At 60.7% G+C, this 461,373-nt stretch carries 369 protein-coding genes, 1 tRNA gene, 18 pseudogenes and 1 riboswitch (2 of these 389 cut by a window edge); of the genes and pseudogenes, 199 read left to right on the top strand and 189 right to left on the bottom strand.

What is annotated here, in order from left to right:
• The 4 genes from ACZ5TH_RS14985 to ACZ5TH_RS15000 form a co-directional block, all read left to right on the top strand.
• Window positions 1-415: the final stretch of a flavin-containing monooxygenase gene (locus tag ACZ5TH_RS14985; protein ID WP_464795305.1), read on the top strand. 1,568 nt of this gene lie to the left of the window's left edge; only the last 415 of its 1,983 coding nucleotides appear in the window; its start codon lies beyond the left edge, outside the window; its stop codon occupies window positions 413-415.
• A gap of 9 nt (window positions 416-424) precedes the next feature.
• Window positions 425-862 (top strand): VOC family protein, encoded by a 438-nt coding sequence (locus ACZ5TH_RS14990; RefSeq protein ID WP_464795716.1) that lies wholly within the window; start codon window positions 425-427, stop codon window positions 860-862.
• Window positions 863-886: 24 nt separating this feature from the next.
• On the top strand, window positions 887-2,242 hold the full coding sequence (locus ACZ5TH_RS14995) for a hypothetical protein (RefSeq protein WP_464795717.1): 1,356 nt from the start codon (window positions 887-889) through the stop codon (window positions 2,240-2,242).
• 338 nt (window positions 2,243-2,580) lie between these two features.
• On the top strand, window positions 2,581-3,144 hold the full coding sequence (locus tag ACZ5TH_RS15000; RefSeq protein WP_464795718.1) for a TetR/AcrR family transcriptional regulator: 564 nt from the start codon (window positions 2,581-2,583) through the stop codon (window positions 3,142-3,144).
• Window positions 3,145-3,229: 85 nt separating this feature from the next.
• On the opposite strand, the gene ACZ5TH_RS15005 is transcribed toward ACZ5TH_RS15000, so the two are convergent.
• Window positions 3,230-3,514: a hypothetical protein gene (locus ACZ5TH_RS15005; protein ID WP_464795719.1), complete on the bottom strand. Its 285-nt coding sequence runs from the start codon at window positions 3,512-3,514 to the stop codon at window positions 3,230-3,232.
• A 267-nt stretch (window positions 3,515-3,781) separates the two neighbouring features.
• Between ACZ5TH_RS15005 and ACZ5TH_RS15010 the strand changes: the two genes are divergently transcribed.
• The gene (locus ACZ5TH_RS15010) at window positions 3,782-4,714 is read left to right on the top strand and encodes a ThuA domain-containing protein (protein WP_464795720.1); all 933 of its coding nucleotides are present in this window, start codon (window positions 3,782-3,784) and stop codon (window positions 4,712-4,714) included.
• Between the two features lie 4 nt (window positions 4,715-4,718).
• Here the strand turns inward: ACZ5TH_RS15010 and ACZ5TH_RS15015 are convergent, their stop codons facing one another.
• Window positions 4,719-5,588: a LysR family transcriptional regulator gene (locus tag ACZ5TH_RS15015; RefSeq protein WP_464795721.1), complete on the bottom strand. Its 870-nt coding sequence runs from the start codon at window positions 5,586-5,588 to the stop codon at window positions 4,719-4,721.
• A gap of 89 nt (window positions 5,589-5,677) precedes the next feature.
• Here ACZ5TH_RS15015 and ACZ5TH_RS15020 point away from each other — a divergent pair, with 89 nt between their 5' ends.
• The 7 genes from ACZ5TH_RS15020 to ACZ5TH_RS15050 all read left to right on the top strand — a co-directional run bounded on the left by ACZ5TH_RS15020 (window position 5,678) and on the right by ACZ5TH_RS15050 (window position 14,458).
• Window positions 5,678-6,829, top strand: coding sequence for an acyl-CoA dehydrogenase family protein (locus tag ACZ5TH_RS15020; protein WP_464795722.1), 1,152 nt, complete (start codon window positions 5,678-5,680; stop codon window positions 6,827-6,829).
• Window positions 6,826-8,427 carry a carboxyl transferase domain-containing protein gene (locus tag ACZ5TH_RS15025; protein ID WP_464795723.1) on the top strand — a complete coding sequence of 534 codons (1,602 nt, stop codon included), beginning with the start codon at window positions 6,826-6,828 and terminating at the stop codon, window positions 8,425-8,427. The genes ACZ5TH_RS15020 and ACZ5TH_RS15025 overlap by 4 nt, the downstream gene beginning before the upstream one ends.
• 5 nt (window positions 8,428-8,432) lie before the next feature.
• Entirely contained in the window at window positions 8,433-10,274 is a 1,842-nt protein-coding gene (locus tag ACZ5TH_RS15030; RefSeq protein ID WP_464795724.1) for an acetyl/propionyl/methylcrotonyl-CoA carboxylase subunit alpha, read from the top strand.
• Window positions 10,274-10,726, top strand: a complete 453-nt coding sequence (locus ACZ5TH_RS15035; RefSeq protein WP_464795725.1) for a MaoC family dehydratase — start codon at window positions 10,274-10,276, stop codon at window positions 10,724-10,726. Before ACZ5TH_RS15030 ends, ACZ5TH_RS15035 begins: the two co-directional genes overlap by 1 nt.
• Window positions 10,727-10,792: 66 nt before the next feature.
• The gene (locus ACZ5TH_RS15040; RefSeq protein WP_464795726.1) at window positions 10,793-11,977 is read left to right on the top strand and encodes an acetyl-CoA C-acyltransferase; all 1,185 of its coding nucleotides are present in this window, start codon (window positions 10,793-10,795) and stop codon (window positions 11,975-11,977) included.
• A gap of 79 nt (window positions 11,978-12,056) precedes the next feature.
• A complete protein-coding gene (locus ACZ5TH_RS15045; protein WP_464795727.1) occupies window positions 12,057-13,061 on the top strand; it encodes a zinc-binding alcohol dehydrogenase family protein in 1,005 nt (334 codons plus the stop codon).
• A gap of 68 nt (window positions 13,062-13,129) precedes the next feature.
• Window positions 13,130-14,458 carry an MFS transporter gene (locus tag ACZ5TH_RS15050; protein ID WP_464795728.1) on the top strand — a complete coding sequence of 443 codons (1,329 nt, stop codon included), beginning with the start codon at window positions 13,130-13,132 and terminating at the stop codon, window positions 14,456-14,458.
• Window positions 14,459-15,081: 623 nt separating this feature from the next.
• On the opposite strand, the gene mmsB is transcribed toward ACZ5TH_RS15050, so the two are convergent.
• The 3 genes from mmsB to ACZ5TH_RS15065 form a co-directional block, all read right to left on the bottom strand.
• Entirely contained in the window at window positions 15,082-15,960 is an 879-nt protein-coding gene (gene mmsB / locus ACZ5TH_RS15055) for a 3-hydroxyisobutyrate dehydrogenase (protein WP_464795729.1), read from the bottom strand.
• A gap of 33 nt (window positions 15,961-15,993) precedes the next feature.
• The gene (locus ACZ5TH_RS15060) at window positions 15,994-17,139 is read right to left on the bottom strand and encodes an acyl-CoA dehydrogenase family protein (protein WP_464795748.1); all 1,146 of its coding nucleotides are present in this window, start codon (window positions 17,137-17,139) and stop codon (window positions 15,994-15,996) included.
• 68 nt (window positions 17,140-17,207) lie between these two features.
• Window positions 17,208-18,704, bottom strand: a complete 1,497-nt coding sequence (locus tag ACZ5TH_RS15065; protein ID WP_464795730.1) for a CoA-acylating methylmalonate-semialdehyde dehydrogenase — start codon at window positions 18,702-18,704, stop codon at window positions 17,208-17,210.
• 104 nt (window positions 18,705-18,808) lie between these two features.
• On the opposite strand from ACZ5TH_RS15065, the gene ACZ5TH_RS15070 reads away from it, so the two are divergent.
• The gene (locus ACZ5TH_RS15070) at window positions 18,809-19,705 is read left to right on the top strand and encodes a LysR family transcriptional regulator (RefSeq protein ID WP_464795731.1); all 897 of its coding nucleotides are present in this window, start codon (window positions 18,809-18,811) and stop codon (window positions 19,703-19,705) included.
• 24 nt (window positions 19,706-19,729) lie between these two features.
• Here ACZ5TH_RS15070 and ACZ5TH_RS15075 read toward each other — a convergent pair whose 3' ends face one another.
• A complete protein-coding gene (locus tag ACZ5TH_RS15075) occupies window positions 19,730-20,791 on the bottom strand; it encodes a hypothetical protein (RefSeq protein ID WP_464795732.1) in 1,062 nt (353 codons plus the stop codon).
• A 103-nt stretch (window positions 20,792-20,894) separates the two neighbouring features.
• Window positions 20,895-21,590 carry a TetR family transcriptional regulator gene (locus ACZ5TH_RS15080; RefSeq protein WP_464795733.1) on the bottom strand — a complete coding sequence of 232 codons (696 nt, stop codon included), beginning with the start codon at window positions 21,588-21,590 and terminating at the stop codon, window positions 20,895-20,897.
• A gap of 329 nt (window positions 21,591-21,919) precedes the next feature.
• On the opposite strand from ACZ5TH_RS15080, the gene ACZ5TH_RS15085 reads away from it, so the two are divergent.
• From ACZ5TH_RS15085 to ACZ5TH_RS15105, 5 genes are all read left to right on the top strand, one after another.
• Entirely contained in the window at window positions 21,920-22,234 is a 315-nt protein-coding gene (locus tag ACZ5TH_RS15085) for an FAD-dependent oxidoreductase (protein WP_464795734.1), read from the top strand.
• Window positions 22,231-22,389 carry a hypothetical protein gene (locus tag ACZ5TH_RS15090; RefSeq protein ID WP_464795735.1) on the top strand — a complete coding sequence of 53 codons (159 nt, stop codon included), beginning with the start codon at window positions 22,231-22,233 and terminating at the stop codon, window positions 22,387-22,389. The genes ACZ5TH_RS15085 and ACZ5TH_RS15090 overlap by 4 nt, the downstream gene beginning before the upstream one ends.
• Window positions 22,390-22,465: 76 nt before the next feature.
• Window positions 22,466-24,529, top strand: a complete 2,064-nt coding sequence (locus ACZ5TH_RS15095) for a pyrroloquinoline quinone-dependent dehydrogenase (protein WP_464795736.1) — start codon at window positions 22,466-22,468, stop codon at window positions 24,527-24,529.
• Between the two features lie 93 nt (window positions 24,530-24,622).
• The gene (locus ACZ5TH_RS15100; RefSeq protein ID WP_464795737.1) at window positions 24,623-25,504 is read left to right on the top strand and encodes a helix-turn-helix domain-containing protein; all 882 of its coding nucleotides are present in this window, start codon (window positions 24,623-24,625) and stop codon (window positions 25,502-25,504) included.
• A 132-nt stretch (window positions 25,505-25,636) separates the two neighbouring features.
• Window positions 25,637-26,248 (top strand): DUF4142 domain-containing protein, encoded by a 612-nt coding sequence (locus tag ACZ5TH_RS15105; protein WP_464795124.1) that lies wholly within the window; start codon window positions 25,637-25,639, stop codon window positions 26,246-26,248.
• An 84-nt stretch (window positions 26,249-26,332) separates the two neighbouring features.
• On the opposite strand, the gene ACZ5TH_RS15110 is transcribed toward ACZ5TH_RS15105, so the two are convergent.
• Entirely contained in the window at window positions 26,333-27,214 is an 882-nt protein-coding gene (locus tag ACZ5TH_RS15110; RefSeq protein WP_464795125.1) for an OmpA family protein, read from the bottom strand.
• 566 nt (window positions 27,215-27,780) lie between these two features.
• On the opposite strand from ACZ5TH_RS15110, the gene ACZ5TH_RS15115 reads away from it, so the two are divergent.
• The 3 genes from ACZ5TH_RS15115 to ACZ5TH_RS15125 all read left to right on the top strand — a co-directional run bounded on the left by ACZ5TH_RS15115 (window position 27,781) and on the right by ACZ5TH_RS15125 (window position 32,172).
• On the top strand, window positions 27,781-28,947 hold the full coding sequence (locus tag ACZ5TH_RS15115) for a DUF2157 domain-containing protein (protein ID WP_464795126.1): 1,167 nt from the start codon (window positions 27,781-27,783) through the stop codon (window positions 28,945-28,947).
• A 62-nt stretch (window positions 28,948-29,009) separates the two neighbouring features.
• The gene (locus ACZ5TH_RS15120) at window positions 29,010-29,501 is read left to right on the top strand and encodes a GDYXXLXY domain-containing protein (RefSeq protein ID WP_464795127.1); all 492 of its coding nucleotides are present in this window, start codon (window positions 29,010-29,012) and stop codon (window positions 29,499-29,501) included.
• 136 nt (window positions 29,502-29,637) lie between these two features.
• Window positions 29,638-32,172 carry a TonB-dependent receptor gene (locus tag ACZ5TH_RS15125; RefSeq protein WP_464795128.1) on the top strand — a complete coding sequence of 845 codons (2,535 nt, stop codon included), beginning with the start codon at window positions 29,638-29,640 and terminating at the stop codon, window positions 32,170-32,172.
• A gap of 153 nt (window positions 32,173-32,325) precedes the next feature.
• Here the strand turns inward: ACZ5TH_RS15125 and ACZ5TH_RS15130 are convergent, their stop codons facing one another.
• The 7 genes from ACZ5TH_RS15130 to ACZ5TH_RS15160 all read right to left on the bottom strand — a co-directional run bounded on the left by ACZ5TH_RS15130 (window position 32,326) and on the right by ACZ5TH_RS15160 (window position 41,136).
• On the bottom strand, window positions 32,326-34,029 hold the full coding sequence (locus tag ACZ5TH_RS15130; RefSeq protein ID WP_464795129.1) for a cation acetate symporter: 1,704 nt from the start codon (window positions 34,027-34,029) through the stop codon (window positions 32,326-32,328).
• The gene (locus ACZ5TH_RS15135) at window positions 34,029-34,361 is read right to left on the bottom strand and encodes a DUF485 domain-containing protein (RefSeq protein WP_464795749.1); all 333 of its coding nucleotides are present in this window, start codon (window positions 34,359-34,361) and stop codon (window positions 34,029-34,031) included. The genes ACZ5TH_RS15130 and ACZ5TH_RS15135 overlap by 1 nt, the downstream gene beginning before the upstream one ends.
• A gap of 123 nt (window positions 34,362-34,484) precedes the next feature.
• Window positions 34,485-35,498 carry a helix-turn-helix domain-containing protein gene (locus ACZ5TH_RS15140; RefSeq protein ID WP_464795130.1) on the bottom strand — a complete coding sequence of 338 codons (1,014 nt, stop codon included), beginning with the start codon at window positions 35,496-35,498 and terminating at the stop codon, window positions 34,485-34,487.
• Between the two features lie 490 nt (window positions 35,499-35,988).
• Window positions 35,989-38,496, bottom strand: a complete 2,508-nt coding sequence (locus tag ACZ5TH_RS15145; protein WP_464795131.1) for a TonB-dependent receptor — start codon at window positions 38,494-38,496, stop codon at window positions 35,989-35,991.
• Window positions 38,497-38,511: 15 nt separating this feature from the next.
• Window positions 38,512-39,675 carry a hypothetical protein gene (locus ACZ5TH_RS15150; protein WP_464795132.1) on the bottom strand — a complete coding sequence of 388 codons (1,164 nt, stop codon included), beginning with the start codon at window positions 39,673-39,675 and terminating at the stop codon, window positions 38,512-38,514.
• A gap of 25 nt (window positions 39,676-39,700) precedes the next feature.
• A complete protein-coding gene (locus ACZ5TH_RS15155; protein ID WP_464795133.1) occupies window positions 39,701-40,642 on the bottom strand; it encodes a ribokinase in 942 nt (313 codons plus the stop codon).
• Window positions 40,639-41,136, bottom strand: a complete 498-nt coding sequence (locus ACZ5TH_RS15160) for an RpiB/LacA/LacB family sugar-phosphate isomerase (RefSeq protein WP_464795134.1) — start codon at window positions 41,134-41,136, stop codon at window positions 40,639-40,641. Before ACZ5TH_RS15160 ends, ACZ5TH_RS15155 begins: the two co-directional genes overlap by 4 nt.
• 127 nt (window positions 41,137-41,263) lie before the next feature.
• Here ACZ5TH_RS15160 and ACZ5TH_RS15165 point away from each other — a divergent pair, with 127 nt between their 5' ends.
• The 4 genes from ACZ5TH_RS15165 (at window position 41,264) to ACZ5TH_RS15180 (ending at window position 46,222) form a co-directional block, all read left to right on the top strand.
• On the top strand, window positions 41,264-42,592 hold the full coding sequence (locus ACZ5TH_RS15165) for an MFS transporter (RefSeq protein ID WP_464795135.1): 1,329 nt from the start codon (window positions 41,264-41,266) through the stop codon (window positions 42,590-42,592).
• Between the two features lie 28 nt (window positions 42,593-42,620).
• Complete coding sequence (locus ACZ5TH_RS15170) at window positions 42,621-43,574, top strand: sugar phosphate isomerase/epimerase family protein (protein WP_464795136.1); 954 nt, start codon at window positions 42,621-42,623, stop codon at window positions 43,572-43,574.
• 11 nt (window positions 43,575-43,585) lie between these two features.
• The gene (locus tag ACZ5TH_RS15175) at window positions 43,586-44,818 is read left to right on the top strand and encodes an FG-GAP repeat domain-containing protein (protein WP_464795137.1); all 1,233 of its coding nucleotides are present in this window, start codon (window positions 43,586-43,588) and stop codon (window positions 44,816-44,818) included.
• Between the two features lie 117 nt (window positions 44,819-44,935).
• On the top strand, window positions 44,936-46,222 hold the full coding sequence (locus tag ACZ5TH_RS15180; RefSeq protein WP_464795138.1) for a glycerate kinase type-2 family protein: 1,287 nt from the start codon (window positions 44,936-44,938) through the stop codon (window positions 46,220-46,222).
• A 16-nt stretch (window positions 46,223-46,238) separates the two neighbouring features.
• Here the strand turns inward: ACZ5TH_RS15180 and ACZ5TH_RS15185 are convergent, their stop codons facing one another.
• Window positions 46,239-46,910, bottom strand: coding sequence for a FadR/GntR family transcriptional regulator (locus ACZ5TH_RS15185; protein ID WP_460989046.1), 672 nt, complete (start codon window positions 46,908-46,910; stop codon window positions 46,239-46,241).
• 190 nt (window positions 46,911-47,100) lie between these two features.
• Here ACZ5TH_RS15185 and ACZ5TH_RS15190 point away from each other — a divergent pair, with 190 nt between their 5' ends.
• On the top strand, window positions 47,101-48,168 hold the full coding sequence (locus ACZ5TH_RS15190) for a TolB-like translocation protein (RefSeq protein WP_464795139.1): 1,068 nt from the start codon (window positions 47,101-47,103) through the stop codon (window positions 48,166-48,168).
• Between the two features lie 48 nt (window positions 48,169-48,216).
• Here ACZ5TH_RS15190 and ACZ5TH_RS15195 read toward each other — a convergent pair whose 3' ends face one another.
• Both ACZ5TH_RS15195 and ACZ5TH_RS15200 read right to left on the bottom strand, forming a co-directional pair.
• A complete protein-coding gene (locus tag ACZ5TH_RS15195) occupies window positions 48,217-50,304 on the bottom strand; it encodes a beta-galactosidase trimerization domain-containing protein (protein WP_464795140.1) in 2,088 nt (695 codons plus the stop codon).
• Window positions 50,252-50,536, bottom strand: a complete 285-nt coding sequence (locus ACZ5TH_RS15200; RefSeq protein WP_464795141.1) for a hypothetical protein — start codon at window positions 50,534-50,536, stop codon at window positions 50,252-50,254. Before ACZ5TH_RS15200 ends, ACZ5TH_RS15195 begins: the two co-directional genes overlap by 53 nt.
• 108 nt (window positions 50,537-50,644) lie before the next feature.
• On the opposite strand from ACZ5TH_RS15200, the gene ACZ5TH_RS15205 reads away from it, so the two are divergent.
• Genes ACZ5TH_RS15205 through ACZ5TH_RS15225 form a run of 5 tightly spaced genes read left to right on the top strand, consistent with a single transcriptional unit; the run spans window position 50,645 to window position 56,163 of the window.
• Window positions 50,645-52,315: an L-lactate permease gene (locus tag ACZ5TH_RS15205; RefSeq protein WP_464795142.1), complete on the top strand. Its 1,671-nt coding sequence runs from the start codon at window positions 50,645-50,647 to the stop codon at window positions 52,313-52,315.
• A 13-nt stretch (window positions 52,316-52,328) separates the two neighbouring features.
• A complete protein-coding gene (locus ACZ5TH_RS15210; RefSeq protein WP_464795143.1) occupies window positions 52,329-53,633 on the top strand; it encodes a glycerate kinase type-2 family protein in 1,305 nt (434 codons plus the stop codon).
• 31 nt (window positions 53,634-53,664) lie between these two features.
• Window positions 53,665-54,450 carry a 2-oxo-tetronate isomerase gene (gene otnI / locus ACZ5TH_RS15215; RefSeq protein WP_464795144.1) on the top strand — a complete coding sequence of 262 codons (786 nt, stop codon included), beginning with the start codon at window positions 53,665-53,667 and terminating at the stop codon, window positions 54,448-54,450.
• 1 nt (window position 54,451) lies between these two features.
• Window positions 54,452-55,387 carry a 2-hydroxy-3-oxopropionate reductase gene (locus tag ACZ5TH_RS15220; RefSeq protein WP_464795145.1) on the top strand — a complete coding sequence of 312 codons (936 nt, stop codon included), beginning with the start codon at window positions 54,452-54,454 and terminating at the stop codon, window positions 55,385-55,387.
• Complete coding sequence (locus ACZ5TH_RS15225) at window positions 55,384-56,163, top strand: SDR family NAD(P)-dependent oxidoreductase (RefSeq protein ID WP_464795146.1); 780 nt, start codon at window positions 55,384-55,386, stop codon at window positions 56,161-56,163. The genes ACZ5TH_RS15220 and ACZ5TH_RS15225 overlap by 4 nt, the downstream gene beginning before the upstream one ends.
• A 52-nt stretch (window positions 56,164-56,215) precedes the next feature.
• Here ACZ5TH_RS15225 and ACZ5TH_RS15230 read toward each other — a convergent pair whose 3' ends face one another.
• Window positions 56,216-57,019, bottom strand: coding sequence for a cyclase family protein (locus ACZ5TH_RS15230; RefSeq protein ID WP_464795147.1), 804 nt, complete (start codon window positions 57,017-57,019; stop codon window positions 56,216-56,218).
• 164 nt (window positions 57,020-57,183) lie between these two features.
• Entirely contained in the window at window positions 57,184-59,388 is a 2,205-nt protein-coding gene (locus tag ACZ5TH_RS15235) for a ThuA domain-containing protein (RefSeq protein WP_464795148.1), read from the bottom strand.
• A gap of 233 nt (window positions 59,389-59,621) precedes the next feature.
• Between ACZ5TH_RS15235 and ACZ5TH_RS15240 the strand changes: the two genes are divergently transcribed.
• The 14 genes from ACZ5TH_RS15240 (at window position 59,622) to ACZ5TH_RS15305 (ending at window position 82,508) form a co-directional block, all read left to right on the top strand.
• Window positions 59,622-60,416 (top strand): IclR family transcriptional regulator, encoded by a 795-nt coding sequence (locus tag ACZ5TH_RS15240; protein WP_464795149.1) that lies wholly within the window; start codon window positions 59,622-59,624, stop codon window positions 60,414-60,416.
• Window positions 60,417-60,568: 152 nt separating this feature from the next.
• Window positions 60,569-61,795: a hypothetical protein gene (locus ACZ5TH_RS15245; RefSeq protein ID WP_464795150.1), complete on the top strand. Its 1,227-nt coding sequence runs from the start codon at window positions 60,569-60,571 to the stop codon at window positions 61,793-61,795.
• The gene (locus ACZ5TH_RS15250) at window positions 61,792-63,489 is read left to right on the top strand and encodes a DUF1592 domain-containing protein (protein WP_464795151.1); all 1,698 of its coding nucleotides are present in this window, start codon (window positions 61,792-61,794) and stop codon (window positions 63,487-63,489) included. The genes ACZ5TH_RS15245 and ACZ5TH_RS15250 overlap by 4 nt, the downstream gene beginning before the upstream one ends.
• Window positions 63,489-64,835: a DUF1552 domain-containing protein gene (locus ACZ5TH_RS15255; protein WP_464795152.1), complete on the top strand. Its 1,347-nt coding sequence runs from the start codon at window positions 63,489-63,491 to the stop codon at window positions 64,833-64,835. Before ACZ5TH_RS15250 ends, ACZ5TH_RS15255 begins: the two co-directional genes overlap by 1 nt.
• Window positions 64,832-65,311, top strand: a complete 480-nt coding sequence (locus ACZ5TH_RS15260) for a VOC family protein (RefSeq protein WP_464795153.1) — start codon at window positions 64,832-64,834, stop codon at window positions 65,309-65,311. Before ACZ5TH_RS15255 ends, ACZ5TH_RS15260 begins: the two co-directional genes overlap by 4 nt.
• A 268-nt stretch (window positions 65,312-65,579) precedes the next feature.
• A complete protein-coding gene (gltB, locus tag ACZ5TH_RS15265; protein ID WP_464795154.1) occupies window positions 65,580-70,226 on the top strand; it encodes a glutamate synthase large subunit in 4,647 nt (1,548 codons plus the stop codon).
• Between the two features lie 64 nt (window positions 70,227-70,290).
• A complete protein-coding gene (locus ACZ5TH_RS15270; protein ID WP_464795155.1) occupies window positions 70,291-71,727 on the top strand; it encodes a glutamate synthase subunit beta in 1,437 nt (478 codons plus the stop codon).
• 238 nt (window positions 71,728-71,965) lie between these two features.
• Window positions 71,966-72,382 carry a BLUF domain-containing protein gene (locus ACZ5TH_RS15275; protein WP_460989062.1) on the top strand — a complete coding sequence of 139 codons (417 nt, stop codon included), beginning with the start codon at window positions 71,966-71,968 and terminating at the stop codon, window positions 72,380-72,382.
• A gap of 214 nt (window positions 72,383-72,596) precedes the next feature.
• On the top strand, window positions 72,597-75,971 hold the full coding sequence (locus tag ACZ5TH_RS15280) for a glycosyltransferase (RefSeq protein WP_464795156.1): 3,375 nt from the start codon (window positions 72,597-72,599) through the stop codon (window positions 75,969-75,971).
• The gene (locus ACZ5TH_RS15285; protein ID WP_464795157.1) at window positions 75,953-76,693 is read left to right on the top strand and encodes an AcvB/VirJ family lysyl-phosphatidylglycerol hydrolase; all 741 of its coding nucleotides are present in this window, start codon (window positions 75,953-75,955) and stop codon (window positions 76,691-76,693) included. The genes ACZ5TH_RS15280 and ACZ5TH_RS15285 overlap by 19 nt, the downstream gene beginning before the upstream one ends.
• 4 nt (window positions 76,694-76,697) lie before the next feature.
• Entirely contained in the window at window positions 76,698-79,298 is a 2,601-nt protein-coding gene (gene mprF / locus ACZ5TH_RS15290) for a bifunctional lysylphosphatidylglycerol flippase/synthetase MprF (RefSeq protein ID WP_464795158.1), read from the top strand.
• 7 nt (window positions 79,299-79,305) lie between these two features.
• Window positions 79,306-79,989, top strand: coding sequence for a winged helix-turn-helix domain-containing protein (locus tag ACZ5TH_RS15295; protein WP_464795159.1), 684 nt, complete (start codon window positions 79,306-79,308; stop codon window positions 79,987-79,989).
• Window positions 79,989-81,392, top strand: a complete 1,404-nt coding sequence (locus ACZ5TH_RS15300; protein WP_464795160.1) for a sensor histidine kinase — start codon at window positions 79,989-79,991, stop codon at window positions 81,390-81,392. Before ACZ5TH_RS15295 ends, ACZ5TH_RS15300 begins: the two co-directional genes overlap by 1 nt.
• 228 nt (window positions 81,393-81,620) lie before the next feature.
• Window positions 81,621-82,508, top strand: coding sequence for an MlaA family lipoprotein (locus ACZ5TH_RS15305; protein ID WP_464795161.1), 888 nt, complete (start codon window positions 81,621-81,623; stop codon window positions 82,506-82,508).
• A 137-nt stretch (window positions 82,509-82,645) separates the two neighbouring features.
• On the opposite strand, the gene ACZ5TH_RS15310 is transcribed toward ACZ5TH_RS15305, so the two are convergent.
• Together ACZ5TH_RS15310 and gabT are read right to left on the bottom strand one after the other, a co-directional pair.
• Window positions 82,646-84,112: an NAD-dependent succinate-semialdehyde dehydrogenase gene (locus ACZ5TH_RS15310; protein ID WP_464795162.1), complete on the bottom strand. Its 1,467-nt coding sequence runs from the start codon at window positions 84,110-84,112 to the stop codon at window positions 82,646-82,648.
• Window positions 84,109-85,395 carry a 4-aminobutyrate--2-oxoglutarate transaminase gene (gabT, locus tag ACZ5TH_RS15315; RefSeq protein ID WP_464795163.1) on the bottom strand — a complete coding sequence of 429 codons (1,287 nt, stop codon included), beginning with the start codon at window positions 85,393-85,395 and terminating at the stop codon, window positions 84,109-84,111. The genes ACZ5TH_RS15310 and gabT overlap by 4 nt, the downstream gene beginning before the upstream one ends.
• Window positions 85,396-85,530: 135 nt before the next feature.
• Here gabT and ACZ5TH_RS15320 point away from each other — a divergent pair, with 135 nt between their 5' ends.
• Both ACZ5TH_RS15320 and ACZ5TH_RS15325 read left to right on the top strand, forming a co-directional pair.
• Window positions 85,531-86,448 (top strand): LysR family transcriptional regulator, encoded by a 918-nt coding sequence (locus ACZ5TH_RS15320; RefSeq protein WP_464795164.1) that lies wholly within the window; start codon window positions 85,531-85,533, stop codon window positions 86,446-86,448.
• 51 nt (window positions 86,449-86,499) lie between these two features.
• Complete coding sequence (locus ACZ5TH_RS15325) at window positions 86,500-87,402, top strand: helix-turn-helix transcriptional regulator (protein ID WP_464795165.1); 903 nt, start codon at window positions 86,500-86,502, stop codon at window positions 87,400-87,402.
• An 86-nt stretch (window positions 87,403-87,488) separates the two neighbouring features.
• Here ACZ5TH_RS15325 and ACZ5TH_RS15330 read toward each other — a convergent pair.
• Window positions 87,489-87,634: pseudogene (locus ACZ5TH_RS15330) on the bottom strand (IS5/IS1182 family transposase); the annotation flags it as partial.
• Here ACZ5TH_RS15330 and ACZ5TH_RS15335 point away from each other — a divergent pair.
• From ACZ5TH_RS15335 to fghA, 3 genes and pseudogenes are all read left to right on the top strand, one after another.
• Window positions 87,634-88,014 (top strand): annotated as a pseudogene (locus ACZ5TH_RS15335) (helix-turn-helix domain-containing protein); the annotation flags it as partial. The pseudogenes ACZ5TH_RS15330 and ACZ5TH_RS15335 sit on opposite strands and share 1 nt — an antisense overlap.
• A 290-nt stretch (window positions 88,015-88,304) precedes the next feature.
• A complete protein-coding gene (locus tag ACZ5TH_RS15340) occupies window positions 88,305-89,417 on the top strand; it encodes an S-(hydroxymethyl)glutathione dehydrogenase/class III alcohol dehydrogenase (protein WP_464795166.1) in 1,113 nt (370 codons plus the stop codon).
• Window positions 89,418-89,511: 94 nt separating this feature from the next.
• On the top strand, window positions 89,512-90,363 hold the full coding sequence (gene fghA / locus ACZ5TH_RS15345; protein ID WP_464795167.1) for an S-formylglutathione hydrolase: 852 nt from the start codon (window positions 89,512-89,514) through the stop codon (window positions 90,361-90,363).
• On the opposite strand, the pseudogene ACZ5TH_RS15350 reads toward fghA, so the two are convergent.
• A pseudogene (locus ACZ5TH_RS15350) lies at window positions 90,362-90,501 on the bottom strand (enoyl-CoA hydratase/isomerase family protein); the annotation flags it as partial. The gene fghA and the pseudogene ACZ5TH_RS15350 sit on opposite strands and share 2 nt — an antisense overlap.
• A 164-nt stretch (window positions 90,502-90,665) precedes the next feature.
• On the opposite strand from ACZ5TH_RS15350, the gene ACZ5TH_RS15355 reads away from it, so the two are divergent.
• Window positions 90,666-92,999, top strand: a complete 2,334-nt coding sequence (locus ACZ5TH_RS15355) for a heavy metal translocating P-type ATPase (RefSeq protein WP_464795168.1) — start codon at window positions 90,666-90,668, stop codon at window positions 92,997-92,999.
• A gap of 221 nt (window positions 93,000-93,220) precedes the next feature.
• On the opposite strand, the gene ACZ5TH_RS15360 is transcribed toward ACZ5TH_RS15355, so the two are convergent.
• The 6 genes from ACZ5TH_RS15360 to ACZ5TH_RS15385 form a co-directional block, all read right to left on the bottom strand.
• On the bottom strand, window positions 93,221-94,492 hold the full coding sequence (locus ACZ5TH_RS15360) for an alginate export family protein (RefSeq protein ID WP_464795169.1): 1,272 nt from the start codon (window positions 94,490-94,492) through the stop codon (window positions 93,221-93,223).
• An 84-nt stretch (window positions 94,493-94,576) separates the two neighbouring features.
• On the bottom strand, window positions 94,577-95,380 hold the full coding sequence (locus tag ACZ5TH_RS15365; RefSeq protein ID WP_464795170.1) for an ABC transporter ATP-binding protein: 804 nt from the start codon (window positions 95,378-95,380) through the stop codon (window positions 94,577-94,579).
• Window positions 95,381-95,395: 15 nt separating this feature from the next.
• A complete protein-coding gene (gene ntrB, locus ACZ5TH_RS15370; RefSeq protein WP_464795171.1) occupies window positions 95,396-96,361 on the bottom strand; it encodes a nitrate ABC transporter permease in 966 nt (321 codons plus the stop codon).
• Between the two features lie 15 nt (window positions 96,362-96,376).
• Window positions 96,377-97,657, bottom strand: coding sequence for a CmpA/NrtA family ABC transporter substrate-binding protein (locus tag ACZ5TH_RS15375; protein WP_449469306.1), 1,281 nt, complete (start codon window positions 97,655-97,657; stop codon window positions 96,377-96,379).
• 460 nt (window positions 97,658-98,117) lie between these two features.
• Window positions 98,118-99,521, bottom strand: coding sequence for a chromate efflux transporter (chrA, locus tag ACZ5TH_RS15380; protein ID WP_464795172.1), 1,404 nt, complete (start codon window positions 99,519-99,521; stop codon window positions 98,118-98,120).
• On the bottom strand, window positions 99,518-99,706 hold the full coding sequence (locus ACZ5TH_RS15385) for a chromate resistance protein ChrB domain-containing protein (RefSeq protein ID WP_464795173.1): 189 nt from the start codon (window positions 99,704-99,706) through the stop codon (window positions 99,518-99,520). Before ACZ5TH_RS15385 ends, chrA begins: the two co-directional genes overlap by 4 nt.
• Between ACZ5TH_RS15385 and ACZ5TH_RS15390 the strand changes: the two are divergent.
• Both ACZ5TH_RS15390 and ACZ5TH_RS15395 read left to right on the top strand, forming a co-directional pair.
• Window positions 99,689-99,862 (top strand): annotated as a pseudogene (locus ACZ5TH_RS15390) (transposase); the annotation flags it as partial. The gene ACZ5TH_RS15385 and the pseudogene ACZ5TH_RS15390 sit on opposite strands and share 18 nt — an antisense overlap.
• A gap of 58 nt (window positions 99,863-99,920) precedes the next feature.
• On the top strand, window positions 99,921-100,043 hold the full coding sequence (locus ACZ5TH_RS15395; protein WP_464795174.1) for a hypothetical protein: 123 nt from the start codon (window positions 99,921-99,923) through the stop codon (window positions 100,041-100,043).
• A 13-nt stretch (window positions 100,044-100,056) separates the two neighbouring features.
• Here ACZ5TH_RS15395 and ACZ5TH_RS15400 read toward each other — a convergent pair whose 3' ends face one another.
• The 9 genes from ACZ5TH_RS15400 to ACZ5TH_RS15440 all read right to left on the bottom strand — a co-directional run bounded on the left by ACZ5TH_RS15400 (window position 100,057) and on the right by ACZ5TH_RS15440 (window position 109,387).
• Window positions 100,057-101,166 carry a phosphotransferase gene (locus ACZ5TH_RS15400; RefSeq protein WP_464795175.1) on the bottom strand — a complete coding sequence of 370 codons (1,110 nt, stop codon included), beginning with the start codon at window positions 101,164-101,166 and terminating at the stop codon, window positions 100,057-100,059.
• Entirely contained in the window at window positions 101,163-102,347 is a 1,185-nt protein-coding gene (locus ACZ5TH_RS15405; RefSeq protein WP_464795176.1) for an acyl-CoA dehydrogenase family protein, read from the bottom strand. Before ACZ5TH_RS15405 ends, ACZ5TH_RS15400 begins: the two co-directional genes overlap by 4 nt.
• A gap of 57 nt (window positions 102,348-102,404) precedes the next feature.
• The gene (locus ACZ5TH_RS15410) at window positions 102,405-103,574 is read right to left on the bottom strand and encodes a dihydrolipoamide acetyltransferase family protein (RefSeq protein ID WP_464795177.1); all 1,170 of its coding nucleotides are present in this window, start codon (window positions 103,572-103,574) and stop codon (window positions 102,405-102,407) included.
• Between the two features lie 10 nt (window positions 103,575-103,584).
• Window positions 103,585-104,568, bottom strand: coding sequence for an alpha-ketoacid dehydrogenase subunit beta (locus ACZ5TH_RS15415; RefSeq protein ID WP_464795178.1), 984 nt, complete (start codon window positions 104,566-104,568; stop codon window positions 103,585-103,587).
• Window positions 104,558-105,505, bottom strand: a complete 948-nt coding sequence (locus ACZ5TH_RS15420; protein ID WP_464795179.1) for a thiamine pyrophosphate-dependent dehydrogenase E1 component subunit alpha — start codon at window positions 105,503-105,505, stop codon at window positions 104,558-104,560. Before ACZ5TH_RS15420 ends, ACZ5TH_RS15415 begins: the two co-directional genes overlap by 11 nt.
• A gap of 44 nt (window positions 105,506-105,549) precedes the next feature.
• A complete protein-coding gene (locus ACZ5TH_RS15425) occupies window positions 105,550-106,299 on the bottom strand; it encodes an SDR family NAD(P)-dependent oxidoreductase (protein ID WP_464773022.1) in 750 nt (249 codons plus the stop codon).
• Between the two features lie 15 nt (window positions 106,300-106,314).
• Complete coding sequence (locus ACZ5TH_RS15430) at window positions 106,315-106,779, bottom strand: nuclear transport factor 2 family protein (RefSeq protein WP_464795180.1); 465 nt, start codon at window positions 106,777-106,779, stop codon at window positions 106,315-106,317.
• A gap of 111 nt (window positions 106,780-106,890) precedes the next feature.
• Window positions 106,891-108,369: a flavin-containing monooxygenase gene (locus ACZ5TH_RS15435; protein ID WP_464795181.1), complete on the bottom strand. Its 1,479-nt coding sequence runs from the start codon at window positions 108,367-108,369 to the stop codon at window positions 106,891-106,893.
• 49 nt (window positions 108,370-108,418) lie between these two features.
• The gene (locus ACZ5TH_RS15440) at window positions 108,419-109,387 is read right to left on the bottom strand and encodes an SDR family oxidoreductase (protein ID WP_464795182.1); all 969 of its coding nucleotides are present in this window, start codon (window positions 109,385-109,387) and stop codon (window positions 108,419-108,421) included.
• 206 nt (window positions 109,388-109,593) lie between these two features.
• Here ACZ5TH_RS15440 and ACZ5TH_RS15445 point away from each other — a divergent pair, with 206 nt between their 5' ends.
• The 6 genes from ACZ5TH_RS15445 to ACZ5TH_RS15470 are packed head-to-tail and all read left to right on the top strand — an operon-like array spanning window position 109,594 to window position 115,731.
• Window positions 109,594-110,364 carry an SDR family NAD(P)-dependent oxidoreductase gene (locus ACZ5TH_RS15445; protein ID WP_464773020.1) on the top strand — a complete coding sequence of 257 codons (771 nt, stop codon included), beginning with the start codon at window positions 109,594-109,596 and terminating at the stop codon, window positions 110,362-110,364.
• A gap of 14 nt (window positions 110,365-110,378) precedes the next feature.
• Window positions 110,379-110,891 carry an SRPBCC domain-containing protein gene (locus ACZ5TH_RS15450; RefSeq protein ID WP_464773019.1) on the top strand — a complete coding sequence of 171 codons (513 nt, stop codon included), beginning with the start codon at window positions 110,379-110,381 and terminating at the stop codon, window positions 110,889-110,891.
• Window positions 110,888-112,174, top strand: a complete 1,287-nt coding sequence (locus tag ACZ5TH_RS15455; protein ID WP_464795183.1) for an MFS transporter — start codon at window positions 110,888-110,890, stop codon at window positions 112,172-112,174. Before ACZ5TH_RS15450 ends, ACZ5TH_RS15455 begins: the two co-directional genes overlap by 4 nt.
• A 28-nt stretch (window positions 112,175-112,202) precedes the next feature.
• Entirely contained in the window at window positions 112,203-112,991 is a 789-nt protein-coding gene (locus ACZ5TH_RS15460) for an SDR family NAD(P)-dependent oxidoreductase (protein ID WP_464773017.1), read from the top strand.
• A 14-nt stretch (window positions 112,992-113,005) separates the two neighbouring features.
• Complete coding sequence (locus ACZ5TH_RS15465) at window positions 113,006-114,058, top strand: zinc-dependent alcohol dehydrogenase (protein ID WP_464795184.1); 1,053 nt, start codon at window positions 113,006-113,008, stop codon at window positions 114,056-114,058.
• Window positions 114,055-115,731: an FAD-dependent oxidoreductase gene (locus ACZ5TH_RS15470; RefSeq protein ID WP_464795185.1), complete on the top strand. Its 1,677-nt coding sequence runs from the start codon at window positions 114,055-114,057 to the stop codon at window positions 115,729-115,731. Before ACZ5TH_RS15465 ends, ACZ5TH_RS15470 begins: the two co-directional genes overlap by 4 nt.
• A 6-nt stretch (window positions 115,732-115,737) precedes the next feature.
• On the opposite strand, the gene ACZ5TH_RS15475 is transcribed toward ACZ5TH_RS15470, so the two are convergent.
• A complete protein-coding gene (locus tag ACZ5TH_RS15475) occupies window positions 115,738-116,595 on the bottom strand; it encodes an SDR family NAD(P)-dependent oxidoreductase (protein WP_464795186.1) in 858 nt (285 codons plus the stop codon).
• Window positions 116,596-116,709: 114 nt separating this feature from the next.
• Here ACZ5TH_RS15475 and ACZ5TH_RS15480 point away from each other — a divergent pair, with 114 nt between their 5' ends.
• From ACZ5TH_RS15480 to ACZ5TH_RS15515, 8 genes are all read left to right on the top strand, one after another.
• On the top strand, window positions 116,710-117,156 hold the full coding sequence (locus tag ACZ5TH_RS15480) for a nuclear transport factor 2 family protein (protein ID WP_464780273.1): 447 nt from the start codon (window positions 116,710-116,712) through the stop codon (window positions 117,154-117,156).
• A 71-nt stretch (window positions 117,157-117,227) separates the two neighbouring features.
• Window positions 117,228-118,295: a Rieske 2Fe-2S domain-containing protein gene (locus tag ACZ5TH_RS15485; RefSeq protein WP_449469277.1), complete on the top strand. Its 1,068-nt coding sequence runs from the start codon at window positions 117,228-117,230 to the stop codon at window positions 118,293-118,295.
• A gap of 21 nt (window positions 118,296-118,316) precedes the next feature.
• Window positions 118,317-119,090 carry an SDR family NAD(P)-dependent oxidoreductase gene (locus ACZ5TH_RS15490; RefSeq protein WP_464795187.1) on the top strand — a complete coding sequence of 258 codons (774 nt, stop codon included), beginning with the start codon at window positions 118,317-118,319 and terminating at the stop codon, window positions 119,088-119,090.
• A gap of 2 nt (window positions 119,091-119,092) precedes the next feature.
• Window positions 119,093-119,620, top strand: coding sequence for a nuclear transport factor 2 family protein (locus ACZ5TH_RS15495; protein ID WP_464773010.1), 528 nt, complete (start codon window positions 119,093-119,095; stop codon window positions 119,618-119,620).
• Between the two features lie 93 nt (window positions 119,621-119,713).
• Window positions 119,714-121,843: an FAD-dependent oxidoreductase gene (locus ACZ5TH_RS15500; protein ID WP_464795188.1), complete on the top strand. Its 2,130-nt coding sequence runs from the start codon at window positions 119,714-119,716 to the stop codon at window positions 121,841-121,843.
• A 14-nt stretch (window positions 121,844-121,857) separates the two neighbouring features.
• Entirely contained in the window at window positions 121,858-122,577 is a 720-nt protein-coding gene (locus tag ACZ5TH_RS15505; protein WP_449469271.1) for an SDR family NAD(P)-dependent oxidoreductase, read from the top strand.
• A 98-nt stretch (window positions 122,578-122,675) separates the two neighbouring features.
• Entirely contained in the window at window positions 122,676-123,809 is a 1,134-nt protein-coding gene (locus ACZ5TH_RS15510) for a helix-turn-helix transcriptional regulator (RefSeq protein WP_464795189.1), read from the top strand.
• Between the two features lie 106 nt (window positions 123,810-123,915).
• Window positions 123,916-126,255, top strand: a complete 2,340-nt coding sequence (locus ACZ5TH_RS15515) for a TonB-dependent receptor (RefSeq protein ID WP_464795190.1) — start codon at window positions 123,916-123,918, stop codon at window positions 126,253-126,255.
• A 158-nt stretch (window positions 126,256-126,413) separates the two neighbouring features.
• Here the strand turns inward: ACZ5TH_RS15515 and ACZ5TH_RS15520 are convergent.
• The 5 genes and pseudogenes from ACZ5TH_RS15520 to ACZ5TH_RS15540 all read right to left on the bottom strand — a co-directional run bounded on the left by ACZ5TH_RS15520 (window position 126,414) and on the right by ACZ5TH_RS15540 (window position 134,057).
• A pseudogene (locus tag ACZ5TH_RS15520) lies at window positions 126,414-127,025 on the bottom strand (transposase).
• 259 nt (window positions 127,026-127,284) lie between these two features.
• Window positions 127,285-128,700 (bottom strand): ISNCY family transposase, encoded by a 1,416-nt coding sequence (locus tag ACZ5TH_RS15525; protein ID WP_449469841.1) that lies wholly within the window; start codon window positions 128,698-128,700, stop codon window positions 127,285-127,287.
• 292 nt (window positions 128,701-128,992) lie between these two features.
• Window positions 128,993-130,408 carry an ISNCY family transposase gene (locus ACZ5TH_RS15530; protein WP_449469841.1) on the bottom strand — a complete coding sequence of 472 codons (1,416 nt, stop codon included), beginning with the start codon at window positions 130,406-130,408 and terminating at the stop codon, window positions 128,993-128,995.
• A 221-nt stretch (window positions 130,409-130,629) separates the two neighbouring features.
• A complete protein-coding gene (gene rhaI, locus ACZ5TH_RS15535) occupies window positions 130,630-131,922 on the bottom strand; it encodes an L-rhamnose catabolism isomerase (RefSeq protein ID WP_464795191.1) in 1,293 nt (430 codons plus the stop codon).
• 23 nt (window positions 131,923-131,945) lie between these two features.
• Window positions 131,946-134,057, bottom strand: a complete 2,112-nt coding sequence (locus tag ACZ5TH_RS15540) for a bifunctional rhamnulose-1-phosphate aldolase/short-chain dehydrogenase (RefSeq protein ID WP_464795192.1) — start codon at window positions 134,055-134,057, stop codon at window positions 131,946-131,948.
• A gap of 89 nt (window positions 134,058-134,146) precedes the next feature.
• Between ACZ5TH_RS15540 and ACZ5TH_RS15545 the strand changes: the two genes are divergently transcribed.
• From ACZ5TH_RS15545 to ACZ5TH_RS15560, 4 genes are read left to right on the top strand one after another with little or no spacing between them, the layout of a single operon-like run.
• On the top strand, window positions 134,147-135,565 hold the full coding sequence (locus ACZ5TH_RS15545) for an FGGY-family carbohydrate kinase (RefSeq protein ID WP_464795193.1): 1,419 nt from the start codon (window positions 134,147-134,149) through the stop codon (window positions 135,563-135,565).
• 12 nt (window positions 135,566-135,577) lie between these two features.
• A complete protein-coding gene (gene lldD, locus ACZ5TH_RS15550; RefSeq protein ID WP_464795194.1) occupies window positions 135,578-136,732 on the top strand; it encodes an FMN-dependent L-lactate dehydrogenase LldD in 1,155 nt (384 codons plus the stop codon).
• On the top strand, window positions 136,729-137,973 hold the full coding sequence (locus ACZ5TH_RS15555) for an MFS transporter (protein ID WP_464795195.1): 1,245 nt from the start codon (window positions 136,729-136,731) through the stop codon (window positions 137,971-137,973). Before lldD ends, ACZ5TH_RS15555 begins: the two co-directional genes overlap by 4 nt.
• 19 nt (window positions 137,974-137,992) lie before the next feature.
• Window positions 137,993-138,781 carry a DeoR/GlpR family DNA-binding transcription regulator gene (locus tag ACZ5TH_RS15560; protein WP_464795196.1) on the top strand — a complete coding sequence of 263 codons (789 nt, stop codon included), beginning with the start codon at window positions 137,993-137,995 and terminating at the stop codon, window positions 138,779-138,781.
• 110 nt (window positions 138,782-138,891) lie between these two features.
• On the opposite strand, the gene ACZ5TH_RS15565 is transcribed toward ACZ5TH_RS15560, so the two are convergent.
• On the bottom strand, window positions 138,892-139,182 hold the full coding sequence (locus ACZ5TH_RS15565; protein ID WP_449469254.1) for a hypothetical protein: 291 nt from the start codon (window positions 139,180-139,182) through the stop codon (window positions 138,892-138,894).
• Window positions 139,183-139,268: 86 nt separating this feature from the next.
• Window positions 139,269-140,594 carry an MFS transporter gene (locus tag ACZ5TH_RS15570; protein ID WP_464795197.1) on the bottom strand — a complete coding sequence of 442 codons (1,326 nt, stop codon included), beginning with the start codon at window positions 140,592-140,594 and terminating at the stop codon, window positions 139,269-139,271.
• 243 nt (window positions 140,595-140,837) lie between these two features.
• Between ACZ5TH_RS15570 and ACZ5TH_RS15575 the strand changes: the two genes are divergently transcribed.
• From ACZ5TH_RS15575 to ACZ5TH_RS15585, 3 genes are read left to right on the top strand one after another with little or no spacing between them, the layout of a single operon-like run.
• The gene (locus ACZ5TH_RS15575; RefSeq protein ID WP_464795198.1) at window positions 140,838-143,933 is read left to right on the top strand and encodes a response regulator; all 3,096 of its coding nucleotides are present in this window, start codon (window positions 140,838-140,840) and stop codon (window positions 143,931-143,933) included.
• Window positions 143,930-144,793 (top strand): CheR family methyltransferase, encoded by an 864-nt coding sequence (locus ACZ5TH_RS15580; RefSeq protein ID WP_464795199.1) that lies wholly within the window; start codon window positions 143,930-143,932, stop codon window positions 144,791-144,793. The genes ACZ5TH_RS15575 and ACZ5TH_RS15580 overlap by 4 nt, the downstream gene beginning before the upstream one ends.
• Window positions 144,783-146,657: a response regulator gene (locus tag ACZ5TH_RS15585; RefSeq protein WP_464795200.1), complete on the top strand. Its 1,875-nt coding sequence runs from the start codon at window positions 144,783-144,785 to the stop codon at window positions 146,655-146,657. Before ACZ5TH_RS15580 ends, ACZ5TH_RS15585 begins: the two co-directional genes overlap by 11 nt.
• Here the strand turns inward: ACZ5TH_RS15585 and ACZ5TH_RS15590 are convergent.
• Complete coding sequence (locus tag ACZ5TH_RS15590) at window positions 146,592-146,855, bottom strand: hypothetical protein (RefSeq protein ID WP_460988214.1); 264 nt, start codon at window positions 146,853-146,855, stop codon at window positions 146,592-146,594. The two genes, ACZ5TH_RS15585 and ACZ5TH_RS15590, sit on opposite strands and share 66 nt — an antisense overlap.
• Before the next feature lie 126 nt (window positions 146,856-146,981).
• On the opposite strand from ACZ5TH_RS15590, the gene ACZ5TH_RS15595 reads away from it, so the two are divergent.
• Entirely contained in the window at window positions 146,982-147,809 is an 828-nt protein-coding gene (locus ACZ5TH_RS15595) for a transglutaminase family protein (RefSeq protein WP_464795201.1), read from the top strand.
• 45 nt (window positions 147,810-147,854) lie between these two features.
• On the opposite strand, the gene ACZ5TH_RS15600 is transcribed toward ACZ5TH_RS15595, so the two are convergent.
• On the bottom strand, window positions 147,855-148,169 hold the full coding sequence (locus ACZ5TH_RS15600) for a hypothetical protein (RefSeq protein WP_449469245.1): 315 nt from the start codon (window positions 148,167-148,169) through the stop codon (window positions 147,855-147,857).
• A gap of 66 nt (window positions 148,170-148,235) precedes the next feature.
• Window positions 148,236-148,757, bottom strand: a complete 522-nt coding sequence (locus tag ACZ5TH_RS15605; protein WP_464795202.1) for a MarR family winged helix-turn-helix transcriptional regulator — start codon at window positions 148,755-148,757, stop codon at window positions 148,236-148,238.
• A gap of 121 nt (window positions 148,758-148,878) precedes the next feature.
• Between ACZ5TH_RS15605 and ACZ5TH_RS15610 the strand changes: the two genes are divergently transcribed.
• Window positions 148,879-148,953, top strand: a tRNA-Gln gene (locus ACZ5TH_RS15610).
• Window positions 148,954-149,046: 93 nt separating this feature from the next.
• Window positions 149,047-150,210: a hypothetical protein gene (locus tag ACZ5TH_RS15615; protein ID WP_464795203.1), complete on the top strand. Its 1,164-nt coding sequence runs from the start codon at window positions 149,047-149,049 to the stop codon at window positions 150,208-150,210.
• Here ACZ5TH_RS15615 and ACZ5TH_RS15620 read toward each other — a convergent pair.
• Window positions 150,176-151,310: pseudogene (locus ACZ5TH_RS15620) on the bottom strand (IS3 family transposase). The gene ACZ5TH_RS15615 and the pseudogene ACZ5TH_RS15620 overlap by 35 nt on opposite strands.
• 495 nt (window positions 151,311-151,805) lie before the next feature.
• Between ACZ5TH_RS15620 and ACZ5TH_RS15625 the strand changes: the two are divergent.
• Entirely contained in the window at window positions 151,806-152,393 is a 588-nt protein-coding gene (locus tag ACZ5TH_RS15625) for a TetR/AcrR family transcriptional regulator (protein ID WP_449469235.1), read from the top strand.
• Between the two features lie 105 nt (window positions 152,394-152,498).
• Here ACZ5TH_RS15625 and ACZ5TH_RS15630 read toward each other — a convergent pair whose 3' ends face one another.
• From ACZ5TH_RS15630 to ACZ5TH_RS15660, 7 genes are all read right to left on the bottom strand, one after another.
• Window positions 152,499-152,870 (bottom strand): c-type cytochrome, encoded by a 372-nt coding sequence (locus ACZ5TH_RS15630; RefSeq protein WP_464795204.1) that lies wholly within the window; start codon window positions 152,868-152,870, stop codon window positions 152,499-152,501.
• Window positions 152,867-155,032, bottom strand: coding sequence for an outer membrane protein assembly factor BamB family protein (locus tag ACZ5TH_RS15635; RefSeq protein WP_464795205.1), 2,166 nt, complete (start codon window positions 155,030-155,032; stop codon window positions 152,867-152,869). The genes ACZ5TH_RS15630 and ACZ5TH_RS15635 overlap by 4 nt, the downstream gene beginning before the upstream one ends.
• Window positions 155,029-156,114, bottom strand: a complete 1,086-nt coding sequence (locus tag ACZ5TH_RS15640) for a sugar phosphate isomerase/epimerase family protein (protein ID WP_464795206.1) — start codon at window positions 156,112-156,114, stop codon at window positions 155,029-155,031. Before ACZ5TH_RS15640 ends, ACZ5TH_RS15635 begins: the two co-directional genes overlap by 4 nt.
• Window positions 156,114-157,256, bottom strand: coding sequence for a Gfo/Idh/MocA family protein (locus tag ACZ5TH_RS15645; protein WP_464795207.1), 1,143 nt, complete (start codon window positions 157,254-157,256; stop codon window positions 156,114-156,116). Before ACZ5TH_RS15645 ends, ACZ5TH_RS15640 begins: the two co-directional genes overlap by 1 nt.
• 3 nt (window positions 157,257-157,259) lie before the next feature.
• Window positions 157,260-158,543 carry an MFS transporter gene (locus tag ACZ5TH_RS15650; protein ID WP_464795208.1) on the bottom strand — a complete coding sequence of 428 codons (1,284 nt, stop codon included), beginning with the start codon at window positions 158,541-158,543 and terminating at the stop codon, window positions 157,260-157,262.
• Between the two features lie 263 nt (window positions 158,544-158,806).
• Entirely contained in the window at window positions 158,807-159,148 is a 342-nt protein-coding gene (locus ACZ5TH_RS15655) for a ThuA domain-containing protein (protein ID WP_464795750.1), read from the bottom strand.
• 190 nt (window positions 159,149-159,338) lie between these two features.
• On the bottom strand, window positions 159,339-159,542 hold the full coding sequence (locus ACZ5TH_RS15660; RefSeq protein WP_449469228.1) for a helix-turn-helix domain-containing protein: 204 nt from the start codon (window positions 159,540-159,542) through the stop codon (window positions 159,339-159,341).
• A 138-nt stretch (window positions 159,543-159,680) separates the two neighbouring features.
• On the opposite strand from ACZ5TH_RS15660, the gene ACZ5TH_RS15665 reads away from it, so the two are divergent.
• Window positions 159,681-160,346 (top strand): hypothetical protein, encoded by a 666-nt coding sequence (locus ACZ5TH_RS15665; protein ID WP_464795209.1) that lies wholly within the window; start codon window positions 159,681-159,683, stop codon window positions 160,344-160,346.
• On the opposite strand, the pseudogene ACZ5TH_RS15670 reads toward ACZ5TH_RS15665, so the two are convergent.
• Window positions 160,285-160,482 (bottom strand): annotated as a pseudogene (locus ACZ5TH_RS15670) (FCD domain-containing protein); the annotation flags it as partial. The gene ACZ5TH_RS15665 and the pseudogene ACZ5TH_RS15670 sit on opposite strands and share 62 nt — an antisense overlap.
• 79 nt (window positions 160,483-160,561) lie before the next feature.
• Between ACZ5TH_RS15670 and ACZ5TH_RS15675 the strand changes: the two are divergent.
• Window positions 160,562-161,319 (top strand): annotated as a pseudogene (locus ACZ5TH_RS15675) (IS5 family transposase).
• Window positions 161,320-161,334: 15 nt separating this feature from the next.
• On the opposite strand, the pseudogene ACZ5TH_RS15680 reads toward ACZ5TH_RS15675, so the two are convergent.
• The 4 genes and pseudogenes from ACZ5TH_RS15680 to ACZ5TH_RS15695 form a co-directional block, all read right to left on the bottom strand.
• Window positions 161,335-161,856: pseudogene (locus ACZ5TH_RS15680) on the bottom strand (FadR/GntR family transcriptional regulator); the annotation flags it as partial.
• Window positions 161,857-162,016: 160 nt separating this feature from the next.
• Complete coding sequence (gene araD1, locus ACZ5TH_RS15685) at window positions 162,017-162,994, bottom strand: AraD1 family protein (RefSeq protein ID WP_449469225.1); 978 nt, start codon at window positions 162,992-162,994, stop codon at window positions 162,017-162,019.
• Window positions 162,991-164,559 (bottom strand): aldehyde dehydrogenase (NADP(+)), encoded by a 1,569-nt coding sequence (locus tag ACZ5TH_RS15690; RefSeq protein WP_464795751.1) that lies wholly within the window; start codon window positions 164,557-164,559, stop codon window positions 162,991-162,993. The genes araD1 and ACZ5TH_RS15690 overlap by 4 nt, the downstream gene beginning before the upstream one ends.
• A gap of 14 nt (window positions 164,560-164,573) precedes the next feature.
• On the bottom strand, window positions 164,574-164,759 hold the full coding sequence (locus ACZ5TH_RS15695) for a hypothetical protein (RefSeq protein WP_464772960.1): 186 nt from the start codon (window positions 164,757-164,759) through the stop codon (window positions 164,574-164,576).
• Between the two features lie 254 nt (window positions 164,760-165,013).
• Between ACZ5TH_RS15695 and ACZ5TH_RS15700 the strand changes: the two genes are divergently transcribed.
• The 3 genes from ACZ5TH_RS15700 (at window position 165,014) to ACZ5TH_RS15710 (ending at window position 168,906) form a co-directional block, all read left to right on the top strand.
• Window positions 165,014-166,129 (top strand): ThuA domain-containing protein, encoded by a 1,116-nt coding sequence (locus ACZ5TH_RS15700; RefSeq protein ID WP_464795210.1) that lies wholly within the window; start codon window positions 165,014-165,016, stop codon window positions 166,127-166,129.
• Window positions 166,130-166,254: 125 nt separating this feature from the next.
• The gene (locus ACZ5TH_RS15705; RefSeq protein WP_464795211.1) at window positions 166,255-167,742 is read left to right on the top strand and encodes a glycoside hydrolase family 2 TIM barrel-domain containing protein; all 1,488 of its coding nucleotides are present in this window, start codon (window positions 166,255-166,257) and stop codon (window positions 167,740-167,742) included.
• 60 nt (window positions 167,743-167,802) lie between these two features.
• A complete protein-coding gene (locus tag ACZ5TH_RS15710) occupies window positions 167,803-168,906 on the top strand; it encodes a DUF4982 domain-containing protein (protein WP_464795212.1) in 1,104 nt (367 codons plus the stop codon).
• Between the two features lie 728 nt (window positions 168,907-169,634).
• On the opposite strand, the pseudogene ACZ5TH_RS15715 reads toward ACZ5TH_RS15710, so the two are convergent.
• Both ACZ5TH_RS15715 and ACZ5TH_RS15720 read right to left on the bottom strand, forming a co-directional pair.
• Window positions 169,635-170,385, bottom strand: a pseudogene (locus tag ACZ5TH_RS15715) (IS5 family transposase).
• A 48-nt stretch (window positions 170,386-170,433) separates the two neighbouring features.
• The gene (locus tag ACZ5TH_RS15720) at window positions 170,434-171,048 is read right to left on the bottom strand and encodes a gluconate 2-dehydrogenase subunit 3 family protein (protein ID WP_464795213.1); all 615 of its coding nucleotides are present in this window, start codon (window positions 171,046-171,048) and stop codon (window positions 170,434-170,436) included.
• Window positions 171,049-171,286: 238 nt separating this feature from the next.
• Here ACZ5TH_RS15720 and ACZ5TH_RS15725 point away from each other — a divergent pair, with 238 nt between their 5' ends.
• Window positions 171,287-171,664 (top strand): sensory rhodopsin transducer, encoded by a 378-nt coding sequence (locus tag ACZ5TH_RS15725; protein ID WP_464795214.1) that lies wholly within the window; start codon window positions 171,287-171,289, stop codon window positions 171,662-171,664.
• Here ACZ5TH_RS15725 and ACZ5TH_RS15730 read toward each other — a convergent pair whose 3' ends face one another.
• Window positions 171,665-172,189 (bottom strand): MarR family winged helix-turn-helix transcriptional regulator, encoded by a 525-nt coding sequence (locus ACZ5TH_RS15730; protein ID WP_464795215.1) that lies wholly within the window; start codon window positions 172,187-172,189, stop codon window positions 171,665-171,667.
• Window positions 172,190-172,433: 244 nt separating this feature from the next.
• Between ACZ5TH_RS15730 and ectA the strand changes: the two genes are divergently transcribed.
• The 8 genes from ectA to ACZ5TH_RS15770 are packed head-to-tail and all read left to right on the top strand — an operon-like array spanning window position 172,434 to window position 180,893.
• Complete coding sequence (gene ectA / locus ACZ5TH_RS15735; protein ID WP_464795752.1) at window positions 172,434-172,946, top strand: diaminobutyrate acetyltransferase; 513 nt, start codon at window positions 172,434-172,436, stop codon at window positions 172,944-172,946.
• Window positions 172,943-174,250 carry a diaminobutyrate--2-oxoglutarate transaminase gene (ectB, locus tag ACZ5TH_RS15740; protein WP_464795216.1) on the top strand — a complete coding sequence of 436 codons (1,308 nt, stop codon included), beginning with the start codon at window positions 172,943-172,945 and terminating at the stop codon, window positions 174,248-174,250. Before ectA ends, ectB begins: the two co-directional genes overlap by 4 nt.
• Before the next feature lie 10 nt (window positions 174,251-174,260).
• A complete protein-coding gene (locus ACZ5TH_RS15745) occupies window positions 174,261-174,674 on the top strand; it encodes an ectoine synthase (RefSeq protein ID WP_464795217.1) in 414 nt (137 codons plus the stop codon).
• Between the two features lie 24 nt (window positions 174,675-174,698).
• Window positions 174,699-175,619 carry an ectoine hydroxylase gene (gene thpD / locus ACZ5TH_RS15750; RefSeq protein WP_464795218.1) on the top strand — a complete coding sequence of 307 codons (921 nt, stop codon included), beginning with the start codon at window positions 174,699-174,701 and terminating at the stop codon, window positions 175,617-175,619.
• Window positions 175,616-177,055, top strand: coding sequence for an aspartate kinase (locus ACZ5TH_RS15755; RefSeq protein ID WP_464795219.1), 1,440 nt, complete (start codon window positions 175,616-175,618; stop codon window positions 177,053-177,055). Before thpD ends, ACZ5TH_RS15755 begins: the two co-directional genes overlap by 4 nt.
• 21 nt (window positions 177,056-177,076) lie before the next feature.
• A complete protein-coding gene (locus tag ACZ5TH_RS15760; protein ID WP_464795220.1) occupies window positions 177,077-178,315 on the top strand; it encodes an MFS transporter in 1,239 nt (412 codons plus the stop codon).
• Complete coding sequence (locus ACZ5TH_RS15765; RefSeq protein ID WP_464795221.1) at window positions 178,312-179,649, top strand: MFS transporter; 1,338 nt, start codon at window positions 178,312-178,314, stop codon at window positions 179,647-179,649. Before ACZ5TH_RS15760 ends, ACZ5TH_RS15765 begins: the two co-directional genes overlap by 4 nt.
• Window positions 179,646-180,893 carry a mechanosensitive ion channel family protein gene (locus ACZ5TH_RS15770; RefSeq protein ID WP_464795222.1) on the top strand — a complete coding sequence of 416 codons (1,248 nt, stop codon included), beginning with the start codon at window positions 179,646-179,648 and terminating at the stop codon, window positions 180,891-180,893. The genes ACZ5TH_RS15765 and ACZ5TH_RS15770 overlap by 4 nt, the downstream gene beginning before the upstream one ends.
• On the opposite strand, the gene ACZ5TH_RS15775 is transcribed toward ACZ5TH_RS15770, so the two are convergent.
• Window positions 180,890-182,338, bottom strand: coding sequence for a L,D-transpeptidase family protein (locus tag ACZ5TH_RS15775; RefSeq protein ID WP_464795223.1), 1,449 nt, complete (start codon window positions 182,336-182,338; stop codon window positions 180,890-180,892). The two genes, ACZ5TH_RS15770 and ACZ5TH_RS15775, sit on opposite strands and share 4 nt — an antisense overlap.
• A gap of 313 nt (window positions 182,339-182,651) precedes the next feature.
• Between ACZ5TH_RS15775 and ACZ5TH_RS15780 the strand changes: the two genes are divergently transcribed.
• The 4 genes and pseudogenes from ACZ5TH_RS15780 (at window position 182,652) to ACZ5TH_RS15795 (ending at window position 188,092) form a co-directional block, all read left to right on the top strand.
• The gene (locus ACZ5TH_RS15780) at window positions 182,652-183,161 is read left to right on the top strand and encodes a DUF421 domain-containing protein (protein WP_449469202.1); all 510 of its coding nucleotides are present in this window, start codon (window positions 182,652-182,654) and stop codon (window positions 183,159-183,161) included.
• Window positions 183,162-183,187: 26 nt separating this feature from the next.
• Window positions 183,188-184,567 (top strand): annotated as a pseudogene (locus ACZ5TH_RS15785) (DUF2254 domain-containing protein).
• Window positions 184,564-185,577, top strand: a complete 1,014-nt coding sequence (locus ACZ5TH_RS15790) for an AI-2E family transporter (RefSeq protein ID WP_464795224.1) — start codon at window positions 184,564-184,566, stop codon at window positions 185,575-185,577. The pseudogene ACZ5TH_RS15785 and the gene ACZ5TH_RS15790 overlap by 4 nt, the downstream one beginning before the upstream one ends.
• A 124-nt stretch (window positions 185,578-185,701) precedes the next feature.
• On the top strand, window positions 185,702-188,092 hold the full coding sequence (locus tag ACZ5TH_RS15795) for a membrane-bound PQQ-dependent dehydrogenase, glucose/quinate/shikimate family (RefSeq protein ID WP_464795225.1): 2,391 nt from the start codon (window positions 185,702-185,704) through the stop codon (window positions 188,090-188,092).
• Between the two features lie 68 nt (window positions 188,093-188,160).
• Here ACZ5TH_RS15795 and ACZ5TH_RS15800 read toward each other — a convergent pair.
• Window positions 188,161-188,929 (bottom strand): annotated as a pseudogene (locus ACZ5TH_RS15800) (cation diffusion facilitator family transporter); the annotation flags it as partial.
• Window positions 188,930-189,057: 128 nt separating this feature from the next.
• Window positions 189,058-190,377: an SLC13 family permease gene (locus ACZ5TH_RS15805; protein WP_464795226.1), complete on the bottom strand. Its 1,320-nt coding sequence runs from the start codon at window positions 190,375-190,377 to the stop codon at window positions 189,058-189,060.
• 108 nt (window positions 190,378-190,485) lie between these two features.
• Between ACZ5TH_RS15805 and ACZ5TH_RS15810 the strand changes: the two genes are divergently transcribed.
• Complete coding sequence (locus tag ACZ5TH_RS15810; protein WP_464795227.1) at window positions 190,486-191,343, top strand: hypothetical protein; 858 nt, start codon at window positions 190,486-190,488, stop codon at window positions 191,341-191,343.
• A gap of 58 nt (window positions 191,344-191,401) precedes the next feature.
• Here ACZ5TH_RS15810 and ACZ5TH_RS15815 read toward each other — a convergent pair whose 3' ends face one another.
• Together ACZ5TH_RS15815 and ACZ5TH_RS15820 are read right to left on the bottom strand one after the other, a co-directional pair.
• Window positions 191,402-192,139 carry a hypothetical protein gene (locus ACZ5TH_RS15815; RefSeq protein ID WP_464795228.1) on the bottom strand — a complete coding sequence of 246 codons (738 nt, stop codon included), beginning with the start codon at window positions 192,137-192,139 and terminating at the stop codon, window positions 191,402-191,404.
• Between the two features lie 73 nt (window positions 192,140-192,212).
• Window positions 192,213-192,668, bottom strand: a complete 456-nt coding sequence (locus ACZ5TH_RS15820; protein WP_464795229.1) for a response regulator — start codon at window positions 192,666-192,668, stop codon at window positions 192,213-192,215.
• A 267-nt stretch (window positions 192,669-192,935) separates the two neighbouring features.
• Here ACZ5TH_RS15820 and ACZ5TH_RS15825 point away from each other — a divergent pair, with 267 nt between their 5' ends.
• From ACZ5TH_RS15825 to ACZ5TH_RS15835, 3 genes are read left to right on the top strand one after another with little or no spacing between them, the layout of a single operon-like run.
• The gene (locus tag ACZ5TH_RS15825; protein WP_464795230.1) at window positions 192,936-194,465 is read left to right on the top strand and encodes a sensor histidine kinase; all 1,530 of its coding nucleotides are present in this window, start codon (window positions 192,936-192,938) and stop codon (window positions 194,463-194,465) included.
• Entirely contained in the window at window positions 194,462-195,148 is a 687-nt protein-coding gene (locus ACZ5TH_RS15830) for a response regulator transcription factor (RefSeq protein WP_460988254.1), read from the top strand. Before ACZ5TH_RS15825 ends, ACZ5TH_RS15830 begins: the two co-directional genes overlap by 4 nt.
• Before the next feature lies 1 nt (window position 195,149).
• Complete coding sequence (locus ACZ5TH_RS15835) at window positions 195,150-195,512, top strand: trehalose-6-phosphate synthase (RefSeq protein WP_464795231.1); 363 nt, start codon at window positions 195,150-195,152, stop codon at window positions 195,510-195,512.
• Here ACZ5TH_RS15835 and ACZ5TH_RS15840 read toward each other — a convergent pair.
• On the bottom strand, window positions 195,507-196,007 hold the full coding sequence (locus ACZ5TH_RS15840) for a hypothetical protein (RefSeq protein WP_464795232.1): 501 nt from the start codon (window positions 196,005-196,007) through the stop codon (window positions 195,507-195,509). The two genes, ACZ5TH_RS15835 and ACZ5TH_RS15840, sit on opposite strands and share 6 nt — an antisense overlap.
• Between ACZ5TH_RS15840 and ACZ5TH_RS15845 the strand changes: the two are divergent.
• Window positions 195,996-197,130, top strand: a pseudogene (locus ACZ5TH_RS15845) (IS3 family transposase). The gene ACZ5TH_RS15840 and the pseudogene ACZ5TH_RS15845 sit on opposite strands and share 12 nt — an antisense overlap.
• Window positions 197,131-197,454: 324 nt before the next feature.
• Here the strand turns inward: ACZ5TH_RS15845 and ACZ5TH_RS15850 are convergent.
• Together ACZ5TH_RS15850 and ACZ5TH_RS15855 are read right to left on the bottom strand one after the other, a co-directional pair.
• Window positions 197,455-197,829 carry a TonB-dependent receptor domain-containing protein gene (locus ACZ5TH_RS15850; RefSeq protein WP_464795233.1) on the bottom strand — a complete coding sequence of 125 codons (375 nt, stop codon included), beginning with the start codon at window positions 197,827-197,829 and terminating at the stop codon, window positions 197,455-197,457.
• A 559-nt stretch (window positions 197,830-198,388) separates the two neighbouring features.
• A complete protein-coding gene (locus ACZ5TH_RS15855) occupies window positions 198,389-198,664 on the bottom strand; it encodes a DUF3489 domain-containing protein (RefSeq protein WP_464795234.1) in 276 nt (91 codons plus the stop codon).
• A 154-nt stretch (window positions 198,665-198,818) separates the two neighbouring features.
• Between ACZ5TH_RS15855 and ACZ5TH_RS15860 the strand changes: the two genes are divergently transcribed.
• Complete coding sequence (locus tag ACZ5TH_RS15860; RefSeq protein ID WP_464795753.1) at window positions 198,819-199,733, top strand: formylglycine-generating enzyme family protein; 915 nt, start codon at window positions 198,819-198,821, stop codon at window positions 199,731-199,733.
• Between the two features lie 184 nt (window positions 199,734-199,917).
• On the opposite strand, the gene ACZ5TH_RS15865 is transcribed toward ACZ5TH_RS15860, so the two are convergent.
• The gene (locus ACZ5TH_RS15865; RefSeq protein WP_464795235.1) at window positions 199,918-201,150 is read right to left on the bottom strand and encodes a TetR/AcrR family transcriptional regulator; all 1,233 of its coding nucleotides are present in this window, start codon (window positions 201,148-201,150) and stop codon (window positions 199,918-199,920) included.
• Between the two features lie 194 nt (window positions 201,151-201,344).
• Between ACZ5TH_RS15865 and ACZ5TH_RS15870 the strand changes: the two genes are divergently transcribed.
• From ACZ5TH_RS15870 to ACZ5TH_RS15885, 4 genes are all read left to right on the top strand, one after another.
• Complete coding sequence (locus ACZ5TH_RS15870; protein ID WP_464795236.1) at window positions 201,345-203,717, top strand: arylsulfatase; 2,373 nt, start codon at window positions 201,345-201,347, stop codon at window positions 203,715-203,717.
• Between the two features lie 167 nt (window positions 203,718-203,884).
• Entirely contained in the window at window positions 203,885-206,128 is a 2,244-nt protein-coding gene (locus tag ACZ5TH_RS15875; protein WP_464795237.1) for a sulfatase-like hydrolase/transferase, read from the top strand.
• 42 nt (window positions 206,129-206,170) lie between these two features.
• A complete protein-coding gene (locus tag ACZ5TH_RS15880) occupies window positions 206,171-207,154 on the top strand; it encodes a LysR family transcriptional regulator (RefSeq protein ID WP_464772937.1) in 984 nt (327 codons plus the stop codon).
• 650 nt (window positions 207,155-207,804) lie between these two features.
• On the top strand, window positions 207,805-210,270 hold the full coding sequence (locus ACZ5TH_RS15885; RefSeq protein ID WP_464795238.1) for a TonB-dependent receptor: 2,466 nt from the start codon (window positions 207,805-207,807) through the stop codon (window positions 210,268-210,270).
• Window positions 210,271-210,548: 278 nt separating this feature from the next.
• Here ACZ5TH_RS15885 and ACZ5TH_RS15890 read toward each other — a convergent pair.
• The 8 genes and pseudogenes from ACZ5TH_RS15890 to ACZ5TH_RS15925 form a co-directional block, all read right to left on the bottom strand.
• Window positions 210,549-211,047 (bottom strand): annotated as a pseudogene (locus ACZ5TH_RS15890) (thiolase family protein); the annotation flags it as partial.
• Window positions 211,048-211,495: 448 nt separating this feature from the next.
• Complete coding sequence (locus ACZ5TH_RS15895; RefSeq protein ID WP_464795239.1) at window positions 211,496-212,224, bottom strand: polyamine aminopropyltransferase; 729 nt, start codon at window positions 212,222-212,224, stop codon at window positions 211,496-211,498.
• Window positions 212,225-212,309: 85 nt separating this feature from the next.
• Window positions 212,310-212,519, bottom strand: a complete 210-nt coding sequence (locus ACZ5TH_RS15900) for a hypothetical protein (protein ID WP_460988315.1) — start codon at window positions 212,517-212,519, stop codon at window positions 212,310-212,312.
• A 424-nt stretch (window positions 212,520-212,943) separates the two neighbouring features.
• Window positions 212,944-213,279: a DUF6481 family protein gene (locus tag ACZ5TH_RS15905; RefSeq protein WP_464795240.1), complete on the bottom strand. Its 336-nt coding sequence runs from the start codon at window positions 213,277-213,279 to the stop codon at window positions 212,944-212,946.
• A 70-nt stretch (window positions 213,280-213,349) separates the two neighbouring features.
• Entirely contained in the window at window positions 213,350-213,556 is a 207-nt protein-coding gene (locus ACZ5TH_RS15910; RefSeq protein ID WP_464795241.1) for a cold-shock protein, read from the bottom strand.
• A gap of 466 nt (window positions 213,557-214,022) precedes the next feature.
• Complete coding sequence (locus tag ACZ5TH_RS15915; RefSeq protein ID WP_460988319.1) at window positions 214,023-214,301, bottom strand: hypothetical protein; 279 nt, start codon at window positions 214,299-214,301, stop codon at window positions 214,023-214,025.
• Window positions 214,302-214,847: 546 nt separating this feature from the next.
• A pseudogene (locus ACZ5TH_RS15920) lies at window positions 214,848-215,431 on the bottom strand (IS5 family transposase).
• 171 nt (window positions 215,432-215,602) lie between these two features.
• Window positions 215,603-217,231, bottom strand: coding sequence for a long-chain fatty acid--CoA ligase (locus ACZ5TH_RS15925; protein ID WP_464795242.1), 1,629 nt, complete (start codon window positions 217,229-217,231; stop codon window positions 215,603-215,605).
• A gap of 69 nt (window positions 217,232-217,300) precedes the next feature.
• Between ACZ5TH_RS15925 and ACZ5TH_RS15930 the strand changes: the two genes are divergently transcribed.
• The gene (locus ACZ5TH_RS15930) at window positions 217,301-217,504 is read left to right on the top strand and encodes a hypothetical protein (protein ID WP_464795243.1); all 204 of its coding nucleotides are present in this window, start codon (window positions 217,301-217,303) and stop codon (window positions 217,502-217,504) included.
• 289 nt (window positions 217,505-217,793) lie between these two features.
• On the opposite strand, the gene ACZ5TH_RS15935 is transcribed toward ACZ5TH_RS15930, so the two are convergent.
• Window positions 217,794-219,122 carry an aspartate aminotransferase family protein gene (locus tag ACZ5TH_RS15935; protein ID WP_464795244.1) on the bottom strand — a complete coding sequence of 443 codons (1,329 nt, stop codon included), beginning with the start codon at window positions 219,120-219,122 and terminating at the stop codon, window positions 217,794-217,796.
• A 199-nt stretch (window positions 219,123-219,321) separates the two neighbouring features.
• Here ACZ5TH_RS15935 and ACZ5TH_RS15940 point away from each other — a divergent pair, with 199 nt between their 5' ends.
• Window positions 219,322-220,017: a TetR/AcrR family transcriptional regulator gene (locus ACZ5TH_RS15940; RefSeq protein WP_464772933.1), complete on the top strand. Its 696-nt coding sequence runs from the start codon at window positions 219,322-219,324 to the stop codon at window positions 220,015-220,017.
• A gap of 207 nt (window positions 220,018-220,224) precedes the next feature.
• Here the strand turns inward: ACZ5TH_RS15940 and ACZ5TH_RS15945 are convergent, their stop codons facing one another.
• The 3 genes from ACZ5TH_RS15945 to ACZ5TH_RS15955 form a co-directional block, all read right to left on the bottom strand.
• Window positions 220,225-221,232 carry a beta-keto acid cleavage family enzyme gene (locus tag ACZ5TH_RS15945; protein WP_196227329.1) on the bottom strand — a complete coding sequence of 336 codons (1,008 nt, stop codon included), beginning with the start codon at window positions 221,230-221,232 and terminating at the stop codon, window positions 220,225-220,227.
• Window positions 221,233-221,301: 69 nt separating this feature from the next.
• Window positions 221,302-222,156, bottom strand: a complete 855-nt coding sequence (gene surE / locus ACZ5TH_RS15950; RefSeq protein ID WP_464795245.1) for a 5'/3'-nucleotidase SurE — start codon at window positions 222,154-222,156, stop codon at window positions 221,302-221,304.
• Window positions 222,157-222,291: 135 nt separating this feature from the next.
• Window positions 222,292-223,074: an AraC family transcriptional regulator gene (locus tag ACZ5TH_RS15955; protein ID WP_460988325.1), complete on the bottom strand. Its 783-nt coding sequence runs from the start codon at window positions 223,072-223,074 to the stop codon at window positions 222,292-222,294.
• 343 nt (window positions 223,075-223,417) lie between these two features.
• On the opposite strand from ACZ5TH_RS15955, the gene ACZ5TH_RS15960 reads away from it, so the two are divergent.
• The 3 genes from ACZ5TH_RS15960 (at window position 223,418) to ACZ5TH_RS15970 (ending at window position 225,817) form a co-directional block, all read left to right on the top strand.
• On the top strand, window positions 223,418-224,122 hold the full coding sequence (locus ACZ5TH_RS15960) for a TetR/AcrR family transcriptional regulator (RefSeq protein ID WP_464795246.1): 705 nt from the start codon (window positions 223,418-223,420) through the stop codon (window positions 224,120-224,122).
• 79 nt (window positions 224,123-224,201) lie between these two features.
• Window positions 224,202-225,464 carry an ethanolamine utilization protein EutH gene (locus ACZ5TH_RS15965; RefSeq protein WP_464795247.1) on the top strand — a complete coding sequence of 421 codons (1,263 nt, stop codon included), beginning with the start codon at window positions 224,202-224,204 and terminating at the stop codon, window positions 225,462-225,464.
• Window positions 225,461-225,817, top strand: a complete 357-nt coding sequence (locus ACZ5TH_RS15970; protein WP_464795248.1) for a hypothetical protein — start codon at window positions 225,461-225,463, stop codon at window positions 225,815-225,817. Before ACZ5TH_RS15965 ends, ACZ5TH_RS15970 begins: the two co-directional genes overlap by 4 nt.
• Window positions 225,818-225,865: 48 nt before the next feature.
• Here the strand turns inward: ACZ5TH_RS15970 and ACZ5TH_RS15975 are convergent, their stop codons facing one another.
• From ACZ5TH_RS15975 to ACZ5TH_RS16010, 8 genes are read right to left on the bottom strand one after another with little or no spacing between them, the layout of a single operon-like run.
• Complete coding sequence (locus ACZ5TH_RS15975; RefSeq protein ID WP_464795249.1) at window positions 225,866-226,684, bottom strand: SDR family NAD(P)-dependent oxidoreductase; 819 nt, start codon at window positions 226,682-226,684, stop codon at window positions 225,866-225,868.
• Entirely contained in the window at window positions 226,677-227,549 is an 873-nt protein-coding gene (gene surE / locus ACZ5TH_RS15980) for a 5'/3'-nucleotidase SurE (RefSeq protein ID WP_464795250.1), read from the bottom strand. The genes ACZ5TH_RS15975 and surE (ACZ5TH_RS15980) overlap by 8 nt, the downstream gene beginning before the upstream one ends.
• Window positions 227,546-228,703 carry an NAD(P)/FAD-dependent oxidoreductase gene (locus tag ACZ5TH_RS15985; RefSeq protein ID WP_460988331.1) on the bottom strand — a complete coding sequence of 386 codons (1,158 nt, stop codon included), beginning with the start codon at window positions 228,701-228,703 and terminating at the stop codon, window positions 227,546-227,548. The genes surE (ACZ5TH_RS15980) and ACZ5TH_RS15985 overlap by 4 nt, the downstream gene beginning before the upstream one ends.
• A complete protein-coding gene (locus ACZ5TH_RS15990) occupies window positions 228,700-229,506 on the bottom strand; it encodes an SDR family NAD(P)-dependent oxidoreductase (RefSeq protein ID WP_464795251.1) in 807 nt (268 codons plus the stop codon). The genes ACZ5TH_RS15985 and ACZ5TH_RS15990 overlap by 4 nt, the downstream gene beginning before the upstream one ends.
• A complete protein-coding gene (locus ACZ5TH_RS15995; protein ID WP_464795252.1) occupies window positions 229,503-230,675 on the bottom strand; it encodes a saccharopine dehydrogenase family protein in 1,173 nt (390 codons plus the stop codon). Before ACZ5TH_RS15995 ends, ACZ5TH_RS15990 begins: the two co-directional genes overlap by 4 nt.
• Window positions 230,665-232,188, bottom strand: a complete 1,524-nt coding sequence (locus ACZ5TH_RS16000) for a class I adenylate-forming enzyme family protein (protein WP_464795253.1) — start codon at window positions 232,186-232,188, stop codon at window positions 230,665-230,667. Before ACZ5TH_RS16000 ends, ACZ5TH_RS15995 begins: the two co-directional genes overlap by 11 nt.
• Window positions 232,188-233,183 (bottom strand): phosphotransferase, encoded by a 996-nt coding sequence (locus ACZ5TH_RS16005; RefSeq protein WP_464795254.1) that lies wholly within the window; start codon window positions 233,181-233,183, stop codon window positions 232,188-232,190. Before ACZ5TH_RS16005 ends, ACZ5TH_RS16000 begins: the two co-directional genes overlap by 1 nt.
• Window positions 233,180-234,607: an aldehyde dehydrogenase family protein gene (locus ACZ5TH_RS16010; protein ID WP_464795255.1), complete on the bottom strand. Its 1,428-nt coding sequence runs from the start codon at window positions 234,605-234,607 to the stop codon at window positions 233,180-233,182. The genes ACZ5TH_RS16005 and ACZ5TH_RS16010 overlap by 4 nt, the downstream gene beginning before the upstream one ends.
• A 557-nt stretch (window positions 234,608-235,164) precedes the next feature.
• Between ACZ5TH_RS16010 and ACZ5TH_RS16015 the strand changes: the two genes are divergently transcribed.
• Entirely contained in the window at window positions 235,165-237,369 is a 2,205-nt protein-coding gene (locus ACZ5TH_RS16015) for a TonB-dependent receptor (RefSeq protein ID WP_464795256.1), read from the top strand.
• A gap of 279 nt (window positions 237,370-237,648) precedes the next feature.
• Entirely contained in the window at window positions 237,649-237,939 is a 291-nt protein-coding gene (locus tag ACZ5TH_RS16020) for a PilZ domain-containing protein (protein WP_460988339.1), read from the top strand.
• Between the two features lie 62 nt (window positions 237,940-238,001).
• On the opposite strand, the gene ACZ5TH_RS16025 is transcribed toward ACZ5TH_RS16020, so the two are convergent.
• The 6 genes from ACZ5TH_RS16025 to ACZ5TH_RS16050 form a co-directional block, all read right to left on the bottom strand.
• Window positions 238,002-238,754 carry an SDR family NAD(P)-dependent oxidoreductase gene (locus ACZ5TH_RS16025; RefSeq protein ID WP_464795257.1) on the bottom strand — a complete coding sequence of 251 codons (753 nt, stop codon included), beginning with the start codon at window positions 238,752-238,754 and terminating at the stop codon, window positions 238,002-238,004.
• Window positions 238,755-238,796: 42 nt separating this feature from the next.
• Complete coding sequence (locus ACZ5TH_RS16030; protein ID WP_464795258.1) at window positions 238,797-240,065, bottom strand: MFS transporter; 1,269 nt, start codon at window positions 240,063-240,065, stop codon at window positions 238,797-238,799.
• Window positions 240,066-240,207: 142 nt separating this feature from the next.
• Complete coding sequence (locus ACZ5TH_RS16035) at window positions 240,208-240,993, bottom strand: acetoacetate decarboxylase family protein (protein WP_464772916.1); 786 nt, start codon at window positions 240,991-240,993, stop codon at window positions 240,208-240,210.
• A 48-nt stretch (window positions 240,994-241,041) separates the two neighbouring features.
• Window positions 241,042-242,556 carry an aldehyde dehydrogenase family protein gene (locus tag ACZ5TH_RS16040; RefSeq protein WP_464795259.1) on the bottom strand — a complete coding sequence of 505 codons (1,515 nt, stop codon included), beginning with the start codon at window positions 242,554-242,556 and terminating at the stop codon, window positions 241,042-241,044.
• A 60-nt stretch (window positions 242,557-242,616) separates the two neighbouring features.
• Window positions 242,617-243,420: an SDR family NAD(P)-dependent oxidoreductase gene (locus ACZ5TH_RS16045; RefSeq protein ID WP_464795260.1), complete on the bottom strand. Its 804-nt coding sequence runs from the start codon at window positions 243,418-243,420 to the stop codon at window positions 242,617-242,619.
• A 255-nt stretch (window positions 243,421-243,675) separates the two neighbouring features.
• Window positions 243,676-244,560, bottom strand: a complete 885-nt coding sequence (locus ACZ5TH_RS16050; RefSeq protein WP_464795261.1) for a helix-turn-helix domain-containing protein — start codon at window positions 244,558-244,560, stop codon at window positions 243,676-243,678.
• A gap of 344 nt (window positions 244,561-244,904) precedes the next feature.
• Here ACZ5TH_RS16050 and ACZ5TH_RS16055 point away from each other — a divergent pair, with 344 nt between their 5' ends.
• The 3 genes from ACZ5TH_RS16055 (at window position 244,905) to ACZ5TH_RS16065 (ending at window position 249,528) form a co-directional block, all read left to right on the top strand.
• The gene (locus ACZ5TH_RS16055) at window positions 244,905-245,738 is read left to right on the top strand and encodes an acetoacetate decarboxylase family protein (protein WP_464795262.1); all 834 of its coding nucleotides are present in this window, start codon (window positions 244,905-244,907) and stop codon (window positions 245,736-245,738) included.
• A gap of 52 nt (window positions 245,739-245,790) precedes the next feature.
• Complete coding sequence (locus ACZ5TH_RS16060) at window positions 245,791-248,043, top strand: TonB-dependent receptor (protein WP_464795263.1); 2,253 nt, start codon at window positions 245,791-245,793, stop codon at window positions 248,041-248,043.
• A 171-nt stretch (window positions 248,044-248,214) separates the two neighbouring features.
• Entirely contained in the window at window positions 248,215-249,528 is a 1,314-nt protein-coding gene (locus ACZ5TH_RS16065) for an APC family permease (protein ID WP_464795264.1), read from the top strand.
• Window positions 249,529-249,612: 84 nt separating this feature from the next.
• Here the strand turns inward: ACZ5TH_RS16065 and ACZ5TH_RS16070 are convergent, their stop codons facing one another.
• Window positions 249,613-251,814, bottom strand: coding sequence for a TonB-dependent receptor (locus ACZ5TH_RS16070; protein ID WP_464795265.1), 2,202 nt, complete (start codon window positions 251,812-251,814; stop codon window positions 249,613-249,615).
• Between the two features lie 298 nt (window positions 251,815-252,112).
• Entirely contained in the window at window positions 252,113-253,393 is a 1,281-nt protein-coding gene (locus ACZ5TH_RS16075; protein ID WP_464795266.1) for a DUF3422 domain-containing protein, read from the bottom strand.
• A gap of 639 nt (window positions 253,394-254,032) precedes the next feature.
• Between ACZ5TH_RS16075 and ACZ5TH_RS16080 the strand changes: the two genes are divergently transcribed.
• From ACZ5TH_RS16080 to ACZ5TH_RS16105, 6 genes and pseudogenes are all read left to right on the top strand, one after another.
• Window positions 254,033-256,483, top strand: a complete 2,451-nt coding sequence (locus ACZ5TH_RS16080; RefSeq protein ID WP_464795267.1) for a GcvT family protein — start codon at window positions 254,033-254,035, stop codon at window positions 256,481-256,483.
• A gap of 73 nt (window positions 256,484-256,556) precedes the next feature.
• Window positions 256,557-257,303: an electron transfer flavoprotein subunit beta/FixA family protein gene (locus tag ACZ5TH_RS16085; RefSeq protein ID WP_464795268.1), complete on the top strand. Its 747-nt coding sequence runs from the start codon at window positions 256,557-256,559 to the stop codon at window positions 257,301-257,303.
• 1 nt (window position 257,304) lies between these two features.
• Complete coding sequence (locus tag ACZ5TH_RS16090) at window positions 257,305-258,234, top strand: electron transfer flavoprotein subunit alpha/FixB family protein (RefSeq protein ID WP_464795269.1); 930 nt, start codon at window positions 257,305-257,307, stop codon at window positions 258,232-258,234.
• A 42-nt stretch (window positions 258,235-258,276) separates the two neighbouring features.
• Window positions 258,277-259,161 carry a formyltetrahydrofolate deformylase gene (gene purU / locus ACZ5TH_RS16095; RefSeq protein WP_464772908.1) on the top strand — a complete coding sequence of 295 codons (885 nt, stop codon included), beginning with the start codon at window positions 258,277-258,279 and terminating at the stop codon, window positions 259,159-259,161.
• A gap of 51 nt (window positions 259,162-259,212) precedes the next feature.
• Window positions 259,213-260,121 (top strand): bifunctional 5,10-methylenetetrahydrofolate dehydrogenase/5,10-methenyltetrahydrofolate cyclohydrolase, encoded by a 909-nt coding sequence (locus ACZ5TH_RS16100; protein WP_464795270.1) that lies wholly within the window; start codon window positions 259,213-259,215, stop codon window positions 260,119-260,121.
• A 249-nt stretch (window positions 260,122-260,370) separates the two neighbouring features.
• Window positions 260,371-261,468: pseudogene (locus ACZ5TH_RS16105) on the top strand (IS630 family transposase).
• Here the strand turns inward: ACZ5TH_RS16105 and ACZ5TH_RS16110 are convergent.
• A pseudogene (locus ACZ5TH_RS16110) lies at window positions 261,457-261,684 on the bottom strand (hypothetical protein); the annotation flags it as partial. The pseudogenes ACZ5TH_RS16105 and ACZ5TH_RS16110 overlap by 12 nt on opposite strands.
• Here ACZ5TH_RS16110 and ACZ5TH_RS16115 point away from each other — a divergent pair.
• Window positions 261,676-262,150, top strand: a pseudogene (locus ACZ5TH_RS16115) (IS3 family transposase); the annotation flags it as partial. The pseudogenes ACZ5TH_RS16110 and ACZ5TH_RS16115 sit on opposite strands and share 9 nt — an antisense overlap.
• An 82-nt stretch (window positions 262,151-262,232) precedes the next feature.
• Here ACZ5TH_RS16115 and ACZ5TH_RS16120 read toward each other — a convergent pair.
• Complete coding sequence (locus ACZ5TH_RS16120; RefSeq protein WP_464795271.1) at window positions 262,233-264,491, bottom strand: glycoside hydrolase family 3 N-terminal domain-containing protein; 2,259 nt, start codon at window positions 264,489-264,491, stop codon at window positions 262,233-262,235.
• Window positions 264,492-264,791: 300 nt separating this feature from the next.
• On the opposite strand from ACZ5TH_RS16120, the gene ACZ5TH_RS16125 reads away from it, so the two are divergent.
• Window positions 264,792-265,079 carry a hypothetical protein gene (locus ACZ5TH_RS16125; RefSeq protein WP_464795272.1) on the top strand — a complete coding sequence of 96 codons (288 nt, stop codon included), beginning with the start codon at window positions 264,792-264,794 and terminating at the stop codon, window positions 265,077-265,079.
• Between the two features lie 162 nt (window positions 265,080-265,241).
• Here ACZ5TH_RS16125 and ACZ5TH_RS16130 read toward each other — a convergent pair whose 3' ends face one another.
• From ACZ5TH_RS16130 to xylB, 7 genes are all read right to left on the bottom strand, one after another.
• Window positions 265,242-265,931 (bottom strand): TetR/AcrR family transcriptional regulator, encoded by a 690-nt coding sequence (locus ACZ5TH_RS16130; RefSeq protein ID WP_460988357.1) that lies wholly within the window; start codon window positions 265,929-265,931, stop codon window positions 265,242-265,244.
• A 94-nt stretch (window positions 265,932-266,025) separates the two neighbouring features.
• Entirely contained in the window at window positions 266,026-267,486 is a 1,461-nt protein-coding gene (locus ACZ5TH_RS16135; RefSeq protein WP_464795273.1) for a GH39 family glycosyl hydrolase, read from the bottom strand.
• Between the two features lie 109 nt (window positions 267,487-267,595).
• Window positions 267,596-269,965 (bottom strand): glycoside hydrolase family 3 N-terminal domain-containing protein, encoded by a 2,370-nt coding sequence (locus tag ACZ5TH_RS16140; RefSeq protein WP_464795274.1) that lies wholly within the window; start codon window positions 269,963-269,965, stop codon window positions 267,596-267,598.
• A gap of 188 nt (window positions 269,966-270,153) precedes the next feature.
• Entirely contained in the window at window positions 270,154-272,541 is a 2,388-nt protein-coding gene (locus tag ACZ5TH_RS16145; protein ID WP_464795275.1) for a TonB-dependent receptor, read from the bottom strand.
• A gap of 412 nt (window positions 272,542-272,953) precedes the next feature.
• On the bottom strand, window positions 272,954-273,850 hold the full coding sequence (locus ACZ5TH_RS16150; RefSeq protein WP_464795276.1) for an aldose 1-epimerase: 897 nt from the start codon (window positions 273,848-273,850) through the stop codon (window positions 272,954-272,956).
• On the bottom strand, window positions 273,820-275,133 hold the full coding sequence (gene xylA / locus ACZ5TH_RS16155) for a xylose isomerase (protein ID WP_464795277.1): 1,314 nt from the start codon (window positions 275,131-275,133) through the stop codon (window positions 273,820-273,822). Before xylA ends, ACZ5TH_RS16150 begins: the two co-directional genes overlap by 31 nt.
• Window positions 275,134-275,143: 10 nt before the next feature.
• Entirely contained in the window at window positions 275,144-276,586 is a 1,443-nt protein-coding gene (xylB, locus tag ACZ5TH_RS16160) for a xylulokinase (protein WP_464795278.1), read from the bottom strand.
• Between the two features lie 113 nt (window positions 276,587-276,699).
• On the opposite strand from xylB, the gene ACZ5TH_RS16165 reads away from it, so the two are divergent.
• Both ACZ5TH_RS16165 and ACZ5TH_RS16170 read left to right on the top strand, forming a co-directional pair.
• The gene (locus tag ACZ5TH_RS16165; RefSeq protein WP_464795279.1) at window positions 276,700-277,758 is read left to right on the top strand and encodes a LacI family DNA-binding transcriptional regulator; all 1,059 of its coding nucleotides are present in this window, start codon (window positions 276,700-276,702) and stop codon (window positions 277,756-277,758) included.
• 51 nt (window positions 277,759-277,809) lie between these two features.
• Window positions 277,810-279,213: a sugar porter family MFS transporter gene (locus ACZ5TH_RS16170; protein WP_464795280.1), complete on the top strand. Its 1,404-nt coding sequence runs from the start codon at window positions 277,810-277,812 to the stop codon at window positions 279,211-279,213.
• A 380-nt stretch (window positions 279,214-279,593) separates the two neighbouring features.
• Here ACZ5TH_RS16170 and ACZ5TH_RS16175 read toward each other — a convergent pair whose 3' ends face one another.
• A complete protein-coding gene (locus ACZ5TH_RS16175; protein ID WP_464795281.1) occupies window positions 279,594-281,315 on the bottom strand; it encodes an FAD-binding protein in 1,722 nt (573 codons plus the stop codon).
• Window positions 281,316-281,428: 113 nt separating this feature from the next.
• Between ACZ5TH_RS16175 and ACZ5TH_RS16180 the strand changes: the two genes are divergently transcribed.
• The 4 genes from ACZ5TH_RS16180 to ACZ5TH_RS16195 all read left to right on the top strand — a co-directional run bounded on the left by ACZ5TH_RS16180 (window position 281,429) and on the right by ACZ5TH_RS16195 (window position 285,805).
• The gene (locus tag ACZ5TH_RS16180; RefSeq protein ID WP_464795282.1) at window positions 281,429-282,898 is read left to right on the top strand and encodes an NAD-dependent epimerase/dehydratase family protein; all 1,470 of its coding nucleotides are present in this window, start codon (window positions 281,429-281,431) and stop codon (window positions 282,896-282,898) included.
• 8 nt (window positions 282,899-282,906) lie between these two features.
• Window positions 282,907-283,218, top strand: coding sequence for a hypothetical protein (locus tag ACZ5TH_RS16185; RefSeq protein WP_464795283.1), 312 nt, complete (start codon window positions 282,907-282,909; stop codon window positions 283,216-283,218).
• 56 nt (window positions 283,219-283,274) lie between these two features.
• Entirely contained in the window at window positions 283,275-283,928 is a 654-nt protein-coding gene (locus ACZ5TH_RS16190; RefSeq protein ID WP_464795284.1) for a TetR/AcrR family transcriptional regulator, read from the top strand.
• A 368-nt stretch (window positions 283,929-284,296) separates the two neighbouring features.
• Complete coding sequence (locus ACZ5TH_RS16195; RefSeq protein WP_464772894.1) at window positions 284,297-285,805, top strand: GH39 family glycosyl hydrolase; 1,509 nt, start codon at window positions 284,297-284,299, stop codon at window positions 285,803-285,805.
• Window positions 285,806-285,809: 4 nt separating this feature from the next.
• Here the strand turns inward: ACZ5TH_RS16195 and ACZ5TH_RS16200 are convergent, their stop codons facing one another.
• Window positions 285,810-289,190, bottom strand: coding sequence for a glycosyl hydrolase (locus ACZ5TH_RS16200; RefSeq protein ID WP_464795285.1), 3,381 nt, complete (start codon window positions 289,188-289,190; stop codon window positions 285,810-285,812).
• A gap of 288 nt (window positions 289,191-289,478) precedes the next feature.
• Between ACZ5TH_RS16200 and ACZ5TH_RS16205 the strand changes: the two genes are divergently transcribed.
• Entirely contained in the window at window positions 289,479-291,128 is a 1,650-nt protein-coding gene (locus tag ACZ5TH_RS16205) for a family 43 glycosylhydrolase (protein WP_464795286.1), read from the top strand.
• Window positions 291,129-291,422: 294 nt separating this feature from the next.
• Here the strand turns inward: ACZ5TH_RS16205 and ACZ5TH_RS16210 are convergent, their stop codons facing one another.
• Window positions 291,423-292,151: a TetR/AcrR family transcriptional regulator C-terminal domain-containing protein gene (locus ACZ5TH_RS16210; RefSeq protein ID WP_464795287.1), complete on the bottom strand. Its 729-nt coding sequence runs from the start codon at window positions 292,149-292,151 to the stop codon at window positions 291,423-291,425.
• 92 nt (window positions 292,152-292,243) lie between these two features.
• On the opposite strand from ACZ5TH_RS16210, the gene ACZ5TH_RS16215 reads away from it, so the two are divergent.
• Window positions 292,244-294,040 carry an FAD-binding protein gene (locus tag ACZ5TH_RS16215; RefSeq protein WP_464795288.1) on the top strand — a complete coding sequence of 599 codons (1,797 nt, stop codon included), beginning with the start codon at window positions 292,244-292,246 and terminating at the stop codon, window positions 294,038-294,040.
• A gap of 82 nt (window positions 294,041-294,122) precedes the next feature.
• On the opposite strand, the gene ACZ5TH_RS16220 is transcribed toward ACZ5TH_RS16215, so the two are convergent.
• The 3 genes from ACZ5TH_RS16220 to ACZ5TH_RS16230 form a co-directional block, all read right to left on the bottom strand.
• Window positions 294,123-295,016 (bottom strand): amidohydrolase family protein, encoded by an 894-nt coding sequence (locus ACZ5TH_RS16220; RefSeq protein WP_464795289.1) that lies wholly within the window; start codon window positions 295,014-295,016, stop codon window positions 294,123-294,125.
• Window positions 295,013-296,182, bottom strand: coding sequence for an alpha-hydroxy acid oxidase (locus tag ACZ5TH_RS16225; RefSeq protein ID WP_464795290.1), 1,170 nt, complete (start codon window positions 296,180-296,182; stop codon window positions 295,013-295,015). Before ACZ5TH_RS16225 ends, ACZ5TH_RS16220 begins: the two co-directional genes overlap by 4 nt.
• A 164-nt stretch (window positions 296,183-296,346) precedes the next feature.
• Window positions 296,347-297,273, bottom strand: a complete 927-nt coding sequence (locus ACZ5TH_RS16230) for a LysR substrate-binding domain-containing protein (RefSeq protein WP_464795291.1) — start codon at window positions 297,271-297,273, stop codon at window positions 296,347-296,349.
• 112 nt (window positions 297,274-297,385) lie between these two features.
• On the opposite strand from ACZ5TH_RS16230, the gene ACZ5TH_RS16235 reads away from it, so the two are divergent.
• From ACZ5TH_RS16235 to ACZ5TH_RS16250, 4 genes are all read left to right on the top strand, one after another.
• On the top strand, window positions 297,386-297,937 hold the full coding sequence (locus ACZ5TH_RS16235; RefSeq protein ID WP_464795292.1) for a hypothetical protein: 552 nt from the start codon (window positions 297,386-297,388) through the stop codon (window positions 297,935-297,937).
• Complete coding sequence (locus tag ACZ5TH_RS16240) at window positions 297,925-298,515, top strand: thiamine pyrophosphate-dependent enzyme (protein WP_464795293.1); 591 nt, start codon at window positions 297,925-297,927, stop codon at window positions 298,513-298,515. The genes ACZ5TH_RS16235 and ACZ5TH_RS16240 overlap by 13 nt, the downstream gene beginning before the upstream one ends.
• 35 nt (window positions 298,516-298,550) lie before the next feature.
• A complete protein-coding gene (locus ACZ5TH_RS16245; RefSeq protein WP_464795294.1) occupies window positions 298,551-300,041 on the top strand; it encodes an aldehyde dehydrogenase in 1,491 nt (496 codons plus the stop codon).
• Between the two features lie 138 nt (window positions 300,042-300,179).
• Window positions 300,180-300,389 carry a hypothetical protein gene (locus ACZ5TH_RS16250; RefSeq protein ID WP_464795295.1) on the top strand — a complete coding sequence of 70 codons (210 nt, stop codon included), beginning with the start codon at window positions 300,180-300,182 and terminating at the stop codon, window positions 300,387-300,389.
• Window positions 300,390-300,396: 7 nt separating this feature from the next.
• Here the strand turns inward: ACZ5TH_RS16250 and ACZ5TH_RS16255 are convergent, their stop codons facing one another.
• The 3 genes from ACZ5TH_RS16255 to ACZ5TH_RS16265 are packed head-to-tail and all read right to left on the bottom strand — an operon-like array spanning window position 300,397 to window position 303,469.
• Window positions 300,397-301,185: an HTD2 family dehydratase gene (locus tag ACZ5TH_RS16255; protein WP_464795296.1), complete on the bottom strand. Its 789-nt coding sequence runs from the start codon at window positions 301,183-301,185 to the stop codon at window positions 300,397-300,399.
• Window positions 301,182-302,303: a CaiB/BaiF CoA transferase family protein gene (locus ACZ5TH_RS16260; protein ID WP_464795297.1), complete on the bottom strand. Its 1,122-nt coding sequence runs from the start codon at window positions 302,301-302,303 to the stop codon at window positions 301,182-301,184. Before ACZ5TH_RS16260 ends, ACZ5TH_RS16255 begins: the two co-directional genes overlap by 4 nt.
• On the bottom strand, window positions 302,303-303,469 hold the full coding sequence (locus ACZ5TH_RS16265) for an acyl-CoA dehydrogenase family protein (RefSeq protein WP_464795754.1): 1,167 nt from the start codon (window positions 303,467-303,469) through the stop codon (window positions 302,303-302,305). Before ACZ5TH_RS16265 ends, ACZ5TH_RS16260 begins: the two co-directional genes overlap by 1 nt.
• A 335-nt stretch (window positions 303,470-303,804) precedes the next feature.
• Here ACZ5TH_RS16265 and ACZ5TH_RS16270 point away from each other — a divergent pair, with 335 nt between their 5' ends.
• Both ACZ5TH_RS16270 and ACZ5TH_RS16275 read left to right on the top strand, forming a co-directional pair.
• Entirely contained in the window at window positions 303,805-304,698 is an 894-nt protein-coding gene (locus ACZ5TH_RS16270; protein WP_464795298.1) for a LysR family transcriptional regulator, read from the top strand.
• 100 nt (window positions 304,699-304,798) lie between these two features.
• On the top strand, window positions 304,799-306,205 hold the full coding sequence (locus ACZ5TH_RS16275; RefSeq protein WP_464795299.1) for an amidohydrolase: 1,407 nt from the start codon (window positions 304,799-304,801) through the stop codon (window positions 306,203-306,205).
• 79 nt (window positions 306,206-306,284) lie between these two features.
• Here ACZ5TH_RS16275 and ACZ5TH_RS16280 read toward each other — a convergent pair whose 3' ends face one another.
• Window positions 306,285-308,750, bottom strand: coding sequence for a TonB-dependent receptor (locus ACZ5TH_RS16280; protein ID WP_464795300.1), 2,466 nt, complete (start codon window positions 308,748-308,750; stop codon window positions 306,285-306,287).
• A 486-nt stretch (window positions 308,751-309,236) separates the two neighbouring features.
• Here ACZ5TH_RS16280 and ACZ5TH_RS16285 point away from each other — a divergent pair, with 486 nt between their 5' ends.
• The 5 genes from ACZ5TH_RS16285 (at window position 309,237) to ACZ5TH_RS16305 (ending at window position 317,295) form a co-directional block, all read left to right on the top strand.
• Window positions 309,237-309,926, top strand: a complete 690-nt coding sequence (locus ACZ5TH_RS16285; RefSeq protein WP_464795301.1) for a TetR/AcrR family transcriptional regulator — start codon at window positions 309,237-309,239, stop codon at window positions 309,924-309,926.
• A 366-nt stretch (window positions 309,927-310,292) separates the two neighbouring features.
• On the top strand, window positions 310,293-313,790 hold the full coding sequence (gene car, locus ACZ5TH_RS16290) for a carboxylic acid reductase (RefSeq protein WP_464795755.1): 3,498 nt from the start codon (window positions 310,293-310,295) through the stop codon (window positions 313,788-313,790).
• 17 nt (window positions 313,791-313,807) lie between these two features.
• Entirely contained in the window at window positions 313,808-314,866 is a 1,059-nt protein-coding gene (locus ACZ5TH_RS16295) for an NAD(P)-dependent alcohol dehydrogenase (protein ID WP_464772879.1), read from the top strand.
• 88 nt (window positions 314,867-314,954) lie between these two features.
• Window positions 314,955-316,172 (top strand): MFS transporter, encoded by a 1,218-nt coding sequence (locus ACZ5TH_RS16300; RefSeq protein WP_464795302.1) that lies wholly within the window; start codon window positions 314,955-314,957, stop codon window positions 316,170-316,172.
• 133 nt (window positions 316,173-316,305) lie between these two features.
• A complete protein-coding gene (locus ACZ5TH_RS16305; protein ID WP_464795303.1) occupies window positions 316,306-317,295 on the top strand; it encodes an NAD(P)H-dependent flavin oxidoreductase in 990 nt (329 codons plus the stop codon).
• A gap of 76 nt (window positions 317,296-317,371) precedes the next feature.
• Here the strand turns inward: ACZ5TH_RS16305 and ACZ5TH_RS16310 are convergent, their stop codons facing one another.
• From ACZ5TH_RS16310 to ACZ5TH_RS16320, 3 genes are all read right to left on the bottom strand, one after another.
• Window positions 317,372-317,788 carry a VOC family protein gene (locus ACZ5TH_RS16310; RefSeq protein WP_449469107.1) on the bottom strand — a complete coding sequence of 139 codons (417 nt, stop codon included), beginning with the start codon at window positions 317,786-317,788 and terminating at the stop codon, window positions 317,372-317,374.
• A gap of 79 nt (window positions 317,789-317,867) precedes the next feature.
• Window positions 317,868-318,935, bottom strand: a complete 1,068-nt coding sequence (locus ACZ5TH_RS16315; protein WP_464795304.1) for a hypothetical protein — start codon at window positions 318,933-318,935, stop codon at window positions 317,868-317,870.
• A 42-nt stretch (window positions 318,936-318,977) separates the two neighbouring features.
• Window positions 318,978-320,960 carry a flavin-containing monooxygenase gene (locus tag ACZ5TH_RS16320; RefSeq protein ID WP_464795305.1) on the bottom strand — a complete coding sequence of 661 codons (1,983 nt, stop codon included), beginning with the start codon at window positions 320,958-320,960 and terminating at the stop codon, window positions 318,978-318,980.
• Between the two features lie 507 nt (window positions 320,961-321,467).
• Between ACZ5TH_RS16320 and ACZ5TH_RS16325 the strand changes: the two genes are divergently transcribed.
• Together ACZ5TH_RS16325 and ACZ5TH_RS16330 are read left to right on the top strand one after the other, a co-directional pair.
• Entirely contained in the window at window positions 321,468-322,244 is a 777-nt protein-coding gene (locus ACZ5TH_RS16325) for an SDR family NAD(P)-dependent oxidoreductase (protein ID WP_464795306.1), read from the top strand.
• A gap of 385 nt (window positions 322,245-322,629) precedes the next feature.
• Complete coding sequence (locus ACZ5TH_RS16330) at window positions 322,630-324,237, top strand: DUF5597 domain-containing protein (protein WP_464795307.1); 1,608 nt, start codon at window positions 322,630-322,632, stop codon at window positions 324,235-324,237.
• Between the two features lie 110 nt (window positions 324,238-324,347).
• On the opposite strand, the gene ACZ5TH_RS16335 is transcribed toward ACZ5TH_RS16330, so the two are convergent.
• Together ACZ5TH_RS16335 and ACZ5TH_RS16340 are read right to left on the bottom strand one after the other, a co-directional pair.
• Window positions 324,348-325,154: a Coq4 family protein gene (locus ACZ5TH_RS16335; RefSeq protein ID WP_464795308.1), complete on the bottom strand. Its 807-nt coding sequence runs from the start codon at window positions 325,152-325,154 to the stop codon at window positions 324,348-324,350.
• Between the two features lies 1 nt (window position 325,155).
• Window positions 325,156-326,979, bottom strand: coding sequence for an acyclic terpene utilization AtuA family protein (locus ACZ5TH_RS16340; protein ID WP_464795309.1), 1,824 nt, complete (start codon window positions 326,977-326,979; stop codon window positions 325,156-325,158).
• An 80-nt stretch (window positions 326,980-327,059) separates the two neighbouring features.
• Here ACZ5TH_RS16340 and ACZ5TH_RS16345 point away from each other — a divergent pair, with 80 nt between their 5' ends.
• Window positions 327,060-327,746 carry a Crp/Fnr family transcriptional regulator gene (locus tag ACZ5TH_RS16345; protein WP_464795310.1) on the top strand — a complete coding sequence of 229 codons (687 nt, stop codon included), beginning with the start codon at window positions 327,060-327,062 and terminating at the stop codon, window positions 327,744-327,746.
• A 2-nt stretch (window positions 327,747-327,748) separates the two neighbouring features.
• Here the strand turns inward: ACZ5TH_RS16345 and ACZ5TH_RS16350 are convergent, their stop codons facing one another.
• Window positions 327,749-329,065: an NAD(P)/FAD-dependent oxidoreductase gene (locus ACZ5TH_RS16350; RefSeq protein WP_464795311.1), complete on the bottom strand. Its 1,317-nt coding sequence runs from the start codon at window positions 329,063-329,065 to the stop codon at window positions 327,749-327,751.
• 2 nt (window positions 329,066-329,067) lie between these two features.
• Entirely contained in the window at window positions 329,068-330,273 is a 1,206-nt protein-coding gene (locus tag ACZ5TH_RS16355; RefSeq protein WP_464795312.1) for an MFS transporter, read from the bottom strand.
• A gap of 61 nt (window positions 330,274-330,334) precedes the next feature.
• Between ACZ5TH_RS16355 and ACZ5TH_RS16360 the strand changes: the two genes are divergently transcribed.
• Window positions 330,335-330,967: a TetR/AcrR family transcriptional regulator gene (locus ACZ5TH_RS16360; protein ID WP_464795313.1), complete on the top strand. Its 633-nt coding sequence runs from the start codon at window positions 330,335-330,337 to the stop codon at window positions 330,965-330,967.
• Between the two features lie 50 nt (window positions 330,968-331,017).
• Here ACZ5TH_RS16360 and ACZ5TH_RS16365 read toward each other — a convergent pair whose 3' ends face one another.
• Entirely contained in the window at window positions 331,018-333,354 is a 2,337-nt protein-coding gene (locus ACZ5TH_RS16365; protein ID WP_464795314.1) for a TonB-dependent receptor, read from the bottom strand.
• A gap of 154 nt (window positions 333,355-333,508) precedes the next feature.
• Here ACZ5TH_RS16365 and ACZ5TH_RS16370 point away from each other — a divergent pair, with 154 nt between their 5' ends.
• The 3 genes from ACZ5TH_RS16370 to ACZ5TH_RS16380 all read left to right on the top strand — a co-directional run bounded on the left by ACZ5TH_RS16370 (window position 333,509) and on the right by ACZ5TH_RS16380 (window position 336,088).
• On the top strand, window positions 333,509-333,886 hold the full coding sequence (locus tag ACZ5TH_RS16370) for a RidA family protein (protein ID WP_464795315.1): 378 nt from the start codon (window positions 333,509-333,511) through the stop codon (window positions 333,884-333,886).
• A 20-nt stretch (window positions 333,887-333,906) separates the two neighbouring features.
• Window positions 333,907-335,505 (top strand): GMC family oxidoreductase, encoded by a 1,599-nt coding sequence (locus tag ACZ5TH_RS16375; RefSeq protein ID WP_464795316.1) that lies wholly within the window; start codon window positions 333,907-333,909, stop codon window positions 335,503-335,505.
• Window positions 335,506-335,575: 70 nt separating this feature from the next.
• Window positions 335,576-336,088, top strand: a complete 513-nt coding sequence (locus ACZ5TH_RS16380; RefSeq protein ID WP_464795317.1) for a nuclear transport factor 2 family protein — start codon at window positions 335,576-335,578, stop codon at window positions 336,086-336,088.
• A 27-nt stretch (window positions 336,089-336,115) separates the two neighbouring features.
• Here the strand turns inward: ACZ5TH_RS16380 and ACZ5TH_RS16385 are convergent, their stop codons facing one another.
• Window positions 336,116-336,496 carry a winged helix-turn-helix transcriptional regulator gene (locus ACZ5TH_RS16385; protein ID WP_460988999.1) on the bottom strand — a complete coding sequence of 127 codons (381 nt, stop codon included), beginning with the start codon at window positions 336,494-336,496 and terminating at the stop codon, window positions 336,116-336,118.
• Window positions 336,497-336,598: 102 nt separating this feature from the next.
• Here ACZ5TH_RS16385 and ACZ5TH_RS16390 point away from each other — a divergent pair, with 102 nt between their 5' ends.
• The 6 genes from ACZ5TH_RS16390 (at window position 336,599) to ACZ5TH_RS16415 (ending at window position 341,847) form a co-directional block, all read left to right on the top strand.
• Window positions 336,599-337,507, top strand: a complete 909-nt coding sequence (locus tag ACZ5TH_RS16390; RefSeq protein WP_464795318.1) for an NAD-dependent epimerase/dehydratase family protein — start codon at window positions 336,599-336,601, stop codon at window positions 337,505-337,507.
• Window positions 337,508-337,509: 2 nt separating this feature from the next.
• Window positions 337,510-338,289 carry an SDR family NAD(P)-dependent oxidoreductase gene (locus ACZ5TH_RS16395; RefSeq protein WP_464795319.1) on the top strand — a complete coding sequence of 260 codons (780 nt, stop codon included), beginning with the start codon at window positions 337,510-337,512 and terminating at the stop codon, window positions 338,287-338,289.
• 30 nt (window positions 338,290-338,319) lie between these two features.
• A complete protein-coding gene (locus tag ACZ5TH_RS16400; RefSeq protein WP_464795320.1) occupies window positions 338,320-339,132 on the top strand; it encodes an SDR family NAD(P)-dependent oxidoreductase in 813 nt (270 codons plus the stop codon).
• Complete coding sequence (locus ACZ5TH_RS16405) at window positions 339,129-339,563, top strand: nuclear transport factor 2 family protein (RefSeq protein ID WP_464795321.1); 435 nt, start codon at window positions 339,129-339,131, stop codon at window positions 339,561-339,563. Before ACZ5TH_RS16400 ends, ACZ5TH_RS16405 begins: the two co-directional genes overlap by 4 nt.
• Before the next feature lie 119 nt (window positions 339,564-339,682).
• The gene (locus tag ACZ5TH_RS16410) at window positions 339,683-340,753 is read left to right on the top strand and encodes a type III polyketide synthase (RefSeq protein WP_464795322.1); all 1,071 of its coding nucleotides are present in this window, start codon (window positions 339,683-339,685) and stop codon (window positions 340,751-340,753) included.
• Window positions 340,750-341,847 (top strand): NAD(P)/FAD-dependent oxidoreductase, encoded by a 1,098-nt coding sequence (locus ACZ5TH_RS16415; RefSeq protein ID WP_464772856.1) that lies wholly within the window; start codon window positions 340,750-340,752, stop codon window positions 341,845-341,847. Before ACZ5TH_RS16410 ends, ACZ5TH_RS16415 begins: the two co-directional genes overlap by 4 nt.
• Here the strand turns inward: ACZ5TH_RS16415 and ACZ5TH_RS16420 are convergent.
• The gene (locus ACZ5TH_RS16420; protein ID WP_464795323.1) at window positions 341,834-342,550 is read right to left on the bottom strand and encodes a methyltransferase domain-containing protein; all 717 of its coding nucleotides are present in this window, start codon (window positions 342,548-342,550) and stop codon (window positions 341,834-341,836) included. The genes ACZ5TH_RS16415 and ACZ5TH_RS16420 overlap by 14 nt on opposite strands.
• A 101-nt stretch (window positions 342,551-342,651) precedes the next feature.
• Between ACZ5TH_RS16420 and ACZ5TH_RS16425 the strand changes: the two genes are divergently transcribed.
• Entirely contained in the window at window positions 342,652-343,056 is a 405-nt protein-coding gene (locus ACZ5TH_RS16425) for a DUF2147 domain-containing protein (protein WP_464795324.1), read from the top strand.
• A gap of 141 nt (window positions 343,057-343,197) precedes the next feature.
• Here ACZ5TH_RS16425 and ACZ5TH_RS16430 read toward each other — a convergent pair whose 3' ends face one another.
• From ACZ5TH_RS16430 to ACZ5TH_RS16440, 3 genes are all read right to left on the bottom strand, one after another.
• Window positions 343,198-344,034 carry an SAM-dependent methyltransferase gene (locus ACZ5TH_RS16430; RefSeq protein ID WP_464795325.1) on the bottom strand — a complete coding sequence of 279 codons (837 nt, stop codon included), beginning with the start codon at window positions 344,032-344,034 and terminating at the stop codon, window positions 343,198-343,200.
• 5 nt (window positions 344,035-344,039) lie between these two features.
• A complete protein-coding gene (locus ACZ5TH_RS16435) occupies window positions 344,040-344,240 on the bottom strand; it encodes a hypothetical protein (protein ID WP_464780316.1) in 201 nt (66 codons plus the stop codon).
• A 61-nt stretch (window positions 344,241-344,301) separates the two neighbouring features.
• Window positions 344,302-344,514 carry a hypothetical protein gene (locus ACZ5TH_RS16440; protein WP_464795326.1) on the bottom strand — a complete coding sequence of 71 codons (213 nt, stop codon included), beginning with the start codon at window positions 344,512-344,514 and terminating at the stop codon, window positions 344,302-344,304.
• Between the two features lie 232 nt (window positions 344,515-344,746).
• Between ACZ5TH_RS16440 and ACZ5TH_RS16445 the strand changes: the two genes are divergently transcribed.
• Window positions 344,747-346,771, top strand: coding sequence for an elongation factor G (locus ACZ5TH_RS16445; protein ID WP_464795327.1), 2,025 nt, complete (start codon window positions 344,747-344,749; stop codon window positions 346,769-346,771).
• Here ACZ5TH_RS16445 and trxC read toward each other — a convergent pair whose 3' ends face one another.
• From trxC to ACZ5TH_RS16465, 4 genes are all read right to left on the bottom strand, one after another.
• Complete coding sequence (gene trxC / locus ACZ5TH_RS16450) at window positions 346,772-347,209, bottom strand: thioredoxin TrxC (RefSeq protein ID WP_464795328.1); 438 nt, start codon at window positions 347,207-347,209, stop codon at window positions 346,772-346,774. It abuts the gene before it with no gap.
• Between the two features lie 17 nt (window positions 347,210-347,226).
• Complete coding sequence (locus ACZ5TH_RS16455) at window positions 347,227-349,263, bottom strand: M3 family metallopeptidase (RefSeq protein WP_464795329.1); 2,037 nt, start codon at window positions 349,261-349,263, stop codon at window positions 347,227-347,229.
• Between the two features lie 396 nt (window positions 349,264-349,659).
• Window positions 349,660-350,052: a VOC family protein gene (locus ACZ5TH_RS16460; protein ID WP_464795330.1), complete on the bottom strand. Its 393-nt coding sequence runs from the start codon at window positions 350,050-350,052 to the stop codon at window positions 349,660-349,662.
• An 89-nt stretch (window positions 350,053-350,141) separates the two neighbouring features.
• Window positions 350,142-352,514, bottom strand: coding sequence for a TonB-dependent receptor (locus tag ACZ5TH_RS16465; RefSeq protein ID WP_464795331.1), 2,373 nt, complete (start codon window positions 352,512-352,514; stop codon window positions 350,142-350,144).
• 333 nt (window positions 352,515-352,847) lie between these two features.
• Between ACZ5TH_RS16465 and ACZ5TH_RS16470 the strand changes: the two genes are divergently transcribed.
• Window positions 352,848-354,269, top strand: a complete 1,422-nt coding sequence (locus ACZ5TH_RS16470; protein ID WP_449469060.1) for an NAD-dependent epimerase/dehydratase family protein — start codon at window positions 352,848-352,850, stop codon at window positions 354,267-354,269.
• Window positions 354,270-354,296: 27 nt separating this feature from the next.
• Window positions 354,297-355,205, top strand: a complete 909-nt coding sequence (locus ACZ5TH_RS16475; protein ID WP_449469058.1) for an alpha/beta hydrolase — start codon at window positions 354,297-354,299, stop codon at window positions 355,203-355,205.
• Between the two features lie 14 nt (window positions 355,206-355,219).
• Here the strand turns inward: ACZ5TH_RS16475 and ACZ5TH_RS16480 are convergent, their stop codons facing one another.
• Genes ACZ5TH_RS16480 through ACZ5TH_RS16495 form a run of 4 tightly spaced genes read right to left on the bottom strand, consistent with a single transcriptional unit; the run spans window position 355,220 to window position 363,758 of the window.
• Window positions 355,220-357,664 carry an alpha-L-rhamnosidase-related protein gene (locus ACZ5TH_RS16480; RefSeq protein ID WP_464795332.1) on the bottom strand — a complete coding sequence of 815 codons (2,445 nt, stop codon included), beginning with the start codon at window positions 357,662-357,664 and terminating at the stop codon, window positions 355,220-355,222.
• Window positions 357,661-358,668 (bottom strand): alpha/beta hydrolase, encoded by a 1,008-nt coding sequence (locus tag ACZ5TH_RS16485; RefSeq protein ID WP_464795333.1) that lies wholly within the window; start codon window positions 358,666-358,668, stop codon window positions 357,661-357,663. The genes ACZ5TH_RS16480 and ACZ5TH_RS16485 overlap by 4 nt, the downstream gene beginning before the upstream one ends.
• On the bottom strand, window positions 358,665-361,535 hold the full coding sequence (locus ACZ5TH_RS16490) for a glycosyl hydrolase (protein ID WP_464795334.1): 2,871 nt from the start codon (window positions 361,533-361,535) through the stop codon (window positions 358,665-358,667). The genes ACZ5TH_RS16485 and ACZ5TH_RS16490 overlap by 4 nt, the downstream gene beginning before the upstream one ends.
• A gap of 3 nt (window positions 361,536-361,538) precedes the next feature.
• Window positions 361,539-363,758 carry a glycoside hydrolase family 3 C-terminal domain-containing protein gene (locus ACZ5TH_RS16495; RefSeq protein WP_464795335.1) on the bottom strand — a complete coding sequence of 740 codons (2,220 nt, stop codon included), beginning with the start codon at window positions 363,756-363,758 and terminating at the stop codon, window positions 361,539-361,541.
• A gap of 155 nt (window positions 363,759-363,913) precedes the next feature.
• On the opposite strand from ACZ5TH_RS16495, the gene ACZ5TH_RS16500 reads away from it, so the two are divergent.
• Together ACZ5TH_RS16500 and ACZ5TH_RS16505 are read left to right on the top strand one after the other, a co-directional pair.
• Window positions 363,914-364,564 carry a TetR/AcrR family transcriptional regulator gene (locus ACZ5TH_RS16500; protein WP_460988978.1) on the top strand — a complete coding sequence of 217 codons (651 nt, stop codon included), beginning with the start codon at window positions 363,914-363,916 and terminating at the stop codon, window positions 364,562-364,564.
• A gap of 60 nt (window positions 364,565-364,624) precedes the next feature.
• Entirely contained in the window at window positions 364,625-364,912 is a 288-nt protein-coding gene (locus ACZ5TH_RS16505; RefSeq protein ID WP_449469050.1) for a hypothetical protein, read from the top strand.
• A 198-nt stretch (window positions 364,913-365,110) separates the two neighbouring features.
• Here ACZ5TH_RS16505 and ACZ5TH_RS16510 read toward each other — a convergent pair whose 3' ends face one another.
• From ACZ5TH_RS16510 to ACZ5TH_RS16520, 3 genes are read right to left on the bottom strand one after another with little or no spacing between them, the layout of a single operon-like run.
• Window positions 365,111-368,191 carry an efflux RND transporter permease subunit gene (locus ACZ5TH_RS16510; protein ID WP_464795336.1) on the bottom strand — a complete coding sequence of 1,027 codons (3,081 nt, stop codon included), beginning with the start codon at window positions 368,189-368,191 and terminating at the stop codon, window positions 365,111-365,113.
• 2 nt (window positions 368,192-368,193) lie between these two features.
• A complete protein-coding gene (locus tag ACZ5TH_RS16515) occupies window positions 368,194-369,273 on the bottom strand; it encodes an efflux RND transporter periplasmic adaptor subunit (protein ID WP_464795337.1) in 1,080 nt (359 codons plus the stop codon).
• On the bottom strand, window positions 369,270-370,694 hold the full coding sequence (locus ACZ5TH_RS16520) for an efflux transporter outer membrane subunit (RefSeq protein ID WP_464795338.1): 1,425 nt from the start codon (window positions 370,692-370,694) through the stop codon (window positions 369,270-369,272). The genes ACZ5TH_RS16515 and ACZ5TH_RS16520 overlap by 4 nt, the downstream gene beginning before the upstream one ends.
• Before the next feature lie 140 nt (window positions 370,695-370,834).
• Here ACZ5TH_RS16520 and ACZ5TH_RS16525 point away from each other — a divergent pair, with 140 nt between their 5' ends.
• Both ACZ5TH_RS16525 and ACZ5TH_RS16530 read left to right on the top strand, forming a co-directional pair.
• Entirely contained in the window at window positions 370,835-371,485 is a 651-nt protein-coding gene (locus ACZ5TH_RS16525) for a TetR/AcrR family transcriptional regulator (RefSeq protein ID WP_464795339.1), read from the top strand.
• A 187-nt stretch (window positions 371,486-371,672) separates the two neighbouring features.
• Window positions 371,673-374,135 carry a TonB-dependent receptor gene (locus tag ACZ5TH_RS16530; protein ID WP_464795340.1) on the top strand — a complete coding sequence of 821 codons (2,463 nt, stop codon included), beginning with the start codon at window positions 371,673-371,675 and terminating at the stop codon, window positions 374,133-374,135.
• Window positions 374,136-374,318: 183 nt separating this feature from the next.
• Here the strand turns inward: ACZ5TH_RS16530 and ACZ5TH_RS16535 are convergent, their stop codons facing one another.
• Window positions 374,319-375,395, bottom strand: a complete 1,077-nt coding sequence (locus ACZ5TH_RS16535) for an AraC family transcriptional regulator (RefSeq protein ID WP_464795341.1) — start codon at window positions 375,393-375,395, stop codon at window positions 374,319-374,321.
• Between the two features lie 191 nt (window positions 375,396-375,586).
• Here ACZ5TH_RS16535 and ACZ5TH_RS16540 point away from each other — a divergent pair, with 191 nt between their 5' ends.
• From ACZ5TH_RS16540 to ACZ5TH_RS16560, 5 genes are read left to right on the top strand one after another with little or no spacing between them, the layout of a single operon-like run.
• On the top strand, window positions 375,587-376,843 hold the full coding sequence (locus tag ACZ5TH_RS16540) for a hypothetical protein (RefSeq protein ID WP_464795342.1): 1,257 nt from the start codon (window positions 375,587-375,589) through the stop codon (window positions 376,841-376,843).
• Complete coding sequence (locus ACZ5TH_RS16545) at window positions 376,840-378,495, top strand: DUF1592 domain-containing protein (RefSeq protein ID WP_464795343.1); 1,656 nt, start codon at window positions 376,840-376,842, stop codon at window positions 378,493-378,495. The genes ACZ5TH_RS16540 and ACZ5TH_RS16545 overlap by 4 nt, the downstream gene beginning before the upstream one ends.
• Window positions 378,495-379,850, top strand: a complete 1,356-nt coding sequence (locus ACZ5TH_RS16550) for a DUF1552 domain-containing protein (RefSeq protein WP_464795344.1) — start codon at window positions 378,495-378,497, stop codon at window positions 379,848-379,850. Before ACZ5TH_RS16545 ends, ACZ5TH_RS16550 begins: the two co-directional genes overlap by 1 nt.
• A 26-nt stretch (window positions 379,851-379,876) precedes the next feature.
• Entirely contained in the window at window positions 379,877-380,338 is a 462-nt protein-coding gene (locus ACZ5TH_RS16555; RefSeq protein WP_464795345.1) for a c-type cytochrome, read from the top strand.
• Entirely contained in the window at window positions 380,338-381,030 is a 693-nt protein-coding gene (locus ACZ5TH_RS16560) for a cytochrome b/b6 domain-containing protein (RefSeq protein ID WP_464795346.1), read from the top strand. Before ACZ5TH_RS16555 ends, ACZ5TH_RS16560 begins: the two co-directional genes overlap by 1 nt.
• Before the next feature lie 97 nt (window positions 381,031-381,127).
• Here the strand turns inward: ACZ5TH_RS16560 and ACZ5TH_RS16565 are convergent, their stop codons facing one another.
• From ACZ5TH_RS16565 to ACZ5TH_RS16620, 12 genes are all read right to left on the bottom strand, one after another.
• Entirely contained in the window at window positions 381,128-381,460 is a 333-nt protein-coding gene (locus tag ACZ5TH_RS16565) for an SWIB/MDM2 domain-containing protein (RefSeq protein ID WP_464795347.1), read from the bottom strand.
• Window positions 381,461-381,633: 173 nt separating this feature from the next.
• Complete coding sequence (locus tag ACZ5TH_RS16570) at window positions 381,634-382,005, bottom strand: PaaI family thioesterase (protein ID WP_464795348.1); 372 nt, start codon at window positions 382,003-382,005, stop codon at window positions 381,634-381,636.
• Window positions 382,002-382,427, bottom strand: a complete 426-nt coding sequence (locus ACZ5TH_RS16575) for a PaaI family thioesterase (protein ID WP_464795349.1) — start codon at window positions 382,425-382,427, stop codon at window positions 382,002-382,004. The genes ACZ5TH_RS16570 and ACZ5TH_RS16575 overlap by 4 nt, the downstream gene beginning before the upstream one ends.
• Before the next feature lie 3 nt (window positions 382,428-382,430).
• On the bottom strand, window positions 382,431-383,609 hold the full coding sequence (locus tag ACZ5TH_RS16580) for an acyl-CoA dehydrogenase family protein (protein ID WP_464795350.1): 1,179 nt from the start codon (window positions 383,607-383,609) through the stop codon (window positions 382,431-382,433).
• Window positions 383,606-384,664 (bottom strand): acyl-CoA dehydrogenase family protein, encoded by a 1,059-nt coding sequence (locus ACZ5TH_RS16585; protein WP_464795351.1) that lies wholly within the window; start codon window positions 384,662-384,664, stop codon window positions 383,606-383,608. Before ACZ5TH_RS16585 ends, ACZ5TH_RS16580 begins: the two co-directional genes overlap by 4 nt.
• A 223-nt stretch (window positions 384,665-384,887) precedes the next feature.
• Window positions 384,888-385,373, bottom strand: a complete 486-nt coding sequence (locus ACZ5TH_RS16590) for an Lrp/AsnC family transcriptional regulator (RefSeq protein ID WP_460988963.1) — start codon at window positions 385,371-385,373, stop codon at window positions 384,888-384,890.
• Complete coding sequence (locus ACZ5TH_RS16595) at window positions 385,370-385,849, bottom strand: Lrp/AsnC family transcriptional regulator (protein WP_196227172.1); 480 nt, start codon at window positions 385,847-385,849, stop codon at window positions 385,370-385,372. The genes ACZ5TH_RS16590 and ACZ5TH_RS16595 overlap by 4 nt, the downstream gene beginning before the upstream one ends.
• Window positions 385,850-385,975: 126 nt before the next feature.
• Window positions 385,976-386,734: an SDR family NAD(P)-dependent oxidoreductase gene (locus ACZ5TH_RS16600; protein ID WP_464795352.1), complete on the bottom strand. Its 759-nt coding sequence runs from the start codon at window positions 386,732-386,734 to the stop codon at window positions 385,976-385,978.
• A 16-nt stretch (window positions 386,735-386,750) separates the two neighbouring features.
• Window positions 386,751-388,256 (bottom strand): amidase, encoded by a 1,506-nt coding sequence (locus ACZ5TH_RS16605; protein WP_464795353.1) that lies wholly within the window; start codon window positions 388,254-388,256, stop codon window positions 386,751-386,753.
• Window positions 388,257-388,427: 171 nt separating this feature from the next.
• The gene (locus ACZ5TH_RS16610; RefSeq protein ID WP_464795354.1) at window positions 388,428-389,531 is read right to left on the bottom strand and encodes a Rieske 2Fe-2S domain-containing protein; all 1,104 of its coding nucleotides are present in this window, start codon (window positions 389,529-389,531) and stop codon (window positions 388,428-388,430) included.
• A gap of 17 nt (window positions 389,532-389,548) precedes the next feature.
• Window positions 389,549-390,418: an amidohydrolase family protein gene (locus tag ACZ5TH_RS16615; protein WP_464795355.1), complete on the bottom strand. Its 870-nt coding sequence runs from the start codon at window positions 390,416-390,418 to the stop codon at window positions 389,549-389,551.
• A gap of 14 nt (window positions 390,419-390,432) precedes the next feature.
• Window positions 390,433-392,082 (bottom strand): class I adenylate-forming enzyme family protein, encoded by a 1,650-nt coding sequence (locus ACZ5TH_RS16620; protein WP_464795356.1) that lies wholly within the window; start codon window positions 392,080-392,082, stop codon window positions 390,433-390,435.
• Window positions 392,083-392,520: 438 nt separating this feature from the next.
• Between ACZ5TH_RS16620 and ACZ5TH_RS16625 the strand changes: the two genes are divergently transcribed.
• From ACZ5TH_RS16625 to ACZ5TH_RS16645, 5 genes are all read left to right on the top strand, one after another.
• The gene (locus tag ACZ5TH_RS16625) at window positions 392,521-393,294 is read left to right on the top strand and encodes an SDR family NAD(P)-dependent oxidoreductase (RefSeq protein ID WP_464795357.1); all 774 of its coding nucleotides are present in this window, start codon (window positions 392,521-392,523) and stop codon (window positions 393,292-393,294) included.
• 112 nt (window positions 393,295-393,406) lie between these two features.
• Complete coding sequence (locus ACZ5TH_RS16630) at window positions 393,407-395,950, top strand: TonB-dependent receptor (protein ID WP_464795358.1); 2,544 nt, start codon at window positions 393,407-393,409, stop codon at window positions 395,948-395,950.
• 163 nt (window positions 395,951-396,113) lie between these two features.
• A complete protein-coding gene (locus ACZ5TH_RS16635; RefSeq protein WP_464795359.1) occupies window positions 396,114-397,637 on the top strand; it encodes a right-handed parallel beta-helix repeat-containing protein in 1,524 nt (507 codons plus the stop codon).
• 30 nt (window positions 397,638-397,667) lie between these two features.
• A complete protein-coding gene (gene glpD / locus ACZ5TH_RS16640) occupies window positions 397,668-399,158 on the top strand; it encodes a glycerol-3-phosphate dehydrogenase (RefSeq protein WP_464795756.1) in 1,491 nt (496 codons plus the stop codon).
• Window positions 399,159-399,432: 274 nt separating this feature from the next.
• A riboswitch (cyclic di-GMP riboswitch) is annotated at window positions 399,433-399,510 on the bottom strand.
• A 219-nt stretch (window positions 399,511-399,729) separates the two neighbouring features.
• Complete coding sequence (locus tag ACZ5TH_RS16645) at window positions 399,730-400,812, top strand: enoyl-CoA hydratase/isomerase family protein (RefSeq protein WP_464795360.1); 1,083 nt, start codon at window positions 399,730-399,732, stop codon at window positions 400,810-400,812.
• Window positions 400,813-400,855: 43 nt separating this feature from the next.
• On the opposite strand, the gene ACZ5TH_RS16650 is transcribed toward ACZ5TH_RS16645, so the two are convergent.
• Window positions 400,856-401,671 (bottom strand): NmrA family NAD(P)-binding protein, encoded by an 816-nt coding sequence (locus ACZ5TH_RS16650; protein WP_464795361.1) that lies wholly within the window; start codon window positions 401,669-401,671, stop codon window positions 400,856-400,858.
• A 140-nt stretch (window positions 401,672-401,811) separates the two neighbouring features.
• Here ACZ5TH_RS16650 and ACZ5TH_RS16655 point away from each other — a divergent pair, with 140 nt between their 5' ends.
• Together ACZ5TH_RS16655 and ACZ5TH_RS16660 are read left to right on the top strand one after the other, a co-directional pair.
• Window positions 401,812-402,015 (top strand): hypothetical protein, encoded by a 204-nt coding sequence (locus tag ACZ5TH_RS16655; protein WP_449469001.1) that lies wholly within the window; start codon window positions 401,812-401,814, stop codon window positions 402,013-402,015.
• Window positions 402,005-402,232, top strand: a complete 228-nt coding sequence (locus tag ACZ5TH_RS16660) for a hypothetical protein (protein WP_196227162.1) — start codon at window positions 402,005-402,007, stop codon at window positions 402,230-402,232. The genes ACZ5TH_RS16655 and ACZ5TH_RS16660 overlap by 11 nt, the downstream gene beginning before the upstream one ends.
• 30 nt (window positions 402,233-402,262) lie before the next feature.
• On the opposite strand, the gene ACZ5TH_RS16665 is transcribed toward ACZ5TH_RS16660, so the two are convergent.
• Window positions 402,263-402,460, bottom strand: coding sequence for a hypothetical protein (locus tag ACZ5TH_RS16665; protein ID WP_464795362.1), 198 nt, complete (start codon window positions 402,458-402,460; stop codon window positions 402,263-402,265).
• Between the two features lie 130 nt (window positions 402,461-402,590).
• On the opposite strand from ACZ5TH_RS16665, the gene ACZ5TH_RS16670 reads away from it, so the two are divergent.
• The 6 genes from ACZ5TH_RS16670 to ACZ5TH_RS16695 all read left to right on the top strand — a co-directional run bounded on the left by ACZ5TH_RS16670 (window position 402,591) and on the right by ACZ5TH_RS16695 (window position 406,465).
• Window positions 402,591-403,142 carry a hypothetical protein gene (locus ACZ5TH_RS16670; RefSeq protein ID WP_464795363.1) on the top strand — a complete coding sequence of 184 codons (552 nt, stop codon included), beginning with the start codon at window positions 402,591-402,593 and terminating at the stop codon, window positions 403,140-403,142.
• A gap of 102 nt (window positions 403,143-403,244) precedes the next feature.
• The gene (locus ACZ5TH_RS16675) at window positions 403,245-403,418 is read left to right on the top strand and encodes a hypothetical protein (protein ID WP_449468995.1); all 174 of its coding nucleotides are present in this window, start codon (window positions 403,245-403,247) and stop codon (window positions 403,416-403,418) included.
• A gap of 344 nt (window positions 403,419-403,762) precedes the next feature.
• On the top strand, window positions 403,763-404,305 hold the full coding sequence (locus ACZ5TH_RS16680) for a septal ring lytic transglycosylase RlpA family protein (RefSeq protein ID WP_464795364.1): 543 nt from the start codon (window positions 403,763-403,765) through the stop codon (window positions 404,303-404,305).
• A gap of 66 nt (window positions 404,306-404,371) precedes the next feature.
• Entirely contained in the window at window positions 404,372-405,136 is a 765-nt protein-coding gene (gene modA, locus ACZ5TH_RS16685) for a molybdate ABC transporter substrate-binding protein (RefSeq protein ID WP_464795365.1), read from the top strand.
• Window positions 405,137-405,138: 2 nt separating this feature from the next.
• Window positions 405,139-405,840: a molybdate ABC transporter permease subunit gene (modB, locus tag ACZ5TH_RS16690; RefSeq protein ID WP_464795366.1), complete on the top strand. Its 702-nt coding sequence runs from the start codon at window positions 405,139-405,141 to the stop codon at window positions 405,838-405,840.
• Window positions 405,830-406,465, top strand: a complete 636-nt coding sequence (locus ACZ5TH_RS16695; RefSeq protein ID WP_464795367.1) for an ATP-binding cassette domain-containing protein — start codon at window positions 405,830-405,832, stop codon at window positions 406,463-406,465. Before modB ends, ACZ5TH_RS16695 begins: the two co-directional genes overlap by 11 nt.
• Here the strand turns inward: ACZ5TH_RS16695 and ACZ5TH_RS16700 are convergent.
• Both ACZ5TH_RS16700 and ACZ5TH_RS16705 read right to left on the bottom strand, forming a co-directional pair.
• On the bottom strand, window positions 406,446-407,816 hold the full coding sequence (locus ACZ5TH_RS16700; RefSeq protein WP_464795368.1) for an ATP-binding protein: 1,371 nt from the start codon (window positions 407,814-407,816) through the stop codon (window positions 406,446-406,448). The two genes, ACZ5TH_RS16695 and ACZ5TH_RS16700, sit on opposite strands and share 20 nt — an antisense overlap.
• Entirely contained in the window at window positions 407,813-408,547 is a 735-nt protein-coding gene (locus ACZ5TH_RS16705; RefSeq protein ID WP_464795369.1) for a response regulator transcription factor, read from the bottom strand. The genes ACZ5TH_RS16700 and ACZ5TH_RS16705 overlap by 4 nt, the downstream gene beginning before the upstream one ends.
• 248 nt (window positions 408,548-408,795) lie before the next feature.
• Here ACZ5TH_RS16705 and ACZ5TH_RS16710 point away from each other — a divergent pair, with 248 nt between their 5' ends.
• Genes ACZ5TH_RS16710 through ACZ5TH_RS16720 form a run of 3 tightly spaced genes read left to right on the top strand, consistent with a single transcriptional unit; the run spans window position 408,796 to window position 414,442 of the window.
• A complete protein-coding gene (locus ACZ5TH_RS16710; protein WP_464795370.1) occupies window positions 408,796-409,935 on the top strand; it encodes an efflux RND transporter periplasmic adaptor subunit in 1,140 nt (379 codons plus the stop codon).
• A gap of 8 nt (window positions 409,936-409,943) precedes the next feature.
• Window positions 409,944-413,081 carry an efflux RND transporter permease subunit gene (locus ACZ5TH_RS16715; RefSeq protein WP_464795371.1) on the top strand — a complete coding sequence of 1,046 codons (3,138 nt, stop codon included), beginning with the start codon at window positions 409,944-409,946 and terminating at the stop codon, window positions 413,079-413,081.
• The gene (locus ACZ5TH_RS16720) at window positions 413,078-414,442 is read left to right on the top strand and encodes an efflux transporter outer membrane subunit (protein ID WP_464795372.1); all 1,365 of its coding nucleotides are present in this window, start codon (window positions 413,078-413,080) and stop codon (window positions 414,440-414,442) included. Before ACZ5TH_RS16715 ends, ACZ5TH_RS16720 begins: the two co-directional genes overlap by 4 nt.
• 219 nt (window positions 414,443-414,661) lie before the next feature.
• Here ACZ5TH_RS16720 and ACZ5TH_RS16725 read toward each other — a convergent pair whose 3' ends face one another.
• From ACZ5TH_RS16725 to ACZ5TH_RS16750, 6 genes are all read right to left on the bottom strand, one after another.
• Window positions 414,662-415,423 (bottom strand): 3'(2'),5'-bisphosphate nucleotidase CysQ, encoded by a 762-nt coding sequence (locus ACZ5TH_RS16725; protein WP_464795373.1) that lies wholly within the window; start codon window positions 415,421-415,423, stop codon window positions 414,662-414,664.
• A gap of 8 nt (window positions 415,424-415,431) precedes the next feature.
• Window positions 415,432-417,345, bottom strand: a complete 1,914-nt coding sequence (gene cysN / locus ACZ5TH_RS16730; protein ID WP_464795374.1) for a sulfate adenylyltransferase subunit CysN — start codon at window positions 417,343-417,345, stop codon at window positions 415,432-415,434.
• Window positions 417,346-417,450: 105 nt separating this feature from the next.
• Window positions 417,451-418,362, bottom strand: a complete 912-nt coding sequence (gene cysD / locus ACZ5TH_RS16735) for a sulfate adenylyltransferase subunit CysD (protein ID WP_464772819.1) — start codon at window positions 418,360-418,362, stop codon at window positions 417,451-417,453.
• A gap of 133 nt (window positions 418,363-418,495) precedes the next feature.
• The gene (locus ACZ5TH_RS16740) at window positions 418,496-419,062 is read right to left on the bottom strand and encodes a TetR family transcriptional regulator (RefSeq protein WP_464795375.1); all 567 of its coding nucleotides are present in this window, start codon (window positions 419,060-419,062) and stop codon (window positions 418,496-418,498) included.
• 143 nt (window positions 419,063-419,205) lie between these two features.
• Entirely contained in the window at window positions 419,206-420,894 is a 1,689-nt protein-coding gene (locus tag ACZ5TH_RS16745) for an MFS transporter (protein WP_464795376.1), read from the bottom strand.
• 142 nt (window positions 420,895-421,036) lie between these two features.
• On the bottom strand, window positions 421,037-421,795 hold the full coding sequence (locus tag ACZ5TH_RS16750) for an enoyl-CoA hydratase (protein ID WP_464795377.1): 759 nt from the start codon (window positions 421,793-421,795) through the stop codon (window positions 421,037-421,039).
• A gap of 86 nt (window positions 421,796-421,881) precedes the next feature.
• Between ACZ5TH_RS16750 and ACZ5TH_RS16755 the strand changes: the two genes are divergently transcribed.
• From ACZ5TH_RS16755 to ACZ5TH_RS16770, 4 genes are all read left to right on the top strand, one after another.
• Window positions 421,882-422,859 (top strand): bile acid:sodium symporter family protein, encoded by a 978-nt coding sequence (locus tag ACZ5TH_RS16755; RefSeq protein ID WP_464795378.1) that lies wholly within the window; start codon window positions 421,882-421,884, stop codon window positions 422,857-422,859.
• A gap of 37 nt (window positions 422,860-422,896) precedes the next feature.
• Window positions 422,897-424,513, top strand: a complete 1,617-nt coding sequence (locus ACZ5TH_RS16760) for a phytoene desaturase family protein (RefSeq protein ID WP_464795379.1) — start codon at window positions 422,897-422,899, stop codon at window positions 424,511-424,513.
• Window positions 424,514-424,725: 212 nt separating this feature from the next.
• Window positions 424,726-425,001 (top strand): HU family DNA-binding protein, encoded by a 276-nt coding sequence (locus ACZ5TH_RS16765; RefSeq protein ID WP_097093579.1) that lies wholly within the window; start codon window positions 424,726-424,728, stop codon window positions 424,999-425,001.
• Between the two features lie 510 nt (window positions 425,002-425,511).
• On the top strand, window positions 425,512-426,186 hold the full coding sequence (locus ACZ5TH_RS16770) for a Ros/MucR family transcriptional regulator (protein WP_460988931.1): 675 nt from the start codon (window positions 425,512-425,514) through the stop codon (window positions 426,184-426,186).
• Window positions 426,187-426,259: 73 nt separating this feature from the next.
• On the opposite strand, the gene ACZ5TH_RS16775 is transcribed toward ACZ5TH_RS16770, so the two are convergent.
• The 6 genes from ACZ5TH_RS16775 to ACZ5TH_RS16800 form a co-directional block, all read right to left on the bottom strand.
• A complete protein-coding gene (locus ACZ5TH_RS16775; protein ID WP_464795380.1) occupies window positions 426,260-426,979 on the bottom strand; it encodes a Crp/Fnr family transcriptional regulator in 720 nt (239 codons plus the stop codon).
• A 432-nt stretch (window positions 426,980-427,411) separates the two neighbouring features.
• Window positions 427,412-428,011: a hypothetical protein gene (locus ACZ5TH_RS16780; RefSeq protein ID WP_464795381.1), complete on the bottom strand. Its 600-nt coding sequence runs from the start codon at window positions 428,009-428,011 to the stop codon at window positions 427,412-427,414.
• A 152-nt stretch (window positions 428,012-428,163) separates the two neighbouring features.
• Window positions 428,164-429,558 carry an NAD(P)(+) transhydrogenase (Re/Si-specific) subunit beta gene (locus ACZ5TH_RS16785; RefSeq protein ID WP_464795382.1) on the bottom strand — a complete coding sequence of 465 codons (1,395 nt, stop codon included), beginning with the start codon at window positions 429,556-429,558 and terminating at the stop codon, window positions 428,164-428,166.
• Window positions 429,559-429,561: 3 nt separating this feature from the next.
• A complete protein-coding gene (locus tag ACZ5TH_RS16790; protein ID WP_196227069.1) occupies window positions 429,562-429,852 on the bottom strand; it encodes an NAD(P) transhydrogenase subunit alpha part 2 in 291 nt (96 codons plus the stop codon).
• 17 nt (window positions 429,853-429,869) lie between these two features.
• Window positions 429,870-431,015 (bottom strand): NAD(P) transhydrogenase subunit alpha, encoded by a 1,146-nt coding sequence (locus ACZ5TH_RS16795; RefSeq protein ID WP_464795383.1) that lies wholly within the window; start codon window positions 431,013-431,015, stop codon window positions 429,870-429,872.
• A gap of 212 nt (window positions 431,016-431,227) precedes the next feature.
• Window positions 431,228-432,046: an SDR family NAD(P)-dependent oxidoreductase gene (locus tag ACZ5TH_RS16800; protein ID WP_460988924.1), complete on the bottom strand. Its 819-nt coding sequence runs from the start codon at window positions 432,044-432,046 to the stop codon at window positions 431,228-431,230.
• 489 nt (window positions 432,047-432,535) lie between these two features.
• Here ACZ5TH_RS16800 and ACZ5TH_RS16805 point away from each other — a divergent pair, with 489 nt between their 5' ends.
• On the top strand, window positions 432,536-433,087 hold the full coding sequence (locus ACZ5TH_RS16805) for a VOC family protein (RefSeq protein WP_449468953.1): 552 nt from the start codon (window positions 432,536-432,538) through the stop codon (window positions 433,085-433,087).
• 206 nt (window positions 433,088-433,293) lie between these two features.
• On the opposite strand, the gene ACZ5TH_RS16810 is transcribed toward ACZ5TH_RS16805, so the two are convergent.
• Both ACZ5TH_RS16810 and ACZ5TH_RS16815 read right to left on the bottom strand, forming a co-directional pair.
• Window positions 433,294-434,088 (bottom strand): SDR family oxidoreductase, encoded by a 795-nt coding sequence (locus ACZ5TH_RS16810; protein WP_460988923.1) that lies wholly within the window; start codon window positions 434,086-434,088, stop codon window positions 433,294-433,296.
• Between the two features lie 99 nt (window positions 434,089-434,187).
• Complete coding sequence (locus ACZ5TH_RS16815) at window positions 434,188-436,572, bottom strand: TonB-dependent receptor (RefSeq protein WP_464795384.1); 2,385 nt, start codon at window positions 436,570-436,572, stop codon at window positions 434,188-434,190.
• Window positions 436,573-436,899: 327 nt separating this feature from the next.
• Between ACZ5TH_RS16815 and ACZ5TH_RS16820 the strand changes: the two genes are divergently transcribed.
• On the top strand, window positions 436,900-437,214 hold the full coding sequence (locus ACZ5TH_RS16820; RefSeq protein WP_196227133.1) for an NIPSNAP family protein: 315 nt from the start codon (window positions 436,900-436,902) through the stop codon (window positions 437,212-437,214).
• A 95-nt stretch (window positions 437,215-437,309) separates the two neighbouring features.
• Here the strand turns inward: ACZ5TH_RS16820 and ACZ5TH_RS16825 are convergent, their stop codons facing one another.
• The 8 genes from ACZ5TH_RS16825 to ACZ5TH_RS16860 form a co-directional block, all read right to left on the bottom strand.
• Window positions 437,310-438,275 carry an aldo/keto reductase gene (locus ACZ5TH_RS16825; protein ID WP_464795385.1) on the bottom strand — a complete coding sequence of 322 codons (966 nt, stop codon included), beginning with the start codon at window positions 438,273-438,275 and terminating at the stop codon, window positions 437,310-437,312.
• Window positions 438,262-438,822, bottom strand: a complete 561-nt coding sequence (locus ACZ5TH_RS16830; protein ID WP_449468945.1) for a VOC family protein — start codon at window positions 438,820-438,822, stop codon at window positions 438,262-438,264. The genes ACZ5TH_RS16825 and ACZ5TH_RS16830 overlap by 14 nt, the downstream gene beginning before the upstream one ends.
• Before the next feature lie 136 nt (window positions 438,823-438,958).
• Window positions 438,959-440,287: an aromatic ring-hydroxylating oxygenase subunit alpha gene (locus tag ACZ5TH_RS16835; protein ID WP_464772807.1), complete on the bottom strand. Its 1,329-nt coding sequence runs from the start codon at window positions 440,285-440,287 to the stop codon at window positions 438,959-438,961.
• Between the two features lie 209 nt (window positions 440,288-440,496).
• Window positions 440,497-441,105, bottom strand: coding sequence for a CoxG family protein (locus tag ACZ5TH_RS16840; RefSeq protein WP_464795386.1), 609 nt, complete (start codon window positions 441,103-441,105; stop codon window positions 440,497-440,499).
• A 13-nt stretch (window positions 441,106-441,118) separates the two neighbouring features.
• Window positions 441,119-442,741: an FAD-dependent oxidoreductase gene (locus ACZ5TH_RS16845; RefSeq protein WP_449468940.1), complete on the bottom strand. Its 1,623-nt coding sequence runs from the start codon at window positions 442,739-442,741 to the stop codon at window positions 441,119-441,121.
• 54 nt (window positions 442,742-442,795) lie between these two features.
• Window positions 442,796-444,391, bottom strand: coding sequence for a GMC family oxidoreductase (locus tag ACZ5TH_RS16850; RefSeq protein ID WP_464795387.1), 1,596 nt, complete (start codon window positions 444,389-444,391; stop codon window positions 442,796-442,798).
• A gap of 216 nt (window positions 444,392-444,607) precedes the next feature.
• Window positions 444,608-444,934, bottom strand: a complete 327-nt coding sequence (locus ACZ5TH_RS16855) for a Rieske (2Fe-2S) protein (RefSeq protein ID WP_196227127.1) — start codon at window positions 444,932-444,934, stop codon at window positions 444,608-444,610.
• Window positions 444,931-445,764, bottom strand: coding sequence for an SDR family NAD(P)-dependent oxidoreductase (locus ACZ5TH_RS16860; protein ID WP_464795388.1), 834 nt, complete (start codon window positions 445,762-445,764; stop codon window positions 444,931-444,933). The genes ACZ5TH_RS16855 and ACZ5TH_RS16860 overlap by 4 nt, the downstream gene beginning before the upstream one ends.
• A gap of 219 nt (window positions 445,765-445,983) precedes the next feature.
• On the opposite strand from ACZ5TH_RS16860, the gene ACZ5TH_RS16865 reads away from it, so the two are divergent.
• The 6 genes from ACZ5TH_RS16865 to ACZ5TH_RS16890 all read left to right on the top strand — a co-directional run bounded on the left by ACZ5TH_RS16865 (window position 445,984) and on the right by ACZ5TH_RS16890 (window position 454,681).
• Window positions 445,984-446,832 carry a TetR/AcrR family transcriptional regulator gene (locus ACZ5TH_RS16865; RefSeq protein WP_464795389.1) on the top strand — a complete coding sequence of 283 codons (849 nt, stop codon included), beginning with the start codon at window positions 445,984-445,986 and terminating at the stop codon, window positions 446,830-446,832.
• A gap of 443 nt (window positions 446,833-447,275) precedes the next feature.
• Window positions 447,276-449,624, top strand: coding sequence for a TonB-dependent receptor (locus tag ACZ5TH_RS16870; RefSeq protein WP_464795390.1), 2,349 nt, complete (start codon window positions 447,276-447,278; stop codon window positions 449,622-449,624).
• Window positions 449,624-450,202 (top strand): VOC family protein, encoded by a 579-nt coding sequence (locus ACZ5TH_RS16875; RefSeq protein ID WP_464795391.1) that lies wholly within the window; start codon window positions 449,624-449,626, stop codon window positions 450,200-450,202. Before ACZ5TH_RS16870 ends, ACZ5TH_RS16875 begins: the two co-directional genes overlap by 1 nt.
• Window positions 450,199-451,716, top strand: a complete 1,518-nt coding sequence (locus ACZ5TH_RS16880) for an FAD-dependent oxidoreductase (protein ID WP_464795392.1) — start codon at window positions 450,199-450,201, stop codon at window positions 451,714-451,716. The genes ACZ5TH_RS16875 and ACZ5TH_RS16880 overlap by 4 nt, the downstream gene beginning before the upstream one ends.
• Before the next feature lie 54 nt (window positions 451,717-451,770).
• On the top strand, window positions 451,771-453,201 hold the full coding sequence (locus ACZ5TH_RS16885) for a long-chain-fatty-acid--protein ligase (protein WP_464795393.1): 1,431 nt from the start codon (window positions 451,771-451,773) through the stop codon (window positions 453,199-453,201).
• A 25-nt stretch (window positions 453,202-453,226) separates the two neighbouring features.
• Complete coding sequence (locus ACZ5TH_RS16890; protein ID WP_460988910.1) at window positions 453,227-454,681, top strand: acyl-CoA reductase; 1,455 nt, start codon at window positions 453,227-453,229, stop codon at window positions 454,679-454,681.
• 140 nt (window positions 454,682-454,821) lie between these two features.
• Here the strand turns inward: ACZ5TH_RS16890 and ACZ5TH_RS16895 are convergent, their stop codons facing one another.
• From ACZ5TH_RS16895 to ACZ5TH_RS16910, 4 genes are all read right to left on the bottom strand, one after another.
• Window positions 454,822-455,484, bottom strand: coding sequence for a TetR/AcrR family transcriptional regulator (locus ACZ5TH_RS16895; protein ID WP_464795394.1), 663 nt, complete (start codon window positions 455,482-455,484; stop codon window positions 454,822-454,824).
• A 122-nt stretch (window positions 455,485-455,606) separates the two neighbouring features.
• Window positions 455,607-455,990 (bottom strand): VOC family protein, encoded by a 384-nt coding sequence (locus ACZ5TH_RS16900; RefSeq protein ID WP_460988908.1) that lies wholly within the window; start codon window positions 455,988-455,990, stop codon window positions 455,607-455,609.
• Between the two features lie 132 nt (window positions 455,991-456,122).
• On the bottom strand, window positions 456,123-457,808 hold the full coding sequence (locus tag ACZ5TH_RS16905; protein ID WP_464795395.1) for an FAD-binding protein: 1,686 nt from the start codon (window positions 457,806-457,808) through the stop codon (window positions 456,123-456,125).
• 83 nt (window positions 457,809-457,891) lie between these two features.
• Window positions 457,892-458,641 (bottom strand): SDR family NAD(P)-dependent oxidoreductase, encoded by a 750-nt coding sequence (locus ACZ5TH_RS16910; protein ID WP_464795396.1) that lies wholly within the window; start codon window positions 458,639-458,641, stop codon window positions 457,892-457,894.
• Between the two features lie 234 nt (window positions 458,642-458,875).
• On the opposite strand from ACZ5TH_RS16910, the gene ACZ5TH_RS16915 reads away from it, so the two are divergent.
• Together ACZ5TH_RS16915 and ACZ5TH_RS16920 are read left to right on the top strand one after the other, a co-directional pair.
• A complete protein-coding gene (locus ACZ5TH_RS16915) occupies window positions 458,876-460,498 on the top strand; it encodes a GMC family oxidoreductase (RefSeq protein ID WP_464795397.1) in 1,623 nt (540 codons plus the stop codon).
• 81 nt (window positions 460,499-460,579) lie between these two features.
• A protein-coding gene (locus ACZ5TH_RS16920) for an FAD-dependent oxidoreductase (protein WP_464795398.1) crosses the window boundary here: on the top strand, window positions 460,580-461,373 show its 5' end (the start). It continues 832 nt past the right edge of the window; only the first 794 of its 1,626 coding nucleotides appear in the window; it begins with the start codon at window positions 460,580-460,582; its stop codon lies off the right edge, out of view.

The following is a 461,373-nucleotide window of genomic DNA, read 5'->3' on the forward strand; positions in this document are numbered from 1 at the left end:
CATGCTGATCACCGGCTTCCCCAACTTCGTCTTCATGGGCGCGCCCTACAGCTATCTGGTCGCCAACCATGCGGTGGTGAGCGAGCAGCAGGTCCATTATATCATCGAACTGCTGCAATGGATGGTGGACGATCATCTGTCGTCCTTCGATGTCTCGCCAGAGGCGACGCAGGCGTTCATCGACGATGTCGATGCGAACCTGGCCAAGACCGCCTGGGTCCAGTGCGGCAGCGCCCATGGCTATTATCGCGACAAGGGCGCCGACGGGCAGAAGAAGGTCATCCTCGCCATCCCGCGCCACAACTCGCGCATCTGGCATGTCCTGCGTTCGCCCCGCGAAGAAGACTTCAACGTCACCCGCGCCGATGATGCCGTCAAGCCCGCACCGCGCGAAATGGAAATGCTGACCATCTGATCAGGGACAGTGGCGGACAATCAAACAAGGAGAGATGTAATGGAACTTCCTTTCGGTGCGGAGCAAGATATCGACTTCATGTTCACGAAGTTGATCGTTCACGACATAGAAAAGTCTGACGCCTTTTATAAATCCGTGTTCGGGCTCGTCGAAATGAACCGAATGGAAGCGAATATCGCTGGTCGGGCGGTTGTGGAGATCGTTTACCAGCCGACTTACAAGGGCGGCCCGCTGCTCATTCTGGCGAGCTTTCCCGACGACACGCAACCTGCTCGCAATGAATCGATCATCGGCTTTGCGAGCGGAGATTTCGACGCTTGCTTGCAGCGCATCGAGAAGGCTGGCGGAACCGTGTTGGAAGATCGATCGATTCCTGACGTGGGGCGTCACGCTTTTGTGAAGGATCTTGAAGGGCATCTCCTTCAGATCAGTCAGCGGCACGGCTGAGTGGTTATGCAGGGAAATATGCTGATGCACCGTAGATCGCTGCCTGATCGCAAGCTGTTCGACCAATTGCACCGGACGGTTGCGCCGGGCGATCATTATGGTCTTGCATTCCCCATCTCTCCAGAAATGCTGGCGGAATTCGGTGCGGCGTTTCTGACAGAGGCCTTCCGGGCTTCGGGGGTCATGTCCGCCGACAATGAAGTCACGGCAATAGTCGCGCTGAATCCGATCAGTGTTCCGGGAGCATCCGAGCGAGCGCTTCTTACCGTAGCCTATGCGCGGGACGAAGAAGGATTGCACACCGAACTGTTCGCCAAGTTTCCACCGGCGGATGCTGATCATAAATTTGGCCTGATCCGCCTGGGTAGCGGCGAGATCGACATGCAGCGCCTTGCGCTTGAAGTTGATCTTCCGGTCACGACGGCGAAATATTATTTCGGTGACTATTCTGGCAGCACGACCAATTATATCCTGATTACAGAGCGTATCGCCTTCGGCGTGGCGCCGATCGAGCCGGCTCACCGCAAAGGATATGATCACGAGATCCGCAATGTCGAGGATCATTATGTGCTGCTCGCACGATCGTTGGCACATTTGGTGGCGGCGCAAAAACGCGGCGCGCTCGGGTCGGACATCGAGAAAATATTTCCCTTTGGAGAAGCCGCGCGCGACTTCGACCCGATACCGGATGTCACTGCCAAGATCGCAACGCTCGAGAAATTCGTCACACGCACCGCGCCACATCTATTTATAGATGAGGTGTCCGATCCAGACTTCATGGCGCGTTGGCGAGAGGATGTGCTGTTCGGGCTGGAGCATAAGGACGCGGTTATTGCTTACCTGCACGAGGACCTCGATTATACTGGCCTTTGCCATCCAAATCTGAACGTGGATAACGCCTGGTATTGGCGCGAACCATCGGGAGAGCTCAAGGTTGGGTTGCTCGATTGGGGAGGCGCGGGCCAAATGAGCATCGCGCAGGCGTTGAGCGGCATGATGATGATGCCGGAGCCGGAAAGATACGGGGAACTGGTCGACCTGGTCCTCCGGACCTTCACGGCTGAACTGGAGGAGAAGTCTGGAGTCCTGTTGGATCCCGTCGAACTACGCCTGCAATATAAGGCCTCGCTCTATTCTACAGCGATCTGCACGATCCTGGACATAATCGCCGGTGTCCTTGATGAGGTTCCGGCAGATGTCTGGGCATCCATGCAGAACCGTTCGGATCAGGCATTGAGGGATAGTGGACTGCTGCCCGCGATAATCTGGGTCGACAATATTCTGCGCGAATGGTGCGAAGACATCACTCCTGGAGATGCATGCCGCCAGATCGTTGCGCCGCTCCAATCCGCGAAGACTTCATCCGGTCAAGGTTGCTGACGGCATCGACCTTGATCTGTCTGTAGGCCCGAGCCTGAGCAGCTGTATATGGGCGGGCATGGAGGATGCCGGTCGACCGAGGGCACAAGAAGCCATGACGGTCGGAGCCGACTGCATCGGGCTTTGATCCCGGTGCAGCGTGGAGAGTTTACTTGTGATGATGGTTGGAAAGGACATAAGGGGCATAGAGTTTAAGCTTTGGGTGGAACATGCCGCTTACGGGAAAGACGACAGAAAAGGCGGATTCCGCTGAGGCAAAGGCCCAAGATCGGCTGACGCCCAATCGCCGAACCGGTCGACCGCCTAACAAAAAAGCGGGCCAGATCGATGAGGCGATCTTGAGCGCGGCGCGGGATCTGTTCCTATCGGTCGGATATGAGGCGACGACCATGGAGGCGGTAGCGCAGGGGGCAGGGGTTTCCAAAAGAACCCTATATGCCCGCCATTCGACCAAGGAAGCGCTCATGAAAGCGGTTGTGGAAGACCGTGTGCGTAGATGGTCGAATGAAGCAAGCGCCAATAATGTCGATCTTCCGCAGGAATTTTCCGAACGCCTGAAACATCATGTCCGGACTGCGATGGCTTCATTGGGAAACCCGGAAATTCAGCAGTTCGATCGACTGATCCTGGCAACAGCATCGCGGTTTCCCGAAATCGCCGAAACCTTTTACAAGATCGGATATTGTTACGAACTTCAGTTCCTGACCGACGAAATTACCGAGGGAACGAAGAACGACCCGGTTCCCGCCGCAAATCCACAGCGCGTCGCCCGGCAATTGCTGAGCATGATCCAGGGATGGCGCCGGACGGAGGAAACGATACGGGTCTTGAGCCTGGAAGAAGCAGCGAGTTTCGCTGACGATGCCGTCGATGTCCTGTTACGGGGGCGGGATAGCTGGTAATCGTCTACCCACAGCGGGAGCGCTCAGAACTGGATGATAATGAACTGGCCGGGGCTGATAATCCCGGCCAGTAGCATTTTCCGTCTTATTTCTTTGGGAGCTTTGCCAGATCTGAGTCAATGTCGGCGAGAACCTTGTCCGTGATCGCATCAGGCGAATATTGCTGAATATCCTTGAGGGTCATCGCGCGGGCCATGTCGACCTGATCGCTGGTCGTCATTTCGGGAATGTGCTTTGCCAGCACTGCCTTGGCTGCGGGATCATCGAGCAGGGTGCCGATTTCCGTCGTAGAGGAGGAATAGGCCGTCTGCGCCAAGGCAGGCATAGGCGACATGGCAATCAAGGCGGCGGCGATCATCCAATTCTTCATCATACTCTCCGTTTGTAAGCCACTTGGGGGTAATGCACCTTTGTAAAAATGCAACGCATATGTTTACTTCGCCACGGATATACGGGTATGCCTTGCTCGCTGCTGAACAGCCACGCCGCAGGAATGGATGGGAACATATCTTACTCAAAATTCGAGCGGGTGGCGCGGATATATGTCGGCCTGACCGATGTCGCGGCGGTGCGGCTGATTGGCCAGAGCATGTTTCAAGACGCTCGGCGTTGATATTAAAAGGGGGGAGAGAAGTTGATGGCGAGGGGCAAGAGCATGGCGATGCGCGTCCTCAAATGGCTGGTGGCGTTCATCGTCTTGGCGGTGATCGCGCTGGCGGTCATGTTCACGATGGCAGTGGGGCCGGGCAATGCGGGCCGCCTCGTCTTCGGCATTGGCGCGAGCTATGACAAGACCCCGCCGCAGCTGCCTGCCAAGCTTTCCGGCAACGCCATCCTCATCTTTTCGAAGACGAACGGCTTTCGCGACGACGAGCAGATCGTTGCTGCAAATCGCGCGTTGGAGGAGATTGCCCAGGCGCGTGGCTGGAGCAGCTACACGACGGAAAATGCCGCGATATTCAATCCGGCGCAGCTCGCCCTGTTCAAGGCGGTGGTGTGGAACAGCGTCAGCGGTGACGTGCTGACGCCGGAGCAGCGCAGCGCCTTTCGCGCGTGGTTGGAAAAGGGCGGCGGCTTCGTTGGTTTGCATGGGGCAGGTGGCGATCCGCAATATGCGTGGCGCTGGTATGTCGATGATTTGATCGGCGCGCAGTTTATCGGCCATATCATGGACCCGCAATTTCAGGCGGCGAACCTGAATGTCGAGGATCGCGATCATCCTGCGACGCGCGATTTGCCCAAGGTCTGGCGACGGACGGACGAATGGTATTCCTTCGACTCAAATCCTCGGGACAAGGGCTACCGCATCCTCGTCACCATCGACGAGAAAAGCTACAGCCCGTTTGAAAAGCTGCTCCCCTTCACCAAGCCCAAGGATATCCGCATGGGCGCCGACCATCCGATGGTGTGGACTCATTGCGTGGGCGATGGACGCGCATTTTATTCCGCGCTGGGTCATGCCGCATCCACCTATGGCGAACCGCTACATCGCAAGATGATCGGCGGAGCAATCGCCTGGGCGGCGGGGCTGGAAGGACCGCGCTGTGTCGGCGGCGAGCTTTCGAAATAAGAGGTCAGGCGGCGTGTAGACGTCGCAGTTCGGAAGAAAAACGGCGCAGCGTTTCGCTCGCTTCAACCCGTCCACTGCTTGCCGGGTCGATCAATATCCCGATCTTGCGACGTTGATCGAAGCCGGAAAGCGCAGGCATTGCGATGCCGGGTTGAAGGAAACAACGGGGCATGACGGTGATGCCCAGCCCGGCGCGGAGGAAGGCGATCGCGCGGTCGTCACTAACCGTGCGGGCGGTGAAGAAGGGGCGGACGCCGCGCTGTGTGAAGAAGCGGCTGACTGCGGCAAGCGCTTCGCAATTGCGGCGGACGATCATGTCCATGCCTGCGACCTCATCCGCGTCCAGCCTTTCTCGATCGGCCAGTGGATGCCTGTCCGACAGGGCGAGGGCGTAGCCTTCCTCGAACAGGGTTTCTCGGGCGCGCGCATCATTGTCCAGCACGCCAATGATGGCATCGATCCGACCACGTTCAAGGCGCGGCAGCAACTCGCGCATGCGGCCTTCGACGATTTCCAGCCTTTCGCCTTTCGCCCCACAGGCGTGCCGAGTGGCTTGTTCGATCCAATGGGACGGCAATGTCGATATTATGCCGAGGCGGATGAGTTTGCTGCTGTCATTTTCCGCCATAGCCTGCTGGGCGCGGGCGAATTCCGCTTCGATCCGGCGGGCATGGGCGGCAAAGCGGGCGCCTGCCGACGTCAGTTCTACCCGGCGATTGGTGCGATGGAACAGGACGTGCCCGATCTGCGCTTCCAGCTTGGCGATGCCCACGGACAAGGTGGGCTGCGAGACGCCACATTGTTGGGCCGCGCGGGAGAAGTTGCCGTGATCCACCACTGCCAAAAAATAGTGGATAAGGTAGCGTTCAATCATAGACCGTATCTATGATATCATTAGTGTCTGGTCAATTTTCCAGCCGTCCGAGGGCATGATAGAAGGGCGCAAGATATTCAGGAGAGGCCATGACGCCCGATTTCGATTTCGCTCTGGGTGACAATGCCCAGATGATCCGGGAAACGACCCACCGCTTTGCGACGGATTTGATCGCGCCACTGGCCGTGCGGATCGATGCGGAGGATTGGTTCCCGCGTGACGAACTGTGGCCAGCGATGGGCGCGCTCGGCCTGCACGGCATTACCGTTGCGGAAGAAGATGGGGGCCTTGGCCTCGGCTATCTGGAGCATGTGGTCGCGCAGGAGGAAGTGGCGCGGGCCTCTGCCTCCATCGGGCTCAGCTATGGGGCGCATTCGAACCTGTGCGTCAATCAAATCCGCCGCTGGGGCAATGCCGAGCAGAAGGCGCGCTATCTGCCCAAGCTGATTTCCGGCGAGCATGTCGGCAGCCTGGCCATGTCGGAAGCAGGTGCTGGGTCCGATGTCATTTCGATGAAGCTGAAGGCGGAAAAGAAGGGCGACCGCTATATCCTGAATGGCACGAAATATTGGATCACCAACGCGCCCTATGCCGATACGCTGGTTGTCTATGCCAGGACGGGAGAGGGATCGAAGGGGATCACGACCTTCCTGATCGAAAAGGGCTTCAAGGGCTTTTCGATCGGGCAGAAGATCGACAAGGTTGGGATGCGTGGTTCACCAACCGCGGAACTGGTGTTCGAGGATTGCGAAGTCCCGGAAGAGAATATCATGGGTCCGCTGAACGGCGGCGCTGGCGTGCTTATGTCGGGTCTGGATTATGAGCGCACTGTGCTGGCGGGCATCCAGCTTGGGATCATGCAGGCATGCCTCGACACCGTGGTGCCCTATGTCCGGGAACGCCAGCAGTTTGGGAAGCCGATCGGCGCATTCCAGTTGATGCAGGCCAAGGTGGCGGACATGTATGTCGCGCTGAATTCGGCGCGCGCCTATGTTTATGCGGTGGCGCGGGCATGTGACGCGGGCAGGACGACGCGGTTCGACGCAGCGGGTGCCATATTGCTGGCGAGCGAGAATGCGGTGCGGGTATCGCTGGAGGCGGTGCAGGCGCTAGGTGGTGCGGGCTATACGAAGGACTGGCCGGTGGAGCGCTATATGCGCGACGCCAAGCTGCTGGATATCGGGGCTGGAACCAATGAGATTCGCCGCATGCTGATCGGCCGGGAGCTGATCGGGGCATGAGCGGGCCAGCGCTCGACACGAAGTTGTCGCCGGAGGCGGAAGGATTTCGCGCCAATGTTGCCCATAATCGGGCATTGGCGGAGGAATTGCGGGCGAAAGTCGCGACGGCGGCGATCGGTGGACCGGCCAAGGCGCGGGACAAGCATGTCGGGCGCGGCAAGCTGTTGCCCCGCGAACGGGTGGAGCGGTTGCTGGACCCCGGCAGTCCTTTTCTGGAGATCGGGCAACTCGCGGCCAATGGTATGTATCATGGCGAGGTGCCGGGCGCTGGGCTGATCACTGGGATAGGCCGCGTCGAGGGGCGGCAGGTGATGATCGTCTGCAATGATGCGACGGTGAAGGGCGGCACCTATTATCCTCTGACGGTCAAGAAGCATCTGCGCGCGCAGGAGATCGCGCTCGAAAACCGGCTGCCCTGCGTCTATCTGGTCGATAGCGGCGGCGCGAACCTGCCCAATCAGGCCGAAGTATTTCCCGACCGGGAGCATTTTGGGCGCATCTTCTACAATCAGGCGCAGATGTCCGCACGGGGCATTCCGCAAATTGCCTGCGTCATGGGCAGCTGTACGGCGGGCGGGGCCTATATGCCCGCCATGTCGGATGAGACGGTGATCGTGCGCAATCAGGGGACGATCTTCCTCGCCGGGCCGCCGCTGGTGCAAGCGGCGACAGGGGAGGTCATCAGCGCCGAGGATCTGGGTGGCGGCGACCTGCATGGCCGCAAGTCCGGCGTGGTGGATCATGTCGCGGAGAATGACGAGCATGCGCTAAGCATCGTGCAGGACATCGTATCGACGCTTCAGCCTGCACCCGCGATCGACGTTAACATGCGTGAGCCGGTGCCGCCGAGATTTGATCCGCAGGAACTTTATGGGATCGTGCCGCAGGACGTCCGCGCGCCCTATGATGTGCGCGAGGTCATCGCGCGCATCGTGGATGGCAGCGAATTTCATGAGTTCAAGGCGCTGTACGGGACGACGCTGGTATGCGGTTTCGCGCATATCTGGGGCATGCCGGTGGCGATCCTCGCCAATAATGGCGTGCTGTTCAGCGAGAGCGCGGTCAAGGGCGCGCATTTCATCGAACTGGCGTGCCAGCGGCGGATACCGCTGCTGTTCCTGCAAAATATCTCCGGCTTCATGGTGGGTGGGAAATATGAGGCTGAGGGCATCGCCAAAAATGGCGCGAAGCTGGTGACGGCGGTTGCCACCGCGAGCGTGCCGAAAATCACCCTGTTGATCGGCGGCAGCTTTGGCGCGGGCAATTATGGCATGTGCGGTAGGGCCTATAGCCCCCGCTTCATGTTCACCTGGCCCAACAGTCGAATATCGGTGATGGGCGGCGAGCAGGCGGCTAGCGTGCTGGCGACGGTGCATCGGGATGCGGAGAAATGGACGGCGGAGGAGGCGGAAGCCTTCAAGGCGCCGATCCGCCAGAAATATGAGGATGAAGGCAATCCCTATCACGCAACCGCGCGGCTGTGGGATGATGGCGTAATCGATCCGGCGCAGACGCGCGATGTGCTGGGCCTCGCCTTTGCGGCGACGCTGAACGCTCCTGTAGCCGAGCGCCCGTCGTTCGGCGTTTTCCGGATGTGATGACGATGATCCAGTCCCTTCTCATCGCCAATCGTGGCGAGATCGCATGCCGGATCATCCGTACCGCGCGGCGGCTCGGTATTCGTACCGTCGCAGTCTATTCGGACGCGGATGCCGATGCGCTGCACGTCCGTTCTGCTGACGACGCGGTGCATATTGGTGCGTCGCCCGTGCGCGAGAGTTATCTGCGGGGGGCGCGCATCATCGATGCGGCTTTGCAGACGGGTGCGCAGGCAATTCACCCCGGCTATGGCTTCCTGTCGGAAAATGCCGAGTTCGCGCAGGCTGTGATCGACGCTGGGTTGATCTGGGTCGGGCCGAATCCCGCTAGCATCACGGCCATGGGTCTCAAGGATGCAGCCAAGAAGCTGATGAGCCAAGCCGGGGTGCCGACGACGCCCGGCTATCTGGGGGAGGATCAGAGTCCCGACAGGCTGAAAGCCGAGGCGGACGCTATCGGCTATCCTGTGCTGATCAAGGCCGTTGCAGGCGGCGGCGGCAAGGGGATGCGCAAGGTCGATAGCGCGGCGGACTTTGCCGATGCGCTAATGTCCTGCCAGCGCGAGGCGGCGTCTTCCTTTGGCAATGATCAGGTGCTGCTGGAAAAATGGGTAACGAACCCGCGCCATATCGAGGTGCAGGTATTCGGCGACAGTCACGGCAATGTGGTCCACCTGTTCGAACGCGACTGCTCGCTCCAGCGGCGGCACCAGAAGGTGATCGAGGAAGCGCCCGCGCCGGGCATGGATGAACAGACGCGGGAGGCGATTTGTCAGGCGGCCGTGCGCGCGGCCAAGGCGGTCGACTATGTGGGCGCCGGGACGATCGAGTTCATTGCGGACGGCTCCGAAGGGCTGCGGGCGGATCGCATCTGGTTCATGGAAATGAACACCCGCCTTCAGGTCGAGCATCCGGTGACGGAGGAGATTACCGGGCAGGATCTGGTCGAATGGCAATTGCGGGTGGCGTCGGGCGAGCCTTTGCCAAAGGCGCAGGATGAACTGTCGATCAGCGGTTGGGCGATGGAAGCGCGCCTTTATGCCGAAGACCCGGCGAAAGGCTTTTTGCCCTCGATCGGCAGGCTCGACCGCTTCGATGTCGGACCATCTTATCGTGTCGATACGGGGGTGAAGCAGGGGGCGGAGATATCGTCCTTCTACGATCCGATGATTGCGAAGCTGATCGCCTGGGGTCCAGATCGCGACGCCGCGCGGTTGCGCCTGTCGCAGACGCTTGAGGAGACGGTCATATGGCCGCTCAAGACCAATGCGGGCTTTCTGACGAAGGCGCTCCAACATCCCGATCTCGCTGACGGCCGGGTAGATACGGGGCTGATCGGGCGTGAGGGGGAGGCGCTGTTGCCATCTGTCTTGCCCTCAACGGCGGCTTTGGAGGATGCGGCGTCCAGGCTCGCGGAGCCGGGGCCTATGGCTGGCTTTCGCCTGAATGCGGAGGCGCGGCGCGACGGCTGGTTCCTGCTGGATGGAGCGCCGGTGAAGGTTGCGCTGGCGGTTTCGAGCGGGGCCAGGACTGGACGTAGCGTGATCGTCGCGGAGGGCGGCCAGAGTTGGCAGCTGACGCCTTGGCGAGCTGGCGGGCTGGGAGGCGGTGAGGCGTCCGATGGCGCGATCCTCTCGCCGATGCCGGGGCGGATCATTTCCGTCTCCGTCGCGGCGGGGAACAAGGTGGCGAAGGGGCAGAAGCTGTTGACGTTGGAGGCCATGAAGATGGAACATGGCCTTGTCGCGCCGTTCGATGGGGAAGTCGTCGAACTGCACGGCGTTGAAGGCGGACAGGTGAGTGAAGGCACGCTGCTCGTCAAAATAGCAAAAGCGGAGGAAGGTTGATGGCCGGGAAGTTTTTCGAACAATGGGAAGTGGGGCAGACCCTTGTTCACGAAATCCGGCGGACGGTTACGGAAACCGATAACCTGCTTTTTTCGACGATGACGCATAATCCGCAGCCGCTGCATCTGGATGTCGAAGCGGCCAAGGCGAGCGAATTTGGTCAGATACTGGTCAACGGCACCTTCACCTTTGCGTTGATGATCGGCCTGTCCGTGGGCGATACGACGCTGGGGACGCTGATCGCCAATCTGGGCTATGACAAGCTCGTCATGCCAAAGCCCGTATTCCTGGGCGACACTTTGCGCGCCGAGACCGAGGTCATGGAGTTGCGCCCGAGCAAATCCCGGCCGGGTTCGGGCGTTGTCACCTTTTCGCACCGGATGCTGAACCAGCGGGACGAGCTGGTATGCCAATGTTTGCGCATGACGCTGATCAAGGGCGGTGGTGCATGATCATAGGCGCGCACCTATATAATTTTATCGGCAGTAGCGTCTAGCTGGCTTTTGAGGGAAGTTGTCATGCAGAATGATCCGGTTGTCATCGCTGGTTATGCCCGCACGCCCATGGGTGGGTTTCAGGGGATATTCTCCCCTTTAAAGGCGACCGATCTGGGCGCGGCTGCGGTCAAGGCGGCAGTGGAACGCGCGGGTGCGCCTGTGGACGCGATCGACCGTATCTACATGGGCTGCGTCCTGCCAGCGGGGTTGGGGCAGGCACCCGCGCGGCAGGCGGCGTTGGGCGCGGGCCTTGGCCTCGATACAGAGGCCACCACCGTGAACAAGATGTGCGGTTCGGGCATGCAGGCCGCCATCATGGCGCAGGAAGCGTTGCAGGCAGGCGCTGCCGACCTGATCGTGGCGGGTGGCATGGAAAGCATGACGAACGCGCCCTATGCGCTGCCCAAGCACCGTTCCGGCGCACGCATTGGTCACGACCGGATCATCGACACGATGATGATGGACGGGCTGGAGGATGCCTATCAGCCGGGCAAGGCAATGGGTGTCTTTGCCGAGGAGGCGGTGCGTGATTATCAGTTCACGCGCGAGGAGCAGGACGGCTATGCGGTTCGATCGTTGGAGCGAGCGCAGGCGGCCATCGCAAGCGGCGCTTTCCGGCGCGAGATTGCGGGGGTGACGGTGCCCGGACGTGGCGGCGATACGCTGGTGGATACCGACGAGCAGCCGGGCAAGGCTCGTCCGGACAAGATCCCCTCGCTAAGGCCCGCTTTCGTTGCCGATGGCACCATCACGGCGGCGAACAGTTCGTCCATCTCCGACGGGGCCGCGGCACTGGTGATGACGCGGCGCAGTGTGGCGGAGCGTCTGGGCTTGCCGGTAATAGCCACGGTAGTGGCCAGCGCCGCACACGCCCATGAACCGGCGCGTTTTACGACCGCACCCGTTCCGGCGATGCGCAAGCTGCTGGACAAGGCGGGTTGGTCCGTGGCCGACGTTGATCTGTTTGAGGTGAACGAAGCCTTCGCCGTTGTTGCGATGATCGCGGCGAAGGAACTTGGCATCCCCGCCGACAAGTTGAACGTGAACGGGGGCGCGACTGCGCTGGGGCATCCGATCGGGGCTTCGGGGGCGCGGATCATTGCCACCCTGCTGGGTGCGCTGGAGGAGCGCGGCCTCAAGCGCGGCGTGGCAAGCCTGTGCATCGGCGGTGGCGAAGCGACAGCGATGGCGTTTGAGCTCGCCTGACGCATTGGCGCCTTCCCTTTTCAGCGCCGCAACAATAAGCCTCTCGCCCTAAGATCAAATATCAAGAGGCAGGCGCTGGATGAAGGCGGTAGGATTCAGGCAAGGCGGCCCGCTGGAGCGGGAAGACTCGCTGATCGACATTGAGGTCGCCGATCCGTCGCCCGGCCCTCGCGATCTGCTCGTTCGTGTGCATGCTGTGTCCGTCAATCCGGTCGACACGAAAGTGCGCGGCGGCGCCAAGCCCGCTGAGGAGCCGATGGTTCTGGGCTATGACGCGGCGGGCGTGGTGGAAGCCGTCGGCGCTGACGTTACGCTTTTCGCGCCGGGTGACGAAGTCTTCTATGCTGGCACCATCAAGCGGCCGGGGACCAATTCGGAACTGCATGTCGTCGATGAGCGGATTGTCGGGCCAAAGCCGCGTTCCTTCGACTTCGCACAGGCGGCCGCGCTCCCGCTGACCGGGCTTACGGCATGGGAGCTGCTGTTCGATCGTCTGCGCGTGCCGCGGGGCGGGGGTGAAGGACAGGCGATCCTAATCGTCAACGGCGCTGGCGGTGTCGGATCGATGCTGGTGCAGTTCGCCCGGCAACTGACCAAGCTGCGCGTGATCGCTACCGCTTCGCGCCCGGAAACCATCGCCTGGGTGAAGCAGATGGGTGCGCATGATGTGATCGACCACCGCAAGCCCTTGAATGAAGGGCTTGCCGCGATCGGCGTCAAGGCGGTCAACTTCGTGGCAAGTCTGGCTGGGAGCGAACAGCATCTACCGGCCTATGCCCGCATCATCGCGCCTCAAGGAAGCCTGGCGGTTATCGACGACGTAAAGAGTTTCGACATAGTGGCCCTCCGGCAAAAGTCGATCACCGTCGCGTGGGAGGGTGTTTTCACGCGCTCCATCTACGAAACCCCGGACATGATCGAACAGCATCGCATATTGTCCGAGATTGCGCGGCTGGTGGATGAAGGGGTTTTGCAGGGGACGATGACGCGCGATCTAGGATTGATGAGCGCAGCTAGCCTGAAGGCCGCGCATGAGTTGGTCGAAACGGGCGCATCCATCGGGAAGGTCGTTCTGCGGGTTTAAAAAGAGCTCGCTCGGCATCGGGGGGCGGTCAAACAGAAGAGAAATGCATGGGACGAGGGGATGAGGAATTGAGCCACGAACATTCTGCCGTCGCGGGCGGCAGGGCCAGCCTGAGGCAAGGCCATGTCGCGCTCGGCATATTTCTCGTAGCCTACATCCTTTCCTTCATCGACCGGCAGATATTGAGCCTGATGGTCGAGCCGATCAAACAGGATCTGGGCCTTAGCGATTTGCAGGTCGGGTTGCTTCAGGGATTGGCCTTTGCCCTGCTCTATGCAGTGGTCGGCATTCCCATCGGCATGCTGGCCGATCGGATCAGCCGTCGCCGGATCATCGCCGTGGGCGTCCTGTTCTGGAGTGCCTGCACCGCACTTTGCGGCTTTGCGGGCAGCTATGCGCACCTGTTCGTCGCGCGCATGGGCGTCGGTTTGGGGGAGGCATCGCTATCCCCTTCGGCGCACAGCTGGCTGAGTGACGCCTACCCGCCAGCGCAGCTTTCGCGGGCGATGGCGATCTATAATCTGGGCATCACCATTGGCGGCGGGCTGGCGCTGCTGGTCGGGGGCGCGGTTGTCGATATGGTTGCGGCGCAGGGTGCGCTGGTGCTGCCCGGCATCGGGCCGATGCCTACCTGGCGGGCGGCATTCCTGCTTGTGGCCTTGCCCGGTCTGTTGGTGACGGCACTGGTTTTCGTGGCCCGTGAACCGGCACGCCGCGCAGGGTGGGTGAAGGCGGGTATGCCGTTTCGCGCGGCGCTCTCGCACCTGCGTGCCCATTGGCGGACATTCGCTGCGATCTATGCCAATTCCACTTTGCTGGGGACCATGGGTTATGGATTGTCGGCATGGTATCCGACATTGCTGATCCGGACCTTTGACATGACGCCCGGGCAGGCTTCGCTCCGTCTGGGGCTGATCTACCTGCTAATCGGGAGTTTGGGATCGTTGGCGGGCGGTTTCGCGGCGGAGAGGCTTTCGCTGAAAGGTGTGCGCGACGCCAATTTGAGGATGGCGATGATCCTCGCCTTTCTGTGCGTCATTCCGGCGACGCTTGCGCCGGTCATGCCTTCCTCAACGCTGCTGCTGTTGCTCTTTTCAATCCTGACCTTCTGCTTCAACGGCTATTTCGGTTGCTCGCTGGCTGCGATCCAACTCGCGACGCCGCCCAGCATGCGGGCAACCGGAGCCGCGCTGTTCCTTTTGGCGAACAGTCTCGTAGGCTTGTCGCTCGGAACAGCGATCGTGCCGTTGATCGACAACGCCTTGTTCGATGGCCGTGGTCAGATCGGCCCCGCGCTGGCGACCGTGGGCCTATGCGCATCGCTAATCGCCGCCCTCGCCGCATGGTCCGGATTGCGCAGCTATGCCGCGACCAATCAGGCGGTGGCACGCGGCTGAGCGCAGAAAAGGTCAGCAAACGGCATGATATTTCTGATTATAGCGTTTGTTATACCTTGCGTGAAACGCCCGAGTTTTCGGGACAATTCAAAGGTGTGGAACCAATGCGGAAGTTTTGCGGGCGGTTCGCAGCCGGAACCGTAGCCTGCAAAGCTGGTTAGCTGAGAGCAGGTTATCCTGCAGTGCGACCCAAACTGCCCTGCCTTCTTTTTCGGAGGTGGGGCTTTTTGCGGTTGAGATCAGATGCTTTGGTTCAGGCGACTGGCCGCAGATATTCCGGTAGTTCATCGGCAGCATGATTACGGCACTCGATCCGTGGTGACGCACTGTAGGTGCTGAAGTGTTCAAGGGGCATGGCCGATCCGCAGAAACTGCATTCGGCGGTCATGCGCCCTATGATCCAATGTTGCCTGTCACATCCGGGACAATGATTGGGCTCATCCTCCCGATATAGTGGGGAGTAGCTACAGGTTGCCGACCAGCCCGTCGCGCTTTCCATCCGCATTGAATTGCCTCACTTTTTTACGACCTATCCTTGTTAACGGAAGGCGAGGCGTTCAGTTTCATCGGCATCGGCATCGGCATCGCCGCTTGGCTTGGCGGCTGCGTGACTTACAAGCTGATCAGGACAGGAATTTGATGATCGAGGAGAAATCCTGACCCGCTTCGCCCTTGTTGGCCAGCAATTGATAAAGGCTTTCCGCCTGCGCGCCCATGGGCACGCTGGCGTTGACGGAGGCCGCGGCCTCCAGCGCGAGCTTTAGGTCCTTCAGCATCAGGGCAACGGCAAAGCCGCCGCTATAGCCGTTGTCTGCGGGGGATTGCGGACCAACGCCGGGCACGGGGCAGTAGCTTGTCATGGACCAGCTTTGTCCCGACGAAACGCTGGAAATGTCGTAGAAGGTCTGGGCGTCGAGCCCGATCTTCTCCGCCATGGCAAAGGCTTCGCACGTTGCGACCATGGTCGCGCCCAGCAGCATGTTGTTGCAGATCTTGGCCGCCTGGCCGTTGCCGTCACTACCGGCGTGGATTACGGCCTTGCCCATGGCGGACAGGATGGGCTTTGCCTTGGCGAAGGCTTCATCGTCGCCGCCCACCATGAAGGTTAGCGATCCCCCATTTGCAGCGGCGATTCCCCCAGAAACCGGCGCGTCGGCCATCAGGAAACCCTTCGCCTTCGCCGCAGCGATGACGCGGCGAGCGGTCGCGACGTCGATGGTCGAACAGTCGAGGAACAGCGCTCCTGCCTTTGCCGTGCCGAAAACCTCGTCATTATAGACCGCTTCGACATGCTTGCCAGCTGGTAGCATCGTCACCACTGCATCGGCCCCCGCGACGGCTTCGGCCGCGCTGCTGGCGCGGGTCGCGCCAGCCGCCTCGGCCTTGGCGAGGGCCGCGTCGGAAAGATCGAAGGCGCGCACGGCAAAGCCGTTCTTGACGAGATTGGCGGCCATTCCGCCACCCATGTTGCCCAAGCCGATGAAGGCGATAGTCTCAGTCATGCCGACTTCCTTCTGTTAATTGTCTGGCCGCCTTCAGGGGCGCAGCAGGTCGCGCGCGACGATCATGCGCATCACCTGGTTCGTGCCTTCCAGGATCGAATGCACGCGTAGGTCGCGCCAGAAGCGTTCGATCGGATAGTCCATCAGATAACCATAGCCGCCATGTAGTTGCAGCGCGCGGTCGGCGATAGCGGACCCAGCGTCGGTGGCGAGCCGCTTTGCCATGGCGGCGAAGCGGGTCTTGTCGGGTGCGTTTTCCGTCACCTTGACCGCCGCCATGTAGAGCAGCGCGCGCGCCGCCTGAAGTTCGGTTTCCATGTCGGCGAGGGTGAACTGCGTATTCTGGAAATCAGCGATGGCCTGCCCGAACTGCTTGCGGTCCTTGCTATAGGCGATCGCTTCATCGAGGCAGCGCTGCGCCCCGCCAAGCGAGCAGGCGCCGATGTTGAGCCGTCCGCCGTCAAGCCCCATCATCGCGATGCGAAAGCCTTCGCCCTCTGCTCCCACAAGATTTTCCGCAGGCACGCGGACATTGTCGAAAATGACTTGCGCGGTGGGTTGCGAATGCCAGCCAAGCTTGCGCTCCTGCGCGCCGAAGCTGACGCCGGGCATGTCCTTTTCAATGACGAGGCAGCTGATGCCCTTGGGGCCATCCTCGCCCGTGCGGACCATGGTGACATAGATGTCATTTTCGCCGCCGCCGGAGATGAACTGCTTGGAGCCGGTGACGAGATAATCGCTGCCCTCCTTCACGGCGCGGGTCTTGAGGGCCGCTGCGTCCGATCCCGATCCCGCCTCGGTCAGGCAATAGCTGCCCATCCGCTCCATCGGCACCATCGAGGGCAGATATTTGTCCTTGACCGGATGCGCGCCGAAACGGTCGATCATCCAGGCGGCCATGTTGTGGATCGATATGAACGCGCTGGTCGATGGGCAGCCATAGGCCATGGCCTCCATGATCAGCGCGGCTTCCAGACGGCCAAGGCCGATGCCGCCCGACTCTTCCGACACATAGATGCCGCCAAAGCCCAGCTCCGCCGCCGCGCGGATCGTGTCGCGCGGGAAGATGTGCTTCTCATCCCACTCGGCCGCATGCGGCGTGATCGCGTCGGCGGTGAAGCGCCGCGCCATGTCCTGGATCTGGCGTTGGTCGTCGGTAAGGTCGAACTGGGTCATCATGCATCCTGTTGCGGCGATGGCCTGCCGCTGGCGTGTGAGGGAGAGCATGCGCTCTCCCCTCGCGGCTGTCACCCCATGGTCGGGATGACGAAGGCGCTGTCGCCGGACGCGCCGCCATCGGGCCAGCGCTGGGTGATGGTCTTCACCTTCGTCCAGAATTTGATGCCTTCCATGCCGTGCTGGTTCGTGTCGCCAAAGGCAGACCGCTTCCAGCCGCCGAATGTGTGATAAGCGACGGGCACCGGGATCGGCACGTTGATGCCGACCATGCCGACATTCACCCGCGCGGCGAATTCGCGCGCGGCGTGGCCGTTACGAGTGAAGATCGCGACGCCATTGCCATATTGATGCTGGCTGGGCAGCGCGATTGCGTCCTCGAAGCTTTCGGCACGCACCATTTGCAGAACGGGGCCGAAAATCTCTTCCTGATAGGTCCGCATGTTGGGCTTGACGTGATCGAACAGCGTAGGGCCGACGAAGAAGCCCTGCTCATGCCCTTGCAGGGTGAAGCCGCGGCCATCGACCACCAGCTCAGCGCCTTCATCGATACCCATCTGGATATAATTCTCAATCTTAGCCTTGTGCGCGGCGGTGACAACCGGGCCATAATGCGCTTCGGGATCGGTCGAAACGCCGACGCGCAGCGCTTGAATGGCGGGGATCAGCTTTTCGCGAAGGGCAAGGGCGGTCTTCTCGCCCACCGGCACCACGACGGGCAGCGCCATGCAGCGTTCGCCAGCAGAGCCGAAGGCCGCGCCCGACAGGTCGTTGACGACTTGGTCCAGATCGGCATCCGGCATGACGATGCCATGGTTCTTCGCGCCGCCCATCGCCTGCACGCGCTTGCCGTTATCGACGCCGCGCTTGTAGACATAATGGGCGATGTCGGAAGAGCCGACAAAGCTGATCGCGCCAATGTCCGGATGATCGAGGATGGCATCGACCATCTCCTTGTCACCCTGCACGACCTGCAGAATGCCTTCGGGCAGACCGGCTTCAAGGAAGAGTTCGGCAAGGCGCACGGGGACGGACGGATCGCGCTCGGAAGGCTTCATGATGAAGGCGTTGCCCGTCGCGATGGCGACCCCCGACATCCAGAGCGGGATCATCGCGGGGAAGTTGAAGGGCGTGATGCCAGCGCCGATGCCTATCGGTTGGCGCATGGAATAGACGTCGATGCCCGGGCCTGCGCCCTGCGTATATTCGCCCTTCAGTGCATGGGGGATGCCGCAGCAAAATTCGATGACTTCCAGCCCGCGCTGGATATCGCCGCGCGAATCCGCGATCACCTTGCCATGTTCGGACGAAAGCAGATGCGCCAGTTCGTCCATATTCTTCTCGACCAGCGTCTTGAAGTTGAACATGACGCGAGCGCGCCGCTGCGGATTGACTGCCGCCCAGGCGGGCTGCGCCGCCTTCGCCGCCTCTACCGCGCGGTCGAGCAGGGCGCGGTCGCCCAGGGCCACACGGGCCTGAACCTGCCCATCATTGGGATTGAACACATCACTGTAGCGCGGCGCTTCGCTGTTATGAGCAAAGGCGAGCTTGTGGGAAATTTCGCGCATGGCACCCTCTCGATGAGATTTGCCTTATCATGCCGAAAGGCGATAATGCATTCAATTCCCCTTTGTTGCAGAGTTGATCTGCATTTTTGCATGGATGGCGTGTGATGTTCGATTGGGATGATTTGCGCATATTTCTGACGGTCGCGCGGCTGAAGAAGGTGGCTCCGGCGGCGCGGGCGCTCGGCATTGACGCGACGACGATTTCCCGGCGCTTGGGGCGATTGTCGCAGGCGTTAGACGCGCAACTGTTCGAGCAGACTGGCGCGGAGAGGGTGCTGACGGAACATGGCGCCGCCTTGCTGCGCCACGCCGAGAGCATCGAAAGCGCGGCGATGTCCGCGATCGTCGATGTGAAGGGGGAAAGGCACAGTCTGAACGGGCAGGTGCGGCTGTCGGTTGCCGAGGGTTTTGGCCGGTGGATATTGGCCCCTGCGATCCCCGAATTTCACGCCCGCCATCCAGGCATCCGGCTGGACGTGATTACCGCGTCGGGATTTCTAAATCCGTCGAAACGGGAAGCGGACATGGCGGTGATGCTGGCGCGGCCGCAACGGGGGCATTTGGCGGTGCGAAAGCTGGCTGATTACAAGCTGCACCTTTATGCGTCGCCCGGCTATCTCGCGGCGCGGGGTGCTCCAGTGTCGCGCGAGCGGCTGCATGAGCATGTGCTGATCGGCTACGTGCCTGAGTTTCTCTACTCGCCGGAACTCGACTATCTGGACGAGGTCTATGCGGGACTGGAAGCGTCGCTCCGGTCGAGCAGCATCGGCATGCAGCGTCAACTGATACTCGATGGTGCCGGGATCGGCGTGCTGCCGGACTTCATCGTCGCCGATGATGAGAAGCTGGTCCGCCTTTTTCCAGAAGAAGTGGAGATTGCGCGATCCTTCTGGCTGGTGACGCATCCGGAAATGACGAAGCTCGCCCGCATCCTCGCCGTGTCCGACATGCTGCGGGAAAGATCGGAAGAGCTGCTGGGCCGGGACGTTTCCATCGGTTGAAGCGCCCCGGCGAAGTTTGGTAAGTCAGGCGACCAGACGTGGCTCGACCGGGTCCTGCGGCACGCCCTTGGGCGTTCCCACATCATAGACGCGGGTCAGCAGGCGAATGAAATTGGTGTCGTGCAGCGGATCGCTCGGCATCTCGAAGATTTCGCCTCGCGCGCGCAGATCCTTCACGAATATGTCGAAGGCCATGTCGGTCGTGATGTCGTCGCTATGGTCGCGCGAAATGCGGAGGTCGTTGAGGTCGGTGTAAACCTGCGCATTCCAATGGAGTAGCAGGCGGAATTCCTGCTCCGGAATCCTGGCCACGACATCGTCGCCGGTCATGATCCGCCATCCGGCAGCCACATCGGGATCGGCCGACATGGTCGAATTGATCGCGAGGCCCGCAGGTTTGCGCTGATCGACCGGGCCACAGCCCTGCGCGGTGTGGAACATCATTTCATTTTCGACCACGACGCCGCGTCCCCACATCGGCGCTTCGAGGCAGACCGGATCATTTTGCGGCCCGTTCGGCCAATAGTGGAAGCCGCCGCCGATCGAACCCTGATAATACCAGGCGATGACCTGCGCCTTTTTCGCCTGCCAGCGCCGGAACAGCCCGGACTTTGCCATGATGTTCAGCAGCCAGATCGGGCAGTTGACCTCGTATAATCCGCGAAAATGCGTGCCATCGACATGCGGCGATCCGCCGGCCGAGCTTGGACCCTGAAGGTTGAACATTAGCTGGTCGCATTCGACATAGGGCGTGTTCCAGTAGGCGCGCGCCATGTCGAGGAACTTCTTGTTATAGAAGCAATCGTCCAGTTCCGGATAGCGATTGACGCCATTGTCGGCGAGGTAGCCCCGGAAAACCGGGTTCATGAACATCTCCCAGGTCGGCGTGAAGCCTTCTGGAATGGAGCCGGTGGATGTCGCGATCACCTCCTCGGGCGAAGCGAAATATTGCGCCAGGATCAGCGACCAGGGGCCTTCCCGGCGGACGACGTCCAGAACCCGCTGATGTTGGTCTTCGGTATAAAGATTGTCGACGATTCTGGGCGGCGCGACGGGCAGGAAAGTGGAAGCGACATCGGCGGGCATAGGCTCTCTCCAGCAAGCAATTTCCTGGCGCGAACGGCAGGGTCTGAAGACGGGAATATCCCATCACCGCTTCGCTGGCAATAATTTCCGAAAATATGTTCGACTATTCGCCGCGCCGTGCGGCCAATCCGTCGAGCGCCAGCGCCAATGTGGTGCGCCAGCGGGGGAGGGCGGTGTCGGCATAACGGTCAGGATGCGCGGCGATGACCGGTACGTCTTCCTCCGAACGCTGCCTGATCGAGGAGCGCACGGCTTCGCGATATTCCGCTTCGCCGCCTGCAACCGCGCGGGCATAGGAGGAGAGGAACGCGCCCCCGAGCACGATCAGGTCGATGGAGCGCAGCAGGTCCAGCGCGTCGGGCAGGTCGAACCCGCGTGCTAGCATGGCTTGCAGCCATTGTTCCGAACTGTCGATCTCGACCGCTGGTCCCAGATTGCCGCTGACGAGGGTGGAGACGAGCTGCCCTTCCTCTACCAGCTTGTGCAGCGCTTCGGCATATTGGGTGGCATATTCGCGCCAGGATTGGCCCTCATCCTCCGGGAAGGTGGCGGCCCCCGAAGCACGCTGCGCTGCAAGTCGCACCAGCTCCTTGCGGCCGGTGACGTAGGTGTACAGCACCGCCGGGCGGACGCCGAGCCGATCGGCGAGCGCCGCGATCCTGAGGCCATCGAGCCCCATGTCGATCGCGGCGTCGAGGATTTGAGCCAAGGTCAACCGGCGCGGCCGCCCGACAGTGCGGGGAGTGGGTGGCGGCTCCTCCACCTCAACAGAGGAAAATTCAAGATTGTCGCTGCTCATGGCCCGACCCATAGCGTTGGAAGGATCAGCCGTCGATCCGGTGGCGCGGCGCAAAGGAGGCGGTGAAGGATGATTGATCCGCATAATTATGGGCGCTTCACGACATAAAATGGGGCTGATGACGCACGGGCGCCTGCGGTAGGCATCGTCGGCCGAGAGGGGGCAGGGTATAAGGCTTTTGGAGAGGCAGGAGAGAAATCGGTGGGGACAAGTTTGGTCCATCTCATTGGAGTGGCGAGTCGACATGCGCCGGATGGTGCTTGGCCAAAGTTCCGATGAACTCAAGCGCAAGATCGGGTTGCTGACCCGATCGGCGTTCCATGATGGGCATGATCGCCAATCTCGATTTCGTGCGCAAGGCGACGCACCAATGGATGCCGCTCGGCAAGCGGATCGTTATCATTGGGGGCAAACTGGTCGTGGCCGAGTTTCTGAATGAACGTGGACGCGAGGTGGTAGTGGTGGACGATGCGCCGCGATTGGGCGCGGGTCTGACGATCGTCCGCCGGATGCGGTTGCTGGCGGAACTGAAGGAACATGGCGTTCAGCTCTATCCGGCGTCGAGTGCCATCCGGATCGAGCGCGACGCTGTCCGCTTCATCGACAAGGGCGGAGCGGAGCAGGCTGCCGCCGCCGACATGTGATCGTGGCGAAGGGCGCGACGGGTGACCTGACGCTCGCCGATCAGTTGCAGGCGCAGGGCTTTACTGTTCACGTCGTTGGCGATGCCAAAGGGGTTGGTTATATCGAAGGCGCAATGCGCGGCGCTGCACAGGCGGTGGAGGCGATAGCCGGGTGAAGGCCCGGTCTGTTTTCAAACGGAGCCAGCGGAGGGATGCGCGCTGTGGTCCGCAAACATCGATGATCGAGGCCATATGAACCAGACTGATACACGCTTTTCCTTTCAGGATGCAGAGCCTGCCTCGTCAGGCGGCGGCAACGGGACGCGCGGGAAGAAGGGGCGTCGTGGCTGGCGCCGCGCCGCGCTGATCGGTGCTGGCGCTGTCGCGGTGCTGGGTGGAGGATATTGGGCCTACAGCGCCAACCTGTTCCGGGCCAAGCCAGCGATCGATTATTCCGGGCCGACGGCGGGCTGGAGCTATTATGGCGGGGATGCGGGCGGGACGCGCTATTCGCCGCTGACGCAGATCACGCCGGAAAATGTCTGGGCGCTGAAGCCTGCCTGGACCTATCATATCGGCATGGTGACGGCGCCTGAGCCGCTTTCCCCGACATTCCAGGCGACCCCGATCATCGCGGAAAACCGGCTTTATCTCTGCTCCGGCAATGGCCGCATCGCGGCGGTGGACCCGGAGACTGGCAAGGAAATCTGGACGAAGCAGCCAAGCTCGGACAATTTCAGCACCTACCTTCTGAACTGCCGTGGCGTCACCTATGCGCGTGACGAAAGCGTGCCAGCGGGCGCTGAATGCGCGGGACGGATCTTTGCCGGGACACTGGACGGGCGGCTGGTGGCGCTTGACTCCGCCACGGGCCGCGAGTGCCGCTCCTTCGGGCACAATTCCGTGGTCGATCTGAAGCCGGGTCTGGGCAAGATAGAGCGGGGCGACTTATCGATCTCTTCACCGCCCGTCGTGATCGGCAATGCCATCGTCGTGAATGGACGGCTTACCGACAATATGCGGGTAGACATGCCCGCTGGAGCGATCCGGGCGTTCGACATTCATTCTGGCAAGCCCCTCTGGTCCTGGAACGGCCTTCCGCCGGGGATGAGTGATGCGCAGAACGCGCCAAAGGGCGAGCAATTCGTGCGGAGGACGCCCAATAGCTGGGCGCCCATGGCGGTCGATCCCAAGCTTAACCTTGTCTATGTGCCCATGGGCAACGCGCCGCCCGACCACTATGCCGCCAACCGGGCGGGCCTCGACTATTATGCAAGTTCGGTCGTGGCGCTCGATGGGACGACAGGTCAGGTCAAGTGGCGGTTCCAGACGGTTCATAACGACGTGTGGGATTATGACATTCCCGCGCAGCCGGTGTTGTTTGACCTGCCCACGGCGAACGGGCCTGTCCCCGCGCTCGCGCAGACCACGAAGGTCGGGCATATCTTCATCCTCGACCGGCGTACCGGCAAGCCGATCTTCCCCGTGGTCGAACGCCCCGTGCCGCAGGAGGGCAAGGTGACGGGCGAAAAGCTGTCGCCCACGCAACCATTCCCCGCCAATCCGGCGTTCATCATCCGCGATCCGGACCTGCGCGAAGAAGATATGTGGGGCTTTACCCCCTATGACAAATATAAGTGCCGGGAGCTGTTCCGATCCGTGAACTATAAGGGCGTTTTCACCCCTCCCTCGACAAAGGGATGGCTGCAATGGCCAAGCTTTGAGGGCGCGTCCAACTGGGGTGGCGTGACCGTTGACCCGCAGCGCGGCATCTTGATCGCCAATACCACGCAGGTGGGTGCGATCATGAAGCTGATCCCGCAGGCCGAAATCGCGTCCCGCACCGCTGCGGGAGAGGCCATCCTGCCGACCAAGGGCGCGCCCTACGGCCTGCAACTGAAGCCCATGCTGTCTCCCTTTGGCGCGCCATGCAACCGGCCGCCTTGGGGCCGCCTGACCGCGATCGACCTGAAGGCTGGCAAGACGCTGTGGAACGTGCCGCTTGGCACCACGCGCGACCAGGCGCCGCCGCCCATGTGGCTGAAGCTTGGCGTGCCGAACCTTGGCGGCAGCGTCGCCACGGCTTCGGGACTGGTGTTCCTTGGCGCGACCACGGACAATTATCTGCGGGCCTATGACATTAGGTCCGGCAAGGTCGTCTGGCGCGTTCGTCTGCCTGCGGGCGGGCAGGCCACGCCCATGACCTACCGCCTGAAGAAGGATGGCCGCCAATATGTCGTGATTGCCGCTGGCGGGCACAAATTCCTCGGCACGAAGCTGGGCGATTCCCTCGTCGCCTATGCCTTGCCGAAATAAGCTCGGGCGAGCGGCGGCCGATCAATCTTGTCGCCGCCGCGGCGTCTTTCCCATAAGAGAGGAGGAAGAGTCGCCACGCATATGGCGCGGCGCATGGAGAGCGCAGCAGTGCACGAATATGTCACTTGGACAGAGGAACGTCTTGCCACGTCTCGCATCCCCGGTGTCGTCGTTCGCCTGAACCTTCCACACGGGGGGAGTTTCCCACAGCATCTTGCAGGACGGGAGCCTACTCATCAGGTCGGCATGTGGACGTCGAGCATTTACAGGCCGCGCGGCCGATTTCGCTACGCCACCCAGTCCCACTATCAGGAATTGAAGCAGGCCACCTTTGTCCCCGCCGATATCGACTGGATCGCCGAAGTCGAAAATTCCGGTCCCCTGAAGCCCGCAATTTTCTGCGATTTCGAAAAGGAATATTTCAACGAGACCACGGGTATAGAGCCGCTCAACCATGTCGAGCAGCTGCTATATTGCGAGAATGGGAATGTCTCTCAACAGGCGTTGAAGCTTCTTGCAGATGAGCTTCGCGCGCCCGGTTTTTCCCATGCCGTGAAGGTGGATTCCTTGTGCCGGTTGATCCTCGTGGAATTGGTGCGGCAGCTTGACGATACGCACACCAATGCGCGCGCTGGCGAGGGTGGTAAGCTCGCCTCATGGCAGCTTCGCCGGATCCGCGATATCGTAGAAACCATCGAAGGACGGCCAATCACCGTCCGCCAATTGGCCGATGAATGCGGTATCAGCGCGCCGCATTTGCGTCGCCTGTTCAAGGCCAGCACGGGAACTTCCGTCAGCGCCTATGTCGATGGCATTCGGCTCGAAAGGGCAAAGATGCTCCTCGCCGACCGATCGCTTCCCTTGAAAGGGATAGCGCACCGTCTGGGCTTCGCGAATGCCAGCGCCTTTTCAGCGGCATTCAAGCGCGAGGCCGGAAGCAGCCCGAACAGATATCGTCAGCAAATCGCGTCCTGACGTCGCCAGTTGTCGAACGGTCTATCGGCGCCGTCAGTGCACGGGTCCAACAATGCTTTGTAGCTTCGTGCCTTAAGAAGGAACGCCTGGACCGAAGGCGCGTTTGCGTCCTGAATTTCAGGGAGAATGAAGATGGCGCGTATCACGTCGATGATCCTGGTCGCAGGGTTGACGCTGGCGGCGTGTAATCAGGCAAGTGAACAGCGCAATGCCGACGCACTGAATGCGGCCAAGAACGCTGCTGAAAATGCCGGCGACAGGATCGAAAATGCGGCGGAGAACGCAATCGATGCATTGAAACCAACCCCTGATGCGCAGGATTTCGTAAACCTTGCAGCCAGAAGCGATGCGTTCGAGATTGCGGCTGCGAAGCTGGCCTCGGCCAACGCCACGTCCGCTGAAGTCAAGGCCTTCGCCGTTCAGATGATCAAGGCCCACTCTGAGTCCACTGCGAAGATCAAGGCGGCAGCGGGCAAGGCACGGCCTGCTGTTATGCCCAACCCTGACCTTACCGATGGGCAGAAGAAGGATTTGGACGAACTGCGTCGGAAGAAGGGCGCGGCGTTTGACGAGGAATATATCGATGGCCAGGTCGATGCGCATGAAGACGCTCTTGCGCTGATGCGTTCCTACGTGTCGGGCGGGACGGACGCGGCGTTGAAGGCGGCAGCGGGCGAGATCGCTCCGGTGGTAGAGGGGCATCTGAAAATGGCACGGGCGCTGGAGAGCAAGACTGATAAGTGATCGCCGCTATTGGTTAAGGCGCAGCCTTCGTTCAAACCACGATCATCAGTAAACAGGGGCGGACTGTTGCCCGCCCCTTGCACTTTAGAGTCCATCGAGGCCTTTGCTGACGAGCACATTCACCGCGACGCGGCGGTTTTGCGCCTTGCCTTCGACCGTATCATTGCTGCTGAGCGGGTCCGCTTCGGACATGCCAGTGGGGGTCAGCATGCGATAGGGCTTCCAGCCGCAGGTCTGCTGAAGATAGTTGACCACCCGACTGGCCCGCTTTTCGCTAAGCGCCTGATTGAAGTCGTCGCTGCCGGTGGAATCGGTATAGCCCACGACGAGCAACAGGGCGTTGTTCATGCCGTCGGCCGCTGACGCGGTGGCGCACAGGTCGTTCTTCGCCTGCTCGGACAATACCGCCTTGCCAATGTCAAAGTTCACGTTTGTCGTGCTTTTGACGTTATATTTATCGATGTCGCCCACGCGGCTACGCAAGGCTTCCGTCGCGGCGGTCTGTTCGGCAAAGCCTTGGGCAGTGCCGCTGCGGATCATCGACGCGGTCTTCAGATCCTTGCTCTTTAGATCTATCTGACTGGCGATCAGGTCAGCACCCGACTGAAGCGTCTTGATGGAAACCGGCAGGCCGTTCAGCAGCGAAGCTGTGGCAAGCTTGCTGCGGCTAAGGCCAAGGAAACCGCCGCTGGACTTGACACGGGTCGCGTCATTGATGGTGACGACAGTGTTGGTGCCGTCGGCAGCGGTAACCTGCAATTTATCGCCGTTGCGCGCGGAAATGAGGCCTTCGACCTCAGGCCCTTCGGCGAGTTGCGCCGCTTCGGGCGCAGGGGCGCTGTAGGTCGCCGACAGATTGGCGTCAGGCGCCTCCTGCTGCGCTTCCTGCGCGAAGCTGGCCGAAGCAGTCCCGGCAGTCACGGACAACAGTAAGAAAAGTTTCGGGCTTTTTAAAATGTTACTCATTGCGCTACTCCTTCAAACTCGATCGGGCGGGCCTGCGTGATCGCAGCTTCTCGTCCGACCGCCGCATCCGTGATGTCGTAACGGCTGTCAGAACCCCCTCCATGTAGTCTCATTATGACGCGCGGTATTCGGCCGCACCTGAACAGCATGGGCGTCCTGCCTGTTCAGCCCAACCTTTCGCGGAGATGAACGCGTCCGGTCGCGCTCCGCTGCTGGGGCTGGTAGGACTGCTTCATGCGACGAACCGATGTCCGCGGAGTAAGTTTATTAACCCGAAAGTTAAGATTAAGCAATTTCCCCTCGATGCCGTGGTCGCCGCGAGGATCAGCCGCGTGACTCGGACGGCCAGAATGCCACTGGAGCTGCCAAGGATTTTCGGGCATGCTGGCGCATGCTGACGTAGGGGGCTTACGCGGTTGAAATATCTTGATTTCATCTCGTCTGTTCCTCCGCCTGCATTGCCGATCGGTGCTCAGGGCTATCTTCTGACGGTTTCCGATTCCAGTGCGCCCAAGATCCACAGGGTGGAATGGAACCACCCAGCCGCTGAACAGGGGGAATAGTCCATGTCCGAACGGCAGTTGAAGGCGTGGCAGGACGCAGGGCTGATCGACGCCGATACCGCCGAGCGCATTCGCGCGTGGGAATTGACGCATAGTCGGCCTGTTGGATTGTGGGCGATCGTCGGCCTGGGTGCGTTGACGATCGGCTTGGGGATCATCTCCGTCGTCGCCGCGAATTGGGACGTGATACCCGGTGAGACGCGTCTGGCGATCCACTTCGCCCTGATGACCGGCTTTGCGGGGCTTCTTTGGTGGTATTTGCCCAGGGTATCGGCGAAAAACCATTATTTCAGCGATGGATTGCTGTTCGTGGCTGCGGTTCTGGGTCTCGCTTTCTTTGGCCATGTCGGGCAGGTGTATCAGACCTCCTCGCCGCTCTGGCAGCCGCTGCTGGCGTGGCTGGTCATTTTTTCGCCGCTGCTGCTCCTGTTTGGAAGAGGCTGGCCGATCGCGGGCCTCTGGCTGGCGGCGATAGTCGGCACGGCATGGTCTCACGCCGACGAATATGGTCATGCGTGGGCATGGGGGCAGCATGTGCCCCAGCCCGCCTTTCCAACACTCTATTGGGGCCTGATCGTTTGCCCGCCGATTGTGGTGGCTGCCTTCGCCGCGTTCATGCGGGACCGGAGTGACCGGCCCGCCTTTTGGCGCTTGCTGGAACAGCTGGCGATCAGCGTGATCCTTGCGGGCATCAGCATCGCCATCATAGCAGGCGGCTGGGGCAGCCGAACCCACGCTGCCCTCGGCAGCATCGCCATACAGAGTCTGGCCCTGATCGGTGCCGCCGCGATCATATTCCGCGTCACGCCCACACGATCCGGGGCAGCGACGGCGGGGATATTGGCCGCTGGGGCGCTGCTGCATTTCGCGCAGGCCTTGCTGGTCGATCTGCACGGCCCGATCCGCAGCCCTTGGATCGGAGCGTCATTCTTCGTCATGCTGTGGGGTGCCGTGGCCGCAGCGGCTATCTTCGCCCAGTGGCGGCGGCTGTTCCAGGGGGCGATCGCACTGGTGGCGCTGCGCATCATTATTTTGAGCTTCGAACTTAATGACAGCCTGCTTGAAAGCGGGGCGGGCCTTATATTTTCCGGGGCTTTCGCCATTGCGGTGGCGTGGTCGACTGTCCGTATCTCGAAACGCTATGCACCGGCGGGAGGGATGGCGGCATGAAAAGGCTTGCGGCATCGCCCCGCCTTCTGCTCGCTGCCGCCCTGCTGCTGCCGATCACGGCTTTGGCTTACAGCTGGATCGCGACCTATCGCCTCGCGCAGCAAGGGCAAGAATGGCTCATTCCCATTCGGGGTTATGATCCAAGGGATTTGCTTCGCGGGCACTATATTCAGTATCGATATGACTGGCCCGTGGAGGCATCGCGCGACGGTCACAACGGCGGCAAGACTTCCTTTGATGCATCGCTTGCACCTGAATTATGCATTCAGGGCACCGCGCCGCATATTGCCAGGGTTCGCCAATTAAATCCCATTCCAGGTCGTCCCGATGCTCAGCAAATAACGGGGTGCGCGATTATCGTTCGTGCTTCGATTGGCACGCGGCGCGAGGTGCGGGGATTGGATTCCGGCATATTGTTCACGTCGCAAGCTAATGTGATGTCTTTGTCGCGCCGATTGGCGGACGCGGACGAGCAGGGTCTGGTGCGCGTCAGGATCAGGCCGGATGGGGTCATGCGGCCGGTAAGTCTGGAATTCGGAAAGCGTCAGCACTGAGACTGATCATTCTTTCCGCTATAGTGACATAAGTGCATCACAATTGTGTATTGCTCAATTGCGTAGTTTGTTTCCATATTCTACTCTGAAGATCGACCGCCTGAACAAAGGCGGCGAACTAAAATAGGAGGGGATTTTGAAGAAGCATTCCGCACTGCTTTTCAACAGCGTAGCATCATGCGCGGTTCTGATAGCCACACCTGCCTTGGCGCAGGACGCGTCAGGCACCCAACTCGGTGCAACCGCCGACATCATCGTGACGGCCCAACGCCGCGCCGAACGTGCGCAGGACGTGCCTATCGCGATTACGGCTTTTTCGCCCGAACGACTTCAGCAACAAAACATCACCCAGTCGCAGGATTTGAACGCCAGCGTCCCGTCGCTGGTCGTCGGGTCCGCAGGGCAGGGTTCACGCGACTCCCAAACATTTACGCTGCGCGGTCAGGGGGCCACGTTCCAGGCGTCGCCTGGCGTCGTCCTTTACCTGAACGAAGTGCCGCTACCTGCCCCGATCACACTCAGCCAGCAGGGCGGGCCCGGCAACTTTGTCGATCTTGAAAATCTTCAGGTGCTCGCCGGTCCGCAGGGCACGTTGTTCGGTCGTAACACCACAGGTGGCGCGATCCTTCTCGTGCCGCACAAGCCGACGAACGACTTTTCAGGCTCGCTGCTTGCGAAATATGGCAATTACGAAGCCAAGGAGATTGAAGGCGTCATCAACGTGCCCGTGGTCGAGGACAAGCTGCTCGTCCGCGTCGTCGGCGCCTATCATGATCGCGACGGCTATACCCATGATGTGATCTGGAACAAGGATCGCGACGATACGCATTGGTATTCGGGACGCATCGGTATCACCTTCCGCCCGACCGAGCGCATCGAAAATTACCTGATGGCCTATGGCTCTTATTCGCGCTTCAACGGCACGGGGCTTATCAATAAGGGTTTCAATATAGAAGCAATGAAGTCGCTCGTGGATGGGAACGGAAACCCCACTCCTTTTTGTGCTGAAGGTCCCGTTGCAGGCAATCCGTTCTCCTGTGACGTTTATCGTGCGGCTACTGCTCAGGCTGACGCGCTAGGGCCGCGCCAGACCGCGCATGGCGTCGATGATTATCAGAAGACCAAGACCTGGGGCATCACCGATACCCTGTCCTTCGATCTCAACGACGAACTCGTGCTGCGCAACATCGTCAGCTTTCAGAAGTTCAAGAGCTTCTACCGCTACGACGGCGACGGCACCGTCTTGCAGCAATATGATGTCGATCCCTACAAGCTGCCCGCGCCGGGGCAGGTCACGCTTCCGGGTGCGGGAACGCCGGTCGTGTATAATAATACGTCGCCGGTCACGCTGCCGCGCGATAGCTACAAGCAGTTCACTGAAGAATTCCAGATCCAGGGCACCTATCTGGACAACAAGCTGACCTTCACGGCGGGCGGCTTCTACTATAGCCAGAAGCCTGACGGCGATCAGGCAGGCAGCGCCATCAACTATTGTCCGGCGGTAATTACCGGCACGCCAATTCCGGGTATCCCGCCCGCTTGCGTCGCCAACGCAACACCGGGCTACGTCGCGACGACCTCAAAGGCGCTCTATGCGCAGGGCACATTCGATTTCGGAGCGATGACGCCGTCTCTCGACAGCCTGCGGCTTACCGGCGGTTTCCGCTATACCTGGGACAAGATCAAAGGCTTCTCGCAAAGCTATACGCCGACCCTAACCGGACAGTTTATCTGCTCGGCGGACTCGTCGTTGGTGGACGCGATCTCGGATTGCAACTTCACCGCTTCGTTGAAGAGTAAAGCGGCCACCTGGCTCGTCGGGCTGGATTACAAGCCGGTTCGCGACCTGATGGTGTTTGCCAAGGTCAGCCGCGGCTACAAGGCAGGCGGGTTCAATCCTTACGCGGTTCGCGAAACCACCCGCACGTTCGAACCGGAAAAGGTCACCTCTTATGAGGCTGGGTTCAAATCGGACTTCCGGGTCGCCAGCGTGCCCGCCCGGTTGAATGCTTCCTATTATTATTTGAACTACGAGAATATTCAGAAGGCAACCGGCGATTTCAACACCGTAACCTTGGCCAGCGGCGCGCGGATCAACGCGGCGAAGGCCCATGTTTCAGGTGTCGAGGTCGACGCGTCCATCCGGCCGTGGAAGCCCATCGAGATTGGCGGCAATTTCAGCTATACGCGCTTTAAATATACCGAATATACTTTGCCATCGAACGGCTTCCTGGCGGATTGTTCCGGCACGGCGCTGCCGCCTGGAACGCCCACGGACCTGACCTGCCTGCCCGGTCAGTATGTCGTGCCGTACATCTACAGCTTCCACGTAGCGGTGAACCTGCCCATCGCGGAAAGGCTAGGAAACCTATCCTTCTTCGTGAACTATGCGCACAATTCGTCGCAGCATACCGAAGCCACGGTCGTTGCGCCGCAGCAGCCGGGCGAAAAGCTGGACGCCTTCGGCTTGCTGAACATGTCGCTGGACTGGAACAATATCGCAGGTTCCGGCTTGGATGCAGGATTGTACGTCACCAATGCCACGAACAACCTCTACCGGATCAGCAACACGGACGTGTACCAGGGCGGCTCGTTGCTCTCCTGGGCAACGATCTACGGCGAGCCGCGCATGTATGGCCTCAAGCTTCGCTATCGTTTCGGCGGAGAATAAGGCTTAAAAAAACGGGACGGCGGCCATGACGGCCGCCCCATTCTGTACCCCCGGCCGGTTCAACAGCGTTTGCGTTGGACCGGCCGATCTGTTCTGGCGCTCGATGTTCTACCAACAACCGACCGTGACAAGATGCCGGAAGCCCCCCACCGATCAGTGTTCGTTAGCGGCGAAGGCGCCGATGCCGGTCTCGGCCCGTACGCGTTGCGCCGCATAGCCAGCCCTGTCGATCGCCCCGCGTGATGAACGATCGAAGTGCGAGATCAGCCAGATAGCAAGGAAGCCGGCTGGCACTGAAAATATCGCAGCAGAGCTGTACGGGAAAGGAGCCGGACCAAGGTTGAAGGTGCTTGTCCAGACCGTCGGCGACAGCAGCGTGAGGATGAAAGCGGTAAGCAGGCCAATCGTGCCGCCCATGGCCGCACCACGTGTCGTGCAGCCATTCCAGAGAAGGGAAAGGATCAGCACGGGGAAATTACCCGACGCGGCCAATGCGAAGGCCAGGCTGACCATGAAGGCCACATTCTGCTTTTCGAACAGGAGACCGAGCAACACCGCCAACGCGCCCAGCGCGAGCGTGGTCAAACGCGACACGCGCAATTCGTCAGCCGGGTTCGCCTCGCCATGTTTCAGCACGGTTGCATATAGGTCATGGCTGATCGCGGAGGCAGCCGACAGGGTCAGCCCCGCGACCACCGCAAGAATAGTCGCAAAGGCGACCGCGGATATGAAGCCGAGGAAGAGATTCCCGCCGATTGCATGGCCAAGATGGATCGCCGCCATATTGCCTCCACCCCGCAGCGCGCCTCCGGTATCCAGATAGGCAGGCTGCGTCCCGACTAGCACGATCGCACCAAAGCCGATGATGAAGGTGAGGATATAGAAATATCCGATCCAGCCGGTCGCCCACAGCACGGATTTGCGCGCTTCCTTTGCATCAGGCACTGTGAAGAAGCGCATCAATATGTGAGGCAAGCCCGCCGTTCCCAGCATCAGCGCGAGGCCGAAGGAGATCGCGGACACTGGGTCCTTGATGAAGTTGCCCGGCGCCATGATCGAACGCCCTTTATCAGCAGCATCGGCAGCGCTGGCGCCCGCATCGAATGCCCCAGTCGTCTTGACCTCAACGGCCCTGGCGAAGAGCGCCTCCAACGAGAAGCCGAACCGCGCCAGCACCATCACGGCCATGAAGGTGGCGCCGCCAAGCAGTAGCACGGCCTTGATGATCTGGACCCAGGTGGTCGCGCGCATACCACCGAACAGGACGTAGAGCATCATCAATGTGCCAACGATCACCACCGCAACCGCATATGGCAGGCCGAACAGCAATTTGATGAGCTGTCCTGCCCCCACCATCTGAGCGATCAGATAGAAGCTGACGACCAGAAGCGTGCTGACCGCTGCAAAGCTGCGCACCGGCGACTGGGCAAAGCGGTAGGAGGCTACATCGGCGAAGGTAAAGCGTCCGAGGTTGCGCAGCCGCTCCGCCATCAGGAACAGCAGGATCGGCCAGCCTACCAGAAAGCCGGTAGAATAGATGAGCCCGTCATATCCGTCCAAGTAGATCTGCGCTGAAATGCCGAGGAAGGACGCCGCCGACATATAATCGCCCGCCATCGCGAGGCCATTCTGAAAGCCGCTAATGCCTCCGCCCGCTGTATAGAAGTCCGAAGCTGTGCGTGTGCGCGCAGCCGCGACCTTCGTGATCCACAACGTCAGCCCGACAAAAGCGACGAACATGCAGATCGCGATCCAGTTGACGGGCTGGCGTTGAGCCTGTCCTTCCAGCGCGGCCGCAAAAGCGGGGAGCGGGGCCAGCGTTATCGAAGCCAGGGCGATCGCTAACAAACGCCCCATCACGCGCTATAGTGCTTTCGGCGGTGTTCCTGAAGAATTGCGGCCATTTGTTCGTCATGATGACGATTGGCGTGCGCGACGTAGATTCCGGTAAGCGCGATCGCCAGAAGGATGAGGCCAAGGCCGACGGGTATTCCGACCGACGTCACGCCACCAGCAATAGGTGCGCCAAGCGCTGCCTTTTCGAAGGCGATCAGCAGCAGATAGCCGATAAACGCAAGGAAGATGATGGCGGACAGCCACCAGCCAAGACGCGAGCGCCTCGCCACCAGGTCAACATAACGCTGATCGGCCGCCACACTGGCGACCAAGGCATCCTCTCGCGCATTCATCACACTGCTCCCCCTGCAATATCATCATGCTAGGCGCGGCGCCCATGATTGCAATAGCGTCTGCCCAATTTGGAAGATCTTCACGAAGCGCGGGAGTCCGCCGCTTGGAGCGTGAAAGCAGCCTCACCCGCCATCTGATAGCTGAAGCAATTTGCGGCGGAATTCGGTTGGGGCCATGCCGGTCCATCCGCGACAGGCACGACGCAGCGCGTTGGAATCGCAAAGGTCGAGCCGTTCGGCTATGTCCTCTATCGACAAGCGGCTGTTGGTCAGCATGTCGATGGCCATTTCATGGCGCAGTTCGTCCCGGATCGCACGGAAGGAGGTGCCAGCGCTATGCAGCCTGCGCCGCAGCGTCATCGCCCCCACGGTCAGGTGTCGGGCCAGTTCTTCGAGTGAGGGGAGCTTGCGCCTTTCCCGCAATGCCATCGCCATAAAGTGACGCGAACGGCGGACGATTTCCAGCGGATCCTCACCCGACCGCAACCCGAACAGGAAATTGAGCGTCGGCAGCGCTTCGCAATCGGCCATGGTGCGGATGACCGGCTGATCGAGGAGGGCTGCAGCAAAGCGCATTTCCAGCTGGTCTGCGTCCAGCAGCAGATCGAACGGCAGCAGTTGGCCGTCCAGATGCCGTCGGGCGAATTCGGGGAAATCGAGAGCCAGTGCGCCTTCCAACGGCTTGCCGATAAGCCAGCTGAAAATGGAGTGGAACATCAGTTGGCCGTGCAGAATGACGATGAAGTCCATTTCTTCATCATCGCTGCGCGCACCCGTATATGACAGGCAGGCCTGTCCGCTTGTCCGCTTCAACGTCATGTTGCCCATGCCCCCGTCGATCGCCAGCAGCAGTTCCTCCGTCCGCATGATGGCTTCGCGCAGGGTGCGGCTGCCGACCAGGCAGTAGAAAAGCAGGCGCCAGTCGCCGCCACGAAAAGGGAGCCGTCCGGTGGCGTAGGCCTGCATATCGGACAGTTCCACGCTGGCACGGGACGAAAGCTTTTGCAGACTGGCGATGTCCAGAGACGGGAGGGTGGCGATCAGAAACCGGTCGAGCGGCTCGTCAAACCCGTTGACCCTCAAGACGCCGACCGCATTTCCCCCGCGTCGTGCGATAAGGCGAAGAAGGCGCGCCACGATGTGATGGCCTGGCTGCCCGATGTCGCTGGAAAGCGGACCACGATCTTGATCGCATCCTCCTCGGGGCGCGGCTGCGTTCACCACGATCTTGTCCATCATCCTCTCTTCTCGCCGCCAAGAAAATCTAACGATGTAAGGGAGTCAATGAGGGGCATGGTCGTGCCTGTTCCACATCATGGAATTGGACAGCGAAATATTTGATCTACCCACCGGATTCGGTGTGAAGATGAGCCGTGCTTTAAAGGGGGCGTAGCGCCCGGATAGATTCCGGGCGCTACTGCGCGCGGTGGCAGACGACTGACCAACCGCCTTTCCGAGCGCTCAACCCGAAAGATCATCGGCGCACTTCAATGCGTGAATTCGCAAATGTTGCGTGGGAGGTCTTAAACAAAAAAGGTTCAGCGCGGCGTCGCTGAACCCTGAGTTTGGGGGAGACGTAGGCAGTCGCGACCGGGGGATCGCCTTAAGCAATCCCCCGGCCAGTCGATCACCAGTTGAAGCGCAATGTCGCACCAAATTCGCGCGGCGCCGTGATGTTCGCCACGCGATAACCGGAGTCGAACGGGATGGTGCCAAGGGTTTCGAAACCGGGCAGCGCGCGCGTTCCGACCTGGAAGTTTCCTTGCGACACGCGTTGTGCTCGGGTCTGATTGAGCAGGTTCTTCACGAACAGGTTTAGCTCCCAGCGATCTTCGCCGCGAAGACCGACGAACAAATCGATCTTGGTGAAGTCGCGATAGGTGTAGTTGCTGTTTTCTGACTTGAATCCTGGACGATAGGACAGCAGCCCGCGAATGAACGGTGTTAGTGAGCCCATACCGAACCGGACTTCGCCATTGCTCGACAGGCTGAGCTTCGGAACGTCAGCGATACGATCATTGCGGGTGCAGGTGGCGACTTGCTGACCTGCTGGTACGCTGGGCGTGCCACTCGAATCCGGTATGCCATCACCATTGAAGTCATTACAATAAAGTTTAGCGTTATCGTAATGCGCATCAGCGTAGGTGGCGTTCACGTTGAGATCGACCCATTGCGAGGGCTGGAAACCAAGCTGAACTTCGACGCCTTTGCTGATGGCGTCACCAAAGGTCGGTAGAGGCGCTGTCGCTGTATCCGTTTGTCCGGGCGCACGCGTCGAATTGGTCGTAAGGCCGGGTGCAAAATCCACATAATTTTTGAAAGTCTGGTAGAAGGCTGCGATGTTCAACGTCACCTTTCGGTCGAACAGGCTCGACTTGAGGCCAATTTCGAAGCCGTCCGAAGTTTCATCGGGGGTTTGCAGATATTGCGGATCAAGAGTTGTAGTCACGCCTGTCGCTGCAACGCCGGGGCGAAATGATCGGCCATAATTGGCGTAGAGGTTTAGGTCAGGATTGACTGTCCAACTTATCGCCGCGCCGCCGGTGAGGGCGCTGGGTTTAACCACGCTAGGCGTTACGGACGATGAGGGAGTCCCTCCTCCAATTACAAGAGTTGTGGTCTGCGTCCGGGTCGTCTTTCCCCAAGTTTGACGTAGACCGCCAGTGATTGTCAGTCCATCTACCACTTCATAACCGATCAAGCCCGATACAGCGTAGGATTTGCTGAGAATTGGTAGAGTGACCGCGACATCGACGGGGACTGTGTAAATCTGCGGAGGTACCGCGCCCGGACCGGTCATTCCGGGGAAGATCGTCCCGAACGGATCGGTAAAGAAGACGTCGTTGCTTTGATTTACGCGGACGTCGTTGAACTTTGAATAATCATAGTTCGCGGCAATTGCCCAATTCAGCCGAGAGCCGCTAGGTGACTGGAGGCGAAGCTCCGTCGTCCATAGATCGTAAGGCGTGTGTACATGCTGGTTCAGCTGATAACCGGGAACCGCATTGCCTTCGTCCTGATCGCGTTGCTGTTCCAGCCGCGTCTTCTGATATCCTCCATTGAATACCAGTTCGGCCCAGCCAAAATTATAATTGGTGTTGAGGGTGACAAGATGCGTTTCATTGGTGAACCGCAGTGCGCCTTCGCTTACCGCCAGGCGATCGTTAAGGCTGATCGCGGGACCGCTGCGCAGCGGAAAGAAGCTGTTCGGGCTGGGCTGGTTGCCCGGGCCGAATACCGCGCGGAACGGCCGCGTGTCGGTCCAGAGATACTGGTAGACAAGGTCCGCGCGGAAGTCGGACGACGGCTCCCAAGCGAGCGAAATGCGACCGCTCATCGTTTCGTTATATGACTTGCGCCCATCGACATTCTTCACCTGACCGGCACGGTTGCGATCATAAAGCAATGCGCCCCGGACGGCCAGGCTGTCCTGAATGATCGGAACGGATGCCGCGCCCTGGAAGTTGCTAGCGTGCAGATCGCTGGCTGCGACCTGTGCATAACCGGTTGGCTTGCTCAGGTCTGGACGGGCAGAGCCGATGACGATCGAGCCTGCGGGGGAAACCTTGCCACGGAACAAGCCCTGAGGACCACGAAGAACCTGGATCTGGCCGAGATCATAGATTGCGCTGAAGAAAGTGTTGGGATCGACGTCGATCTCATTGAAATAGACCTGAACCGCGTCGCTCGACCCACTATCGGGATTGAACGAGATGCCGCGTAAGGTTGCGATGTTGCTGCGGCCATCGCCATTTTCGAGCGTAAGGCCCGGGACGATGTTCTGAATTTCCTTGACGTCGAACAGATTGAGCTTGGCAACTTGCTGTCCTGATACGACGTCTACTGCCAACGGCGTTTGCTGTAACGTCTCGCTACGACGTGTCGCTGTGACGATGATCTCGGCAGCACTTGGTTCGGCAGCGCCTTGCTCAGCTTGCTGCGCAGCGGCGCCGCTGGCAATGGCCAGCCCGCAAGCGCAACTCAACAGCTGTATAAGATGACGACCTCTTGATCTCTTCATAGTCCCCTCCATTTTAACCCCGAAACCTTTTGTTCGGACATTGAGCGATTCAGGGTTATATAAGAGCGAGAACATCCCCAGAAGTGGCCATTCCACCATGTGGAACGGAATCACGAATTCTAATCATCTTCAGTTCTTGCCGAACGTTCCGATATAGAGTCCCGCCTGATGGCCCGACTTTCCGGAGGGGTCCTTGATCGCGAAGGCAATGCGGCGGCCGTCGGGGGACACCGTCGATTGATGCGCCTGCGCGCCGGACGGGCTGATGTTGGTCAGCGCCCGGCGTGATTTGCCATCCATGGTGATGACGAAGATATCGAAGCCCTTGCCGGAATTCGCCGCGGCGATCTCCGCTGCACGGCTTTCGCCCTTGAAGCGCAAAATCTGCTCGACGCCCGGCCTGATATGCCCGCTTATTCCGCGATAGGGGCCATCCGGATCGGAATGAATATTCGCTTCCTCCAGGCCATAGCGTTCGTCGGGAAATACGTGGGTTTCGTTATGGGAAGGAGTGGCATAGACCTTGCTCACCGCCTTGGTCGCGATGTTGACCTTATACATTTCGCTGTCCAGCGCCGCCATTTCGGTGGTCCAGAACATGACGCTGCGCCCGCCATCGATGAAGTCATAGGCCTCGGGGAAGCTTGCCGGGCCGGGCTGGCCGGGGCGGTAGCTATAGGCGGCCTGCATGTCGGCAAGCCGCGCGGTCCTGCCGTCACGAACCAGCCGGGCCACGGTCAGGTCCAGGCCAGTCGCCGAAGGACGCGACCAGGATAGGTTGATCGATCCATCGGCGTTGGGTTCACGCGCTATGGCGATGTCGCCCATCGCCCCACTGTTGAGCGAAACCGGACGGGCCAGCGACTTCGACATCCAGAACAGCTGGGTCCGGGTGGCATCGGCCGCGCCGCCGCTGCCCCCCTTCATGCCCGGCGCCGCTTCGATCAGGAAGCTGTTGTCGGGCAGATAAAATATGCGGGTGACGAACTGCGTTTCACCGAATTTACAGGTGAGGCAACGCACTTTTTTCGTGCGTACGTCGATTTCATACGCCGGGCTGTCGACCAGATCGTCTTTGGTGAAGGCAATGCGACGGCCATCGGGCGACCAGTTGGGCCGGTTGCCCCAGTCCAGGAGGCGTTCCTGATGGAAGGGGGCAGTCAGATAGTCGATTTTCGTATCCTTGGCCGTGGCGGCAGGCGCTGCCGTCAGCGGCAGGACAGCGGTCAACAGCGCCGCGCTCAGAAGTTGAGCAGCAATGCTGGACTTCCTGCGCTTGATAAGGTTCGTCACGTTCAGGCTCCTTGAGTTCAATATTCTAGCTGGTGTGTGCAATGGCCGTATCCAGACCATGCAGCACGGCGATGCGATCCGGGATGGAGGCCGCCGCGCCGAGTGACTGAACGGCGATAGACGCCGCCATGTTGGCCTCCGCCGCGGCATGTTCGATGCGATCGCCCCGCGCGAGGCCAGCGGCGAGATAGCCACAGAAGCAGTCGCCTGCTCCAGTTGTGTCGACCACAGCCGTGGGCCATCCCGCTATGCGCTGGACGCCGCTGGCCGCAACGATCGCCACGCCATCCGCGCCCAATGTCACCAACAGGGTTTGGCCATGGTCCAGGCCAAGCATGGTCTTGCTCGACAGCAATCCTGCGTTGTCCAGCCTAGGGACGCCCTCAGCACCCGTCAGCAAGGCCAACTCGCTTTCATTGACAATCAGCAGATCGCAGAGCGGCAGCAGCTGGCGCGCAGCGGTTGATGCGGGCGCAGCGTTGAGGATGGTGCTGGCTCCAGTGGCGCGAGCATACTGAAACAGCGCTAAAGTAGCGGGAACGGGCGTTTCCATCTGGGCGAGGCAGACATCATCCGGGCCAAGATCAATCTCGGCGAAGGTGGCATCGACATCCGCATTTGCCCCGGCGACATGAATGATCTGATTGTCCTGCGGCGATGTCGCCACCAGCGCGCAACCGGTGGGGGAGGAAGTGGTGCGCACCCGGCTCACATCGATGCCATGATCGGCAAGCGCCGCGACCATCTGCGCGCCGTCCTCGTCCGCCCCGACCGCGCCCAACAGGATGCAATGCGCACCCGCACGCGCTGCGCCGACGGCCTGGTTCGCCCCTTTGCCGCCCAGCTGGCGCGTCAGATTTTTCCCTGACACGGTTTCACCCGCGCAGGGCAGACGCGGAGCGGTGACCAGAAGGTCGAGATTGATGCTGCCCAGCACCACGACCTTGCCCGCGCGCGCCGTCGTCATCCGCCTTGCTCCAGCAATGCAAGCTTGGCAACGCGACGGCGGAAATGTTCTTCGTCGCTGAACTGCGCGGCCAGGAAATGGCGAACGATGTCGAGGGCTATCTGCGGGCCGGTGATCCACGCGCCGATGCACAATACATTGACGTCGTCATGCACCACCGCCTGCCGCGCGACATAGGTGTCGTGCGCGACAGCGGCGCGGATGCCGCGAACCTTGTTAGCGGCGATGCATGCCCCAGCGCCCGTGCCGCACAGCAGGATGACGCGATCGGTCTCCCCAGCCAGGATGGTTTGTACCGCCCGGCGGGTAATGTCGGGAAAGTCCACTGGCTCTTCCGACTGCGCGCCGACGTCGATGATGCGGCCGCTGTGGCGGCCTAGCAGGTCCAGCACTGGCGGGCGCAGCGGGAAACCGGCATGGTCGTTGGCAAAGCCGATGACGTCCCGGAAAGGTATATGCTGTTCGTCCCCCGACAATGTTTCTGGCTTGCGCATCGATCCCCCGAATTCCCCGCCAGTGCCGCTTTCGCAGCATTTCACCGACAGAATCGAACCTGCCCACTGGCGCTTTGATTGCACTGTGGTATTACCAGTTTGGAATCCGATCAAGGGGGAGGACCGAATGACGCGTGGCAGGGAGGATGCGATGGGGCGTGGAAGGCTGGCAGCCTTTTGCGTCACCGCGCTCGCGATCCAGGCTTATGCGACGCTGGTCACGGTGTTCCTGCCCGAATTCTACGCCAATGCGCTGGCTCTGCCGGTCGGGGCGGTGGGCGCCGCCTTCATGACGGTGCGGGTGTTGGACCTGATGATCGATCCGCTGCTCGGCGGAATGATGGACGCGACGCGATCGCGCTGGGGGCGCTACCGTCCTTGGCTGGCGGCGAGCGCGCCAATTCTCATGCTGTCGACTTACGCCCTGTTTCAGGCGGAGCGAGGGGTCGGCATGGCTTATCTTTGGGCGTGGCTGTTCATCGCCTTCATCGGCTTTTCGATGATCGTGCTGTCGCATCTGGCCTGGACGGCGACCCTGTCCACAGGATCGGCGGAGCGGACGCGCATTTTTGCCTGGTGGCAGGTATTCGCGACGGCAGGGCAGTTTTCGATCCTCGCCATATTGCCGGTGGTCGCCAGTGCCTATCCCGGCGATCCGGCGGTAGGGATGCATGCAGCCGGTTGGGTAATGATTGTTTTGATCCCCGGCGCGATCCTGTTGGCGCTGCGGACCACACCGGAAAAGCCACCTGCGGCAGGTGCTCAGGCGGCGCTCGCCGTGCGGGATTATATCGCGCTGTTCTCGCAAGGGCCGGTCGTTCGACTGGTGCTGGCCGACCTGCTGATCGCCTTGTCCACGGGCGTCGCCAATGCGGTGGCGTTGTTCTTCTACATGGGGCAGCTTGGTTTCGACCGGGCAGTGGCGAGTACCCTGATCCTCATTGCCTATGCCGCCGCCTTTGCCGGGACGCCATTGTTCGCCAAGCTGGCCGGGCGGATCGGCAAGGCGCGGGCGTTACAGGCGGGCGCGTTCATTCAGGCGTTGCTGCAATTGGGAATGGCGGTGCAGCCCGCCAATTCCTTCTGGCTGACGGCGGCCAATGTCGCGGCGCTTGGCCTGTGCATCCCGATCGCCTGGTTCCTGCCCCGTGCGTTGATGGCCGATGTCGCCGACGCTACTCGCGCGCGCTTCGGCGTCGATCGCACGGGGCTGCTCTATGCGACGCTCAATGGATCGATGAAGCTGGCGTTGGGGCTGGCGGTGGGTCTAGCCTTCCTGTTGCTCGCCTGGCTCGGCTTCGATCCCGCCCATGCCAGTGACCCGCGCAACGCCCTGCCGCTGCGGAGCTTGATCGGCATTGTGCCAGCGCTCTTTTCGCTGGGCGTAGTCCTGTGCATGATGCGCTACCCTGAAACATCCCTGCGAGAGGCGAGCCGCCAGGCCGCGCTCGCCTGAAACTTCGAAAAGCCGAAAGAGATTGCCAATGAACCGTCGCGACCTGCTCAAATCCTCTGCTCTCCTGATGCTCGCAGCCGGTGTTCCTGCGGCTGCGCGACGGAAATCTGCTCCCCTGCTGGGGGAAGATGGTCCGGGCGTGCAGCTCTATATGTTCGAACCCGACCTGTATCGTGACCTTGACAGTACGCTCGCCGCGATCGCGGCGGCAGGTGTGCGATCGGTGGAGCTTGCCTCGCTGCACCGTAATACGCCGACACAATTCCGCGCCGCCCTGGACAAGTCAGGTTTGAAATGCCGCAGCGCCCATGTCGCTGCTTCATCGTCGGTGCCCGGCGCGAGCGGGCTGAATTTCGACAATCTGGACAAGCTGGTCGAGGATCTGAACATATTGGGATCACGCAATGCCGTGCTGCCGCTGTTCCAGTTCCCCAAGGACCCGAAATGGGGTCCGCCGGTGTCCTTCATGTCGCTGATGAAGCCGGGCGGCCCGCCGGTGCCAGCCGAGCGTTATGAACGCATGGCCGACTTCCTCAATGAAAAGGGTTCCTTCCTCAAGAAGCATGGCATCCGCATCGGCTATCACAATCATAATGGAGAGCTGGCCCCGCTGGGCGACAAGACCGGCCTTCAGATCCTGCTGGAAAAGACCGACCCGCGCATCGTTGATTTCGAAATGGATGCGGGCTGGCTGGCGGCGGGCGGGCAGGACCCGGTCGCCTGGCTCAAGCGCTATCGCGGGCGCTTCACCCAAATGCATGTGAAGGACATCGCGGCGGGAACCGAGGTTAATTATCATATGCAACAGAAGCCGACGGAGGTGGGATCGGGCACGATGGATTGGCCCGCCATCCTGAAGGCAGCGCAGACTGCGGGCGTGCGCAACTTCTTTGTCGAGCAGGAGCCCCCATTCTCCGGCGCGCGCATCGACTCGCTGAAGAAGAGCCTTGCCTACCTTCGCACACTGGAGACTGCACGATGAACTGCCGCCTGATGACCCGCACGGCAATCTTCGCCTCATTGATCGCCGGAGCCGTGCCGGGACAGGCGCAGGATGATGCGGGGTCAGCCCTGCTGTTCGACGATGTGACTGACACCCATGTGCCCGTTTCCAAATATCTCCACGCGCTGGACGTCGCGCTGGTGGACGTGGATGGCGATGGCGATCTGGACGCGGCGATCGCGGTCGAAATGGGTGCGAACCGGCTCTACATCAATGATGGGCAGGGCCACTTCACCTGGAAGCAGGGCGCGCTCGGCACCAAGGCGCATGATACGGAACATGTGCTGTCCGCCGACTTCAACCGTGATGGCTGTCCCGACCTGATCTTCGTCGCGGAAGAGGACCATGCGCACCAGCTGTTTTTAGGCGGACCGGGGGGCGAATTTACCGACGCGTCGGATCGGCTGCCGAAAATGAGCGAGGGCAATGGTCTTGCGGTGGGCGATGTCAATGGTGACGGCCTGCCGGATATCGTGATCGGCAATTCGGGGGAGGAGCGCTGGAACAAGCCGCGCGCGTCGGGGCAAAACTTCCTGTGGCTGAACGACCCCAAACAGCCCGGCACTTTCATTGATGCGACGGCGACGAACCTGCCCGCTTATGAAGACGATACGCAGGACATCGCGCTGGCCGACCTGGACGGTGACGGCGACCTCGACATGGTGGTCGCGAACGAAAGCCCGCCCAACCGCGTGCTGATGAACGATGGCAAGGGGCATTTTCGCGAGGCGCCCAAGGCGCTTCAGCTTCTCACCCCGCTGGAAACGCGCGAAGTGCATGTGTTCGACGCCAATGGCGACAAGCGTCCGGACATTCTGTTCCTGAACCTGACCAGCAACAACAAAAAGTGGGACAAGGATCCGCAGGCGCGGTTGCTGATCAACAAGGGGCGGGGCAAGTTCCGTGACGAAACCAAGACGCGCCTGCCTGCCAACCGCTTTTCCAGCTGGGGCGGGATGGTGATGGATTTCAATCATGACGGCCATCCCGACCTGATCGTTGGCGCGATCGACGTGCCGGGGTTCAAGCCGTTGCAGTTGCGCGCCTATGCCAATGACGGGAAGGGCCGCTTCACCGACGTGACGGCTTCGGTCATGCCTGCCGCGACCGTCGCGCGCAGTTGGAGCATGGCTAAAGGCGACGTCAACGGAGACGGCGTGGAGGACTTGTTCGTTGGCAGCTGGGGCACGCAGGCGCGCCTGCTGCTGGGCAAGCGCAAATAAGGGGTGGCCGCCTTCCTGTTCCGCCAGACGGAATTGCAGTTTCCGTGTAAGTTGTAAATTGCAGCTTTCATTGCCGATTTGTAAGTCCAGTGCAGAACGGCGGCGAGGGAACAGGTTTTGGCGGACGACGGGGAGATGAAAGAGGCGCGGATCGCGCTGGCGCGGGAGATGTTCGACGTCGCGCTGTCCGCAGTATCTGCGGAGCGATGCCTGCCTTCGCATATGCCATCCCCGCCGAAAGGACGGCGGCTGGTGCTTGCCGTGGGCAAGGCGGGCGCGGCGATGGCGGATGTCGCGCTTCGCCACTCTCCACAGGGGACGCAAGCGATCATCCTTACGCCCTACGGCCACGGCCTGCCGCCAGGAACCTTCCCCGCCGACGCCCTCGTGATCGAGGCCGGGCACCCCTTGCCCGACGAGCATGGTCAGCGCGCGGCGCAGATGATCCAGGAAGCCGTGCGAGACCTTGGCGAAGAGGATCAATTGCTGGCGCTGATCTCTGGCGGTGGCTCTGCGTTGTTGGCTTTGCCGGTCGATGGCGTGTCGCTGGATGATAAGCGCCGCGTGACGCGCGAGCTGCTGTTTTGCGGCGCTACCATATCGCAGATAAACTGCGTGCGCACGCATCTGTCGCAGGTCAAGGGCGGGCGTCTGGCTGCGCTGGCGCATCCCGCGGAGGTCGTCACATTGGCCTTTTCCGACGTGCCGGGCGACGATCCGGCCCTGATCGCTTCAGGTCCCACCGTTGCCGACCGGACGACACTGGCAGACGCGCGGCGGGTGATCGAACGCTATCGCATCACCGTTCCAGACAATGTGATGGCAGTGTTGAGCGACGACCGCCACGCCACGCCGCGTCCGGGGTCGCCCGAACTCGCGCGGGCCGATACGCGGATCGTCGCGCGCAACCGCATGGCGCTGGAAGCCGCAGGGGAAGTCGCCAGGGCGGCGGGATACAAGCCCGTCTATTTGGGTGACGATCTGGAAGGGGACGCGACCGAACTCGGCATCGTCCACGCTGCGCTCGCCCTGCATCATCAGCGGAAGGGCGGACGCTGGGCGCTGCTGTCTGGTGGCGAAACTACCGTGCTGGTCGGTAATCCGTCAGGCAGCGGCGGGCGCAACAGCGAATATATGCTGAGCCTCGCCATGTCGCTGGACGCCGCGCCGGGCATATCGGCGCTGGCGTGCGATACCGATGGCATCGATGGCGTGGGCGGCCATGCGGGGGCCATCGTCGATGAAAGCACTTTGGCGCGGGCTCGTGCCGCGGGCATGTCGGCCAGCGGGATGCTGCGCGAAAATAACAGCTTCGGATTCTTCAGTGCGTTGGGAGATCTGGTGTTTACCGGGCCGACGCGCACCAACGTCAATGATTTTCGCGCTATCCTGATCGACGGGTGAGCCCACATGCGGAACGTCAGTCGGCGGGAGCCCCATGAATTTTCCAGGCCGCGCCGATGGCGAAATGGCTGAGGATCAAGTCGTCCGCCATCAGAGCGTCGCCCGCGCGGACAGCTTCATAGATGCGGCGGTGATGATCGACCAGATATTCCCGCGCCATCGGGCTGTCCGCAATGCGTTGGCGCCGTTCGACATGGGATCGTTCCAGCAGGTGCGTAATCGTGCCGTAGACGGTAGATAGCGCAGGTGAGTGCGCAGCCGCGACCAGCTGCGTATGGAAATTGAGGTCGGCATGACCACCTTTGGCGACATCGCCGATCGTCGCTTCTATATCCTCCAGCGCCTGTTCAAGGTTCTGGCGATCTTCTTCCGTGGCGCGGGCGCAGGCCAGCCGTAGCGCCTGCCGCTCCAACGCGATCCGCACCTCGACAATATCGTCGATGATTGCCGGTTGTTGCGCCAGAGCGAGCGAGAAGAATTCGCCCAGCACCGATGCATCGGGAACGCGCACGGTGCTGGCGCGGCCGTGGCGTGTTTCCAGCACGCCGATCATCTCCATCGCCCGTACGGCTTCGCGCACGGCCGGGCGGCTTACCCCTAGGCTGAGCGCGAGTTCCCGTTCGCCCGGCAGACGGTGGCCGGTCTGGACGCCGCCATTCACCAGCAGATCGCGCAAATGGGCAAGCACCCGGCGATATCCGGAACTTTCTGGCTCTGAGGCTAGAGTGGCGCACTCTATGGTCATCGTGCGGCTTTATCGCCCGCAAGCGCTGCTGACCAGTGGTTAGTCTGGCTGTCCACATGGTGAAACGGCAACAGGCCCTGCTTGACTTATTACGGCCATCACGTTGCTTGCGCAGGGACAAGGAGACAGATCGATGAAGGCAAAATATCTCTCGTTATCCGTCATGCTCGCGGTGCTGCCCCTGTCTGCGCTTCCCGCGCAGACCTTTACGCGGGGCGAGGCCGTTCCTGCTGCGATGCCCCTGGGGAACAAGCCCGGCAATCCAATCCAGGACATGCCCTCCGGACAGCGGCTGATTTCAGCCTTCGGAGAGCGGCCGGTCTTTTCACCCAAGGGCGACAAGCTGGCTTTCATTGGCAAATCCTACGGTGACGCTTTCGAATATGACATGGCGACGGGGCGTACCCGCAACTTGACAGGCCATGCACCGAGCGAAGGTTATTTGCGGGTGCATTATCTTGCTGATGGCAGCTACGCGCTGCTCGGCCCCCGTATATTGGGAAAGACAAGGGAAGAGACGCGCCACGGCCGCATCGAACTATTCTGGATGGACCCGCAGGCGATGCGCGCACCAGTGCCACTGGGCATCACGGTGTTCGAAGGGATAGCGCTCAGCCCACGCAGCAACATGATCGCCTGGAGCCAGGTAAAGCCTGCAGCAGGTGGCAAACCAGCATCGACCACCATTTATACGGGGCGCGTTGCCGTTAACGCGCAATCAGCGAAGTTGGAAGATGTACGGGAAATCGTGACAACGACCGAATGCTTCGTCGAAGCGCAAGACTTCCTGCCGGGCGATAAGGGGCTGGTCATGCCCTGCTATGGTTTTGGCAAGGGGCCGACGGGCGTGGAGACAAAGGTGTTGTCCGTAGATTTCGCGACCAAAAAGATCACCGAATATCCGACGCCGTCCACCCTTTATAGCGAGGTCGAAGGCATCTTCCCGGATGGCAAGCGGACATTGGTGGAATGCGCACAGGACCGCGCTAAAGGCATGGACCTGTGCGTCCTTGATCTCGATCCAAAAAAGCCGCGCTACACGCGCATGACGAACATCGTGCAATATGGCGGATGGAAATATGGCAATCCGGTCGTGCGGCCCGATGGCCGGATGATCGCTGCCCAAGTGGGATCTGCGGACGTGATCGACGCGGGCGTGGGGCAGGGCATCGTATTGATGGACCTGGCGCCGGACTTTTGATCGTAGCGGGTTGGGGAGGAACTGAGAGTTGCCTCCCCAACCCCGCAATCAAGCAAGCGTCAACTGCACCGCTTCGAACGTATCGATCGGCGGCAGATCGAACCACAGATCGTCGCCATCTCCATTCCGTCGCTTACCCTTTACCGATTTTCCCGCCACCAGCATTTGCGCCGTGCTGCCCACTGATCCGCGCACGCCCAGCTTCAGGCCGTGGGCGATGACGGGATCGCCATAATGGGTGTTGCGCTGGCCCGAATAGTTGATGACATGCACCAGCATCTTGCCCGTCGCGAGCTGCTGCATCGCCATCATCTCCATCGGTCCCGGCCCTTCCAGCACCAATGGCGGTGGCGGTGCATAGCGGGCGATCAGGCTTTCAAACAGCACCCGATGTGCATCCAGCCCATCGCGATAATAAAGCCAGTCGGGCAGCCAGGGGATGTGCACATGGTGCCCCTTGCCATAGGCCATGACCAGCGCGCCAGCGTCGGCGCGCGCCGCTTCGCCCGGTCGCGCATAGGAAAATTCGGGCGGGCCGAAACGCTGATCGGGCGCGAAGGGGATCAGGCTCGACGCGCCGCTGCGCGCTGTGACGGGGAAGAAGTCCGCATCGATCGGCATGCGGCCGGGTCCCATGGGGATGGCGGCCTTGCTCATGTCGAGCGACCAGCCATGGCCATCGCGCGGCTGACCGAAGCTGCTCACCGGGCTGGACTTCATCGCCGAGCCGGAGCGCGGCTTTCCCCCTTGCCCCTGTGCGCCGGTATAGCCGGTCGCGATGAGCAGGCCGCCGGCCTCGACGAAGGCGTCGAGCGCATCGGCATCCTCATCGCTCAAGGTCATGATATGCGGCAGGATGATGACGTCATAGGCTTTGTCGCGCGTGGCGTTGCGCACCTGCATTCCGTTAGTCATCCAGAAGGGGAGGCGGGCATCGACCAGCGCCTGATAGGCCCCGCGCTGCGCACCGATGCCATAGCGCGCCAGCCCGGCGCCGGGTGACTGGAAGATTGATCCTATATTGTAGATCGCGACGCGGGCAGCCGGGGTCAGCCCGGCATAATGCTGTTCATTGGCGGCGTGCCAGTGGAAAAGGCGCGAGACGGGAGGCAGAAACCGAGGATCGTCCTGATCTTTGAGCGTTCCCATCAGATAAAGGTCGAGCTTGGCGCCCGTGCCAAGCGCCTGCGCGAAACGCAGCATGTGGTTTTCGGTGCTTTCCGTCACCTGCCGCCAAGGATAGTCGATATGCGCAGTGGAGGTTGCGGAAAAGGCCTTGCCCGGCGCAAGCGCCATGAGCGCCCGTGTCTGTTCGCCCATGGCGTGTGGCCATTCGGGCGCCTTGCGCGACACCCGGCGCTGCACCTCTCCGCGCGCAACGACGCCGCCGAAAAAATCCATCAAAGGCACATGGGGCCGTGCCGCCTCGATGACTGCGCGTGCCTTTGCGGAAAGCTCTGTCATGACGCGTGTTTGAAACTGCTGATAAGCATCCCAATTGGGATCGGTGCCGTCTTCGGTTTTGGGTAGGTCCAGCTTGTACAATTCCCGGAAGCGTCGCTTGCAATTGTCGCATACGCAAATGCCATGATCGACATCGGAATAGTCGGTGCGGACGAAGCCGGTCATGTTGAAGAACATACCGTCCACATCATGGCGTTCGACCCCTTCCTTCAATATCTGAAGGCTGTAATCCTGCGCCCAACCGCCATTGGGGCAGGCTTGGTAGGTCCCGGCATATTCACGCGGAATGCCATCGCGGTTGCGCATGAACCATTCGGGATGTGCGTCATAGGCAGGCTTCATCGCCTTGGACAGGTCAAAGCGGCCGATATAGGCCAGCCCTTCGGCATGGGCGGCGGCGACCATCTCGCCTGCGAAATCGTTTTTCAGATAGGGGTTGCGATAGTGGAGCGGCAGCTCAGTGGGATAGAAGGCAACGATCCCGCCGATGTTCGACACGATCATGTTCGCACCGAAGGCGCGGGTTTGCCGGGCGATCTCTCGCGGATCCTCCAGGGCGTCGATTTCGCGCAGGTTGGTCTGGACTATGCGATATTCATGCTTCCACCATTCGCGCCGGTTAAAGCCGCCGATGTTCAGGGCGGACCAGCCCGGGCCGGGAATGGCGCTCATCATAGCTGCCGTGGGCAAGACGCGTACGAGGTCGCGGCGCGAGATCCCGCCGTTCGCTTTCAAGTCCATCCTCCTCATGCTCCTGAATCGACAGATTGGAACGTTCAGTCTGCACCGGCGTGCCTGGATGGACAATGATGCCGCCGACGCCGTTCCGCGATATGGAACGGCAGGCCGCCCGCCACAGTGTCTGTTCCGCATCGCGGAAAGACGGGTATCTCTTGCCTGTCATCCTCCTTAGCGACGGTCGAACGGCTAACAGCGGAGGCGAGTGGCGATACCACGGAAATTCCGCATGATTTGAAATAGACCGTGATAGGAAATGGGCAGGGATGGCGCCATGATCTGGGCACAAAATTACGACCCTTTCGGCAATGGCTTGCTGTCGGCTCTGGTCGCGGCCGTCCCCGTCGTCGTGCTGTTGGGGGCGATCGGCCTTTTTCATGTGCGGGCGCATATCGCCGCCCTGATGGGGTTGGGGGCGGGCCTTGCAGTCGCGGTGCTGGCATTCGGCATGCCTCCGGGCCTGGCGGTGCGCGCAGCCGGTTTCGGGGCGGCCTACGGGCTGCTGCCGATCGGCTGGATCGTGCTCAACATCATCTTCCTATACCAGCTGACGGAAACGACCGGGCAGTTCCACATCCTGCGCGGCGCGATCACGTCGATCACCGCGGACAGCCGGTTGCAGCTGCTGCTGATCGCCTTCTGCTTCGGTGCCTTCTTCGAAGGAGCTGCGGGGTTCGGGACGCCGGTCGCGGTCACGGGCGCGATGCTGATCGGCCTTGGCTTTACACGGTTGCAAGCGTCGGGGCTGTCACTGATCGCCAATACCGCGCCCGTCGCCTTCGGCGCGCTAGGAACGCCGCTCGTTACGCTTTCGGGGGTGACCGGCCTGCCGCTGCTCGAACTGTCGGCAATGGTGGGACGGCAGATGACGCCGTTCGCCATCATCGTGCCCTTTTGGCTGCTGGTCGCCTATTGCGGGTGGCGGCGGACGCTAGAAGTATTGCCCGCCGTGCTGGTCGCTGGTGCCAGCTTCGCGCTGGTGCAGCTTCTCATCTCCAACCTTCATGGCCCTTGGCTGACCTCCATCGGTGCGGCGCTTGCGTCGATCACGGCGCTTATCGCTTTCCTGCGGATATGGCAGCCCGCGCGGATCATGCATGTCAACGAAGCGAAGCTCGCGCCGGGTGACGAGCGGGACGTGGCCGCGACCGTGGACGCCGCCCATGCGCGGCCCCTGCACGATCCCGCTGCCGTTCGGCGTGCCTGGATGCCGTGGATCATCCTGACGGCGTGTGTCTTCCTGTGGGGCCTGCCCTTCATGAAGCAGGGGCTGGACGCCATCTTCGCGCTGCGCCTGCCCTTTGCCGGTCTGGACGGGGTGATCCAGCGCCTGCCCCCTGTCGTCACCGCGCCGGAGTTTGAAAAGGCGGTCTACAATCTCAACCTGTTGTCGGCGACGGGCACGGCGATATTGGTGGCCGCCCTTGCCTCCGCGCTGCTGTTGCGAGTGCCTGCGCGCACGGTCGGTCGCGTCTATCTGCGCACGTGGAAGCTGGTGCTGCCATCGCTGCTCACCATCGCGGCGATGTTGGGGCTTGGCTATCTCACCCGTTATGGCGGCATAGACGCGTCCATGGGCCTCGCCTTCGCGGCGACGGGAGTTCTCTATCCTTTCTTCGGCACCATGCTGGGGTGGCTGGGCGTCGCCGTCACCGGATCGGACACAGCGTCCAATGTCCTGTTCGGCGGATTGCAGAAGATCACCGCTGAACAGTTGAACCTGTCGCCCGTGCTGATGGCGAGTGCGAACAGCGCGGGCGGGGTCATGGGCAAGATGATCGACGCGCAGAGCATCGTCGTCGCCTCCACCGCGACGCAGTGGTTCGGTCAGGAAGGCCGCATATTGCGCCATGTCTTCGTTCACAGCCTGGTGCTGGGTTCCCTGATTGGCCTGTTCGTGATGCTGCAAGCCTATGTCTATCCCTTCACTCTCCTTGTTCCCTGAGATGGCGCCTGTTATGCAGACGGCCGCCGCCCGCGCTCTGCTGGAAAGCATCTATCTTGAGGCGCTGCTGTCGGTGCGCGGCGAAAGGCTGGTCGAAGCGCTTGGCGTTCCAGAGGGTGGCCATTGGTCCATATGCCACCAGGGCAGAGCCATAGACTGGCCACTGGCTCCAGATGGTCGCATCGTCGTGATCGGCGCTGGAAAGGCCGTGGGGTCGCTCGCGAAGGGGCTGGAAACTCTGCTGGGTGACCGGATTTCGGACGGCTGCATCATCGTCAAGCACGGTCATGATGAGCTGCTCACGCGCATCCGGCAGCTTCAGGCGGGGCATCCGATTCCTGACGCGCAGGGGATGGAAGCCACGGCCGAAATGCTGCGGACGGTCGAAGGGCTGACCGAGCGTGACAGTGTGATCGTGCTGCTGACCGGCGGCGCGTCCGCGTTGATGGTTGCTCCGGTTGATGGCGTTACGCTAGAGGAGAAGGCGGCGACAACGGAAATGCTGCTGCGTTCGGGAGCATCGATCGAGGAGATCAACGCCGTGCGCAAGCGCCTGTCGCGGGTGAAGGGCGGCGGGCTTCTGCACCATATCGGCCCCGCATCGGTGCTGACCTTGCTGATATCCGACGTGCCGAGTGGCGACCTCTGCATGATCGGATCGGGGCCGACTCTTGCGGGCGGGGAAGGACAGGAGGACCCGGTCGCTATTCTCGCGCGATATGGGCTGCAAGATACTGTGCCCGCATCGATCCGGCGTGCGCTTGCCAAGGGCGTGCATCCGGTGCCCCAAACGGTGGGACGGCGCGAGACATTGCTGCTGGCCGACAGCGCCACGCTGGTGGATGCTGTGCATCGCATTGCGGCGCGGGAGGGGGTGGCCGTGCGAGATATGGATACGGCAATGGCGGGCAACACTCATGACGCGGCGCTGGCGATGGCCGCTGCCCTGCGCGTCGTACCGTCGCAGGATCGCCCCATGTTGCTGGTGTCGGCTGGGGAAACCACACTTCAGGTGACGGGCGACGGGCTGGGCGGACGTAACCAGGAATTTGCCCTGGTCGCCGCCATGGCGCTGGCCGGGCAGGACAATGCCGTCCTGCTTGCCGCTGGCACCGATGGCACCGACGGGCCAACCGATGCGGCGGGGGCTTTTGCCGATGGCGGGCTTCACGAGCGGGCGCGGGCGGCGGGGATCGACCCGGCGGAGATGTTGGCGCGCAATGACAGTCATCGCTTGTTCGAGGCGACGGGCGACCTGTTCCGCACCGGACCCACCGGCACCAATGTCATGGATCTGGTGCTGGGCCTCGCCTTCTGACCGGGCGCGAATTGAAAAGAGAGGAAGAGACATGGTCAAGCTGGCCGCCAATCTGTCGATGATGTTCCAGGACCTGCCCTTTCTCGACCGCTTCGATGCGGCGGCGGAGGCTGGCTTTTCCGGCGTCGAGTTCATGTTTCCCTATGATCATGGCGCGGGAGAGGTAGCTGAACGGGCGCGGCGATGCCGGCTGGAGGTCGTGCTGTTCAACCTGCCCGCTGGCGATTGGGCTGGCGGAGAGCGCGGCATCGCGGCGCTGTCCGATCGCGTGGAGGAGTTTCGCGCGGGCGTCGCTAAAGGGCTGGACTATGCCAATGTGCTGGGCTGCCCACGCCTGCATCTGATGGCGGGGAAGGCGCCTGCGAGCGCGGAGTGCCGGACTGCATTGGTGGACAATATCGCTTACACAGCCGATCTGGCGGCGGCCGATGGCATCGAGATATTGATCGAGCCGATCAACACGCGCGTCGATATCCCCAGCTATTTCTATGGCACGACCGACGCGGCGCTGTCAGTGATCGACGAGGCGGGTCGCGCAAATGTTCGCCTGCAGTATGACATTTATCATATGCAGATCATGGAAGGGGACCTTGCCCGCACGATTGAGCGGTTGCTGCCTCGCATTGGCCATATGCAGCTAGCCGACAATCCGGGCCGCGCCGAACCCGGCACGGGCGAGATCAATTATCTCTGGCTGCTGAGCCACATCGACGCGCTGGGCTATGGCGGGTGGATCGGATGCGAATACCGGCCTGGGGGCGATACGAAGGCGGGCCTTGGCTGGGCGCGTGATTATCTGACATCCGGGAGAGCGTGACATGAAGATCGGTTTCATCGGCCTTGGCATCATGGGCCGTCCCATGGCCGGGCATCTACAGGCGGCGGGCCATGCGATCTACAGTTGCGCCAACCGCACGCCGATGCCGAATGAGTTGCGCGAAGGCGGTGCGGTCGCCTGCGCCACGCCTGCGGAGGTGGCGGCGACGGTGGAGTGCCTGATCCTGATGCTGCCCGACACGCCGGACGTCGAACGCGTGCTGTTCGGCGCGGACGGTGCGGCGCAGCGGTTGAAGCCCGGCACGATCGTCATCGACATGAGCTCCATCGACCCGATCGCGACGCGCGACTTTGCGGAGCGGATCGAGACGCTAGGCTGCGCCTATGTCGATGCGCCGGTTTCCGGCGGTGAGGTGGGGGCCAAAAACGCGGCGCTTACCATAATGTGCGGTGGCAAGGCGGATGTGTTTGAAAAGGTCCGGCCGCTGCTGGAACTGATGGGAAAGAGCATCACGCTGGTGGGTGACGTTGGCGCGGGACAGGTGACCAAGGTCGCCAACCAGATCATCGTCGCGCTGAATATCGAAGCCGTTTCCGAGGCGCTGGTCTTCGCTTCAAAGGCGGGCGCGGACCCGGCGCGGGTGCGCGAAGCGTTGATGGGCGGCTTTGCGGCATCGCGCGTTCTGGAGGTGCATGGCCAGCGGATGATCGACCGAACCTTCGACCCCGGCTTTCGCATCCGGCTCCACCAGAAGGATTTGAATCTGGCGCTCTCAGGTGCGCGTTCACTGGGAGTTGCGCTGCCCGCAACGGCAAATGCGCAGCAACTTTTCAACAGTTGCGTAGCGCACGGCGATGCGGAAAAGGATCACAGCGCGATGGTGACGGCGCTCGAACGAGCTGCTAACCACATGGTGAGTGGTTACTCAATTAACGACGTTTCCGACGCCAACAGCTTTTCCGGAGGATGCTCATGACCAACAATCGTCTCAAAGACCGCCGTATCATCGTGTTCGGCAGCGCGACCGGCATCGGCGCTGCCACTGTGAAGCGCCTAGCTGAAGAGGGCGCGCGGGTCTGCGCGGCCGACATCAACATTGAGGGCGCGACGCAGGTGGCGCAGGAAGCGGGCGGCGAAACCTTTGCGGTCCATGTCGATATTTCCGACGAGGCATCGGTGCACAAAGCGACAGAGGAGGCGGTGAACCGCTTCGGCGGCCTCGACGGGGCGCATATCAATGCGGCAGACCTGCGCGTTATCATGGAGGATAGCGACGCGCTGGCCATCGACCTTTCCACATTTGACCGCACGATCGCGGTGAACCTGCGCGGCCACCTGCTGTGCACCCGCGCGGTGGTGCCGCACCTCGTTAAGAGCGGTAAGGGCGCGATTGTCTACACCAGCTCCGGCTCGGCGCATGGTGGTGAACCGACGCGGCCCTGCTATGCCATGGCGAAGGCGGGCGTGAATGCGCTGGCGCGCCACGTCGGTGCGCGCTGGGGCAAGGAAGGCATCACCGCCAATGTGCTCGCGCCCGGTTTCACCGTGACCGGCGAGATGAAGGCGGCGATGGAAGCGAACGCCGAGGAAGCCACCAAGTGGGCCGACTATTTCATGGCGCGCACGCCGCACACCCGGCTGGGCCAATCTGAAGACCATGCTGGCGTCGTCGCAATGCTGTTGTCTGAGGATGGCCGTTGGATCAACGGTGCAATCTATGACGTCAATGGCGGATCGATGATGCGCGCTTGACGACACTGATTGTGGCGCTCGCTTCTGCACCGGCGGGCGCCGCAGCGCTTGTTCAAAAGAGCGCGATCACGCGCGCGGGCATGCCGGTGGCGTTTTCCAGCGGCGCGACGCCTGCGAACAGCAACCCGCCCGCAGCAGGTGCGCGGTCGAGATTGGCCAGCCCCTCCAACGCCCAGCGTCCGCTGCGCAGCCATGCCTGATGAACGGGGAAGGCGGGCATCGCCTCACCCGCATCGATTGACATGGTATCGACGCCGATGCCACGCACATCCCGCTTCATCAGAATGTCCATTACGGCAGGATCGAAGCCGGGGCTCTTGCGCCGTTCGGCGGGGGGCAGGCTGCCATAGCCGGAAAAGGCGCTCAGCGGATCCCAGCCTGACAGCATGACGACGCAGGAACCTGCCGGGATGCGGCTGTGGCGGCGCTCCCAAGCGGTGATATCGCGCGGGTCCACTCGGGCGTCGCGATCAGTTTTGACCTTGTCCCTTATGTCGATCACGACGAGTGGAACGATCAACTGGCTGACTGGTATGTCGCCGACCGATGCCCCATCAGGCGCGAAATGGCGGGGGGCGTCGAGATGCGTGCCGGTATGTTCGACGATCGATATGCGGTTGAGCGCCATCCCTGCTTTCGTTCCCGATCCTTCCACGGCCTCCATGGTCAGGCGGCCAGGGGTGAAGGCGAAGGCCCGCGTCAGCTTGTGCGTGAGGTCGAGGATGTGCAGTTGGCGTCCGTGCAGGGAAAGACTGGTCTGATCGGGGGTTATGGCAGCAGCATCGGCGGCGGAGGCTGTGCCCAGGGCAAGAACGCCCAATGCGCTCAGGGCTAGCATGTCGCGGCGGTCGATCATCGCGGCTTGTTCCTTTTCTTGGTCGAAAGCGACCTGAGTTATATGGGATCATCTCAACCGCGTTCGGGCTGAGCTTGTCGAAGCCTCTTCTTGTTCTTCAAAGAAGTAGAGCCCTTCGACAGGCTCAGGGCGAACGGAGTTTAGGTTTGCAGAAGTGTCCGCTCTTAAATTAAGTCGATCGCGACAACTTCATGGAAGTCGATGTACGGCACATCGACTTCGACCCAACCGTCTGCCGCCCGGTGTGGCACAGCCATTCCGGCGGTCAGCAGCCGGGCCTGCGCAGCGCCTTTGCCTCGTGGCAGTTGCATGCGGACCCGGTAGGGACCGGTCCTGATTGCCTCGCGATAGCTGCCCCGCATTGTCATGGGGTTGTTGAGATTGACCAGATGCGCGGTCATCGATTTATCCTGGCGCCAGCAAGCGATGTCCAGCAGGCCGGGGCCTTCGATCTGTAGCGGATGCGCCTCGTGATGGGTCCAGTCGAGCATTGCGCGTAGCAGTGTCAGGTGATCGCCATGACCAAGCTCTGCAAAGGTGCGATCGATGTCCATGGGCAGATAGGCGACGCGGCCACGGCCGACTTGACGGCAGATCGCCATCGGCAGGTTGGTCTCCGTCTTGTCGGTGAACACCCGCTCCATCGGAAGGTCGGGATAGCTGGGCACCAATGTCAATGCGACGTCTGCTTGATCGCGCGCAGTGACAGGCTGGCGGTAAAGTGGGCCGATGGTGCGGTTAATGTCGCTTAGCCCCGCTATGGCCGGGTGGGCATGACGCAAGGTGAGATAAGCGTTCTTGAGCGGTCCTTCGGCCTTTCCGGCGGCGGAGGAACCAAAAAGGTCCGCAAGGCCGAAGTCCGCCCGCTGCCGTCCGTCCCCATCATAGAGTGAGGTCTGATAGGTGGCGATCACGTTGCCACCCCGCTTCACAAACGCGCGTATCTGATCGCATTGCGCGTCAGACAGCACCGCCGCATTGGCGAGAATGATGGTGCGGAAGCGCGATAGGCTGGTTTCGTCCAGAAAATCCTCGTCGATGAGGTCGAAGGGCACGCGCGATTCAAGCGCAGCCTGGTAAAAACCGCGCGAATGACCCTCCAGCTGCCCACGCTGATTCCAGCCACCCAGATAGGCAGTCGTCCTGGGCGAATGGACGATCGCGACCCGCGCCAGATTGCCGCTGTTGCGCAGATAGGCTTCGTTGGCGTGGTGCCAGCTGTAGATCTGCCGGACCACGTCCATCCAGCGGAGGTCGAGCGGCTTGGCATTGAACTTGGTGATCCAAGGACGCGCGCCCTGAGCGATCGCGCCAGCGGCCCAGATTCGGATTTCGGCCGGGCTTTGCACCGAATCCTTCCAGCGATAGGCCTCTTCCACTCCCACGGAGATGATATGGCCGACCGGTTTGTCCTTCATGAACGCGCGCAGTTCGCGGGTGTAGCGGCCCGCACCCCAGACCTCGGGACCCGTGCCCCAGCCCGAATCGTCGGACGAGCGTGCCTGGCGATCGCAAAAGGCGAGCGGAAGTCGCTTCGACAGGGCGGGGCCGTTCAGATCGACCAGTCCCCGGCGGTCACCGCCGGGGATGAAGAAGGTCTGGGGCCGGTGCTTGCGCGCGGCCGCGTTCCAAAGGTCCATGAGGGCGAAGAGCCGATCTTCAACCCAGGTGGCGTATCGCCGCCCTTCCGGTTTGGAAGGATCGGGATCGGCTGGAATTTCCTGCCCCGATGCGGCGCGGTAGAGCGTCCGGCAGCTTTGGCAATAACAGGTGCCGCTGCCGTTCCAGCGGTTGCCGAAAAAGCCATCCACCGGATAGCGCTGGGCGATTTCCTCGATCACCTTGGGCATCAGCTCGAAATTATAGGGGCCATAGGCGCAGGTCAGGGTCAGGTCCGGGGCGCTGCCATGGCGCTTGATCTTGCCATCCGGGCCGGTCAACGCCCATTCGGGATGGGCAGCGGCGGCGGCCGCGTTCATTGCGTGCGGATCGATACGGGCGAGCACGCGCATGCCCAGCTTCTTGCACGCAGCGACCATGTCGCCGAACGGGTTCACGCCCTTGCCGATGCCCTGCGCCATGCCATGATAGGGAATGGCCGTTGGGTAGAAGGCGATGCCTCCCCCAGCGCTCAGGCAGACGCCATCGGCGTGAATCTGCTGGAAATATTCGATCCAGAAGGCCTGATCGTAACGGCCCGGATCATCTTCGGTAAAGGCAAGCTGGAACCAACGCATAGTTTCGCTCGCCCAGTCCGGCGCGCCGCTTTGTCCGATTTTGCGGGCAAAGGCGGGCTCAATACTGGACAGCAGCGCACCGGCCCCCAACGTCAATGCCGTGCGGCGATCGAGCGGCAAGATGTCGGGCATGGTCCTCTCCTCAGCTTTGCCCGATCCTTAGCCCAAGGCCGTCGATCCACAATCGATCATCCCATGATGTGGGACGGCGATGCCGACCTGATGTTCCCCGCACGCGGATGATGGATAAGGGCCGATCGAAGCCCGACGCAAAGCATATCGACAAAGGCGAGCAAACAGGTCATACCAGTTTCTCTAAGGCTGGCGTTCGCGCGACGACAGCTCAGCAGGGCGAGGAACAGGATGTGACCGATAGTCAGCAAGAGCCGGAGGACGGTCTGCTTGGGCGAGTCCAGTCGCTGGTGCGGGCATTCGGCATTCTCGATGAATTGGCCAAGAGCGATCATATGACGCTCAGCGACCTTTCCCGTGCCGTGGGCCTGCCGCGATCTACTACCCATCGCCTGCTGACGACCATGGAAGCGTTGCGCTATGTCGCTTTCGACCGGCGGAAAAATGGCTGGTCGGTCGGTGTCCAGGCCTTCACCGTGGGTGCGGTTTTCGCTCAGACGCGGGACTTGGGCCAGTTGGGCCACACGATCATGCGGTCACTGATGTCGGAAGTACAGCATTGCGTGAACATCGCCGTGCCCGAGGGGGCGGGTGTCTGTTATGTCGGGCAGGCCGCGACCAACGGTTTTCGCCAGACTGCGGCGCGGCCGGGTGCTGTGCTGCCGCTGCATAGCACGGCGTCGGGCAAGGTGCTGATGGCGCAATGGTCCCGGCCGGAGTTCGATCGCTATCTGGACAGCACGCCGCTCAAGGCCCGCACAGCGCGTAGCATCATCGACGGGGACCGTCTGCGCAGCGAGTTGGCGCAGATCAGGGCGCGCGGATATGCGCTGGACGACGAAGAGCATAGCGACGGGCTGCGCTGCGTTGCGGCGGTGGTCAAGGACCGCTACGGGCTGCCCAAGGGGTCACTGTCGATTTCGGACCGGTCTTCTCATCTGACCCGCGCCCGGCTGGACGAGTTGGGGCCTGCGTTGATCAGCGCGGCGCATCGGATGAGTGTGGAAATCGCGATGCAGAGTTTCTGATCAGCCTGATCTGTCTAAAGCCAGCCTTACCAGACATTTCGGATCATTTCTGCCGCTTCGGTGAACAGTAACGCCGTGGCGGGCACCTGCGCGGCTGCGTGATAACGGACGAAGAAACACCGGCGTAACAGCGCGGGCGGCAGGAGAGGGTGATGAAAGATATGAGATCCCATGTGCGCGACAGGCGGGTCGCGGCGGGATTGCTGGTAGTGAGCAGCATGATGGCGATTGGCGCGTCCGCGCCGCAGCCGCAGCCGCAGAGCTTTTCTTTTGCGATGACGAACGTCTATGTCGCGGCTTACGAAGATGAAAAGGCGTGTCGCGCGCTGTCGCTCAGTTCGTCCGACTTGTTCCTGAAAACCCTGCCGCGCGCCGAGCGCGCGAAATATGAGGCGCCCGACAAAGTGCAGAACTTGCACAATCTGATGGGCCAGCGGCTGGGCTTCAAAATGGTGCCTACCGGCAAGCCTTCCGGTTCAAACGGCAGCATGGCTCAACTGAGCGAAGCGGAACAGGAAGCCTTGCGCCAGAAATATCATATACCGAAGGGGAAGGGCACGGCTGCCTTCCTGGGCACCCGTTTCGCCTATGACAGCTGCACCAATCCGGAAGACTTCCCCTTCATGGAAAAGGGGAATGAGGATTATCGCGGGCCAATCGCCTACGGCATCGATCTGGACGGCCGCGCGAGCAAAGACGATTATGTCAGCCCCGATAAGAAGCCGGGCGTCGATAACCAGCTGATCCGGGCGGTGGGATGCACTTTTTCCACGCGTGATTTCGGTACGCCCAAGGTGGCGGACGAGGTGATCACATCGATGTCGTCGCCCACGCTGGTCGAGGTCAGCAGCGTCGATGATCCGGTCAACGACGATGATGTGACGGTGCGCCTTTATGCCAGCGCCAATCCTTTGGAATTGTCGGGTGCGGGAAAGCCGCTGGCATGGGCCAGTCTGGATGTTGATCCGGATCGCCGCTTCATGGCGCAGGCCAAGGGAAAAATCCGCAACGGCGAACTGCTAACTGAACCGTTCGACTTACGGTTGCGGTTGCGTGAGCAGATCATCGACAGCTATCGCGAGGTCCGGCAGGCGCGCATTCAGGCGAAGATCAAGCCGGGCGAAGCCATAGAGGGTGGCATTTACGGCTATCACACTTTGGCGAGCATCGAGGACAATTATCATCAATCGACCCAGGTGGGCGCCAATCTGACGCGCATGTCCTGCCCCGCGCTGATCAAGGCGGTGCGCCGCTATGCCGATGCCTTCCCTGACCCGAAGACGGGACGTAACACGGCCATTTCATCGGCATTGCGGTTCAAGGGCGTGCCCGTCTTCCTGATCAAACCGCAGCAAGTGGCACAAGGAGTGCAGCAGTGAGCGGGCCTGTGATCTCATCCCGCGTCCTTCGCGCGCTGTCCGCAGTCACGGCGCTCTGTTCCATCGGCGCAATTCTGATGGCCGCCAGCGCCGGACAGGCGGATGCGCCAGCCCGGCAGCAGGCGCAGCAACCTCAGGTGCCCAAGTTCCGGCGGCTGACCGAGGCACAATATCGCGCGACTATCGCCGATATATTCGGGCCTGACATCAAGGTGAGCGGTCGGTTCGAACCGGACATGCGGGTCGGCGGTTTGCTGGCGGCGGGCACCAGCGCGGTGTCGCTGACCCCCGCGGGGGCGGAGCAATATGAGCAGATCGCGCGCGGCATCGCCGAACAGGTAGTCGATGCGAAACATCGTGACCGGCTGGTCGGGTGCGCGCCGTCAGCATCCGATCCGCAAGGCGCGGCCTGCGCGGCGGATTTCTTCAAACGGGTGGGCCTCAGGATCTACCGTCGGCCGCTGACTGACGGGGAGGTGAAGCTCGCCGTTGCCCAGACGCTGGCGGCGTCAGCCACGCTCAAGGATTTCCACGGCGGGCTGGCGATCATGCTGACGGCGATGCTGTCGGACCTGCCCTTCCTGTTCCAGACCGACCGGGAGGTGGCCGACCCCAGTGCTCCGGGCGGGCAGACGATCGATGCCTGGTCGCGCGCCAGCAAGCTCAGCTACTTCCTGTGGAACAGCACGCCAGACGAACAGCTGCTGCAGGCGGCGGCCGACGGTAGCCTGATGACGAAGGCGGGGCTTATCCGACAGGTCGATAGGCTGATGGCCTCTCCCCGGTTTGAAACCGGCGTGCGGTCCTTCTTCGACGATTTCCTCCAGTTGGAAGGGATGATGTCGCTGTCCAAGGACGGGATCATCTACCCGGCCTTCCGTTCTTTCGCCGCGCCCGCCGCGCGGGAACAGACGCTGCGCACCATCACGACACTGCTGGTGGAGGAAAATGGCGATTATCGCGACCTGTTCACCACCCGCCGGGTGGCGATGAACCGGCAGTTGAGCCCGCTCTATCGCATACCCTATGGCCCGCGCGACTGGTCGATGATCACCTTGCCGGATCAGGATCCGCGCGTCGGGCTGCTGACGCAGATCAGCTTTCTGGCGCTCCATTCCCATGAGGGGCGGTCCTCGCCCACGTTGCGCGGCAAAGCGCTGCGCGAAGTGCTGATGTGCGAACATGTGCCGACCCCGCCCGCCAATGTGAACTTCACAATCGTTCAGGACACGAGCAATCCCGCCTTCCGCACTACGCGCGAGCGATTGAAGGCGCATCTCGACGATGAGGAATGCGCGAGCTGCCATAAGCTGACTGACCCGATGGGGCTGACGCTGGACAGTTTCGACGGCGCTGGACAGTTTCGGCCTACGGAAAATGGCGTGCCGATCGACACGACGGGCATGCTGGACAAGGTGTCGTTCACCGACAGCGCGGGTCTGGGCAAGGCGTTGCATGACAATCCAAAGGTGACGCAGTGCGTGGCGCAATCGGCGTGGCGTTACGCGGCGGGGCGGTCGCTGCTTCCGTCCGAAGAGCCTTTGACGACGCGCCTGCATGACGATTTCGCCCATGCTGGATTTCGCATCCGGCCGCTGTTCCGGCGGATCGTCATCGATCCCCAATTCTTCGCTGTGCGGGCGCCAGTGGCATCCCGGATCGCGGGCAAGCCATCGTCAGGAAGGAAAGGTTGATGACGCAGTTCGACAGGCGCGGCTTTTTGTTGCGCGGCATGCTCAGCGGCGGCGCGGTGGCCGTGGGCCTGCCGTTCCTCGACTATTTCCTGGACAATAATGGCGCGGCGGTGGCCGCGACCTATGGAGGCGGCCGCTTACCGGTGCGCTTTGGCACATGGTTCTGGGGCTGTGGGATGATCCCCGATCGCTGGAACCCCAAGACGGCTGGCGCCAATTACGACCTGCCGCCTGAACTCGTGCCGATCAAGCCGGTGCAGGACAAGGTTTCCGTCCTTTCAGGCTTCGGTGTCACCTTGGGCGGCAAGAGCAATCAGCCGCATATCTCGGGCAATGTGGGCCTTCGAACGGGGACGCCCAGCGACACATGGCAGCAGCTCGTCGGTCCGACATTCGACGTCAGCATTGCGGACGCGATCGGCGCGGGTACGCTGTTCCGCAGCCTGGAACTGAGTGCCGACGGCAATGCGCGCACCAGTTTTTCCTATCGCAGCGGGACGGAAATGAACCCCAGCGTCGCATCGCCCATGGAACTGTACCGCCGCATATTTGGCGCGGATTTCCGCGATCCCAATGCGGCGGAATTCACCCCCGACCCCAAGGTGATGGCGCGTCGCAGCGTCTTGTCCGCCGTGACCGACGAGCGCCGCAGGATGCTGGGCAAGCTGGGGGCGGAGGACAAGGCGCGGGTGGACAGCTACTTCACCTCCATCCGTGAAGTCGAGAACAAGCTGGCGCTGCAACTGGAAAAGCCGCCCCGGGCCGAGGCGTGCGTCGTGCCGACACAGCCTGCCGACCTGCCCGCCAGCACGGACGTCACCGCCCGCCAGCAGTCGCACAAGCTGATGGCGGAACTGCTGGCGATGGCCGTCGCCTGCAACCAGACAAAGGTGTTCAACATGGTCTTTTCCACCGCCACCGCCGACCTGCGGCAGGCTGGATCGCCCACCGCTTATCATCAGGCTACGCATGAGGAACAGGTGGACCGCACGAAGGGCTACCAGCCAACGGTCGATGCCTTTTCCACGCAGAGCATGCAGGGATGGGCCGACTTCGTAACGGCAATGTCGGCGGTGAAGGAAGGGGACGGCACCTTGCTCGACAATATGCTGGTCGTCGCTCATTCCGAGGTCAGCTACGCGAAGAACCACGATGTGAACGGCATTCCCGTAATGCTGGCCGGACGGGCAGGCGGGAAGGTGAAGAGCGGCATCCATATAGCAGGGCAGGGCGACCCGATTTCGCGCGTCGGCCTCACCATGCAACAACTGATGGGGGTTCCCGTCGATGCCTGGGGCACGGACGCTATGCGCACGTCGCGCAGCTTGTCGGAGATCATGGCATGAAGCGCGTCGCGATGATTGCCCTGTCCGCGCTGCTGGCAACAGCGCCCGCTTACGCGCAGACGCAAGGTCAGCCTACGATGTCAGGGTTCAGTTTCCTGTCGCTGGAGGTGGCCGACATGGCCCGCGCCCGATCCTTCTATGTCGACGCGCTCGGCATGAAGCCGGTCTTTACGATCAGCAAGCCGGGTGATCCTGCCGAAAAAATCGCATTCAATTTTTCCGGTGATCCCCGGTCCAGCGAACCGCTGTTGATCCTCATTCATTATGGGAAACCGAACGCCACCCAGAACCGTTCGATGGGGGCGAAGGTCGGCATTCGGGTCAGTGACAGTCGGGCCGCCGCGCTGCGCGTGCAGAAGGCGGGTTTTCCTATCGTCAGGATCGCTGCGGCCGACGAGAAGGGGCCGGTGATCAACAGCGTCGTGCGCGATGCCGATGACGTAATCGTGGAACTTGTGCAATTGCGGGGTCAATAGGGGTGTCTGAAGGCGTGGCGAGCAGTGGCGAGCTGTGTTCCACCTCTTCAGGAACGACCTTCTCTCGCCTATTGTCAGCATTGCATGAGACATTTATGGCCGATTCGAACGGTCAGGTGGCGGACTGTGCGCAGACAAGTTCGCCCGATTCTGCTTAAAATGCGGATTTTTTGATCGATCGCCGTCGGGGAATCGCGCCAAAGCTATTCCCTGCCGTCCGCCGCGCGTGTAATGGCGCGCTCGCAAGATCGCACGGAATGGAATGTGAATGGCTTACCCAAGCAAGCAAGGTTTATATGATCCCGGTAATGAGCATGACGCATGCGGCGTCGGCTTCATCGCCAACATAAAGGGATTAAAAACCCACGATATTGTTCTTCGTGGCTTGGACATTCTGCGCAATATCGACCATCGTGGCGCAGTCGGCGCGGACCCTTTGGTGGGTGACGGCGCGGGCATTCTGATTCAGATTCCTGATTCGCTGTATCGCGATTGGGCCACCGGCGCGGGCATCGATCTGCCGCAGCCCGGCGATTATGGTGTTGCCATGTGCTTCCTGCCGCGTGACGGGGATGCCGAAGCCGCCGCCGTGCAGCAGCTTGAGCGCTTTATCCTGAAGGAAGGCCAGGTCCTCCTGGGTTGGCGCGACGTGCCGGTGACCCTCGACGGGCTGGGCCAGACGGTGCTGGACGAGATGCCGACCATCCGTCAGTGCTTCGTGGGCCGAGGCGCCGGAACGAAGGATCAGGACGCGTTCGAGCGCAAGCTGCTCGCCATCCGCAAGCAGACGCAAAATCCGCTGAAGGAATTGTCGCAGAAGCAGGGGCTGGAGGCGCTGGCCGATTTCTACGTGCCGTCCTTCTCCACCCGCACCGTCGTCTACAAGGGGCTGCTCCTCTGCGATCAGGTCGGCAGCTTCTATGACGATCTGCGCAATCCGTTGACCCAGTCGGCATTGGCGCTCGTCCACCAGCGCTTTTCGACCAACACCTTCCCCTCGTGGAAGCTCGCGCACCCCTATCGCTTCATCGCGCATAATGGCGAGATCAACACGGTTCGCGGCAATGTGAACTGGATGAACGCGCGCCGCCGCACGCTCGAATCCCCGCTGCTGGGCGCGGACCTCGACAAGATGTGGCCGCTGATTCCGCATGGTCAGTCGGACACGGCTTGCCTCGACAATGCGCTCGAACTGCTGGTCGCCGGTGGCTATCCGCTGGCGCAGGCGGTAATGATGCTGATCCCGGAAGCATGGGCGGGCAATCCGCTGATGGACCCGAAGCGTAAGGCCTTCTACGAATATTTCGCCGCGCTGATGGAGCCGTGGGACGGCCCCGCCGCCATCGCTTTCACCGACGGCCGCCAGATTGGCGCGACGCTGGACCGCAACGGCCTGCGTCCGGCGCGCTTCATCGTGACAGATGACGATCATATCGTGCTGGCATCGGAAAGCGGCGTCCTGCCCTTCAAGGAAGAAAATATCGTCCGCAAGTGGCGGCTTCAGCCGGGTAAGATGCTGCTCATCGACCTGGAGCAAGGCCGCATCATCGAGGACGAGGAGATCAAGGCCCAACTCGCGGATGAACATCCCTATGAGGAGTGGCTGAAGGAAACGCAGTACAAGCTGGAAGAGCTGCCCGCGACCCTTGGCGAGGACCTGCTGCCATCGTGCGGCAACGACGCGGCGGCGTTCCTCGATCGTCAGCAGGCGTTTGGCTACACCCAGGAAGACGTGCTGAAGTTCCTGGAGCCGATGGCGCGCAATGCGGAAGACCCGATCGGGTCCATGGGCATCGACACGCCTATCGCCGTGCTCAGCCAAAAATCGCGGCTGCTCTACGACTATTTCAAGCAGAATTTCGCCCAGGTCACCAACCCGCCGATCGACCCGATCCGCGAGGAACTGGTGATGAGCCTGGTGTCGATGATCGGCCCGCGTCCGAACCTGCTTGGCCATCATGCTGGCACGCACAAGCGGCTGGAAACTCTTCAGCCGGTGCTGACCGACGAAGACCTTGCCAAAATTCGCGGCATCCATGATGCGCTGGACGGTGCGTTCCGCACGCAGACGATCGACATCAGCTGGCCGACGACGGAAGGAGCCGCCGGTCTGGAGCGCGCGCTCGATCGCATCTGTAACGAAGCGACTGAAGCGGTGCTCGCGGACCAGAACATCCTGATCCTGTCCGACCGCAACGTTTCAGCCGAGCGCATCGGCATCCCGGCCGCGTTGGCAACCGCAGCGGTCCACCATCACCTCATCCGCCAGGGCCTGCGCATGCAGACCGGCCTGGTTGTCGAAACCGGCGAAGCGCGCGAAGTGCATCATTTCTGCGTCCTTGCCGGTTATGGCGCGGAGGCGGTTAACCCCTATCTCGCGTTCGAGACGCTTGAGCAGATCCGCGTTAAGCAGAACCTGCCGCTGTCCGCCTACGAAGTTCAGAAAAACTATATCAAGGCGGTCGGCAAGGGCATCCTGAAGGTCATGTCCAAGATGGGCATTTCGACCTATCAGAGCTATTGCGGCGCGCAGATCTTTGACGCGGTCGGCCTCAACTCCGCTTTCCTCGAACGCTATTTCACCGGCACCGCGACCACCATTGAGGGCATCGGCCTTGCCGAGATCGCGGAGGAAACAGTCAATCGCCATCGTGAGGCGTTCGGCGACAATCCGATCTACCGCAACATGCTGGATGTCGGCGGCGCCTATGCCTATCGCGTCCGTGGCGAGGAACATGCCTGGACGCCGCAGAGCGTCGCGTCGCTCCAGCATGCGGTGCGTGGCAACAATCCGAAGGAATATGAAGTCTTCGCCGCGTCCATCAATCAGCAGAATGAGCGGCTGCTGACCATTCGCGGCCTCATGAAGTTCAGGTTCGCGGATCAGGCTATTCCGCTTGAAGAGGTCGAACCGGCCAGTGCTATCGTGAAGCGTTTCGCGACTGGCGCGATGAGCTATGGGTCGATCAGCTGGGAAGCCCACACCACCTTGGCCGTCGCCATGAACCGTATCGGCGGCAAGTCGAACACGGGCGAGGGCGGCGAGGATCCCAAGCGGTTCACCCCGTTGCCTAATGGTGATTCCATGCGCTCGGCGATCAAGCAGGTGGCCTCCGGCCGCTTCGGCGTGACGACCGAATATCTGGTCAATGCCGACGATGTGCAGATCAAGATGGCGCAGGGCGCGAAGCCCGGCGAAGGTGGTCAGCTGCCGGGTGACAAGGTCGACAAGACCATCGGCAAGACGCGGCACTCAACGCCGGGCGTCGGCCTCATCTCGCCGCCGCCGCACCATGACATCTATTCGATCGAGGATCTGGCGCAGCTGATCCACGACCTGAAGAACGTCAATCCGGTCGCCCGCATCTCCGTGAAGCTGGTGTCGGAAGTCGGCGTGGGCACGGTCGCGGCGGGCGTCAGCAAGGCGCGGGCGGACCATGTCACCATCTCTGGCTATGAAGGCGGCACCGGCGCGTCGCCGCTGACGTCGCTGACCCATGCGGGTAGCCCATGGGAAATCGGCCTTGCCGAAACCCAGCAGACGCTGCTGCTCAACGGCCTGCGCACCCGTATCGCCGTGCAGGTCGATGGCGGTCTTCGGACCGGTCGCGACGTGGCCATCGGCGCCTTGCTCGGCGCGGACGAGTTCGGCTTCGCCACCGCCCCGCTGATCGCGGCGGGCTGCATCATGATGCGCAAGTGCCACCTCAACACTTGCCCGGTCGGCGTCGCAACCCAGGACCCCGAACTGCGCAAGCGTTTCACTGGCCAGCCGGAACATGTGATCAACTATTTCTTCTTCGTCGCGGAAGAACTGCGTACCATCATGGCGCAGCTCGGTTTCCGCACGATCGAGGAAATGGTCGGCCGCGTCGATCGGCTCGACATGCGCGACGCCATCGATCACTGGAAGGCGAAGGGTGTCGATCTCAGCCGCCTGCTCCATCAGGTCTCGCCCGATCAGAATCTGGTCCTGCGCAACACCGAAGGGCAGGATCATGGTCTGGATGCTGCGCTTGATCAGGAATTGATCAAGGCGTCGATGGACGCGCTGGAAAGGCGCGATCCGGTTCGCATCGAGCGGCCGATCCGCAACGTCAACCGCACCGTCGGCGCAATGCTGTCGGGTGAGGTCGCCCGTCGCTTTGGCCATGCCGGTCTGCCCGACAACAGCATCCTGGTGAAGCTGCAAGGCGTTGCGGGCCAGAGCTTCGGCGCGTTCCTGGCGCACGGCGTGACGCTAGACCTGACCGGCGATGCGAACGACTATGTAGGCAAGGGCTTGTCCGGCGGCCGCATCATCGTCCGTCCGCCGGAAGATACGAAGCGCGTTCCCGCCGACAATATCATCGTTGGCAACACCGTCCTCTATGGCGCGATCTCCGGCGAAGCCTTCTTCCGCGGCGTTGGTGGTGAACGTTTCGCTGTCCGCAACTCGGGCGCGATCACCGTCGTCGAGGGCGTCGGCGATCATGGCTGCGAATATATGACCGGCGGCGTGGTCGTCGTGCTCGGGCAAACCGGCCGCAACTTCGCGGCGGGCATGTCTGGCGGCATCGCTTATGTCTACGATCCCGATGGCAGCTTCCAATCGAAGGTCAATCCCGCGATGGTCGATGTCGATCCGATCCCGGCAATGGCTTCGGACGACGATGGCCTTGGCCGTCCGCTGCAACGCGGCGTGGACGTGCATGATTGGGGTATGGGCGACATGCTTCGCCATGACGCCGACCGCCTGCGCATCCTGCTCGAGCGGCATAAGCTGTACACGGGTTCGGAACGCGCCGAGGCGCTGCTGGCCGACTGGCAGGGCACGCTTGCGAACTTCGTCCGGGTCATGCCGAAAGATTATCGCAAGGCTCTGCAGAGCATGGAAGATGAACGCGTTGCCGTAGCCCCCGTGGCCGCCGAATAGGCTTCATGGGGCGAGGGCATTGCTCCCTCGCATGCGACAAGATTGAGAAGTTTGGAGAAAGAGTTTGGGCAAGCCCACCGGTTTCCTCGAGGTTGAGCGCAAAGATCGCAGCTACACCGCGCCCGAAGAGCGTCTGAAGCACTGGAACGAGTTCATCGTTCCGCTGTCGAAGGAAGAGATCCGCGACCAGGCCGCGCGCTGCATGGCCTGCGGCATTCCCTTCTGTCACAATGGCTGTCCGGTGAACAACATCATCCCGGACTGGAACCACCTCGTCTATGAAGACGATTGGAAGACGGCGCTGGAAACGCTGCACAGCACCAATAACTTCCCGGAATTCACCGGCCGCGTCTGTCCCGCCCCGTGCGAGGCGAGCTGCACGCTGAACATCGTGGACTCTCCCGTCACCATCAAGTCGATCGAATGCGAAATCGTCGATCGCGGTTGGCGTGAAGGCTGGATCGAACCGCAGCTGCCAGCGCGCAAGACCGGCAAGCGTGTTGCCGTCGTCGGTTCCGGCCCCGCTGGCCTGGCCTGCGCGCAACAACTTGCACGGGCTGGTCACACCGTGACCGTGTTCGAAAAGAATGACCGGGTCGGTGGATTGCTGCGTTACGGCATCCCCGACTTCAAGATGGAAAAGCACCTGATCAATCGCCGCGCCCAGCAGATGGAAGCGGAAGGTGTCGAATTCCGCACTTCGACGGAGATCGGCGTCGCCATCTCGATGGATGCGCTGCGTAGCAATTATGACGCCGTGGTTCTGTCCGGTGGCGCCGAACATCCGCGCACGCTGGATATTCCGGGCAGCGAGCTGGCTGGCGTGCGGCTGGCGATGGAATTCCTGACGCAGCAGAACAAGCGCAATGCGGGCGACGATGAGCTGCGCGCCGCGCCGCGCGGCACCTTGTCCGCGCAGGGCAAGCATGTCGTCGTCATCGGCGGTGGTGACACGGGTTCGGACTGTGTCGGCACATCCAACCGGCAGGGCGCAGCATCGGTCACCCAATTGGAGATCATGTCAAAGCCACCCGAGAGGGAGGAAAAGTCGCTCAGCTGGCCCAATTGGCCGCTCAAGTTGCGCACGTCTTCCTCTCATCAGGAAGGGTGCGATCGCGACTGGGCGGTCACCACCCGGCGGGCGATCGGCAAGAACGGCCAGATCGAGGCGCTCGAATGCGTGCGCGTCGAATGGGTTGACGGCAAGATGCAGGAAATCGCGGGCAGCGAATTCCAACTGAAGGCCGACCTCGTCCTCTTGGCGATGGGCTTCGTTGGCCCTCGCAAGGCAGGCATGGTTGAACAATCCGGTGCCGACCTCGATGCGCGCGGCAATGTGAAGGCCAACATGATCGACTATGCCACCAGCCAGACGTCGGTGTTCGCCTGTGGCGACATGCGCCGCGGCCAATCGCTGGTCGTCTGGGCCATTCGCGAGGGCCGACAGTGCGCTCGCGCAGTCGATCTGCACCTGATGGGCGTCAGCGACCTTCCTCGTTAAGCGCTGAAGGCAATTGCGACGGTGAAAGGCTCCGAAGGACGGGGCCAATCATCCGCATTACTCCGGCAAGGTCTCGACCCAATCGCCATACGTCGCTGCTAACTTGCTCTTGAGCGAGGGGGCAGCGGCGTTTGAATGGCGGCAGGGGCCGGGGCTTTGTGTTTAACCCCTGTGAGTTGGCGACGAACGGATAGCCGCCTCTATAATGAGGACCAGCGGCCTTCCGGAGTTCGCGTCGATGGTCTTCAGATGGTTCTACATCAGCGCCAGCAGGCTCGCCGAGGATGAGGCCGATGAGCTGGCCGCGGATATCGTCAGGGATTCCGTCCCGCGTAATCACCGCCTTCACGTGACGGGCGCGCTCCTGTTTACCGGCCGCAGTTTCGCGCAATATCTCGAAGGACCAGCAGACGCCGTGGAAGTGTTGCAGCGTCTCATCCTCGATGACTTGAGGCATGAAAATATCCGCACCATCGCCGAAGGCGTCTATCCCCACCGACGGTTCGTCACCTGGTCGCTGGCCTATGTCGTACCTGCTCAAGTGAATTATCCCGAAGTTGAGCAGTTATTGAGGGAAGCTGCCTATGATCCTGTAAACTGCGCAGAAGCACTCGCCCGGTTCATGTCCGAAACGGCCATGATGGGCCGGGGATAATGTGCGGCGGATTCCTCATCGGCGCTGCGTCGATCAACGCCATTTCCTGCCACACGGCATGCTCAGGCCCCTCCCATGACAAAGTTGTAATCTGCCGACCATGCGTCGGTTAGGCCATGCCCGCTATCCCGTGCAGCGGCTCACATGGTGGCCACGTAAGTGAGAGGCGGCGCTCACCCCTGTTGCGTCGCCTCTCCAGTCGGATGGGCGAACGATGCACAGGCCAGTTTTCTACGATGCCACCGGCCGCAGGCGCCGCTTGACGCTGCCGACTTTATTCTGCCTGATAATGGTCATTCTCACCGCCGGAATGGCCTTTGCCTATACCATCATCAATGTGCCCATCCCGCCTGCCGTTCCTTTGCAGATGGAGCGCCGCCGTCCGGAAGGCATCGGTCAGCGCCTGAACCATTTCCAGGCTTCGGTTCGCCATCGCCTGTCAGAATGGCTGCCCCATCGCGGCCCGGGCGCCGATGGTAAGGCTGTCAGCGTCGCCTTCTATGTACCATGGGACGACGCAAGCCGGGCGTCTTTACGCCAGCATATCGGCCAGATCGACTGGGTGGCCCCGACCTTGCTGTCGGTTACCGGCCCGCGCCATGATCTGCGCGTCACGAATGATCCGGTTTTCACGTCGCTCATCCGTACCTCGGCTCATCGCCCGCGTGTCATGCCGGTCGTGCAGAATGCCGATGATGGCGATTGGGATGGTGCCGGGACGTCGGCGCTGCTGCACGACCGCGCGGCGCGGAAGGCGCTGCTCCTGCGCCTGGCTCAGTCGCTGAAAGCGCTCAAAGCATCAGGAGTCATATTCGATCTGGAAGCGCTGCCGCCTAGCGCGCACGCCGATTATCTGTCGTTCCTCAAGGAAGCAGAACAACTGCTGCACAGTCAAAATCAGCAAGTGATGCTGACCGTGCCCGTGGATGATGCGCGTTGGAACCTGCATGCCTATGCGCGTGTGGCCGACCGCCTTTTCCTGATGGACTATGACCAGCATTTCATCGGCGATCAACCGGGTCCGATCGCAGCGCAGCCCTGGTTCGTGGGCCGCTTGCGCGCTGCACTGCGTGCCGTCCCAGCATCCAAGGCGATCGTGGCGATCGGCAACTATGCCTATGACTGGAAACAAGGCGGAGGCCCGGCTTCGATCCTGTCGATCGAAGATGCATGGCTGACGGCGCATGACTCCGGCGCTCCGATCCGCTTTGACGCCAGAAGCGGCAACGCGACCTTCGACTATTCCGAGGATGGCGTTGTCCATCATGTCTGGATGCTGGACGCGGCTAGCGCCTGGAATCAGGTTCGCGCCGCCCGGATCACTGGCGCAGGCGGGATCGCGCTGTGGCGCCTGGGGTCGGAGGACCCCGGCTTCTGGTCCGCACTCGCCGGGAAGAAGGGCAAGGTCGAAGGGCTTGGAAGGCTTACCAGCTTCAATTCCGTCGATGTCGAAGGCAATGGCGAAATCCTGCGGATCGACGATGTGCCCACCATCGGTCATCGAACGGTGCGCATGGGTTCAGGGCCGCTAAGCGGGCTGATCATCGACGAACATTATGCCAGTCTGCCCACCCCTTATGTCATTCGGCGGACGGGCTACCGCCCGCATATGCTTGCGCTTACCTTCGATGATGGGCCGGACGCGGTGTGGACGCCGCCGATCCTCGACATATTGAAGCGCGCGCACGTGCCCGCCACCTTCTTCGTCATAGGCGAAAATGCGATCATGCATCCTTCGCTGCTGCGCGAGATCATTGCGCAGGGCAGCGAAATCGGCAGCCACAGCTACACCCACCCCAATCTGGCCCAGGTTTCGCCACGCGGCGTCTCGCTGGAACTGAACAGCACGCAGCGGCTGGTGGAAGCCTATACCGGCCGGGCCATGCGCCTATTCCGCGCGCCTTATTTTGGGGACGCCGAACCCACCAGTGCGGACGAGATCGGTCCCGCGCTGGAGGCGCAGCGCGCCGGTTATCTGAATGTCGGCTTGCATGTCGATCCGGGCGATTGGACGCGGCCGGGCGTCGATGCAATCGTCGACCGCACGGTTCAGCAAGTTGAAGCCGGGGACGCTGACCGCTCAGCACAGGTTGTCCTGCTGCACGACAGCGGCGGGGACCGGGCGCAGACGGTCGCGGCGTTGCCCCGCATCATCAAGCGGCTGGAGGCGAAGGGCTATCGCTTCGTCACCATATCCACCCTCGCAGGGCTGACACCGGACAAGGTGATGCCACGGATCGGCGGCGCAGATTTGGTGGCGGTGCGGATCGACGTTGCGGTCTTCCTTGTGCTGGCCGCGATCGCGGCGGCGCTTAAATGGCTGTTCTTCGCGGTCATCCTGTTCGGCATCGGCCGGGCGCTGATGCTGGCGGCGCTCGCGCTTGGCAGCCGCCTGCGTTCCAACCGGGTCGAACCACCAGAGATGCAACAAGGCGCTCTTGTGTCAGTGATCATCCCTGCCTTCAACGAGGCCAAGGTAATTGAGGCGTCGGTGCGCCGCGTGCTCGCCAGCGAACGGGTGACGCTGGACGTCATTGTCGTGGACGATGGCTCTACGGACGAAACGAGCGCGATCGTCACACGCGCCTTCGCCGGAGACGAACGCGTCCGGCTGCTCACCCTGGCCAATGGCGGCAAGGCTGCGGCGCTCAACCGCGCGCTGGAGCTGGCGCGCGCGCCGATCATCGTAGCGCTTGACGCAGACACGCAGTTCGAACCCCTGACCATCGCCCGGCTCGCCCGCTGGTTCGCCGATGAGGATGTGGGCGCGGTGGCGGGCAATGCGATGGTGGGCAACCGCGTGAACCTCGTCACCCGCTGGCAGGCGGTGGAGTATGTGACGGCGCAGAATCTGGAGCGGCGGGCGCTGGCGCGGTTCGGCGCGATTACGGTCGTGCCGGGTGCGGTCGGCGCATGGCGACGGGCGGCGCTGGACGAGGTGGGCGGTTATCCGCTCGACACGCTGGCGGAGGATCAGGACCTCACGATCGCAGTCCAGCGTGCGGGCTGGCTGGTCGCCTATGATACCGAAGCCGTTGCGTGGACCGAAGCCCCTGAAAGTTTCCGCGCGCTTGCCAAGCAGCGCTTCCGCTGGGCCTATGGCACGTTGCAGTGCCTGTGGAAGCATCGCGGCATCTGGCGCGATGGCAAGCCAGCGGGTTTGAGCTGGGTCGGATTGCCGCAGGCCTGGCTGTTCCAGATCGGCTTTGCGCTGGTGTCGCCGATCATCGACCTCGCCTTGGTCGCCAGCAGCATCGATACGGCGGTGCGCATCCATCAGCATGGCTGGGCACAGACGCAAACCGATGTGCTGCGCATGGGTCTCTATTGGCTCGCCTTCTGCGCCATCGACGTGCTGTGCGGCGCTGTCGCCTACAAGCTCGAACCGCGCGAGCGGCGCTACCCTGCCTTGCTGCTGGTGGCACAGCGCTTTGTCTATCGCCAGATCATGTACGGCGTCGTGATCCGTGCCACCGCGACCGCCATATTAGGGCCATGGGTCGGATGGGGTAAGTTGGAGCGGAGCGGCCGGGTGCAGGCATCGGGCGGCGCGGCGGAGGATATGGCGGCATGGAACAAGGCGGCGTGAAATCGCTGGCGCGCACATTGCTGCTGTTATGCGGAGCCATTGTCCTGTCCTTCTGGTATCTGGGATATGTGGGCGGGCATCTGTTCGACGTCATGCCTGCCAAGGCCGAGCGGAAGGCTGATCGGCATGCGGTCGCGCTTTACCTATCTGGTGACATGGGCTTCCATGCGGGACTTGGCCCGGCGATTGCCGATCACCTGACGGATCATGGTATCCCCGTGGTCGCCGAGAACAGCCTGCACTTCTTCCGCGTCCGCCGTACGCCCGAGCAGACCGGCGCAATGATAGCCGACGGGTTGCGGCGCGCGATCGCGATCGATCCTCAGGCCCGGCTGCTGCTGCTAGGCCAATCCTTCGGGGCCGATGTCATCGCGCCATCCCTGCCCTATGTGCCGAACGAACTGCGCCGCCGGATCGCCTTTGTCGGCCTGATCGTCCCGGGTGGAACACGCGAGTGGCGCGCGTCGCCCTCGGAGATATTCTCGATCGGGGAGCCGGAAGAAGATGCCTCTCTCGCGGGCCGCAAATTGAGTTGGGTGCCGCTGCTTTGCATCCATGGCGCGGAGGAACGGTCGAGTCTTTGCCCTGCGCTCCGCCAGCGCAATGCGACGACCGTCCGCCTGCCCGGCGGACATGAGCTGCACCATGATGCGGACGGCGCGAGCGGGATATTGTTGCAGGCTATAGACCGGACGCTGGCCTCGCCCGTCCATCCGGCATAGCGCCATGATCGCGGCGCTCTCCTCTGCCAGACATCGGCGCGCCCTTTCCGTCGCGCTCCTCCTGATGATGATGGGTTTAGGGTTGGCGATGGTGTTCCACCTCCTGTCAGAGGTGCATGGCCATGACCTGCGCGGCGCGATCCGGGCCATCACGCCTGGCGCGCTCGCCGGCGCATTGGCGCTGACGATCCTCAGCTATCTTTCGCTGACGCTGTATGACCATATGGCGCTGCGCATCATCGGCGAGCGGATCGCCTGGCGCACGGCGGCGCTCGCATCCTTTTGCAGCTACACACTCAGCCACAATCTAGGGCTTTCGCTGCTGACCGGCGGATCGGCGCGCATGCGCATCTATGGCGCGGCGGGATTGGGACCGGGCGATGTCGCCCGAGTGATCGCTTCGGCCAGCCTGTCCTTCTGGGGTGGGGTGATGACGATGGCGGCTCTGTTCCTGGCGGTCGATCCGATGCCGATCGCCATCAAGGCTTTTCCCATTGATGCCTCGGCTCTCCAACTGCTTGGCTTTTGCATGCTCGCGGGAGTCGCGGTGGCCTTGGCTGCGCTAAGGCGCACGCCGCATCCCGTCCGGCTATTCGGATGGACGCTCATGTTGCCATCGCGCGGACAGGCGGCGGCACAGATCGGCATCGCCTGTGTTGACCTCACGCTGTCTAGCGCGGCGCTGTTTGTGCTGCTGCCTCATATCGCCATCACGCTCTTTCCGGCCTTCTTCCTGGCCTATACGCTGGGCATCATCATCGCCTTGATCAGCCATGTGCCGGGCGGCGTCGGGCTGTTCGAGGCCGTGGTCCTCGCTACCGTGCCGCAGGTCGCGCGGCCTTCGCTGTTCGCAGCGCTGCTCGCCTATCGCCTGGTCTATTATCTGCTGCCCTTGGCGGCAGCGGCATTCCTTATAGTTTTGCATGAACGACACGCATGGCAAAGCCCGGTTCGGCGCGTGCTTAGTGGTGCGGAAAGTCTGGGTCGGGAGATTGCCCCTGCGGTTCTGGCGATGCTGGCGGCGGCCGGTGGCATCGTCCTGCTGGTGTCCGGATCGCTGCCCGCCATACCGGCCCGGTTCAGGGCCGTGAGCAGCATCCTTCCCATGCCCTTTGTCGAGGCGTCCCACCTCGCCGCCAGCATGATCGGGGCGATGCTGGTGCTGCTCGCTTCGGGCCTCTACCGACGGCAGGATGGCGCATTCTGGCTGACCCGGCTGCTGTTGCTGGCGGGCGCTGGCTTCTCCCTGATGAAGGGGCTGGATTATGAGGAAGCGGCTGTCCTGATCATCATTACCGGCCTGCTGCAATGGAGCCGTCCCGCCTTTTACCGCAAGACCAGCCTGACCTCCGCCATGCTTGCGCCGGGCTGGATCATTGCGCTGGCGGTGGCGATCGGCATTTCGGTCTGGATCGGCTTCTTCGCCTTCAAGCATGTCGATTATCAGAATGACCTATGGTGGCAGTTCGGTCGGCACCATGACGCATCCCGCTTCCTGCGCGCAGCCCTTGCGACCGGCGTCCTGCTGATTTGGGCAGCCTTGTGGCAGTTGCTTCGTCCGGCATCGCCCTTCGCCGGGCCGGTCATCTCGACCAGACCCAGTCAGGAGGCGCTGGCGTCCGCCCGGAAAACCGACGCGTTCCTGTCGCTGACCGGTGATAAGCTGTTCCTGACGTCCCCATCGGGCAGGGCGTTCCTGATGTATCAGATTCAGGGTCATAGCTGGATTGTCATGAGCGACCCAGTCGGGGACCCGAGCGAATGGGGCAGCCTGCTTTGGGAATTGCGTGAGCGGGCGGACGCAGCGCAGGGGCGGCTTCTGCTGTATCAGCTCAGCCTTGATGGCCTGCCCCTCGCCATCGATCTTGGCCTGTCGCTCGTCAAATATGGGGAGGAGGCGCGCGTCGATCTGTCTCGCTTTACGATCGAGGGACCCAAGGGCAAGCCATTCCGCCACGCCTTGCGTCGCGCCGAAGGGGAAGGCGTGACTTTCGAGATCGTGCCCGCCGCTGACGTCGCCCTGCTGATCGATGAGATGGAAGCGGTGTCGCGCCGGTGGCTCAAAGCCAAGGGGGGTGCCGAAAAAGCGTTCAGCGTCGGCCGGTTCGACCCGGCCTATTTGCAGCGTTTCGATTGCGCGGTCGTGCGACGGGAGGGCAGGATCATCGCCTTTGCGAACATATGGGCCACCGCCGATCACGGCGAACTGTCCGTGGACCTGATGCGGCATGATGCAGACATGCCTGCGGGCATGATGGATTTCCTCTTTTGCCGCCTCATGCTTTGGGGAAAGGCGCAAGGCTACCGCTGGTTCACGCTCGGCATGGCGCCGCTGTCGGGACTGGAGGCGCGTCGGCTCTCGCCCATCTGGGTGAAGGCGGGAGCGCTGATTTTCAAGCATGGCGGCAGCCTCTACGGCTTCAAGGGCCTCCGCGCCTATAAGGCGAAGTTCACACCGTCCTGGGAGCCGCGCTTCATCGCCGGGCCGCAGGGGTTGTCGATGCTGCGGGCCATGCTGGACCTTCAGCGCCTTATCGAAGGCGGGCCGAGGAGCGCCGTCAGCCGGATGCGGAATGCTGGACGGAGGGCGTCGGATGTCCGATAGGGCGACCATGAGTTACAAAGTTCTGCTCGTCGAGGATGATGCCACGACGGCCGACTATATCGCAAAGGGCCTTGCCGAAGAGGGCTTTACCATCGACCGTGCCGAGGACGGGCGGGAGGGATTGTACATGGCGACGGAGGCAAGCCATGACGCGATCATCCTCGACCGGATGCTGCCCGGCATGGATGGCATGGCCGTGCTGGCGGCGTTGCGCGCGGCGGGCATCGAAACGCCGGTGATGATCCTGTCCGCGCTTGCGACGGCCGACGAACGGATCAAGGGATTGACCAGCGGATCGGACGATTATCTCGCCAAGCCGTTCGCCTTCGCCGAATTGCTGGCGCGGCTGCGGATCATGTTGCGGCGGGGGAAGGCAGGGCAGGCCGAAACCCGGCTGACATGCGGCGATCTGGAAGTGGACCTGCTTTCAAGGAAAGCCATGCGAGGGAGCCGGTCGGTCGACCTGCAACCGCGCGAATTCCGCCTGCTCGAATATATGATGCGCCACAGGGGCGAGGTCGTTACGCGGACCATGTTGCTGGAGGGCGTGTGGGATTATCATTTCGATCCCGGCACCAATGTCATCGACGTCCATATCAGCCGTTTGCGGCGCAAGATCGATGAAGACGGCGAGCGGCCGTTGATCCACACGGTGCGTGGCGCGGGCTATCGCCTGAGCGAGAATGGCTGATGCGCATCATGCGCTGGCGCTATTCGGTCATCTGGCGCTTTGCTCTGCTGATCTTCCTGATGCAGATCGCCTGCGTGCTGGTGTCGCTGTGGGCGGTCCATCGCTTCACTAGCCAGTCAGTCAACCATGCCAGCCGCGAGATCGCGGTCGGCCTGCGCGACGACATATCGGCCACCTACGCCGCTGCCGGATTAGCCGCCGCCGGGGCGACGGTGCGCAGCCGCATCGCCGCAGATCCGGTCGGCGACTCCATCCTTCTGCTCATGGGACCCGACGGTCGCCGCATCGCCGGCAATCTCGATAAATGGCCCGATCATGTCGGCACGGCTGAATCCTGGCGTCTGGTGAATCTGCTGCACGCTCCCCGCCAGCATGGCGATCCGCAGGTCATGGGCATCGTCAGCACGCGTTTCCCTGACGGCACGCGCCTGCTGACCGGACATGTGGTGGAAAGCGACTTGCGTTTCGGCGGCTATCTGGAAGCCGCGCTGTTGAGCGCTGTCCTGATCGCGGTTCCCCTTGCGGCGGGGGCCGCCTGGCTTTCAGCCTCTATCATGCGGAGGCGACTGCACGCCGTGGCCGATACGGCAAGCGCGGTGAAAACAGGCGACATGGAACGCCGCATCGCCCTGACCGGCAGCGGAGACATGTTCGATACGCTGGGCCAGGCGATCAATGCCATGCTGGACCGGATTACCGGGCTGGTCGACGAACTGCGTCTGGTGACCGACGGCCTTGCCCATGACCTGCGTTCGCCGCTCACTCGCTTGCGTGCCGTGCTGGACGGAGCGGTCAAGCAAAGTCATGATGAGGCCAGCGTCAGCGCACTTGAACGCGCGGTTGAGGAAAGCGACACGCTGCTGCGCATGCTGGACACCGCCCTGCTCATCAGCCGGGCCGAAGCCGGAATAGGTCGGGACAGCTTCATGCCGGTCGATATCGCTGCGCTGCTCCATGATTTTCAGGACATGTACGGCGCCTTGGCCGACGAACGGGATGTGACCATTTCCGTGGAGGCTGAAGCCGGCTTGTTTCTGTTTTCCAATCGAGAGATGCTGGGGCAGGCGCTTTCGAACCTGATCGATAATGCGCTGAAATATGGTGGTGATCGCATTGGCCTTTCAGCGCGCACTGAAGCCGGGTCGATACTGATTCAGGTGTCCGACAATGGTCCCGGCGTTCCAGAGGAGCATCGCGAGCGCGCCCTCAGCCGCTTCGCCCGGTTGGACCTGTCCCGCCACATCGCGGGCGCAGGCCTTGGCCTTTCGCTCGCCGCCGCTGTCGCGCGGCTCCACGGCGGCGCGCTCGTGCTGGGTGACGCGGAACCCGGATTGCTTGTCACGCTGTCGTTCCCCTATTCGCCGAGTGACGGTGAGGCTGCGCAATCGACGTCGGCGATTTAGCATTTCCCCACCTTTGGGATTGCGGAAAGCGATAAGAGCGGGGCGGCATTCTGGTTCTGAATGGCTCCCGGAGGTGCTCCGCTTTTCCACGAAATCAGTCTATTGACGGCGCGCCATATCGCATTTAGCCCGCGCGGGGCTGGACAACTCACGGAATGAACCGCGACGCGATCTGGACTTCGAAGGCCCAGCCGGATGTGGCGATCGGCCGCTGCAAAGGACTGGACTATGCTGCTGCCGGGCATCGCCGCGGGAATGTTGATGATGGGCGCACAGGCGGCAACGGTCGACGCGCCGCCACCCGAGGCGTCGCCGACGGTGGATGTTGCAAGCGCTGCGGCCGCGCTGAACATATCCTTGGCTCCCAAATCGGAAAACGGCGCGGAGGAACAGCCCACCGACATCGTGGTGACCGGCGCAGATCGAGCCCCACCGGGCGACCCGCTTGAGCATCTCAATGCAAAAAGCTTTGAAGCGGTTCAGTCGGTTGACAAGGCCGTGGTCGAGCCAGTGGCGAAGGCCTATAATAAGAGACTGCCCAAGCCCGTTCGGAAGGGTTTCCGTAACTTCTTCGCCAATTTGCAGGAGCCGGTGGTGTTCGCCGCTTATATGCTCCAGCTGAAGCCCGGCAAGGCGGTGGAAACGGTGGGGCGCTTCACCATCAATACGACGCTTGGGGTCGCTGGCCTGTTCGACGTCGCCAAGCGCAAGCCCTTCTTCCTGCCCTATCGGCCCAACGGTCTCGCCAACGTGCTTGGCTATTATGGCGTAGGTCCGGGGCCATATATGTATCTGCCCATCGTGGGGCCGACCACGCTACGCGATATCATCGGCGATACGGTGGACAAGATGGCGGTGCCTTTCCTGATCGGAAAGCCCTTTACAAAGCCTGCCTACGTCATTCCGGCGACGATCCTCAACCAGCTTGGCGAGCGCGCGGCCTTTGACGATACCGTCCAGAAAATCCGCAAGGAGGATGATCCCTATGCGGCGTATCGCGAGCTGTATCTGAAGCAGCGTAAGGCGGAGATTGAGGCGCTGCACGGCCGGGCGAGCGATGACGTGGTGCCGGTTTATGGGCGACAGATGGGGGAAGGTGGGGCGGCGTCGCAATAACAGACGCTCTGCTGATCTTCGATGCCGCTCAACCTGGATCGCATCACAAATTGAGCGGCGCCGGGGGCAGTGTGCGTGAACAGACGCACCGCGAATGTCGCGAGAATATAGAAGATACGGCGCAGCGCCTTCTGCGTTCAGAAGGCGCTGTTTACACCCGTGCAGATCAACTTCAATTCAACATAGTCATCGATGCCCCAGTGGGAGCCTTCGCGCCCAAGACCTGATTCCTTGACGCCGCCGAAAGGCGCGACCTCCGTCGAGATCAGGCCGCTGTTGAGGCCGACCATTCCATATTCCAGCGCTTCCGAAACGCGGATGCTTCGATCCAGATCCCGCGTGTAGACGTAGCTGGCAAGGCCAGCCGGAGTGTCGTTGGCCATCGCGATCGCCTCCGCCTCGCTTTGGAACCGTACCAGACCGGCGACCGGGCCGAAGGTTTCCTCCTTGCAAAGCAGCGCGTCGGCGGAAACATTCGCCAATACCGTGGGAAGGAAGAAATTGCCTTCGCCCTCGATCGCGTGACCGCCGGTCAGAATATGCGCCCCACGCGTCACTGCGTCATCGACATGAGCGGAGGCCTTGGCCACTGCCCGCCCGTCAATCAGGGGGCCTTGGTCTGTGGGTCCGCTCATGCCCGCGCCCACCACAAATTGGCTGACGCGTTCGGCCAAGCGCGTTGCAAAGGCTTCGAAAATGTCATCCTGGACCAGAAAGCGGTTTGCGCAGACGCATGTTTGGCCGGTGTTGCGAAATTTCGACATCAGAGCGCCTTCAACCGCGCTTTCGACATCGGCGTCATCGAAGACGATGAAGGGTGCGTTGCCGCCCAGTTCCAGGGAAACACGCTTCACTGTCGACATGCAACGTGCCGCCAGCATTTTGCCCACGCCCGTCGAACCCGTAAACGTGAATTTTCGCACTCGCGGGTCCGTGGTCAGGATTTCCCCGATCGGTGCCGCATCGCCGGTCACGACGTTGAATATCCCTGCGGGCACCCCGGCTTCCTCCGCCAACACGGCGAGCGCCAGTGCCGAAAAGGGTGTGAGCTCGGAGGGCTTGAGCACCATCGAGCAACCGGCGGCCAAAGCGGGGCCTGCCTTGCGCGTGATCATGGCGAGGGGGAAGTTCCAGGGCGTGACGGCGGCGACGACGCCAACCGGCTCCTTACGTACGGCCAGACGGCGATCGGATGCGTGCGGCTGGATCAGTTCGCCATTGATCCGCCGTGCTTCCTCCGCGAACCATTCCAAAAAGGAAGCTGCATAGGCGACCTCGCCTTTGGCCTCGGCAAAAGGCTTGCCCTGCTCCAGCGTCAAAATTGTGGCCAGATCGTCCTGGTGCGTGAGCATCAGTTCGCCCCAGCGCCGCAATATGGTGCCGCGCGCCTTTGCAGCCAGCTTGCGCCAATCGACTTGCGCCCGCCAGGCGGAGGCAACCGCCTGTTTTGTTTCGTCCGCGCCCAAATTGGGCACAGTCCCCAATTCAGAGCCGTCCGCGGGATTGGTGACGGCGATCTTCGCCGCTCCCTCGACCCACTGCCCGTCGATGAAAGCCGCTTCCTTGAGCAGGCCGGGCCGAGAGAGAGTGTGAGGGAAGGTCACGCCACCTCCCTCGCGGAAACTGTCAGCGCCTTCTCCAGAATATTCAGGCCTTGCTCCAATGTTTCGTCCTCAACAGTTAGCGGCACCAATATCCTTATAGCCTGACCGGACTGGCCGCAGCTTAGCAATATCAGCCCTTGTTCGAGCGCGCGAGAGCAGACGCGCTTTGCCTCAACGCCGTCGGGCTGGCCATGTTCATCGACGATGTCGAAGGCAATCATGGCGCCGGGGCCGCGCAGGCCGGTGATCTTCACCAGATTCTTGTTCTCAGCGAACTGCGTAATGCGTTCCCGAATTCTGTGGCCGATGACATTGGCACGGTCGAGGAGACGTTCATCCTCGATAACATCCAGCACGGCCAAGGCTGCAGCCAGCCCGACGGGAGAGCCGCCATAGGTGCCCCCCAGACCGCCCGGGCCGATGACGTCCATCACATCAGCGCGCCCTATGACCCCGGAAATCGGAAAGCCGCCGCCTAGCGATTTCGCCACGGTAAGGAGGTCGGGCTTGATCGGCATATGTTCGATGCCGAACATCTTGCCGGTTCGCCCGAAGCCGGTCTGAACCTCGTCCGCGATCACCAATATGCCATGACGGCGACGGATATCATCCAGCGCCTGGAAAAATTCAGGCGGCGGGCTGTGAAAGCCGCCTTCGCCCTGAACCGGCTCGATAATGAAAGCCGCGATGCGTTCTGGTTCGATGTCGGCCGCGAACAGGAAATTGAGAGCCTTGAGCGTTTCCTCAACGCTGACCCCGGTGGTCGGGCTGGGATAGGGGAGATGGTAGATTTCCCCAGGAAAGGGTCCAAGGCCCTTTTTGTACGGCGAAACCTTGCCGGTCATGGCGGACGTCAGCAGGGTCCGGCCATGGAAGCCGCCCGCAAAGGCGATGATGCCGGGGCGGCCGGTGGCGGCGCGTGCGATCTTGACCGCATTCTCGGTCGCTTCCGCGCCGGTCGTGAAAAAGATGGTTTTGGCATCGCCATCGACGGGCGCCAAAGCGTTCAGCCGCTCAGCCAATTCGATATAAGGCGGATAGGCAACCACCTGAAATGCCGTGTGCGTGTATTTGTCGATCTGGTCGCGAACCGCCGCGATCACCTTGGGGTGACGATGGCCCACGTTGAGAACCGCGATCCCGCCCGCAAAATCGATATAGGCATTGCCTTCGACATCCCAGATGGTGGCGTTCTCGGCCCTGTCGGCGATAATATTGGTGGCGGTGGCGACGCCCTGCGGAATGGCTTCCTTGCGACGGGCGTTATATTCGGCGTTCCGCATCTGACGACCTTCATGATGGTTTCTGGAATCTGTCTTGATGCTGACACATTAGGGGATTCTGCCTTCCGGAAGCAGTTGCTTTCGGCGGCCGCTTTGGTAACCTGAGGTCACCATCTACTCCTATGGCTGAACGCGATGAACTCACCATTGCCTCCTTTCTCCGCTCTCAAAGCCTTTGAGGCAGTGGGCCGATTGGGTGGTATCCGGCGAGCAGCGAAGGCCCTTGGCGTAAGCCATGCCATTGTCAGCCGTCATGTAAGAGGGCTGGAAGAGCGTCTGGGCGTTACCTTGCTTGACCGGGAAAGCGGGCAGCTCACAGCGGTCGGCGTTGATTATCATGGCCGTTTGGTGAAGGTTTTCAATGAATTGAGGGAAGCAACGGATGCCGTTCAGGGCAGGACCGATGGCAAGCTCGTAATATCCTGCGTCGGGGGGTTGGCATTGCATTGGTTGGCTACGCGGCTCGCAATGTCTTCGGGTCGAAACGGAATGCCGCCGGTCGATCTTCGATCCGAAGAAGGTCTCCTTGACCTTTCGAACAACGCCGTTGATGGCGATATTCGATATATTGGCGATAGCCAGACGCTGGACCGGAAGCGTGGGGTGAGAACGCTTGAACTGGCGAGGCCACATGTTTTTCCGTTGGCCTCACCGATGTTCGTCTCTCGCTGGGGCGACAAGATCCGTTCGGCGGAAGACCTGGCAACATTGCCGCTGATCGAGGAACGCAGTGATGTGGAATGGCGCATGTGGATGAAGGCGCAATCTATCGATCTTCCGCCGAACATCCCGACCGGCAGATACGGCCATGCTCATCTGGCGCTGGCCGCCGCGCGCGCGGGGCAGGGGATCGCGCTTGGCAATCACTATCTCATTGCCGAAGATCTTGCAGCGGGTAGACTGGTGAAGGTGGTGCCTCGTGAAAAGGAATTCGTGCCTGTGACACTGGGAGCTTATGTTTTCAGGGGTCCCGCCAATCGGTGGTCGGACCCATCAATCGTCCGTTTCAGACGCTGGCTTGCGGCGCAATTCAGCGCGGACCCGGCATATTGAGCGCGTCTTCGACAGGCTTACGGGGACGCGTTTGCCTGAACATATTTCGTTTTGAAGTCAGGGCAGGGGGGAATGTCTGAAATGTTGTCACTGGAATATCTGGCTTCCCCTGAGTGGAATGGCAAGATCGCCCAACTTATCGCTCTGGAAGGTAAGGCGAGAGCAGAAGCACTGTTTGACATGTTCTCGGCCGCGCTCCGATCAGATGAGATGATGTTGTTCCATTTTCGTGAAAATGTAGGGCCAGAGGTCGTGCAACATCGTACGCTGAAGTCAGTCAGGCAGCAGCAGATCAACGATTATAAAAATGGATTTTACCTTACCGATCCATTCTATCTCGCCATTGAGCGGTCCATCGAAAATCAAGCGATCAGTCTTAAGGATGTGGTAGATCAGGATGATTTTCAAACCAGCGATTTCTTCGTTCGGCACTATATCGACACCGATCTTGTCGATGAGATGTGCTATTGCATGTCCGACGGGCAGGGTGGGCACATATTGCTTTCTTTCGCCCGGTCCCGTGATGCGGGGCGTTATTCGGATGAGGAATTGGAACTGGCCAAGGCGATTGCTCCGATTGTCTTCGGTACGCTTTCTTCGAGCTGGCGACATTTTGCCGATCCGAAACTATTTGTTCCTCCTTCGCCCGAAGAAGTGAAGCTGCACGACGATCTGAAAAGAGCCCGCGATAATTTCGGCCGTTCCTTGTTGACCGATCGGGAGTTCGAAGTCGTTCAGATGATGCTTAGGGGATATCCGATAGATGTGATCGCCAAACGGCTGAAAATGGCCGAGGGCACGGCGAAGGTGCATCGGAGGAATATTTACGCCAAGCTGGATATCAGTTCGATGGCGGAGCTGTTTTCGCTGTTCATCGACGTGGTTGGGGAAGTGAATGTCGGCCTGGATGCCGATCCGTTGCTCCAATATGGGCAGGTGCCCCGCAGCAACTGACTTGCCCTGACTGCTCGTGCTCTATTTGTCTTTTGTTTTCCGCATTTTCCGAGCCAGAAGATGATGTCATCTGCTTCGAAAATGCCTCAGGGGGCCGATTCATTATGTCGCAACCATATGCGGATGGAAGCGAGTTGGACTGAGGCGAGGAAGTTGTCGTCGCGCTTGTCGTATCGGGTGGCACCGCGCGGAACTGCTTGAGTTTGCTGAAGAAGCGTTCGACGAGATTGCGGTATTGCCCGTCGGACGTTCTATCGCGGGTATGATCGCTTCGTCGAAGGCGGGCGGGAAGCGCTGGAAGATCGGCCATCGGCGTCAAGCCGGGTGTGGAACCGCATCGGCGACGATATCCAGCATCAGATCGTCGAGATGGCGCTGGATTACAGCGAGTTGTCACCACGCGAACTGGCGGTGCGCTTCACCGACGAAAAACGCTACTTCGTGTCGGAAGCCTTGGCTTACCGCCTTTTGAAGGCCCATGACCTGATCACCAGCCCGGCTTATGTCGCGATCAAGGCCGCTGATCAGTTCCATACCAAGACCACCTGGCCGAACGAGATGTGGCAAACCGACTTCACCTACTTCAAGATCATCGGGTGGGGCTGGATGTATCGGCGCTTGCAACACCGCAAGCTCGCCGTCTGACATCAAAACCCAGACGGATCGGCACTCCGCTAATTACGACGAGACGTGTGCCGAATGTTCTGACGACGGACAATGCCGATCAACTGGGCTGCGCGCGTGAACGACCCTGTAGACGCCACAGCCAGAAATTCGTCGAACCCGTCCCAGGACGACATAACTATCCCTCCCACGCAATAGTGTATTGAGGAAAAACCCTATTACCGCCTTATTGGCCTAGTGCTAAGAGGCGCAATGTTATTTCGGATCGAGGAAATTGAATGAAAACCCGCGCCGCCGTCGCTTTCGAAGCCAAAAAGCCCCTTGAGCTGGTCGAGCTTGACCTGGAAGGCCCAAAGGCGGGTGAGGTGCTGGTGGAAATCATGGCGACGGGCATCTGCCACACGGATGCCTACACGCTCGATGGTTTCGACAGCGAAGGCATCTTCCCCTCGATCCTGGGGCATGAGGGGGCAGGGATAGTTCGGGAGGTCGGGGTCGGCGTAACGTCCGTAAAGCCCGGCGATCACGTCATCCCCCTATACACCCCGGAATGCCGCCAGTGCAAAAGCTGCCTCTCGGGCAAGACCAACCTATGCACCGCGATCCGCGCCACCCAGGGCAAGGGGCTCATGCCCGATGGCACTACCCGCTTTTCCTACAAGGGGCAGCCGATCTTTCATTATATGGGCTGCTCGACCTTCTCCAACTTTACCGTTCTGCCGGAAATCGCCGTGGCGAAGATAAGGGAGGACGCGCCGTTCCAGTCGAGCTGTTATATTGGCTGCGGCGTCACCACCGGGGTCGGCGCGGTCGTCAACACCGCCAAGGTGAAGGCGGGCGAGAATGTCGTCGTCTTCGGCCTTGGCGGCATCGGCCTTAATGTGATCCAGGGCGCCAGGATGGTGGGCGCGGGCAAGATCATCGGCATCGACATCAACGCCGACCGTGAGGAATGGGGCCGCAAGTTCGGCATGACTCATTTCATCAACGGCAAGGGACTGTCGCGCGACGAAACCGTGGCGAAGATCCTTGAGGTCACGGATGGCGGGGCCGACTATAGCTTCGACGCCACCGGCAACACCGAAGTCATGCGCACCGCGTTGGAATGCTGCCATCGTGGCTGGGGTGAAAGCATCATCATCGGCGTGGCGGAGGCGGGGAAGGAAATCAGTACCCGCCCGTTCCAACTCGTGACCGGCCGGGTGTGGAAGGGGACGGCTTTCGGCGGCGCGAAAGGCCGGACCGATGTTCCCAAGATCGTCGACTGGTACATGAACGGGCATATTCAGATCGACCCGATGATCACCCATCTTCTGACGCTGGATGAAATCAACAAAGGCTTTGACCTCATGCACGCGGGCGAAAGCATCAGGTCGGTGGTCCTTTTCTGAAAGCACAGCTTCAATGGGAGCGGAATATCCAGATGGCAGTAATCTCCGACGATGGCGACGTCGCCCCTTTTCGCGATCCGGCGGGCACTGACCAATGAGCATAGAGCAGGTCAGCGCGAGCCGTTCGTTCGAAGGCGTGCAAGGCGTGTACAAGCACGCGTCGAGCGCGACCGGAACGGAGATGACCTTTTCGGTCTTCGTTCCACCACAGGCGGAAGGGCGGAAGCTCCCCATTGTCTGGTATCTGTCCGGGCTGACCTGCACCCACGCAAATGTGACGGAAAAGGGCGAGTTTCGCCGCGCATGCGCCGATCTTGGGCTGATCTTCATAGCGCCCGATACATCGCCGCGCGGCGATGATGTACCGGACGATCCGGCGGGCGCTTATGATTTCGGCCTTGGCGCGGGCTTCTACGTCGATGCGACCGACGCGCCCTACAACCGCCATTATAAGATGTGGTCCTATCTTACAGACGAACTGCCACAAGTGATCGCGGACAATTTCCCCGCCGATATGACCCGGCAGTCGATCATGGGCCACTCCATGGGTGGTCATGGCGCCTTGACCATCGGACTGCGCCACCCGGATCGATATGCGGCAGTTTCTGCCTTCGCCCCCATCGTTGCCCCAAGTCAGGTTCCGTGGGGGCAGAAGGCTTTGTCAGGATATCTCGGCAACGACCGCAACGCGTGGCGGAAGCATGATGCGGTAGCCTTGATCGAGGACGGCGCGAGGGTCAGCGCGCTGCTGGTAGACCAAGGCGGGGCAGACATGTTTCTGGATCAGGAACTGCGCCCCCATCTGCTGAAGGACGCCTGCGCCGCAGCGAATATCGATCTCACCCTCAACATGCGCGAGGGCTATGATCACAGCTATTATTTCATTTCCACCTTTATGGCGGATCATCTCCGCTGGCACGCGTCACGTTTGGCTATCCACAATTGAACAGCAGATGGTTCATCCGATATTCGAGGTGGAATAAGCGCTCCGCTTCGACATAGTCCGGCTTGCCGCTGTAGCGATGAGCGTGATGGCACCGCCGACGCAAAAGCCCCTTCGTTCTGCATGGTCGATCATTACGGCGGGTTTCGGTATCATCGGCCCGCCAGCCATGCGCGATATAAGTATCGTACCGTAGCGCGCCCCCGACGCGACCGTCCTACTTCAAGCATTCAAAGCCCCGCCTTGGCTTACTGACGTCAACATGCTGTCGAGAAGCAGGGACGTAGATCAGACGAGGAACTGAGATGGACCATGCCCGTCACGATCATCACGCCTCCATGGCGGAGCAGAATGTGCGCGATCCCGTCTGCGGTATGACGGTCGATCCGCATGGCACTGCACATCGCGCCGAGCATGGCGGCAAGACTTTCTATTTTTGCAGCAGCAAGTGCCAGGCAAAGTTCGCGGCCGATCCCCTACGCTATATTGGCGGAACGCCGCCCATCCCGAACGCAAACCCTGATGGCACGATCTGGACCTGCCCAATGCACCCGGAAGTGCGACAGGATCATCCCGGCGCCTGTCCGATCTGCGGCATGGCTCTCGAACCGGAAATGGCGCGTGCGGAGAGCGGTCCCAGTCCGGAACTGGCCGATATGACACGTCGCTTCTGGATTGGCCTCATCCTCGCCTTTCCCGTGTTCGTGCTGGAAATGGGCGGGCATCTGTTTCCCGCTCTTCATCATTTCGTGCCTATGCCGGTTTCAACGGGGATTCAGCTAGTGCTGGCGACGCCCGTCGTGCTTTGGGCCGGATGGCCGTTTTTTGCGCGGGGCTGGGCCTCACTCAAGACCCGCAACCTGAACATGTTCACTCTGATTGCCATGGGCACGGGTGTCGCATGGGCTTACAGCATGGTCGCCGCACTGGCCCCCGAGCTGTTCCCTCCGGCCTTCCGCAACGCCGATGGCATGGTGGCTGTGTATTTCGAGGCAGCGGCGGTGATCACTGTGCTCGTCCTGCTTGGCCAGCTTCTCGAACTGCGCGCGCGCGAGCGAACGTCAGGTGCGATCAAGGCACTCCTCCGCCTGGCGCCCAAGACGGCCCGCCGTCTGCTCGCAAATGGCGAGGATGAGGAGGTCAGTCTCGATCTCGTCGGCGTTGGCGACCGTCTTCGGGTGCGACCGGGCGAAAAGGTGCCCGTAGATGGGACTGTCGAGGACGGACGTTCATCACTGGACGAGTCCATGGTGACGGGAGAATCCATGCCGGTCACCAAGGCCAAGGGCGACAGCGTCATCGGCGGTACACTCAACCAGACCGGCGCCCTTGTCGTCGTGGCCACCAAGGTCGGCCGCGATACGATGCTGGCCCGCATCGTGCAGATGGTCGCCGAGGCGCAGCGGTCGCGCGCGCCGATTCAACGCGTGGCCGATCAGGTTTCGGGGTGGTTCGTGCCGGTCGTCATCGCCGTCGCTGTCCTTGCTTTCGCCGGTTGGGGTATCTGGGGGCCGGAGCCTCGCTTCGCCTACGGCCTCGTCGCGGCTGTCGCGGTACTGATTATCGCCTGCCCCTGTGCGCTGGGCCTGGCAACCCCGATGTCTATCATGGTGGGCGTGGGCCGGGGCGCGGGCCTGGGCGTCCTCATCAAGAATGCCGAAGCGCTGGAGCATATGGAGAAGGTCGACACACTGGTCGTCGACAAGACCGGCACGCTTACGGAAGGGCGTCCCGCCGTGACCGCCATTGTGCCGACTGAAGGCCAGATGGAGGCCGAGTTACTACGCTTCGCCGCCTCGGTCGAACGGGCTTCGGAGCATCCGCTTGCTCTTGCCATTGTCGAAGCCGCCCGCGGCCGGTCGATGGTCTTGCCCGAGGTTGGCAAGTTCGATTCTCCCACCGGACGCGGAGCGACCGGCATCGTCGAAGGGCGCCGGATCGTCCTGGGCAACGCGTCATTTCTTGATGATCAGGGCGTCGATACCGGTGCGCTCGCCGCTGCCGCTGACGATCTGCGGCGGGACGGCGCAACTGCGATCTTCGTTGGTATCGACGGCGAAGCGGCTGGCATTATTGCCATCGCAGATCCCGTCAAGCAGACCACCCCGGAAGCGCTCGCTGCACTGCGTAAGGAGGGAATCCGCGTCGTGATGCTGACCGGCGACAACAAGACCACGGCGCAGGCGGTGGCGGCACGGCTGGGCATCGACGAGGTCGAGGCGGACGTGCTGCCCGATCAAAAGAGCGCGGTCATCGCCAAGCTCAAGAGCGAGGGGCGGGTGGTCGCGATGGCCGGGGATGGCGTGAACGACGCTCCAGCCCTTGCTGCCGCCGATGTCGGCATTGCCATGGGTTCTGGAACGGATGTCGCCATCGAGAGCGCAGGCGTGACCTTGCTCAAGGGCGATCTCAACGGCATCGTTCGCACCCGCCTCCTTAGCCGGGCGACCATGTTGAACATTCGACAAAACCTCGTCTTCGCCTTCATCTACAATGCCGCTGGCATACCGATCGCGGCGGGCCTGCTCTACCCGCTATTCGGCATCCTGCTTTCACCCATGATTGCGGCGGCGGCGATGGCGCTGTCATCCGTCAGCGTCGTCACCAATGCTCTGAGGCTGAACAGGAAAACTCTATGAACATGAGCGGACGGCTTTCCAAATCCTCTGTCAGCGTACTTCGGAAAGGAGCCTACGCGATCCCGGATCGTCCATTCTGATCAGAAATAAGCCGATTGCCCAATTTGGCGGGGTTTGGGCGCGCGCTCTGTGCCAACCTTGCGCCCCGCGTTTCACGAAACTCGCTCACGGGGATGTCGGTCGAACCAGAAGTCGCGCGCCTGAAATAGTCAGCTATCCCTTCAGAGCGCGTAGTCGATCTGCGCCCAGAACTTCTTCGTGTCAGCGTCGCCGGTGAAGCTGGCGACCCCCTTGCGATCATAATCGGCATATTTGACGAGCGCGCTCAGATGCTTGTCGAACTTCAGCGCGACCTGCGCATTATATTCGTCGCCATAATGGATCGACAGCCGGTCGCTGCTGAAATGATGATAGGTGAAGGACGCGACAAGCGGCCCCGCCTTGCCAATCTTGGGCACGGTATAGCCGACGCCCGCATAATAGTCCTGAATGCCTGTCCCCGGCGTCGTCAGGAACTTGTCCGCCCAGCCGTTGAACTTGTGCAGCGTTGCGAAGGGAGTCTGGAAGGCGAAGCCGCCCGCAATCCCCGTCGCGCCCGCATCGGAGCCGAGCAGTTCATATCCGCCGGTCAGCTTGAATGCAGCGACATCCAACCCCAGCTCCGCAGCGGCGTAATCCGCCGAATAATCGACCGGATTGCCCCTATAGTCGCTCTGGTGCGCATAGCTGGCGAGGTAGCTGAGCTTCACCTGCTTCGACAGCGGCATTGCGCCCGCAAACCGCGCGCCATAGGTCTGGCTGCTGTTCCGGCGCAGCGCCACCACAGCTTCATCCTCATCGACGAGATAGGCAAAGCCTGTCAGCGTGCCATACTTGGTCTTGTAGGAGACATTGGCGAAAATATCGTCGCCATCGATTTGGGTCGGCCGGTTGGTCGCACCGAACTTGCCGCCATCGATACCCCAGATGGTCCGGGCAGAAATCGCGTAGGTCACGTCGACCTTAAGATTCTTGACGCCCATATATTCGACCCGCACGGCATCGAACGTCTGTTCATTCTGGCGCCACGCGACCGATCCGACGAAACGCTGATCGTCCAGATTGATCCGCTGACGCCCGACCGTCACCACTAGCGGCTTGGTGCGATACTGGAGCTGGAGGCGGTTCAGCTCGACATTTTCCGGGTCTGGCACCACCGGATAGAGCGTCTTGCCATTGACGCCGCTGTTATAATCCTCGTCGATCGCCAGCGTGCCTTCCCCCTCGGCCAGGAAGGCGAACGGCCCCTTGGAAATCTCGCCACCCGCGCGCAGACGCACAGTCACCGCATCGGCATCGCGGCTGCTGGTGAGCGGCGCAGGACCATCCTGGTCCACCGTCTCATACCGCAGACGCGCCTCGATGATCGGCTTGAACACAATGTCCTGCGCCAGCGCCGGTCCTGCGATGGCAGTCAAGGCCGTTGCCGACAACAGAAATGAAATTCTACCCATAAATCCCCCTTAAAATTGCTCCCGATGGCTTTTTTCGGCCTTTTCAGAGCATCCTCTCCAAGCTGGACTATTGTTGGTGAAATCTCAGACGGCGAGCGTTGCTGGATTGCGGTAGCGCTCGTGCAGGAAGTGGATGACGGCCGATCGCGCCTCGGCATATTCGGGCGTATCGATGGCTTCGAGCCGGTTGCGCGGCCTGGCGAGCGCGATGGTGCGATCCTCACCGATGCGCGCCGCCGGGCCGTTGGTCATCATCACCACCCGGTCCGCCAACAGCACGGCTTCATCCACGTCATGGGTGATCATCAACACGGTGTTGTTGAGCCGCGCCTGCAAATCCATGACCACATCCTGCAACGCGGCTCGCGTCAGCGCGTCGAGCGCGCCGAACGGTTCGTCCATCAACAGCACGCGGGGGTTCATGGCGATAGCACGGGCAATGCCGACGCGCTGTTTCATGCCGCCCGAAAGCTCGCCCGGCCGCTTGGCGGGGGCATGCGCCATCTGGACCAGTTCCAGATTATGCATGACCCAATCCTTGCGTTCGGCCTTGCTCTTGCCCTGCGCCGTCTTGTCGACCGCCAGCCGCACATTTTCCTCGACCGTCAACCAGGGCAGCAGCGAATGGTCCTGAAAGACCACCGCCCGATCCGGTCCCGGCGCATCCACCACTTCCCCATCTAGGAAGATGGCGCCGCGCGTCGGCTTGACCAGGCCCGCCACGGCATTGAGCAGGGTCGACTTGCCGCAGCCCGAATGGCCGATCAGCGCGACAAACTGTCCCTTTTCAACTTCCAGATCGATTCCGTCGAGCGCGCAGAAGCGTCCCGCCTTGGTCGGAAATTCGACGGTGATGCCTTCTAGTGCGAGATAGCTGCGTTGTTTCATGAACGCCTCCCTTGTTCAGCCTGCGCGGCCGATGATGCGGCCCGCAAAGGCGACGATGCGGTCCAGCGCAAAGCCCACCAGCCCGATCCAGATCAGCGCCACGATGGTGTCGGTTAGCAGCGAACTGTTGTAACTGTCCCAGATGAAGAAGCCGACGCCGGTGCCGCCCTGCACCATTTCAGCCGCCACAATGGCGAGCCAGCTCATGCCGACGCCGATGCGCAGGCCGGTGAACATGTGCGGGACCGTGGCGGGCAACATGATGCAGGTGAAATATTCGATTGGATTGAGCGCCAGCACCTTTGCGACGTTGCGATAGGCCGCCGGAATGGTTTGTACGCCCGCGGCCGTATTCAGGATGACCGGCCAGATCGCGGTGATGAAGATCAGGAAGATCGCCGAGGGCTGCGCCTGCTGGAAAATGGCGAGGCTGATCGGCAGCCATGCCAGCGGCGGTACTGTCCGCAACACCTGAAACAGGGGATCGAGCGCCCGGAAGGCAAATATGCTCTGCCCAATCAAAATGCCCAGCGCCACGCCGACGATCGAGGCCAGGCTGTAACCGATCAGCACCCGGCTGAGGCTGGTCAGCACATGCCCGGCAATGCCGACATCGCCGCCGTCTTGAATGCTGAAATGGGTGAGGCCGATGTCCACGCCCTTGAAGGGGTGGACGATCACCTCATGACTTTCCTGCCAGACCTTGAGCGGGCTGGGGAAGGTCGTGTCGGGTGAACTGCACAGCAGCTGCCAGAAGGCGAGCAACCCGACCAGCATCACCAGCGTCGGCAGAACATTGGCGGCCACGGCCCGCCCCGCCTTGACCAGCGGATGGACCGGCGCCGCGACCGGTTCGAAACTGCGGCGGGCAATCGCTTCTTCGGGATAGGGCAGGATGACCCCCAATTCGGTGGCGGCTGGAGCGGCACCGGCGGCCGAAGCCGACGGTACGCTCTTGCCGTTGGATGATGGCGAAGCCATGGCTTTCTCCCTCAATCAGACGCGCTTGATCGCCAGGCTGGCCAGATAGGCCTTGGGATTGGCGGGATTGAATGTCTTGCCGTCGAAGAATTTCTCGACGCCGCGGCTGTCACTGGCCGGACCCTTGCCCCCCAGCATCGCGGCCGCCTTGCGCCAGATGTCGGATCGGTTGACCTTTGCGATCGTGCCCGTGGTGTCGAGCGTCATGGGCAGCTTGCCCCAGCGCTGCTCTTCGGTCAGGAACCACAGGTCATGGCTCTTGTAAGGGAAGCTGGCATAGCCGTTCCAGAACTTCATCTTGAACGGTGCATTCGGATATTTCCGCCCGTCGCCCATGGCGAAATTGCCCTGCAACCGGTCGGCAATGTCGGTGATCGGACATTTCAGATAATCGCGGCCAGCGATAGCCCCGGCGAGGCGCGTGACATTGTTCGGATTGTCGGCCCAGCGCTGCGCCTCCAGCACTGCCGCCGTGATCGCGACGGCCGCGCGCGGATATTTGGCGACCCAGTCGGAACGCATCGCAAAGCTTTTTTCGGGATGGTTCATCCACATCTGACCGGTCGAAACGGCGGTGTAGCCCAGTTGCTGCGCGACCAGCTGGTCGTTCCACGGCTCACCCACGCAGAAGGCGTCCATTGTGTCCGCCTTCATGTTCGCGACCATCTGCGCCGGCGGAATGGTGATCAATTCCACATCCTTGTCGGGATCGATGCCGCCCGCCGCCAGCCAATAGCGGATCCACAGGTCATGCGTCCCGCCGGGGAAGGTCATGGCCATGGTGATCTTCTTGCCCGCGCCCTTGCGCTGCGCGATCACGCCCTTCATCTTGGCGGCATTGATATCGGCCTTCGCACCCAGATATTCCTTGGACACCGAAATGCCCTGGCCGTTGACGTTGAGGCGGGCAAGAATGCTCATTGGCGTTGCCTTGCCGATCCGGCCCAGCGTCAAAAGATAGGGCATGGGGGTCAGGATATGCGCGCCGTCAATGCCGCCAGCGGCGCTGCCCAACACCAGATTGTCCCGCGTCGCGCCCCAACTCGCCTGCTTCGTGACCTGCACATCAGGCATGCCATATTTGGCGAAAAGGCCCAGTTCCTTGGCAATGATCAGCGGCGCCGCATCCGTCAGCGCAATGAAGCCGAGCTTGGCGCCGGTTACTTCCGGCCCGGCTCCAGCAGCAAAGGCGCCGGACGGAAATGCCTGTTGCACTGCGGCAAAAAGGGCCGCAGTTCCGGTCGTCTTGAGCAGCCCGCGCCGACTGACGCCATTCGGATTGTCCACCTCTGCCATTCCCCAAATTCCTTCCCTGTTGTGCGCTTCGGCTGCACAAAGGCGCAGCCAGCCGTCGCCAGAAATGCGTTCCGGCGTTTGAAGATGATGTTGAGAGCCGCCCGGCAGCATCCAGGCCGCCAGCGGAAAACCAATAAAAAAGCCGCCAGGATAAAGGTCGATCGACCTATCCGGGCGGCGTCATTGCCGTGCAGATCCGTTGAACCGTGCCGTCATCGGCTAGGTTCAACTTATGGATCGAAGCGCCCCTGCTCCGATAAAAAGCAAGCTGTCATCGATTCATTGGAGTCGCAAGCATTTTTTTGCGCTGCACAAATTTAATTTGCCCAATGGTCCGGGGATCGAAAATAGTCCTGTTGAGATATAGGGCAAGCCCGGTCTCGAGAAGACAGACATCTGGAGAGAACCAGCGGCGAAGGCGGGCCGGCGGGCTGCGCCTGACAGCAGCGCGACAATTCCATCAGACGAGGAGGACATAGGCCGCCCCCAAGCCAGCGCACGTAAACAGGACCGGGATCATGCCGACTTTGAAGCGGAAGACGGCGATCGCTGCGCCCACTGCCAAAACAAGCGCCGGAAGGTTCAGCGACGCCAGAACGGGCATATCGAAACTGCTGCCCACGAAATGGACCGGCCGTACTTCGCGGAACAGGGTATGGATCGCAAACCACAGCGCCAGGTTCAGGATAACCCCGACCACGGCGGCAGTGATTGCGCCAAGAGACGCCGAAAGTGCCCGGTTCCCTCTCAGCCCTTCGACAAAGGGCGCACCCGCGAAAATCCAAAGGAAGCAAGGCACGAACGTAACCCAGGTGGTGAGGATTGCCCCCAGCGTTGCCGCCACGAGCGGGTTCAACCCGGTCGCTTCGCGAAATGCCGCGAGGAAGCCGACGAACTGCGTCACCATGATGAGCGGACCGGGCGTCGTTTCCGCCAGCCCCAGACCATCCAGCATCTCGCCGGGGCGCAACCAGCCGAAGGTGCCCACCGCCTCTTGCGCCACATAGGCCAACACCGCGTAGGCTCCGCCGAAGGTCACGACCGCCATCTGGCTGAAGAAGGCCGCGATTTTGGTGAAGACATCATTGGGTCCCGCGAAAACAAACAGCAGGACCACGGGTGCGAGCCAGAGGAACAGCAAGGTTGTCGAAATCTTGAGCGACCAGGAAAGGTTGGGCCGGGCGTGATCCGGCAGGCCTTCGCCAAGTGCGGTGTCGCGATCATGGACAATGTTGCCGCCGCCCGATCCGTGGCTGCCGCCGCCCCTGAACGCGGGAAGACCCGCCCGGCCGCCGATATAGCCGCCAAGTGCGGCCGCCAATATGATGACGGGGAAGGGCGCGCCCAGGAAGAAGATCGCTGCGAAAGCTGCGACCGCCATGCCCCGCATCACGTTGTTCTTGAGCGCGCGGGAGCCGACGCGAACAACTGCCTGAACGACGACCGCCAAAACAGCGGCTTTGAGGCCGAAGAAAAGGCCTTCGATCAGAGGCGCATGACCGAGCAGCACATAGATGTAGCTCAGCGCCAGGATCGCCAGGAAGCCGGGGAGGACAAACAGGGCTCCTGCGACCAAGCCGCCCTTGGTCTTGTGCAACAGCCAGCCAATATAGGCTGCGAGTTGCTGCGCCTCGGGGCCGGGCAGCAACATGCAATAGTTGAGCGCGTGCAGGAAGCGTTCTTCACCGATCCAGCGTTTCTCATCGACAAGGATGCGGTGCATGACGGCGATCTGACCTGCTGGTCCGCCGAAACTTAGCGCGGCGATCCGCGCCCAGACGCGCACGGCCTCTCCAAAGGCGATCCCATGATCTCCGTGCGAACCATCAGCGCCTTCGTGAAGATCGGTGATGGTGGTGCTCATCGCTCGGACTTTCTGGTGCTGAAATAGGCGTGGAACTGGTTGAGCGCTTCGCTGGCGGTGGCGACGCGCTGGAGATCGTCGTCGGTCGACGCGCAGACACCCGACAGCATGGCGCCGACGCCCGCCGTTTCCGGCCGGGCGAACTTGCCATCGCCAATGTCCAGTTCATGGATGATCTCACTCATGGCGACGAGCGGAGCGGGAGAAACAACCGGCTATTTATGGAGGCCGTGCTGTGGATTATCCGGACAGGCAGTCCATGGCGCGACCTTCCTGCGGTGTTCGGTAACTGGAGCACGGTGTTCCGACGATTCCGCGACTGGCGCAAAGCCGATGTTTTCAAACCCACGTCGAAGCAAGCCCATCCCGCTCGGTAGCGAGATGTACAAGTGGCGGCATTTGATCGAAAACTTCTTCTGCAAACTCAAAGAGTTCAAGCGCATCGCCATGCGCGCCTGCAAAACAGATCAAAGCTTCGAGGCCATGATCTGCCTCCCCGCCGCCGTCATCAACTCGCGATGAATCCCCACAGGCCTTAGGTTGCAGACCCACAATCGCCATAGTCCGGTGTAGATGTAGCTAAGCGAAACTCTTGTACTTGCTGCCACGCTAATCGTGCAAGCTCCGGAAATGCTTCGGCCCGCTCCGCTGCTTGCACGGATGACGCCGTGCCGCGGATGACGCGGCCTTTGATGCCGTGAAAGATGGCCGCCAACCGAAAGAAATTGAACGCAATATAGAAATGGTAATTGGGAATAGAGGCTCTGCCTGTCCGCTTACAATAAGCTGCGACATATTCGTCCTCAGTTGGAATATTGAATGCGGCAAGGTCGACGCCGCCCAACCCCGCCACAATGTGGGGCGGCATACGATACATCATCGCGTTATAGGCGAAGTCCGCGAGCGGATTACCGAGCGTCGACAGTTCCCAGTCGAGAACGGCCACAACCCGCGGTTCCGTTGGGTGGAAGATCATATTGTCAACGCGGAAGTCGCCATGCACGATCGAGGACTCGTCGTCGGGCGGAATATTAGCGGGCAGCCATTCGATCAGCCGATCCATGTTCGGATCGCGTCCGGCCTCGACATCTCCAAGATACTGCCGTGACCAGCGGTCGATCTGGCGTGCGAAGTAATTGCCAGGCCGGCCATATTCACCCAGCCCTACGGCGTGGTAATCAACTCCGTGAAGCTGGGCCATAGCAGCGTTCATCGCATCGAAATAGGCCGGGCGGTCGGCAACATTAACCTCTGGCAGCGTAGCATCCCAGAAGATGCGCCCTTCCACCAATTCCATGACATAGAACCATCGGCCGATCACGCTATCGTCAGTGCACAGCCCATAGACGTGCGCCACCGGGAAGCCGGCTTTTTCGAGGCCGGTCAATACCTGCGCCTCGCGTTCGATCGCATGCGCCCCGGCCAGTAACTGCCCCATAGGCTTACAGCGCAGAACATAAGCCCGGCCAGGCGTCATAAGCCGGTAAGTTGGGTTGGATTGCCCGCCCTTGAACTGGTCAACACTCAACGGACCGGTGAAACCCGCGACATTCGACTTCATCCAGCGGGCCATCGCCTGCTCATCGAAGCCCTGACCCGCGCGTACCGGGGTCGTGCCCACATTGGACTGCGGATCGGTGCTCATTCGATATTCGCAATTGCGAAGGTGCGCTTAATTTTTTTGGCCAGCGACCATTTATGAACTTCTGTCGGACCGTCATAAATGCGGAAAGCCCGGATTTCGCGAAAGACCTGCTCGACGACCGTATCGCGCGATACCCCCGTGCCGCCCAATATCTGTACGCAACGGTCAGCCACGCGGTAGAGCGCCTCCGACACCGCAACCTTTGTCATAGAGCTTTCAGTCACAGCTTTGTCTCCGCGGTCGAGTGCATCGGCGCACCAATCGATGATCAATTCACTCTGCTTGAGGTCGATCAAATTTTCCGCCAGCATGAAGCCGACGCCTTCGTGATCGATCAGCAACTGGCCGAAGGCCTTGCGTTTGAGCGCATAGGCTGTCGCAATTTCGTTGGCACGCATAGCGCTCCCCAACCAGCGCATACAATGTGTCAGCCGGGCCGGGCTGAGGCGTATCTGTGCGTAGGCGAACCCTTCGTGCGGCGCACCGAGGATGGCGCTGGTCGGCAGGCGTAAATCGTTGATCGTGACGACCGCATGGCCACCCGGCATCGAACTGTCGATGGTGTCGATCAGCCGATCCTGCCTGATCGCGGGATGCGGAAGATCGACCAGAAACATGGTCGCGGTATCCTTGCCGTCGCGCACCGTCTTTGCCATCAGGATCGCGAACGCCGCGCCTTCGAAGCCCGTCGCGAACGCCTTGCGCCCGTTCACGATCCAGTAGTCGCCGTCCTGCCGCGCCATCGTCATCATCATCGAGGGATCGGACCCGGCGCCGCCCTCTTCCGCCGGTTCCGTCATCAGGAAGCAGGAGCGGCTGTGCCCCGCGATCAGCGGGTCAAGGAAACGCGCTTTCTGCTCTGTCGTTGCGACGTGGCCCAGAAGGTAGATATTGCCCTCATCCGGCGCGGCTGTGTTCAAAGCGACGGGACCGAGCGGTGACAGGCCCGACGCGCGCAGGATCAGTGCGGTTCCGCGGTGTGTGAAGTGAGACCCATCTGGTCGAACATGCGGTGTCAGCAGCCCCGAAGCGATGGCCTTGGCCCGCATCTCCTGGACCAACGCATCGGATGGCCCATGATCTCCCTGGCGATAATCCGTCTCAAAAGGGATGACGACATTCCTGACGAAAGCTTCCACCTTGCCAGCGATGATTTGCGCTTCGCCGAGATCATTTTCCATCAACATGTGTTCCTGCACATGGCTGGACGGAGGGACTGCCTATTGCCCTGTTGGACCTCACAGCGCCTCGATCCCGGCCCTCAGTGCATTGAGGAAAGCGATGACGGGGCCTCCGTCGATCGCGCGGTGGTCGAAGGTCAGTGAAAAACAGACCATCGGCTTCACCGCCACAGTCCATTCACCGTCTACCATCGCTGCGCGAGGCGAGTGAACGATGCCGCCCACGCCCAGCAGCGCAACTTGCGGAACATTCAGCAAGGCTTCGGCGCGCATGACAGGTCCGACAGAGCCGGGATTGGAGATCGTAAACGTTCCACCTTCGAGATCCGCTTGCCTGACCGATCCGGTACGGACGCTCTCCGCCAATGCGGCGATTGCCTGAGTGAGCGCCATCGGGTCTTGCTGTTCCGCGTTACGGATCACCGGCACTATCAGGCCGTCTTCCGCATCGACCGCGATCCCCAGATTGACCGTTGGCCAAAGCGACAGTCCCTGCTCGCCCCAAGTCGCATTTAACTTTGGATGTTTGAGAATGGTTGTCGCAGTGACATGGGCGATATAGCCCAGAATGGAAGGCGTGGGTTGCCCCGCCTCTTTCAGGGCAGCGCGCCTTGCGAACAGCGCCGAAAGATCGATCTGCATATCCGCCGTCAACGAAGGCACTGCCGCCGCTTTCGTCAGCGTTTGGGCAATGGCCTTTCGCCGCATCGAGTGCGGCGCGAGCGTCAGCCGATCGCCGCCGCCTGCGGCAAGAACGTCGTCCTGCGTGACTTTGCCGCCGGGCCCGGTTCCGGTCACGGCCGACAGGTCAACGCCACGATCCTTTGCAAGTTTGCGAACCAGCGGGCTTATCCGTCCCGCAATGCCTTTCATGTCAGTCGGGTCGGCCGTTGCGGTCGAGGGCGCAATGGCCTGTTCCGCAACTGTGGCCGGGCCAGCCTCATCAATTGCCGCCAGCGCCTCCGCGATCGCGGTCGGTGACGTGCCGGGCGGAACCCAGAGGCCAACCTTGTCGCCAATCTTCATCTCGTCGTCTGTCCGACCGATCTGTCGGGCGAGTATCCCGGCCTCGACCGCTTCGACCTCCGTTGCGGTCTTGTCCGTCTCCACCTCGTAGAGGATATCGCCTTCTTTGAAACTGTCGCCTTCCGAAATTCGCCATTCAAGGATCTTGGCATTCTCTACCGAGCCCATTTGCGGAATGTTGAGGGTGTGTAGAATGGACATTGGCATTTCCTCAAAGGCTCATCAGGTCCCGTGCCATCTGTGCGATGGCATCGATGGACGGGATCGAAAGGGCTTCCAGATCACTGTGCTGGGGCAACGGAAAATCCTTCGCGCCAAGGCGCAGGATTGGTGCTTCCAGATCGAAAAATGCGGTTTCCTGTATCTGCGCCGCGATTTCCGCGCCGGGGCCAGCGGTCTTGGCCGCCTCATGGACGACCATTGCACGATGCGTCTTGCGCACCGATCCGAGCACGCAGTCCCAGTCCAGTGGCACAAGGCTGCGAAGATCGATCACCTCGACATCGATGCCGTCGGCGGCGAGCTGATCGGCCGCAGCAAGTGAGCGAGATACCATCGACCCATAGGTTATCAGCGTCATGCTGTCGCCTTGGCGGCGGATCGCGGCCTTGCCGATCGGAACGATGAATTCAGGGTCGAGCGGGACAGATCCCTTGCTCCACCCCAGGCTCTGGACGCTGTGAAACAATACCGGGTTGGGTTCGCGCAGCGCCGCTTTCATAAGCCCCTTTGCATCTTCCGGCGTCGAGGGAACGACCACCTTCAATCCCGGAAAATGCATCCCCAAGACTTCGGTGCAGCTTGAGTGTTCCGGCCCCGCGCCGCCCATCGCTCCGATCGGGAAAATGATGACGGCAGTCATCGGCACATTCAGGCCGTGCATATAGCGCCATTTAGCGAGCTTATGATAAATCTCATCGCCAGCGATCAGGGCGAAATCGCCAAAGCCCATATTGATGACGGGCTTCATCCCCGCAATCGCCGCCCCGGTGGCGAGGCCCGCCTCGAACGCTTCGGAAATATTGCTGTCCAAAACCCGGTCGACGCCGAACTCGTCGATCAGCCCCTTTTCCGTGCCGAACCATCCGCCCGTGGCGACACCTTGCCCCAGCACGAATATGCTGTCGTCGGCGCGCATTTCTTCAACCAGGGCAAGGCCCATCGCCGCATTATAGCCCATCGTTTCAGTCGACATAATAAAGATCCCGTTCGATAACCGACATGTCGGGGTCGGGCGCGGCCTTTGCCTCCCGATAGGCTGCATCCACGATGGCTTCCGCCTCCTCGATCAGCCGTGCAGCGGCATTTCCCGAAAGCCGCGCGGCCAGAACATCCAGCGGATCGCGATAATCGTCGAATTCGCTGTCGCTGCGATAATTTTGGGGATCGCCCGCATAATGCCCGCGACGGCGCGTGACCTTGGCTTCGATCAGCGTCGGCCCGTCGCCCCGGCGCGCGCGATCGACCGCTTCACAGGTCGCCGCATAGACTTCGATCGCATCCTGGCCGTCGACGATGACACTGGGAATATGATAGCCCGCCGCGTAGTCAGCGATGTCCGTCGTCGGGTTGACCGATCCCAGACGCGTACCAACCAGCAGGCCATTATTCTCGCAGAAATAGATCAGCGGCAATTTCCATGCCGCAGCGTGGACCATCGTTTCGTGAAACGTGCCCCTTGCGGACGTGCCGTCGCCGAAATTTGCCAGCGAGACCCGCCCGTCCTTTCGGATCTTGGACGCAAGCGCTGACCCGCCAGCCAAAGGATAGACGCTGCCCAGCGTCGCGCCTTCGCCCATCACGCTGATCGAATAGTCGGCCCAATGAGGAACACCGCCACCTTTGCCGCGTGTCGCGCCCGACATCTTGCCGAGCAGGTCGCCAAGGATGGGGCCGGGCGCCATCCCCTTGCCAATCGCCCAGGCAGCGCCGCGTCCCTGATACCAAAGATAATCCGATGTCGCGAGAGCGGCGGACGCGCCGATAGGCGCAGCCTCCTGTCCTTCGCCCGGATGCCACCAGCCGGAGAATTTATGATCCCGCGTGTGGCGCAGCATTAACCGTTCGATCGCGCGCGATACCGCCATGCGCGAGAACATCGTCTCGACGAGTTCTGAATTTGGCTCCGACATTGGCCCTCTTCCCATTTGGTTGTTTGCGGCAAGACGCGCGTGCGTTATCCCGCCGTCTGCGCCCCATCGACGGGCATGGCGATACCGCTGACGCTCCGCGCGTCGTCCGATCCCAGAAAGGCGATAGCAGCGGCGACTTCTTCGGCGTCGATCATGTCGCCCATCTTCGATGCATTGCGCGTCAGCAGGCTGACATCGACATCATCTGGCCAGACGAGTTCCCCGGTCATCGCCGTTTTCACGCCAGTCGGACAGATGGCATTGACGCGAACGCCAGTGCTTGCGAATTCGACTGCCAACGACTTGGTGATGCCGATCACGCCATGCTTGGTGGCGCAGTAGGCCGTGGTGTAGGCGATGCCGACGAGGCCCGCCGCCGAACTGATGTTGACGATATTGCCCTTCGCGGCGATCAGGTGCGGCATCGCCGCCTGGCAGAGGTAAAATATGCTGCTCAGATTGACGCGTACCATCCGCTCCCAGCGGCTGTCGTCGAAACGGGCGAGCGGCGCCCAGTCCATGATGCCCGCGATGTTGCACAGCATGTCAATGCGGCCCGCCGCCTTTGCTGCGTCAGCGATGAACGCGCGGCAGGAATCGGGATCGCCAGCATCGAACCCGATCACCACCGGCGTGGTCAAGGTATCGAGCGTGTCAGCCACGGCCTTGGCACCCGCTTCGTTGAGATCACCAAGCACAAGTATCGCGCCTTCTGATGCCATCCGCCGGGCGGTGGCACGACCGATGCCCGATGCGGCACCGGTTACGATGACGACCTTGTCTTTATATCGCATGAGATCCGCTCCTGTTCAGTTCGCTCGCGTGGGCGTTATCGCGCGCAGATCGCGTCCATGATCGGTCAGCGTGCCGATGAGATCATTGCCCATATGGCGTTCGATGAAGCGCCACTGGCCATCGACCTTTGCCACGGTGTCGCGGTAATCTCCGCCAATGACGGGCTGGAGCGGCAGCGTGTCGGTTTGCTGGAAGACCATCACATAGGATGAGACGACGGCTGTGCTCTCGTCCTTCGGCCGAATGATGACATTGCTTATGAAATGGCGCGTCCGCGGCGTTCCGTCCGAATAGGTAATGACCCAGTCGCGGAACGAGGCTGCCATCGCGGCAGGATCGCGGTCGGCCATCAGCATCCCCGCGCTGTAAACGACAGCATGTTCAAAAAGGCGCCCGACCGCGTCGAAATCGCCCCCGTCGAGCAGCATGGGGTAGGTGAAAATGAGATTCTGTATCTCGAAATAGTCCTCGCCGGTCATTTTAATTCCTTTTTGCGGTCTTTTGCCGCGCCATCGAGATTACTGGTGGCTCTGGCGATCATCCACCTTCATTTGGGGTAAGTCGCCCAAACTGGTGGACTGCGCGCGCGATTACGCCAGTTCGAAATCCTCCATCCGTGGTGCGGCCATCGATTGGGCGAAATGGTCGTAACTCCATGGCCATGTCTGGGGCACGCCCTGCGCGTCTAGATACCAGCTCGTGCACCCCGAGCCGAAAATCGTCCGCTTCGCCGCCGCGATACGGCGCTCCTCATAATCAGCCATGGCTTCGGGCTTTGCAGCGATCGCGGAACAGGTTCCGTCGCGCAAAAGATCGAGGAGTTGGTCGATATAGTCCCATTGCCGCTCAGCGATGTCGATCAGCGAGAAATTGCCCACTGGTGCGGTGGGGCCGTTGAGCAGGAACAGGTTGGGGAAATCAGGCACGGTGATTGCGTAATAAGCGGTCGGGCGCAGCGCCCAGGCATCATCGAGGTTATTACCGCCTCGTCCGATTACCTTAATGGGGCGCACGAAACGATCGGTCTTGAAGCCTGTTGCCAATACCAACACGTCCAGTTCGTGCAGCGTGCCATCTTTCATGCGGACGCCTGTGACCTCGACCCGTTCGATTGCCCCCGTCTCAACGATCACACCGGGACGTTGCACCGCCTCATAATAGTCGGGCGAATAGATCAGCCGCTTGCAGGCAGCGCGATAATCAGGCCGGAGTTTTTCGCGGAGGACCGGGTCCTGAATATTGTCCTCCAGATTACGCAGGACCACGCCTTCTATTTCTGCCATTTCGGGCGAATCCACCTCGATGATCGCCTTGTTGAACCGCCGGATGCCGGCCCAATATTCCTCGCCGAAGCGGATCGCGTCGATCCGGGACACATCCGAACGAAAGGCGTGGCGGTCGGTTTCCGAATAGATGAAGTTCTGGACCGGCATGATCCATTGTGGCGACCGCTGGAAATGGACAAGCGTGCTGGCGCGGGTCGACAGGGCCGAGACGATCTGGACGCCGGTCGAACCATTGCCAATCACGCCGATGCGTCGGCCGTCGAGCGCTACGCTGTCGTCCCAGCGTGCGCTGTGAAAACTATCGCCCCCGAAGTCCTTCAGGCCGGGAATGGCCGGGATATTGGGGTGATGCAACACGCCGGTCGCAGCGATGATGACATCGACGATGTCTTTGCAGCCATCGGACGTCTCGATATGCCAGCGGCCATCGACGTAGCGGCAGTCCGTCACTTCCGAATTGAAGCGGATGCGGTCACGGAGCCGATAATCGTCCGCGATCCGTTCGAAATAATGCTGAATCTCCGGACCGGGGGAGAAAAACTGCGTCCATTCCGGGTTGGGCGCGAAACTATAGGTATAGGCATGGGCGGGAACGTCGCAGGTCAGGCCCGGATAACGGTTTTCCCGCCATGTGCCGCCGACGGTGTCCCCTTTTTCATAGATGACGAAATCTGCATCACCCTTCTGGTCCAGCCGAATTCCGGCGAGCAGTCCGGCCATGCCCGCGCCAATTATCGCAAACCGTAATCTGCGGTGGCCGGTTTCGATTTCCTGCTTAGCCATGAGTCGGTATGCTTTCGATCTGGTCTTGGTGGTTCTGTGGCATGGGCGTTCAGGCGACCCATTCGGGCGGACTGTTCAACTCAGACAGCCGTCGTTCCCTGAGCGCACTAAGGTATAACGCGATCGCATCGCCGGTATTTTCGATGAGATCGATATGGTCGGTCGCAACGGCTTCATCGAAATGGTCGCGCACCTCTTCGATGGTCAGGTCGCCACCGGCATAACCTTTTGAAAAGCCGGTCACGATTTTGGCGAAACGGCCAGAGGATGCAGCGATCGACTGGCCGGTGCATGTTGCATCGCGATGGACCAGCCAGGCGACCACTGACGCCACGCGTTCGGGTGTGGCGGCCTTTTCCATCCAGTCGCGAATGTCGCTGTCGGGAAGATGCATGGCGACCAGTCGGGTAAAGGCGGCTGGCGAGATCGCATTGCACGTAATCCCGTGCGGCGCGCCCTCCATGGCCAACGCCCGCACGAACCCCATCATCGCCATCTTTGCCACCGGGTAGCCGATTCCGGCGCCTCCACCCATCCCGAACATCGAATCCGACAATGTGCAGACGATGCGCCCGTACTGTTGACGCAGCATCGCTGGCCATGCGGCGTGTACGAGATGGAAGGGGGCATAGGCATGGATCTGCATCTGATGGTCGAACTGCGCCAACTCCATCTCAGCGAAGGATTGTGTCACGTCTGGCGCAATGCTGCCGGCGTTGTTGATGACGATATCGACCCGGCCCCAACGATCGAGTGCAAGCGCGACAAGGCGTTGCGCGGTCGAGGGGTCCGTCACGTCGCCAGCATCGGCGATTGCCTCACCGCCCAGCGCCATGATGTCGCCGACCACGGCCTCGGCCAGATCCGACGATTTTCCACCACCTGTAGTCGATCCGCCCAGATCGTTGACGATGACCTTTGCGCCACGCGCAGCCAGTATCCGGGCATAGCTTCTGCCCAAACCCCGCCCCGCACCGGTGACGATGGCGACCTGGCCGTCATAGCGTAGCTGTTCCAAACATCTTCTCCTTGAGCGGATGTCGTGCGGCGCATCCGATCTCCATTGGCTGATCCAAAAGACGGCGTCGCTCCACCCCCAAATTGACTAGACCGTGATTTACAGCGCCTCCTCTGTTTGGATGAGGCACCGGCTTTTCCAACGGAGCATGTTGCCGGAACAGAACTGGCGATACGACCAGCATAGGATGAGGATCGGGCGGTTTCATGATGTTCAAAAACAGGTCCGCGTTGATCACGGGCGGCGGTTCGGGAATCGGCGCCGCTGCGGCAATGCGTCTTGCCGAGGAAGGTTGCCGCGTTGCGATCGTTGATATCCGGGCAGGCGAAGGGCAGCGCATCGTTGATTTGATCACGAAGCGCGGCGGCCATGCTATCGCCATCGCGGGCGATGTGTCCTGCGAAGCCGATACTGTCCGCTTTTTCGACGAAGCCGAAACGGCGCTCGATGGGTTGGACATGGCTTTTCTCAACGCTGGGGCGTTGCAGGACTATGGTCCCTTCGACACGATCACGGTCGACCAGTTCGACCGGATGATTGCAATCAATCTGCGCGGGCCTTTCCTGGGTCTGCGACAGGCGCAGCGGCGACTGCGCCCCGGTGGCGCGGCGGTTGTAACGGCCTCTGCAGCCGCGTTGCTCGGCTTTTCCGATGCCGTGGGGTATACTGCCGCCAAGCATGGCGTCGTTGGCCTAGTCCGCGCCGCAGCACGCGAATTTGCCGCGCGCGGCCTGCGGGTCAATGCGATTTGTCCCGGCCCGGTGCAGACGCCAATGGTAGGCGCACCTCCGCAGGATGAGCTTCTGCCGCCCGAAAATATCACACCGCCGACCTACCGTGGTGAACTGACGCCGCAGATGGTGGCGGAAGTCGCGCTGTTCCTGATGGGACCGGCATCGGCGGCAATCAACGGGCAGGCGCAGCTTGTCGACGCAGCGCTGCTGTCCGCCTTTCCGACCGCCCCAGACGCCAACTGAACAAAGGACCGACCATGCTCGACACCGCCTTCGATCAGAAAACCGGCTTTGATCCGGCCAATGTCGTGAGTTCCGACAAGGTCACGATCGAGGCGCCTGCCGGAATAGTGTGGGAGATTCTGGTCGATCTGGACCGTTATGGGGAATGGAACCCCTTTTGCGTGAAGGCGGCATCCACGCTCGAAATCGGCGCGCCGGTCCATATGAGCCTTGTCAACTATCCCAATCCCGGCGCGCTGCTGGTGAATTGCGAATATGTCTGCGCGTTTGAGCCAGAGCGGCGACTGGCGTGGGAGGCGCCCTGGCACGAGGCATGGCCCTATGCCGCACGCCGCGACCAGATGATCGAGCCCGTTGAGGGAGGAAATTGCCGTTATTGGTCGACCGACGCGTTTCTGGGTGAAAACGGCGTTCATGTGATGCGCTTTTGCGGTCCGTGGGTGAAACGGGCCTTCGACGATACCGCCCGTGCGCTCAAGGCCCGTGCTGAGGCTTTCCATGCCGAGCGGCGAGCTGGCTCACAATGACCGCGAGCACGGGTCAGACGATGCAGCCGCAGCGATTTGATAGTGAAGCAGCCTTCTTGCCGACAGGGGGCAGGCCATCCCGCTTTCTGGGGTGGCGCATGGTGTGGATCGCCGCGTTGACGCAGAATGTGGCGGTCGGACTCACCTTCGGGTCTTTCGGTACGCTCGTCCTTGCCATCGAGCAGCGTTTTGCGACGACGCGAACGCTTTCAACGCTGGCCATTTCGCTGACTATTCTGGTTCTATCGCTCGGTGCGCCGATGATCGGCATGCTCCTTGTGCGTATGTCGATCCGCCGCATGATGTCGATCGGCGCATTGCTTGCCGCTAGCGGCTATGTGCTGCTGCCGTTGTCTACGGGCATCGGTATGTTCCTTGCGTTGTTCGGTCTGCTCGTGTCGCCCGGAGTCTTGTTGCTGGGCGTGATGCCGTCCAACATCCTGGCAAGCAACTGGTTCATTCGTGGACAGGGCCGTGCACTGGGCTTCGTCACCATGCCGGTGTTCGTGATGATCGTGCCAATGATCTGTTCATGGGCACTCCAGCGGTTCGGACTTGATGCCGTGCTCATCGGGCTTGGCCTTGCCCATCTGATCGTCCTGCCGTTCATGCCGCTGGTGATCGATCGGCCCGAACAGGTTGGCCAGGTTCCGCTCGGTCATGACGAAGCCAACGGCCCGATCGAGGCGCGGTCATTGCTATCCGCGCGGGATATGCTGTCCCGCCCGGTGACCTGGTTCGTCACCGCCGCCATCGGCATCGCCGTGGGGGGTGGCATCCTGAAAGCCGCTCATCTGGTGCCACTCGTCATGGCACAGGGTTGGCTGCTGGACGAAGCATCCTTCCTGCTCGCCATTTCCGGCGGTACAGGCATATTAGGCGCGATGGCATTCGGTTGGCTTGCCGACAGGTTCGGGCCGGGGCACGCTTTGGCGCTCAACTGCCTTGTCCAGGGCATCGTCTGGTTCATCTTCCTCCAGCCGGTCGGCTATTCGCTGCTGGTGCTGGATGCGATTATAGTGGGTGCGTGCGGCGGCGGGATTGCGGCAGCGCAGGGCGTGCTGCTGACCCGGCTGTTCGGCATCCGTAATTTTGCCCGAGCAATGGGTCTTGTGACACTGTTCACCGTCCCGTTCACCTTCGGCAGTTCACCGCTGGCGAGCGCGCTGTTCGACGCCACCGGCAGTTACTGGACGCCGATCGTGCTGCAAATCGCCGGCTTCGGCCTGGCCGCCTGTATTTTCCTGTTGGTCGAGCGTCGCGCGCGCCGCGCGGCTGACTGACATTGTTTCAAGACATATGGAGATGAACATGATTCTTAAGGACAAGGTGGTGATCGTTTCGGGCATTGGTCCGGGGCTGGGACAGGAACTGTCCTCTCTGGTGGCGGCCGAAGGCGGCCATGTCGTGATGGCCGCGCGCACTTCTGCAAAGCTGGACGCAGCCGAAGCGCTGATCCGAGAAGCTGGGCATGATGTCGAGGTACTTAAAGTTCCAACCGACATTTCCCGGCGCGAGGATGTCGCACGGCTGGTCGCCGCTACCAAAGAGCGTTTCGGACGTATCGATGGCCTGATCAACAGCGCCTATATTCCCGGCGCCTTCACCGATGTCGTGGATGCTGATTTCGACGAGTGGCGGCGCACCTTCGACGTCAACCTGTTCGGAACACTGGACCTTTGCCAGTCAGTCATACGGGAGATGCGCGAGACAGGCGGCGGATCGATAGTCAATGTAAACACACAGGTGACGCGCAAGCCGTGGGTGCAGCAGGCCGCCTATGCCACGTCCAAAGCCGCAATGGCGATGGCGACGATGCAGATGGCGACCGAAGTCGGGCAGTGGAACATCCGGGTCAATTCGACCTTCATGGGGTGGATGTGGGGTCATTCGGTCGAGCAGGCGTTCGACCATATGGCGAAGGAAAGCGGCCAGTCGGTGGCGGAACTGAAGGCAGCACAGGAAGCGAACATCGCGCTGCGCCGAATGCCGACCGATCGCGAGTGCGCACGGCCGATCATCATGCTGCTGTCGGATTATTGTTCGGTAGTCACAGGCGCAAGCCTCGACATCAATGGTGGCGAGTTCATGCCAGGGTGAGGAACAGGACCGTTATGCATTCATCTGCCGAACCACGCGTGATGCGCGCCGCCGATTTCGTGGAGCCGGGCACGGTTGATGCACGGCGCGATGCATCGATCCCTGCGCCTGCCGCCGGCGAGGTCATAGTAGCGGTCGCTGCCTGCGGAATCTGCGGGTCCGACCTGCACATGTTCCGTAACGGCGCCTATCGCGATCAACTCGTCCGTTCGACGCCGGAAGGATATCATGTCCCCGGCCATGAGTTTGCGGGCACCATCGCCGCCCTGGGCGAAGGTGTGACGGGCTGGTCGATCGGCGACCGGGTCGTCGGCGTTACCGGCATGGGTGGCGGAATGGCCGACTTTGTCGCGGTGCCGGTCAATCCATACCAGCTTGTGCGCGTGCCGGACGCGGTTGGCTTCATCGAAGCGGCAACCACGGAACCAATGGCAGATGCGCTCCAGATGGTGCGCAAGGCGGCAATTCGAAGCCGAGAGAATGTCGTCATATTCGGCGTTGGCATCATCGGGCTGGGCGTCATCCAGGCGATTCGCGCCAGGGGCATAGAGACCGGCTCATTGATCGCGGTGGATGTGCATGTTGCGCGGCTTGAAGCGGCGGTGGCAGTCGGCGCGACCGCGGCGATCAACGCGCGCGATGGTGATGTGTTCGATCAGATTGCCGCTCTCACTGGTATTGAGGAGGGCTATAACGGCATCTCGGCCCGGATCGGCGTGGTGTTCGATTGCGCCGGATACATCAAGCATATGCCCGGCCCGCCGCCCCTGGAAACGGCGCTGAGGTTGATCGCACTGGATGGCGGGCGGATCGTATGTTTCGGCGGCTATGAGGATCGCATGACGATCGACTTCGGTCCGGTGATCCAGAAGCAGCCGACGATCATGGGATCGAACGGGTATGCGCCGGAAGAACTGGTCGAGGCGCTGGCGATGATGGCCGAGGGACGAATCGATCGGGGGGGGCTGGTCTCCCACCAATTCCCGATCGACCAGGCGGCAGCGGCATTTGCCGCGCAATGCGCGCCGGAAGCCCTGAAAGTAATGCTGACGATGGAGAAGTCATGAGCGCGATGAACGGATTTGATGAAGAGGTCGATATCCTGATCGTGGGATCAGGGGCCGGTGCGCTGACGGCTGCGATCGTGGCTGCGGATAACCATGCGACGGTCGCCATCGTTGAAAAAAGCGACCAGTTCGGTGGTACGTCCGCCACATCGGGCGGCGTGATCTGGATTCCTGCGAGCCACCTGGCGAAAGCCGCCGGCGCGAACGACAGCCCCGAAGAAGCCGCGCGCTACATCACCGCGCTTGCCGGTGATGACGCCGACGCGGATCAGATCACCGCCTTTGTCGACAATGCCCCGGCGATGCTGGCCTACCTCGAACGCGAGACGCAGGTGCGCTACGCTTCGATCCCTTACACCGATTATCACGCCGAACTTCCAGGTGGCAAAATGGGGTGGCGCAGCCATGATCCACAACCGATCGATGGCCGCGCGCTGGGCGATGATCTTGATCGCTTGCGGCCGACGCATCCCGCTGGGCTGTTGTTCGGCCGGATAAGCTGGACCGCCGCCGAGGCCGCGCCGCTGATCACGCGGATGCCCGGTTGGCAAAAGATGCTGACGAAGGCCTTGTGGCGCCATTATACCGATTTCGGCCAGCGCCTGCGATCGAAGCGCAGCCGCTTCCTTACCTCTGGCAACGCGCTGCTCGCCCGGCTGAAATTGTCGCTCGACACGCGCAAGGTGGATATTCGCTATCGCCATGCACTCCTGTCCCTGATCCAGCGCGATGGCCGCGTCGAGGGCGCGGTGGTGCAAACGGACGCGGGCGAGCGGCGTATCCGCGCGCGCAAGGGCGTGATCCTGGCCGCCGGTGGGTTCGAACGTGATGCACAAATGCGGACACGCTATCTCACCGGCTCGCCCAACCCCGACTGGTCGGGCAGCCAGAGCGGTAATACCGGCGACGCGATCCGCGCGGCGGAGGCCGTTGGCGCAGTCACGACACGGATGGATTCGGCGTGGTGGGCGCCCACGATCAAGGTTCCGGGCGAAGATCGCGCCCGGCCGCTCTTCTTCGAACGCTCCCTGCCTGGATCAATGATCGTTGACAGTTCCGGCAAGCGATTCCTCAACGAAGCCGCCTCCTATCACAAGGCTGGCGAAGCGATGCGCGCTGCAGGCGGGGGGCAGGCCTGGATCCTGCTCGATGCACGGTTCCGCTGGCGCTATCCGATGGGGCCGTTGATGCCGATGATACCGGACTGGATGCATTCATCGGCTGTCCGCGCACTCATGCGCAAGGCGGACACCATTGCGGAACTGGCAAGGAAGATCGGTGTCGATCCGACCGTGCTGGAAACGACCGTCATCCGCTACAACGAAAATGCGCGGGTTGGGCAGGACCCTGATTTTGGTCGCGGTCAGCAGCCCTATGACCGCTATTATGGCGATCAGAAGGTGAAGCCCAATCCCAATCTCCTGCCGCTCGAAAAAGCGCCTTTCTACGCGCTGCCAATCAACGCGGGCGATATCGGCACCAGCGGCGGCCTTGCCACCGATGCCAGCGCGCGCGTGCTTGATGCAGCGGGCCAGCCCGTTGCCGGACTCTATGCGGTCGGTAACAGCGCCGCTTCGGTGATGGGCCGATCCTATCCCGGTGCGGGATCGACGATCGGCCCGGCGATGACCTTCGCCTACATCGCCGCCCGCGATGCAACGGGCGCCAATTGAGAAGCGCTATTCGATGACGGCCGGATGGAAGGGACGTGGCTCGCCAAGCATCGCTGCGAAGGAGGCGGGTTCACGGCCATCGATATCGGTAAGGCCATAACGCATGGCGAGATCCGCAGTGTAAAAGGCCTTGCCCGATAGCGCCATCCGGTCCCGATCACGCGCAACCGCATCGATCACCAGCCCTTGCAATTGGGGCGTTTCGGCGGCGTCATACATCTGGCCATAGACTTCGGGCCGTTCTTTTCGCCCCAGTTCCAGCCGTTCGGTCCGCATCGGTCCCGGCCAGATCGACAATGTGGCGACGCCGAACGGGCGGAAGTCGTGCGCCATGTCGGACATCATCTTGTCGAGGCCCGCCTTTTGCGCGCCATAGCCCGGACCATGCATGTAGCAATGCGCGCCCGGCGACGAGACCGCGACGATCAACCCGGCCTGCGCCTTTAGCAGCCACGGAGCGGCCGCGCGTGTCGCGATATAGGCGGAACGCAGTCCGACATCTAGAATATCGGCCAGATCGCTGGACTTCTCCCAGAAGGGTCCCGGCTTCACCAGATCGTCGGAAAGCGCGGTGGCGCTGTGGACGAGAATATCGATATGGCCCGCCTCATCTGCGACGCGCGAAAAAAAGGCTTCCACCGCCGCATCATCGCGATGATCGAGTGCGACCGCGACACCCTGTCCGCCCGCTTCATCTACGGCGCGCGCGGTGGCGCCGATCGTGCCGGGGAGCGGCAGCCCCTCGTCGCTCAGCGAACGACCGGTGACATAGACCTTAGCGCCCGTGCCCCCCAGTGCGATCGCGATCCCTTTGCCCGCGCCTCGGCTCGCGCCTGTGACGACCACGATTTTATTACTGGTCATTGTCTCTCTCCTATCTCGCTCGTCATTATCCTGCGCCGCGTCTCGCTCCTCCCCCCAAATCAAGTAATCGCGACTTTCGAAAATCGGTTAGCGCCAGGCAAAAGGAGAGGATCGATGACCAGTACCGCCAACCGTGATTTGTTCGTTCGGATGCTGACGGCGCTTGGCATCAAGGATTTCGATACGTTCGAATCCTGCCTTGCCGACGACATACAGCTCGAATGGCCCTTTCCCGTTATGGAGGGCTTTCCGCTCGAACACCGTGGTGCGCGCTGGTTTCGCGATGCGTTGGAAGCGAGCTGGCGCGATTTTGATCCTTACGCCTATCGCATTGAGGTCATCCACGATCTGGCCGCCGAGGATCGGCTGATTGCCGAATATAGCTCGCACAGCCGCTATATTCCGACGGGCGAACCCTATTCCAACCGATATGTCAGCATTCTTGATTTCGCCGAAGGCCGGATCACGCGCTGGCGCGAATATGTGAACCCTCAGGTCGTGTCGAAGGTGCTCGGTGAGAATGCCGGGTGGAGCGAAACGGGCGGCGCACGCACCGCCTAGTCTATTTCGAGGTATCGGCGGCCGGATCGAAGGTCTCAAATAGCGGTCAAAAGTCGGATTGGAGAGCGAAGATGGCACAAACCGCAGACTATGGGTTGGGCGAATATACATTCCCCCGCGGCTGGTTCATGGTCGCCGAAGGGAGCGAAGTCTCGGCAACCCCAAGCACGATCCACTATTTCGGCCGGGACTTCGTCCTGTATCGCGGCGAAAGTGGTACGGCGCACATGGTCGATGCCTATTGTCCTCATCTTGGCGCGCACCTGGCCAAGAACACGACCTCCTACATCGTGCGCGATGGACAGCAGGTGGAGGGCGAATCGATCCGCTGCCCTTATCATGGATGGCGTTTTGGCCCGGATGGTGCTTGCGACGACATCCCCTATTCAAAGTTCGTCCCCAAAGCTGCCTGCCTGCCGACCCACCGGATCATCGAGCGCGCGGGCATCATCTGGTACTGGCACGACCCAGAAGGCCAGGAGCCGGATATCGAATTGCCCCCCTTTGCGGAATGGGACGATCCAAGCTGGGTGCGCTGGCAGGTCGATCATCTGGGCATCATCCCCTGCCATCCGCAGGAGATACTCGACAATATGGCGGACGCCGCGCACATGGTTCCGGTCCACGGATCGACCGACTGCGCCTATTTCGAAAACGCCTTTAATGGGCCGATCCTTCACCAGACGTTCGGCGCGGGCCACCGTACGCTGGTCAGCAGCGATGCAGTGCTGGAAACCGACACATGGTATACCGGGCCTGCAATCCTTCAGGCGCGACTGACCGGGGCGTATCCCTCGCTGATGCTGATCTGCCATACGCCAGTTGAGGATGGCGTGGTCATGGTGTGGCATGCACTGATGTCGAAGGCTGCTAACACGCCGCCAACGCAGGACGACATCGCGATCGCATATGGTTATGCCGAGGCGGGACGGCTGGCGCTCGCGCAGGATTTTGAAATCTGGGCCAACAAGCGTCCCTGTTTCAACCCGCTCCAAATTCCGGCGGACGGGCCGTTTGGCAAGGTGCGCATCTGGTATCGACAATTTTACAACCCGCGCGCCCGCGCCAGTGAATTTCAGGACCGGGTGGACGGCAAGATCACGACATATGACACGCGCGGCAGCAGCGTGGCGGCCTGAAAAAATATCGAGAGGATGACGATGGGCAAGGTACAATTTCCCGCAGGAGCAGCTTTGGTGTTCGGCGGCAGCGGCGGGATCGGTCGCAGTGTGGCGCGATGTTTCGCGGAAGCCGGAACGGAGGTGGCGATCGGCTATCATTCGAAGGCCGATGCCGCCGCAACGCTGGCCAGCGCAATTGAGAGCGAGGGGCAGAAGGCATCAACGCATCGTGCCGATGTGCGCGATCGTGAACAGGTCGAGGCGGCTTTCGCAGCGGCGGTCGCGGCGCACGGACGCATCCACACCGTGGTCTGGGGCGCCGGGCCACTGGTCGATCAGGTCATGCTGGGCGATACCACCCACGAACAATGGCGTCGCGCGATCGACATAGAGGTCCATGGCTTCTTCAATGCCGTGCAGGCTGCCTTGCCGCATTTTCGCGAACAGGGCGGCGGATCGTTCGTCACGCTGGGATCAGCGGGGCAGATGCGCTGGCCGGAGAAAGACGGTCTGTCTGTCGCACCCAAGGCGAGCAATGAATCGCTCGTCCGCGGCATTGCGCGGGAAGAGGGACGGCACGGCATCCGTGCGAACAGCGTGCTCGTCGGCGTGATTGAGGCCGGTATGTTCCTGGAACTGACGAAACAGGGCGTGTTCGGTCCCGAATGGGTGGCGGAAGTGCAAAAGGGCCTTGCCCTCAAGCGTTGGGGCCAGCCGGAAGAGATCGGTGAGGCGGCGGTGTTCCTTGCATCCAACCGCGCCGCCTATGTTACCGGGCAGCAGATCAACGTATCGGGTGGCTACGGCCTCTAGGCATGGCATCCTATCCACAACAAGAGGTCGAGGCCGCCATCACCCGCCTGCGCGACGCCTTTGTCGAAGCGGAGGCGCGTAACGACTGGGCATGGATCGCCGACGAACTCTACCATGAGGACTGCCTCTATATCTGTCCCTATGGTGGCGCGATGCCCGTCCGTGCGGAAGGACGCGAGGCGATAAGACGGACCCATTATGGCCGCGACATGGATGTCGGTTCAGGATGGGAGGGCTGGACCTTCCCCATATTGGACTGGGCGATCGCGGATGATCGGATCATCAGTCACTGGGTCAATCGCGGCCCCGGCCGACGAGCGGACGGAGGGTTTTACGAGACCCATGGCGTATCGCTGATCACCTATGGCGGCGGCGGGAAATTTTCATCGCAATATGATCTGTTCGACATCGCCCACCAGATGCGCCTGTGCGATGAGCTGGAGGATGCGGGTCTGCTCAGCCCCACGCTTAAGGCGGAATGGGTCGATCCGATGAAGGACAGGCTCATAACCATGCTGGAACGGCGCTGATCCCCTACAAATTGATGATGCGCGCCTGATGCGTAACCACCAATCAGGATGTTTAGCACCTGCCATCCGAGCAGGGTGAAGGAGGATCGCCACATGGCCTATAGCTATCTGCTCGCACCGGGACGTATCGGCGCGATGGACTTGCGCAATCGGATATTCATGACGCCGATGGGGTCCAACCTTGCGGACGAGGACGGGATCACCGGCGAACGGCTGCACGCTTATTATGAGGAACGCGCAAAGGGCGGCGCGGCGCTGATCATGATGGGATCGGTATCGATCGGCTATCCCGAAGGCTCCGGCAACTGGCGCAACGAGGCGATTTCGCACGAGCGCCATGTGCCGGGCGTGCGGGCGCTGGCCGACGCGGTCCACGCTCATGGCGCGAAACTCGCGATGCAGCTTCAGCACGCTGGTCTGGTCGCGATGAATGACATGCTGGCTGGACGGCCGATCTGGACGCCTTCGATCCCGGCGGTCGGCAAGAGCGATGGCGACATGATGGAGGGCTTCCTGGAGGATGAACTGGCCATCTTTACCGCGCCATTTGCTGCCATGGGTGCGCCCAACTACCGCGTCATGACCGCGCAGGATATCGAGCAACTGGTCCAGATGTTCGCCAGCGCCGCGCAACGCGCCCAGCGCGCAGGCGTCGATGCGGTCGAACTTCATGCCGGTCACGGTTACCTGATCTCATCGTTCCTCAATCCATTGATTAACCAGCGCGACGACGATTATGGCGGCTCGATCGAGAACCGCTCGCGTTTGCTGTGCGATATCATTCGCGGCGTGCGCGCTGCCGTCGGCCCCGACATGCCGATCTGGCCGCGCCTGGACAGCCAGCATTTCCTGATCGACGGCGGCATCACAGTGGAGGACGCGGCCGCCACCGCCCGGCTGGCGCAGGAGGCAGGAGCAGACGCCATCCACATATCGGCCGATGGCCATCCGGGTCGGGGCCTTACCTATTCGACCGGACATGCAACCGACACGCGCAACGGGTTTGTCGAGGCGGCAGCGCGGATCAAGGCACATGTGACTATACCGATCATCTGTCCCGGCCGGATCGAGCCGGAACATGCCGACCGCTTCATCGCTGATGGCAAGCTGGATTTCGTGACGATGGGCCGTAAGCTGTTGGCCGACCCTCATTTGCCGGCCAAGCTGGCCGCGGGGAAGGCCGATCAGATTCGCCCCTGCGTCTACTGCTACACCTGCATCAGCCAGATATTTTTCAGTCGTCCGGTGAAATGCGCGGTCAATCCCGAAACAGGCTTTGAGCGTGAGCGCGCGCTCGTTCCTACCGCCGCCGCTCGCCATATTGTCGTGATCGGCGGTGGTCCCGCCGGGATGGAGGCGGCGCGTCGGCTGGCAAAGCGGGGCCATCGGGTCACGCTGCTGGAGGCAACAGACTCCTTAGGCGGGACCGCCCGCTTCGCATCGATCGCCTATGCCCCGAACCAGGGCATTGTCGATTGGCTGAAACGGGAAGTGAAGGGCGAGCCGAATATCGCCGTGCAACTGAGCACGAAGGCGACGCCCGAACTGCTCACTACCCTGGCCCCCGACGAAGTCGTGGTCGCGACCGGCGCGCGACGTGCGCTGCCCCCCATTCCCGGCGCGGATCGCGACAACGTGTTTAGCGGCGACGAAATGCGCAGTTTGATGCTGGGACAGGATCTGGGCAAGCTGGCGCGCAAGGTCGATACCAAGACGCGGCTGATGATGCGTGCAGGTCGTGTCACCGGCCTGACGGGGCGGCCCGGTTTCATCCGCGCTGCCAGCACCTATTTCATGCCCTTTGGCGAACGCGTGGTGATTATCGGCGGCGAACTGGTTGGGCTGGAACTGGCCGAATTCCTTGCCAAGCGCGGCCGAAAGGTCGTCGTGATCGACGAAGCGGCCAAGATGGGTGCGGGTCTTCAGGTCGTGCGCCGCTGGCGGGTGCTTGATGAACTTCATCATCTGGGCGTCACGCTCCTGCCGAACGCCGGGGACATTGCGATTGGCGATAAGAACGTCAGCTACCGCAACAGCTTCGGACAAGTGAGAACGGTGGCTGCCGACCAGGTGATCGTCGCCAAGGGCGCGCAAGGCGACTCTCGTTTGGCCGACCAACTGAAAGCGGCCGGATTCAGTGTGCGCAGCATCGGCGACGCCAATGGTGTAGGCTATATCGAAGGTGCGATGCAGGATGCGGCCGACGCCGTGATTGATATTTGAAGAAAGGAATGGCGATGTTCGACTTTACCGGACGGCACGTGCTCGTCACCGGCGGGACCAGCGGGATCGGCGCGGGCATCGCTGCTGCCTTCATCGCTGCGGGCGCACATGTTATCGTCACGGGTACACGGCCGACAGAAGCGGATTATGAAGACATTCCGCCGGGTGCCACCTATTGCCCCCTTCGTCTTGGCGACCGGCTTAGCATCGACGCCTTGGTAGCGGGTTTGGGGGCGTTGGACATCCTCATTAACAATGCGGGCGGTACGTCCGTCCCGGAGGATTTCGACGCAGCCATCGACGCCAATCTGAAAGGCGTCCATGCGTTGACGATCGCCTGCCTGCCGCTGCTGGTGCAAAGTAGGCACGACGGCGGCGGCGCGGTCGTGACGATCGCCTCGATGATGGCGATCTTTGGCAACTCCATGTTCCCCGGATATAGCGCGGCCAAGGCTGGCCTTCTGCTACTGACCAAATCGCTGGCGCAAGGGTGGGGGGCAAAGGGCGTGCGGATCAACGCCGTGGCGCCCGGTCCGGTTCGCACGCCGATGACGGAGCGCTACGCCGATGATCCTGTCTATGGTCCCGGCACGGCGCAGCGGATGGCGCTTGGCCGCTGGGGAACACCAGACGACATAGCAGGGCCGACCCTGTTCCTCGCCAGTGCGGCTGCGCGGTTTGTGACGGGGGAATGTCTGGTGGCGAGCGGCGGGTATATGATCGCTGAGGCATGATGCTTGCCAAAGACATGGTGACGATTGGCAAGCCTCGCGCAACCGACTACGCTCTCCATCAGACGCATCCGGTAAAGGAGCGCGAAGGAGATAATAGGATGGTCGCACACGCGAATGAGGTCGCCTGCTTTTCGCGTATGATCCTGGCACTCAATGCTTCGCTGGTCAGCGAAGATCCATGGCGAGACTTTCTGCTGCTGCTTCGCGATCATGTGAACGCAAAATGGGCAACGCTGATCCTCACGCCGCCCAATATGGATGGTTTGGGCACAATGATAACGCCCACCGCACCACCGCCTGCGATTCAGGAATATCTTGACCGCTTTATGCAGATCGACCCCTTTGTCGGCCTGCCCGAAGGCAAGGTCGTGGCGTTGTATGAATATGTGGCCGAGGCGAAACTCAAAAATTCAGCCTATTATAAAGGGTGGCTGGAAGGCATCGACGGTTCGCACGTTCTTGGCGTGGATCTGCGCATAAGCAATGGCCTGGAAGCCCGACTTCGGCTGACGAGGGCGCCTCATGGGGCGCCTTTCGATACTGAAGAGCGCGGCCGTATAGAAGAAATCGTGCCCCATCTGCGGCAGGCGGTCGAACTCTATCGCCGACTGGAGGTGTCCCGTTCGGAGCAGGCAGTGATGACCGGCGCCATCGAACAGTTCGCTGTCGGCACCGTGATGCTCGATCATAATCTGAATGTTCTCAAGATGAACGAACTTGCCGCATCCATCCTGGCCGATGGGGATGGGATAAGCATCGTGGGGCAGCGTCTGGCGATCGCCAATTCCAGCCGTGACCGCGAATTTCGCCAGCAACTCAAGGATGCGGTGAACGCCGCGCCAGGATCATCTCCTTCAGTATTCCTGGTCGAACGTCCATCGGGCCACCGAGACATCGGGATCGTCATTCGGTCAATCACTATTCCTAATTTCATGCATGGTGGGACAACGCCGGCCATCGCGCTTTTCCTGGGCGATCCGGAACGTCAGTGCGTCGTGACCAGCGATGCCCTGAGGGAATTGTTCGCCTTTACCCCGACAGAGGCGTCGATCGCGGCTTCGCTTGCAAACGGCGTGTCGGTGATCGAGACCGCGCATCGGCTGGGCATTGCCGAAAACACCGTGCGCGCGCATCTCCGCTCTATCTTTGCCAAGACGGGCGCGACCCGCCAATCACAGCTTGTGCATCTCATCCACACCAGTCTGCCCGAACTCGCCGTCGTTCGCCGCTAAATTATCCAACCTAATTGATTTGAAGGTATTGCAACGCGCTTAGCAGGGCGATGCTCAACCCCACAGGATCCGCGCCAAAGCGGACAGAACCGAGGGGATACCGAAGATGGCTTACGGAAAATATCATTATCTTGCTGGTTCGGCATTGATGCTTGCTCTGGCAGCGTCGCAGGCAAATGCGCAGGATTCTTCACCAGCAGCACCCGCTCAAGCGACGCAGGGCGTGGGTCTTCAGGACATCGTGGTTACTGCGCGGAAGCGTTCTGAAAACCTGCAAAATGTCCCAACAGCCGTAACAGCTCTCGGTGCGCTTCAAATCGCGGATTATCAGATCAAGAGCTTCCAGGACGTCGGCAAAACCGCGCCAAACGTCAATATCCAGAAGCAGGCAGGCTCGCCCAGCGCGCCGCAGTTCAATATTCGCGGCGTTTCGTCCGGTTCTATCAACTTCCAGGTCGATTCCGGCGTCGCGCTCTATGTAGATGGCGTTTATCTTGGCCGACCCGGCAACTCCGCCTTCGATCTGGCCGATCTTGAACATCTCGAAGTCCTGCGCGGTCCACAGGGCACACTCTTTGGCCGCAACTCTACCGGCGGCGCAATCGCATTTGTGACGGCCAGCCCGACCGGTAAATTCGGTGTCGAGGCCGAAGGAACGCTAGGAAACTACCATCGCCATCGCGGGCGGATAACGGTCAACACGCCTGAATGGGCTGGTCTTTCGGCGCGGTTCACATATGTCCATGACGAAAATGACGGTTATGTAAAGAATTCCGCCCCGCAGCGTACATTCCTTTATCCGGAACCGTTCGGGCCGTCGACCAGTGCGAAGAGCTTTGGCGCGAACAACACCGAGTCGTTTTTCGCAGCAATCCGCTATGCGGGGATCGATGGCCTGACGCTCGATTATCGCTTCAACTATACCGACATGGTAACCACGCTCGACGCCATGCAATTGCTGCACAGCGGCGCCGCATTTGGCGGCATCACCAACTTCCCGAACCAGCCTGCACTTGGCGGCACGATGGTGGAGAGCCTGACGCGTCTCGACCGCATTCCGATCGATGGCCTTTCTCCAGCTACCCAGAAAACCTGGGGCCACAGCCTTACGGCTGTTTATGAGCTTAGCGATTCCTTGAGCGTCAAATATATCGGCGGACTGCGCGGATTTACGCTGAACTCATCGTCTGATCTCGACGGAAATTCGCTGGTGGACCCTTATGGCGGGACGGGTGGATATTTTCAGGCGCTTGCAGCCGAGCGCTATGCAAAGCAGCGGCAGTCGTCCCACGAACTGCAACTCCTCGGCCACACCGGCAGTTTGGATTTTGTTGGTGGCCTGTTCTATTATCGCGAAAAGGCCTATCTTAACAGTCCGGTCATTTTCGGGCAGGTCAGCCAGCCGGGCGTCCCGATCCCCATCGACAATCCCGGCAGCTATCTTGCGGGTGGCGACCTGCTTAAGGTGCTCAACAAATCTTACGCGGCTTATGCACATGCCAATCTCAAGTTGACCGATGCGCTCGAACTGGGCGGCGGCATCCGCTATTCTAAAGATGATCGCACGGAGAATGATCTGATTGATGCGGATCGGACCCCCACGGTTCAGCGCGGCAGCTTCAACGCCAAGCAGGATCGCGTCGATTATGACGCATCATTGAAATATCAGTTTGCCCAAAGCAGCAACGTCTATGCGAAATTTGCCACCGGTTTCGTTTCGGGGGGTATCTTCCATGGCGTGGAATTCCAGCCGGAAACCATTAAGTCCTACGAAGCGGGCGTGAAGTCTGAATTTCTTGATCGGCGCATCCGGCTTAACGTCGCTTTATTCCAGGCGGATCGAAAAGGCCTCCAGGTGACGGGCTTTGATCCCAATCAGGGTGGCAACATCCTGCTGAATGCCGGTAGCGAAAGAGCGCGGGGCTACGAAATTGAAGCCACGATCCTGCCGGTCGACGGCCTTACTTTGACCGGCACCTATGGCTCTACGGACGTCAATGCAAAGCCACAAACGGCTAATCCGGCAGCTACCCCGGTGCGTACATATCAACCCCGGCGCACCGGCTATGTCGCCGCGCAATATGAGTTCCCCGAATTTCCAGGTGGCACCAAGATGAGCTTCCGCATTGATGGCCAGTATAAGGGCGATCATTTCCGGTTGCAGTGCCCGGTCGGCGCCACGCAATCGGCGACGGACGGTTGTATCGGTGCTGGTGATCCCGTGCTCGACGACCAGTTGGTTATAAGGGCAACTTGGGAAATAGGCGCACGGTTCACCTTTGCCGAAATCCCGGTAGGCAACGCCAAGGGCAAGATTTCCCTCTGGGGCAAAAATCTCAACAATTCGGATAAGCCAGAGTTTCTGTTTCCGATCTTCGATACGTGGGTACTCGGCACCTTCCAGGCTCCGCGCACATACGGGATCGACGTCGGTATCGCGTTCTGAACTTCAAGTGTGTGTGTGTCGGCTGCTTCGTTATTGTCGACACACACACGCCATGTCTTATTGCGACGGACGGGTATATCGCCTTCCTCGTCAGAAAATGGCTATCCCTTCCGGCGGTTTCGATTTGAAGTGCGACACCCGGGGTGATGCATAGCATTTCATCCGGGCTTGAGGAGGGCGATCTGTTCTCCCACGACCTTGTGCGGGGTGCGATAGCCCAGGCACTTGAGGGCTGTGCTGTTGAGGCGATCAGCGACGGCTTGTGGATTTCCTTGTCCGACAGCAGCGCAATGTGTTGGAGGGCAGGGGGATGCCCCGCAAACGCCGATCGATGCCGGCCATGACCCCAGCGGAATGCCGGCTCGGATTATGCGCGAGGAAAGTGAAGCGGCTGCGGCGTTCAACCAGCGAGGTGAGATTGGCTTTGCCATACTCTCTCCTAAAAATCAGAAGATGGCCTTCCCAATGTCCGAATCTGCTGCGATCCGCAATTTCCGGCGGTCGTGCGCCGATCGTATTGACCACAGTAATATGGAGACCGCGTGGCTTACGAGCGTAGCGTAGCGTTGTCGGCGCGAACGGCGGGCAACCGCCAGGTGGCACACCGCGTCCCGGTTGCCCTGATGACGCCCGCAAGTAACCCGCAATCTGTCTGCGATAAATCGTCGATGGATGGCGCCGCAGCGCGTCCACAACCTTCCGCACAGACCGTCGACCAATCGATAAATGTCCCGCCGCTCGTCCAAACTCAGATGCTGATAGCCGTTCACTGCGTGCCGTCCTGGAAAGGGGATCAAATCCCTATAAATCCTAGGATTTCGCACTTCGAGATAGAATCCACTCTTACACTGAAATGTTCGGACCGGTTAGAAAAGACACTATCTGTCCCGGATAGAAATGACACCATTAATGACAGCAGGGGCTGCGTGGAGCCCTCGGCTTAGCGCAGCGCAGACCCTGCTGATGGCGTGAGGTTGAGGGGATGAGCATGGACCCGCTGCGCAGGCAGCGGGCTCGGTCAGCGCCGCTTTAGCGTGCCTTCACGAACTCGAGCGTGCCGCGCGCCCGTAACTCCGCCTGGCTGAGCCGTGGGCCGCGTTTGAGCTTGGGACGGCCTAACCGGCGCCGATCGATTTTCGCTGGCGCCTCTGGCTCGGGGAACAGATGTGTGGGCTGGTCGCGGCGGGCAGGGGCATTGTTGTTCCGCTGCCGGTGATGCGGCGTGATCGCCTGGATCTCCTTTGCCCGAGCCAGCGCCGCATCGAGATGCTTGTTGTCGACGATGGCAGGTTGATTGATCCGGGGCATCTTGTCGAACAGGCTATAGGGGAGGGAGCGCCCCTCGTGCCGGATCTCCACCGTGCCATTAGGATATTCACAAACATCCACGCGCTTGCGCGCCAGCTCCTTGCTGATTGCGTTCGGCTCCAGAAGGAACAGAACCTTGTTATAGTGCAGCGTCAGCGCAGCCGTGACTGTTCTCTGTTCGCGCCAGACCATGACGGAGTGGAGATTATCCCGCGGTGCCAGAGGGCGGTGCAGATCACGACTGTTTGCTGCCGGGCGAGCGAAGCGCGCATTATGGGTCGTCTGGTAGCTGCTCAAAAAGCTATTGGCTTCTCCGATTGAGGAGATACCCTCCAGTCGCATCGCCTTGACGAGCCGATCCTGCAGCGTGCCGTTCGCCCGTTCGACCCGACCCTTGGCCTGTGGCGAGTTGGCACAGATGATCTCGATGTTCAGCGCGTCCAGCGCACGCCCGAAATGCGTCATGCCATCGCCCTTCGCCGTCGCCTTGGGGTTTCGAAAGACCGTGTGTTTATCGGAGTAAAAGGCCACCGGCTTACCGTGCCGCTCGATATATTCGCGTGTCGCCTCCATGTAGGAAAAGGTGCTTTCGCTCTCGACCATCTTGAGGTGCATTAGCTCACTGGTCGCGTCATCGATGTAGACAAGCAGCGTGCAGCGCGGCCCGCGATCCTCGAACCAGTCATGATCCGAGCCGTCGATCTGAATCAACTCGCCACGGCACTCCCTGCGATGGCGCGGTTGATAAGGGCGAGAACGACGTGCGGCGCGATCATGCCATATACCCGCCTCGATCATCATCTGCCGCAATGTCTCGCAGCCCACCGCGATATCATGGCGCTCCGCCAGATACTCGCGCGCCAGGGTCGGACCGAAATCCGCATAATGCTCTCGGACCAGCGAAATAATCTGCGCGCGAAAGGCATCGCTGTGACGCCGGTTGCTCGGCCGACCACGCTTACGCGACACCAGGCCTGAGGCGCCTTCGGCGCGCAGACGCTCAAGCAGCCGAAAAATCTGCCGGCGCTTCAATCCTAGCAGCGTTGCCGCATCCTCAACCCGAAGCGCGCCGCGCTCCACGCGCATCAATGTGTCAAACCGCGAAAGCTCACCATGGCTCATCGCCACCACCGTCATAAGCGCGTCCTCCCGAACTGCCAGGAGGACCATGCCACCAAGCTTTGCTAAGGACGCCCAAGGGTGTCATTTCTATTCAGCAGAGGGGTGTCATTTCTATCCGGCGCTTACACGAAATGTTCGGACCGGTTAGAAAAGACACTATCTGTCCCGGATAGAAATGACACCATTAATGACAGCAGGGGCTGCGTGGAGCCCTCGGCTTAGCGCAGCGCAGACCCTGCTGATGGCGTGAGGTTGAGGGGATGAGCATGGACCCGCTGCGCAGGCAGCGGGCTCGGTCAGCGCCGCTTTAGCGTGCCTTCACGAACTCGAGCGTGCCGCGCGCCCGTAACTCCGCCTGGCTGAGCCGTGGGCCGCGTTTGAGCTTGGGACGGCCTAACCGGCGCCGATCGATTTTCGCTGGCGCCTCTGGCTCGGGGAACAGATGTGTGGGCTGGTCGCGGCGGGCAGGGGCATTGTTGTTCCGCTGCCGGTGATGCGGCGTGATCGCCTGGATCTCCTTTGCCCGAGCCAGCGCCGCATCGAGATGCTTGTTGTCGACGATGGCAGGTTGATTGATCCGGGGCATCTTGTCGAACAGGCTATAGGGGAGGGAGCGCCCCTCGTGCCGGATCTCCACCGTGCCATTAGGATATTCACAAACATCCACGCGCTTGCGCGCCAGCTCCTTGCTGATTGCGTTCGGCTCCAGAAGGAACAGAACCTTGTTATAGTGCAGCGTCAGCGCAGCCGTGACTGTTCTCTGTTCGCGCCAGACCATGACGGAGTGGAGATTATCCCGCGGTGCCAGAGGGCGGTGCAGATCACGACTGTTTGCTGCCGGGCGAGCGAAGCGCGCATTATGGGTCGTCTGGTAGCTGCTCAAAAAGCTATTGGCTTCTCCGATTGAGGAGATACCCTCCAGTCGCATCGCCTTGACGAGCCGATCCTGCAGCGTGCCGTTCGCCCGTTCGACCCGACCCTTGGCCTGTGGCGAGTTGGCACAGATGATCTCGATGTTCAGCGCGTCCAGCGCACGCCCGAAATGCGTCATGCCATCGCCCTTCGCCGTCGCCTTGGGGTTTCGAAAGACCGTGTGTTTATCGGAGTAAAAGGCCACCGGCTTACCGTGCCGCTCGATATATTCGCGTGTCGCCTCCATGTAGGAAAAGGTGCTTTCGCTCTCGACCATCTTGAGGTGCATTAGCTCACTGGTCGCGTCATCGATGTAGACAAGCAGCGTGCAGCGCGGCCCGCGATCCTCGAACCAGTCATGATCCGAGCCGTCGATCTGAATCAACTCGCCACGGCACTCCCTGCGATGGCGCGGTTGATAAGGGCGAGAACGACGTGCGGCGCGATCATGCCATATACCCGCCTCGATCATCATCTGCCGCAATGTCTCGCAGCCCACCGCGATATCATGGCGCTCCGCCAGATACTCGCGCGCCAGGGTCGGACCGAAATCCGCATAATGCTCTCGGACCAGCGAAATAATCTGCGCGCGAAAGGCATCGCTGTGACGCCGGTTGCTCGGCCGACCACGCTTACGCGACACCAGGCCTGAGGCGCCTTCGGCGCGCAGACGCTCAAGCAGCCGAAAAATCTGCCGGCGCTTCAATCCTAGCAGCGTTGCCGCATCCTCAACCCGAAGCGCGCCGCGCTCCACGCGCATCAATGTGTCAAACCGCGAAAGCTCACCATGGCTCATCGCCACCACCGTCATAAGCGCGTCCTCCCGAACTGCCAGGAGGACCATGCCACCAAGCTTTGCTAAGGACGCCCAAGGGTGTCATTTCTATTCAGCAGAGGGGTGTCATTTCTATCCGGCGCTTACACGAAATTTATTCGATAATATATCTTATGTTAAATATAATCTGAATGGGAAGGGGTAGATGATAGAAAGGACACAGTCATATTCTGACCGCGCCCTTTCAAATTTTCAGATCAGACGATCCCTGCGCCCAAGCCGACCGGCTTACGCTCCTGCGCCTTGCGTTCGCGCCACAGGCTGGCGCGGTAGGTTGCGAGCACATCAATCGCGCCGCCAGCCTCCAACCGTGCCTTGGCGATGATCGGTGCCACGTCGACATTATAAGCACGGCGCAGCGCCTGGAACGCCATCATTGTGTCATTGCCTTCCTGCGCGGCGTGCAGCGCGTCGCGATCGACCAGCAGCGCCTTGGCGTAGCAAGCCGTGATCGTCTCGGCAGACGACAGCATGGATTCGATCGGGTCGGTCACATTGTGCGACTGGTCGATCATGTAGCTGGGGTTGAACCCGTCGCGCGGGTGCATTTCCGCCTCGACCAGCTCATTGAAGACCAGATACAATTGGTGGGGATTGATCGAGCCGCTGTCCAGATCGTCGTCGCCATATTTGCTGTCGTTGAAGTGGAAGCCGCCCAGCTTGCCGAAGCGGTGCAGGCGCGCCACGATCTGTTCGATATTGACGTTGGGCGCATGGTGGCCAAGGTCGACCAGGCATTTGGCCTTCGGACCCAGTTCCTGTGCGGCCAGGATTGACGAACCCCAATCCGAAATGACGGTCGAGTAGAAGGCGGGCTCGAACATCTTATGTTCCAGCAGCATCCGCCAATCGTCGGGCAGCGCCGCATAGACCTGAGCTGCAGCTTCCAGATAGCGGTCCAGGCTGCGGGCGAAGTCCTGCTGGCCCGGGAAGTTGGTTCCGTCGCCAACCCAGACGGTCAGATCGGTGGAACCCAGCTGACGGCCGATCTCGATGCACTCGATATTATGCTCAACCGCCTGCTGGCGGGTCGCTTCCACGGTCGAGGACAGTGATCCCGTGGCGTAGGTCTGAGCCTGTCCAACCTGATCCTGGAAAGTGTTGGAATTGACGGCATCAAAACCCAAACCAAGGCTCTGAGCTTCCTCGAGCAGGCCTTTGTAATCGCTTACCTTGTCCCAGGGAAAGTGCGGCGAGACGCGTGGCGTAACGCGGCTCAGCTGGTTGATGACGGCGCAATCTTCCAGCTTCTCATGGATGTTGGTTGGCTCGCCCGCGATCGGGAACTTGGCGAAGCGGGTGCCACCCCGTCCCGCGCCCCAGCTGGGCACGGCAACGGAAAAGCCCGCGACGCGGTCCTTGATCGCGTCGATGTCGATGCCGGTGCGCGACAGCTTGCGGCCGAGCGCGGCATAATCTTCTTCCAGTGCTTGCGCGTCGCGGGCATTGGATTCCGCGATCAGCTCAGCGGATATGGGCAGGTTGGTCATATTGATAGCCTCTCCGTTGCCGATCAGCGCGTGAACGCTTGGGCGTTGCCCGCATCGACATTGATCATGTTGCCGGTCGACTTGGCCGACATGTCGCCGGCAAGGAAGTAAACCGCTTCGGCGATGTCGGACGGCAGCACGTCGCGCTTCAGCATCGAACGCTGGCGGTAATGCTCCTCCAGCTCCTTGCCCGAGTCAATGCCGTGCGCACCGGCGCGTTCCTTGCGCCAGTCGCCGTCCCAGATCTTGCTGCCCTTGATGACAGCGTCCGGGTTCACCGTGTTGACGCGGATGCCGAAGGGCGCGCCCTCCAGCGCCAGACAGCGCGCCAGATGGTTGGCGGCTGCCTTGGCCGACGCATAGGCCGACGCGTTGGTCGCAGCGGCAACGCCATTCTTCGAACCGATGAACACGATCGATGCGCCGCCCTGCTCCTTCATCCGCTTCATCAGCGGGAAGGCTGCGCGGGCGGTGAGGAAATAGCCCTCGGCCAGCACGTCGTAATTCTTGCGCCACAGGGCAACGGTGGTTTCCTCGATCGGTGCCGACGACGCGATGCCCGCATTGGCGACCAGAATGTCGAGACCGCCGAACTCACGGGCGCAATCATCGAACGCGGCCTGGACCTGCGCTTCGTCCGTCACGTCGCAGACGGCGGCACGGATCACGTCCTTGCCGAACTGCTTGGCAAAGCCCGCCCGCACTTCCTCGATCGCGTCGGCGGCACGGTCGGCCAGCATGACGCAGGCGCCGTCCGCCAGCAGACGCGCGGCGGTCGCGGCCCCGATGCCGCCCGCGCCACCCGTCACCAGGGCGATCTTGCCGACCAGCGGCTTGGGCTTGGGCATGCGCTGGAGCTTTGCTTCTTCCAGCAGCCAATATTCGATGTCGAACGCTTCCTGCTCGTTCAGCGCGATATATTCGCCGATCGCTTCGGCGCCGCGCATGACGTTGATCGCGTTGCCGTAGAACTCGCCAGCCAGGCGCGCGGTGGTCTTGTCACCGGCGAAGGTGATGCGGCCGACGCCCGGCACCAGCACGACGATCGGGTTGGCATCGCGCATCGCGGGCGAATTAGACCGCTTGCAACGCTCATAATAGGCCGCATACATGTCGCGATAGGCCGCGATCTGCTCCGCCAGATAGACGTCGTCCTGCAACTTCGCAGGATCGAGCGGCAGCGGCGCGATCTTGGTACGCAGGAAATGGTCGGGGCAGGATGTGCCCAGTCCGGCGAGGCGGAGGAATTCGGCCGAGCCGACAAATTCCAGCGCTTCGGCGTCGTCCGAATAATGGCCGACCTTGGTGCGCGCGCCGGTCATCAGGCCGCGCAAGCGGGGCATCAGGTCGGCAGCGATCGCCGCACGATCGCTATTGGGAGCAACAACCTGACCACCAAAGGCAGGCTTTTCGGCCAGCTTGGCGTTCAGATAATTGGCCGCATCCGCGATCAGCTCGACCGTATGTTCGTAACAGGACTTGGCGCTGTCGGCCCAGCAGATGATGCCATGGCCGGCGAGCATTACGCCTTCGACGCCGGGGTTCGCCTTCACATAGTCGCGCAGCTGCACGCCCAGCGTGTAGCCGGGACGCTTCCACGGCAGCCAGCCGATCTTGCCGCCCCAGATTTCCTTGGTTGCAGCTTCGCCGCCCGAAGAAGCGGCCAGTGCGATGATGGCGTCGGGGTGGACGTGATCGACATGTGCAAAAGGAAGTAGCGAATGCAGCGGGGTGTCGATGGAGGCGGCGCGGGGATTGAGGTTGAACGTGCAATGGGGCAGGTAGCCGACCATCTTGTCGTCGTCGTCGGGGCCGCCATAATGCTTCTCAAGGCCTAGCAGCTTTTCCTGATAGAGCGTTGAAAAGCCATCCAGCTTCATCGAACCGATGTCGCCGCCGGAACCCTTGACCCACAGCACTTCGGTCTGCGCGCCCGTCAGGGGATCGGTCTCCACGATCTTGGCGGAGGTGTTGCCGCCGCCGAAATTGGTCACCGTCAGGTCCGAACCGAGCAGGTTCGACCGATAGAGGAGCAATTCGGAAGGGCTGAGAGTCGCGGCGACGCCGTCATCCCAGCGGCTGGAGGGGACGGCAAAGGGAATGGCCGCCGACGAGACTGGATTTTGCATGTTCATGGCGCTCCTATTATCATTTGCGCTTTCCTCTATCAATCCTTTGCGTTACTAATCGATCATATTCGATCAAACAATATGAGAAAAGTTTCATGCGGGAGGACGAACTGAACCGCGGCTTCGCCATCATCGTCGATATCGGCAAAACGCTGAGCAAAGTGTCCCTTTGGTCACGTGACGGCCAGATTCTGGACCGCCAGGTCCGCCCGAACGAGGTGCGGATCGAGGACGGGATTCGCCGCCTCGACACTGCGGGCATCGCCGACTGGCTAATAGAATCACTGTCGCGCTATGCGTCGATTCCCGTGGAAGTCATCGTCCCCGTCGCGCACGGCGCGGGCGTAGCTGCGCTTGTTGGCGATGCACTTGCCTTCGCGCCGCTCGATTATGAGCAGTCTATTCCGGGCGAGATCATGGACGCCTATCGCGAAGAGCGCGATGCCTTTGCGATCACCGGTTCGCCCGCCCTGCCCGACGGCCTTAATATCGGGTCGCAACTTTACTGGCTTGATCGCCTCTACCCTGCCGAGATGGCGGCGGCGATACTGCTGCCCTGGGCTCAATATTGGGGCTGGTTCCTGTCGGGCGCCGCAGCGACGGAAGTGACAAGCCTCGGCTGCCACAGCGACCTATGGACGCCCGATCAGGCCCGTTTCTCGCCGCTGGCCGAACGGCTCGGCTGGGCGGCGCGCTTTGCGCCGCTGGTCAAGGCGGCGGACAGTTTGGGCACTATCCGGCCCGAGCTGGCGGAGCGCACCGGCCTTTCGCCCAATATCCGCGTTCTTGCCGGGCTGCACGATTCCAACGCGGCGCTGCTTGCCGCGCGCGGATTTGACGAGATCGCACAGGGGGATTCGACGATCCTGTCCACCGGCACCTGGTTCATCGCGATGCGCTTGCCGAAAGAAGCTTTGGCGACCAGCAGCCTTGCCGAAGGACGCGATTGCCTGGTCAACGTGGATGCCTATGGATGCGCCGTGCCCTCGGCCCGCTTCATGGGTGGCCGTGAAATCGAGACGGTGATCGAATTTGACACGCGCCGCGTCGATATCAAACCCGATCAACCAGCCTTGCTGGCCGCTGTGTCCGAGGTCGTACAATCGGGTGCGAGGTTGCTGCCGACGTTGGCGCAGGGCTTTGGCCCCTACCCCACCGGCAGCGGCAACTGGATCGCACGGCCGGAAGATTGGTATCAGCGGCGCGCTGCGGTCTGCCTATATGCCGCATTGGTGGCCGACACGATGCTGGACCTGATCGGCTCACGCGATCGACTGCTGGTCGAGGGACGCTTTGCCGATGCGGAGGTGTTCGTGCGGGCCCTGGCTTCGCTGCGGCCCGACATGCAGGTCTATACGGCCAACGCCCATAATGACGTGTCCTTTGGTGCGCTGCGCCTGATCGATCCGAGCCTGAAGCCGCAGGGATCGCTCAGCCTTGTCAAACCGCTGGATCAGGATATTTCCTCTTACCGTTCCAGTTGGTTGGCTGGAATTGGTGAGATGGTTTCTTAAAGGTTTCCGCGAATGCCGATAGCCAGCGTTGCCGATTTCCGCGAGGCCGCCCGCCGCCGCCTGCCCCGGTTCCTGTTCGAATATATTGATGGCGGTTCTTATGCCGAAGTGACGCTGCGCAAGAATGTGAGCGAGCTGAGCGATATCGCGCTTCGCCAGCGGGTGTTGCGCGATGTGTCTGAACTCGATCTTTCGACCCACCTGTTCGGGCAAAAGTTGGCGCTGCCGGTGGCGCTCGCGCCGATCGGGCTTGCCGGGCTGAATGCGCGGCGCGGCGAATGCCAGGCGCTTAAGGCGGCCGAAGGCGCTGGCGTCCCCTTCACCCTGTCAACCGTCGGCGCCTGTTCGCTCGACGAAGTCGCACGCGCGGCATCGCGTCCTTTCTGGTTTCAGCTGTACATGATCCGAGATCGGGCCTTTATGAAGGACCTGCTGGCCCAGGCAGCGGCGGCCAACTGCTCGGCGCTCGTCTTCACGGTCGATATGCCGGTGCCGGGCAGCCGCTATCGCGACTATCATAGCGGGCTTGCCGGAGCGGACGGCCTGAAGGGTGCGATCTGGCGTGCCGCTCAAGCCGCCATGAAGCCCGGTTGGGCATGGGATGTGGGCGTTCGCGGCCGTCCCCATACGTTGGGCAATGTCGCTCCCGTGCTTAAGGGCAAGACCGGGATCGAGGATTTCTTCGCCTGGATGCGCAATAATTTCGACCCGTCGATCAATTGGCGCGATCTGGATTTCATCCGATCGGAATGGAAGGGGCCGTTGATCATCAAGGGCCTGCTCGATCCCGAGGACGCGCGGGAGGCCGCTGCGCTGGGCGCGGACGGGATCATCGTGTCCAACCATGGCGGGCGACAACTGGACGGCGTGCTGTCCACGGCCCGCGCCCTGCCCCCGATTGCCGAGGCAGTTGGCGACAAGCTGACCGTGGTGGCCGATGGCGGTGTCCGATCGGGTCTGGACGTGGTGCGCATGCTGGCGCTGGGCGCCAAGGGCGTGCTGCTCGGGCGGGCCTGGGCCTATGCGCTGGCCGCGCAGGGGGAAGCGGGCGTTACGAAGATGCTGCAATTAATTGAAGCCGAAATGCGCGTGGCGATGGCGCTCACCGGCTGCTCCAATATCGCCGACATAGACCAGAGCATTTTGGCCGGGAGGGACGTGAAATGAGTGCGGGAGCACAGAAGGACAATTGGCGGGATACGATCCTTGCGGGTCTTGCCAACTATATCGACGCTGGTTCGATCGTTGCAGGCTCTGCCGCACTCGCGCTTTGGCAGGAACATTATAAGCTGTCGAACGACTTCATCGGCCTGATCGGTGCGTTCGGCCCGAACGCGATCGGCGCGGGCGTCGGCGCCTATGTCGGCGGGCGGCTGTGCGACAAGCTGGGCCGGAAAAAAATCTATCAGTGGGACATGCTCGTCTACGCGGTCGGCATGGCGCTGCTGGTCTTTGCCTTCGCGCCATGGATGATCGTGGTCGGCTTCCTTATCGTTGGCGTCGCGGTTGGCGCCGACATTCCGGCATCCTGGTCGCTGATCGCGGAGCAGGCGCCCGATGACCGACGCGGCAAGCATTCAGGCGTCGCGCAGGTGCTGTGGTATCTAGGGCCGGTGGTCGTGCTGCTGCTGAGCCTGGCGCTGACCAGCCTTGGCGAATTGGGCGCGCGCATCGTCTTTGCCCATCTGCTGGTGATTGCCCTTGGCCTTACCTTCCTGCGGTCACGCATGAAGGAATCCGAACGCTGGGAAGCCGCGCAGAAGGAAGGCACACCCAAATTGCCGGTGTCCACGCTGTTCCAGCCTAAATATCTCGCCTCCATCCTGGGGCTGGTTGGCATGTATGGTTTCTGGAACCTGTGGGCAGGAACCAACGGCTTCTTCTTCCCCTATATCCTGCGCACGGTTGGCGCTGCCACACAGGCGCAGTCGGTCGCGATCCAGGCGCTGTCCTTTGCGATCGGCATGGTTTCCATCGGTCTTGTCTTCATGCGCTATGCCGACAAGGTGAACCAGCGCACGATGTTCGCGATTTCCGCAGCCATCCAGATCGTCGGCATGGCGTTGCTCGCCATCTTCCCGCTGACGATCCCGGTGGCGCTGCTCTACGTGTTCCTGCTCCAGTTCGGCGGCGGTTTCGGCGCGCAGAGCTTCTTCCAGCTGTGGAGTTCGGAGATGTTCCCGACAATGCTCCGGTCCACGGCGCAGGGGCTGTGTTTCGCCATCGTCCGCATCAGCCTTGGCATATTCAGCTTCTTCGTGCCGATGCTGAGCGCTACCGGCTTCACAACACTGGCGTGGATTTTGACAGGCTTCCTCGTCATAAGCGGCGTGATCGGCACCCTTTGGGCGCCACGTAACCAAGGCAAGTCGCTGGAACAGCTTGAAGCTGAACGGGCGGCTGCCTGATCAAGGGGGTTTGGGGACAATGCACGCGGAGGAACGCGAAAGGCTGATCATCGAAGCAATGGGCCTTACCGGCTTCGTCAGCTATCGCGCTCTGGAATCGCGGCTTGCGGCGTCCCCCGCCACCATCCGCCGCGACCTGACCCGCCTTGAGGAACAGGGGGTAATCCACCGCGTTCGTGGTGGTGCAAGGTTGACGGAAAGCCATGGCGGCAAGCCGGAAGGCGCCGCCCGGCTCGCGGGCACCCCCTTTGCCCAGTCGATCACGGAACATCTGTCGGAAAAGCGATCGATTGGGCGGGCCGCCGCCCAGCTATGCCAGCATGGCGAAGGCATCATGATCGACGGCGGCACGACGACGTTGCAGATGTGCCCGCATATAGGCGGTCTGGATCTGTCGGTGCTGACCAATTCGCTGCACATCGCCAATGCGCTGCTGCCTCAGTCGGGGACGCAGATATTGCTGCCTTCCGGGACATTGTTCAGGGAGCAGAACATCATTCTCGCGCCTGCGGGTGAAGAATCGATGCCGCGTTTCCATGCGCCAAAGCTTTTCATGGGCGCGGCGGCGGTGGGGCCACAGGGGGTGATGCAACAGGATGTCATTCTGGTTGCGGCCGAACGCCGCCTGATTGATCGGGCGGAACAGGTGATATTGCTGGTCGACAGTAGTAAATTCACCTCTTCATCGGGCGCGATCGTTTGCGGCTTGAATGAGGTGGATATCGTCGTGACGGATCCGGGCGTCGCACCGGCAGCGATGGCGATCCTGGATAAAGCAGGGGTGAAGGTGATCATCGCTGAGGTTTGATCACCCGTCGACCCAGCATGTAAAAAGCGGGCGAGATATCGCGACAGCTTTTTCGGCCATCGCGGCATCTCGCCCGTTTATCTATTCAAAAATGCTTGATTGGGCGAGTGTTACTCCTCGCCATTGTCCTTCACGCCAACGGTCGGGACGTCGATGGTCTCCTTTTTGGAGCCGACGACTACTGCCTTCGAATCCACGTCGACCTTGGGAAGCTCTCCGCCCTTCACGCTGACTTCCGGAACATCGCCGCCAGATACGTCGGCCTTCCAGAAGCCGGTGGCAAACAGGATGCCGACAATTGCCAGAATGACGACCAGCACGATCGCAACAGTGCGTCCGCCGCTGCTCTTGTGAACGACCACGCGGTCTCCGGTATAGGGATCTTTATGTACTTCGGCCATCTTGTACCTCCTCCAGGTGGATATTGAACAGCTGGACCTTCAGCTTGTTCCGTCACCAGCCTAGAAGAAGCAGAGCGTCGCTCTCATCAGGTCACGCTGTTCAAATCCACTCCGCGCGTTTCGGGAGCGGCAGCCACGGCGATAAACGTGATGAGCAGACCACCTATCACATAGGCGGCGACCATGCCCGTTCCGCCGCTCGCCTTGTATAATGACAGGGCGATGATGGGGGCGAGAGACCCTGCCACGATGGAGGTCGCCTGATAAGCGATGCTGGCGCCCGAATAGCGCAGGCGCGTCGGGAAAAGTTCGGTGATCATCGCGCCCTGGGGCGCATACATGGCGCCGTGCGCTACCATCGCGATGGTGATTGCCAGTCCGACGGTCCAGATCGTTCCGCTGTCCAGCAGGGAGAAGAAGATCGTGAACCAAGCTGCAACGCATATCGCGCCCGCGCCATATACGAGCCTGCGTCCGATCCTGTCCGACAGTGCGGCGAAGAAGGGCATGGTCAGGCATTCAAGGGCAGAGCCGATCAGCACGGCGTTAAGGACGAGCGAACGGTCGCCGCCCCTTATTTCGGTCCAATAGGTTATCGAGAAGGTCGCGGCGACATAGTAGCAGATATTCTCGCCGAAGCGGAGCCCGGCTCCGGTGAGCAAGGCGCGGCCCTTGCGCCGGATCGCTTCTACCGCCGGGAAGCGCTCGACGCCGCCTGCGGCCGCTTCGCGCGCGAAAACCATGCTTTCCGAAACGGCGCGGCGGAGCCACCAACCCACCAGTACCAGCACGATCGACAGCAGGAACGGGATGCGCCAGCCCCAGGCCATGAAGTCCGCTTCCGTCAGCAGTGCGGATGATGTGGCGAATACGGCAGCGGCCAGTAGATTGCCTGCAGGGGCGCCGACCTGCGGCCAGCTGGTCCAGAAACCGCGTTGCGAAGCGGGCGCGACCTCCGCCACAATCAGAACCGCCCCGCCCCACTCCCCACCGACGGCGAAGCCCTGGAGCAGCCGGAGCAGGACGAGCAATATCGGCGCCCAGGTTCCGATCTGCTGATAGGTCGGCAGCAAACCGATGGCCGTGGTCGACAGGCCCATGGTGAGCAGGCTGATCATGAGAAGCGTCTTGCGCCCGACCCGGTCGCCGAAGTGGCCGAAGACCACGCCGCCGAGCGGCCGGGCGAGGAAGCCGAGGGCATAGGTCGAGAAGGCGAGCAACGTGCCGGTCAATGGATCGAAAGACGGGAAGAACAGTCGATTGAACACCAGCGCCGAAGCCACGCCATAGATGAAGAAGTCGAACCATTCGATCATCGTGCCGATCAGACTGGCGCCCACGACCGTCCGTAGTTCGCGCTTGCTGACGCCAGATGTCGCCGCAACGGCCGGTTCGTTCGTCCCGGTCAGCATAGCCCCTCCTGCCCTTCCTGCTCCAAGACGCCTGCATAGAGGCGAACGGCCCGAGTGAACAAGGGCGTGAATTGGTAAAGCCTGATTATCGGGGAACCAATATTCGCTCGGGTCGTTGGAGACCGCCGGGATGGAATTAATAGCCCTGTATTGCAGGGTCTGGATGTTCGATCACGGAATGGGTCTAATGGGGGGAGCGAGCTTCCTGTGCGCTTGGAGCGTAACAGGGGCTCTTTTTTTAAAATGCAGCAAATCAAATCGTCGATCACGCAGGCCGGGCTTTATGCGGCATTGGCCGTCCTGCTCGCGCTCCCCTTTCTCGCCGATATAATCTTTCCGTTGGGAACCGCCGTATGGGTGGCATATTTGCTGCCGCTCGTGCTGTCCTATGTTGCCCGGCGTCCACTAGTCCCGATCGTTGTTGCAACAGCCGCGACACTATTGATGATCGTCGGCTTCACCCTCGCCCCGGTCGGTGTCGATTCTCAAGTCGCCATCACCAACCGTTCGCTGGCGGGCGTGACCTGCTGGATTCTGGCGATTGTCGGCGTCCTGTTCATCCGCAACCGGCTCGCGATATCGCGGGAGGAATGGTTGCAAAATGGGCAAGTCGGCCTTGCCAAGGCAGTGGGCGGGGAGCAGCCGCTGGATACGCTGGCGTCGAGCGCTCTTACGTTCATGGCCGATTATCTTAAGGCGCAGGCAGGGGCGCTCTATATCGCCAATGGCGAGGGCTTCCGCCGCTACGCCACCTACGCCGTTCCCGCCGATGCGCCCCTGCCCGAACGCTTTTCGGTGGGAGACGGATTGCTCGGACAGGCGGTGAGTGATCGCCGCAGCTTTTTCCTGAAAGATGTGCCCGAGGGCTATCTGTCCTATGGATCGGCGCTGGGCCAATCAAAACCGGATAGTCTGCTGATCAGCACCACGCAGGCTGACGGCACGATAAATGCCGTCATAGAACTCGGCCTTCCCAAGGACGTCGATGGCGATGCGCTGGCCCTGCTCGACAGGATTGCGGGGCAATTGGGTGTCGCCATTCGTTCCGGCAAATATCGTGCGCGCCTGCGCGAATTGCTGGAGGAAACGCAGCAGCAGGCGGAGGAATTGCAGGCGCAGAGCGAAGAGCTGCGCGCCAATAATGAGGAGTTGGAGCAGCAAAGCCGTCAGTTGCAGGAATCGGCCGCAAGGCTGGAAACACAACAGGCGGAGCTGGAACAGACCAATGCCCAGCTGGAAGAACAGGCGCGGCAGCTGGAAATCCAGCGCGACGACCTGACGCGCACACAGCGGTCGCTGGAGAACCAAGCTGGCGAACTGGAACAGGCGAGCCACTATAAATCCGAGTTTTTGGCGAACATGAGCCATGAACTGCGCACCCCATTGAATTCGCTGTTGATCATGGCGAGGTTGCTGGCCGAAAATCGCGGCGGCAATCTCTCCCCCGACCAGGTCCGCCACGCCGAGACGATCGAAACGTCGGGCAATGACTTGCTGACTTTGATCAACGACATTCTCGACATTTCGAAGATCGAGGCGGGCAAGCTGGAATTGCAGCCCCGCCGCATGAGCATCCGCGCGCTCACCGAGAAGATGGAAGCGATATTCGCGCCCTCCGCCCAGTCCAAGGGCCTGGCCTTCGACGCAAGCCCCTCCCCCAACGCGCCAGCCGAGATGGAAAGCGATCCTCAGCGGATCGAGCAGGTGCTGAAGAATTTCCTGTCAAACGCCATCAAGTTTACCGAGCGCGGATCGGTCAAGCTGAGCGTCGATGGGACGCCCGATGGGCGCATCGCCTTTACCGTGCGCGACACTGGCGTCGGCATCCCGGCCGAGCAGCAGCAGGTGATTTTCGAAGCGTTCCGCCAGGCGGACGGCACGGTCAGCCGGAAATATGGCGGCACCGGGCTTGGCCTTTCCATTTCGCGTGAACTCGCCCGGTTGCTGGGCGGCGAAGTGCAGGTGGAAAGCACAGCCGGGGAAGGCAGCGCCTTCACGCTGATCCTGCCCGAGCGATATGACGGCGCGGCGGCATCGGCGGACAGGATACGGCCTGCCGAGCAGTTCCGATCCGCGCCATCCAACCCCAAGCCTAGCCGCCCGCGCCGAGGCCCCGCTGCGCAGGACGATCGCGAGAGATTGTCAGGCGACGCCCGCGTCATCCTGATCGTTGAGGATGATCCTGTTTTCGCCAAAATCCTCTGCGATGTGGCGCACGAACTGAATTTTCAGTGCCTGATCGCCAGCACCGCGGATGAGGGCGCTCTGATGGCGCGGCAATATGTGCCCAATGCCGTCATTCTGGACATGAACCTGCCCGATCATACCGGCCTGTCCGTGCTGGACCGGATCAAGCGGGACGTGCGCACCCGCCATATCCCAGTTCATGTGGTGTCGGTGGATGATGACAGTCAGGCAGCCCTTTCAAGCGGCGCCATCGGTTATCTGTTCAAGCCGGTGAAGCGCGACGCGCTGGTCGAGATGCTCGAAGGGCTGGAAGCACGCATGGCGCAGCGCATGCGCCGCGTGCTGGTGGTGGAGGATGATGCCCAGCAGGCCGAAAGCGTCAAGCTGCTGCTGGCGTCGCGCGATGTCGAAACGGTGGAGGCGCATTCCGCCGCGCGATGTTTCGAACTGCTTGGCCGCGAAACATTCGACTGCATGGTGCTGGACCTCAACCTGCCCGACGCGTCCGGCCTCGACCTGCTGGAGCGTCTGAGCGCTGACGAAGCCGTCGGCTTCCCGCCCGTGATCGTCTACACCGGGCGCGACCTCGCCCAGGAAGAGGAGATGCGGCTGCGGCGCTACAGCAAGTCGATCATCGTCAAGGGCGCGAAGTCGCCCGAACGGCTGCTGGATGAGGTGACGCTGTTCCTGCATCAGGTCGTGTCGGACCTGCCCGAACCGCAACAGGCGCTGATCGCCAAGTCATTGAACCGCGACGCCGCGCTGGATGGACGCGAAATCCTGGTGGTCGAAGACGATATTCGCAACGTCTATGCCCTCACCTCCATATTCGAGCCGCACGGGGCTAAGGTGCGGATCGCGCGCAACGGGCGCGAGGCGCTCCAGACGCTGGACGAGGCGGCGCGCGGGCTTTCCGATCCGGTCGATCTGGTGCTGATGGACGTGATGATGCCGGAGATGGACGGCCTGACCGCCACGCGCGAAATCCGCTCGCAGCCATGGGGTCGGCAGATGCCGATCATCGCGCTGACCGCCAAGGCGATGGCGCGCGACCAGCAGGATTGCCTGGACGCGGGCGCGAACGACTATCTCGCCAAGCCGCTCGATGTCGACAAGCTGCTGAGCCTCACGCGCGTGTGGATGCCGCGATGAGCGAGGAGGTTTTCGCACCCCACGAGGAGCTGGAACTCGATTTGCTGCTTGAGGCGCTCTGGCGGCATTATCATTATGATTTTCGCGGCTATTCGCGTGGTTCGTTGCATCGCCGCCTTGCCCGCGCGCAGCAGCGGCATGAATGCGAAAGCCTGTCGCAACTCCAGCATCTGCTGCTGCGCGACCCGGCGGTGTTTGCAGACCTGATGGGTTTCCTGACCATTCAGGTGAGCGAGATGTTTCGCGACCCGGCCTATTTCCGGGCGTTGCGCGAAATGGTGGTGCCGCACCTTCGCACCTACCCTTCGCTCAAAATCTGGATCGCGGGCTGCGCCAATGGCGAGGAATTTTATTCGCTGGCGATCCTGTTCCGGGAAGAAGGGCTTGAGGATCGCACCATCTTTTATTGCACGGACATCAGCCCCGCCGCGCTCAAGAAGGCCGAGGCCGGGATATATGATCTCGACCGGATCGCGCAGTTCACGGAAAATCACCGGCTGGCTGGCGGCAAGCAATCGCTATCCGACTATTATACCGCAGCCTATGGCGCGGCGGTGTTCGACAAGACGCTGCGCCGCCGCGCGGTGTTCGCCGAACATAATCTCGCCAGTGACGAAGTGTTTGCCGAAGTGCAGCTGGTGTCGAGCCGCAATGTGCTGATCTATTTCGATCGCGACTTGCAGGACCGTGCGCTGGGCCTGTTCGGCGGATCGCTGGTACGCGGCGGGTTCCTGGGGCTTGGGTCGAAGGAAACGCTACGTTTTTCCCGATATTCCGAAGCGTTTGCCGACTTCCACGAGGCTGAAAAAATCTACCGCCGCAACGTCAAGGATATGGAGGATCTGCGCCATGCCGCCTGAAAAGCCCAAGATCCTGGCTGTCGATGATGTTGAGGAAAATCTGACGGCGCTGGATGCCCTGTTCGCCGGGGAAGGCGTCGAATTGCTCAAGGCGCGTTCAGGGGTGCAGGCACTCGAACTGCTGCTGGTGCATGATGTGGCGCTCGCGCTGCTGGACGTGCAGATGCCGGGTATGGACGGCTTTGAACTCGCCGAACTGATGCGCGGCACCGAACGGACACGCAGGGTTCCGATCATCTTCCTGACAGCGGTCGCGACCGATGAACGGCGGCGCTTTCGCGGCTATGAAGCAGGCGCGGTCGATTATCTGCTGAAGCCGGTCGATGCACATATCCTGCGTAACAAGACGGCGGTTTTCGTCGAGCTGTTCGGGCAGCGGCAGGAACTGGCCCGGCAGCGTGACGAGATTGCCGCCGCCCTCGCCCGGCTGCATGCCCACAGTGACAATTCCCCGCTGGCGATCATCGAATTCGATGCCGGGCGGCACATCGTGGCCTGGTCCAACGGGGCAGAGCGGCTGTTTGGATGGCGGGCGCCCGAAGTCGCTGGCTTCAAGGCGGACGAGCTGAAATGGATCGACCCGGAAGACGAGGCTACCTTCGACGCCTTGATGAGTGACCTTATCGCCGGGCGATCCGTTCGCGCGGTTCAGCATCTGCGCATGCGGACGGCCGAAGGACCGACGCTGGAATGCGAATGCTATTGCTCTGCGCTGCTCAATGGTCAGGGGCGGCTCGTGTCGGTCAACGTCCAGGTGCTGGACGTCACTGAAAGGAAGCGGGCCGAGGATACGCAGCGCCTGCTGATCGGAGAACTCAACCATCGGGTCAAAAACACCCTCGCCTCGGTTCAGGCGATCGCGGTGCAGACATTGCGGCATTCGTCGGGTCCGTCGGATTTTGCTCCAACCTTCACCGGGCGCATCCATGCCCTCGCCCGCGCGCACTCATTGCTGAGCAGCACGACATGGCAAGGCGCGTCGCTGCGGGAACTGGTCAATGGGCAGATCGACATTGGCGCTATCGATCTTGGGCAACTGACCATCGAGGGGCCGGAACTGGAACTGGCGCCTGAACTGGCTTTGCACGTCGCACTCATCCTGCATGAACTGGTGACCAACGCGCATAAATATGGCGCGCTTTGCATTCCGGCGGGCACGGTTTCGCTGTCGTGGAAGGTGGAGCGGGACCGGCTTTTGATACGCTGGGTGGAAAGCGGCGGGCCGCCCGTCACTCCACCATCACGCAGAGGGTTTGGCACGGCCCTCATCGAACGCAGCCTGAAGGCGGAAGGCGGCCAGGCCAGCGTGGAATATGAGGAAAGCGGGGTTTGCTGGACCATGACGCTGCCGTGCGGGCCACGGATCAGCCGGATCAATACCGCCAGTTCCGTCTTGAACGTGAGCGAAGAGGCATTGGCTGTGCAAGGCGGCGCGATAGCGGGGCGCAGTTTCCTCATCATTGAGGACGAACCGCTTGTGGCGATGGAGATTGCCAGCATTTTGGAGGATGGCGCGGCCGCCGTGACCATAGCGGGATGTGCGCAAGAGGCTCTGGCGTTGATGCAGCATGCGGATTTCGACGCCGCGCTGCTGGATGGCAATCTGCAAGGCATGCCGGTTGATGATGTGGCGGCTGCGCTGTCGGAAAGGGAGATACCTTTCGCCTTCGTCACGGGATATGGGCGCGAGAGCCTGCCTGAACAGTTTCAGGATCGGTTACTGATCAGCAAACCGTTTGATCCCAAGGCATTACTGCACTGTAGTGGCAAGCTGTGTGAGGAAAATAGCGGGGCTGTTTCAGGCGGGCTCGACAGTCAATTCGGCGATCTCGAACAGGAAGCTGCGCCACCCGCGCATCCTTGAGGCCTCCTTTGCCGCCGTGCGTTTCCTCTTCGCTTCGGCGAGCGATTTGACATGACCCCAGAATATTTCGGTTTTGCCATTTTCCAGTTCGGCAACGATCCGCCAATAATGGGTGAAGGGGTCGGTCGTCGGCCCGATCCGCTTCACATATCCGTCCGGCATCGTTGCTGTCAGATATTGTCTTTTCCGCTTCGCCATGCCCTTTCCTACCATAGATGGTGCAAATTCGCGCAACAGCCACCATGTAGGGGGCATGGAAAAATTCACTGCCTCTTCACTGCAACGCCATCGGCTATCGCCTGCGGCTCACTGCCCGGTGCGCGCATGAACGAGAGCATCGCTTATATCGGCCTGCTGGCTGACGAAGAGATCGAGCTGGACAGCGCCGCCTTGATGCTGAGCGCTCTTGACCATGAAGGGATCGACGTCGAACCTTATCTGGCTCTGCTGCGCGAGATCGGCGACGCGATCCAGGCGGAACGGACGGACATCGACGACGATGATCTGCAAACGGGAGCAGCGCAGGGCGCCCTTCTCGCGCACATATTCAGCGGCCAGTTCGGCTTTGAAGGCGATAGCCTGACCTACGACGCCCCCTTGAACGGCGACATGATCCGGGTGCTGGATCGTCGGCGGGGACTGCCGGTCAGCCTTTCCATCCTCTATGTCGCCGCCGGCCGGCGCGCCGGATGGCAGACGCATGCGCTGAACACGCCCGGCCATGTCCTCGTCAGCATCGGGCCTGATGAGGCTCCGGCCATCATCGATCCGTTCCGCAGCGGCGCGCTGGTGCAGGCCGGGCAAGTGGCCGGGCTTCTCACGGTCGCCGCGTCGACGGGCAGGCAAGACGTTTCGACCCTTGAGCCGATGTCGAACCGCATGACACTTGTGCGCCTGCTCCTCAATCAGGCCACTCGGGCGGAACAGGCGAGCGACACATGGCGGGCCTGCTCGATTTATGAGCGCATGACGGTGGTTGCACCCGAACATGATGCAGGCTGGTGGGCGCTTGCCCGACTGCAGTTGGAACATGGCGAGGTGGAAGCCGCCCGTGGGAGCCTGTGCGCCATGCTGGAGATCAGCCGGGACCCTGAGCGCCGCCGCTATGTTGCCGCAGCGCTCAGCCAGTTATCCGGCCAATCTCCGGCGTGAGTGATCGGGCGAGAGGATCTTGGCCATGAGACTCACGCCACTTGTTCAATCCCTCTTCAAGTCATTCCCCGCGCGTTCCATAGCGGCGCCCGCATCTTCCTTCGCTTCCCGGGCTTCGCGCCTTGCATCCTGTGTGGCGTTACTCGTCGCCGCACCGATCTCGTTCGTGCCCCTGTCGATCGCCCGCTCGGCATGATCGAGACCATTGTCGATCTTCGCTCCTGCCTGATCGACCGCCCGGCTGACGTCATTGCCAATCGCCGATCCCGCATTCTCGAGGCTGTCAGCTGCCTTTTCCGAGCAGGCGGACAGGCCCATCCCCGCGACAATCACCAAAGCGGCCACAATTGATGCTTTCATGCTTCCCTCATCTTGCTGTCAAACGCATGAGCCAAACCGTTAGCCAGCCTTATGGTTGCCTTTGGATCAGCGGCTGCGCAGGCCGGAAACCATCGATCGATCCGCGTCGGGGATTAACCCCTCCAGCACCCGCCAGAAGCCCGTCACCGACCCCTGCCCCGCCTGCGCATAAGCCGCCGCCATCTTTTCACGCAGCGCGCGGAACAACTCGGCCTCCAGCATCTTGCCCGACGGGCTGAGCCGCAACAGCTTCTGCCGCCGGTCGCTCGCCCCCTGCCGCGTTTCAATATAGCCACGCTCTATAAGGTCATTGAGCACCCGGCCCAACGACTGCTTGGTGATGGACAGCAGGCGCAGCAACTCCTTCACCGTCAGGTCCGGCTGACGCGAAATAAAATACAGCGCGCGATGATGCGCACGCCCTAGCCCCTGTGCCGCAAGCCCGTCATCGATCGACCGGGTAAGTGCGGAATAGCCGAAATACAGCATCTCGATCCCCCGCCGAATCTCATCCTCCCGCAGGAAGAGAGGCGACGCAGGCGTGATCTGCGAAACCGGTGCGTTGGCAGGCGAACTGTTTGCATTCATGCGAGGCGTCCAGGAAGATTTCGAAGCCCGCATATTGGCGAAGCCATAGTGACATGACTAGGCTTTCCTTTCGCGCAACAGACGCTATATGCCGTCCCGCGCGGCATCGCCGCACACATGCTGGGGCGTCGCCAAGCGGTAAGGCAGCGGCTTTTGATGCCGCCATGCGCAGGTTCGAATCCTGCCGCCCCAGCCAGTTCTCCCGATAAGTCATTGTTTTTGTTGATGTAATAGGGCCTCATCCGCCAGATTGAGCTGGTGGGTGTGCCGACTCCCTGTGGAGAGCCCGTTGCCCGCGATACAGAATGTCGAACGCCGGGGCGCCGTTTACTACTGGCGCCGCACCGTCCGTTTCCTCGATGGTAAGTCTTTCACCGTACGGCTGTCGCTCAGGACGACCAATCAGGCCGTCGCGCGCCGCCTGGGCTGTGCGCTGACGGCGAAGAGCGAGACGCTGAAGATGACGCTGACCCACGCCGACCGCACTGCCACGCTTACCGCGGAGCAGAAGGCGGAGATTTTCCGCAGGGCGCTGGAGAATATGCGGGATGAGCTGGACCGCAACCATGTCCAGTTCCAGAGCGATGAGCCTGACAACGCGACCTATCTGATCGAGGGCTATATCGGCATTTGCGAGGCGATGATGAAGGAATTCATCGTCCATGGCATCCCGGCCAACGCAGGGTCGCGGGATCATGTCGATGAACGCTTCGCCGATCTGTCCGATGATCAGCGTCAGGCCGTGGTCGATCTTTTCGAGATGAAGCCCGAGTGGAGCGCGGAAGTGCTGGAGGGCGCTGGTCGCGCGCTAGATCTGTTCAAGGTCGAGCGGACGGACGCGAGTCTTGCCATCGCGCGCAAGGTCATGCTGGAGGGACGACTGGCCGGGGCCGTGGAATTTCGGCGGCGGCTTGCTGACCCGATGAGCATGTGGTCGCAATTCTCGGTGCCGCAGCCCGTCGTTCCTGCCCATGTGCCGGTTGTCGCAACCCCGGTGGCGATAGAAGCAGCTGTTGATGAGCCGTGGGCCTCGATGACGCCGACCCAGGCCGCATCCCGCTTCATCGCAGAGAACCCCAAGATTCTTGGCGACGCGAAGCGCAAGGCGCGATGGACCGACAAGACCCGGAGCCAGTTCGAGGCCGCCGCTCGACTGCTCGAAAAAAGCTATGGCGCCCAGCCTATCCGGTTTCTGACCCGCGGGTCGATCGTTGCGCTGAACGATCATTTCAGCCGCCTGCCGACCAGCCACCATAAATCCTCCCGCCATCAGGACATGACATTGGAGGAAATCTGCGCCGAGGCGGCAGCGGAGATCGCGGCCAAGAAACGATTGCCCGAGACGATCGGCCTGGGCGCTACCACCACCAACCGTCACTTTTGGACATGTAACGGTTTTGTGCCTGTCACTTATCTCATTATGCCACCTTGGCTTCGAAGGCGAGCGGGCTAATGCCGCCCAGATATGAATGGCGACGACGGGCGTTGTAGAAGCCGTTGATGTATTGGAAGATGGCAGCTTCTGCCTGCCGTCGCGTTGGCCAGCGCTGCCGCCAGATGAGTTCCGCCTTCAGGGATTTGAAGAACGTCTCGACGGAGGCATTGTCGTAACAATTACCCTTGCCGCTCATTGATGGACGCAGGCCATAGGCCTGCAGCTTTTTCTGATAATCGTAAGAACAATATTGGCTGCCGCGATCCGAATGGAAAAGGCAGCCCTCTGGTGGCTGGCGCAGGCGTACCGCCATATCCAGTGCCCTGATCGCCAAATCCTTCTTCATCCTGTCGCTGACAGCCCAGCCCACGACGCGGCGGCTATGCAGATCGAGGATGACAGCGAGGTAGAGCCATCCCTCCGACGTCCAGATATAGGTGATGTCGCCGGCCCATTTACGGTTGGGCGCATCGGCGGCGAAATCGCCGTCCAGCCAGTTTGCCGCGACACCCAGGCGATGGTGGCTGTCTGTCGTAACCTTGTGTTTGCGCGTGCGGACCGGCCTGATCCCGTTGATGTTGGCTACGCCGCCCTTCGGGTCATAAGGCGCTCACCCACATCGAGCCCCACCTCTTTTAACTCCATCGTCATGCGAGGACGGCCGTAGCTGCCAAGGCTCAGCCTGTATTGTTCGCGGATATGAGCCAACACCTTCATGTCCGTCCGGCCCCGGCAACTGATCGGGCGCGAGCGCCAGGAACGATAGCCGCGTTCACTGACAAGCATGACACGGCAGAGCAGTGCAACGGGCCAGCGATGCCGCCAGCTATGCACGAAAGCGAACTTCACGGCCTTTGGCTCGCGAAGAACTGCGTGGCCTTTTTTAGGATTTGCCTCTCCTCCCGCAGCACGCGGTTCTCAAGGCGAAGCCGTTCATTCTCGCGCGCCAGATCTGCTTGCGGCGCTGAAACCAGATCACTGGGCCGATACTGCGACACCCACTTGTTCAGCGTCGATTTGCCAACCCCCAAATCCAACGCGACCCGCTCCCGCGGCAACCCACTGGTCAGCGCAATCCGTACCGCCTCCTGCTTGAACTCCTCGCTATGTTTGATCATCTCGTCGGTCTCCTTGAACGAGCTTTAAACTCTCAAGTGACCGGCACAAAACCGTTACATGTCCAAGCTTGACCGGTTTCAGGATGCAGCTAGCGCCGCCTAAGCGACCGACTTTGGCGCGTAGCTGCCGGTCTGCTCAATGAACCGGGGATGGCGGGTTTCGGCAAAAGCAGCCGTTCTGGCTTTGGTGGGGGAACGGCCCGACTTGGTCGCTTCTTGCCGAAAGCTCGTGGGACATTGCCGCCGTTCCAGGTTCCTAGATTGAATGACGGCCTACGGCGAGAGCAGACGCTCCCGCCAAGCGCAGCGTCCGCCAGCGCTTTGCTGCTTCTGCAGTACTGAGGTTGGCCTGGACGAACTTGACCCCGCCGATCGGCCCAGAACCTTGGCGCCACCGCTGATGGCCACGCGCTTGCCTGCAAACTCGGTCGGATCAGCCTTGATCGTCATATCGTGACCTTGTGTTTTCAGTGACGCTGCTGTTACGAGCACAGAATGAAAAGGCGCGGACCATACGCGAAAGGACAGGAACGGCGGGACGAAATCCTGCGTGCCGCCGTCGAGGTCATCAGCCGCGAGGGATATCGCGGTGCATCGCTAAGCCAGATCGGACGCAGTATCGGGATCGATGGCGCGCACATCATCTACTATTTCTCGTCGCGCGAAGTTCTGCTGCAGGAAGTGCTGCGCATGTGGGACGAGGGCAATGTCGCCAGCCTGACAGCTGACAAGGATATCTTCGCCTCGCTGGTGGAAACGGCCCGACGCAACACGGCAACGCCAGGCCTGGTCCAACTCTACACCGCCTTCGCGGCCGAAGCTGCCGATCCGTCACATCCGGCGCACGACTTCTTCGGCGCTCGTTTCACCGCGCTGCAGGGATACATCGCAGATGAAATCCGCAAGCGGCAGGCAGCGGGCACCGTCACGCCGACGCTCCACGCCGATCATGCCGCAATGATGCTGATCGCGCAGTCAGATGGCTTGCAGGTGCGCTGGCTGGTTGATCGGTCGATCGATATGGCGGCAGCGCTGGCAACCGAGATCGATCTGCTCCTTGGAAATGCGGACGGACGGCGATGAGCGACCCGTCCCACCCATTGTCCGACGTCAACACGCTCGTCGGACGGCTGGCAACCACAATTCATTCGAAGCGATAATCTTTCTCAGTGCAATGCGGTCCGACGCTTATTTTATCGTTCGAAGATAAGCGATCAACGCTGCCCTATTTGTCGCGTCGGCCACATTCATCGGCATGCGTGTGCCCGGCGCGAATTTGACGGGAGCCGCAAGGAAGGCGTCCAGATTCTGCTCTGTCCACTTGTCCCCTTGCTTCGCCTTTAGGCCGCTGGAATAAGTAAAATCGGGCCAGCTCGCAATCTTGCGTCCCACCACATCTTTCAGTGCGGGTGCCAACGGTGTGCTGACCGCAGGCTTGTGACACATCGCGCACTGGGACTGAAACAGCTTGGCACCATCAGCTGCGAGCGCGGGCGGCGCTCCAGCAACCAGGGACAGGCTGATCAACAGGGTATAAGGTGACATGCGGCCTTCTTTCATTTCGTGGGCAGTGCAAAGGCAACATAGGCAGAGCCTTGCCGCGCCTTCGGATTGCGCTGGTTACTTGTGGCGATCACGATGAACTGGCGACCGCCGGACATGAATGTCGTAGGCGTGGCTACACCGGCATAAGGCAGCACGGTCTGCCAGAGCAGGCGTCCGGTGCGGCTATCGAAGGCGCGGAATTTGCGATCATAGATCGTCGCCCCGATGAACAACACGCCGGAACTGGTGATGAGCGGGCCGCCATAATTTTCGCTTCCGGTCGGCGGCTCGCCTTTGGCGACGAGTTCGGGATATTCGCCCAGCGGAATCTTCCAGAGATATTCGCCGCTGTTGAGATCAATGGCGTTCAGTGTGCCCCAAGGCGGCACGACAGCGGGGTAGCCGTCGACGTCCACAAACTTGCGATAACCGGTGAGATAATAGGGCGAACGCGCGGGCTTCGCATCGGCGGGAGCGGCAACCTCCCGCTTGTCCGAGGCGCCGGCCTGTTCCTGTTCGCCGAGCAAATAGGAAGTGATCGCGCTGCGATCGGCAGCGGATATCTGCGGGAAGCCGGGCATACGTCCCCGCCCCTGCTGGATGATTTCGTTGATTTTGGCCGCCGAAAGCTGCTTGCCCACATCAACGAGGCCCGGGAAAGCGGGCGGCGAACCCTTGAGATCCTGACCATGGCAAGCCGCGCACTGCTCCTGATAGAGTCCGGCTCCGCGCGCTGGTGTAGTCGTTGCGGCGGCAGACGTAGCCGGGCGGGCCGCAAGCTGCCCGGTCCAGGCGACGTCATTGCTGTTGATGAACAGTATACCCCGCTTGCGATCAATGGCGGGGCCACCCCATTCGGCGCCGCCGTCAAAACCGGGGAACATCACGGTCGGCGCCTTCGTCGTGAACGGGATGAACGGTCCCTCGCTCCGCATCTTCGCAAAGGCTTTCACAGCTGCCTCGTGCGCCTCCGGCGTACGTTTGGTCAGCATATCGGCTGTCAGGCGCTGCCGCGCGAACGGGGCAGGCGTGGTGACGAACGGCTGGGTGGGAGAGGCGAACTCGCCCGGCATGTCGCTGGCCGGAACGGGGCGCTCTTCAATCGGAAAGACCGGCTTTCCGGTGACGCGGTCGAGGATATACAGAAAGCCCTGCTTGGACGGCTGCACAACGGCGTCGATGCGCCGTCCGTTGCGCGTAACGGTGACCAGTGCAGGCGGGCTGGACAGGTCGCGGTCCCACAAATCGTGATGAACGGCCTGGAAGTGCCAAAGCCGCTTGCCGGTGCGCGCGTCGAGCGCCAGCAGCGAGTTGGCGAAGAGATTGTCGCCCTTGCGGTCCGCGCCGTAAAAGTCGTCTACCGCCGATCCAGTCGGCACATAGACGATTCCGCGCTTTTCATCGAGCGCCATCCCGGCCCACGCATTGGCGCCGCCTGCGTCCTTCCACGCGTCCTCGGGCCAGCTTTCATGCCCCGCCTCCCCGGGATGGGGAATGGTATTGAAGGACCAGCGCAACTGCCCGGTCCGCACGTCATAGGCGCGGATGGTCCCTGGCGCGGCAGGGCGCGTTTCCGATGTGCGGAAACCGACGATGATGAGGTCGCCGAACACCATCCCCGGCGACGTCAGGAAAGTCGCCATCGTCTCAGGATCGCGCCCCAGATCCTCCCGCAGGTCAACGGCGCCATCCTTGCCAAAACCCGCAATCGGCTTGCCACTATCCGGGTCGAGCGCGATCAGCGTGCTGCCGAGGGAAGAAAAAAGCCGGCGTTCCGACCCGTCCTGCCAATAGGAAAGGCCGCGAACCGGCTGCTGGCCCCGCACCGCGGCACTAAACTTCCAGAGTTCCTGACCGCTCTCGGGGTCCAGCGCGGCAACCTGCTGGGTTGGCGTGACGATATAGAGGCGGCCGTCGCGAAACAGCGGGGTGGTCTGCAATCCACCCGCGCCGGTTTCATAGGTCCATGCCACTTGCAGCTGGGCGACGTTGGCGGGTTTAATCTGATCGAGCGCATAAAAGTGGTCGCCCGCTTGATCCTGCCCCAGCGATACCCCGGACCCCTGCGTGGAACCTGTGAGGGTGGCGACGCCTCCGGTGGTGCAGGCGGCGAGACCAAGGGCGCCAAGGATCGCCATTTTTGGCGACAGGCGCTTTGTAGTAGCGAATAGATTCACGCCCTACTGCCATGTTCTGCGGATGCGCGCTCCAGGCCGAGTAGTTGTCGATTGCGGTCCGCGTCGATGCCGCTTGCGGCAAAGTCGTCGAACGCATGATCGGTCACACGGATGATATGGTCGCGAATGAACGACGCGCCCTGCCTTGCCCCCTCCTGCGGGTGGAGAAGCGCACATTCCCATTCCAACACCGCCCAGCCGGGATAATCGTTCGCTGCCATCTTGGAGAAGATGGCGCCGAAATCGACCTGCCCATGGCCCGGTGAGCGGAAACGCCCGGGCCGATCGACCCAGCCCTGATAGCCGCCATAGACGCCCGACCGGCCATCGGCACGAAACTCGGCATCCTTCACATGGAATGCGCGGATGCGCTCATGGTAAAGGTCGATGAACGCCAGATAGTCGAGCTGTTGCAGGACAAAATGGCTGGGGTCGTAAAGGATATTGGCGCGGTGATGACCGCCTACCGCGTCCAGGAACCGCTCGAACGTCGCGCCGTCATGCAAATCCTCCCCCGGGTGGATTTCGTAGCAGAGATCGACCCCGGCATCCTCGAACGCGTCAAGGATCGGATGCCAGCGCTTCGCCAGTTCCGCGAACGCCTCCTCGATCAGTCCAGCGGGGCGTTGAGGCCAAGGATAGACATAGGGCCAGGCCAGCGCGCCTGAGAAACTAGCGTGCGCGTCAAGGCCCAGCCGCCGGCTGGCGACAGCAGCGGCGCGCATCTGCGACATAGCCCATTCTTGCCGTGCGGCCGGATTGCCCCTCACTTCCGGCGGCGCGAACCCGTCGAACAGCGCGTCATAGGCCGGATGAACAGCCACCAACTGACCTTGCAGATGGGTGGAAAGTTCGGTGATCGTCAGCCCGCGATCCGCCAGCATGCCCTTCACATCGTCGCAATAGGTCTGGCTTTCGGCACCCAATGCGACGTCGAACAGCCCGCCCACGCCGGTGGGAATTTGCAGACCCGCATAGCCAAGATCGGCGGCCCAATCGGCGAGATTTTCGAGCGTATCGAACGGCGGCTTGTCACCTACGAACTGCGCCAGGAAGATGCCCGGTCCCTTGATGGTCTTCATTACGCCATGTCTCCGATGGAAACCCAAGTCGAACCGCTGCTGCTTGAACGCACCGCCGCTGTTACGAAAGCGAGGCTCCGTACGCCATTGTCGATGTCCGGCAACGGCGCGCTGAGGGGACGGCCTTGGATGAGGTCGGCGAAATCGCGATAGAGTGTAGCGAACGCCTCGATAAAGCCTTCAGGATGGCCAGTCGGCAGGCGGGACGCCGCCAGGCTAGACCCGCCAAGATAGGGCGCGCCACTGTGCAAAATCTGCGTGGAGCCATCCGCCGGGTTGACGATCAACCGATCGGGCTGTTCATGGCTCCAGTCCAGCCCCGCCTTTTCGCCATAGACGCGCAGGCGCAGCCCGTTGCGGTCACCGGTCGCGACCTGTGATGTCACCAGCACGCCAGGCACGCCGCCCTCCAGCTTCAACAACGCGTTGCAGTCATCGTCCAGCACCCGCCCCTCCACCAGGGCCGACAGGCTGACGCACAGGCTCTCGACCCGCATCCCGGTGACGAACTCCACCAGATCAAAGGCATGGACGCCGATGTCGCCGCTGCATCCGCCCGCACCTGCGAGATGGGGGTCGACGCGCCACGCGGCCTGCTTGTTGCTCGCATCGTCGCCCGTGGCGAGCCAGCCTTGGCTATATTCCACGACCACCTTGCGCACCCGGCCGATGACGCCCCGCTCCACCATCTCCCGCGCCTGACGGATCATGGCATAGCCGGTATAGGTGTAGGTCAGCGCATAATGCGCGCGCGCCGACCCGACGATGTCCCGCAACTCCAGCGCCTCAGCCAGGGTCGCCGTGGCGGGCTTGTCGCTGATGACATGCAGTCCCGCCGCCAGAGCCGCCCGCGCGACGGGCAGATGAAGGTGATTAGGGGTGACGATCGCCACAGCCTCCACCCCGTCCTCGCGGCCTGCCTCCTGAGCGATCATGGTCTGAAAGTCGGGATATCCCCGCGCCTCGTCCAGCGCCCAGCCTCGCGCAGCGCTCCGCGATTTTTCTGCGTCACGGCTAAACGCGCCCGCGACAAGGCGGAAGCGGCCATCCAGTTCGGCAGCCATCTTGTGAATCGGGCCGATGAAGGCATCGGGGCCGCCTCCGACCATGGCGAGGCGGATCGGGCGGGTTGCACCGGTCATGAGTCAGTTATCCTCCGATTTTGCTACCGGCGCGGGGCCTCGCTGAGCGGGGCGAAAGGCTACCGCCAGCAGTAGCGCACCAAACAAAGCAAGCCCCGTCGGCACCATGAACAGGGTCGAATAATCGACCTCGGGCGGGACCAGCGCAGTTCCCGGACGGATGGTCAGCCGCGCGACCAGCATCGGGAACAGGAAGCTGGCGACCACATTGCCGACGCCCAGGATCAACAGGTTGAAAAGCCCCTGCGCGCTCACCCGCACATCCTTTGGAAAGGCGTCATCGACGAAGATGTATACGGTTGCAAAGAAGAAGGCGTAGCAGACGCCATGCAGCAACTGAACCGCGACCACAGCCGTCACGCTGTCAGGGAACAGCGCAAAGACACCGAACCGGGCGGCATGGCCCAGAATGCCGACAATCATCGTGGTGCGCCAGCCTAGTCGGGCAAGCACGACCCCCAACACGCCCATCGTCACCACCTCGGCCACCTGGCCGAGGCTCAGCACGACCATCGACAGATTGCCCGCAATGCCCACCCGGTTAGTCAAAAAGGCGTCGGACACGACGAAATAGCCGTTGTGGACCACGGAATCGATGGAGGTGACGATGAACAGCACCAGGATCGCGGGCTGCCGGAGCAGGCCGAATGTTTCACGCCATGCGAGCGAATCCGAATTACGGTCCCGACATGGCGGCGTATGAGGCAGCGTCAGGGAATACAGCGCCATTGCAAAGGACGCGATGGCCGATACGACCAAAATCCACCGCACCTGCGTCACGTCCGCATGGGCGCTCAACAGGAAGATGAACGGCCAGCTGGCAATGACCCAGCCGACGGTGCCGCCCATGCGGACCTTGCCGAAGTCACGGGCCGGATCGTGCAGGTTGGCAAAACTGATCGTGTTGGCGACAGACAGCGTCGGCACATAAAGCAGGCTATACCCGAGGAAAAACAGGAAGAATGGGAGGAATGTAGCCGAAAAGGCCGCGCCCAGCAGACAAGCGCCGCCGATCGCATGGCTGAACGCCAGCATCCGTTCTGCCGCGAAATTGCGGTCGGCGAACTGGTTGGAAAAGAAGATGCCGAGGATCGACGCGATGCCCCAGCAACTGCCGACCAGCGCCTGCTGGCTCGCGGTGAAGCCGAGCATGGTCATATAGGGAAACAGCTTGGGCGCCCAGGCGCCCCACACCGCCATTTGTAGCGCCATCATGATGAACAGGCGCACGCGTAGCCCTCGATTGCCCGTCACGGGGACATTGGCGACGGGCAGTACCGCGTTCATATGTGCCATCCGCACGATACCTCGCTGCCGCAGCAAACGCTCTTCACTACACTATCCACGGCCACCCCGCCCATCGATGAAAAGGCGCAAATCTATAGACGGATGAATTTTTAAGGCAACTAAATTTCATACTGATGGATGATGCCGATCTCGCAGTAAAGGTCGGCCGCTACGGTGCGCGTTGTGTGCGGTCACAGCGTGCGCCGTTCCCTGAGAAATATTGCAGCAGGTTCACAGCGACCAGGCGAAGCGGCATTCCGGTATCACCGCTGACCAGCCACCCTGCAGTCATGTTTCCGCCCCTTAGCCGTCCAGCCGACCGCGTTTGGGAGCAGCGTTACATAGCGCGGGTCCGAATAGGTTTGGGGAAGATGACCGATGGCAGAATAGAAAACGCGTCCCCGTCCGACACAGCGTGTCCATGCGATCGGATGATCGCCCATGCGTAGATCCCGCCCGGGCATACCGACCGGATCGTAGCTTTTTTTATCAAGCGTCGCGAGGATGGTTGAGCCGGTGGCGCGAGGGTTGCTGGTGAAGGAATACCATTCATCAACTATCTGCCAGCGCTTAGCGCGATCGCACCGCCTGCGCCCGGGGCTGATTGCGCACGACCGGTTCTAGGTACCACAGCTCTGGTTCCGAACGACGGAGAATGGTGCTTGGCTGGCGGGCTGCTGTTAAATGTTTGAACAGCTGGTTCCGGCATGAGCCGACATCCCCACTCAATATCGGAACGTCTTACATTGGTCGAGAGCCGCCTGGATAGCTGCCGGTCCGCGTGCCGACCGCTCCTCAGTTCAGCAGATCCCCCGGCGCGATCCCGAATGGCACCGCCAGCTTCTCAACCACGGTGATGGTGGGATTGCGCCGCCCGCGCTCGATGTCGCTCACATAGGTGCGGTGGATTTCGGCGCGGTCGGCATAATCCTCTTGGCTCCAGCCCTTCTCCTCCCGGAGGCGGCGAACATTAGATCCAAGGCGCGCGCGAATATCCACCGCAATCTTAAAGCGCCCATGTCACTGATTGATCTACAGACGATCAGTGACATTTGCCTTGACTTCCCTTGGGCTGAGAGCGTGTGTGTCCGTTACTGATTGTCGACAGGAGACGCACTGTGAGGCTGGAATTAACGAGTGAAATCAATCTCACATCGGGACGGAGCAGAGGATGTCCACTGCCGGAGCGGGCCGCTTCCCTCAGTAGGGCCCTGGTCCTGTGACTCAGATGATCCCCCTGCCCGCCCGCAAGGCACTTGGCGCGCCCTTCCTGCTCGGGACGGATGGAACGAGCCACAACTGGAGCCGGTCGAACTCGGATCGGCCGGTGGGTTCAAGGAGGCGTGGCTGCAGCAGCTGATCCACGACCATCCTGAAATCCTCCCCATCGCGCAGATTGAACCGGGCTTTGGCGCACCCATCGCGGTGGGACGGGAGATGGCCTGCGGGCACGGCTTCATCGACAATCTCTTTATCACCCCCCGGGGCGACATCGTGCTGGTGGAAACCAAGCTATGGCGTAATCCGCAGGCGCGCCGCGAGGTGATCGCGCAGGCGCTTGATTATGTCGCGGCGCTGATGACGATGGATTATGCCAGCTTCGAAGCCGCAGCCGCGAAGGCTGGGCTGACGACGACATCGCTCCATGCCTTGGTTGCTGACCAAGCCGATGCGCTCGAAGAGAGCGCCTTCTTCGAGGTACTGACTTTTGCATCCATGCCTCCATCCGAGAGGCAGACATTCAACTACGAATTGACGACAAGCCCATATCATCGAGCGCGAGACGAAGTAGCTCTGTCATAGCCGATCGCGCCCCGTCCGCGTCTCTCGCCGCAATAGCTGCAAATACTGCTTCATGTTCACCGATCGGATCGCGCGGATGCGCAAACTTCATCTGCTTGAAACGCGTCGTCCAGGTGAGCGCGGCGCCCACCGAACTAGGCCGGATCGACATTCAGGATTCACAAAAGGCGTGATGTCTGATTCATGGGGCTCCGTGTTGAGGCGCGGAGCGAATGATGGGGATCAAACGGTACGAATTGAATGAGGCGCAATGGGCGAGGGTTTCGCCACTTCTGCCTGGCAAGGCGAGCGATCCGGGGCGGACGGGATCGGATAACCGCTTGTTCGTCAACGGATGTTTGTGGGTGCTGCGCTCGGGCGCGCACTGGTGCGACCTGCCGGAGCGCTACGGTCGGTGGAAGACGGTCCATCGGCGTTTCAGCAGGTGGTGCCATGCGGGTGTCTGGGAACGGGTGCTCAACACGCTGACCGCCGACCGGGACAACCAATATCTGATGATCGACAGCACCATCGTCCGCGCCCACCAACAGGCAGCGACCGGAAAAGGGGGGGCAAGGACCAGGCGCTGGGGCGTTCCCGAGGTGGACTGACGACCAAGATCCACATGCTGGCGGACACGTTCGGTCGGCCATTGCGCTTTCGCATCACGCCCGGGCAGGCCAGCGACGTCACCGCCGCTCCCGATCTTCTGGAAGGCCAGAAGGCCGGGGCCGTACTCGCTGATAAAGCCTATGACAGCAATGATTTACGCGAACATATCGCCGACATGAAGGCGCAGGCGGTGATCCCGTCGAAGCGAAATCGCAAGGTCTTCATCCCGCATGACACCGCTATCTACAAGCACCGCAACCGGATCGAGCGATGCTTTGGTCGCCTCAAGCATTTCAGACGCTTCGCTACCCGCTACGATCGGCGCACCGCCCACTTTGCCGGCTTCGTACATCTCGCCGCTGCCATGATCTGGCTACGCTGAATGTCGATCGGCCCTAGACAAAGATGCAAGCGGCTCATTATCGCTCGCTTCCAGGATGGCGCCATGGAAACGCTGATCCGCTTCTCGGCCGCTCTCCGTCGATAAGCCGTACCGCGCCATTGCTTCAAGCGCCGCACGCATTGTTTCCAATTGCTCGGGCGAGCGCCGTGTAGCTGCCCATGCCGCCGCCGCAGGCTCGATCAATCCACGAAGCTCAAACAAGTCCCGAACGAAGCGCTCATCAGGGTGATCTGATGAGAACATCCAGGCAAGGATGTCCGGATCCAACACATTCCATCGGGAACGAAGCGTCACACGCGTTCCGGCTTTGGGCCTGCTTTCGAGAAGGCCCTTTGCCGTTAAAATGCGCATCGCCTCCCGATAGGCGGTCCGAGACACGCCGAGAGCCTGCGCCTCTTCTATCTCCGCCCCGAAACCATAGCCTGGAGGGTGCTCACCCGAAACGATGGCTATGCCGATCTGCCGCGCGAGTGCCTGATGGATTCGCAACCTCTTGGCTTCTTCCTGAGGCTGCATCCCGAGCCATTCTCCGTAGTAAAATTGTCCGGTGGTTTTGTAGGGGCATTTTTGCGGTAAAGATATGCATTGCGACTGACGAGACGGTCAGCTCCGCGCCTGGTATGTCGCCGCGTTGGCAGCATGCCGACACCGAACAGGCAGGCCTAGCGCGTGCTGGTCATAACACCCTCACTTTAGCCAATCCTTCTTCGGCTGCTTCCATCAGAGGATTGCGAAGTGGCATGGTGAAGGCATCCGCCTCAATCTCGAATATATCGCCCGCGCGCGTTTCCACCTGGTCGGTAAAGGAGAGGGTCGCCGTGCCGAAGAAATGCACATGCACGTCGCCGGCACGTCTGAACAAGTCATATTTGAAATGATGATGCTCAAGATTCTCGATGCTGTGAGACATGTTCGTCTCGCCAGAAAAGAAACTACTTTCCCACAAGATCGCACCGTCGCGGATAATCCTGCTGGCGCCGCGAACGTCGGCGGGCAGGTCGCCCAGCAGCAATTCCGCGCCCAGCGACGCCTGACGTAGCTTGGAATGGGCGAGCCAGAGATAATTGACCCGTTCGGTCACATGGTCCGAAAACTCATTCCCGATTGAAAAGCCCAGGCGAACCGGCGTACCATCCGGCGCATTGAAGTAGATGCCGGCGATTTCCGGCTCCTCGCCCCCATCTCCCGCGAAAGCAGGTTTGCGGAAAGGTGCGCCCGGCGGCACCAGGATCGACCCGTCGCCCTTGTAGAACCATTCGGGCTGCACACCCTCAGTTCCGGCGGCTGGCTTTCCACCCTCCTCGCCCATCAGGAACATGCGCATGGAATCGGTGGCCTGACCGGCGGCGGCGGCCTTGTGCATCTTGTCGCGGCCTTCGGCGGAGCCCAGATGCGTGAGGCCGGTGCCGCTGACCAGCAAATGCGCGGGATCTTCATGATCGATCGGTGGCAGCAAGGTAACAGCGGCCAAATCGATCGAAGCCCCTGCGCGTTCCTCGGCAAGAGCGGCAAGCGTGGTGGACGACGCCAACGCATCGCCAGCCAGCATCCGCACGGAAGCCGTGTCACGCACGATCAGGGCTGCTCCGCTCTCGTCCAGAGCGGCTACGCCGCGCCGGCCATCCTGTTCATATTGGACGAGGGAACGGATCATCGGGTGATCTCCATCTTGCCATCAAGGCGGCGCGGCAAGCGCCAGGGGTTAGCGTCCTGCAATGGCGGCGGGATCAGCTTTGCGCCGATATCCTGAAAGCAGACCGGCCGCAGGAAGCGAGACATGGCGAGGGTGCCGACCGAGGTGGACCTTCCGTCCATGGTGGCGGGGAATGGCCCGCCATGAACCATCGCCCAGGTCACTTCGACACCCGTCGGCCAGCCGTTCGCCAGGACCCTGCCCGACTTTTGCGCGAGAAGAGGAAGTATGGCGGCCGCGTCGGCAGCATCAGAATCATCCATGTGGATCGTTGCGGTCAACTGCCCCTCCAGTCCGGAGATGACCTGCGCCAGCGCATCGGCATCCTTGCAACGGATCACCACGGACGATGCACCGAACACCTCTTCGGCAAGGGCCGGTTCAAGAGCGATTTGCTCAGCGTAGCTTTCGAACAACGCCGCACCGGCACGCCCTTCCGGGGCTTGGGCCTGTGCGATCAACCTGGCGCCCGGCATGGTCTCCAGCTTGGCTACGCCATTGGTGAAAGCGGCTCGAATGGCGGGCGTCAGCATTACCAGCGGCGACGCCTCGCTAACGGCCGAAGTGGCCGAAGCGAGGAAGCGGTCGAGGTCCGGTCCGTCGATCGCGATGACCAGTCCGGGATTCGTGCAAAACTGTCCTGCCCCCTGCGTCAGAGAGCCCACAAATGCCGTCCCAAGCGTCTCGGCGCGGGTTCTGAGAGCGCCCGGCATCAATATGACGGGATTGACCGCGCTCATTTCGGCATAAACGGGGATAGGTTCAGGACGCCGGGCCGCTATCTCGGCGAGCGCAAGTCCGCCCGCCCGCGATCCTGTAAAGCCGACCGCGCGGATGCGAGGATCGGCCACAACGGCAGCGCCAAGCGCATTGCCAGTGCCGGGCAGATAGGAAAAAACGCCCGGATGAAGACCGCAGTCCGTCACAGCTTGGGTCACGGCGCGAGCGATGAGCTCTCCGGTTCCGGGGTGACCCGGATGCCCCTTGGCCACCACCGGACATCCCGCCGCGAGCGCCGACGCGGTATCGCCGCCAGCCACGGAAAAAGCGAGCGGGAAATTGGACGCGCCGAACACCGCTACCGGGCCGAGCGGCACATTCATGCGGCGAAGGTCGGGACGCGGCGGGGTGCGATCCGGCAAGGCGCGATCGATCGTCACGTCGAGCCAGTAGCCGGCCCGCAATTCGGAGGCGAACAGCCGGAGCTGCCCGGTAGTGCGTCCGCGCTCGCCTTCGAGACGCATGCGGGGCAAGCCCGTTTCCGCCATAGCCGTTTCGATAAGCGAATCGCCGATGGCATCGATCCGCTCGGCAACGGCTTCGAGAAAGCGCGCTCTTGCGTCCGGCGTCAGGGCGGCAAAGGATGGCGCCGCATCAGCCGCCAGAGCGCATGCGTCCGCGACGTCCTCTGGCGAGGCTTGTGAATAGCTCTGGGCAAGTGGCAGATCCGTTGTCGGATCGATACCCTTGAACCGCTCTTCCTGCTGGCGTGCGTCGCCGCCCACCAGAACGCTGCCGTCGATCACTTGTGCATTCTCCATCAATGATTGTCGCGGGGCAGGCCCAAGGTCTGCGAGGTCGGATAGGGATAGCCGCCCTTGCCAAGCCGACACTCCGCCAAGCTGGGGTCAAAGTTCAGGCGGCGCTCAAGCGGGACGGTCGTCTCCATATTCTCGGAGTTGTCGAACCAAGCGGTTGATCGGCCTCCGTGGGTGCTGGCGGTCATTGCAGTCTTTCTTGAGCGGCGTCGGGCGATTGACGCCGTCAAGCATTCATATATACTCATACTAATTAAATATCAACGAGCGGACGTGCCTTGGCTGATTCATTGAACTTGAATGTTCGGCATCTCACGCAAGGGGGCAGCGCCCTGTTGCGAAACAGTTTTTTCTTGACGGCGGCATGTGAGCTATATGTGCCGTTCTGCGTGCTTGGGGGCAGTAGGTCGGCCAATGCGCTCGCAATGGAGACCGCAATCGCATGACCCAGCGTCTTCTCATCGCGCTGCTGGCGCTGATCAGCACCGTAGCCCCGGCATCGGCCGCGACACTGGATTGCCCGCTGCGCGACGCGCCATTCTCGCTCGCGTCACCGTTCATGGACATATTGCTGAACCCCGCGGCGCGCGCCGCTGTCGAAACGGAAGCGCCGGGCATCCTCGCGAAGCTGCCGCCGATGTTCACGAGCACCACCGCGCCCAGTTTTTCGGCGATTCTTTCAGTGCGCGAAGCCGGGGCGATGCTGCGGATCAGCGCGGACAAGATCGCCAGCATAGCGGATCGACTGAAGGCCATCAGCGTGACGGATGCGGATCGCGTAGCGCGCTGCGCCCGCTATGACGACGACCGGCCGACCTTCATCCTGCCCAAGGGCAAGCCGCGCATCCTGTTGTTCGAAAAGATGACCGGATTTCGCGACGGCCCCTCGGTGGAGGCCGCCCATGCGGCGTTCCTCGACATGGCGAAGCGTCACGGCTGGGCGATGGTGGCCACGGATCGCGGCGGCGCGATCTCTCCGGCGATCCTCAGCCGGTTCGATGCCGTGATATGGAACAACGTCAGCGGCGATGTGCTGACCCTGACCCAGCGCGAGGCGCTCAAGTCTTATATCGAGCGCGGCGGCGGCTTCGTCGCGGTCCATGGTTCAGCCGGGGACCCCGCCTATTTCTGGGACTGGTATGCGGACACACTGATCGGCGCGCGGTTCATCGGTCATCCGATGGGGCCGCAATTTCAGGATGCGCAAATCCGGCTGGATGATCCGAAACATCCGGTCGCAGCCGGGCTGCCGACGGCATGGACGATGAAAGACGAATGGTATTCCTTCAAGGCAAGCCCCCGCCTGTCGGGAGCCCATGTCCTCGCCACGTTGGATGAAGGCAGCTATTCGCCGATCGGCATGATGAAGCAGGACCTGCGCATGGGGGATCATCCCATCGCATGGACCCGCTGCGTCGGCCGGGGGCGATCCTTTTATTCGGCGATCGGCCATCGGCCGCAGACCTATTCCGACCCAACCTACCGGACGATGCTGGAAAGCGCGATCTCCTGGGCCGCGGCCAGGAAACCCTGCGCGCGTCCTGCCCCAAGCCGGTAGGGATGCATGGCCCGGCGATCGCCAACTCGTCGGCCCGGACAGGACGGCACTGGATTGACGCCTTCTGGTGCCGGATATACTCATACTAATAAACAAGCGGTGGAGAGCTTTCAGCGAATGGCTTTGTGACGTCCCAACTGGGCTCGGGCATCATTGCGAGCAGCCGCCGCCGCGACCCCGACAATGAATTGCAGGAGTATAGAGCGATGAACGTGCGATTTGGCGCTGGTCTTTCCCGGCGGACACTCCTGCGCCTGTCGGTGAGCGCCGCAGTGCTGATCCCTGCTTCCCGCGCGTTTTCCCTTGTCCCTCGCCTACCGCCCGCCCCGTTGACGCTCGACCGTCGGGGCCAAGTTTTCGACGATGGATGGAGCTTCCTGCTCGGCGACGGCGCGGACGTTGCGAAGCCCGCCTATGACGATTCGGCATGGCGCCGGGTCGAGTTGCCGCATGACTGGAGCATTGAGGACCGTCCGGGAAGCGATCCAGCCCTCAATGCGGTGCTTCGCTCGGTCGATAGCGCCCCCTTGTGGCAGAAGGTGCCGTCGAAGGACGTGCCCCGCCTCATCGGCCCGTTCGATGCCGGATTGAACGACAATCTGGGCTATGCCCGCAGCGCCAGCGGCGCGCCCACCGGCTTCACCGTCGGTGGCGTCGGCTGGTATCGCAAGCGCTTCAAATTGCCGCCGCTTAGCCCTGACGCCCGCGTCCAGATCGTCTTCGACGGCGTTCACATGAATGCCCAGGTCTGGTTGAACGGCGTCCTGCTCGGCCAGCGGCCCAACGGATATGTCCCCTTCGCATACGATCTGACCCCGCACCTTTCACCATCAGGCGACAATGTGCTGGCGGTGCGCGCGGCCAATATCGGCCGCAACAGCCGCTGGTATGCGGGCTCGGGCATTTACCGGCATGTGTGGCTCGACATCACGCGCGCGTTCCGTTTCGAACAATGGGGCGTTACGGTCACCACACCCAGCGTGTCGCAAGAAAAGGCCACCGTGGAGGTCGTGACCCGGATCGAGGGATCGCAGACCGGCGGCATGGTGACGACCCGCATCCTCGACGATGCAGGAAAAGCCGTCGCCGAAAAGACCGTGGCGGCCGGTGACCGTGTGACAACGTCGCTGGAAATGGCACGTCCCCGGCTGTGGTCGCCGGACGCGCCCCATCTCTATCAGGTGGAATGCACGTTGCAGGCGGGCGGCGAAGTCATCGATCGGATGACGGCTCCCCTCGGCATCCGCCGGGTCGAGATCGACGCCCAGAATGGCCTGCGCATCAACGGCAAGCCATATAAGTTGCGTGGCGGCTGTGTTCACCACGACAACGGCATCCTTGGCGCCGTGGCGATCGACCGCGCGGAATATCGCAAGGTCGAAATGCTCAAGGCGCGAGGTTTCAACGCGCTCCGGACATCGCACAATCCACCCTCTCCCGCCTTTCTCGACGCCTGCGACCGGCTCGGCATACTGGTGATGGAGGAATCCTTCGACATGTGGCGGGTGGCCAAGAATCCGGACGACTACAGCCTTTATTTCGATGGCTGGTGGCAGCGGGATCTGGAGGCGATGGTCCGGCGCGACGGCAATCATCCTGGCGTAATCATGTGAAGCTTCGGCAACGAGATCCCCGAGCGCGGCCAGCCTGAAGGCGTTGCGATAGCGAAAATGTTGAGCGACGAGTTGCACCGGCTTGACCCGACCCGTCCGGTGACGCAGGCGATCAACGGCAGCCCCGGCCCCGATGTGACCGGTCCGGATGGACGACCGGATCAGGCCGCCGCCCAGTTCCTCGACGTTGCCGGCTATAATTATAAGTTCAGCAACTACGAACGAGACCGTGCAAAATTCCCCGACAGGGTCATGGTGGGAACGGAAAGCTTCCCGGCCGACGTGGACAAGGTGTGGCGCCTCACCGATCGCTCGCCATACCTGATCGGCGACTTCGTATGGACGGCAATGGATTATCTGGGCGAGGCGGCGATCGGCCGCACGCTCCTGTCCGGAGAGACGTTCGGCCCGGATGAATATCCGTGGTTCGGGGCGTCCTGCGGCGATCTCGACCTGATCGGCCAACAGCGGCCGCAGTCGCTCGCCCGCGACGTTATTTGGGGCCTCAGCCCACTTGAGGTTGCGGTCCAGCGGCCGATCCCGGAAGGCAAGCAGGAGCGGCCTTTCCTGTGGGGCTGGCGCGATGAGCTTGAAAGCTGGACCTGGCCGGGTGCCGAGGGCAAACCGCTCGACGTCAGCATCTTCACTCCTGCTGACCGCGTCACGATCGAACTGAATGGCAAGATGATCGAGGACCGGGCGATGACACCCGAAAATACATCCTCAGCGCGGATCCCAGTGGTCTATGAGCCCGGACGGCTGATGGTGACCGCCTATTTGGCAGGGCGAAAGATCGGAAGCCGCAAATTGGAGACTGCGGGCGCTGCAGCAGCCCTGCGGCTTAAGCTCGATCGTCCCAAGATAGCCGCGGACCGGAACGATCTCGCCCATGTCACCGTGGAGGTCGTCGACGCGAACGGCCGGTTGGTGCCTGACGCCGCGCATGTTCTGCGGCTTTCGCTGAGCGGAAGCGCCGAACTTGCCGCATTCGGCAACGCCAACCCCCGCGGCTTGGCGAGCTTTCGGCAACCCGTGGCGAAAAGCTGGCACGGCCGCGCACTGGCGATCATCCGGCCCACCGCCTCAGGCACCACGACCATCAGTGTCGGATCGGAAGGATTGCGGAGCGCTCAGGTCAAGCTGTCAGTCGTCGGCAAGAGCTGAACGGCCAGAAGCCTGCGGAGCATGCTGACCACCTATTTTCATGGCGCCGCAATTTCCGTGGATATAGTCCGCGAAAATCTCCGCTAACTTGACGGCTCGCCCGCTCTTGGCGTGATCTATCGGCATTGCCCGCCGGCTCGGAATTAAGCGATGGCTCATGACAGCCTCAACTGCCAGCTCCAGTTCGTCGTTTGCCGGACCGATGCCGGTGGAACTTAAACCCACCTATCCATGTGCTGACCCACCGCCTCCATCGTGCGCCTACCCTGAGCTTATCGCGATTCGCAGCTGCGGATGTTGGCCCCAAGGGCTGAATTCTAGTTAAGATTGCACCGGTAACCCGAACCGTCCCCGTTGCGGCGACATTAGCTGGAATTGACAAGAAAGTTTCAACCCAGCCGCAATCGAATGTCTGCTTTCAAGCGCAAGGAATCGCGATTGGACGACGAGAAGTGGCGCAAAGCCGCCGTCGGTGCTGGTCGGCTCGCTTGTGCGGTGCGATGCCGACAAGATGGTTGTCCTCAAAACGTCTTTAGGGCTAGATTGAGGCCTGATCAGACCCTGTTCCCCTTTTACTCTTATGGACGAGCACCCAGCAACGATCATCTTAAAGCGGCACGCTGCGGGTGCAGATGTACGCTGGAGTACGATGTCAGACGAAGGCTTGCGAGCTTCCAGGCCAGCTGAATGATAGGGTAGCGGAGCCAACTACTAGGACCGATCGACATTCAGCGTAGCCAGATCATGGCAGCGGCGAGATGTACGAAGCCGGCAAAGTGGGCGGTGCGCCGATCGTAGCGGGTAGCGAAGCGTCTGAAATGCTTGAGGCGACCAAAGCATCGCTCGATCCGGTTGCGGTGCTTGTAGATAACGGTGTCATGCGGGATGAAGACCTTGTGATTTCGCTTCGACGGGATCACCGCCTGCGCCTTCATGTCGGCGATATGTTCGCGTAAATCATTGCTGTCATAGGCTTTATCAGCGAGTACGGCCCCGGCCTTCTGGCCTTCCAGAAGATCGGGAGCGGCGGTGACGTCGCTGGCCTGCCCGGGCGTGATGCGAAAGCGCAATGGCCGACCGAACGTGTCCGCCAGCATGTGGATCTTGGTCGTCAGTCCACCTCGGGAACGCCCCAGCGCCTGGTCCTTGCCCCCCCTTTTCCGGTCGCTGCCTGTTGGCGGGCGCGGACGATGGTGCTGTCGATCATCAGATATTGGTTGTCCCGGTCGGCGGTCAGCGTGTTGAGCACCCGTTCCCAGACACCCGCATGGCACCACCTGCTGAAACGCCGATGGACCGTCTTCCACCGACCGTAGCGCTCCGGCAGGTCGCACCAGTGCGCGCCCGAGCGCAGCACCCACAAACATCCGTTCACGAACAAGCGTTATCCGATCCCGTCCGCCCCGGATCGCTCGCCTTGCCAGGCAGAAGTGGCGAAACCCTCGCCCATTGCGCCTCATTCAATTCGTACCGTTTGATCCCCATCATCCGCTCCGCGCCTCAACACGGAGCCCCATGAATCAGACATCACGCCTTTTGTGAATCCTGAATCTCGATCCGGCCTAGGGCAATGGCAGCCCGTCGGGATAGGTCCGCGCGTAGCCGCGCGGACTGGCCGGCCCGCCGAAGCCCATGGCGCTCCAGGCGGAGGGATGCGCCCAATGCGCCGAGACGATGTCGGGCAGCACGCGCCACGCCCACAGCAGGGCTGGATTGACGCCCGCCCAGCCGGCGGTGAGCGCCCGTCCCTCGCGCATGTCGGTCAGCAGCATGTCGATCTGCCCGCCCGTCAGCTGCGCGAAAAGGAGCGCTCCACCGCGCGCGCGCCTCCGCCTCCAGCCCTGCGAGCGCGAGACGCCATGCTGCCTGGGTCTGCGGCATTCTTGCGGGGCGATAGCCGTCGCTGCCATTGTCCGCGATCTTCTGGAGGAGAAGGGCGACGGTATTCGTGGGCGGCCGCCCTTCCGGTTCGGGCGCGACATGCGCGACCAGCACATGCAAGGTTTCCAGTTCGGCGACCCCAAGCGCTTCAACGGCTTCGCGCATCGCCAGACGCTCGTCGATCACGGCCCGGGTCTGCCTGTTCCAGCTTAGGCTGCCGCGCTTGGAGAACACGTCATAATCCGGGAAAGGATCAGCCACGCCTTGCCCTCTCCATCATTTTCAGCGCTCCAAGCCCTGTGAGGGCCAGCCTCGTGAATGAGGGCGGCGCAGGCAGCGGTAACCGAATATTCGGCGCACGCCCCATTGCCGCAGTCGTTCCCAAAAGAAATCGCTCACGGTCTGCGTCATGTCAGCTCGCCAGGTCAGATGTCGGGGCGGTTAAGGGGTAACGGATCGCCGACCCGTGCGTTCCCCAGTCTGATCAGGAGAAAACGGGATGGGCGAAGCGATAGGTTCACGCCTCTGGGTCATTCCGGAGGGCTATATCCCCGGAGGCGAGGGGGCCCGCGCAGACCGAGCGCTTGCCAGCCATGAAGCGGCCTGCATGCTTAATACATCGGACGAGCGGGCGAATGTGGAGATCATGCTCTACTTCACGGATTGCGAGCCCGTCGGCCCCTATCGCGTCAGCCTGGAAGCGCGGCGCACGCTGCATCTGCGGTTCAACGACCTTGATGATCCGCAGCCGGTCCCGCTGGACACGGATTATGCCAGCGTCATCCGGTCCGATGTGCCGATCGTGGTGCAGCATACGCGGCTCGACGCCCGGCCAGAAGCGATAGCGCTGCTGTCGACCATCGCCTTCCCCGGCTGATCAGGCGGGTCCGGATCGGTCGATAAGGCCACTGTCGAGCAAGGGCGCGGCATCGATGTCCTGTGCGTCCATCAGCATGGCCAGCCGCTCCACTGCCGCCAGCACCATCGCCTGTTCCCAAGAAGGCAGGCAGTCAAACCGCTTCGTAAAGGTCGTCTGCAGCAGGTCGGGAGCATCGGCGAGCGCCGCGATGCCGGGCGGAAGCGTGGTCAGGATGAACTGCCGCTTGTCCCGTTCATTGCGTTGGCGCTGGACAAAGCCCAGTTCCTGAAGCCGATCGACGACCGTGGTGATGGTCGCCTGGCTGAATTGCAGCGCCTGCGCGATCTCACTGGGCGTGGCCGAATCGCGGGAGGCGATTTCGCGCAGGACGAGCCATTGCGAAGGGGTCAGGCCGGTTGCGTTGGCGAGGCGGCGGCTGCCGATTTCAGTGGCGCGCAGGACGCGGCGGAGAGCGCGGAGTGTGAGAGAGGCGATGTCGGAACTCATGCAGGAAACATAGAAAAGACGGGGATTTGAAGCCATGCAAATTCCTTCGATAGACAAAGTATTTTTATGGATTCTTTATGCGCCAAAGAATCCTAAAGCGGCCTTCTGGTTGAAAAATGCGAGAAATTGCTTTAAATGCCTGTCTCGCATCAGGGGGTGGATCGAGCATACCGCAAAATTATAATTCGGGAGATAAAGCATCTTTAGGTCAGATTCCGATGCGGCGACGAGACCGCCACGGGCATTTGCGCGCCTTTCACCCGCGCGTTCATCCAGGTTGCTGTTCCGCAAGCCCACGGCAACGGACGGCGCCGCGGTCAGCGCGCTGATCGCGCAATGCCCGCCGCTCGACCCCAATTCGGCCTATTGCAACCTTCTGCAATGCACGCATTTCGCCGACAGCTGCGTGATTGCCGAGCAGAACGGGGCCTTGGCCGGATGGGTTTCGGGATACCGGCCGCCGTCCGAGCCGGACAGCTTCTTCGTCTGGCAGGTCGCCGTCGCGCCCGGGGCGAGAGGGCAGCGGCTGGGCGGCCGGATGATCGAGGCGCTGCTGAGCCGCCCGTCTGCGGACGGCGTGACCCATCTCATCACCACGGTGACCGACGACAATCTGCCGTCTTGGGCCTTGTTCGAAGGCCTGGCGAAACAGTGGAGCACCGCACTTTCGAAAAGCGCGCTGTTCCATCGCGACACCCATTTTGCCGGTGCCCATGCAACCGAATGGCTTGCCCGCATCGGCCCGCTGCCGCGCATGAGCGGTGGCACAGCACAAGGAGAAATGGCGATATGATCACCACCCTTCCCCGACCCACAAGTCGAAAACCCGACATCACGTTGTACGAGCGGCGCGAGTCCGCCGTGCGCAGCTACGCCCGTTCCATGCCGCGCCAGTTCAACGTGGCGCAAGACGTCTGGATGCATGATAATCAAGGGGGCCGCTATCTCGACTTCCTCTCGGGTTGTTCGACCCTCAATTACGGTCACAACCACCCGGTCCTGAAGCAGGCGCTGCTCGACTATATTACGGCCGACGGCATCGCTCACGGTCTCGATCTGCACACCGATGCCAAGGCGGAGTTTCTGAATACGCTGGAGAGCGTGATCCTGAAGCCGCGCGGGCTGGATTATCGGGCGATGTTCACCGGCCCGACCGGCACCAACGCGGTAGAGGCGGCGATCAAGCTTGCCCGCAAGGTGACGGGGCGTGAACTGGTGATCGCCTTCACCAATGGTTTCCACGGCATGACGCTGGGCGCGCTTGCCTGCACGGGCAATGCCGCCAAGCGGGGTGGCGCGGGTGTGCCGCTCTCCCACGTCGCGCATGAACCCTATGACGGCTATCACGGCCCAGAGGTAGACACCGCCGATCTGTTGGAGCGGCGCTTGTCCGATCCATCGAGCGGCCTGGACGCCCCGGCGGCGATATTGGTCGAAACCGTGCAGGGCGAAGGCGGCCTCAACGCCGCGTCCTCCGAATGGCTGCGCAAGATCAGCGCCATCGCCAAGCGTCACGGCGCACTGATGATCGTCGACGACATCCAGGCGGGCTGCGGCCGCACCGGTAGCTTCTTCAGCTTCGAAGGCATGGGCTTCACGCCCGACATCGTGACGCTGGCAAAATCGCTTTCGGGCATGGGGTTGCCGTTCGCGCTTACGCTGCTCAAGCCGGAATTCGACCAGTGGGCGCCGGGCGAACATAATGGCACGTTCCGGGGCAACAACCACGCCTTCGTGACCGCCACCGCCGCACTGCGCCACTTCTGGAGCGACGGGCAGTTCCAGCAGGACATCGCCCGCCGTGGAACGCTGATCGCGCGCCGGTTGGAAGCGATGGCGGCGGAACATGGCCTGTCCACGCGCGGGCGGGGCATGATGCGCGGCATCGACGTCGGGTCGGGCGAAATTGCCGCCGCCGTCACCGCCGCCTGCTTCGATCGCGGCCTCATCATCGAAACCAGCGGCGCGCATGACGAGATCGTCAAGATCCTCGCCCCGCTCGTCATAGACGATGCCCAGCTTTCGGCAGGGATCGACATATTGGAAACTTGCGTCCGTGAAGCGCTGGCCGTCCCGTACGGCGTCGCCGCGGAATAATGGAGATATCATGATTGTTCGCAAACTTCAGGACATCCGTAAGTCCGGCAGGAACGTGAAGTCGGAACAGTGGGAAAGCGCACGCTTGCTGCTGAAGGACGATGATATGGGATTCTCGTTCCACATCACGACCATGTATGCTGGCGAAGAAATCCACATGCACTACCAGAACCATCTGGAAGCGGTACTGGTGCTGAAAGGCAATGGCACGATCGAGGATCTGGGCACCGGCATCACGCATCAGCTGGCGTCGGGCGTCATGTATGCGCTCAATGCCCATGACAAGCATATCGTGCGGCCCGACACCGATATCCTTTGCGCCTGCGTCTTCAATCCGCCGGTGACGGGTAAGGAAGTGCATGACGAAAACGGCGCCTATCCGGCCGAGGCGGACATGGTCCGCGAGGTCGCTCTTAGTAATTGAATCTGACAAATAGGGGGAAGTCCCTTGCAAGACATCTACCCATCCCGCCATGCGAAGATGGCGGAGTTTTTGCCGCGCCTAGACCCGGTCGTTCACAGCGACTGGAACGAGGACGCGCCCATCAGCAAAGCCCAAGCCGCGCAGTTCGATCGCGACGGCTATCTGGTGCTGGAGAACCTGTTTTCAGACGAGGAAGTCACCTTTCTTCAGCGCGAAGCCGGCAAGCTGTTGTCAGACCCCGACGCGTTGGAGGAAGAGACAGTCATCAGCGAACCGGGCAGCCGGGAAATTCGTTCTATCTTTCGCATTCACGCGCAGAGTCCAGTTGTCGCGCGGCTCGCGGCCGATCAACGGCTGGCCGATGTCGCGCGCTTCCTATTGGGCGACCAGGTCTATATTCACCAGTCTCGCCTCAACTATAAGCCCGGATTCCAGGGCAAGGAATTCTATTGGCACAGCGATTTCGAAACCTGGCATGTGGAAGATGGAATGCCGCGTATGCGGGCATTGTCCATGTCGGTGCTGCTGGCTGAAAACATGGCCCACAACGGGCCGCTGATGCTGATCCCCGGATCGCACCGCAGCTTCCTGACTTGTGTCGGGCAAACGCCCGAGGATCATTATCGCATGTCATTGAAGCGCCAGGAATATGGCGTACCGGACGAAGACAGCCTGGCCGAACTGGCGCACAAGCATGGCATCGTCGCGCCGACGGGCAAGCCGGGATCGGTCGTCATCTTCGATTGCAACATCATGCATGGGTCGAACGGCAACATCACGCCCTTCCCCCGCGCCAACGCCTTTCTGGTCTATAATGCCGTCAGCAACCGGCTGGGCACGCCCTTTGGCGTCGACAAGCCGCGCCCGGAGTTCATCGCGACGCGCGGCGAGCCACAGCCAATCGTGCCCGAAACAGGTCCGCTGGCCGAGGAGACCCTGATATGAACGGCCATAGCGTCGAGAAGATCGGCGGCACGTCAATGGCCGAGACGGCCGCGCTGTTCGATAATGTGCTGATCGGAGGCCGAAAGGGCCCGGATCTCTATAACCGCATCTTCGTCGTGTCCGCCTATGCCGGGATGACCGACCTGCTGCTGGAGCATAAAAAGAGCGGGCAGCCGGGCGTCTATGGCCGCTTCGTCGCGGATGAAGGCGCGGACGGCTGGCGCGAAGCGATGGAAGCGGTGCGAACCGCCATGCAATCGCGTAATGCGCAGATGTTCGCGCGGGCGGACAGCCGACGCGAAGCCGATGCCTTCGTCGATATGCGGATCGATGCCGCGGCGGCCTGCCTGAACGATCTGGCGCGGCTGCGCAGCCATGGGCGCTTCTGCGTCAAGGAGCAGCTGGCGACCGTGCGCGAAATGCTGGCGGGGCTGGGCGAGGCGCATAGCGCGCACAGCACCGCCCTGTTGCTGCGCGACCGGGGCGTCAATGCCGCCTTTGTGGATCTGACGCCGTGGCATCAGCAAAATATGCAGCAACTGGACGAGCGGATCATGACGGCGCTGGACCCGATCGACCTATCGTCCACCATGCCCATCGTCACCGGCTATGCGGGATGCAGCGAAGGCATGGTGCGCCGTTACGCGCGCGGCTATTCGGAAATGACCTTCTCGCGGATCGCGGTGCTGACCAACGCGCGCGAGGCGATCATCCACAAGGAATTCCATCTGTCGAGCGCCGACCCCAAGCTGGTCGGCACGGACAAGGCGCGCAAGATTGGCCGCACCAATTATGACGTCGCCGATCAGCTCGCCAATCTGGGCATGGAGGCGATCCATCCCGGCGCCGGGCGCGGGCTGCGCCAGACCAATATTCCGCTACGCGTGCGCAACACGTTCGACCGGGAAGATGGCGGGACGCTGATCTGCGGCGATTATGTGTCCGAAAGTCCGAGGGTCGAGATCGTGACCGGCGTTCGTCATGCGCAGGCCCTCCAGTTCTTCGAACAGGACATGGTGGGCGTGAAGGGCTATGACGCCGCCATATTGGAGGCGCTGACACGGCATCACGCATGGATCGTCAGCAAATCGTCCAACGCCAATACCATTACGCATTACCTGTCGGCCGACGCGAAAACGATCAAACGGGTGATCGACGATCTCCAGCAACGCTATCCTGACGCGGCGATTTCGGCGCATCCGATGGCGATGGTGTCGGTGATCGGGAGCGACATATCCCGTCCTTCGCTGGTAGCCGATGCGTTACGCGCACTGGCCGATGAAGGGATCGACGTCATCGCGATGCAGCACCAGATCCGTAATGTCGATGTGCAGTTCATGGTCGATGTGGCACATTATGATGCAGCCGTTCGGGCGCTGCACCAAGCCTTGGTGGAATGCGACGACATGACAGCGGAGGGACGGCGCGCCGCCTGATCGGCGCCCGAACTATCAGGCATGTTATTGGCAATCCAACCTGTTCGCAGCCTTTTGCTGTCCATCTTCATGCTGATGGCGGGCAGCGGATTTCTGGCGACGCTGATCAGCCTGCGGCTCAATCGGGCGGGCAGTGGCACGATGACCATCGGCATCGTCGCCACCGCCTATTTTGGCGGGCTGATCATAGGGTCGCTGCGCGCGGGCGGTATCGTGCGGCGCGTGGGCCATATCCGCGCCTTCGCCGCTTTCGTCGCGCTGCTGTCGGCCAGCACATTATCCTACGCCCTGTGGACGCAACCGCTGTTCTGGATGCTGCTGCGGCTGATCGACGGCGTCTGCGTCGCGGGCGTGTTCGTGTGCCTGGAAAGCTGGCTCAACGACCGGGCCGATCCGCAGATGCGGGGCAGCGTGCTGGCGGCTTACATGGTCGCCCTCTATTCAGGGCAGGCGATCGGCCAGTTGCTGCTGGGGGCGAGCGGGGCCTTGCCCGCTATTCCCTTCCAGATCGCGTCCATCCTGATCTCGCTGGCGATCATCCCGCTATGCCTGACGCGCAGTTCCGCGCCTGTGCCTGTGGAGGCAAGCGCCTTTTCACTCCGATCCTTGCTGGCGGCATCGCCGCTGGGCGCTTGGGGCGCAGTGGCGACGGGGCTGATGCTGGGCGCGTTCTATGGGATGGCGGCGGTGCATGTGCGGCGGCTGGGGCTGGACCTTGCCGAAACCGCGCGCTTCATGATGATCGTCATTCTGGGCGGCGTGGCGCTGCAATGGCCGCTGGGGCGCTTGTCGGACCGGTATGACCGGCGGCGTGTGATCGTCGGCAGCTTTGCGGTCGCGGCGCTGGTCAGCGTGGCGTTGTCGATGGTCGGCGTAGGCGGCCTGCTGCTGATGAGCCTTGGCGCACTGTTCGGGGGATTGAGCTTCGCGCTCTATCCGCTGTGCGTCGCGCATTGCAACGACCGGCTGCTGGAAACGGAGCGGGTGGCGGCGAGCGGGCGGCTGGTCCTGCTCTATTCGATCGGCGCGGCGCTGGGGCCAGTGCTGGCGGCGGGATTCATGACGGCGGCGGGCACCGGCGGGCTGTTCCTGTTCATCGCCTGCTGCGCGGGGCTCGCCATGATGGTCGGGCTATGGCGACAGCGGGCGTCCGAGCCGGTGCCGGACCAGTATCAGCAGGAATTCCAGATCATGCCCCGCACCACGCCCATGGCCGCGCTGCTGGACCCCAACAGCGTCGATGAAGGACAGACGACATGACCGCGATTTCCGCCACCGACGCAGCCCCTCCCCCTACGGAGCAGGACGCCACGCTGCGCCGCGCGATTGCCGCGTCGGCCATGGGCAATGCGACCGAATGGTTCGACTATGGTATCTATGCCTACGGCGTGACCTTTATCTCCGCCGCGTTATTTCCCGGCAGCACGGAGGAGGCGGTGCTGTTCGCGCTGGCGACATTCGCCATTTCCTTCCTGGTGCGCCCATTGGGCGGGCTGTTCTGGGGGCCGCTGGGCGATCGGCTGGGGCGCAAGTCGGTGCTGGCGCTGACCATCTTGCTGATGTCGGGAGCGACGCTCTGTGTGGGGCTGATCCCCGATCATGCGACGATCGGCTTCTGGGCGCCCCTGCTGCTGATCCTGTTGCGCATGGTGCAGGGATTTTCGACCGGCGGCGAATATGGCGGGGCGGCGACCTTCATGGCAGAATATGCGCCCGATGATCGGCGCGGATTCTATGGCAGCTTCCTCGAGTTCGGGACGCTGGCGGGGTTTTCGCTGGGCGCGGCTTTGATGCTGGGTTTCTCGCTGATGCTGGGGGATGCGGCGATGCACGCGTGGGGATGGCGCGTGCCTTTCCTTGTGGCGGCGCCGATGGGGCTGGTCGGCATGTACTTGCGCTCGAAGATGGAGGACACGCCTGTTTTCCGCGCGGCGGCGGCGCTGCATGACAGCGGGCCGCCCTCCCCCGGCCTGTCGCTGCTGATGCGGCGGCACTGGCGGCCGATGCTGGTGGTCGGCGGGTTGGTGGTCGCGCTCAATGTCGTGAACTACACGCTGCTCAGTTACATGCCGACCTATTTGCAGCGGCGGATCGGACTCTCCAATGATGAGGCGCTGATCGTGCCGATCATCGGCATGCTGCTCATGATGGTGTTCCTGCCCTTTGCCGGCGCGCTGTCGGACAGGGTTGGGCGGCGGCCGATGTGGCGGGTGTCGCTGGTCGGGCTGCTAATCGCAGTGGTGCCGCTCTACATGCTGATGGCAACGGGGCTGGCGGGAGCGATCGCGGGCTTCGTCCTCTTGGGGCTCCTTTACGTGCCGCAGCTGGCGACGATTTCGGCGACCTTTCCGGCGCTGTTCCCGACACAGGTGCGCTTTGCGGGCTTCGCCATCGCCTATAATCTCGCGACCAGCATCTTTGGCGGGACGGCGCCCGCGATCGGCAGCGGTCTGATCAGCTACACCGGCAATGAGCTGATGCCGGCCTTCTACATGATCGCAGCCTGCATCGTCGGGCTGATCGCGCTGCGCTTCATGCCCGAGACGGCTGGCAGATCCCTTTATGACGATCCCTTCGCGGAGAAGCAGGCTTGATAACCCACCTTCCGGTTTCCAACGACAGCATCTCGACCTTGACGCGCGGCTATGTGAACGAGCCGTGGATGCAGAGCGGGCTGGCGCTGCTGCTGCTCGGCATAGTCGCATGGGCGGCCAACTGGGTGGCCAAGCGCATCGTGCTGCGGCTACTGCTCCGCCTGCTCCATCACCTGCCCTTCCGTATTGAGGGGAAACATATCGGCGCTATCGTCGCGCGGCTGTCGAACATCGTCCCCGCACTGGTGATACAGGTCGGCATTGGCGCTGTTCCGCATCTGCCTGCGCAAGCCGTCACATTCGTCCGCAGCCTGTCCACCGCCTTCATCATCCTGACCATCGCGATCGCGCTCAGCGGCTTCCTGACGCTGCTCAATGACCTGTATCAGCGGCGCCCGAACGCCGCCAACCGGCCGATCAAGGGCTATGTGCAGCTGGGTAAGCTGCTGCTCTACGGCGCGGCGGCGATCCTGATCATCGCCGCGCTGATGGATCAATCGCCCCTGCTGCTGCTGTCGGGCCTGGGCGCGATGGCGGCGGTGCTGATGCTGGTGTTCAAGGACACGATCCTGTCGCTGGTGGCGTCGGTCCAGATCGGTTCCAACGACATGGTGCGCGTCGGCGACTGGATAGAGATGCCGCAGTTCAACGCGGATGGCGACGTGATCGACATCGCGCTGCACACGGTAAAGATCCAGAATTTCGACAAGACGATCACCACCGTTCCGACCCATCGCCTGATTTCGGAAAGCTTCCGCAACTGGCGCGGCATGTCGGAATCGGGCGCACGGCGCATCATGCGGTCGCTGATGATCGACCAGCGCAGCGTACGCTTCCTGGACGACGGCGACATCGAGAGGATGGCGCAGTTCGCGGTGCTGCGGCCCTATCTGGAAGGGAAGCGGCAGGAGATTGAGCGCTGGAACGCCGAACATGGCGCGGACGGCACCGTCAATGGCAGGCGGCTGACCAATATCGGCACCTTTCGGGCCTATGTGCTGGCCTATCTGCAATCCCGCAGCGACATCGCGCAGGATAAGACATTGCTGGTGCGTCAGCTCGCGCCTAGCGAGAACGGCTTGCCGATGGAAATCTATGCCTTCGCCAGCAGCACGGTGTGGGCAGAGTATGAAGGCATACAAGGCGACATTTTCGACCACCTGATCGCCATCCTGCCCGATTTCGACCTGCGGCTGTTCCAGCGCCCGGCGGGCGCGGACGTGACGGCATTGGCGGCGGCCTAGGGGCCAATGTCGATCGCCTCTGGCTGCGACTTGCGGCCTGCGCCAGTGAAGCCCAGGCGCTGTGCGACTGCATCGTTCCAGCCATAGGGGTCCGCGCGGAAGGCGATGTCGCCCGAAGGCCTCAAAAAGACATTGCGATAGAGCAGGCGCACCGGAATTTCGCGCGGAAGGGCGACGAACTGCTCCTGCCCGGATTGGCGCGCCGTCAGCCATTGATCGAGGACACCCTCATCGGACGCGAGCATCTCCGCAAAACCAAGCGCATCTTCGACCCGGACGCAGCCATGGCTGAGATGCCGTTCGCTCCTGTCGAACAGGGCGGGCGCGGACGTGTCGTGCAGATAGATGGCATGACGGTTGCGCATGTCGAACTTTACTTGCCCCAGCGCATTGTCCGGCCCCGGCTGCTGGACGATCCAGCCCCCGCGCATGACCATATTGTTGCGCTGGAGATAGGCGGCATCCACATGCGCTAGCTCCGTGTTCTGGATGGATTTGGGCACGGTCCACGTCGGATTGGCGACCAGCCGGAATATGGGTGAACCGAGCAACGGTGTCGGCCGATCGGGGCGGCCCGCAACCACTTTGCGCTGATCCACGACTACGCCATCGCGGATATATTGCAGGCGTGCGGCCGCGATGTTGACATCGATACGCGTCGCTGGCTGCGACCGGGGCATCCAGCGCCGCCGCTCCATCGCAACGGCAAGCGCGCGTGCCCGGTCCTGTGCCCGCAGATTGAGGACGCTGAATGTGTCAGGGCCGATAATGCCGTCTGCCGCTATGCCGTAGTCCTCCTGAAGGCGCTTGACCGCGCTTTCCATCGAGAAGGTGTAGAGCGCACCCTCACCGACAGTTGCCGGGCGCGACCCCGCGCCGGCCCGGGACAGGAGATAGTCATTGTCCGCAAGCTGCGCCGCGATGGCAGGGATTCGAGCGTCCCGGTCGCCGACATGGATGAGCCCATCGTCGGGCAAAGGCTTGCGTGCATCTTCCAGCGCTTTGGCGGAATATTCGCGATAGGCCGTCGACAGCCGGCGATACTCGTCGGTCTGGGGCGTCAGGCTGGCGAGCCAAGCGCCAACTCCCTCTTCCTTCATGGCCCCTGCCAGTCCAGCGGGCACATCTGCCGCTGGCCTGGGCAAGGTGTAGATTTCGCGCAGGGAGGCGGGATTGACGACGCCGCGCGCGAGCGCCGATGCATAGGCGAGCGCAAGTCGGGTGAGCTTCAGTTCACGCTGGAGCGCGCTGTCGGACGCGGACGGCCGCGCGCCAAAGTTAATTTGATCAAGGCCATGTTGCGATCGCCGATCCAAAGCGCTGAGCAGTTCCTGTTCGGCCGTAAGTGACCAGCATGCGCGCCACCCCGCCACTTCATAGAAGCGACGGACATTTTCATCCCGGGCGGCGGCGCGCAGTTCCTCGCCCAACGCGGCAACGTCCATGGCCGTCGCGGAGGGGGGCTGGACAGCTGACAGCGCCGGACGATGTGGCAGACCGCTGGCCGAAATCGCGACAAAAGGCAGAAAGAAGGAGCGAAACTTCGAATTCCTCATTGTCGATGAACGGCTTGTCGACGATTTGGCTCCCTCCGCAGGCGGAACGAGCAGCCGCCTCCCCGGTTATAGAATCAACGGCGACAATGATGGCACCGGACGGCTTGGCCGGATACCGCGTTCCCCGCCCCGGAACGATGCGGTGGACCCACCTCCGTTTTCACGGCGGGATATCGCACCGGCGATGAGGGAAAGGACCGCTATGTTCTTCGATAATTGGTGTGGTCTCTGGCGAGTGATGCTGGTGGGCACCGCCGCCTATGCCGCGTTGGTCATCGTGCTCCGGTTCAGCGGCAAGCGGACGCTGGCAAAGCTAAACGCATTCGATCTTGTCGTGACCGTGGCGCTCGGATCGACGCTTGCGACGGTGCTGCTGACCAAGGACGTCGCGCTGTTCGAGGGAATGGTTGCCTTTGTCTTGCTGGCGCTACTGCAATTTCTCGTTGCCTGGAGTGCGTGCCGCTTCCGCATTGTCGCGCGGTTCGCCAAATCCGATCCCAGGATCCTTCTTGCTGATGGGCATATTCTGGAAGATGCTCTGCGCGAGGAGCGCATATCGCCGGACGAGGTGAAGGCGGCCGTTCGAGGCGCGGGGGTGGGCGACCTTTCGGATGTAGCCGCGGTCGTGCTGGAAACAGACGGGAGCCTGAGCGTCATCGCGCGCGATCGTGCCGGGGCACGAACCGCATGGCCGCAGGAGCGTGGGTCATGAAGGCTCGTCTGCTCCGCTTGGCCGATATGCTGCGGCAAAGCTACTGGTTCCTGCCCTCCATCATGGCCTGCGGCGCGATATTGCTGGCAGGAGGCATGATCTGGCTGGACAGTTATGAAGGCTCGGTTTGGATGGACCGCTTCGCCTGGTTGCGCGCCTCGCGGCCTAGCGGCGCGCGGCAGCTTCTGTCGGCGATAGGCGGTTCGATGATTACCGTTGCGGGCACGGTCTTCTCGGTGACGATAGCGGCGGTCGTTTATGCCTCCGGCCAATATGGACCCCGCTTGCTCAGCAACTTCATGCGGGACCGGGGTAATCAGGTCACGCTCGGCACCTTCATCGCCACCTTCCTCTACTGCCTCATCGTCCTGCGAACGGTGCGTTCGCCCTAGGAGTCCGGCGGCGTGGGCTTCGTGCCGAACATCGCCCTGCTGGTCGCGGTGCTGCTAGCGCTCTGCTCCATCGCCGTGCTGATCTTCTTCATCCATCACGTCCCCAGCAAGATCCACATCAACAATGTGATCGAGGATGTCGGGAAGCGCCTGCTTCGGGAGGTAGGCCATCGTTTCCCGCGCTTCCTTGGCGAACCCGCCGATCGGGGTCGTCACAGAGGCGACACGATCGTGCCCGAACCCTTTCGGCAGGATGGCGAAGCGAAAGCGGCTGCGCCGGTGCGGCTGGTGACGGCGAGCCATACGGGTTATATCCAACTGGTCCGTGACGAGGACCTGCTCCAGCTGGCGTCGCGCCATGATTTGGTGCTCCGCCTGCGCTACCAGCCCGGGGATTTCGTGCATGCCGGGCGCGCGCTGATCCTCGTCTTTCCAGCGGAGCGTTGCGATGAAAAGGCCAGCCAGGCGTTGGCCGACGCCTTTGCCATCGGATCGCAGCGCACCGCCTTGCAGGACCTGCGCTTTCTGATCGACGAGATGGTCGAAATAGCGGCGCGGGCCCTGTCGCCGGGCATCAACGACCCGTTCACCGCGATCACCTGCCTGGACTGGCTCGGCGCGGCTATGTCGGACCTGTCCGGGCGCGAGATCCCCTTTCATCTACGGCAGGATGCCGACGGGGCCCTGCGCGTCATCGCCCACCCGCAGCGCTTTGGGGATTTTCTCGAACGGAGCTTCGGCTCTCTGGCGCAATATTGCGCAGGCGACCGGGTGGCGGCTCTCCATTTCCTGAGTTCGCTGGGCGAGGTGGCGGTCGCATGCGAGGACCGCGAAAGACTGGCGGCCGTCAGGACTCACATTGACAGGATCGCGGGGCTTGCCGGAAGCAAGCTGGACCGCCTGAACAGCCAGGTCGTAACCGATCGCGCCAACCTTTTGCGCGACGCCCTGGCCAAGCCCGATCACCGGCGGAGACTGCGCGATGACTTCAGCTGGTTGGGCGGCGCGGCGTGACCGTGCCGGGGGCGAGACCAAGCGCAGGCCGGTTGCTGTGGGTGATCGCGCTGATCCTGATCCTGGCGGCTTTGCGGGCAAGCTATGCCGTGACTATGCCGATCCTATTCGCGGCGATCATCGTTGCGGCGTTATGGCCGCTCAAACTGTGGCTGGACAAGCGACTGCCGAGCTGGCTGAGCTATATACTGACAGTCGCAACACTCGTCATCATTCTGACCGTCTTCGTCGCGGCGGTCTATCTCTCACTTGGACAATTGATGAGCGTACTGGGCGCACAGTGGCCCAAGCTCCTGTCTCTCTATGATGCGGCAGCCGACAAGGCTCGGGATTGGGGTGTGACACTTGACGCGCGGCTGCTCGATCAGCAGCGCATTGTTGCCTTCGCGCAGATGCTGGCGTCAAGCATCTACAGTTTCGTCACCTATGTAGGGTTCATCGGGCTGTTCGTGATTCTGGGACTGCCTGAAGTGGCTCGTATGCAGGACAAGATGCGGGCCGAGCTGGAGTTGGAGACGCGTGGTCAATTGCGTTCGACTATGATCTCCATATCCGAGCAGGTGAGGCGCTATTTCAGCACGACGCTGGCGACAAGCCTGCTGACCGGGATGGCATCGACCCTGTGGGCTCTGGCAACCGGGCTGGACCTTCCGATTGTCTGGGGTCTGCTTAATTTCCTGCTGAACTTCGTTCCCGTCATCGGCAACATCATCGGCATCATTCCTCCGACACTCTATGCGGCGTTGCAATTTCACGGTATCGGCATGCCAGTCCTGGTGTTCGCAGGCTTTGCCGCGTTGCAGATCATCATCAGCAATTTCGTCTATCCGATCCTGCAGGGACGCCGCTTGTCGCTTTCGCCGCTCGTCATTGTCGTCGCCATGACCTTTTGGGGCTGGATGTGGGGCATCGCGGGGACGCTGATCGCCGTTCCCTTAACAACCTCAGTCGTCATCATATGCGATCATTTCGACAGGAGCCGGTGGGTCGCCAAGCTGCTTTCCGCCTGATCGTGCGGGGCGTGAACAGGGCTGCCGCAGAGCCGAGACAAAGGATAGTCTGGAGGGCAGCGACGGGAACATCGGACAGCCTTTCTCCGTTAGAGTGGTAGCTCCCACGATAAACGGATGTACCATGCTGAATGCTGCGTCGCCCGCCCGCGCCCGATCACAATGGGCTACCACAATCGTCGGATGCCTGATCGGCATGATCGGCCTTGCGCTTGCCATTGGCGGGGCATGGCTGCTGATCCTTGGCGGGTCGCCCTATTATCTGATCACGGGCGTGGCGATGATCGCCTCGGGCTGGCTGCTGTACAGCCGCCGGATGTTGGGCGCGTGGCTCTATGTCGCTGTGGTCGCGGCAACGCTTGCCTGGGCTTTTTGGGAAGTCGGCGCAAACGGCTGGGCGCTCGTCCCCCGCGTGATCGCGCCGCTGATCTTGTTGGTCGCCGTTCTGCTCGTCATGCCGCTAATGTCATTTCGCGCGGATCGCTGGAAGCTGGCAGGCGGGGCGATTGCCGCCGTCATCCTCCTGACTGCCGTCACCGGCTTCACGCTGAGCGAGGTCAACGAACATGAGGTGCTGGCCGCCCTGCCCGCCGCATCCACCATGATGAGCGACCCGGCACTGCGACAGGCGGGTGCCGACTGGCCCGCCTACGGGGGATCGGAAAGCGCCCGGCGCTTCACGCCCCTCACGCAGATCACCCCCGCCAATGTATCCTCGCTGGAGCAAGTCTGGCTGACGCACACGGGCGACATGCCGTCAAAGGCTGCCAAGGGGACCTATGGCGCAGAGAACACGCCGCTGAAGGTCGGCAACATGCTCTATGTCTGCACGCCCAAGAGCATCGTCGTCGCGCTCGATCCAGCCACCGGACATCAACGCTGGCGTTTTGATCCCCGCGTGCCCGATACGGCCATTCCCTACACCGCCGCCTGCCGGGGCGTCAGCTATTATGAGGTGCCCGGCGCGGCGGCGGGCCAGGCCTGCGGCAGAAGGATCATCTGGGGGACGCTGGACGCGCGCCTGTTCGCGATAGACGCGCAAACCGGAAGGCCATGCCAGGATTTCGGGTCGAACGGCCAAGTCGATACCAAGATCGGCATGGGCGAAACGCCAGCCGGCTATGTCTCGATCAACTCACCTCCGACCATCGTGCGCGGCGTCGTTGTGACGGGGCATCAGGTGCTGGACGGGCAGGATCGCTGGGCGCCTTCCGGGGTGATCCGGGGTTTCGATGCCGTGACGGGCAAGCTGCGCTGGGCATGGGACATGATGCATCCCGACTGGGATGGCTATCCCCCGCCGGGACAGACCTGGGCGCGCGGCACGCCCAACATGTGGACGATCGCAAGCGGCGACGAGCAACTGGGCCTTGTCTATCTGCCGATGGGCAATGCCGCTGCGGACTATTATAGTGGCCTGCGCCGTCCGCCGGAAAATTTCTATGCGACCTCGCTGGTGGCGCTCGACGTCGGCAGCGGCAAGCCGCGTTGGCGGTTCCAGGCCGTGCGCAAGGATGTGTGGGATTATGACTTTGGTGCGCAGGCGACGCTAGTCGATTATCGCGGCACACCCGCACTGGTCCTGCCAAGCAAGCAGGGCGACATCTACATCCTCGACCGCCGCACCGGAAAACCGCTGACGCCCGTGGGCGTGATGCGCGCGCCGGTCGGCGGCGTCGAGCCGGGGCAGCGCTCGCCGGTCCAGATCTATTCCGGCTGGCACACGCTGCGTAAACCGGATCTTACCGAACGCGACATGTGGGGCATGTCGCCGATCGACCAGATGATCTGCCGGATCCAGTTCCGCCAAGCGAGCTACAAGGGCTTCTACACGCCGCCCGAGAGCAACAGGCGGTCCATCCAATATCCAGGCTATAATGGCGGGACGGATTGGGGCGGCATTGCCGTCGATCCCCGGCGCGGCGTGATCGTTGCCAACTATAACGACATGCCAAACTATGTGCGTCTGGTGCCTCGCAAGGAGGCGAACAAAAAAGGATGGGCGCCGCGCCAGCAGGCGCGGGGCAAAATCGGCGGGGCGGAGGGAGCGGGCGATCCGCAGGCCCATACTCCCTATGCGATCGACGTGAATGCTGGATGGCGGCTGAAATTCACCGGCATGCTATGCAAGCAGCCGCCCTATGGCGGCATTCGCGCGATTGACATGGCGAGCGGCCGGACGATTTGGGATCGGCCCTTTGGCACTGCACGAACAAATGGTCCTTTCGGCATACCCTCGATGCTGCCGATCACCATCGGCACGCCCAATAATGGCGGCGCAGTCGTGACCGCGAGCGGTCTCATTTTCATCGCTGCGGCGACTGACAACCTGATCCGCGCCATCGACCTCGCCACGGGCAGAACCCTTTGGCAACGGAAACTGCCTGCCGGAGGCCAGGCGACACCAATGGTTTACGAGGCGCGTGGGCGCGAATATCTCGTGATCTATGCGGGCGGCCACCATTTCATGGAGACGCCAGTGGGAGATTCTGTCGTCGCTTATGCTCTTCCATAAGCTGAGGTCGGCACCGCCCAACAGCCTCTAGATCACCAGATCGGATTGCAGTGCGCAGGCTGCGGCATCATAACAAGATGCGCTGTGAGCGCAGTTTCGGTCGTACTCATTCCCCAGATGTGCAGGTCATGCACGGCTTCCACCCCCTGCAACTGCTGAAGCTCCTGAAGCACCTTCCCTGTATCGATTCCCGCCGGTGAGGCTGAGGCTCATAGCAGTGGCTTCGCGCAGCAGGCCCCAGGTCGTCCAGACTATGACCGCCGCGATGATGAGGCTGACCACGGGGTCCAGCCAGTCCCAGCCGGTGAGACGAATAGTAAGCCCCGCGATGACAATGCCCGTCGAAACGGCCGCGTCCGCAGCCATGTGAAGGAACGCGCCTTGGATGTTGATGTCGCCCTTCCGACCGGACGTGAACAGCAGCGCCGTCGCGGCATTGATGGCGATGCCGATGCCCGCGACGATCATCACTATATTGCCTGCGACGGGCTGGGGATCGCCAAAGCGCTGAAGGTCTTCGACGGCGATTGCCCCTGCCGCCAGCATTAGCAGGATGCCGTTCGCGAGCGCCGCGAGGATCGATGTGCCAGTCAATCCATAGGTGTACCGCCGGCCGGGCAATTTCCGCCCGAGGATGATCGCAGCCCATGCGATGCCAAGGCCCGCGACGTCACTCAGATTATGCCCCGCGTCCGCGAGCAAGGCGAGCGAGCGGCTGGTCAGACCATAGACGACCTCGGTAGCCACAAAGGCGACGTTGAGACAATGCCGATCGCAAAAGCCCTGCAGAAGCTGGCGGGTGCAATGAGCATGTCCGCCTGCGCCAGACGAATGCACGTGTTCGCTCTAATCGTGCCGATGGGCATGAGCGTCAGCCATTCTCATCTCCCAGCAAGCTTGCTCATCAGAGGGAATGCAACGCCTCCGGTCTCGTTCCGCCTCCAACGCGCAGGCGCCGCTTCAGCCTAAAATGGGAAGAACCAGTGGATCGCGGTCACCGCCGCCGCCCAGGTGATGAGGTTGAGAGGAAGGCCGACCTTGGTAAAATCGAGATAGCTGTATCCCGCCATCTGATAGACCAGAACATTGGTCTGATAGCCAAAGGGCGTCGCAAAGGCCGCGCTGCCCGCCATCATCACCGCGACGAGGAATGGACGGGGGCTGACGCTGAGGCTTTCCGCCAGCGCAACGGCGACCGGAGTGACGAGCACGGCGACCGTTGCATTCGACAACAGCTCCGTCAGCACCAGCGTTGCCCCATAGAGGAGGATCAGCGCGCCCAGCGGGCCGAACAGCCCAACCCTGCCCACCAGCGCATTGGTCGCAGCGGCGGCAAGCCCCGTCTGCTCCAGGGCGATGCCGATGACGACCATGCCCACGATCAGCATTAGTATTTCCGGCCGCAGTCCGCCATAGGCCTCCTCTGGACGGATCACGCGCAGAAGGATCAGCAGTACCGCGCCCGCAAACGCTGAGGCAGCGATCGGGGCGATGTCGAGAGCGGCAAGGGTGATGACGCCTACGAATATCGCCGTCGATGCCACAGCCTTGGTTGGCGCCAACGGCCGTTGTACGGCGAAATCTTCCGCGTCGCCAATCATGTCGCCAGCGAGATCAACATGACTGACGTGGTGCGGGAGTGCGGCCTCCACCCGCTCAAGCGATGCCGGCAGCGGCCTGGCCAGCAGCCGGCCGGAAAAGAAGAAGAGGTAAAGACCCCCGGCGGCAGCGACCACAAGACCGACGGGCGTGATCTCGAAGATCGAAAATGGCGGCTGCCCCGAAGATCGCGCCATGTCATCGACGAGGAGGTTGGTCGAGGTGCCGATCAGCGTACAGCAGCCGCCCAGCACCGCGACATAAGAAAGTGGCATCAAAAAGCGCTTGGGATCGAGCTTCAATGATTTCGCCACGTCACGCACCACGGGCGCGGATAGGACGACTATAGGAGTGTTGTTAAGAAAGCCAGATGCGCCGCCGCAAAGCGCAATGAGCAGCCAGATGCCGAGCGCCCCGATCCGGCGGCACAGCGCCACCGCCTTGGCGATCAGCAAGTCGAGCAGACCGGACAATTCCATCGCGTGGGCGATGACGAAAAGCGAAGCGAGAGCGATGATTGCCGGGCTGCCGAACGCGCCCTGGACCTCGCTCGGCCGCACAGCGCCTGTCAGCAGCAGCAGCGCCGCCCCGGCGAGAGCCACCACATCGGCGCGCACCTTGTCCCATATCAGCGCGGCGACGACGCCGCAGAGCACGAAAAGGGTGACAAGTTGCTCAAGCGTCATCGGCTTCGGCTAGCATAAAGGGACCGCCCAGGCAGGAAAAATACAAAAAGTTGGCGATTTGAAAGGCAAGGGGTCAATTTACCGGACGCTATATGATAGCTCTGTTCCATGGCAGAACAGAATATCCGGTTGGGCATCCTGTCCCATCTGATTGCGACTGGGGCTGGTGCAGCGCTGACCTTTTTGCTCGTCAACCAGCATTCCGTGCGTCAGACGGTCGAACCCAGGCAGGCCGCTCAGGAGCCAAAAGCGGTCGTCCAGGTGCCGAAAATTCCGGTCGTTCCCACACCGCCGCCTCCGCTTGGCCGTGCAGAATTGCTGGCGGCGGCGGCCGCCGCGACGGATGCCGTGGCGAGCGGCACCGCCCTGCCCCCGGCCAACGCGGCGCTCATCGGACGATCGTTCATCCTGCGCATGCCGTTCGGTTGCGGCGGCGAGATGAGCGATGAGGAGAAGCAGGAACGGTGGGCGGGATGGACGTTCAATCCCAAGAGCCAAGCATTAAAGCTGACAGTGCGCGCAGCCGAATTCGCCAAAGCGGAGTGGATAAAGCAGCTGGCCGGTGAAATGACCTTTGATGCGGTCGAAGGCTTCTGGATAGGGCGCCCATGGACAAGCGCGGATCGGTGTGGGTCGGGCGGCAATGCATCGTCCAATGTCGTTCTGAGTGAGCCGAACCAGCAGCTGGCGATCGCCCAATTCTACTCCCCGGAAGGATCACGCACCTTGCGGCGGGGCGATCGCCCCTACTCCTCCACCGTTAAGCTGGACGAGGGCCAATCCCCCTCCCCCGCCGGTTATCAGGTTCAGCTGGAAGGCAAGTTGTCCGGCTTCCCTGACGGGCAGCCGGTCCATTGCGTACAGCAGGATTCAGCCGTCGCCCCGCGCTGCCTCATCGCAGTGCAGTTTACGCGCGTCGCCTTCTTCGCTCCCGGTCAGGACAACGCCATCGTCGAGTGGCGCTGAGTTAAGACGTAGCGCGCCACCAGCGTGCAGGGCTGAGGCGCGCGTCCTCAGGCGGCCGTCAACCCGCCTTGGAGCTCTGCGCCAGAACCTGAGCGGAGGGCCTGTTGGCCGCGTCCACCGTGCCGTCCGCTATCATCGCCTTCGACATGGTCGCCGCTTCAGCCTTGAGTGCGGCATCCTCGCTGGTCTGGCTGGCGCCGATAAGCGCGGCGAGCAGCAGGTTGCGGTTTACCGCATTGGTCTGTTCAGCGACCGCCTTGCGGGCCAGGGGAACAGCTTCGGCATAGAGCGGCGCGGCTCCTGCCTTGTCCTGCTTGCCCAGCTTGAAATTGGCCGTTTGGATGAGGATACCGGTCAGTACGCCCCTGCTCTGCGCGTCGGTGGGCTTGGCCTGCACAACTTGCCTCCAGTAAGGCAAGCTCTCTTCATAGAGCGGCGCGACGGCGTCCAGTTTCTGTAGGGCGGCGTTGGCCGCCGCCGCTGCGTAGAGCGCATTGGCGAGGAAATTGACGTTCTCGATCTTGCCGGGCTGGGTCTTGACCGCATCACGGATCGCCGGAAGCGCGACTTCATATTTCGCAAGAGCGGTCGCATTGTCGCCCTTCTGTTGCGCCTGCTGGCCGGCGGTGAAGTCCGTAACCGCCTTGTTGAAGGCAGCAATCTGCGCCTGGCTGAGCGCGGGCGCGGGGGTCGCAGCCGGGGTTGCGGCAGGAGCTTGCGCGACGGGGGCGGTTTCCTGGGCGGCGGCCGGTAAAGCGGCGGAAAGGAAGAGGGTGGTGAGGAAAGCCTTATGCATTGTTCTTCTCCGGGTGTGTAGGCAGTTCACGGGTTTCAACTCCGACCCGCGACCACGGTTGCTTTAAGAAGTGTCAGGTCGCGAACAGGGCGATCGGCTCCGAAGGCGGGAAAATGGCGTCGATGATTTTCGATGCCAGAGCGTCCAGATGGTAGGGTTTTGGCAAGACTGGTCCAAACTGCCGCAGGTCGTCGGGAAGCTCTTGGCCTCCCAATCCGCCGGACGTGATCAATATTCGAGTGCTGGGCCAACGACTGCTGACCTGCCGCGCCAGATCGAACCCATCCTGCTGGCCCGGCATGTTCACGTCCGTGAACAACAGATCGACCAGGCCATCCAGCCGATGAAGGATGCCGAGCGCCTCTTCAACGTCCTGTGCGGCAAAGACGGTAAATTCCTGATCGATCAGGAATTCGCACACATTCATGCTGACCAGAGCCTCATCTTCGACGACGAGGATGATGACGGGCCTTGGGAAGCGGGGCCTGCCAGTCAGTCCTGCCATTTCGAACCGTCCGTCCGGTTTCATGCCATCCCCACGGTGTTCGAGCAGCGGCTGTGGGGTGCTGTATCCCCGAGCCAGGATCGGAAGGATGAGAGTTGAGGTTGAGCAGAAAGTGGCGGCAGGAAATTCATTCGTCTCATCATCGGGTCCGCTAGCCCAGGCATTTCATCTGACCTATCTAAGCACCCGCAGCGGTGAGCGTTATTATAGCTTTTATATGCATGGACCGGGCGGGAGGGACTGACTAAGCTTGGAAATGCCTCCTCGCCGCCGTTCCTCAGATCAGCGCCCATGGTAGATCGGAACCATCCAGCGGTGCCTTCGTCCCTGGGGGCAGCGCCACGCACGCTTGACTGGCGAGCGTTAATACTGGCGGCCGCTATCGTCCTTCCATCCTGGTTCGTTGCCATATATGCGCAGCCAGGGCTTGGGCGCGTGGCGGCGGCGTTATTCTTCGTCCTTGGGGTGGTAATCTGCGGTGCGCTGGGCGGGCTTGGCGCCGCACTTTTAGCGGCGACAGCGGCATTCCTGCTCTACAATTTCTACCTAGTCGAGCCCGTCTTCAGTTTCCAGATCTCCACCGGCCGCGACATCATTCCCTTGCTCCTGTTCAGCCTGTGCGCCGTGGTCGCTGGCGTCCTTGCAGCCCGGCTGAAGGATCGGGCCAATGCGGCAAATTCCAGCAACCGACAACTAAGCAGTCTGCTCGCCATAAGCCAGTCCCTTCAGTCAGCAATGCGCGTGTCCGATATTGCCACGGCGCTCAATGAACATCTGTCCGGAGGCGTTGGCACGACAGCAACGCTCTTCCTGGTCAAGGACGGCTCGTTCGATGCAGTCAAGGATGGACCAGATGACAGCGGCAAACTTCAACTTGTCAGGGACGCGGCCCAATATCGCGACGGCCAACGGGAAAATGGTCCCTATACGGTTTGCCGCCTCGACAGCAGTGCCGGTTTCGAGGGAGCCGTTCTGTTTGAGTATGACCCTTCACAGCCACTGGAGCGCGCCTTCATATCGGCGCTGGCCAATCTTATCGCCCTTGCAGTTGAGCGCGCCGCTCTTTCAGAAAGTCATGCCGAGCGCCGAGCGCAGGCCCGCACCGAGGAGCTCAAGACCGCGCTGCTCTCCTCTGTCAGCCATGACTTTCGAACGCCTCTGACCGCGATCAGCGCCTCCGCATCAAGCCTCATCGAATTTCGCGAGAAGCTGGAGCCTGCCGCAGCCGAGCGCCTTCTGCGGGGCATCGTCAACGAATGCGAACGTCTGAACCGCTACACCTCCAATCTGCTGGAAATGAGCCGCTTGGAGGCAGGTCAGTCATTGGCTCGCAGGCAGACGTTGGGCGTTGCCGACACCATCGGCGCGGTAGTGCAAAGGATCCGTTCACGAGCTGGCTGCCGGGACATCGTGCGGCAGTTGAGCGGCGATGATCTTCTGGTCACCGTCGATGCGGCCATGTTCGAACTTGTGCTCGTGAACGTGCTCGACAACGCGATCATCTACAGCGAAGACGGAACGCGGATACAAGTCAATGTCGTCCGCGAGGGTGACTATTGCGTGATCACCGTGGCGGACGAGGGCCAGGGCATACCGCCCGACGATCTCGAGCGCGTGTTCACCCGCTTTTACCGCGTCTCCCGACCTCGCGCCTCACCACGGGGCAGCGGGCTCGGCCTTGCAATCGCCAAGGGGTTCACAGAAGCGCTTGGAGGCCGGATCAGGGCTGACTCTCCCGGTAGGGAAGGCCGCGGCACCACCATCACGATCATGCTCCCCCTCGCCACAGAAAACCTCGCCAAAGAAAACGCAGCCTCATGACCACCCCGCATATCCTTGTTGTCGATGACGAGCCCTCGCTGGTCGACGTGCTCAAATCCGTTCTGGAAGCAGCTGGCTACATCATTACTGTCGCGCACGACGCGCGGGACGCCATGTCCGCCATCGAATCCGTGGAATTCGATCTGATTTTGCTCGACCTCGGCCTGCCCGACATAGACGGCAAGACGCTTCTTCAGCGCATCCGGCTCGATCACGATGCGCCCATCATCGTCATTTCGGCGCGGCATCAGGAGGTGGAAAAAATCGCCGCTCTCGACGAGGGCGCGGACGATTATGTCAACAAGCCGTTCGAGATTGGCGAGTTGATGGCGCGGATGCGCGCGGCGATCCGACGTCATTCGCTAAACAAGGCGGAGGCATCGACCTATTGTGCCGGTGGGCTGGCAATTGATTTTCCCACACGCCGAGTGACGCTGTCGGGAGAGCCGGTCAAGCTGTCGCCGAAGGAGTATGATCTTCTCCAAACATTGGCGCGAAAGGCCGGACAGGTCGTGACCCACAAGCGATTGCTGGCGGCGGGCTGGGGAGCAGAGGCAACCGACACCCAATATCTGCGCGTCTACATCGGCCTCCTGCGCCAAAAGATCGAGCAGGATCCTTCCGATCCCAGTCTCCTTCTTACCGAACCGGGTGTCGGATACCGCCTGATCGCGGCCAGCTGACATGAGTCGCCTGATCGTCGTTTCCAACCGGGTCCAGCCGACGAGCCTTCATGATGGCGGGGGCAGCCAAGGTGGGCTCTCTGTCGCGCTTTCCGCTGCGCTGCGAGAGGACGGTGGTATATGGTTCGGCTGGTCAGGCGAAGTAACAGAGAACTACACCGGAGGCATGCACTTCGAAAATCCCTACAGCTGCGAAGAGGTTTCCGAGGCGATCATTCGGGCGCTGGCGATGCCCCTGCAGGAACGCCAGCGACGCTGGCGCCAACTGAACGACACCGTCTGTTCTCAGGATGCAGCTTGGTGGCGCAAAATGTTCATCAACTTCCTGAGCGCAGAGCCTGCAGCACTACCCATCAGATCATGACCCGGCGGAGCCGAGAAAGCTTGTTGCTCCTTCCACTGTCATGGCGCCGTCGACGCAGGGAAGGTGCACCAAATTTTCGAGGAAAGGATTTTCGGGAAGTCGCTGCCGCGCCATCCTAATCGCCGTCTGCACAAGGGCAGCGTATAGTTGTCGGCGGACTTCTACATCACCGGTTTGACAATCCAGTTCTGCGAAGGCTCCCACCAGCCGCGCTTCAACCTGTGATTGAGCAGAACGCACAGCTGGCGTTTCCCACCGCTCATTTGCCAGAATGGCGCCGTGTGCCTCAGTAAAAACAAGATTTCCGCTACCGTTCAACAACATTTCTCCGCAGATGGCTCTTCGCTCATCATGGGCAGAATAGCACAACAGTCCCGGCAGCGTTTTTATGAGATTTCTATGAAAGCCAACGTTGTACTGGACATGTAACGGTTTTGTGCCGGTCACTTGAGAGTTTAAAGCTCGTTCAAGGAGACCGACGAGATGATCAAACATAGCGAGGAGTTCAAGCAGGAGGCGGTGCGGATTGCGCTGACCAGTGGGTTGCCGCGGGAGCGGGTCGCGTTGGATTTGGGGGTTGGCAAATCGACGCTGAACAAGTGGGTGTCGCAGTATCGGCCCAGTGATCTGGTTTCAGCGCCGCAAGCAGATCTGGCGCGCGAGAATGAACGGCTTCGCCTTGAGAACCGCGTGCTGCGGGAGGAGAGGCAAATCCTAAAAAAGGCCACGCAGTTCTTCGCGAGCCAAAGGCCGTGAAGTTCGCTTTCGTGCATAGCTGGCGGCATCGCTGGCCCGTTGCACTGCTCTGCCGTGTCATGCTTGTCAGTGAACGCGGCTATCGTTCCTGGCGCTCGCGCCCGATCAGTTGCCGGGGCCGGACGGACATGAAGGTGTTGGCTCATATCCGCGAACAATACAGGCTGAGCCTTGGCAGCTACGGCCGTCCTCGCATGACGATGGAGTTAAAAGAGGTGGGGCTCGATGTGGGTGAGCGCCTTATGACCCGAAGGGCGGCGTAGCCAACATCAACGGGATCAGGCCGGTCCGCACGCGCAAACACAAGGTTACGACAGACAGCCACCATCGCCTGGGTGTCGCGGCAAACTGGCTGGACGGCGATTTCGCCGCCGATGCGCCCAACCGTAAATGGGCCGGCGACATCACCTATATCTGGACGTCGGAGGGATGGCTCTACCTCGCTGTCATCCTCGATCTGCATAGCCGCCGCGTCGTGGGCTGGGCTGTCAGCGACAGGATGAAGAAGGATTTGGCGATCAGGGCACTGGATATGGCGGTACGCCTGCGCCAGCCACCAGAGGGCTGCCTTTTCCATTCGGATCGCGGCAGCCAATATTGTTCTTACGATTATCAGAAAAAGCTGCAGGCCTATGGCCTGCGTCCATCAATGAGCGGCAAGGGTAATTGTTACGACAATGCCTCCGTCGAGACGTTCTTCAAATCCCTGAAGGCGGAACTCATCTGGCGGCAGCGCTGGCCAACGCGACGGCAGGCAGAAGCTGCCATCTTCCAATACATCAACGGCTTCTACAACGCCCGTCGTCGCCATTCATATCTGGGCGGCATTAGCCCGCTCGCCTTCGAAGCCAAGGTGGCATAATGAGATAAGTGACAGGCACAAAACCGTTACATGTCCAATACCACCGTTGCCCAGCGCGAAGGATAATCCCGCTCGTGATCCAGCACCATCCGGATCGCTCGCTCGCGCACCTCCGGTGCAAACTTGTTCGTCGTCTTGCTCATATCGGCTCCATCTACTCAAGAGTTGGAGCCTCCGGCAAACCCGGCCCGGTTCAAGACGGCGTAATACAAACAGAACACTTGCAGATGGAGCGCATCCCGCACATCGGCTTGCGCAGCTGTTCACCTCGCCGCGCAACCTTCTCCCCGCTGTGTAGCGGGGAGAAGGTGATAACAACTCTGTTTAGAAGTTCAACTCAGCAGACAAACCGATCGACCTGAATGAGCCGTAGGTAAACTGCTGAGTTAGAACACCTCCGGTGAGAGGCGCGCCCTGGATATAACCGACGAAACGTTTGTCGGTGCAGTTGCGACAGAACACGCTAAAGCGCCATTTGCTGTCAGCGGCCCTCAGACCCAGATCGAAGTCAACCGTCGTATACCCCTCTTGTTTCGTGTCGGGATCGCCATTCGACGTGTAGTTGACGGCAGAGCGTGAATATAGAGAGCTTCCGATGCTCGCCACCAGGCCCGCTGTAACTGGCCGCTCATATCGTACGCTCAGCAATCCAGTCCAGGCAGGAGCATTGGGAAGTCGCCGTCCGCTCGAATCGGGCACATGGCTGAGTATGGCTGGGTTGCTCCGAAAGGGCCGAGCTGGGTAGCGCAGCTTGGCGAGCTGATCGATGATGCGGTCACTGCGTCGCTACCCTCGGCTGCGCGAGAAATGTTCCGCGTCATGCTCGGCATACTTGAGGAGTTTGATCACCGGATAAGCCGAGCACGCCTCGCGCTGCACGTCCAGGCTGTTGAACGCCTGGTCGAGTCCTTCCTCCGTGGATTTGCGAGTGTAGATGGCGCAGCGCAGCCGCTCTTTTTTGCGTCATTGCTTCACCCCGAAGAAGCGAGGCCCCGCCCCATTCGCGCACCAGCTGTGTGCCCGGCGCCAAGGCGGGCGCGGAGGCGACGCGCGTCCCCCCTGCCCCGCTTAGTCGCCGGCGCATCTTTGCCCCTGCCCTGCCTTTGGGCCGCGCACTGCGCGTCAAAGGCGAGCGCACTAGCGAGCAGGCTTGAAGCGATGGGCGGCGGCTCCTGCCCATGCCCCCTCTCCCACTCGGCCTTGATCGCTGTCGGTTTCATCGCCTCGATTTCGGCGCCGCCTGCCACTAGCCCCCGCATCAGGCCTGGCCTTCCAGATGATAGCAGGTCACCTCACCGCGCTTCCGCTTATCGGTCGCGTGACCCTTCTTGCGCGGGCCGGCTAGCGCGGCGCGGGTGGTATGTGGCAGCCTGCTGGTGGCGCTCGTCAGCTCATCGAGCGTGGCCCCGCTAGTCCGGCGGAGCATCTCGAGTACCAGGGCGGTCCTAGTGCGCGCGGCTGGCGCGGCGATGGCGGCCGGTGTGGGATTGGGAGCCGGTGCATCAGCTGCGGGCTGCTCAGTCTGACGCGTCATGTCGTCGACCGTGGGTGCCAGATCACCCTTAGGCGTCTTACCGCCGCGAGCGGCAGAGTGATTTTGAAGGTGCAGCCACGAGCGCGAGTTCAAATTTGTAATGCCGTGCCCTCCTCGTTAGACAAGACATATGGATAAGGAAGTCTATTCCGACATGCGTTTCATCCCTGCCGGCAGTTTCCAGATGGGAGCCGACAACTGGTATCCTGAGGAGAAACCTGCTCGTCGGGTCCGGGTGGATGCCTTCTGGATCGATGAGACGCCAGTTACCAACGCCGCCTTCGCCGCTTTCATTGATGCTACGGGATATGTCACCCTCGCCGAAATCGCGCCTGATTGCCGGGATTATCCTGATTTGCTGCCGGAACTGGCACAGCCGGGTTCGGCGGTTTTTGAGATGAGCGCCGGACCCGTCGACTTTGCGGCGCTCGATTGGTGGGAGTTCCGCATCGGCGCCAACTGGCGCGCGCCGATCGGACCTGGCAGTTCGATTAAGGGGATCGAGGATCATCCCGTCGTTCACATCGCCTATGCGGACGCGGAAGCCTTTGCCGCATGGGCGGGCAAGGCGCTGCCGACCGAGGCGGAGTGGGAATTCGCCGCGCGTGGCGGACTGGACGGCGCAGACTATGCCTGGGGTGACGAGCTAGCGCCCGGAGGGAAATTCATGGCCAATTATTGGCAAGGCGATTTCCCCGGCCACAACCAGCTTGACGATGGATATCTACGCACTTCGCCAGTGCGGACTTATGCCTGCAACGGCCACGGCCTTTATGACATGATCGGCAATATGTGGGAATGGACCGCCGACTGGTATGCCCAGCCCAAAATCGAGCGCAAGCCAAGGGGCGCTTGCTGCATTCCGGCAAATCCGCGCGGCGGAACACGCGGCGGCAGCTTCGACAAGCGCGCTCTCGCGCGCATCCCGCGCAGGGTTATGAAGGGCGGTTCGCACCTCTGCGCGGAAAATTATTGCCAGCGTTACCGACCCGCCGCCCGGTACGCCCAGCCGATCGACACAACCACCAGTCATGTCGGCTTCCGCTGCGTGGTCCGGCCAGCGCGGTAAGTAGGGAGCGCGGCCTGTCGCCGTAAGCGCCGCTTCTGCCATCGTGATTAGATCGCTTGCACTGACGCTGCGAAGATCCGCGCACCAGAGCGGCTGTCCCACCGAAGCGCCTAAATCGAAGAAGCGAGGCTTGGTTCGGATAGCCCTCCTATACCAACGGAATTAGATCACCTTTACGCAGGCTTCATCGCGAACGTTCACGAGTGCCGTTGAGAAAAAGCGTTGTCGCCTCGCGCGAAAGAGCGGCTCGCTGCGAGGAGTCGGGATTTTCGGCCGTCACCACGAACCGCACCCCGAACGTTGCCAAGGTGTAGAAGGTCCGACTTGCAAGGAGGGAAGGTATGGGCATGCCGAACTCAACCAGTCGTTGGGTCAGGGCTGAGGCTGTGGAGGCCACCTGGCCATCATACGCCCACCGGGCAATGTCAGGATAACGTTCGGCTTCGCATATCATAAGCCTTTGATACAAAAGATTACGCGGATGAAGATGCCGATCCAGCAACCATCGGGCAAGCCGCTGGAGGGTGGCCCCGACCGTCGATTCTGCTCTGGGCGCGTCTGTAACATCACTTGGCCTGCCGAGGTGGATCAGCACTTGTTGGAAAAGGCCCCGTTTGTCGCCAAACTGGCGATAAATGGTCGCAGCGCCCACCCCCGACTTTTCAACGATATGATCAATCCTCGCGCCGCGAAATCCTTGATTGAGGAATTCATCACTTGCCGCATCCATCAAATCCTCGATGCGCTCGGGCGCTATTCTTCGCTTCTTCTGGATTTCGTCAAACCGGGGCTCCTCACTGAGGGGATCGTCCAGTGTCGCATCACCGAACTGAGCGGCTCTCCGGTAGCCGTTGAGGAGCAGATCAATCGAATATCTGGCCTGATCATACTGCCACTGCCGATGGATCGGAAACCCCATGAGGAAGCGGGTGCCTTGGGTCGCAACGCTCCCAAACCGGCGCGCCAATGCTGCGGGATCCCATTCCTGCAATATGCCATCTTGCATAAGCGACGCCAGGTAATGAGCCAATGCGGGCGCGCCGTTGATCGTGCGGTTATGCAGTTCGGTCGCGAGATGCGGAAAACATCGGGTAGCGACCAGTTGCGCGCGCGTGAGGCCCATATTCTCGGGAGACAGAAAATGCGCGAGATAGCTCTTCATGACATCGCCGATCGCCGTCGCCGGGTCGCCGCTCGCAATCGAAAGCTCTGAAGATATTTCGGCTGAAATCGACGCAATCACGTCTCGCATGACCGCACCGAATAGATCGACCTTCGTCGGATAAAGTTCGTACATGCTCTGTTTGCTAACGCGCGCCTCACGAGCGATCAGATCAATCCCGGTCTCTTCAAAGCCGCTCCGCAGGAAAAGCTGACGGGCGACGGCCTTCAAACGTTCGTCGGCTGTATCAGCCATAAATTGCCCGCTCCAATAATTTGGACCGCTCGGTGCCACCTCTCGCGTCGGATCGCCAGCGCTGAAGACCAGCCATTGATGTGTACGATAATTTCCAGTACAGCAAGACAGCATATTGCATAGGCATTTCCACACAGAAAAGCTGGGAAGCTATTTGGAACTGCGCGCGGCAGGATCACGGGGAGCAGACAAGCATGAAGAAATGGCTCAAGGCGGCGCTATCCGGGGCCCCTATTTTTACGTTGCCGTTTGTACCGGCTATTGCCCAGACGAGTGCGAGCAGCCCTGTCGCGCTGCCCGCCCCCCCTGCGCCCTTTGGCGGCGTTATCGGCACCAACTATTCCAATTCTGAACCGGCATTTCCCAAACCCGTCGCCGCGCCCGCAAACGCACCCAATGTGGTGATATTCATGACGGATGACGTGGGCTTTGGCGCCGCCAGCACCTTTGGCGGGCTGGTCCCCACGCCTAATCTCGACCGCCTGGCAAGCCAGGGCCTTCGGTATAACCGCTTTCACACGACGGCGATGTGTTCCCCCACCCGCGCAGCGTTGCTAACCGGGCGCAATCATCATGCGGTTGGTAATGGCATCGTGGCCAATCTGACGACAGGGTTCCCCGGCTACTGGTCGGAAATGCCACGCAGCGCGGCCACCATCGCCGAGACATTGCGGCTCAACGGCTTTAATACGGCCATGTTTGGCAAGCATCATATGGGTCCGGAAAGCGTCGTTTCAGCGGCTGGGCCGTTCGATAACTGGCCGACCCGCTTGGGCTTTGATTATTTTTATGGCTTCGTCGCCGCCGAGACCAACCAGTTCAAGCCTGCCCTCTATCGCGGAATAACGCCGATACCGACTTTGGAGGACGGTGTGCTGGACAAGGCCCTTGCTGATGATGCGATCAACTGGATCCGCAACCAGAATGCGGCCGCGCCGGACAAGCCATTCTTCCTCTATTATGCGACCGGATCGACCCACGCGCCGCTGCAGGCTCCGGCAGAATGGATCGCCAGGTTTCGCGGCAAATTCGACGCCGGTTGGGACGTACTGAGCAAGGAGATTCGGGCGCGGCAGGAAAAGCAGGGACTGGTTCCCAAGGGCACCAGATCGCAGCCGCGGTCTGCGGAGATCCCAGCCTGGTCATCTCTCTCGCCGTCACTCAAAAAGGTCAATGCGCGCGCCATGGAGGTGTATGCCGGGATGCTGGCCTATCAGGACGCACAGATAGGCCGCATCCTGGACGAACTCGATCGCACCGGCGAGGGGAAAAACACGCTGATCTTCTTCATCGAGGGCGATAATGGCGCCGCTGCCGAAGGTGACGTGAATGGCGCCACCAACGCCTTGGCAGGTTTTAATGGGTTTCAGGAAACAGACGAACAGCTTCTGGCTGCCATTGACGACTTTGGTGGCCCGAAAGCCAATCTTAGTCTTGGTTTTGGATGGGCCTGGCTGACGAGCACCCCTTTCCCCTTGTTCAAACAATATGCCTCGCATTTGGGCGGAACGCGCAATGGCCTGGTCGTGTCATGGCCAGGGCATATTCAGGGCGGCGGAACGCGATCGCAGTTCACTCACGTCACAGACATCGTGCCTACCATATTGGAAGAGGTCGGCCTCACCGCGCCCGCTACGGTCAATGGCGCTCTGCAGCAGCGAATGGACGGGATAAGTTTCGCCTACACGTTCGACCAGCCCAAAGCGCCGGAACGCAAGACGACGCAATATTTTGAAATGATGGGCAATCAGGCCATTTATCATGATGGGTGGTGGGCGAATACAACGCCTGGCCGACTCCCCTGGACATGGAACAAGAGCAGTGGACTTCCGAGCGATTATAAATGGGAACTGTACGACCTGAAGCGCGATTTTGCGCAGGCTGATAACCTAGCCACGAAACAACCGGACAAGCTGCGCGAAATGCAGGCTATATTCGTTTCTGAGGCAAAGAAGAACAATGTGTTTCCGCTCGACGACAGGATGACCGCAGAGCGTTTCCTTGCGGCGCACAGCGCAAAACCACAACGTGATCGCTATACCTACTGGGGTTCGGGCGTATCCATTCCTTCAGGACAGGCCGCGCCCTTGTTCAACCGTTCCTTCACCTTGAGGGCCGATATCATTGTTCCGCAACAGCCTGTTTCCGGTTCCATCCTTGCTCTTGGCGGCGCGTTCGGCGGATGGGGTTTCTATCTCAAGGACAATCGGCCAGTCGCAATGGTGGCGGCATCGCAACATCGCGAAGATCAGTTCCGGGTCGCCGCGACGCAGGCGCTCCCGCCGGGGCGCGCTACGTTGACCTACAATTTTGATTATGATGGCGGCGTCAATGGCGGCGGTGAAATGCGTATTTCGCGCGATGGGCAGGAGATTATGCGCGGTCGTATAGACAAATCGATTTCCCGACTTGTCGAAATGACCGACACCTTGGACGTCGGCATGGACACCTCAACCCAGATGACTTCGGACTATCCCGAAGGTGGCGTATTCAATGGCGTCCAGCGCGTAGACATCTCACTCGGCGCGGTTGGACTTCAAAGTGAAGCGCCGCAATTGATGCGGTAATATCTGTTTAGCCTGAGGCCCGCCACAATATTGCGGGCAAATTCAAGACCAGAACAGATCTGGCATTTTTTCGATTAAACGAATCGATAAAGGATGGATGCGAAATGAGCACGAAAAGCGGACGAATCCTCAGATTTTTGGCTTTGTCGGTCAGCGGAATCGCAACGATGGCCCATGCTCAGGTCCCGGCGGCTTCTCCGGCACCTTCAACCACGTCCGCAGCCCCTGAATATGTGCGACAGGCTCCCAAGGGCGCGCCCAATATCGTCCTGGTGCTGCTCGACGATGTCGGCTTTGGAGCCCCCTCGACCTTCGGCGGTCCGGCGCAGACAACCACGCTCGACCGGCTTGCGCGCGATGGGCTGCGCTATAATCGCTTTCACACGACGGCCATCTGCTCGCCGACACGGGCGTCCCTGCTTACCGGGCGGAACCCCCATGCCGCAGGCATCGGCGCTGTCATGAACTCGTCGGATGCGCGGCCGGGTTACAGCGGGTTCCAGGGGAAGGACACCGCCACGATCGCCACGATCCTGCGCGAAAATGGCTATGCCACCGGGGCTTTTGGCAAATGGCATCAGACCCCTGACTGGGAACTGACGCAGGCTGGGCCGTTCGATCGCTGGCCGACGGGAGAAGGTTTCGACACCTTCTACGGCTTCCAGGGTGGAGAAACGGATCAGTTCAACCCCACATTATATCAAGGCACGGCCCCGGTGATGCGGCCCGCAGGCGACAATTATCACCTGACCGAAGACCTCGCCAGCCGTGCGGTAAATTGGCTCCACACCGTGCGCACATCAGGCGCCCGGCGACCCTTCTTCCTCTACTTCGCGACCGGCGGCATCCACGCCCCGATCCAGGTTCCCAAGGAATGGATCGATAAATATCGCGGTCAGTTTGACCAGGGCTGGGACAAGTTACGCGAAGAAGTTTTCGCGCGTCAGAAGAAGCTGGGGGTGATCCCGGCCAACACCAAATTGACGCCTCGTCCGGCAGAGCTTCCGGCCTGGGACAGCCTCACGCCTGAACAAAAGCGATTTTCCTCGCGCTTGATGGAATCCTACGCCGCATATCTTGCGCATACCGATGCCCAGGTCGGCAAATTGGTGGACGACCTCAAGGCGAACGGCGAATTTGACAACACACTCTTCATCTATGTGGTGGGCGACAATGGTGCCAGCGCTGAAGGCGGACTGGAAGGCAGCCTGGATTATATGGGCAGGCTAACCGGCATTTCTCCCGCGCCGGACGCAAAGGCCTTCGCTCGTGAGGACGAGATTGGCGGACCGTCAACTTATGCTCACGTCAACTCGGCCTGGGCCTGGGCTTCAGACGCCCCCTTCCAGTGGACCAAGGCGGTCGCGTCCCATCTAGGGGGAACGCGCAATGCCATGGTGCTCAGCTGGCCGACCCGGATAAAGCGAGAGGGAGGCATGCGCAGCCAGTTCGGCCATGTGAACGACATCGTTCCGACAATATTGGAAGTCACCGGCATCCCCACCCCTGCAGAGGTGGACGGCGTGCCGCAAAAGCCAATGAATGGCGTCAGCCTCGCCTACACGTTCAACGACCCGAAAGCTCCGGAACGGCATTCGACGCAGTATTTCGAAGTCTTTGGTCACCGATCCATCTATCATGAAGGCTGGATGGCATCGGCCTTCCACAGCCGCTATCCTTGGACCGCGTTAGCGGACAATGGACGTCCTTTCGAAGAGGACAAATGGGAATTATATGATCTTCGGACTGACTTCTCGCAGTCCAGGGATCTTGCCCAGAAGAACCCGAAGAAGCTCGAGGAGTTGAAGGCGCTCTTCATGGCAGAAGCGTCTGCAAACCAGGTGCTGCCGTTGGGTGGTCAAGCCCCGGGCAAGGGCAATCTGCCGGACCCATCAGGAGGTCGCGAGTCAGTTGATTACCGCCAAGGCGATATCGGCGTGCCAGAGGTAGCTCTTCCCCGCATGTTCAGTCGTTCCTGGACCATGCGCGCGACGATCGATACGACTGATCGGGCGCGTGGCGTCGTCGCGGCCTTGGGCGGCACGGACTCCGGGATGGCGTTGTATCTGGATGGCGATGGAAGGCCGAAATTCACATATCGTCTGTTTGACGTCAAAACTGTCGATCTTGTGGGTCCAGGCCCACTGACACCGGGCAAGCATTCCATTCAGGTGGACTTCGACTATGTCGGAGGCGGCTATGGGAAGGGCGGCACACTGAAGATGGCCGTAGACGATCAACATGTCTCCTCCGACAGGATTCCTGCCACCCCTTACATGTTCAGCATACACGAAACCTTTGGTGTAGGCTTGGACACGGGAGCGCCGGTGGGTAGCTATCCCGCCGATGCGAGGCTCGGCTATCCGATCGAAGGCGCAAAAATCGGCCGCGTGACCATCCGCGTTCGCTAGAGCGTTTCCAAAGCGGGTGGTTTCGGGGCGGGAGGAGATATATTGCGCGATCTGTCAGGCTTGAGACTGTTCGTTCTTGCGGCACAGAATAAAAGCTTTGCAGCGGCCGCTCGCCAAGCTCAGCTCTCCAACGCGTCTATGTCTCGGCAAATAAGTGCGCTCGAAAAAAGTTTGTCCGTCAGGCTCTTTAATCGGGGAGCGCGTGCTCTGACACTCACGGAGGCTGGCCAAATTCTACTGGCGCGTCTGCTTCCGCTGCTGGGTGAGATGGACGAGATATTCGACAGCGTTTCGCTGTTAGAAGCAGAACCGCGAGGTTTGCTCCGTGTTGCAATTCGCGGTTTAATTGCATCTCAACGGGTTATGCCCGCATTGCCAGCATTTTTGGAAGCGCATCCAAGCGTTCAGATCGACCTACAAATTTCCACCGATGAGAAGATGGACCTCGTTGCCGAGAATATCGATGTCGATATTCGCTTCGATCTTCCCGATAGCGGCGAGTTGGTTGCCCGGCGCCTAGGGCCGATGACTCAGTTGGTGCTTTTGGCTTCGCCAGCCTATCTTGCCAAACGACCCGCTCCGTCGGTGGTCAACGATTTATCCGACCACTCGGCGATCTTGTACGGCTCCAAGTCTGAAAAGACGGTTTGGGAGTTCGCTGGCCCTGACGGTACCACCGCGCGGGTTATGCCTTCGGGACAATTGAGCGTGAATGATGGAGGAATGAACCGCAGCGCGCTGCTTACGGGCGTCGGAATCGGAATCATGCCGCTGGAAGAGATTGAGCGAGAAATAGCAGACGGGAGCCTGATCCGCCTGTTGCCCAACCATAAGATTATCCAGCCCCGTACCGGCAACGAGGGCATATTCGCAGTTTACCAGCGGTCTGCTTACCAGACCGGCAAGCTGCGGAGCTTCCTTATGTTTCTCGATGCTACCTTTAAGATGTCGAGCGACCATCAAACAAAACCGCCTGAAGCCCACGATCTGGGCATTCCGCAGCTGTATTCGTTACGCAGAATGTAACAGTTCATTTCGTATTTGGGGGCTACCGAACGAGCGCGGCCGAAGCTATCAAATGCTGGTACCGTAATCGGCATGAAAATCAGATGTCCGATGCAAAATTATTGGGTTTTCGCGTTGTCATGGTGCGAAATTTAAGAAGAAAATCTAGTCGGTGATAGGCATCGTCGCTGAAAATTAAAATTGATTCGGTGTTGGGGGATATTGTGCCGATTCAGGTTGAGCAGGGATCAATTCTCCATGTCTTTCGTGGCGATGGCGCATGCGTCACGATTTATGAATAGGGAATTTTGACTATGCCAAAATTGGCCAGCAACACCACAAGAAATCTGTTTATGCGAAACGCTAGCTGTGGGGACACGGTAAAATAATTATACGGATCAATATAATGATCAGAGCCTATGAAATGGCACATACTAAATAATTATTGGGACTTTGCAAAAATTAGTTCGACGTCTTGACCGGATCAAAGGCGCCCAAATCGTTTTGGCAAGTCGACAAATTATATCGCGTCAATGAAAAACGACAGTCATTGATTCTTCATCAAGTAATGAACAACGGGGCATAATAAATGTCGGAATCACTACGCAGATGATTAATCAGAATATAAATCTATTTCATTCTACGAAAAAATTATGAACGGAGGGGATAAGATGCCTAAATTGTTTGCCAGAACTTTAATGGGGGGGGCCGCGATGATGGCCTTCGGTGGCGACGCGCTAGCGCAGGTACAACCACCTACTGCTTCGACGGGCGTGAATGGTACTGCAACTGCTGTCGAAGGCACAGGTCTTTCGGAGATTGTTGTCACGGCACGCCGCCGGGCTGAGCGACTGCAGCAGGTTCCGATTTCTGCCAGTGCATTCGATGCTAATTCGCTCGCGCAACGGAATATTTCGAACACGCAGGACCTGCTCGGACAAGTTCCGTCGCTCGTCGTGGGTGGGTCAGGGCAGCAGCGCAGCACCGAAAATATCACGATCCGCGGGCAAGGTGCGACCTTCAACGCCGCCCCGGGCGTGGTGCTGTATTCGGCCGAAGTTCCGCTTATTGCCGACCAGCGCAACAATGCGCAGAATGGCGGCGGCCTCAACTACTATGATCTCGCCAGCTTGCAGGTTCTGCGTGGGCCACAAGGCACGCTGTTTGGTCGTAATACGACCGGCGGCGCCGTTCTCTTCGAACCTCAGCGTCCGACTGATCGGTTCGAGGGCTACGGCCAGATCCAGTACGGCAATTATGACTCTATTGAAGTGCGCGGCGCGCTCAACGTGCCGATCGTGGCAGACACGCTGCTGCTGCGCGTCGCTGGCATGTATCAGAAGCGCGATGGCTTCACGCACGAGATCACCACGGACACCGATCTCGACAATCGCAACCGCTATTCCTTCCGCGCAGGCCTGACCTGGCGTCCAGCGCCAGGGATCGAGAATTACCTGCTCGCAACCGTCGGTCGCGTGCAGGAACATGGCACCGGGACAGTGCTCAACGCGGTTCCAGCGGGGGTCAATCCGCAAAACGGTGTGCCCTACAGCGATTATCTGGAGGAGCAGATCGAGCGTGGTATCCGTTCAGTCGCGCTCAGCCCGCTGCTCTTTAGCGAGCGGACGCGTTATTTCTCCATAACGGACATCCTCTCGGCGGAACTTACGGACAACCTGACGTTCCGCAACATCGCCAATTATCAGCGTCTGAAGAACAGTGCTCCGTTCGACGGCGATGGGATTCCTGATGATCACCGCCCGCCATTGTCCACGGACGGTGGGGGCTCGATTGGCGCCCAAGAGATTGATCCGGGCGGCCTTCCCAATTACAATTACTACACCGATGTCCGTCAGTACTCGTTCGAGCCTCAGCTTCAGGGCAAGGTTGGTGGAGACGCGCTCAACTTCACCGTGGGTGCCTACTATGAGAGTGTTAAGCCGCTAGGACAACAGCTGGTTTCGGCAACCAATCAGACCCGCAGAGGCCAGAGATCAACCAGCCAAGCGCTGTATGCGCAGGGGACGCTGTCTTTCGGCAGTTTTTCGAACAGCCTTGATGGGCTGCGGCTGACCGCTGGCTATCGCTATACATGGGACAGCCTGACGGCATTCTCCAACTTCGGATTGCCCGGTGCACCAGTCACCTCGGAGCGCGCCAAGTTCAAGGCGCCGAACTGGACGGTCGGCCTTGACTATGATGCCATGCAAAATGTGTTACTCTACGCCAAGATCAGTCGCGGCTATAAATCGGGAGGGATCGGCACTGCCACCCCGGCACCAGAACTACGATCCTTTCGGCCTGAATTTGTCACCTCCTATGAAGGCGGCATAAAGGCAGATTGGCACCTCGGCGGCGTGCCAATCCGAACCAATCTAAGTTATTACTATACGGACTATAAAGATCTGCAGAGGACCGGCGGAACCGCCTACATATTCAATGGTCAACCGGTCTTCGGCGCGCAAACCAGCAATGCTGGACGAGCGCACATCCAAGGCGTGGAGTTTGAAGGCGAGATACGACCCGCCAACTGGCTCACGCTATCGGGGACCTATTCCCACACTGCTGCCAAATATGATGAATATACTGCGCCCTCCCTGTTCCCCGCAGGCATTCCTGCTTTCGGCCTGCCGCCCGGCTTCGACTGCGGTTCAGGCGTTCCGTTCAACGGCGCAACGGGCCAATGTATCCTGACCGGGATACCGTTCCAAAATACGGCGAAGAACCAGTTCAGCCTTACCGGTCGCATCGATTTGCCAGTCGATGAATCGTTCGGGAAGGTCGCCGTCTCCGCTACATATGCCTATATCAGCGCTCAATATCAGTCGGCATCCAAGGCACCTGTCGATGAGCCGTTTGCCTATAACGGCGGTAACTGTCCCCGCCTGCAGTCGGGACCCAATGTCGGTGCCGTTCAGTGTGGCCCGGGCGATGGCTATGGCTTGCTGAGCGCCAAAATACAGTGGCAAAATGTTGCAGGGTCGAATTTCGACCTCAGCGCATTTGCGACCAATCTGACTAACGAAGACTATATCATTAGCAGTAATGGGACCTCATACCAGAGCGGATTCAACTCCTACATTTATGGTGAGCCCAGAATGTACGGGATTTCTGTTCGATATCATTTCGGACACTGAGTGATCATGCGCCATCACGCCTTATCAAAGGGTGATGGCGCAATTTCGGAGCCAGAGATTGACCATATGATTGAATCTGGTCTGCCATCGGCCAATCCTATGATTGGACCTCACCGAAATCGAGCTTTTACAGAGAACTCGTCGTAGGAGAGTTGCTGGCCCAATCACTTCGATCCACCGATCATTATCATGCCTGAGCAGAGCACCGCCCTCGCCTTTGCGAGGCCCTTATTTGGCTGCGATTTATCATGATTATCTGACCACCGCGATTCGGGCAGTCCAATGCACAGGCTGGCGACGCGGCGCATCAGACCCCATGCCGCAGGCACCCATCAATGTCGCAAGGATGCGCGCGCCCGATGCGCCGATTGGATGTCCGAGCGCGGTCGCACCGCCGTTCACATTGAGCTTGTCCGCCGGAATGCCGAGATGATTAGCGGCGATCATCGCTACCACGGCGAAGGCTTCGTTGACTTCGAATAGATCGACGTCATCCACTGCCCAGCCCGGCCGAGCCTGTCCGCAACGCTCCTCCCGGTCATGACGAGCGCCGCGGCGCCGTCGGAAATGGAGGATGCCTTAGCGGCGGTGATGGTGCCGTCCTTGTCAAAGGCGGGCTTCAGTGAGGAAATCATATGGGGCCGCCTTACCTGGCTGCTCATCGGTATCGACTATTATCTCGCCGCCCCTGCCGGGCACCGCAACCGGCGTGATTTCGCGGATGACGGCCCCGCTGGCAATGGCTTCATTGGCGCGGGACAAAGAACGAAGCGCATAGGGGAGCGATCATCGCCTATAACGCGCCCTTTGAGCGGCGGCATCCGCGATCTACGAGCTGTTCCCGGATTTAGCTGGCCCTCTCCAAGCGATGGCCGATCACCGCATTTTCAGCGTAGCCCGTGATGAAAAATCTTCAGGTCAGACCTCCGGGACGCTGAAGCATTTCGTGCCGTGATGAAAAACAAACTAATTTCGGGCGAAGTCACCGGCTCGCCGTCGCATATCGCGCTGCAGCACCCCCTTGCAAGCGGCGGAGGTAGGCCATGGATAGGATCAATCGCTCCAATCTCACAGAATTTCCGCGCTGAAACAGGCATCGGCATCATCTTGTTCCCAAAAGAGGAGCCGGTATGAAGAGTATGCCCATGCTCTGGGGAAAATCATCGATGTAGTCCGTCGGGAAACGCGGGAGGCAGCCAAGCGACTTCGCCCCTGAAGGGTCGGGTTAAGGCCGCTTTGAAGCAAGCCACACAGTGTGGATAGTGTTTTCTCCGTCGACGACCGCCGCCACATCAACTTCATCAACATCGAAGCCGTTATTTTCGAGGCGCGCAACAAATGCATCGTCATTATAGGCCGACCAGATCGCCAGGATGCCCCCAGGCTTGAGCGCTGCATGAGCCGTGCGCAGGCCCCAATTGCAATAGAGGCGTTCGTTCGCAACATGGATCAACCCGTCAGGGCCATTATCGACGTCCAACATAATGGCGTCGAACCTGGCTTCGGCGTTTGCAATCACATCATGAACGTCGCCCAGTTCAAGAACGACACGGGGGTCCAAGAGGTAATCATGGAAGAGATGGGCCAAAGGGCCTTTCGCCCAGTTCACGATCTCAGGGATGAGTTCTGCTACCTTGATCTCGGCCGCCGGAGGCAGTGACTGCAAAGCAGCGCCGAGCGTGAAGCCCATGCCCAAACCGCCAATGAGAACTTGAGCATTCCGTCCGGCCAAGCGCTGACATGTCAGGGTAGCGAGCGCTTCTTCCGAATGACGTACTTGGTTTCCCATTAGTTCGTTATCGCCGAACCTGATGGAATAGTCCTCACCCCGGCGTAAGAGGCGCAGCCGGCCTCCATCGGGTAGCTCCGCCATGCCAATCAGTTCGATCGAAATCGTCGCGCATTCGTCAGGTGATGCCAACACGGCTTTTTCCTTTAGTGCTACGGCGCGCATATACAGGACGCCGACCGCGATCCTCCATCCTCAAGACGAAGGTAGTGGCAGGTCGAATTTTTGGTGCGCCATGGAGCCACGAGATTCACTTGGTGGCAAACTGCCCGGGCTGAGCCCTGAACACGAGGCGCGCATGGGTTCGGACTGAAGCCGCCGTCTTGAAACTCTCCTCCTGCAAGTGAGATGTCACGAGCGGATAGCCCTGCGAATTATACCGTGTTTCGCGGACCGTGAGCCGGAAATTTCCATCCTCGTCCTTCGTGATGAGGAAGGGGGCGACTTTTTCTCGGCTCATGATGTCTCCTTATGAGGTTGCGAAAGATCGGCAGCATGTCCGGCTGCCGTTATATGCACGTTCAGCCAAGCATCGCCGCAACGATCTGCTTTAGCTCACTAGTGGACAAAACCGCCGCCCGAACCTGGACGGATCGCGGCGCTAGTCCTTGGCTAAAGGGCAGATGGAGGGTGGTGCGTTTACTGGTCGGAAAGATACTATTCATTTATAACCTCGCGGCGTAGGCCGCATTATTCTTAGTTGGAGTTCGCGCGCTAAGGGCCGCAGCGATGCTGAGCCTGAAGCGAGTAATGACAGATAGCTTGCAACTGAACCGGCCAAATTAAGCGGCCCAATATGTTCGGTTACGGCAACGTCCGCATGCAGGAGGGCTCCAGAATTCATCTCCCGATGCCGCTTCACCATAGGTGCAGGCACGGCGTCGTCAGGATGATGCACGCTTCTTCCGCGCGAGATACCGCGCATCGCGTGCAGCCTTTTGTTCAGCTTCCGTGAGGATGGGCTTATGCCGTGGGGCATTCGCAGCGGTCGCTTCAAGCTCTTGCGCACGTTTTGCGGCCTTTTGTTCCTGGGCCATGAGCAGAGCCTTTTGGCGCTTTTCGCGGGCAGCGGCCTCTTTGGTCTGTCGGAGTTCCGCCTTCGCGGCCGCAGCGGTTTGGTCAACCGGCGGTTTGTTGCGCAGTTGCTGGAGACCCTCCGTCCGGGCACGCGCCGCTGAGGCGATACGCTCCTGGAAGGATGGCTCTTTATATCTTTTCATGCAGGGAAATGTCCTGTGCTAAAGCATTCGCCTGAAGCCGCCGGGCAGCGTCAACCGCCCGGCGCCATTTTCAGGCTGCCTGGAGGTTGACGGCCGAGGTCTTGCCGCGGCGGTCCTGCTCCAGATCATAAGTGACGCGCTGATCCTTTTCGAGGGTGCGCATGCCTGCCTGTTCAACGGCAGAGATATGTACGAAAGCATCGCTGCTGCCATCTTCAGGGGCGATGAAGCCATAGCCCTTGTCGGCGTTGAAGAATTTGACTGTTCCGGCGATCATGCTCGGTCTCCTTGTCGCATGTCCTGGGAATGCGACCATTCGCTCATCCCGGCTTAAAAGAGGCAATGTGGGGACAAGGAGAGCCGAAGTGGCCCGATATCCGTCAAAACGCGACGTTCAGCAACATGTTGATAGCACAGCTTGAGGAAAATGCAAAATTGAGGCGGGCGGATCAATTGCACCATCTATCGAGATCTGCCACCGCGCTTCACTCTTACAATATTTGCGTCGTGCCAACGCGTTGGAAATGGCTACGGGCACCCCATTCTATCTACTTCGAGCGGTGGCTTCGTCCCGCTTCGCCTGCGCGACCGCATCGTTCAAAGTCGAGTACCGCCAATCCCGATAATGAAAACGATACACAGGCACCTTCGTGATGCAATAGCGAGCCATGAGTTCGGTGTCGTCTACAGGTTCCACAGTCATTTTCTCTCCGATCGTCACGAGCGAGGGTTGACTGACGAGATCACTGACGGCCGCCGGCCGTGGGCTGGGCAAGGAGCTTAACTGCATTTTCAACCGTTGAGTATCCGGTCGGATCGGCGATCGCCAGATCGAGTGGCCTTGCGCCCAAAGATGCGTTGTGGGTGTTCAGAAAGCGGATTGCCTCCTTCTGACCGAGAAGTACGAATGCAAGGTGAGTGATCAAGCCTTGCCGCCTTGCCTGCTCAGGAGAGAGCTTCATCTCGCGGTTGACGAATACTCGCCTTCGTGGGCGTGCGGGCGCGGTTGCATCCACTGTCATGCGGGAACAGCCAGGCCTACTGCAGGGGCCAATTGACGGGTCCAGAACAGCCAATCCGCCGAGGCGGGAGCGTTCTTCGAAGAGAGTAAGTCGAAGATTTGACCGCCGACAACCCCGGCGGCACACAGATGTTTGCGCCGGGCCGACTCGCTATGTGCGTCAGCGGCACGCATCAGCGAAACCTGGTGCTCGGAATAAAGTCGATTGAGATCCATGTGCGAATTCCCTGGTAAGCGGGAGCGCGGTGGTCTCTCAGTCAAGAACGCCTACATTGCCTATGCCCTTGATAACATTCATATAGGAAATATATAGCAATTTACAAGAGCGCATGCGATCCAATATTAATAAATGATCATCAAATATATCGTTGCGATACTGCTCTATGAAATAGGTAATACATCATATATTGCCAATTATATACTTTCTTCATATGTCAATTTGACTGTGTGATATCGGGAAGATCGCTAGGGTATACCTGTGATCTTCTCGTTCGCGTGACACCATTATGCGAGCATTTGATCCAAAGCAGCTAGGATCCAGACTCGTTCAGAGCCAGAAAGCGACGGCCGCGGCGAGGCTTACGGCGGATAGGAAGTTCCGGGCGAGCTTGTCGTAGCGGGTGGCAATCCGGCGAAAGTCCTTCAAACGGCAGAACATGGCCTCGAGCCGCCAGCGGTCTTTGTAGCGGCGTTCATCATAATGGATCGGGCGCTTGCGGTTGCGTCGGCCCGGGATCACGGGGATCGTGCCCTGCTCGCGCAAGGCAGCCCTGTTGCGGTTGGCGTCATAGCCACGATCGGCGATCACCCGTTTCATTCCGGCCGTTTCGCCGATGAGCAGGTCGGCGCCCTTCACATCGGATGTGTTGCCGGGCGTCAGGACAAGGCGGAGCGGCCGATGCGTGTCCAGATGCCCCGGCGGCTCCTCCTGTTCGAGCGGTTGTAGACGGTCGTCGCGGGGCCGTATTCTCCCGGACAATCCGCCCAGCGGCCACCGCACTTGAGCATGTGAATGATGTCCGAGATCACTCGTCGGTCATCAACCCGCCGCGCGCCTGGCTGGTTCTTCGGCAGGTGGGGCTCAATTGCCGTCCATGCTTCATCCGACAGCCAGAACAACGAACGCGAAATCCAAGGACCTCCTGCTTCAGTGGAGGCTCTCTGAATCAATATGGCCGCAGATTTTCAAGACCCTGATTGGGTTTGGACCCTAAGCAATTGCTCGCGAGCTAAGCCTACCCTTGCCCACCGAACTACATCATGTGGAGACTGGTTCGCCTTGGTCTGACAGCACCGTCGGTTTCAGACCGGCCCTGAACCGGCTTCCACAGACGGGCTCTCCGTTCCGGCCTTTGCATAGGCTTCGCGCAGTCGCGCCTTGAAGACCTTGCCCGTCGCCTGCCTTGGGATGTTGTCCACCAATACGGCCTCCTCGGGAATCCACCATTTCGCGCACTTGCCTGCGAAATGGGCGAGAAGATCGGCCGGAGCCGGTCGACAGCCAGCGCGGGGAACTACGACCAACAGCGGCCTTTCGTCCCATCGCGGATGCGGGATGCCGATGACAGCCGCTTCCGCAACATCGGGATGAGACGCCGCGATATTTTCCAGCGCGATGGAACTGATCCATTCCCCGCCTGACTTGATGACGTCCTTTTCGCGATCCACAATCTCGACATAGCCCGCGGGATCGACGACGGCGATGTCGCCGGTCGGAAGCCACCCTTCGCGCGCAGCTTCGATGGGGGGAGCATCACCATTATAATAGCTGGACGTGACGCTGGGGCCACGAATCTGCAGGCTGCCGAACGTCTTCCCGTCCCAGGGAGCCTCCTCCCCGTCTGCATCGACGATGCGAATGCTGAATGGGTAGGGCGTGCGCCCCTGCTTTCCAAGCATGACGCGCCTGTCTTCATTGTCCAGATGATCCCAATCATGTGGAGCGTTGAAAAGGCCGCCAGCACTGGTTTCGGTCATTCCCCATCCATGGCAGGTCTGAACGCCGTATTTTTCCTCCAGCGTCTTGATCATCGACGGCGTGGGAGCCGTCCCGCCGACGATAACGCGCTCAAGCGAGTCGACGCGTTCGTCCTGCGCTTCCAGAAACTGGATCAGGTCGCTCCAGATCGTGGGCACCCCTGCGGCCAGCGTCACCTGTTCCGTGCTGATCAGTTCGAACAGGCTGCGTGAATCGAGAGCGCTGCCCGGAAGGACCAGCTTCGACCCGTTCATCGCTGCGGCAAAAGGCAGCGTCCATGCATTCACATGATACATGGGAACTATGGGAAGCAGGCTGTCCCGGCGCCGAACCGCGAACCAGTCGATGCCCGAAATCACCAGCGATTGCAGCACGACCGAGCGATGGGAATAAAGGACGCCCTTGGGGGCACCGGTCGTGCCCGAGGTATAGCAGAGCGCCGACCCGGTTCGTTCGGCGATCACCGGAAAGTCGAAGACGGCGGACGCTGCTTCGACCAGTTCCTTATAAGGCAGAAGCCCCGCAACGTCCTCACCGCCTGACCCCATGACGATAATGTGGCGAACATTTTTCAGGCTTCCCCTGATCTGCTCGACCAGCGGAACGAATTGCGGCTCGACCAACAGGACTTTGTCCTGCGCGTGATTGATGATGAATTCGACCTGTTCCGGGAACAGGCGAGGATTTACGGTATGGATGATCGCGCCCATGGCGGGGACGGCGAAATACACCTCCAGATGCCGCAAGGAGTTGGTGGCCAGCGTGGCGACCCGGTCTCCCGCGACGACACCCAGGCTGGTCAGCGCACTGCACAGCTGCCGGGAGCGGTTGAGAACCTGCGAATAGGAGCTACGAACGATGCTGCCGTCGGGCTGGCGCGACACGATTTCGCGATTCCCGTGAAACCGGTCCGCATGCAGCAGGATAGAGCCTATCGTCAGCTCAAAATCCATCATCGTCCCGATCATCTAAAGCTCACATTCTTCAATGCTGCGCGCAAACTACACCGCAGCGGTGCGCTCATGCCGATCATCGCCGATCTGATGTTTTATGCCAAGGAAAATGCTCTTGGTATTCCGCGTGAGGTTCCTGTTAAGGTCCTGTTCCGTCGTGTCGAGGAAGCGAGGCGGACAAATACGGCGGGTGCGGCTTCGTTGAGGTCGCCCAGGACAATGTTGGCGCCAGATTCCAGTAGTTTTGACGTCGATACACGGCCCAGCGCATGATCTCGACCGACTTTTCTAAAATTCAACCATATCTTCCTTGTGCATTGAAGTGCAGAGGCCGTGGGGGGGCACCAGGGCTTGTAGTGACCACAGATTTTGTCGCTGCCATATCTACAATATGGGCGCACAATGTTACCGCCGCGCCTTCATTAGGCCCCACCCGGCAGAGCATCGCACCCCGTTCGGCATGCCGCAGCGCGACTTCCCGCCCGATATCGCGCCGGTGACGAGCGGTACTCTGGCGAAGCATCCGATGTTCCCTTCCGACGTTCATGTTTGAACATATGGGTCATTCCACGCTGCCAGGATGGGGAAGATGACGGAGGCGTTCCTCTGTAGCCGCACAGAAATTGTCGATGTCCTCGTCAACCATGGCGGTGGAAAGGAACCCCATGCCCGCCCCCGACACATGGAAGCCCTTGAGCACGAGCAGCCGTTGCAGCACGACCATCGCAGCGCTTTCGGCGGGCGTGTGCTGCTGGCTCCTATAGTCATAGACAGGCCGCTGATGCGTGATGATCTTGAACATCGACCCGACGCCCGTCACCTGCCCTGGAAACCCTGACGAGGCGAAGGCTTGCGTCAACCCGGCGCGGACGCGATCGCCGAGCATGTTGATATGCGCGACCAACGCGGGGGTCAGGAGTTCCAGCGTCACCCTGCCCGCCGTCATGGTTATGGGATTGGCCGAGAAAGTCCCGCTCCAGGGCACCAGCGGCCTGCCCGAATGATGGTCGAAGACTTTCATCACCTCTTTCGATCCGACCAGTGCACCGACAGGAAAACCGCCACCGATGATCTTGCCGAGGACGGTGAGGTCCGGCTTTATGCCAAATCTCTTCTGTGCTCCGCCGTGGTCCAGGCGGAAAGTTATGACCTCGTCGAGGATGAATACTGCTCCGATCTCGGTCGCCAGTTCCCGCAACGTGGCCGCGAATTCTGGAGTTACAGGGGTGAAGCCGAGATAGCTGGGCGCGGCGTCAAGCAGGATCGCCCCGATGCGATCCTTATGCGCACGGATGATCTGGACGGCAGTTTCAGGATCATTGAACGGGATGACATAGACATCTTCCAGAAGTCGGTCAGGTACGCCCGCAGCGTAGCCAACCGACTTTGGCGGCGTGGCGAACTCCTCTTTGGGCGTGTCCAGGCTGACTTCGGCATAGTCATAGGAGCCATGATAGCTGCCTTCGACTTTTACTATCGCGGGTCGGCCGGTGTACGCGCGTGCAGCCTTGATCGCGGACATCACCGCTTCCGAACCGCTATTGCTGAACCGGACATTTTCAGCCGTCTCTATACGGTCGCACAGCAGCTCAGCGAGTTCGATCTCCACCTCGGTCGGGTTGGTGTAGGCCGTTCCCAGCACTAACTGCCTGGAAACAGCATCTATGATGGCCGGATTGGCATGACCGTGGATCAGCGACGCAAAGTTGTTGAGCAGGTCGAGACGCGCCGTGCCATCTACGTCGGTGACATAGGCGCCCTTGCCGAATTTCGTGTAGACCGGGAAAGGCTCAAGCCATGGAACCAGACGCGTAATTCCGCCCGGATAGACCTTGAGCCCGCGTTCGTAGAGCCGCTTCGATTGAGAGTCGCAATCAGGCCAGATCGCCATTTTAAACCCCGTCAGTATCTGGTCATTCCCGTCCAATTACGGAATACTATCGCATTTTCGGCTGTATCATAATAGCGAACATTTGTTAATGCAAGTGCGAGGTTGGAGTTGCGGTGAGGGATCAGGAGCCAAGCAACATCGCAGGAGGTTGCATCGATGGTTGCCATCGGGCTTCGGAGAGTATTAAGGAACCAGCAGAATGACTTCACCGACAAATCAGACGAAGGTCCTGCGAAAGCGCGCTGGATACGAGGCCAGGCTGGCCGAATCCGAAGAGCTGGCGATCGAGCGGGAGAACCGCGCCACGCGATCGGATACCCGGGCACGGCTGCTGGTCGCGGCGCTCGACCTGTTTTCGAAGAACGGCTTCGAAGCTTCGACGATGCGTGACCTGGCGCAGTTCGCAGGTATCAAGGCGCCCGCCATCTACAATCACTTCAAGTCGAAGGAAGCCTTGCTGGGCGAAGCTCTGCTGTGGGCAATGGAGGACTTCAACGAGCGGGTCCTGGGTCCTCGCGACCCCCGCGAATCGAATGTAGAAGCGTTGGAAGGGATTTTGGAGCGGCACATCCGCTACCAATTGGACAACCCGGTCATCGCCAGGGCCTTCGACATTTTGATGGCACACAATCTGCTTCAGCGCGTCGGCGAAATAACATTCCAGCAGGCCATCCAGGACCGGCTGCGGCTATATTTGCGCGAGGTGACAAAGCTGGTGTCTCTGCTTGTCGAAGAGTCGTCGGTGAAGGCAGACTACAGGATCGTGTCGAGCGCCATATCGACCATGTATGATCAGGTCGGACGCTGGTACGTTTCCACCTCAAAGGCAGCTGACGACAATCTCGTCGCGACTTATTGGGACTTGGCAAGGCGGATGCTTGGCATCGACAGGTAACACCGGGTTGCCTGATTCCTTGACGTCGATGCTCGTCAAGCACTGGCCAAAATGAGGCGGTGTCTCTCCGTGCCCATCAGAGCGGGTTGTCAATAGGTCGCCTCGAAGCCGACCACTACCGCCACTGAAGCGAACCCTATCATCGGCATAGGAACGGCCATGCTCCCGTCCACTGGAGCATGGCCGTCTCTTTAACTCCGCAGCCGGTTATCCCTGGGCGCAGGATCTCAGCATGTCGGTATATTCCTGACGCGTCGCGACCCGGCGGCCCAGAACCTCACCCAGCTTCGCGCCAAGTTCGAAGGTCTGCAGGTTCGACTGGATGCGATCATCGCGATGCGGCCAGAGCCAATAGGTATCTTCCATGCCCACGCGGATGTGCAGGCCCATCGCGGCTGCGAGCGTCGCGACATACATGGACGCGCGGCCAGCAGCACACACCATGATCACGCCGTCAGGATCGACGTCGCGGATCGTGGTGACGGTACGCATCAGGCCTTCGACCATCTGGCGTGGATTTTCCATGGGGCTGCAACCTGGCAATGCGGGAAGGATCAGCCAGAAGGCCGGTCCCTTGATGAGGCCGCTCTTGATCAGGAAACGATCGGCATTGGCAACGTCGGCGTCGGTGTAGACGGCGATTTCAGGAATGCCGCCATTTTCCAAAATGAGGCGCACCTTTTCGATCATGACCGGCGCGGGCTTGCTGAACAGAGAATCGCCGATATAGGTCGTCGTGGTGTTGATCGGCGCACCGTCCAGCAGACCGGTCGCCAGCACCCGCTTCATTTCAGCCCACTCGCCTTCGAGCGCCGGGACAAGGCAGCCGTCGACCGACAAGTCGGGATAGTCCTTCTTCAGCGGCGCAACGACCTGTTCGAAGCGATCGAGCGAGAGAACATTATAGCCTTCATCGTCGCGAACATGGATGTGAACCGTGCTCGCCCCTGCCTCAAGGCATTCGCGGGCAGAATTGCGGATTTCTTCCGGCGTGTAAGGCTGGTTCGGATTCTGCGAGCGGCGGAAGAACGCGCCGGTAATGGCAACGGATACCGCCAGGGTTTCAGGGATATTCCACGGAACGGAGATCGGCGCATCGTGGAACGCGGAATGTTCCAGATCCAGAACGATAGGCGCGCCGTAGGGCCGCCAGATCATCCGCTCATTTTCGCGAGCGACACCTTTCCCAACTCTATCCCAATCAATCTTAACCATTTTTCACTCCTACGCTAAGTAATCCGTCCATCCGCAACGGCATGTGCCGCGCAAATCTCACTCATTCATCTATCCGCAGCAGCTCGCAGAACATGTGCCGTCCGTAGCGCCCAGCCGGGGATCGACCTGCTGGATGACGGACCGCGTCCATGCGCGCAGCTTCACCGCCGATCGGCCAATCCCACGATCGAAGCTGAGCGGCGTCACCGAGACATGGCCTTTGTCCAGCGCCCATGCGTCCGACCCCGGCTCTTTCGCGAAACGGGGGAGCCCATTGGCGTAGGGCTGCACCAGCCAGCTACCGTCAGATTCAGCGTCCGCCCGTTGGCAATCCAGCGGTTTCCAGATGCATTCACTGAAGGAGGTCAGCTTGATATGCCGGTCTGCCAAATGAGCCGGTACATTTATGTTCAGAACGCTGCGATCGGGCGGCGGCGAGGCGGCCAACCAGGCGGCAAGCTCCGCACCGACCGCGCTCGCCCATGCGAAGTCGGGGGTACTCCTGCTCCCGCAGCATGAGTGAGTCCCATGCGCCTGTTGCGAGATCGCCATGGCCGGATATCCCAGCATCCCGCCTTCCAGGGCGGCCCCAAATGTCGAGCTATTGCTTGCATCCTCTCCGACATTGGCTTCCTCGCCTATTCCAACCACGACGGCGGACACCTTGCTTGCAAGGCCCGACAGGATCGCGATGCGCACGCAATCGGGCGCCGTGCCGTGCACGCGATACAGCGGGTGACGATCATCACCGCCCGACCTCTCCACCAACACTGGCTCGCGCTCCGAAATCGCTTTTGAAAGCCAGACCTGCGGGGCTGCGGGCGCCACGGTCAGCACGTTGAAGCCGGACAGTATCAACGCGCTGCGCAGGGCAGCGATGCCCGGTGCGTCGTAACCTTCCGCGTTGGTCAACAGGATGTTCATCGACGTATCGCTTCCGCTTTTGCAAAGCCGAGGAGCGCTCGGACAGATATAATAATTAACGTTTGTTTCTGTTGGCAGCAACTGTTCGTTTATGATGGGTGGCCACTCGCCAACCCCCGTTTCAATCCAACGGCGTCATCTCTCCGGCCTCACTGCGAAACCGCTCCGTTCGGTGACAAAGGCGGTCGGCGTTGTTCCTATCAAGCGTTTGAACATCGCGGTGAAAGCGCTGGGCGTTTCGTATCCCAGCGACAAGGCCGTGCTCAGGATGGGCTCTCCGGCGATGAGTTTGGGCAGTGCCGCGACGATCCGCGCTTGCTGCCGCCAGACGGAAAGAGGACAACCCAATTCATCGCGGGCCAGACGCGACAATGTTCTCGCCGAAGCACCCGATGACCGTGCAAGCTCCTCGATATCAGGGCCACCGGGGCTATCGAGAATCTGCTCGCACGCGCGGACAAGGCGAGGATCGGACGGCATCGCCAGCGTCACGGCGTCCGCCGGTAGATCGTTCAGTTCGTCCAGCAACAGCGCATGCAGGCGAAGAGTGCGCGCCGAATCCCAGCTGGGAACGGCCTGGTCGATCGCTCGCAATATGAGTTCACGCACGAGCGGTGTGACGACGAATCCTCCCGCCCTTTCGCCCAGACGGGGCGGCGTCCGATCCGACGCGATATAGAGCGTACGCAGCAGAACAGGCGTTCGCGCCCGGAATTCATGTACGGTCCCGGGCGGGATCCATACGGCGCGTTGTGGCGGAACAACCCACAGTTTGTGATCCGCCCTGATTTCCATGACACCTGAAACAGCGTGAACGAACTGGCCGTTTGGATGCGAATGCGCCGAGATGACGTCGCCTTCGACGAAGTTGCGGGCAAGCACATGGACGGCGCTGGTATGTCTACTAGTGTCAACCAAGTGAATGCTCCTCCAACCCGTTGGAAGTCTCACCATCCTTAGAGCGTGCGCCCTGAGGGTCCACGCTTCCGAAGGAAAATTTCGGGGCCACGTCTGAAACTGCGAAGTGGCCGTGTTCCGTCCTTATGGCACAATGACGTCTGGCGCGAAGCGGGTTGATGGCCAACTTATACGCCTAATCGGCCAAAAAGCACGCGAGTGCTCGCCAGGCAGATGTCGCGCATCAACGTGGTCCGCGATCCGAGAGAAATAGTTTCCATTTGAACGGCGCCGTCCGACAGGGCATATGCATTAATATGAAAGACCGTTTGCATTTATACATTCGCGACTGGGGCATCGAAGCGTGTCAGTGAAGGATAGTAACGTTAAACCGCTGCAAACGAACTCCGCAAAGGTCGGCGATGCTACGGCGGCTCCGATCGTCTCGGCGCACCGCGTCCGGCCGAAAAGGACCCGTCGCAAATCGGGAATGCGGGAAGAGTTGCTGAAGGCTGCGGTGGAGCTGTTCGGTTCTCGCGGCTATGAAGCGGTGTCGTTGCGGGACATCACGGCGGAAGTTGGGCTGAAGCCGCCCGCCTTCTATAACCACTTTAAATCGAAGGATGAATTGCTCGTTTCGGCGGTTCTTGCTGCCCTCGACATGTTCAACAGCGAAGTGGTGGACAATGACGAAGAGGACATGCTGCCGGTCGAACGGATGAACGCACTCATCCGCCGTCATGTACTGTATCAGATTTCCAACGCCGCCTTCGCCAAGGCGAACGACCGGCTGATAGATTCGGCGATGCTGGAAAGGATCGGAAGTCCTGGCGCAAAGCAGGAAATACGTTCACATATGCGCCGCTACCTTGACGTCCTCACCCAGATTGTACGGGACATTTTGGCCGGACGATCCGATAACGCGCTGGATCCACGCATTTGCGCGCTGGCCATAGGCACGATGTGCGACAATGTTTTAATGTGGTATCGCCCGGGCGGGTCGGACAGCCCGGAAAAGGTGGCTCGACGTATGTCGGAACTTGCCCGTAACATGCTAAAGGTTGACTGACCCGAAGACACTTGACGAGATCGCAGGGCGGGTTAATATGAATGAACATTCGTATTAATGACGGCGGGAAGACTCGGAAATGAGCGGGTTGGGTCAATATGTGATCGGCGTCGTGATGCTGTTCGCGATGTGGGGCGCGATCGCCGCCGTTCGGGACGATAGCACAGGCATGGGCTGGGAATTCATGGAGGGGATCCGCACGACTGGAGTCCTCTTCCTTCCAGTTGGTGCCGTTCTCGCAGCCGCCCCCGTCCTGTCAGCGGCCATCAACCATGCGATTGCCCCCCTCTTTTCCTTTGTTGGGGCAGACAGGGCGATGGCGGCAACGACCCTGATTTCCGTCGATATGGGCGGTTATCAGATGGCCGACGCCCTTGCTGCCAGCCGCGAGAACTGGATTATTGCATCGTTCAACGGATTTCTGTTGGGGCCGCATGTCGTTTTCACCATCCCTGTCGCGCTGGCGATGCTGCCCAAGAAGGATCATCGATATCTGGCACTGGGCATGATGGCCGGCCTTATCACCATACCGATCGCGCTGTTCGTGGGATTAAGCGTCGTCGCAATGACCCACCCGCTCATCCGGCCCACGGTCGCGACCGGCGGCCCGGCGACATTCCGCCTCGCCATGACATTTGGCCAGATACTGCACGATCTTTTCCCACTGACCATCATCGTGGGCGCTATCGTGGCGGGCCTGCGGTTCATCCCGGACCTCATGGTCCGTGGGTTCATGGGCTTCGGTCGCCTTGCCGATGCCGCGATAAAGCTGATCTTCGGCGCTTGTATCGTCCAGTATTTCACGGGCGTTTTCAGCCATCTGTTCGGCGGATGGCCGTTTGACCCGCTGCTGGCCGACCCGGCCAATTCCATAAGGGGGCTGGAGATCGCCGGATATATCGGCATCATGCTGGCTGGCGCCTTTCCGATGGTCTACGCGCTGCGCCGTTATTGCGGCAAAGCCATCGAGAAGCTCGGCAAGCTGACCGGCTTCAGCGCGGTCGGAAGCGGCGGGCTGATTGCGACCACCGCCAACCCGTTGACGCTATTCAGACTGATCCCGGAAATGGATGCGCGCAATAAGGTGATGACGATCGCCTATGCGGTGTGCGGTTCCTGGATATTGGGTGACTCCCTGGCCTTTATCGCGAATTTCCAGCCTTCGCTGATCGTCCCTTTGATGTTCGGCAAGTTGGTGGGGGCTATCTGCGGCATTCTGGTCGCGCGCTGGCTGTCGGTGCCACGCGCCTTGCGCTTCGAGGAGGAGGATAAGGCAGCGGCCGAGGCGGCTGCGGCACCGTCCAACACGAAGCTGCATGCGCTTGAAGGAGCCATGCTGTGACCGCCGACATCCGCCTGTTCCGCCTGCAGGATACACCCATGTCGGATTATGGTGATGGTCAGGGTTCGGCCAGCATCGCTCGATTGATCGGGCCTGATAGCAGCCAGACGATGGGCGCTTATTTCGCGACGTTCGATGGCCGATCGGTGCCATGGACGGTGCGATATGACGAGATGATTCTGTGCCTGTCGGGCAAGTTCCGCCTGCGTACGGGGGATGAGGTCCACGAACTGGGACCGGGGGACATGTTGTGGATCGGGAACGGCACTGAATTGCGCTATGAAGGGGAGCAGGCGACCGTCTTTATCGCGATCGCCCCCGTCGATTGGCGCGACCGTCAGCCGCACGCCTGACACCATTCCGGCGATCAATATGCCGGGATGTTCGTCACATTCTTCCTTTCACGCCTCGTCGCCGAGGCCAGCCGTCCACTCCGGCTCAAAGGGTGTCGAGCGATCCTGACGCGTCCATGCCGGTTGCCCATAGATGGACTGCCCGCCATCAACCGACAGGTTGGCGCCGGTGATGAAGCCTGCCTTGTCGGAACACAGAAATGCGACAGCCTCTGCAATGTCGTCGGTCAGGCCCAGGCGGCCGATCGGCGTTTTCTGCAACAGGTCGCGGCGCACCCCCGGCTTGTCGACCATCCATTTGGTCATGGCCGTTTCAATAACGCCCGGCAGGATGGCATTCGCCCGGATGCGGTGGATACCCAGTTCGGCCGCCATTGTCTGGACCAGCATCAACAGGGCAGACTTGGTCGCGCAATAAGCGCCGATCTGATCGGCATGCCGAAGCCCCAGCGAGGATGAGATGACCGCGATCGACCCGCCCCTGCGGCCCTCCGCGATCAGCCGCGCGGCTGCCTGGCAGATGTGAAAAGTGCCGCTCAGGTTGATCGCAACATGCCGGTCCCAGACGGCTGGTTCCATCTCCAGAAAGCCGGTGAACTTGGCGTATCCGGCATTGGCGACCACAACGTCGAGGCGGCCGAAATGGGCGCGTACCTCATCCATCGCCTGATCGATCGCACCCCGGTCGGTTTGATCCGCCGCCAGAACGAGGCAGTCACCCGGCATGTCCTGGCGCAGGGCCGCAGCCGTGGCTTCGTCGCGTTCGAACAGGGCCAGCGCATGGCCAGCATCCGCCAGCCGCTGGCTGATGGCCCGACCCAGTTCGCCCCCTGCCCCGGTCACCAGGGCGACTGGACGTTCATCCACAGCAGCCGCTCCCGCACTCGCCGTTGCTGGCGCCCAGGCGCGGATCGATAATCTCCACCGACTGCCGGAGCCAGCGGCGCAGGCGACCGGCCGCGCGGACATCGCCAAAATCGAAGCTGACCGGCGTGACCGAAACATGGCCCGCCGCGACGGCGCTGGCGTCCGACCCCGGCCGCATCGTGAAGACCGGATCGCGATCGACATTGGTGAGGAAGGTGTACCAGCCGTGGCCAGTGTCCGTTTCCACCGCCTCATAATGGCCCGGATCCCAGACGCGATGGTCGAGCGCGGTGATCTTGAGGCGGCGGTCCTTCAACATGCCGGGCGCATTGACATTCAGGATGCTGCGTGGCGGCGGCGGGCTGGCTATCATCCACGCCGCCAATTCAGCGCCGACCTCGCTGCACCAGCCATAATCATAATCGGTGAGATCGACCAAGCGGAAGCGCCCGTCACGCGCCTGCTGCGACATCGACAACGCAGGCAGGCCGAGCAACGCGCCTTCCGCCGCAGAGCCAAAGGTGGATGAATAGGTGGCGTCGTCGCCCAGATTAGCGCCTTCATTGATGCCGGAAACGACCAGACGGACATCCTTTGCCAAGCCGGACAAGATCGCGGCGCGCACGCAATCGACGGGCGTCCCGTCGGCGCGATAGATCGGGTTGCGATCGTCACCCCCATCGCGCGTCATCACCACCGGCTTGCGGAAAGAGGCCGACCGGGACGTGCCGCTGCGTGGCCCGTCAGGCGCCACAGACAGCACGTTGAGCCCCGCATTGATCATCGCGTCCCGGATGGCAGCCATGCCGCCCGCCTGATACCCGTCATCGTTCGTCAACAGAACGTCCATGATAACCTCGCTCATCGAAAGCTGCTCAAACTGGGGCGGTCGGGCCGAAGCGCCTCTACGCCGGGTACGGTCGCAGGCTTGCCGGATAGCGCCCATTCCGCCGCACACATGCCCAGGACCGAGCCAGACGTAACGCCAACACCGCCAAGCCCGCCGACCACCAGCACGGAAGGATCGGCTTCGAACGGACCGACCTGAAAACGATCGTCCATGCTGATGGGATAGAGGCCGAACCAGCCGTTGGAAAAGCCGAAATCATCCATGCCCATCCGTTCGGTCAGAAGAGTTGCGACAGTGATCAGATGATCGTCGCCAGACGGCGGGCTGAAGCTGTCGGGGTCGACATCGAGTCCGTCGATAGCTTCATAGGTGTGAAGCCCGGCGATCAGGCTGTCGGGACCATCCTGCCTGAAATAAAGACCCTCGCCCTCCTGCCCCGGCATATAGAGATTGACCATCGGAACGGTATAGCCAAGGTCCCGTGGCAATCGGACCAGAAAGACTTCATGTACTTGCGGCTTGATCGGCACCGCATGACCCAGCAGCTTGCCGACATTCCCTGCCCATGCGCCAGCCGCATTTATAACGATGTCAGCTTCGACCACGCCCTTGCTGGTTTCCAACCGATGCACCCCGCCCGCCTTGGAATGAGAAAGCACATCGGTCTGAACACTGACACGCGCGCCCTTCTCCTTGGCCTCTTCAAGCAGTGTCGTGCACAGAAGATAGCCATCGAGATGCCCGTCGGTAGGCCCAAGCAGACCGCCCGCCAGATCATCCACGCGCATGTCGGGCACCAATTGCCTAAGCCCTTCCCTATCGATCAGGCGGGAATCCATGCCGCCCAGTTCGCGCTGCACCTTAACCGCGGCGGCCAGCCGGTCCATCTGTTCGTCCGTATAGGCCACGCGAACATTGCCGATCTTGGCGAGCGGCAGCCCGCGCTCTCGTTCCAACCGCAAGAACAGTTCCTTCGCGCGGATGCGAATCTCGATGTCGAGCGGGTTGAGCGTTTGATAATTATAGACGCCAGCGGAACGACCGGACGACCCGCTGGCGGGCGCCTCCCGCTCCAGGACGATGACGTCCGCGCCAAGTTCCGCGGCGCGAAGGGCGGCGCCGCAACCGGCGGTGCCAGCACCGATGATGGCGATCCTAGGACGGGTCACTGCTTATCCTCTTCATTGGGAAGCGAACGGTGGACATGGATGTCCGCGAGAGTGCCGCCATCAACCACCAGATCGGTGCCGGTTATGCCCGATGCGGCGTCGCTGGCGAGGAAGGCGACCGCGCCTGCAACCTCATCAACAGTCACCATGCGCTTCATGGGTACGCGTCTGAAATCATGCAGCATATGTTGCAGCATTGCTGGCCGAAGCGCTTCTTCCACCATCTTGGTGTGCACCCAGCCGGGACTGACGGAATTGACGCGAATGCCATATTCGGCCAGCTCGATCGCCGCGCTCATGGTCATGCCGCGCAGTCCGAACTTCGCGGCAACATAGCTGGCGAAGGGGCCATCCGCCGCATGCGCTTCGATCGACCCAATGTTGATGATGGCGCCGCCACCCCCCTGGCTGCGCATCTCCCGCGCTACCCTTTGGGTCATGAAGAAGACGCCGTTAAGGTTGACGTCGATCACCCGCCGCCATGCCGCCTCTTCGATGTCGAGGAACGCCGCTTCGTCGGCAACTCCCGCATTGTTGACCAGAATGTCCAGCCGCCCATGGGTTTCCAACGCGCCGGAAACGACATTTTCGACGTCGCTGGTCAACGAGACATCGCCCGGTTGCACGCTGGCGCTGCCGCCCATGCTCTCGATCGTCTTCGCGGTAGCCTGAAGATCAACGGGGTTGCGCCCGCTCAAGACGACCGCCGCTCCACGTTTTGCCAAGGTGAGGGCGATACCTTCGCCGAGGCCCCGGCCTCCGCCCGTGACCAGCGCGACCCTGCCTGCCAGATCCTCGCTCATGCAGCCTCCGATGTTCCCGCCATCAGGTCGCGAATACGCAGCCTTTCACCCTGGCGTCCGTTTTCGAGACGATAGACGCCCAGCCCGCCACCGCCGAGACTGACGCGCCGAAGAGTGGAGAAGAACTTTTCGGGCGACAGTGCTTCGGGCGCGAACACGCCGCCGCGCGGCGTATCACCTTCCGCAAGCATCAGCACCCCTGCGGCGGCTGGAACGCCAGTGGCTTCTTCCATGCTGGTGTCCGCGCCCGAAGCGTAGCGAAGCCCGTTGCCGTTGGTATGGACGTCGATCTGCAACCCGCTTCCGATCCGTTCGCCACCTTCGAAACGGGCGAGGAATTGCTGGAACGCCTTGACCAGCAGGTCGGTGCGTTCACCCGAGCTGCCGGGCTGCTGCTCATCCGCGACGGCCGCAAGGGCCGCTGCCACCGCATGCGCGTCGATGGGGGCGATGGCCCCATAGTTGACCGCCCGTTTGACGGGCAGGAAGCGGGGGACGGTAAGCGGCTCGGGGTGGGCCAGCTTTACCACCGTCTGTCGGCCGACCGTTCCGGGGAAATCGACGACGCGCGAATGCATCTCGCCGGGAAGCGGAACGGGATGAACCGTCCCGTCGAAGTCGACAAGGTTGAAGCAATGCCAGAAATGCTTGGTCGCCGCCTCGGTCATATCCTTGGCATCGACCACCCAGGCGATCTCGACATCATCCGCGCCATTCAGATGATCGACCGCAAGACGGATGAGGATGTTCGACACGCCGGGCGTCGAACCCAGCCCGATGATCGCGGTAACGCCCGCCGCCTTGGCGGCTTCATCTCGCGACAGGATCGGAACCGTGATGTCAGCGTCATCGCAGATATCGAGATAGTCGGTCCCGGCCGCGATCGCTGCGTCCAGTACGGTAAAGCCCGTGCGGTAATAGGGGCCTGCCAGGTTCGCGACGATCGCCGTGGAACGCATCAGAGCGTCCAGCGTGCTAGCATCGGCCAGCGGATCCTGTTCTCTCGTCTGCATGCCGAGCGCCTGCGTTGCAGCCAGCGTTTCGGGACGCCAAGCGCGATCGAGCGCGAGCCAGCGCGTGACGTCGGTGCCCCGCGCGGCCGCCGCAAGCATGGCTTGCGCCTGGCGTCCTCCAGCCCCAATCACCACGACATCGAATTCACGTTTCATCAGTCTCTCCCGAATTTGGGCCTTGATCGTTCAGCATCGCGATGACGGCATCGCGCACGTTCCGGCGGTCCACCTTCCCGGACGCAATGCGCGGGAAGGGATCAAAAAGGATGAAGTGAACCGGCATCGCATAGGCGGGCAGCCGCGCAGCCAGGAAAGCACGCGCACTATTTTCATCGAACGTCCGGCCCGGCCGGATTTCAAGCGCCGCGACGGGCACTTCCTGCAACACCGGATCGGGGATGCCGATCACCACGCAATAGCCAATCTCTGGCAATTCCGCGAGCAGGCACTCCAGATGGGACGGCAATATCTTCTCGCCGCCACGGTTGATGACGTCGTCCCGCCGCCCGTCCAGAAATAGGCGGCCAGCATCATCGAACCGGCCAAGGTCGCCTGTCCGCAACCATTTGCCCGACAATTTTTCAGCATTAGCCTCGGGCCGCCGCCAATATTCCGTCATGCGAGTGGGCCCCGCGACCCAGACTTCGCCAGACTCCCCTTGCGCGACATCCCGCCCGTCTTCGCCTACCACCCGCAATTCTGCGAAGGGGGCGGCATAGCCGACGGATTCGCCAAAGTCGGTGATCATCGCGGGCGGCAGGAAGCTGCACGCGCAACCAAATTCCGTCAGCCCATAGCCATGGACCAGCTCAAGATGGGGCCAGCGTTCCAGCATCTCCCGGGACCAGGCAGCGGGCATCGGCGATCCGCCGAACAAGACGGTTCGGGCCGGTCCGAACACCGCGTCGGCATCGTCCAATATCATCAGCATGCGCAGCACGCTGGGCACGGCGGTGACGAAGGTGGCGGGCGCGGCCTTGAAGGCGGCAATCGCTTCCTTGCGGTGGAATTCCTCCACCAGCATCGTCTCCCCGCCCGCCAGCAGCATCTGGCCGAACTGGTCGATGAAGCCGGTATTGTGGAACATGGGGGCGATCACGACAGTGCTGTCGGCGCTGGTCGCGCGGAAGAATTGGCGGAAGACTTCCGATGCCATGCACAAGGCTGCGGTGCTGAGCAGCGCACCCTTTGGCTCGCCGGTCGTTCCGGAGCTGAAGCTGATCAACGCGGGCGCTTCCCCCGTCACGAAATCGGGCAGTTCTTCCTGTGCCGTCATGGCCGTAGCCATTTCCAGCGGGAGCACCAATATCGACGTCTGGGCAAGAAGCGATGCGTGGCGCTTGTCCGCAATCGCCACGCGCGCCTCAAGCAGGTTGACCAGGCCAGCCATCTGCAACGCGCTGATGCGATTGTTCGCGGGCACGGCGATGGCGCCGAGACGCATGACGGCGAGATAGGCGACGACCCATTCGATGATGTTGAGGCCGACGATGATTACCCGGTCTCCGCTCTGTACGCCGGACGAGCGAAGGAAACGCGCATAGTCTTCCGCCTTGGCGGCGAGATCATGATATTCGACCGATCTTTCACCCTGACGTAGGGCGATCCGTCCCGGCGTTTCGTCCGCCCAATGACGAAGCGCATGCCAAAGTGTTTCGAAAGGCGGCATCAGAAACGCGCCCCTTCTCGCACATGGGCCGCAGCTTTCAGCATCTCGGCAAAACTCCCCTTCTCCCAAGCCTTGCGCGCTTCGGTCAGGTTGGAACTTGCATAGCCCTGATAGGTCCAGCCATCGAGCGGCGTCGTATGGGCAGACAGGATCGGTTCGGCCATGGCCGCCCAGGCCGCCTCCCGGACCCCCGCGACCGCGCGCATCAGCCCAACACGGGCGCGCTGACTATCATCGAGCTGGGGATCGTACAGGCGCAGAAATATTTCCGTCTCTTCGTCCGTAAGGGTGGCCTGACAGGCGAAGCTCGCCATTTCGAATGCGACCCAGCCCATCCCGGCATAATCCCAGTCGATAAGGCGCAGCCGGTCGCCGACGATGAAATTCTGCGGCACGAGATCGCTGTGACAAAATGCCCGCGGGGCATCGATACTGGCAAAAAGCTGCGCGATCTGCCTGACACGATCATACATGTCCGGAAACTCGGCGGGTCGCACCGCGCCTTCCGCATCGCCCAGCTTCACGAAATGCGCCGCGTCCTCAAAGGGCGAAAAAGCGCGCCCGGTGGTCGGCTGCGCATGGAGGCTGCGCAGCGTTTCCACGACATCGCCCAGCAGTCCCTCTTCCCGCATGCGCGTGGGCGTCATCACGCCACCGTTCAGGAACGGGCACAGGAAATGCCCCTCCGGCAATGTCGAGGCCAGGATATTGGGCGCAAGGTCCGCTCGCGCCGCATCGCTCTGCGCCTGGATGGATGCAGCGCGGTCAACGCCCCAACGCTCCGGTTCGGGTGCGCAGACGCGCAGTGCGAGCGCGTGGCGTGATCCTTCCAGCTTCAGATTGACGTTGCTGCCACCCCCGCTCATCGCGCTGACCTGATAATCGTCGGCAAGATCAGGGAGCGTCCACTGGGACAGGATGCCAGTCACCTGTTCCTGCAGCGCCGGACCAATTCCCGGCGCGAAGCCAAGCTTCATGCCAGACGCGACCGTCACAGCTGATATCCATGGCTGATGGCGACATGCTTGAACGCCGTATGTTCCTCGATCGCGTGGATCGACATGTCGCGGCCGATGCCCGACAGCTTGAAACCGCCAAATGGCATTTCCGCCGCAGTCGGGCCATGATCGTTGATCCAGACCGTCCCGGCTTCGATCAACGCGGCGCATTTGACGGCGCGATTGATGTCCCGCGTCCAGATCGACGCCGCCAGGCCGTAGGCAACGTCATTGGCCTTTGCGATCGCGTCATCTTCGTCATCGAAGGTGCTGACGACCAGTACGGGGCCGAACAGCTCTTCCTGCACGATGGCCGAACGCTGGTTCGCCCCTGTGACGATCGTGGGCGTGTAGAAGGCGCCGCTGCCCTCGCCGCCGGTGACGATCCGGGCGCCCTCGCCCACCGCCCTTTCCACCTGCCGCGCGATGCTGTCGCGATGGCGCTGGGACACCACCGGCCCCATCTGGACCGCCGGGTCGAGGAAGCCGTTGCCGACGGTCAGTCCTTCCGCCATCTGCACGAGCCGTTCGGTCACTTCGCCGAACAGCGCCTTCGACACATAGACGCGGGTTGCCGCCGTGCAGTCCTGACCGGAGTTGCGAAACGCAGCGCCCCGCATCGTCGCCACGAACTTGTCGAGATCGGCATCGTCGAACAGCAGCACGGGCGCCTTGCCGCCCAGTTCCAGATGGACCTTCTTCACCATGTCGGCGGCGTCGCGCATGATGGTCTTGCCAGTGCTGGTGCCGCCGGTCAGCGAAACCATGGCAACGTCGGGATGCCGCACCAGCGCCTTGCCGACACTGTCGCCACCACCCGTCACGACATTCAGGACGCCAGCGGGGAATATGTCCGCAGCGATGCGGCCGAGCAGAAGGGATGTCAGCGGCGTTTCGTTCGTCGGCTTGAGCACGACGGTATTGCCCGCCATCAGCGCCGGGCCAATCTTCCAGCTCGTCAGCCCCATGGGGTAGTTCCAGGGCGCGATCGCAGCGACGATGCCCAGGGGTTCGCGCCGCACCAGGCTCGTGATGCCCGGCTTATATTCATCGCATACAGGCGCGGTCAGCGCCCTGCCCGCACCCGCGAAGAACCGATACTTATCGGCTGCGGAGAACATTTCCGCCCGCGCGTCGGCCAAAGGCTTGCCCACGTCGCGCGCTTCCAGTTCCGCGAACTGATCGGCATTCGCTTCAAGCGCGTCGGCCAGGCGCAACAGCATCGCCGCGCGATCCTTCGGCGTGGTGGCCGCCCATGATCGACGCGCATCCTTGGCCGCGCCTACAGCCGCCTCCACCCCGGCTTCGCCGACATCGACCATTTCGGCGATCTGATCCCCGGTCGCAGGCTCAATAACCGCTTCCACCTTGCCTTCACGCCATTCGCGGTTCGCGATCATGGGAAAGAAATCCAATGACATCGCTCCAGTCCTCTCGAGTCAGTTACAGGCGATCTTGCCGGGCCATCCCGAACAGCGCCATGGGCCGTCTGCCTTGATGAAATTCCGAGACGCTTCGCTCGCGTCGATCAATCCCAATTCTCGGGGGTTCGCCAGAAACCTCGGCCTGCGCGCGGCTGCGGCATCAAAGCTTCTGCGCATCCTCACCAAACGATCCCCTACCCAGTTCCGATACAAGCTCCACTCCATGGAGCGGCAACCTGAAATTCGCGAGTTAATACGAATATGCATTCATGCTAATCGGATTCGAGGCGAATTGTCAATCGGTGGATTTGGCCCAGAGATCACTGCGGATTTGCCTAATATACGCCTCATTCGCACAGAATCCAATGCGGTAACATCGCATATTGACAGATTGGGTTTTAGATACGAACATACGTTCACAATAAGAGATGCAGGAGTCGAACCTGCGCTTGTTGATATCTGCTCGATCAACAAAGGGAGCGAAGGGTATGTCAAAGTTGAAAAACCGATTGTGCAGGCATGGCAGCTCCAGTCTGGGAGCGCTTGCCATGGTAATGGCCTTCCCAGCCGTGGCGCTGGCACAGCAAACCGAAGAACCGGCGGCAGCACCTGCTCCCGTTCAGGGCATCCAGGAAATCGTAGTCACCGCGCAGCGTCGCGAGGAAAATCTTCAAAAGGTGCCGGTGTCGGTCACCGCATTGTCGGGATCGGATCTGCAAGCCAGGGCGATCGTGGACAGCACGGACATCGTCAAGCTTGTTCCCGCTCTCAAATATAATGCCTATAGTCCTTCCACGACCGTCTATAATCTTCGTGGCGTATCGCAGAACGACTATTCCGATCAGCTGGAACCACCTGTCGCAGTATATCAGGACGACTCCTATCTAAGTTCCATGGCGACAGCGGGCTTCCCCCTGTTCGATATTGAACGCGTAGAAGTCCTGCGCGGCCCTCAAGGGACGCTTTTCGGCCGCAACGCAACCGGTGGCGCCATCCAGTATATCTCGCGCAAGCCCACCAACGATTTTTCCCTCGATGCTTCGGCCACATGGTTCAGCGACGGCGGCTATGCGACGGAGATAGGCGCTGGCGGCGCTGTTTCGGACACGCTTGCGGCCCGTTTCGCCATTGCGCGAGTGCAGAGGGATGGCTTCGTCAAAAGCAACAATCCGGCGATCGGCGACAGCGGCGAAACCGATCAGTTTGCGGGCCGTGTCCAGCTTCTCTGGAAACCCACGCCCAGCCTGAAAATACTGCTGCGCGCCATGCGATCGCGCGATGACAATTCAATCGCGGGCGGCACCTACACCTACACGCCCGCCGTCCCCGCCGATCATGGCCGCGGCGTGACACAGTCGCCTACCGATGATTTCTGGGGCACCGGCCCCGGCGTCGATCCGAACGGCTATGTGAAGCCGGCAAGCTACGGCCTGTATGAAAACAACAACAATATCCCGTCCGTCTTTAGCCGAACGATCCAGGCCTATACCGGCCGAATCGACTGGTCCGTTGGAGACGTGACGATTATCTCGATCACCGATTATCAGCGGATGCGAAAATTCTATCAGGAGGATTGCGACGGCACGCCACTCAACGGCTGTGTATTCGCCCCACGGACCAATCTTCACCAGTTTTCGCAGGAAATACGCGCCGAAGGTGACACCGGAAAACTCCGTTGGGTCGCGGGCGTCAACTACATCGACATTGACGGGCATTACCAGTCACATGCCGAATATAATCTGATCGGGCTAGATTATTTTTCGACCGGCAATTCCGACTATTCGATCCGTACCAAATCGCCGTCGATATTCGCGCAAGGTACATATGCGCTGACCGAAAAGCTGAAGTTGACGGCCGGTGCGCGCTATACCCGCGACAAGAAGACCGACGACTACCGTCTCGACTTCACATCGACCAGTGGTGGCGTGACCGACAATCAGATCATCGAGTTCAACCCGACGCTCAATCCCGATGAGGCACGCAAGCGCTACAATCTCTATTCGGGCAAGTTGCAGCTGGATTATTCGCCAACGGATGACATCCTGCTGTTCGCAGGTGTTACGCGCGGCACGAAGTCAGGGAATTTTTCGGCACCGGTTTCCGCGCCGGTAGTGGTGTCGCGCCTGCCGCATGGGCCGGAAGTGCTGTGGTCCTATGAAACCGGCTTAAAGTCCAAATTCCTGGACAATCGCCTGCGGATCAACGCTTCCGCCTTCTATTATGACTATCATAACTACCAGGCCTTTTCGCTGATCGACCTCGTTCAGACGATCAGCAACCATGACGCCTGGGTCTATGGTGGCGAACTGGAGATAACGGCCGTTCCGGTCGAGGGCCTCAACATTTCGGGCGGCCTTTCCTATCTCAAGAGCAAGGTCAAGGGTATCGGCCTGCCCGACGGCACGACCACCGATAGCCGCCTGCCCCAGGCGCCTCGCTTGTCCGGCAATGCCAGCATCAGCTACACGCTGCCGGTGGGCAGTGGAGACCTGACCGCCCGCTTGGACGGCACCTTCACCAGCGGTTTCTGCTTCAGCGTCGTATGCGCCCCGGTGGAACGCGAAAAGGCGTATCAGACGCTGGATGCGAGCCTGAGCTACAAGTTCGATCCTTTCACGCTGACGGCGTTTGCGAAGAACGTGACGGCGGAGAAATACCGCACCTACGCGCTTGATGTTTCGAGCCTGGGCTTCCTGGAAAGCATCTATACGCGTCCTCGCTACTATGGCGTGACGTTGTCGGTGAATTACGGGAGGTAAGAGAAAGGGGGATAGCTGTTAAGGCTATCCCCCTTCTTCGTTCGAACGGCACTGCCAGAGCAAATGCACCGCTCGTTATGATAGCGCTGGTAAGCATGTTCATGCCCTGGCCCCGTAAGCCCGCTAGCCCTTTCCGCTACTTCAACTCTTCGCCTGAAATCATCCGGCCCGTGTGGTGATATGGGCGCTCCGAAGTGCGCGCTTACCATGATTGGAAAGCGCGCGTTCATTCTTGCCGATCAGTGTCGCCTTGAGCCGGGGGGAAACCGGAGAAAAAACATGAGGATCGCACTGAGGCAATGCGAAGAACGCGTTGAACTGCGTCACGAGGCGAACATCCCCGCCACACTGTTCCATGATGGTGTCGGCGTGCCGGCAACAATCAAGAACATATCAAGCTACGGCGCGATGCTGTCGGTTCAGTACGCTCCACCGCTTGGATCGCAGGTCTCGATCATCACAGACCGGCGCGAACTCCTGGCAACCATCATATGGGCGCGCGATGATAAATGCGGTGTGCTACTCAACTACTCTGTCGACCCAGCCGATTGGCTGGTCTCCGATAGGTAAAAACACCTTATCTCGGTGCCACCAATCCGGCAGCAGACCATATCTGGCGGTCGACCCAGTGATCACACTGGCGCGAAAGTCCCGGCAGAGCCTCCACCGTCGATCGGGATGAGAGCCCCATTGATGTATCCGCCAAGTTCTGACGATACGAAATCGACAAGATTGGCGACGTCATTCACCTTCGCGAAACGCGCCAACGGCACCGCCTTTTCTGCATCATCGAACGCCCAACCAATTTCCGCCAGCAACTGATCGAGCATCGGCGTTTCAACATAACCGGGGCAAATGGCGTTGCAGCGAACGCCCTTCGGGCCGTGGTCCAGGGCCATGCTCTTTACAAGTCCTGCGACGGCATGCTTCGACGCGCAATAGGCGGCATAGCCCTGGAAGCCATTCAGGCCAGCGTCCGACGCGATGGCAGTGAAAGTCCCACCCCCATTCTCCAGGAACGGGATGATTGCTTTCGCGAAGAGGAACACGCCTGTAAGATTGACATCGATCATCTTCCGAAACAGCTCGGCCGACGTATCTACAACCGTGCCCGTCGCAGCGATGCCCGCACAGGCGACCGCAGTCGAGGGCCGTCCGCAATCCTTCGCGACGCTTTGGATGAAACTGGCAAGTTGATTTTCGTCAGTCACATCAACAGTCGCGGCTATGCCCTGTCCGCCAGCGCGTTCGATCTGCTCAAGCGTCTCCCTGACCCCATCGGCATTTCGGTCGGCCAGAGCGATAAAGCTCCCGCGTGCGGCGAGCTTCATGGCGACGCCAGCGCCGATGCCTGAGCCTGCCCCGGTGACTACTGAAATTTCCATCGAGGCCCTTCCTTTTACTCGTGGGAGGTCAAGAATCCCGCGCTACACAGCTGACTGGACAGGCGTACCATGATCCGCGCCCTGACTGGATCGAACAACATCGCGCCCGAACAGAACTGCGATAAAATTGAATATCAGAAGAGACCCGGCGGCCGAAACAAAGCCAAGCGTGTAAAGACCCGTTTGATCGCGAACATATCCCAGGACGAGGGGGTAGATAACGCCCCCGAATATCAATCCGGTACCCATGATACAGCCCGTCGCCATTCCGGCCATTTCCAGCCCGACGGCATCAGCCGCAAGACAATAAGCCAGCGGTAACCCGCCATAGGCGAACAATCCGCCCAGCGGCAGCGTCATCGCCAACAAATCATATCGATGCTGATCGACCGCCATCGCCGCGCCCATGAAGGAGAAGACCATCCCTATACCGGAAATCAGCATCAGCGGTTTCCGATACCCAAGGCGATCTGACAGCAGGCCAAAGGTCACGGCCGAAACGACCCCGGCAAACGGATAGAGCGCACCAGCAAACCCGGCAGCGGCTTCGGACCAATGGCCTTCCTCGATCAGAAGCGTGGGAACCCAATAGACAGCGATCGAATATGTGCCCCACACTCCGGTGAGAAAGAGCGCGGCCACTCGCACATTGGTTTGGCGCAGCACGGAGAGATATTGAGCAAGCTGAGAAGGTTTGTCCACGCGCGCCGAAGGATCGGCCCGCGCTGTGGACTCCGGTTCGCGCAGAAGCAGCCAGACCAGACCAGCAATAATCAGAAGCGCCGCCGCTCCCCACAGCGATCCGATGCGCCAGCCCCAGGTTTCGAGGACGTGCGAATAGGCATATCCGGCAAACACTGTGCCAATACCATCGGTGGAAAGCATGATGCCCATGAAGACGCCAAGCCTCTTGGAATGCTCCGCCCAATGCATGGCGATGGTATAGGGTCCGACAAAAAGCAGCGGAATGGCGGCACCCTGAAGAATGCGCACGGCAAACATCATTTGATAGGTTGAGGCGAATGAGAATAAACACTGCCCGAGAGCGGACAAGACAAGTCCTGCGACGCAGACATTCTTGGCCCCCCAACGGTTGAAAAGCCCTCCGGCCGAATAAACGACGATGCCGCCCGACAGGGCCGTCCCCGATGCCAGGGCGCCGGCCATGGTATAGTCCATGGAAAGATCGCTCATCATTGTCGCGATCTGGGTCGAATAGCCCACATAGGGAAGAAAGATAATGACCGTCGCTACGAAGCAGAGGGCCAGAGCCACCCATGCGCGGAAGTCTGGCTGCTTTTTCTCTGTCACCTGATCACTCCGTTCGACGTCCGTCAGCGCGGGGAGCCTAGAGCGGGCTGCATCAAATCAGACGCAGCACGCCATGCCAATTTTGTCTCGGCCCGCGCAAGACCGGCCGCCACTTTTGCGCGAGTCCAAGATGCCTTCATTCTTACTTCGTGAAGCGGCGAGCCTTGTTGAACAACCGGAAATCGTCATATTTTTGACCGTAGATATACGGCCGATAGTCATGACCGTCATCCAGTTCTTCCCAGAAAGGTATGGTCCAGCAGGAGGCGCCTTCTCCATAGGAAACGCCGCCCACTTCGACCACTGGTATGGTGTCGAGCGGATCGACCGCGGTGCCGGCGAGCTTGAGCGTGCCCGTGCCCTGCCGCGTGACACGGAAGTCCTCCGCGGTATCAAGGCAGCTCAACACCACCTTGTTCTGGAAGCCCTTGCCGGTCGTGTGCGGCTGCGCCTTCAGCTCGAAATCCTTGACGTTGTTTTGCGCCGGGCCGAGGTCAGGACCGAGTTCGGCCTGAATTTCTATCAGGCGCACACTGTTGCGTTCAGCATAAGCGTAGACTTCATGACCATCGACATACAGGCGGGCATTACCAGTCTTCTTGCCTTCGCCCCACATCTCACGTCCGATGGTGACAGGCATGTCGCCACTGACGAACAAGGTCAGCATGGTGGTGCCAGCTTCACCCTTATATTTGCACGACAGATAAATGATGCCGCAGTCGAATTCACCGCAAAGCGCCGACTGCCAGTGCGACACGTTGGCGTAGGCGATCGGCTCGTCGGGAAGGTCGAAGCAGGGCGGGAGGACCTTACGCAGAAATTCCTGCGTGGTTTTGAACTCAATCGTCAGAGATTCGGTTGTAAACTGCCCCTTCGACAGCAAACCCTCAATTTCTGCGACTTCCTGGTCTGTTTTGACGAAGCTCATTGCTAGCCTTTCTGTATTTCTTTCATGAATTTAAAATAAAACTGGATTTCACTTCTCGCCGCCAAACGCTTCCGCATCTGCATAGGGGAACCACCAGAAATCATGAGACGAGCAGCTCGGATCGATCATCACCATCTTCGAGTGCCGGAACTGGTCCAGGCCCTCCGCTCCTAGCTGGCTCCCCATGCCGGAGATCTTGCGGCCACCGAAAGGCGCGGCGTTATTATCCATCAGCGGCGCGTTGATCCAGGTCATGCCGCTTTCAAGCTCTTCGATGGCGCGGTGCGTTTCACCAAGGTCCGTGGTGTAGACCGTCGATCCCAGGCCATAGTCGGACCGATTGGCGAGCGTGAGAGCTTCGTCGAAATCAGCGACGCGGCAGATGGACATCACCGGACCGAAGCTTTCGACATTGAGGATTTCGGCGTCCGGCTGGACGTCCGTCAAGACCGTGGGTTCGACGAAGTAGCCAGCGTTGAGGTGAGACGGGCGGGCGCCGCCGGTCGCCACTCGGGCTCCCGCCTCGATCGCGCGCGAGACCAGTCCTTCGTAGCGGCTCCGTTCGCGCTCCGACACCATCGGACCCATATCGACCTTGTCCAGACCGTTGCCGATACGGATCTTCCGCGTCAGTCCGACCACCTTGTCGATGAAGGCATCGTGGATGTCCTGATGGATATAAAAGCGTTCGCCCGACGTGCAGACCTGACCCGCATTGAGATTGGCGGCAAAGACGGCGGCGCGCGCGGCGATGTCGAGATTGGCCGACGGCATGACGATGAACGGGTCGTTGCCCGACGTTTCGATCAGAGCCTTTTTGAAATTTTCCGCACATCCCTTCGCAACGGCCCGGCCCGCGCCCACGCTGCCAGTGAAGGCGATGCCATGAATGTCCTTGTGCGCCACCATCGCGGTGCCGACACGAACGCCGCCCGTGATCATACCGATCAGGCCAGCCGGGAGGTGCGGCATCATCGCCTTGAGGAACAGAATTGACGAGACCGACGTGTGGTCGGACGGCTTCAGGATCACGGCGTTCCCGGCGCCCAGCGCCGCCGCCGCTTCCCAGGAATAGAGGCAGTAGGGGAAATTGAACGCCATGATGATGCCAACGACGCCGAGCGGATGCTTGGTGACCAAATTCATATGGCCACCCACGACCGGCCCGACGACCCGGCCATGATCATGGCGGGACACTTCTGCATAATAGCGGAACGCCCATACGGACCATGTAACCTCGTCGAAGGCTTCCTTGTACGGCTTGCCCATTTCGCGAGTCATCGATTCAGCCAGCAGCGGCCGGTTGTCCTCAATCGCCTGCGCGACCTTATGAAGCGCTTCGGTACGTTCCAGCGCCGAAAGCTTGAGCCATGCGCGTTGCGCCTGCTTCGCGCTCGCGACCGCCTGATCGAGTTCAGCGTCAGTTGCGTCCGATACGCTCGCAACCACCTGTTCCGTGGCGGGATCAATTACATCAAGCGCGGTCGTCGAAGCGCTTCGCCGCAGTTCTCCGTGCACCAGAATATGGTTGCTATAGTCGGCAAATGGCTTGAACCCGGACATCAAAATGCTCCCAGAAAGACTATGGTAAAGTTCAGTTGCGCTTCGCTCCCGCACCCATGATCACGCACCGAGCCAGCCCCCATCGACGGCATAGGTGTAGCCCGTGCAATATGATGAAGCGTCGGACGCCAGGAAGAGAGCCGCGCCCCGCAGTTCCTGCGGCTGAGCGTAGCGCTTCATCGGCGTGCGAGCTAACAGTTCGGCCTGGAGGCGGCGAACTTCTGGATCGGGATGATCCAGCTGCTCGCCTTCGCTCAATCCTGTGGCGACATAACCGGGGGCTATCGAATTTACCCGGATACCCTCGGGAGCCAGCATGGCCCCCAACTGGCGCGTAAGCTGCACGACCCCACCCTTCGCCGCCGCGTAGCCGATGCAGCCCCATTGCGAGTCCGCAGTCACACCGACGATGGACGCGATGTTGATGATGGAGCCTCCGCCACGACCCTTCATGGCCCTGGCCGCCGCCATGTCGGTGAAGAAGACGCCCGACAAATTGACATCGATCAGCCGACGCCAGAGATCCGCCGTGTAATCCTCCCACGATATAGGAAGATTCGGTTCAGCGATGCCTGCGTTGGCGATACACACATCAAGGCGTCCGTGCCGTTTCATGACGACATCAACCATGCTGGCGACCGACGTCTCCTGAGACACGTCCACCTGTATTCCATGGGCGGCGCAATCGCCATCCGCGGCAATCCGTTCAGCCGCCTCTTCAGCGCCCGCGCCATCGATATCGGCACAGTAAACAATCGCGCCGGCGTGCGAAAGGGCCGTAGCCAGCTCAAAGCCGATACCGCGCGCGCCACCCGTTACGAGAGCCACTCTCCCATCGAGCTTGAACAAATCGATCGTGTTCACGCGCCGCCTGATCCTCTAACTTCCAAAGTTATGAAAACTCTGTTCTTTTTTAAGAGTGCGCGCCTTCAAGGCCGCGAAATTGCTATAGCTGCTGGAAGGCCGACTTCTATTTGCGACTAGAAGACGACCATAGCTTATTCGTCCGATGGTGCCGGTGGCGGCGTTGATCGGCAATACCTCTGCGAGGGTATCACCGAAGCCCTGCCCTTCGGCAAAGGCAGCGAGTCCACGGGGCCAAGCACCTCGGTCTTTTTCTTACTTGGACACCCTCCCTCTCTCCGCGTTGCCGAGACGGCCGATCAGGCGGCCTTTGGTAGCGGAAGGAAGCTCGTGGAAATGACGCCGATACTGCTGGGAAAAGCGGCTCGGATGGTGGAAGCCCCATTTATACGCCAAGTCGAGCACGTCAGCCGCAGCGCCTGTTCCTAGGATATCTGAACGTACACGGTTCAACCTTTGCGTCAGAATATATCGTTTCGGACTTAAAGCCGTGATATCGGCAAAGCTATATTCCAAGGTGCGCTGACTGACGCGTAGAGCTTCACAAAGCTCTGCAACGCTGAAGTCCTCGGTAATCCTGTCCAGGATATATTCACGCGCTTTTCGAAAGAGATAGGTTCGTGTGTCGAGCGAGGGCCTGCTGCTCGCCTGAATGTCCAGGGCAGCCACGACGGCTCCAGCCGCGAGCGCCACATTTTCACCTCGGTCCACCAGTTCAGCATTGCGCGGATCATCCGATAAACATTTCAGAAGATCAAAAACGGCGGCGTCCAGCATGGCTGTGCGCTCCGCTGACACCGAAATCCATTTTCTGACCCTGAAATATGTCCGCCAGTCAAAATCGGCCAGCAAAACGTCGAGCAAATCCTGGTCGATCGCTACATAGAAGCCGGAATAATCGCCGCGCACCAGAAAGTGGAGTAACGCCTCATCGGCGCATATCAGTCCGAATTCTCCATTCAGCGCCTGCCCTTCACAAAATGCCTCGCCATTGGAGCGCGCCCGGAAATAGAAGAATTTGCCGGGGGGTGCGCAAAACATCTCCTCCATCGGCAGGTTATATTCTTCCAACCCTACCGTTACGCCAGCCATTTCCATGTCAAAGAGCGCCCCCTCAAAAAGGCCGGGCAACAGCTGCACATATTGCGTGCGCCAGTTCATCTCCTTGATTTCGGCATGTTCGTCAGGGAAGGATGTAGGACGCCGGGGCAACGGCAAAGGCAGATCGCGTCCCCTTGCAGGACGGATGTGAGGCCAGCCGATGCTATCCAATTCGTCCATTTACGCGCTTCAATTCGCAGACGGTGCGCAGTGGCGCACCCCTATCCCAATTGCATTAGGCTGGCACATTCGCACCCAGCCCGCAACAGCTTGCGGAAAACGGCTAACGGCATCCTCAAAGCTGTGACAGCTTTTCAAGCCAACGCACCTTCTGGAGATTCGAGGTGCGGGAAATCCAGTGATGATATCGAGGAAATATTTCAATGTCATATGTGTGGTCGGAAGAGCAGGTTCGCAATTTCCTGGATATTTTCCATAGCGAAAACACCCACACGCACAGCTGCTTCGTAAATGTCGAGTTTGAAACAACAGCAAAGTTCGCGCGCTCCGTTCTCCCACCATGTCTCGACGTTCCTGAAAATCCCACGATCACCATCAGCGTCGGATTGATGCGCGAATCGTTCAAAGGCCGCTTGCAACAAGGGAATGAGATTCGCGCGGAGGAGGAAATCGGCTGGATCGTGATCAAGGCCGTCCATGAGGGCCGTGAAGGGATATATTCCCTTCAGGAGATCGTCAGCGGCGACTATGAAGTATCATCAGGCCGCGAATTCTGGGGCAATCCCAAGAAGCGCGGATCGGCCCAGATATACAGCGACAGCAAAACGGTTTACGCTTGGGCTGAGCGCCACGGTACGCGAGTTATCGAGATTGAGGCTAGCCTCGGCAACGACTTGCCAACCACCACGGACGAACGTTCCCGCTACTTCACCATCAAATACGACTTCGCGCCAGACGGCTCGGGATTCGCGAGTGATCCTTCATTGGTCACGCTCAACAATGGATGGGATACGCTCTATGGGAAGGAGCTAAACGATGTGCGCGTCGCGCTGCGACCGAATGGTTTTGACCCGGTGGATACGCTTGAACTGGGGCAAATAATCAGCGCTACAATGACCTATGGGGGTGGCGGATATCTCGTCGAACGTGTCGACAGGCTTGAGGGCGGAAAGACATATCTTCCTTATGTCCTGGGCCGGATTTTCGATGAGGCGACCCGCGAGCCGACAAACAAGGGTGCACGGATCTTCACCTGATCCACGCTGGGACGCGGGGAGATTAGGTTTTTTGAAAAATGGGGAGGTCCTGATGGGCCAGGTAAAATATTTCCGGCTGTCGAGCAGCCTTTTTGCGCTCGCAGCACTGACCGCTACGGAGGCCGTGAACGCGCAGGAGGCCCCGGCGTCTTCGGCCTCGACGGGAGGGCAGTTGGATGAGATTATCGTGACCGCCCAAAAACGGCGGGAGAGGATGCAGGATCTACCCGTTTCAGTGACGTCGCTTTCCGGCAGCGCATTGCAGAACCTGAAGCTGACCGACGCCTCTCAACTCGCGGTCCAGGTCCCGAACCTGACCGTTCAAACGCCCTTCGGTGAAGTACAGCCTATATTCGCCATGCGCGGCGTTTCGCTGGTCGATTATTCGCAGCATCAGCAAGGCCCGATCGGGATGTATGTTGATGAGGACTATAAGGGGGCGGGCGTTTTCCGCGCCCAGCAACTCTACGACATTGACCGGGTCGAGGTGTTGCGCGGACCGCAAGGAACGCTCTTTGGCCGCAACACCACCGGCGGCGCGGTCAATATCTACACCGTGCAACCCGATCTGGACGGTACGGAAGGCTTCGTCACTGCCGGGGTCGGCAACTATGGGCTGCGGGAATTGACCGCCGCCGTCGAGCTTACGCCGGTGCAAGACGTCTTCGGCATTCGTGCCGCATTCGATGGCCGCAAGTCCGACGGCTATCTCCACGCGGTTCAGCCGGGACTCAGGAATTTCGCCAACGACGACAGCTATGCGTTCCGGGTCAATACCGCGTTCCGCCCCAGTCCCGGCCTTCGCTTCAATCTGGGCTATAGCCGCAGCCGTTCCGACACGCGGCCCGCTGGCTACACGGTGACCAATGTCGGCCCCGAAGGTCTAGGATTTGCCGGCATCTTCAATCAGGGGCTTGGCTTCTACGATGTGAACGCGGGCGATCAGGGATATCTCAAGGTCGATAACGACAGCGTCATCCTGCGCGCCGAGTGGGACATGAGTCCCGACGTCGGGATGACGTCAGTGACGACCTACGACAAAGGCCGCTTCCGCGCCTATAGCGATGACGACAGCCGCCCCGAAGGCATCCTCGCGGATGGCAGCGACGCCAAGGCCCGTGTCTGGTCGCAGGAACTTCGTCTGGCTTCGCGCGGCTCGGGACCATTCACCTGGCTCCTTGGAGCCGCCGCGTCTGATGAGAAAATCAGCAGCGCAACCCGTTACGATTCCTATGCTTCCTTTTCCGAGGACGTTGGCGGCACGCCGATCTGCCTGATCGATAATGTGACGGGATGTGTTTATACCAATCAGTTCAGGATGAAGCGCCGCAGCCTTTCCGCATTTGGCCACACGACCTACAAGTTCGACAATGGAATCGAAGTTCAGGTCGGGCTCAGATATTCCAACGATCGCACGGACATCAATGAATATAAGGCCTATCTGGGCTATTTCGATCCGGCGACCGGCACCCCGATTTATGGCGTCAGCACCTTCATCGAGGCACCGCCGCAAGATCGCTTCACCAACCGCAATCTCAGCGGCAAGGCGGCGCTGCGCTACAGGCTTACGAACAACGCCAGCGTGTATGCCAGCTTCAGCCGAGGCTATCGATCGGGCACATTCAATGGCTACGCCTATTTCGATCCCGCAGAGATCACGATCGTCAAACCGGAAATCCTCGACGCTTTCGAAATCGGAGCCAAGAGCGAGCTATTCGGCAGAAAGCTCCGACTGAATGGCGCGGTCTATTATTATAAATATAGGAACCAGCAGTTCCTCGACGTGACGGATCAGGGACTGGAGATTCTGGTGAACGCGCCACGCAGCCGCATATGGGGCGCGGAACTGGAGGCGGCGGCCGCACCCACCAGGAACCTGACGCTTAGCGCGGGGATCGGCTACACCAACGGCAAATTCCAGGATTTGACGTTGAGCGGGGTCGTACTCGACGGCAACAGGCTGACTTCGGCGCCGCGATGGACGCTGAACGGGGCTGTGGATTGGAAGTTGCTTCAGGACACCGACGCAGCGTTCGCGATCCATATGGACGCCCGATATTCAAGCCTTCAATATTTCGACGCCTTCAACACAGCCGATATATCACAACCTGGCTACTGGCTGGTCAACGGTCGGCTCACCAAGCCCATCGGAAATACCGGCCTGGAAATTGGGCTATGGGTCAAGAACCTTCTGAAGAAACGCTATTATGCTTATCTCGTCGACTACAAATCGTTCATGAACGCCAACCTGGCCACACCGGGCGCGCCCCGGACATATGGCGCCGATATTTCGTTCCGCTTCTGATATCCGCGTTGATTTCGCAGTCAGGAAAAACAAGACGAGTGAGAGGGTTCGATCCGATGCGATCAGCCTTTGGGATATAAACGGGATCCAGCATTGACAACATCCACGCAAGACACTGCCACCTCCGGCGCTCTATCTCCCTTAAAGGCGGTAGCTCTTGGATTTGCAGCAATGCAGGTCGGGCCATGTCTGGCGAGCGTACCGACGCTGCTGCTTCAGTTCGGAGGCGCTGGCTCGTGGATCAGTGCGCTGATGACGCTGGGGGTCGCGCTCCTCATCGGGCGCGCGATCACGACCTTCGCCAGCCGGTATGTCGTCAGCGGATCGCTTGTCTCCTACGCCGAAATCGCTTTTGGCGATTGGGGTCAAAGGGTGGTCGGTATATCGCTGATGCTCGGTTATCTCGGCGTGATCGCGATGATCGTAAATGACGAGATATATTATCTGACGAGCCTGCTGTCCGAGACCGGATTTCCCCAGGCGACGAGTTTACCCTGGCAATGCGCCTTAAGTCTCGTCGCTTCCGCCTTCTCGGCATTTTTCGCTTATCGCGGCCCTGATTTGTCCGCCCGCGTTGCAGGATTGCTCGCCCTGATCAGCTTGCCGGTCATCATGGTGGTAATGCTCCTCGCCTTCTCCAACCATCCCGCCGGATTCTTCGATCAGTTCAACACGAGCAAATTCGATGCCGGAGGAATACTCGCGGGGGCGGTATGGGGCATGGCGATCTATGTCGGTTTCGACGGCCTGACTTCGGTCGCATCGGATACGGTGAATCCACGGAAAAATGTTCCTCGCATCCTGACCTACACCCTACTTTTATGTGGAGTGACATGGTCGCTGGGATCCTTGCTTCAATATTCGGTTTTGGCGCCGCATATGAACGACATTCTCGCAGGCAGAACGGCCATATCTGTCCTTGCCGCGCAGGCGGGCCTGCCTGGCTTGACGGCCGAGTTCGACCTTGTGGTCGGCGCTTCGGTCGTGGCATCGACGATCGCGTTCTTCAATTTCGCCGCACGCATCGTGGCGACGGCCGCCCAGGATTCGATGCTGCCAGCATCGCTAGGGATCATAGACCCTGAAAGCCATGCCCCCCGCCGCGCAATTTTGCTGGTAGGCATTATCGGCGCCATCGTGCCGATGCTGATACGGCTGAGCGGAGCCGAAAGCCCTATCGAGGCCATCACCACACTGGCAAGCATCGTGATCAATTTCTGGATGCTGCCCTATTTCCTGATCAGCTTGGGCGCGATCCTGATCCTGCGCCGGGAATCCGTCGCCAGCTTCGCACATTTGGCGCCACCGGCTGCCGGAGCGCTGCTTCTCATTTTCGTGGTCGCTCAGAACTTTATCGCGCGAGAGGGAAAGTGGCACATGCCCGTGATTGCGGCCACTATCCTCGCGATCGCGTTGGGGCTGCTCAAACTTGCTGACCGGACCCGGCAGTCGCAAGACCTGCGAATGCATCCCAGTCCAGAATAACATGCGGCGCCAGTGCGCAGCCGAAGAAAAACGGCCCTTCCGAATGAGTCCGGAAGGGCCGCCAATCAGAGAGGAGATGAAACGTCAGAAATCTTTGCGAAGCTCAATGCCATAACGACGTGGAGGGACGTATGTGACAATTCTGGTTCCGAACAGCGCGATATAATCGAACGCGGATACCTGCTTCGCCGCATTGGTAAAGTTCTTCACAAAGGCGGCGATTTCGAAGCCATTGCGCGAATAACTTATGCGAGCGTTATGCAGCGTAGCGGCGGGAAGCAGGTTCATCGCATTGTTGTCGACCGATGAGTAACGCTTAGACTGATAGCTGAAATCATATACGAAGGCGAGCTGGCCGTTGCCGATGTCGAACGACTTGCGAGCCAGGCCATTGACGGTCCATTTGGGCGCATTAACAGCACCCTGGTCAATTACGCCGCTGTAGCTGGTGTTTACATCGTAAATCTTCGTATGAAGATTTGCTACACCAAATTGGAGATCAAGGCCTCGCATAGGTGTAATAGACAGTTCCATTTCACCACCATACATATAGGCATCATTATTGGTCACAAACGATGTCAGACCCTGAAGCTGGAATGCCTGGAAGCCGGAATAATCATAATAGAATGTGCTGAGATTTAGGCGAACGGCACGATCAAATAGCTTCAGTTTCGATCCCGCTTCGTAGGCGATCATTGTTTCAGCGCCAAAGGGCGTCTGCGCGAGAGATGTGGTTCCGCCCGCGTTGCTATTGAAACCGCTGCCCTTCACGCCTCGCGAGACGCTGGCATAGAGCAGCGCGTCATCACTGGCGGTGTAATCGAGTTGAAGGCGACCGCTCCACAGCCATTCTTTCTTCTTCGCGGCGCGACCGACAGTCGCCTCCGAAAAATCATATCCGAGTAGCGGAGGATTGTAGACGGTGTTGGTGACCCCGTCTCCCAACTCATTATAATATACCTGGGAAGAAAAGCTCTTGGTGTCATGAAGCACCCGCCCGCCGACGGTCAGCTTAAGGCGATCGGTAAGCGCATAATCACCTTGTGCGAACGCCGAATAGGAACGGACATGCTGGTCGAAGACGTTGCTGATATCAAACGCGAACTCCGTGCCAGCATAAGCAGGAAATGAATAATTCTGATAATTGGACTGTTTTATATCCAGAAAATATACACCGCCGGTGAAGTTAAACCTGTCGCCCACTTTCGACACGCGAAGTTCTTCCGACCATTGGTTCAAATTCTGGCCGCTCGGGAAATAGCAGGCATTCAGAGGCGTACCATCGCAATCCTCTGCATAAGCGAATTTGAAGTGCGTGTAGTTCGTGAGAGAAATCAGACTAATTTCGTCCGAGGCGTTCCATTCAAGGCGCAAGGTCGGTGAAATCCGCTCTTTCTTCAGATAGCCGACGGCGTTGAACGCAGTCTTGCGCGCGTCTGGATAGGGATCGCGATATCCCGTGGCGTCGTTCCCCGGGCCGGTGCCATAGGCATCGACATCGGCGGGGAGGAGTTCCGGCGTGCCATTCACCAGATAGGCTGGCTGGGAGTCATAGGTCCCGATCCTTGCACGCGGATTGCGATCATAGGAGATTGCGAAATAGGCTTTGAAATTGTCGCTCAGGTCCCGCTGGATCTGTCCGCGCACGCCAAAGAATTTCTGCGCATTCGTATCAGGACCGGCCGCGTTCTTCCACCAGCCATCCGAATAGTCGAGCATGCCCGAAATACGAAACTGCGTCTTGTCATCCAGCGGGCCACCAACTGCGGCCTCCAGGCGCTTCTGATCATAGTTGCCGATCGTGGCCGACACGAACCCTTCAAACTGCTCTGTCGGCTTCTTGGTGATGAAGTTGGCGAGGCCGCCAGTGGAATTTCGACCGAACAGCGTCCCCTGCGGGCCACGCAGAATTTCTACACGCTCCAGATCATAGACCGGGAAGTTGGTTTCATAAGGCGAGCTGACATAGATATCGTCGAAATAGATGGCGTTGGGCGATTCCTGATTGGTCGAAAAGTCGGTCGCCGCGACGCCCCGCATCGTCAGATTGCCGTTCAGCCCTGAACCGCCGCTCGATTCAAGCACGACGCCGGGAACTTTGGAAGCCAGTTCAGTGGCCGACTGGACCCCCATCGCCTGCATCTGGTCGGACGAGAAGGCAGAGATCGAAAGGCCGACCTTGTCCAGCCGCTGCTCACGGCGCTGCGCGGTCACCACGATGTCACCGCCCAAGCCATCGGGCTGGGGAGCACTCGCATTGGCGTCCTTTCCACCCTGTTGGGCCATAGCATAGCCAGGAACCATGCAGATACCGATTGCCAGCGCTGCTATCGAAGCCCGCATCGCACGCGCGCCGCATGTCTGGAAAAGATCTTGCCCTTTACTCAAGGATTGCAAAGCATAGAAGCTGTTGTGATAAGCCATTGGATAAACCCCCGGATCGTTGTTGGGCGAGGTCCCGGTCGCCAAATTTAAGACGGCCTGAAGATCAGGCGGAAGAAACTATCATACAATACCCTGCGAAGGGTAGCTATGCTTGCCTGAACAGTGCTCTCTTGCCATCGGGAAACGGATAGCTCTTTTATTACCGCGACTTCCGCTCCAGTTGCTCTGGATTGCTTCCCGCTCCCGACTGCCGCAGCAGCGCTTTGCGGAGGCGGTGCAAGCAAAACCAGGTTCCAGCCAATATGAGCGGTGTCGCGACGGACACGATCGCCGAAGCGTGGAGAGCAGGCGCGAAGGGCTCGATTCCCTCAAGCATATGCCCCAGCAGCGACACGCCATAATAGCTGATGGCGACCACGGACAATCCCTCCACCAACTGCTGAAGCCTCAGGGTCATGCTGGTGTTTTGTTCGAGCGAGGCCAGAAGTCTTGCGTTCTGATTTTCGATCCGCGTTTCGATCCGGGTCCTCAGCAAACTGGAAAGATGCGCCGCCAGATTGGCGATCTGCCGCGACCTTTTGGTGAAACTCGCACATGTGCGCACCGCTGGAAGAAAGCGGCGTTGCGTGAAATCAGTGAGCGACTGGCATCCCCTTATCGGCCGGGGAGCCAGTTCGGCCAGCCGCTCATCAACCAGCTGAGCATATGCTGCGGTCGCACTCATTCTATAGTTTGTTGCGCCAGCGAGGGCGCCGATCTCCAATGAGAGCTGACACAGCTCGCTCAGTAGATCGTCGTCGCGGACTTCTGGATGACTCAGCAGTTGACCAAGGTCTCCCAGCTTCGCCTCTGCTTCATGCAGCAATCGCGATTGCGCCTGGGCCACCGGCAAACCCATAAGGGCCAGATTGCGGTAATTTCCTAGTTCCTGAAACCGCTGCACGGTACGCGTGAGGTCGCCGTCACTGGCGCCATTTGCGGCTACCAGAAGCCTGCCATAGCCTTCGGGGCCGATACGAAAATCGGACCAGATGCGAATACCGTCGCCCACATGGCAGGATATCAATTCATCGCCGACGAACGCCATATCCTCCAAGCGGGCCTGAGCATTCTCCTCGTCTTCGACGATATTGATCCTGGTTGCGCGTATCGCAGCGCCCGGCAATTTTTCCATTTTCGAAACAGCGTGGTACGCCGATTCCGACTGGCCAGAGTCTATGAAAAGAGTGACGGTGCTTGCTTCGCTGTGACGCTCCCAAGTGTAGGCTATCCCGCTATGCAGCGTTCCCGAAACATGGCTGGCGCCGGTTAGGCAAGCCGGATTCCCGCTGAATTGGACGACAAAATCGCGTTCCCGCGCCCGATCGCCTTCATCCAGAATGTTGAGTATCTGCACGATCTCCATCGGCGCTGAAAGCCTTGGCCAACGCCGCAAATGCATTTCTTCGACGACCCGCTTGCGGAGATCATGTTCTCTCATGCTCCTCGTCCCCTCATTTGCCCATCCTACCAACGCCTTTCTCGCAACGGCGCATCCGCAGATTTGTGCTGTTCATCCAATTAGATGGAAAGGTGCTGGGCTTGATCCGCATCCCAAATCAGTTCTGGGTACAAAAGCCCGCCATCGGTTCACCATGACGAATATATAGCTGGTGAGTGCTGGCCATGCTCCTACCCTCATCGGAGTAGTTGCCGGATTACAGTCGCAGACTTTACCTTCTGCCATTGCTGCCCTTGAGATATGCGGCGTGCGAGAAGTAGGGTTACGAGAGACGGATGCCACACGTCTAACTGACGGTGGCCCAAATCAGCCGCATTTCCCGTTCGCGCGGCCTTTAAATGGCCCATGCCCCCTAGCCGGCCTGCACAGATACTACCCCGAGCGGGGTATTGTTACACCAGTCCATCATCAGCACTATGCCATCTCTAGAATAGATTTTCTCTTGATGGGTGTGTCGTTCCAATGGCGGATAAACAGTTTGCCGGACGATCAAACGCTCCGATTAAAATTTACAGACCTGGTGCCGGGCGATGACTTGAGAGACCGGCGCACCTTTTCACATGCGCATGTGAATACCTCTGCGCACTCGCCATATCGCAGACATCTGGAGTGTTTTTCGTGACGTCATATCCGAGTTCCGCCGAAGTCGTAATCGTAGGTGGCGGCATCGCAGGATGCTCCATAGCTTACCATTTGACCAAGCTGGGCATTTCCGACGTTGTGCTATGCGAGCGCAAGCAACTGACCTGTGGCACAACCTGGCATGCCGCCGGACTGGTGACCCAGCTCCGCGCAAACCGGCGGATGACAGAGCTTGCCTATTATACGGGGCAGCTGTTCGGACAGCTGGAAGCCGAGACGGGCATGGCAACCGGTTATATGCAGCGGGGTTCGCTGCGCCTCGCCAAGACGCCCGAGCGGCTCGAAGAGCTTGCCCGTGGGGCATCAATGGGACGGAATTTCGGCTTGCCTGTCGAACCTGTTACGCCCGGCCAGATCAAGGAACGCTGGTCGCCGGTAAACATCGACGGCATCGTCGGCGGTTTCTGGTTCCCCAATGACGGTCAGGTCAATCCCATCGACGTAACGATGGCTTATGCAAAGGGCGCGCGCATGGGCGGCGCCAAGATCCTTGAACAATGCCTCGTCAAGAACATCATCGTCGAAGGCGGCAAGGCCGTCGGCGTCATGACCGAGCAAGGCGAAATCCGCGCGAAAAAGGTCGTCATCACCGGCGGCATGTGGTCGCGCGATCTGGCGGCGCAAATCGGCGTAAGCCTGCCCCTGCATGCCGCAGAGCATTTCTACATCGTCACCGAGGCTATCCCGGAACTTCCGCGCAACCTGCCTGTCATGTTCGTCACTGACGAGCACGCCTATTATAAGGAGGATGCAGGGAAGCTCCTGCTCGGCTGCTTTGAGCCGAACGCCAAGCCTTGGGGCATGAACGGCATCTCACCCGATTTCTGTTTCGATACGCTGCCCGAAGATTTCGACCATTTCGAACCGATCCTCGAACTCGCGGTGAACCGTGTGCCGTTGCTGGCCAATGCGGGTATCCAGCTGTTTTTCAACGGGCCTGAAAGCTTTACCCCCGACGACCGCTACCTGCTGGGCGAAACGCCAGAGGTGCGCGGCCTGTTCACCGCTTGCGGCTTCAACTCTGTGGGCATCCTGTCTTCGGGCGGCGTCGGCAAGGTTCTTGCGGACTGGATCAACGACGGCATGCCCCCCGTGGAGTTGGTCGATGTCGATGTCCGTCGCACGGTCTCGTTCCAGACCAACAAGAAATATCTTCACGACCGGACGACGGAGACGCTCGGCGCAATGTACAACATGCATTGGCCCAACCTGCAGATGGAGACCGCCCGCAACGTCCGCCGCAGCCCCTTCCACGATCGCCTGATCGCCAAGGGCGCCTGGATGACCGAAATGAATGGGTATGAGCGACCCGGCTTCTTCAGCATTGCAGGAACGACACCGAAAGTAGAATATTCCTATCATAAGCCGAGCTGGTTCGACGACACTGCTGCCGAATGCCGCAACACGGCGGAGAATGTGTCAGTCTTCGACCTCAGCTGCTATGTGAAATATCTGATGGAGGGCCGCGACGCTCTCAAGGTGCTCAACAAGCTTTCCGCCAATGAAATCGACGTCCCGGTCGGTAAGCTGGTCTATACCCAGTGGCTCAATCCCAAGGGCGGCATCGAGGCCGATGTCACAATCACGCGCCTGTCCGAAACGTCCTTCATGATCGTCACGATCGCTGCGTCGCAGCGCCGCGACATGGCCTGGCTGAAGCGACATATCCCGGACGACGCGCATGCCCATGTGATCGACATCACGTCTGGAATGCCGATGCTGGCCGTGATGGGACCCAAGTCGCGCGAACTGCTACAGAAGATTTCGCCTGCCGACTTCTCCAACGAAGCATTTCCTTTCGGCACCAGCCAGGAAATCGACCTCGGCTACGCGAAGGTCCGCGCCAGCCGCGTCACCTTTGTGGGTGAACTGGGTTGGGAACTCTACATGCCGGCTGAGTTCGCCCAGCATGTGTATGATGTCCTTGTCGAAGCGGGAACGGAGTTCGGACTTCGCGACGCTGGCTTCTTCGCCCTCAACTCCCTCCGCATGGAAAAGGGCTATCGACACTGGGCGCACGACATCGGCGAGGAGGATACTCCGCTGGAGGGCGGCCTGGGTTTCGCAGTCGCGCTGGACAAGCCGGGCGGCTTCATCGGCCGAGATGTGCTTCTGCGTCAGAAGGAAGCAGGCAAGCTCACCAAACGCCTCATCCAGTTCAAGCTGAAGGATCCCGACGCCCCGTTCGTCTTCCACAACGAACCGCTGTGGATCGGTGACCGGATAGTCGGCGACATCTCTTCGGGAGCTTATGGCCATCGCATCGGGGCTTCGCTGGGGATGGGTTATGTCCATCACGAGGATGGCGTCGACAAGGCGTTTCTGGAAGCGAGTAGCTTCGAGGTCGAGATTGCATGGAAGCGGCATGAGGTGGAGGCGCAGTTAGGCCCCTGGTATGATCCAAAGGGCCTGCGCATCAAGGCGTGAGCCGCTCAAGCCAGCATTCTCGCAACAACAGCTACACCCATTGAAGGCGCTTTAGCGTCGCCGGGAGGATATCATGCGCATTCTCGTTCCCGTGAAGCGAGTCATAGATTTCAATGTAAGGCCCAGGGTCAAGGCGGACGGAAGCGGCGTTGACCTTGCCAACGTCAAGATGGCCATGAACCCCTTCGACGAAATCGCCCTTGAGGAAGCGATCCGCCTCAAGGAATCGGGTCAGGCGGCCGAGGTCATCGCCGTTTCCATCGGCCCCGCCAAGGCGCAGGACACCCTACGTACGGCATTGGCCATGGGGGCGGATCGCGCCATCCTTGTCGAGACCGACGCGGAAGTCGAACCGCTCGCCGTCGCGAAAATTCTGAAAGAGATCGTGGCGGAGACCGACCCAGGTCTCGTCATCCTCGGAAAACAGGCGATCGACGACGATGCAAACCAGACCGGACAGATGCTAGCGGGCCTGCTCAACCGGCCGCAGGGCGCCTTTGCAAGCCGGATCAGCGTCGATGGCGACGCAATCGAGGTGACGCGGGAGATCGACGGTGGCCAGGAAACGGTAAGGCTACCCCTTCCAGCGATCATCACTGCCGATCTCAGGCTGAACGATCCTCGCTACGCCTCACTTCCCAACATCATGAAGGCGAAAAAGCAGCCGGTCGCGATAAAGAGTCCGGCAGATTACGGGGTGGATTGCACCCCGCGCATCAAGACCCTGAAGCTGGCCGAGCCGCCTGCCCGCTCCGCCGGTATCAAAGTCACCAATACGGACGCTCTGGCCGTCAAAATCAAGGAAATGGGAGTTGCCTGAGATGAGAACTCTCCTTTTGGTCGAGCATGACAATGGCGCGGTTAAGGACGCCACTCTGCCCGCCGTCACGGCCGCTGCCAAACTCGGCCCCGTCGACCTGCTGGTGGCCGGACTTGCATGCCGTGGCGTGGCAGAGGCGGCTGCACGGATCACGGGCGTCGATAAAGTCCTTCTGGCCGATCACGCCTGTTACGAGCACGCGTTGCCGGAGAATGTCGCGCCGCTGGTGGCGGCCCTCATGACCGACCACGACGCATTTCTCGCCCCAGCGACAAGCATGGGGAAGAGTGTGGCGCCACGCGTCGCCGCGCTGCTCGATGTCATGCAGATTTCGGAGATCCTCTCCGTGGAAGGAGAAAGAATCTTCACCCGCGCGATCTACGCCGGAAATGTCATCGCGACCGTCGAATCCACAGATTCCAAGCTGGTGATCACCGTGCGGGGTTCGGCCTTTCCCATGGCACCCACGACAGGCGGTTCCGCCGCCATCGAGGAGGTTTCCATCGGGGCGGACGCCGGTCTGTCCACTTTTGTGGGTGCGGAAATCGCAAAGCTGGAACGCCCTGAACTGACCTCCGCCAAGATAGTGGTTTCCGGCGGTCGCGCGCTCAAGGATGCGGAAACGTTCGAGCAGATCATCATGCCATTGGCCGACAAGCTCGGCGCGGGCGTAGGCGCCAGCCGCGCCGCCGTCGACGCGGGCTATGCGCCCAACGACTATCAGGTGGGGCAAACGGGCAAGATCGTTGCTCCCGAACTTTATATCGCGGTCGGCATATCGGGCGCGATACAGCATCTGGCTGGCATGAAGGACAGCAAGACCATCATCGCCATCAATCAGGATGTGGACGCGCCGATTTTTCAGGTCGCCGATATCGGGTTCGTCGCCGATCTTTTCACCGCCGTCCCTGAACTGACCGCAAAGCTGTGAAGCCCACGCCGCGCAACTGGGCATAGAATTTTGGAGAAGAATGTGACGACCGATATCCTCACCGTATCCTGTCCGTCAAAGCGCGGGATCGTGGCCGCCATTTCCAGCTACCTGGCAAGCCAGGGGTGCAGCATCTCGGATTCCTCGCAATTCGATGATGTGGAAACCGGCACCTTCTTCATGCGGGTCAGCTTCATCTCCGAAGAAGGGAAGGCGCTTTCGGAGATCGCGGAGGGCTTCACGCCGATCGGCGCAGAATGGAATATGAATTTCGAGTTTCACGATTCCACAGTCAGGATGAAGGTCATCCTGATGGTGTCCCGCTTTGGACATTGCCTGAACGACATTCTGTATCGATGGAAGATCGGCATGCTGCCGATCGACATCGTGGGCGTCATCTCCAACCATTTCGATTATCAGCATCTTGTGCTGAGTCACGACCTGCCGTTTCACCATATCAAGGTGACCAAGGATAATAAGGCTGAAGCCGAAGCCGAACTGATGGCAATCGTCGAGCGCACGCAAGCCGATCTCATCGTCCTTGCCCGCTATATGCAGGTGCTTTCGGACGAACTGTGCCGCAGGATGCCGGGCCGGGTCATCAACATCCATCACAGTTTCCTGCCGGGATTCAAGGGGGCGAAGCCCTATCACCAGGCCCACAAGCGCGGCGTGAAACTCATCGGCGCCACCGCCCATTACGTTACCGCGGAACTGGATGAAGGCCCGATCATCGAGCAGGAAACGATAGCCGTTACACATGCCCAGAGCGCCGACGATTATGTATCCATTGGACGGGATGTGGAGAGCCGCACATTGGCCCGCGCGATCCACGCCCACATACATCATCGCGTATTTGTGAATGGCGACCGGACGATCGTTTTTCCCGCCAGCCCGGACAGCTACGCCGCCGATCGCGTGGGCTGAAATCACCGACGGCACCCGGCCGTCCACAACACCCGAATGACAAGGCTGACCATGGCGAAGATCATTGACGGCAAAATGATGGCCGAGGGCATTCTGGAGACCGTTCGCCGCGACGTGGACGCCTTTCAGACGCGCTGCGGCATCGCGCCCACCTTGGCGGTCATTCTGGTCGGTGATGATCCGGCGAGCCATGTCTATGTCTCGCGCAAGTTGAAGGCCTCCAAGCGGGTCGGCATAGCGTCGATCGAGCGGCGCCTGCCGAGCGAAACGGCCCAGGACGCCCTTCTGGCGGAGATCGATGCGCTGAACATCGATCCCTCCGTGCATGGTATATTGGTCCAGCTACCGCTGCCGCAGCACATTGACGCAAGCGTGGTGCTGGACCGCATTTGCCCGTCGAAGGATGTAGACGGTTTCCACCCCGTGAACGTCGGTCGGCTCTCTACGGGCACTCAGGGACTGATCCCCTGCACGCCGCTCGGTTGTCTTCTTCTGCTTGAAAGCGTGGTGCAAGACTTTTGCGGCCTCAAGGCAGTCGTCATCGGAAAGTCCAACATCGTCGGCAAGCCTGTCGCCCTGCTTTTGCTGGAAAGAGAATGCACCGTCACCGTCACGCACATCAACACGCGGAATCTGCCGTCCATCGTTTCAACCGCCGACATCGTGATTGTGGCCGCTGGCAGTCCCGGCCTGGTGCGCGGCGGCTGGGTCAAGCCCGGAGCGATTGTGATAGACATCGGCATCAACAAGATTGTCGACAAGGATGGCCGGAGCAGGATCGTGGGTGATGCGGTGACTTCCGAGCTGGATCACGCCGCGGCCGTCACCCCTGTGCCCGGCGGCGTCGGACCCATGACCATCGCATGTCTCCTGTCGAATACCGTCCGCGCAGCCAATATGATGACGGCTGGCTCCTCACCGGACGTTCAACGGACCATATCCGTCCCTCGCGTGGCTTAGTGGCCGCACGAGCAGTCAGGGCAAATCAGTTGCTGCGGGGCACCTGCCCATATTGAAGCAACGGATCGGCATCCAGGCCGACATTCACTTCCCCAACCACGTCGATGAACAGCGAAAACAGCTCCAGCGCGCTTCCCCTTGTGCTTTATCCAGCGCGCATCTTCCTTGTTGTTGCCCCCTAGTCACCTGGAACTGAAGTAAGCATCATTATATGGTGCCTATGTCGATCAGGCGGCGGAGGCATGAGAGATGGTGGGTAGGCAAGCGGATTTGGTGGTTTTGAGCGCGGCGGACGGGTCCTTTCTCGAAGGTCAGGTCCGGCGTCGCAAAACACCGCTTTCCCTATCCGACCGGTGCCGAATGGTTCTGCTCTGTGCGGAGGGGCTGCAGAGCAAGGAGGTGGCCGCACGTCTCAATGTCCACGAGCATACGGTGGGCAAATGGCGGCGTCGGCTCGTGCAGGATGGCATTGAGGGGCTGGCCGATGAGTACCGGGCGGGTCGACCCCGTTCAGTATCGGATGGACCGGTGGCTGGGGTGATCGAGCGCACGCTGAACACCAACGCCGAAGGATGCCACCCACTGGTCGATCCGCTCCATGGCAGCCGATTCTGGGTTGTCGCACACCACCATCCGCCGAATCTGGAGTGCATTTGGCCTGCAGCCGCACCGGTCAGAGACATTCAAGCTGTCGAGCGATCCGCTGTTCGTCGACAAGGTGCAGGACATAGTTGGCCTGTACATGTCGCCACCGAACCGGGCGGCCGTGCTGTGCGTGGATGAAAAGTCGCAGATCCAGGCGCTGGATCGCGAGCAGCCGGTCTTGCCCATGGCGCCCGGCGTGCCTGAGCAGCGCACTCATACTTACATCCGCAACGGTACGACATCATTGTTCGCAGCGCTCGATATCGCCACCGGCGCGGTGATCGGCAAGTGCTACAAACGACACCGCGCAACCGAGTTCCTCGACTTCCTCAAGCGGATCGATGCCGAGATGCCCAAGGGACCAGACGTGCACCTTGTGATGGACAACTATGCCACTCACAAGACACCGAAGATCAAGGCCTGGCTAGCGCGTCGTCCCCATTGGCATGTCCATTTTACACCAACATCGGCCTCTTGGATCAATCAGGTTGAGCGTTGGTTCGCCGAATTGACGCGCAAGCAGTTGCAGCGCGTGCCCACCGATCGACGGCGGAACTCGAAGCTGACATCATGGCATTCATTGCGGCTCACAATGAAAACCCCAAGCCATACAAATGGGTGAAGTCAGCCGACGAGATCCTCGCCTCGGTCAAACGCTTCTGCCAAAAAATAATGAACCGAACTTCGGATTCAGGTGACTAGGGGGCCCGACTCATTATGTCGCAACCATATGCGGATGGAAGCGAGTTGGACTGAGGCGAGGAAGTTGTTGTCGCGCTTGTCGTATCGGGTGGCGCCGCTGGGCTTGATGTTGGCCCATACGCCGCGCGCGACCATCTCGGTCCTGAGCGCGGCCCTGTCATAGGCGGGGTCAGCAAGCAGGACGTCGCCGTCGCTCAGGGTGCCGAGCATATCCGCGAACAATACAGGCTGAGCCTTGGCAGCTACGGCCGTCCTCGCATGACGATGGAGTTAAAGAGAAGGGGCTCTATGTTGGCGAGCGCCGGGTCGGACGACTGATGAAGATCAACGGGATCAAGCCAGTTCGCACGCGCAGCCACAAGGTTACAACTGACAGCCACCATCGTCTCGGTGTCGCGGCAAACTGGCTGGATGGTGATTTCGCCGCCAATGCTGCTAATCGTAAGTGGGCCTAAGGCCTGCGCCCATCAATGAGCGGCAAGGGTAATTGTTACGACAATGCCTCCGTCGAGACGTTCTTCAAATCCCTAAAGGCGGAACTCATCTGGCGGCAGCGCTGGCCAACGCGACGGTAGGCAGAAGCTGCCATCTTCCAATACATCAACGGCTTCTAAAATGCCCGTCGTCACCATCATATCTGGGTGGCATCAGCCCGATCGCCTTTGAAGCCAAGGTGGCATAATGAGATAAGTGACCGGCGCAAAACCGTTACAAGTCCAGAAAGGATTCCATCTGCTCAAAAACGCCCTAGGTGCGCCGTCAGATCAAGCGACCTCAAACTCTTCCGCCAGCCCTGCCGCCTCAGCGGACTGCGCGATCCATAATTTGAAACGGCCAGCCTCGATCAAGGGCTTCAGATCGACGCCGATGAAGGCAAGGTCTGCGGCCCGCAAATCCAGCGTCACCTGTTGCGATTGGCCCGGCGCCAGTTCGACATGCCGGTAGGCCTTCAGCTCACGGATCGGCTGGGTGACGGATGCGACGACATCCTGTACGTAGAGCTGCACCAATTCCCGGGCAGCATATTGCCCATGGTTGCTGACCGTCACCGTGACGCGCAGCTGGCCATCCATCCCGATTTTCTTGGAGGAAAGGACGAGATCGGAATAGCTGATCTTTCCATAGGTCAGGCCATGGCCGAATGGAAAGCGCGCCTCATATTTCGACGTGATATAGCGCGTGTTGTTTGGGCGGCCCGGCCGCCGGTGCGCGTAATAATAGGGCACCTGCCCCGCCGAGATGGGGAAGCTGACCGGCAGGCGGCCGGACGGGCCAGTCGCGCCGAACAGGATATCGGCAGTGGCATTGCCCGTTTCGGAGCCCAGAAACCAGGCGACCAGAATCGCCGGAGCATCAAGGATCGCCCCTTCCAATGCCAGTGCCCTTCCATTCCGCAAGGCGACTATCATCGGCTTGCCGACTGCGGCGACCGCCTCTGCAAGGGCCTGTTGCGCGGGGGGCACGACAATCAGATCGCGCGATGCAGCCTCGCCCGACATCGCTTCGCGTTCTCCCACTGCAAGGATGACGATGTCAGCGGCACGGGCAGCTGCGACGGCGGCGTCGATACCGCCTTCAATGGGGCTGGTAATATCGCTGCCCTTTACGATGCTGACCATCGAGGCGTCGGCAACGGCCGTCCGCACCGCGCTAGCCAGATCGACTGCTTCCTTGTTGTCCGCAAACAGCGTCCAGGGACCGTGCAAGTTGCTCGGCCCCTCGGCAAACGGCCCGATGATGGCGATGCGCTTGCCCTTGCGTGGCAGGGGCAGCAAATCTCCCTCATTCTTCAACATGACGATCGATCGTCTGGCTGCCTCGCGCGCGAGCGACAGCGCAGGCTTCGTGCGCATGCGCGTCTGCTGGCGTTTCAGGTCCATGCGCCGGAACGGATCCTCGAACAGGCCAAGCTGTTCCTTCAGCGCGAGGACGCGGCCGACCGCCTCATCGACCCGTTCCATCGGCACTTCGCCCGCTTGCACCAGCGAGGGCAGATGGTCGCGATAGATGCCACTCGCCATGCTCATGTCGAGTCCGGCCATGATTGCGATCCGCGCGGCGTCGCGGGCGTCGGCGGCCAAACCACGGGCCGCGATCTCCACATCGCCGTTATAGTCGCCAACGACCAGTCCATCGAACCCCATCTCGCCGCGCAATATGTCGGTCAGATATTCGCGGCCACCATGAATGGGACGCCCCGCGATATCCTCAAACGCGGCCATGACGGTGGCGCAGCCCGCGTCGATGGCTGCCTGAAACGGCGGAAGATAGACTTCCCGTAGCGTCCGCTCTGAAATGTCGGCTGTATTATAATCCAGCCCACTTTCCGCAGCGCCATAAGCGACGAAATGCTTCATGCACGCAGCAACCGATGCATCGTTCGAGAGCGAACGGCCCTGAAATCCCCGCGTCCGGGCGCGGGCCATATCCATGGACAGAAGCACATCTTCGCCAGCGCCTTCGACTGTCCGGCCCCAACGGGCATCGCGGCCCACATCGACCATCGGTGCGAAGACCCAGTCGAACCCGGTTGCCGCCATCTCCTCCGCTGCTGCACGGGCAGTGCGCTCGGCAAGGTCGGGGTCGAAACTCGCCGCCTCAGCCAGTGGAACCGGGAAAACCGTGCGATAGCCGTGAATGACATCGCCCGCGAAGATCATGGGGATGCCGAGCCGTCCCTTCATCGCGGCAGCCTGCAACTTGCGATGCGCATCCACGCCAAAGCCGTTGAAAACGCCGCCCAACCGTCCCGCCTGCGCGTCGCCAACAAGATTTTCGACATTCTTGACTGCGGCAGCGGGGTTGATCTTGGCTGCGGCGGCGGAGGTCCAGGGGGTTGGCATCAGCGTCAGCTGCCCCGCCTTCTCTTCGATCGTCATCTGCGCAATCAGCGATTTCACGCGGCTCGACAGCGGGCGACGTACAGCCCCCATCGCCGCAGGGATGCCCGATGCCTGCCATGCGAAAAGGCATGCGGAGCTGATCAGGACAGATCGGCGGCTGATGGTGGTATCGCGGAACATCTCGGGCAAACTCCAATAAAAAAGGCAGGTGTGGCGAGCGCTCTTTACGAGCTGATTTCCTTGCCGTTGGCGCAGCGCGGTCCTTCCAGCCAGCCGCCCAGGCGATCGCGCCAGCGATCATATCGGGATGCTTCGGCTCCTACCCTTAGCCATCATCGCCTCGGCCGTCTCTCTCCCACGAGATTAGTGTCATTCAGCAGCGAGCAAGGCATACTCATACATCTACATGCAAGTAAACAGTCTCGTTGCATTTTTTCGAGTTTCTGTTAGATGTTCTGCCATTCGTTGATGGAGAGTTGGATGATGAAGCAATTGATTCTAGCCGCGACAGTCCTGGCTATGGCCCCCCTCCCCGCTTTCGCTCAAACGGCTTATTCAAGCTCGACGACGGAAATCGGCACGCTGCTGGACGATCCTGCGGCAAAGGCTATTCTGGAAAGGCATGTTCCTGGCATGACCACCAACGACCAGGTCGATATGGCCCGGTCGATGACGCTGAAGGATATCCAACAATATTCGCCCGATCAGATCACCGACAAGGTGCTTACGGAAATCGACGCAGACCTTGCCAAGCTGAAGGCTAAGTAAGGCTGGAGCGTTTTCGAAGCAGATGAAGTCGTCTGCTGGCTCGGAGGACGCCGAAAGAAAAAGATAAATAGAGCATAATCCGATTCAATGTGATCGGATTATGCTCTATTCGGCGGGCCGGGGATGAATATCCGGCCAGTCCTGCTCATGCCGTTTATGGCATCACCAACTTTCCCTGCCGCGCAGCAGAACGTCTACGGCTTGTGAAGCAAATTCCGCTGCTTCGGCTGGACTGATGGTCCGTACCGTTTCCTCGGTCCTGCGCCACCCCTGTATCATGCTCAACAATTGTATAGCCGTTCGCCTGGGGTCCTTTGGAGGTACAGGATCGTTCCGCGTACCTCTTATTATTTCCTCGGTCAGAAATTCGACTTCGTAGTTATAGCCTACCTGATAGAATGTTTCAGCAATTTCAGGAAATCGGTGCGCTGTTGTTGCAATTAACTGGCTAAATTTCTGAACTTCAGGACTGGCGAGCATATGGATAAAGGTTTGCGCGTGTCGCCGCAGACTTTCCGGAAACTCTTCTGGTATGTCACTATTACGTCTGCTGGCTTCGTCAGACCATGTACGGACACGATCTTCGACGACTGCCCTCATCAGTGCATCCTTGGTCGAATGCCGAATATATAGGGTTCTTTTTGAAACCCCCGCAGCTTGTGCCACGGCTTCCATCGAGGTGGTTTCGTAACCGACCGAAAGGAATAATTCCTTCGCTGCCGATAAAATAGCCTCTTCGATCTCGCCCGCCTTTTTATTCGGTGGGCGTCCCATGCGTCTAACGGGCGCGCTTCCGGAATTAGATTCTGCGCCTCTCCCTGAACCGCATTTCTTCGCTTCCTTCACCCGCATGTCCCGTTTTCGTTAGGCGTATCCACTTATGAACATATCGCTTGAGCAGCAAGCCGTCCAAGGTCGATGGACGGCCTGCATTCAACAAAGCAGATCAGGCCGTCAATTCGATCAGGGCCAAACCTTCAGGCGGCAGATCCAGCGTCAGGACGCCCTGCCCGTCCAGGCGCCGCGTTTCCGGCGGAGCGAGTTCGGCCGATCGGCGAATCTGCTCGATCTGGTCCTTTTTGGGATATTGCGGCGAACCCAGCTCGCGCCATTTGGGAAGAGGCGAACCCCGCTCCTGATCGACATAGCTGACTTGCACGCTCTTGCCCGGAGCGGCTCCCTTGAGTTTGACCTCGATTTTTTTACGCTCTCCCGTGACGATCCGCTGGTTGCTCATGCCTGGGATGCCCGCAGGCTGCTTCACCTCGGCCAGGTTCCACACCAAAGCCGCTGCCCCGTTTCGCGTCTTGCTCGCCAGAGTCGGCCCCGTCGCTGATAGTCGGCGCTGGCCGAGCCGGTGCAACAATTTGTAGCTATTGAAAGCCGGCCGCGCGATGCCGCGTTGGGCCAGCATGCCCCATCCACCATCACCTTCCTTAAGGATGAAGTTGGGGAAGTTGATTTCCTCAAACACATTGCTGATGCACCATTGCGCCATGGCATGGCAGTAAGGCAGGCAATTGCTGATGATATGCGCAATCATCGCCGGGCTGTCTGACGACCATTCTGACAGCCATAGTTCGGCGCCCTTGTATCGCGTCGCGTCGATCTGGCTTCTGACCTTGGCCATGGCCGCCGGAATCACGTCCTTGTGAGGATAGCGATTGGCCTCGCCGAACAGCTCCTTCTGATCGTCCCCGGCATAGATGTGCGTTGACACGAAATCGACAGGCAGATTTTCCTGCGCACAGAAGCCCAGGAACTCGGGAATCCACTGCGCCGCCGCAGAAGATGGCCCGCCGACGCGCAGCTTGGGATCAACTTCCTTGATTGCCCGTGCTGCGGCTTTGTACATGGCGAAATAGTCAGCCTGCGTGCCGCTGAAGAACCAGTTGAGATTGGGCTCGTTCCAGACCTCGAAATACCATTGGCGCACCGCAGAGGCCCCGTAACGATCCAGCAAGTGACGCACGAAAACCTGAATGAAGGCGCCCCACGCCTCTGGAGAGGCCGGTGGACTGATGTTGGCATCATAGGTGAAATTGAGCTTCTTATTCGCGCTGGCGAGCTTCTTGGGCATGAAGCTCAATTCGACAAAGGGCTGGACACCTCTTGCCAACACGCCGTCATAGACATCATCGACATTCTGGAAGTTCGGGTCCTTGCCGTTCATGCCGCCAGGCCAGACACCCAGATCATCGTTGAAGATGCCGTGGAAACGTACGCGCTCAAGCCCCGTTTCATTATGGAAGCGCTCGAGATCGTGGCGCCAGCTCTCGCGCAGCGTTGCGGAGGCACGATCCGATCCGGCGCAACGGGACCAGATATGATCAAGCGCACCCGCATCACGGCGTAGATCGATCTCGACATGCTCGGCAGCGATTTGCCCAAATGCTGGCCTGGCCACAGCAGAAGCTGCCAAAGCTGCCGCACCGGCCCCAATGATTTCTCGGCGGTCCCACATCACTTTTACTCCTCAGGCAGCCGCGTTACGGCGCCCTCTCCAATTTCGCCGATCAAACGACCGTGAGCTTTACCGATTTCAGGCTGGCTGAACTGGACCCCGCGTGGATGGTGAAAGTCCCCGGTTCGACGACATAAGCCATATCGATGTTCCAGAAGGCCAGGCTATCGGGATCAAGACTGAACTTTACCGTGCGTTTCTCGCCGGGCTTCAATGTCACACGTTCAAACCCCCGCAGTTCCAAAACCGGGCGCGGCACGGAACTTACATCGTCACGAACATAGAGCTGGACTACCTCGTCGCCTGTTCTGGGACCGCTGTTGGTGACATCCACTTCCACTATGGCCGTTTCCCCGATTGCGATCGTGGATTTCGCGAGGCGAGGCGCGGAAATGTCGAATGTCGTGTAGCTGAGGCCATAGCCGAAAGGGAAGAGCGGCGTTATTTTGGTCTCAACATAGCGCTTGCCGGTCTTGGCCGATGGGTGCTGATTGTAGAACATCGGCAGGTCACCGACCGAGCGCGGGAAAGTGACCGGCAGCTTCCCACCCGGGTTGATCTTCCCAAACAGCACATCGGCGAACGCATTCCCGCCTTCCTGTCCAAGGTACCAGCCCTCGATCAAAGCATTGGCCTTCTCAGCCAAGCGATTGACCGAAAGAGGGCGTCCATTGATCAACAAGGCGATTATGGGTTTCCCCGTCGCGATCATGGCTTCGACCAGCGCATCCTGATCGCCGAAGAGGTTGAGGGTGTTGCGATCGCCCGGCGCACCTCCATGGATCGCTTCTCGCGTGATTTCCGGAACGTCGCCAACGACGAGCAGTATCACATCCGCCCGCTTTGCAACCTCCACTGCCTGAATGATGCGCGCGGCGTTCTCAGCAGGATCGGGATACCGGGCAGCCCGAGCCGGCAAATGCTGGCCCGTTGGGTCAGGCTTGATGATCTGAACACCTTCAGCATGTTCGACGGATACCGCCGGACCAGCAGCCGCTTTCACACCTTCCAAAATCCCCACGGCTTGAGCGTTCACCGAGGAATATCCACCAAACAACGGCTCGACCGCATTGGGTCCGATCACCGCAATCCTTTGCGGCCTGGCGGTATTGATCGGCAATATGCCGTCATTCTTGAGGAGCACTATCGATTTCTGCGCGACTTTGCGGGCAAGCGCCTTACTCGTCGGCGCATTGACCTGGCGCAGCGCGCGCGGTTTGCTGACATAGGGATTTTCAAACAGACCAGCTTCAAATTTCAGCGCCAGAATGCGGGAAACAGCTACATCCAGACTCGCTTCGGGGATGCGCCCGGAACGCACTAGTTCGGGTAAACGGGCGTAGGCTTGGCCCTCAGGCAATTCAGCATCGACGCCCGCATGTACCGCCATCACCGCAGCCTCATCATCATTCGCTGCCATATAATGTTGGGTGACGAGATTGGTGATGCCGCCATAGTCGCTGAAATAGGCGCCGCGAAAACCCAGTCGCTCTCGGCCCGTGCGCTGGAGCAGTTCATAACTGGCATGTGAGGGAACGCCCTCAAGCTCGTTATAGGACGGCATGATGACGGCCGGGTCGGTTTTCTTGATCACCTGGGCAAAGGGCACGAGGAAATTTTCGCGCAGCGTCCGCTCGCTCATGTCGGCGGGCGCGGTATTAAGCCCACCCTCGGGCGCCCCGTGTATGAAATGCTTGAGCGTCACGAATACCTTGTCCGCCGCCAAGGGGCGTGTGCCCTGCTGGCCACGCACGGACGCGATACCCATTTGACTCACCAGATAGGGATCTTCGCTGAAAAACTCCTCCACCCGGCCAAATCGTGGATCACGGGCCAGGTCGAGGACGGGACTAAGCGCAACCGTTGCGCCCCGCATCCGAGCCTCGCGCCCCGCAAGTTCGTAAGCCTGCTCAACCAAAGCTGGGTCCCACGTACTGCCCAGGCCCAGCGGAATTGGGAAGATCGTCGCGTCCCTCGCCTTAAGACCATGAGCCGTCTCCTCATGGAACAGTGCGGGAATGCCCAGACGCGTATTTTCGACCAGATGTCGTTGAATGGCGTTGACGAGGTCGATCGTCTCTCCAGGTGAACGGTAATTGTCCTTGGCTACACGCGCCGTTCCGTTGGTATCACTCGGGTTACCGATCTGACCGATGCCGTTCACGAAAACCTGCTTGGCCTTCTCCGGCGAAAATAGGTCACCCTCTAGAAACAGCGATTTTGTGTAGGCGATCGACCGCATCTGCGCGGCTTTTTCTTCCAAAGTCATCCGGCTCAACAAATCGCGTACGCGCTCTTCGATGGGAGCTTTCGCGTCGCGATATCGGGGCTTGCCCGCAACGTCGGCCATGGCCGTAACTGGCATCGCCAGAGCGGTTGAAGCGATGAACATGCGCCGCGTAAGGGCGAGCCGGTCAGCCAAGGAATCCTCCGTTCAAAAAGTCATAGGCGTCCCGCAACGTAGTGGGCGGATCGTCATATGAAAATCTTACAACAGGAAGAGGGGAAAAGTAAACAGGGCCGTACCATTATATCCTTGCGCCAACGATTTTTCCAGCGTCGGAGCACGAAAAGGCCCGCCAGCGCATAACGCTGGCGGGAGTGGAGAGTTTAGAAACGGAACGACCCGGAGATACCGAACTCCCGTGGATTGGTGAGGTTCACAGAGCGATATCCTGAATCGAAGATCACACCAGGACCGCCCAGAACGTTGTTCCCGGTGATAGTCGCATTGTTGATGCTGATGTTAGTGACCTTGTTCTGATTCAGCAGGTTGCGGACAAAAGCCGATACTTCCCACTTGTTCGTATCTCCACCTCGCAAACCGACGAACAGGTTGATGAGTTCGCGATGAGGATAACGGTATTGCTGATTCTGAGAATAAACGCTCGGGCGATAGGTGATCAGGCCACGAATGAACGGCTGGATCGGCCCAGTTCCGAAGCGGTATTCGCTGTTCGCAGTGAGGCTGAAATCAGGCACGTCCGCAAGACGCGAGTTGCGCTGACAATAGCTAACGTTGTTGACTCCGCCGAATGCCGAATTGGGAACAACGATGGACTGATTGGTCACCGGATCCACCGTGTTGCACGGCAGGAGCGCATTTTTATAACGCGCCTTCACGTACGACATGCTGACTGACACGTCCCAATTGTCTGTCGGCCGACCTGCGAGGGTCGCCTCAATGCCCTTAACTGTGGCTTTGCCATTATAATTATAATCGGCGTTCGTATCCACGGTGCCGTCCGGCGGGCCGAAATATACGCCATCCGGAACCCCATCACCCGTAACGTCGATATTGGTGCCCTGATCGGTCGCAATCCCAGTGAAGCGGGAGATGAAGTTATCGAACTTCTGGTAGAAGGCTGCAACGTCGAGCGACAAGCGACGATCAAAAAAGGCTGACTTGAAGCCCACTTCAAAAGTATCGGCATGCTCCGCTTTGCTGATTGCCAGATCCTGACTGACATTCTGCGGTACGCCGACGCCTGCCGTCGGGGCACGGAATGAACGCCCATATGCTCCGTAAACGGTGAGATCCGGGGTAGCTTTGTAAGTCAGCGTGGCGGATCCAGTGAATGGATGCGATTTCTTCTCGAAATCTACGATCGGGAATGTTCCAGCGCCCGGAATGGAGATGGTTGCGAACTGTTTTCCGCTGATAACGGAATAACGGCCCGCCGCTTCAAAGGTCAGCTTGTCAGTAGGCTGGAGCCGAACGCTGCCGGCCACAGAGTAGCTTTCACCACTAACAGGTATGTTGATCACGCCGGGGACAGGAAAAATGGGAGCCACAGGAACGGGGACACCGGGTACGCTGGGAATGTAATCCAACGGTTTATCGACTGTCACATTGCCGGTATTCTTGCTGTAAGTACCGCCGATCGTCCAGTTGAAGAAGCCATCATTGTTGGACATCAACCGCAGTTCACCAGAGTCGACATTATAGGGCGTACGCGTGATCTGGGTTGGCGCATAGTTGTGGATCGCATTCCCCGCGTCAAACTCCCCATATTGGGTGAGTTTGGTCTCCTGATGTCCGCCGACGAATGACAGGGTGACGGGACCCAGATCATATTTCGCATCCAGGGTGAGCAGATGGCTATTATTAATGAAGCGGCTGCGCCCTTCTGCCAAGGTATAGCGATCATCCAATCCGACCGGCGGATTGCCAATTACAGGATTGCCCGGACCAAAGACCTGCGGGTACAGAATATTATCAGCATTCAGATACTGATACATCACGTTGATGTCGAAGCCGTCCGTCGGCTGAAACGCAACCGACAGCCGGGCGCTTTCGGTTCGACTTTGCGAACGGTCGCCACGAACGATATTGCGCACCTGGTTCAAACGGTTGCCATCGACCAGCATCGAGGCGCGTATGGCAAGCTTGTCCTCGATTACCGGCAGCGATACGCCGCCCTGCACGTTGTAGCCGGCATCTTCGGTCGCGCTGCCCTGCACATAGCCCTCGATCTTATTGAGGTTTGCACGGCGGGTCCGAATGGTAATGGCGCCCGATGGAGCCGTACGGCCGCGCAGGCCGCCCTGCGGTCCGCGCAAGACTTCGATCTGATCGATGTCGTAAATAGCAGTGAAAGCCGTTTGCGCATCGATTGGAACTTCATTGAAGTAAAGATCAACTGCCGGTCCGGTCCCCTGGTCAGGGTCGAAGTTTACGCCACGCAGCGTTGCGGAGTTCGCACGACCATTGTCGTTGCGCAGCTCAAGGCCCGGAGCAAGCTGCTGCACATCCTTGACATCGAAAATTTTAAGGCGTTCGATCTGCTCGCCTGTCGCGACGTTGATGCTCATCGGAACATTCTGCAACGACTCGGCCCGGCGTGTCGCGGTCACGACGATTTCGGCGCTGGATTGATTAGCCCCTGTCGAGACGTTGCCATTCGCTTCCTGAGCCCAGACGGGCGCCGACAGGCCGCAAGCTGCGCTGGTTGCGAGCAATAGCGACAATGTGTGTGTACGCAAATTCCTTTGCATCATCCTCTCCCCATAGATTGTTCAAACTTAACTTTTCACGTCTGGCTGGACTTTGCCGAAAGCACCGCTTTTCAGCTTCACCCAAAAAGCGCAAACTTAACCAATACTGCTGTGTCGCCGCACATGACCTGAGAAACCGCTGTCGCTTGACGTGCCTAAGCGCGCTTTGCACTTGACACCTACGCCTCTTAGGACAGGCTTTGGTAGCGCTATCTTTATAATCGAAGCGTAACGTTAGCCTCTCGTTGATTCCCCTTTTTTTGTGTGACGGAAGAATCCTGACGCAACCAAGTGCAAAAGTAAACTGGGCCGGACATTTTTTTCTGGGTGTTGCTATTTGCCAACAAAAGCAGTGGCTCGACGAGCCCTTAACCATTTCCGCTCACCCATGCAGTTTGCCTAGCGCCGAAACCTAAGAATAGGGCTTGCTTCCGTTCCTAGTGGCGCGAAACGACGTCACTGCCGCAAAGCTTTCCCCCGGCTTTAGCCATTTGACGTCATCAGGTGAAGAGTTGAGAGCGTTAGTCGCGTGGCTAACTGGCTCGACGCAGATAAAATTCTGTCCCTCCGGCGTGTAGACTACCGTATGAGGCAGCGCATCTCCTGGTTGGATTACGAGCGACAAATTACGGGAAGGCCATGAAATTGATAAGGCCCCCTGCCGGTTCGTGTAAACAGTATCCACTCGGCGCTCTTCCACGCTGCGGCCGCCCCACCAATCAATTCCCCGGTCTTTAAGGTCCAAGTCTTGCGGGAGACAGTCTCCATCATTTCGCCACTCGCCATGATGCAGCCCATAATAAACCGTGTTGCAATCCCGAGGGAAATAAGGATGAAGTCCCAGTCCTGCGGGCATCAGGCTTTGACCATGATTTATTATTTGCAGCCCGATCGTTAGCCCTTCCTCCGTTAGTTCAAACTGCTGCTCGGCATAATATGGCCAGGGCCATTCCCCTTCCAAATAATGATGGCCAAGCGTCACGCTGTTCACATCAGAGTGTTCAACAGTCCAAGACGCCAGCCATCCAAATCCATGCAGTGTATGCGGATGGTCTGAACCGGGGAAGTTCGGTCTCAGCTGCACTTCGCGCCCATTGGCCTGGAAGCGGCCAAAGGCGATCCGGTTTGAAAAGGGCACTAATGGAAAACAGGCAACGTCCAATATTGCAGGACCGCAGGCGGGGCGAAGCAACGCTTCACCCCGCCACTCGAACGCCAAGATCGAGCCGCCACGTTCCGGCTCCAACAAAAGGCGGTAATCGCCTGCTCGGATTTCCATCAGAAGCGGTTCACCATATTTTCCAGCCACTCCTGGCGGCCCGATCGCAACTGCGGCGCCAGATCGCGGGAAACCGCAATATCGGCGATCGAAGCGAGCGTCGCATTATTGGAATGAACGGCCTGCCCCAAATCTTCCTTCCAGCCAGAATAGCGTTCCGCACGGAACGCATCGACGCGCCCGTCCTCGATGATCGCCGCCGCCTTGATGAGCGCATGCGCGACCGTGTCGATCCCGCCAATGTGGCCGTGGAAAAGATCGACCGCGTCTACGCTCTGCCTCCGCACCTTTGCGTCGAAATTGAAGCCCCCGTCATTGAAGCCTCCCGCGCGGATAATCTCCAGCATGGCCAGGGTCAGCTCCTCGACCGAATTGGGAAATTGGTCCGTGTCCCATCCATTTTGGTGATCGCCGCGGTTTGCATCGATCGACCCAAAGAGGCCAAGCGCCCGTGCCATGGCGATTTCATGCTCAAATGTGTGGCCTGATAAAGTGGCGTGGTTCGCCTCAATGTTCACGCGAACTTCGCCTTCCAGGCCGAAGCGCTTCAAGAAGCCGTAAACGGTCTGTGTATCGAAATCATATTGATGCTTGGTCGGCTCGTGCGGCTTGGGCTCAATCAGGATCGTTCCTTTGAAGCCAATGCGATGTTTATGATCGACGACCAGGCTCAAGAAACGGCCGAAATTTTCCTGCTCAATGCCGATTTCCGTATTGAGGATCGTATCATAACCTTCGCGACCGCCCCACAATACATAGTTGGCTCCGCCCAAACGATGGGTGGCTTCCAACGCGTCTCGAACCTGGCTCGCGGCCCAGGCGTATACTTCGGGATCCGGATTGGTTGCCGCGCCCGCCATATAGCGGGGATGGCTGAACAGGTTAGCCGTGCCCCACAACAGCTTGCGGCCATGCTGGGCCTGCAGTTGCTCCAGATGATCAACCGCCTCGGCAAAACTTTTGCGAAAATCGCCGATCGTGTCGGCATCGGCCATCACATCGACATCGTGGAAGCAGTAGAAAGGCACGTCGAGCTTTTCGATGAAAGAGAGCGCTGCCTCTCGCTTCGATCGCGCCGCCGACGCGTCGTTGGCACCTGCATGCCAGGGGCGCCGGAAGGTGCCGCCGCCGAAAACATCGCTCCCCGGCCAGCAGAAGCTGTGCCAGAAGCACACGGCGAAGCGCAGATGGTCTTCCATGCGCTTGCCCAATATGACGCGATCCTTGTCGTACCAGCGGTAGGCAAGGTCATTGGCGCTTTCCGGCCCTTCATAGCCGATGGTCGGGAATTCAGCGAAATAACTGGCGGACACGAATTTCTCCTTACAAAGACTTGAGGGCCGAATAGGCCGCTCTGAAACGGGCAAGCCGCGGCGCGAGACGGTCGGCGAGCGCCGCATCGGGTTCTATGACGTCCGAAATTGATGGGCGGGTACAAGCTTCAGCGGCGCTTGCTCCGGTCACGGCCATGAGGGCAAGCTTAGCCGCCCCCAGCGCAGGCCCCACTTCTCCACCTTCCAAATAGGCAAGGCGCACGTTCAATGCGGCTGAGATGATCGAACCCCAATAGCGCGATCGCGCGCCGCCGCCGATGACCGCAAGCTCCTCGATCGTCGTACCCGCCTGGCGCAGTACGGCAATACCGTCTGCGTGCGCAAAGGCCACGCCTTCCAGAACGGCCGCTGCGATGCGCTTTCGATCCGTTTCATTGTCGATACCCAGCACAGCGCCGCGAATATGCGAGTCATTGTGTGGCGTACGCTCGCCCGAAAGATACGGTAAAAACAGTTCAGGCCCCACTCCGCTGCCAGCCTCTTGCGCCAACGCAAAGAAATCCGCGGGGCCGTCCGCCCCTACCGCCTTCACGCCCCAGTCGATGCAGGACGCGGCGGACAAATGTACGCTCATCTGGTGCCACATCGCTGGCAGGCAGTGGCAGAAGGCATGTACCGCTCCATCGGGGTTCGGCCGAAACGCGCTTGTAGCGACGAAAATCACGCCTGAAGTGCCAAGCGACAACAGTGCGTCCCCTTCGTTGACCACTCCAATGCCAGCGGCGCCCGCTGCGTTGTCACCACCCCCAGCCGCCACGGGCACGGCAGCCATGCCCCACCGCGCGGCCACTTCGGAACGCAACACGCCCGTGATCCCATTGCCCTCGAAAAGGACAGGCATATGCTGCCGCGAAAGCCCGGTGGCGGCCAGCATAACGTCGCTCCAGTCGCGTGCCCCCACATCAAGCCACAATGTCCCGGCGCTATCCGACAGATCGGACGCCATCTCGCCGCTCATGCAAAGGCGGACATAATCCTTGGGCAGCAGCACCTTGTGGACCCGATCGAAAACTTCAGGCTCATGCTCCCTCACCCACATCAACTTTGGCGCGGTGAAGCCTGGCATGGCAAGATTCCCCGTAATCGCGCGCGATTCCGGAATCTCCTCCTCCAGCTTTCGGCATAATTGGAAGCTGCGTCCATCATTCCACAGGATGGCGGGGCGAAGCGGCTTATGGTCCACCCCCAGCAGCGTCGCGCCATGCATTTGCCCGGCGAGTCCGATGCCCTGCACCCCTGCGCGTAAGTCATCAGGCAGCGCAAGAATGGCGGCTTCGGTTGCCTGCCACCAGTCCTGGGGATCTTGCTCAGACCATAAAGGGAAAGGCCGTGATACATTTAACGGCGCGTTCCCAGTCGCCAGCACTTTGCCATCCTGCGCGGCTATCACGGCTTTAACGCCCGATGTGCCAATATCTATGCCGAGAAACATCTCGCTACACCCTCTCCTAACCTGCGTAGGTAGCGCTAACATTCATCATCATGCAAGAGGCTTGCTCAACCTCTCCCTTCGGAATAGGCGATGCAAAAGGGGAAATGCAGAAGATGGTCGCCAAAAGAGGTTCGCGCCGCAGAACCGAGGGACCCACAGTTGCCGATGTCGCGCACGCGGCGGGCGTGTCCCCAATGACCGTGTCCCGCGTTATCAACCATGATCAGCGGGTGAAAGACGCGACTCGCAAAAAGGTCGAAGTGGCCGTTGCCGCCTTGGGTTATGTCCCGAACGCTGCAGCACGCGCTTTGGCGGGGGCACGGCAATGCCGCATCGTCTTGCTATACGGCAATCCCAGCGCCGCCTACCTAAGCGAATTTCTTCTCGGAAGCCTCGGCTCTGCCCGAGAGAATGACGTCGAACTGATCGTCGATAAAATTGACCCGCTGGAAAAGCCCGTCATGCTCGCTGCCAGACTTGTCGCACACAGGGTCGATGCGGTGTTATTGCCGCCGCCGCTCTGCGACGACGCGGAACTGCTCAGCGCTCTGCAAAAATGCGGTCTCGCGGCCGCTCAGGTTGCATCCGGACAGCCATCGCCTTCCTCTCACGCCGTACTCATAGATGATGAGGAAGCGGCGTTCACAATGACTCAGCATATCCTGGCGCGCGGACATCGCCGTATCGGGTTCGTCACAGGCGACCCCAACCAAACCGCCAGTCATCTTCGGCGACAAGGCTATGAACGCGCTTTGCATTTGGCGGGGATCAAGCCGGACAAGAAGTTGGTCGCGCAGGGAAATTTCACCTACCGAGGCGGGCTTTCCGGAGCAGCCACGCTACTCGACATCACATCGCCGCCCAGCGCCATCTTCGCAGCCAATGACGACATGGCGGCGGGCGTGGTGAGCGCCGCGCACCAGCGAGGACTGGATGTGCCGAGCGATCTCACCGTTTGCGGGTTCGACGATACCGCCATCGCCACGACAATATGGCCCGAACTCACCACGATACGCCAACCGATTTCGGCTATGGCCAGCGTTGCGATCGAAATTCTTGCCCAGGCCGTGCGATCCAAGCGCCCCTTGGCGCGCGCTCAGCCTCAACATGTAAAACTTGATTACGAACTGGTCGTCCGCGGATCTGATGCAGCGCCTCAGCTAAAGACTTGACCACGTCCACAACTTCGCCATGGTAGCGCTCACAATAGGAGAGGTTCAGCTATGCATCGGGTTGCACAGGAGCGGGTCAATCTGGCTTTGATCGGCCGTATAGTCGCGGTTGCCACGATCGGCGGCTTCATGTTCGGATATGACTCCGGGGCAATCAACGGCACGCAGGAGGGGCTTCGCCACACCTTCGGACTTGACGAGGCTCAGCTTGGCCTGACGGTCAGCGCTTTGTTGCCAGGCTGTGCATTGGGCGCCTTCCTCGCGGGCCGCTTCGCGGATATCTGGGGCCGTCGTACCGTCATGATCGTCGCGGCGATCCTCTTCATCATCAGCGCCGTCGCCTCCGGCGGAGCATTCAGCGCAACAGTCCTCGCCATCGCCCGCTTCTTCGCTGGAATGGCGGTGGGCGCGGCAAGCGTCCTTTCCCCCGCCTACATCAGCGAAGTTACGCCCGCGCATATACGCGGAAGGCTGTCCAGCATGCAGCAGGTGATGATCATCTCGGGTCTGACCGGAGCCTTTTTCGCAAACTATTATCTCGCAGGCATCGCGGGATCCTCGCTTGGAACGGCTTGGGCCGGGCAGCCTGCCTGGAGATGGATGTTCTGGGTTCAAGCCGCACCGGCCCTATTATTCCTGGTGGCGCTATTCGGCATCCCGGAAAGCCCCCGCTTCCTAATCGCCAAGGGGCGACTGCAACAGGCCAGGCTGGTTCTGGATCGCCTGCTCGGCCCACAAGCCGCAGCCGAGAAAATGAACGAAATTAGCGCATCGCTTTCTCACGATCACCAGCCCAGCCTGGCCGATATTCGCAAGCCGGGCGGCGGTTGGCGCAAGATCGTCTGGGTCGGCATTGGCCTGGCCGTGTTCCAGCAACTCGTCGGGATCAATGTCGTCTTCTATTACGGCGCGGTACTCTGGCAGGCCGTGGGTTTCACAGAAAGCGACGCACTGAAGATCAATATCGCGTCTGGGGCCGTGTCGATCCTCGCATGCCTCGTATCGATCCTGCTCATCGACCGGATCGGGCGGCGGCCGCTTTTGCTGATCGGCTCGGCAGGCATGACAGCCACGCTCGCAACGCTGGCCTGGTGCTTTGGCAATGCGGCCATGGTCGACGGCGCCCTTCGCTTGCCGGCAGGGCTCGGCCTCGTCGCGCTGCTCGCTGCCAACATCTACGTGATATTCTTCAACCTCAGTTGGGGTCCGGTCATGTGGGTCATGCTTGGCGAAATGTTTCCCAACCAGATGCGCGGGTCGGCCCTCGCCGTGGCAGGCGCTGCGCAGTGGCTCGCGAACTTTCTTGTCAGTTCAAGCTTCCCTTGGCTGGCGAAGAATATCGGGCTGCCCGTCACCTATGGCGCATATACCACCTTTGCCCTGCTATCCCTGCTGTTCGTCTTTATGACGGTTCAGGAAACCAAGGGGATAGAGTTGGAGGCGATGCAGGGATAGCGGGTTGCCCAAGGCCTGGCGACCTCTGGATCGCCAGGCCGCTACCGCCAACCGTCATGGCGACGCCTTTTATCGGTCATCGGAGCAAGTGCGTATAGATGGCCGCGCTGTATAAATGTGCTTAACTGCATATTTTACAACACAGCCAACTTGCTGATGCGGGCAAATGCGATCGCAAGGCAATGCGCTCTGGGCCGCCGTGCAGTTCGGCCCAGAGCGCAGCACCGATGCGGCGAGAGTCCCTCAATCCGCACGGCAAACATGATCCAAATAGTGGTCATCTCGATTCGACCGATGCTCAACATAAGCAATCCGGCAATTAAGTAAACGCTCTGGTAGCATTAGCGCCTTGCTCCGGCGTGCTATCAAACCCAACGGCTTTAGTCCGACCTCGCCAGCGACCGCGCGGCACGGCGTCCGGAGAAGACGCAATCCGCAACCGACAAGCCGCTGACATAAATATTGGAGCAGATGCCGACAGCATTCCGGCCGGCCGCATAAAGTCCGCGGATCGGCTCACCCTCTTCGTTCAAGACTGCGCCACTATGCTCCTGCACCTTGAGGCCTCCCAGCGTCAGAACGGGGAGGAAACCCAATTTGGCGTCGATGGACATGTTGATGGCGTAAAAAGGCGCTTTGACGATCGGCACGATATCCTCGGAGGCTTTCCCCAGTGGGTCGACCACCCCTGTTTCGGCGAGCCGATTATAGTCGGCGACCGCTGCTTCAAGACCTTCCGGCGTGATCCCGCACTTTCCGGCCAGGCTCTTGATCGAGCCTGCCTTTTTCGACCCCAGGAGCATGGCGGCTAGTGCGGGGTAACGCTGAAAGCCCAGGATGGCCTTGCTCTTCGACTGGAGCTTGGCCGTTCGATAGCCATCATCGTCCAGGATGATCCAGCACACACCCTCATGATCTTCCACCATCGGCATACCGATAGACGCGCCATAGAGCATCTCGTTGACATATCGCTGGCCCTGCCGGTTTACGACCATGCCCTGCGCCCAGGCGATGGGCGGGTTGATGAAACGCCAAGCGCTGACATGCTGAAGGCGCGATACGTCACCGCCCGCGCTCTGCCCGAGCCGAATACCGCTTCCATCATCGCCGGGAGTGCCAAGCGGCATGCCCTTGAGATACTTGGGCGCATAATGCTCGACCATCTTTCGATTGAAAATGAAGCCCCCCGCCGCAAGACATACGCCGCGACGCGCGCGAATCACGCGCTTAACACCCGCCTTACGCTCCAAAGCCCCCGCTTTTTTAAACAGCCGTGACGCCAGGTGCGCGATGATGGGCGCGCCCGGCATCGAGGGCGGCAGGCGAAGTACCATAGCCGTCGCGCGACGCATCAAGGCGTCATAGCGCTTCCCCTCGGCGGTGCCGGGCTGCATCTGGATGGCAACCACGCCGACCACGCGACCATCGTGATCCATCACGAGCTGCCTCACCTTGGTGGAGGGCAAGGACTTGATCCCCAAACGCTCCGCTGACTTCCGCAGCGGATCATAAAGACCTTTCCCGTATCCCATCGGTGCATCCAGCTTGTCGACCAGGGCGCGATGCCCTCTCGGAGCAGGTTTCGCCACGGCCTTGTAGTTGGGCGCAAGGCTGTTGTCGGAATGATAGAGGGAATAGTCGGTGTGCGGATAGCTTGTCTTTTTCTCATAGACGCGCCCCGCGAAACGGACGCCATGTCCGGCCAGCCAACGCGCCGTATCTGCGCTCTCTTCGCAGAAGATCCGGAGCGTTTGGTCGCTGACAACGCCTTGGGTCTCCAAACGAAGATAGCTGAACATGTCTTCAACGCTGTCCTCGACACCTGCATCCAACTGAGCCGGCGTGCCGCCGCCTCCGTAGAATATGCCTCCGTTGATGCGCGTCGCGCCTCCTCCATCCGCACGATCGATGGCCAGGACCGACATGCCCTCTTCATGCGCCTGGATCGCTGCCGCGACGCCCGCGCCGCCATAGCCCACGATGATCACATCTTCTGCGCCGTCCCATTCGAAGGCGTCAGCATCCTCGATGACAAGCGGCGCTTCGACGTCGCTGTTCCAATGGGGGTCGCCAGGGCGAGGTTCACCGTGCGGACGAGTCATAATTGATCTCCTGAATCTCCCTCCCCTATAAATGGACATTAATGTATATTTCAATTGGCATTCACAAATCCCGGGGCTAAGTCGCATATCGTAGAACGGCGAAAGGAACTAAAATGGCAGCAACTGGAAAGCTGGTCCTGGTGACGGGCGCGACAGGCAATATGGGCAGAGCCGTTGTCCATGCACTTTCGCAGATGCCCGCATTGACCGTCCGCATACTCGTGCGTCCAGAAGAGAAATCTCATCCCGTTATTCGCCGCCTGCAAAAGCAGCATAGCGTGGATTTTGCATGGGGCGACCTCACCGACGCCGCCTCCGTGGACCGGGCAGTCGCTGGCGTGGACATGGTCCTGCACATGGGCGCTCTCGTGTCCCCTCTCGCAGACGAACTCCCGCCCGCTGTCGTTGAGAAGGTGAATGTCGGCGGTACGCAAAATGTCGTGAACGCTATCCGAAGCCAGCCCAATGCTGATCAGATCCGCCTTGTCTACATCGGCACCGTGGCGCAGACCGGCAGCCGCAATCCTCCGATCCACTGGGGACGTACCGGCGATCCGATCTGCATCGGCTATAACGGGCATTATGCTGGCACCAAGGCCCGTGCAGAGGCCATCGTAGCCGAGTCCGGCCTTAAATATTGGGTATCGATCCGCCAGACCGGTATGGCCCATTACGACATGTGGAAGACCCAGGGGCCGATCATGTTCCATAACCCTCCTAACGGAGTCATGGAGTGGTCAACCGTGGAGGACTCGGCGCGCTTGATGGCAGCGTTGTGCGGCGATGACGTTCCAGAGACTTTCTGGCGTCACTTCTATAATATTGGCGGCGGAGAAGCCGCGCGGCTCGTCAACCATCAGTTGATGGTCAAGATGATGGCCGCGATGGGCGTCAAGGATTTCCGGCGCATTCTCAATCCAAAATGGCTGGCAACGCGAAACTTCCATGGACAGTGGTATCTAGATTCCGATCGCTTGGAAGAGCTCGTGCCCTATCGGCGTTTTTCGATCGACGACTTTTTCACCGAACTACCCCGTCGCATTCCCTGGATGGTCCGCACCATAATGCGCTTGTTCCCAGGCCTTGCCCGCAAGCAGATTCGTGCGGTTGCGGAGGGCTCTGGGGGGCCTGCCAGCTGGATCCGCACCAATGACAGGGAACATATCAACGCCTATTTCGGATCGCGTGAGGCATGGGAACAAATTCCCGATGACTGGGATGACTTCCCATTGGCGCAACCTTCGCGAGACCCGATCGCGCTCGATCATGGCTATGACGATTCCAAGCCGAAGAACGAATGGGCAGCCGAGGATCTTCGCGGCGCCGCTGACTTCCGCGGGGCCAAATGCCATGCAAGCAAGGTTGATGACCCATTCTCTCCCGTAGATTGGGAATGCAGTCTTGGCCACCGCTTCACCATGTCGCCCAACCTCTATCTGGCGGGCGGCCATTGGTGTCCCACCTGCCAGACCGATATCGGCAGTTATCCGCTAGTTGCCGCGTCGAATCCATTTTTCGCTCAAATCTGGCCGGGACCATCCGCTCAGACAACGGCTGCAAACACGCCCGCCCATCTCGACTGAAAGACCCCATGAAGAAAAATCTTCTTCTTTTCGCGGCCCTCACCGCTCTCTCTGCAACCTCTTTGGCGGCAATCCCAGCGCGCAAGAACGCGCCAGCTGCCGCACCGCGCTACAGTAGCTCGAGTACGCCCATCGGCACGCTGCTGGATGATCCTCGCACACGCGCAATCGTGGACAGGCATATCCCCAACACATCGACCGACAGCAGGATCTTCCTCGCACGCGGCCTGACGCTGAAAGGAATCCAGCGCTTCTCCCAGGGCAAGATCAGCGACAGGCAGCTGGCTGCAATTGATAAGGATCTCGCCAAATTTAGATAACGGGTCGATTTCAGCATCTCATTGCCATGGCGGTGCTCCTATATCAGAAGGCACTGATGATCCGTCGAACCGCCACTCCTGCAAAGCTTGCCCTCAAGAGAGGGCGTCCCTCGTCAACGGAGGTGGCGCTGATCGAGCAAGCCATACTTGGCACCGCCCGAGGCATGTTTCTGGTCGATGGGTTCGATGGCGTTTCTATGGAGAAGATTGCCGCGGCGACCGGCATAACCCGCACCACGCTTTACGCCCGCTACGCGACCAAGGCGGATCTTTTCCGTGCGGTCGTAAGGGAAACGCTGGCCCGCTGGTATGCGGTTTCCCGAGTCAAATCCACCCATGGCGTTACCGATCTGAGAGAGGTTCTGCACCTACGCGTTGCCGACATGGCGTCTCTGTTGGTCGATCCCCTCTTCCGCGGACTTCATTCATTAATTCTTCTCAATCGCCATCGCTTTCCAGATCTCGCGCCACTGATGCACGAACTGGGTTATCTCAACGCAGTTCGGCTGCTGGCGGAGGATATTCGCGCCGCTGCGCACAGGGACGCGATCCCCGTGGAGCGACCAGAAGCAGTCGCCGAGCACATTCTCACATCGGTATATGGCTGGTTTTTACAGTATGACCTCGTTCGTAAGCTCTCCGCAAAAGATATCGAGACACATGGGAAGAAGATAGTGGATCTCATATTGTTCGCCCGCGAACAATGGTGATCCTGTCCCTCCGACTGGTTCGAACTGCTTCCATGATGCAGGCGCTTTGATCCTATTCGCGTTAAAGGCTTTATGGCAACGCGAGCCCTCCATCCTCACATTAAGCCGCGGCATATCCGCAGCAGCGGCGCTCACGTAAAGCCGCACGAAAGCACGATCAGAGCGCAGCATATGCTCTCCCCTGGAGGGGCGCTTGTCATTCGTTCGTAAGGCAAATTTGAAAAGGCACGCGGCGGCCAAGGTCCTCCCCATGGCTCAAAAAGTAAACAATAACGTTGCATTTAATAGAGCGAAGATCCATGGTCGGCTCATCAATTTCGGGGAAATTGCCCGTCAAGATGGGCTTGGCTTGCGAGTGGTGAAAATCTATGGATGACAAGATGTGGACGCGCCGTGAATTCTCCGCGATGGGGGGCGCGATGGGCGTGGCGGCTCTGACTTCTCCGGCCTGGGGCCGCACGCCCGACAATTTCATCGATATCGATATCCGAAAAGACGCCGGTCCTCTCGATCATATTTGGTCGCGCTGCATGGGCTCAGATCGTGCTGCCATCACTCTTCGGGAGCCATGGCGCAAGGACCTGGCGCGGTTCAAGAATGAGGCCGGTCTGCAACGCATCCGTTTTCACGGCATCTTCAATGACGAGATGGGAGTCGGAGCAAATGGTAATTTCCAGAACGTCGATGCCGTATATGATGGCCTGCTAGAACGTGGCGTCCAGCCGTTCGTCGAACTCAGTTTCATGCCCCGCTCGTTGGCAAGCGGAGCGAAGGAATTTGGCTTTTACCGCGCCAATGTAACTCCACCATCATCGTTGGACAAATGGGCGGAACTCGTCGGGAAGTTCGTCCGCCATCTCGTTCAGCGCTATGGCGCAGAGGAAGTGCGACAATGGTATTTTGAGGTCTGGAACGAACCAAATCTGAAATCCTGGTTTTGGACTGGAACGCAGGAGGAATATTTCGCGCTTTATAAGGCAGCTGCTCAGGCAGTGAAGGCGGTCGATCCTTCTTTGAAGGTGGGGGGGCCTGCAACATCAGCAATACAGTGGATTCCGCAGTTCCTCCAATTCTGTGCACAGAATAATCTGCCGGTCGATTTCGTTTCGACCCATGTCTATCCCGGAGACGATCAGGCCTTGATTTTCGGGAAAGCAGGTCTGCATAAGGAGTATGATGTCGTGCCTGCCGCAGCCGCGCTGGCCCGGAAACAGATCGATGCCACCCGCTATAAGGGGACGGCATTGTGGATCAATGAATGGTCATCCGATAGCCCGGCCATGATCGCCCACGCCATCAAGGAGAGCCTCCCCCACTGCCAGGCTATGTGCCAGTGGCAGATCAGCGGCGAGTATGAAGAGAATATGGTTGCCAACTGGATCTTCAAGGAAGGTCAGAACGGTTGGGGCATGCTCGCCCGGGGGAGCGTGGCCAAGCCGGAATTCAACACTTACAAGCTGCTACATCGGCTTGGCGACCGCAGATTGGCCGCGAAGGGTCCTGCGCTGGCCTCGCGCACGCGGGACGGCGGGTGCGCGGCTTTGGTCTGGAACCTCGCAGACGTCCAGCAGGCCCCGGGCATCCCAGGCGCCAGCAGGGAGCGCCGGATCATCGGCGACCGCAAGACGCTAACCGTTCGGCTGCAGGGCGCCGCAGCCGCCCAAGCCGTCCAAGTCAGCTATGTGGATCAGGAGCGCGGATCTCCTTATCCAGCTTGGCGCGCCATGGGATCGCCGCAATATCCCACCCGCGAACAGTTAGATACCATTCGCAGGGCAGCGGAACTGGCGGCCCCTGAGAGGATGACGCTAGATGAGCATGCTCAGCTTACGCTCGACTTGCCGCCGGAAGGTGTAGCACTTATCGAGCTTGTCTGAGAGCCTAGGGCGTCTGACGCTCCAGCCGTACTGGGCCTATCAACCCCGATGGCGGCACTGGCGTAGAGGCGGTGTAGGGTGTGGCGCCGAAGGGCGTTCCGCCCGGCCCTACTGTGTCGAACACGCTACGCGGCTGCTTGATGCCTAGGCTTGCCGCGTCCTCATGCGTGAAGGCGATCCGTTTCGTCACGCCGGGTTGACGGTCACCAACGACGCGATTGACCCACAAGTTGCTGACCCGAACCTCAATCTTGTTGCGCCCGGTCTTCAGCAGGTTGGTAACATCAACGCGGTATGGCGCCGTCCACACTATGCCCGCCGAACGGCCGTTGACCAGCACTTCGGCGACCACCTCAACCGTGCCGAGATCGAGTTGCAAGCGCCCGCCATCCTGCATCCAGGACCGCGGCACCCGGAGCGTCCGGCTATAGTTGGCAGTGCCGGAAAAATACTTCACCCCAGGGTCGACGTCCTTGCTCAGGTCGCGCAACCGGCCGAGTTCGAGCTTTGCCGGTGCGCCTCGGTCGGGCGGGAACGCGATCGACCATTTATCAGACACATCAGCCAGTGGCTGAACGGTTGGGACTGGAAGCTGCTGGCTTTCCGGACCACCGTTGCGGAACATCACAAAGGTTGAGCCGAAGGGGGCAAGCGGGATATCGACCAGAGTGCGGCCATTTTCGTACCGATAGCTTGCAGGTCGTGCCTGGCCGCTTACAGGATCCCAAATCTCTGCGGTCTTGCCCGTCACCCGGAAGGCGGCCACCACCGACTGCGCTTTGTTCTGGCTATTCGAGACGAAATAGATGTCGCGGTCAGGTGTCTGGCGATGCCTGAAACGGATCGCGCCGTCCGCTTGTCCGCCCACGATTTCGAAATCGGCCGTTACCCCTTCCGCTGCCAACGGAGCGGCAAGGCTATTCGTTGCGTAAACCTTACCCGCCCCTACCTTGTGAGCGCCAGATGCCATCGGCCAAAGCTCAGTTATGATGGCGCGGACCTGCTCCGGGTCGTCGCTGAGGCTTGGTGAGCCCTGGGGCCTGTCACCCACGAGGATCGCGCCGTCACGGACAAGAGCGCGCAGGCGTTCAAGCGTTGGCAAGGTGAGCCACCGCGTTTGGCCACTCATGTACAAAAGCCGCCAGGACATGTCGTCCGGCGTAAAGAGACGTCCGTCCTTCACCGAGATGCGAGTCTTGAGCGCATCGGCGTTCACATAATCATATTGCAACCCGTCCGGCACGGCAGGTGGAGTTTCGCCGAAAAGCCCGGTGATCGAGGCGCCCTCGCCGTAGAAGATCGCCACGTCGTTCACCGCATGCCCCTGTTGCAACAGGTACGAGGCGCGACCGAGATAGCTGATCCAGGGGCCTGCCTGTTCCGCCCAGGTATCGTTGCGGTTGAACCAGTGGCCGAAGGGACCGAGCACCAGCCCAGGCGCCTTGCCGATCAGTGGCTGATGCACCGAACTGTGCAGGATGAACCGGTTGATGCCCGCAACCATCATCAGGTCGGCGTCCGGCTTCAACATGCGCGGCGCGATCGACCAGGGCGAGCCGCTGGCGGTCAGCGCTTCGGCGGCGACGATGTTCTGGCCCCAGATATTGGCGACGGAGGCGGATTCGCGGATGTCGGCGAAAGGGCCAGGCTGGAAGACGCCGGGCGTCCGCTTGTGCCAGAATGCCGCCATCGGCACGTCCGCCGACGCCTTCATCTCCATCCCGTCACCCATGGCGGCGGGGCGGCCTTCATGCGATTCGCCGTAGCGGATCATGCCGACCTTGTGCAGTTCGGCAGTCAGGGTGTCGTAATGCTCGGTCTTCAGCAGGTCCTGCAGCGTGCGGCGGAAATCCCACAGGAAACGGTCGCTCGCCTCGGCGCTGTCCACCACATAGCCTGCCAGCACCGGCAGAAACGGCGTGGCGTCGTAGCCGCGCAGGCGCTGGAATTTTTCCAGAATGGCGGGCGTCCAGTTCGCTTCCCCTGCTTCCCAGCTGTCGAAGATCATGTTGGTGACGCCGCCAGCGCCCAACCGCCCGCCGCTCGCCTGACGATAGCGGTCAAGATATTGGGTAATGTAGCTGGTCACGTCCGCGCCGCTGAGCTTGTCCACCTCCAGCCCGGAACCGGAAGGCTGAGCCGGAGCGTTGCGTTGGCCGGTCAGGGAGTAGCCGATGCGCAGGACGGTCCATTCGCCCTTTGGCGGAGTCCAGTCCAAGGTGCCGTCGGGGCGCATGCGTGATGTGAGGTCGACGACCTCCCGCCCGCGGATCGCGCCCTGCCCGCCCGGGGTGGCCAGGGAGTAATAGTCGGACGACAGCGCGAAACCGGCCTTGGTTTCCCATGCGTTGACCATCGGGGCACCGCGCAGAACCAGCTCCGATACCAGCAGCTTGCCGCCGGGAGGCCCCGCCATGCTCGCGCCGCCAATCTTGGCTTTGGGACCCGCTCCTGCCGGAACCAGTACCCGAAACCAGCGCGCGGTCGTCGTCGGCACGGTCGCGGTCCGTTGCGGGCCTGCCGTTTCGATCATCCCGACCTGATTCCAGCTGCGGCCGTCATCGCTTGCTTCCAGCCGTGCGCCCGACCCAAGGCCCGCACCGCCGCGACCTCCGAAATGGGCGTAGCCGCCGGTTGCGGTCGTGACCGCACGGACGGTGACGGCGCGACCATAGTCAAATCGCAGCCAGGCATCGCCATCGGGGCCGGGGGTCAACTCCGTGCTTTTCACGACATCGCCGTCGCCCAACATCTGCGCGGTGAAGTTGCCGCCGCTGGCGCTGACCGTGGGGGTCGGCAGCTTCGCGCCATTGGACGTGCGGAACGCCACCAGTTTCGCATCGCGGTAGAACGTCTTTACGCCAAGCCCGCTGGCATTGTTCTGAAACAGTCCTGCGGAACCCGGCGGTTGGACGAGCTGGCCGGTGAAGCGTCGTCCCCCGGTGACCTGGGTCTCGCTCCACACATATTTCTTCATGCCCTGTTCGGGTTTGACCCAAGGGCCGCCGCTCTCGCTCCAACCGGGCGAACCGGCGATCCCGATGTCGAAGCCTTTGCGAATGCTTTGCTCCACGGCTTCGCCGAACATCGCCTTCCAGCCATCGCTCATGTAGGGAAGCGGCGTTTCCACCACGCGCGGGGCGCCCAAGTCCACGTCGAAAGCCTGATACCCGCCCAGGCCGATGCGCTCCATCCAGTCGAGGTCGGCGGCGATGCCCGCGGAACTGATCTGCCCGCTGTTCCAGTGCCACCACACTCTGGGCTTGGCCGCTAGCGGCGGAGCGCGGAAACCATCAAGCAAGGTGTCCGACGCCAAGGCCGCGTGAGATGTGGTGAAATACAGTGCCGCAGCGCAGGCAAGCTTCAACGCCTCTGAATTTGCCATCTTATTCTCCCTGCATCCTTAGCCGCGCACGCTCGCATTACTGCGCTGCCTCGCCAGATATTTCCAGAAGCAGGCCATACTCCACCGCCGGATTAATGCAACGTATCTGTATACTTATTTGCCAGCCTGGCCTATGTCACGGCGTATCTGACGCATCAGTGGGGTAGTCTTGTGGGAAGTTCAGTACGAAACGGGGCGGTATGTAAGGCTCTGCACTGGGTAACGGCGAGCCTGTCCGTTATGGCGTTGGTGCCGTTCGTCCCGGCAGAGGCAGCAGGCAGGTCGCGCATGGCGACCTATGCAAATCCTGTTGATCTACCCTATCGTTACCAGACGCCCGTCAAGATCCCGCAAATCCAGCTCAAGCTCGGCGAAGCCTATCGGGAAGCAGCCGATCCCACGATCATCACATATAAAGGCCTGTACTACCTCTTCGCATCGCATTCGAAGGGCTATTGGCATTCGCCAGACCTCCAGCACTGGACTTTCGTGGAAGCGAGCGGCTACGCCGTGGACAAGTTCGCTCCGACCGTCGTCGTGATCCGGGACCGGATGTATTTGGCCACAAGCGAAAGTACGCGCCGCATCTGGACGACCGACGATCCAAAGTCCGGGCGCTGGTATGAAGCCGCCGTCATCGAACAGCGTTATGAGGACCCGGACATGTTCCTCGACGATGATGGCCGCCTGTACATGTACAGCGGTCTGGCATCAAAAGGTCCGCTCCGCGTGGATGAACTCGACACCACCACCTTCCGCGTGATCAGAACCGCGCAGATATCGCAGTCCCGTGACAAGGATGGTCGCGGGTGGGAGGTGCCGGGCGACAATAATGAAAAACCCGGCGCACCCTCCTTTGTCGAAGGCTCCTGGATGACCAAGCACGACGGTCGCTATTATCTGGAATATTCCGCGCCAGGCACCGAGTTCAAGACCTATGCTAACGGCGTCCTCGTTGCGGACGATCCGATGGGGCCATTCGTCTATCAGGATTACAGCCCCTTCGCTGTAAAGCCCACCGGCTTCATTACCGGCGCGGGGCATGGCAACACCTTCAAGGATGCGACGGGACGGTGGTGGCACGCAGGCACCATGACTATCTCGCAGCGCCATATTTTCGAACGGCGGCTGGGACTGTTCCCGGCCCGTTTTACACGGACGGGCGAAGTTCTGTCGGATACCTATCTGGGGGATTATCCGCGTTACTTCAGCGGTAATCGTGACCTGACGGGATGGATGCTTCTTTCGCGCGGCAAGGCTGCCACCGCGTCCTCCACACTGGACGGTTTTCCGGTTGAAAACGCCGTCGATGAGGATTCGAGGACATTGTGGTCGGCGCGAACGGGCGGTGAAGAATGGTTCCAGATCGATCTGGGATCGAAAAAGCGCATCGAAGCGATTCAAATCAACTTTGCCGATCAGGGCAGCCAGGGCCGCGGGATCAGCCGGGATAGCTACCGCTATGTGCTAGAGCTGTCGGATGATGGCCAACGCTGGCGCACAGCTATCGACCACGCCCACGATGGGCGTGACGCGCCGCATGACTATCAGGTGCTGTCCCAAGCGCAGAACGCTCGCTTCGTGCGGCTGCGCAATGTACAGGCGCCGGACGGCGGCAACTTCTCTCTCTACGACCTGCGCGTGTTCGGTAAAGGCACAGGCCGACGCCCTGGGCGCGTATCCGCAGTGAAGGCGAGCCGGAGCACAGCGGACCCCCGGCGCGTGACGGTTACTTGGCAGGCGGCCCCCGGCGCCGAATTTCATATCGTTCGCGTCGGGCGTCGCCCCGATCTGATGAACCAAAATTTTCAGGTCTACGACGGGTTGACGTCGCTGGAGATTGGCAGCCTGAACCTTGGGAAGGGTTATTGCGTCGCCGTCGACGCGGTAAACGAAGTCGGCATTGCGCGCTCGCCCTCTACTCGTTGTTTCGACTGACGTTACTGCGCGATGCAGGCGCTGCAGCAACCTGTGGCCAGCGGGGATCGGAAACGCATAATCTGGTCGCCGATTGGATCGCGTGGACGAACGGAATTCTACGTTCGCCGGACCTCTGCCGATCCAACTTTGCCGGTTTAGCAGCACGGCTTGGACGATCGCTTGTGGCCGTCAAGACCTTCAAATCGAGCAAGCGATTTATCCGATCGGATGCGTCTGGACTTGATGGGGTGGTCATCTTCTGGCTCAATCAGTGAGTCCTGATCTTAATAAGGCAGTCTGGCAGTAGACACCCTATTTCTCACGTTCCACCTTCTGCCGGGTGACCCGCGCGCCTTCAAGGAACAGGTCCACGGCATCAACGGCCCAGTCGCGCCGCTCCTGGCTATCAAGACCGCCCTCCCCCAGGGTCGCAGCACGAAGGGGGGTGCCGAGGACCATATCCTGGAGCATCAGCATGGCCCGTCGCGGGTCACTGCAGGCAAGTTCCCCAGCGTTCACGGCGTCGGCAATCAGCACGAACATCATTTCGCGTCCGGGAAAGCTGGCATCGTTGTCGGCCAGACGGGCGAGTTCGGGAAAACGCTTTGCCTCCCCCATGATGATCGCGGTCATCATCACCATCTTCGGGTCGAGCATCGCATCCAGCGCCTGTATGGCTACCGCGATCAGACTGTCGCGCAGCGACAATCCTTTTGGAGCGGGCGTCGAGAAACGTTCACGTAGCAATGCGTCGCTGACCGCGATGAACAATCGTTCCTTACTGCCAAATCGGGCATGGATCGTTTGCTTGCTCGTTCCTGCCGCCGCCGCGATCGCCGCGATACTGGTCTTGCTAAAGCCCTGCTTGAGGAACGCAGCCTCAGCAGCGGCGAGGATCGCTCTGGTCAAGCGCGCCGCCTCTGCGATGCCGGGTCGGCCTCCCCTGCGGGCTGTGGGCTTTATGCCCGGCAAAGCTGAATTTGGCCGGCTCATTTGATGACCAATGGCACAAATGGTGCGGGCCGGTAAAGCGACGGCCATTTAATTGACTATCGGACAAGTTTATCATTATGGCCATGTTTGACTGTCATCACCAATCAGGTGCGGCAGCGCCCAGAGGATGGAGGCGACAGATGGCAAGCCCGATGAACCCCGAAACGGCCGCATTTTTACCGCCGGATCCTTGGAGCCTCCGCGCGCCCGCGCCAGTGCCGACGTCAGGCGGCGCGATCACCGATTGGGGACTTGCCATTGATGCCCCGCTCACCATCGATGAACCCGACACGCATGCGTGGCAGGGCGAAGCCGATATGATTGTTGTCGGGCTAGGCGGAGCTGGAGTTGCGGCCGCGTTGGAAGGCCTTGAGCAGGGTCTCTCCGTAATCGCGCTCGACCTGTATGAGGGCGGCGGTTCCACCGCGGCCAATGGCGGTGTCTATTACGCTGGCGGTGGCACTTCCATACAGCAGGAGGCGGGCGTCGAGGACGACGCCAAGCTTATGGAGGATTATCTCCGCTTCGAGGTCGGCAATGTCGTCGCGCCCGACACGCTGCGCGATTTTTGCGAGACAAGCGCCGACACATTCGAGTGGCTGCGCCGACATGGCGCGCCGTTCAGCGCCACCTTATTTTCTAAAAAGACATCTTATCCGCCGCTCGACAAGTTTCTCTACCACCCCGATAGCAGCCTTGCCGGACCGTTCCGCGATTTTACCCGACCGGCGGCGCGGGGGCATCGTACGGTGCATCGCAATGGCAAGAACCCCTTCGGCCTTGGCGTAGGCGTTTATGGGCCACTCAAGGCGGCGGCACTTGCGCGCGGGCTGGAATTCCATACTCATGCCGATGTGCGCCAACTTGCGCTGGACAGGGCGGGCCGCGTCATTGGCGTTCGCGTCGAGCGGCTGGCCGATCCTGCCATCCGCGAACGACATTCGAAACTCGTAGCCAAGGCCAACAAATGGCTCTCCATGCTCCCATCGACGCTGCCGGGCGCACAGGTAACAGTATCGATCGGCTACAGGCTCCTCCGCAGGGCGGATGAACTGGCGTCTGCTGCGCGAAGCAGCGTATGGCTGCGTGCCCGCAAGGGCGTGGTGCTGAGTGCAGGCGGCTTTATCTGCAACAAGGCGATGGTGCAGCATTTCGCCCCTCATATCGCAGCGGCACTGCCGAACGGCACGCTCGGTGACAATGGCAGTGGCATCATGCTGGGCGTATCGGCAGGCGGGAAAACCGGGCTGATGGAGCGTGTGTCTGCCTGGCGCTTCCTCTCACCGCCGCAGGCGTGGGGGCGGGCCATGGTCGTCGATGGTGAAGGACGCCGCTATGTGAACGAGACATGGTATGGCGCGCGCATCGGCGACGAGATGGTCGAGCGACATGGCGGGCGCGCCTACATCATCATGGATCGCAAGCTATGGCGGCAGTCGCTCAAGGACGCATTCGGTGAAGGTGTGCTGACGTTCCAGCGAGATATCACCCTCATCAACGGCCTGTTCGGCGCGAAAAAGGGCGCGACGCCGGAGGCCTTGGCCAAAAAAATGGGCTTTTCACCGGCGCGCTTCGCGGAATCGTTGGCGGCCTATAACAGCGCCGCGCGCGGCGAGACGCCGGATGCGTTTCACAAGGCGCCCGAGGAAATGGCCGAACTGGCCACAGGCCCCTTCTATGCGGTAGATGCCTCGACCGACGCGCGGCTGTTTCCCTTGTCCTGCATGACGGTGGGCGGTCTGCGGGTGGATGAGGCCAGCGGCGCGGTGAAGGCATTGGCGGGCGGGGTCGTACCGGGGCTGTATGCCGCCGGGCGCACGGCCATAGGTATCTGCTCCAATCTTTATGTGAGCGGACTCAGCTTCGCCGATTGCATATATTCCGGTCGTCGGGCAGCGCGCGCCATCGCCGTTGGAAGATCACAGAAGCTAGAGTGATGAGGTGGCTGCGCCTATGCCAGCGCTCGCTCCAGTAATCACCGCATTTTTGCCACTCAGGCGCGCCATCATCGGGACCTTTTCAGAAGCCATAGAAACGTGCCGGATTGTCCACCAGGATGCGGTTGCGCACCGTTTCGTCGGGCACCCACTCGGCGAGCAGGTCGAGCAGTCCTGAAACCGTGGGCATTGGCCGCCATTGCGCGACGTGGGGCCAGTCCGATCCCCAGACGCAGCGGTCGGGCGCGGCGGCGACCAACGCTTGGGCGAAGGGAATGGAATCGCGATAGTCTGGCTGTTCCGACATGCGGAATGCGTCGGAAATCTTGACCCATCCGCCATCGGCGACCAGTTGGACCAGCATCTGGAATCCCGGATGACCAATGCCCGCTGTGTAAGGGATGTGTCCCATATGATCGATGATCCAGGGACAGCGAAGACGGGCGATGCGCGGGGCGAGATCCATGAGGTTCCGGCCGTCGAGCAGGAGTTGGAGATGCCAGCCCATCTCGCAGGCTAGCGCATCGAACCGCTCCAGATCCTTGAATCCTATTCCTCCGCCGTAGAGTCCCCCGCCATCGCGGATGAAGTCGTTGAGACGAAGTCCGCGCACACCCGCCTCATGCGCCTCGGCATAGGCTCGGCCGGGTAGATCGGCGGGCATTACAGCAACCCCGCGCAGCCGCTCGCGATGCGCGGCCAGCGTGTCGAAGAGCAGGCGGTTGTCCGTGCCATGCACACTGACCTGAATGAGGACGCCCTTGGCGAAACCCACAGCATCCAGCATCGCAAGATACGTCTCTGCGCTGGCAGGCGGCGGGGTATAGGACCGTTCCGCCGCAAATGGATAGTCGGGCGGCGCGCCAATGACATGGCAATGGGTGTCGATCGCGCCTGCGGGCATCAGGAAGCGGGTCGGCGGACCCTGCTCGGCAGGTGGACCGGGGCAAGGGCGGGGCTGGTCGGTCTCTGTCATGTGGCTGCTCCGTCCGTACGGTGGAGATAGTCCGGCCCAAGCTCATCGAGTGAGTTGGTGCCTAGGAGTGCCATGTTCCGGTCGATCTCCGCGCGCAGCAGTCCAATCGCGTGACGCACCCCCGCTTCCCCATGAACCGCCGCCGCATAGAGGAAGGGGCGGCCGATCAGCACCATGCGCGCGCCGAGCGCGATCGCCTTCAATATGTCGCTGCCGCGCCGGAAGCCGCTGTCGATCAGGACGGGCATGTCGCCTGCGGCGGCGACGGCAGCGGGCAAGGCGTCGAGCGTGCCGATCGCGCCATCGAGCTGCCGTCCGCCATGGTTCGACAGGATGATGGCGTCGGCGCCAACGTCCCGCGCCAGCCTGGCATCTTCGGCGTGAAGCAGGCCTTTGATGATCAGATTGCCGCGCCAGCGGTCCCGAATATATTTGATACCGTTCCAGGTCAGCCTGTCGCGCTGCCCGAAGCTGCGCTCGGCATTGCGGGCGATCACGGGCGCGCCGCGTGTCGCGCTGGAATTTTCGAACGCTGGCATGCCGTGGCGGATCAAGGTCGGTGCAAAGGTCCCGAGCAGCCAACGTGGGTGCAACAGGCCATCCAGCGCCAGCCGAAGCGAGGGTTTGATCGGGGTGGAGAACCGTTCGCGGATCAAATTCTCGCGGTTACCCAGAACGGGTACGTCGACGGAAATGACGAGCGTTCCGAAACCCGCAGCGGCTACGCGGTCGACCACGCCATCGATCCAGTCCCGATCGGCAGGCAGATAGGCCTGGAACCAGCAAGAGGGCGAGACGGCGCGCACCTCCTCCAGCCGGATAAGCGACGTCGCGCTGAGCAGCATCGGCACATTTTCGGCATGCGCAGCCCGTGCGAGCGCGATGTCGCCGCGCATGGCGACCAGCGCGGACAGCCCCATCGGCGCTATGCCGAACGGGGAAGACCAGTTCTCACCGAACAAGGAGGAGTGCTGACTGCGGCCTGCCATGTCCCGCAAAGCGCGCGGGACGAAAGTGACGCGGCGCATCGCTTCCCGATTGGCCGATACGGTCAGATTATCCTCACATGCCCCCGCGACATAGCCGAACAACGGGCGTGGCAGATGCGCGTACGCAAGGGCTTCATAGTCGCCAAGCGAAAGGACGCCTGCTGCCTTTCGCTTCATCCGGGCCGATGGCTCGGCTTGCCGCCTATTCAACCCTGATCCTCCCCATATTCTCATGTTCCTGCGTCGCGGCAAAATAGCTCCACAGTGGCGTTCATAGTCATAGAACAGCTATCGCCACCTATGCCGGATCGATATGTCCGAACCGCGCTGGCACCAGAAAATCAATATTGCAGCTGCGCCTTCCAGACGCCGCTATCCACCAGATGCTTGATCTCTTCGCGCACCAGCCGAACGATGATCCGCGTTGAACGGGTCAACTGCTCTTCTCGGGGCATGCCGAGCACCAGCTGGCGAACAACGGGCGGATTACCGACCGGTGCGTAGCGCAGGATGCCAGCGTCGACTTCCCGGTTCAAGGATGAGAGCGGCAACACAGTGTAGCCGAGACCAAACTCAACAAGCTCTTTGAGCACCAGGAACGAGTCTGCTTCAAATCGAACATTGAGTGGCACGCCGACCTTGCGCGCCGCGGCCTCCACGATCAGGCGAAGGCCGTGCGACTGGCTAGGCAGCACGATGGGGAGCTTGACGAGTTCCTGTACAGGGATTCGCGTCGCGGGATCGAGGTCGGAGGAAGACGGGCCTACGAGCACCAACTCCTCATACAGCATTTCCGCGACGTTCATTTGGAAATCCGAAGCCGGGCCGTACAGAAGCGCGACGTCGATCTCCCCCCTTTGCAGCCAGTCGATGAGGTGCCCTGCATAGCCCTCGACGATCCGCAGCGAGATGTTGGGCGCCTGCTCCGCGACACGGCGGGCAAGCCGCCCGGCCAGAATATAGCTGACCGTAGGCGGAACCCCGAGGGCAATCTGGCCGCCCCCCTCCGCAGAGCGGTTTCGTATGTCGTCAAAGGCCTGCCGGACTTGTCGTACTGGCCCTGCGATATGCTGGCGCAATTCCTCACCAGCCGGGGTGAGCTGCATGCCCCGGCGATGGCGGTAGAATAGCGGCGTGCCTGCCTCTTCCTCCAGGATGCGCATCTGGCGGCTGAGGGCGGGCTGGGCAATCCGCATCCTGTCGGCCGCCCGGCTGAGCGAGCCGAGTTCGGCGATTTTCAGGAAATGTTCAAGCCGCCGGAAGTCCACCTGCTCACACCCTTTTTATCATGCCTAACCGACATAGCTGGACGCGTAGATTGTTCCTATTGGTTTAGCAAATCCGGCAATAGGCTTTGCGAAAATCCACTTCGAGGACCGCATGTCAGCCATTAGCGAGACGGAAACAGGGGCGCACGCCGACTCCCCCTGGGCACCCATAATCTTCGACGCCTTGCAGCAGGCGAATGTTCGGCAGGTCAGTTATGTCCCGGACGCAGGCCATGCGCGCCTGATCCGCATGTGCAGCGCTGCCGAGAACATGAAGAGCGTTGTTCTTACTACCGAGGAAGAGGGCATCGCTCTTTGCACCGGGGCCTGGCTGGGCGGGGAGCGCAGCGCTCTCCTCATGCAGTCGAGCGGCGTTGGCAACTGCATCAACATGCTCTCGCTGCTGGCGAGCTGCCGTGTGCCGTTCCTGACCATCGTCACGATGCGCGGCGAGTTTCAGGAGTTCAATCCGTGGCAAGTCTCGATGGGCCGGGCGACGCCCGCCGCGCTTGAGATCATGGGCGTCACCACCATCCGCATCGACCGGCTGGAAGACCTCGCCCCCATGATGGCTTCCGCCGCCACCATGGCGTTTGAAAGCGATCAGCCGATCGCCATCCTGTTGTCGCAAAGCATGCTGGGAGCCAAGAAATGGCTGAAGTGAACCGTCTCCACCGCCGCCCGGCGGTCGCGGCCTTGCTCTCCGATCGCGAGGATATGCTGATCGTCACTGGCCTTGGCTCGCCCACCTATGATGTCTTTGCAGCGGGCGACCATCCCGGCAACTTCTACCTCTGGGGCGCGATGGGCGGCGCGGCGCTGACCGGGCTGGGCCTGGCTCTCGCGCAACCCGACCGCCCGGTGACAGTGGTCACAGGCGATGGAGAGCAGTTGATGGGCATTGGCGGCCTTGCCACCATCGCTGTGCAGCGTCCAAAGAACCTATCGATCGTCGTGCTGGACAACGGCCATTATGGCGAGACGGGCGGCCAGATGAGCCATGCGGGCGCAGGCATCAACCTGGCCGAACTGGCGCGCGTCTGCGGCTTCACCGAATGTTTCGAGATCACGGACGAGGCTGGCATTGCCCGGGCGCGTGAAGCGATCGGCACCATCGGCGAAGGGCCGCGCCTGATCGTCATCCGCATTGTCCATGAAGAAACGCCGCGTGCCCTGCCCGCGCGCGACGGTGTATGGCTGAAGGCGCGCATGCGGGAGCATCTAGGCTTTGGGCCAAACTGAAGCAGCAGCCCACGTCGGCTTGGGGAGAATATGTGATGGCTGATGATCTGGTCCGGTTCCGCAATCTGCTGGCGGGTAGCGTGCGCGACGCAACGGGCGGCGAATGGTTTGAGAGCCTTGATCCTGCGACGGGTGAGGCATGGGCGCTTATCCCCCGTTGCACCTCTGCCGACGTCGATTCAGCGGTGGAGGCCGCGCGCACCGCCTTCCGCTCGCCCGAGTGGCGCGGCCTGACAGCAACCGCGCGTGGTGCCCTGCTCTACCGCTTTGCCGACATACTGGCTGAAGAAGCCGAGCGGCTGGCGCAGATCGAGACCCATGACAATGGCAAGCTGATCGTGGAGATGCGCGCGCAGCTTGGCTATCTCCCCGCCTACTACCGCTATTTTGCTGGTCTGGCCGACAAGATTGAGGGCCATGTCCTGCCCATCGACAAGCCGTCGATGCATGCCTTCACCCGCCGCGAGCCGCTAGGCGTGATCGCCTGCATCACGCCGTGGAACTCACCGCTGTTGCTGCTTGCGTGGAAGCTGGCGCCGTTGCTGGCGGCGGGTAACACCACGGTCATCAAGCCGTCCGAACATGCTTCCTGCTCGACCCTCGCCTTTGTCGAGCTGTTCGAACGCGCGGGGTTCCCGGCGGGCGTGGTCAATACCGTGACCGGCCTGCCCCAGGAGTGCGGCGAGCCCTTGGTCAAGCATCCCGACATTGCCAAGATCGCCTTCACCGGAGGCGAGCCCGGCGGCATTGCGGTCTATCGCTCCGCTGCCGAAAACCTGAAGAAGGTTACGCTGGAACTGGGCGGCAAGTCGCCCAACATCATCTTCGGCGATGCGGACCTTGAACGCGCAGTCTATGGCGCGGTGTCCGGCATATTCGCGGCGTCGGGCCAAACCTGCATCGCGGGATCGCGCCTGCTCGTGCAGCGCGACGTCCATGACGAGGTGGTGGAGCGCCTGATCGCCTTGGCAGGCACGGCCCGTATCGGCGATCCGAAGCTTGCCGATACGCAGGTCGGGCCGGTGACAACCCTCGCCCAGCGGGGCAAGGTGCTCGATCATATCGCAAGCGCGCGCCAGTCAGGCGCCGAATGCGTGCTGGGCGGCGGCCAACCCACCGTTGCAGGCTTGGAGGGTGGCTGGTTCGTGCAGCCCACTATCTTTACCGGCGTCGACAACCAGATGCCAATCGCGCGCGAGGAAGTGTTCGGGCCGGTGCTCGCCATCATCCCGTTCGATGATGAGGAGGAGGCGCTGTCGATCGCGAATGACAGCCCTTATGGTCTCGCCGCTGGGGTATGGACGCAAGATATCGGCCGCGCCATTCGCATGTCGGAACGGGTCGAAGCGGGCACTGTCTGGGTCAACACCTATCGCGCTGTCAGCTTCATGGCGCCCTTTGGCGGCATGAAGCGCAGCGGTATCGGGCGCGAAAACGGGCAGGAGGCAATGGACGAATATCTCCAGACCAAGAGCGTGTGGATCGACCTTGGCTCGCCCGTGTCAAACCCCTTCGTCATCCGCTGAGATGATGAAAATCACGGAAGCCTTGGCGAACTTTTGTGCCACCGTTTCGATTTCTTCCCTCCCGCCAGAAGTTGTCGAGCGCACCCCCCTCCTCCTGCTCGACCTCATCGGTAGCATCGCGCGCGCGATGAGGCGGCAGTGACTCCACCCTTGCTCGCAACCGTGGCTGCGATGGGCATGAGCAATGGCACCGCGCGAGTGTTTGGTGATGCGGCGGGCTATGCTCCGGCGGGCGCAGCGCTGCTCAATGGCGCACTCGGGAACGACAAGGCGGACGCGCTCGCCACGGCTGCACTTGATCTCGCCTCTCTGCCGGACGTTGGAAAGCTGACGAATCTGGCGGCATAGGATAGGGCTATCGGGCTTCCACCCGCGCCTGCATGGCCAGCCCGCCCGCATGATCAATCGCCATCAAGTCGCCGCCCGACAGCCCCAGCGTGAATGGCTCGCCCGCGAAGATCGGCCGCTGCGCACGGAAGGAGAAGCTTGCAACCTGCGCGGCTGGAGCGTGGCGGAGGAAATGGTCCATCAGCAAGGTCGCAATGAAGGGGCCATGGACGACCAGCCCCGGATAGCCTTCGGCATCCCGAGTGTAGGGCAGGTCATAATGAATGCGGTGCGCATTGAAGGTGAGAGCGGAGAAGCGGAAAAGCTGCACCGGATCGATCGTTACCACACGCGCTACGGGCGCGACCGAGGTCGGCGCTTCGGGCGGAAGAGGAGCCCCATTCCGCCCGGCTTCGCGATAAACGATGTCCTGCTCTTCCTCGACGCAGACTTGGCCGTCCACCTTCAGCAGGTGACGCAATGTGACGAAGCGCATCCGCCCCGATCGCCCCTGTTTGTCATTGACCGCGATCGCGCTCGTCTCACGCGCCACTTCGCTGCCAAGCATGATCGGCGCAAGGAAGCGGACACGGCTGCCCGCCCACATCCGGCGCGGCAGGCCATCATCCTCCCGCAGCGGATGTCCATCCCGCCCGATAGCTGACTGCCGCGCGTCCGGCGGAAACAACAGCCAATGGGCAAGCGGCGGCAATTCGCCCGGCCGCCACGGCGGCGTGTCATGATCGAGCAGCGCGGCGAGCAAATGCGCCTGACGGGCGGCGGCTATGTCGATACTATGTTCGGCCGCTTCGCTCACAGGAACTCCGCGCAGATCGCTTCATCATCGCCGCCCAAAGCCGGAACTGGCAGCGCGACCGCTTCCTCGCCATCCCATCTTATGGGCGAGGCTGGCAAGGCGACTGGCCCCGTCGGCGTTTCGGCGGTAACGCGGCGAAGCTGGCTGTGCCGCGACAGGCCGTCGATGCCGTTCAACCGCGCCCATGCGGTGCCAGCCGCTTCCAGCCGGGCGATCAGCGCGTCGGGCATTTCGGCTGCAAAAACACGGCCGACCAGCGCATCCAGCTCAGGGCGATTGGCGCAGCGCAGCGTGTTGGACGCATAGCGCGGGTCAGTCGCAAGGCTCGCGTCGCCGAGTACCGTGGCGCAGAATTTCGCCCATTCCCGCTCGTTCTGGATCGACACCACGATCTGCGATCCGTCCGCCGTCGCAAAGGCGCCATAGGGCGCAATCGAGGGATGCTTCAGACCAGCGCGCGACGGAGCCTTGCCGCCATAATCATAATGCAGCAGCGGCACCGTCATCCAGTCGGCCAGCCCGTCGAACAGAGACACGGCGATGCCACGCCCCTTGCCCGTCTGCCCCCGTTCGATCAGCGCCTGAAGGATCGCGGCATGCGCGTTCATCCCGCAGGCAATATCGGCGACGGAAACCCCCACGCGCGCGGGATCGTCGGCCGTGCCGGTGATGCTCGCCAGCCCGGCTTCGCACTGGATCAGGAAGTCATAGGCCTTCATCCCCGCCGCTTCGCCGCTCTCGCCATAGCCGGTGATGTCGCAAGTGATGAGGCGCGGATAGCGGGCGCGCAGATCAGCCGATCCGAAACCCGACCGCGCTGCCGCGCCGGGGGCGAGATTCTGGACGAACACGTCCGCCTTCGACAGCATCCGTTCCACCAGCGCCGCGTCGGCCGGGTCTTTCAGGTCGATGCGAAGCGATTGTTTGCCACGGTTGAGCCAGACGAAATAGGCACTCTCGCCATGCACGACAGAGTCATAGCCGCGTGCGAAATCACCCTCCGCGCGCTCCAGCTTGATGACTCGCGCGCCAGCCTCGGCAAGGCGGCTGGTGCACAATGGGGCTGCCACCGCTTGTTCCAGCGAGACGACCAGCAAGCCTTCCAGCACTTTGCTCATCAGAAGCTCTTCGGCAGGCCCAGCACATGCGTCGCCACATGGCTGAGGATCAGGTTCGTCGAGATCGGCGCAACCTGATACAGGCGGGTTTCGCGGAACTTGCGTTCGATGTCATATTCTTCCGCGAAGCCAAAGCCGCCATGGGTCTGAACGCACATGTCGGCGGCAAACCAGGATGCTTCAGACGCCAGCATCTTAGCCATGTTCGCCTCCGTGCCCGGCTGCACGCCCGCATCAAACAGCGCTGCCGCTTTATCCACCATGGTAGCGGCGGCGGTCGTCTGCACATAGGCGCGCGCGATCGGGAACTGGATACCTTGGTTCTGGCCGATGGGACGACCAAACACCGACCTGTCCTTCGCATAAGCGCTGGCGCGATCGATAAAAAAGCGCGCGTCGCCGATACATTCGGACGCGATCAGGATGCGTTCGGCGTTCATGCCCGACAGGATGTAGCGGAAGCCCTTGCCTTCCTCGCCGATCAAATTCTCCGCTGGCACCCGCAGATCGTCGAAGAACAGCTCCGTAGTCGCATGGTTCAGCATCGTCCGGATCGGCCGGATGGTAAGGCCATTGTCGACGGCTTCGCGCATGTCGACCAGCAGAACGCTGATCCCATCGGTCGGCTTGGCACATTCCTCGCGCGGCGTGGTGCGCACCAGCAGCACCATTAGATCGGAATGTTCAGCGCGGCTGATCCAGATCTTCTGCCCGTTGACGACATAGTCATCGCCGTCTCGCTTGGCGAATGTCCGAATGCGGGTGGTATCAGTGCCGCTCGTCGGCTCGGTGACGCCGAAAGCCTGAAGGCGCAGCTCCCCCGACGCTATCTTCGGCAAGTACCGCGCCTTCTGCTCCTCCGACCCATGCCGCAGGACGGTGCCCATGGTGTACATTTGCGCATGCGCCGCGCCACCATTGCAGCCGGAGCGGTGCACCTCCTCCAGCACTGCCGTCGCGGCAGCCAGCCCAAGTCCCGAGCCGCCATATTCTTCCGGGATAAGGACAGATAGCCAACCCTCGCTGGCCAGCGCGGTCACGAACTCCGTGGGATAGCGCCGCTCAGCATCCAGCTCCTGCCAATAGGCTCCGGGGAACCGCGCACAAAGACGGCGGATGCCATCACGAATGTCTGAAAACGTCTCTTCCTGTGCGGCAGTGCCCATTTCAATCCCGATAAATGCGATTTTGTAAGACACTATCTGCCATCGGCCTACGCCGAAAAGTACAGAAATCGCACTGAGCTATGCAAAGCCTGTATGCAAAAGCGGATAAACGACGACCAGCTTACGGAAGCCACCTTGGCTAAAGCCGTCCCCGGCCAAGGCCTCGCCAAACTGGGAAGGTCGATTACCAAAGCGGGAGTGGCAACGCCATTCCACATCCTGCTATTGAGCGGTCAAATTTCTGATCGCAACGATTTCAAGCCACACCAAGGAGCGCCGACTTTGGCAAAACCATTATTAACGGGCCGGAATGGTAGGGCGAGAGGCAAAAGTCGATGAAACTTCATCAATTGCGCGCGCTAGCGGAGGTTGCCAGGGCCGGAAGCATCCAGCGTGCAGCGCGCGCCATGCATGTTTCGCAGCCCGCGCTGAGTAAATCGATCCGCGAATTGGAGCGCCAGCTCGGCGTATCGCTAGTTGTCCGCAATGTGCAGGGTGCCACCTTGACACCTTTTGGTGCAATCCTGGCAAAACGCCATGACAGCATTCAGAAGGAGCTGGATAAAGCCCATGAGGAAGTCGACTGGCTGAAGGGTACGCTGGGAGGGCGGTTGCTGATCGGCATTTCACCGCCGATTGCAGGCACGAATATCGCGGATGTATTTGCTAGCTTTCGCGTGCGCCAACCGTCTGTGGAACTGGCTTTGCTCGAATTGAGACCTGCACATATTTTTGATGCGGTGCGCAGCGGAACACTCGATCTCGGCATCGTCCACCATTATGGCAGTTTGGATCTCGCGGGTCTGCAATACGCTGCGTTGAGAAGCTATCCGACGATGCTGGCGGTGGGAGGACAAGGCCCTATACTGCCCCAGACGATCGACCAGCTGATGGCGCTTGAATGGATCACCGGCGACTTGGCCGACTATCATCATGGATATATTCCCGTCCTCGCCGACCGGCTGGGCTGTAATGTTCCAAAGCGGATTTCCCGTTGCACGTCTATTGCAGTTTATTTCAAGCTTGCAGAGCAACAGGCGCTCGTCAGTCATTGGGCCGATATCAAGAATGCGCATCTTGATCACAGGTTCGAGAGTGGCGCGCTGACTAAGGTTGATCTCGGCATTGACCTGCCTGAAATGCATATTGCGCTTATTCAAAGGGACGAAGAGCTGCTGACACCTAGCGGCGCGCTGTTGGCTAAGGCCATCCGCGCGTCCCTGCAATAGCGCTATCACTCCAGGTTATAGAGATGAACAGACGATAAGGGCGCGGTTCGGCGGGCGCGGCTATGTTGCTCTGCATCCATAATCAGAACCGGAGGAAACTATGAAGCGCATCGCCGCTCTCACCACCTTGACACTGCTGCTCTCGTCGGCGGGAGCCCTTGCGGCGACGACCGCCGTCCCCAAGGTGTCAGACCCCAACGGCGGTGGAGACAACAAAGCAGTGATTGACCGGATGCTGGAAGGCGCAATGCCCCGGTTGGAAGCGCTTTATCGCGATATCCACCAGCATCCTGAACTTGGCTTCCAAGAGCGCAGAACGGCGAAGTTGCTGGCCAAGAACATGCGCGCGCTCGGCTTCGACGTGACAGAGAATGTAGGCAAGACAGGCGTAGTCGCCATTTACCGGAATGGACCCGGGCCGGTGACACTGGTGCGAACTGAAATGGACGCATTGCCAATGGAGGAAAAGACGGGACTTACTTTCTCCAGCCGCGCAAAGGCTGAACTTGATGGCAAGCAGAGCTTCGTGGCGCACAGCTGCGGCCACGATGTACACATGGCGTGGTGGGTCGGCACGGCGCAGGCGCTGGTTTCGATGAAGCATCGATGGCGCGGCACATTGCTCTTCATCGCCCAGCCCGCCGAAGAACCATTGGGTGGCGCCAAGGCGATGTTGGATGACGGCCTCTTCTCCCGCTTCCCCAAGCCGGATTATGCGCTAGCGGCGCATGTTGGCGGCGGCTTGCCGCTTGGCGCAGTCGTGATGAAGGATGGAGTCATCCTATCTGCGTCCGACGCGTTGGAAATCACCTTCAACGGTCGTGGCGCGCACGGATCGGCGCCCAGTTCGTCCATCGACCCGATCGTCATGGGCGCGCATTTCGTCAGCGACGTACAGACAATTATCAGCCGACAGAAGGAAGCGGCGACGTTTGGCGTCCTTACGGTCGGCGCTTTTCACGCAGGCAGCGTCGGCAACATCATCCCGGACACAGCGACGCTCCGACTTAGCCTGCGCTCCTTCACGCCGGAGGTGCGCGCCCTCCTGCTTAGCGGCGTGGATAGGACCGCGCGTGCGGTGTCGCTCATGGCAGGCGCACCGGCACCAACGATCACCCAGCTGAACGGAACGGCATCAACGCTCAATGATGTCAGCCTTATGGGCAAGATCGCCCCCATTTTGAAGGCTGCATTCGGCTCTGGCGTGATCTCGATCCCGGCAAGTGCCCCTGGCTTTTCCGGTAGCGAGGATTTTTCCGAATTCGCTGCAAGGGGCATCCCCTCCGCCTATCTCATGATCGGAGGCGACCGGCCCGAAACACTTGCCGATTACAAGGCGCGCGGGATGGCGCCGCCCACCAACCATTCGCCACTCTATGCACCGGCAGCAGCGGCAGCGATCCGCAATGGCGCAACGGCGCTAATCCTATCGGTGCTGGCCCTGAACGGCGCTACAAATCCCCGAACCGCTCCGCTGGCGGTTTCTGCTCTCGTGGCTCCCGACTAGAATCGGAGGGCCAAAATGGAGAAACGAATGTCGGCTCGAAGCGCCACCGGCCCCATTGGGCGATGGCGCTTCGCCTTACTCAACTACCGAAATGATATCGGATCGATACGCCGTACATTCGGGGCTCCCCATATATGTAGGAGTTGAAGCCATTCTGATAGGATGCGCCCTGGCTACTGATGATATACTTTACGTTGGTAAGGTTGGTTGCGAACGCGCCGAGGTCAAAGTTCGATCCTGCGACATTCTGCCACTGCAAGTTCATGCTGAGCAAGCCATAACCATCTCCTGGGCCGCACTGGACTGACCCGGCATAGGCACCGGAATTCAGGCGGGGGCAGTTTCCGCCGATATAGGCGAACGGTTCGTCGACCGGCGCCTTGGAAGGCGACGTGTATTGGGCGTCGATATAGGAATAAGTAGCGGAAATGCTGACCTTCCCGATGGACTCATCCAGCGGCAGATCCACCCTACCGGTAATGCTGAACTGGTTCTTCGGCGTGAACTGGAAAGGTATACCAGTCAGGACGCACTGCCCCGTCGCGCCATTGAACGGAACGCCCACGCCGCAGTCGAAGCCTGGCGGCAGGCCGAAGGCGGGAATGCCGTCAGGAAACAGCGATGGCGTTGCATATTTGTCATATTTCGCAGCGATGTGCGAATAGGTCCCGGATAGCGTGAGCCAGCTTGCGGGCCGCAACTCGCCTTCGAACTCCACACCCTGGATATGCGCTTTCCCAGCATTGCTGGTCTGCGCGCCAAAGACCTGTTGCCCATTATAGAAATAGGCGGTTCCGCCTGTCCTCTGCAGATCCTTATAATCCGTGTAGTAATAATTGATATTCGTGCGGATCGGAATGCTGCCGATGTGCCAATCGGCTTTTATGCCTGCTTCATAAGCCGTTACGAATTCGGGCTGGAACGAACGTAGTTCAGGCGCGGGCGTTGCAGTGCCGACGCCGCCTGTCTTGTATCCACGACTGACCTTTGCGTACAACAACACATTCTTGTCGACATTGTAGTCGAGGCCCGCCGTCCAGTTTGGCGCCTTGAATTTGGCGCTCGATGACGTAACCGGAGCGTCAGGGAGGCCGAAGTTTGAGAAGGCCGTCAGCTTGTCCCATGTATAGCGATAGCCGACTGTCAACCGTAGTCCATCAAGACTGTCAGAGAAACTGCCGAACGATAACGTTCCCTGCGCATAAAGCGCTTTGCTGTCTGAACTTTGACCTCTTCTTGTCGGATTAGACGCGCTGACAAGCTGCGGACCTGTCGGCTTAACATTCTGGTAGTAAGCGCCTACCGTGAAGTTGAGCGCGTCTTCACCCAAATTGCCTTGAATCTGAGGTTCGATCGAATATTGGCGTGCGTCAGTGTAATAGTTATATTTCGAAAATCCACCGGGACTAATCTCATCCCCCCCGATCAAAGTTCCGCCTTGTGCGGATGGCGGCCTGTGATCGTCGGGATAGCCGTCACCATCAAAAGGCGCGCTGTTCTTCAGATGCTGATAATTGGCGATGTTGCGGAAGGTCAAAGCATCCGTGAGTTCTGCCGAAAAGATATCTGTCACGGAGAAATAGCGCGTGCGTTCGCTAAAGAGCAGTGGGCTAAGGGCTACCGAACGGATTCCGCGATCAATCTGTTGCTGCAGATATGTGCTGAACGGCAGCCCCGTTTGAGGATCGACACCGGCGGGAACGGCGTTGAGCACCGTCCCGGTGCCATGTTCCTGAACGCGAGCGAAGGTCGCAAGAAGATAATTCTCAATCCCGTCCGCCGGGCGCCAAGTTAAGCCTGCGCGGAATGAATAACGGTTGCGATTGTCCAAGTCTGTGTCAGTGGTTATCTCGTGCGTAAAGCCGTCCCGCTTTTGATAAATGCCGGCGACACGCAGCAAGAGTTTGTCTTCAACAATTGGCACGTTGAGAGCACCGCGCAATTCGATCGAATCGTAATTGCCATATTGGATCTGGCCATAGCCTTCGAGCCTATCGGTTGGACGCTGCGGCTCGAACAAGACGGCGCCGCCTGTCGTGTTGCGGCCGAACAGCGTGCCTTGCGGCCCGCGCAATACCTGCAGGCTAGCGAGGTCATAATAATTGAGGCCGCCACCATTTTGCGCATTATTGCGCTGATCGGCGATGATCGGAACCTCGGCCGAATAGAGCACCACGCCTGGGGCTGCATTGAAAGTCGCGCCTTGGCCACGGATGGTCACGTTCTCGCTATTGCGCTGCTGGCCAGAGCCGCCGACAACGAGCGACGGCACTTGTCCGAGCAAGTCCTGCGTGTTTGAAATATTTCGCTGCGTGAGCGAGCCAGCATCAAAGGCAGTGGCTGAGATCGGGACATTTTGAAGCCGTTCGGCCCGCCTGCGTGCCGTCACGATGATTTCCGACAGACCGGAGGCCGCAGGACCGCTTGCCGCTGCCGTGGGCTCACCCGGTCCCGTCGACGTCTGAGCAAAGGCCGTTCCAGCGCAGCCTGCGAGAGCTACACTCCCCATCAAGGTTCGAATGAGAAATAAGTGTCGCGCAATCATGGAATCTCCCCTTTTTGTTTAGTGATATTTTTCAAAAATTTCGCAATTGTCGAATGGACAGCATAGTTACGAAGTTAATCGTCAATTCATGGATGCATAAACTCATGCCATGAACCAAAATGGTTATGACTTGAATCACGTCAGTATTATCAACCTATAATCGCGTTTCGAAACTCATCTCGCCGATATAGAACTCAGTAAGATCATTCCGAATCGGAGATAGAATCACCCGAGGAGACACTTTTCTTTCAAACTCTCCGGGATATCGGCTCCTTTCCTCTGCCTCCCCGCTGAGCAACATGCGCCCGCGTCAAATACTTGGTGGATGACAAGGTTTTGTCAATGGGGAAAATCAGGTGCCCCGGACAATCGTAAGAGAGCAGCGCGATTCGGTCGTCTCACCGCGAGACGCCCGGGTCGCTTAATCTATTACCCCATTTCCGTTTCGTCGGTTGATCGCCGCCCAGCCAGAGATATAAGCGGCCCATGAACGATGACCGTATTGGAACCAAGCGCCGGAAACCTGGCGTCTATTCGCGCGGAGCCGAAACGGTGAACGCCATCCTTAAGGCGGCGCTGCATGTATTGGTCGAGGAAGGCGCCAGCGCCTTTACGCTCCAACGCATCGCTACCGAATGCGGTTTGAAGGTCGGTCACGTCAATCATCACTTTCCGCGCAAGGAGCTGTTGGTCGAGGTCCTGCTCGACGAGATTCTTGTTGCGGGCGAAACCCAGGTCAACGGAGCGATGGAACAGCCCAGCCTTTCCGCGGAGGACGGGTTAGCGCGGTTGATCGCCCATATTCTTGATGACGTCAGCACGAAGCAGACCGCGCATCTGTTTACCGAGCTTTGGGCCATGGCCAACCATAACAAATTGGTGGCGGATAGGTTGGGAGCACTGCATCGCCATGTCCATCAGATGATCACCTCTTTCGTGGAACGGTTGAACCCCGCGTTGAGCCATGAGGATGCGGCAGTGGTAGCCATATTCATATATGGCGCAACGGATGGAATGACGATGTTTTCGGGCTTTGGGCGGCCATGGGCATCCGACATGCCCGGCGTCAAGAATATCGCGGTCAAGGGCTTGGTAGAGCTAGCAAAAACGATCACTCCGCGAGACATATCGAATCTCCCCAGGGCAGACGCTAAATCCTCGGCCAAGCGGGGCTGACGCGCAGGGCGCCAAACGGAAATGGGATGACCAGAAACACGGCCTTTTCAGGCCTGCCTTTGCGTGCGTGTGAGAAATGCGCACTGCTCAAAAAACGGTCATTGACAAAACTTGGTGATTGCCAAATATTCGGGCCATGCTTCTGACGACGGAATTGCCCGGCGGCAGGAGTCGTAGTTTCACGACGCAAGGCGGCACCGCAGCCAAACTGTGCACCGGCTGCAATTTCGATCGTCCTCATCGTTAGATGGATGAACTGAAGAAAGATGTTCCGGGCAATAGAATGATATTGTTCTGAATAAGATAATTTCGAGAGGTGATATGGGTATTCAGGACAAGCTGGATCGCTCGCAATACACGGTGTCTATGGACGATTATGCCGAAGGCATTGCAACACGGCTGAAGTTATTGATCGAAACCGATCCGCAAGTCGCGGCAGCGATACCGGACCCTGCAATCAACACTGCAAAGCGTCTCAGTGGTCTCGGTTTCGCCCAGATCGTGGCGATTTGCATGGAGGGCTATGCTGACCGACCTGCGTTGGCCGAGCGCGCGGTGGAACTGAAGGTCGATCCCGCGACCGGGCGCACCACGCGGGAGATCCAGAAGCATTTCGAAACGACAAGCTACGCCACGTTATGGGACCGGGCGCGTCGACTTGCCGCCTTCTGGCACAATAATCCTGATCAGTCGCTGGGAGCCGATGAGTTTCTCTGCCTTCTTGCCTTTGGCAGCGTGGACTTTGCGACGGTCGATCTTGCCGCGATCCACAATGGGGCAGTGGCGGTTCCCCTTCAGGCCAATGGCGCGTTCCAGCAATCGCTGTCCATCTTCAACGAGGTGGCGCCCAGTTGGCTGGCGGTCAGCCTGGAATATATCGAAACGGCCGCCGAACTGGTCATCCAGGGCCATCGTCCGCGCGGTGTGCTGCTGTTCGATTATCATCCGGAGGTTGATGACGAGCGCGAGCGGTTCGAGGCCGCCCGGGCAAAGCTCGCCGATGCGGGTCTGTCGCATTTGCTGGTCACGCTGGAAACGGCTCTGGCGGAGGGCAGCGCGATGCCGGCCGCGCCACTGTTCGATAAGGCGGACGGAGAGCGGCTCTCGACCATCTACTACACATCAGGAAGCACCGGCCTGCCCAAGGGCGCGATGCTGCCTGAGCGGATGATCAAGCAGCTGTGGCTCGTCGATTCGCCCATGCCGATGATCAACCTCATCTACATGCCGATGAACCACACGTCAGGGCGGAGCATCGTCTTCTCGCTCCTGGGGCTGGGGGGCATAGGCTATTTCACGGGCAAGAAGGACCTGTCCGAACTGTTCGACGACATGCGCATTTGTCGGCCTAGCTACATGATGCTGGTCCCGCGCGTGTGCGAAATGATTTACCAGCAATATCAGGTCGCGCTCGACCGGCGATCCGTACCCGGCGCGGACCTGGACACGGTCAAGGCCGAGTTGCTGCGCGAAACGCGCGATATTCTCCTGGGCGGGCGTCTGCTCGTCGCTTCATTCGCCTCGGCCCCGCTCGCCCCTGAACTATCGCAGTTCATGGAAGAATGTCTGGGCTACAAGCTCGGCAATAATTATGGCGCCACCGAAGTCGCCGCGGTGCTGACCGACAACCGGGTCGTTCGTCCGCCAGTGATCGACTATAAGCTGGATGACGTGCCTGAGCTTGGCTATTTCAAGACCGACAAGCCTTATCCGCGCGGTGAGTTGCGGATCAAGACGTCGAGCATCATGCTTGGTTATTACAAGCGACCTGATGTGACCGCCGAAGTTTTCGACGAAGACGGATATTACAAGACCGGCGACATCATGCAGGAAATTGCCCCTGACCATCTGGTCTACATCGATCGCCGCAACAATGTTCTGAAGCTCGCGCAGGGCGAGTTCGTCGCCATTGCCCGGTTAGAGGCGATCTTCACCAACGGCGATCCGCTCATTCGGCAAGTCTATCTATACGGCAGCAGCGAGCGCGCATTTCTGGTGGGCGTCTTTGTGCCCAATGAAGCGACGCTCCAGCAGATGGGGATTGCCGATGACCCGGCTGCGATCAAGGACGCGTTGCGCGAAGCGATCCAGAACATCGCACGCGCCGAACAGTTGCAACCTTATGAAGTGCCGCGCGACTTCATCGTCGAGCATGAGCCCTTCAGCGCAGAGAATGGCCTGCTGGCGGGCATCGGCAAATATCAGCGGCCCAAGTTCAAGGAACGCTATACCGGCGCGCTTGAAGCCGTTTACGACAGGATCGCGGCAAGCCAGCAGGATGAGCTTGAGGCGCTGCGCCGTGAAGGCAAGGAGCTTCCCGTGCTTGAAGCCGTCGCCCGCGCCGTCAAGGCGACGCTCGGATTGGAGGATGTCGATCTTTCCAAGCGGATGAGCTTCTCCGATCTGGGGGGAGACTCGCTCTCGGCCGTGTCCTGCTCGCTGCTGCTTGAAGATATTTACGGCATCGATGTGCCGGTATCGGTCATCAACAGCCCTGCCGGAAGCATGCAGGACCTCGCCCAGTTCATCGAACGGGGTCGGAGTGGCGAGGCGAAGGGACCGACCTTTGCTTCGGTGCACGGCGCCGGTGCGAAGGAGATCCGCGCGAGCGACCTGACGCTGGATCGCTTCATCGATGGCAGTGTCCTCGACGCGGCGCGCAACGCCTCGCCTCCTTCGACGGAAGTGCGGACGGTTTTCCTCACCGGAGCGAACGGCTTTTTGGGGCGGTTCCTCGGCCTGGAATGGCTGGAGCGCATGGCCGACGTAGGCGGCAAGCTGATCTGCGTCGCGCGTGGTCGCGACGCAGCAGCGGCACGGCAGCGCATCGCGCAGGTCTTCAGCAGCGACCCGCAACTTAAGAGCCGCTTCGAGGCACTCGCCGACGCGCATCTGGAGGTTCTGGCAGGCGATCTTGGCGAACCGCAGCTTGGCCTTGCCGATGCCGATTGGAAGCGGTTGGCCCAGGATGTGGATCTGATCGTCCATCCAGGCGCACTGGTGAACCACGTCCTGCCCTATCATCAGCTGTTCGGCCCCAATGTCGCAGGCACGGCGGAGGTCATCCGCTTGGGCATCACGCATAGGCTAAAGCCCATCAACAATGTCTCGACCGTGGCGGCGGCCCATACGCCGGACGGCGTGATGATCGACGAAGACGCCGACGTACGCACGACTTCCTCCGTCCGGCCGCTGTCGAGCGAGGGCTATGCCGATGGCTATGCCAACAGCAAATGGGCGGCTGAGGTTCTGTTGCGGGATGCGCATGATCGCTTCTGCCTGCCGGTTGCGACCTTCCGCTCGGACATGATCCTGGCGCACAGCCGCTATGAGGGGCAGCTCAACGTCCCCGACATGTTCACCCGCTTGCTGCTCAGCATCGTGGTTACGGGGCTGGCGCCGCGGTCATTCTACAGCGGCACGGCCAAGCCCCATTATCCCGGGCTGCCGGTGGACTTCACGGCAGAGGCCATCGCCGTCCTGGGGGCAAAGGCGACGAGCGGCTATCGCACCTACCATGTCATCAATTCCCATGATGACGGCATTTCGCTGGACAGCTTCGTCGATTGGATCGACGCCGCCGGATATCCGGTCCAACGGATCGAGGATTACGCCGACTGGCTCGAACGTTTCGGCACCGCCATGCGTGCGCTGCCCGAGGATCGGCGGCAACATTCGTCGCTGCCGCTGCTGCACCAGCTACAATATCAGATGCCGGGAGAATTCGGGACCAGTGTTCCTTCCGCCCGCTTCCGCGCGGATGTGATCCGGCATGAAGTGGGCGCTGCCAAGGATGTCCCGCATCTGTCGCGCGAACTGATCGGCAAATATCTGGCTGACCTCTCCGGTCTCGGCCTCATCTAAGGACAATAGACACAGTCATGACAAAATTGACCAAAGGCTATGCCGCGCTGGCCTCCGATACCGATCTGGAGCCCTTCTCCTTCGCCCGCCGGGATCTTCGTGCCGACGACGTGGCGATCGATATCCTCTATTGTGGCGTGTGCCATTCTGACCTGCATCACGTCCGCAATCACGGAGGGTATGTCACCTATCCTACTGTTCCTGGCCACGAGATCGTTGGCCGGGTGGCGGCTGTCGGGAGCAGCGTCAGCAAATTCCAGCCCGGCGACATGGTTGGGGTGGGCTGCTATGTGGACTCCTGCCAGAAGTGCAAGCCATGCAACGCGGGCGAAGAACCCTATTGCGTGGAATATGCCACGCCGACCTATGGGTTCGCGGATCGGCATGACGGCATGCCATCGCAAGGCGGCTATTCCGAAAATATCGTCGTGTCGGAAAAATTCACGGTACGCATCCCCGACGGCCTGGACCCGAAGGCGGCAGCGCCGCTGCTGTGCGCAGGCATCACCACTTATTCGCCGTTGCGTCACTGGAAGGTCGGCGCGGAACACAAGGTGGCGGTGATCGGCCTTGGCGGCTTGGGTCATATGGGGCTGAAGTTCGCCAAGGCGATGGGCGCCGAAGTGACGCTCTTCACCCGCAGCCCGGGCAAGGAGGAAGAGGCGCGACGTCTGGGCGCCGACCATGTCGTGCTGTCAACTGACGAGGCGCAGATGGCGGCGGCGGCCAACAGCTTTGACTTCATCCTCGACACTGTTCCCAACGCGCATGACGTGAATCCCTATGTCGCGACACTTGCGTGGAACGGGACACTCATCCTGCTGGGACTGCTCGGCCCGATCGATCCGCCGTTGCACAATGTGTCGCTGATGATGGGCCGCAAGTCGGTCGCCAGCTCCAATGTCGGCGGGATCGCCGAAACGCAGGAGATGCTCGATTTCTGCGCAGAGCATGGCATCGCGAGCGACATCGAACTGATCGACATTCAGGACATCAATGCCGCCTATGAGCGCATGGAAAAGGGCGACGTGCGTTACCGATTCGTCATCGATAACGCATCGTTACGGGAAAAATGAGGCAGCTATTGTGAGCAAAGGTAGCCGCTCGTCACAGTTGACGTGACGGCTACGCTCGCCTTCTCCACTTTCTTGGGATCGCCATAATATGAGCAGCCTTGCGCAACGGCGCGCCGCCGCTGACCCGAACAGGCGGACAGCGCGCATGATGCTCGTCCGGGCATTTCTCGCGCAGAATACAGCCACAGGGTGCGCGTTTGGCGGCTTTGCGGTCAGCATACTGGCGATTCAGGCCCGTTTCGACACGACGCGGAGCATGGCCGCGATGGTCCTTGCCCTCACGGTGCTGGCGATGAGCGGGCTGGGTCTGATCGTCGCGGGAATGATTTCCCGGATCGGCCTGCGCAACACCATGATGACCGGTGCTGTGCTTTCGATAACAGGCTATTTTCTGCTTGCCTTGGTGCAATCAATTGAGGCTACACTTATCGTATGCACGCTCGCGATCGGCCCTGGCGCTTCTCTGCTCGGAGGCTTGCCGCCTAGTATATTGGCCGGGAATTGGCATCCACAGGCGCGAGGAAGGGCGGTCGGGATTGCGTATATTCCGCTATTCGTCACTGTCATTCCCCTGCTCGGCCTTGCAGTCATACAAAGATTTGGTCTGCCGGCATTCTTCGTGACCCTAGCGGTACTGCACATTTTGCTCCTGCCCGTACTGCTGGGCATTTCGGAGCCACCGCAGAGCGATTGCCCCGAAAGCGCCACAGTGGCTGCGGGCTCACGACCTTCCATCCTCTCGCATCCGCTGTTCTGGGGGGTGTTGATCGGCGAGGGTGTCCTTCAGGCGAGTACCATCACCGGGTCTGCCCATATCGTTGCCATCGCAACCGAATATGGGGTCGCGGCCCGCTGGGGAGCGCTGCTCCTGTCCATCAAGGGCTTTGCGAGCATATTCGGGTCCATCCTGGCAGGACTGGCTTGTGATAAATTTGGCCCCGCGCGCACATTGAGTGCTGCCGGTGCAGGATTGACCGTCAGTTGGATCCTAATTTCAGCAAGTGGCTGGTTTCCAACATTGGCGCTGGCGATGATAATCATGGGCATATCGGGAGCGGCCATTTTCCCGTTGGTTGCGGTTCTTGTCGCCCAGATATTCGGGGTAGCGGCATTTCCGCGCACTATAGGATTTCTGGGCGCTTTCACCCTGCCTTTCACATTCGGCGCTCCGGCCGCAGGTTGGCTGCGAGATACAACGAACAACTATCATGTGGCGATGCTGCTGCTCATGGCGCTATCTTTCGGGGCGGCTATCAACTTTGCTTGGATGAGCCGGACACAGGGCGGTAGAGCCTTGGCATCGTGAAGATTCTCATCCTTGCTCTTACCTTCGAAAATTAAGCAGAAGCGCTGGGCTATACGCCACATCCAAGTGCTGGCGGTTGGGGACGCAGGATAAAGGCAAGGCGGAAGCGGCCTGATCAAAGGGGAATGGTGGAATGAAGACCCGGATTACCGAGCTTACTGGCACGCGCTATCCCATCATCCAGGGTGGCATGCAGTGGGTGGGCCGCGCCGAGTTGGCTTCGGCGGTGTCCAATGCTGGCGGTCTGGGCATACTGACGGCGCTGACCCAGCCGACGCCCGAGGCGCTGGCCGCCGAGATCGAGCGGTGCCGGACGATGACGGACAAGCCGTTCGGCGTGAACCTGACCATTTTGCCGACCGCGCAGCCGGTTCCCTACGAAGCCTATGCCGAAGTCATTGCTGGATCGGGCGTTGGCGTGGTCGAGACAGCCGGGCGCAGTCCCGCCGAGTTCATCGCTCGTTTCAAGCAGGCGGGCGTCAAGATCGTGCACAAATGCACCGCCGTTCGCCATGCGCTGTCGGCGCAGCGCGCGGGCGTCGATGCCGTGTCGATCGACGGGTTCGAAGCGGCCGGTCATCCGGGCGAGGATGATATTCCGGGCATGGTGCTGATCCCCGCTGCGGCGCGGGCGCTGGACATTCCGATCCTGGCGGCGGGCGGCATGGCGACCGGGCGCAGCATGGCGGCGGCTCTGGCCCTGGGCGCGGAAGGCGTGACCATGGGCACCCGTTTCATGCTGACCAAGGAAGCGCCGATCCATGAGGCGATCAAGCAGGCGGTGGTGCAGGGGACGGAGCGCGATACGACGCTGATCTTCCGCCAGCTGCGCAACACGGCGCGCGTGTTCCGCAATGCCGTTGCCGACGAGGTGAACGTCAAGGAACGGGAGCCTGGCGCGACGTTCGAGGATATTCGGCCGCTCGTTGCAGGCGCACGCGGACGTGCGGCGCTGGAGAGTGGCGAAGTGGATGGCGGACTGGTCTGGGCCGGGCTTGGCATCGGTTTGATGGACGATATTCCGACCTGCGCCGAATTGATCGAGCGCATCGTGGGCGAATGCCGCGAGGCGCTGGGCCGCGCCGTGGCGCTGACCGGGGAGGCAGATCCGCCTATGGGATAAGGCGCTGCGACTGCTCAGACCGGCACATGGCTCGCGAAAAGCGCCATCGCTCCTCGCGAGCCTGTTTCCTGCAAAATCAACCGCCGTTCTGGCTCAGCTGAAGCATGTGACCCTCCGGATCGGCAACAAAGGCGACCTGCATGCCGCCCATGCCGGGAACTTCCCGCGCTGGTTCCAGAACACGTCCACCGGCTTTTTCCACTCGGGCGATCAGGTCGGCAATATCCTTCGTTGCCAGGCCTAGGATCAACTCGTTTGCGGCAGGCGTCTGGGTGTCGTGGAACTGAGCAAGAATGAACAGCGGCCCACCCTCGTAGGTCGGCATAAACACGACTTCGCTGACTTTCCGCTCATTAATTTCCGTTTCAACGCGGTTCATCTCGACCAGACCGATGGCCGAGGAATAGAAGGACACCGCCTTGTCGAGGTCCTTGACCTGGAGTTTGGTGAACATGAAATCGGTGTTGCCGTTCTTGCCAAAGGGTATAGCCACGTTTTATCTCCTATTCTGACATTCTCGCACAGCGATTGACTGGTCGCCGAACTGCGTGAAGCGGTGGATGAAGCCGCCCTTAGGCAGCTTGATCCATTGCATCGGGCGGGATGTTCGTAGGACCGCCAATATCATAGACCGTGGCCAGCAGTCCGACGAACGCATTGTCGTTCATGGGGTCGGTCGGCACTTCGAACTGGACACCACGCTTCTTCATGTCCTCGATCAGCATGTTGATCGCCTGCTCATGGGTGATGTCGTCTCGGTGATCGTAGGTCAGCTTGAAATCGTCCATGTCCTTGAACAGGCGGGCGCCCCAATGGACCAGGAAGCGCATTTCCTCTTCCGGCACCTTCTGGATGACCTTGCCAAAAGTTTCGATCTGCCAGCCGGTCGGATCCTGCGCATCAGGGCCAAAGGTCGAACTGATGTCGAGCCCTTGCGGCCTGCGCATGGCGACCGGACCCGCAGCCTGTCCATGGTGGAACGTCATCTCATTTTCGACGACCACTGCACGGCCCCACATGGGGGCGTTGATCTGCATGGCCTCACCGCTCGGCCCATCAGGCCAGCAGTTGAAGCCGCCGCCGATCTTACCTTTATAATACCAGGCGATCACCTGGCCCTTCTTCGAGCGCCAGCGATTGAACAGGCAGGACTTCGCCATGGTCAGCAGCAGCCAGAGCGGCGTGTTTTCCATCGTCAAACCACGGAAGACCGTGCCATCCAGATGGGGTGGCCCGCCAAGGGGGGTTGGTCCCTGGATATTGAAGAGGAAGGTCTCCGGCTCGGCATATTGGCAGTCGTAATAATTACGCACCAGCTCGAGAAAGCGGGAGTTGTAATAGCAATCCTCGATCTCCGGGTAGAAGCAGGTTCCCCCCCGCGCCAAATATCCTCGAAATCCGGGATAGATGCCAATCATGTCCCAGGTCAGCTTGACCCCTTCCGGCAATTTCTTGCCTGCGCCTGAAGTCGTGGCGATAACCTCCTCTGGCGTCTTGAAGTTTTCTGCCAGCATCAACGGCCAAGGACCATTGTTACGAGCAACACTCAACAAACGCGCATGCTGATCGTCCGTATACGCCTTATCGATCAACTGCGGAGGTGCGACAGGGCGGAACTGCTCTGCGAGATCACGAAGCATCATCTAGTCTCCCAATATCATTCGGTTGTTTACGGAAGCGGATCAAATGGTCAGCATTTCCATTTCGCGCGGTGCGGGCTTGACGGCATCATCGGCGCGGGTGACGTTGAAGTCTTCTTCGCGGGGCGAACGCAGGACATGCCAGATGCGCGAGTTGTGGCGCGGGATGGCGAGGATGACCTTCTTCTGCCCGTCGGCGCCCTTGTCGCGATAATAGCCATGGGCGCTGCCGCACTGGACCCAGGCGGTCTTGGCCAGGTTCGCATCGACATCGTCGATGAACGCCTGCGTCGCCTCTGGCGAGACATCGAAGGACGACAGATGATCGTCCACCATCCATTGCAGCAGTTCGATGATATAATGGACCTGCTGCTCGCTCACCACCGCATGGTTGGCGACCAGATAGCTGTAGGGCGCGCCCATGAAGACGAAGTTGGGGAAGCCGGTGATCAGCATGCCTTCATAGGAGAAGGGATGCGGGTCGAACGCGTCCGTCAAAGTTTGGCCGCCGGCGCCGCGAATGTCGAACTGCCGCCCGAAATGCAGATTATAGCCGGTCGACAGCAGTAGCACGTCGCATTCGATGCGCGTGCCATCGGCCAGGATCACCGCGTCCTGCTCGGCCTCGGCCAATTCGCCGCGCACGATCGACACATTGGGCTTTTTGAGCGTGTCGTAAAAACCGCAATCCAGGATTGGCCGTTTCGCGAACACCGGGAAGTTGGGTGTCAGCAATTCCACCATCTCCGGATCGTCCGGGAAATGACTCTTCAGATAGCCTTCGCACATCATGCGCATGCCGTCGTTAATCGGGCCAAAGCCGCCCGTCTTCGCGGCATAGTCCTCATCCTTCATGATCATGCCGTGCATGTCGCGCATCTGGCTGTGCAGGCTTTGCAGACGCTTCCACTGCGCGACGAAGGGCACATATTCCATCGCCCAGCGCTCGATTTCGGCCACCGGCGCATGCGCCTGCGGATTGGGGATGATATGTTCCGGCTGGCGCTGCACGATCACCAGCTCGCCGACCTTGTCGGCAATGGCCGTCGCCACCTGCACGCCCGAACAGCCCGTGCCGACCAGGACGACCTTCTTCCCCGTCAGATCGACCGAATGGTCCCAGGCGGCCGAATGAATGACCGGCCCCTTGAAGCTGTCGAGATGCTTCACCTTGGGATAATTGGGATTGTTGTTGGGTCCCACCGCCATGATGAGCACGTTGCACTCATGGCTTTCCGGCTTGCCGTTCCGGATCGCCTTCACCGTCCAGATCTTGCGCTTCTCATCCCATTCCGCACCCTCGACCCAGGTCCCGAACCGGATACGGTCGCGAAGGCCATATTTGTCGGTCACCCGATCCAGATAGGACAGGAATTCCTGGCCGCGCGGGTAGAATTGCGTCCAGGAAGCGTTGGGCTCGAAGGAGAAGGAATAGATGCGGCTCGGCGTGTCGACCGCCGCGCCCGGATAGGTGTTGGTCAGCCAGTTGCCGCCAACCGTGTCCATCGCCTCCAGCACGGTGAAGTCAAATCCCGCCTGCTGCAATTTGATGGCCGCGTTGATGCCCATCATGCCCGCGCCCACGACCAGCACCTTGAAATCGGCGGGCGGGACATCGGCCGCCTTGCGAATGCGCGTGTCGGTGGTGAACCCGGCATGCTGGAACGCGACATCCACCGACATTTCGGGAAGGTCCTGACCCAGCAGCAAACGGCTCATCCGCTTGAACATCGGCCGGTCCAGCTGTGGCATGACCGGAGGCTTCCCGGCCTTTACCGCCACGCGCAGGCGATCGCGGATCTCGGCGACCACGGCCGGATCGATGGCAGGCCGTTCTTCATGCGCATGGATATCGACGAACGTCTCGACCAGATCTTCCTGGCGGCCGTCGATCGCATCCCAATAGTGGTTCAGCAGCGTCCGATTGCCGGTCATCTGGATCAACGCCATCAGCGCCATGGTGGGGTCCAGCGCATCGATCGCGGCATCGACCCTGGCATTCATGTCCAGCACCCGTTCGTGCATCCCGTTTCTCCTCATATGTGTCCGCTTTCGGACTCGATGAGAATGAATTACACATTGGTGTGTAATTGGTCAATGACATTCCCCGAAGTCATTTGGCGATCCGCCCAGGATCATCCACCGCTGAACCTCACCGAGGGCTTCGTCTCACCATTCATGGGGACGTTGCGCCAAAATAGCGATGCCGCACCCAGGCTGGTGCCAGCAAAAGCTCCATCCCCATTTTCCGTGTCGGATCAATTGGTGAGCCCATATGGTAACTTCACGTTAGACATGCGGGCGCCGTCGATGAAATGCCAATTCAATCTGTGAAAAATTTTCGACATTGGCAGTGTTTCCGATGGAGCTTGTCGGCAACGTTAGTTGCGAACAACTATCCATCTCTCATTATGGACTCACCGGCATATGGAACCATCCGCTGTCGGACGGCCCGCTGCGAATTAGCAACGTCCGTCTCGCCAGCTTTTTAGACAAATAGGGTTCGTCGCTCGGTTAAAGGAATTCTCTTGCATGTCACTCGCCCCCGCCATTGCCTCCCCTTCCTCTCCCGTCATCATCACCGGTGGCGCATCAGGCATAGGCCTTGCGTCCGCTCATGCGCTGGCCGTCATTGGCCGCCCTGTTGCTCTGTGGGACATCGACGGCGACAAGGCGTCGGCAGCGGCCCGCGCCATCGCGGAGGAACATGGCACAGCGTCCACGGGCATTGCGATTGATCTGCGTGAACTTGGTGGCATCGAAGCTGCCTTGGCGGCGACGCGGAAAGCGATCGGCAGGCCGGGCGGACTGGTCCATGCTGCTGGCGTTGTTGATACAGCATCGCTGGACGGGCTTACGGCGGAAAGCTGGGACAGCGGGATCGCGATTCATCTCCGTTCCCTCGCTTTCATCGTTCAGGCGCTCCATCAGGATTTGGCGGCGCAGCCGGGCTCCGCAATCGTGGCGATAGCTTCCATCAACGCAACTCTCGGCAATGCCATGAACCCGATCTATAGCGCGGCGAAAGGCGGAATATTGTCGCTCGTAAGATCACTGGCCGATCGGCTGGCCCAAGATGGCGTCCGCATCAATTCGGTATCACCGGGCCAGATCATGACGCCCATGATGCGTCCCGCAGTCGAAGCCCTGCCCCATGGGCATTTCGAAAAGCGCATCCTGCTCAATCGTCTTGGCGATCCAGAGGAAGTGGCGCGGGTTGTACGCTTCCTTTTGTCCGATGAGGCAAGCTATATCACCGCGTCGGAAATTGTCGTCGATGGCGGCAACATCTCCTCCCAAAGGGGATGAGCATATGGACCGCGGTTTCCTTCCCGATCGCGGCGCATTCTTCCCGAATGCCACGTCCATTCCCCACCACCCATTGCCCAGACCCTGCGGCAATATGCTCCGCGCATCATAGCCCTCTGCAACGGCGGTCAGGCCGGTAGAGGGATGATCATTCTATCGGGTAGCCAGAACGAGGACATTTGACCCGCGTTCATAAATGAAACGTAGTTGTTTACATTATCAACCTCGCACACTAAAACCGCCCCCTAATGATGTAGCTTACAGGGCTGCGCTCGCCATGCCGACGACCGGACAAGGCCTGTCACGCCTGGCCCCGTGGTAAGTAGCAAGGCCTACGAATGGTCTTGCCTGAAACGGGCCTAATGAAAGTCGACGAGGAGATCACGTGCGCCACCCCTTCCGTTATCTGACGCTCATGCTTTGCGGCGTTACGCTCGCTGGACAGGCTACCGCTGGTGAAATGCCGCGCCTTCGCACGGAAAATGGCCGCCATGCGCTGATGGTTGACGGCAAGCCCTATCTGATGCTGGGCGCGCAGGTTCATAATTCCAGCAATTATCCTTCGGTACTGCCGCAGGTGTGGCCGGTGATGCAGGCGTTGAGCGCCAACACGATCGAGATTCCGGTCGCCTGGGAACAGTTCGAACCGACCGAAGGCAAGTTCGACTACAGCTGGGTCGATACGCTGCTGACCCAGGCCCGCCAGAACGACATGCGCGTCGTGCTGCTATGGTTTGGCAGCTGGAAGAATGGAGAATCAACCTACACGCCGGAATGGGTGAAGAACGATACCAAGCGCTTCCCCCGCCTGATGCGCCGCGATGGCCGCCCGACAATGACCTTGTCGCCGTTGGGCGAAGAGACGCTCAAGGCGGATCGCAAGGCCTTCACGGCACTGATGCGGCACTTGCGTGAGGCGGACGCCAAGCACACTGTGATCATGGTCCAGGTCGAAAATGAGATCGGCAGCCATGGGGTCGCGCGTGACTATTCGGCCGCAGCAGAGCAACTGTTCGCGCAGCCAGTGCCTGAAGATGTCCGCGTCGCGTCCGGCAAGCCTGCGGGTACTTGGGCGGAAGCCTTCGGCAAGGAGGCGGATCAGGCATTTGCGGCATGGACCTATGCGCGCTTCGTCCAGCAGGTTGCCGTCGCGGGCAAGGCCGAGAAGAACCTTCCCCTCTACACGAACGCAGCAGTGTTCGACGCCACGGGGACGGCCATGGCGGCTCAGGTTGCGAGCGGAGGCCCCAATTGGAATGTGTTGCCCATATGGAAAACCGTTGCGCCCGCGCTAGACCTCATAGGTCCTGATCTCTATCTGCCCTTGGAGAAGACCTATCTAGGCCTGCTGGATCGTTATACCCGCCCTGACAATGCACTATTCGTTCCGGAAACGAGCAACGCGGCTTGGGCAGCGCGCTACTTCTGGTCGGCACTAGGTCGTGGAGCTATTGGCTACGCGCCGTTCGGCATGGATGCGACCAGCTATTCAAACTATCCGCTGGGTGCACGGAAGCTGGACGCAGCCACGATCGAAGCCTTTGCCGCGCCCTATCGCCTGTTCCGTCCAATCGCGAGCGATTGGGCGGCGATCGCCAGCAAAAGGTCCACTTGGGGCACTGCGAAGAATAGCGCGGGCGAAGACTCCACCACTATGGGCAGCTGGAAGATTTCGGTGACCTACGGTCACAACAACTTCGACGTGCCCGCCTGGCCAGGCATGGAACCGCCGCCCTGGGCCAAGGAACCGGTCGGTGGAGGGGTCGTTGCTCAGTTGGCTCCCAACGAATTTTTGGTCGCGGGACAATATAGCCGGTTCCAGTTCACGCCGACGGATTCGGCTGTCAACGGGCAGGTCCTCAGCGCGGAAGAAGGGACGTTCGTGAACGGCCAGTGGGAAGCACGGCGCCGCTGGAACGGCGACCAGATTTCCTACGGCTTCAATTTCAACGAAGAGCCCGCGCTCCTTCGCATAAAATTATCCACCTATTGAGGCTCAAGGTTGGGGGCGGCACGTCCGCCCCCTCACAGCTGGTCACCAGACCAAATTCGGGTTGGGCCTTTTGCAGACGGCATATCCAATCATCGAGAACCCGGTGATATTCATTGCCACTGCATCGATGCTTCCGCAGTATCAGCGATTTGTACGCCGTTAATACCCAACTTCCTGCGGGCTTGGTCGGGCGTCAACGCCAATACATCTTCATAGCGCATCATATAAATCGGGTCGGATTCGCGACCGACTCTGGCACCCCGTTCCACAGCATTCTGCACCACCAACCAGGTCTCAGGATAATGGAGAACCGCGCGCGTAATAATGCGCGTCGAACCGAGAATGGAGAATATCGAAAGCTCGCCCGCCAACTCCGGACTCATGTGCACGAACAAATTGGTGAGTCTCATATAATAAGGCACCAGCTCTCCGATGAAATCGAAGCCACCGCCGCCCAATATATGTTCGAAATCATGCGTCTGCCCGGCGCGTAGCTGGAAATATTCAAAATCATTGCGTGGGGTAAATGGCGGCACGATATCGACCTGAAGGTCATTGCCCGTCAGTTGCGCGTAGAAGATGCCGCCTACCGTGTCCGGCTCATAATGTTTGAGGTCGTCCCGCCCAAAGGTTGAGACGAAGCCTTCACGGAACCATGCGTCGAGGGCCGGATTCTTCTGCCGCTCCGCCGCGAACAGGGCGTTGATATGGTCGATGTCCTGCACCTCGCGTAGGATCTGGACGAGCTGGATGGAATCCGAAGGGGTCGGCACATCAGGCCCGTTCCGCCGTAACAAATGTGTCGCCACCCAATCCCGGACGCGCGCATCATTCAGGTAGCGAGAGGAGCTGATGAGCACGCTGCTGTCGGTTTCCACCGATCTGATGCCTTTCATCAAATAGGAATAGTCGGCCATTTCAACGAACTCCACTGAACGGATCAGACCCGGCAAACGTGGCGGCCAGATCGGGAGGAACGGGAATGGGAAAGCGCATAAGCATTTGCGCCATTCCCTTGGCGGCCGGATCGAGCCGGGTGCTGGCGTTGATGCCCCCTGCCAGAGCATCATGAACCACGAAATTGAGTGCATGCAGCCCCGGCGCGTCATAGCGATCGACGTGTGGAAGCTCATTTCCCGGCGCAAGATGACGATACCAATCCGCGACCGCCTCTGGCGTCAGCGCCAGGCGTAACCATGGCAAATATTCCGGCTCGCGCGCGATGACAGCTACGTTGAACAGATGCCCCTTGTCGCCACTGCGCGCCCAGGCGAGGCGGATCAGGTCCACCGCAACCACGCCCGGCGGCGCTTCAGGAATGGGCTGCGACGCTTGAGGCAGGATTGAGGCAAGCTCGCCCTCAGGTACGGACACAGGCCATGTCTCACCACGAACGGTCACCTGCGGCACGATCCCCTTCTTGTCGACGAGGAACAGGAATATCTCAGTCTTGGGCAGTACGGTGGTAGCAAGATTGATGGTGGTGCCGACCGCCATGCCGGTGATGCCTGCCCATTGTTCGCGGGCAAATATATCTGTCCCACGGCGATCGGGGTGATCCACGACCATCTTGCAAATGACTTCCCGCGCCTCACGGCCGCCACCATGAGGTCCGAAGCTGGCTCCTTCACCGATGATGACCGTGTCGGTATCCGTGAAATCGGCCAGATTATGAGCACGCAGCAGCGCCCTGCCGCGCGCATATAATGCCTCCGCCTGCCGCATGGCCTTTTCTGCGGCGTCCTCGCCAAGGATTGGCTGGTACGCGACGGCCCGCCATCCGCCGTCCGACGTGATGCACACCTTGTAGCTGTCGGTCGGCGGGCGCCCCTTCGCGCCCGTAACCTTGACCCGATCCTTGCCCTGCTGCTCCAGCTTCACACCGCTGAAGTCGCAGCGGACATCGGCCACGATATAGTCGGCTGGATCGCTTACCTCATAAAGCAGCTGTTCGGCGACGGTGCCGATGGACACCAGACCGCCCGTGCCCTCCGGCTTGGTAATGATTATCGTCCCGTCCGCATGACATTCGCCAACCGGGAAACCGATATTCGCCCAATCCGGAACCTCGCGCCAATCGGTGAAGGTGCCTCCGGTGACCTGCGCTCCACACTCCAGCAAATGACCCGCCAGCGTCCCGGCCGCCAACAGGTCGAAATCCCCTGCCCCCCAACCGAATTCGTGGATCAGTGGTCCCAGCACTATGGCACTGTCCACCACACGCCCGGTGATGACGATGTCCGCGCCTTTGTCCAGCGCCGCCGCGATGGGAAAGGCACCGAGATAAGCATTGGCGCTGATGATGTTTTCCGGGAAAGCAGCACCCGTAAACATGTCGCGATGCCCGGCGGCCCCCAACTGCTCGACCCTTGCGCGCAGATCGTCGCCCTCGACATAGGCAACGGTAAGGGAAAGACCCTCCTCATCGATCATGCGCTCCAGCGCGGCGGCCAGCCCCGCCGGATTGACGCCACCTGCATTGGCGACCACCTTCACGCCCTGAGCCGCGATCTGGCGCAGATGAGGTCCGACATGGACCGTCAGGAAATCAGTGCCGAATCCCGCAGTCGGATCGGCGGCCTGCATCCGGCCGAAAATGCCCATCGAACCTTCGGCCAGATAATCGAAGACCAGATAGTCCAGCCCTCCGCCATCCAGCAACTGCGGTACTGACAATGCGGTATCGGAAAAGGATGCGGTCGCCCCGCCTATCCTGACGATCTTATCTGACGCGGCGGTCATGGCATCCTCTCCATCATTTTCTGTCTGGAAGGATATAGGAACGGGTGGCGAATGAATGTCACAAAGGTTACATTTGAACTATGAAAAAGAGCGAACATGCATCGGCACTCCGCCTGTTGCGCAGCACGGACTGGCTGCGGGAGTATCCTGCGGCGTTGGCGGAGGAGCTTCTGGCGCACGGTCGGATCATTCATCTTGACACCGGCCAATGGGCGCAGGCGCAAGGCGATGATCGAAGCGGCCTTTTCGTTGTGATTGACGGACTGTTTCATTCCTTCTGCACAGCGCCGGGGGACAGGCAAGTGATGATCGGCCCATCCGGCCCCGGATCGGTACTGGGCCATGCGACAAGGTTCAGCGGCGGCCCGCGGTTAGTGACCGCCATATCGGTCGAACCAAGCATGTTGCTGGAAATCAGGGAGAGCGCGCTGGAACGGATTGCCGAGAAGCGCCCCGAAATCTGGCGGGCTATCGCTGACTTTGCCTACACCAATATGCGCCGGACCCTGCATATGCTTGCGGAGCTGATGGCGCTCCCGCCCAGACAACGCATAGCCTCTCGCCTGCTGGCATCGGCAACCCCTTCGGACGACGGACTCGTCGTCCGGCTGAGCCAGCAGGCTCTGGGGGAGATGATCGGCGTCACGCGCAAGACGATTAACCTGCATCTCGCTGCGTTTGAGCGGGCGGGGCTGATCCGGCTGGGTTATGGCCGTATCGAACTGACCGACGCTGATGGGTTACGCCGCGTGGCGGCAGCGGACTGACGCTACAGAACACCCCAGCGTTGTCCCATCCGGGCGGCTGGCAGCAGAAGATGCCGGATCAGCACCTCATATTTCCGGTTTAACGAGACAGGCTCCGGCTTTTCCAATGGGAAAGGCATGGCGTGCATGACATCGCGTGCCAGCGCGTCCGCCATGATCTTGCCCATCAATGGTGCCATGACATTGCCCCAGGCATTGAAATACATGAGGCCAAAAACATTGTTCGCCAATTCGAACACGCCCGGAAATTGCGCCTTTCGCATCGCGACGCGGCCGGTCCAATAATCCTCCATCTCAATTCCCATGCCGCGAGCTTCTGGCCAGACCCGGTGCAACCATCGCAATTGGGATCGGAAATGCCATGCCGCATCATGGGCACCCCCAACACGAGGAATGGAGGAGAGGACCAATCGGTTGTGGCAATCGCGGACCATCGGATTAAGATCGACCGGCGCCTGCGCGAACGTGCCCCCGCCGGGCAGGATAATGCCTAGCGCTTCCTGTGGCAGCGGTTTCGTCGTCAATGCATAGGCGGTCAGGGGATAGAAGGCTTTACGAAACGCCGGTTCAATGACCCCCGGATAGGCTGCCGTGCAGAAAATTACACGATCGGCCATCACGCTGCCGCTCCGGGTCCGCACCCGCCACCGGCCCTGCGCCGGTTCAAGTGACAGAGCTTCGCTGTCTCCATGAATTTGCGCGCCGAGCCGGGCCGCCGTTGCGATCATGCCGTTGGTGAACAGATAGGGGTTCACCCGCCCGCCATCTTCAAAGATCACGCCAAAGGGATAGGCGCTTGAGCCGGTTCGCGCCTTCATCTCCGAGCCGGACGCAACCGTCAGCCGCTGAAGTCCGCTCGTCTCCAGATAGGAAAAGGTCCGGACGAAGGCGTCAAAGGCCCTCCGTGTCTTCATGCCATTGATATAGCCTGAGCGAACCGCGTCGCAGTCGATCCCAAATCGGGCGGAAAGATCGAAGGGGATGGTGTGATGCTCGCGAAACAGTTCCAGGAAGTGCTTTCCACCGTCCGGAAAGCGCTCGAACAGCTTTATGTCGCGCAGGATAGGCAGCACATGGCCCGCATTACGGCCGGAGGCGCCCCAGCCGGGCTGTCGAGCCTCCAGCACGGTCACGCCGATCCCCGCCTCCGCCAGATGAAGCGCCAGAGACGCACCCGCCAGCCCGGCGCCGATCACCACGACATCAGTCGAAACATCATCCAACAGGCTCGGCCATGCTCTCGCCAGCCCCTGTGGTCTTGTCCAGCCGCTGCTCGCTACAGGCACTTCCCCCCGTTCATAGGCTTCGTTGTTCGACATGATCATATTTCCAGACAGAGGAGGGATTCATCGCGCGCAGGTCTTGCACGGCAGAAGGTCGAGGCGCAGGCAGCGAGCAGACAGAGCGCCGCGATGACGAGTATCGGCCGGGAATATCCGCCGGTCGCTTCATAGGCCCAGCCCACGACCGCCGGTGCCAGCGCGGCGAGAAAGCCATTCGCCGTGAAAACGATGCCCAGCATCGCGGCATAGGCCCGCTGCCCGATGATCTCGCTCAGCAACATCGAACCGGCCTGCGCAGGTAATCCTGCAACGCCGCCCCAGCACAGGATGAACAGCAGAATAGCACCATAGCCGTGCCCGACGCCGAGCAGCGCCAATGTGCCCACGCTTTGAATTAGCAGGATCAGCGGCAGGAGAATGCGCCCGCTCACCCGATCGGACAGGTAACCGCCTATCATCAGGCCGGGCAGGCTCATGAAATTGGCAATGCCGAAAAGGGTGACGGCATCGCTGCCCGAAAATCCGGCCTTGCGCAGATAGGCGATGAGATTGAACAATATGGCGTTCATTCCGAACTGGCTAATTGTCAGGACCAGGGTCAATATCCAGAAGGCGGGCAGTCTCAGGCCCTGTTCTACCGTGAGGCCCGACGCCTGATGCTTATGAAGCTGATCGCCGTTGACGTTGCGAGGCAAGCGGCACGAGAAAGGCAGCCCGATCAGGCCGACGATTGATCCGAAAATCCAGAAAGCCTGCCGCCATCCCGCAGCGTCGATCAGCCAACGGCTGGCGATTGGCATGGTGGAACTGGCAAGAGCACTGGCCCCAATGAACAGCGCCACGGCCAGCCCCCTCCGCCGGTGAAAGCATTGCGAAATCACGGCGATGCCCGGCACGATCGTCGCGACGCCCGTGCCAATACCCGACAGTGCCATAGCCGTCATGAATTCGGCCAGAGATCGGACGAACCCGGCTGCGCCCCAGGCGCACAGGGCGACGCTCACGCCGACGAAAAACAGCCCCCTCACCCCCAAACGCCGCATGAGCGCGCCGACGCTCAGATTGCCGATGCTCATGCCAAGCAGCAGCATGACCGGCCCGCCACCCATTGACGCTTCGCTCCAGCCAAAATGTGCCTGCATCACAGACACATAGACGCTGAGCGACGTCAGCATGCCCCCGATCAGCAGAAAACCGATCGTCGAGAGGATGAGCAGCAGTCCCCACGGCTCATCTGGGGACATCGCCTCTCCTTCCGACACCGCATTCTGCCCGGTCGCCTGCATATATAATCTCTCATGTTCCATGAAATGGCACTTGAACCGGGCACTGGCGGCCCGATATGGGTCGCGCATGACGCGCGGCAACATCCGCCCCGGAGGGCGCACCGAAAGGGTCAGGCAGAGCGTTGCCGCGACCGTTCTTCACCTCATCAAGAGCGGGGCGACCGAGTTTTCGATGCTGGATGTGGCGGAACAGTCCGGCATTGCGCGATCGACCATCTATGCACGTTGGCCCAGCAAAGAGGCGCTGATCGCAGAGGCGTTGACGACACATAATTCGACGTTCCAGGTCGAACCCGGGTCCGACTGGCGCGATCATCTGCGCGCGATTGCCACGGCATTTCGCGACTTTTCCTCGGAACCGGATGAAATCGCCATCAATGGCCTGATCGCCAGCCTTGGACCCGGCTTCCTCAACGAGGAAACGAGGCGTCAGTGGCTGTCCATCTCGCATGACATGGGGGAACCGCTTCGTGAGGCGCAGCGCGCGGGATTGATCCGCCCCGATGTGGACATCACGATGGTAATCGCGACATTGTTCACATCGATAGCGGGCCTGATCGTGATCGCGAAGGACCGGCCGGATGACGATCATCTGGAGCAACTGACGAACCTGCTGATCAGGGGATGCGAGATCCCCGGGGTGAAAGGCTGACTTGCCGACGGCCGAGGAAAAGGCTCGCCCTTCCTCCGGCTGCCGATCGCTCAATAAGTGAACTTCGCATCCACCCCGAATGTGCGCTTTTTCTTGAACGAGGCGCTGCCATAGCCAAGGCTGCCGAAGTCGATGCCGAAATCGATATTGCGCTGATTGGAGAGGTTGTCGCCCCACACGCCGACGTCCAGCTTGCCTCCACCCGCGGCAATATCCGCCAGCGAAATGCGGGCACGCAGATTATGATCCGGGCGAGACCGGATATCGCGATTGAACAGGTTCAATCGATCGATCGTGAACCAGTAAACCGTACTGCGATAGGCATAGTCGGCGCGCAGCGACAACTTTCCAATGGGCAGACTGTAATCATATTGAACGCCGATATGCGTGTTGAGCTTCGCCGCTTGCGACAGGCGTGCTTCGGACGCGACATTGACCAGTTCGTTGGTCGCAGGATCACGATAGAGATAGCTTTTATATTTGGGCGATGTGTAGCCCAACGACGCATCTATCGTCAGTCCCCGCACCGGAATGGCGGTGATTTCGGCCTCAACGCCCCGATACGCAACGCGCCCCGCATTAACGATCGCCGAAGTCGCGCCGCCCGTGCCAGCCAGGAATTGCGAGATCTGAAGGTCGCGGTAATCGACGTAGAAAGCGGACAAATTGGTCCGCAGCATATGGTCAAACCACTCGCCCTTCAGCCCCGCCTCATATGCGACCACCTTCTCTGGCGCGAAGACATTGATCTCCGAAGCGGAAGGATTGATGCCGCCCGACCGGAAACCACTGGACACACGGACATAGCCCATCAAATCCTGCCGCAGTTCGTAATTCGCCGACGCCAGCCATGAAAGATTGCGATAGGAAACCTGCCCATCCAGATTGGGCTGTACATCGCCCGCCAGCGTCAGCCATTTCTTGTCTCGCGTGTAGCGAACCCCGCCCGTTAGTTCGAGGCCGCTGCCTTCCGGCGTGTAGCTGATCTGGCCGAACAGCGCATAGGAACGCGCTTTGCCCGAAAATGCCTGCAAGGGGGAGAGGTTGACGCCCGCATCACCGCCCGGCAGCACAAAGGTCAGCTGCTGATAATTGGCTTCGGAAGACTTCTCGCTGAAATAAAACGCGCCGCCGACATATTTGAATTCACCGGCTTCACCCAACAATTGTACTTCCTGCGAAAACTGGTGCTGGCGTTGCGTCGTGTAGCCATCATAGGGCGTGACCGACTGCACCCCGGTCGGCACGATAGTGCCGTCAACGAACAGGATCGGGCTAAGCGTAAAGCCGCGCAGCGTGCCATTGCCCGACAGGCCGTTCGCGCCATCCTGGCAGTAGGAGCGATAGGCTGTGATCGACTTGATCGCGAGTTCCGGGATCAGCTGATAGTTCAGTGTCAACGCATGGCCATAGACTCTCGCCTTCACCCCGAAGGTCGGATTGCCATTCAGGTCGAGCGCGGGCTGCTGTTCGCCCTTGCGCAGTCCGTCCGCCCCAATCTGGAAAGATGAGCCTCCGAACAGCGGTGAGGCGCCAAAATAGTTGCGCACATCGTCGGTGGCATTCACGACCTGGAAGAAGGCCGGAATGCCGGTGCGCGTGTTGTAGTCGAAACCATAGTTGGCGGTCAGGTCACCAAAGTCTCCCTGCACCGCAGCCGTGACGGCTTCACTGTTGAGCGCGCCAGGGTCCTGGTTGGACGGCGCCAGGACATTGTCGAAATAGCCGTCGCGCTGCCGGTGCATATAGGAAACGGACGCCTTGATCGGCGTTCCAGCAATATATCCCGTATCGAAGCGCGCCCTAGCATACCAGTCGTCGAAGCTGCCATAGCCTGCCTTGCCTTCGAAGCCTGCATGATCGGCAGGCTTGCGGCTGATCAGTTGGACGGCCCCGCCAACACTGTTACGCCCAAACAATGTCCCCTGCGGTCCGCGCAGCACTTCGATCCGCTCCAGATCGACCAGATCGAAAACCGCACCGGCCGATCGGGCGATGTAGACGCCGTCCAGGTAGATGCCGACCCCCTGCTCGGACACCGCGCTGGGCGACGCGTTGCCGATGCCGCGAATGAACACCGATGCGGCGGTGATCGACGCGGGCTGCTGGCTGATGCCCAGATTAGGGGTGAATTGAGCCGTAGCAACGACGTCGCGGATGTTCAGCCTGTCCAGCAATTCGCCAGACATCGCGGTCACGGCGACTGGCGTGTTCTGGAGGTTTTCGCGTGTCCGCCGCGCCGTCACTACAATGGTTTCCAGACGGGAGCCCTCGCCCTGCGCGACCGGTGTCGCGGCCTGCTCCTGTCGTGCGGCCGCCCATGCCGGGGTCACGCTCCATGCCACCCCCGCCAGCAACGCGTAGCGCGAACAGAGTCCAACTCTCATGCCAATACTCCCCTATTTTATGGACTCGTCTGAGCCCGTTCCTGTTCTTGGCGACGGCAATTGGCACAGCGTTTTTTATTTAACAAGACATTTTGTATTGTTTATGACAAAGCGCATTGGTCGCAGCGGATCGCCGCGCGGAGGAGGAGAAGACATGTCTGATATTGAAGGCGCTGAAAGCTATGGATTGTGTGAAGCGAAAGTGGCGGGCGGACTTCTGTTCTGCTCCGGCCAGATCGGTGTGGAGGCTGACGGGACCGTGCCTGCCGATCCTTCGAGGCAGTTTGCGCTCGCCTTCGACGCGCTAGCCGAAGTCCTTGCGCGTCACGGAAGCAAGGCGAGCGACATCGTTGACCTCACCACCTTCCATGTCGGCTTCCCCGACCATATGGACGCCTTCATGGCCGCCAAGGCCAGCTTCCTGAATGGCGCCATTTGCTGCTGGACGGCGGTGGGCGTCGCGGCGCTCGGCTATCCGGGCTCGCTCGTCGAGATCAAGGCCATCGCAAGCCTGCCCAATCCTGCACGCTGAAATGACGAGGGAGGAAATTCGTGAAGTCAGCTGAAGAGTTTGATTATATCGTGGTCGGCGCTGGTTCGGCCGGATGTGTCCTTGCCAACCGGCTTTCCGCCGACCCGGCGATCAAGGTCCTTTTGCTTGAGGCAGGTGGACGGGACATCAATCCGTTGATCCACATGCCTGCGGGTTTCTTCCCGATGCTTCAGGCCGGAATGGTAAGTTGGAAGTATAAGACCGCGCCTCAAAAGCATCTGGACAACCGCGTCCTCAATGATGCGCGCGGCAAGGTTCTGGGCGGCAGCAGTTCGATCAACGGCATGTGCTACAGCCGGGGCAGCCCCGAAATCTTCGACCTGTGGGCTGATCTTGGCAACAGCGGCTGGTCCTATTCGGATGTCCTGCCCTATTTCAAACGGGCGGAATGCAGCTGGCGTGGGGAGAATGAATTTCACGGCGGTAGCGGCCCTCTGCCGGTGACGCACGCCAACGTGACCAACCCGGGCCACAAGGCATGGCTTGAAGCCGCCCAGCAGGCAGGCTTTCCCTATAGCGACGACCATAATGGCGCCGCGCCGGAGGGTTTTGGTCCATGCGAATATACGATCCGCAAAGGTCGCCGAATGAGCACGGCGGTCACCTATCTTCGGCCCGCAAACAAGCGGCCGAACCTGACGGTCCGTACGAAAGCCCACGTCACCCGCATCATTATGGACGGCCATCGCGCTGTAGGGGTCGAATATCGCCAGAAAGGCCGCATCGCACAGGCTCGCGCCGTTCGCGAGGTCATCAGTAGCGGCGGTACTTTCCAGTCAGCTCAATTGCTCATGCTGTCGGGCATTGGCGATGGCGACCATCTCCGGTCGGTCGGGATCAGAGCGGTTGCAGACCTCAAGGGTGTCGGTCAGAATCTGCACGACCATATTGGCTCCCAAGTTCAGATAATCAGTCCCGAACCGGTGTCGGATTATAAGTTCATCTCGAACCCCTTGCGGATCGCGGCGGCAGCTTTGCGCTACATGACGACGCACACCGGGCCGCTTGCGGGCTTCAGCACGGACGTCATCGCCTATCTGCGATCAGGTGCGCCAGGGCATGACGAACTTGACCTCAAATATTATTTCCTGCCGATCCTGTCGGGTGAGGGCGCGCAGATCGTTCGCCAACATGGCTTTACCAATCTCGTCATCCTGACCCGCCCGGAAAGCCGCGGGGAGTTGAAGTTGCGATCGTCCGATCCGTTCGCGCAGCCGATCATCGACGCCAACTATCTGGCCGAGGAACGCGACCGCGATGCGCTACGGCGCGGCGTTCGGATCGCGCGGGAAATCTTCAAACAACCCGCCTACGCCAAATATCGCGGCGAGGAATATCATCCGGGCGCTGATTGTTCCACCGATGCAGAGCTTGATGCCTTTTTCCGCCGTGACTGCCACGTCAACTACGAAGCGGTCGGCACCTGCCGCATGGGTCATGACGAGCTTGCCGTTGTCGATGATCAACTGCGTGTGCATGGCATTGACGGGCTACGCGTGGTCGATGGTTCCGTCATGCCGCGGATCACGACTGGTGATCCCAATGCCTCGATCATCATGATCGCGGAAAAGGCGGCGGATATGATGCTGAATGGATGAAGAGTTGCAGCTCGCATGAAGACATCAAATTGAGGGCGCAATCGCGCTCACCTCTTTTCGGGATCAAATCATGGAAAACGCATTTGCCACATTCGAACGACGTCTCGCGGCCGCAGAAGACCGGTTAGAGATCATCGATCTTGAAGCAGAATATTCCCGCGCATGGGATAGCGGAGATGCAAAGGGTTGGGCGGATGTCTTCACCCCGGACGGAGTGTTCGAGATTACCAAATCTGGCGACCAGCCAAGCCGCCTGATCACTGGAACAAAAGAACTTGCGGGGTTTTGCGCGGAAGTCAGTGAATATTATCAGGGGCTCCATTTTAACACCGCACCTCGCCTCCGCATTGACGGAGGCATGGCTTGGGGCCAGGTCCACTTCCAGTGGATCGGCATCTTCCGGCCCGGGGCAAGGCATAGCGGCCAACGCCACGCGGCTGGCTACTATCAGGTGACCTACCGTCGGCTCGAAATCGGCTGGCGTATTGAACGGCGCGTCGAAACACAAATCAGCGGAAACATCGTCGAAGCCTTCGACCCGGTGAACGCCGTTATGAGTCGCGACGCTTTCAGGAAATGTTGAATATGACCCGTTGATCCAGACGGCAGGTCAAACGCCGATGAACGCCACACGACTGTCCTGCGACCTTGCAGCCTCACGCTCGCGCGCCTGTTCCAGCGCTTCATGATTGTCCCCGATCCAGTCACAAATCTGGCTGACGGTCCCCAGGAACCCCCTGCCCAGATCCGTCAGCCGATATTCCACGCTCGGCGGCATGGTCGGTCGGACCTCCCTTGACACCATCCCGAAACGCTCAAGTTCGCGCAGCGTCTGCGTCAGCATTTTGGAGCTGATAGGCGCTGCGCAGCGCTTGAGGTCGGAAAAGCGCATCTCGCCATCACCCAGTCTGTAGGTGACGAGCATTGTCCACTTGTTCCCGACCAGTTCGAGAATCTGCAGGGCGGTTTGCGGGTCCACTTTGGTATCCATAAGATACCTAATACCTAATCGGTGCCTTGTTGCAAATCGAAACTAGAATCGGTAGCCCTCTTTCATCAGGAGGCGCGAGGCGCCCGTGGAGAGGAAGCTATCATGAAAATTCTTGTTATCGGCGGCACCGGCATGATCGGCGGCCATGCGGCCCTTCATCTTGCTTCGCAGGGGCATGATGTTACCGTCTCGGGCCGCAAGCCCCCGCAACAAAGCACTGAATTGTCGCGCCTGCCTTTTTTGCAGGGCGATTATGTTGAGGGTAGCTTCACGACGCAGGACTTGACCGGCTTTGATGCCATCGTCTTCGCGGCGGGCAACGACATCCGCCATGTTCCGCAAGGGGCCGATTATGACGCTCATGTCCTGCGCGCGAACGCCGAAGCGGTGCCGCAGTTCGCCGCGCTTGCCAAGCAGGCGGGCGTGCGCCACTTCATCCATATCGGCAGCTTCTACCCGCATATTGCACCGGAACTGCTGGAAACAAATGTCTATATCCGCGCCCGCAAGCTAGCCACCGACGGTATTGCCGCTCTGGCGGACGACAGCTTCCACGTCGTCAGCCTGGATGCGCCGTTCGTTGTTGGCACCGTTCCGGGCATGAGCTTGCCGATGTTCGAAGCCTACACCCGCTATGCCGAAGGACAACTGGGCATCCCGCCTTTCGGCCCTGCTGGCGGCACCAACTTCATTTCCACCCAATCCTTGTCCGAAGCGATCCAGGCCGCTCTGGAACGGGGCGAAAATGGCAAAGCCTATCTGGTCGGCGACGAAAATCTGAGTTTCGCGGACTATTTCAAGCTGTTCTTCCAGGCTGCCGGGAATGGCGTGGATGTGCCTTCGCTGGATCAGGAACATCCCATGTTGCCGGACGCCGCCATCTTCACCGGGCGCGGGAACATGGTGCGGTACGAGCCTGACGCCCAGACGATGTCTGACCTTCGCTACCGCCGCAACGACGTCGCGCGTGCGGTGAAGGAAGTCGTCGATCAGTTCCGGTCGGCAAAATGAGTATGGCTCCTCTGGCGGGCCAAACGGCGGTCGTTACAGGGGGCAGCGGCGGTATCGGCACGGCTTGCGCACGGGCGCTGGTTGCCGATGGCGCGCGCGTGCTCATCACGGGGCGCAGGCAGGAAGCGCTGAACGCAGCGCGCAACTGCATAATCGGCGATTTTCCGGACGCCCAGGTCGCGATCTCCGTTGGTGATGCCACATCCGAAAAGGACGTTGGCGACGCGCTTGCGCACGCATACGCAATGGCAGATCGCCTCGATATTCTGGTGCCTGCGGTCGGAGGGGGCGGCTTCGGCCCCTTCCTCTCGACCAGTGTAGAGGATTTGCGCCGGGATCTTGACCTCAACATCACCAGCGCTTTCATCGCGATGCAGGCCGGGGCCAGGTTGATGCGCGAAGGCGGGTCGATCGTGTGCATATCGTCCACGGCCGCGATCCTCCCCTTCCCCGCGCTCGCCTCCTATTGCGCCAGCAAAGCTGGGCTGGAAGCATTGATCCGGACGGTGGCGGACGAACTGGGCGCGCTCGGCATTCGTGTCAACGCGGTTCGCCCCGGCCTCACCCGCAGCGACGCGACGGCGGACATGTTCGCCAGCCCGGCGGTCATCGATCGCTTTCTGGAGCAAACGCCGCTCAAACGGACAGGAGAGCCGGAAGATATCGCGGCGGCGGTGGCCTATCTCGCCAGCCCCGCTGCGTCCTGGGTCACCGGACAATCCTTCGCGGTCGACGGTGGACAGGAACTGAGGCGCAATCCGGACCTGCTGGGCGGCGCCTGATCAACAGACAGAATAATCAAGGACAGGATGATGCTGGATTTCACGGGCAAGACGGTTTTGGTGACTGGCGGCGGCGCGGGGATCGGACGCGCCTGCGCCGACGCTTTTGCACGGCAAGGCGCGCAGGTCTTCATTGCAGAGATCGATCCGGAACGCTGCGCCAATTTCACCGTCGGTAGGGCAATCCAATGCGACGTCAACGATCCGCGACAGGTTGATGCGCTGGCCGACCGACTGAAACAGGAAACGGGCGGGAAGCTCGATATTCTTGTGAACAATGTCGGCCATTTCCTTCATGCCAAAGCATTTTCCGATCTTTCACGTAATGAGATGCAGGAAATTGTCGGTCTCAACCTGATCAGCCTCATGCACGTGACGAACCGCCTGCTCCCGCTACTGAAGGCATCGGCCCCCGGCAGTTCGATCATCAACATAACCTCCATCGAAGCCTATCGCGGAATTCCCAACTGCTCCGTCTATGCCGCCGCCAAATGGGGGATAACGGGCTTCACCAAGAGCCTCGCGCTCGAACTCGCGCCGCTCGGCATCAGGGTGAATGACATCGCGCCGGAAACCACGGACACACCCCAAACCCCGATCAATTATATGGTGCCGCCGGAAAACCGCGAACATGTGCAAAGATGGGTGCCGCTCGGCCGCTTCGGCCATCCGGACGACTGCGCAGGTGCAGCGCTTTACCTCGCCAGCCCGCTCGCGTCCTGGGTCACGGGAACAGCCATCAATGTCGATGGCGGTTCGCTGGCAGCGGCCGGATGGATTCGTGATATCAACGGGACCTGGACCAACATGCCAATCGTGACTGGCAACGGAATGAACCTGTGAGCGGCGCGATGAACAAGCTGATCGACGAAGCAGCGCTCCGGCGTGCGGCGGAAATCTACGCTCAGGGCGCGGATCGGAAGGACAAGCAACTGTGGCGATCCGTGCTGGCGAATGACTGCCGGATCGAAGGGCCGGGCTTCGTCACAGAAGGACTGGAGGCGACATTGATGTCGATCGACGGACTCGCGCAGATGTTCCGCTCGACCTTCCATCGCATCCATAACCAAACAGTTATGATCGACGGTGACAGAGCCAGTGGTGAGACCTATTGCACCGCCGATCATTTGCTCAACGACGCAGACCAGATTTTGCGCTGGACGATCCGTTATCTCGATGAATGGCGTCGTGAAGGTGACGCTTGGCGCTTTACCCGGCGTAAGCTCGAACTGTTGTGGGAGGAAATGGTGCCCGTGACGGTTCGTCACGGCTAACGCAAATCCTAATTCATTGGGAAGCAATCAAAATCGCGCTACACATGTAGGACCCTGTCCAGCCCGGATCATATACCGCATCGTCGGCGTTGTAGATCCGGGCAACAAAGTGGAATGCGATGAACGAAAGACGTGCCTGCATAAACGCGATAGGTTGCGCCGTTCCTGACCAGGATGTGCATTCCCCCTTCATTCGATGGGCCAGCCAGCAATTAGTGGATGAACGGGCGCGCAGCCTGTTCGTCCGCATGGCAGAGCGCAGCGGCATCAATCATCGCTGGTCGGTCCTTCCCCAAGTGGACGCGGAAGCCTCACCTGTCGATCCCGGCGGCTTTTATGCGGACGCCACGCCTTCGACATCGCAACGCATGCAACTCTATCATCGCTACGCCCCTGAATTGGCCCTGCGAGCCATCGACGCCTTGCGCGCAAAGATAGTTCTCGATGGCATTACCCATCTGGTCGTTGCCAGTTGCACCGGCTTCGTCGCTCCCGGCGTCGATCAGATCATCGCCGACGCGCTGGGTCTGGTCGGTGTGGAGCGGACACTTGTAGGTTTCATGGGCTGTTACGCAGCGGTCGCGGCGCTTCGGACTGCGCGGCATATCGTGCGGTCGGAGCCCGACGCGCACGTACTGGTGGTCACGGTCGAACTGTCGTCGCTTCACCTTCAGCGGGAACAGCAAGTCGAAAGATTGCTGATGATGCTGCAATTTGGCGATGGCGCGGCGGCGGCACTGGTCAGCGCGCAGGATCGCGGTTTCGCGATGGATGCGCCCTTCGCGATCAATCTGGAAGCTTCTGCCGATCTCATCCGTTGGGAGATCGGCGACGCCGGTTTCGTCATGCACCTGTCGGGCGAAGTCCCGAGCCGCATTCAGACCGCTCTGCGAGACAATTGCGTCAGGGACCGGATTTGCGGTTCGACTGATCCCGCATCGGTCGCGAATTGGGCGGTTCATGCGGGGGGCCGTTCCATATTGGACGCAGTCGAAAACGGCATGGACCTGCAACCCGATGCGCTGGCGGTGTCTCGCGGCATCCTCGCGCGCCATGGCAACATGTCGTCCGCAACGCTTATGTTTATCCTCAACGACCTGCTCGATGAAGGGAGTCCCGGCCCCGGCGTCGCGCTCGCCTTCGGACCGGGTGTCGCTGCGGAAGGGTTCCGCTTTTCGCGGGCCGGATGATGACAGGAGCGGCCAAGCTGGAGGCGCTCATCATAGGCGGCGGCCCGTCAGGATCGGCCACCGCCATCACCCTCGCCCGCGCCGGAATGAGGCCGCATCTGATTGAACGCCATGCCGCTGCCCGCGCTGGCGTATGCGGCGGCTTCCTTGGCTGGGACGCGATCGCTGGCCTTATGGAATTGGGAGTGGACCCCTGGAAGCTTGGGGCGCGGCCCATAAGCCGCTTCAGGCTGGCCACGGGGACACGCTGCGTCGAAGCCGCCCTGCCCGCCACAGCCGGCGGCATTTCCCGCCACGTCCTGGACAATGCCCTTATGCAGGCAGCGGCCGACGCCGGTGCTATCGTCAGCCGAGGCCGAACAGCCCGCATGGCCGATCCAGATAGCCGCGCCGTGCGCTTCGACAATGGCGAGACACTTGCCACAGACGCCCTGTTCATAGGCGTCGGCAAGCATGAGCTGCGCGGCGTCGCCCGGGATTTCTCAAGCTCATCGATCGGGCTACGCACCTCTCTCCCTACGTCCTCCGCATTGCATGGCACGCTGTCGGGCTTCGTTGAACTGCACCTGTTCGATAAAGGCTATGCAGGACTGCTGTTGCAGGAGGATGGATCGGTCAATCTCTGCCTGTCGGTAAGCAGAGATCGGCTCACTACAGCGGGGAGCGTTCCCGCGCTGCTGGACGAGTTGCAACAGGAGGCGCCACTGCTCAGCGAACGGCTTCAAGGCGTCCCCGCCCATTTCGATGCTGTCGCGGGTGTTCCCTATGGCTGGCGCGCGCCGCAAAGCCACAAAGGCGTCTTTCGGATCGGCGATCAGAGCGCCGTCATAGCCTCCCTCGCAGGCGACGGTATCGCCATCGCCCTGGCCAGCGGCGCGAGCGCCGCCGAGGCGATGCTGGCCGCAGGACCAGAAGCCTCACCGGCATGGCAGGACAAATGGCGGCGGCAATGCGAGCGGCCTGTCGGCATTGCCGAAGCCCTGCGCCATGGCGCCGCAGCGCCCCTGACCCGCAATATCCTCATGTCGCTGTTACGGTTCGCGCCTCGATTGGGAACGGGCGCCGCATCCCTCACCCGGATCAGGAAAGGGTAAGCGGCGTCTCCCGCACGCGCTCCACGCACAGGCGAAAGGCGAAACGGCGCACTATCCGCACCTGATCCTCGGATATGCCAGCCTGCGCCAGCAGATCGACCCATTCCCGACGCCGGAACGATCGGGCGATCGATAATTGACCGTCTTCCCGCACGATCCTGTGGACGCGCAGCAGTCGCGCCAGAATGGGGAAGCCCCAATGCGCAAAACCATGGCGGTGCAGGTCGCAGATCAACCAGCCCATCCTCGCATTCGCTTCCATATGACGCAGGAAGGTCATCAGCTGCGCGTCGGTCATATGATGCGTGACCTGGCTTGAAATGATGAAGTCGAACGGCTCCGGCTGATCGAGATAATCGCCAGCCCGATAATCGATCGACAGGTCGGACGGGGTCGCATGCCGCGCCGCCTGCAAACTCTTTTCATTCAGGTCCACGCCTATCAGCTCGGCATCGATACCCCGGCGCCGCGCCCATCGGGCAATCGCGCGCAGAACGTCGCCGTCGCCAAATCCGACATCGAGCAGCCGGAAATGTCTTGCCGGTCCCACTGCACGTTGGAGGAAGGCGATGGTGGGCCAGGCTGTAAACGTCCATCGGTTGACCCGGGCCAGATCGTGAAGCACCCGCTCATATACGGCCGGATCGAGATCGGGCGCGTCCATCTGCTCTTCCTGACGCGATCTTGTGATGAGCTTTGCCATGTCTCGTCTTCTCCCGCGATCATTCTACCACGGAGAAAGCAGTTGATGCGCCACAGTTTTTGTCTCACCGTGCAAAGGACGGGGCGGATAGGAGTATGACAATGCTGGCGGCGTCCCTCCTCTTGCTCGCCTCTTCGACTGCGCTTCCTGTAACCGACGTAGCCGGTCTATGGGTGACGGACGATGGCAAGGGCCTTGTCAGGATCGAGCCGTGCGGCGCGAAACTGTGCGGTCGTATCGTGCGAGTGCTCGATACGGGTGCCGATGTCCCCAAGACAGACGTGCACAACCCGAACCCTCGCCTCCGCGCGCGGCCTCTGGCGGGCCTTCTTACCCTCTGGGATTTCAATCGATCCGATTCCGCATGGACAGGCGGGCGGGCCTATGATCCGAAAAGCGGGAAAAGCTATCGCTCGTCACTGGCGCGCAACCCTGACGGATCGCTGAAGCTCACCGGCTGCGTGCTCTTCATCTGTGAATCGCGACGCTGGACTCGAGGCGGCTAAGGGCCGATCGACATTCAGGAGATGGCGTGTCGAAAATGGTGGTTTTCCGTGACCCGGAGCGCAGCGTACTCACAGTACGTGAGCACCGGAAGCGCGGAGAACCGCCATTTGCAGGCCGCCAGAACTGAATGTCGATCGGCCCTAGGCCGGTTCCCACTGGAATATCCCATACCGCATCGCCCCTGTGCGTAGCGCAAGGATGAGGCGCGGAAGGCTCAATATGAAATCGCGGCTCATCGTGGCGCGGCCAATCGCAAGCCGACGGATGTCCCGGTCGCTCAACACGCTCTTCGCCAAACGACCAAGGCATATCGACCAAGTCCGGCGCACCTCCCGGCTGATGTCCCGATAATCCATCAGGCGAAATCCAGCGTCAGAGGCCAATGTCAGATAATCTTCCCGGCTTCCCATGCTGGGCAACCTGCCCTCCTTGCATATCGGCAGGAGCAAATGCCGCACCTCCCACGCAGAAGCCCCCTCCCCCTCCAGCCAGGCGCACACGACCAAGCGGCCGCCCGGCCGCAATATGCGTCTTGCCTCGGTGAAGAAGCGCGGCTTATCCGTCATATGCTCGGAACTTTCGATCGCATAAGCGCGGTCGAACGACGCCGATTCCAGGCCGTTGTCCAACCAGTCCCGCACCACACAGCTGAAGCGCGGCGAACGCTCTTGCGCAATTGCGTGCTGGGCCGCCGATAGCGTCAGGCCGACGATCGACACGTCATGGCGTGTCAGGATATCGGCCGCCGTCGCCCCATATCCGCAACCAATGTCGCAAATACGGTGCCCAGCCTCTATGCAAAGCCTTTGCTCCACCGCGGCCACCAGTTCGGCAGCGGCCTGCTCAGGCGTTTCGGCCCCGGTGCGCCAATATCCGTGGTGAACATGATCGCCCCAGATGCGACGATAGGCGAGGTCAAGCTCATCATAGTGAAGCGCAACGCTTCGGGAATCCGGCGCTTGATCGGGAACAATCATGCGGCTCAGGGCACCGGCCGATCCGCGTGCGTCGCGGTCAGGAAAGACGGATAGATCATCGTGACGGAAGCCGCAGCGATGATGACGAGGGCCGCGATCAATGCGGCTCCGCTACTCAACCGCCCCCGATTGCGCGCATAAAGCACCAGGCCGAGCAGGGCCGCAGCGATCAGGATGATGATGGCAGTAAGTCCGGTTAGCGACATCGATCAAACTCCTGAAAATGAGGAAGATCGGTCCCTCGTGCAGGGATCGCAAAGATTGCAATTACCAATGCGGCGATTCGTTCCGAGTGTCGTCCCCCACTGGTGCTGCGGTTGCAGAGGCTGGTACCGCCACATCTGACGTTCGCGATGCCGGATCGGGCGCACGCAGGCTGGTATAAGCTATGAGCGCCGCCAGAGCCAGACCCGCAGCAACGATCGCCCACAGCCATCGCTTGGCATTTCGCCGCTGCCGCCGCTCTTCATCCTTGGGCATCAGCTCACCTTTCTTCGCGCTTTAATTAATCGAACGGCGGTTGAACCAGTTCCGGCAGATAAGGACGACTATTATGAATGAGCGCAATGCACATCGCGCAATTGCATGTGCGCTTAGCCGGGCGGTGGCGCGATCCCGTCGAAGCCCCCTTGCGTTCCCCCCGCGATAGGCAGAACATCGCTCCGTCAGAAGGACCGTCTTCGCCACGAAAGACGGGATGAGGAGAGCAAGGATGAGCGGCACGCAATCGCGCTCCATTGCGCTGATCGGCCCCGCCGGAGCGGGTAAAACCAGCCTCGCGGAAGCTATCATGCACATCAGCGGGGCTGTTTCGCGACAGGGATCGGTCGAAGCTGGCACCAGCGTCGGCGATGCAAGTCCGGAAGCGCGAGAGCGGGGAAGCTCCACCGAACTCAACCTCATGCAGTTCGAATGGATGGGGGATCATTTCTCCCTCGTCGATATTCCGGGCTCGCCCAGCTTTGCCGATGATGCAGCCATCGCTCTCAATGCGGTCGACCTCGCCATCGTCGTGATCGATCCCGACCCGGCCCGCGCCCCTCTGGCAGAACCCACGCTGCGCAAGCTCGAACGCGCAGGCGTTCCGCACGCCCTGTTCGTCAACAAGATCGAGCAGGCGCGTGGCAGCATCCAGGATCTGCTTACGGCCCTCGCCCCGATGAGCGCCGCCGCGCTCGTCGCCCGGCAGATTCCGATCCGGTCGGGCGATCGGGTCGACGGCTTCGTCGATCTCGCGCTGGAACGGGCCTATCATTATGAGACAGGCAAGCAATCGCAGCAGATCGCGCTCGCCGAAGAGTTGAAGGCTGATGAAAGCCAGGCGCGCTTCCATATGCTGGAACAACTGGCCGATCATGACGACATCCTGCTTGAACAGCTCTTGTCGGACGAACAGCCAAGCCTTCAAACCATCTTCGCCGATCTCGCACAGGAAACCGCCAGCGGTCTCATCGTGCCGGTGCTGTTCGGTTCCGCCGCCAATGGCTTCGGTATCCGGCGTCTGCTCAAGATGCTGCGGCATGACACACCTGCCCCGGCAAAGACGGCGGCGCGGCTAGGCATCACCGGAGCAGCGGCACAGGTGCTGAAGATTTCCCATGCGGCGACAGTAGGCCGCCTGGCGATCGCGCGGCTGTTCGGCGGCAATTTGCAGGACGGCGCGGACTTGCAGGACAATGGCGGACAATCCCTGCGCGCGGGCGGGATATTTGCGCTTCAGGGTCTTGCCACCACCAAGATTCCCTCCGCCGAACCGGGCGCGATCGTCGGCATTGCCAAGATCGACACTGTAAAGGCAGGTGACCTGATCGGCATCGCGGCCAAACCCGGCGGCGACGGGCTGCTCGCTCACCGACCGGCAACCAATTGCGCGGTGGCGATCGCCGCGAAGGATCATAAGGATGAGGTGCGCCTGTCCACCGCTCTCAATCGACTGGCGGAGGAAGATCACGCGCTTCACTGGAGCCAGGACGAAGCATCACGAGAGACCTTGCTTCACGGCGTGAGTGACGAGCATCTGAACGTCGCGCTGGGCCGTCTGAAGCGCCGCTATGGCGTGGCCGTGTCGGTGCAGCCGCCGACGATCGCCTATAGGGAGTCGATCCGAAAGGCGGTCACGCAACGCGGGCGGCACAAGAAGCAATCTGGCGGCCATGGCCAGTTCGGCGATGTCGTGCTGGAAGTGCGCCCACTGGAACGGGGAGAGGGCCTTCGCTTCGAGGAACGGATCACGGGTGGCGCGATACCTAAGCAGTGGATTCCGGCGGTTGAAAAGGGCGTGCATGACGCCCAGGCAAAAGGTCCGCTCGGCTTTCCCGTGGTCGACGTCGCGGCGACTTTGGTCGATGGCTCCTTTCATAGCGTCGATAGCTCCGAACTCGCTTTCCGTACCGCCGGACGGATAGCGATGAGCGACGCACTGGCGGCTGCTTCCCCCTATCTGCTGGAGCCGGTCGCGCATGTGACGATCATGACGCCAGGCACCGCATCATCCCGCATCACCTCCGCCGTGGCGAGCCGTCGCGGTCAAATGCTGCGGATGACGAGCCGCGAAGGTTGGTCGGCCTGGGATGTGATTGAAGTCCTGCTACCGGAAGCGGGACTGCAAGGGCTGGAGGCGGAAATCCGTTCGATGAGCCAGGGCATGGCTCATTTCGAAGCGCATTTCGATCATCTTGCGGAAGTCGCGCCGAAACTCGCCAGCAGCATCGTCCAGCGGGTCAAGGAGCCCGCCTGATCACGCAGGCAGATGATGCCGCGCCCAACTGACGATCGCGGCCATCGGCATAGCGCCCGGATTGCGCGCGATTTCCCGTCCCTTGTAGACGATGACCAGCGAAGGAATGCTGCGTATCGCATAGCGGGCGGCAAGATCGGCGTCCGCTTCCGTATCAATCTTCCCCAGCCGGGCATGTGGTTCCAGCTGCGCGGCAGCGGCTTCGAAAGCTGGCGCCATCTGGCGACAGGGACCGCACCAGTTCGCCCAGAAATCGATGATGAGCGGGACGTCGCTGCTCACCGCATGCTGCGAAAAATTGGCGCTGTTCAGCGTCACCGGCCGACCCTGGAACAATGCCTGCTTGCACCGCCCGCAACGCCCCTCGCCCAACCGTTCCTTCGGCACACGGTTCAGCGTAGCGCAGGCCGGGCAACTGATCACAAGGGGTCCGTCCATGCTCACCGGCCTTCTGTTTAGGCCGCCAGCCCGCGTGATCGAAGCAAGGCATCGACTTCTGGCGCGCGTCCGGCGAAAGCCCGAAAATTCTCGGCTGCGGAACGGCTGGCGCCCGCCGCCAATATCTCGCGGCGGAAGGCGGTGGCGCCTCCCCCCGGCAGATCGGCATGAGAGAATATCTCGAAAGCGTCGGCCGACAGAAGTTCAGCCCACAGATAAGAATAATAGCCCGCCGCATATCCGCCCGCGAAAATATGGCTGAACGCATGGGCGAAGCGGTTCCATTCGGGCGGATGGACAACAGCCACCGCCGCTCGCACTTGTTCCAGCGTCTGCATCACGCGCGCGCCCTGGGTGGGATCATAATCGCGATGAAGCAGCAGGTCGAAGGTCGCAAACTCGATCTGACGCAACAATGCCAGCCCCGCCTGAAACTGCCGCGCAGCAAGCAGCCGGTCAAATAGAGGCTCAGGCAACGGCTCGCCCGTATCCACATGCCCGGACAGGCCGATCAGCGTGTCCTTTTCCCAGGCGAAATTCTCCATGAACTGGCTGGGCAACTCGACCGCATCCCATTCGACGCCGGAAATGCCGCCGACCGACGGCAGATCGACCTCCGTCAGCAGATGGTGCAGCACATGGCCAAATTCATGGAACAGCGTCACCACATCATTATGCGTCACCAACGAGGGACGATCGCCCGCAGGCGGTGCGAAGTTGGTGGTCAGATAGGCAATCGGCCGGTGAAAGGCATCGGCATCCCGGAACCGCGCCCGGCACACATCCATCCACGCCCCGCCGCGCTTACCAGCCCGCGCGAACAGGTCGAGATAGACCCCCGCCACAATCTCGCCGCTCGCATCCAGCACGTCATAGAACAGGACATCGGGATGCCAGGTGGAAACAGCTTCCCGCTCTATCAGGCGCACATCGAAAAGCCGCTCGATCAGCTTCTGCGTACCCGCCAGCACACGCGGCAAGGGGAAATAGGCTTTCAGCGCTTCCTGATCGACCCCATGCAACGTCCGCCGCATCGCTTCGGCGACGTAGGACAGGTCCCACGGATAAAGTTCGTTCAAACCAAAATGCTCAGCGGCAAAGGCTCGCGCCTCCCCCAGTTCCTTCTCGCCGACGGGGCGGGCACGCTGGGCAAGGTCAGCCAGGAAGGCCAGCGCCTCGTCTGCATCCGCCGCCATCTTGGTTTCAAGCGAGTGCGCGGCGGAATCGTTGAAACCCAATATCTGCGCCGCTTCATGCCGCAGTGCCATGATCTGGTCGATCCGCTCGCTATTATCATGACTGCGGTCATCCGACTGATCGGACGCGCGCGTATTGTGGGCGCGATAAACCCGCTCCCGTAGTGCCCGATCGTCGGCGTGAAGCAGGATCGCCAGCACGCTGGGCTGGCGCAGAGTGATCAACCAACCCGGCAGGCCCTTTTCCTGCGCATAGGCGGCAAGAATGGCCTTGTCGCTTTCCGGCACCCCGGCCAGCGCCGCCTCGTCGGTCACATGCTCGCTCCACGCTTCCGTCGCGTCCAGCACGGCGTTGCCGAAGCGAGTGCTAAGGTCGCTCAGCGCCACGCCAATGTCGAGGAAGCGCTGGCGGGCCTCCCCCTCCAAAGCCACGCCTGCCAGACGGAAGGCACGCAGCGCCAGTTCGACGGCGCGCTTCTGCGCAGGACGCAAATCGGCAAAATCGGGCCGGCCGGCCACGCGCGCGACCGCATCATGATGCGCCCGGTTCTGCCCCGCCTCCATCAGATAAGCCGTCATCAAGGCCTGTGCCGAAGCGTGTGCTTCCCGCAATTCCGGGGTGTCGGCTACCCCTGCAAGATGACCGATGGGCGACCATGTGCGCGACAGGAGAAAGTCCGCCCGCTCCGCCGCCAATATGACGCTGCCGAAGTCATCGGCTTGCCCAGCCGTAATCTGCTCGATCGCTGCGCGGTGCTGGTCAATCGCTTCCTCTATGGCGGGAACCACATGTGCTGCCTCGATGGCGGCGAAATCGGGCAGGTCGGTATCGGCAAGGAGGGGGTTGAGCGAAGTCATGGCTACTCTTGGCTGGGGCAGCCCAAACGGGCTAGGGAAGCCCCTTAATTGGGCCATGACACGCCGCTCTTCAAGCTCCCTGTCGCCACCTCGCCCGCACAATCTTAACGAGCGTCCACCCCGTTGATCGCCAGGACCGACATGACAAGAGCCGTCGTCCCGCTGGGGATAGCCGGACGCACTGGCAGACATGGAAGCCACGCCCTGCTCAAAGGCTGCCTTTAAAACGGGGGCGATCCGCGCGACCAGCGTTGGATCATTAAGGGTGCCCTTCGGCGGTTCCTGATCTGCTCCATGCAGCGTCCGGCACCCCGCCTCCGCGACGTAGGGACCCCATGGAACGGGCGGATAGCTTATGGGCTGACGGCGCGGCCATGTCCCGCGCCGCCTTTTCTTTTACTTGGCCAGCAATTCCACAACCTCGATCAGATGCCCCTCGGTATCGGTCACGAAGGCAACCTTCACACCATGAGCTTCCCTGACTTCAATCGGCTGCACAACGTTGCCGCCAGCCTTTTGAACCCGCCCGACAAATGCCTCAAGGTCGCTCGTCTGGAATCCCAGGATCACCTCATCCTGTGCAGGGGCATCCCGATCCAGAAACTTGAACAAAACGAAGGTAGCGCCGCCTTCGCCCGTAGCATTGAACAGGATTTCATCGATCTGCCGATCGCCGACCGTATCCTGAATCCGCGCCATTTCAACGAGGCCCGCGACATCCTTGTAGAAGGTGGCGGTGCCCTCCAGGTCTTGCACCACAAGCTTTGTAAAACCAAAATGTGAGGTCATTCATCCTACTCCACGAAAGATACAAGAAAAGGGCCAGTGGATGGTCTCCACTGGCCCTCTGTGATCCTAAACGAACGACAGGATCAAGATTAGAACCGGAACATTCCGGTCAGGCCGAATTCGCGCGGATTGGTGACATTCACCGTGCGATAGCCGGAATCATAAGGAATTCCCGCGGCCGTATTGATCTGGGCGGTGCCCAGGTTGGTGTTGGTGATCCGCTTCTGGTTAAGCAGGTTCTTTACGAAGGCCGTAAGCTCGAACCGATCGTCTTCTGTGCGGAAGCCCGCAAAAACGTTCAGCAGGGTGCGCGAACGGTAGTCATAATCGACCTGGTCAGCATAGAAGCCCGGACGATAGTTCACGAGCGCCCGTACAAACGGCGTAAACTCACCCATCGGGAAACGGATTTCCGTATTCGCGGTGAGGGTGAAGTCCGGAGTCTGGGACAGGCGACCATTGGTCACGCAGTAGCTCACATTGCCCGGGCCAGTTATGACAGGGGAGCCGTCCTGATTGGGAACGCCCGTACCTGCGTAGTCATTGCAAGGTACGCGAGCATCTTTGAAACGCGCACGAACATAGGATGCGCTAATGCCCAAGTTCCAATTATCGTTGATGCGACCATCGATGGAAGCTTCCACGCCCTTGATCTTGGCATCGCCATTATAATTGAAGTCGAAGCCGCCGTTGGTCGGTTCTCCAGGGGCGATCGCCGTTCCATTGACACTGCAGGCCCCGTTCAATTCAGGGCAGTTATACTGGATGCCCGTGAACCGGCTCAGATAATTTTCAAGCGTCTGGTAAAACGCCGATACTGTGAAATTCACCCGATTGTCGAACAGCTTGCCCTTCAGACCGGCTTCGAAAGAATCGGTCTTTTCGGGTTGTGTACGGATCAGGTCCCGGCTCACCCCCGCGGGAACAGCGACCCCCGTGCTACCGGCCCGATAGGAGTGGCCATAGGCCAGATACACGTTGAGGCGCGGATTGAACTCATAGGAAACCGTCAGGCCGCCTGTCAGAGGCTTGTTCGTAAACCGCTGCAGATCAGCAGGAACGCCTTCCTCAAATCGTTCAAAAGCAGGTATGCCGAAACCGGCATAACCCGGAGAATTCAGGAAGATGTCCGTCGTTTGCACATTCTTGATAATGGAATAGCGCAAACCGCCTTCGATCGAGAAGCCGTTGGAACGGTAACGCAAATTGCCGTTGAACGACCATGTCTGCGCATTCACCGGAGTGAACACCTCTGTATCGATCGGCAGATACACGCCAAACGCGACAGGAAGCGGAGTAAAGAACTGGTCTGCTCGCTGATTGGTCACAACGGTGCCAGTCTGCTTCGTGTAGAACGCACCTACACCCCAGCCGAAACCTTCCTTGTTGTTGGACGCCAGGCGCAGTTCCGCCGAGTCCACCTTATAGGGCGTGTCAATGGTAGACGTTTGCACATAATCGGGGATCGCGTTGCCCGTGTCGAGATCGCGTTCCGCCTTCAGCCTGCTGTATTGGTGAGCGCCTGCGAAGGACAAGGTGGCCGGACCAAGATCATAATCGAAGGCCAGATTGACGATGTGGCTCTCATTCTGGTTACGGAACCGGCCGTCCGACACCGCGGCGTAATCCGACTCAGAAAGGGCCGGCCCCGACGGGTTAAAGCCGTCCGGCACATTGCCAGCACCGACAACCTGCTGAAACTGGCTGTTGTCCGCAAACAGATACTGGTAGCTCAGATAGGCAGTGAAGTCGCTGCTCGGCCGCCAGCCCAGCGTTACGCGCGCGCTTTCGGTGCGGCTGCGTGAGCGCTCGCCCGTCGTGATGTTGCGGACGTTGTTCAGGCGGTTGCCATCGACCAGGCCAGCGACGCGGATCGCAAGCGTGTCGTTGAAAGGCAGGGAAACGCCAGCCTGCACGTTGTAGCCATCGCGCGAGGTAGCGGTCGCCTGCGCATAGCCCTCGATTTCGTCGAAGTTCGGGCGGCGGGTCGCGATGGTGATAGAGCCAGCCGGCGAAGACAGACCGCGCAGCAAGCCCTGCGGACCACGCAGCACTTCGATCTGCTGAATGTCATAAAGAGCGGTATAGACGGTCTGCGCGTCGGTCGGGATTTCGTTGTAATAGACCTGAACCGCCGGGCTGGTGCCCTGATCGGGATCGAAGGTCACGCCACGCAGGGTGGTTGTGTTGTTGCGGCCCGAGGTGTTGGTCAGTTCAAGACCAGGTGCAAGCTGCTGCACGTCCTTCGCGTCGAAAATGTTGAACTTCTGGAGCTGTTCGCCGGTCGCGACGTTGACGGCCATCGGCACCGACTGGAGCGATCTTGATTCGCGCGTCGCAGTGACGACGATTTCAGCCGTTCCATCCGCTTCGCCGCTGGCGACATCCTGCGCCCAGGCAGCGACGGGGACGATCAGCGCTGCGCCGCACAACAACGCAGAGATTCCATTCACCTTCTTCATGACGTCCTTTCCTTGATTAGCAGGGACTTGGTCCCAACGATGTTGAGGGCCGCTAACGGTCGTGCGGCCACCCCGCAATCCGGTGAGTCATGTTTTGTAAATTTTCGCACGAACCCGTGCTTTATGGGCAACAGTGAGGTTAGGCCATTTCCCTAATTTACGTCTAAAATCTGACCTATGCATACGCATACAGATGAACCGATTTTCATCTTATAGCTTTCTTCGTTGACACGATGGCTGTTCACCTGTCCCCGTCAGGAAGAGCATATCAACTACATCCTTGTTATTGGTACGGCAAAGTGCGATTACAACGGTCTTGTTCGAGGGAGCCGTATGACTGACAGCCGCAAGACAATTTTCCTGACCGGGGCCACCGGCAATATGGGCCGCGAAACGGTGAAGCGCATTGCGGAAAAGGCGGACACGCTGCGCCTGCGAATATTGGTAAGGCCAGAGGAAAAGTCCCACCCCGTCGTCAAGGACGTTCAGCGCCGTGGCTTGGCTGAGGTGATATGGGGCGACCTCACCGACCCTATGTCGATCCGTAAGGGGGTCGAGGGCGCCGATGTCGTGCTTCATGTCGGCGCGCTGGTGTCACCGCTTGCGGATCGCCTTCCGGCCGAGCTTGTGACCCGCGTCAACGTCGGCGGCGCGCAGAATATCGTCGATGCGATCCACGCGGTGGGCGATCCCAAGCAGACACGGCTCATCTATATCGGCACCGTCGCCGAAACCGGCAGCCGCAATGCACCTGTGCATTGGGGACGGACAGGCGATCCGATCAAGATCAGCGCCTATGATCATTATGCCGTTACAAAGACACAGGCGGAAGCGATCGTCGCACAGAGCGGCATCACCCATTGGGCATCGGTGCGCCAAAGCGGGATGGCGCATTTCGAAATGTGGAAGATTTTCGATCCGATCATGTTCCACAATCCGCTCAATGGCGTGTTCGAATGGTCTACCGCCAATGACAGCGGCCGCTTGATGGCGGCACTGTGCGGCGACGATGTGCCCGCCGCATTCTGGCGCAATTTCTATAATCTGGGCGGCGGCGCGTCATCGCGCGTGGTGAATCATGAGTTCATGGAGAAATCCATGCCCAACTACCGCAAGGTGCTGAAACCGCACTGGTTTGCCACCCGCAATTTCCACGGCCAATGGTATGCTGACTCCGACCGGCTCGAAGCCTTGGTGCCCTTCCGCGAACAATCGCTCGATGAGTATTTCCACGAAGCCCCGCGGCATATGCCGTGGATCGCCCGCATGGTGCCCAAGCTGATGCCGGGTGTCGTTTCAAAACAGATCGAAAAGCTGGCCAACGGGCCAGACGGCAGCCTCAACTGGTTCGTCACCAATAATGAAGCCAAGATCCGCGCTTATTTCGGATCGCGCGCGGCATGGGAAGCCATTCCCCGCAATTGGGACGACTTCCACTTCGCCCAGCCTTCGCGGGAACCGGCCTTGCTCGATCATGGCTATGATGAAAGCCGTTCGCCGGAAGATTGGCGGATCGATGATTTGAAGGCAGCGGCGGAATATCGCGGCGGCAAATATCTCGGCAACTCTTTCGATGGCCCGGACGTACCCGTGGAATGGCAGTCCGCTGTAGGCCATCGCTTCACGATGACGCCACGTCTATACCTCCAGGGCGGTCATTGGTGCCCCGTCATCATGCTCGATACCACCGCCTATGAAGCGGAAGCGGCGCGCAATCCCTTCTTCGCGCAGGTATGGGGCGACGCCGCCGGTTGAGCGGGACCAGATAGAAGGAGAGGTGGGATGAAAAATCAGCTGAAGTGCTTGGCTATCGCATGGATCTTGGGCGCCACGGCGGCCAATGCGCAGTTGTCGGCCCCGTCGGAATTGCAGCAGGCGATACCGCTTGGCACCGGCCTCGTGCCCGGTGGCAACGGCCCTGAAATCTGGTTCGGCAAGTCCGGCAACATGAGCGTCCGCAATACCAGCGAAGCCGCCTTGCTGCCTGTCCTCCCCGACCCGGCAAAAGCGACCGGCACCGCCATGGTCATTGCGCCGGGCGGCGGCTTCATGACGCTTTCCTGGGATCATGAGGGGATGGAGGTCGCTCGCCTGCTGGCCGATCAGGGCATCGCCGCCTTCGTGCTCAAATACCGGCTGGACCCGACCCCGCGCGACTGGCCAGCTTTCGGCAAGATGATGCAGGGCAGAATGACCGAATGGGTCGGCAAGCCCGGTGAAGGTCTGCGCATCGTCACGCCCCCTTATGCGATCGCCGATGGGATCGCGGCGCTGAAGCTCGTCCGCGCGCGCGCAGCCAAATGGCATGTCGATCCGACCAAGGTCGGCATGATCGGCTTTTCTGCCGGAGCGCGAACGACGATCCGCGTGACCATCGACGCGTCGCCCGCCGACCGTCCCGCCTTTTCCGTCATGCTCTATCCACCGATGGAAAAGGTGGACGTACCGGCCGACGCGCCCCCCGCCTTCGTGGCTATGGCGACCGATGATCCGCTGTCAGGACGCGCGGGCTATGCACTCATCGAAAGCTGGATTGCTGCTCGCCGCCCAATCGAGTTCCACGCCTATCAACGTGGCGGTCATGGTTTCGGCCTGGGTGATAAGGGCACGGCCACGCAAGGTTGGACCGAAGCGTTGTTCCGCTGGATCGACCTCAACGGCTTCGGGGCAAAGGAAGCACCGAAGCGCTGAGTTCGCTGTCCCGCTCAGCGCACCGGCACCTTCAGCTTGGTGGTGGCGCGGGTCAGCGGATAACGCTTGCCATTCCACCGGAAATCGCCCGGCAACCCCGTCGGCCGGGTGATCTCGGCATTCAAGGTGCTTCCCGAAATCCGGTAGCGGACGCTGACCGGCCCCTGAGGCGTGGCAGCGGTTGCGGACAGGCTCTTGAGCGATCCCAACGCGGGCTCAACCTTCAGCCGCGCATAGCCCGGCGCATCAGGCCCAATCCCGGCCACGATACCCAGCAGATCTGCACTCGGGTGCGCACTCCAGGCATGGCTGTCCGATCGCGTCGATTGGCCCTTGCCCCCCTGCCCCGCGTCATCGCGCTCTTCCGGCCAGGTCGTGTAATGCATCGTCAGCAGATCACGCCACGTCTTGAGCATGTCGAGATAACGGTCGCTCCTGTCCGCGTGGACCAGCGCCTGCGCCAGATACCAGGAGAAATAATAGCTGACGCTCGTGATCCCTTCGGGCGCGTCTATCCCTTTGCCCGGCACCATTATCCGGTCAATGATGGCCCCGGCCTCGTCGCGGCTCGCAACATCATAAAGGACAGCCAGCGCGTTCATATGCTGGCTGAATCGGTCACCGTCAGGATTGTCGGCATAAAGACCCCGCGCCGGAAGCCAGCACCGGTTGCGGATCGCCGCCTTCACCGTCTCGGCTCGCGCGGCATAGCGCTGCGCCTGGCTGGCGTCGCCAAAGGCTGCCTCGATCGCTGCCCCCTGCTGGAGAGCGCCGAGCCAGCTGACGCTCATCAAACAGCTTTCATCCGTCTTGCCATAGGAGGGAAAGATGGTCCGGTCAGTCGCGGGCTGGCCGACCCAATCGATGAAATTCCATTGCGGGTTCTTACCCAATAGGCCACTCGGACGGCGGTAGGTTTCGAACCAGTCCAGAACACGGCGCATGCGCGGGATGTTACGGACGATGGGCGCGGGATCGGGCTGGCGCAATCGCCAGTCATCCAGCATGCCGACCCACATCAGCGCGAAGGGCGCGATCACATTATTGCCGCGCGTCGGCCAGGCCCCTTCCATAAGCCCGCCGTCGACATCGGACGCAGCAAAGGCATCGATCGCCTGCTCGGCCAGACGAGGGTCACCCGACACGGCATAGGAAATCAGCATCTGAAGGCGCGTGTCGCCCGCATATTGCAGTTGTTCCCAATAGGCCGTGTCCATATAGGTTTCATGCGCATCGATCCGCGCCGTGCGCCATCCTATATCGAAAATCCGTGCAAGTTCAGGATCATCGCTTTGGAACTTACCGACTTGTTGGAACGGATAGCCCGTCTCGTACGCGCGCAGCCCCTCCAGCACCAACGGCTGATCCTTGGTCTCGACCGTGATTTCGGCATAACGCCATGTCCGCCACCATAGCGGGGCAAAACTGCGCTTTTCTCCGTCGGCGATGAAGCTGTCCCAAATGCCGCTCGGCTTGCGATCCTCGATCAGGTTGCGGTCGCCCTTGCGGCCCTGCGCATCGTACAGCGCCTCGGTCCACAGCAGCTTGATCGCCGCACCCTTGCCGCCGGACACGTCCAACTGAGGATAGGCCGACACCATCGCATCGCGCTGAATAAGCAAGGTCGCCTTGCTGTTGGCCGGGATCGTCACTGCCCGTGCGGGAAAGGCCATGGCGGCAGGCAGATCAGTCCGCACCACCTTGCCCGCCGCCACAGGCGTATAGGATTGCTGCGGCAGCCGTTCGGCCACCAGCGTCCGCTTCGCCGCATCGGGAGCGGGCACCGCGTCCTGCCAGCCCTCGCCCTTTTCCTGCGGCCCAGCGGCATCGAAATCAGCCTTCGCCGCATCGATCTTCTCGGGGTTGCCCGCGACATAATACCATCGCTTCACCTGCCCCCAGCCATTGGCGAAGCCACGGCCTTGGTCGCGCTTCACTCGCCAACCCTGCCGGTCAGTCGAAAGCTCTGCCGCCTCGCCTTCGCCGATCAGGCGAAACCCGGTCGCGACGCTCTGTTGGAACAGCGGCGCGGTATTGGTGAATAGCGAACTGCCCTGAGCCGCCGAAACCTGCGCGGGCGTGGCATTGGCGGGCAGCTTCAGTGGCTGGACACCGTTCCACACCGTCGCCGCGATGACGTTGACGCCTCGCTTCATATAGGGCGCAAGGTCGATGCTCTCCTCGCGCCAATGGGCGATGTCGCCCGTCGAAGGCCCTGCCGCAACACGCGCACTATTGACAAATAATATGAAGCGGTTATCAGCCGTAACTCGCACCTTATAAGAGCGTGGCTTGCCCGGCAGGTCGAGCGTGCGGCGGAAATGCAGGACGATCGGGCGCACCGTCGGCCCCGCCTCCGCATGGCTGATCCAGCCCTCAGCGCCACCCGTCTGAGCGATAGCGGCGGGCGCAGCGCCCAACATCAGCGAAGCAGCCAGCAATGCGCCCATCCTCATCATTTCTTCTCCGGCGAAAGGGCGCGGACCAGCGCCGCATCGAGCGCGGCATTGAATTGCTGGGATATGGCCGCGCGCGGGACGATCAGCTGGAACCCATGGAAAGCGCCTGGTATCACCAGCAATTCGGTAGGGACATCTGCATCGATCAGGCGGCGGGCAAACTCTACATCCTCGTCCACGAACAGGTCGATTGACCCTACCCCGATGAACGTCGGCGGAAGCCCTTTGAGGTTCTTCACCCGCGCAGGCACCGCGCCTTCAGGCTGAGTGGCAGCGCCAGGCCGCCGCCCAAGCAGCGCCTGCCAGCCCTCCCGGTTCCACTCCGCCGTCCAGATCAGCTGGCCGATATGCGGCGGCACCGGACGCGAAGAACCCGTCCGATCGTCCAGCATGGGGTAGATAAGCGCCTGAAACGCGACCGGCACCTCGCCCCTGTCACGCGCCGCAATCGTCAGCATGGCAGCCAGACCGCCACCCGCGCTTTCACCCATGACGACAATCCGACCCGGATCGACGCCCAGCGCGGCGGCATTGCCGTGCAGCCATTTCAAACCCGCATAGGCATCTTCCAGAGGTCCGGGGAAATGCGTCTCCGGCGCCAACCGATATTGCACCGACACGATCACACAGTTCAGCCGCTCGGCCAGGCTCTTGAGCGCGGGCAGATTGTCCCGCGCATCGCCGCCGATGAAACCGCCACCATGAACGAAGAAGATGGCGCCGCGCGGCGCCCCCTGCTCGGCACCAGCGTTCACGACATAGACCGGCACCGGCGGATGTCCGCGCGATCCGGGTGCCTGCCGCTCCTCAACCCCTGCGGGCAGTGGGCCGGGCTTGGCAGGCTTGTACATCGCCCCGCTCCGCTGCGCCTGCATGATGCCGCGCGCGACCGGCCGCAACTCCGGATTGACCGACTTCAATCCTGCTTCCGGAGAAGGTACGACCGGCGCCGCTGCAATCAGCAGGCAGGATGCGATCGCGGCTGCGAAACGCCGCCCTCTCACCGTTGCGCCTCCAGCTTCGCTGGCCCCACCCATCCGGCCGGAACCGGCTTCAGCTTCTTGTAGATCGTGTCCTTGGGATCGATCATCGCATTCTGGGGTACGTTGGCGACAGCAACGCTGATGTCATTCTTGCCCGCGCGAACCAGCTTCGTCACATCGACGCGGAACGGTGCGCTGAACAGCGTGGGCAGGCTTTGTCCGTTGACCGTCACCGTAGCGACGTCATGCACTTCCCCCAGATCCAGCATCACGCTTGTTCCCTTGGTCAGCCAGCCCGCATCGACATTGATCGTGCGCCTGTAGGTTCCCGTCCCTGCAAAGCGCGCCAGTTCAGGCATCTGCTGCCAGTCTTTCAGACTGATAGAGGCGAAATCCTGGCTATAGGGCTTGCGCTGGACATGACCGGCCGCCTGAAGCCGCCATCCATCCATGGGCAGCGTCATGCTGGCCACGGTAGCGGATACCGGAACGGTGACAGCCTGCGTCTTGGGATCAAGCATCAACAGCGCGCTTTCCCCCGCCGCCAGGCTGATCGGCACGTCCGTCCCCCGCCCCGCGACGCGCGCCGACAAAGGCGAAACCGTGCCGTCCATCGCATTCCACCGCGTCACGCCCCCCACTTCGGGCAGCGTCAGCGTCACCTGCCGTGCAACCTCTCCTCTGTTGTACACAAAGGTCGCCGTGCGGCCCTCGATCTTCCGCTGAACGAAGTAAAGATCGGCAGCGTCACCGGAAAAGCGCAGATTGGCCGGAATCGCCGCTGCCCGCAGAGCATCGGTCACACCAGCGGCGGGAACGATCTTCGCTCCGGATTTCAGCGCGGCGGCGACTGCCTTCTTCACCCTCGCATCACGCTGGCGAGCCTGGGCGAGCCCTTCATCCCGGCTCGGCGCCCGATCGGTGAAGAAAACCGGCAGTCCCGCCTTGGCAAAACGCGCGATCGCCTCGGCTGTCTCTGCCTGAATGCCGTCGATCGGCGGCAACACCAGCACCGGATAGCGTTGGCCGCCCTGCGAAACGAGCTGCTTCCCTTCGATCCGCGCATGAGCGATCGAATCCGGGTTGATCCGGTCGAAATCATAGCCTCCCGCCAGGAACGCCTTTTCCGCTGCCTGCTTGCCCGCGCCGTCATCCTCGATGCCGACATAATAGCCGTAGCGGCCATAGAAATAGGCGACCGGAACCACCGCCTCACCTGCTTGCATGACGGCCTGCAAGCGGCCGATATAGCCCGCCAAAGGCTTCATTGCGGGCCAGATCGGATTGGTCTCGTTCAACATGTTGGAAAAGCCGCCAGCGAACGGGCTTGGCTGGAAAGCGTGCCAGCCGGGCCAATCGTCGGCATGGAAGCGATAATTATAACCGTGCAGGATCATGGAGTTGACGCCGCCCGCCATGAAGGCATCGACCCGCCGCCGCATTTCGTCGGGCGTCACATCATAGGGGCGATTCCCCCATGCCAGACTTTCCGCCGATACGATTGGACGCCCATAGAGATGCGCACCCGACCGGGCCATCCGCATGAAAAAAGGATCGCCTGAACCGGGCAAATCCTCGGTCTCCGGTATGTCGGCCAGACCATATCCCCGGATCGTATCGAAAGCGCCGCCATGCGCCTGGAACTTGGCCTTCAGCCCATGCGCATGATTCCATGCCACGAAAGGCTGGATGAACCCCTCGATCATCATGTCTGAAACCGTGCGGCGATAGTCGGCGCGAACCCGTTCCGCCACATCGCTGTTCGCCGTGTCGAAATAGGGCGGCGACCAATGCTCGCTCCACGCCTGCATCCAACCGGGCTGGACAACGAAGGGCAGATAGGGCGTCAGGTCATAGCCGCGCCTCCTCCTGAACTGTTGCAGCAATTCAGGTCCCCACTGAATATCCTGCATCAATTCCAGGCTGTCCACGAATGTCGATCGGATTCCGACCGGGTCATTCCCCAACGGATCACCGACGCGCGCCGCATGCGCCGCAAAGGCTTGCGGGTTCATATGATCCAGTATCAGCTGCGGCCCCTGCCCGGCCGCGCCTAGCACACCGACGTCGGAGGCATATTGGCGGAACACGAAGATTTGCCAGTCGCCGGGCGGCGGCGTCCAGTCGAGCGTGCCATCATCACGCAACTTGCTGGTCAGGAGCACGCTGCTTGCCGGGTCCAGCGTGCCTGCCGTCACCACATCCCGCCACGGCGTCAATGTCATGCCCATCGCGCCCGGCACGGCAGGGTGAAGCACGGGCGCATTGCCCTTGACCGCAACGACCGCGACGGTGCGCGCGCGGCCCTCCATCCTCTTGCCCCAGTCTGCTACCTTCGGGTCCTTGACGCGCGCATCGAACATACTGAGCGCGCCCAGCCGCTTTGTGCGCTTGGGTATATTGAGCTTGATCGGACCGGCCTCGCCGCCCTTGACCTGGGTGCTGGCCATGGCGAGTTCGGTGAACGCCAGTTCCGGCGGGATGGCAAAGCCGCCGCCGGATGGCCAGGACGAACCCAGCGTATAGTCCAGCGTCAGACCCAACGCCTTCGCCGCCTCCCCCGCAGCACGGACATGGGCGAAGAAGGACGGCTCGGCATATTGGTCAACACGCGCTTTCTCGTCCGGCGTAAGCGTCACGAAATTGGGCGTGAACGACTGAATCTCCGCACCGGCAAATCCGGTGTCCGCCATCAGCTTCAGCTCACGCTGCAATTCCTGATCCGTCACCGCATCGCCCGGCCACCACCAACGCAGCCGGGGCCGAGCATCGACGGGCGGGCTCTGGAAATGATCGTCCAGCGGACCTGCAAAAGCCGGAGCCTGGACAAGTGCAAGCATAGCTGTTGCCGCCAGCAGGCAGGTCTTCATCAACCGCTTCGCTGTCATGGCTCAGGGCCTCCGGATCATACGGTTCAGCCGCGCCGTGCCGGTCAGCACCGGATCCGCGGCGGATGTGCCCACCTCTACCTTGACGTCACCCGCGGGCACCACCCAACGCTGCGCCTTTGCATCGAAGTCCGCGATCACGCGCATGTCTGCCGTAACCGTGACTTCCCTGCTTTCGCCGGGCTTGAGATTGGGCTTCGCCCACCCGATCAACCGCTTGGCCTTGCCCGGCCGGGTGACGTAGACCTGCGGCACGTCCGCACCGTCCCGCTGACCCTCATTCACCACGGTGAAGCGGACAGACAGCGCCTTTCCGCCCGTGACCTTCAGCCCTTCATAGCGGAACTGGGTGTAACTGAGACCGTATCCGAAAGGATAAAGCGGCTTCAGCCCCTTCTTGTCGAACCAGCGATAACCGGCGTCCGATCCTTCCGGATAGACGATGTCGAACGGCTTCAAACCCGCCTGAAGACCATAGACGGCCCGCGTTTCCTTATCCGCTGGCGCCGCGTCGGAGCCAGGAAGCACTGGATTGGGCAACTGATCGACGGAGGCGGGGAAGGTCACGGGCAGATGACCGGACGGGTTCACCTTTCCGGTCAGAACCCGCGCAATGGCAGCGCCGCCACGCTGGCCACCATACCATGCCGACAGGATGGCCGGGACCTTGGCCTGCCAGGGCATCAGGACAGGGTTGCCGGTTTCCAGTACGACGACGGTCTTTCCGTTCGCGCTTGCCACCGCGTCGATCAGGTCGTCCTGACCCTCGCCCAGCGACAGGTCCTTATGGTCGATGGCCTCGGTCGCGTACTTCTCCGCGAAAACGACAACGATGTCGGCCGACTTCGCTGCCTGGACAGCGGCTGGCACATCCTTGCCGTCCAGATAGCTGACGGCCGCATTCGGAAACTCGGCGCGCAGCGCATCGAGCGGAGCCGTGCCCCCATAGCCGCGACGGGCAAAGCCAGCGGCAGGGCCGCTTTCCGCGCCCTTGGAAACGCGCTTCAGTCCACCCACGGGATTAACCTGGCTCGAACCGCCGCCGCTCGGCACGCCAACATCGGCATTGCCTCCGACCACCAGGATCGTCTTCGCCGAGGCGGCCAGCGGCAAGATGCCACCCTCATTGCGCAGCAGGACGATCCCCTGTTCCGCCGCACGCTGCGCTACCTCGGCGTTGGCGTCATAATCGATCGACTGGCCCGGCTGTAGCGGCTTGTCGGCCACGCCATGGGCATAGATGGCGTAGAGCACGCGTCCGGCCGCCTTGTCGACCGCCGACTGCGGCACCTTCCCCGCCTTGACCGCTTCCACCATCAGGTCGGAAAAATAGCGCTTGCCGTCGATCTGTTCGCCTGATTGCTGGTCGAGGCCGGCGATGATGGCCTCGGTGGAATGCACCGCGCCCCAGTCCGACATCACATAACCCTTGAAGCCCCAATCACGCCGCAGCACGTCGTTTAGCAGGAAAGGGTGCTCACAAGCGAAAGTACCGCCAATGCGATTATAGCCGCACATCACCGAACCGGGATTGCCGCGTTCCATGCCGATCTGGAAAGCCAGCAGATCGCTCTCGCGCATCGCCTGCTCATCCATGTTCACCGATGCGATGTTGCGACCGGTTTCCTGATTGTTGAGCGCGAAATGCTTGATCGTGCCGATGATGTCATTGGACTGCACGCCACTGATCTGACTTCCGACCAGTTCGCCAGCCAGCAGCGGGTCTTCACCCAGATATTCGAAATTGCGGCCAGCGCGCGGGTCGCGCACCAGATTGACGCCGCCCACCAGCATCACATTAAAGCCCTTGGCCCGCGCCTCCGCGCCGATCATCGCACCGCCCGCGTGGGCGATTTCCGGGTCCCATGTGGACGCAAGCGAAAGCCCTGAGGGCAATGCCGTCGCCACATCGCCCTTGCGCATTTCCATCAGGTTGGACACGCCAAGGCTTGCGTCGCTTTCCACCAGCATAGGAACGCCAAGGCGCTCCACTCCTTCAATATATCCCGCACCTACCGGTATTCCCTGCGGCCGCTTTGACGGACTCACCATGCCTGTAATGGGGCCGTGGATGAGCCGGACCTTCTCCTCGCCCGTCATTTTCGACAGGGTCTCAGCCGCTCTGCGCTCAGGTGAATTCCGGGTATCGCGGGCATGTCCCCCGACCGGCGTCAGCATCGTCCCCGCGGCAGCAAGCAACAGGATGGATGAGGAATTCTTCATGATGTGCAGCCTCTCCGCTGGGGGGACATTTTCCGATTGTCGGCAGTTTACATTCTTACGTTCCAGGAGCGCACACGTCAATATTCGATCGGTGTCGTTCGATTTATTTCAGAAGGCCATTGCTTCCGCCCATGGCTTGAGTCAGAGATGCGGTCATGCCAGCCACAAAGACCGAGAAAGCATTCACCCCAAAACGCGGCCGACCCGACGCGAAACAGGTCGCCGCGATCGATCGCGCCATCTTGGCCACCGCCACCCGGATGTTCCTGGACCAGGGTTATGACGGCGTGGCGATGGAAAATATCGCTGCGGCCACCGGCGTTTCCAAGGGCACGCTTTACGCCCGCTATCCCTCGAAGGAAGCGTTGTTCACGACCGTCATCCATGATCGCGTCAAGCAATGGTCGCTTATATCGGCAAGCCAGGATCATCTGCTGACCGATGACATTGCCGAACGCCTCCACCATCACGCGCAAGTCATCGCGCGGTCGCTGCTTCAGCGGGAAGTGCACGCGTTCCAGCTCTTGACGCTCGCCAATCGTGAACGCTTCCCCGAACTCGCCCGCGCCATGTATGAAGCAGGCTATCTCTACATCGTGCGCCTCATCAGCGACGACATCAGCCAAGCCGCCGTGCGCGACGGCATTCCTGCCCGCGACCCGTCCGCGATCGCTCGACAGCTTGTAGCCGCCATCACCGGGTGGGAATTGCAGGAAAGCAGCGCCGGTCCGATCGTCGAAGCCGAACTGTTAGGCGCCGCCCGGAAAACCGTCGATCTTTTGATGGCGGCCCGCAAAAGCTGGTGACTTGAATTTAGCACGACATCGTGCGATATAGGAAATATCACAAACGGAGGATCCTGTTCCATGCGATTTTTGATTCTTGCTGCCGCTGCTCTGTCGCTCGCCACTCCGGCGCTGGCGGAAACTGCTGCTACCGCCAAGTACACCTCTGCCGACACCGAACTGGGTGTCCTGCTCGACAACCCCGCTGCCAAGGCGATTGTCGAGAAGTATATTCCCGGCATGACCAGCAATGATCAGGTCGACATGGCCCGCGCCATGACGCTGAAGGCGATTCAGCAATATGCGCCTGACGATGTCACCGACGCCCGTCTGGCGGCGATCGACGCCGATCTGGCCAAGCTGCCCTAACGGCAAAAGCTCAGGCATTATTGAGGGAAAGGGCGCGCAAGCGCCCTTTTTCTGTTGGGCACCCCTACCGCCACATAAAAGAAAGGGCCGGTTTGTGGCCGGCCCAGGTAGGTGTAGGAGAGTGCCTAAAAGGCGCATCTAATTGAACATGCATGTTCGATAAGTCAAGCGACCGGCGAGCGCCTGTCAACATTTCCATCATATGGGAAAAGGATCGTCATCCCCCGGCTGACGCGGCGTCACCAGACGCGCGGCCCTTGGCGCGATCCACCTTTCGATGCTTTCGACGATCTCATAGATCACCGGCACGAAGATCAGCGACAACGCCGTTGAGGTGATGAGGCCGCCGATCACCGCCAGCGCCATCGGCTGCCGAAATTCCGCGCCTTCGCCAATGCCCAACGCGGTCGGCAGCATGCCCGCCGCCATCGCCACCGTCGTCATGACGATCGGCCGCGCACGTTCGCGGCATGCATTGCGCAGCGCCTCGGTCATCGGCGTCCCCGCCCGCTCCTCCTCGATCGCAAATTCCACCAGCAGGATCGAATTTTTCGCGCACAGGCCAAGCAGCATCAGCAGGCCGATCATGGCGGGCAGATCCAGCGTCTTGCCGAACAGCGTCAACGCGGCAAAGGCGCCCAGCAGCGACAGCGGAAGCGCGGCCAGAATGACCACCGGTTTGAAGAAGCCCTTGAACAGCAGCACCAGCACCGAAAAGGTCAGCCCGATACCCCCCACGATCGCCAGCATGAAGCCGCCAAACAGCTCGGACATCGCTTCCGAATCGCCCGTCTTCGCTTCCTGGACCCCGTTGGGCAGGTTACGCATGACCGGCAACGCGTTCACTTCCTGCAAAGCCTGACCCAATGTCCGCCCGGCGACCAGATCCGCCTCCACCGATACGCGCCGCTCCCGGTCATAGCGCACAATCTTGCCCGGCCCCGCCTTGAACCGGATATCCGCAACCGCCGACAAGGGCGTCGTCTGCCCATCGATAGTCGGCACGCGAAGATTTGCGATCGTCTCCAGATCCTGACGCGATCCTTCCGGCAGGCGGACGCGGATCGGCACGCGCTCGTCGCCATCCGAATATTTCGCTACGCTGGCATCGATGTCGCCGATGGTCGCGATGCGCAGCACCTGGGCCAGCGTCCGGCTATCGACGTTAAGGCGCGACGCCTCCTCCGGCCGGGGCGTCACGATCAACTCCGGGCCTGCGGGCGGCGGCGCAGGGCGTGGGTCGGAAATCGACCGCACGTTGCGCATCTGCCGCAACAGTTCGATTTGCGTGCGCTCCAACGCCTGCCCGTCTTCCCCGGCCAGCACGATGTTGACGCCAGCCGAACCGAACGTGCCCTGATTGGACAGGCGCACGTCCGGAATATCGCGCAATTTCGGCCTTATGATCTGCCGGAACTCGTCCGTCGTGACGTCCCGATCATGTTTCAGCACCACCGTCAGCGTGCCCGTGCGCATGTCGTCGCCCGCGCTGAAGCCGCCGGACGTTGACCCCACCTGGGCAAAAACCCGTTCCACAGCGGGCTCCGCCGACAGCATGCGGGTCGCGTCGTTGACCGCCCGCGCCATGTCGTCACGCGTCGCGCCGGGCGGACCCTGCACCGCGATATAGAGATAGCCCGGATTGCCGACCGGCTGGAATCCCACCGGCGTAAGGCTCGCCAGCAGGAGCGACAGAAAGAAAATCCCGCCACCGATCGCCATGGTCATCCATCGGTGTGCCAAGGCCCAATCCAATATACGGCCGTAAATCGGGTTTACGGGCCGCTTTTCCCGATGCACCCGATCCTTGAGCGGCACGAGGAAATAGGCCGCCATCAGCGGCGTCAGCAAACGCGCCACGACCAGCGAGAAGAGCACCGCGACAGCCACGGTCAAACCGAACTCGCGGAAAAACTGCCCCGCCTGCCCCGGAATCAGCGATACCGGCGCGAACACAGCGATGATCGTCGCAGTCGTCGCGATCACGGCCAGACCGATGGCATCCGCGCCGATCAACGCGGCGCGATAGGGCGTCTCGCCGGTCTCGATCCGCTTCTCGATATTCTCGACCTCGACGATCGCGTCATCGACCAGGATGCCGATCACCAATGTCAGCGCCAGCAGCGTGATGCTGTTGAGGCTGAACCCCATAGCCGACATCAGGACGAAAGTGGGGATCAGGGATAACGGCATGGCCACCGCCGCGATGATCGTCGCGCGCCAGTTGCGCAGGAAGAGGTAGACGACGATCACCGCCAGAAAAATGCCCTCGATCAGCACATGCTGGGTCGATGCAAAGGTCCGCCGCGTGGAATCCACCGTGGACACCAGCTTGGTGAAGGTGACGCCCGGATGCTCGGCCTGAATCTGGGCTATCGCCTTGACCGCCCGGTCCTCGACACTGATGTCGCTCGCTTCGCGCGTCTTGCTGATCTGGATCGCGGTCACGGGCCTGCCGTCCAACCGCGCAAATCCTCGCTGTTCGGCCGCGCCATCGCCAATCTCGGCAATGTCGCCCAGGCGGACATAACGCCCCTGAACCGGGATCGCCAGGTCGCGCAACCTATCGATGGTTATGGATGAGCCGATAACACGGATCGTCTGTTCAACCGCGCCCACATCGGCACGACCGCCCGGATCGTCGCTATGAAACGCGGCGAGCGCGTTGTTCACCTGCGGCGCCGTCACGCCCCGTGCCGCCATGCGCTGCGCGTCCAGCACGATGTTGATTTCCCGATCCGCGCCGCCGATGCGGTGAACCTGCGCTACGCCTTGTTGGGCCTGCAATGCGCGCGTGACCACCTTGTCGACGAAGCGCGACAATTCCGTGTTGCCCATCGCGGGCGCGCTGACCGCGTAGGTCAGAATCGGCGCGGCATCGATGTCCAGTCGCTGCACCAGCGGCGGGTCGATCCCCGGCGGCAGATCGATGCGCGCGCGCTCAACGGCCGTGCGGACATCGTCCGTCGCCTTCTGCATGTCGCTGTGCAGTTCGAACTCGACTGTCGTCGTGGACGATCCCAGCACGGCCGTCGAACTGATATGCTTGACCCCGGCGACGCTGCTGAGCGCATTTTCGATCGGCCGCGTGATCTGGTTTTCAACTTCGCTGGGCGCCGCACCATTTTGCGTCACCGTCACGCTGACGACAGGGAAGTTGACGTTGGGGAACTGCTTTATGGGCAGGCCGATATACGCCACGATTCCCGCGATCGTCAGCAGGATGAAAAGCGAAACGACCGGAATCGGATTGCGGATGGCCCAGGCGGAAATGCGCATGGTTACTTGCCCCTGCCAGCGGCGATCCGCACCCGGTCACCCTCCAGCAGGAAAGCGCCGCCGCCCAGCACGGCTCGCACGCCGGGCTTCGCGCCGCTCAATATCTCAACCATGCCGCCCGCGCGCCGCCCTGTCCGCACCGAAGCGCGATGGACCCGGTCGGCCTTGTCGAGCAACAGCATATAGGCGCCGTCGGCATCATAATGCACCGCGGCTTCGGGCGCGGCCAACACGGTGCCGCTGGCTTTGACGAACTCCGCCTTGGCAAATCCGCCGGGCCGCAATTGCGGGTTAACCGGCAAAGCGATGCGCGCGCTCGAAAGCCCTGTCTGATTATCGACACGCGCGCCCAGCAGTCTGATCTTGCCCGACAGCCTGGTTCCCGACGCCAATGTGACCGTCGCGGGATCACCGATGGACAGCGTTCCCATGGCGGCTTCCGCAACTTCGGCGTCCAGTTCGACCAGATCGTCGCGCGCGATGGTGAACAGCACCGTGCCCGATGCGGATGGCTCGCCCGGACGCGCGGATCGCTGGAGAACACGGCCCGCCACGGGCGATCGGATGATCAACCGGCTCTGGCGGGTCAGCAGGTCGTCAAGCTGCGCCTTCGCAACGCCCACGGCGGCCTGCGCCGATCGCGCCGCGATGCGCCGCTGGTCGATCGCCTCCTGCGACAGCACGCCCTGATTGTCGAGGCCCGCCACGCGGCCCGCATCCATTCGAGCTCGCTCATAGGCGACCTGCTGCTGGCTCAACTGCGCGCGCGCCTGATCGATTTGCGAACGCAGCAGCGTATCGTCCAGCACCGCCAGTACCTGTCCAGCGCCCACCCTGGCGTCTTCTTCCACCAGCACGCGCGCGATGCGGTAGCCCGAAAGCTCCGGCGCGATCGCAACTTCCTCACGCGGGATCAGGCGGCCCGAGGCGCTGAGGCCGCCTTCCAATGGCCGCTGATCGACCATGGCCACCGTCACTGTCGGCGGCGGCGGCTCCTTGGCCGCTTCCTTCCCCCCACCGCAGGCGGCAAGCAGCAGGACGAGGGGAAGCGCCATGGCAAAGGGACGCGGCTTGAAGGTCACGGCATTTCCTTGGATTGAATAGGCAGGGCGACCGGCTGCTGTTCAGGCGCCGTCGCGGGATCATCCGGGCTCCACCCGCCGCCCAGCGCACGGAACGCGCCAACGGCATTGCCCAGCGCCTGTGTCCGCGCATTGGTAAGGGCACGGCGCGCGGCCCGCCACGTCTGTTCCGCCTGGATCAAGGTAGTAAGGTCAGTCAGCCCGGCTCTATAGCCCTTGCGCCCGGCATCAAACGCAAAGCGCGCCCGTTCCTCGGCAAGGCCAAGGTCGGCGAGCCGCACCCGATCGGCGGCGACCAGCGCCAGCGCGATGTCGGCATCCCGGAAGGCCGCCTGCACCGCCGCCTCATAGCTCACCACGGCGCGTTCGCCCTGCGCCTCCGTCGCGCGCAATTGCGCCATCAGGCGCGTACGGTCCAGAATCGGCAGGCTCAATCCGGCGGCGATGGACCAGAGGCTCGAAACGCCGCCCGCCACCCCGGACGTCCGGCTGATGCTGCCATTGCCCTGAAGCGTGAAGCGGGGGAACAGCGCCAACCTGTCGACCTTGACGGCGCTCGTCGCTGCCGCAACCCGCGCCTCGGCGGCCAATATATCGGGCCGCCGCGTCAGCAGCGTCGCGGGCAGCAGCGGCGGGACCGGCGGCGCCGTATCGAGCCGCGCCTCTATCGGCAGGCTATCGGTCGGGGCGTCCGGCGTTCCGATCAGAACCAGTAATGACCGCTTGGCGTTTCGCAGCGCCGTCTCGATCCGCGTCAGCTCTGCCTGCGCCGTTGCCGCGTCGCCTTCCAGCCGAGCCGTTTCCGAAGCCGCCACCAGCCCGCGATCCCGGCCGAGCTGCGAGGCTCGCTCCAATTCTCTTGCGATGCGCAGCCCCTCCTGCGCGTCGTCGCGTTGCACAGCCAGCCCTCGCGCCTCGAACAGCGCGCTCGCGACATCGGCGGCCAGGCTCAAGCGAGCCGCATGATAATCATAGGCCGCCGCCACATAGGTCGCCCGCGCCCCTTGCCCGATCGCGCCCAGCCTGCCGAACAGGTCGAGTTCCCAGCTGGGGCTGAAGGCCAGCGACTGGCTGTCACTGCGCGCGGTGGACCCGAACAGATCGGTTCGCGACAGCTGGCTGCCATCCTGTATCTTGGCCGATCCGCTGATGGCGCCTGTCGGCAGGCGCTGCGACAGCGATTGATCGCGAATCGCGCGCGCCTCACGCAGCCGGAAATAGGCTGACCGGGCGTCGGTATTCTGCGCCAGCGCCTGTTCCACAAATGCGGAAAGTTGCGCGTCGTTGAAACGGCTCCACCAACGGTCCAGCCTTTCCTCGGCGGCCGGGGCAGGTGCCGTTTCGAACCGCTCGGGCAACGCGATCCTGGGTCGCGCGAGTTCGATCGACGGCGCGCAGGCCGACAGCAGCGCACAGAGCATAAACGAGGAACGGCGCGGGCCAGAAAGCGGCAAGCGGAATGACTCCAACCTTGATCGACAGCGACACGGATAGCGCGGCGACAAAAAGAAACAAGATTGTTTATTTTCAACCGGAGCTTTTTTTGCCAATGCTTTCCTTCATGGTTTCCACTCCCCCCATCCGCCGCCCCGGCCGCCCCCGCCGCGAAGAAAGCGGCGACGTCGAGCAGCGCCTGGTCGATACCGCGATGCAGCTGCTCGTCGAACATGGGCCGAACCTCACGATGAACTCGATCATCGCCGCATCCGGCCTGTCGCGGAAAACCGTCTACGCCCATTATCCCAACAAATCCGCGCTATTTGCCGCAGTCGTCCGGCAAATGCTGAATTATGGTCTGGAGCCCATGATCGTCCCTCCCTGCTCAGACTGGCAGGAAAGCCTGCTCGCATTCGTGCAGGGATGCCTTGTCGAAGTGTGCGAACCCTATGCCACCGGCATGCGCCGTCTATTGATGCTAAACCCCTCCTTCATGGAAGAAGCCCGCCCTCATATCGAACAGGTCGTCGTGCGCCGCTATCTCGATCCGATGATCGCATTTCTACAGTCGCTGGTCGACCGGGGAACCATCCCCGATCAGGATGTGGCCTTCGCGGCTGAGTCTCTCACCAGCCTCATCCTCTCTGAATCCCATCGCCGCTTTTTCCAAGGCGAGGCCGAAAACCGCATCGACCCGGTCCATCTCAATGCTCATGCACGCCGTTTGACCGGCCTGTTTTGCGGCGGCATCTTGGCGCCAACGCAAAGCTGCTGACAGAAGGTTAGGGTTACACTTCCCGTTCGGCCCATCCAACCGGCCAAGCAATTTTGCTCATCCGGTTCATTTCGCACGTCGCCGTTCAGAAAAGCGTTGCCAGCGTTGTCCACTCGAATATAGTGCACGAAACGGCCCAAATTAACGAGAGCCGTTTAACAGCAACACCCTCAGGGGAGGATTATCGATGCGAATTAAGCGTGTCTCACGCGCAGCGCTTCTGTGCGCTGGCGTTTCTGCTTTTGCTGTACCCGCGCTGGCTTATGCCCAGGCCGGAGCTGAAAATAGCTCAAGCGACATCATCGTAACCGCCACGCGCCGGGCGGAAAAACTTCAGGACGTGCCGATGTCGGTGAACGTCGCAACTGGCGAACAGCTTGAAAAATTCAAGATCTTCGACATCAAGGACGTCTCCCAACTCGCACCGGGCTTGGAACTGACCAACACGACCGGCCGTAACAACACCACGACCCTGCGCGGCGTCACTTTCGACCCTGATCAGGGTACCGGACCCGCAGTCCAAGTCTATTATAACGAAATTCCGACGGACGCGCAGACAGTCTTCACTGCAATCTACGACATCCAGCAGATCGAAGTGCTGCGCGGTCCGCAGGGGCTGCTCCGCGGCCTGTCAGCGCCAGCCGGTGCGATAACGATCGCTACTCGCAAGCCCGTATTCGACCGCATCGAAGGGAATTTACAGGTCACCGGCACCGACCGACATGCTTACAACGTTCAGGGCGGCGTTTCTCTGCCTTTCTCCGATACACTAGCTATCCGCGTAGCGGGTGTGGTCGATGGCAACCGCCTCAATCAGGTGCGAAACGTCAATAGTGGTGAATATTCGCGCAGCCGTACGGAAAGCGCGCGCGTTACCCTTGGTTGGCAACCCAGCACCGACTTCACCGCTTACCTGACCTATCAATATCTGCAGGCGGACAATCGAATATTTCAGCAGGTGGTCGGTAACGGCAATACCCCGCTGGGCATTTACGGCACAGTATTTGGTATACCGTCAATCTTCGTGCCTCCAGCATTTGGGGGCGGTCCCTTCGCTACAGACACAAGCGTAACGTCCGGGCCACCGCTGAGCGTTTCCGATCGCGGTTCGGTGCAGGAAGGCATCTTCCGCAGTCAGAACGAAACGCACCTAGTCAATCTCCAGTTCGACTATGACCTCGGGCCTGCGACACTCTCCTTCGTCGGAGCACATCAGTATAGCAAGTTGAAGATTTCGCGTGACCTGGATGTTGCCAACGCCATTCCCGGCTACGTTCAGCCTTCGAATGTAGTGACGCCTTACAAGGTCGATACCGCCGAACTGCGTTTAAGCTCGAACAATGATGAAGGTCTTGGCTGGGGTGTTGGCGCGTTCTATTCGAAGCAAACTGGCACCACAACAGTTGCCCAAGACAGCAGCCTGCTTCTCTACACCGTAGCACCTACCGCGCAAGTCAACCCGCCTTGTGCATTGGTCGGCGGGGCAGCCGCCGGTTGTCCGGGAGACTTCGCGCCCTATACAATTCCCAATCAGTTGCCGCTCACGGCTTTGGTAACTGTGCCTGTGTACGCGCAGACATGGTCATTCAGCGGAAATCTAAGATACAAGGCTGGTCCGCTAACTATCCAAGGCGGTCTACGCTATTCGATCATTAAGAATGTGCAGACGACGCAGCAAGGGCTCTCCGGCTTCATCAATTCACCGCCGGTAGAAATCATCCCGACATCACTTCAACGCACCCGGAACACTCCGATCACTGGAGGTGCGACTATCAACTATGAAGTGACGCCAGAACTGAATGTCTATGCCGCATATGGCCATTCCTTCCGTCAAGGTAGTACAAAGGTCGCGGGTCCTGCTGTTGTATCCGCCGATCTCATTCAGACGCGGCCGGAAAAGACAGACTCGGTCGAAGTGGGCTTGAAGGGAGCGCTATTTGATCGGAAGCTGAATTACACCGTTGCGGCATTCTATCAGAAACTCGATGGTTTTCTCAGCCGTTTCAACAGCATTTTCTGGTCCTCGCCCACCAATCCAGGTCAAACTACCGGCGGTTTTGACTTCAACTATAATGGCGATGCTACGATTAAGGGTATTGAGGCATCAATCGATGCGCGCCCAACACCGAACTGGGACCTGAACGTTGCCGCAGCCTATACGAAGGCGAGATGGGATAACGCCAGATTGCCCTGCAATGACTATGCGGGTACTGGAACACCCAACACTACGGGTCTGCCAGCCGTCACTGGAACCGGCAATGTTAGTTACTGCAATATAAGCGATAGGTTAGCGAATACGCCTGACTTCAGCTTGAACGCCAACACGGAAATGCGTTTCCCTATGGATAGCGTCACGCCATTCGTGCGGGGCCTGCTCACCTATACGCCCAGCTACAACTGGTGGCAGTCGCAATACCGCTTCAAGCATCGTGAACTCGTCAACTTGTTTGTCGGCGTACGTTCAAACGACGACAAGTGGGAACTCGACATTTTCGCGAAGAATGTGCTCAACCAGAACCGGATTACCAATATCGGACTGGGTGAAGTACAGACCAATGCTGTCGTCGCAGGCGCATTTCAGTCGGGCTACAGCGTAGTCAATGTCATGAACCCACGTGAATTTGGTGCCACCCTCAACTTCAAGTGGTAAATACAGGCTGGCCTCCATGCTCCTCGCGGAGCGTGGAGGCCTCCATCTTAAAAAATGTGTGGGGTCCTCGATCCGGAACCAGTCAGCATTTTCTAACACATGCCCTTCACGCCGTCTCATGGCGCTTCAAGGTAGCGCTAGCTTCAACGACCCCAACCCTAGCCGCTATTTTGATGGCAAGCCTTATCTTGCCATAGCTTCTGGCCGAAACATGGCGGTCCCGCCTTCATGTCGATAAGCAGTCGGTGAATGGCCCGTCCATGCGCGGAACGCCTGACGGAAAGCATCTGAATCGCAATAGTCGAGCCTGGCCGCTATATCCTCGATCGATATCTCTGTGCGGCGCAGTAAATGCAGTGCCAGTTCGCGGCGGCAACTTTCGCGTACCTGGCGATAGCTTGTCCCTTCACGCGCCAACTGGCGGCGAAGCGTAGCTTCGCTTCCTCCAAGCCTTCTCACGATCTCACCAAAGGAAGGCAGCCGCCTGTCATTTTTGAGCGCTGCCATCGCAATGCCGCGAACGCGTATCTCGGTTGGCGTTCGGTCCGCTTCCTGAGGGTTGGAAACGAACAGAAGATTGCTGAGCGGCCGACGATGATGGTCTTCCCAGCTACGCATTACGGGATAATCCAGCAGAGACGCACTGAAATCAAAACCGCTCCAGCCTTCGTTCAGGCGCACCGGGAAAGGCAATGCTGGCAGGCTCAACGCCTCGACTGTTTCCGGAGCATGGTTCAACCAGGCATTGCGTGCTGGGATCGCATGATCGATCAGCCAACCAAACAGGCCATGTATTTCCATCACACCGAAAAGGTCGATCAAGCAGCCCGCTGACGTCGATCCGCCGGTTCGCATCGCTTCCAATTGAAGTTCAGCCCTGTCCCCATAGGTCCGCAGCGCCATCTTGCCACATCGCCAGTCGATGGCTTCAAAACAATCGCAGCAACGCATTATCGCTTCACGCAAGGTTCGTGCGCTCGTCAGGCTGTACATTATGACGCGCCAATCACATGGGCCTAGCCCCCGGCGTCCTATCATCACCGCGTCCCGGCGCGCCAGTTCGTTAATCGCCTGGCTGGTCATCCGCGCAAGATCGGCAACCGGCAAGGTTCTCAACGAACTTCCCCCATCGACCGACCGGCCTACATGGGCAAAAAGTGGTTCAGTGGACCCGAACGCTTCGGCATAAATGGCGAGCACGCGCTCAGCCACGCTCTCGGCAAGATGCCATTCGCCGGATTCCGTCTGTAATGGCCGCATTGATACTTCCCTTGATTTTCGATCAACCTAGTCGATCCGGCACCCAGGATAAATCTTTCTGTTTCCGGTGTTGGCGCAGAATGGATGCGCGAAATTGCCGCGCCACATGATCGATTTTGGGGTGGTGGCAAAATGCAGGAAGAGTCATGAAATCTGAAGCACCCGCCTAGAGCGGCATCAGAGAGGAATATATGAAGGGCAGATTGGGATCGACCGGCGGTCGGCCGACCAGAACATATGTGGCCCTGCCCCTGATCGCAGCGTCCCTCATCGGCGCCGACGCGCCCACCGGCGGTGAAACCGGCGTCCACGCCTTCGTACTCAGCAATGTCTATCTTGCCCAGGGTGGAGAAAAAGACAGCTGTCCCGTGCCCGATAGCGGGGACCTCGATCGATTCTATGCCATGCTGCCGCCTGCCGAGCAGACCAAATATGCCGGTAAGGAGAAACGGCAGGAACTTGAGCAGCGGATGAACGAATATTTCAAATTCCGCAGAATATTTCTTCGCGGCGATCGCTCATCTTCCGTGCATTTCCCGCCGGGCTACAATCCAAAGGCAGAGCCGACGCAGGAGCTGGCGGCGGCGATCGGCGCCCTGAACGGCTTACCCAAAGGCGCCGGACGGCTCGCCTTCCAGAAGCGCGAAGTGGTTTACAGCGCCTGCTCCAACCCCGCCGATTTCCCGGCCTTGGCGAAGAACTTCAAAACCTATGAGGGCAAGGTTGCCGCCGGTATCAACCTGGATGGCAAGGCAGGAAAGTTGGATTTCGAAGGGCCAGATGGCACGAACGGCGTCGATAACCGGCTTTGGCGCGCCGTCGGCTGCGTTTCCACCTTTCGCGAAAACGGCAAGGAAGAAGTTGCGGGTAAGACCATGATCTCCGCCCGCGCGCCCACTGTAATCGAGCTTCGCGGGGTCGACAGCCTTCAGGATGACCCTGAAGTGAGCGTCACCATTCTTGCTGTCAGTGAACCGCTGACCCGCGACGGCCGTGGCGGCCCGCTCGCACGCGCCACCTTTACGCCCGACCCTGATCCTCGGCTTCGCGCCACGGTATCAGGCCGCATTACGGGCGGCATCCTGACGACGGACCCCGTCGATCTGACCATGAACTACAAAGAACAGATAGTGGATGCTCCCCGCCACATCCGGGGCGCCCGGCTGCGTGCCAAGTTCAGCGCTGATGGCTCGATAGAAGGCAGCATCTTTGGCTATTACACATTGGAGAGCTTCTATGACTCGATCGAACAGATGACGCAAAATGGCGCCAATCTGACGCGAGTATCCTGCCCCGGCATTCGCAAGGCGATCGATCGTTTCGCCGACGGCTATCGTGATCCGCGCACGGGTCGCTTCACTGCCATATCGTCGGCCTATGATTTCGTCGGCGTCAAAGCCTTCCTTGCTCCGCCCAGCCAAGTCGCACAAAGCGAGGTGCGTCCATGAAGGTCCGCGCCCTTCCCTCGCTCGCCCTAGCTGGCGCCTGCCTCACCCTTGGGCTCAGCATCGCCCTCAATGGAGCGCGCGCCGATGAAACGCACGCGGACACACCTCCCAGCCAGATCCGGCGATTGACGGAAAGCCAGTATCGCAGCGTCATCGGCGATATTTTCGGCCCCGACATCAAGATTGTCGGCCGGTTTGAGCCAGATCTGCGCATCGACGGACTTCAGGCGGTCGGCACGAGCGCAGTCTCCGTCACGGCAGCGGGCCTTGAACAATATGAGACGTTAGCCCGCAGCATCGCGACGCAGGTGACGGACGAGCAGCACCGCGAAAAACTGATCGGTTGCGCGCCTACTCCAGCGGACAAGGATGGCTCCGCGTGTGCCCGCCAGTTTATTCAACGTGTCGGCTCGCAGCTCTATCGACGGCCCTTGAGCGAAGGCGAAGTTGCGGCTCTTACAAGGTCAGCGACAGAGGCGACCGCTACGCTCGGGAATTTCCATGCAGGTCTGGCGGCAACGCTTGGCGGAATGCTGACCAGCCCCGAATTTCTGTTCCGCATAGATCGCCCCGCTCCCTCCCGCCGGAGCGTCGATGCATGGTCGAAGGCAAGCCGCCTTTCCTTCCTGTTGTGGAACAGCGCGCCCGATCAGACATTGCTCGACGAAGCGCGCAGCGGCGCGCTCGACACCCAGGCAGGACTTGCCAAGGCCGTCGATCGCCTGATCGCCTCGCCACGGTTCCAGGAGGGTGTTCGCGCCTTCTTCACCGACTATCTGCGCCTGGACGGGATGGACGATCTGGCGAAGGACACCCTTATCTATCCCGCCTATTCGCAGGCCGTCGGCACTTCGCTACGAGACCAGACGCTGCGCACCATCAACTGGTTGCTGGTGGATCGGAAGGGCGACTATCGCGATCTCTTCACGACGCGGTCCATCGCGATGAACCGCACGCTCGGCCCGATCTACGACGTGCCGGTGACCAAGCCCGACTGGTATATTTATGAATTTCCGCAAGGTGATCCGCGAACCGGATTGCTCACGCATGCCAGCCTGTTGTCACAGCATTCGCATCCGGGTCGCACCTCACCGACACTTCGCGGGGTAGCGCTGCGCGAGATATTCCTTTGCGAGAAAATCCCCGCCCCGCCCGCCAACGTGAATTTCGCGGTGGTGCAGAATGTCGACAACCCGACGCTCAAGACGACCCGCGCCCGGCTTCAGGCGCACCTTGATGACGAGGAATGCGCCAGCTGCCACCGCCGCACCGATCCTATAGGCTTGGGGCTGGAACAGTTCGACGGCGTCGGCCAGTTCCGAAAGGTCGAACATGACGAGGTGATCGACGTCACCGGCGATTTCGAAAAGCAGGCCTACAACGGCGCCGCTGCTCTTGGGCAACTGTTCCACGACAGCCCGCGCGTCAGCAGTTGCCTCGTCCAGTCGGCATGGCGTTACGCCAATGGACGCAATCCGGCGGAAGCAGACGGAGCCGGGATAGCGCGGCTCAGTCACGGCTTCTCGGCGAGCGGCTATCGCTTCCCATCCCTGATGCGCGCCATCGCGCTGGACCCCGCATTTTACGCCATGCCGCGCCTGGCTCCTGAAAGTCGCGTGGCAACGGTTCGCAGATCGAAGGAGACTGGCTGATGTTGATGAATGGAACGACACGGCGCGGTTTCCTGCTGCGCGGGATATTGGGCGGCGGTGCAGTTACGTTGGGGCTGCCCCTGCTGGACGCGTTTCTGGACAATAACGGCACCGCCTTTGCCGCGACCCTGGGGGGTGGGCGCCTGCCTGTCCGTTTCGGTACATGGTTCTGGGGATGCGGGATGATCCCTGATCGCTGGCAGCCAAAGTCCATGGGGGCCGATTACGACCTGCCCCCGCAACTCGCGCCCATTGCCGCCGTGAAGCAGCATGTAAGTGTCCTGACCGGGTTCGACGTGATGCTGGATGGCAAAGGCAATCTGCCTCATCTGTCGGGCAACACTGCCGTCCGCACGGGCGCGCCCGCAGACGATTGGCTCGCCATTCGGGCACCTACGCTTGACGTGCTAGTCGGCGATGCGATTGGCGGCGGCTCCTTCTTCCGTTCGCTCGACCTGTCGGCGGACGGCAATGCCCGCACCAGCTATTCATTCCGCGACGGACGCAGCATGAATGCCGCCACGCCCAGCCCGGTCGAATTCTACCGCAAGATTTTCGGGCCGGATTTCAACGATCCCAACAAGGCCGATTTCAAACCCGATCCACGCATCATGGTGCGCCGGAGCGTATTGTCCGGGGTTACCGAACAACGCCGCGCGCTGGAAGCCAATCTGGGCGCGACCGACAAGGCCCGTCTGGACCAATATTTCACCTCTGTCCGCGAGATGGAAGGAAAGCTGGCGCTACAGCTGCAAAAGCCACCCCCGGCCGAAGCCTGCGTCGTACCCGCCGAAGCACCGGCCATGTCAGGCGACATCACCGATGTCCAGCAGCGGAAGATCAATCACAAGCTGATGGCGCAGATGCTGGCCATGGCACTGGCCTGCAACCAGACCCGCGTTTTCAACATGAATTTCTCGACGGCAGCATCCGATCTGCGTCAGGCGGGTCAGACGACGGGGTATCACCAGAACACGCACGAAGAAATGATCGACCGGGCCATCGGGTATCAACCGACCGTGGATTTCTTCGCCACCCGCAGCATGGAAGCCTGGGCGGATTTCGTGTCGGCGCTCGCAGCGATCAAGGAAGGCGACGGCACCCTGCTCGACAACACATTGGTATTTGCGCATTCGGACGTATCCTATGCCAAGAACCATGATGTTCTGGGCATTCCGGTGATGCTGGCCGGACGCGCAGGCGGAAAGGTCAAATCCGGCATCCACGTCCATGGCAATGGAGAGTCGATCAGCCGTGTCGGCTTGACACTTCAGCAGGTTATGGGAATTTCGGTCGACTCATGGGGCATGGATGCCATGAATACCAAGCGGCCCATCGGCGAAATATTGGCGTGATGATCACAGAAAGAATGAGGCAGAAGATGAAGCTTCCCTACTCCCTGGCTTTGGCAACCCTCGGCTTGGCCGCGAGCTACGCCGCCTATGCCGCCACACCGGCGGTCACCAACGCGATCAAGGCGCGCCAGGCCAGCTACAAGGAAATTGGCGGAGCTTTTAAAAGCATCAATGATGAGCTGAAGTCCGGATCGCCCGATATGAACAGCGTCCGCCCGCTGGCGCGTGATATCGCCACTCGCGCCGCCTTGTTACCCAAATATTTCCCGAAGGGCAGCGGTTCGGAATCGGGCATCAAGACGCGCGCGAAGCCTGAAATCTGGAAGGATAACGCAGCGTTTGTGAAGCTTCAGGGCGACATGATCACCGCTTCGAAAGCCCTCGATGCAGCAGCAGCCAGCGGCAATGTGGCCGGGCTTGGCGCGGCGCGCACCAGCCTTGGCGGCACCTGCAAAAGCTGCCACGATCGTTTCCGCGCGGAACTTTGATGGTGGATGCAGAAGTGAGCGGCGCGCCGGTGCGCCTGCGTATCTGGGATCTGCCGATCCGTCTATTTCACTGGACGCTGGTGCCGCTGCTGGGTTTCGCCTGGTGGACGGCTGAAGAACGCATGCTCGATTGGCATCGGCTAGCCGGTTACAGCATTTTCGCACTGCTGCTCTTCCGCCTGATCTGGGGTTTCGCGGGGAGCAGCACGGCCCGTTTCTCCAACTTCGTTGGCGGCCCATCGACCCTGCTTCGCTATGTCCGCGGCCATATGTTCAACCGGGCCGCCACCCCAGCAGCTGGCCATAATCCGGTTGGCGGCTGGAGTGTGATCGCCATGATCACCATCCTCGCGGTGCAGGTGGGGCTCGGCTTCTTTTCCGTGGATATCGACGGAATGGAGTCCGGTCCCTTTTCCTATCTGGTCGATTTCGAAACCGGCCGGGTCGCGGCGGAATGGCACGCCTTCATCTTCAACGCCATTCTTGCCCTCACGGCTCTTCATGTCGTCGCCGTTCTTTTCTACCTTGTCCATCGGCGCGACAATCTTGTCGGACCAATGATCAGCGGAACGCGGAAATGGTCAGGAGATCGGCCAACGCTGCGGTTCGCATCGGCCTGGTCCGCGCTTATTCTCTTCTTGCTGATTGCGGGCGGAACGTGGTTGCTGATCGCCCAGTTCGGCCGGGCGTGACACGCAACCTACGCTAATGCGCTATAAGAAAGGCCCTCTTCGCAGTCAGCGCAGAGGGCCTTCCACGCATTTCACACAGTTCGTCTGAATATCCATCTCAAGCCTTGAGATGCTTCGCCAAATGCTTGTTCATTTCGAACATGCTGGCCTTCTTGCCTCCGAATATCTTTTCAAGCTTGCCATCGGCCAATATCTCTCGCTTGTCCTTCGGATTTTGAAGGTCATTGGCCTTGATGTAGGCCCAGATTTTCTTGACCACTTCGCTTCGCGGAATCTTGCTATCGCCAATAATGTCGGCCAGCTCAGGAGAGGGCGTAACCGGCGCGGTGATCCCTCCTCGCGCGCCATCGGTGACCTTGCCTGTCTTTTTCACTTTGGCGACAGCCGCTTTGGTTTCCTTTTCGCCACGCTGCTCACGAGTCTGCGCCATGAACTTCTCCCTTGCTGGTCGCTAGCGGGTTGATGATCATGCCAAGTCATGAGGCACGAAAAAGTTGCCTGTCATGTGGCAATCAAGGCCCCTTTCTCCTGGCATCGGCCACATAAGCATCCCGCTCGCCAAGCGGTTTTGGTCGGCCGACCATGTTGCCCTCTGCCTTTGCTTCAGTCCAAAAGCAGGTGCATGCGACCCGTCGCGATGGGCTTGTCCTGATCCGCCTGCCAGCAAATCGCATCGGCGTTCACGACCCTTCGCCCCACGCGGATGAGCCGGGCCTGCGCATAGCTGTCCACCATCAGCCCACCACGCAGGAAGTCGAACGACATGTTGATCGGCTTGGGCCAAGGCTCCCTCCGATCCTGCGCGACGGCCTCAAGACATGCGAGTTCCAGCAGACTGGCGATGACGCCGCCATATAGAAACCCCGACCGCCCTTCGAGCGACGGAGCAGCGGGCATCATGAGGACGGCCGTTTCGCCATCCAGCGCAACGCTCCGGATGCCCAGCATCTGCGCATAGGGGGTGCGAACGATCATGACTCGTCCGTGAAGAAGAAGCTGGCGGTTGCCGTGGCGATCGGCGCCTTTGGGTCACCATCATGAACGTCACAACGGGTGAAAGCGACCTTGCGCGTTAAATGATGGCAATGGGCGCGCGCATGAAGGCTGTGCCCTGCCCTTGCTGGCCGCAGATAATCGATATGCAGGTCGAGCGTAGCCATCCCCCGCCACTGGCGCGTGCGCGCGATGATGGCGGAACCTGCTGCCGCATCGACTAGCGATATGATCGGCCCGGACGATACCAGGCCAGCGTCCGCATCCATCAGAAACCCGGGAGCGAAGGGACACGCCAGTTCCGCCCAGTCCGGTCCATGATCGACATTATAGATGCCCAGCAACGCATGATGCCCCCGCGGCGGCAGGTTCTTCAATCGCTCGAAGGCATCTTCCTCCTCCACCGTTCAGGCGTTCCCGCGCGGTTCACGCGGCAGGCCCAGCCCCCGCTCCGCGATCAGGTTGCGCTGAATCTGGTTGGTGCCACCGTAAATGGTGTCGGCCCGAGAGAAGAGGAACAGGTTAGGCAGCGTATCCCATTCATATTCGGCATGATCGCTGATTTCGCCGACTTGGCCCAGCACGTCCATGGCGAGTTCCCCAAGGTCGCGGCGCCAGCTGGCCCACTGAATCTTGTAGGTCAGCGCAGCGCCATCGATCTTGGAATGATCAGTTTGCGACAACATGCGCAACGCGCCATACCGCATCAGGCGCAGGCCCACTTCCGCTTTGGCGAGGCGCTGACGGATCAAGGGATCATTCGCCGCTCCATTGGCCTTGGCCGCCGCGATGATCTCGTCAAGTTCATTGCGGAACCCCATTTGCTGACCCAGCGTCGACACGCCCCGCTCAAAGGCCAGCAGGCCCATCGCGATCCGCCACCCGTCGCCCACCGCGCCGATCAGGCTGTCGGCCGGACACCGCGCGTCAGTGAAGAAGGTTTCGTTGAACTCCGCATCACCATTGATCTGGCGGATACCGCGTATCTCTATACCCGGCTGGTCGATCGGCATCATCAGGAAGGTGAGGCCCTTCGGCCCCTGCGATCCCTCTTCCGTACGCGTCACAACGAAGATCCAGTCGGAAATATGAGCAAGACTCGTCCAGATTTTCTGGCCGTTCACCACCCATTGGCCGTCTTCAAGCCGTGCCTTCGTCCGCACGCTGGCAAGGTCCGAACCGGCATTGGGCTCGGAAAAGCCCTGGCAGAAAATGGTCTTGCCGCCCGCAATGCCGGGCAGAAAGCGCTGCTTCTGCTCCTCGGTGCCGAATGTCAGGATTGTGGGACCAGCAAGCTCGATGCCGATATGGTTGACGCGCCCCGGAACACCCGCCCGGGCATATTCCTCGGCAAAGATCACCTGCTGCGCCAATGTCGCGTTGCGCCCGCCCCATTGCGAGGGCCAACCGATGCAGGACCAGCGATGCGCGGCAAGCTGTTGCTCCCACTCCTTCCGCCGTTCCGGGCTGCCGGTCAGCTTGGTGATGCCCTTGATGTCACGAAATTCGCCCGCCATCTGGCCATTCAGCCAGTCGGCGCATTCCTGCCGGAACAGTTCTTCTTCTGGGGAAAATCCGAGTTTCATGCCGCTTCTCCCAGGATCATCATGGCGATCTTCTCACGATGCCACACATTGTTGCCGAGCATCGTCTGAAGCGCACGGGCGCGCTTGAAATAGAGATGCGCGTCATGCTCCCAGGTGAAGCCGATCCCCCCGTGCAGCTGGATCATATCACCGGCGCAGCGGAAATATGTGTCGGTGGCAAAGGATTTGGCGGCATGAATGGCCATCTCCGCCTCCTCGGCGCCTTCATCCACAGCGCAGGCGGCCCAATATACCGCCGACCGCGCCTGCTCGATCTCCACCATCATGTCCGCCAGCCTGTGCTTGTATGCCTGGAAAGACCCGATCGGCCGACCGAACTGGATACGCTCCTTGGAATAGTCAACAGTCCGGTCGAGACACGCCTGCGCGCCGCCCAGCGCTTCCGAAGCCGCCGCGATGAATCCAGCGCGATGGACAGCGGCCAGCGCAGCTTCCGGATCGGCAAGCCGCTCGCCCGCCACATTGTCCAGCTGCACATGAGCCAAGGGACGGGTCTGGTCCATGCTCGTTTGACTCGTCACGCTGACGCCCGGGGCGTCCGCGCGGACAATCCAGACCTGCCGCATGTCCGTCACCACGATCATGTCGGCAGCGGCGCCATGGGCAACGAAACGCGATCCGCCCGTCAGCCGGTCGCCATCCGACCGGATGTCCGCACCATAGAAATAACCGCCGATCACCTCGCCAGAGATCAGGCGCGGTAGCCACTGGTCCTGCTGCTCCGAGTCACCGCCAGCTGCGATGGCCTGCGCAGCCTGCGCCAAGCTGCTCAGCATAGGCAATGCCGCCACCTGAGCGCCTGCCGCCTCAGCGATGATCGCCAGCTCCACCATGCCTAGGCCCGCGCCGCCCGCGCTTTCCGGAAGTCCGATGCCGGAGAGCCCCAGTTCCTGACAGAAAGCCTGCCAAAGCGCCCGATCGATGCCGTCGCCCGCCATCGCCTTGCGCGTGCGCTCGCTGGTGGCATTTTCGGCGAAGAAGCTGCGCGCCGTCTCCGCGATCATTTGTTGTTCGTCGGTAAATGCGAATTCCATCTCGGCCGCCTTTAATATGGGCGGAGATCCTGCCCCGGCACCCGGCGGTGCGAGACATCAGCCATCCAATGACGCGGCGGCTCTCTCCTGCCATTGACGATCGGCAGCCATATACTGCCAAACGCCGCTCACATCCTGCTATATGAGGTTATTTTCCTTTTCAAGCGCTCATATGCGGAATTTAAAAATATTTAAATTCCGAATTTAACTGTTCACTTGAACCTTACAAGCTGCTGACCGTCTGTGCGTCCGTGATCCGAACTACGCGGTTGCTGAACTTCACAGTCCTGACCGCCAGGGAGGTTTCGACGTGATTTACCCCCTCCATCGACAGAATCTGCCCCGACGCCATCTTGTGAAGGTTGTCGAGGTCATCATACAGGCATGTCGCCATGATGTTGCACGGCCCCAATGTGATCATCACGGCCTTCACCAGCGGGATATGCGCAATATCGCGCGCGATCTGGCGGACATGGCTGACATCCGCCTGCACCGCGACGAAAGCCACATTTGTCGCCTTCTCCAGCTTCAAGCCCGTCAGCGCGGTGAAAGCGATCAGCTTTTCCTGCTGCAATCGCTTGATGCGGCCCCTAACGGTGCCCTCGTTCACGCCAAGATCGGCCGCGATCTTGCGGTTGGACACGCGCGCGTCCTGCGCCAATATGTCGATCAGCTGGTGATCCAGCTCGTCGAGGTCCGGCCTCCTCATGCAAGCCTCCTGCGATCGATGGGAGCCGTATCCAGGCCATAGCGGACAATGTCGAGCCCAATCGCGGGTGTCATCGATCTTATTCCCCGCACCTTCGACAAACGATCCGTGATCAGTGAGGGAAGCTCATCAATGTCACGGAGCGTCAGGAGCAGGCTGATCTCATAATTACCCGTCACCAGATGCGCAGCGAAGACTTCAGGAAATACAGCCAGTTCTTCCGCTACATCCAATGCCGACCGCCCACTTACCTGCACCGCCAGGTGGATCAGGACATGATAGCCATGAACCGCAAAGTCGGACACGGCCACAACACGCAGCATCCCCGCATCCTCCATCCGCCGGATGCGCGTCGAAACGGTGGAAGCGATCAGGTTGAGGGATTCCGCGATCTGCTGATTGGTGGCCCGGCCATTTTGCCGCAGCTGTTCGACAATCTTCCGGTCCGTCTCGTCGAACGCAAACGTCTCGCTCATATACCCACTCAACCTCTTTCAACCGCTGCTCTTGCCAGCAAAGGGCCAGAAGGTCGAATCGAAAGCGCATCCTCCGGCCGCAACATCGCCAGCACCACCCAAGAGTTGGAAGCAGGGCGCATGTCTTCAGTCTCGCAAAAGCGATCCACCATTCACATGCCAGAGTTGCCCGTTAACCCATTCCCCATCGTCGGACGCGAGAAACGCGACCGCACCCGCGATGTCGTCGGGCTTGCCAAGGCGACGGTGGGACAAATTCTCCAGCATATTGTCCACATAATCCTGCGTCAGATGCTGGGCCACCGCTTCGGTCAGGACGACCCCAGGGCAAATGCCATTGGCGCGGATGCCCTGCTTCCCGAACTTACGGGCGACGTGCCGGACGAGCGCATGTAAAGCATTCTTCGTCATCGGATAGGCGACCTGCATCGGGTTTCCCGAAATCGCTGCGCCGGAGGAGGTGTAGATCATCGCGCCACCCCCACGCTCCAACAGCACTGGAAGCGCCGCCTGCGTCGCCAGAAAATGGCTCTTGGCATTGATCGCGAAGGACCGATCCAGCACCTCTTCCGAACAGTTCAGCACATCGATGTCGCCTTCGGTGCCGCCCGCCAGATTGCTGTGGTAGAAGTCGAGCCGCCCGAACTCGGACAAGGCGGCCTCAACGATCGCCGCCTGAGACGCCGCCTTCGTGCCGTCAAGCACCACGCCTATCGCCCGTCCGCCCTGCTCGCGAATGGCGCGCGCGGTCTCTTGCGCCCACTCGCCGACAATGTCGCCGATCACAACTGATGCGCCTTCGGCCACCAGCCGCCGCGCCGTAGCCGCGCCGATACCGCGCCCGCCGCCCGCGACGATCCCCGCCTTGCCTTCCAATCCGCGCATCATATTCTCCAATATATTAAATCGCCGGACGCCTGTTCTTCCAAGGCGCAGCACTTTCCAGCTGTCCCGCAAGCCTGAACAGCAGCGCCTCGTCACCATAGCGTCCCATGAACATCACCCCGATCGGCAGACCCGCCGATGACATGGCCAGCGGCACCGACATGGCAGGCTGGCCGGTCATGTTCGCAACCTGGGTAAAGGGCGAGAAGACCGCCGCGCGCTGTCCCCATCCGGCAAAATCCACATCAGGCGTCAGGTTGATCTGCCCGAGCTTCAGCGGGGGAGCGGCCAATGTCGGCGAAAGGATCACATCATAATTCGCCATGAACTGCGCCATGGCAATCGCCGCTGCCTGCAGCGTGTTGTTGGCTCGGGCAAAGTCCATGCCGGTCGCCTTCTGCCCATAGCCCACAAAGCCCAGCGTAATCGGCTCCAGCACATCCGGCCCGATCGCGATGCCCGTCGCCTTCGCGCGATCCATCATGTCCGCAGCCACGGATGAGCCGATCAGCACGAAACTCGCCGCGCCCATCGCCGCAATGTCCAGCTTCGGCGCGGCTTCCTCGACATGATGGCCCAGGCTTTCGCACAACCGCGCCGCCTTGCGGGCCGCTTCCACGCATTCCGGGTCGACGGGCGATCCAGCAGGCGCATTCAGCATCAACGCTATCCGCAATCGGCCCGGAGCCTTCCCGACTTGCGACAGGAAAGTCTCGCACGGCGTCGGCGCGGCATAGCGGCCGCCCGGCTCAGGCCCCTGCGTCGCATCCAAAATAGCGGCGGAATCCCGAACGCTGCGGGTGACGGCATGATGCACCGACAGTCCGCCCCAGCCTTCGGTGCGCGGCGGCCCCATCGGCACGCGGCCCCGGCTGGGCTTCAGGCCAAAGAGCCCGCAACAGGACGCGGGGATGCGGATCGATCCGCCGCCGTCAGTCGCATGCGCGGCGGGCAGGACCCCCGCAGCCACCACTGCGGCTGCACCGCCCGACGATCCGCCCGTAATCCGACTCACGTCCCACGGGTTGCGCGTGTCCCCGGTCAGCTTGTTCTCGGTCGTGCCGGTCAGGCCCAGTTCCGGCACCGTCGTCTTGCCGAAGATGACGAACCCGGCCTTCTCGATGCGCCGCACCAGCTCAGAGGTTAGCTCAGGCTTGTATCCCTTGTAGAAGCGGCTGCCATTCTCAGTCGGCAGGCCCGCAATATAGGTGTTCAGGTCCTTTAGCAGCCAGGGAACGCCGCTAAACGGCCCTTGCGGCAAACCCTTGGCGATCGCAGCGCGGCCATAGTCATAATGTTTCTGCGCCATGAAATTGAACCGCGGATTCAGCGCCTCCGCCTTGCCGATCGCCGCCTCCAGCAACTCGCCGGGCGAAACCTGCTTCTTGGCGACAAGTTCAGCCAGACCCATGGCGTCGTGCGTGTCGAGCGGAGTGGAACGCGGCGTCGCAGCCTTGCCAATGCCCGCCAACCCCACAAGCGCCGCACCGCCTGCCACTGTTTCCCGGCGTGTCATGTCCATTTCTATCTCTCCAAGAGGTTCTTTTGGCGTGACAGCCTAGGGGATCATCTACCCCCGCGCCGTTCGCCCTGAGCCTGTCGAAGGGCCTCACTCTCTTTTTTTGAAGAAGGAAGAGGGCTTCGACAGGCTCAGCCCGAACGGGGCTGGTGGGTGTAGCCGGTCGTATCCGCGCTATGCCTCTACTGTCGCGCTCTGATCCGCATAATAGCGCGCATAATATTTGCGGAACTGCGGGATCGGGCCATCACCATCGCAGATGATCGGGTTCGGCTCGAACTTCTGCCGGTCCCACACCACCTTGTCCTGATCGAACTGCTTGCAGATGTCGCGGATGATCGCCTTGGCAACGCCCGCCCGCTCGCCTTCCGCCTGCGCCTTGGGCTGAGTGAAGCAGAAGCGGACATGCACATGGTCCAGTTCGACCGGGGCCAAGCAGGCAACCAGCAGCGTCTCCGAAATACCCGTAAAGCGCGTCCAGCTTTGCCCCGGCCCCATCGTGTCATAGCTGATGCAGCCATCGACCTCGCCCCACGGCGTGCCCATCTTGGCCTTCACATCCGCACCCCGGCCCCAATCGCCCCAGCGCAATTCGCCCAACGGCACGTTGGCAGTCCCGTGAATGAACCGGAAATGCGCAACGTCCACGCCATTTTCCGCCATATTCTGAAGGGAACCCCAGACATTCCACTCATGAACCTCATAATCGGTCCATTCAGGGTCGCTCGCCTCGGGCAGTACCGCCACGTCAAACAGCGGCGCTTCATCCTGCGGATGATACCAGGCCCAGATAAAACGGTTCGCTTCGGTGATGTGCCAGTTGCGCGTGCACTTGCGCTTCACCTGCGGCGGGATATTGCGAGCATAGGGCACGTCCTTCACCACCGCCTCGTCGCCGTCATAGCGCCAGGCGTGAAAGGGGCACTCCAGCAGATTGCCATGCACCTTGCCGCCATGGCCCATATGCGCGCCCAGATGCTTGCAATAGGCGTCCAGCATGCGGACCTTGCCATCCTCGCCGCGCCAGATCGCCAGATCCTTGGAGAAGTAACGCAGCGGCTTCACTTCGCCGACCTGCAATTCCGAAGAGAGCAGGATCGGATACCAGCCAAAAGGAATGCCGATATTCAAGTTACGCTCTTCGATCGACGCGCGGTCCTTTACTTCGGCCAGCCGCCAATCGAGCAGATCCTGCCCTTTCAGCTTCTCAAGTATCTGCCATACGGCAACCGGCGGCGTGCGCGCATCGGATGCGCCTGCGGTTTCGGGGTTCGACATGGAAAGGCTCCGTCAGATTATTTGAGGTCAAAGACCTTGAGGGCGTTTTCGCGCAGGAATTTCGGCCACACTTCGTCCTTGAAGGGGACGTTCTGCATGTCGCTGAATATCCTCTCCAGGCTTAGACCCATGGGGAAATATCCGGCATAGATGATCTTGTCGGCGCCACGCGTGTTGGCGTAGTCGATGATCGCCTTTGGATAGTGCTTGGGCGCGAAGGCGCTCGTCGAATAATAGAGGTTCGGCCATTTGAGCATCAGCTTGACCGCCAAAGCTTCCCACGGCTCCGCGCCATGGCGCATGACGACTTTCAGGTCAGGGAAGAACCAGCACACTTCATCCAGATGCTCAACCTTCTGCGTTTCCATCGGAATACGCGGCCCCGGAATACCGGCATTGAGCAGCACGGGCAGACCCAGCTCGGCGGCAACCGTATAGAGCGGGAACATATATTTGTGATTGATCGCCACCTGCGGCAGCGTGCCCGCCGGGAACACGCTGATCGCCGACAGGCCGACTTCGGCATGGATGCGCTTGATCCGGCGAACTTCCTCCATACCCTTGTTGGGGTCACAGGGCAGGTCGAAGAAGAAACGATCCCCGAACATTTCCTTGGCGCGATAGGATGTGGGATTGTCGTTCCACCCGACAAGCGCCTTGTCGATGCCATATTGGTCCATCTGCTCGACAGTCCAGGACACGAAATCATCGACCTTGCCTGTCTGCGGAATGTCCTTGAACATATATTGCGCCGGCATCGCGAATTGCTGGAGCGTCTGCTGATCCTTGATCAGCGGCCGGAAGGGATCGAACCAGGCGGAGCGGTCTTCCGCGTCCGGAATACCCAGCATGCAATCGATTATCTTTATGTCCTTGGGCATGCCCATGGGAACTCTCCTGTTCAGTTGTTTTCGGCCAGCTCGGGCCAGAGCGCACGAAGCGCGATCTTGTTGATTTTCTGCGACTGGTTGCGCGGCAGGGGCTTGGCCGAAAAGGCGACGCGCACCGGTGCCTTATAGGGCGCAAGCCTGCCCGCCACCCAATCGATGATGCTGCGTTCATCCAGACCATCGGCCTGAACCACCGCGACCAGCGCCTCGCCCAGTCGATCGTCCGCGATCCCAAAGGTCGCGCATTCGGTGATCTGCGGCATTTCGCTGAGGACGCGCTCGACTTCGGCGCAATAGATATTCTCGCCGCCTGAAATCACCATGTCCTTGGCGCGGTCGACGATGAAGATATAGCCTTCCTCATCCTGATAGCCGATGTCACCAGTGCGCAGCCAGCCATCGGGCGTAAGGCTCTTTGCCGTATCCTCCGGCCTGTTCCAGTAGCCATTCATGATCATGGCACTGCGCACGATGATCTCGCCGGTTTCATTCGGACCACAGACCGCGCCGTCCTCGCGCTCGATCCGCAAATCTACCAGCGGCAACACCCGTCCCGCCGAAGCACGAGCAGCCAGAAAGTCCGCTCCCACGGCCTGCGCGATCGCGCCCGATGTTTCCGTCATGCCATAGCCAACGCCAATCATCGCATGCGGGCAGAGCGCCCGCACCTCTTCCAGCAGGTTGAGCGGCAGCGCCTGCCCACCCGATCCAATGTTCCGCACGGAACTAAGGTCGGCATCTTTGCTGCGCGCGCGATGCACCATGTCCCACAACATGGTGGGGACGGTGGAAAGCTGCGTCACCCGCTCCCGCTCGATCAGGCGCAAGGCCTCATCCGCATCCCAGCGGCGCATGACGACGATCTTGCCGCCCGACAGGAACGGCGCAAGGAAGCCAGCGCCCAACCCCGAAATGTGGAAGAGTGGATAAACCAGCAAAATCGCCTGAGGCGGCACCTGCGCTGCGATGGCCTCCACCGGAACCCCATATTCGCGCGCCATATTGTGCAGCACCATCATTCCGGTCAGCTGCGTGCCCAGCAATCCGGTAATCAGGCTGCGGTGGGAAAGCACCGCGCCCTTTACCCGCCCGGTCGTTCCCGACGTGAACAATATGGCGCACGGATCGCCCGGTCCCGCGGCCGCATCGTTCGCGATCGGCGACGTCTCATCCGCCAACGGCTGCGTCACGTCGATCAGACGCCCCGCATAGCCTCCGTCGCGCAGCAACGCCGCTCTTTCAGTGTCCGCCAGAACGAGGTCCGGCGTAACCTCCTCGACCATCGCATGAAGTTCGGCGGGCGACCCGCGGCTGTTGAGCAACGCAGCAACGCCGCCCTGCTTCACAACCGCCAGAAACGCGACCACCCACTCCGCGCGATTGCGCATGCAGATCGCAACCCGCTGCCCCCGCTCTATGCCCAATCGGGCGGCCAGTTGATCACGCCAAGCGAACATGTCCGCAAAGCTCAACCGCCGCTCACCTGCTGGCCCGTCGAAATCAACGATACAGATCTGCTCTCCAAAGCGGCGCGCGCCTTCTACCAATTGATTGAGGTCCGACGGCGCGTTCACGAAAAAACGCAGCCCATCCTGCTCGCCAATTTCAAAAGGCGTGCCTGGCGCGGTGACTGTCGCGAAAATTGGGTCGATCTTGCTCATGCTATCCTTGGGGATCACTCTACCGCCGTGGAATTTCTCGACGGGAGTTTGCGCCGGAGCCGCAGCCCCCACACCTTCCCGACATCCTCTATCCTCGACTCGTCGCCTGCTTTTGTTGAGACCGACTTTATTCCGTCATTCGCGTAATTCAACAATATTATTTTTCCGCACGTTTCAGGCTGCCATTCATGCTGCTTCCGCCACGCAAGGAAGTGACTGAAATGCCCTGAAACCAAAATGATTCTCGCGTAACCTCGGCTTGAGCACTAGCGGATCGCGATATCATTCCGATGCTCTCATATATCCGTTGCGAGCGCCTGAAACATCCATATTCGTAATTTATAGATTTACAAATTACGAATTCTGCATGATCCTGAGTCGCATCGCACCGGTCTCGGCAAGAGTGTGATTCTGTTTAGGTGAGGTTCTGGACGTCGAATGAGAGAGGATTTTCAAGGCCGCGTCGCCATCATCACGGGCGGCAGCGATGGCATCGGCCTCGCGACCGCCACACTGTTGGCACAGCGCGGCGCTCAGGTCGTCATTTGCGGCCGCAGGCAGGCGCTTCTCGACAGCGCGCGCGACAGCATCTCTGCACAAGGCGGCCGGATCGAAGCAATCCAGCTCGACGTCACTGACGCCGATGCCCTTGCGGCGATGGTCGAAGGCACCGCGCAAAAATACGGGCGCCTCGACATGCTGGTGAACAATGCCATGTCGACCCATTATGCGCCGATCAGCAAACTGACGCTGGAACATTGGCGCAAGGATTTCGCCGTCAACAGCGACGCCGCCTTCGTCAGCACCAAGGCGGCGCTGAAAGTAATGGCTGCGGCAGGCAAGGGATCGATCGTCAACATCGCCTCGACCTGCGGCATCCGCGCGACCGTGAACATGGCAAGCTATTCCGCCTCAAAGGCTGCGCTCGTCCACTTCACCGCCGCCGCCGCGATGGAGGCTGCGCCACTCGGAATCAGGATAAACGCGATCATTCCCGGCCAGGTGCAAACCGCGCCGACTGAACTGTTCTCGGCACGCGCAGCAGACACAGCCGCCCGTACAACGGCCGCCATACCCATGCAGCGTGGGGGCCAGCCCGAAGAATTGGCTCATGCCATCGTCTTCATGCTGTCCGACGCTGCAAGTTACATCACGGGAACAGCTCTACCCGTCGATGGCGGGAAGGCGGCTCAACTTTACATGCCCAGCTAAGGCCCAAACCAGCGGCATCCAGAACTGAATAGTCCGGCACACGCAAATAGACTTCAGCGCGGTCGCATTCGTCACAACTAAAAACCTTATTATATCTATGGGAGAGATATTGATGGCCAAGACATATACATGTGCAGCGCTACAACTGATCATCGGGGTCAGCGGCCTGGCTCTTGCCAGCCAATCAATGGCGCAGACCACCGCGACACCTTCGGAGCCGGGCCTCGACGAAATAGTCGTCACTGCCCAGAAGCGCGCCCAGAATCTTCAGGATGTCCCCATCGCCATCAGCGCGATCAGTTCCGAAAAGGTGGAACAGCTCGGCATTCGTGACAGCCGGGATCTGAGCGGCCTTGCGCCCAACGTCGTCGTGACGCAGGGCACCACCAGCAACAGCGCGGCCGTCTTTTCCATGCGCGGCATCTCGAACGGCGGCAGCGAGAGCTTCGGCATCGATGCAGCCAACGGCCTTTACGTGGATGGCGTGTATATCGCGCGCGGCGGCGCCATGGGCCTCAGCGTCATGGACATTGAGCGGGTGGAGGTGCTGCGCGGGCCGCAGGGCACCCTGTTCGGCCGCAACACGACGGGCGGTGCGATCCACTTCATTTCCCGCGCGCCCTCATCCACCTTCCGGCTGAAGGCGGAAGCTGGCTACGGCAATTTCAACGCCTGGAACGGCAAGATCTCCGTCGATCCGGGTGAGATTGCAGGCATCTCGACCACCTTCTCCTACAGCCATAGCGAACGTGACGGGGTTATCGACAACATCCTGCAACCCCGCAACTCCCGCGATCCGGGTGCGCGCAAGTCAGATGCGTTTCGCGCTGGCGCCAAAATCGACCTGGGCGGGACCGGCAGCATCCAATATGTTTTCGACTGGAACCGTATCAAGGGCACGCCGCTCCCCTTCATCCTGACCCATGTCGCCGATGGTACGCCCAACGCCCCGATCACTGTCGATGGTCGGCTGGCGGTGGTGACGCAGCAGGCGCCGGTAGCCCAATATCTGGCGGGGGCAACCTTCGCGGACCCGGAATGCGCGGCACTGGCGGTCCCCTCGCGCACCTATCGTCATAAGGTCTGCAACAACATCCTCAGCAGCGCTACCGACAAGACCTGGGGTCATAATCTGCAAGTCCAGAATGATTTTGGCGGCTTCAAGGTCAAGACAACGACCGGCTATCGCTTCTGGAACAGCGACGGCGTCACCGATCTGGACGGGATCGGCGCGTTCAGCGGCCCGGCTTTCTCCAACGCGACACTGTTCAACGGCATGCCCGCATCGCTGTTGCAGTTCATCCCTACCATACCGGCAGCAGCCATTCCGTTCATCTCCGCAGCGCCGGTGCCGACGATCAGCCAGGATCTGTTCTCCGTCGACAATAAGCGGCGCCACAAGCAGTTCAGCCAGGAAGTCGAAATTTCCGGCGACAGCAGTTCGCTGGACTGGGTCGTCGGCGGCTTCTACTTCTGGGAGAAGGGCTCCGAGAATGGTCGTCAAAATAGCGGCTTCATCCTGGACACCAATTCGGTCTTCCTCGCCAATTTCGGTCCTCTTGGACCGGGCTTCGCCGCTGCCAACCCAGCCCGTTACCGGCTCGTCCAGACGCTTGCCCGGCTTAACTACACCACATCGAGCGAGAGCACCGCACTCTACGGCCAGTTCACCTTCTATCCGGGTGGTCGTGACAGCGGCATCCGCCTGACGGCTGGCGGCCGATACACCTGGGACGAAAAGAAGATGATCCGTCTCCAGAACGGTGCGGCGCCGCCTCCCGTCCCCGAATATGGTGCTGCGAAGTTCAGCAAGTTCACCTGGAACCTGATGGCCGGCTACGATGTCGCCGATGGCATCAACCTCTATGCCCGCGCCGCCACAGGCTATCGCTCGGGTGGCTTCAATTCTCAGGACCCCGCGCTCACCGGCACCAACCAGCTGGGTAGCTTCGAGCCGGAGAAGGTGACCTCCTACGAAATCGGGGCAAAGACGGAATTGTTCAACCGCCGCCTGCGCCTGAACGTCGCGGCCTATCACAACATCTACGACAATCTGGCTGTCATCGGCCCCGTCACCGACGCTCCAGCGGGCACGTTCGCCACCCGCATCATCAACGCGGGCAAGGTCGTTTATAACGGCGTGGAAGCGGAAGCGCAGGCAGTCCTTTCCGACAACTTCTCGATCGATGGCAGCATCGGCTATATCGACATTAAATATAAGGAGTTTCTCGCCGGACAGTCGCCTGTGACCGGGGAGCCGCCGGTCAACATCGCGTCGATCGCAACGCCCGGCTATACGTCACCGCTGACCGCCAATGTGGCACTGAATGCGCAATTCCCGCTGAACTGGGGCAATGCCACCCTGCGCGGCCGGATCGGCTATACGCATGAAGACGGCAAATATAATTTCAGCAGCAGCCTCGGTTCGCCGTTCAACGAACAGATCAAGGGCGATAATATCGACCTGATCGATGCACAGATCAGCGTCGACGGCATTCCGCTGGGGACGGGCGAAGGCGAAGTCCGCCTGTGGGTGAAGAACCTCACCAACGCGAAGGATTTTGCTCGCGGCATCGACTTCGGCCAGCTCGGCTATGCGGGGGGATATTATGCCGAACCGCGGACCTACGGCATCACCGTCGGCGCGAAATTCTAACGCTTTCCGGCGCCATCCCGCCCTCCCATGCCCCGCCTCCTCCCGGAGGCGGGGCCTTTTTTCTGCCTGACCTCGGCGATCATTTCACTTCGCATTCAGCCTCATTGCGCTAAAACAAGAAGCTGACCTATTGCGAAGGGATACGCCGAACTTGCTGAAATCATTGGCCGCCGCATCCTTTCTTGCCCTGTCTTCAGGCTTCGTTGCGACAGCCAATGCCGAAACCTATTATGTCAGTTCCACGCAGGGCGACGACAGCTTCAACGGCACCTCACCAACGCAACCTTGGCGCTCTCTCTCCCGCCTATCGACTTTCCCGCTGCAACCCGGCGATCAGGTCAAGCTGTTGGCGGGATCGGTATGGCGGGAACCTCTTACCCTCAGCCGGTCGGGCAGTGAAAAGGCGCCCATCACTGTCACCTCTGACGGAACAGGCCCTCGCGCGCGCATTGATGCAGGCGGCGTTTCTCCCCATGCCGTCGGCATCATCAATGCGGATTATGTGACGGTCAGCGGCCTCGAAGTCACGAACGACAGCCCGCTTCCCGCCCACCGCACCGGCCTTCTCATATCGGCGGAGGATCGCGGCATCACGCGCGGCATCCGTATTCGCGACATGTACATTCACGATGTACGCGGGACCAACGACCGAAAGGATAATGGCGGCATAGTCTTCCGCGCCACCGGGCAAAAGCTGCCGACCCGTTTCGACGACCTCATCATCGAACGCAACATCGTCTGGCGCGTCGATCGATCCGGCATAGCCGGGATCAGCGATCAGGTGACATCCTCCAACTGGTTTCCCAGCCAAAAGGTCGTCATTCGCGACAATTATGTGGAGGATGTGGGCGGCGACGGCATCGTGCCACGGGGCACCAATGGCGCGCTCATCGAACATAATATCGTGCGCCGTGCGGGCAGCCGCGCGCCCGGCTATAATGCAGGCATTTGGCAGTGGAGCACAGACAACAGCCTGATACAGCTCAATGAGGCCGCCTATACCCGAACCCGCTACGATGGTCAGGGCTTTGATTCCGATTTCAACTCCCGCCGCACGACGTTCCTTTACAACTACAGCCATGACAATGCAGGCGGCTTCCTGCTCATCTGCTCGCCCGGCCAGGACGACAGCGCCAATATCGGCAATCACGGGACAGTCGCCCGCTTCAACGTCAGCCGCAATGACGGCACGCGCATATTCCAGATCGCGGGCAATGTGTCAGACGCGCTGATCGAGAAAAATGTCGTCCACGTCGGAAAGGCGATGGACGTCCAGATGGTCGTCGCGACGCAATGGGACGGATGGGCGCGCGGCGTCCGCTTCCGCAGCAATGTGTTCAAGGTCGCGGGGACTGCCCGCTATGGCAGCGAGATTGGGCGCAACGGCCCTGACTATCTGATCAAGGCGGGCTTTGACCCAGCGGAGTCTTTCCGGTTCAAAGGCAACAGCTATCTGGGCAGTCACGTCGATGCCCCCGATGACGGTGCCGCCCAGAACGAAACCACCTATGAAGAACAGCCTGCGGACTGGCAGGTGCCCGTTTTCGACCCCGCAAAACCGGACGGCTTTCCCGAATATATCGCAAGCCATCGGCTCTGGATGCTGGGAATGCTGCGCCGCGAACTCGGGACTTTCGTGAAACTGAAGCAGCCCCGCCGCCTTCATGTTTCAGAAGCGCGGAGGTAGAGGATCTTGGCCACGCCACCTCTTTATGACATGCTGATCGTCGGCGGGGGAATAAACGGCGTCGGCATCGCGCGCGACGCGGCTGGGCGGGGCTACCGGCTCCTTCTGGTGGAACAGGACGATCTTGCCAGCCAAACCTCGTCCGCGTCGACCAAGTTGATCCACGGCGGCTTGCGCTACCTCGAATATGGCGAGTTTCGGCTGGTCCGTGAATCCCTGATCGAACGGGAACGGCTTTGGCGCATGGCGCCTCACATCATCTGGCCGCTCGCCTTCCTGATGCCGCAGAACCTCTCGACGCGCCCGGCATGGTTGGTGCGCCTCGGTCTCTTTATCTACGATCATCTCGGCGGACGGAAAAAGCTGCCCGGAACACGCACTATCGCGCTCGATCGATCGCCTTTGGGAAACAGCCTTGCAAACCGCAAGGGACGCGGCTTCCTCTATTCGGACTGCTGGGTCGAGGACAGCCGCCTGGTGGTGCTGAACGCGATGGACGCCGCCAAACGCGGCGCGCAAATTGAGACCCGCACACGCCTGCTCCACGCCCGCCGGGATGGGTCAGTCTGGTCAGCCACCATCGAGGATGCGCATGGCGTGAAGGAAGTGCGCGCACGCATATTGGTCAATGCCGCAGGTCCATGGGTCGCCGACATCATCACCCGCTCCGGTCTCGCCAGCCGCCGGAAAGTCCGCCTCGTAAAAGGCAGTCATATAGTCGTCCCGCGCCTCCATGAAGGCGACCATGCCCTCACGCTCCAACATATTGACGGCCGCATCATCTTCGCCATTCCCTATGAACATCACTTCACGCTGATCGGCACGACCGAGCAAGAGTGGCACGATCCACCGGGCAAGCCACAAATCAGCGAGACCGAGACCGACTATCTGCTGGGCGTCGCAAACAGCTATTTCGCCCGGAAAATCGCGCGCGAAGACATAATCTGGTCCTATTCAGGCATCCGCCCGCTTTATGACGATCAGGCGGGCAATGCGTCCGCCGTCACCCGCGACTATGTCCTCGACCTCGACAGCGAAGGCGCTCCCCTTCTCAGCATTTTCGGCGGCAAGATCACCACCTACCGGAAACTGGCCGAGCAGGCGCTCGACCTCCTCGCGTCCCAAGGGGTCGAGATGCGAGGCGCCTGGACCGCGAACGCACCGCTCCCAGGCGGGGACATGCCCGACGGGGACTTCAGCGCCTTCGTGCAAGAATTGGAGCGCCAATATCCCGCCCTGCCCCATTCGCTCCTCCACCGCCTTGCCCGCGCCTACGGCACATGCGCCCTGAAATTGCTGGGCGCAGCTGAAACGCTGGACGATCTGGGGGAGATGTTCGGCGGCGACCTCAGCCGTGCCGAAGTCGACTATCTTGTCAGGGAAGAATGGGCACAGACCCCAGAGGACATTTTCTACCGCCGCAGCAAGCTCGGCCTACACTTGACGCCGGAAGCCAGCGAGGCGCTTGCCCGCTATCTCGACGGTCCTATTTCGTGCCGATCCGACGTCCGGAATGAGTGAAGCACAGCGCCCCGGGTGGGGAGATGGGTCTTTGGGACGCTGTGCTTCTCTCCCACAGTGCGACCCGAGGGAGTTGAGGCAGTGCGACATGGCGGGACTATCCCGCGCATAATCGCGGTATGTCTGTAACCGGGACCGGCAGGCTCGATCGATATCCTGCGCCAGCCCGAACGGATGACTAATTTAGTCCCGACGGCAAATCGCGTGGCCAGGCGGCCCAAATTTCAGGAATGGAGAAAAAAGGAATAAGCGGTTTCATCGCGTCATGTCCTGTTTCGGTAACCCCGCTGTCTCAATCAAGAGACCGGAAGCTTTGCGTCCTGCCGTCACCAGCAGTTTGCCTTTTCGTCAGATCACTCGCCGCAGCGCGCTTCTCTGCCTTGGGGATTATTTAACCGAATTATCGCGTCAGGTCAAACATTTGTGGCCAAAAAAAGATGTGGCCTGATAACTTCGCCGACGATCCATCTGTAGTTGTTCATCTCTTCCCACCACCTCCCGAGGCCCTTCCCCGGAACGATCTGAACCGATAACAGCATCATGCGGCGCAGCGAAATAGGTGGGATAAGGAATGACGGATCAGTTGATCATCTTCGTGCAAAATGGCGTCGGCCGCATCCGCCTGAACCGGCCAAGGGCGATCCATGCGCTGACGACCGAAATGTGCGCCGCCATGATCGACGCCCTGCTCGCCTGGCATCACGATGATGATGTGTCCGCCGTCATGCTCGATCACGCCCCATCCCCCGATGGCGACCCCAAATTGTCGCGCGGCTTCTGCGCGGGCGGCGACATCGCCATGATCGCCCACAGCGCGAAAGGCGACTGTTCGGACGCGGAGCGCTTCTTCCACACCGAATATCGGCTGAACCATCTGCTGTTCACATATGAAAAGCCCGTGATCGCCTTCATCGACGGCATAGTCATGGGCGGAGGCGTCGGCATATCCGATCCGGCGCGCTTCCGCATCGCGACCGAGCGAACCGTCTACGCCATGCCCGAAACAGGCATCGGCCTTTTCCCTGACGTCGGCGGTGGCTGGTTCCTGCCGCGCATGCCTGGCCGCACCGGCACATGGCTCGCCACCACCGGAGCCCGCATCAATGGAGCGGACTGCGCAGCGATCGGCATCGCCACCCATTATATGGCCTCGGAAAAGCTCGACGCAGTCAAGGCCCGGATCATCGCCGACCCCGACGGCATCGGCGAAATCCTAGACGAGATGAGCGACCCACCGCCCCTCTCCCCTTGGGAAGCACAGCGGGCCAACATTGACCGGCTGTTCGCCTCCAACCACTACGAAGACATCCTCGACGCCCTGCGCACTGACGGATCGGAATGGGCGCGCGCGCAGCTGGCGGTTCTCGCCACCAAATCGCCCCAGACGATCAAGGTCGCCCTGCGGCAAATGGCAGAGGGAGCGGCCTTTACCGACTTCGCGGCCAACATGCGCAATGAATATCGCATCGCCTGCCACGTCATCCGCCACCCCGACTTCATCGAAGGCGTACGCGCCGTCATCTTCGACAAGGACAATGCGCCGAAATGGAACCCGGCCACTCCCGAAGAGGTGACGAATGCGCTTATCGACAGCATCTTCGCACCACTCGCCCCGGACAGGGAATGGACGCCGCTTCCCGAACTCGGAGAGTGAACGGGCCTTAATCGGGGGTCCCGCTCTAAGCCCCGCCAATCAATCACACATCCCAAACGCCGCTAGCCGCCGCATCCTGCGCATATTCGGAAAAGCGTCTCGGTTTCCGGCCTAATACCCGCTCAACATCATCCGTGACATAGGCCAACTTGCCGTCGGCGATACCAGAATAGGTATAGGCATATTCTTCAGGCAAACCGTTCGACAGGATCGACTCCCGAAATGTGTCGAAGGGAATGGGGGTGAAGCTGATCTTCCGTCCCGTCGCCTTCGTCAACGCATCGGCGGCTGCTTCAAAGCCTACCGATTCCGGGCCGGTCAGCTCATAGACCTGTCCACTATGTCGACCGTCCAATAACGCCGCTGCCGCGACAGCAGCGACATCTTCGATATCGATAAACGGCTCGGTCGCGTCACCGACCGGCAGCACGATCTCACCCGCCAGCACCGCGTCGAGGAAGAACATTTCCGAGAAATTCTGCATGAACCATGCCGGACGCAGGACTGTCCAGTCCGCCGCACTCGCCCTGAATCCGCCTTCAACCGCATCCAGAAATGCCTCATCGGCTCGGCCGGAAAGCAGCACCTGCCGCTTTACCCCGCAATCCAGCGCAAGCTGTGCAAGCCGCCCAATCTGCGCACCAGCATCGGGATGCGTATTGTCATGATGCGCGATATAAAGGCCATCCGCGCCCTCCAGCAGGGGTTTCCAGCTGGCCTCCTCTTCCCACAGAAACGGCTGCTCCGCGCTCCGTGAACCAATGCGGACAGTGTGACCAAGAGCCGTCAAACGATCGGCCAGACGACGACCCGTCTTACCGGTGCCCCCGACGATGAGAATGGTCGATTTCTGGCTCATTTCTATCCCCTCGGCTGCAATCAGCATCTCAATTACAACGATGAATGTAACCTGGCGCGCGCTTTGTCCACGAAGAGTTACTATAATGGCCCCTCTCCCGGCGACTGGCGCGTTGGCCGAGGACAGGCTATCAGCCCGTCATGAGCGAGGATATCCGCCACATTCTCGATCGCCTGCGCACGCCGCCCGACAATGTCGTGGCCCGCGCCCGTCGCATGGTTGAGGCTTATGTGCCGGAGGACCGTCGTGGCCCCGGTTGGGACCGCCACTGGCGCGAACTGGAAGCCTATATCGAATTGCCCGGCCGCTGGATCGGCGGAGAGAAAGCCGAAGATGACGTCTGACAAAATCACCGATCTTCTCGTCGCCCGCCTTGTTCGCGACCACGGCCGCAGCAAGCATCACTGGCGCAAGGTACTCGGCGCCGTTCGCCTCTACAGCCGCGCTACCCATCCGCATTGCAACTGGACGATCACGCCAACGGGCACCTTCCATGAGGTTTCGGTGATCGAAGGGCTGATGGATGACCTTAGAATGCGTTATCCGGTGATCAGCGGCTGAAGTGACGGCCCGCCATTCAGGCCAATCTCATCAACTGCCTGCTTGCGTATTAACTGGCGGTGCCAGCGGGTTGGGATCCTTCACTTCGCCTTTTTCGATCCTTTTCTCCGCTTCGCCGCTTTCCTGATCGCCGTCGGCCAGCGGTGATCCCCGTTCCGGCGGCGGTGTATCGTCCCTTCCTTCTGCCGGTTGGTCAGATGATTGGCCGCTCTTCCTGTTCTGCTGCATCGACTCTTCCTTTTGCTGCTATCCTTGATCAACGCCGCGACGGCAGCAGATATCCATGAGCGAAGCTGGCGCTAACATGGGCATGTCGGTTAGCCCGGCACCCCAATGCCATCGAAGGCGTTCAGCCACCATGGCACGCGCGCTCAAGGTCTATCGCACCCCTATCGGCTTCCACGACGCCTATGTCGCTACGCCCAGTCAAAAGGCGGCGCTGGAAGCGTGGGGCGCCGACGCCAATCTTTTCGCGCGCGGTTCTGCCGAGCAAGTCACCGAAGCAGAATTAATGCAGGAACCCCTCGCCAATCCCGGCAAGATCATCAAACGACCACGCGGCAGTGAGGCGGAACATTTGGCCTCCCTTGCCAAATCACCGCAGCAACCCGGCGGGGCGAAATCCCGTCCGGGAAAAGCGACTCCTCCCAACTCCCCGCCGAAGCGCGCATACCCTGCAACACCACGACCCAGTCGTGAACCACTCGACAGGGCGGAAGAAGCCCTCGCCCTGCAGGAGGAAGAAGACAGGGCGGCGTTGAAAAAACTCGAAGAGAAACAGGCACAGCTTCGCGCCCAGATCGAACAGTTGCGCCAGCAGCAGCAGGTCGCCTATCGGCTGTTGGCCCGCCGCGTGGAAAACGAACGCCGCAAATATGACACCGCGCTCGAACGTTGGCGCGCGTCATGATCGATCAACCCGCCAAAAAGATAAGGATTTTTACCGCTTTCCGCCAACAGCTTGGCACCAGATCGACTTTCCATCGTTATCGTCATTCAGGAGGGGTCTTGAATGGACGCCCGTGAAGAGATTGTTGCGATAGGGCTGCTGACGCAGAACGATATTCATCGGCTTGGCGAAAGTTTTTCCCGGCTGTTCCCGCTCCCGCGCGACGGCGCCTTCGACGACCTGATAAGGGCGATCGATGAAGCAGACCGCGAAAAGGACCGCCGTCCCAAACCATGATTGGCCGCCCATTGTCCCGGCCCACACAGGGCTAAAGGAAAGTCGGGTCCGGCTGTAAAGCTTCGACCTTATAATGGTCGGGGCAACCGGACCCGGTTCCACGAGATTTGGGGATCTCGCGGAAGCCGCAGGCTCCCCGAGCACCGGCGACTGAGCAGCATTCTACAATGGTGCGCCTCCGCGAACACTGACGCTTAATGCTGCAAGTCCGGCGATTTGGGACGACGCCAAATCTCCTTTAGGAGAGTTGACGGAAAGCCACGCTATCCCCATGGAATCGCGCCTGACTATCCCGATATCAGCAGGGCTTGAGCAGGCCGCCGCTGTGCCGTTATGACGCAACCATGCGATCCTCCCTTTTGCCGCTCCTGCCTGCCCTGTTCATCGCTGGGTGCGCTTCGTATCAGCCCGTATCGGACACGCCGGTTCGTGTCGGGCCGCCCTATACGGTGCGCGGCGTCACCTATGTTCCCGCCCAACAACCGGGCTATGATGAAGTCGGCTATGCCAGCTGGTATGGAACTGAATCAGGCAACCGTACAGCGCGCGGAGAGAAGTTCCGGCCGGGCGGGATCAGCGCGGCCCATCCTACCTTGCCGCTGCCTTCCTATGTAGAGGTGACGGAGCTTGGCAGCGGCCGCACCGTGTTGGTTCGCGTCAACGATCGCGGTCCCTTTACGCGCGGGCGGATCATCGACCTTTCCCGAGGAGCGGCGGAAGCACTCGGAATACGCAATCAAGGGCAAAGCGCAGTGCGTGTCAGGCTCGCCGAGCCCGCGGAGAAGGATCGCCAGCGCCTGCGCAAAGGCAAGGAAGCGCGCAAACGACCGCCGCTCTCCGGTGAAGCCCTTGCGGCGCAGCGCCGCCGCCTTCTTTCACCGCGTTGAATTTGGCCTCGCCTTGACGGCCAACCGCTGTATAGCGACATATATACCTTAAGCGTCAGGCGTCGCATGCATCGGTTCCTTGTTCTGCTCCTTCTGCTCGTTACCGGCTTTGCGGTTGAGCCCGCTGAAGCGCGCGAACGCGGGCCTTTGATATTGGCCGCCGCCAGCCTCCAGGAATCGCTGACCGCCGCAGCCGATGCCTGGACGGCGCAGGGGCATGACCGACCAATCCTGTCCTTCGCCGCCTCTTCCGCCCTCGCCCGGCAAATAGAGGCCGGGGTGCCTGCGGACCTGTTTTTATCGGCGGATGAACCTTGGATGGACGCCATCGCCGCGAAAGGGCTGGTCCGCCGTGGCACCCGTGTTCCGCTGCTTACCAACCGCCTCGTCCTGATCGCTCCAGCGGGCAGCGGAACGAAAATGGCGATCCGCCGTGGATTCCCCCTCGCCCGTGCGATCGGCACTGGCCGCCTCGCAATGGCTGACCCGGACAGCGTTCCTGCCGGAAAATATGGCAAGGCCGCGCTTGTGGCACTCGGCGTCTGGCCAGCGCTATACGGTAAAGTGGCGGCGGCGGAAAACGTCCGGGCGGCTCTTGCGATGGTGGAGCGAAAGCAGGCGCCCTTTGGCATCGTCTATGAAACCGATGCACGGGCCACGAACGCCGTCCGTATAGTGGGCATCTTTCCTGCGGCCAGCCACCCGAAAATTACCTATCCACTGGCACTGTTAAGCCGCTCCACCCATCCCGAAGCGGCAGGATTTCACCGCTTTCTCCTGTCGCCACGCGGCAAGGCGATCTTCCACAGCTACGGCTTTGGAACGCATTGACGGTGACCGTCCTCAGCCCGGAAGAATGGGAGATCGTCCAGCTGTCCCTGAAGGTCAGCTTCGCGGCCATGCTCTTCGCTCTCCCCTTGGCCTTCGCCCTCGCCTGGGTCCTCGCGCGCTGGCGCTTTCCCGGCAAGCTGCTGCTCGACGCGGCGGTTCACCTCCCGCTTGTCCTGCCGCCGGTAGTGATCGGTTGGCTGCTTCTCCTGACCCTAGGACCGACCGGACCTGTAGGAAGCGTCATGGAACGCTGGTTCGGTGTGACCGTCATGTTCCGCTGGACCGGCGCCGCCATCGCTGCCGGCATCATGGCCCTCCCCCTGATGGTGCGCGCGATCCGCCTGTCGATCGAAGCTGTAGATCATCGTCTGGAAGAAGCCGCCCAAACCCTCGGCGCCAGCCCCGCCTGGTGCTTCCTGACGATCCTCCTCCCCCTGTCTCTACCCGGATTAGCTGCGGCATTCATTCTTGGTTTTGCGCGATCGCTCGGCGAATTCGGCGCGACCATCAGCTTTGTTTCAAACATTCCCGGAGAAACACGCACCCTGTCGCTCGCCATCTACAGCGCCCTCCAGATCCCCGGCGCCGATGCCGTCGTATGGCGGCTTGCCGTGATTTCGATCTGCCTGTCGCTAGGCGCACTGTTGCTTTCAGAAGCGCTCAACCGCCGGGTATCGGCGGATAGGTCCAGCCATGTCCTTTGACATCGACGTCCGCAAGGTTCTCGGCCCCACCCTCGTTACAGCGCGCTTTGCAGCATCAGATGGCATCACCCTGCTCTGGGGACCCTCCGGCGTAGGGAAGACATCGATCCTCAACATGATCGCTGGTCTGCTGCGCCCGGATCAGGGTCATATCAGCGTCGATGGAGAAATATTGTTCGATGCCGATGCCGCCATCGATCTGCCCTCCTATCGTCGTCGCATCGGATATGTTTTCCAGGATGGCCGCCTTTTCCCCCATCTTCGGGTGCGGGCGAACCTGCTCTATGGCTATCGGCTTGCGACGCCGCAGGACAGATGGATGCCTCTACAAGCGGTCGTCGATTTTCTCGGGATTGAACATCTGCTCAGCCGCTGGCCACGCACATTGTCGGGCGGCGAAGCACAACGCGTTGCCATTGGCCGCGCTCTGCTGTCTGGCGCCCGAGCCTTGCTCATGGATGAGCCTCTCGCCTCCATAGACCCCGCCCGTCGGGAAGACATCATGGATGTCGTCCTGCGCATACGGGACGAGCTTCGGCTCCCGATAATCTATGTCACCCATAATCCAGACGAAGCCGACCGTCTGGCAACGCGAAAGATCGAACTTACGCCTTCATTTCGATAAGGGCGACCAGCCCGCCATCGTCCGCATTCATCAGCCGGACGGACGCGTCGAAGGTGAGCGCCAGTGACCGCGCTATAGTCAGACCGATGCCCGTGCCGGGCCGCCCGCCCGGCTGCCCTGAAGCACCGCGAGTGAAGGGCTCAAACATCTGATCTAGCTGTTCCGCCGGTATGCCCGGCCCTTTGTCCCGGATGTGTATGACAAGTCGGCATCCCTGGCGGAAACATCCGATTTCGGCCTCGCCACCATATTTGAGGGCGTTACTGACCAGATTAGTGATGCATCGGCTCAGTGCATTGGGCTTGGCTCGGATCGTCCCGCCACACCCTCCCGCGAACCGCAATGGAGCACCCAGATCCTGCGCATCCTCGACCATGCTTTCCAGCATGGAATCGATGTCGATTACTGACCATTCTTCCTGCGTCTCGGTACTGGCGGCGAGATCCAGTCCCTCTTTTACCAGGGTTTGCATCGCCTGATGGTCCTGCAACAGCCGCGCACGCAACTCCTCATTTTCGACGAGTTCAAGCCGTAACCTCAGCCGGGTAAGCGGCGTCTGCAAATCGTGGCTGATGGCCGCCAGCAATTGCGTACGCTCGGCAAAACCAGCACGCGCGCGCCGTTGCATGAGGTTGAAGGTCGATAGCGCCGCACGCACTTCTTCAGGCCCATTTTCCGGGATTTCCTCCGGGTCGAGCGACAGGGAGAAGGACTCCGCCGCATGCTCAAGGCGCCGCAGTGGTTGGGTTACGATCCGGGACACGATGATAGCAAGACCAGCAGATGCGACGATGATCAGGAGCATATAGAGCGGGTTGGCCATCATACTGGGCGGACGCTCCATGCGCGGCAGGTTGAGCGCCATGGACCGCCGAGCACCAGTGCTATCGGTAAATCGTACGATCCAGCATGACGGGCGCGGCGCGTTGACCACCCCAGCGGCGCCAGCCGATGGATCATAACGCAGGCGCGGAAAGCAAAATCCTGCAGGAACCTGACTAGCCTCCGGGTTCGACCCGGGGCCGAACCGCGCCCTGAGCGCTTTTGCAAGCTCAGCATCCGGTTCAGCCACCGCGATGCCCTCCGGTGCCAACGCCGCGCCCATGATCTGCTGGGCCGCCAGCATGGCCTCGACCCGCTTGGGATCACGCTGAAGGCGATGGCCGATGTCCTCGGCGCTCGCCACCACCCGCTGCATGCGCCATTGCTGAAAGTCATGGCTCCTACTCTGTTCAGCAATCAGCAAAGCCAGCATCGCTGCCAACGACATGCCAATCGTCAGTAGCAGGAATATCTGTCCTGTCAGCGAGCGCAAAAAGCCTCGAACACGGCTCCAAAGACGCTCAATCATTCGTAGGATACCGGACTGGCGAGTACGTAACCTTCGCCCCGCACCGTCAGGACGAGTTCCTCACCCCCCGGCATGGTCGCCAGTTTCTGCCTCAATCGGCTCACCTGTAGATCGGTCGAGCGGTCGAATGCAGCAGTCGCTCGACGTTCAGGCACAAGGCTTTCCCGTGAGAGGACCACATTGGGTTCCTCGATAAACCGGGACAGCAAACGGAACTCCGCAGACGAAAGCATCACCAGTCGGCCGTCTTCAGCGATCAGCCTGCGCTGGAAGAGATCGAGGCGCCAGGGACCGAAGCTGGCGATGCGCACGCCTTTGTCGCGCTGCCGGTCGGGTTCGTCAGCATGGGACCGGCGTAACAGGTTGCGTATGCGAACGAGCAATTCGCGTGGCTCGAACGGCTTTGTGAGATAGTCATCCGCTCCCAGTTCCAGCCCGAGCACCCGGTCGATCGCACTGCCTCTGGCGGATACCATGATGATGGGGACGTCATTTCCTTCGGCCCGCAACTCCCGGCACAGCGTGAGCCCGTCGCCGTCCGGGAGGTTGAGATCAAGCACGATGAGGTCGGCCGCATGCACCGAAAGGGCCTGATAAAGCTCTCCCAAGCTGCCTGCGGCTACCACCTCATAATGTTCCTGCCGCAACTGCTGAACAATCAAATCCCGAATATCGGGGTCATCATCGACTACGATCAGGCGTGCTGGGCGGCTGTTCATCTGGTCAGGCATCGCCGCCTTTTACGGTGTTCAGCATGAAAAGTCTGCCTTCCTCAGAGCCCCTGATACGCGCTGATACATTCCGACATATTGCGATGCACAATGGCACATGTTCGGCCTTTTCAAACACCTGCCAAGAAGCGAATAGGGGGCGTCGGAGCCGGTCAGATAGCTGGCCCGTCCTTCACCCGGCGCTCCCCTCCCCCTGCGCCGGGTGAAGTTTCCCCACTGCTGGACTCCCCACTGGATAACCTGCCGCCATGCCGCTGCGCTCTGCACTCTCTTCATCCCGCTACGCTCAATTAGGCGCGGCCATTTGTTTGCTCGCCACCGCATGCAGCCAAAGCAAACCGCCTGAGAAAAAGCAGGTCGAAGTGGGCGTAGTCACGCTTCAGGCGCAGGACGTTACCGTATCGACAGAGCTACCCGGACGCACCGCGTCGACGCTGATGTCTGAGGTGCGGCCTCAAGTTGCTGGCGTCGTTCAAAAGCGCCTCTTTACCGAAGGCTCCTATGTGCATGCGGGCCAGCCATTATATCAGATTGATCCATCCCTCTACCGCGCCTCTCGCGATGAAGCGCAAGCTTCGCTAGCCAATGCGCAGGCGACAGCGGTCGCGGCTCAAGCCAAGGCGCGCCGCTATCAGGCGCTCGGGCAGACAGAGGCCGTGAGCGCGCAGGAGCGGGACGACGTGGTCGCGGCTTCGCGACAAGCAAGCGCCGCCATCCAACAAGCGCGCGCGTCACTTCAGACTGCCAGCATAAGCCTGCGCTTTACCGAAGTGCGGGCACCGATCAGCGGGCGCATTGGCCGTTCATCGGTTACGCCGGGCGCATTGGTTACAGCCAGTCAAGCTGCCCCCCTCGCCACGATCCAGCAGCTTGACCCCATCTTTGTCGACATTGCCCAGTCCAGCGCGCAGCTTCTGGCGCTACGCCGCAATCTGGCTGCGGGTAAGGCATTACCCGCTAGTGCCACTATCCGGCTGAAACTGGACGACGGCAGCGACTATCCGCTTGAAGGCCGTATAGAATTTGCCGAGCCCATCGTGGACCCCAATAGCGGAACCATCACCCTGCGCGCACGCTTCCCCAATCCTGACAGTCTTCTCCTTCCCGGCATGTTCGTACGCGTCGTGGCCCCGCAGGCCGTCATACCCAAAGGCATACTTGCGCCCCAACAGGGGATCAGCCGCGATCCCAAGGGCAATGCCACCGCGCTTGTCGTCAATCGCGCGAACAAGGTGGAGCAACGTACCGTCACCACGGCACAGGCGATAGGCGACAAATGGCTCGTGACCGCAGGCCTCAAGTCCGGTGATCGGCTGATCGTCGAAGGAACGGACAAGGTGAAACCGGGCGATACCGTCCGCTCCGCAACCGTCGGCCAAGGGAGCTAGGTCCTCCGATGCTCAGCCGCTTTTTCATCGATCGGCCGATCTTCGCCTGGGTGATCGCGATTGGCATCATGCTGGCTGGACTTGGCGCCATGCTGTCGCTGCCTATTGCTCAGTATCCAGATATCGCGCCGCCTGCGGTCAACATCAGAGCAAATTATCCAGGCGCTTCGGCCGATACTGTAGAGACAAGCGTCACGCAGGTCATCGAGCAGCAACTGACTGGCATCGATGGCCTGATGTATTTCTCCTCGACATCCACCGCCAATGGCCAGTCGCGTATCACTGTCACCTTTGACAAAGGCACCGACCCCGATACTGCGCAGGTCCAGGTTCAAAATAAGGTGCAGCAGGCGTTAAGCCGGTTGCCCAACGCAGTTCAGCAGCAGGGCCTGACCGTCACTAAATCGCAGACCGATTTCCTGATGCTGGTTGCGCTGTACGATCGTACCGATCGAGCCACCCAGACTGATATCTCCGATTACCTGGTCAATAATTTTCAGGACCCCATCTCCCGCCTGGAAGGTATCGGCGACGTTCAGATTTTTGGATCCCAATATGCCATGCGCATATGGCTGGATCCCTACAAACTCGCCACCGTCAAGCTCATGCCGTCGGACGTCGAAAGCGCGATCCGGTCCCAAAATGTCGAGGTTTCCGCCGGTCAGATCGGCGCTGATCCGGCGCCCGCCGGACAGCAACTGAATGCCACCGTTCGCGCGCGTGCACGCCTCCAGACTCCCGAACAGTTTCGCAACATCATAGTGAAAACTCAAAGCGACGGGTCCGTCGTTCACCTGTCCGATGTTGCTCGGGTCGAACTTGGGAATGAAAGTTACACCTTTTCAGCCGCGCTGAACGGACATCCTGGATCGGGCATCGCGCTCCAACTCGCTCCGGGCGCCGACGCTCTGAAGACCGCCGAACTCGTCAAGGCAAAGGTCGCCGAGCTGTCCACGAACCTGCCACATGGGTACAGCATCGCATTCCCGCGCGATACGACACCCTTCATCCGGCTTTCCGTGGATGAGGTCATCAAGACACTTATCGAAGCCGTCGGGCTGGTCGTCGTGGTCATGTTCGTCTTTCTGCAAAGCTGGCGCGCGACGCTGATCCCTGCGGTGGCGGTTCCGGTCGTCCTGCTCGGGACCTTCGGCGTGCTGGCCCTTTTCGGCTATTCCATCAACACGCTCACACTGTTCGGCATGGTGTTGTCCATCGGCCTTCTGGTCGATGACGCGATCGTAGTTGTCGAGAATGTCGAGCGGCTGATGCACGATGAGGGGCTTGACGCCCGCGCCGCCACAATCAAATCGATGGAAGAGATAGGCAGCGCACTGGTCGGCATAGCGCTTGTCCTTTCAGCCGTTCTGCTGCCCATGGCCTTTTTCGGTGGTTCCACGGGGGTAATTTACCGGCAGTTCTCCATCACCATTGTGTCCTCCATGCTTCTGTCCGTGGTGGTTGCACTCATCCTTTCACCCGCCCTGTGCGCCACGCTGTTGAAATCGGCCAGTGAGGAGCGCCGTCAGCAGGGATGGGCGGGCCGGTTCAACCGCTGGTTTGGGCGCGTGACCGGCGGCTATATGCGGCGGCTTGAGGCAATCATGCATCGGCGCGCCCTCTTCTGGACAATCTATCTGCTTATACTGGGCGTCCTTGCGCTGATCTTCGTTCGCCTGCCGACCAGCTTCCTCCCCGTAGAGGATCAGGGACAGGTCATGGTGCAGATGACCCTTCCCGCTGGCGCCAAGTCCACGCGAACCGCGCAAGTGGTCGAGAGTGTTCGCAGCTATTTCCAAAGCGAAGAAGGAAATAACGTCGGCAACATATTCATCGCTCAAGGTTTCAGTTTTGCAGGACAGGGCGAAAATACCGCGCAGGGTTTCATCAATCTCAATCCTTGGGAAGACCGGAAGGGTAAGACGAACAGCGCGACCGAGATCGCGAACCGCGCTACAAAGCAGCTCGCAGCCGTACGTGATGCGAAAATTCTGGCCATGACGCCGCCCGCCATCCGTGGCTTGGGCCAGTCGAACGGGTTTACCTTCGAGCTGCTCAACACAGGCGGCCTCAGCCGAGACAAGTTCCTGGCCGTGCGCAACCAGCTGCTCGCTGCAGCTTCGCAAAGCCCTCTGCTCGCGGGTGTGCGTGCCGCTACGCTTGAGGACACGCCCCAGTTGAAGGTCGATATCGATAATGAAAAGCTGGCTGTGCTGGGACTTACACAAAATGATGTGGACGATGTATTAAGTTCCGCCTGGGGAAGTAGCTATATCAACGACTTCATTGATCGAGGACGCGTAAAGCGCGTCTTTATGCAGGCAGACGCGCCTTATCGAGCTTTGCCGACCGACATTGAAAACTGGCAAGTCCGCTCTGCCTCTACGGGCGAAATGGTTCCATTCTCCGCTTTCGCTACCACCCATTGGGAAATGGGTCCGACAACTGTGTCTCGCTTTAATGGCCAATCCTCCTATGAAATACAGGGACAGGCCGCACCCGGTGCGAGTTCGGGGGAAGCCATGGACGAAATGGTGCGTTTGCAGCAGCAATTGCCGACCGGAACCAGTTATGCTTGGAGCGGCCTTTCCTATCAGGAACAATTGTCCGGCGGACAGGCGCCCTTGCTTTATTCTCTCTCCGTACTGGTTGTCTTTCTCTGCCTCGCTGCGCTTTATGAAAGCTGGTCGGTGCCGCTCGCAGTATTGTTCGTAATCCCGCTGGGCCTGATCGGGGCAGTCGTCGCCGTTTGGGCGCGCGGGCTGGAGAATAATGTCTTCTTCCAGGTGGGCCTCCTCACCACGATGGGGCTGGCGGCCAAGAACGCAATTCTCATCGTTGAATTCGCCGAATTTGCCTATCGCGATGGCAAGGATGCGATGAGCGCGGCGATCGAAGCAGCCAGGCTCCGTTTCCGACCGATCATAATGACCTCGCTCGCCTTCATTGCGGGCGTTATGCCGCTGGCGCTCGCTCATGGCGCTGGCGCACAAAGCCGCATCGCCATCGGCACGGCGGTTGCTGGCGGCATGCTGACCGGAACCTTGCTTGCCGTCTTTTATGTGCCGCTGTTCTTCTTCACGATCATGCGGCTTTTCAAACCCAAGGGCCATTCATCTGTCACCGGATCGGAGGTGCCCGCATGAGGCGCTTGCTCCCCCTCGGCCTGTCCGTGACGCTGACCGCCTGCAATCTGGCACCCGCATATGAGCGGCCCACCGCGCCCGTTCCGCCCGCTTGGCCAAATGGATCCGCATATTCAACCGCCCTTCCTACAGAAGTGGCAGGTTTGCCCTGGACGGCTTTGGTCGGCGACGAACGGCTGCGTACGATCATTGATCGGGCGCTGATCAACAATCGGGATCTTCGCGTAACTCTGGCCAACCTTCTCGCGGCGCGCGCCCAATATCGCATTCAGCGGGCCGCGCAGATACCTACGGTTACGGCGGATGCCAACGCGACGCTCACGCACCGGAATGACCAGCGTCAGGACAATTACAGCGCGGACATCGGTTTTAGCGCTTTCGAAATCGATCTGTTCGGCCGCCTGCGCAACTTGAGTGAATCCGCCCTTCAATCCTATCTCGCAAGCCAGGAGGGCGCGCGCGCCGCGCGCATCGCGCTCGTGGCGGAAACCGCCAGCGCCTATGCAACGCTTGCTGCGGACCAGCAATTGCTTGCCGTAGCTCGCAATACGCTCAGCAGCGCCGAACGGACGCTCGCGCTTACACGATCGCTCAACGGCGTCGGTCTTTCCGGCAAGCTCGACGTCCATCAGGCGGAAACGATCGTCGAACAGGCGAGGTCCGATGTCGCGGCCGCAGTTACGCAGGTAGCGCAGGATCGCAACGCGCTGGATCTGCTCGCCGGGGCGCCGGTAGAAGAAGTTCTACTCCCGCTGTCACTCTCCACTCTGATCGGCTCGACTGCGCAAGTTCCTGCCGGGATTTCATCAGATGTCTTGCTCTCGCGGCCAGATGTGCTGCAGGCCGAACATCAATTACAGGCTGCGAATGCGAATATCGGCGCTGCACGGGCCGCGATGTTCCCGAAGATCAGCCTGACGTCAGCGATCGGCGTCGCCAGTTCAGCACTGTCGTCGCTTTTCACTGGCGGCGCATTCAGTTGGACAGCTGCTCCATCGGCGAGCCTTCCCATCTTCGGTGGCGGTGTGAAAGCCAATATCGAATATAGTAAGGCGCAACAGCAGGCCGCAATTGCCAGCTACGAGAATGCCATCCAGAGCGCCTTTCGTGAAGTCGCCGACGCCTTGGCACGCGGAGGCACCATAGGCGAACAGCAGCGGGCTCAGCGAGCTCTGGTCGCGTCGAATGAGAATGCCTATGCCTTGTCCGAACAGCGTTATCGGGCGGGTATCGATCCGTTCCTGACAACACTCGTGAACCAACGCTCGCTATATTCCGCCCGGCGGAGCGCGATTGCGACAGACCTTGAACTGTTGCTAAACCGTATATCCCTCTATCGCGCAATCGGTGCCGATTTTTAGGAGTTTACTCGGTTCAGCCCTAACGGTGACGGACCGTATGGCGGGAAGCGCCGCCACCGCCCTCTCCACCAAGTTCGGTCAAACCGGGACGAACTGACTTTAGGTGCGACAGTTTCCTTGCAGTTCGCTTTGACGAAATGAGCTTCGAACCATGCCGCATGCTGCGCGGCATGGCTCGAACCTCACTCGACAGGCATTGGCAGTCCTCAGCTTTGATTATCAGGCGCTGACCTGCACTTCGCTGATAAGGGCCAGTAACTGCTGAGCATGTTCCTTTCGGCAAATGAGCAGGTCAGGTAGATACACATTTGCCTGATTGTAGATCAGGGGACTGCCATCAATTCGCGAGCAGTGCAGGCCATGCGCCTTCGCCACGGCGACAGGTGCCATACTGTCCCATTCATACTGGCCGCCGGAATGCAGGTAAATGTCTGCTTGCCCCAATATCACCGCCATCGCCTTGGCGCCGGCCGAGCCCATTGGAACAAGCTCGGCACCCAGCTTTTCCGCGACCGCGACAGCTTCGGCGGCCGGGCGAGTTCGGCTGACCACCATGCGCAGCTTTTCGGGTGCAGGCGGGATCGGCTGCGGCTGATCCGACCGAACTATTGTACCCTGCCCTGTTCCGGTCAGGTCAAGGCCCGGGAGAGCTACAGCGCCGATCTCCGGCTGTCCATCGATCGCCAGACCGACATGGACCGCCCAATCGGATCGCTCCTCGCCATATTCGCGGGTGCCATCGACAGGATCAACGATCCAGACGCGGCTTTGGCTCAGACGCTCGGCATTGTCCTTCTCTTCCTCAGACAGCAACCCGTCCTCGCCCCGTTGTTCACGCAGGGCGTGAACAAGGAATTGGTTGGCCGTTTGATCGCCCGCCTTGCCCAGCGCCTTAGCGCTGAACATGCCGCTGCCGCGCACCTCAAGCAGGATGCGCCCAGCGGTTTCGGCAAGATGCGCCGCAAGGTCGGCGTCACTCATGCCGCCGCTCATGGGATCAGCCTGGCGACGATGGCGTCGGCCGCTTCCTCGGCGGTCATGGCCGTAGTGTCGATGCGGATTTCCGGGTCCTCTGGAGGCTCATAGGGGCTGTCTATGCCGGTGAAGTTCTTGAGATCCCCGGCACGCGCCTTCTTGTAGAGGCCCTTGACGTCCCGTGCCTCTGCTTCAGCAAGCGGCGTATCGATGTGCACCTCGATGAACTCGCCCGGCTGCATCATCTGCCGCACCATTTCGCGCTCCGACCGGAAGGGCGAGATGAAGGCGGTAATGACGATCAGGCCCGCGTCGGTCATCAGCTTGGCAACCTCGCCCACGCGGCGGATATTCTCTACGCGGTCGGCATCGGTGAAGCCGAGGTCCTTGTTCAGGCCATGACGCACATTGTCGCCATCCAGCAGGAAAGTGTGCCGGTTCATCCGCGCCAGTCTCTTTTCCACCAGATTGGCGATGGTCGACTTGCCCGCACCAGAAAGCCCGGTGAACCACAATACCGCAGGCTTCTGGTTCTTGAGGCCCGAATGGAATTCACGGGTGACATCGGTCGCCTGCCAGTGGACATTCTGCGCCCGCCGCAGCGAGAAGTGCAGCATGCCCGCCGCCACGGTGGCGTTCGTGATCTTGTCGATCAGGATGAAGCCGCCCAGCGTCCGGTTCTGCTCATAGGACTCGAACACGATCTGCTTATCGGTGGACAGATTAGCGACACCGATGGCGTTGAGGTCCAGCGTCTTGGCCGCCAGATGCTCCATCGTGTTGACGTTCACCTGATATTTCGGGTGCTGCACCGTCGCGGTGACGGTCTGCGTCCCGATCTTCAGCCAATAAGGACGGCCCGGCAGCATTTCCTCGTCAGCCATCCACACGATGGTGGCTTCGAACTGGTCGGCAGCCTGCGGAGGATTGTCGGCCAGCGCGATGACGTCGCCGCGCGAGCAGTCGATCTCGTCGGCAAAGCAGATCGTCACCGACTGCCCCGCGACAGCCTGATCCAGATCGCCGTCCAGCGTCACGATGCGGGTGACGGTGCTGGTCTTGCCCGAAGGCAGCACGCGGATCGCATCGCCCGGCTTCACGGTGCCGGTGGCGATCAGGCCGGAAAAGCCACGGAAGTCGAGGTTCGGGCGGTTGACCCACTGCACCGGCATGCGGAACGGCTTTTCCGCGTCGGTCGCGCTGTTGACTTCGACGGTTTCCAGATGCTCGATCAGGGCCGGGCCCTTGTACCAGGGCGTATTCTCCGAAGGGCCAGTGATATTGTCGCCCTTGAAGCCGGAAATCGGCATCGGCACGAAATGCTGAATGCCGATCGAGCGCGCGAATTCGGTGTAATCCTTGACGATACCGTCATAGACCGCCTGGTCATAATCGACCAGGTCCATCTTGTTCACCGCCAGCACGATATTCTTGATGCCGATCAGGTGCGCCAGATAGCTGTGGCGCTTCGTCTGCGTCAGCACGCCCTTGCGCGCATCGATCAGGATGACGGCGAGATCGGCGGTCGATGCGCCGGTCACCATGTTGCGCGTATATTGTTCGTGGCCGGGGGTATCGGCGACAATGAACTTGCGCTTTTCGGTCCCGAAGAAGCGATAGGCCACGTCGATCGTGATGCCCTGCTCGCGCTCGGCGGCGAGGCCATCGACCAGCAGCGCGAAGTCGATTTCCTGGCCCTGCGTGCCGACCTTCTTGGAGTCCGCCTCCAGTGCCGCCAGCTGATCTTCGAAGATCATCTTGCTGTCATAAAGCAGGCGGCCGATCAGCGTGGATTTGCCGTCATCCACCGACCCGCAGGTGATGAAGCGCAGCATCGTCTTGTGCTCATGCACCTTCAGATATTCGTCGATGTCCTCTGAGATGAGGGCGTCGGTCTTGTAAATGGGTTCGTCGAGAGTGTCGGTCATGTCATCTGTCCCGTCATGCCAGCGCAGGGTGGCATCTCGTTGATCTGAAGGAAGGTTCTGCCTTGGGGCCTCAAATCCCGGCTGACGCCGGGATGAGGGCAGAGGTCAGAAATAGCCTTCCTGCTTCTTCTTCTCCATGCCGGCGCCGCCCGCATCCTTGTCGATGGCGCGGCCCTGACGCTCGGAGGTGGTGGTCAGCAGCGTTTCCTGGATGACTTCCGGCAGCGTCTTCGCTTCGCTTTCGACAGCGCCAGTCAGCGGATAACAGCCCAGCGTGCGGAAGCGGATCGAGCGCATTACCGGCGCTTCGCCTTCCTTCAACGGGAAGCGTTCGTCGTCCACCATCAGCAGCATGCCGTCGCGCTCAACGGTCGGGCGCTGCTCGGCGAAATAGAGCGGCACGATCGGCACATTGTTGAGGTGGATATACTGCCAGATGTCCAGCTCGGTCCAGTTGCTGATCGGGAAGACGCGGATGCTCTCACCCTTGTTCTTCTTGGCGTTGTAGAGGTTCCACAGTTCCGGCCGCTGGTTCTTCGGGTCCCAGCCATGCGAGGCGGTACGGAAGGAGAAGATGCGCTCCTTGGCGCGGCTCTTTTCCTCGTCACGGCGTGCGCCGCCAAAGGCTGCGTCGAAGCCATAAAGGTCGAGCGCCTGCTTCAGACCTTCGGTCTTCCACATGTCGGTGTGCAGCGCGCCGTGGTCGAACGGGTTGATCCCGCGCTCCTGCGCTTCCGGATTGTGATAGACCAGCAGCTCCATGCCGCTTTCCTTGGCCATGCGATCGCGCAGCTTGTACATTTCCTGGAACTTCCACGTCGTATCGACGTGCAGCAGGGGAAATGGCGGCGGCGAGGGATAGAATGCCTTGCGAGCCAGGTGCAGCATCACCGCGCTGTCCTTGCCCACGCTGTATAACATGACTGGCTTTTCAGCCTCGGCCACAACCTCTCTCAGAATATGTATGCTCTCCGCTTCCAGGCGCGCCAGGTGGGTGAGCGTTTTTGTATCTGTCATCGTCTTGTCCAGCCTTTCGCAGACCCAGATGACAGAAGGCGCGAATCATCAAACCTCCCAGATGGGAGAGAGATATTTCTTCCATTGCCGCACGACGAAAATTTAATCAGCGGCAAGAGCGCGAGCCGACTTTTCAGGCATTTTGAGGCGACGCTTCGTCTTCACCCAACCTCAGTTCCACCTCATAGCCAGAGATGATCCGCTCCAGTGTTGTGCAATAATCGCCAAGGATTTCCGGTAGCGGTCCCCAATTTTCAGTCTCGTACTCAGGGAGTTGGATCAGCACCTCCCTCCGCATCATGCTGATCGCAGCACCGATCACAACCTGATTTATCTCGATATAAACGTTCAGGGCCACAGCAGGAGGAAGCCCCCTCGCCTCCAGCATCGTGAGTACCCTCTGCGAATAGTCGAACGAATGCTGTTCGGGTTCTTTTCCAATCAGATTGGTGATGAGGTGAGGCAGGGACCGGAAGAGACGATAGGTAACTGTCGCATGTTCGCGCAATATATCCTGCCAACTCTGTCCTTCATCCTTGATCAGCGCTTGCCCTACTAGACGCTGTGCCACGAGTTGCAGCAGATGTTCCCGCCCCCGCACATAGCCATATAGCGTGGCAACACCGGTATTCAGCCTTTCGGCAACCAGACTCATCTCCAGCTTGGCGATGCCGACCTCGCAGGCGGCATCGACAATCATTTCCAGCGTCAGCCTTCGGGGACGCCCTACCGTCCGTTTCGCCTGCCTCGGCATTCCGCTCTCCAAATTCGATTTCAACGCGATTCTAGCGCGCCTGTTTATATTGACAACGATTGCTTGCGCTCCTGCACGAACCGATTGTTCTAAGGGTAGATTATATCGATCGCCTCGTCTCGGCGGTCAGGCGTGTCCGCGCGCCACCGCACCGATCCGGTCGGCCGTTCGAGGCGCCGCCGTACCCGCCCCTCGCCGCTCCCCATGTGGAAGACATTAGCGGCGTCCTCGATCTGGCGGTCGCTCATCGTCATGCGATCGCGCTGGTGCAGATAATCTCCCCAGGTCGGACAATGATAATGTTCGGTCCAGAGTTCGGGATCTGCGATGTCACGTGCCACGGACCAGCCAAAGGCGCCACTTCGCAGGCGGGCGCTGCGCACCTTCTGCATCGCGGCATAGAAGTCGCGCGCCTTGTCAGTATTTACCCGATAATCGATTTCCACGACTATGGGACCACTGCGCGAGGTCAACGCAAGGCCAACCTGCGGCTGATGACTGAGAATGCTTTGTTCCAATCCGTCGGGGAGCGATCGCGCCAACGGAAAGACGAGACCGAGAATGGTGCTGAACACCATCGCTGCCCGCGACATCATCATCGCTTCACCTGTTCCTAGAGCGGTGGCGATCGAGCCCCACAGCCACGCACCCAGAGCGAGCCCACCCGTCAACGCCGAGCCATAGCAGGCAAGCGCGCGCGCCGTGACCCAACGCGGTGCTGACATTTGCACAGCGACGTTGAACTGTGCGACCAGGATCATCCAGGCAAAGCCCGCGACCAGCAGTGCCCCGCAAGTCAGAAGGGTGTAGCTGCTGATCCCGGCGAGGATGATCATTGCGCCCAGCAGTATCGACAGCAGCCGCGCAGCCTGCTCAGGCCGCAGACGCCGACGCACTAGATCAAGCCCGGCCGCGCCCAGCACCGCGCCCACGCCATAGGCGCCCAATAACAAGCCATAGGTGCTTGCCGACCCGTGCAGCAGCTCCTTTGCGATCAAAGGTGTGAGTGCGGACACTGATGCCCCCGCCAGACCCACGACATGTGTGCGGATAAGCACGACCCGGATTGGGGGCGAATGCACCGCATAGCGCACGCCCGAGACGATCGCCCGATCGATCCTTTCCGGGGGCAAGCGCGAAGGCTTATGTTCCCGCTGCCACATCAGGAAGGCAAGGATCAGCGGCAGATAGAAGAAAGCGTTGGCTGCAAAGGCCGCCATTGCGCCCAGCGAGGCAACGATGATGCCGCCGATCGCGGGGCCGAAGCTGCGCGCCACATTGTAGCTGATCGTGCCGAGGGCGATCGCGGCAGGCAGATGCTCGCCGCTTACCTGCTCACCGATCGAGGCTTGCCAGGCAGGCCCATATAAGGCGACCCCCGTGCCGATCAGGAAGCAGAAGATCAGCAATGTCCAGGGAGAGAGCAGTTCCGCACCGGCAAGCAGCGTGAGACAGATCGCCATCAAAGATGCGAAGACAAGGCCAGCCAGCGCCACCTTGCGCCGGTCGAACATGTCCGCGATCGCCCCGGCGGGCAACGCGACGAGCATCAACGGCAGCATGAGGGCCGTTTGCACCAGCGCCACCATCTGCGGCGACGAACTCAGCCGCGTCATAAGCCAGGCCGCACCGACACCTTGTATCAGTTGCCCGAAGTTCGAAAACAAGCTGGCGATCCAGATGGTGCGGTAAGTCCGCTGGCGCAATGGCTCCAAAAGGGCGAAGCGGCCCGCCCCTGAAGGCGCGGTTTTAGCTGTGGTTACGGCCTTGTCGCTCATCTGCCTTGGTCTCGTTTCACGCTGAACACCTGTCTTGTGCGGCACAGGGACAGAATATTGCTGAACGTCCTGGAGTTTTCCAGCAAGGGTTTCGATTTAAATAGACTTATGGCTATCAGGCAGCCGGGGGCTCACGCCAAGTTCAATCGCGACGGAATATAGGGGCGCGCTTTTCGAAGAAGGCAGCGAAGGCTTCCTGAGCCTCTTCGGATTCCAGCATCTGTTCAAAAAGCCGCGCCTCCTCTTCGATCCTGTCGAGCAGCGCGGCGGGATCGCCCTTTAGCAGCCGCCGGGTGGCCGCCAGTGCCTTGGGCGGCTTCTTCATGAGGGTGGCCGCCTTCGCCCGAGCGTGACCAAGTAGTTCTTCGGTGGGTATGACAGTTGTCACCAGACCTGACCGGTCAGCGGTTTCGGCGTCCATGGGTTCACCCAGCAACAGCATCGCTGCCGCCTTTGCATGGCCCAGCGTTGCGGGCGCGAGCAGGCTTGAGCCAGCTTCCGGCACGATGCCCAGATTGACGAAGGGCATGATGAAGCGCGCGTCGGGCGCCGCATAGACAAGGTCGCAATGGAACAGCATCGTCGTGCCCACACCCACGGCCAGGCCCTGGACGGCAGCGATCAGCGGCTTGTCGAAGCTCGCAATGGCGCGGATGAATGCGAATGCAGCAGCGCCACCCTGCGGTCCTTGAGTAAAGTCCTTAAGGTCATTGCCTGCGCAGAAGGCGTCACCCTTTCCTGCGATCAGGACAGCGCCGATGTCGCTCCGCGCCGACGCGTCGGCAAGGGCTGCGGTCATGCTGTCGTACATGGCCGCGGTGAGCGCATTCTTCTTGTCGGGGCGATCGATGTGGATTTCCAGGACGCCGCCCTGTTCGATGATTTCGATCCCGTTGGTCATGACCGCCTCCGTTTCCTAAGCCCCCACTAATGTGTCGATCGGCCGGGCGTCTATCCTTTTTCCGTTAGACTGCCTACAGCCGCGGCATGAGCCGTCTCCGGGAAATCGCCGACCCCTTCCTGCTGCTGCTGATAACCATGGTAGCGCTCGCCTCCTTCCTTCCCGCGCGGGGCGAGGGTGCACATGTCGTTGGCATCCTTGCGGACGCTGGCATTGTGCTGTTGTTCTTCCTGCATGGGGCGAAGCTATCGCGCGAGGCGATCTGGGGCGGGGCGATGGCGTGGAAGCTGCATCTGGCGACGTTGGGAACGACATTCGCGCTGTTCCCGCTGATCGGGCTGGCGACGCAGCAGGTGGAAGCGATACCTGGACAGATGCGAGCGGGGCTGCTGTTCTTGACGCTGCTGCCATCGACGGTGCAGTCGTCGATTGCCTTCACGGCGATAGCGCGGGGCAACGTAGCGGCGGCGGTTGTGAGTGCATCCTTTTCCAACCTGTTGGGGATCGTTCTGACGCCGGTGCTGGTGGCGCTGCTGATGCAGAAGAGCGTCGGGGGGACCGGCGGTCTGATTTCCCTGTCGGCGGTAGAGGGGATTGTATTGCAGTTGCTGCTGCCTTTCCTGCTGGGCCATATGGCGCGGCCGTGGATTGGCGGCTTTGTGTCGCGGCACAGGGCGATGCTGGGGCGAGTGGATCGGGGTTCGATCCTGCTGATCGTCTATTCGGCGTTCAGTGCCGCAGTGGTCGAGGGACTGTGGCATAAGGTGTCGCGGGGAGAATTGTTGTTGCTGGCGCTGTTGTCGATTGCGATTTTGGTGGTGGTGCTGCTGTTTACCTGGGGTCTTGGGCGCTTGCTGGGATTGTCGCGGGAAGATGCGGTCGTTCTGCAATTTTGTGGGTCGAAGAAGAGTTTGGCGACGGGGGTGCCGATTGCCGGGGTTTTGTTTCCAGCAAGTGCGGCGGGACCGATATTGTTGCCGTTGATGTTGTTTCACCAGATTCAGTTGATGGTTTGTGCCGGACTGGCGCGGCGTTATGGAAGTCGTGAAGGAAATGGCGAATAGAACGGGATTTTCCGAAGGTCCGTGAGTTGTTGTACATATGTATAAGTATGACGCGGTCATTATCGGGGGCGGGCATAATGGGCTGGTGTGCGCATTCTATCTGGCACGCGCGGGTTACCGGGTCCGCATATTGGAGCGGCGGCACGTCGTAGGCGGCGCTGCGGTGACGGAGGAGTTTCATCCCGGTTTCCGCAATTCGGTCGCCAGCTATACCGTCAGCCTGCTGCATCCCAAGATCATCGCGGACATGGCACTAGCCGACCATGGCTATCGCGTGATCGAACGGCCGGTCGCCAATTTCCTGCCGCAGCCGGACGAACGCTATCTGAAAGTGGGCGGCGGCATCGAAAAGACGCAGGCGGAGTTCGCCAGGTTCAGCGCGAAGGATGCGGCCGCCCTGCCCCATTATCAGGATGCGCTGGAGGCGATAGCGGACCTGCTGCGCGACATGATGTTGAAGGCCCCGCCCAATGCGGGCGATGGGCTGTCGATGCTGACGGCGGCATTGTCGCAGTGGCGGCGCGTCGGCGCATTGTCGCTGGACGGGCAGCGCGACATGCTGGACCTGTTCCTGAAATCGGCGCGCGCCTTTCTGGACGGCTGGTTCGAGAGCGAAGCGGTGAAGGCGGCCTTCGCCTTTGACGCGGTGGTCGGCAATTATGCGTCGCCCGATACGCCGGGGAGCGCCTATGTCCTGCTGCACCATGTCATGGGACAGGTGAACGGCAAGAAGGGCGCATGGGGCCATTGCGTCGGCGGCATGGGCGCGATCACGCAGATCATGGCGAAGGTCGTCCGCGCGATGGGCGTGGAGATCAGCGTGGAAGCGCCGGTCGAGCGAGTGCTGGTGGACGGCGGACGGGCCGTCGGCGTCAGGCTGGAAAGCGGGGAGGAGGTCATGGCGGCAGCGGTGATAGCCAATGTCGGTCCCAAGCTGCTGTACGAACGGATGATGGACCCGGCTGACCTGCCACCCGATTTCCGCAAGCGCATCCGGGGGTTCAGGACGGCGTCGGGCAGTTTCCGCATGAATGTCGCGCTGTCGGCGCTGCCCGACTTTGCCTGCCTGCCGGGACCGGGCGAGCATTTGCAGGCCGGGATCATCATCGCGCCGGACATGGACTATATGGACCGCGCCTTTACCGATGCGAAGGCCAGGGGCTGGTCATCCGCCCCGATCGTGGAAATGCTGATCCCGTCGATCATCGACGACAGCCTGGCGCCGCCGGGATGCCATGTGGCGAGCCTGTTCTGCCAACAGTTCGCGCCGCAGCTACCCGATGGCCGAAGCTGGGACGAGGCGCGGGGGCAAGCGGCGGACGACGTGATCGCGACGGTGGACGCTTATGCGCCGGGCTTTGCTGCGTCCGTGATCGCGCGGGACATATTGTCGCCGCTGGACCTTGAACGGAAGTTCGGGATGGTGGGTGGCGACATCATGCATGGCGCGATGACGCTGGACCAATTGTGGGCGGCAAGGCCGGTGCTGGGCCATGCCGGTTATCGCGGACCTGCCGAGGGGCTCTATATGTGCGGCGCGGGCGCCCATCCGGGCGGCGGAGTGACGGGCGCGCCGGGGCATAATGCCGCGCGTGTCGTAATGAAGGACATGGCGCTGGGCGGACGGCTCCGGCGGCGGAAACGTGCCGATTGAGACTGCCGATAGGGGACTCAAGTCTGCGCCCAATGGTCAGGCATGAAGGCGCGCGGAGAGAGATTCGCGCGGCACGAGCAGGCGCATGGACCCCGCCAACCCCCAAAATATCTCGAATCCGGCACGAAAATATCGGTTAATGGGCAAAAACACCCCTAGTTGCGGGCGATGAGACAGGTTAAGACCCGTCGTCCACGAAAGGGAGACGATCGATGAACAATACCGAACTCGCCGAAGCAGTTGCAGCCGAGCATGGCCTGACCAAGGCCGACGCCCGCAAATATGTGGACGGCGTGTTTGCCGCTATCGCTGGCGCCGCTGCCAAGGGTGACGAAGTTTCGCTGAGCGGCTTTGGGAAGTTCAAGGTCAAGGATCAGCCGGCACGTGAAGGCCGCAATCCGTCGACCGGCGCAACCATCCAGATCGCAGCATCGAAGAAGCTGACCTTCACGCCCGCAAAGGCGGTCAAGGATCAGCTGAACGGCTAACAGGCCGGGCGCCCCTTCCGGCAAGGAACGGGGCGCCGCGAATGTTACGATTGCATGACGTGCAATCGACATGCCGATCTAAACAATTGTCAGGAGAGGGTCGCGGCGGCAAATGCCGCCCTGCCTTTCAGGCATCCTCTCCTAAAACTCATTAGGCCGGTCCTTTTTGGACCGGCCCTTTTTTTGGCCCGCAGCGCGACGGCCGGTTACTTTCGGCGATGGCGGCGTATTTTGGATGCGTATTCCGCGGTCCTCCCCTGGCGACAATATATAAGATGGTTACGGCCCAAATTGTGGGTAGAGCCGCGTTCAATCAACATCTTCACCCATCATGTCGATAATGAGATGGGACAAGATCAGCCCTCCACTACGGGCACCACAGCAGCGGAACATCAGAAGCGTCCATCATAGGGACAGATATCGCCACACTAAAGAAGTGAAGGTGATTTACATTTGAGTTGAAAGCGCGCAGAAGGTCGCCACAGTTATTCAGTGCGGAGAAGCGTGCCAATGTCTGAAAATTCGCAGCCCGACATCACGACGCTCACAGTTCAGCTTTTGAGTGCGTTTGTCTCCAACAATTCGGTTACGAGCGAGGGGCTCGCCGAGCTTATCCGGACAACCCGGATCGCCTTGACTGAAGATCCGGCGGCGGAGTCTGCCGATGCGCAGGCAGCGACTTACACACCGGCCGTTTCCGTTCGCAAAAGCCTGTCGTCACCCGACCACATCCTGAGCATGATCGACGGCAAGCCGTACAAGACGCTGAAGCGCCATTTGGCGACGAATGGCCTTTCGCCGGACGAATATCGCCAGCGCTACAATCTGCCCAAATCCTATCCGCTGGTTGCTCCCAGCTATTCCGAAGCGCGCCGCGCCGTTGCCACGCGCCTTGGCCTGGGACGCAAACCCGCGACAGCGAACGGCGTGAAGGCAGCCGCACCCCAGCAGGCGAATGCAGGCGACAAGGCCGCGCCGAAAGCACCCGGTGCCGCAGCAAGCGCCAAGGCGCCCGCGGGCAAGGCGGCGAAGGCTGCAAAGCCCGCCAAGGCAGCGGCGAAGCCCGCCGCAAAGCCTGCCGCCGCTTCGGCAAAGGCGGCTGACGGCGCGCAGCCGAAGGCGGCCAAGGCAGCACGCAAGCCTCGCGCAAAGGCGGCAACGGCCGGGGCCGAAGCCAAGAGCTGACGCTCCTTTCTTTTCCGAGATAATGGACGGGCCGTTGCGGTTGGCGCAATGGCCCGTTCTCGTCAGTCGATGGTCAGTCGTCCGCAGCGGTTACGCGTACCGGTACATGGCCCACCCGCTTGGCGAGTTCAGCTGCATCGGTCAGTTGCAGACGTGCCGAACGCAGGATGACATCGCCACGCCGCCGCATCTGTTGCAGGGTGCGGTTGACGTGAACGGACGTCAGGCCGAGGGCATCGGCAAGGGCGTTCTGCGTCAGCGGCCATGCAAAGCTGCCCTCGCTCACCAGACCGCACAGCGCCAGACGGTCGCGCAATTCCAGCATGAGATCCGCGATCCGTTCCTCCGCGCTGAGGCGGCCGAGGCGGGTGATCTGGGCAAGCAGATAGGCTTCGTCCAGGGCGTGGCTTATTCGATAGGCCTGCTGAAGCGCCGGGGAGCCGATGGACGGCGCGGCGCAGACCGTCAGCTGGCTAAGGGCGACGACGGTCGATACCGACAAGGGGCGGTCATGATGGCAATTGCCGATGAGGTCGCCGGGCAGGATTATGCTCATGATCTGCCGCCGTCCATCGGGAAGGAAGCGCGTTCGAGCGGCCCAGCCATTGAGGATCAGCAACGGGTTCGAAATAGGCGCGCCCTCCGCGATCAGTTCGCGCGCGGGCTTCAATATGCGGCTGCGCAGGGCGGCATCGGCCAGCGCTGCCTCCGCGTCCTGATCGAGAGCGGCAAGCGCGGAAAGCCTGCGGATGGCGGGGCGCGCCGGAGCGGACAGGCGGGTGATGACGGTCATGGCTGGACGACCGGGTTGATGACAGCGCGTTTGCCGATCAACCGCGCCATCGCGAACGGCTTTCTGAACCGGGGCGCATCAATGGACCGCAAGCCGCTCTTAATTGTCATGGATAGCGGCAAGTACTTCATTGGGAATGCCTGTCCCATTTCACCGACCTCCAGAAGCATCGATTTTGCCTGCAAAGGTTAATATGAACGGATGGGAAACGATGTTGGAGGCGAAAGGGTCCACATGTGGTGGTCAACCTGGACCGGTTCGTCTTAAGCCAGGCGAGCAAGTTTTGTCTTTCGCCCGGTGGCGATGGAGCATTGCCCGCGTCAGCATATGCGCGTCATTGGGAGCCTGACAAAGAAGCGTCGAACGCGGGGAATTAGGCAGAGTATCGACGGACCCCGTGGGCCTGTTCCAACGGTGGCGCGGTTGGGGCGGTCAGAGACCAAGCTCCCCTTGCCGCGGGCGCACTGGCGCGGATATTGGCGGGGAGAGCGGCGGCTGCATGGGCGGCATGGCGGCGGATGCTATCAGAATGCGAGCGAGGCCGGTCAGCGTATAGACGGCTTGCCGCTGTGCCCCGCGATTATGATGATCGACCCGGTAGCCCTGATAATGACGGCGCAGCAATCCCGCCGCGACCATTTCCGATACGGCGCGGCTAAGGTTGGTCTTGCCCGAAGCGCGGACCCGCAACTTCACCTCCTCTTCGACCGCGAGGCTGGCGGCGTCGGGATCGGCGGGAAGGCGCCCCTGTACGGCAAGTTCGGCTCGCACGCGCGCGGTCAGCGCCATGCGGCGGGGATCGCGGCCACCCATGGGGGTCAGCGCGTCGCACAGCCAGTCGCGCAGGGGCTGCAAGCCGCCCTCTTTCGCCACTAACGGCCCTGCGCTGCCGTCCGGGCGCGCCGCTTCGGCAATCAGGGTCAGCAGCATGAAGGCGTAACGTGGCCGCGTGCTGACATGGGCAAGCCGGTCCAGCAGCGCGGAAAGATCGCCACTGGAGGAAGAAGGAGGCTTGATCGAACCGTGAAACATAACGGGGATGAATCAAGCACAGGTGGAGGCCAATGTGAATCCCTTGTGTTGGGAATTGGTCGCTTTTGTCGCGAATGACACTTTGCCCGAGGGTAAAGTGTCATTGTTGGCACTTTGGTCGGTGGGGTAGTTAAGGCAAAGTGGATGGCCTATCAGTGGAGGCCTGAACCACCCCCCGCCAGTTCCTTGGCGATGGATCCGACCATGTCCTTGGCGTCGCCGAACAGCATCTGGGTGTTGCCGTTGTAGTAGATCGGGTTGTCGATCCCGGCGAAGCCCGCATTCATCGAGCGTTTGATCACGAACACAGACTTGGCCCTGTCCGCCTCGATGATCGGCATCCCCGCGATCGCGCTCTGCGGATCGTCGCGCGCCGACGGGTTCACCGTGTCGTTGGCGCCGATGATCACCGCAACGTCCGCCTGCGGCAGTTCGGGGTTGATGTCATCCAGATCGACCAGCTGCTCATAGGGCACATTGGCTTCGGCCAGCAGCACGTTCATGTGACCGGGCATGCGGCCCGCCACCGGGTGGATCGCGAACTTGACGTCCACGCCCTTCTTGGTGAGCGCCTGGTACAGCTCGCTGACCTTGTGCTGCGCCTGCGCGACCGCCATGCCATAGCCGGGAATGATGACAACGCTGCTCGCGTTTTCCAGCTGCATTGCCGCTTCTTCGGCCGAGGCGGAGCGCACGACACGGTCGTCCTTGCCGCCCGCAACGCCCGCGACCACCTTGCCAAAGCCGCCGAACATGACATTGGCAAAGCTGCGGTTCATCGCCTTGCACATCACCAGCGCCAGGATGAAGCCCGAAGCCCCGTCCAGCGCGCCCGCGACGATCAGCAGCTTGTTGCCCAGCGCAAAGCCCATCGCGCTAGCTGCAAGACCCGCATAGCTGTTCAGAAGCGCGATGACCGTCGGCATGTCCGCGCCGCCGATCGGGATCACCAGCAATATGCCGAACAGCAGCGCCAGGCCCGCGAACAGCGGGAACAGCCAGGTCTGCGTCGGGTCAAGCGCCAGCGTCACCCCGATCGCCACCGTCGCCAGCGCCACCGCGCCATTGACGATGCGCTGGCCCGGGAAGGACACCGGACGGCTGCCCATCAGTTCCTGCAACTTGGCAAAGGCGATGATCGACGCGGTGCAGGTCAGGAAACCCAGCAGCATCTCGAACATCAGCGCCCACAGGATGAAGCCGCCCGCATATTCCGCATGGGCATGCTTGTAATATTCCGCGGCGCCGATCAGGCCGACGGCCAGCGCGCCAAAGGCGTGGGAGATGGCGGTCCGCTGCGGGATCGCCGTCATCGGCATCAGCAGCGCCATCGGAATGCCCGCCGCCGCGCCCGCGATCATCGCGATGATGATCAGGTTGTAATCAACGACCTCATGCTGAACCAGCGCGCCGATGATGGCGATGACCATGCCGATCTCGCCCGCGCGCACGCCGCGACGGGCGGTCGAGGGATGGCTCATCCACATCAGCGACAGGATGAACAAAGCGGACGCGACAATCGCCGCGAAGGGTACGAAGGCGTCCATCTGTTACTTCCCCCGCGGCTTGAACATCTTGAGCATGCGATCGGTGATCATGAACCCGGAGACCAGGTTCACCGTCGCGCAAAACACCGCGATGAAGCCCAGCGTCTTCGCCAGCGGCGTTGCGCCCGCCTCACCCGTGATCGTGATCGCCCCCACAATCACCACCGCCGCGATCGCATTGGTCAGCGACATCAAAGGCGAGTGCAAAAGCGGCGACACCTTCTTGATTAGCTGAAAACCCAAAAAGGCCGCCAATATGAAGACGAACAGATAATCTGCATTGAAAGCGTTCACTGACTTATCCCCTGTGTTCAGGCCGCCGCTGCCTGCACGAAGCGCGGGTGGACGATCTCGCCATGGCGGGTCAGCGTTACCGCTTCGATCAGCGCGTCGTCGGCGGGCATCGTCAACCTCTTTTCCGCCTTGTCCCAATAGGCTTCGATGAAATTATAGCAGTTGCGCGCGAACAGGTTCGACGCGTCCACGGCGACCCTCGCCGCTCCATCGACAAGCCCGATGAGCTTGACGCCATGACGCAGCACCATTTCCCCGGCGATGACACCTTCGACATTGCCGCCGTTTTCGGCGGCCAGATCGACGATCACGCTGCCCGGTTTCATGCTTGCGATCTGCGCGTCGCTGATCAGGCGCGGAGCGGGCCGTCCGGGGATGAGGGCGGTCGTGACGACCATGTCCTGCCCGGCGATATGCCCGCTGACCAAGGCCGCCTGACGCTGCCGATAGGCTTCGCTCATTTCCCCGGCATAGCCGCCCACCGCTGCGGTCAGCTGGTCGCCGTCCTGAATCTCTTCGAATATGGGCTTGGCGCCCAGAGACATGATCTGCTCGCGCGTTTCGGGCCGCACATCGGTGGCGGATACGACCGCGCCCAGCCGCCGCGCAGTCGCGATCGCCTGAAGGCCCGCGACGCCCACACCCATGATGAAGGCCTTGGCGGCAGCGATCGAACCTGCGGCCGTGGTCATCATCGGCAGGCAGCGATTGAGTTCCGTGGTGGCCCGCGCAACGGCATGATAACCCGCGAGATTGGCCTGGCTGGACAATATATCCATCGCCTGCGCGCGGGTCGTGCGCGGGAGCAGTTCAAGCGCCATCGCTTCCACCCCCAGATCGGCATAGGCGGCGATCCTGCCCGGATCTGCAAAGGGTGCCAAGCCACCGACCAGCTTCGTTCCCCGACGAACCCCGAGCAGTTCAGCGGCAGCCGGAGGACGCACCGTGACCACGACATCCGCCTGCGCCAGCGCTTCCTTGCGATCCACAATCAGGGCACCCTGCGCGGCATAGGCGTCATCAGAGAAGCCCGCCGCAAGACCTGCACCACTTTCGACCAGCGTCGACAGGCCGAGCTTTGCATATCGTGCGACAATCGAAGGCGTCATGGCTATGCGACATTCACCAGCCACCTGTCCGGCCAGGACGGAAATATTTACCATCGATCCTCTCTCTGCCTCAGTCAGCCGGACAACGATCACCGCAGCTGATATGCCTCGCTATGCGGGAGTAGCCCGATTCAGCCTTCGCGGGCCGCGCCAGTGATACATGTTATCTGACATATGTCAATTATCGATGCAGCCCACGCAGGTGTGTGTGCAGCGGGCCGTCATGGAGCAGGCGCCTTCATGAAGACTGGCGCCTGCCCAAAGGTTCAAAGCGAAATGCCGCCGTCGACGCAGGTGATCTGGCCGGTGACATAGGACGCCTGTTCAGACGAAAGGTAGAGCACCATGCTGGCAAGCTCCTCGCCCCGACCCGGCCGATTGCCCAGGCGAATGCGGCTGGTCATCCATTCCAGCGCTTCGGCCCCAGCGTCGCCGCCGGTCATGGCACGACCCGGATCATCGAGCGAAGCCTCCGTCTTGTCGATCGCGCCCATACCGAAGTTGAACCAGCCCAGGCGGACGACATTCGCGCGCACTCCGTAGACAGCCTCTTCCGCCGCCAGATAAAGCGCCATGCTTTCCAGACCCGCCTTTGGCACCGCCGACTGACCGTCGCGATCGAAGCGACGGGCGTTGCCGAAGCTGGTGCAAACAGTGATGACGCCCTTATTGGCGCGCATCTGTTCCTTGGTCGCGCTGATCACATTGAAGAAACCGAACAGTTCGGTCTTCACGAGAAACTCCATGAAGCTGGGCTTCACGTCGGCCAGTTGCAGAGTGTTGTCCCACATCGGCCCGGACGCATAGATGACCGTGTGGATATGACCGAAACGCTTCACCACGCCGCTGATACATTGTTCGACAGCCTGCAAGTCGGTTATGTCCAGCTTGCTGGCAGATGCCGTTACCCCTTCGCTTTCCAGTTCATTCACCAACGCATTCGCCTTGGTTTCATTGCTGTTGTAGGTGAAGGCGATATTGGCGCCAGTCTTTGCAAAGGCGCGCACGATCGCCGACCCCGCGCCGCCGGTTCCGCCGATGATGAACACGGCACCTTCGCGCCGCACCGTCAAATTATAGGTCATTTTTCCTCTCCATAAGTCCGCGTTGCAAGCACCCAATCCGCCAGCGAACGCCCGTCAGCGCCAAAGGTGTTGGCATATTACCTGACGGTTGTCGTTCATTTAGTCAATGACCAATGCGCTGTCCCGCCACCCAAAGGGCCGCCTCCCCAACCCCATCCAGTCGATGCCGCCATTTATCAATTTGACGAATGGAGGCATATTCGTTAGCAGACATTTGTCGTTTGTCGAGAAATCAGCGACGGAGGAGCAGGGCATGAGCCGCTCCGGGTAGAGGATGAATGATCATCAAAAGGTCACCAAAAGCGCTGCATAGCGGAGGGCCAGCTCGCTCAAGGGCCAGGAAATACGCTGGTTTTCGGACCTGCGGCATGTCCTTGGCCACCGGCGGCCGACATGGTCCAATGCCGTCGGCGAAGATCGGATCCCTCGCGCGATTACCCTCATCATCGAATCAATCATCTGACAATTGTCTTTGAAGGAAGCAACGCCATGAGTGATTTTATCTTCACACCCGCCCTCGCGATCACGCAGATCGCTTTTGTGGTGCCAGACGCCATCGAAGCCGCCCGTGCCCATTCCCGCCGTTATGGATCGGGGCCGTTCTGGGCAGTCGAACATTATCCGCTTCACGTGCATCGCTATCGCGGCAAGGACAGCGTCATCGACGTCACCTCCGTCTATGGTCAGTGGGGCAATATCACCGCCGAATTCGTGCAGCAGCATGATGATGAACCGTCCGCCTATCGTGATCTTGTGAAGAAGGGCGAGTCGCGGATTCACCATTTCGCCATGTTCGTCGACGATCTGGACAAGCGGATGGCTCAATATGAAGCTGAAGGCTGCGAGGCTGCTCTTTATGGCGAAACCTTCCCTAATGGTATGGGCCGCTACGCCATCATGGATACGTCGAAACAACTTGGCGTGATGACTGAACTTTATGAAGAAGAAGGCACCCGTCCCTTCTACGACCATATGAAGAAGTCCGCGGAAGGATTTGATGGCACCGATCCGATCCGCCGGATGCAGTTCACCGACCTTTAAGACGAGGTGGAGCCGCTCCGACAGCTAACAGGTCGGGGCGGCTGCTGCTTATAGAAAATGGGTTGTTCAGGCGGTGCCCACTCAGCACTGCCCCCGCCGAATTCAGAAGCAAAGTAGGGAGGGTAGCCAGCGCTACCCTCCCTTTCTGCATTCCCTGCGCGTTTGCGGACGGAAGCGATGCTCCCGCCCGCACCGCTGTGTCGTTGTCAGCTGCTCAGATGCGCCGTGGCACGCGCGGCCACCTCGCCCAGTTCGGACAGGATCGGGTTGCGGCGGAGCGTGAGCCCGCCATTTACCTGAAGATTCTGGCCGGTCATGAAACATTCGTCGGATGCCAGCCACACGACCGCAGCCGCAATGTCTTCGCGCGTGCCAAGGCGGCCGAGCGGATATTCCTTTGCAAAGGCGTCGATCAGTTCCTTCACGCTGAAGCTGTCGCCAGCCATCGGCGTTTCGGTGAGGCCCGGCGAAATGGAGTTCGCCCGGATGCCCCGCGCGCCATATTCGTTCGCCACGGTACGGATCACATGGTCGATTCCGGCCTTGGTGCCCATATAGGCGGCGTGATTTTCCAGCATGATGGTCGCCGTGGCGGATGAAATCTGGATGATCGATCCGCCCTGCCCCATTACCCGCAACATCGCCTGGATGAAGAAGAAGGGGCCTTTGAACTGGATGTCCATGATCTTGTCGAGATCAGCCTCCGTCGTTTCATGGGTCGGCTTCATCAGCCCCCAGCCAGTCGCGTTCACCGCGACGTCCAGTTTGCCATAGGTTTTGACGGCAAAGTCAGCGGCGGCATCGACATCGGCCTTGCTGGTGATGTCCATCAATATGTAGCTGCCGCCGATCTCTGCCGCGAGCTTGCGCAACGGCTCTTCGTGACGACCGGTCACGACGACCTTCGCGCCTTCCTGGGCGAGGCGCTCGGCGATCTTCTGGGCCATGTTCTGTTCGCCCGCGGCGCCGGTGACCAGTGCTACTTTTCCTTCAAGCCTCATATTCAACTCCTGGGATTTTCGGTGCCCCGCCGCAGCCTGATGAAAAGCGAAAAGGCCGGGCCGCCTCGCCAGGCTGACGAGGCGGCCCGCCATGTCGTGTCAGAAGCGCGCGGTCAGCGACGCGCCCCAGGTCCGGCCCGGCGACGGGTTGGCCCAGTCGATGAAGGTGAATACCGCCTCGCCCGACGTGTAACCGTCGTACGTGGTGTTGTCGGTCACGTTCTTGACGAAGCCCGAGACCTCGAGCGTGGTGTTGCCGCTCACCGGGAACTCGTAGCGTACACCGAGGTCGACCTTCGTCACCGGCGGGATCGACGCACGCGGGTCGTTGATCACGTCCGTTTGGTACCGCGACGTATGGAACAGAGCCGCGTTCAGGCCGATGGTCCCCGGACCGGCGTCGAAGCTGTAGTCCGAAATCAGACCACCGGTCCATTTCGGGGTGCGCCGCAGCTTCAATCCGGAAAGGTCCGTCTCTCCCTGCCCCAGATTACCGATGAAGTTCAGATACTTCGCTTCGAGATAGCCGAGCGATCCGGAGATCGTCCACCCCCGCATCGGCGCAACGGCCAATTCGGCTTCGATGCCCTGATAACGAGCCTTGGCGGCGTTCAGGGTGTTGGTGACGTTCGTGGTTCCGACGACCTGCAGGATATTTTCCTGCTTGTCGCTCAGCGTGTTGTGGAACGCGGAAAGGTTCAGGCGAACCCGGTTATTGAGGAATTCGGTCTTGAGGCCGACCTCGAACGCATCCATCGTTTCGGGCAAATAGGCCTGTGTTGCGGTAACCAGGTTGCCAGGACGACCGTTGAAGCCGCCGGTGTTGTAACCACGGCTGTATTGGGCATAGGCCATGACGTCGGGCGTAAACTTGTATTGCAGGTTCACCTTCGGCGTAAACTTTTTGAACTTGGCGCGCCCTGCAACGCTTCCGACCAGCGGCCCGATAACATCATTGTCCCGCACGGTAGAAAATACGGGGTCCCACAAACTATAGGCAGTCGTCTTCCTGTCCCAGGTCTGACGGGCACCAACCGACAACTGAAGTTTTTCAGTGATGTCATAGTCCGCCTGGAAGAACAAGGCGAAGGTCTTGTTGGTCTGATGCGTATCGTACCGGTTGAGTGAATTGAGGAACGCTACGCCCGGCGGAGTCGAGAAAGTCGGCAAGCCGTTCGTGAGGATCGGACTGCCCGTGGTGAGAAACCCGTCGGGCAGCATCGACACGTCAAGCGACGGATCTTGCACCTCCGTATAGGAGTAGTTCATGTAAAATGCGCCGGCAACGACGTTGAACGGCCCCTCGAACGACGTTGCGAAGCGGGCCTCCTGCGAGAACTGCTTGGCATCGACCCGGGCCTTGTCGCGGAACAGCGCAAAGCGGGTTGCGTCGAAATCGCTGGTCTGCCGTTCGTGGAACTCGCGATAGCCGGTCAGCGAAACGAATTTGACCTGATCGGTCAAATCGTACGACACTTCACCGGTCACCGCAGTCATGCGCAGAGATGCGGGAAGCTGGGTCGTTTCGACGACATTCTTGCCCTTGTCGAGATTGGCAAGCGGGCCGCAGACGATGCTCGTCGCCGGATTGTAACAGGTCGCGTTTGCGCCACCGACATAGCCCGGCAACGGATAAGGGATGAAATCGGGGACGTTAAGGGGCGTATAGGGCGGAATCTGGCTGTCGTTTTCCAGCCGGTCGAATGCCAAATAGATGTTCAGGCGATCGGTGGGGGTTGCAACAGCGGCGAGCGAGTATTGCCGGACATCACGATCGCCCTCCCGTCCGCCGGTCACGATGTTGCGGAACTGGCCATTATCCTTGCGCACCGAAACGGTCGCCTTGACCGCGAGCACGTCCTTGATCACCGGGGCCATAATGTAGCCTTCGTAGTCGTTCTGGCCGAAGCTGCCCACCGTTAAGCGCACCTTGCCCGTCGTGTCCGCCGACGGGTCGGGCCGGAGGCGGATCACGTTGATCACCCCGCCGGTCGTGTTCTTGCCGTTCAGAACGCCCTGCGGGCCGCGCAGAACCTCCACGCGCTGGACATCGAACGCATCGATGAGCGCGCCGCGCTGGAACGCGATCGGAATGCCATCGAGCGTGATGCCGATACCGGCCTCGACGCTGGGCAGCACGTCCTGAATGGAAATGCCGCGCAAGCTGATCTGGGGCACGTCGACGGCTGCGCCGGAACGCGTGACGGTCATGCCCGGCACGAGGCCGCGAAGGCCGGTCAGGCCGTCGACGCGGGCCTTTTGAAGCGTGTCATTGCTGAACGCGGAAACGGAGACAGGCACACTTTGAAGTGGCTCGGCGCGCTTCTGCGCGGTTACGATGATGTCCGAAAGTCCTTCGGATTGCTGGGGCTGATTGGCTGCGGCCGCGTCCGGCGCTTGCTGCGGCTCTGCGGCCAATGCCGCCTGAAAGCCGCCCAACGCAGTTGCGATCGCTATCGCCGACGAAAATGCCAGGCCTCGCATATATCCTCCCCATTCAACGCTGATTTTTGATCCGATGTGGCCGCGACTCTTTCTGAATCGACTTGTCGCTACACAAGTGTGCTAGCTAACTGCTTTTCGCCGAAGGGTCAACAGTGAAGCGCCCGTGACAAGCGCATACGAGTACTTTTATCTGACATATGACGGTTATTTTTCTTTTCGCGCTCGGTTTAACGGCCATCCCGGTCACGCGATCGGCCGGTCTTTGAAGCATCATGTCGTCGCTTGAATATCAGACGTTCGTCATTTATCGTGAGATTGTGCGGTGAGAGCCTAGCTCCGACCGCGATCGCAAGGAGTGGATATCAGATGAGCGTTTATCTTCAGGCAACGTTGGAACTCGATTATGAGACGCTTCCCGTCTTTTTGAACATAGTTCCTGAGATGAAGCGCATCGCCGAAGGCGCGGGCTGGGAGATGATCGCCGGGCTCGTCACCAAGATCGGGCGGGCCAATACCGTCATCCATCTTTGGAAATTGCCGGACATGAATGCTTTCGATGCCGGTATCCAGGCAATGGCAAGCGCGCCTGAAGGTGGCAAAATCTATCAGGAAATCTGCCGGAGCGGTGCGAAGGAAACGCTGATCTTCGCTGATGCAGCGCCCTATTCACCGGCGCATTGACACACCGCTGAAATTGAAACGGCGGGAGGCTTAGAGCTTCCCGCCGTTTCTTGTAGTGATGCTTCCCGGTCGCAGTGACCGGGGACGGTCGCTAATTACAGCTGATCGAGCTCCGTCATTATGTCTTGCGGCAAGACTGTCATGCAGGCCTGCGCATTGGCGTAAACCTGTTCGGGCTTTGTCGCCCCGGCGATCACGGATGAGACGAAGGGCTTTGCGGCGAGCCAGCCGAGAGCCAGTTTCACCATCGGGATGCTCGATTTGCGGGAAATCTCCCCGAGACGGCTGACTTTCTCAAACCTTTCCGGCGTCAGGAACTTGTCGAAGAAAGGTATCTGCCTGAGGGTTTCCAGACGGCCCGAACTGTCGTCGCCACCCAGATATTTGCCGGTCAGCAACCCGTTGGCGAGGGGAAAGTAAGGCAGAAACCCAACGCCATTGGCGACCATCAAGGGCGCAAGTTCGCTTTCGACATCACGCGCAAGCAGGCTGTATTCGGATTGGCATGATATGAAAGCCGCACGATTGCTGGCTCCGGCTGCGTCCAGTGCTTCGGCCAGCTGGGCGGCACTGTGGTTCGCACAGCCGACATAGCGCACCTTGCCCTCCTGAATCAGCTGGTCGAATGCGGCCAGCGTTTCGCTAATGGGCACCTTCGGATCGGGATAATGCAGCTGGTAGAGATCGACATAATCAGTGCCCAAATTGGCAAGGCTCTCTTCCAGAGCCCGTCGCACATAGGCAGGGGCGGCACCCTGATTATCGTCGTTGTCGCCAACCTTGTCGCCGACTTTCGTGGCGATGATCACGGAATCCCGGCGACCGCGAAAGGCTTCGCCGAGGATGCGTTCCGATTCTCCGGGAGGAAAACCATAGTTGTTGGCGGTGTCGAAGAAGTTGATCCCGGCGTCCAGCGCAGCCGAGATCACCTCAAGGGATTTTTCCTTGTCCAGAAACCAGCCGAAATTATTGCAGCCAAGACCGGCAATAGAGACTTTAAGGTCGGATTTCCCGAGATTACGCTTTTCCATGTCGAGAATATCCCCTTCAGGGTTGGCCATATATGTAACGGATGGGATCGGACCCGTCCCAGCCTTCGGCGGCATCCCGCACCATCTTGTAAAAGTCGCTGACGACGGCCTCTTCATAGAATTCGGTCAGCATGCCGAACTCCTTGCGCGTGTCCATCATCGCATAGGGGCTGGGTTTGGAGTCGCCGAGCGGTGACACGACGGAATAAAGGATATTATCAAAGCCCTTGCTTTCATAATCCTTGATCGCCGCGTGAATGTCGTCAACGAACACCGTCATATGGTGCAGGCCGGGACCACCCGTCGGATAAAGTTCGCTGTAGGCCGATGGCGTGTCACAATGCTGTTCCACCAGTTCGACCATCACATCGCCCCATTGGCCGACGACACCTGTCGTATCGAGGTCGATTTCCTTGCCGCGATAGGTTTGCAGGTCATGGGGAAGGTGCGCGAGCACAAAGAAGGGGCCAGAGCCGAAGCGGGCCATGTGTCGGCGCGCCCATTCGATCGCGTCCGGTACGACGAATGCGATCTGCCGCACCTTCTTGAGTTGGCCTGAAACAGGGTCCAGGAACATCGAGCCTCTCCTTTTAATCGGCAATCGTCGGTTCGCCGCCCGAGGGTGCGGGCGCACGTTTTTGCATTTCGGTAACCGCTGGCCGAAGCTACCACGCCTATCGGCGCTGCGGACGCGTACGCCCGCAGCGTGTTCGTCATTCAGCGGCGATGGACATCCCATTTTCGGCGATCAGTTGATCGATGCGGTCGTGATAGTGGGAAATCCGCTTTTCCTGCCCGGCCAGTTCCGCGCCATTCCACCCGCGCGAATGCATGCCGCGCTGCTGCGCCTCCATGATACCGGCATCGCCATCGAGCGTGATGCCAAGGCTTCCTTCGCCGAAGTTGCGCCATTCGCGTTCTACAGGCGCACGCACGGTGTCAGCCACGCCGCCCGCCGAGGTCAGCATCTTGGTGAAGAAATCCTCTGAACCCGTCGCATAGAACCAGGTGTCGAAGGTGCATTTTTCGGGGTCGGTCGGGTGCGGCCAGGCGCGCAGGAACAGCATGCCATCCGAAAAACAGGTCAGCGTCAGGTTAGGGAAGATCGAATAGAGGAAGGTGTCGGTCAGTTGCGCATCTTCCATCCGGTCATAATGGCTATGGCCGCGCTCGACGCCCAGCTTCCGCTTTTGCGCGATGATCGCTTCCCGGATCGCCAGCGGCTTGTCCTTGAAATCTTCCGGCTGCAATTCCCAGGTCTTGAGATCCTGAATCAGATACTCGTCGATCGCCAGCTTGCCGTCAGGCAGATAGCGCGAAGGCTGGCTGCCCGGCGTCACAAGGCGCGCATGGCCGTTCTTCAGCGTTTCGATGACCGCCGTCACATAATAGGGCTCGTTCACATACAGCCCCTCCGGATGCGCGGTGGGGATGTGATATGTTTCGCGGAAATTGTCCGAAATGATCTTCCAGTTGCAGGGCATCCGCACCGATATCGCCTGAGTGCAATGCATCTGCTCGAAGGGATAGCGCGCCAAAGGCTCGTACAGTTCGCCCAGATACTCTTTGAGAGGCATCGGGTTGGCGTCCATGTTCACCCAGACGAAGCTGGCGAAGGTCTCGCTGTTGATCTCGGCGAGCCGCTTGCGTCCACATGGGGAGCCTGCGGAGAAGTCCTCCGGGTCCTGCGCGCCGATGCACTCGCCTTCCAGCGACCATTTCCAGCTGTGATAGGCACAGGTGAAGGATGGCATGGACCCTTCCGCCACGGACACCAGCTTGTTCCCGCGATGCTGGCAGACATTGTAGAAGGCCTTGATGCCGCCATCCTCCTGACGCACGACCAGAATGGATTCCGTGCCAACCTCTTCCACCAGGAAGTCGCCCGGCTCAGGGATCTGGTCTTCACGGCACACCACGAGCCAGCTTTTGGTCCAGACTGCGTCCCATTCCCGCCCCGCGAAGTCGCGGTCGAAATAGCGCCAACCCTGAAGTTTCGAAGAACGTCCGGCTCCTGCCTCGGCGACCAGATTTTCCGTCATTTCCATCTCCTGTCGATTCAATCCAGGCGCATCCCGGCGCGCTGATCCTGTTTCCAATCGTCCAGCTACATCCAACGGCCCGCTTTACGCGCACTAGGCAAAAGGCGGCCAGGTTCCGGACGATCATGCATAACGGACATTTGTCCGTCAATAGCGGAGTATCCTTCCTTCGCGGAGTCCGCGCCTTTATGGCAGACCCCGCGCAAGATTTATGCTTGTGACGGCTTGTCCACCGCCTGGGCGATCTTCATCGCCAGATCTTCAGCAACCGGCTTCAGCATCGGTCCCAGCAGCAGGTTGAGGACCGGCCCGGTGGCTCCACCCGCCTGAACGTTGAGCCGGAAAGTGATCTGCGTGTTCGGATCCCCCGCATCTGCCACGGGCGCTGCCGCTTGCACATCGACGCTGTTGGTGACGCGCCGCAGCAACCAGCGGGACAGGCGTTCCCACAATCTGCTCAGCCAGCCGCCTGAGGGTGAATGTGCGGGAGCGGGGGCGGGTGGCGCGGCATTCGCGATGCCGCCGCCCAGATCGATCGCCAGAAACTCGCCCGAGCCGGTGACAGGCTCCTGCAAACCCTGCATCACGAAGGTGACGCGGCTAGGCTCGTTCCATTCCGTGACCTGGACCTTGAACTCCGCGCTGCGAGTCAGGCCGCCCAGCTCGCCCTTCACAACCCAGATGGATTCATCGCGGTTGATCTTCTCGTGGCGCTGATACCCTGTGAGGAACGGCGCCCAATTGTCCATGTCCTCGACGAAATTCCAGACCTGAGGCAGGGAGGCGGTGACCGTTGTGGTATGTTCGACTTCGGGCAATGTCGCCTCCTTTTCAGAACCTGTTGACGCTGGACGCCGCCTCGCGTCCGGCGATGTGGCCGAAGACCAGGCCCGGCCCGATCGTGGCCCCGGCGCCCGGATAGGCCATGCCGGTGAAGCCGCCGGAGACGTTCCCCGCCGCGTAAAGGCCGGGGATGCGGCCGCCCCTGACGTTCACCACTTCCGACTTGGCGTTGATCTTCGGTCCGCCCTTTGTGCCAAGCACACCGGAATAGACCCGGCAGGCATAGAAGGGGCCTTGCTGGATCGGCCCCAGCGATTGGAGTGCTCCTTCGCGTGACGGGTCGCCATAATGACGATCATATTTGCTCCGGCCACGGTGGAAGTCGGGGTCCTCACCCCGTTCGACATTCGCGTTGAAGCGTGTGACCGTGTCTTCAAGGCCATCTGGGTTTACGCCGATTTTCTCCGCCAGTTCGCGGAGCGTCGGCGCGGATTCGAGCCATGCCGGAATCGGATCGCCAGGATAGCGCGTGCCGAACGGATATTTGTCGAGGAAAGTCGAATCGAGGATGATCCAGGCGGGCAGGTTCGGATAGTCGAACGCCACTGGGTCGAAGTTGCGGAAGGAGCGGCCAACGTCATTATAATTGTGGGCTTCGTTGACGAAGCGCTTGCCCGCGCGGTTTACCATGATCGAACCGGGCGAGGCTCTTTCGCCGACCACCATGCGGTTGAGCTGCTGCCCTTCATATTCGTCACCCGGAATGCGGATCATCGGCATCCACCAGGCTTCATGGGCATTGGCCATGCTCGCCTGCGCCTCGGCCGCCATGATGAGGCCGTCGCCCTCATTGAAAGGCGGGCTGAGGGGACCTTCGATGGGAGCGCCCATCAGGTCGGTCGCCATGTCCTTGTTCCATTCAAAGCCGCCGCTTGCCAGAATGACGGCGCGACGGGCGCCGATCCTGACCATGCGGCCATCCTGTTCGACCTCAATGCCGACAATGGCGCCATCGTCGATCACCAGACGGCGGCCACGGGCGTTGCGGCGAAACTCCACGCCCTTGTCCACCGCGCCCTTGATGAGGCCAGCCATCAGCGCCATGCCGGTGCCCACCATGCCCTTGGCGAGGCGGTCGCCGATGATTTCGGGGTCCAGCATATTGGTCCCGTCATCAATGTCGGTCATCGCGACAGGCAGCGGGAAGCAGGGGGCCGAACGCAGGTGCGCGCGCAGTTCCCCCAACTCGCCCGCAGGAAACAGGCCGGGGCTTACGGAGCGGCCGAAGGTGCCGCCGGGATGTTCCGGGTGATAATCGGGCGTCTTGAGCGCCCGGAACGCCAGCTGGGTCTCTTGCTCGAGATAACGCAACACGCCCGGCGCTTCATCGACATAGGTTTCGGCCAGTTCGATATCCATTTTGCCGAGCGAAAGGCTGCGAAGATAGGTGAGCGCCTGTTCGCGCGAGTCGGTCGTTCCAACCTCATGCATGTGGTGATTGTTGGGGATCCACGGCACGCCGCCCGACACGGCGCTCGTCCCGCCCAGCTTGTCGCTGCGCTCCAGCACCAGCGTCTTGCAACCGCGATGCTGCGCCGCGATCGCGGCGGAAACACCCGCCGCGCCGGAGCCCATGACCACCACGTCGAAAACCTCATCCCATACCGGCATTATAGCTCTCCAGTCGCTCGCGGTTCGCGCCGCTTCCTATGTCGTTTGCACTTGTCACGCATGGCTGCGTCCCTTGATCAGGTCCGCCGCCTTTTCGCCAATCATGATGGCGGGCATGTTCGTATTTCCGCCGACGAGCGTCGGCATCACCGACGTGTCGGCGACCCGTAGCCCGCCAATGCCCCGGACCCGCAGGCGGGCATCGACGACGCTATCATCGTCCGATCCCATCTTGCACGTACCGGCCGTGTGATAATCCGCACTTGCGTTGGCACGGATGAAGGCGTCGATCTGGCTGTCAGTCTGTACAGACGCGCCCGGCGACAATTCATCGCCGCGATAGGGATCGAAGGCGGCCTGTCCGAAAATCTGGCGGCACACGCGGATGCCATTGCGGAAATCGACCATGTCACGGGTGTCGCTAAGATAGCGGTGATCCACGACCGGCGCGGCCTGCGGGTCGGGCGAGGCCAGCGTCACATGGCCACGGCTGTGGGGCCGGACGACGCAGACATGCGCCATGAAGCCATGACGCGGCATCAGGCCTGTCAGCGTGTCATTCATCAGCGCTAGCACGAGCGACAGCTTTATGTCCGGCTCAGCGAGGTCCGGTTGCGATCGCACATAGGCGACCGCTTCCATGCCGGTGCTGGCGAGCGGCCCCGTGCGGAAAGCCAGATATTGCGCAAAGGCCAGCGCCCCCTTCAGCGGGCTGACATATTGATAGTGGGATACCGGCTGCGTCACCGCCTGCTTCACATAGGTGGACAGATGGTCCTGAAGATTCTGACCGACGCCGGGCAGATTATGGACCGGGTCGACGCCGACCTGCGACAGGGCCGAAGCGTCACCGATGCCGGACAGCATCAGAAGCTGGGGCGAATTGATGCCGCCGCCGCAGAGGATCACCTCGCCGCCCGCACGGAGGTCAAGCTCCTGCCCTTTTTCCCGGATGCGAACGCCGACGGCGCGGCCATTTTCGACCAATATCTTGAGCACTTGCGCGCCCAGACGCACCTCCAGGTTCGAGCGCGAGCGGAACGGCTTTATGTAGGCGGTCGCCGCGCTCCACCGGCGGCCCCGGCTGACGAACATATCGACGGGACCGGCGCCATCGCGAACCGCGCCGTTGGTGTCGTCATTATAAGGGTAGCCAGCTTCTTCGCAGGCTTGCAGGAACGCCTTGGCGAGTGGATTGTGGACGCCGGGGCGGCTGATCCTGACCGGCCCGGAGTGACCGTGCCACCGCGCATCGCCGCCCGGCTCGTAACTTTCGGCCCGCTTGAAATAGGGTAGCACGTCCTCATAGGACCAGCCGGAATTGCCCAGCGCCGCCCACCGATCGTAATCGCTCGGCGTGCCTCGATCATAGATCATGCCGTTGATCGAGCTGCCGCCGCCCAGAACCTTGCCACGGGGCAGGAAAAGGACGCGGTCGTTCAGCTCTTCCTGCGGCGCGCTCCTGTAGTTCCAGCTATGCTTGCCCGACGTCAAAAGCGGCATCAGCCCGCCGGGCGCATGGATGAGGGGATCACGGTCAGTGCCCCCCGCCTCAAGCAGGATTACCTTGTGGCGGCTGTCTTCCGACAAACGGTTGGCGACGGCACAGCCCGCCGCTCCCGCGCCCACAACGATATAGTCCGCGTTCAATGCGCGTACTCCGGCAACGAGGTCCGTCCATCGTTAAGGGGAGCCGCGCCGCAACAGCCGACCAGCGCACAGTGGCGGAAATGCAAATGACCTTGCAACGATCCTACTCCTCCAGGACGCATTTCGCCCCAATTTTTCCCCGGACGCCGTGATGCGCCCCGATCCACTTTATGCGACCCTTGTCACATTACGCAATGGCGGCCGACCGCAGCTGTCTCAACTTACCTCCGCAGGCACCGCGACCTCTACCTGGCCATCCACGACACGTGTTTCGAACGTGCGGAGCGGCTTGTCCGTCAGCTGACCCTTGGGATTTCCGGTTCGCAGGTCGAAGGGCATGCCATGTTCGGGGCACAGCACCATGCAGCGCCTGATGCGTCCGGCTGCCAGGGAAAAAGCGCGATGCGTGCATTCATTCTGCACACAGAAAAACTCTCCGTCCGCATGACACAGCAGAAGGTCCAAGCCGTTCACTGTTATCGGCTTGCTGCTGTTGTTCGGCAGATCGGCGGCCGCAGCGACGGGAAGGAAGTCGGCGCTCATGCTATGGTCAAGCCTCCATCAACGACAAATTCGGCACCCGTCACATAGGACGCCTCTTGCGATGCCAGGAACAGGGACATGTTCGCGACATCTTCCGGTCGGCCCAAGCGACCGAGCGGGATCGGCGCAGTGGCGGCGTCGATAGCGGCCGGATCGCCCTGAAGCAATTGGTCGACCATCGGCGTTTCGATCGTACCGGGGTGCACCGAATTGCACCGGATGCCATAGGGCGCTTCATCGAGCGCGACACTTTTGGTCAGCGCACGAACGGCCCCCTTGGTAGCGGCATAAGCAGCGCTTCTGTGAACGCCCGTCAATGCGGCAATGGACGAGATATTGACGATGGAACCGCCGCCATTGGCGCGCATGTGCGGGATCACCGCCTGGCAACCCAGGAAAGAGCCCCGCAAATTGATTTCGAAAAGGCGGTCAAGCATGGCGACGGGTGTGTCAGAAACATATGCCGCATGATAGATGCCCGCATTGTTCACGAGAATGTCGATGTGCCCGAACCGTTTGAGGGCATCGGCGGCGAGTTCCTGCCATCCCTCTTCCTGACGGACATCCTGCGATCGGGACAACGCAATGCCGCTTTCCTGCGTGATGGATGCCGCGACCGCCGCAGCACCCGCTTCGTCAAGGTCCGTCAGGATCACCGACGCACCTTCCCGAGCGAACAGGCGGGCAGTTGCCGCGCCCATGCCGTGCATCGAGCCAGCGCCTGTGATAATTGCCGTCTTGCCAGACAGTCGACTGCCCAACGCACCTCTCCCTACAGCCCGCTCCATATCCGGCGTGATCGACCACCACAGCCTTTCAGAGACAGACAAATGTCATATAAGGACCATCTATCGCGCCAGCGGAAAGCTGTAAAGCGATATCGTGCGCTAGGATACTATTTTTGCAACATCGGAGTTGACAGCTGTTTTCGAACCGACCTCACTTGAAACCTCACCCCGCTATGATATGGTTCAATGATGAAAAAACAGGGACTGGCGCCGCTCAAAGGTAAAGCGGAGAAAATATCGGCGAAGATCAAACCTCACAGTTTGAAGACAGATTCCGAGCCCAATACCCTTCAGTTTCTTCAAAGCGAGTTGCTTTCCGAACGGGAGAAGCTGGGGCAGCGCGCGCCGGGCAGAGCCCGCGTCGACCGGATCATCGAAGCGACCATTGAACTGCTCAAGGCGCATAAGCCAGCTGACATCTCCATCGCCATGATCGCCGATCATGGCGGCATTACCCGGACATCCATCTATTCCCACTTCGCCAGCGTCGACGAGATATTGGGCCAGATCGCCATCCGCTTCGTCCAGCAGACTGGCGTCGAAGTGGAACGCTATGTTCGGCGGCGCAAGCCGGAAAGCCTGGAGCAATTGGTCACGTTGATGATCAAGGGAATCCAGGATTATTTCAACCAACCCAGTCCAGCAAAGCCAGGCGCGCTGGCCCGTCACATTCCGTTCGAATCCCGCCATTTGGTGCGGGATTTCGACAAGGTTGCCGCCCTGCCCTACCATACTTTGTGGCATACGGGCTGGGCGATCGAACCACTGTCGGAAGAAGACCCGTTTCGTACCCTTGTCATCATCCAGTCAGCCATTTTCGAAGCCAGCATCCAGCAGCAGGGCAAGATAACGGATCTGGCGGTAAAGCAGGCGACAGAAGTCGCGCTGGATTTTCTCGCTCGGGCCGAAGCGCGTTACGGTGCGGCGCCGGAAGAAACCACGACCGCAGAGCCCACGCCGGAAGACAGAATAATGGCGGCCGCCCGAACCCTGGCCGCGCACGACGACCCGGCACTCATTGAGATGGCCACGGCGCAGATCGAATTGCTCGCGTCCACGGTCACCAAATTGGCGGCCAAGCCCGCGGCGAGGCGTCGCAAGAAAGCGTGAATTGAGCAATGCCGACGCTGTGTCGGCACTTTCGCTGAGGGTCCCCGGCGCTGAAGTTCCCCGGCCCAGCGTACACGACTGCTGGGCGGGTGGCGGTGAAGGACGAGTCGTTCGCCTTCGCATCACCGCCGCATCTCCGTAACCCGGCATCCGTCCGATTACGGCATTGTTCCGCGCCCATGATGCCGACGCGGTGAGCGGCGGCGCCGCTCCCTTGCCCCCTTTTGCCCTTGCTTTTCAACGCCCGACAAGCGTCAGATATTGGTCGGCGATCACCGGCTTGGTCCTACGGCCTATTATCCAACTTTCCATTATGTCCGGAATGGGTTTTCATATGATCCGTGGCTGTCCCAGGACGAGCCATCGGTAATCAGATTTATAGTCGCGCGAAAAATGACGCGACAAACGGAAAACCGACAACAGACATAAATGGAGGGGATAACATGCGGACCTTTACAGGAACTTCGCTACTGGCGCTCAGTTTGGGCGTGATGGCACCCGGCAATGCCTTGGCGCAAGCTTCAGGCGGATCGACACAGTCATCGTCGGCGGAACTGGCGGACATCATCGTCACCGCCCAGAAACGGGCCGTGCCGTTGCAGGATGTCCCCGTCGCCGTGACGGCTTTCACCGGCGAGGCTATGCGCGCGTCCAACCTGGATGCGTTGACCGGGCTGCGCGGCATGGTGCCGGGCATGACGATCTCGCGCTCCGGCGCTGCGCTCAACACGCCGCAGATCAGCTTGCGCGGCATCTCGCTTCAAGATCCCAACCGCGCCGTTGAATCCGGCATCGGTTTCACCATCGACGGCATTCCGCTGGCATTTCAACGCGGTACGCTGCTCGACGCGTTCGACATCGAACGACTGGAGATTTTGCGTGGTCCGCAGGGCCTGCTGTTTGGTCGCAACACGACGGGCGGAACGGTGAACGTCATCCGCTCCCGTCCCGATCCCGACGCTCCCACAAGCGGCAGGCTGCGCGCGACGGTGGGCAGTTTCGGACGAACGGACTTTGAAGGTGTCGTGATGGCGCCGATCATCCCCGGCCTTTTGGCGGTCAAGGGCGCGATCGCGATCAAGAAGCATAATGGCGAGTTCCGCAACAGCATCACCGGCGATCGCGAAGGCAAACGCGATATGCGGGATTATATGCTGTCGCTGGTCGCTACCCCTTCAGATCGGACCAGCATCTACCTTTCGCTGGAGCGGATGGAGGATGATAGCGAAGTGCCGCCCTATGTGCCGGTCCTGACCCCCGACCTTATTCCGCTGACCGGCCCCAAGCTGCTGACGGCCAATGGTCTGGGCACGCTGGGATATCCGACTTATGTCACCGGGCAGAATATACAATGCCTCAATCCTGCAACCTCGATCGTTTGCAGGCCGCTCAGCAAAAAGCGTAATGATGTCGAGACGACGCAGTTTCCGGCCTATTACAATCTTAATGCAGTGACGCTGGAGGTCGCGCACGAACTTGATGGCGTCAAGTTGGTCAGCCTGTCGGGTTATCGCGAGGACGAAGAAGACCAGCTCGGCGACTTCGACGCGACCCGTTTTGCGATACAGCGTAACGACAAGCGGGAAAGCTCCTGGCAGTTTTCGCAGGAGTTGCGTGCGGAAACGCAGTTCGACGGTCCGATCAACTTCGTGGCTGGCGCTTTCTTCATCGAATATGCGTTCACCGCGCGGCAGTTCCCGTCGGTCGATTTTGCCGGGCTGTCGGCAACTACCGCGCCGGGCACGGCCTACTTCAACTCGCTCAACGCCTATCGCATCCGGCAGAAAAGCCGTTCCTTCGCGGTCTTCTTTCAGGGTGACTGGGACATTACGGACAAGCTGCGTCTGACGGCGGGTGCGCGGCAGACATGGGATCGCAAGCAGACGAACTTCACGCTGTGGGGGAGGCTACAGCAGCCGATCCGCGATCAGTTCGTACTTGGCCCGCAGCAAGGGCCGGTGAGCGCCTCGGTCAAGTTCGACGAGCTGACGCCGCGCATCGGGTTGCAATATAAGATCCAGCCCGACCTGCTGGTCTACGCCAACTGGAGCCGGGGCTATAATGCGGGCGGGTTCAACGGCCGCGCGGGAAGCATCGTCAACGCCGTCATCCCTTATCGTCCTGAAATCATGGATGCCTATGAAGTCGGCTTCAAGAGCGAATGGTTCAACCATCGGGTTCGCCTGAACGTCGCGGCGTTCCACAACACGCTGAAGGACAAGCAGGAAGATGTCCTGACGGTCGCACCGGGCGGGGGCATTGTTACGGCGACGGTGAATGCTGCCAAAGCGCGGTACAAGGGCGTGGAGGCCGAACTGGCAGTGGTCCCTGTCGCCGGATGGACGATCACCGGATCGGCGGGCTATCTGGACGCGAAATATCTGAGTTTCGTCGGGAACCTTGCGGGTCAGGGCCTTGCGGACCTCTCGGACCTGAAGCTGCGCCGTACGCCTAAATGGACCGCGGGCCTGATCTCCGACTATGCTTTCGATCTGGGGGCAGGCCGAGCGGGACTTAATGCCGCGCTCTATTACACGTCGCGTTACGAAACGAGCGTTCTCAATGATCCACGCGGGTCGATTCCTCCGGTGACCAAGGTCGACCTGGCCATGCGTTACCAGTTCCCGGTGCATGACAAGCTGAACATGACGCTGACTGGCTTCGTCAAGAATGTGACGAACAACACCACTTATGACGGATTCACGTCCAGCAACACGATCGGGTCGTTCATCGACTTTGCGATCCCGTCGGTCGGCAGGACCTGGGGCGTGTCCTTGGCGGCAGACTTCTGATGGGATTGGAAGAACTCATCCCGCGCAATGAGAGGATGGCGCTGTTGCAGAATTGCTGGGTCGTGGCGGACCTGGACGATGCGATGGAGCGGTGGCTGTCCATGGGGGTCGGGCCGTTTTTCCGGCGCGACTCCGACTATCCTGACGCATTGTATCGCGGGCGGCCCGAGCCGCTCGCTTTCAAGGCGGCGCTGGCGCAGGCGGGGCCGGTTCAGATCGAACTGATCCAGCAGACGAGCAAGGGGCCGTCCGCCTATCGCGACATGGTTCCCGAAGGCCAGATCGGCTTTCATCACATGTGCCGGATAGTTCACAATGTCGGCGAAGAAATCGGGCGCCTGAGAGCGCGAGGCATAGAGATGGCGAGCGAGTTCCGGTCGGTCGGCGGGGCGCAGGTCGCCTATGCCGACACCCGCAATGAACTGGGCTGCATGCTGGAACTGGTGCCCGCAGAGCCGGTGTTGATCAACCTGTTCCACGACGTGGCCGAAGCCGCGCAAGATTGGGACGGGACCGATCCCGTCCGTATGTTGGAACTTAAAGACGGCCCGGCCGCACAAGTGGGAGGATCACAGTGAAGACAGAGGCAGCCAAGACGCTGGACGAAGTTACGTTCGCGACGACGGCGGATGTTGTAATCGCGGGGCTGGGAGGGGCTGGCGCTTCCGCTGCGATTGCAGCGGCCGAAGCGGGCGCAGAGGTTCTGGTCATTGAAAGGACCTCTGGCGGGGGAGGCTCCACCGCCATGTCCGGTGGGTTCATCTATCTGGGCGGCGGCACGCCTCCGCAAAAGGCCAATGGTTTTGCCGATACGCCGGAGAATATGGCCCGGTTTTTAAAGGCCACGCAGCCGAAGGCGGCCGTGGACAAGATCGAGGCCTATTGCGAGGGTAGCGTCGGCCATTATGACTGGCTGATGTCGCTGGGCGTCACGTTCAACGAACGCTATTTCGACGGCAAGCATTTCCACCCCCATAGCGATGAAACGCTGGTGTGGACGGGAAGCGAAGCATGCTGGCCCCTGTCTGAAGCGGCAGAGCCTTTCCCGCGTGGTCATAAGCCGGGCGGCGGATTTGTCGGGCATCTGTTGTTCGACCGGTTGCTCCAGCGCCTGCATGAACTCAAGGTGCGCGTCGTCTACGATGCAGCGGTCAACGCGCTGGTCCGGGACGACGCAGGCGCGGTCGTTGGCGTCCAGTATCGGCAGGAAGGCCGCAACATGGCGGTGGCGGCGCGCAAGGGCGTGGTGCTGGCGACCGGCGGTTGCGAGTGGGACCGGGAACTCGGCCTTGCCCATGGGTCGAAAGCTGGACGGGAGGGCATCGCTCCGCTGGGCGTGCCGACTGCTGACGGATCAGGCATAGCGCTCGGCCAGAGCATGGACGCGGCGACCGTCGGGCTGGATCAGAGCATGATCACATCGCCCTTCTATCCGCCCGCCAGCCTGGTCAAAGGCATATTGGTGAACAGCGCGGGCCGCCGCTTCGTGGCGGAGGACGTCTATCACGCCTGGTCCACCGATGCGATTTTGAACCAGCCCGAGGGCAAGGCTTACCTGATCTGCGACAATGTCAATTTCGGACGGCCGGAGCTTGGCGACATCCGATCCGAGCGCAAGCATGAGGTCGTCGATGCTTGGGACAATATACCGGAAATGGAAGCCGACCTTGGCATGCCTGAAGGGTCGCTGGTGGAGACGATCGGCAATTATAATCGCTATGCCGCGACGGGCTATGACGAGGAATTCCGCAAGAATCCCAAATGGCTCGCCCCGATTTCGGAGATACCCTTTGCCGCAATCGATTGTTCGGTAGGTTCGGCCTATTTCTGCTGTATCAGCCTGGGCGGCATTGACACTGACATTGATGGCCGCGCGCTGAAAGCCGATGGCACGCCTGTTCCCGGCCTTTACGCGGTTGGTCAGGTGGCCCCCAATCTCTCAGTGGAAGGCTGGGGCTATGCGAGCGGTCTGTTGATCGGCGGCGCGACCTTCTTCGGGCGCAGGGCAGGTAAGGCCGCCGCCGCCGAACCTGTCCGCCACGCTCTCGATCCCGGATCGAAGCGCCCGGAATTACCGGCAGATGTCGTCTGATCACGCGCGAACGATCGGCCGCCCCTCATATACCTATCATTTCAGGAGCATTTCATGACATCCACCCCGACGGCCAATCTCTACGAAAGACTGGAAGAAGATCCCTGGCGCTTTCTGGAACTGAGCCAGGAGGAACTGTTCGACCTGGATTATGCCGAGGTCGAAAAGATCCAGCTCGCCCTGTTCCAGCGGCGGTTCCGCGATTTGAAGCCCAAATTGCGCGCGCTCCAGCGTCTGGCCGAGGAAGTCGGGCTAGAGGAAATCAACGGGTTCGATGACCTCACGCGCCTGGCGATGCCGCACACCATGTTCAAATCCTATTCCGCGCTGGACGTGCAGAAGGCGCGATTCGACAAGCTGACCCGCTGGCTTCAGGCGCTTACCACGCACGACCTGTCTGGGGTGCATGCCGAACATTGCGAGTCGATCGAGCAATGGTTGCTGGAAGTAGAGCGTTCGACGCCGCTGCGGCCGGTCACCTCATCGGGAACGAGCGGCAAGATTTCGCTCTTCCCCCTCAGTACCGTCGAAGAAACCCTGTTCGTTGACAAGAACACCTATATCGTCGAGCCATATCGCGACGAACCGGGTATTTACGCAAAGAGCGGCGAATATGTTTTCGTCTGTCCCTGGCCTTCGCGTTACGGCCGTCACAACATCCCGCTCATCATGCGTGTCCTGAAGGAAAATTGCTACGACGGCCGGGAGGACATGTTCATCACGCTGGACGACGGCACGCTGACCGCTGACGAGATGTGGTTGAACGGACGGCTGCAACGGGCGCAGGCGCTGGGCGAGGAATTGGAGCTGAGTCCGGCCGAGCAGGCAATCGCCAGTGCGCTCGCAACTCGTGCGTCCAATGCGGACGAACGGTGGACCCGCTTCATCGAGAATGCCGTGGTTGGCCTTAAAGGTCAGAAGGTCATGTTCTACGGGGCTCTCATGAACCTCTATCTCATGGCCGAAGCGTGCCGAAAGATGGACATCTTCGTCGAATGGCATCCCGATTCCATGATCATGACCGGCGGCGGGAGCAAAGGGTTCAACTTCCCAGAAGGGTGGCGCGATGTCGTTGCCGAACGGTTCCCGCATCATGTGCCGGGCCGCGTCAAGGAAGTCTATGGCATGACCGAATCCAGCTCGACAGCGGTCTGCTGCCCCCATGACAAGCTGCATCCCCTGCCCTGGGGCATCACGCACCTGATGGACCCGGCGACCGGCCAGTCGCTGCCGCGCACCGGCACGCAGACAGGACGCATGGTCGTGTTCGATCCCATGCCCACCACCTTCTGGGCCGGGGTCATCACGGGCGATCAGGTGACGGTCCATTTCGACGGCGGATGCGCATGCGGGCGCAAGGGTCCGTTCATGGACAATGACATCAACCGCATTTCGGAACTGAATGGCGGGGACGACAAGATCGTGTGCGCCCGGACGCCGCAGGCCTTCCAGAGCCTGGAAGATTTCCTGGCCAAGGCGTCCTGATCCAATCTGTCTCGGAGTATCGAAGATGAAAGAATATACTATCCCGCTCATCATCCGGGGCCGCATCATAGAAGATGACCTGGTCCGCTTTGAAGGACGCCGGGGCGAAATCGCGTTCCTAACCCCCGACGTGAACAAATATCTGGACCAGATCGTTCTGCGCAATGGCGCTGACCTTCAGGATTATTATTCCGTCAGCCTGGACAATATTCTCGACTTCCTGGAGGAATTGGGCCGCAGGCTGCACCCGGACACGAATCCCGACATTCGGTTGGCGCTGGAAATGAACATGCAGTCGTCGGGCCAGTCGCCCGACATATTGCGCACCGCCTATGTCTCCTTTGCCGCCAATCTGCGCCGGACCATCGTCGAGGAAGCCGTCGATCAGAATATCGGCCGCGACTATCTGGAAGGCTGGAAGCCGAGGCCACTGCATGACCGCGACGCGATGGTGCGCGCCTTTGGATCGCGCATCGTTCACCTGAACGCAGGCAACGCACCCAATGTGGCCCTGCACGCGGTGATCAACGGGGCGGTCCTGCGCTGCGACAATATCGTCAAGAGCCCGTCGAACGATCCCTTCACCGCCGTCGCCATAGCCAAGACGATGATCGCGATGGACCCGGATCATCCGATCACCCGCCACATGACGGTCGCCTATTGGAAGGGCGGAGACCTGGGCTTTGAAAAGAAGCTGTACGACACGCGCAACATCGACAAGATCGTTGCCTGGGGCGGTCCCGCGTCGATGAACCACATCCGCCAGCATTTGACATCGGGCCTCGACCTTATCGCGCTCGATCCCAAGGTCAGCGCATCGATCATCGGCGCGGAAGCGCTGGAATCAGAGGAGCAGATGGGCTGGGTCGCGCAGCAGCTGGCCAAGGATTTCGGCTATTTCAATCAGGAAGGCTGCGGCAACAGCCGCCTCGCCTATGTCGTGTGCGGCAGTGATGATGCGTCGCTCGACCGGCTGAACCGCTTTGGCCGGTTGGTGCATGAGGCGTTGCAGGCGCTGCCCGCCGCCTACAGCTCCCCCCACCCCGCGTTCGACCCGGTGTTGCGCGACGAGATAGAGGGTATCCGCTATTCCGACGATTATCGCGTGTTCGGCGTCAAGGCGAACGAAGGCGGCGTCATCGTATCGCAGCAGGCGGAGGCGGTTGAATTCAGCGACCGGATCGGTGGGCGCGTCATCAATATCATTCCCGTGCCAGACCTGGATGCAGCTGTGGCCGCCGTCACCATCCACACCCAGACGATCGGCATCTATCCCAATGCGGCGCAGGCGGAAATTGCCGACCGATGCATGTTGCGAGGGGCGCAACGCCTCTCACCACTGGGCTGCATCGCTTATGAAGGGCTGGGTTATCCGCATGACGCCATGGAAATCATGCGCAGGCTGGCCCGCTGGGGTGTTCGCGAACAATTTGACGAAGCCGTTGCGGAGGCAGGCGCCGGGATGATGTGCGCCGCCTGACGAGGCGGGGCACATTTTGAAGGGGAGCGGGATCATGGATTCTCCGATTGCCGCTCAATATTACGATCTTCCCCGATCGGGCGGCTCCGGTCAAAGCTCCCCTTCCTTTTTTTTGGCACCCGGCGAGACGGCGCCCCGCATCAGACTTGGCGGTATCGCTCGTCGATAAGCTTGACGGCCTCTTCTTCCCAATTGTCCAATATGTGGCTGATCTGGTGGCCGATCTCCGACATGATCTGGCCCACCAGCATCGGGGAAAGGACAATGGAGGTGATGGAGAAGGCCGCAACTTGCGGGTCGGTATCCGCCCGATAATATCCCTGACTTACCAATGTCCGGACCAATTCCTGCATCCGGATGAAGCTGCCCTGCGATTTCTTCTGCCGGTAGGAATTCCATACGGTCGAGTAGGGGCGGAAACTTTCGATCAGGACCACGCTGGCCGTGCCCCGGTGCGTTTCCAGCACCTTCATCCAGGCACTGACAATCTTGCGCGTGGCGTCCTGGCAGTCGGTCAGGAACAAGCTGTTGAGATCATTGAGTATCTGTGCGATGTCGCTGCTTAAATTGTCCAGCGCCGCGTCGATCAGGCCGTTCTTGCCGTGATAATAATAGTGGATCATGCCGGCGTTGGTGCCGGCGGCTGATGCGATTTCCCGCGTCGTCAGATCCAGATGACTCTTGTTCCGCAAGCCATGCTCCATTGCATGGAGCAGTTCGTTCGACACTTCGCGGTTGTCGGAGACCGTAGGCCGACCACGCGCGGAAGCTGCGTCAGGGCGGGCGTCGCCTGCGTTTGTCATGGGTACCTCTCCATCACTTTATCGATGCAGTCACTCCCGCCGACATTGTCCCATGAAAGGAAGAGAGGCGCAACCGCTACCGAAGGTGGCAGCGCTGCGCCTCGCTCATGGGTCGGTTGATCTTACTGCGGAAGCTGGTGCAGCGCGCAGAGCTTGTTACCGTCCGGATCGCGCAGATAGGCAAGATATAGAGCCCCCATCGGCCCTTCACGGACACCCGGGGCATCCTCGATAGACACGCCGCCATTGGCTACCCCAGCCGCATGCCACGCGTCCGCCTGCTCAGGCCCCTGAACGGCGAAACCGATCGTGCCGCCATTGGCATGCGTCGCGGGCTGGCCGTCAATGGGCTTGGTGATCAGCAGCGACAGGCCGTTGTGCATGTAGATCAGCCGTCCGTTATCATCGACGAAGGCCTGTGCGCCGCCCAGCGCCCCAAGCGTCGCGTCATAGAAGCGCTTTGATTTTTCTATGTCATTGCTGCCAAGCACGATGTGCGAAAACATGAAACTCTCTCCATAAAATGCCGTCCTTGCGGGCGGGAATGTGCAGATGGGAGCTGGTTATATTTCGAAGTAACTGACATCTGTCAATAACAGCATGGACTGTAGATTGACAGATGTTAGTCAATCAGCCGTTCAGGCGGGAGCGAGCGCGTCCTGCTTCGCCTCTCGCAGGCAGGACTGAGCAGCCCTGCGGCCTGTGAACACGCAATCCGCGAGGGAAAGGCCGCTAATGTAGGTGCGCGATGGTATGCTTCCGGTGGCCCGCCCCGCAGCATAAAGGCCCGCTATGATGCTGCCATCGGCGCGCCGCACAGCGCCTGTCGCCTCTTCGAGCGCCAACCCTCCCAAAGTATGGAAGGTGATGAAGCTGTAACGGTTGGCGAGGGACACATTCATTGCGACATAGGGACCATTGCCGAGCGACTTAAGATGATCCTTCAGCTTTGAAAAGTCGTCGTCATGCCGGTTGCGGACCATGTCTTCATAGCGCCGTACAGTCTGGCGCAGACGATTGGGATTGATGCCGCATTTTTCCGCAAGCACGTCCAGATCCCTTGCCCGCTTGGTGCCGCCAAGCATAAGATTCAGCATGGCGGGCGCGCCAAAACGCATGAATGCGTCCAGGCCATCCGTTGCCACCTGGCGCATCGCCTTGCGAATGTCTTTGGTGGACATGATCAGCCACGCCTTGCCCTCCGGCTGATCGGCAATGGCTCGGCCCAGAGTGCCGACATAGACGGCTTCGTTGGCAAACCGCTCCCCTGCCTGATTGACGAGAATGCCATCCAGCAACGCCGCCGGAGGAGATTGGACCCGGCCGACGAACATCGCGTCCATGCCCACGGTATCCGCGCCCAGCGCCGTGCCCAGCTGCACGGCCGTGCCATCGTCACCCAGAGTGCCGAGGCGCATCATGGTCTTGTAATGCTTGCTCAGCATGGGCGCATATTGGCCGAGCATGTCGAGGTTGAAGACGAAACCGCCGGTTGAAAGGATGACGCCGGTCTTCGCTCTGATATAGCGCAACTGGCCATGTTCCCGCTCCATGACGCGCGCCGCCTTGCTCGCGATTTCGGCCTTACTCTCCTTGAACGGAGCGGTAGGCGGAAACTTGTCGTAATATTTCTGATGCTCGGCATGCTTGGCGGCGGGAAGCTCCAGCGCGGCGACGCCGACGACGCGCCCATCACCATCGATCACAAGGCTCTGGACGATCGTATGCAGCTTCTTGCGAATGGCTGACCGGTCGGCGGTATCCCGCAAGGCGCGATACAGCTTGTTACCCGTAAAGCCGCGCCCCAGCGTTCGGTGCCCTCGCGGCGCGGGCCGGGCGTCGCGGCAATAGGCCTCTACCTTCTCATTGCCCGAATATTGCAGGAAATAGCCCTCCGGCGGATAGGTCGTCTTTCCGGTGTAAAGTTTGGTCCCGAACACGACGCCATGCGACTGCAACCATTGCAGATTGCCAGCGCTTTGATCGCAAAAGAGTTTCAGCGTCTCCGGCTGAACGACATCACCGACCTCCAGCCGAAGATATTTCAGCATATTGTCGGGATCGTCCTCAACCCCGTTTTGCCGCTGAATGTCGGTCCCTGCCGCATAGACGACGCCGCCGCTGAAGGCCGTTGCGCCGCCGCCATTGAAGCGGTCTATGGCAATCACGCTGGCGCCGTTTTCCACCAGCTCGAGCGCTGCACAAATTCCCGCACCGCCATAGCCGACCACGACGACGTCAGCCGTGTCGTCCCACTGGAACATGTCGGCATTGTCGATGGAAATCACCGGCTGACCATCTTGGGAAATCATTTCATCTCTCACGCCGTCATTTCCTTCGAAGACATTTTCTCTGCCGTAGCTCATCACCGATCCGAACAACCATCCGCTTTTCCGCCAGCGTCTGATTACAACCTCATGCCGCCGCTTGCCTGAATAATCTGTCCGGTGAGCCAGCCCGAAGCCGGGGATGCGAGGAACAGAACGATCTGCGCTATGTCGTCGGCGGTGCCGATACGGCCCAGCGCGGCCATGCTTTTGAACATGCGCATTGCCTCCTCACTGTCCCGATAACCGTTGATGAGGTCGGTATCGACCGGTCCAGGGGCGACAGCATTGACACGAATATTGCGCGGCGCAAGCTCTACCGCCATCGAAACCGTGAACGAATTCACCGCCGCCTTGCTCATGGCATAGGCAAAGCCAGGCGGCTGCGCCATCAGCCCGCTCATCGAGGAGATATTGACGATCGCGCCACCATCATTGAACCGTTTCAACGCCTGTTGGGTGACCAGTATCGGCGACTTGAAGTTGACCCGATACATGCTGTCGATTTCTTCTTCATCGATCGTGGTGATGGGAGAGGTTCGTCCCGCACCGGCATTATTGACCAGAATATCAAGTTGCCCTCCGACCTGTTCGTCAAACTGCTCGAACAGCTGCCTGACTCCTTCGGAATGGCTGAGGTCCGCCTGCACAATCACCGCATCGCCGCCTGCTTCGCGCACTTCTGCTGCCGTCCGTTCGGCGCCTTCACGGCGAGAAGAATAGTGAACGACGATCCGCGCGCCGCTTTGCGCCAGGGCAACGGCGATCTGCCGCCCGATGCCTCCCGAAGCGCCGGTCACCAGCGCAACCTTCCCGTCCAATACAGCCATCTCACACCTCTCCTAATCAATTGCCCGACGCTTGAGGCCGGGCCAGCCGTCTTCACAAGACGGCGTCTTACGGTGTCATTACGTGACTAATGTCTGACAAACTGTCAATACTGCCCGCATATGTCCTTGATATGCGGTCGGGCAGACAGAGAAGGGAAAGCCCATTGTGTCTGCCAATCCGCCGTGTCATAGAAGCGTATATAAGACGAATGTCATTTAATTTCTGGAGAGGTCATGACTGAGGAGTTCGACTTCATCATTGTGGGCGCGGGCAGCGCCGGTTGCGTGCTTGCCAACAAGCTGTCGGAAAATCCATCGAATCGGGTGCTGCTTCTGGAGGCCGGTGGCGAGAACAAGCACATGTTCGTTCGCATGCCAAAGGGTGTGGCGAAGCTGGTCGGCGACCCGACATTCGCACAATATTTCCCTGTCCAGCAGCCGCGTGAAGAAGGACTGGATGCGAGCGAGATCTGGCTGCGGGGCAGAGGCCTCGGCGGATCTTCCGCCATCAATGGCATGATCTATATCCGGGGCCAGCCTGAAGATTACGAGCAGTGGGAAGAGCGCGGCGCGAAGGGATGGGGTTGGAACACCATGCTGCGGTCCTTCAACGCCATTGAAGATCATGAGCTTGGCGCATCCAACGAGCATGGCGTCGGTGGTCCTGTGCATGTCTCGACCTCCAAGTTCCATTATCCGCTTGCAGATCGGATGATCGAGGCGGGCAAGCAAATGGGCTTGCCACGCAACGACGATTTCAACGCCGGGAGCCGGGAAGGCGTCGGCTATTATCATTATAATATCAAGAACGGGCGCAGGCAGAGCGCGGCGGTCGCTTTTCTGGACCCAATACGCCATCGGCCCAATCTGGTGATCCGGACGGGCGTACAGGTTGACCGCATCATCATCGAACAGCGCAGGGCGAAGGGCGTCATGTGCAGGATCGGCGGGCGCAAGACGGAGTTCCGGTGCCGGGGCGAAGTCATCGTGTCGGCAGGCGCGATCGCATCCCCCAAGCTGCTCCAGCTTTCGGGGATCGGACCAGCCGAGGATTTGAAAGCCGCAGGCGTCGATGTCATCGTGGACAGCCCGGACCTAGGCCGACGGATGCAGGAGCATCCCATCTACGGCATCAACTACGACTTGCAGGGCGAGAAGGGCCTGAACCATCGCTATCGCGGCTTGGGTCTGGCCCGTAGCCTGGCCGAATATTTCCTGTTCAAGGGCGGCCCGATGGCGACGGTCCCGCAGGAAGTCGGCATCTTTGCCCGCAGCCGTCCGAGCGTAGCCCGTCCGGACATTCAGTGCTTCGTTGGTGGCGTCACCCTGGCGCAGGGCGAGGCGGATGTTGCGGTTCCGACCAACGGGGTCAACAAGACACCCGGCATGATGATCGCCACCGCGATGCTGCGGGCCACCAGCGAGGGTTGTCTTACCATTACGTCGCCCAATGCCGACGATCCTTTGCGCATCCATCCCAACTGGCTGACGACGCAGGAGGATTGCGAGACGGCGGTTGCGATGGTGCGGTTCGTGCGCAAGTTGATGACCCAGCCCGCCATCGCGCCCTTCGTGACGCGCGAAATCGCGCCGGGACTGAACGGCAATGACAGCGACGACCAGATATTGACCGCCGTACGCCGTCATCTGAGCTGCGGCACCCATGCCGTGGCAACGTGCCGGATGGGCAGTGATGACGAATCCGTGGTCGATCCACGCACGCGCGTTCGCGGAGTGGACGGCCTGCGGGTGATCGACTGTTCGATCATGCCCAACCTGACCTCTGGCAATACCAACGCACCGGTAATGGCAATGGCCTGGCATGCGTCATCGCTGATCCTCGAAGACGCGCGCTGAAGGCGACGCAAGGCAGCCGCGCGCAAGACCCGCAAAGGGCGTGCGCGGCCAGCCATGGAATAGAATGCAGGAGAGATAATCGTGACGACCCAATGGGATGAGGAAACAGACGTTCTGGTGGTAGGCTCCGGCGCGGCCGGTTGCTCTGCGGCGCTGGCGGCCCGGACGGCTGGTGCCGAAGTGCTGCTGGTCGAACGCACGGACAAGCTGGGCGGCACGAGCGCGGTTTCAGGCGGCGTGCCGTGGATCCCCAACAACCATCATATGCAGGAGATCGGGCGCAGCGATTCCCGCGAACAGGCCCTCACCTATCTTCGCCGCATTTCGCTCGGCAAGATGGACGACGTCATGATCGAAACCTTTGTGGACACGGCGCCGCAGGTGCTGCTGTTCCTCGAAAAGGAGACCGATCTTCGCTTCCGCGCGCTCCAGATGCCGGACTATCATCCTGAATTTCCCGGCGGCAATATCGGCCGTTCGGTGACTGCGGGGATTTTCCCCGCTGGGCAGCTTGGCGAATTGCGTCCCGCGCTGCGGGCCAGCGCGCATTTCCCTATCCCCATTTCCATCGCCGATGTGGAGGACGGCATCAACGTGCTGGATTCCGAGATTATCGGCGGGCGCCTCAACGAAGATATGGTCGGCATGGGCGGCGCGTTGATGGCGGGCCTGCTTAAGGGGGCCATGGACCATGGCGTCCGGATCAGGCGCAATGTCCGCGTCCTGCGGCTTGTGCAGGAAGGCGACGTCGTGGTCGGCATAGAGGCGGACAATGACGGCGAGCCCCTGCGTATCGGCGCGAGGAAAGGGGTGATCCTGGCCTGCGGCGGGTATGAGTGGAACGAGGACATGACCCGGCAGTTCCTGCGCGGCCC

It is taken from the genome of Sphingobium sp. TomTYG73, from assembly GCF_055394245.1.

Bases quoted from the DNA above. Each gene is read 5' to 3' on its own strand.
- ACZ5TH_RS16285 (WP_464795301.1), top strand. From the start codon at position 309,237: ATGAACGATGACCGTATTGGAACCAAGCGCCGGAAACCTGGCGTCTAT.
- ACZ5TH_RS16215 (WP_464795288.1), top strand. From the start codon at position 292,244: ATGGCAAGCCCGATGAACCCCGAAACGGCCGCATTTTTACCGCCGGAT.
- ACZ5TH_RS15995 (WP_464795252.1), bottom strand. From the start codon at position 230,675: ATGAAACGTGAATTCGATGTCGTGGTGATTGGGGCTGGAGGACGCCAG.
- ACZ5TH_RS15510 (WP_464795189.1), top strand. From the start codon at position 122,676: ATGGTCGCACACGCGAATGAGGTCGCCTGCTTTTCGCGTATGATCCTG.
- ACZ5TH_RS15860 (WP_464795753.1), top strand. From the start codon at position 198,819: ATGCGTTTCATCCCTGCCGGCAGTTTCCAGATGGGAGCCGACAACTGG.
- ACZ5TH_RS16805 (WP_449468953.1), top strand. From the start codon at position 432,536: ATGAGTGATTTTATCTTCACACCCGCCCTCGCGATCACGCAGATCGCT.
- ACZ5TH_RS15415 (WP_464795178.1), bottom strand. From the start codon at position 104,568: ATGTCGACTGAAACGATGGGCTATAATGCGGCGATGGGCCTTGCCCTG.
- ACZ5TH_RS16130 (WP_460988357.1), bottom strand. From the start codon at position 265,931: ATGCGGGTGAAGGAAGCGAAGAAATGCGGTTCAGGGAGAGGCGCAGAA.
- ACZ5TH_RS15385 (WP_464795173.1), bottom strand. From the start codon at position 99,706: ATGAGTGAGATCATCCATGAACTGGACATTGGCGATGGCAAGTTCGCC.
- ACZ5TH_RS15925 (WP_464795242.1), bottom strand. From the start codon at position 217,231: ATGGATTTTGAGCTGACGATAGGCTCTATCCTGCTGCATGCGGACCGG.
- surE (WP_464795250.1), bottom strand. From the start codon at position 227,549: ATGAGCGAGGTTATCATGGACGTTCTGTTGACGAACGATGACGGGTAT.
- ACZ5TH_RS15225 (WP_464795146.1), top strand. From the start codon at position 55,384: ATGACCAACAATCGTCTCAAAGACCGCCGTATCATCGTGTTCGGCAGC.
- ACZ5TH_RS16465 (WP_464795331.1), bottom strand. From the start codon at position 352,514: ATGAAGAAGGTGAATGGAATCTCTGCGTTGTTGTGCGGCGCAGCGCTG.
- ACZ5TH_RS15875 (WP_464795237.1), top strand. From the start codon at position 203,885: ATGGCCCATGCTCAGGTCCCGGCGGCTTCTCCGGCACCTTCAACCACG.
- ACZ5TH_RS15795 (WP_464795225.1), top strand. From the start codon at position 185,702: ATGCTGAATGCTGCGTCGCCCGCCCGCGCCCGATCACAATGGGCTACC.
- ACZ5TH_RS16765 (WP_097093579.1), top strand. From the start codon at position 424,726: ATGAACAATACCGAACTCGCCGAAGCAGTTGCAGCCGAGCATGGCCTG.
- ACZ5TH_RS15205 (WP_464795142.1), top strand. From the start codon at position 50,645: ATGATCTGGGCACAAAATTACGACCCTTTCGGCAATGGCTTGCTGTCG.
- ACZ5TH_RS16590 (WP_460988963.1), bottom strand. From the start codon at position 385,373: ATGAGGAGGCCGGACCTCGACGAGCTGGATCACCAGCTGATCGACATA.
- ACZ5TH_RS16355 (WP_464795312.1), bottom strand. From the start codon at position 330,273: ATGTCCCCAGATGAGCCGTGGGGACTGCTGCTCATCCTCTCGACGATC.
- ACZ5TH_RS16195 (WP_464772894.1), top strand. From the start codon at position 284,297: ATGGATGACAAGATGTGGACGCGCCGTGAATTCTCCGCGATGGGGGGC.
- ACZ5TH_RS16720 (WP_464795372.1), top strand. From the start codon at position 413,078: ATGAGGCGCTTGCTCCCCCTCGGCCTGTCCGTGACGCTGACCGCCTGC.
- ACZ5TH_RS15585 (WP_464795200.1), top strand. From the start codon at position 144,783: ATGCCGCCTGAAAAGCCCAAGATCCTGGCTGTCGATGATGTTGAGGAA.
- ACZ5TH_RS16385 (WP_460988999.1), bottom strand. From the start codon at position 336,496: ATGGATACCAAAGTGGACCCGCAAACCGCCCTGCAGATTCTCGAACTG.
- ACZ5TH_RS16505 (WP_449469050.1), top strand. From the start codon at position 364,625: ATGCGATTTTTGATTCTTGCTGCCGCTGCTCTGTCGCTCGCCACTCCG.
- ACZ5TH_RS16595 (WP_196227172.1), bottom strand. From the start codon at position 385,849: ATGAGCGAGACGTTTGCGTTCGACGAGACGGACCGGAAGATTGTCGAA.
- ACZ5TH_RS16610 (WP_464795354.1), bottom strand. From the start codon at position 389,531: ATGTCGAACCCCGAAACCGCAGGCGCATCCGATGCGCGCACGCCGCCG.
- trxC (WP_464795328.1), bottom strand. From the start codon at position 347,209: ATGGACGGACCCCTTGTGATCAGTTGCCCGGCCTGCGCTACGCTGAAC.
- ACZ5TH_RS15360 (WP_464795169.1), bottom strand. From the start codon at position 94,492: ATGGGTAGAATTTCATTTCTGTTGTCGGCAACGGCCTTGACTGCCATC.
- ACZ5TH_RS15255 (WP_464795152.1), top strand. From the start codon at position 63,489: ATGACGCAGTTCGACAGGCGCGGCTTTTTGTTGCGCGGCATGCTCAGC.
- ACZ5TH_RS16380 (WP_464795317.1), top strand. From the start codon at position 335,576: ATGGAAAACGCATTTGCCACATTCGAACGACGTCTCGCGGCCGCAGAA.
- ACZ5TH_RS15870 (WP_464795236.1), top strand. From the start codon at position 201,345: ATGAAGAAATGGCTCAAGGCGGCGCTATCCGGGGCCCCTATTTTTACG.
- ACZ5TH_RS16270 (WP_464795298.1), top strand. From the start codon at position 303,805: ATGAAACTTCATCAATTGCGCGCGCTAGCGGAGGTTGCCAGGGCCGGA.
- ACZ5TH_RS15935 (WP_464795244.1), bottom strand. From the start codon at position 219,122: ATGGCGATCTGGCCTGATTGCGACTCTCAATCGAAGCGGCTCTACGAA.
- ACZ5TH_RS15075 (WP_464795732.1), bottom strand. From the start codon at position 20,791: ATGCCCGCCGATGTCGCTTCCACTTTCCTGCCCGTCGCGCCGCCCAGA.
- surE (WP_464795245.1), bottom strand. From the start codon at position 222,156: ATGAACATCCTGTTGACCAACGCGGAAGGTTACGACGCACCGGGCATC.
- ACZ5TH_RS16260 (WP_464795297.1), bottom strand. From the start codon at position 302,303: ATGAGCAAAGTGCTGGAAGGCTTGCTGGTCGTCTCGCTGGAACAAGCG.
- ACZ5TH_RS15105 (WP_464795124.1), top strand. From the start codon at position 25,637: ATGGCGCGTATCACGTCGATGATCCTGGTCGCAGGGTTGACGCTGGCG.
- ACZ5TH_RS15945 (WP_196227329.1), bottom strand. From the start codon at position 221,232: ATGGTTAAGATTGATTGGGATAGAGTTGGGAAAGGTGTCGCTCGCGAA.
- ACZ5TH_RS16475 (WP_449469058.1), top strand. From the start codon at position 354,297: ATGAAAAATCAGCTGAAGTGCTTGGCTATCGCATGGATCTTGGGCGCC.
- ACZ5TH_RS16605 (WP_464795353.1), bottom strand. From the start codon at position 388,256: ATGGACATGACACGCCGGGAAACAGTGGCAGGCGGTGCGGCGCTTGTG.
- ACZ5TH_RS15295 (WP_464795159.1), top strand. From the start codon at position 79,306: ATGAGTTACAAAGTTCTGCTCGTCGAGGATGATGCCACGACGGCCGAC.
- ACZ5TH_RS15285 (WP_464795157.1), top strand. From the start codon at position 75,953: ATGGAACAAGGCGGCGTGAAATCGCTGGCGCGCACATTGCTGCTGTTA.
- ACZ5TH_RS16060 (WP_464795263.1), top strand. From the start codon at position 245,791: ATGGGCCAGGTAAAATATTTCCGGCTGTCGAGCAGCCTTTTTGCGCTC.
- ACZ5TH_RS15560 (WP_464795196.1), top strand. From the start codon at position 137,993: ATGCACGCGGAGGAACGCGAAAGGCTGATCATCGAAGCAATGGGCCTT.
- ACZ5TH_RS15195 (WP_464795140.1), bottom strand. From the start codon at position 50,304: ATGAGCGCCATTCCCGGCCCGGGCTGGTCCGCCCTGAACATCGGCGGC.
- ACZ5TH_RS15605 (WP_464795202.1), bottom strand. From the start codon at position 148,757: ATGAATGCAAACAGTTCGCCTGCCAACGCACCGGTTTCGCAGATCACG.
- ACZ5TH_RS15340 (WP_464795166.1), top strand. From the start codon at position 88,305: ATGAAAACCCGCGCCGCCGTCGCTTTCGAAGCCAAAAAGCCCCTTGAG.
- chrA (WP_464795172.1), bottom strand. From the start codon at position 99,521: ATGAGCACCACCATCACCGATCTTCACGAAGGCGCTGATGGTTCGCAC.
- ACZ5TH_RS16365 (WP_464795314.1), bottom strand. From the start codon at position 333,354: ATGAGAGTTGGACTCTGTTCGCGCTACGCGTTGCTGGCGGGGGTGGCA.
- ACZ5TH_RS15625 (WP_449469235.1), top strand. From the start codon at position 151,806: ATGAAAAGGCGCGGACCATACGCGAAAGGACAGGAACGGCGGGACGAA.
- glpD (WP_464795756.1), top strand. From the start codon at position 397,668: ATGCTGATCGTCGGCGGGGGAATAAACGGCGTCGGCATCGCGCGCGAC.
- ACZ5TH_RS15175 (WP_464795137.1), top strand. From the start codon at position 43,586: ATGACCCGCACGGCAATCTTCGCCTCATTGATCGCCGGAGCCGTGCCG.
- ACZ5TH_RS15460 (WP_464773017.1), top strand. From the start codon at position 112,203: ATGATTCTTAAGGACAAGGTGGTGATCGTTTCGGGCATTGGTCCGGGG.
- ACZ5TH_RS16460 (WP_464795330.1), bottom strand. From the start codon at position 350,052: ATGACCTCACATTTTGGTTTTACAAAGCTTGTGGTGCAAGACCTGGAG.
- ACZ5TH_RS16245 (WP_464795294.1), top strand. From the start codon at position 298,551: ATGGCTGATGATCTGGTCCGGTTCCGCAATCTGCTGGCGGGTAGCGTG.
- ACZ5TH_RS16700 (WP_464795368.1), bottom strand. From the start codon at position 407,816: ATGATTGAGCGTCTTTGGAGCCGTGTTCGAGGCTTTTTGCGCTCGCTG.
- ACZ5TH_RS15450 (WP_464773019.1), top strand. From the start codon at position 110,379: ATGCTCGACACCGCCTTCGATCAGAAAACCGGCTTTGATCCGGCCAAT.
- cysN (WP_464795374.1), bottom strand. From the start codon at position 417,345: ATGACCGACACTCTCGACGAACCCATTTACAAGACCGACGCCCTCATC.
- ACZ5TH_RS16780 (WP_464795381.1), bottom strand. From the start codon at position 428,011: ATGTTTCACGGTTCGATCAAGCCTCCTTCTTCCTCCAGTGGCGATCTT.
- ACZ5TH_RS15730 (WP_464795215.1), bottom strand. From the start codon at position 172,189: ATGGCTTCAAATCCCCGTCTTTTCTATGTTTCCTGCATGAGTTCCGAC.
- ACZ5TH_RS15410 (WP_464795177.1), bottom strand. From the start codon at position 103,574: ATGTCCATTCTACACACCCTCAACATTCCGCAAATGGGCTCGGTAGAG.
- ACZ5TH_RS16470 (WP_449469060.1), top strand. From the start codon at position 352,848: ATGACTGACAGCCGCAAGACAATTTTCCTGACCGGGGCCACCGGCAAT.
- ACZ5TH_RS15765 (WP_464795221.1), top strand. From the start codon at position 178,312: ATGACCGCGATTTCCGCCACCGACGCAGCCCCTCCCCCTACGGAGCAG.
- ACZ5TH_RS16535 (WP_464795341.1), bottom strand. From the start codon at position 375,395: ATGCGGCCATTACAGACGGAATCCGGCGAATGGCATCTTGCCGAGAGC.
- ACZ5TH_RS15915 (WP_460988319.1), bottom strand. From the start codon at position 214,301: ATGACAGTGGATGCAACCGCGCCCGCACGCCCACGAAGGCGAGTATTC.
- ACZ5TH_RS15825 (WP_464795230.1), top strand. From the start codon at position 192,936: ATGGTAGATCGGAACCATCCAGCGGTGCCTTCGTCCCTGGGGGCAGCG.
- ACZ5TH_RS15465 (WP_464795184.1), top strand. From the start codon at position 113,006: ATGCATTCATCTGCCGAACCACGCGTGATGCGCGCCGCCGATTTCGTG.
- ACZ5TH_RS15015 (WP_464795721.1), bottom strand. From the start codon at position 5,588: ATGATTGAACGCTACCTTATCCACTATTTTTTGGCAGTGGTGGATCAC.
- ACZ5TH_RS16350 (WP_464795311.1), bottom strand. From the start codon at position 329,065: ATGTCGAACAACGAAGCCTATGAACGGGGGGAAGTGCCTGTAGCGAGC.
- ACZ5TH_RS15840 (WP_464795232.1), bottom strand. From the start codon at position 196,007: ATGTTTGATCATCTCGTCGGTCTCCTTGAACGAGCTTTAAACTCTCAA.
- ACZ5TH_RS16870 (WP_464795390.1), top strand. From the start codon at position 447,276: ATGCGGACCTTTACAGGAACTTCGCTACTGGCGCTCAGTTTGGGCGTG.
- ACZ5TH_RS16235 (WP_464795292.1), top strand. From the start codon at position 297,386: ATGTCAGCCATTAGCGAGACGGAAACAGGGGCGCACGCCGACTCCCCC.
- ACZ5TH_RS16325 (WP_464795306.1), top strand. From the start codon at position 321,468: ATGTCACTCGCCCCCGCCATTGCCTCCCCTTCCTCTCCCGTCATCATC.
- ACZ5TH_RS15065 (WP_464795730.1), bottom strand. From the start codon at position 18,704: ATGCGCGAAATTTCCCACAAGCTCGCCTTTGCTCATAACAGCGAAGCG.
- ACZ5TH_RS16665 (WP_464795362.1), bottom strand. From the start codon at position 402,460: ATGCAGCAGAACAGGAAGAGCGGCCAATCATCTGACCAACCGGCAGAA.
- ACZ5TH_RS15905 (WP_464795240.1), bottom strand. From the start codon at position 213,279: ATGAAAAGATATAAAGAGCCATCCTTCCAGGAGCGTATCGCCTCAGCG.
- otnI (WP_464795144.1), top strand. From the start codon at position 53,665: ATGGTCAAGCTGGCCGCCAATCTGTCGATGATGTTCCAGGACCTGCCC.
- ACZ5TH_RS16875 (WP_464795391.1), top strand. From the start codon at position 449,624: ATGGGATTGGAAGAACTCATCCCGCGCAATGAGAGGATGGCGCTGTTG.
- ACZ5TH_RS16210 (WP_464795287.1), bottom strand. From the start codon at position 292,151: ATGGCCGTCGCTTTACCGGCCCGCACCATTTGTGCCATTGGTCATCAA.
- ACZ5TH_RS15260 (WP_464795153.1), top strand. From the start codon at position 64,832: ATGAAGCGCGTCGCGATGATTGCCCTGTCCGCGCTGCTGGCAACAGCG.
- ACZ5TH_RS16175 (WP_464795281.1), bottom strand. From the start codon at position 281,315: ATGACTCGTCCGCACGGTGAACCTCGCCCTGGCGACCCCCATTGGAAC.
- ACZ5TH_RS15480 (WP_464780273.1), top strand. From the start codon at position 116,710: ATGACCAGTACCGCCAACCGTGATTTGTTCGTTCGGATGCTGACGGCG.
- ACZ5TH_RS16660 (WP_196227162.1), top strand. From the start codon at position 402,005: ATGACGTCTGACAAAATCACCGATCTTCTCGTCGCCCGCCTTGTTCGC.
- ACZ5TH_RS16400 (WP_464795320.1), top strand. From the start codon at position 338,320: ATGCTGGATTTCACGGGCAAGACGGTTTTGGTGACTGGCGGCGGCGCG.
- ACZ5TH_RS16395 (WP_464795319.1), top strand. From the start codon at position 337,510: ATGGCTCCTCTGGCGGGCCAAACGGCGGTCGTTACAGGGGGCAGCGGC.
- ACZ5TH_RS16495 (WP_464795335.1), bottom strand. From the start codon at position 363,758: ATGAAGAATTCCTCATCCATCCTGTTGCTTGCTGCCGCGGGGACGATG.
- ACZ5TH_RS16345 (WP_464795310.1), top strand. From the start codon at position 327,060: ATGAAAAAGAGCGAACATGCATCGGCACTCCGCCTGTTGCGCAGCACG.
- ACZ5TH_RS16680 (WP_464795364.1), top strand. From the start codon at position 403,763: ATGCGATCCTCCCTTTTGCCGCTCCTGCCTGCCCTGTTCATCGCTGGG.
- ACZ5TH_RS16170 (WP_464795280.1), top strand. From the start codon at position 277,810: ATGCATCGGGTTGCACAGGAGCGGGTCAATCTGGCTTTGATCGGCCGT.
- ACZ5TH_RS15405 (WP_464795176.1), bottom strand. From the start codon at position 102,347: ATGGAAAATGATCTCGGCGAAGCGCAAATCATCGCTGGCAAGGTGGAA.
- ACZ5TH_RS16830 (WP_449468945.1), bottom strand. From the start codon at position 438,822: ATGTTCCTGGACCCTGTTTCAGGCCAACTCAAGAAGGTGCGGCAGATC.
- ACZ5TH_RS16570 (WP_464795348.1), bottom strand. From the start codon at position 382,005: ATGATCGTTCGCACCCCCTATGCGCAGATGCTGGGCATCCGGAGCGTT.
- ACZ5TH_RS16440 (WP_464795326.1), bottom strand. From the start codon at position 344,514: ATGCCCAAGGATGAAGAGCGGCGGCAGCGGCGAAATGCCAAGCGATGG.
- ACZ5TH_RS16265 (WP_464795754.1), bottom strand. From the start codon at position 303,469: ATGGGCACTGCCGCACAGGAAGAGACGTTTTCAGACATTCGTGATGGC.
- ACZ5TH_RS15275 (WP_460989062.1), top strand. From the start codon at position 71,966: ATGGTCTTCAGATGGTTCTACATCAGCGCCAGCAGGCTCGCCGAGGAT.
- ACZ5TH_RS15095 (WP_464795736.1), top strand. From the start codon at position 22,466: ATGAACCAGACTGATACACGCTTTTCCTTTCAGGATGCAGAGCCTGCC.
- ACZ5TH_RS16710 (WP_464795370.1), top strand. From the start codon at position 408,796: ATGCCGCTGCGCTCTGCACTCTCTTCATCCCGCTACGCTCAATTAGGC.
- ACZ5TH_RS16025 (WP_464795257.1), bottom strand. From the start codon at position 238,754: ATGGAAATTTCAGTAGTCACCGGGGCAGGCTCAGGCATCGGCGCTGGC.
- ACZ5TH_RS15035 (WP_464795725.1), top strand. From the start codon at position 10,274: ATGGCCGGGAAGTTTTTCGAACAATGGGAAGTGGGGCAGACCCTTGTT.
- ACZ5TH_RS15355 (WP_464795168.1), top strand. From the start codon at position 90,666: ATGGACCATGCCCGTCACGATCATCACGCCTCCATGGCGGAGCAGAAT.
- car (WP_464795755.1), top strand. From the start codon at position 310,293: ATGGACGATTATGCCGAAGGCATTGCAACACGGCTGAAGTTATTGATC.
- ACZ5TH_RS15650 (WP_464795208.1), bottom strand. From the start codon at position 158,543: ATGAACGCGGTACTGCCCGTCGCCAATGTCCCCGTGACGGGCAATCGA.
- ACZ5TH_RS16035 (WP_464772916.1), bottom strand. From the start codon at position 240,993: ATGAGCTTCGTCAAAACAGACCAGGAAGTCGCAGAAATTGAGGGTTTG.
- ACZ5TH_RS16760 (WP_464795379.1), top strand. From the start codon at position 422,897: ATGTATAAGTATGACGCGGTCATTATCGGGGGCGGGCATAATGGGCTG.
- ACZ5TH_RS15230 (WP_464795147.1), bottom strand. From the start codon at position 57,019: ATGATCGACCGCCGCGACATGCTAGCCCTGAGCGCATTGGGCGTTCTT.
- ACZ5TH_RS16630 (WP_464795358.1), top strand. From the start codon at position 393,407: ATGGCCAAGACATATACATGTGCAGCGCTACAACTGATCATCGGGGTC.
- ACZ5TH_RS15130 (WP_464795129.1), bottom strand. From the start codon at position 34,029: ATGGGGCGTTTGTTAGCGATCGCCCTGGCTTCGATAACGCTGGCCCCG.
- ACZ5TH_RS15545 (WP_464795193.1), top strand. From the start codon at position 134,147: ATGCGGGAGGACGAACTGAACCGCGGCTTCGCCATCATCGTCGATATC.
- ACZ5TH_RS16900 (WP_460988908.1), bottom strand. From the start codon at position 455,990: ATGTTTTCGCACATCGTGCTTGGCAGCAATGACATAGAAAAATCAAAG.
- ACZ5TH_RS15220 (WP_464795145.1), top strand. From the start codon at position 54,452: ATGAAGATCGGTTTCATCGGCCTTGGCATCATGGGCCGTCCCATGGCC.
- ACZ5TH_RS16125 (WP_464795272.1), top strand. From the start codon at position 264,792: ATGATGAAGCAATTGATTCTAGCCGCGACAGTCCTGGCTATGGCCCCC.
- ACZ5TH_RS15590 (WP_460988214.1), bottom strand. From the start codon at position 146,855: ATGGCGAAGCGGAAAAGACAATATCTGACAGCAACGATGCCGGACGGA.
- ACZ5TH_RS16810 (WP_460988923.1), bottom strand. From the start codon at position 434,088: ATGAGGCTTGAAGGAAAAGTAGCACTGGTCACCGGCGCCGCGGGCGAA.
- ACZ5TH_RS15110 (WP_464795125.1), bottom strand. From the start codon at position 27,214: ATGAGTAACATTTTAAAAAGCCCGAAACTTTTCTTACTGTTGTCCGTG.
- ACZ5TH_RS15160 (WP_464795134.1), bottom strand. From the start codon at position 41,136: ATGCGCAAGCCAGAAACATTGTCGGGGGACGAACAGCATATACCTTTC.
- ACZ5TH_RS16075 (WP_464795266.1), bottom strand. From the start codon at position 253,393: ATGAGAGAACATGATCTCCGCAAGCGGGTCGTCGAAGAAATGCATTTG.
- ACZ5TH_RS14995 (WP_464795717.1), top strand. From the start codon at position 887: ATGCACCGTAGATCGCTGCCTGATCGCAAGCTGTTCGACCAATTGCAC.
- gltB (WP_464795154.1), top strand. From the start codon at position 65,580: ATGGCTTACCCAAGCAAGCAAGGTTTATATGATCCCGGTAATGAGCAT.
- ACZ5TH_RS16180 (WP_464795282.1), top strand. From the start codon at position 281,429: ATGGCAGCAACTGGAAAGCTGGTCCTGGTGACGGGCGCGACAGGCAAT.
- ACZ5TH_RS16455 (WP_464795329.1), bottom strand. From the start codon at position 349,263: ATGACTTCGCTCAACCCCCTCCTTGCCGATACCGACCTGCCCGATTTC.
- ACZ5TH_RS16755 (WP_464795378.1), top strand. From the start codon at position 421,882: ATGAGCCGTCTCCGGGAAATCGCCGACCCCTTCCTGCTGCTGCTGATA.
- ACZ5TH_RS15575 (WP_464795198.1), top strand. From the start codon at position 140,838: ATGCAGCAAATCAAATCGTCGATCACGCAGGCCGGGCTTTATGCGGCA.
- ACZ5TH_RS15815 (WP_464795228.1), bottom strand. From the start codon at position 192,139: ATGCATAAGGCTTTCCTCACCACCCTCTTCCTTTCCGCCGCTTTACCG.
- ACZ5TH_RS15895 (WP_464795239.1), bottom strand. From the start codon at position 212,224: ATGCGCGCCGTAGCACTAAAGGAAAAAGCCGTGTTGGCATCACCTGAC.
- ACZ5TH_RS15115 (WP_464795126.1), top strand. From the start codon at position 27,781: ATGTCCGAACGGCAGTTGAAGGCGTGGCAGGACGCAGGGCTGATCGAC.
- ACZ5TH_RS15580 (WP_464795199.1), top strand. From the start codon at position 143,930: ATGAGCGAGGAGGTTTTCGCACCCCACGAGGAGCTGGAACTCGATTTG.
- fghA (WP_464795167.1), top strand. From the start codon at position 89,512: ATGAGCATAGAGCAGGTCAGCGCGAGCCGTTCGTTCGAAGGCGTGCAA.
- ACZ5TH_RS16585 (WP_464795351.1), bottom strand. From the start codon at position 384,664: ATGGAATTCGCATTTACCGACGAACAACAAATGATCGCGGAGACGGCG.
- ACZ5TH_RS15755 (WP_464795219.1), top strand. From the start codon at position 175,616: ATGAACGGCCATAGCGTCGAGAAGATCGGCGGCACGTCAATGGCCGAG.
- ACZ5TH_RS16555 (WP_464795345.1), top strand. From the start codon at position 379,877: ATGAAGCTTCCCTACTCCCTGGCTTTGGCAACCCTCGGCTTGGCCGCG.
- ACZ5TH_RS15420 (WP_464795179.1), bottom strand. From the start codon at position 105,505: ATGTCGGAGCCAAATTCAGAACTCGTCGAGACGATGTTCTCGCGCATG.
- rhaI (WP_464795191.1), bottom strand. From the start codon at position 131,922: ATGACCAACCTGCCCATATCCGCTGAGCTGATCGCGGAATCCAATGCC.
- ACZ5TH_RS16650 (WP_464795361.1), bottom strand. From the start codon at position 401,671: ATGAGCCAGAAATCGACCATTCTCATCGTCGGGGGCACCGGTAAGACG.
- ACZ5TH_RS16510 (WP_464795336.1), bottom strand. From the start codon at position 368,191: ATGCGCATTTCCGCCTGGGCCATCCGCAATCCGATTCCGGTCGTTTCG.
- ACZ5TH_RS15820 (WP_464795229.1), bottom strand. From the start codon at position 192,668: ATGAAACCGGACGGACGGTTCGAAATGGCAGGACTGACTGGCAGGCCC.
- ACZ5TH_RS16120 (WP_464795271.1), bottom strand. From the start codon at position 264,491: ATGTTCCGCGATACCACCATCAGCCGCCGATCTGTCCTGATCAGCTCC.
- ACZ5TH_RS16845 (WP_449468940.1), bottom strand. From the start codon at position 442,741: ATGCCGGTATGGGATGAGGTTTTCGACGTGGTGGTCATGGGCTCCGGC.
- ACZ5TH_RS16185 (WP_464795283.1), top strand. From the start codon at position 282,907: ATGAAGAAAAATCTTCTTCTTTTCGCGGCCCTCACCGCTCTCTCTGCA.
- ACZ5TH_RS15320 (WP_464795164.1), top strand. From the start codon at position 85,531: ATGAACTCACCATTGCCTCCTTTCTCCGCTCTCAAAGCCTTTGAGGCA.
- ACZ5TH_RS16695 (WP_464795367.1), top strand. From the start codon at position 405,830: ATGTCCTTTGACATCGACGTCCGCAAGGTTCTCGGCCCCACCCTCGTT.
- ACZ5TH_RS16055 (WP_464795262.1), top strand. From the start codon at position 244,905: ATGTCATATGTGTGGTCGGAAGAGCAGGTTCGCAATTTCCTGGATATT.
- ACZ5TH_RS15085 (WP_464795734.1), top strand. From the start codon at position 21,920: ATGATCGCCAATCTCGATTTCGTGCGCAAGGCGACGCACCAATGGATG.
- ACZ5TH_RS16675 (WP_449468995.1), top strand. From the start codon at position 403,245: ATGGACGCCCGTGAAGAGATTGTTGCGATAGGGCTGCTGACGCAGAAC.
- ACZ5TH_RS16785 (WP_464795382.1), bottom strand. From the start codon at position 429,558: ATGGACGCCTTCGTACCCTTCGCGGCGATTGTCGCGTCCGCTTTGTTC.
- ACZ5TH_RS15495 (WP_464773010.1), top strand. From the start codon at position 119,093: ATGGCATCCTATCCACAACAAGAGGTCGAGGCCGCCATCACCCGCCTG.
- ACZ5TH_RS15470 (WP_464795185.1), top strand. From the start codon at position 114,055: ATGAGCGCGATGAACGGATTTGATGAAGAGGTCGATATCCTGATCGTG.
- ACZ5TH_RS16220 (WP_464795289.1), bottom strand. From the start codon at position 295,016: ATGACAGAGACCGACCAGCCCCGCCCTTGCCCCGGTCCACCTGCCGAG.
- ACZ5TH_RS16480 (WP_464795332.1), bottom strand. From the start codon at position 357,664: ATGATGAGGATGGGCGCATTGCTGGCTGCTTCGCTGATGTTGGGCGCT.
- ACZ5TH_RS16305 (WP_464795303.1), top strand. From the start codon at position 316,306: ATGAAGACCCGGATTACCGAGCTTACTGGCACGCGCTATCCCATCATC.
- ACZ5TH_RS15505 (WP_449469271.1), top strand. From the start codon at position 121,858: ATGTTCGACTTTACCGGACGGCACGTGCTCGTCACCGGCGGGACCAGC.
- ACZ5TH_RS16300 (WP_464795302.1), top strand. From the start codon at position 314,955: ATGAGCAGCCTTGCGCAACGGCGCGCCGCCGCTGACCCGAACAGGCGG.
- gabT (WP_464795163.1), bottom strand. From the start codon at position 85,395: ATGCGGAACGCCGAATATAACGCCCGTCGCAAGGAAGCCATTCCGCAG.
- ACZ5TH_RS16600 (WP_464795352.1), bottom strand. From the start codon at position 386,734: ATGCGCGGATTGGAAGGCAAGGCGGGGATCGTCGCGGGCGGCGGGCGC.
- ACZ5TH_RS15810 (WP_464795227.1), top strand. From the start codon at position 190,486: ATGGCAGAACAGAATATCCGGTTGGGCATCCTGTCCCATCTGATTGCG.
- ACZ5TH_RS15695 (WP_464772960.1), bottom strand. From the start codon at position 164,759: ATGACCGCCAGCACCCACGGAGGCCGATCAACCGCTTGGTTCGACAAC.
- ACZ5TH_RS16190 (WP_464795284.1), top strand. From the start codon at position 283,275: ATGATCCGTCGAACCGCCACTCCTGCAAAGCTTGCCCTCAAGAGAGGG.
- ACZ5TH_RS15645 (WP_464795207.1), bottom strand. From the start codon at position 157,256: ATGACCGGTGCAACCCGCCCGATCCGCCTCGCCATGGTCGGAGGCGGC.
- ACZ5TH_RS15060 (WP_464795748.1), bottom strand. From the start codon at position 17,139: ATGATGACCCAGTTCGACCTTACCGACGACCAACGCCAGATCCAGGAC.
- ACZ5TH_RS16390 (WP_464795318.1), top strand. From the start codon at position 336,599: ATGAAAATTCTTGTTATCGGCGGCACCGGCATGATCGGCGGCCATGCG.
- ACZ5TH_RS15775 (WP_464795223.1), bottom strand. From the start codon at position 182,338: ATGGACGTTGCCGCGTTGGGCGAGGAACTGCGCGCCGCCGCCCGGGAT.
- ACZ5TH_RS16435 (WP_464780316.1), bottom strand. From the start codon at position 344,240: ATGTCGCTAACCGGACTTACTGCCATCATCATCCTGATCGCTGCGGCC.
- ACZ5TH_RS15565 (WP_449469254.1), bottom strand. From the start codon at position 139,182: ATGGCCGAAGTACATAAAGATCCCTATACCGGAGACCGCGTGGTCGTT.
- ACZ5TH_RS15135 (WP_464795749.1), bottom strand. From the start codon at position 34,361: ATGAATGCGCGAGAGGATGCCTTGGTCGCCAGTGTGGCGGCCGATCAG.
- ACZ5TH_RS15745 (WP_464795217.1), top strand. From the start codon at position 174,261: ATGATTGTTCGCAAACTTCAGGACATCCGTAAGTCCGGCAGGAACGTG.
- ACZ5TH_RS16205 (WP_464795286.1), top strand. From the start codon at position 289,479: ATGGCGACCTATGCAAATCCTGTTGATCTACCCTATCGTTACCAGACG.
- ACZ5TH_RS15855 (WP_464795234.1), bottom strand. From the start codon at position 198,664: ATGACGCGTCAGACTGAGCAGCCCGCAGCTGATGCACCGGCTCCCAAT.
- ACZ5TH_RS15245 (WP_464795150.1), top strand. From the start codon at position 60,569: ATGAAAGATATGAGATCCCATGTGCGCGACAGGCGGGTCGCGGCGGGA.
- ACZ5TH_RS15010 (WP_464795720.1), top strand. From the start codon at position 3,782: ATGGCGAGGGGCAAGAGCATGGCGATGCGCGTCCTCAAATGGCTGGTG.
- ACZ5TH_RS15200 (WP_464795141.1), bottom strand. From the start codon at position 50,536: ATGACAGGCAAGAGATACCCGTCTTTCCGCGATGCGGAACAGACACTG.
- ACZ5TH_RS15375 (WP_449469306.1), bottom strand. From the start codon at position 97,657: ATGGCAGAGGTGGACAATCCGAATGGCGTCAGTCGGCGCGGGCTGCTC.
- ACZ5TH_RS16015 (WP_464795256.1), top strand. From the start codon at position 235,165: ATGGCCTTCCCAGCCGTGGCGCTGGCACAGCAAACCGAAGAACCGGCG.
- ACZ5TH_RS16320 (WP_464795305.1), bottom strand. From the start codon at position 320,960: ATGCACGAACGGGTGCTGGACATGAATGCCAGGGTCGATGCCGCGATC.
- mprF (WP_464795158.1), top strand. From the start codon at position 76,698: ATGATCGCGGCGCTCTCCTCTGCCAGACATCGGCGCGCCCTTTCCGTC.
- ACZ5TH_RS15430 (WP_464795180.1), bottom strand. From the start codon at position 106,779: ATGACCGGCGAGGACTATTTCGAGATACAGAATCTCATTTTCACCTAC.
- ACZ5TH_RS15930 (WP_464795243.1), top strand. From the start codon at position 217,301: ATGCCGATCATCGCCGATCTGATGTTTTATGCCAAGGAAAATGCTCTT.
- ACZ5TH_RS15305 (WP_464795161.1), top strand. From the start codon at position 81,621: ATGCTGCTGCCGGGCATCGCCGCGGGAATGTTGATGATGGGCGCACAG.
- ACZ5TH_RS15515 (WP_464795190.1), top strand. From the start codon at position 123,916: ATGGCTTACGGAAAATATCATTATCTTGCTGGTTCGGCATTGATGCTT.
- ACZ5TH_RS16420 (WP_464795323.1), bottom strand. From the start codon at position 342,550: ATGGCAAAGCTCATCACAAGATCGCGTCAGGAAGAGCAGATGGACGCG.
- ACZ5TH_RS16040 (WP_464795259.1), bottom strand. From the start codon at position 242,556: ATGTCCGGGTTCAAGCCATTTGCCGACTATAGCAACCATATTCTGGTG.
- ACZ5TH_RS16625 (WP_464795357.1), top strand. From the start codon at position 392,521: ATGAGAGAGGATTTTCAAGGCCGCGTCGCCATCATCACGGGCGGCAGC.
- ACZ5TH_RS16895 (WP_464795394.1), bottom strand. From the start codon at position 455,484: ATGACAAACGCAGGCGACGCCCGCCCTGACGCAGCTTCCGCGCGTGGT.
- ACZ5TH_RS16525 (WP_464795339.1), top strand. From the start codon at position 370,835: ATGGTTTCCACTCCCCCCATCCGCCGCCCCGGCCGCCCCCGCCGCGAA.
- ACZ5TH_RS16580 (WP_464795350.1), bottom strand. From the start codon at position 383,609: ATGAAACTCGGATTTTCCCCAGAAGAAGAACTGTTCCGGCAGGAATGC.
- ACZ5TH_RS15030 (WP_464795724.1), top strand. From the start codon at position 8,433: ATGATCCAGTCCCTTCTCATCGCCAATCGTGGCGAGATCGCATGCCGG.
- ACZ5TH_RS16000 (WP_464795253.1), bottom strand. From the start codon at position 232,188: ATGCCGCCTTTCGAAACACTTTGGCATGCGCTTCGTCATTGGGCGGAC.
- ACZ5TH_RS15070 (WP_464795731.1), top strand. From the start codon at position 18,809: ATGTTCGATTGGGATGATTTGCGCATATTTCTGACGGTCGCGCGGCTG.
- ACZ5TH_RS16415 (WP_464772856.1), top strand. From the start codon at position 340,750: ATGATGACAGGAGCGGCCAAGCTGGAGGCGCTCATCATAGGCGGCGGC.
- ACZ5TH_RS16530 (WP_464795340.1), top strand. From the start codon at position 371,673: ATGCGAATTAAGCGTGTCTCACGCGCAGCGCTTCTGTGCGCTGGCGTT.
- ACZ5TH_RS15700 (WP_464795210.1), top strand. From the start codon at position 165,014: ATGACCCAGCGTCTTCTCATCGCGCTGCTGGCGCTGATCAGCACCGTA.
- ACZ5TH_RS16280 (WP_464795300.1), bottom strand. From the start codon at position 308,750: ATGATTGCGCGACACTTATTTCTCATTCGAACCTTGATGGGGAGTGTA.
- ACZ5TH_RS15725 (WP_464795214.1), top strand. From the start codon at position 171,287: ATGGGCGAAGCGATAGGTTCACGCCTCTGGGTCATTCCGGAGGGCTAT.
- araD1 (WP_449469225.1), bottom strand. From the start codon at position 162,994: ATGATCCGTTCCCTCGTCCAATATGAACAGGATGGCCGGCGCGGCGTA.
- ACZ5TH_RS15165 (WP_464795135.1), top strand. From the start codon at position 41,264: ATGACGCGTGGCAGGGAGGATGCGATGGGGCGTGGAAGGCTGGCAGCC.
- ACZ5TH_RS16240 (WP_464795293.1), top strand. From the start codon at position 297,925: ATGGCTGAAGTGAACCGTCTCCACCGCCGCCCGGCGGTCGCGGCCTTG.
- ACZ5TH_RS16020 (WP_460988339.1), top strand. From the start codon at position 237,649: ATGAGGATCGCACTGAGGCAATGCGAAGAACGCGTTGAACTGCGTCAC.
- ACZ5TH_RS16560 (WP_464795346.1), top strand. From the start codon at position 380,338: ATGGTGGATGCAGAAGTGAGCGGCGCGCCGGTGCGCCTGCGTATCTGG.
- ACZ5TH_RS15485 (WP_449469277.1), top strand. From the start codon at position 117,228: ATGGCACAAACCGCAGACTATGGGTTGGGCGAATATACATTCCCCCGC.
- ACZ5TH_RS16655 (WP_449469001.1), top strand. From the start codon at position 401,812: ATGAGCGAGGATATCCGCCACATTCTCGATCGCCTGCGCACGCCGCCC.
- ACZ5TH_RS15595 (WP_464795201.1), top strand. From the start codon at position 146,982: ATGAACGAGAGCATCGCTTATATCGGCCTGCTGGCTGACGAAGAGATC.
- ACZ5TH_RS15570 (WP_464795197.1), bottom strand. From the start codon at position 140,594: ATGCTGACCGGGACGAACGAACCGGCCGTTGCGGCGACATCTGGCGTC.
- ACZ5TH_RS15365 (WP_464795170.1), bottom strand. From the start codon at position 95,380: ATGAAACAACGCAGCTATCTCGCACTAGAAGGCATCACCGTCGAATTT.
- ACZ5TH_RS16430 (WP_464795325.1), bottom strand. From the start codon at position 344,034: ATGATTGTTCCCGATCAAGCGCCGGATTCCCGAAGCGTTGCGCTTCAC.
- xylB (WP_464795278.1), bottom strand. From the start codon at position 276,586: ATGTTTCTCGGCATAGATATTGGCACATCGGGCGTTAAAGCCGTGATA.
- ACZ5TH_RS16315 (WP_464795304.1), bottom strand. From the start codon at position 318,935: ATGCTTCGTGATCTCGCAGAGCAGTTCCGCCCTGTCGCACCTCCGCAG.
- ACZ5TH_RS15100 (WP_464795737.1), top strand. From the start codon at position 24,623: ATGGAGAGCGCAGCAGTGCACGAATATGTCACTTGGACAGAGGAACGT.
- ACZ5TH_RS16445 (WP_464795327.1), top strand. From the start codon at position 344,747: ATGAGCGGCACGCAATCGCGCTCCATTGCGCTGATCGGCCCCGCCGGA.
- ACZ5TH_RS15280 (WP_464795156.1), top strand. From the start codon at position 72,597: ATGCACAGGCCAGTTTTCTACGATGCCACCGGCCGCAGGCGCCGCTTG.
- ACZ5TH_RS15455 (WP_464795183.1), top strand. From the start codon at position 110,888: ATGACCGCGAGCACGGGTCAGACGATGCAGCCGCAGCGATTTGATAGT.
- ACZ5TH_RS15835 (WP_464795231.1), top strand. From the start codon at position 195,150: ATGAGTCGCCTGATCGTCGTTTCCAACCGGGTCCAGCCGACGAGCCTT.
- ACZ5TH_RS15040 (WP_464795726.1), top strand. From the start codon at position 10,793: ATGCAGAATGATCCGGTTGTCATCGCTGGTTATGCCCGCACGCCCATG.
- ACZ5TH_RS15600 (WP_449469245.1), bottom strand. From the start codon at position 148,169: ATGAAAGCATCAATTGTGGCCGCTTTGGTGATTGTCGCGGGGATGGGC.
- ACZ5TH_RS16425 (WP_464795324.1), top strand. From the start codon at position 342,652: ATGCTGGCGGCGTCCCTCCTCTTGCTCGCCTCTTCGACTGCGCTTCCT.
- ACZ5TH_RS15885 (WP_464795238.1), top strand. From the start codon at position 207,805: ATGCCTAAATTGTTTGCCAGAACTTTAATGGGGGGGGCCGCGATGATG.
- ACZ5TH_RS16715 (WP_464795371.1), top strand. From the start codon at position 409,944: ATGCTCAGCCGCTTTTTCATCGATCGGCCGATCTTCGCCTGGGTGATC.
- ACZ5TH_RS16820 (WP_196227133.1), top strand. From the start codon at position 436,900: ATGAGCGTTTATCTTCAGGCAACGTTGGAACTCGATTATGAGACGCTT.
- ACZ5TH_RS16545 (WP_464795343.1), top strand. From the start codon at position 376,840: ATGAAGGTCCGCGCCCTTCCCTCGCTCGCCCTAGCTGGCGCCTGCCTC.
- ACZ5TH_RS16705 (WP_464795369.1), bottom strand. From the start codon at position 408,547: ATGCCTGACCAGATGAACAGCCGCCCAGCACGCCTGATCGTAGTCGAT.
- ACZ5TH_RS16750 (WP_464795377.1), bottom strand. From the start codon at position 421,795: ATGACCAACGGGATCGAAATCATCGAACAGGGCGGCGTCCTGGAAATC.
- ACZ5TH_RS15530 (WP_449469841.1), bottom strand. From the start codon at position 130,408: ATGACGGTGGTGGCGATGAGCCATGGTGAGCTTTCGCGGTTTGACACA.
- ACZ5TH_RS16815 (WP_464795384.1), bottom strand. From the start codon at position 436,572: ATGCGAGGCCTGGCATTTTCGTCGGCGATAGCGATCGCAACTGCGTTG.
- ACZ5TH_RS16910 (WP_464795396.1), bottom strand. From the start codon at position 458,641: ATGGCTGTATTGGACGGGAAGGTTGCGCTGGTGACCGGCGCTTCGGGA.
- ACZ5TH_RS16145 (WP_464795275.1), bottom strand. From the start codon at position 272,541: ATGCAAAGGAATTTGCGTACACACACATTGTCGCTATTGCTCGCAACC.
- ACZ5TH_RS15025 (WP_464795723.1), top strand. From the start codon at position 6,826: ATGAGCGGGCCAGCGCTCGACACGAAGTTGTCGCCGGAGGCGGAAGGA.
- ACZ5TH_RS15080 (WP_464795733.1), bottom strand. From the start codon at position 21,590: ATGAGCAGCGACAATCTTGAATTTTCCTCTGTTGAGGTGGAGGAGCCG.
- modA (WP_464795365.1), top strand. From the start codon at position 404,372: ATGCATCGGTTCCTTGTTCTGCTCCTTCTGCTCGTTACCGGCTTTGCG.
- ACZ5TH_RS15425 (WP_464773022.1), bottom strand. From the start codon at position 106,299: ATGCGATATAAAGACAAGGTCGTCATCGTAACCGGTGCCGCATCGGGC.
- ACZ5TH_RS15155 (WP_464795133.1), bottom strand. From the start codon at position 40,642: ATGACGACGGCGCGCGCGGGCAAGGTCGTGGTGCTGGGCAGCATCAAT.
- ACZ5TH_RS15630 (WP_464795204.1), bottom strand. From the start codon at position 152,870: ATGAAAGAAGGCCGCATGTCACCTTATACCCTGTTGATCAGCCTGTCC.
- ntrB (WP_464795171.1), bottom strand. From the start codon at position 96,361: ATGGCTTCGCCATCATCCAACGGCAAGAGCGTACCGTCGGCTTCGGCC.
- ACZ5TH_RS16085 (WP_464795268.1), top strand. From the start codon at position 256,557: ATGCGCATTCTCGTTCCCGTGAAGCGAGTCATAGATTTCAATGTAAGG.
- ACZ5TH_RS16360 (WP_464795313.1), top strand. From the start codon at position 330,335: ATGAAATGGCACTTGAACCGGGCACTGGCGGCCCGATATGGGTCGCGC.
- ACZ5TH_RS16885 (WP_464795393.1), top strand. From the start codon at position 451,771: ATGACATCCACCCCGACGGCCAATCTCTACGAAAGACTGGAAGAAGAT.
- ACZ5TH_RS15760 (WP_464795220.1), top strand. From the start codon at position 177,077: ATGTTATTGGCAATCCAACCTGTTCGCAGCCTTTTGCTGTCCATCTTC.
- lldD (WP_464795194.1), top strand. From the start codon at position 135,578: ATGCCGATAGCCAGCGTTGCCGATTTCCGCGAGGCCGCCCGCCGCCGC.
- ACZ5TH_RS16620 (WP_464795356.1), bottom strand. From the start codon at position 392,082: ATGAGCAAGATCGACCCAATTTTCGCGACAGTCACCGCGCCAGGCACG.
- ACZ5TH_RS16275 (WP_464795299.1), top strand. From the start codon at position 304,799: ATGAAGCGCATCGCCGCTCTCACCACCTTGACACTGCTGCTCTCGTCG.
- ACZ5TH_RS15555 (WP_464795195.1), top strand. From the start codon at position 136,729: ATGAGTGCGGGAGCACAGAAGGACAATTGGCGGGATACGATCCTTGCG.
- ACZ5TH_RS15210 (WP_464795143.1), top strand. From the start codon at position 52,329: ATGCAGACGGCCGCCGCCCGCGCTCTGCTGGAAAGCATCTATCTTGAG.
- ACZ5TH_RS16670 (WP_464795363.1), top strand. From the start codon at position 402,591: ATGGCACGCGCGCTCAAGGTCTATCGCACCCCTATCGGCTTCCACGAC.
- ACZ5TH_RS16770 (WP_460988931.1), top strand. From the start codon at position 425,512: ATGTCTGAAAATTCGCAGCCCGACATCACGACGCTCACAGTTCAGCTT.
- ACZ5TH_RS16565 (WP_464795347.1), bottom strand. From the start codon at position 381,460: ATGGCGCAGACTCGTGAGCAGCGTGGCGAAAAGGAAACCAAAGCGGCT.
- ACZ5TH_RS15400 (WP_464795175.1), bottom strand. From the start codon at position 101,166: ATGAGCACCGATCCGCAGTCCAATGTGGGCACGACCCCGGTACGCGCG.
- ACZ5TH_RS15445 (WP_464773020.1), top strand. From the start codon at position 109,594: ATGATGTTCAAAAACAGGTCCGCGTTGATCACGGGCGGCGGTTCGGGA.
- ACZ5TH_RS16065 (WP_464795264.1), top strand. From the start codon at position 248,215: ATGCAGGTCGGGCCATGTCTGGCGAGCGTACCGACGCTGCTGCTTCAG.
- ACZ5TH_RS16645 (WP_464795360.1), top strand. From the start codon at position 399,730: ATGACGGATCAGTTGATCATCTTCGTGCAAAATGGCGTCGGCCGCATC.
- ACZ5TH_RS16520 (WP_464795338.1), bottom strand. From the start codon at position 370,694: ATGCTCTGTGCGCTGCTGTCGGCCTGCGCGCCGTCGATCGAACTCGCG.
- ACZ5TH_RS15490 (WP_464795187.1), top strand. From the start codon at position 118,317: ATGGGCAAGGTACAATTTCCCGCAGGAGCAGCTTTGGTGTTCGGCGGC.
- ACZ5TH_RS16855 (WP_196227127.1), bottom strand. From the start codon at position 444,934: ATGAGCGCCGACTTCCTTCCCGTCGCTGCGGCCGCCGATCTGCCGAAC.
- ACZ5TH_RS15170 (WP_464795136.1), top strand. From the start codon at position 42,621: ATGAACCGTCGCGACCTGCTCAAATCCTCTGCTCTCCTGATGCTCGCA.
- ACZ5TH_RS16070 (WP_464795265.1), bottom strand. From the start codon at position 251,814: ATGGCCCAACAGGGTGGAAAGGACGCCAATGCGAGTGCTCCCCAGCCC.
- ACZ5TH_RS15805 (WP_464795226.1), bottom strand. From the start codon at position 190,377: ATGACGCTTGAGCAACTTGTCACCCTTTTCGTGCTCTGCGGCGTCGTC.
- ACZ5TH_RS16745 (WP_464795376.1), bottom strand. From the start codon at position 420,894: ATGAGCGACAAGGCCGTAACCACAGCTAAAACCGCGCCTTCAGGGGCG.
- ACZ5TH_RS16740 (WP_464795375.1), bottom strand. From the start codon at position 419,062: ATGATTGTCGATGCCGCCTGCGAGGTCGGCATCGCCAAGCTGGAGATG.
- ACZ5TH_RS15780 (WP_449469202.1), top strand. From the start codon at position 182,652: ATGTTCTTCGATAATTGGTGTGGTCTCTGGCGAGTGATGCTGGTGGGC.
- ACZ5TH_RS16100 (WP_464795270.1), top strand. From the start codon at position 259,213: ATGGCGAAGATCATTGACGGCAAAATGATGGCCGAGGGCATTCTGGAG.
- ACZ5TH_RS16835 (WP_464772807.1), bottom strand. From the start codon at position 440,287: ATGACGGAAAATCTGGTCGCCGAGGCAGGAGCCGGACGTTCTTCGAAA.
- cysD (WP_464772819.1), bottom strand. From the start codon at position 418,362: ATGACAGATACAAAAACGCTCACCCACCTGGCGCGCCTGGAAGCGGAG.
- ACZ5TH_RS16890 (WP_460988910.1), top strand. From the start codon at position 453,227: ATGAAAGAATATACTATCCCGCTCATCATCCGGGGCCGCATCATAGAA.
- ACZ5TH_RS16775 (WP_464795380.1), bottom strand. From the start codon at position 426,979: ATGACCGTCATCACCCGCCTGTCCGCTCCGGCGCGCCCCGCCATCCGC.
- ACZ5TH_RS15830 (WP_460988254.1), top strand. From the start codon at position 194,462: ATGACCACCCCGCATATCCTTGTTGTCGATGACGAGCCCTCGCTGGTC.
- ACZ5TH_RS16540 (WP_464795342.1), top strand. From the start codon at position 375,587: ATGAAGGGCAGATTGGGATCGACCGGCGGTCGGCCGACCAGAACATAT.
- ACZ5TH_RS16410 (WP_464795322.1), top strand. From the start codon at position 339,683: ATGAACGAAAGACGTGCCTGCATAAACGCGATAGGTTGCGCCGTTCCT.
- ACZ5TH_RS16340 (WP_464795309.1), bottom strand. From the start codon at position 326,979: ATGACCGCCGCGTCAGATAAGATCGTCAGGATAGGCGGGGCGACCGCA.
- ACZ5TH_RS15020 (WP_464795722.1), top strand. From the start codon at position 5,678: ATGACGCCCGATTTCGATTTCGCTCTGGGTGACAATGCCCAGATGATC.
- ACZ5TH_RS16615 (WP_464795355.1), bottom strand. From the start codon at position 390,418: ATGGGCATGCCCAAGGACATAAAGATAATCGATTGCATGCTGGGTATT.
- ACZ5TH_RS16825 (WP_464795385.1), bottom strand. From the start codon at position 438,275: ATGGCCAACCCTGAAGGGGATATTCTCGACATGGAAAAGCGTAATCTC.
- ACZ5TH_RS16915 (WP_464795397.1), top strand. From the start codon at position 458,876: ATGACTGAGGAGTTCGACTTCATCATTGTGGGCGCGGGCAGCGCCGGT.
- ACZ5TH_RS16490 (WP_464795334.1), bottom strand. From the start codon at position 361,535: ATGACAGCGAAGCGGTTGATGAAGACCTGCCTGCTGGCGGCAACAGCT.
- ACZ5TH_RS15965 (WP_464795247.1), top strand. From the start codon at position 224,202: ATGAGCGGGTTGGGTCAATATGTGATCGGCGTCGTGATGCTGTTCGCG.
- ACZ5TH_RS16165 (WP_464795279.1), top strand. From the start codon at position 276,700: ATGGTCGCCAAAAGAGGTTCGCGCCGCAGAACCGAGGGACCCACAGTT.
- ACZ5TH_RS15640 (WP_464795206.1), bottom strand. From the start codon at position 156,114: ATGAAGACCATCAAGGGACCGGGCATCTTCCTGGCGCAGTTCGTAGGT.
- ACZ5TH_RS15540 (WP_464795192.1), bottom strand. From the start codon at position 134,057: ATGAACATGCAAAATCCAGTCTCGTCGGCGGCCATTCCCTTTGCCGTC.
- ACZ5TH_RS15005 (WP_464795719.1), bottom strand. From the start codon at position 3,514: ATGAAGAATTGGATGATCGCCGCCGCCTTGATTGCCATGTCGCCTATG.
- ACZ5TH_RS15990 (WP_464795251.1), bottom strand. From the start codon at position 229,506: ATGAGCGAGGATCTGGCAGGCAGGGTCGCGCTGGTCACGGGCGGAGGC.
- ACZ5TH_RS15045 (WP_464795727.1), top strand. From the start codon at position 12,057: ATGAAGGCGGTAGGATTCAGGCAAGGCGGCCCGCTGGAGCGGGAAGAC.
- ACZ5TH_RS15190 (WP_464795139.1), top strand. From the start codon at position 47,101: ATGAAGGCAAAATATCTCTCGTTATCCGTCATGCTCGCGGTGCTGCCC.
- ACZ5TH_RS15435 (WP_464795181.1), bottom strand. From the start codon at position 108,369: ATGGCTAAGCAGGAAATCGAAACCGGCCACCGCAGATTACGGTTTGCG.
- ACZ5TH_RS16795 (WP_464795383.1), bottom strand. From the start codon at position 431,015: ATGGTAAATATTTCCGTCCTGGCCGGACAGGTGGCTGGTGAATGTCGC.
- ectB (WP_464795216.1), top strand. From the start codon at position 172,943: ATGATCACCACCCTTCCCCGACCCACAAGTCGAAAACCCGACATCACG.
- ACZ5TH_RS15235 (WP_464795148.1), bottom strand. From the start codon at position 59,388: ATGCCCGACATCTTGCCGCTCGATCGCCGCACGGCATTGACGTTGGGG.
- ACZ5TH_RS16010 (WP_464795255.1), bottom strand. From the start codon at position 234,607: ATGTCATTGGATTTCTTTCCCATGATCGCGAACCGCGAATGGCGTGAA.
- ACZ5TH_RS15500 (WP_464795188.1), top strand. From the start codon at position 119,714: ATGGCCTATAGCTATCTGCTCGCACCGGGACGTATCGGCGCGATGGAC.
- ACZ5TH_RS16225 (WP_464795290.1), bottom strand. From the start codon at position 296,182: ATGAAGCGAAAGGCAGCAGGCGTCCTTTCGCTTGGCGACTATGAAGCC.
- ACZ5TH_RS16370 (WP_464795315.1), top strand. From the start codon at position 333,509: ATGTCTGATATTGAAGGCGCTGAAAGCTATGGATTGTGTGAAGCGAAA.
- ACZ5TH_RS16725 (WP_464795373.1), bottom strand. From the start codon at position 415,423: ATGAGTGACGCCGACCTTGCGGCGCATCTTGCCGAAACCGCTGGGCGC.
- mmsB (WP_464795729.1), bottom strand. From the start codon at position 15,960: ATGACTGAGACTATCGCCTTCATCGGCTTGGGCAACATGGGTGGCGGA.
- ACZ5TH_RS16500 (WP_460988978.1), top strand. From the start codon at position 363,914: ATGCCAGCCACAAAGACCGAGAAAGCATTCACCCCAAAACGCGGCCGA.
- ACZ5TH_RS15940 (WP_464772933.1), top strand. From the start codon at position 219,322: ATGACTTCACCGACAAATCAGACGAAGGTCCTGCGAAAGCGCGCTGGA.
- ACZ5TH_RS16200 (WP_464795285.1), bottom strand. From the start codon at position 289,190: ATGGCAAATTCAGAGGCGTTGAAGCTTGCCTGCGCTGCGGCACTGTAT.
- ACZ5TH_RS15910 (WP_464795241.1), bottom strand. From the start codon at position 213,556: ATGATCGCCGGAACAGTCAAATTCTTCAACGCCGACAAGGGCTATGGC.
- ACZ5TH_RS16335 (WP_464795308.1), bottom strand. From the start codon at position 325,154: ATGGCCGACTATTCCTATTTGATGAAAGGCATCAGATCGGTGGAAACC.
- ACZ5TH_RS15525 (WP_449469841.1), bottom strand. From the start codon at position 128,700: ATGACGGTGGTGGCGATGAGCCATGGTGAGCTTTCGCGGTTTGACACA.
- ACZ5TH_RS15300 (WP_464795160.1), top strand. From the start codon at position 79,989: ATGCGCATCATGCGCTGGCGCTATTCGGTCATCTGGCGCTTTGCTCTG.
- ACZ5TH_RS16090 (WP_464795269.1), top strand. From the start codon at position 257,305: ATGAGAACTCTCCTTTTGGTCGAGCATGACAATGGCGCGGTTAAGGAC.
- ACZ5TH_RS15865 (WP_464795235.1), bottom strand. From the start codon at position 201,150: ATGGCTGATACAGCCGACGAACGTTTGAAGGCCGTCGCCCGTCAGCTT.
- ACZ5TH_RS16800 (WP_460988924.1), bottom strand. From the start codon at position 432,046: ATGACCTATAATTTGACGGTGCGGCGCGAAGGTGCCGTGTTCATCATC.
- ACZ5TH_RS16550 (WP_464795344.1), top strand. From the start codon at position 378,495: ATGTTGATGAATGGAACGACACGGCGCGGTTTCCTGCTGCGCGGGATA.
- ACZ5TH_RS15900 (WP_460988315.1), bottom strand. From the start codon at position 212,519: ATGAGCCGAGAAAAAGTCGCCCCCTTCCTCATCACGAAGGACGAGGAT.
- ACZ5TH_RS16295 (WP_464772879.1), top strand. From the start codon at position 313,808: ATGACAAAATTGACCAAAGGCTATGCCGCGCTGGCCTCCGATACCGAT.
- ACZ5TH_RS15475 (WP_464795186.1), bottom strand. From the start codon at position 116,595: ATGACCAGTAATAAAATCGTGGTCGTCACAGGCGCGAGCCGAGGCGCG.